This is a genomic window from Lacrimispora sanguinis, assembly GCF_044987295.1.
GTDB classification, from domain to species: Bacteria; Bacillota; Clostridia; order Lachnospirales; family Lachnospiraceae; genus Lacrimispora; species Lacrimispora celerecrescens_B.
Map to the genome: position 1 here is coordinate 230686 of NZ_CP173277.1, position 461373 is coordinate 692058.

Here is a 461373-nt window from a genome sequence, read left to right on the forward strand (position 1 = left end):
CTGTACGAACAACTGGGTCAACTACAAAAATCATTGGTTCTTCTTTGGTAATGACCAGCTTATGCGTACCGGGTGGATTCAAAGGGATAACACATGGTATTACACAGCTGACACCGGTGAGCTTCAGGGCGGGATTATGAAAATTAATAACAATGTCTACTACTTTGATACCAATACCTTGAAGATGGTAACCGGTCCCTACACCTACAATGGTGTCACCTACAACTTTACTGAAAATGGGGCCACTGACGGTGGACCATACGTCTACACAGAATGGAACAGTGATGGCACCATCAGGCGCGGCGCAAAAGTAGGAGTCCGTTAAATTTTTAAATTTTGAAAGGGTCAATTTATATTATTAAATAAGAAAAAAGTAGGTGAGTTTTTATGAAGTACTTTAAGCGGTTGGTGGCCTGGGCTTCTGTAATAACAGCTCTCTGGATTAGCATCCCATTTGAATCCCTGGCAGCTTCATCGAAAACGATATCATCAGTGACTATTTATGTAGGGCTGGAGGATTTGGAAGAAGGAAAGACCTTACCGTCAGAAGTTTCCTTTAAAACAACGGAAAAATCAGGAAATTATGTTTGCAGCAATGATAGCAGGTATGAAGTTACGGATTTAGATTGGATAACCTCTGACAATAAGGAAATGATGATTGGTTCAAAGCCGAAGATGAAAGTAACCCTACGGGCCATAGATTCCGATGTATATGCTTTTAAAGGTGGTTATAGTTCCGGCAATGTGTCCATTAAGGGAGGGGATTATGTGACCTCCAGCCGTTCCAAGTCAGATACCTTATATGTGACATTTACGTTCAATCCTTTAAAAGGAACCTATAATCCACCGGAAAATGCTTACTGGGGGGACTCAATCGGATTGGCAGAGTGGAGCGAAGGAGAATACAGTTCCGGAGCATATGATGTCTATTTATATCGCGGAAATACAATCATAAAAAAGGTTGAGTGTTTGAAAAAAACTTCTTATGATTTTTATCCATACATGACAAAAGCAGGCAATTATTCTTTTAAGGTCAGAACTACTCCAGGTACGGAAACGGAAAAGAAATATGGAAAGAAAAGTGGATGGACTGAATCTGATGAAGCAGATCTTACGGAAGAAAACGTGTCTGATGGAAGTGGACAGGAGGGTTCCTGGAATCCAGATTCGGAAGTTGGTTGGATTAAGAATGGGAATACCTGGTATTATAAGTACCCCGATGGTACCTATCAAAAATCCTGGGCAAATATAAATAACAAATGGTATATGTTTAACAGCAGTGGAATGATGGTTACCGGATGGAATCAGAGCAATGGCCACTGGTATTATTTTAATAGCAATGGAGCCATGGAGATTGGCTGGATTGTTTCCGGTAATAAATGGTATTATTTAAACCCTTCGTCTAATATTGGAGTCGAGGGAGCTATGCATACCGGATGGAGTCAGATAAATGGCAACTGGTATTATTTCAATACCAACGGTTCCATGGCAACCGGTTGGGTTATGTCCAATAATAAGTGGTACTACCTAAATCCTTCAGCGACCACTGGTGTAGAAGGAGCCATGGCAACTGGCTGGAGGCAGATAAATGGAAACTGGTATTTCTTCAATGCCAATGGTTCCATGGCAACTGGTTGGGTTACAACCAATAATAAGTGGTACTACCTAAATTCTTCGTCGACCGCTGGAGTAGAAGGAGCCATGGTGACTGGCTGGATTGTCTCCGGTAATACCTGGTATTATTTGAACCCTTCGATAGAAGTAGGAGTGGTGGGCGCCATGCATACTGGGTGGAGGCAGATAAATGGAAATTGGTATTATTTCAATACCAATGGTTCTATGGCAACTGGCTGGATTTTTTATAATAATAAGTGGTATTATACAGATTCTGCCGGAGCTATGCAATTAGGCTGGAAGCAGATAAATGGAAACTGGTATTATTTTAATAGCGATGGAACCATGGCAGTCAACACAGTTATCAACGGATTTTTAATCAATGAAAATGGTGTATGGTACAAGTGATAAAAACAGAAATAATAGGTTTTGCGCAATATGCAAAGATAGCGGAATATAAGAATTTAAATAGTATAAATGTTCACTTTACAAATAAAAGAGGTAGAGATATTGATGTCTTTACCTCTAATATTTTATCCATGGACGAGCATACCGCATTCTTCACAATATAGCCAAGTGGACTTATTACGTACTTGATTCGGCGTTTTAATCCTTTTAGCGTTGGCATTATTATATCCACATACAGGACATATAAATTGGGTTTCGCCATACCAGCCTATTTTTTCTAAAGCATTCAATCCGGATTCAATAAAAACGAAACATTCATCACTTTTCAATTGTTTTTCCATAGCAATTACTCCTTTGTGTCTTTTTATAATCAGTATAACATATTCTGAAATAAAAATCAAACATATGTTCGATAATCCCTTTAAACAATGCCACCAGCCTGGCGATTGCGGATAAAAGATCTGCTAAATTTGACTATTTCACATATCCATGATAAGGTTAATGAAACAACTCCGAATATCTTTCAGGTAGTGGGGGAACCAATCTAAGGGGTGAATCTTATTTTAAGAGGGGCAGCTTGGATGCCCTAATCCGTCAGCTAATCCCATAGGAGTATCCCAAGCGAATGACGAAGCTCAGTATGAGTTAGTTTATCCGCTTTTTTGATGTGCAAAAATATACCAAAAGGAGGCCTCGTAGTAATAGGGTATCGATATATGCAAAAAGCGTTAAACGTATGTCATAAGGTTTAATATTATGATGTGGAGGAACAAAATTGAATTTTCTATTGAAAATCAGTATTGTAATATTGGTTGGAATTATAGGCGGGAAGGCAGCCAGAGTCTTTAAGCTTCCCAATGTATCTGGTTATTTGGTAGCAGGGTTATTTTTAGGACCCTCTTTTCTCCAATTTATTAGTTCAAGTGATATGGAATCATTTTCTGTAATTAATGAATTAGCCTTAGCAGTGATTGCTTTCAGCATAGGAAATGAATTTGTCATGAAAGATATGCTGAAATTAGGGAAATCCATCGTAATTATTACATTGGCAGAGGTTGTTGGAGCCATTATTATTGTTTTTACTGTTATGTATTATTTACTAAATCAGCCTTTTGCATTTAGCATTGTAATAGCATCAATGTCAGCCGCAACGGCACCGGCCGCAACTTTATTAGTAATAAGGCAGTATAACGCACATGGCCCATTAACAAAAACAATATTACCTGTAGTTGCATTAGATGATGTGTTTGGAATAATCGCTTTTGGAATTGCCATGTCTTTAGCAACCCTGTCGACAGGCCAACGGGATTTTTCCATAGTGCAAATGGTTAGCGGACTGGTTATTGAGATAGGAGGCTCCATTTTACTAGGTTTGGTTTTGGGGTTTATTCTTACTTTTTTTGCGAAGAAATCAAACGGCCGCGACGAGCTTCAGGCAGCATCACTCATGGCAATTGGAATCGCAACAGGAATATCTATTAGTTTAGGATTATCACCTTTATTAACGTGTATAATGATGGGGACCACCGTAGTAAATACATATAAAAAGTCAAAGAGAGTTTTTGACTCAATCAATGATTTTGCATCACCAGTCTATATCTTATTTTTTACATTAGCAGGTGCCAGCTTGGATTTAAGTATTTTAGTCAGCGTAGGAATTATGGGGGTCGCTTATGTAATTGCAAGAGCCAGTGGAAAAATGTTTGGTGCATGGATGGGTGCAAAAGCTGTGAAAGCCGATCCCAATATTACGAAATACCTCGGTTTAGGATTACTCCCTCAAGGTGGTATATCCATTGGTCTTCTTGTATTGGTGCGTCAGCAATTACCGGAATATGCCGTGGCTATTGGTACCATAATTATGTTTAGCGTATTAATTTATGAAGTAACAGGTCCTATATTTGCTAAGCTGGCGATACAAAAGGCCGGTGAAATCGGTCAATTGGAAAAGCAGGAAGAAAAACATAATCAGAAGAAAAATATTGTTGTTCATGCTTCGCAGTCATTTGATTAAATTAAGTAAGAATATTAAAATTGGGGGTGGAATTATGTACGTTTTATTTATTGTTTTAAACGCAGTTGACAGTCTCGATGACATTTTATCCGGGTTTGTAAGAGAAGGAATTAGTGGTGCAACCATCTTGGACAGCCAGGGAATGGGAAGTGCTATTGTAAATAATGAGAATAGGAGCGTCCCGTTATTCAGCTCCTTACATATGCTTCTAAGTGATTCGCATCCTTATAGTAAAACAATTTTTACTGTTCTTGAAAACGAAAGTCTGATAGAGAAAGCGGTAGCAGTCGTTCAGGATGCAGTTGATGGCATATCAGATACTGGGAGTGGATTTATGTTTACAGTTCCCATCGGTAAAGTTTATCAGATGAATCGATAGGACGAATCAGATGATACAGTTCTCTTACTCCCACAGCCTAACAGCTGAAGATGTTAAAAAGGCCATAGGTGTTGGAGGAGTAGGTCTTGCAGGACGGCACTTTTTGAATCCTTTCAGTGCTTTCCGGTATGTACAGGCCGTGAATAAAATGACATATATTACAGGGGTGTTGCGGAACGAATGCATTGTTCTGCAACACCCCTTTCCGTTACCCCTAACCGACAAGAAGCAATTATGATATTAGTATACGAATATTTAAGCTATAAAATTGGAAATGCATACATAATATAGAGTGAATATTATGCTAAAGTATAGTGCATGTGTATTTTGATGAGAGGTATAATATGGGGAATGAGAAGATTAAAGTACTCTCCAAAAGAGGATATATTGGAAATACTATAATTGTTATAGCTTCAATAATACTGATATATTTACTTGTTTCTTTATATTTCATAAATCATTTTTATATTTTCACTGTAATCAATGGAGTAAATGTCTCGTTAAAAGCGAATGATGATGTAGATCGGATCATGGAGTATTACGTAAATGACTATAAGCTGCGGCTAATAGAAAGAAGTGGGGAAATCGAAGACATAACCGGGCGGGAGGTTGGACTGGAATACAATGGAAAAGATAATATTACAGATCTCCTCCGTAAACAGAATTCACTAAAATGGTTAGCTTCATTATTTGAACATCAAAAACTATATTCAAATGATTTATTTATTTATAATAAAAAAGCCTTAGAAAATAAAATAAGCGAATTAAATTGCTTGAATAATAATCTGATTGAACCACAAAATGTGGGTTTTAAATATTCTAATGGTTCCTATGAACTGGTGGAAGAAGTGTATGGAAATAAAATTAGGAAAGAAGAGTTAAATAAAGCGATTCAATCAAGCATTTTAATGGGAGAGACTAGATTAGATCTAAATGAAAAACTTTGTTATGAAAATCCGAAATATACCTTAACCTCTGTTAAAACTCATAAAACCAAAGAACTTTTAAATAAGTACGTATCAACCAATATTACCTATGTATTTGGTACCAAAAAGGAAATGCTAGATGGGAATTTGATACATAAATGGCTTAGTGTAGATGACAGTTTGGATGTGGAAATAAATAAAGCCGCGATTATGAAGTATGTAAATGGATTGAGCAAAAAATATGATACGGTCGGAATTACAAGAAATTTTCAGTCATCGGTCGGGAAAACAGTCGAAGTGAAAGGTGGACTTTATGGCTGGAAAATTAATCAGGACGCTGAGACTAAGGAACTACTGGAAAATATAAACCATGGCCTGATACTTACCAAGGAACCTGTTTATACGCAAAAAGCTTTTTCCCGAGATGGGAATGAAATAGGTAATACCTATGTAGAAATCAACATAACCAGGCAGCATATATGGTTTTATAAAGATGGGAAGTTGATAATTCATGGCCCAGTGGTAACCGGGAATCCCAACAGAGGAAATTCAACTGTGGTGGGGGCTTATATGCTTAACTATAAGCAAAGAGATACCGTCTTGACAGGACCTGGTTATGCGGCGGATGTGAAGTACTGGATGCCTTTTTATGGAAATATAGGAGTTCATGATGCGAGTTGGCGGCGTTCCTTCGGAGGTGAAATATACAAAAGAAAAGGTACGCATGGTTGTGTAAATGCTCCAGTATATTTAGCGAAAATAATTTTTGAACATATAGAAGAAGGGGTTCCGATTATTTCCTATGAGGAATAGAAAAATAGAGCAATATGATATTATGGAATAATTAAGTAATGGATTAAGAAGAACGCCCATAAAAGAGCGTTCTTTTTGTATGCCGAAAGGATATATTGGAAGAGCTAAGATTTTTCGTCTGCCTTGTTAGATTGATCGGAGGAGGAAGTCGTTGATGAAGATTTGTCGTTTGCAGATGAATTACAGATTGATCGGCGAACAGCGATTGCATTTAATGAATCACTTAACAATAGTGTGTCTGCAGCCATTAGTGCTAATTCATCATCATTTAAACAATCTGCTATTTGACAGGCCAATGCAGAAATAAATAGTACATCGCAGCAATAACTCATATTATCCCCCCAATTATATATATGAAAGAGTCATTGTTTTATACCTTTAATTAAGACGGCAGAGGGAGGGATAATTTATGAGGCTTATTCTAGGCCGTAGGCTTTAATTAATTGTTTTAAGGTGAGATTGAAATGATATTATCTACGAGGTTTCATAAAATCCATTTCGCAGGTGATGTCTATGATTGCAGTGATTCGTACTATACGGTTAGATAAATACAAAGGTGAGAATTAAACAAGCTACTCAATTGATGGAATTTTTACAGTTACAATACTAATTTACATTGCAATTTTTGTTCTGCTATTGCCAAGCTATTGGGTTCTTTTACAGAAAGAATTCCATTACAAAAACAACCATGCAGGCGGCTATGGAAACCTGGAACAGGCTTTTTTCCTTATAAGCCAGAATGGCTGCCACCATAAGGGCGGCGGCACCGGACCATATGCTTTTGGTGGCCGAAAGAATGGCAGGAAAGGTCATTACCGACAATGTTACATAGGGGACATAGTAAAGGAAAGACCGGATAAAGGGTGTCTTTATTTCCTGCCGGATCAGGGTCAGGGGAAGGACTCGGATAAAATAGGTAACAGCGGCCATGACTAGTATGTAAAAATAGATTCGGTTATTCATGGGAAACCTCCATAGTGTCCGGTACCGGGAACAAAACAGCAGCAGCTCCTGCGATCAGTACCGTTAGAATGATCAATCTGAGTCCGGAAGAAACTCCGTTCAGTGCCGGAATCAGGAAAAACAAAAGACTAAAGACCATGGAAACGACGGTTACTCCCGCCAGAATCCGATCTTTCTTTGCAGGGGGGATGATAATTGCCAGAAACATTCCATATAGGGCAACTCCCAAAGCACTTAAAGCCCTTTCGGGAAGAAGCTGGCCTAGGAACGCTCCCGCTGCGGTTCCAAGGGTCCAGCCAGGAACGGCAAGCAGAAACAAGCCGTAGCAGTACCAGGGGTTTAACGGACCCGGCTTACAAACGGAAACGCCGAAGATTTCATCCGTTATTCCATAACCGATCAACAGACGATGATAAAATGGGGTTGTTTTATCAAGCTTTTGGGATAGGGAGCAGGACATGAGACTATAGCGCAGATTAATGACCAGTTGGGCTATGGCCATTTCAGCAAAGGGTGCACCTGCCGTAATGATGCCCAGGCCGGCAAACTGTCCTGCTGACGTCAGACTGGTAAGGGAGATTGCAATGGACTGCCAAGGTGACAGTCCATAATTTATTGCCATAATTCCGAAGGTAAAGGATACGGCAAAGTAACCGAGGCAAATAGGGATTCCATCCTTTATTCCGGATTTCAGCTGTTCTCTTCTGGTATTCATTATATTCCTCCTCATCGTGTGCGACTGTCCTAATTATGCTATAAAAATATATCATGATCCTTTACATCAGTAAAACAAATGTTTATAATGAAAACATTAGAAAAACTTATGATAAGGAGCGGGGATATGAAGCGGTACCGGGCAGTTATGAAGATTGTTGAAACAGGTGGATTTACCAGGGCTTCCGAAGAACTTGGATATACTCAGTCTGCCGTCAGCCAGATGGTGCAGTCCTTAGAGGAGGAACTGGGAACGGTACTGTTTATCCGTTCTAAAAAAGGTGTGGTATTGACCCCCGATGGAGCAGAGCTTTTACCTTACATAAAAAATATATACCATGCTTACAGGGAGCTGACGGAGAAGCGAAAAGAGATGGAAGGGATCCAGAATGCCACCATCCGGATCGGTACCTTTGCCAGTGTATCCTGCCATTGGCTGCCAGGATTAATTAAGACGTTTAAGGAGAAATACCCATTGGTCAGCTTTGAACTCTACCAGGGAGATTATACGGCCGTTGAGCAGCTGGTTAAGGAGGGAAGCGTGGATTTTGGTCTCATCAATCCCCAGGCAGTAGGAGATCCGGAGCTTAAGACCATCCCATTAAAGAAGGACCCCATGCTGGCCGTCCTTCCACTTTCTCATCCTCTGGCCAGGCATAAAAAGATCTTATTGGAGGAGCTGGCCTCAGAACCATTTATACTTCTGGAAGAAGGCAGCTTGAGTGAACCCATGGAAAGTTTTCGTGAGCATGGGATCAAACCCAATATCCAGTATATCGTCCATGATGATTATACAATCATGGCCATGATTGAAAAAGGACTGGGAGTCGGGATCTTATCTGAGCTCATATTAAACCGTGCGGATTATCATAATCTAGTAAGAGAGACAAAACCGCCATTAGCCAGAACCATTGGCGTTGTCTTTAAGGATAAGAAGATTCTCCCTGTTGCCAGCAGGCAATTCCTGGAGTATCTCACAGAGGAATATGGAGAATTAGGACCCAGGGCCTAAAGGGGCCTGGAGAAAAAGGACAGCTTTCGGAAAAAGCTTAGCTATGGAGGGAATAATAATGGGCCATAAAAATTTAACAACACTTTGTTATATCCAGCAGGAAGAAAGTTATTTAATGCTGCACCGGATTAAAAAGAAGGACGATATGAACCAGGACAAATGGCTGGGAGTAGGAGGCCATTTGGAGGAAGGGGAGAGTCCGGAGGAATGTCTTTTGCGAGAGGTAAAGGAAGAGACCGGATTGTCCCTGACTTCCTACCGGCTTAGAGCCATTATCACCTTTGTATCAGACAAGTATCCGGATGAATACATGTTTTTATACACCGCAGATGGATACGAAGGGTTCTTGACTGAATGTGCGGAAGGAGAGCTTAAATGGATCCCCAAAAAAGAAATAGGAGGGCTGTCTCTTTGGGAAGGAGACCGTATTTTCTTTGAACTGTTGCTCACGGATATTCCTTTCTTTTCCTTAAAGCTTGTGTATACCGGTGATCATCTCTCGGACGCTTTTTTAAATGGCAACCCATTGGTGCTGCCGCCGGATGCTACAAAAGTTCCTTGCCCTCAAAAAGTGCATAACTGATCTTATACATGAAGAAGTTCCAGACCAGTGCAAGAATCGGAGAGCAGCACAGAAGGATAAATATCGTCTGATCCGTAAATGATACGCCCATCAAGATGAATAGTTTATAGATGCCAAAGAAGATGGCAGCAGGAATCAAACAGGAAACAAGCATTAATATACGGGCCTTTTCTGCGCCGAATTTAAACAGAAGAGGGATTGACATGCTTCCTGCAATTTCTGAAATCATCAGGCTCGCAGCACCGGTAAACAGCAGAGTGAGCATGTCATTTATGCTGCTAAATATACCCTGATGCGCTATGGTGCCGCCTATCGCGCCAATGACCAGTCCGATGACAGCGCCAATGGCTGAGAAGATCAGAAGAACAATAAATTTGCTGATTACGATATCCTTTCTGGTAACCGGCATAACCATTGCGTATTTCAGCCATTTGGATTGATCATCAAAGCTGAATGTCGTGATGATCATCATGCTGCATAGAATGCCGCTCATAATAATATAACCTTCCACTCCGGATGAAGGAATAAGAGCGAAAGCTAATATCAGCAGTATAAAAATCATGGACTTGGCATTGTGACCGATGTTATATAAATCTTTTAAAATCAAGCTTTTCATTTTACCTGGTCTCCCTTTACATAGAGAAGAAGGATATCGTCAATAGTGGCATCATCCACCACTGACGTTTTGTACTTACGGCGGGCCTTTTCTTTGTCTGCCACCAGCACATCCCATTGATAGTCACGTTTCCGGTAAGCGAGGATCTCTGATTGATCGATAGCCTCGAACTGATCTGTTTTACACCGGATAATTCCATATTGGTAGCGCAATTCATCCTTTTCTTTGCAGAATAAGGTTTTCCCTTTATGAATAAAGGTGATATAATCCGCCACCTTTTCCAGATCCGTAGAAATATGGGACGACATAAGGATCGAATGGTTCTCATCCTGTACGAAGTCCAGAAACAAATCCAGCATATCGTCACGCATGACCGGGTCAAGCCCGCCGGTTGCTTCATCAAGGATCAGAAGCTTCGGTTTATGGGAAAGCGCAACTGCAATGCTAAGTTTCATTTTCATTCCTCTGGAAAATGTTTTAATCTCTTTGCGGGGAGGAAGCTGTAGCTTTTTCAAATAATTATCATAGGCGGTTTCATCCCACTGTTTATAGGCAGCCGCCGATATTCTGCCTATTTTGGCCGGTGTAAGGGTTTCATAGAAATTGATGCCGTCAAACACGACTCCTATGTTTTCTTTGATGTTTCTGGGATAGGAAGAAAGCTCCTGCCCCCAGAACTTAACCACACCTTCGTCCTTTTTAATAAGATCCAGGATTGCATTGATCGTGGTACTTTTACCGGCGCCGTTCTCACCGATCAATCCCATAATAGCACCTTTGGGAATGGAAAATGATACATGATCCAATTTAAAATCAGGATACTGTTTCGTTAAGTTTTCAACTTGCAAAATTGGTTCCATTTTTACTCCTCCTCCTGGTAAAACATGGTTAACAGTTCTATCAGTTTGCCCAGTGATATACCGCTGGTACGGGCAATATCGGCGGCTTCCTGCAGATGTTCCTCCGCTTTTCGCTGCTGTTCTTCCTGAAAAAAATCTTTGTTTTGTGCCGATACAAAACTGCCTCGCCCAACAGTTGTTTCAATGAAGCCGTCCCGTTGTAAATCCTCATAGGCTTTTTGTACGGTGATGACGCTGACATGAATGGATTTAGCCAATGCCCGCATGGATGGAATAGGATCTCCGGTCTGCAGTTCTCCGCTCATAATCAGCGCCTTTATCTGCGAAGTGATCTGTTCATATATGGGCTTATTTGTATTACTGCTGATTATAATCTCCACAGTAGGTCTCCTTAGTGTTGTGTAGTGTACTTAGTGAACAAGTACATTATAAGCAGTGCATTTCGCCATGTCAATAGGGAAAAGAAAAAAAGATTGACCGGATTTTCTTTCCGTGGTATAGTGATGGAAGTATAAAAGATAGGATGTGTGTGTTTGTTAATTGTATTTAATCATGGAGCATAAGGCAGTTTAATATGAAAAACAGGAGTCGGATCAGGAAGGCCATAGGTCTTACCTTTGTTTCGTGTACCTGTTTTGCCCATGAGATACAAAGCAGACAGAATAAGGTTAAAAGCCTGTAAGACGTCAATTTGTGGTCTTACCGGCTTTTTTTGCGCGATGAACGAGCAGAACTAACATACTGTCTGCCCTATGCTCCATGAACCTCAGGGAACCAGTTGAAATGACGAATAATGAGGAGAATTACATGGATCACACATTTCAGATTTTAGAATTTAATCTTATATTAGAAAAACTTGAAGAATTTGCACACACGGAAGCAGCGAAGGAGCATATAAAAAATTTGACCCCATGTCTGAAGGAGGGCGAGGTGAAAAAGAGCCTTCGTGATACGACCGAGGCCAGGACCATCATTGACCGGATGGGGCTTCCTCCCGCAGTCAGCATGAATGGTCTGAAGGAAATTATGATTACGGCAAGACAGGGCGGCTGCCTGTCTGCAGAAGAACTGGAACAGACAGGAGGAATGCTCACCGCAGTAAAACGGTTTAAGGACTTTTTAAACCGGTGCAAATACTTGGAGCTTGGCCTGCCTTATTATGAGCAGGACTTAAACCCATTGGAGGATCTGGCAAGGGAGATTTATGAAAGCGTCAGAAATGGCAAAGTAGAGGACAGCGCCAGCAAGCAACTAAAAAATATCCGCCAGGAAGTGGCCAGATTGGAAGAAAAGCTGCGGGCAAAAGCAGAGTCCATTTTAAGGGGTAACAAAAAATATTTTTCCGATTCTTATGTGACCATAAGAAACGGCAGACTTTGCCTCCCTGTTAAAAAAGATTACAGGTCAGGGGTTCCCGGCAGTGTCATTGACCAGTCAGCAACCGGCTCCACCCTTTTTATTGAACCGACAGCCATAACAGAGCTTAACGGGCAGCTGGAGCTTTTAAGAATTGAGGAGGAAAATGAGGCAAGAAGGATCCTGTATATGCTTACTGCCTCAGTGGAAGAAAATTTAGAGGTTCTGGAAGGGAATAAACGCCTTCTTGAAAAACTGGATTTCCTGTTTGCAAAGGGAAGCCTAAGTGCCTCTATGGCAGGTACCAGCCCAGGCATTAATACGGATCGGATCATAAAAATCGTAAACGGACGCCATCCATTCATGAGCCCGGAAACCGTGGTGCCTTTAAATTTTGAACTGGGAAAGAAGGAACGGGGAATTGTAATTACCGGACCCAATACAGGAGGAAAAACCGTATCCATCAAGACGGTGGGACTGTTCTCCCTTATGGCCCAATGCGGCCTTCACCTGCCCTGCGAAGAAGCCGATCTTTGTATGAACAGTCAGGTGCTCTGTGATATCGGAGACGGTCAAAACATTACGGAAAATTTATCCACCTTTTCCGCCCATATCACCAATGTAATGAAGATCTTAAAGGAAGCCGGTCCGGAGAGCCTGGTCATCCTTGATGAGCTTGGATCAGGAACAGACCCGGCGGAAGGAATGGGAATCGCCATTGCCATACTGGAAGAGTTAAGAAGCAACGGCTGCCTTTTTCTGGCAACCACCCATTATCCCGAGGTAAAGACTTACGCTAAAGAGGCAGAGGGTATTACCAACGCACGAATGGCTTTTGATAAGGAAACCCTTAGGCCTCTTTACCGTATGGAGATTGGGGAGGCGGGGGAAAGCTGTGCTCTTTATATAGCCAAACGGCTGGGAATGCCGGATTCTATGATAAGAAGAGCCAGAAGATACGCTTACGGAGAGCAGAAAAGCTTATGGGAAGAAGAGTCAAAAACCTTAAAAGAGAGTGCTGAACACTTGAACTTAAAAGGCCCCAAAATAGAAAAAATGAAAAAGACGACGGTGAATAAAAATGTAATGGAAAAAAAGTTCACCATCGGAGACAGCGTGTTAGTTTATCCGGATAAGAAAAAGGGAATTGTATGCAAGCCTGTGAATGATAAAGGGGTGCTGCAGGTCCAGATGCCGGATAAGAAAATCTGGGTCAACCAGAAACGGGTAAAGCTTCTTGTTGCCGCAGAGGAACTTTATCCGGAGGATTATGATTTTTCCATAATTTTTGATACCGTAGAAAACAGAAAGGCAAGGCATAAGATGGAAAAGGGATATCAGGAAGGTCTGGAAATCAGAATAGAGTGATCCCAAGGCCCTAAAAGGCCGCCGTCAAGCCATGCCAAAAAGAGCCGGACGCCAATACCGTCCGGCTCTTTTTGATCTTTTTGATCTGACCAATGTTGAAATTCTATGGCAGAATTAACAGGATATTGTGTTAATTTGACGGCATTGCATACCTTATGGTAAAATATGTAAGATAGCTGAAGTTCATATTAGGGGGGATGGGCTTTGACGTTTGTGAATTTTATGTCGATCTGGTAAACAAATTAAAAGTAAAGGGTCTTTAGAAATGTAAAAATACGATTCTTATGAAGCGGGTGAAAATAACCTCCGGCATGAGAAGACACATAAATGCCGGAGGTTATCTGACAGGTAAGCCTTGGGCTATGCTGCCTTAATTCTAATTGAAAAAGGAGTGTATCGTGAGATTCAGATTAAACATGAAGTACCTATGCGCCTTTATTATAGTATTCATTATTGAAGTACTTATCGCTCTTTTCATTCATGATAAATTCATCAGGCCATATGTTGGCGACATTTTGGTTGTGGTTCTGATTTATTGCTTTATTAGGTCATTTGTGGGAATAGAAGGAAAGCTGCTCCCACTGTACATATTTGTATTTGCTGCATTGACGGAGGTGGGGCAGTATTTTCATTTAGTGAAGCTGCTTGGCCTTAGCGATTATAAAATAGCGAGGATCATCATTGGTTCGACCTTTGATTTAAAGGACATTGCTTGCTATCTGGCAGGCTGTATCGGATTATTCTTGTTTGAAATGGTAAAGCAGCATAAAAAATCAGGTGAAATGCCGCCTATGTTTGAAAAGGGAAGGGAACAGCAAGGTCGTTATTAAGTTCAGCCAGGATGAGCCGGAAGATCTGTACGTGGCAGAGTTCATCTGCAATGATCCTGTTTAAGATTGCTTTGATCCGGCAATCGTCGATCCATTGGAGCTGAGCCTGGTATTTCCTGATGGCTTCCAACTCGCTTTCCAGGGAGTTGGCGACCAGGGGGCCGATCCGGGTGGGATAGCGGTTGCACGCAGGAGTCCAATACCTTAAATTTCCACCTTGAAAGCTCCACAGCCTGGGGTCTGCGCCCAGCATGATGGACAATTCGCCAAAGGTATTAAGATGATGCATCTCAACAATGCTGATTTTATGGAAGCATTCTGCTATGTCAAAAAAGAAGTTTCTGGTAATCATGCTGTTGTAAATATAAAGGCTGATTGCAGACATTTCGGAATTGCAATCACCGATGTTGGAAAGCATAGCGGCGGCATACGCTTTATTTTGAGACATGATCTCTATGGGAGGCCAGGGATCTTTGTCGGCAAAAACAAGAGCTGATAAATCCATATAATACCCTCATTTCAATTTATTCTATTTAAAATATATCCGCCAAATAATAGAGTATGACTTAAAAGCACAAGAAGATGGAGGAACGAAGGACATGGACTGCATAGAAAAATTCAGGAAAACAGTAGAAGATTTTTTGCCGTATAATGAGCAGGAAGAACGGGATAAGGAGATGCTGCTCCAGTACCTCTCGTCAGGGGAATCCATATTTTTCCGTGAAAGTTTAGGCGCCCATATGTCGGCGTCGGCCTGGGTAGTAAATCGGGCCCACGATAAAGTACTTATGGCCTATCATAATATCTATAATTCATGGGCATGGACCGGAGGTCATGCAGACGGGGAAACGGATTTACTTAAGGTGGCGGTCCGGGAAGCCATGGAAGAAACCGGAATCAGAACGGTTAGACCGGTTACCGATGACATCTTTTCTCTGGAGGTGCTGACGGTGGATGGTCATGAGAAGAAGGGAACTTATGTTTCCTCTCACCTTCACTTAAATGTGACCTATCTTCTGGAAGCGGATGACAGGGAGATTCTTCATAAGAAAGAAGATGAAAACAGCGCAGTGGGCTGGTTTCCGGTGGAAGAATGCTTAATGGCAGTAAACGAGCCATGGATGAGGGAGAGAATATACGGGAAACTGCTTGATAAAATGAGAGATATCAAATATTAACAAAGAATTGATAATTATTTTCTATTTTACTGTTTTATTTTTCCTGATTATGATTTATAATAGAGGAATCTAATCAACAAAGTTTTGCCAAATAAGATAGCGAGGTGGTAGATATGAAGATTATTTACGCGATCGTCAGCTCAGATGATGGAAACAGGGTGACTGATGTGCTGAATGAACACCAGTTCAGCGTGACAAAACTTGCCACAACAGGTGGTTTCTTAAAGAAAGGAAACTCTACATTAATGATCGGTACGGATGACGGACAGGTAGAAGAAGTCATCACTCTGATTAAAGATACCTGCGGAAAACGCCAAAAAATTACCTGCAATGTTCCGGCGCCAAATATTGCGTCTGTTTCAGCCGGATATATGATGATGCCGATGACAGTGGAACTTGGTGGAGCTACCATATTTGTAACTGACGTAGAACGATTTGAAAAGATTTGATGAACCGGCAAAGGGATTGCAGAGCAATCCCTTTTCGTAACTGCTGGAATGAATGAGCCGGTAGTAATGCAGTAAAAGTCAAATTCCTGCGGTAAGCTGCAGGTATATGACTGCCTTTATGAAAATAACAGGAGGTGTGTTCTTGAAACTGGATGAGATGACAAAAAGCATGCTGGTGGAAGAGGCTTATGAGGCTCAGAAAATGGCTTATGTGCCTTATTCGGATTTTTGCGTTGGAGCGGCCCTGCTTGCAAAGAACGGAAAGGTTTACCGTGGCTGCAACATTGAAAATGCATCCTTTACGCCCACAAACTGTGCGGAGCGTACGGCATTTTTTAAAGCGGTATCAGAAGGAGTCACGGAATTTGATGCCATAGCCATCGTTGGGAATAAAAGGGGCGAGAGGAGAGAACTATGTGCTCCCTGCGGAGTTTGCCGGCAGGTAATGGCTGAATTTTGTGATCCTGAGGAATTTAAGATCATTCTGGGAGCAGGAGAGGAGTCTTCCGTATATACCTTAAACGAACTGCTTCCTTTAGGGTTTACGAAAAAGAATCTGGATTAAGGGAGGTTTTTGAGTGTCATGAGAATGTACGATGTAATTGCAAAAAAGCGGAACGGAGAACCTCTGACAGAGGAAGAGATCCGCTTTATGATCAAAGGCTACGTAAAAGGAGATATTCCGGATTACCAGATGTCCGCCATGTTGATGGCCATTTATTTTAAGGGAATGAGCGATGAAGAAACAGCCATACTCACGGATGCAGTGGCTCATTCCGGTGATATGGTAGACTTATCGCCCATACAGGGAGTGAAAGTGGATAAGCACTCCACCGGAGGTGTGGGAGATAAGACGACTCTGGTGGTGGCTCCAATCGTGGCCGCCTGCGGGGTCAAGGTTGCGAAGATGTCAGGCCGCGGCCTGGGCCATACCGGAGGAACCGTCGATAAAATGGAATCCATACCGGGAATGCGGACTGTCCTGACAGAGGAAGAGTTTTTCCAAGTGGTCAACACCGCCGGACTTTCCGTTATCGGACAGTCCGGTAATCTGGCTCCAGCGGATAAAAAACTCTACGCTCTTCGGGATGTGACAGCAACCGTGGACAGCATTCCCTTAATTGCCGCTTCTATTATGAGTAAAAAACTGGCAGCAGGAAATGACTGTATTCTTTTGGATGTGAAGACCGGCAGCGGAGCATTTATGAAGACCCTTGAAGACTCCATCACTTTGGCGGAAAAGATGGTGGCGATTGGGGAGCATGCAGGTAAGAGGACCATGGCTCTCATAACTAATATGGACATTCCTTTAGGAAGCCTGATCGGCAACAGCTTAGAAGTCATTGAAGCAGTGGAAACCCTTCGTGGAAGAGGACCTGAAGATCTTAAGTCGGTTTGCCTAAACCTGGCTGCCGGTATGCTCTATCTGGCAGGAAAGGGAAGTATGGAAGAATGCCTGGCGCTGGCAGAAGGCGCCATTGCCGACGGAAGTGCCTTGGCGCGGCTTATCGCCATGGTGGAAGCTCAGGGAGGCGACTCTTCGGTGATCAAAGACACCTCGCTTTTTGCCAGAGCGGCCTTTGAAAGAGAAGTGAAGGCCTTAAAGAGCGGTTATATCACCCATATGAATACCGAGCAATGCGGAATCGCCTCCTCCCTTTTAGGAGCTGGTAGAGTTACTAAGGAGAGTGTGATTGATTATACGGCTGGAATCGCCCTTAAGAAAAAGGTAGGCCAGAAGGTGGAAGAGGGAGAGACCATAGCTTTGCTTTATGCTTCAAAGGAAGAGCTGTTTGCGGCTTCTGAGGAGGAATTTTTAAAGGCAGTCACCATAAGCGGGCAGAAGCCGGAGGCAGAACCTCTGATTTATGCCAGCGTTACCAAAGAAGGCGTAAGACGCCTGACAAAATAGAAAGGTAGGAAACTATAATGACAGATTTAGAAATGTTAAGCTATGTAGACCACACACAGTTAAAGGCGTTTGCCACTTGGGAGGATATAGAGGAGCTTTGTAAGGAAGCCGTGGAATATAAAACTGCTTCCGTATGTATACCTCCCTGCTATATCAGCCGGGTACATGATCAATTTCCAGGACTTAATATCTGTACTGTAGTCGGATTTCCTCTGGGCTACAGTGTAACAGAATCAAAGATCCTTGAGACGAAGAAAGCCATTGAAGACGGAGCCTCTGAGGTGGATATGGTAGTAAATATCAGTGATGTGAAAAATGGGGATTATGACAAGGTTGAAAAAGAAATCGCAGAACTGAAAAAAGAAACAGGCAAAAACATCTTAAAGGTTATCATTGAGGCCTGTTATCTGACCGAGGAAGAAAAGATTGCCATGTGTAAGGCAGTTACCGCAGCCGGAGCTGACTATATTAAGACTTCCACCGGTTTCGGAACTGGAGGGGCAACTCTTGAAGATATTGATTTATTTAAAAAGCACATCGGACCCGATGTCAAGATAAAAGCAGCCGGAGGAGTCAGAACCCTGGAGGATTTAAGAGCTTACATTGAAGCTGGATGCAGTCGTGTAGGTGCCAGTGCAGCTGTTAAACTGGCGGCACAGAATGAGAAAGTCACAGCAGGAAAATAGAATATATTTTCAACGCTCCAAAAGCGGCACTCTTATAAATGTCTGAATTTTGGAGCGTTTTTTAATTATTTTTATACAATTTTCACAAGTGAGGACAGGGCATCGTCTAGCTAAATTTCACGAAAATATGAAAAAAAACAAAAAACACTTACAAAAAATTTTTAAAGTGTTAGACTTAATATATAGAAATTGTAACTTTGTATCAAGTGTTGGCATTCAGGCAGGAGGAATAATTATGTTTCAGGTAAATGATCTAGTAGTATTCGGAACCCATGGAATATGCAGGGTAGAGGCGGTAGGAAGCCTTAACATGTCCTCAGTGGATGATGACCGCCTTTACTATACGCTGAAACCTCTTTATGAGGCACAGCAATGTGTTGTATATACGCCCGTAGACAATTTAAAGGCACCCATGAGAGAAGTATCTACCAGGGAAGAAGCCATAGAGCTGATTAATCTGATTCCAGATACTCCGACCACGTGGGTGCTTGACGATAGACAGCGAGAAGGAAACTATAAGGATATCATGATGAAAAATGAGTGTTCCGGATGGCTTCAGATTATTAAGACACTATATGTAAGGAAACAAAAGGGGTTGGCAGAAGGTAAAAAAAATTCGGCAAAGGATGATTTTTATTTTAAAATGGCGGAAGACCTGCTTTATGGAGAACTTGCCGTAGCCTTAGAACTGGAACCGGCCGCTGTGAAAGACATGGTCGTGACGAGGGTGATTGCTGAGTAAAAAAGGAAATGGAATCCTTGCGATAATACTCTCGTAGAAATGCAGTGCCTCCACTAGATAACTATTATAATATAACTTTGATCGCCTCAATTGTCACGTAAGGGTACTTGGTATATATCTGTGCATACCGAGTTCATGTCCAAGTGTATCCATCTCCTAAAGACCCCAAGGTACTTTGCAAGCAGTCCACAATCTCATATATCGATATTCACCTGTAGAAACGCAATGCTGAGCTGTCTATAAGGACGCAAAAGCTGAGCAAAGAGATAATATGATTGAAAGACTAAAAGGAATGAGAGGTATTAATCAAATATGATAAGTAAGATAGATAATCATCCTGTTTACTATGAAGAATATGGTTCAGGAAAACCTATACTCTGTATTCATGGGTTTCCAGAGGATCATAGAACCATGGTAGGGTGTGTTGAACCTATCATGGCGTCTTTTGATCATTACCGAAGGATTTATATTGATCTGCCGGGATTTGGTAGTTCCGAGATGAATCCGAATATAAAAAATGCAGATGATATGTTATCTTTTTTGATCAATTTTATAAAAGATGTCATTAAAGATGAAAGCTTTTTATTAGTTGGTCAATCTTATGGTGGGTATTTATCATTGGGACTGATGTTAAAAGGGAATCTAAATATTAGCGGAGTATTCTTATTATGTCCTTGCGTAATCAGTAAACATGAAAGTCGAAATCTTGCACAAAAAGAAATTCTTGTTATAGAACAGGATTTAAAACCTGAAGTTCGTGAAAAAGATGATTTTCAGGATTTTATGGATTATGCGGTTATTGCTACAACTAAAACATGGGGAAGATATAGAAATGAAATCATGCCAGGTTTAAAAAATGCTGATATAGATTTCATAAATACATACCAAAAAGATGGATATGGTTTTTCTTTTGAAGCATCGCTGAAAGATATAAACTTCAACAAACCTATTGCAGTATTAACAGGAAAGCAAGATAATTGTGTTGGTTATGAAGATACATGGGAATTAGTAAAACATTTACCACGTTTAAGTTTTCTGTGTCTTGATAAAGCAGGGCATAATCTGCAAATAGAAAATAAACCACTGTTTGATCTGCATTTTCATGATTGGCTAAAAAACTGTAGTTAAGTAGTTTTGGTGTCCATCCTGCTTACCAAGATCCCAAAAGATAATCAAAAAGGCTTGATATGACCGCCAGTAATATGTTTTCTAAACTACTCATAATGAGCACATTGCTGAGTCAATAAATTGAATAGGTATAAAAGACTACTAGCTATCAGTAATTAAGTTAGTAGTTTTTTTGCAAAAATTTAATCATAGATAGAGCAAATCAGATCATAAATGAAGGAGCAAGATGGTAATGCTTGACCAAACAGAGTTCACTGAAGACTATGCAAAAGAAATAAGCACTTGGAAATATGATAACGCATATAGTGTCTACAATTTTCCGAATTGGGATAAAATCGCAGAACAAAAGTGGGCAATTACCATAGCCGATAAGCGCAAAGAAGAGTTTAAGGCAGTTACAATAGAATTGGATGGAAAACTCCAACTATGTGGATATTTTCGATTTTCAATAAATAGTCAAATTGTTATGTTAGGATTGGGATTAAATCCCCGATTTTGTGGGAGCGGTTACGGTAAACAATTGATGAGTTTGATTATTCATGAATTTGAACAACGGTTTACTGATAAATTTCTTGAATTAGAAGTGAGGGCTTTTAACAAAAGGGCAATAAAGTGTTATACAAAAGCAGGTTTTTTCAAAGTTCAAGAATATAAGAAAGAAACGCCCGTTGGCATAGATAATTTTATATTAATGCGATATGATAAGAGTGATTTATTAAAAGTATAATGCAAAGCTATTAGTAACTTTTCCGGCAACATAAATATCGATATGTGCTAAAAGGAGGGAGCGTATGATTTTAGAAACAAAAAGATTAAAGACTAGAGAAATGTCACAAAATGATTTTTTTGATTTAGCTTCTATGTTGCAGGACGATGAGGTTATGTATGCATATGAGCACCAATTTACCGATGAGGACGTTTTGGTATGGCTCAATCGAAATATCGATCGCTATCGGGAATATGGTTTTGGACTGTGGGGAATATATTTAAAGGAGTCTGAGGAATTCTAAGAGATCCATTCCGTCATCAAGTCGGATAATTCAGCTTCCATAAAAGTTGCTGAGCGAAATGGCATGAAAAAAGTAAAAGAATTTTATACAACATACTACAACGGTGAGATGTTGCATTATCTGTATAAATTAAGTGTTTAAATATGATTTGATCTAGCAGCGAAACAGATTGTGAAAATCCGATTGACTATATGATTGGGGGGGCAACAGATGAATTATCAGGATTTAATTGTCAGTATGGAGAGATTTGGATCAACTAAACGTGATATTTGTATTCATAGCATTGGGATAGATCCAGATCAAATACATAAGAATGTAATTATCGCTCCTTGGTGGGAACCACCGATTTTTCCGGGTTTTGGAACTTTTGAATATTTAAGTGAATCCGATTATTCTTCGATAAAAGTTTGGAATCTCACGATTGATTGCTTGAAAATCAGTTATATAAAAACTGGAATCGGTGCACCTGTATTGATGGATGTTCTTTTAGCCTTGGGTGTTACCCCATGCAGGCAAATTGCTTTCATAGGGTCTGTTGGTTCTTTGGATGATAAAATAGGTATTGGAGATATTGTAATTCCGGCATATTCCATTTGTGGCGACGGTGCAAGTCGTTACATATCTTCTGATAAGCTTGCAGATGGCGATGCATTTGGTGAAAAACAATATCCAGATAAAATGATGTACGAGCGTTTAATAAAGGCCACCAGTTTTAGATGCGATGAAAGTGGTGTAAAGTGGCATATTGGGAATAATTACAGTACTGATACGGTATTTGCACAGTTTGTTCATATTGATGAAATCATAGGTATGGGCTGCAACGTCATTGAAATGGAAACAGCCGCGGCTTTTAAAGCTGCAGCTTTTGCTGGCATTCCAATGGCTGCACTCTTTAGCGTTTCGGATAATACGGTTGCCAATAAATCTTTAGTCAGTGGCCGTACGTCAGAGGAGATGCAGTATCGGAAAAAAGTACGGCGTGAGCTTTTTCCAAGAATTATTATAGACCTTTTTCAATCAGCGAACTTCTAATTTTTTTACAGTAAAGGAGAAATAAATGGCTAGATTGTTTTTCAGATATGGTGCAATGGGGAGTTCAAAGACGGCTAACGCACTAATGACAAGATATAATTTTATAGAAAAGGGAAAAAAGGTATTATTAATAAAACCTGATGCTGAAACCAGGGATGAAAAAACGAAAATCAGATCGAGAATCGGGTTGGAAGCAGATTGCATTTTATGGTCTGAATTCAAACAATACGATTATAATTCAATCAAAGAATTGGATGCAATCATTGTGGATGAAGTACAATTTCTTTCAGAAAATGATATTGAACAACTTTCAAATATTGTTGATGAATACGATATTTCAGTTTTCTGTTATGGCCTCAGAACGGATTTCACATCCCACCTTTTTCCAGGATCCAAACGCTTGATGGAACTGGCAGATGAAATTGAAGAACTTAAGACAGTCTGCTGGTGCGGCAATAGTGCGAATATGAACGCAAGGATTGATAAAGATGGAAATGTAATCAGAGAAGGACAGCAAATATTAATGGGGGCAAATGATAAATACATTTCATTATGCCGCAAGCACTATAGAGAAGGTAAAATCAGGCAATAGTTTATACTACATCATATACTTATTATCAGCCGGGGCGATGGCCCCGGTAAAAAACACATTTTCCCACTGCTTTGTATTCACGGAGCAGTATCGTAAATGGCTATTTCAAGCCGGTTTCCCCATGTACCGTCATTTTTTTGTCACATTACATAGCTCCCTAAACTGCTGTAATACCTGTTGAAGCGCTTAGATACCTATTTTGTTAGATTAAAATAATTATTATTAAAAAGATATTGACTAAAATAATTTTATAAAATATAATGAAATCAACCAAAAAGAAATGCATATTGAAACATTACTTGTACAATATGCGCACAAGGAGGAGGTATATATTTATGTTTAAGCAGCTACAAAAATTAGGTAAGGCATTTATGTTACCGATTGCCATTCTTCCGGCAGCAGGTCTCCTGTTAGGAATTGGCGGGGCAATGTCCAATCCAAACACAATCGCAGCTTATCCATTTTTGAACATTTTTGCTCTGCAGGCAATCTTTACTGTTATGAGCAAAGCGGGAGAAGTGGTGTTTGGAAATCTGTCGCTAATCATGTGTATTGGTCTGGCAGTGGGGCTTGCAAAAAAAGACAAAGGAACGGCGGGTCTGGCAGCTGCGGTTGCTTTTCTTGTCATGAATGCGTCAATCGGCGCATTGCTCTCAGTTTTTAAACCGGATGGAAACACAATTGATACCGGAGTTGTAGGTTCGATTGTAATTGGCTGCATGGTTACATATTTTCATAACCGGTACCGCGATATACAGCTGCCTCCATTCCTGGGATTTTTCGGAGGATCACGTTTTATTCCGATTGTATCCTCTTTTGCAGCAATTTTTATCGGCGCAATATTTTTCATGATCTGGCCTCCTTTTCAGTCATTGCTCATTTCCAGCGGCCAGACCATCGCAAGTATGGGAGTTTTCGGGACTTTCCTGTATGGATTTTTGATGAGGCTTTGTGGGGCTGTGGGCCTGCATCACATGATTTACCCCATGTTCTGGTATACGGAATTAGGCGGAGTTGCTACTGTGGCGGGCCAGGAAATTGTAGGTGCTCAGAAGATATTCTTTGCCCAGCTGGCTGATCCTAATTTTACAGGAATGTATACCGAGGGTACGCGGTTTTTTGCAGGCCGTTTTGATACCATGATTTTTGGTTTACCGGCCGCATGTCTAGCCATGTATCATTGTGTTCCACAGAAACGCCGTAAATTAGTATTCGGTTTGTTTTTCTCGGCTGCTCTGACATCATTTTTAACCGGCATCACGGAACCTATTGAATTCATGTTTCTGTTTGTAGCTCCTTGGCTGTATGTGATTCATGCATTTTTAGATGGTCTCTCTTTTGCAATTGCTGATCTTTTAAGTGTTCGTATCGGAAACACGTTTTCCGGCGGAATCATTGATTTTACCTTATTTGGAGTCCTGCAGGGCAATGCAAGGACGCACTGGATCTATGTAGTAGTGGTGGGAGTATTCTGGGCACTTCTGTATTATGTACTGTTCCGTTTCCTGATCACAAAATTTAATATCCCGACTCCGGGCCGCGAGGAAGGAGAAGAAGATGAGGTAAATGTAGAGACAAAGGGTACGATCGCAGAAACGGCAGTTCGCGTACTTGCGGCTCTGGGCGGTAAGGAGAATATCGAAGATTGTGATGCTTGTATTACCCGTCTGCGTGTAGCGGTAAAGGATATTACCAAGGTTGACAAAGAGGCCATAAAGCGGGAAGGCGCAGCGGCCGTACTAGAGGTCAAAGGGGGTATTCAGGCAATATTCGGAGCGAAAGCAGATTTGATTAAATCAAAAATAAACGACATAATTGGCGAAGATTAGGGAGATGTAATACTTATGAATAGAGGATTAATTGTATCCTGTCAGGCGCTTCCGGAGGAACCCCTGCACAGTTCATTTATCATGGGGCGTATGGCTCTGGCGGCAAAAGAAGGAGGCGCAGTCGGTATTCGTGCAAACAGCGTGGAAGATATTGAAGAAATCAAGAGACATGTGGATCTTCCGATTATCGGAATTATCAAGAAGGTATATGAAGAAGGCAAACCTTATATCACGCCCACATTTGCAGAGGTAGATGCGCTGGTTCAGACCGGTGTTGATGTAGTCGCCGTAGATGCTACGATTAGTCAGGATGTGGATTTTCTGTATAAGCTTCATGAAAAATATCCTCATCAAAAATTTATGGCAGACATTTCAACGGAAGAAGAGGGGTTGCGCGCAGACGAGATTGGTTTTGATTTTGTGGGTCTGACCCTGCTGGGATATACACCTCAGTCTCAAGGATTGGATAAATTTCAGGTACTTCAGTCATTGATTGCGAAATGTACTCATCCAGTTATAGCAGAGGGGAATTTCAGCACACCGGAGCAGGCTGCGAGGGCTATTGAAACGGGAGCTTACGCAGTCGTTGTGGGAACTGCAATCACACGCCCTCAATGCATCACACGTGGATTTTCTGATGCAGTATCAAAGGTTTTTAAATAAAATTACGTATTCCTTTTTGTTATCTCTGAATCTTTTCGTTTTAATTAAAAAGTGATATAATAAGAACACTTTATTAAATAAGGGTTAGTTTTTCACAAATTAAAGACGAAAGTATAAGAGGTACCAATATGGATATTCTTTCATCGATTCAAAAGAAATATAATACGTTTACAGATAAAGAACGAAGTATTGCTGATTACATTCTAAAGGAAGGGAATCATATAAGGAATATGAATATCTCTGTCCTTGCGTCTACCGTTGGAGTTTCTGACGGTACGATTACCCGCTTCTGCAAGAAGGTAGGACAAAAATCTTTTGCGGAACTGAAAATTCAGCTTGGAAGCGCAGGTGCAGGAAACAAGATCGCTCACTCAGACGATCTTGTAACTCAGGTTTATGATTTTTATAAGACTGTAATTGAACATTCCAATCAGATGATAGATAGAAAGGCATTGGAGTACTTAGCTGACCAGATTGCAGGGGCAGGAAATATCTATATATTCGGGGTTGGATCATCAGGGCTGACTGCCTGTGAAACCATGCTTCGTCTGTCCCGTATGGGATTTCATGTACAAAGTGTAACAGATTCTCATTTGATGGTGATCTACAGTTCAATATTAGGCCCCGGGGATCTGGTAATTGCAATATCCATATCTGGTGAAACTGCGGAAGTTATCAATGCTGTCAGGGCGGCAAAACAAAATGGGGCAAAACTCATCTGTCTGACCAGTTTTACCGACAGCACAATCGCACAGTGCGCTGATTTTTGTTTTCCTGTAGTAAATCCCTTGTTTGTTGACCAGGAAAGGTTTGTAAACAGTCAATTATCGACCCTTTATACGATTGATCTTCTTTGTCTGATTCTACTAAAGGATGAGGCTCGAAAGAAAAAGATGAATATTACAGTGGAAACCATTGTCAAACAATCTCATTTAAAATAATTGTGTAATAAAAAGTACCGGCGGCGGCTTTGAATTCTTTCAAAGCCGCCGCCGGTACTTTTTAAAGGAGCAATCTATGAGTGGTTCTATTTATGCATATTGTAAAACAAAAAGGAGATAATAGACCAAAATAAGGATTGGAGAAATATGGTTTCACAAGTGATACCATGATAAAAGAATGGAAAAAACACTAGCATTTCACGATCTTTTCATCATTTTGTGCGGGATAGTAATGGGAACAATTGCGCGAATCGTCACACTTCGCATTGATACGCGTCAAAATCCCAGTTATCCTACCGGTGGCTTTATTAACATAGTGATAGGTATTCTGGCTTCTTTTCTGGGGGCCGTTGCAATTCCGTCTCTGTTAAATAAAGAATTTACGGCCGTTACGTTTATTGCCTTAGCCATCCAACATTTCCGGGATGTGAGAAAAACAGAAAAAGAAAGCCTTGAAGATCTGGAAAAAACGGAATATTCAAAAAGAGGGGCCGCTTATATTGACGGTATTGCCAAAACCTATGAATCCAGAAATTATTTATCCCTGCTTACTTCCCTGTTTGTTGTATTGGTTTTATGTATTATATCTGCTGACAGTCTGGTCATAAATATGATAGCTGCCGCTATCAGCGGTTTTGGCATAATTTATTTACTGACAAGATTAACAAAAGGCAAATGCATCGGTGACATCTGCAACATAAGAGAAGGGAAAATAACCATAGACCATTCGGATCTGCTTGTAAATGGCATGTTTGTTACGAGTGTGTTGGGAACTGAGAGAAGCCGGGAGTTGTTTTTAAAAGAAGGCATCGGCATTGTTATAGAGCCCAAGAGTGATAAATTCAGAATCACAGTTGAGAATTATGGGCAGAGGCAGGCCATGCTTTTTGAGGCTACCCGGACCTTTGGTGTAAAACGGTACAGTTTTACCCGAAAGAATTTCACAAGTGGAGCGATGTTATTGGCTTTTGTACCAATTATCCGTGATCCTGATGCAATAATAGACGTAATAAAAAAGACACCTGTATTGGAAAGCAGCAGAAAGATCACTACAATTATGGATACTAATATAGGAGGAGGGGATATCAATGGGGAAGAGTAGTCCGGAAATATTAGTCTATATAACAGATAATAAAGAAAGAATCATATCAGGTGATCCTTTGACCTTATTTATCCCGGATTTAACAGAACGGGAAACATGTATGATTGATTTGGGGAAGGCACTACGAGCAGATGTGGTGCAGCTAAAAAACGGTGATCATGTATTAATAAGCAGATAGAATGTTTTTAGGAGGCGGTCAATGGAAACCCAACTGGGAAAAGACACGATAAGAAAAGAGGCAAAAGATAAAGTAACAGGCGCAGCCCAATATACCAATGATTTATCAGATTCTCCTATGCTCTACGCCAGGTTATTTACAAGTGTTCATGCGCATGCCCAGATTATATCCGTAGATACCAGAGAAGCCTCTGCTATGCCAGGGGTCAGAGCGGTCATTACTGCAAAAGACCATCAGGTTATCTGTGGATCCATGCTTCAGGACAGACCTCCCTTAGCCAGAGATAAAGTACGTTACTATGGTGAGCCGATTGCCATCGTGATTGCGGATGATGAGATGCAGGCAAAGGCGGCAGCGGGTAAGATACTTGTGGAGTATAAACCCTTACCGGTTGTGAATTCCGTAAAAGAGGCTTTCAAAAAGAATCCTGTCATCATACATGACTCTCTCATGTTATATACAAAATCTACGAAGGAAGTCTATCCTGTAAAAGGAACGAATATCTGTCATCATCAAAAGATCAGAAAAGGCGATATGCAGAAAGGCTGGCTGGAAAGTGAAATTGTTGTAGAGGGCAGTTTTTCCCTGCCACAATCTGATCACGCCGCCATGGAAACAAGGGCAGTCCACTGCATGATCATGCCGGATGACAGTGTCAGAATCAAGACATCATCTCAATCTCCTTATGAGGTCAAGGAATCGATCAGTAAATATCTTAATATTCCGGAGGGAAAGATCGTAGTCCAGGTTCCCTTTGTTGGCGGTGCATTTGGTGGAAAAGCATGTATACAGCCAGAGGTGCTTGCGGTAATAGCGGCAATGAGTGTGAAAGGAAAATGGATCAACCTGGCAAATACAAGAGAAGAAGATATGGTCACTTCTCCATGTCATCTGGGGCTAGAAGGAACCATTAGGATCGGAGCGAAAAAAAGCGGACAGATTATGGCTGCTGAAATGACATTCCAGATCGATACCGGCGCTTACTCTGATATTTCTCCTAAAATAACAAAAGCAATTGCTGCGGAGTGTGCCGGACCTTACCGGATACCAAATATAGAGTGCGATTGCTACAGCGTTTATACAAACCATCCATATATCACCTCTTTCCGCGGATTCGGACATGAGGCACATACCTTTTGCCTGGAAAGAATGATGGATAAACTGGCAGTCGAAACAGGGGTGGATCCTTTTCAGCTAAGGCTTTTAAACCTGGTAAAAGCCGGAGATTTAACTCCCACCCAGGTCAAAGTTACCGCCAGCAATACAGGGAATGCAGCAGAATGCCTTGAGAGACTAAAAACAATCATGAACTGGGAGGAAGGAGCCCGGATCATTGAAGAGAACGGTTTGGTCAGAGCAAAAGGGATCAGCTGCTTAATCAAGACCTCAGATACCCCCACAGATGCAGGCGCAAGCGCCGTTTTAACCTTTAATACGGATGGAAGCGTAAATCTGGATTGTGGTGCCACTGAAATAGGGCCTGGAATGAAGACAACTGCGGCCCAGATATTGGCAGAGAAAATGAGAATCAGCATCAATGACATTTATGTAAAGCTGGATGTAAATACCCAGTCAACTCCGTATTTATGGAAAACCGTTGCCAGTATGACCACCTATCTGGTTGGACGGGCTGTATTGAATGCGGCGGATGATGCCATATCCCAGCTGATGAATCTTGCATCAATTGCCCTGCGGTGCCCGACGGAAGAACTGGAATTTGAGAATAAGATGATTTTTGTAAAACATGATCCTGAGCTTTATATCATGTTCAAGGACCTGGTGAAAGGCTACAAATTTTCCAACGGCAATTCTTTTAAGGGGCCTGTAATTGGACGTGGCAGCTATGTCATGGGCAATCTTACGCCTCTGGCTGAGGCATCGGGACGGGGAACGCCAGGCCGGAGCTGGACGGTAGGTGCCCAGGCCGTTGAAATTGAATATGATACCAGGCTGCATACTTACCGGCTGTTAAAAGCGGCCACTGTAATAGATGCAGGCAAGGTCATAAATCCTAAGACTGCAAGAGGTGTGGTTATGGGCGGAATGTGCATGGGGCTGGGACTTGGTACCAGTGAGGATTTTGTTTATAATGAAGATGGAATTGTAGAAGATACAAGCTTTCGTACCTATAAAATGATCCGGTATGGAGAAAATCCGGAATATGTAGTTGATTTTGTAGAGACACCTCAAATAGATGCGCCATATGGAGCCAGAGGCATTGCAGAGCACGGCATTATTGGAATACCTGCCGCATTGGCAAATGCCATATCATTGGCAGCTCATATTGATGTAAACCGGCTTCCCATTACGCCTGAATTCATATGGAGGGAAAGGTTGAAACGATGATTCCTTTTGATTTCGATTATTATAAACCAGAAAGCATGGATGAAGCATTTAAGTGCTATCAAGATTTGCTTATAAATAATAAAAAACCTCTTTATTATGGGGGAGGAACGGAAATTATCAGTATGGCCAGGGTAAAGGGGATAGTATTTGATTCGGTCATTGATTTAAAAGGAATACCTGAATGCAGCCAGCTTGAGGTGAGCGGTGGGAAATTCAGGATTGGTGCCGCACAAACCCTTACAAACATTGCGGAATGCAATGCATATCCCCTGTTGTCCAAAACGATAAAAAGAATTGCAGATCACACGATCCAGGGGAAAATCACCATAGGAGGCAATCTGGCAGGCACAATTAAATATCGTGAGGCAGCCTTGCCGCTGATGATCAGTGATTGTTCCTTGCAGGTAATGACACAGGGTGGTTTAGCCGAATTGCCGTTTTCAAAGGCATTCAATGGAAAACTGCAGTTAAAAAAAGGAGAATTTCTGGTATCTGTATTGATAGAAGAAAATGATCTGAGTTTGCCTTACAATCATGTAAAAAGGACGAAACAGGAGAAAATAGATTATCCATTAATCACCATGGTGGCTTTGAAAAATAAGAAGGCCATTAAAACGGCGATTACGGGATATGGCGATAACCCCATTATTTTATCCGAAAGGATCATAAACCATAAATTATATAACGTGGAGCAAAAAATCAATAAAATAATCAATTTGGCCCACAGTGATTGCAAAGGTGATTTATCTGGAAGCAGGGAATATAAAGAATTTGTATTAGAAAATATGCTTCAGGAAATGTTTCGTAATTTTGAAAAGATCGGCTGATCCTTTCAGGAATTGAGGGGCTGTATGCATTTATCAGGTAATAGTATTATTGTTCTTAATGTGAATGGTGAAGATAAAACCGTTATGGTCAAACCAGCCTATACTCTGCTTCATGTTCTACGGGAGGAATTGTCTTTAACCGGAGCCAAAAGCGGCTGTGAGAACGGAGACTGCGGCGCCTGCACGGTATTAGTCGATGACATGCCGGTCAAATCCTGTCTGATGCTGGCGGTGGAAGCAGTCGGTCATAGAATAACCACAGTTGAAGGGCTGAAGAATGCTCCAATACAAGATGCATTTATAAAAAATTGGGGATTTCAATGCGGTTATTGTACTTCCGGGTTTCTGATGGTTTGCCATGCGCTGGCCATGCACAAGCCAGACGCTGATGATCCGATCATAGAGGAATGGCTGCAATCCAATTTATGCAGATGTACCGGTTATGAAGAAATTGAGAATGCCGTAAAATCAATATTATCAGGGAATTATAAGTGAGAGAATCCGTATATTTTTGAATGATTCACATCTTGTCTGGTCATCCCATATTATATAGTATCATTAAGAGATGAGGTATATGATATGGGATGTTCAAATTCTTGGTCTGGTGGCTGCAATTGCAACAATAATTGTAACAACTGGAATAATTGCCGTGACAATAGATGCTGTAACAAAAGCAATGTAGATCCTTGTGCTGAAGCAAAAAGAGAAGCATATTGTGAAGGATTCAGAGATGGCTGCAATGATCCATGTTGCAGGTTTGGCAAAAGATAGGCGAGGCTGATAGCAGGATGAGCGGGTATCCGGTATTCCGGACCCGCTTTTTTCGATTCATCCAACCAGTTGCTTTTGTTTCACGAATTGCAGAATCTGCTATTTTATGATATGATGATTCCAAAATCAACCAACAGGTTTCTTAAATCTGTTAGAGAGGAGGCATGTTTATGGGAAATAAAAAAGGTATTATAGCTGAGTTTAAAGAATTTGTTTTACGCGGGAATGTGGTGGATCTGGCAGTTGGTGTTATCATCGGTGCTGCTTTTCAGGCGATCGTCAATTCCCTGGTAAAGGATATTATATCTCCTCTGATCGGAGTGATTACCGGGGGAGTGGACTTCACCAATAAATTCGTTCTTCTGTATGCGGCTCCGCAAGGTGCGGATGTTTCCACACTTCAGACTGCACAGGCACTTGGTCCGGTATTTGCTTATGGTTCCTTTATTACGGCAGTTATCAATTTTTTAATTATGGCTTCTGTTATTTTCATGATGATAAAGGTGATAAACTCCCTGCGAGGAAAGAAGCAGCAGGCGGAACCTGCTGCTCCTACGGACAAGGAGTGCCCATATTGCTTTAGTCGTATCAATGTAAGCGCAACCCGCTGCCCAAATTGTACAAGCCAGCTGAATGGACAACCGGAAACAGCACAGGAAGATTAAATGATAGGAATCTGGATTTTGAAAGAAACCAATACATTCGTTGGTTTCTTTTATTTTTCATATACGAGCGAGGAAAAGAGTTCGAATACACGGTTTACATCCAGTTGCCCAAAGCCCCATATATTGTTGGGATAGCTGTAGGCAGGGTTCCGTTGCGCTCCTCTTATAATTATGCGGTTGACTTGTTCGCCGGTAATATAAGTGAAGTTGCCTTTGTTCTGGGACCATTCAAAAATGATGGCTATTGCACCCGCCGCAATGGCGGCAGAAGCGCCGGTGCCTGTTAAGGTTCCGTATTGATTTTCGGGAACAGCACAAGGGATCTGATAGCCTGGAGCACCAACATCAGGTTTGACATAGCCGCTTCTTGTAAAACCTCTTCCTGATTCATCCAGGATATTGGAGGTCATCTGATTATAGGCGGTTGCGGTTAAGGTACGTCTGGAATTCCCGGGAGAAGTTATGGTAATATCCGGACTGGAATTTAAAAAGAAGGTCCCGTCTGATATCAAGTCACCGCTGGGCAGCCATGCATTAATAGTAAAAGGTTCATCCTCCATGTTTCGGACACGGAAATACCAGATCCCAGGAAGGGGATTCTCAAACCGCAATAAAATTAACTGATCACCGCTTTCCCTTTCAAAGATCATATTATTTACCCATAAGATGCTCTGGCTGTTCTGGAAAACATATTTATGGCAATCATTGAAGGAAGGATTGATCGATGAGACCATTTCCCGGTCAGGTGCGGAAATTTCAATAGAGAGCCGTCCGGGAATGTGTGCCCAGAGTTCCATGAAAAACTGCTTGTCACTTCCTGCTATATTCATCTGGAAATCATTAAGGTGGGGTGCAGAAATGGTTCTGTTAAAATAATGTCTGCCGTTGTTTCCCTCGTCTCCAGCTGATATGGAGACACCCAGATCAGGCTGCTGAACCAGACTCTCCAGGTAGGTGCTCAAAACCCCCCTTCCATCGTGGCTGCCCTGGCTGCTGCTTAAAGCAATGCATATGACAAGTGGACGTTTCAAGCGCTGACTTACAGTAATTAAATAGCGCACTCCTAAAACAATATCTGATTCCTGAAAACAAAATTTGTCTTCCGGTACAGAAAAAATCATTTTAAGATTTGACTTGGCTTCTTTTAATTTCACAACAACCAATTCTGAATTTGGAACAACGCCGCTAAACGACTTTACCGTATCTGGGGATCCGGCAGCGATACTTGCCACGGCCGTACCGTGGCCAATTGTATCAGTGGTAGGAACGGTGGAAAGAGGATTCTCATAATGCAGTGCGTCATTGATAGAAGCTTTGGTATATTCCGTACCATAAGTAAATCCATTGGGAGGTGGTCCCTCTTGTATGGTCTGGTCCCATATGGAAAGAATCCGTGTTGTTTTATCCTTATTGAGGAATGCGGGATGCCTGTAATCAATACCGGTGTCCACGATGCCGATAATTACTCCCTGCCCGAATAGGGTATGATCATTTTCTGGAGCAACACTTACCATGCCGGGCACCGGAGGGGTGACGTCAGAAGTAATGGTATAGAGGGTTGGAAAAACATGGTAAGGATTTTGGCCGAGATCACATGGCTGCATATTTTTTTTGGCTACATGCAGCAGGGAAAACCTGTCATTCAGCAATGTAACATCATCACTGACTCCAAAGGAAGGAACTAATAAATTACTTATAATCAAGTCGTAATAATTATTGTCCAATATTTTCTCCATAATTAAATCTCCCTGATAAGATCTGCTTAAGACATATGATATATTTTATGCAGCAATACCTCCGATATGAGCGTTGCCTGTATCCCTTCTTTTCTTATGCTCATAATAGAGGTCTGATTGCATAAAATATATCATATGTGCCAGTAGTATAGACAGGGAGGCCTGATCATGCAAAAAATATTGGATGAAAATTATTATGACTTGATCATCAGTAATGTAATGATTCCCACATATGATACCGGAGATAATATAACACCTATGGATTTAAGGCATTCTTTGGCTCATATCCCTGTTGATTCAGCGAATCCCTGCGACTTGGGAACTTATCCTTATAATGCGTTTCCTTCCTTGCTGACCCTAAGCTCCACCGTCAGCCTTGAAAAATCCGGTATCGGAACGGTTCAGAGAAACCCTTATCTGGCTTTATTCGGACGTGGAGTGATCGTTGCTGTCATAGATACCGGAATTGATTACCGGCATCAGGCATTTTTATATAATGACGGAACGACCCGTATTCTTTCCATATGGGACCAGACCATACAGGATGGGACACCGCCAGAGGGCTTTACGTACGGCACTGAATACACCAGGGAGTATATCAATGTCGCGCTTAAGTCGGAAAATCCATTATCCATAGTCCCTTCTGTGGATACCAATGGTCACGGAACCGCAATCGCAAGTATTATTGCGGGAAAACCGAGCCTGGAGCAGGCATTCAGCGGTGTTGTACCGGAATCCGACATTCTGGTCGTAAAATTAAAGCAGGCAAAGAATAATCTAAAAAAAATCTTTTTTGCTCCCCCGGATGCTGAATGCTATCAGGAGTCGGATTTAATTATTGGGATCACTTATGTGACTACCGTTGCTCAAAAACTGAACCGCCCTGTTGTCATATGCGTTGCAATGGGAACAAACCAGTCAAGCCATGACGGACGAGGAGCCACCAGCTTCATTACCAATTATCTGGCACAGCAGCCGCATACAGCAATAACCATGAGTACCGGTAATGAAGCAAACAAACGCAGACATTATTTTAACAGCACCACTGCGGAACCCTACCAGAATAGTTTTGAATTAAGAATTGGGGAAAATGACAAACTGTTTTCTATTGAACTATGGCCGTTTGCTCCGGCAAGGCTGTCCATAGAAATAACCGCTCCAAACAGAGAGACAACGGGGCAGGTTTATCCGGCCCTGGGAGAGTGCAGAAGATTTGCTTTCGTATTTAATCCAAGCGTCATATGGGTCAATAATTATATTTTTGAAGAAGAAACCGGGGACCAGCTGATCTTGATGCGTTTTCAGGATCCGCTTCCGGGGATCTGGAGCATCCGGGTGCAGAACCTTGATAATGGGCCATTTTCTTTTCACGCCTGGCTGCCGTCAGGAGACTTAATTTCAGAAGATACCTTTTTTATGAATTCCAATCCGGACACTACCATAACTTCTCCGGCAAACGCCACCAACCCTCTGACAGTTACCGCATATAATCAGTTTAATGATACCATACTGCCGGAATCCGGAAGAGGTTATACAAGGACCGGATTCGTCAAGCCAGATATCGCAGCACCGGGATATGAGCTCACCTGTGCTGTTCCGGGAAACCTATATGGCAGCATAACAGGAAGCGGATCAGCGGCAGCTCAGGCGGCGGGAGTTGTTGCCATGGTCTTTGAATGGGCGATTCCAAGGGGAAACTATACTAACATCACCGGAAACGATGTGAACCGCCTGCTTATACGTGGAGCACAGCGAAGCAGCGGGATTACTTATCCCAACAATATCTGGGGGTATGGTCAAATCGACGTCAACACGTTGTTTGAAAGGCTTACAAATATTTAAACTGACAGCATATCAAAGGATATTATTGCAGTTGATTTTATTTTATGATTGAGGTTATGGCAAACTTTCGATATAATGAAAAGGCCGGCTTTCAGGAAAAGTATTAAAAAATATAGGTTGCAGAAAAGAGGAGAAGGAATGGAAGATACGAAAAGATGCGGGTTAGAAGCGCTTGAAAAAACGGCTGAAATCAGCGAATTCAAATGGTATATTTTTGATATTATTAATGAAGGGGTGGAACAGGACGGAATTGAAAAGAATAAATTCAGCCTGGATAAGGAGAACGCAGACGCAGTCTGTTTCATGATAGGGGATGGAAATTTTTCTGTTTGCGGCAGAGCGAAAGAAGCATCCAAGGATCACCATAATATTTATCATGCTGTCTGTGATTTTTTTAACAGAATCTATGAGAATGAGGAAAAGGCAGAGGAAGCTGTGACACGTTTCCTCATAAGAACTCTTGATTTACCAGCCCTGATGATGAAGCCAAGCCGTTCCATGCTGAGAGACCAGATCTGCAAATGTCAGGAAGAGGTCAATGCTCTGGAAGAAAAGATAAAAAAGGAGCCGGAAAAAAAGGAGGAAGCCATGCTTTCCCTTAAAAGGATCTATTTAAAAGGATTAAATGAGAAAATGGAAAGATATTTTGGGGAGACGGTATAAAAAAAAATAATCTTTGCTTTATATGAATAAAACATCCGGAACAGGTCATAATAGGATTATACCAAAGATGAGTGAATACTTATCCTCCCCTTTTTAGTGAGAGAAGTCACGTAAACCAATGTTTATATGGCTTCTCTCATTTTTTGATCGGAGTTTTATGGCAAAACTGTTGCCAAGCTGTTGCCCAAATGATTAACTTCAAACATTTTCCAAATTATGATATAATCTATATATACAGATTATTAATAGAGGCTTTGGGCAATATTTCTCAAAACCACTGTTCCCTTATAAAATTTTTATTCTTTTTCCTCTTTTGCAGCGGTAATTTTAGTATGCGCTTTATTTTGACCTTAGATGCCTTCTACTTTCATTTCATTATTGTTGACCGATATTGCTTGACTATTACTAATTGGGGTTAAGTTTAATGTAGAAGAATAAGTATCAATAATTTTTTGTGCAGCTTTCTTGAAAGGGGGATTGTTATAGTGTGGTAAAGTATAAAACTCTACAAAACCTAAAGCATCGAAACTCTCTAAGTCCGGTGCTTTTTTAATACTATCCATTCCCTTTGCATATTCAACATTCGCTGATGCAACCATTGCTCCGGCAGATTCACCGATATAAAGTTTGCCAGAGTTGACTTCATCAATAATTAATTTATCTGCACCTGTTCTTTTCAATTCCTGTAATAAATAGAATGTGTTTCCACCCGTTACATAAATAAAATCATTGTTTTTTATTTTAGAGCTTATTTCATCAGTTGTAGCAGTTGATATTTCTAGTTCGTCAACGGTTAAACCGATTTTTTCGAGTGCTTTCCTACCCGCATTTACATAAAATATAACCTTTTCCACTTTGCTTGCGGTAGGGATAAAGGTTACAGTTTTGCCGCTCAAGTCTTTTTCAAAATCTGTAAATATGTTAACTACATCCTTAAAAGATGAAACCAAAAACAGTTTTTTCATAGCTTCTTTAATCTCCTTTAGTTGCTGTGCTGATTATAGTATAATGTATAATGGTGTCAGTTTGTGAAACTATTTAATTATCATGACCATAATGGAACGATAGAGAGTTTAGCACTACTTGGGGCTACTCTATGCATGAGTGTAAACGGAGGATTACTAGAAGTCGAATTTGCAGGCAAAAATGAATATGTAATTCCAGATTGTATCCCAAGGTGGGTAAGGGATGAAATACGAAGAATTATGTGTGATTATCCAGAAAAATATGATGAAGGTGAATATGATGCAGATCATCTTCCTGATACTAAAACTATTTTGAGAAGAAGAACGTTATCGTACAATAAAACTGAATATCGCATGTAATGGTAATAGAAAATTAGTTGTACATTGATAACTTAATATTGATAGTTAGTAGAGATTGCAGTAAAACCAAAATTCAACTCTAAAGAATGTTAAGAAAAAGTGCATAAGTGCAGACCTTTAGTGGTAGATTTCTTTCTATATACTGATATACTTATCTTATATTAAATTTGGAGGTGGAATTGATGAACTTAGGAAGTAATTTGTTCAATGCACGAATGAAAAGAGGGCTATCACAGGAAGAAGTTGCAGAAGAATTGGGAGTAAGTAGACAAACTATTTCAAAATGGGAACTCGACGAAACGCTTCCTGACATACGCCAATCAAAAAAGTTGGCAACTATATATGGCTTATCTTTAGATGAGCTGATAGAGTTCGATATTGATTTAAAGGAAATACAGCAGGTTATTGAAAAGACCAGTGAAGAAAAGCAACAGGAAATTGATTGGACAAAGGTGTGGGGTGAAAAGTATCCGATTTTAACAACTTATCAGCAAGAGGTTAATGTTAATGATTATATTCCTAAAATAAGAGAAATGCTATATAATTTGAAAAAGGAATATGGATATAATGATACAGACGCTTTTTTGGTATTAAAAGATATTTTAGCTAGTATCTGGAATAACAAAGGAATTTGATATCAATTTAATACAAAAAAGAGGTCAATTAACTACTAACTATGAAATATTAAGTTAGTAGTTTTTTAATGCAGTAAAACTGATATTTTATTGATGAAAGAACTAATCCAAGTATATACTTTTGGAAAGGTATGGTATAATGAAAATGAGGATAAAACTGAAACGGGGGAAAGGTGGGGGTAGTTATGAATACAGCCTTGACGATACAGGAAAAATTGAAAATTTGCGAGTGGAGCGTGGCTTGACGCCGGAACATTTAGTGAGTTTGTTCCCTGCATTGAGGGGAGCGTGCAAAAGGGACAGGGCAAGCAGGGCAGGAAAAAATGGAAATAATGTTTTATATTTACTTGTTATCTCGTATAATAAAATATAATAATTGAATCATTATAATGGAGACCATTACTTATGTATCAAAAATACGAACTTGAAATACGACAAAGAGAATCAGAGCACGAAGAATGCGATAAATTAGCTAATATAGTAGGAAGATTCAAATTGATTTGGATAGTTATGTTAGGGTATACCATTTATAATGCATGGACAAATTATTTCCCTTTAAAATTTATTGTATTGTTGTTAGTAGAAGCGGTTATTTTTATTATTGCTTGCATCTATCATAGAAAACTATTTCAACGTATCGCATATGAGGCGGGCCTTATTGCTATTGCAAAAAGGAACTTGTGCCGCGTGTCAGGAGAATGGAGAACATTCGATGACATTGGGGAAGAGTTTATTGATTACAACCACAACTATGCAATGGATTTAGATATTGTGGGCAAGTATTCCTTGTTTCAGTTTTTGAACAGTACAAATACTTATAATGGAAGATTAAGGTTTGCTCAAGACTTGTTGAATCCTAATTATTCACAAAAAGATATGCAAATGAGGCAAGAGTCTATTTCAGAATTGAGCAATGATTATCCTTGGAGTAGTCACTTAGAATATTACTTTTCAAAAATCGGTATAGATAGGTCATTTCCCACGCTTATTTCAGAATTGCAGTGTAAAAACACTTTTATCAAAAGTAAGCTTTTACAATGCTTGTTGGATATTTACCGTGTACTCACTTGTGGGTCAATCATTTTTTCTATATTAACAAAGAACAGATACGGTATACTTGTTACAAGCTCTTTGATTTTGTTTCAACTTATACTTTGGGGAATTGGCTTTCTTAAAGCAAATAGATATGTAGGAATAATGAGGAAAATCCCTTATAAAATATTAAAATATGATGATGTTATTCGGGAAATTGTGGAAAAGGAATTTTGTTCTTCTCAGTTAAAGAAAATCAAATCAATTTTGCACTCGGCTAAAGAGGCAATACAAGATTTATCAAAGATATCAAGTAACATCAGTCAACGACAAAATGGAATTGCTTGTCTCTTTTTGAATGCTGTATGGCTATGGGATTATAAAAATGCCGTGGATTTAGATATATGGAAACGAAAGCATGGTGATTCAGTGGCTATGTGGTTTTCAGCTATAGGAGAATTGGAAAGCTTGTTGAGTTTGGCAAATCTGCCCCGTAATTGTTCAGTTACCAGCCTTCCTATAATTTCCACACAGCCGAATACCATTAGGGCTAAAAATTTAGGACATCCCCTTTTAAACAATAAAAATAGGGTTAGTAATGATTTGGAACTAAACAATAATATTCTAATTATTTCCGGCTCCAATATGTCTGGAAAAACAACATTTATGAGAACTGTGGGAATTAATATGATTTTAGCGAGTACCGGAAGTTATGTATGTGCAGATCAAATGACATTTTCCATGATGAAAGTAATGACTTCTATGCGTATAGCGGATGCGTTAACAGAAGAAATTTCCACATTCTATGCGGAACTAAAGCGAATTAAAGAAATTATAGATGTAGCGCAGGTGAATGAGAATCTACTATTCCTGATTGATGAAATTTTTCGAGGCACAAACTCTGTTGACAGGTTGAAAGGAGCCGAAGGAGTTCTTCAAAGACTTCATATACTTGGAATATGCGGTATCATTACGACACATGATTTAGAGGTTTGTAAATTAGAAAGCACATACCGGCGTATTAAAAATTATTGTTTTAATGAACGATATTCTAATAACGATATTCTTTTTGATTATAAAATGAAAAAAGGAGTGTCGAAAACAACCAACGCACAATATCTTCTTAAAAAAGTTGGTATTATTTAAGCAAACAATATTAATTAGATTGGAATCTGTAATAGCTCAAAATAGACGCGCTATCATTTTCTGAGGTGTTTTTATTTGCAATTTAAGGCTTTTCATATTAAGAGAACTATCAATAATCATATTGGTAGTTTTTTTATTACATTGAATCAATCATTTTAATAAGTAAATTAGAATTTATTGATCTTTGATAATTGAATATTGATAGTTGATAGCAAATGCGGTATGATAAATCATATAATTCATACTAAGGGGGAAAGAGGAATGCTACAGATTGGAGCTTTGCTGATGTTGATTTCAGGACTGTGGGATATATTTGGTGCTTCAAAGAGGATTGACAAGAGCAAGCTTGGGGTGGGAGAGACCGTGGAAATTGCCACTGAGAAAATTAAGAGTAGGGGAAGGCGTTTTATATTGCTGGCAATAGTAGCATCTATAGTTAGCTTATTCATGCCGCAGATTGTATTGTTAATTCTTTATTTCGTCAATTTGTTCTAGAATTTGTTTTATAGATAAAATAGATTACCAACTATCAACCAGGTAGTTGGTTTTTTGTTGCCATAAATCAGTTAACTGATATTTTACTGATGAAAGAACTAATGTTTGTATCCCCCGTTAATGCCTCAAAGACAAAAAAGCTAAAAAATAAAATGAAAAAACAATAGGGGTATACTTACATTTTTACCCAAAGTATCCTACGCGAAAATGGGGTATACTTTTGAAATTGAAATTATAAAGAAGGAAATTAGGTGTAGGATTGTATATCCAGCTAGCGCAGTACAAAATATACTGAATACTCATGAGCGAGTAAATGATGTAATAAAATCAAATAAAAACAAATATAAAAAGTATTGCGCGATAAAGCTCTTATAAAGTCAGATGTAAATAGAAACAATCCTGAGTGGTATTTCTAGCAGATAGAAGAACTATTAAAGCAATATAAATAGAAATAACAAAACACGTATGATTCAGAAGGAGTTATTTGATATACGAACAGATCATTGACGAGTTGGAATCAATATTGCATGAATGAAACTAGGTTTTCAAATGTATTTATAGGTAGTAAATAGGGCATTGGAGAATAATAATCCAGTGCCTTTTATAGTGCTTATAAGGCAATGAATTATAAGGAGGTAATTAATATTTCAGCTAAGCAGGAAAGTCGTAGTATAATGGAAAATAAGAGTGCAGACGTGATCCAGTATCCTCATATTAAAGCGGATGGAACACCAGACTTGCGTTATGGTTCTAAGCAAAAGGTAGGCACAAGAGAATCTACAAAAAGGGAGTGTTTATACGAACGTGATGAAAACATTGCAATATATAATATATTCCAAGACAGAATTGAAAACGCTACCTCTTTAGCCAAGGAGATGATTGCAAGGCGTAACCTTACAATGCTTGTTTGCGCTATCAATGTCGGTTTGCGAGGGGGGGGGGGATTTTTGCTCACTAAAGTGGTCAGATATCTTTGATAGGAACTGGGATTATAAATCATCGGCTGATTACGTGCCAGAAAAAACAAATAAGAGAGATGAAGATGGAAATATAACCAAAGCACATTGAATTATCATGGAACGACGATTTTGAAATTGCCCTATCTAAGTGGCTTATTTGGCTCAATAGCTACGATGCCAAACAAGAGTTTGATGATTATATATTCAAAAGCCAAAAGAGCAGTTATTTCGGCTCAAAGAGATGGTGGAAGATAGTGGAGGATACGAGAAAGGAAGCTGGCATTAAGCAAAAAATCGGAACTAACGGACTAAGAAAAACCATGGCTCACCAGTATATTAAGAACGCTCCAGATAAAAGCCAGGCATTATTAGAAGTATCCAGTCAATTTGGTCATAGTGATTTAAGAATTACAGAAAGATATGCCTGTTCAGAGAAAAAAATATTGAGGCTGGAAAGCAGAGAATGTCGTTTATCTACGGTAAGTAATGTGGTAGAATGGAGGTATTAATATTGACGTAATATTGTTTTATAGGAGGGGTGATACATGAGTGGAAATATAAATGTTCAGGGGTATTTTGATACAGTAAATACACCATGGGGGAAATTATTTTATAAATTAGTATGGCATAATATAGACTGCAAAGGTAAAAAAGTACTTGATTTCGGAAGCGGGTTCGGGGTCACCGCTGATTATGTTGCAAAGAACAATGATGTGACTGCTATCGAGCCGAATGAGGAAATACTTAAACATAGATTTTGTAATAACAAATATAGTCAAATTGTTGGTGGGATAGAGCAGCTTAGAAAAATACCGGATCAAACCTATGATATGATTATATGTCATAATGTTTTTGAATATTTAGATAACAGAACAGAGCTGCTTTGTGAGTTTAGCCGTGTGTTAAGGCCAGACGGGTTTGTATCCGTTGTTAAGCATAATAAAGCAGGGAAAATAATGCATAAGGCAGTGTTTGAATATAAAATCGACGAAGCAAAAGAATTGCTTAATAATGGAAATGCTACATCAGTAAACTTTGGAAAAATAAATGAATATGATAATTGCGATCTAGAGCAGTATAGTGAAGGGTCTTTTAAAATTGATAAAATTTATGGTGTGCGAATGTTCTTTGCTTTGCAAAGAAACGAATTGAAGACGGAAGCCGATTGGATATCTAATATGTATGAACTTGAATGTACAGCTGAGGAAATATCAGAATTCAGAAATATTGCGTTTTTTCATCATATTATTCTTAAACATTCAATGTAACATTAAATGTTGAAAAATTACAATCAAATTCAATATTTAGGAGGTTCAAATGAAGTCAGACAAAAACTGGGACTGTAAAAATAGCTTTCCTTTTATATTTTCTACAATAGTTGTAGTAGTCGGATTTATTATTGCTATATTAATTTTTGCAAACGTTATTGCCGACCGCCCTATGTACGGCAATTTTAGCGGTAGTATATCGAATGGCTATACTTATCCTGACCTTATGGAAATTGATGAATTGAAGCAATATTTGCGTATATATCCGATTCGTAATGAAAACGATAGCGAAGATTATGATGATAACTATGATAAAATAGATAATAAACTTCGTTCTGAATTACAAAATAATATTATAAACGGAAATTGGCCAGGATTCCCTTATGTTCAACTTAACGATCGACTATATTTTAGTAAGCAAGCAGTTGATGATTGGTTTGCTGAACAGAGTAAACAACAACTTCACGTAAAATAAGCTTCTAAGTAGTAGTTGAAATTTTGAATAAAATCCGGTTTTCATTTTCGTAAAAAGTCAAATGAATAATATTGATTGTTGGTAGGTCTTTAAGGGATGTGGAGAGGAGGATCAAAGATGATTACAATATTCAACCGTAAAGAATTGATAATTACTTTTGATATGCAAAGACAGGCCAAGATTCGAGAGCTAATGGCACAATATAGTATACAATATTCAATCAAGGTGATTAATAGAAAAAGTCCATCACCTTTTGATGCAGGTTCCCGAGCAAGAACAGGGACGTTTGGGGAAAACTTGCAGCTGGAATATGAATATATCATATATGTTAAAAAGATAGATTATGAAAAGGCAAATGCAATTATAGATGGTAAAATCAAGTAAGTGTGACGGTCTTTAGAACAGATATAGGATGAAAGTTCAGATTTATATGAGGCATGATGAGATTATATAAAAGCCAGAGGCTGCGAAATTGTTGGTTGATAATAGCAAATTAAATATGGAGATAATTATGTTAATAAAACATGTATTTACATTGGTAACCACATTTATTGCTGTGGCTCTAGTGGGGTGCTCCAATGGAGAGAGAAATGTTGAATTTTCCCAAAGAGAAACGGAAGAGAGCCCGATTATAATCGAGGAGACGATAGAAAGCGTCGTTGGTGAAACATCAGAAGAAGGTCACTATGATGAGACAAGTGAAAAAAGCCTAAATTCCGATGATGCGGACTATTATAGCGTGTCTACTTCTAAATCAAAACAAGAGGTGGAAGCGTTTGCTAAAGCGGTAAAGACAAGTATTTTGAACGATGACTGGTTAGCGATTTCTAAGATGACTGCTTATCCGATTACAATACAAGGTGTAGAATACGTTGATGTAGAAAGTCTTGCAAACACGGATCTCGTGCTTAATGAGGAGTATAAAAAGGCGTTGGAGGCAGCATCTTGCGAGAGCCTTTTTGCTAATTCGCAGGGGATTATGATTGGAGACGGAGAAGTGTGGATCGGGGAGGTATTGGACAAAGATATGCAGTCCGAAGGATTAAAAATTATAGCCATTAATGGACTGTTCAACAATGATTGCCTTAGCCCCGTATTTGATTGAGATTCTTAAAATTTTTATACTATATTGTTATGAACAGGAAGGATTAGCATATAATAGAATTAATAAGATCATTTGAGGAAATCCATGGTCATACATATTGTCCAACCCGGTGAAACAATCAATTCCATTTCAGAGTATTACAAAATCCCCGTTGACAGACTAATATTGGAAAACGGAATTACAAACCCTGGCAATTTAGCAGTAGGACAAACAATTGTGATTGTTCAACCTGAAACACTCTATACCGTCCAGGCTGGTGATACTTTGGAGAGTATTGCAAAGCAGCATGGCACGACATCAATGGAATTATTAAGAAATAATCCCTATCTTTCAGATAGAGAATCTTTGTACATCGGTGAATCCATAGTCATAAGTTATCAAACGAATAAATCAAGAACGATTGCCACTAGTGGTTATGCCTTTCCTTATATAGATAAATCTGTCTTAATAAAAACACTTCCTTTTTTATCTTATCTTACCATATTTGATTATAAGACTACAAGTGAGGGCGAAATTATCTCCAGTGCTGACGAAACTGAACTTATCAAGCTGGCTAAAACCTATGGTGTTGCGCCTATGATGTTTATTTCCACTATATCGGAAGAGGGCATAGTTAGCGGTGAAGTGACCAATAATATTTTAAATAGTCCTACTGTACAGGATCACCTTATTGAAAAAGTTCTTCAAACACTGAAGGCTAAAGGCTATTATGGTATAAATATATATGTCGAAAACATCACCTATGGCAACATAAATGGCTATGTAGAATATTTAAAAAAAGCCTCTGCTAGATTTCATTCGGAAGGCTACAGAATAGTGATTACTATAACACCGGCTACAAATATTAATACCCCTAACGTTAGTTTTGAAAAAATAGATTATTCAAAACTGACTGAATTTGTAGATGGAATTATATTTGCCTCATATGATTGGGCAAGGTCTTACGGTTACCCAATCTCGATTTATCCGGTTGATTTTTTAACGGAATTGTTAGATTATGCGGTTAGTATTATCCCTTCTGAAAAAATTTTTCTAGGAGTTACCACTCTAGGTTATGATTGGACACTTCCCTATGTTCCTGGCGCCACAGAAGCTACTATAATAACCAATAATAGTGCTGTACAAATTGCAGCGGAAAAGGGTATACCTATACAATTTAATGTTGCAGCACAATCACCCTACTTTAATTATACAGACAGTGATGGGATTCAGCATGTAATATGGTTTAAAGATGCAAGAAGTTTTGATTCAAGAGCTGGATTGGTGGAAAAGTATAATCTCCAAGGCTTATCTATTTGGACTATTATGAGATTTGATAACCAAATGTGGTTTATTATTAATACTCAATATTTTATAGAGAAGATTATGGGGGTACACTAAGCAATTATGCGCTTGTTTAGATGTTTAGCGGAAGATTTTTTGATATAAAAATTGCAACTGGCTAAGGATCTTAGATTGATGCGATTGAAAGAACTGTTTCATCAATAGAAGAGAAAGACGATAGATTTATTCACTATCGTCTTTCTTTGCGTCTTGTTTCATTTTATCAACATATAAGAGAAGCCTGCTAACTGTTGGATCGTCTGAAACGATTATATCGTTTGGGGTACATTCTAACTCACGGCAAATCGCCTCAAGTGATGAGTGGCTAACTTATATGAGGCATTATTTTCGTATAGAGTTTTAATTGAAAATAACTTAAATTACGTAGCGTAAATTTGTTCTTTTTAAAAACGTGGTAGCAGATGCAAAGTGGGAAGAAGTTATTGAACCGGAGGAGCTGCGAGAAAATATTGAAAGAAATTGTGGTAGAAGACATAAATAAAAAAGACCACTTATAAGCAGTCTTTTTTATCAATTGGTTTATGCAAGATGAACATTAACAGCCTGTGGGCCACGATTACCTTCTGCTACGTCAAATGTTACAGACTGACCATCTTCTAATGATTTATAACCGTCCATAGCAAGGCCTGAAAAATGAACGAAATATTCTGTGCCTCTCCCGTCGCTGATAAAACCAAATCCTTTTTGTGCATTAAACCATTTTACTGTACCCTTATACATGAAAGATACCTCCTTAAATTAATACTATATTAGCTAAAACTAAAAATCGCATATATAAGTAAATCATCAATAGAATAATGACTTACATATATATGCGAAATCAAGACTTTATTAAAATACTATTTTAACATAACACAATAATTAGTATAAGTCAATAGAGAATTACAAGAAAAAAGAGGAATGTGTGTGAAAGTAAATGTGTGGTTTACCGTACCTGATATGTCGATTTACATTGTGTTTGGAATTGGAGTGGCCCTTTCAATGGTTTCTACCATTAGCTTGATTGCTGCCAAGAGAAAAATTAACAGTATGCCAAAGAGAGTTAACGGTTTTATAAGAAGATAAAATAAATTTTTCATGGAGGAGAAAAGGTGAAAGCTAAGAAGCGTACTTTGATTTATCCAGTGAAATGGAGAGATTTTTATATATTGCGGGTTTGGAAGATTACCTTTATATGGATAACGAAAGCTGAACACTCAAATCCGAATAATTATTTTGAAACATGGAATGCGGAATTTGCGAAAGCGTTGATATTTCAATTATGGAATCGGTATAGGACACGCATTTAAGCTTAAACAGTAGAACTAATATTGATCGAAGCTCGATCTTCGGTCAAGAAAAAGGATTTAACCTGAATTGTAACTTTTTTAACCCAAACTCCAACTACGGACACCAAGGTCGGTGATAAGTTCGTACTTATTGCTACACTCGTTACAACAAATATTAACAACATGTTCGAAACCAGGAATATTTTTGTGTTCTTCTAAGATTTTGCCTTTTCCGCAAGGGCACTCATATTCATGGAGTTCGATAATGCCAGAGCCGGTACCGTAGCCTACATGTCCCTTAAGTATTGAATTAGTTAATTTGGTTTTCAAATATTTGCCTCCATTATTACAAGATAATAAAAATTATTATAGATTATTTGTTCCAGAAAGAGAGAAGCCGACAAAACCTAGGCGAGGTTTCATCGGCTGAAATATGATAATGTATTTCATTTTCATATATAGAATATCATGCATTCCTTAAATTAAACTGAAAAAGCAATTATTTAATAAAATAGAGTAAATAAATTGAAGTTTAAAATCGAATACGAAGTAAGAGTTTCCAGAGTTAATAGTGTCAATATTGATTCGAAAATTGAGCGGATTTGGAGCATACGGAAGGGATTATTATCTAAGGTGCAGAAAAATAAGTGTAATGAAAACTGAAATTGGCCGGGATCAGAGGCCTGGCCAGCGAATTAGAATTTTACGAATTACTGTACATTGAAAACTTAATATTGATAGTTAGTATAATATGGAGTATTCTATAAAGCAAATAATAATATTTATCGAGGTATGTCAATGGAAAATTCCAATAGGTTTATATGTGCATTAAAGTGTAACGATTTAGAGACTATTCGTGAAATCCCCAAAGCTGATTTACATAATCATTTTGTTTTAGGCGGTAGCCGTGAATATATTCAAAGTAAAACAGGCTATAATATCCAACCCATTAAATCAGTTTTACATTCTATGTCTGAAATGCATAAGTGGAGTGATGAAAATATAGGATGCCGATTTAATAGTAAAGAAATGCGTAAGCTACTTATTGAGGCAACCTTTGTGCAAGCTAAAAATGATGGAATATCAATTCTGGAAATAGGAGAGGATGTATGGGGGTTAAGTGAGTTTTTTTCCAATGATATAGATGAGTTAATAACAGCTTTTTGTACTGCTAATCAGAATATTGCGCCTAATATAGAATTACGTCTTCAAATTGGATTATCAAGACATTGCGGGACTAATTATTTAATTAAGCAACTAGACCATTTTTGGGGTAGGAAGGAGTTCTATTCTATTGATTTATATGGTGATGAATTAGCACAGCCTATTGAGAACTTTGTGCCAATATATAAAAAGGCAAAAGAAAATGGACTGAGGTTAAAAGCTCATATTGGTGAATGGGGAACGGCGGAAGATGTAAGGAAGGGAATAGAACTACTTTCGTTAGATGAAGTTCAACATGGAATTGCTGCTGCGGATTCAGATGAGGTTATAAATTATTTGATAAATCATAATATCAATTTGAACATAACTCCAACAAGTAACTTTTTGTTAGGAAGGGTAGCGGATATGAAACAACACCCCATTGGTAAGTTGTTTAGAGCAGGTGTTAATGTTACTATTAATTCTGATGATATTTTAATGTTTGGAAGCGAAGTTTCTAAAGAATACTTGGCGTTGTATAATAATGATGTATTAACGCCCTGTGAGTTAAATCAGATTAGAGTAAATAGCTTATGTAAATTATGAGCACGTTTTAGATAGGAATATTCCTAGAAAAATCACTAACTATCAGTATTAACTGGTAGTTTTTTATTGCCATAAATTAGGTAAACTGAAATTTTCCTTATATAAATTAAAAAGTTAAAACCATCGTTTCAATGGAGGATAGAAGATGGAAGAATTACGAGTAAAAGATATTAAAAACAGAGAAGTAGTTTATGGTTGCGCTTTTAATATTGACTTTAATAGAAATAGTTGGTATGAAGGGCAGGTAGTACATAATATTTGTAAGCCAGTAAAAGGTATCGTTAATAAGTGGAATGAGCAAGATGATTATCCTAATGGGCAGTTCTATATTTTAAAAACAGATGGTTCTCAGGAAGTCCGGTGCAGTTACAACTAATTCCAGGCACTTTGCTTGTACATATGAGGATTGTATAGAGATTTATAATCAGCTCATCAGAGATAAGATTGAAAAACTAAGGAAAATTGCAGACGATTTGGAGAATGAACTGTTGTAGGATTAAATAAATCTTTCAAATGAAATAGAATAAAAAAAGAAAAAGACAGATTTCCATCTGCCCTTTCTCTTTCAGATACGTCTATATAGTCATACATACAAGCCGTGACATGTGAGCGTAATAGCCCGCCATAGAGTGTATGTGTGCTGATAGTCGTTATCGGAATTAGTTTTAAACCGGAGATTTCTGAATGATAATAATGTTCCCTTTGGGCATAATGGGAATAATATATAATAGGGGTTAATATGGAGGTGAATTTATGCGAGGTTATGTGTCTATTGGAATATTTTTCATCGGAATAATCTTGGCTGCTTATATTGGTTATTGGACTCTTTTCATTAAGCCCATCATGGTTTGTGTTTCGGCATCAAAGGCCGGAGCGTTGACGTCTGCAATGACGACGATGACAATAATCAAATGTGCCTTATCGTGGCTGGTTGCCGGTGTGATTTTTGGATTGGGGTATATCGCTGCGATGATTGTGAGTCACAAATAATTTAGGACGTTGTATTGGAGGAAGAAACGATGTTGAACGAAGAGGTACAAGCATGGGTAGATTTGGGGTTTTCAGAGGAAGAGGCAATTGCAATGTCTAATGCAATGAAGGACAGATATGACGATGTTGAAATAACAGACGATGATTCTAATTCACATAAAAACGATTATTGAGAGCCAATACGATGAAACTGTTCATTGAATAAAGGGGTGATTTTATTAAAGTGTTTTTTATGCGGATGCCATTGTCCTGTCTTCAACCTGGCATACGGGCTGGATTGATAGAGATTATGGCTTACATAGTCAAATTCCGATGTAGACAAGTGGATATCGTAACAAATCCTATTTAAAACTATGATTTAACAAACGAAATTTAACATTGATATTTAGCGAGTTTTGCTGTATTCTTCATATATAAAATAGAAAGTGAAAGGATTTTTAAATATGAAAACAGAAATCACAGTTGCTTATGATAATATCAGAGAAATTAAAGAATTGTTTTTAGAGTATACTCATATGTTGGTTGAAAACGACCCTGATTTTGCTGAATATTTAAAAATTCAAAATTACGATTCTGAACTTGAACATTTGGCGGATAAATACGGACAACCAAATGGTAGATTATACATAGTGAAAGTTGAAAATGAAGCAGTTGGCTGCATTGGTTTGAGAAAAATAGATGATGATAATTGTGAAATGAAAAGATTGTATGTTAAACCTGCATTCCGAGGAAATAAAATTGCAAATAAACTAGTAGAACAAATTATTGATGATGCAAAAGAAATAGGTTATAAAAGCATTCTACTGGACACACTGCCATTTTTGGAAGGAGCAATACGTTTATATAAGAAACTTGGATTTTATGAAGTTGAATCATATAATAATAGTCCGATGGATAATTTGGTATATTTGAAATTAGATGTAAATTAAAACCAGAGAGGAAAATTGTAATGGAATTTTATTTTAAGTCCAAAGGTGCAAAGACCCATCTTTACCGGGAAAGTGGGTTTATTGATGAGGATTTGGGTGAGCTGACGGAAACATTTACAGGTAAACTAAAGACCCAAAATTTATTAGGTGAAAATTTTGAGTTAGAAGATATTTCTGGCTTTTTTTCAAAGGGAAACAAGTATTCCATCAAAAGTACTAAGGGACTAAATGGCATTATAGAGAAAAAAAGCTTTGGTGGCAGGTATGTTTTGAAATAACAAGGTTTTATATGTATGTAGAAGATGGGGCATTGGAGATATAATCCAATGCCTTTCTTTATACGATTACTCAAAATTATTGAATCTGATAGTTGGAGGTATCCAGTACCTGCATTAAAAAATAGTTGGCATGCATAGAAATTTTACAAATAAAAAAGAACATATGTTTGCATTTGCGGCATATCTGTGTTATAATATGCATAGGGTCAAATAACTCAACGTATTAAGTAAGGATATCTGCTGTTTCTGAAATTATTAATTGCTCATTCTTCAAATGAAAAAAATCCACTGTATAAAAGTTTGTTATAATGCATTTGGCTATTCACCTTTACAATCCACGTTCTATCTGTTTTAAAACCAACAGAAACAGGTGGCAGACGAAATTCCTGTTGCCTGATCTTCAGGAAATTGATGCCGTATTATTCAGATACCAGAGATTTTTAGAAAATCACTTGATGTGGTTTTAATTTTTAATCATGAAACGAACATTTGTTCTAATGCGAAAGGAGACTCGCGTATGATGATCACAAGAAACAACTTAAATGAAATTTTATTTGAAAACCAGGATGCAAGGCTGTTAATTGAACGGGTAGTTTCCCATACGCAAGCTACTCTATATTATTATCATGACAATGAGATCACCGTAGAGAAGGCATTGGAGATATACAACCGTGCAATGAGGGCGGAAGAGGATGATGCATCCTCTGGCGTATCTTTCTTGGATTTTTCCAGAGAAAAAAACAAATTGGTGTATACGGGAAGTACTTGCTGAAATGACTCTTGGACATGAATTTATATCAATGCAAAATTAAAACAATTCAAAACAGGATGAAATAATAATAAAATATTGACATAAATTATAAAATTATGTATAATTCAAATAATTTCATAGGCGAAATGCCGATGAATTAAGATGAAACAAGAAAAGTAATATTAAAAGGAGAGGGAAAAATGAAAAAAAGAGTATTAGCTTTAGGCACTGTAGCCTGTTTAGCTATTGGTGCGCTGACGGGTTGTGGATTTACCGGATCTAACAGCAGTCCCACCACCGGAGGATCTTCCGAAAGTGCGGCGTCAACGGAAGCCGCTTCTAACAAAACGGAGGCTCCGTCAACCGGCGATCAGATACTTAGCGTATATGCAAATGCTGAGATCAAAACCCTGGTACAATGGGCTGCTTCTGACAATCAGTCTTCCAAGGTGAACAATAACGCATTTGAAGGTCTGCTTCGTCTGGACCAAAACCATGATGCGCAGCCAGCACTTGCGGAAAGCTATGATGTTTCCGATGATAAACTTACATACACCTTTCATTTGAGAGACGGCTTGCAATGGAGCGACGGAACTCCTTTGACAGCAAATGATTTTGTATTTGCCTGGTTAAAGCAGATGAGTGCGGAAGCTACCAATGGCTACAGCTTCATCATGACAGACTATATTGTAAACGGTGCGGAGTATAACGAAGGCAAAGCAAGTGCAGAAGAAGTGGGAGTAAAGGCCCTTGATGACAAGACCTTCCAGGTGACTTTAAAAGCTCCTACCCCTTATTTTTCCCGTTTAACTGTTCTTTGTCAGTTCTTCCCGTTAAATGAAGCATATGTTACTTCAAAAGGTGATCAGTATGGTTTAAGTGCAGAGAACATGATTTACTGCGGACCATATGTTATCACCAGCTATGATCCGGCGGTAGGGGCTACTTTGAAAAAGAATGATAAGTACTGGGATGCGGCTAATGTGAAGGTTGAAAATGCTCAGGTAAGAGTTATGAAGGATGCATCTGCAGCTCTTAATGCATATTTAGCCAATGAACTGAGCCAGGTGGCTCTTGATTCTGCCAACGTAGCTGCTTATCAGAACAATCCGGAATTCAGTTCTAAGAGCGAGTTCAGAACCGAATATCTGCAGTTCTCCTTAAGCAATCCGGTTATGGCAAACAAGAATATCCGCAGGGCTGTTTCTATGGCTATTGACCGTGAAACTTTAGTTAAAGCAATTCTTGCTGATGGCTCTGCTCCAAGTGCTGGTCTGATTGCAGAAGGCATGTATGGAAATGAAAGCAGAAGCTTCCGCGATTTAAACGGAAATATCTGCCAATTTGATCCGGAACAGGCTAAAAAGTACTGGGAAGAGGGCTGTAAGGAATTGGGTCAAACACCAACTCTGACTTTGCTGGTAAGAGATGATTCTGTGACAAAAGCGGTTGCAACTTACATACAAAGTGAATTAAATAAGAATTTAGGCATTGATATTGTAATCGATACCAAGACGGTTCAGGCAAGAAATGAATTAATGGATAATGATAATTACATGTTTGCATCTACCGCATGGGGCGCTGATTATGATGATGCCATGACATACCTTGATTTATGGACCAACGGCACTCCGTACCGTGGCTCCTATCAAAATGAAGAATACAATAAGCTGATTAACGACGCAAGAGTTGAAACCGATGACGCAAAGCGCCTGGATATGCTGCTGCAGGCGGAGAATCTTCTAATTGATGAGGATGTGATCGTTGCACCTTTGTATCATAGAGGTTCCGCAACCCTTACAAAATCCAATGTGAAAGGATTGATCAATCATCCTTTCGGTCCGGATGTGGAATTTAAATACGCTTATTTTGAGTAAGCCGCAGCGGACAGAGGTTTGAACTGACCAAAGGAATGCGGGAAATGAGAAGAGCCGTCCTTCCCTTTTTAAAATTGGAAAAGGGCGGCTCTTTTTTAAGCTCATGAGAATATGAATGCAAAGGAGGACACAGCATGATAAAATATATCTGCAAGCGACTGGTATATCTGGCGCTGACATTATGGGTTATAGTAACAGCTACTTTTTTTCTGATGAAGAAGCTACCAGGCTCTCCATTTGATTCGGAGCGCTTTAATATGATGTCCGCTCAGCAGCAGCAAGCTATTTTAGAGCAGTACGGGCTGAATGAGTCCGTACCCCGGCAATACGTAAAGTATATGGGAAATATCCTGCATGGAGATTTCGGAACATCCTTTACCTATACTGGACAGAAGGTATCTACCGTAATCGGAGGAAGGATTGGTCCCTCCGCTTTGATTGGCCTTCAGGCGGTACTGATCGGTCTGGCTGTCGGCCTGACACTGGGAATTATTGCGGCGTGGAGGCATAACAGCGGAATTGATTATTTCACGATGATTGTAGCTGTCCTTGGGGTTTCTGTACCTAATTTTGTAGCTGCGGCTCTTTTGCAGTATTATGTGGCCTTAAAATGGGGAATCCTGCCTGTTGGTTTCTGGACTGACTGGAAATGTTCGATTCTTCCGTCCATTGCCTTATCCTTTTCTGCGACTGCCATGATCGCCCGGTTTATCCGGACTGAGATGTTAGAAGTGTTGGAGCAGGATTACATTGTCACTGCCAAAGCCAAGGGACTTAGCCCAATGAAGGTGCTCATGCGCCATGCGGTAAGGAATTCAATTATTCCGGTGGTGACGATTCTGGGACCTATTGTTGTAAATCTGCTGACAGGCTCTCTGGCTGTTGAGAATATTTATACCATCCCTGGAATCGGCAGCTTATTTGTAGACAGCATAAAGGCTAATGACTATTCCACGATCATGGGAATCACGATTTTTTACAGCGCTTTTTATATTTTTGTAGTGCTGATCGTTGATATCGCTTATTCCCTCATTGATCCCAGGATTCGTCTGGCAGCCGGTAAGGAGGGTTAAGCATGGATGAATTATTTGTAAAGGCATATGTGGATGAATCGGAGAAAGAACATATTGCCCGACCTAATTTAACAGCCCTTCAGGATGGCTGGCTTCGTTTAAAGAAAAATAAGGCAGCAGTCGTTTGTCTGTTTACATTAATTGCAATCGGGCTACTTGCAATATTGGCGCCGGAGTTTTCAAGGTATTCTTATAAAGAAACGAATTATGATATCATTTATCAGATTCCCTCCATGGAACATTTCTTCGGAACAGATCAGTTCGGTCGTGACCTTTGGGTCAGGACGTGGATGGGAACCCGCATTTCCCTGCTCATTGCCTTTGTGGCAGCGCTTTTGGATTTGACGTTGGGAGTGACCTATGGAGCAGTTTCTGCTTTGGCCGGCGGGAAAGTGGATGCCGTTATGCAGCGAATCATTGAAGTACTGGTAGGAATCCCTCATCTGATCATCGTCATCCTTTTAATGATGGTTATGCCAGCGGGTATCTGGACGATTGTGGTGGCTCTTTCCATTACCGGCTGGGTGAATATGGCACGATTGGTCCGCGGATCCATATTAAAGCTTAAGAATCAGGAATTTGTGCTGGCGGCCAGAGTGCTGGGTACCAGTACGGCCGGAATCATATGGAAACATTTAATTCCCAATACGGTAGGAGTTATTGTCATCAATGCCATGTTTACCATCCCATCCGCTATATTTACGGAGGCATTTTTAAGCTTTATCGGCATTGGAATGCAGGAACCGAAAGCATCCTTGGGAGTTTTGATCAATAACGGTTACCAGGTACTTCGCAATTTTCCCCACGTATTGATCTTCCCGGCAATCGTGATCGTCCTGATTATGGTATGTTTCAGCATTCTTGGTGACGGTTTGCGGGATGCTCTGGATCCAAGAATGAGAAAGTAGGTGAGACATCATGAGCAGATTATTGGAAGTTAATCAGTTGCAGGTACATATAAAGACGCAGCATGGCATAGTCCAGGCAGTGCGGGGGATAAGCTTCTATTTGGATGAACAGGAGACTTTGGCAATCGTAGGAGAATCCGGCTCAGGCAAATCCATTTCCGTGAAAAGCATTATGGGTCTGCTTCCTAAGAATGGAAAGATCGTGGGAGGCAGCATTCTATTAGAAGGTAAGGATCTTTCAAAGTACAGCGAGCGGCAGATGCAGACGATACGGGGATCGGATATTTCCATGATCTTTCAGGACCCCATGACCTCATTAAACCCTACTATGACCATAGGAAAGCAGATTGTGGAGGTATTGAAAGAACACCGGAAGGACATGACTAAAACACAGATGAAGGATCGGGCTCTTGAGTTGATTTCTCTGGTTGGAATCTCCAATCCGGAAACAAGGTTTGACCAGTATCCACACCAGCTTTCCGGCGGTATGAGGCAAAGAGTCGTGATCGCGGTGGCATTGGCCTGTGATCCAAAGATTTTGATTGCAGATGAACCGACCACGGCTTTGGATGTAACCATACAGGCCCAAATCCTGGACTTAATGAAGGATTTACAGAAGAAAATTAAAACCTCTATCATTATTATCACCCATAATCTGGGAGTTGTAGCGAATATTGCGGACCGGGTTGCCGTCATGTACGGAGGCCAGTTGGTGGAAAGCGCTGATGTTCGTGAGTTGTTTTATCAGACGGAACATCCTTACACGAAGGGACTTCTGGCTTCCATACCAAAGGCTTCCCATAAAGGCGGCGAGCTGACGGCAATTCATGGGACTCCGCCGGATCTGATGGATCCGCCAAAAGGCTGCCCATTTGCAGCCAGATGTACAAAAACCATGGAGGTCTGCAGACAATATCCTCCCGAGGATATGCTTTGCGGCGAGAGCCACCATGCGCGTTGCTGGCTTCTTGATGAGCGGGCAAAGGCTTTCAGGGAATAGGAGGATATCATGAAGTCGGCAGAAAATAAACCATTATTAGAAGTAAAGAATTTGAAGAAATATTTCCAGGTGGGAAAAAATCAGATATTGAAAGCAGTGGATGATGTCAGCCTGAATATATATAAGGGAGAAACTCTTGGTCTGGTGGGAGAAAGCGGCTGCGGGAAATCTACCTTTGGCCGGACTGTGATCCAGCTGTATGAGCCAACGGATGGCCGGATCGTGTACGACGGAAGAGAAATTAACGGCAGTTTGCCGTCGGCGGAGCGTCATGGATTTACAAGAAAGATGCAGATGATTTTCCAGGATCCTTATGCATGCCTTAATCCGCGAATGAAGGTCATAGATATTGTTGCGGAAGGAATTGATGCTCATGGTATTTTAAGGGGAGAAGAGCGGACAAAGAAGGTGCTTGAACTCCTGGAAACAGTAGGGCTTTCCGAAGAGCATGCAAACCGCTTCCCTCACGAATTTTCCGGCGGACAGCGTCAGAGGGTGGGAATTGCCCGTGCATTGGCTGTAAATCCGGAATTTGTGATCTGTGATGAACCTATTTCTGCGCTGGATGTTTCCATTCAGGCACAGGTGATCAACTTGCTGAAAGAGCTGCAGGAGAAGAGAGGGCTCACCTATCTGTTCATCGCACATGATCTTTCCATGGTTAAGCATATCAGTGACCGGATCGGCGTTATGTATCTGGGGGCCATGGTGGAACTGGCAGACAGTGAGAGCCTGTTTGAGGCTCCGCTCCATCCCTATACCCAGGCATTGCTTTCCGCAATTCCAATCCCTGATCCTGATGTGGAAAAAAGCCGCAGCCGGATCATGCTGGAGGGAAGCCTGCCAAATCCTGTTAATTTGAAGGAAGGCTGCCGGTTTGCTTCCCGCTGCCCTTATGCAGAACAGCTGTGTAAGGAAAAAACACCGGAAATGAAAGAAGTCAGGCCAGGGCATTTTGCAGCCTGTCACAAGGCAATGTAGGATGCCGGCAACAAAAAAATATGGTTAGGAGAATAGAATGAAAGACTATATCTTGGAGGTCTGTGTGGATTCTGTGGAATCCGCTAAAGCAGCGGTACAGGGAGGCGCCGACAGGCTGGAGCTCTGTGCAAATCTGGTTATTGGGGGAACGACCCCTGGCGTAAGTCAGTTTAAGCAGATCCGCAAAGCCTGTGATGTTCCAATCAACGTTCTGATACGGCCCCGGTATGGAGATTTTCTGTATACAGATCATGAATTTCAGATGATCTCAGAGGATGCGCAGATGTTTCGGGATCTTGGCGCAGATGGGATTGTTGTAGGATTTTTAAAACCAGACGGAGATCTTGACATGGAACGGCTGAAGGTGCTTAGAGAAAAGGCCGGAACGGGCAACATGACCCTGCACAGAGCCTTTGATGTATGTCGGGATCCTTACAGAAGCTTAAAAGAGGCCATTGAGGCAGGGGCGGATACCATACTGACCTCCGGCCAGCAGAATACCTGCATGGAAGGAAAAAAGCTATTAGGTGAACTGATGGAGCAGGCAGCCGGCCAGATCGATATTCTGGTAGGCAGCGGAGTCAATGTAGAAGCAATTGCCTGCCTGATGGCTGAGATAGATGCCCGGTGTTTTCACATGTCTGGGAAGGTGATCGTGGACAGCGGCATGATCTATCGGAAGGAAAATGTAAATATGGGAATTCCGGGAATTGGTGAGTACGATATTTTCCGTACAGAAGAAGAGCAGATTCGCCGGGCAAAAAGGCTGATGGAGGAGAAGGCATGTTTACGGAAGAACGTTTAGACAGGATTTTACAACTCCTTCATGATCAGGGCATGGTGAAGGTCAAGGATTTAAGCGCCCTTTTTCAGGTGACGGAGGACTGCATACGAAAAGACTTAAAAAACCTGGAAAATGCCGGAAAGCTGAAACGTACCTATGGCGGAGCCTTATTATCCCAGGATTATCCTCTGAAACGAGATGTAATAGACCGGAGAGATACAAATATAGAGAAAAAGAAATTAATTGCCCAGAAGGCTTTCGAACTGATCAGGAGCAATGAAACCATATTTCTGGATATCTCTACCACGAATATCATGGTGGCAGAACAGCTTGCCAAATCCCACAAGCGTTTGACCGTGGTGACGAACATGATTGATATTATGCAGACACTGGCTGTGAATCCGGACATCACTTCCATTGGAACCGGAGGAATTATGTACCGCACGGTAAACGGCTTTATGGGGGCAGCTGCCATTGAGATCATCAAACAGTATAGCTTTGACAGGGCCTTCATCGGAACCTGCGGACTGGACCTTACGGACAATTCCATCACAACCTTAGGAGTGGAGGATGGCCTGACAAAAAAGGCGGCCATTGCCAGCAGCAGACATAAATATCTGGTGATGGAAAAGGATAAGTTCTATTTTAATGATTCTTATAAATTTGCCCATTTTGATGACATAGACGGAATCATTACGGACTCCATGCCGGATGAGGCCACAGCCAGAAAACTCTACTCAGCAGGAGTTACCATTCAATAGCTTCTGCCGGACCGTCTGGGTCGGTAAGAATAATTAATTTTTCGCAAAGGAGAATTTAGTCATGTTTTCAGAACATTTGCAGAGATATGCCCAGGAAAAATATGAGCTTAGACTTCCCTTACTGGGAGGTCTTAAGGCAGAAATCGAGAGGGCGATGGAAGGTTGCATTCCCAGGGAACAGGTACTAATGAAATTTTTATATGGGACAATGCCCTTACGGGATTCCGGCGAGTATGATTTTACCGTATTTCTTGGAATTGTAAGGCATTCCATCATGGTTTACGATCAAATGGAATGGTGTCAGGAGATTCCGGAAGATATGTTCCTCCATCACATTTTATATTACAGGGTCAATACGGAGAATATCGAAGACTGCCGAAGATTTTTCTATGACAAATTGATTGACCGGACCAAAGGACTTTCCGTAAGGGAGGCGGTGCTGGAAATCAATTACTGGTGCGCAGAGAATGGAACCTATGAAGCTTCAGATAACAGAACCATATCTCCTGTGACTGTTTATAAATCCGGAAAGGGCAGATGCGGGGAGGAATCCACGTTTGCCGTAACGGCTTTCCGGAGTGTGGGAATCCCTGCAAGACAGGTGTACACCCCAAGATGGGCTCATTGCGACGACAATCATGCATGGGTTGAAGTGTTTGTGGAGGGAAAGTGGCATTTCCTGGGAGCCTGTGAGCCGGAAGAAGTGCTGGATAAAGGGTGGTTTACCAATGCCTCCTCCAGGGCATTGCTGGTACATACCAGAACCTTTTCTGATTATTCCGGTGATTCGGAGACAGAATGTCTGGGGAAGGAAGACTTATTGGTTTATTATAATGGGACTGCAACGTATGCAATGACCAAATCATATGAGATCCAGGTGCTTGATGAGGATAATAATCCAGCAGAAAATGTCCAGGTTTCTTTTGAAATTCTCAATATGGCGGAATATTGCAGCGTGGTAAAATTATACACAGACAGGAATGGAAAGGTTGCCCTTACGGTTGGTCTTGGAGATGTACATGTCCGTGCAATGAAGGAGGGATTATGCTGCGAGGCGTGGATTTCTCCAGAGGATGGAGACGGGACGGTTCTGGTGTTAAAGAAGGAAGATGAGAAAACCGAAAAAAATGTCTGGGTGGATGTGGACGTCAGAGCCCCAAAGGATTACCCTGTAAATCCGGTGACGCTTACAAAGGAACAAAAGGAAAGAAACAGAAAACGGATCCATGAGGCAAATCAGATGCGGGAAAGCAGGATCGCAGGGTACTTTAATGCGGAAGAGGCTTCCTCATACCCTGATGAAACAGAGATCCTACGGTTGTCCGCCGGTAATTTTGAAGAGATTTATAAGTTCCTTTCCAAGGATCGAAATCCGGACCGCAAGTCCATGCTTAACAGTCTGACTGTCAAGGATTATAAGGATGCCAGGGCAGAGATTTTGGAAAGCCATCTTTCAGGGGCCTCCCCGTATCGTAAGAAATGGGAGGAGAACGGGAATCTGGATATTTATGAAAAGTACATTCTTTGTCCAAGGATTTTGCTGGAGGAAATGACGGATTACCGGGGATTTATTGAGGAATTTTTCAATGAGGAAGAAAAGGAAGGATTCCGTAAGAACCCTGAAACCATTTGGAAATATGTGAAGCAGAACATTGGTTTTGAATCAAAGCTTGACTACAAGACAATCTGCTCCACTCCAGCAGGAAGCCTTAAGCTTTTGCAGAGCAATCCACTTAGCCAGAAGATATTATTTGCATCGATCTGCAGGACGTTTGGCATTCCGGCCCGGATAAACCCGGTGAATCTGGAAGCTGAGGTTTATGAAGCAGGAAGATTCGTATCAATATCAGGTGCAGATGAGCTCGTAAAAGACAGGTCGGAAGAGTCAGGAAAGCTGGTACTCTGTGGGGAAACAGACAATCTGTGGACCTATTACCAGACTTGGACCATTGGAAGGCTAAAAGATGGCCAGTTTGTGACTCTGGATTATACCGGTGTTAAATTTTCCGGCGGCGTTTTGAAACTGGATTTAGAACCGGGTATTTACCGTCTGGTCACCTCTGTCCGTCTTCCCAGCGGAAACCAGAACGCCAGCGAGTATGTCTTTGAATTAAAAAAGGATGAAGAAAAGACTGTAACCATGCGTCTACGGGCCGGAAGCCTGGAAGATATGCTGGTTGATAACATGCTGGATGATTTTGAAGTGACCGTAAAAGAGGAAAATGAGAAAGAGAAGACAGTACCGGCATCAGTGCTTATGGAAGGAAAGAGTAATATACTTGCCATCTTGTCCGAAGGTCAGGAACCAACCGAGCACGTTCTTAACGAAATGCTGGAACAAAAAGATGACTTAAAATCCCTTGATGCACAAATCATTTTCTTGTTGCAAAATGATATGTCACTGCAGAACCGTACCTTAAGTAAAGTTTTGGAAGCAATTCCTCAAATAAAGGTGGGTTACATAAGCTTTGATGATACGGTAGAACCACTGGCCAGAAGAATGTATGTGGATCCGGAGAAGCTCCCTTTTTTAATTGTTACGGATCCTGGCTTGAAGGCAGTCTACGGATGCAGCGGCTACAATGTCGGAAGTGTGAACCTTATGATGAAGCTTTTGGGTTTAAGCAGAAATAAGCTGCAAGATAACAAAAGTATATGAGAAGAAACGCATAGAATTGTAAAATAAGAAAAAACATTTTGCAAAATATATAAAGATGTTATATACTGTTTGTTGGAGTACTACTGGAAGTCAAATACCTTACAGCAAGCTAGGGGTTATTTGGCTCCGTTGGCAGTTGTCAAAATCAAGCCCGCTTGATCTTGGCTCGTTGCCTTCATGAATAACAAACAAAAGGATGGTTTGAACATGGCTATTTTAGAAAATTGGAGAAACCTGGCATACGGCGATGGGCTGGATGATAAAGGAAAAGAAGAATTATGGACCGAGTATTTCAAAGTAGAAAAGGGAATCTATGAGCATATTCTTTCCAAGCCAGAAGAAGTGGTTGAGGGAACGGTAGAGGATCTGGCAAAGAGATATGGAACAGATGTCCAGACGATGACCGGATTTTTAGATGGAATCAATGAAAGCTTAAAGGGATATGAGAATCCTATTGAAACCATGGACGAGCAGACCGTGGTAAAGATAGAGATCGATCCAGAAAAGCTGTATTATAATATGGTAGAGGCTAAAGCAGAATGGCTCTATAGTCTTCCGGAGTGGGATACAATACTGTCAGAAGAGAAGAAAAAAGAGCTTTATAAAAAGCAGAAAGCTTCTGGAACCATTGTTAAGGGAGCAAAGGTTGGAAGAAACGATCCATGTCCATGCGGCAGCGGCAAGAAGTATAAAAAGTGCTGCGGATCCAACCAGTAATCGAATGCTGCCCTGGCAGCAGGATAAAGAGACAGGAAGGCAGGCAGGTACCTCTTTATGAGTTACCTGCTTTGCTTTTGAATACCTTCATGAATGCTCGCATGCATGAGCAAGAAAGAGGAAATGAATGGAAGCCTACACTAGCTTTGCAGAGGTCTATGACCGGTTTATGGACAACATTCCATATAAGGACTGGTGTGAATACGTAACTGGTCTGCTGAATGAATATGGGATCAGGGATGGTTTGATTCTTGATCTTGGCTGCGGAACGGGAAGCCTAACGGAGCTTCTTGCGGAACGGGGATATGATATGATAGGAGTGGACAACTCCGAAGACATGCTGCAGATAGCCATGGATAAGAGGGAAAAGTCAGGAAAAGACATTCTTTATCTTATGCAGGATATGAGGGAATTTGAGCTTTACGGCACGGTACGGGCTGTTTTAAGCATCTGCGACTGCATGAATTATATTCTGGAATATGAGGATATGGTGGAAGTTTTCCGGCTGGTCAATAATTATCTGGATCCAGGAGGAATCTTTATATTTGATCTGAACACCATATATAAATATGAAACCCTTATGGGGGAATCTACCATTGCGGAAGACCGGGAGGAGTGCAGCTTTATCTGGGATAATTATTATGATAAGGAATCCAAGATTAACGAATATGATCTTTCCCTGTTTATCAGGCAGGAGGAAGACTTATACCGGAAATACACGGAGAATCATTACCAGAGGGCATATTCTCTGGAAGAGGTAAAGCTGGCGATCAATGAGGCCGGCATGGATTTTGTGTCAGCTTTTGATGCTTTTACCCAAAATCCCGTAAAGGATACCAGTGAAAGAATTTATATCATAGCAAGAGAACGCGGAAAGGAATTATAATATGGCTGATTATATTGTCAGAGCTACGGCAGGGGATCATCAGATCCGTGCTTTTGCTGCTACTACCAGGGAACTGGTGGAACATGCAAGACAAGCTCATAATACAAGCCCTGTAGCTACGGCTGCCTTAGGCAGACTTTTAACTGCGGGAAGCATGATGGGCATTATGATGAAGGGGGAAGATGATTTACTGACCTTAAAGATTCAGGGAAGCGGTCCGATAGAAGGCCTTACAGTGACTGCAGATTCAAAAGGAAATGTAAAGGGATACGCTTACAATCCTGGAGTCATGCTTCCTCCCAATCAGGCAGGTAAGCTGGATGTAGGCGGTGCAGTAGGAGAGGGAGTATTAAGTGTAATAAAAGATATCGGCCTCAAGGAGCCTTACATTGGACAGACGATCCTGGTGGGCGGTGAGATTGCGGAAGATCTGACTTATTACTATGCTTCTTCAGAGCAAACGCCTTCGTCAGTGGCACTGGGCGTTTTAATGAATAAGGATAACACCGTAAAACAGGCCGGAGGCTTTATCCTGCAGCTTCTGCCGGGAGCCTCTGAGGAAATCATTGGAGGTCTGGAGAAAAAGCTTGGAGAAATTACCTCGATCACAGATCTTTTGGATCAGGGAGATACACCAGAGATGATCCTCGAACATATTCTTGGAGAGTTCGGTCTGGATCTGATGGAGCAGGTGCCTACCCAATTTTATTGCAACTGTGATAAAGCCAGAGTGGAAAAGGCCTTAATCAGCATCGGAAGGAAAGAACTTCAGGAAATGATTGACGAAGGGAAGAGCATTGAGGTGAACTGCCATTTCTGCAATAAGAATTATGAGTTTACAATAGAAGATTTAGAAAGTCTGCGTGATAAGTCATAAGACAAGGTCATCAAAAAGAGCCATCCACTGGATGGCTCTAATCGTAATCATGTGAAACAATATAACTTCTTCCTATATTGAAAAAAGGTACACTGATGAGTCAATGATTATAATTTGGTAACGTTTGTAGCCTGTGGTCCCTTAGCTCCGTCTACAACATCGAACTCTACTGCAGCGCCTTCATCTAAAGACTTGAAGCCGTCCATGCTAAGACCTGAGTAGTGAACAAATACATCGTTACCCTGTTCGTCGGAAATAAATCCGTAACCCTTTTGGTTGTTAAACCACTTAACTGTACCTTTCATTATGATACCTCCAAAATGAATAAAAAGTTGTACTGTTACAGGATATCTGTAACCTCCCTAAGAATAGCATAAAAAGGGAAAGGTGTCAAACGTTTTCCGTCTTAAAAATCAAGAAATCTTCATTAAAAAATAAAGGGGAAATAAGTAGTGAAAACGGAGAAATTTGTGGTAAAATGGGAAAAGATTCTTTTGCAAGGATAAAAAGGTGAAAGCAATGAAATTTAAGAATTTGTGGAGGCATTTCTGCACAATCAATATACATAAGATCAGAGTCATGATAAATTGTTTTCGTGTGGGTCTTATAAAACAGGGGCTGCTTCATGATTTGTCAAAATACAGTCTGGAAGAGTTTATTCCAGGTGTTCTTTATTATCAGGGGACAAGAAGTCCGAATGCTGCGGAAAGAGAGGACAAGGGTTTTTCTAGAGCCTGGCTCCACCATAAAGGCCGTAACAAGCATCACTACGAATACTGGATCGATTTTACCACAGATATGTCGGAAGGTCTGGTAGGCCATAAGATGCCCCTAAATTATGTCATCGAGATGATGATGGATCGGATTGCGGCATCAAAAACCTATAAGGGCAAGGATTACACCGATGCATCGCCTTGGGAATATTACATGCACGCAAAAAACTACATGGTCATTGCTCCTGAGACAAGAAAATTGTTGGAGGAGCTTCTTTTGATGTTGAAAAATCAAGGGGAGAAAAGGACATTTTCTTATATCAGATACTTGTTGAAAAAAGGAAATTATTAACTTCCCATTATATAAGGATTCATACAGAACGCTCACTATATATTTATATTTATCATATATTATATATAATAATATAAGCGGAGATTTAGTGTGAATTTCGCTGTAAACAATTACCTACAGAATTCATGCATGCAGCAGGCCCCATATAAACAGAGGGAGCTTGATCCAGATAGAATAAGTGTACCGATAGGTTATCAAATAGAAGTCTTTGCTCAAGGATTAAATGCACCTATTGGTATGGTTTTCACAGAAAAAGGTGATATGCTTATTGCTGACTCCGGAATTGCTACATTGAACCCTAGAGTGATACGTATTAGTAATGGAAGTATCGATGTTGTAGCCGAAGGTTTTAATGTCCCCATAACTGGTATCAATTATAAAAATGGGTATATTTATGTGTCCCATAAAGGAGTTGTAACAGTTCTTAGTCCGGATGGCACAAGGCGAGATATTATAAGTGGTTTGCCAAGCAATGGAGACTTTGGCAACAACCGCATTGAATTTGGAATTGATGAGAAAATATATTTTGGACAGGGGACAACAACGAATTCTGGTGTAGTAGGACTTGATAATAGCTGGGTTGTTGAGCATCCTCATCTACATGATTATCCCGGTACCTATATATTTCTTAACTACAATAATTTTGAAACTAAAAATATATTGATCCCAGCCATGGGCACAGCTGTTACCGGGGCTTTTTCTCCTTTTGGAGTTCCTAATATACAGCAATATCAAGTAAAAGAAGGCAGAACGTTAGCTTCTGGCAGTGTAATAAGGGCAAATATGGATGGCTCTGGTATAGAACAAATTGCGTGGGGGCTTCGTAATCCGTTTTGTATGAAATTTGATGCATTGAAACGGCTGATCATATCAAACCAGGGAATGGATGCAAGAGGAAGCAGGCCGATTGCCAATGCATTAGATGAATTACATTTGTTAAATATGGGTGCTTGGTATGGCTGGCCGGATTACACAGGAGGAGTTCCTGTGACCTTGCCCAGGTTTACTCCGATCAGAGGCAGAAGACCGGAACCATTACTTCATACCATTCCATCGATACCGCCAACGCCAATTGCAGTTTTTCCGTCCGGATCCAATATCATGGGATTTGATATTAACGAGTCATCAGATTTTGGCCTGATTGGCGATGTTTACATTGCGTGTTTTGGCGGAATCCAATACGAAGAGTCTGGCGATTATATACGTTCAGGCGTAGGACATAGGGTATTAAAAGTCAATGTTGTTAATGGAGAAATAGCAACATTTGCTATAAATAAATCAGGATTTCCGGAAGAGAGGGGGCTTAGCAGGCCCACTGATGTTGTTTTCGGACCTGATCATGCCATGTATATATCGGATATGGCGATTGCTGATTTAGATTTGCATAATATTTATTTGCCAAACACAGGAGTAATTTGGAGAATAAGAAAGATAGTACTGTAGATATCATATAAGGGAAGCCATCTGACTTCCCTTAAACCATCCAAAAGTCCCTCCTTGATCTAAGGAAAACGATTCTAAATTAACGGCACAGGGTATCTAACAGGTGACGGACGTAAATACAAAGCTTTTTGTCATCCGCAAAGAAGTCCGGTTCATAGGAAACATAGGTGATCTTATCTTTGAATTCCATTTGCAGGCAAGGTGTCCACAAGGAGGAAAACTGAGGAAGATAGCAGCCGGCCCTGCGTGTGTAGCATGTCTTGGCCGTAGCTTTTATCCGGGCTTCCTTATCCACGTATTCCGCCACGCTTTTGTGAATCGCCTTGTCTTCGTAAATTAAATAATAGTAATTTTTATAATCCGGATAAAAATATTTCAATTCACCCTCATAGAGGTCTACGGTTATGGTTAAGTGTTCTCCTTCCGCTTCCATGGAGACAAGGGAATTGGATTTGGAAAATCCAACGGGAACGGCAAAGCCGTTTTTGCAGGTAAGCCGTAAAGAGTGGAACTCCCGGCCGAAGATGTCCTCCTGGCTTACTAACTCCTGATGTTCAAGGAGAAAGCTGTGCTCTAAAAAGTCCGGGTAATTTAAGATAGGGAGGATTAGCGGCATTCCTTTTAAATCATCTTCATTATGTAATATCAAAAGATCAAATAAAAACTTATCATGGGAGATCAGGTAATCTTTATAAACTTCAATCAGCTGTCCGCCGGAATAAAGATCCTTCCGCTCTACGTTTAAAAACGCCTCAATGGCTTTTTGCTTCATGGAAGGAAGTCCAAGAAGTCCCCGGTAAGGGCGTATTTTTTTGTAGATATCCAGGCTTTTTACACCGGAAAAGTTATAAGGCATGCCATGGGCAAGGCAGCGCTTTAAAAGATAGGGTATATCAAACCCATCCCCGTTAAAATGTATGACTGTAGTAAAATTTTCTAAGAATTTAAAAAAAGTTTCCAGCAGTTCTTTTTCCGACTCAAGGGTATCAGCGAACCACTGGACAAGGTTCCAACAGTCGTTTCTGTAATAAACACATCCGATCAGATAAAGGGTAGAATACTCCCCGGAGAAGCCTGTAGTTTCTATATCAAAGAACAAAAGATCCTCTTTCCGGCCGATCCGGTCAAAGGGATATGTCTCTTGAAATGCAATCGTTTTCTGTAAGGTGATCATGAATGATTCATCCCTTTCCTTAGTACTGTCCATGTTTTTTGGTATTTTCTCTCCCAATATTATAGCGGAAAGGTGCCGGTCCGTCAACGGAAACAGAATATTTGTTCGACTATCCGCTTGCATAAGAACAGGCTGTATGCTATGATAATTAATAAAGAAAAGATTTCCAGCATAACAAAAGGAGACAGAGGTCGTGATTTCTTTCGTAAAAGGACCATTGGTTGAAATATTTGAAGATACCGTTGTTATAGAGAGCGGGAACGTGGGATTTGAAATACATGTTCCCATATCCGTGATTCAAAATATGCCGGGAATCGGTGTAGAGACAAGGTTGTATACATATTTTCAGGTAAGAGAGGATGCCATGTGCCTCTACGGGTTTTTAAACCGTCAGGATCTGCAGATGTTTAAGCAGCTCATCAGTGTGAACGGGATTGGCCCCAAAGGAGCCTTGGGAATTCTTTCTGCCCTTGACCCGGATGATTTAAGAAGGGCCATCGTTTCAGGAGACGCCAAAGCCATATCCAAAGCGCCGGGGGTTGGAGCAAAGACCGCTCAGAGGATTATATTGGACTTAAAAGATAAAATTGACATAGCTGAAATTCTTCCTTCCGGGTTTGCAATGCAGGGGAATGAGCCTGCTTTATCCGGCAGCGGGGTAGCAGGAGAAGCCATAGAAGCGTTGGCGGCACTTGGGTATTCTACAGTTGAGGCTGGTAAGGCGGTTCGTAAAGTGGAAGTGACGGAATCCATGACGGTGGAAGATGTGCTTAAGGCATCCTTAAAGCATCTGGCATTTATATAAAATAGCAGGTAAAGACAGAGATGGAACGTAGAATTATAACCACAGAGGTAACAGAAGAAGATAAAAGAATAGAACCGAATTTAAGGCCCATGTGTCTTGATGAGTACATTGGACAGGAAAAGATACGTACCAATTTAAAAGTATACATTGATGCCGCCAAAGCCAGGGGAGAATCCCTGGATCATGTTTTGTTTTACGGGCCTCCCGGCCTGGGAAAGACGACTCTATCAGGAATCATTGCCAATGAAATGGGAGTCAATATGAAGGTCACATCAGGACCTGCAATCGAAAAACCGGGAGAAATGGCCGCTATACTGAACAATCTCCAGGAAGGGGACGTGCTGTTTGTGGATGAGATCCACCGCTTAAACCGTCAGGTAGAAGAAGTATTGTATCCGGCCATGGAAGATTTTGCCATAGATATTATGCTGGGAAAGGATTCCTCTGCCAGATCCATAAGACTGGATCTTCCCAAATTCACATTGGTTGGAGCGACTACCAGAGCGGGGCTTTTAACCGCTCCATTGCGAGACAGGTTCGGTGTGGTGCAGAAGCTGGAATTTTATACGCCACAGGAGCTTAAGATTATCGTTTGCCGTTCCGCCAGGGTCTTACAGGTGGAAATCGAGGAAGAAGGGGCAGCAGAGATTGCCAAGCGATCCAGAGGAACCCCCAGGCTGGCTAATCGCCTGTTAAAGAGAGTCCGGGATTTCGCCCAGGTAAAGTACAACGGTATTATTACAAAAGAAGTGGCGGATTTTGCCCTGGACATTCTGGATGTGGATAAGTTTGGCCTGGATTATAATGACCGGGCGATCCTGACCACAATGATTGAGAAGTTTGCCGGCGGTCCGGTAGGTTTGGATACCCTGGCAGCTTCTTTGGGAGAGGATGCCGGTACGCTGGAAGATGTTTATGAGCCGTATCTTCTCATGAACGGTTTTATAAACCGTACCTCCAGAGGGCGTGTGGCAACGGAACGGGCATATGAACATCTTGGAATCTCCCTGGGGTCATAATCTTTGGATATAAAGGTATGCAGGCAGGGCTTTTCTATCTGCTCAAAGTATGTTATAGTAAAAAGGAGCAAATGAAACAGGGAGAGAACAGCATGGATTCCAGACGCAGTACAGAAGTTTTAATAGATGGCAAGATTTATGCTTTGGGCGGAAACGAGGAGGAGAGTTATATCCACCGCCTGGCAAGCTACATCAACGAGATGATTATAACGCTGAAGCATCAGGAAGGGTTCACGAAGCAAAGCGCAGAATATCAAAATATTATGATTCAGTTAAATATGGCGGATGATTACTTCAAGGCCAGAGAACAGACCGCCAGGCTGGAGCAGCAGAAGGCGGAGATGGAAAAGGAGATCTATAGCTTAAAGCATGAACTTGTGGCCACTCAGATGAAGCTTGAGTCGGCAAAGCTGGAACTGGTGGAAACCAGGAAATCTGCGGATTCCGGTAAGAAAGAATAAGTCAGGAGGGGATGTTGGGCGGCAGGGCCGTGACATCCTCTCTTTCATCAATAAAGGGCAAACAGGAGGAACTTGTGAAGAAAGCAGTTGAAATTCTTGCTCCGGCAGGATCATTTGAAAGTATGAAGGCAGCGGTGGCAGCAGGCGCCGATGCGGTCTATATGGGTGGCAGCCGGTTTGGGGCAAGGGCTTATGCGGAAAATCCCGAGGAGGACAAGCTGCTGGAAGCCATTGATTACGTCCATCTTCATGGGCGAAAGCTGTACATGACCGTTAATACGCTGATGAAGGAACAGGAGATAAAGGAGCTTTACGATTATCTTGTTCCATATTATAGGCAGGGCCTGGATGCAGTCATTGTGCAGGATATGGGAACCTTCCGGTTTATCCGGGAGAATTTTCCGGACCTTCCCATTCATGCAAGCACACAGATGACCATTACCGGCGCTTACGGAGCCAAGATTTTAAAAGACTTAGGGGCTGACCGTGTTGTTACTGCCAGGGAATTATCCTTAAAGGAAATTGCAAAGATCCGTGATCAGGTGGATGTGGAGATCGAAAGTTTTGTACACGGCGCATTGTGCTACTGCTATTCCGGCCAATGCTTATTCAGCAGCCTCATAGGAGGGCGAAGCGGGAACCGGGGAAGATGTGCACAAACCTGCCGCCTGCCCTACGAAGTGAAACGGGAAGGACAGGCTCTTGGAGGAGGAAGTGACCGTTATTGCCTCAGCCTCAAGGATTTAAGCACTCTGGATATCATACCGGATATGATAGAAGCCGGAGTCTATTCCATGAAAATTGAAGGAAGGATGAAGAGTCCAAGGTATACGGCTGGAGTAGTAAGCATTTACCGAAAGTACGCGGACCTTTATCTGGCTCACGGAAGAGAGGGCTACCGGGTTGAAGAACAGGATAAGAAGATGCTTCTGGACCTGTTTGACCGGGGCGGCCAGACTGACGGATACTATAAGCGTCAAAATGGACGGGATATGGTGGTCTGGAAAGAAAAACCAGCTTTTCGGGAAGGCAATCAGGCGTTGTTCGATTACTTAGATAAAAATTTTGTAGAAAAACAGGTAAGAGAGCCGGTAGTTGGAACCGCATTTTTGGAAGAAGGACAAGTGGCCTCATTGCTGTTAAGTGCCTGCGGCCATAATGCCACTGTTACCGGTGAGATCGTGCAGACTGCCCAAAATCAGCCTGTAACAGAGGAAAAGGTAAGGAAACAGCTGGATAAAACCGGAAATACACCTTTTTATTTTGAAACTCTTGATATTAAGATAAAGGGGAACATATTCCTGCCGGTTCAGGCTCTTAATGATCTGCGCAGACGTGGTTTGGAAGCCTTGGAATATGAGATCCTAAAAGATTACAAAGAAAACAGGCAGGCTGAACCGGTGAAAGCTGCAAAAGAGGCAGTTTATAACCGAAAAGCTGCTTCAGAAAGTCCTAAGCTTTCGGTTTCTCTGGAACGGCCGGATTGCTTGGAAGAAGCGGTGGCAAATCCTGATGTGAAAAGAATTTACATTGATGCCGCAGAATTTAAACCGGGACAATGGAACGCGTCAGTGGAGGCATGCCACAGGGCCGGTAAGGAATGTATGCTTACCATGCCCCATATTTTCAGGATCAGGGCGGAGCAGTTCTTTGATAAACATTTAACGGAGTTGAAGGCTGCAGAATTTGATGGATTTCTGATCCGTTCTCTGGAAGAAACAGGCTATTTAAAAGAAAAGAATGTTAAGGGGAGCCTTGTATTTGATTTTGGCATGTATGGAATGAACAATACTGCCCAGGAGATGTTGATGGAACTGGGAGCGGATGAGCTTACATGGCCGGTAGAATTAAACAGCCGGGATTTGGGAAAACTAAGAGTTCCGGGGGAACTTTTGATATACGGCCGTTTGCCCATGATGGTGACAGCCCAGTGCCTTCATGAAGGAATGGAACAATGTGACAAGACACCGGTCGTATTGACATTAAAAGACCGGATGGGGAAATCATTTCCTGTCAAAAACCATTGTGCTTTCTGCTACAATTCCATTTATAATTCGGCAGCCGTTTCCCTTCTTGGCTTAGAAGAGGCGGTTAAGGGATTATCTCCCTCATGGTTACGGCTTCAGTTTACCACAGAGAACAAAGCACAGACAAAAGCGGTGATACAAAGCTTTTCGGATGGATTCCTTTATGGGAGAGAAGCAAAGTTGCCGTTTGAAGAATTCACAAGAGGTCATTTCAAACGCGGCGTAGAGTAGGTGACATATGATTAATCTGATTATTGACATCTCCAGATATCTGATGATACTGTTGATTGCACTATACACATATTTGAATTTTCGCTTTTTTTCCTTTCCGGATGAAATCAGGAAAAGGAAGATTTGCAGACGGCAGAACTTTGCGATGTTTCTCATTCATCTGCTAGCCTATTTGATTATCTGGCTGGAGACTGAGGATGAAAAGATGCTGGTATTTTACGTTGCCCAGGTAATCTTCTTTTTCAGTTACCTTTTCCTGTACCGGCTGATTTACCGCAATGTATCCAGGTTGCTGGTCAATAATATGTGCATGCTCCTTACCATAGGTTTTATTATGCTGACCAGGCTTTCTTTTGACCGGGCCATGAAGCAGTTTGTCATCGTTGCCGCCGCGGCTTTGGTGACCTTTGCCATTCCCTTTGTTATTGACAGGGTATGGCAGTTAAGCAAGATTCCTTGGATCTATGGAATAGGAGGAATTCTTCTCCTGGGAATTGTATGCCTTGCCGGAACCAGCAGTTACGGCGCCCAGCTTTCCCTGGAGTTCGGAGGGTATTCCTTCCAGCCTACGGAATTTGTAAAAATCATTTATGTCTTTTTTATAGCTACGATGTTTTACCGGTCCACCAGCATGAAGACGGTTCTTATTGTTACTTCGGTGGCGGCCCTACATGTGCTTATTCTGGTGGCCTCCAAAGATCTTGGAAGCGCCCTCATCTTCTTTGTGGCTTATATTTTCATGCTCTTTGTGGCAACGGGAAAATGGCTTTATCTTCTGGCCGGGGCCGGAGGAGGGACACTGGCTTCCATGCTTGCCTATCAGCTGTTCGGACATGTAAGAACCAGAGTGTCGGCATGGTTAAACCCCTGGGCGGATATTGCAGGAAAGGGGTACCAGATTACCCAGTCTTTGTTTGCCATTGGCACCGGGGGCTGGTTTGGCATGGGACTGTACCGTGGGATGCCAAGAAGGATCCCGGTGGTAGAAAAGGATTTTATATTTTCAGCGATTTCGGAGGAACTGGGAGGCATCTTTGCCCTTTGTGTCCTTCTTATCTGTCTGGGATGCTTTTTACAGTTCATGATGATTGCCAGCCGGATGCAGGCGGTATTTTATAAGCTGATTGCATTTGGCCTTGGAACGATTTATATCATTCAGGTATTTTTAACTGTTGGAGGAGTAACGAAATTCATTCCTTCCACAGGAGTAACACTTCCACTGGTCAGTTATGGAGGAAGTTCCATCCTAAGCACCTTTATCATCTTTGGAATCATCCAGGGACTTTATATACTCAAACGCAATGAAGAGGAAGAAGAAAAATATGAAGGGTAACCCGAATCCAAAAGCAAATCACCATATTCTGATACTTACCTATGGAGTCGTACTACTTTTTGTAGGGCTTGCGGCTTATTTTAGCTACTTTCTGCTTGTAAAAAGCGATAGTGTGATCAATAATTCCTATAATGCCAGACTTGACAGTTTTGCCGACCGGGTGGTACGTGGAGAAATCTACAGTAATGACGGCAGGGTCATTGCCAGGACAGAGGTGGACGGAGAGGGAAAGGAAACAAGGGTTTATCCCTATGACTCCCTGTTTGCCCATGCGGTGGGATATTCCACCAATGGAAAGACCGGTCTGGAAGCCCTGGCTAATTTCTATCTCCTGACAAGCCACGTAAATCTTGTGGAGCAGGTGGTAAATGAGCTGTCTGGCCAGAAGAATCAGGGAGACAGTGTTGTCTCCACTTTAGATGTGGATCTTCAGAAGACGGCTTATGATGCCTTAGGTAAGCGAAAAGGGGCGGTGGTAGTGATGGAGCCGGATACCGGAAAGATTCTTGCCATGGTATCCAAGCCGGATTACAACCCCAATACTTTGGCTGAAGACTGGAGTCATCTGGTGGCGGAGGAGAACACTTCGGGACAGCTATTAAACCGTGCAACTCAGGGACTTTACCCTCCGGGGTCCACGTTTAAGATTGTTACGGCATTAGAATATATAAGGGAAAATCCGTCCAATTATAAGGATTATACCTTTGACTGCAAAGGGATTTATCATATTGGGGACTATACCATCCGGTGTTACCATGAGACAGTCCATGGGCATCAAAACCTGGAACAAGCATTTGCAAATTCCTGCAACGGAGCTTTCTCCAACCTTGGTTTATTGCTGGACTTAAATGGATTAAAGAATACTGCGGACCAGCTTCTGTTTAATACGGATCTGGCTTTGCCCATTGCCAGCAGCAAAAGCTCCTATACCATGGGAGCAGGCGCCGATACATGGCAGATCCTTCAGACTTCCATTGGCCAGGGGCAGACTCAGATCACACCCATTCACAATGCCATGATCGCTGCAGCCATTGCCAACGGCGGAACGCTTATGAAGCCTTATTTGATTGACCGGGTGGAAAACGCAGGGGGAGATGTCATTAAGAAATTTATGCCTCAGTCCTATATGAGTCTTATGACTGCCGTGGAAGCTTCTGAATTAACCGAGTTCATGCGGGATGTTGTAACAGAGGGGACAGGGTCTGCTCTTAGGACCGATGCCTATACGGTAGCCGGAAAGACCGGTTCCGCGGAGTTTGAAAAGGGCAAGGAAACTCATGCATGGTTTGTAGGATTTGCTCCGGCAGAGCATCCGAGAGTCGTTATTAGTGTAATTGCAGAGGAGGCCGGCTCAGGCGGGCAGGCAGCAGCTCCAATAGCCAGAGCACTTTTTGATTTATATTTTTCCAAATAATAAAAAGATTGATAGTTGTTTACAATAATTACGCACTTGCATATGAGTCTAAAAAGAGGTATACTAGAGCCAGTCTGTGTGACACACCAAAACCGGGCTTCCCAAGGAAGTCACGGTTTCACTCTGGAGGAATTGCAATGATAGAAGCAACGAGTTGTGGCGGTGTGGTTATTTTTCGAGGTAAAATTCTGGTTTTATATAAGAATTACAAAAATAAGTATGAAGGTTGGGTTTTGCCAAAGGGAACAGTAGAAGCGGGTGAAGAGTATAAAGAGACGGCTCTCCGGGAAGTGAAGGAAGAGACAGGCGTAAGTGCGTCCATAATCAAATACATTGGTAAGAGCCAGTACTCTTTTAACACGCCTCAGGATATGGTGGAGAAGGACGTGCACTGGTATCTAATGATGGCCGACAGCTATTACAGTAAACCACAGCGGGAAGAATATTTTATTGATTCAGGATATTACAAGTTCCATGAAGCGTATCATCTTCTGAAGTTTTCCAATGAAAAACAAATATTGGAAAAGGCCTACAATGAATATCTGGATTTAAAGAAGAGTAATTTGTGGGGTAATAAGAAGTATTTCTGAAAGGTGAGTCCAGGGAACCACCTGGGCTTTCAATGGGAGAGCCGGAAAAGTTTAGCAGCAACTTTTCCGGCTCTTTTCATATGGAAGACATGCTTTAATAAGCAGCTTCCAGTTCTTTTAATTTGGTTGTTAAGGACGTTGTGTTCAGCTCGAAGATAAGACCTTCGTTTCTGGGACTTTCCATTACCTGATTAATATAGGAGCAATGACTTACCATGGGATCCTGGTCCCTGCCTGCAATCGCTTCCAGTTCTTCAACGGAAACGATCTCGTCAACCACAATTCCCCATCTGATGCCATCCAGTATAAGAACCATCTCTTTATAAATCGTTGAACGGAATAAATCTTTTGTCTGGTCTAAAAGGTGGAGTATGGTTGGCATGGATTCCTCTTTTACCCGTTTTAAAATCTTAAGGAGACATTCCTCTTTCTGGCAGTTTTCACAGTCTTTTTTACAACGGTCTGCTTCATCGGCAGCCAGATGAAGTCTTCTATGAGGTTCCTCTATTTTGCGGAGATGACTGGTAATGGTATGGTTGTCAGTTTTAAAATTATCATACCACTTTCCCAAAGCGCACTGATGAGGATCTTTTGCCAGGCTGAAGGATCCGCCTTCATCAATAAAACGCTCCAATTCCTTTACCCAATTAATATGGTCCTGTTTTCTGGCATCAATCATATCTTCAAAATCCTTGCACTCATCGGAGATGGATTTTAGTCCAAAGGTAACCCGTAAGTCAAGCATTTGTATGACTTCATTCCGGTATTTGAACATACCGGTTACATTGGCCGGGGCGGCCGGTATTGCGCTGTATTCGGGCAGCTGTACAATGGTTGATATGTATTTACTGTTGATGCAATAGAGGGAACCGGCAATTTTAAATAAAATATACGGACATCTGATCTCTTTTTCCATTTTCTGATAGTACCTTCCCTTTTTTTATTCTTGATATCTGTATTATATAGCCTATTGCTACATAGTTCAACGTCTTTTGAGGAAAATTATATTTTAAAAAATAATGATTGTACTATGAATAACTGGAAATTCAGAGTATAATGGAATGGAATATCTGATCGGGATAGCACATATTTATCAGGGAGGAAGGATCATGGTAAAAGTAAGCTCTTTAAGCCGCAGCATTAATTCGTTTTATGTGGAATGGAGTGCTCTCAATCACTACTTGTCATCCTATGAATGCGAGCGGAATGGAGTACCATACGTCGGTTTTGGGGACCCTCGCGTCCAAAAACTGTGGAAGGGATTATCTGGCCAGGAGCGGAAAGAAGTTATGAAACGCCTGGGAGCAAAAAATGAAACAGAATTGCAGAATTATTTTACCTGATTTTGCTAAGATTTGAAGAAATGGAGAAATACATGTCTGAAAGAAAATTTGTAGTTGTTGACGGTTCCTCTATGCTGTCGACCTGTTATTACGCAGTTTTACCAAGGGAAATCATGTTTGCAAAGTCAGAGGAGGAAAAGCAGAAGCATTATGATAAGATCCTCCATGCAAAGGACGGCACTTATACCAATGCAATCTTTGGTATGCTTAAGATGGTGGTCTCTCTGATGAAAAAGCAGCAGCCGGATCATATCGCCTTTGTATTTGACAAAACCAGGGATACATTTCGAAGAGAACTGTACCCGGATTATAAAGGAACCCGGGGAGTGACTCCGGAGCCGTTAAAAAGTCAGTTTGTCCTGATGGAAAAGATCTTAAAAGACGTGGGATTTCAAGTCCTTTTAAGTGAACAGTATGAAGCGGATGATTATGCCGGAAGCCTGGTCATGAAATTCAGGGAAGAGATTTCTATGATTCTTCTGACTAAGGACCACGATTATCTCCAGCTGGTAAACGATGAATACAATGTCCGGGCGTGGATGGTTCAGTCACGGCAGGAGAAAGCGGACGAGCTGTATAAAAAATATTATTCTTTTTATGGAGTGAAGAAAGATGAGATCAACCTTCCTGAAAAGGTTTTTGAATATACCTCTGATACGGTGTTGAATGAAGAGGGTGTCCGGCCGGAGCAGATTGCAGATTTAAAGGGAATCCAGGGAGATCCTTCTGATAATATCCCTGGAGTTAAGGGAGTCAGCAGTGCGGCTTCGCCGCTTCTTCGGGAATATGGAACTGTGGAAGAGATATATCGTTCCATTCACGAAGCCGAGTCTGATAAAAAGAGTTTAAAAGCACTCCAGGATTTCTGGAAAAATGAATTGGGAATTACCCGTTCTCCTTATAAAGCAATGACAAAGTCCAGTGAGGAGGAATTGTGCGGGGAAAAGGCAGCCCTGCTTTCTAAAACTCTGGCGACTATGAAAACGGATATACCTATTGATATGGAACTTGATGATTTTTCAGCAAAAGCATATCAGGAGGAAAAAGTCAGAATATGGCTTAAATCCCTTGATATAAAAGAAGCTTCCATTTTTGGCACTGGAAAATGATCGTTTAAAAAGTATTTTTTCATCCCGCCTGGGGACACTCATACAGAGCGTCCCTGATTTTGAGTCATATACAGCAGTTCTGTGCCTGGCTCATTACTTATTGAAATAAAGGAGAAACAGATTATGAGCAAATCTTATGAAATTTTGTCCTCTTTACTGGAAAAGACGATGGCACTTCAAACTTCCCTTGTCCTTTTTGAATGGGATAATGAAACTCTTGCACCGGAAGGTGCCGGTTCCTACACTTCAAGGGTAATCGGTGCGCTCTCTGAGGAATATTACAGGGTTATGACAGGGGAAGAGATGGGAAAGGCCATTGCCGACTGTGAGGAAGATGACAGCCTGTCCGATGTGGAGCGAGCCATTGTTAAGGGAGCGAAGGAGGCCAGAGAAGAACTGGTTTGCATTCCGTCAAATGAGTACCGGGAGAATGCCCAGCTCATAGCCGAAGCGGCCAGAATCTGGTCAAAGGCAAAAAAAGAAGAAGATTTTGATTCCTTTGCACCAACTCTTGAAAAAGTAATTGGATTTAAAAAGAAATTTGCTTCTTACCGGAAAAAGGAAGGTCAGAAGCTTTATGATGTTATATTGGATGAGTTTGAAAAAGGATTTAATATGGAGCTTTTGGATGAGTTCTTCAGCCGGCTCAAAGAAGAAATTGTTCCCCTTTTAAAAGACATTAAGGAGAATGGAAAAACCATTGATGATTCCTTTTTATCAGGCGGCTATCCTGAGGAAAAACAAAGAGAAATGGCACACTATCTTGCCGAATATGTTGGTTTTGACTTTACAAAGGGTGTGCTTGCAGAAAGCGCCCATCCGTTTACGACCAATCTCCATAATCACGATGTGAGAATTACTACCAGTTATCGGGATAAGATGGATAATGCCATGTTCTCCGTAATCCATGAAGCCGGTCACGGAATTTATGAACTGGGAATCAGTGATGAGATCACCCAGACACCGGTGGGGCAGGGGACATCTATGGGAATGCATGAATCCCAGTCCAGATTTTTTGAGAATATTATCGGCCGCAGCCAGGCTTTCTGGACCCCTCTTTATGGAAAGCTTCAGGAACTTTATCCTGATAAATTAAATGAAATCTCCATAGAACAGTTTATGGATGCAGTTAATAAGGTAGAGCCAAGCTTTATCCGGACAGAGGCTGATGAACTTACCTATAATCTTCATATTATGATCCGTTATGAAATTGAGAAAATGATTATGGAAGAAGATGTGGACTTAAAGAAGCTGCCGGAAATCTGGGCGGATAAATATGAGGAATACCTTGGAGTACGTCCGGAAAATCCATCGGAGGGAATTCTGCAGGATATCCACTGGTCTCAGGGGCTGATCGGTTATTTCCCGTCCTATGCTCTGGGAAATGCTTTTGGTGCACAGCTATACTACCATATGAGAAAAGAAATGGATTTTGACGAGCTGCTTGTAAATGGGAAGCTTGATGTGATAAGAGATTATTTACGGGAACATATCCATAAGTTTGGAAAGCTGAAAACCAGCCGTGAAATATTAAAAGATACCACGGGAGAAGATTTTACCCCGGATTATTTCATTCGGTATGTGAAGGAAAAGTATTGCAGTCTGTATGAGCTGTCATAAATTTCGCAGTTGAAAAGAGGATGAATATGGAAAATATCAAGAAAAGCGCATCAGAACTAATCGGCCATACACCACTGGTGGAATTGGCTAATTATGGAAAAAAGCACCATGCGGCGGCTGCCATTATAGCAAAGCTGGAATATTTTAATCCGGCAGGAAGTGTTAAGGACCGGGCGGCTCTCTATATGATTCAGGATGCAGAAAAGTCCGGCATTTTAAAGTCTGGCGCCACAATCATCGAACCGACTTCCGGCAATACGGGAATCGGTATTGCGAGTATCGCAGCGATGAGAGGGTACCGAGCTATTCTCACCATGCCGGAGACTATGAGTGTGGAACGGCGTAATCTTTTAAAGGCCTATGGAGCAGAAATTGTATTAACAGAAGGATCAAAGGGGATGTCTGGCGCTATTGCAAAAGCCAAAGAGATGCAAACAGAGATAGCCGGCTCCATAATTCTGGGCCAGTTTGATAATCCGTCCAATTCCAAGGCTCACTATGAAACAACGGGCCCGGAAATCTGGGAAGATACGGATGGGAAGATCGATGTTCTTATTGCTGGTGTGGGAACCGGAGGTACCATTACCGGAGCAGGAGAATATTTAAAGAGTAAAAATCCTGAGATAAAGGTGATAGCAGTAGAACCTGCCGCTTCACCGGTTCTTTCCGGCGGAAAGCCTGGCCCTCATGGAATTCAGGGAATCGGAGCTGGATTTGTCCCATCGATCTTAAATACAGATGTTTACGATGAAATCATACCGGTGGAAAATGGAGATGCATATGAGACGGGTAAGGAAATCGCTCAAACAGAAGGAATTTTAGTGGGAATTTCCTCCTCTGCAGCCGTATGGGCAGCCAGGGAAGTGGCAAAACGTCCGGAATATGCCGGAAAAAGGATTGTAGTCATTCTTCCCGATACTGGGGACAGATACTTATCCACTCCTTTGTTTACCTAATAATAAAACTGTAAATATGAAAAACCAGGGCTGCCTTTTTTGCAAGCCCTGGTTTTTGATTAAGAGCGCGTACGCTCCCTCCAGTTTATGGAATAATAGTAATTGATTTCAGCACCATAAAACAGGATGCAGACACAGGCATAAATCCAAAGCATTAGCAGCACAATGGCTGTAAGGCTTCCGTACATGACCGAGTAATTGCCGAAATTATTAAAATAAATGGAAAACGCAAAAGAAGAAGCGATCCATCCCAAGGTACAAAAGGCGGCTCCGGGCAGCTGGCTGAAAAAATGCTGCTTTTTTTCCGGAACATAAGTATAAAGAACGGCAAAGCAGATCGTCAACATGAAAACAAGCATGGTACGAAACGTAAGAACATACTGGGTGATCTCGGCCAACAGCGGAAAGTGGTGGTTCATAAAGCTTTGAATAGTGCCTCCAAGGACCAGCAGAACAAGAGTCAGGAGACAGATAATCATAAAGATGATGGTATAACCGGCGCAGATAATCCGGGTTACAATATAGTTTCTCTTTTTCTCCTGGCCAAAGACTCGGTTTAAGCCCCGCTCAATGCTTAGCATCCCTTTGGATGCGGACCATATGGCAGCTACTGCGGTCGCAGAAAGGACAGCGATCGGAGAATTCGTATAAAGGTCATCGATAACAGATACGATTAAGCTGTTCATTTCCAGTGTACTTGGGATGATCGTAATCATTAGCTGAAGCAAATTGGCTTTCGTAATGGATGGGATGAGCTGTATCAATGCCAGTAAAAGCATCATAAAGGGAAATGCAGCTAAAATGGTGAAGAAGGAGGCTTGGGCTGCATATACAGTCATTTCATCCCTGCTGTATTTGTCATAGATTTGTTTACAGCGCAATAAAAATCGAATCATAATATCTCCTTTTCCTGCCATAATTTCTTCGCTGGTATTAGCATATTATCATGGAACAAAAAAAATATCAAGGCATTCTGCCGATAGGCAAAAATCCGTACATGATTGACAGATCCAGCCATAAATCATAAAATAAAACCAACGAATAGTAGGCTGGCAATGTAGAAAGGAACGTAAACGAATGGAGTATATTCCTGCAAAGACCATAGTGACCAAAACAAAAGGCTCCCAGTGGTTTGGTATTGACTATAATATGAATATCTATAAAGGGTGCTGTCATGGCTGTATTTATTGTGACAGCCGTTCAGACTGTTACCGGATTGATCATTTTGATTCGGTGAGGGTCAAGGAAGATGCCCTTCGTATCATCCGGGATGATTTAAGGCGTAAGGTGAAAACTGGTATTGTTGGGACAGGAGCTATGAGTGATCCCTACAATCCTTTTGAGCAGAAGCTTGAATTAACACGGCATGCCCTTGAGCTTATTGACGCATATGGCTTTGGGGCGGCAGTGGCTACGAAAAGCGCCCTTCTTAAGCGGGATATCGATATTCTTAAAGGGATCATGGAGCATTCCCCTGTTCTGTGTAAAGTGACGGTTACCACAACCGATGACGATCTGGCGAAAAAAATCGAGCCACATGCCTCCAGCCCCTCGGAGCGCCTGGCTCTGATCGAAGCATTAAGAAAGAACGGAATATTTACTGGAATATTATTGATGCCGGTTCTACCGTTTTTGGAGGATAACGAGGAAAATATCCTTTCAATCGTAAAAGCCGCCAAAGAAGCCGGAGCCAACTTCATTTATCCGGCTTTTGGCGTGACTTTGCGCAATAATCAAAGAGAATGGTATTTTGACCGTCTAAAGGAGCTGTTCCCCCAACAGGATTTGGTGTCGGAATATATCAGGCGGTATGGTAATAATTATGAATGTACAAGCCCGGAAGCAAGAAAGCTATGGCAGGTGTTTTCCCGGGAATGTGAGCGGTATGGAATACGATACCGGATGAAAGACATCATTCATGGGTATAAGAAGAATTATGAAGTAACCCAGTTAAGCCTTTTTGATTAGGAAAGGGACATTAGCTCTCCGAAATAGGAAACAAATTCTTTGGCTATGTTTGAAACATAGCCATTTTTTTTATATACGGCAGCCATTCTGGTAACAGTATCCTCAGAGTCGATCTCCCTGAATACGAGGTCCGTGTGTTCCCCTATTTTGCTGATGGATTCAGGCACCAGAGCAATTCCCAGGCCTGTGCTAGCCCATTGGAGACAGGTTCTGGCATCATCATTGCGGCAAAAAACATTGGGCATGATGCCGCTGTTTTGGAAGGCAAGGGAGATGATGGAATCAAACCGGCGGTAATAGATCAAAGGTTTGCCTGAAAGGTCTGTCAGCCTGATTTTATTCTCAGGGACGCCTGAAAAAAAGGAAGGGTTTCCAACCGCTATCAATGGTTCTTCTTTTCCGTACACACATTCAAAACCCTCTGCGTTAAATGGTGTCCGGATAATCGCGCATTCCACAATCCCGTTTTTCATCTTTTCCAGAAGTTCGTAGGTATTTCCTTCTGTGACCTCAAACCGTACCTTTGGATGGGTGCAGCAGTATATCTTTAAAAAATCGTGAAGCAGATTGCCGGAAGAAGAGATCGTTCCCAGCTTTAAAATTCCCTTGGAAGCGGTTGGAAAATGATCCAGTTCTTCCACAATGGAGTCCATCATGGTTAGGATGTCTTTGGCCCGGGAATAGAGAAAGGCACCTGCTTCCGTCAGTTCTGTTTTCCTGGAGCCGCGTTCAAAAAGTTTTACTCCAAGCTCTTCTTCCAGCAGAAGGATCTGCTTACTTAATGGTGGCTGGGATAATCCCAGCTTTTTTGCCGCGGCTGTAAAGCCGCCGGTTTCTGCAATTGTGGTAAAATAATAAAGCTGCTTTGAATTAATTGGATTCATTGGGATATCCTCTATTTCATATTTATGTATTGTATTATTATACCAAAATGGTATAATGTTACAAGGTATTATTCCAAAAATATATTTAATTTTTAAAAGCGGAGGAATATTAGGATGAAAAAGCTCCTGAAATATTTAAAGGATTATAAGGTAGAAAGCATTATGGGGCCGTTATTTAAGCTTCTGGAAGCCTGCTTTGAATTATTGGTGCCTCTTGTGGTGGCAAAGGTGATTGACGTAGGAATCAAGTCTCAGAATATGCCTTATATCCTTAAGATGGGCGGATTATTGGTGCTCCTTGGTGTCATAGGCCTTGTATGCTCTATTACGGCCCAGTATTTTGCGGCAAAAGCAGCGGCAGGCTTCGGAACTTCTCTTCGAAATGATTTGTTTGCCCATATCAACAGACTCTCGTACCAGGAAATAGATTCCATTGGGACTGCGACCCTGATTACACGAATAACCAGTGATGCCAATCAGGTGCAGTCTGGAGTGAACTTATTCCTCCGTCTGTTCCTTCGTTCTCCGTTTGTGGTTTGCGGCGCTATGATTATGGCGTTTACCATCAATGCCAGGGCAGCTCTTATTTTCGTGGTACTTATCCCTGTTCTTTCCATTGTTGTGTTCGGCATAATGCTGATCAGCATCCCACTGTATAAAAAGGTGCAGAAGCAATTGGACCAGGTACTTTTGGCTGTCAGGGAGAATTTAGAAGGAGTCCGCGTCATCCGTGCGTTTGATCGCCAAAATGATGAGATACGCCGGTTTGATGAGGAAAATGGCCTTTTAGTACGCTTCCAGGTTTTCGTAGGAAAGATTTCAGCCTTAATGAATCCCCTTACCTATGTACTGATCAACTTAGGTATCATCGTTATTATAAATACCGGCGCCAGGCAGGTGCAGAACGGCATCATCACTCAGGGAGAAGTGATTGCATTAGTAAATTACATGTCCCAGATTTTAGTAGAGCTTGTAAAGCTGGCCAATTTAATCATCACGATTTCAAAGTCCCTGGCCTGTGCAGGCCGGATTAGTGCTGTGTTTGAACAGGAACCAGCCATTACAGAGGTTTCTCATAAGGCTGTGGAAGAGAAACCGGATGTCCCCAAAGTAGAATTTGACCATATGACATTTGCCTATGAAGGGGCCAAAGATGCGGCATTAAGCGGTTTATCCTTTCAGGTCATGAAGGGGGATACCATTGGAATCATCGGAGGAACAGGTTCCGGTAAGACCACGCTGGTAAATTTAATACCCAGGTTTTATGAAGTCACAGAAGGATCCGTAAAGGTGGGAGGAGTTGACGTAAAGCAATATCCTTTGGGCCAGCTGAGAGAACTGGTTGGGATTGTTCCTCAAAAGGCGGTACTATTTAAAGGAACCCTTCGGGAAAATATGAAGTGGGGCAAAAAGGAGGCAACGGACAAGGAAATTTATGAGGCTCTTTCCATTGCCCAGGCAAAGGATTTTGTAGAGGAAAAAGGACAAGGGCTGGAGCTCATGATCCAGGCAGGGGGAAAGAACCTTTCCGGTGGGCAGCGGCAGAGACTTGCCATTGCCAGGGCATTGGTAAAAAATCCTCAGATACTTATCATGGATGACAGCGCTTCTGCCCTGGATTTTGCGACCGATGCCAGGCTTAGAAAGGCAATTAAAGAAAGTACCGGGAATATGACTGTATTCCTGGTATCCCAAAGAGCGTCCAGCATTAAAAATGCGGATAGGATCCTGGTCCTTGATGACGGTCAGATGTCAGGTTGGGGAACCCATGAAGAACTGTTTGATTCTTGTCAGGTTTACCGGGAAATCTGCTTATCCCAGCTGTCAAAAGAGGAGGTGCAATAACATGGACATGAAAAAATATAAATCTACTGTCAAACGGATCCTTAGCTGCATTGGCCGTTATAAATGGGGAGTCGGGGCCTCCTTGGCCTGTGCCTTTGTCACGGTCCTGCTGACCTTGTATGTTCCCATCCTCACAGGCCGGGCCATAGACTGCATTGTGGGAGCAGGCGCTGTTGATTTTGCCGGCATGTGGACGATTTTAAAGCAAATCGGTATCATCATTGCAATAACCGCGGCAGCTCAGTGGCTTATGAGCCATATCAACAATCTGATTACCTATCGGGTGGTAAAGGATATCAGGACCCAGGCATTTAATAAACTGGAGATCCTTCCTTTAAAATATATTGACTCCCATTCTCACGGAGATATTATAAATAGGATTATTACGGATATCGACCAGTTTTCCGACGGGCTGTTAATGGGCTTTACCCAGCTGTTTACCGGAGTTCTCACCATACTCGGAACGTTGGTTTTCATGTTTTCCATGAATCCGTCCATAACGGTTGTGGTGGTGTTGGTAACACCGGTTTCCCTTTTTGTTGCCAGTTTTATTGCAAGGAGAACATTTCGTATGTTCAAGATGCAGTCACAGACCAGAGGGGAGCTGACTTCTCTTGTGGAAGAGATGCTGGGAAATCAGAAGGTGGTGCAGGCGTTTGCTCATGAAGCCGATGCACAGGAGAAATTTGAAGATATCAATGAAGATTTACGTGTCTGGAGCCTGAAAGCCACATTCTTTTCCTCCATTACCAATCCGGCTACCCGCTTTGTGAACAGCTTGGTTTATGCCAGCGTTGGAATCGCCGGAGCATTTGCGGCTGTAAAAGGGCTTTTATCCGTAGGACAGCTCGCCAGCTTTTTAAGTTATGCCAATCAATATACAAAGCCTTTTAATGAAATATCGGGAGTGGTTACTGAGCTTCAAAATGCCCTGGCCTCCGCAGCACGGGTATTTGAACTGATTGATGAGGAGCCACAGGTCCCGGAGGAGCCGGACGCTGCAGTGCTTTCCAATGCAAAGGGAGAGATATCTCTGGAACATGTGTACTTTTCCTATAATCCGGAGGTCGCCCTAATTGAGGATATGAATCTAAACGTACGTCCGGGACAGAGAGTGGCCATCGTAGGCCCTACGGGCTGCGGAAAAAGTACGGTGATTAATCTTCTCATGCGCTTTTATGATGTGAATTCCGGTTCCATCCGGGTAGATGGGACAGATGTACGCCATGTGACCAGACAAAGCTTAAGAACCAGTTATGGTATGGTGCTTCAGGAGACATGGCTTAAGTCTGGGACCATTCGGGAAAATATTGCATATGGTAAGCCGGATGCGAATGAGGAAGAGATCATTCTGGCGGCAAAGGAGTCCCATGCCCACAGCTTTATCAGGCGTATGCCGGAAGGATACGATACCGTTATATCGGAAGACGGCGGAAATTTATCCCAAGGCCAGAAACAGCTTTTATGCATTGCCAGAGTCATGCTGTGTCTTCCTCCCATGCTGATCCTTGACGAAGCCACCTCCTCCATTGATACCAGAACCGAGATAAAAATACAGAAGGCTTTTGGAAAAATGATGGAAGGGCGCACCAGCTTTATCGTCGCCCACCGGCTTTCTACGATTAAAGAAGCGGATGTGATACTGGTAATGCGGGATGGCCATATCATTGAACAAGGAACTCATGAAAGCCTGCTTTCACAAAACGGATTTTACGCACAGCTTTATAACAGTCAGTTTGCTGTGTAGCTTTGATGATAAATTAACAAACAGCGTCAGAAAGATATCTTAGATATGCCTTTCTGACGCTGTTCTTTTTTTTTCAGTTATGTTATACTTTAAAAAGTTCGATATTAGTTATAAGTAACTATATAAAAGGCGGTAGGATTATGTTTCAGATCATTATGGATTTCAGGTTGGGGGCCTGTTTAAGGTCCGTTAGAATTCCTTTGCAGTATACGGATAAGGGGAGGGGGGATGGATGATTTTTATGGTCACATTACAGGGCGGTTTAAGATATTGATCCTGTAAAGGACAGTATAAAAATCTTGGCCGTATTTTATGGTTCAAAAGAACAGGGGGAAAAAATGAGTTTTTTAGATATTATGTTGATGGGTGCACTGTTAACAGAGAGTGTGCTTTTAATTTTGCTGGCCCATTTTTACAAAAAAGAAAAAGAAAAAGTTCAGATTGAAAAAACAAAAAGAGCCGAAGATAAGGAGTATATTGATGTTTTTATAGAGCATTTGGAAAAACGAGCAGAAACCTATGAAATACTCCTTGAATTTAAAAGAATTTTAGAAGAAGCTTATAAAGATGCGATTTAACAAAGGAAAGCGAGCAGAGGCCCTGCTTATTTTATTCTGATGTAGTCCATATGAAAATAATCCTTGACATTTTGAACATCCGTCATTACAATGGTACGTAACGTTACAATTAAAAACAATAAATGCAATGAAGGTGTAAGTAAATCCTTATTTTCTTCCAGAGAGAAGGGGCCATCGGCTGTAAGCCCTTTTAAGTTCAGCTAAGAGATTGAATTTCCCACCGAAGCAGCATGATTGAAACCAGTGACAGCTATGGCTGCCGGTCTGGCGGGTAAGTCATGACGTCAATACACGTTACGTATACCGAGTGCCTGTGCATGCATAGGAATCAGGGTGGTACCGCGAATATAGCTTCGTCCCTTTTTGGGGCGGAGCTTTTTTAGTTCCCTTTGCTGTTAAACAGGCAAACAAAAATTTGATTATGAAAAGAAGGAGAGCATGATGAAGGATCAATTGGAAAATATCAAACAGGAAGCATTAAAGCAGATTGAAGCTTCCGATGCGCTGGAAAAATTGAACGACATTAAGGTCGCTTATCTTGGGAAAAAGGGAGAGCTGACCAGTGTATTAAAGAGTATGAAGGATGTTGCCCCGGAAGATAGGCCAAAGGTGGGCCAGATGGTAAATGACGCCCGGGCCGTGATTGAGGGGAAATTAGAGGCTGCCATGTCTGCCCTGCAAAAAAAGGCCAGAGAAGAACAGCTGAAAAAAGAAGTGATTGATGTAACCCTTCCCGGCAAACGCAATAAGGTAGGCCACACCCATCCCAATACCATTGCTCTGGAAGAGGTTGAGAGAATCTTCGTTGGCATGGGATACGAGGTCATTGAAGGGCCGGAAGTAGAATACGATTCCTATAATTTTGAAAAATTGAATATCCCTAAGAATCATCCGGCAAGAGACGAACAGGATACCTTCTATATCAGTGACAACATCGTATTAAGAAGCCAGACATCACCGGTTCAGGTCAGGACTATGGAAAAGGGCAAACTGCCTATCCGCATGCTGGCTCCCGGCCGTGTATTCCGTTCTGATGAGGTAGATGCAACCCATTCTCCTTCCTTCCACCAGATTGAAGGGCTTGTAATTGATAAAAATATCACATTTGCGGATTTAAAGGGAACCTTAGCAGAGTTTGCAAGAGAGCTTTTTGGTGAAGAGACAAAAGTAAAATTCCGTCCGCACCATTTCCCATTTACAGAACCAAGCGCAGAGATGGATGTTACCTGTTTCAAATGCGGCGGAAAGGGCTGCCGCTTCTGCAAAGGCTCCGGCTGGATTGAGATTCTTGGCTGCGGCATGGTTCATCCAAACGTGCTTACAATGAGCGGAATCGATCCCAATGAATATTCCGGTTTTGCATTCGGAGTTGGACTAGAGCGGATTGCCCTGTTAAAATATGAAATTGATGACATGAGATTATTATATGAGAACGACATCAGATTCTTAAAGCAGTTTTAAGGAAAGGGAGATAGATCAATGAATACACCATTATCATGGATTAAAGCATACGTTCCGGATTTAGACGTAACGGCTCAGGAATATACAGATGCTATGACGCTTACCGGATCAAAGGTTGAGGGCTATGTTAGCCTGGATAAAAACTTAGAGAAAATCGTAGTTGGACAGATATTATCCATTGAGCGTCATCCGGATGCGGATAAGCTGATCATCTGCCAGGTTCATGTTGGAGCAGAAACCGTTCAAATCGTTACGGGAGCCTCCAATGTAAAGACCGGAGATAAAGTTCCTGTAGTATTAGACGGAGGTAAAGTGGCAGGCGGCCATGACGGCGGTGCCCTTCCGGAAGAAGGAATCCGGATCAAGAAGGGAAAACTGAGAGGAATCGAGTCCTGCGGCATGATGTGCTCCATTGAAGAGCTGGGCTCTACCAATGAAATGTATCCAGAGGCACCGGAAAGCGGAATTTACATTCTGCCGGAGGATACGGAAGTTGGTGCTGATGCCATAGAAGTACTGGGTCTTCATGACTCCGTATTTGAATATGAAATTACCTCGAACCGTGTGGACTGCTACAGTGTAATTGGAATTGCAAGAGAAGCGGCGGCGACTTTTTGCAAACCCTTTTTACCTCCGGTGGTAACAGCCACAGGTAACAGCGAGGATATTCATGACTATTTAAAGATTACCGTAGAGGATAGTCACCTTTGCCCGCGCTATTGTGCTAGAATGGTGAAAAATATTAAACTTGCTCCATCCCCGGCCTGGATGCAGAGACGCCTTGCCGCATGCGGAATCCGCCCTATTAATAATATCGTGGATATTACGAATTATGTGATGGAAGAGTATGGTCAGCCAATGCATGCCTTTGACTATGACCTGCTTGCTAATCATGAAATCATTGTAAAATGTGCGAAAGAAGGCGATACGTTCCAGACTCTTGACGAACAGGAAAGAAAACTGGACAGCACCATCCTCATGATCAATGACGGAGAAAAAGCAGTAGGGATTGCCGGCATCATGGGCGGAGAGAACTCCAAGATCACCGATGAGGTAAAGACCATGGTGTTTGAAAGCGCCTGTTTTGATGGAACCAATATCCGTCTTTCTTCCAAAAAGGTGGGATTAAGGACCGATGCTTCCGGTAAATTTGAAAAAGGACTTGACCCTAACAATGCGGAGGAAGCGATTAACCGCGCATGTCAGCTGATTGAGGAACTGGGCGCAGGAGAAGTCGTAGGCAGCATGATTGATGTATATCCTGTGAAACGGGAAGGGAAAAGACTTCCTTTTGAACCAGAAAAGATGAACCGGCTTCTGGGTACTGAGATCGAAGCGGAAACAATGCTTGAATACTTTAAAAAGCTGGATTTGGAATACGATAAGGCAGCAAATGAAATACTCATTCCCACCTTCCGACAGGATTTAGTCTGCATGGCAGATCTTGCGGAAGAAGTTGCCAGATTCTTTGGGTATGATAAGATTCCCGTATCCCTGCCTACAGGTGAGGCAACTACCGGCAAGCTGTCATACAAATTAAGAATAGAAGAGGTGGCAAGAGAGGTGGCGGAATTCTCTGGATTTTCCCAGGGAATGACCTATTCCTTTGAAAGTCCCAAGGTATTTGACCGACTTCTGATCCCGGAGGACAGTCCCCTCCGTGTAACAGTGAATATATTAAATCCTTTGGGAGAGGATTTCAGCGTTATGAGAACCTCCCCTCTTCATGGAATGTTAAACTCCTTATCCACCAACTACAACCGTCGGAATAAGAACGTTCGCCTCTATGAACTGGCGAATATTTACCTTCCAAAGGCGCTTCCGCTTACTGAGCTTCCCGATGAAAGAATGCAGTTTACCCTGGGCTTTTACGGCGACGGCGACTTCTTTGATATGAAGGGAGTGATTGAAGAATTTTTCGATAAAACAGGAATGCACAAACGGCCTCATTATGATCCAAAGAGCGGGAAATCATTCCTTCATCCAGGAAGACAGGCAAATATCATTTATGATGGGGTAACCATCGGATATCTTGGAGAAGTTCATCCGGAAGTGGCTGACAACTATAAGATTGGAGACAGAGCTTATGTGGCTGTGATCGATATGCCATCCATGATCCCATTTACAAGCTTTGACCGGAAATACACCGGAATTGCAAAATATCCGGCTGTTACCAGAGACATCAGCATGGTGGTTCCAAAGGAAATTCTGGTTGGACAGATCGAAGAGATCATCGAACAGCGGGGAGGAAAGATATTGGAAGGCTATGAGCTTTTCGATATTTATGAAGGAACCCAGATTTTAGCAGGATATAAGTCCGTAGCTTATTCCATCACCTTCCGTGCAGGTGATCACACCTTGGAGGAGCAGGAGGTTCTTGCTGTGATGAAAAAGATCCTCAACGGATTACAGGGACTGGGAATTGAACTTCGGGCATAAAGTAATGCCGTTTCATAAGTAAATTAAGAAAGAAAGATGTCAGGATATAAGTAAAATCTCCTGGCATCTTTTTTCTTTGTATCTGCATGGAGGTGGTAAATTCCGTCAATCCTTACGGTAAGAGTGCAAGAAAGGACAGGGAGTCAAAAGGATGTTAAACGGCCTTGATATAATAGAAGTAACAGGAAGAATTGTACGGGATTCCTGGGGATATCCCGGAGTAGAAGCTGAAGTGATTCTGGAGAACGGTGCTCATGGAAGAGCCACGGTTTCTCTGGGAAACACCGGCAGGGCAGAAAAGCAGGCAGAGCTTGTGGGTGGCTGGCTTTCAGAAACAATATTGTTTGAGGATGCATCAGACCAGGGAAGAATCGATCGGATGCTTACCCAGGCAGCAGAGGAAAATAGGGCAGCAGGAGATGGAAATCAGGGTGTTTTGGTTTTGTCCATGGCGGTTGCAAGGGCGGCTGGTGCAGGACTTCATCTTCCGCTTTACCGTTATCTGGGCGGCAGCTCGGCTCCTGTGATGCCCGTTCCCATGATGAGTATGATATGCGGTGGAAGCAGGGATAAGGGCCTTGATTTTCATGAGATCATGGTTGTGCCTCAGGGAGCGGATTCCTATTCAGAGGGACTGCGTATGGGAGTGGAGATTTACCAGGCACTTAAAAGGCTTTTGTCCATAAGCGGTTTTAGTACCTCCACAGGAGATGGCGGCGGCTTTAAAGCGGATATGAAAAACTCAGAGGAAGCACTGCATTATTTAATGGATTCCTTTAAGCTTGCCGGATATAAGCCGGGGACAGATGTGCTGGTGGCCATCAATGCTGATGCAGACCGGTTGTACGTAAAAGAAGATGGCACCTATTGGTTCTCAAATGAAAGCAGGATGGGCGGAATCTCTATAAACAGGGTGCAAAAGGATATGCTCGCCTATTATCTGAGACTGGCGGATGGCTTTCCCATCTGTGCGGTCATGAACGGGCTTTGGAAAGAAGATCTGGAGGGAAGAGAGCAGATGATGAAGCTCTTGGAGCACCGAACGCTTTTGGTATCTGATGATTTTACTGCGGCCAATGCAACGATCATCCGTATGGAACAGGCGGGGACCGTTACCAGGGCGCTGGAAATGGTGGAGAAGGCAAGAAAAGCCGGGCATAAGGTGATCATTGCCAGCGACGGGAAGGATACGGAAGAGTCTTTCCTTGCGGATATGGCAGCGGCAGTCGGTGCCGATTATGTAAAGAGCGGTGCACCGTGCAGAGGCGAATGCGCCACCAAATACAATGAACTTCTGCGCATTGAAGAATTTTACAGGAAATTTGGACGGGCTGTCATGGAATATTCTTTCTGACCAAAACATAAAGGTACTGTCAATCTGTTGTTTAGAATGGCAGTACCTTTGCTTTGTTATTTGTTATGTTTATTCTTCCACATCATGTGAATCGGACGGCGGAGGCGTAGGTCTGTCGTCTGTCCGCCTGTCACAGAAATCGGAACCGCGTCTGTTTGGTCTTGGACCATTGTGACCCTGTTCCAAATGTCTGTGGCAGGGTCTGTCTACGGATCTTCCGTTATGGTGATCATAAAGCTGCTCCATATGGTCAAAAGCATGCCTGCCACCGCGATGAAACATCATTTCAAATCTTTCGTCTCCCATTCTTTCACGAGCTGAGCGCATCCAGGCGAACCTTTCATCGTTTTCATCATCCCCAAGCTGGGCTTCAAGCGCTGTAATGATGCGGTCGAGATACTCACCAAAAATGGTTTGCTCCTCCTCGCTGAGACAATTGAAAATATCTCCAAAATCCGTGCGCGGCTGTTGCTCACTCTTTCCTTTTTCGGTGAGCTGCACCAGCATGACCCGTCTGTCAGCTTCCGAAGGGGTGCGGGTGATATAGCCGCCTTTCTCCAGTTTATTAAGAAGTTCATTAAGGGATTGTATCCGAATGCCCAGCAGATAAGACAAGTCTTTTGTGCTGATTTCGGATTGCATTTTGAGCATTGCCAAAACCCTGCCTTGACCGCGGGTCGGGTCGGCCATAGGACCATGCTCAGCATGATTCTGTAAATGGTGGCGCTGTAGGATCCATTGCAGCGTTGAGAGTTTTTCGAAAAGTTCTGTAAATTTGTCTTCTATCATATTAAAACCTCCTAAAGTTGAAAGATTAACAGGTACCTTAATATTAATATACAGGTACCTGTAGAAAAAGTCAAGAACTTTTCTGAAGGTACCTGTATATTTTTTTGAAAACCCACTTTTCAAAAAGAGTAAGAAAGCTGAAAATGGATATCCTTATCTGGTACAACAATCATCGATTAGAAAAATATAAAAATATATTGTATTTTCAGATAAATTATGGTATGATATCCTTTGTTTGACTATAGGAGGTGGGAAACGTGATCAGGATTATTTTATCAATCATATTTGTTATCATATGTGTTGCTTTATCCGCAATAGTCCTTTTACAGGAAGGAAAGAGTCAGGGCCTGGGTTCTATCGGCGGTATGGCTGATACTTACTGGGGCAGAAATAAAGGCCGTTCCATGGAAGGAAAACTGGAAAAATTCACAAAATACGGAGCAGTCCTGTTTTTCATTCTGGCACTGGTACTGAATCTGAATATACTGTAAAGATTAAACACTCTTGTGATAAGCAACAAGGGTGTTTTTTTCGCATTATGGGTAAGTTTCGTAATACCTTCTGGTAAAGTGCAGATAATAAGGAAACGATTGAAAAGAAAAATAGATAAAAATGATAGTTAAGAGAGGAAGACAATGACAGAAGAACAGTTAACGCAAAGGAAAGCCATGCTTCTCCAGTTGATAAATGATCCTGCCTATACACCTATGAAATTAAAGGAGTTAGCCATTCTATTTGATATTCCAAAGGATCAGAGGGAAGATTTAAAAGAGGTAATGGATGCTCTTTTGGCAGAAGGAAAGATTGGCATATCACAAAAAGGAAAATACGGAAAGCCTGATATCGGCTCCATTGCCGGAGTGTTTTCCGGACACTCCAAAGGCTTTGGGTTTGTAGCAGTAGAAGGGCTGGATCAGGATATTTTTATTCCGGAAGACAAGACAGGCGGCGCGCTTCACGGTGATACCGTGCTGATATCTGCCGAATCAAAGCCGGGAAATGGAAAAAGAGCGGAAGGCCATGTGATTAAAGTACTGGTCCACGCAAATGAAGAGATCATAGGTTTTTATCAGAAAAATAAGAATTTTGGTTTCGTTATTCCGGACAACCAGAAAATTTCAAAGGATGTGTTCGTTCCCCAGGGTAAGGACATGGGAGCCGTGACCGGTCACAAGGTAGTAGTTAGAGTGACGGATTTCGGCGGACCGGAACGGAAACCGGAAGGGATCATAACGGAAATCATTGGCCATGTCAATGACCCGGGCACGGATATTCTTTCCATTGTAAGAGCATACGGGCTTCCGGAGGAATTTCCGGACAGTGTAATGAAACAGGTGGAAGCAGTGTCAGATGAAGTAACCGGTAAAGATATGCAGGGACGCCTGGATTTGAGAAATTTACAGACAGTCACCATTGACGGGGAAGATGCAAAGGATCTTGACGATGCCATTACTTTATCAAAAAAAGATGGAATCTATACCTTAGGAGTTCACATCGCCGATGTTACGAATTATGTTACGGAAAACAGTCCATTGGATGAGGAAGCATTACGACGAGGAACCAGTGTTTATCTTGTGGACCGGGTAATTCCCATGCTGCCCCATAAGCTGTCAAATGGAATTTGTTCCCTAAACCAGGGAGAAGACCGGCTGGCCTTAAGCTGCATCATGGACATTGATGAAAACGGCAATGTAATGGGACACAGAATAGCAGAAACCATCATAAACGTAGACCGGAGAATGACCTATACGGCAGTCAACGCCATTATCACTGACCGGGATGAGGCGGTTATGAAGGAGTACGAAGCTTTTGTTTCCATGTTTGATCAGATGAAGGAACTGGCTGATATTCTACGGGAAAAGAGAAAGAAAAGAGGCTCTATTGATTTTGATTTCCCTGAAACAAAGGTGATTCTTGATGAACGGGGAAAGCCTTTGGAAATCAAGCCTTATGAGAGAAATGCAGCAACGAAAATCATCGAGGATTTCATGTTGATGGCAAATGAGACGGTTGCAGAAGATTATTTCTGGCAGGAGATTCCCTTCCTTTACCGGACCCATGACAACCCGGATCCGGAAAAGATGAAGAGCCTTGCTACCTTAATTAATAATTTCGGATATTCCATCCGTTTTCACAATGGTGAGGTTTACCCGAAGGAAGTACAGAAACTCCTTGCCAATGCGGAGGATACGCCGGAAGAAGCATTGATCAGCCGTTTGGCCCTGCGATCTATGAAGCAAGCGAAATATACGGTATCAAATACCGGGCATTTTGGCCTTGCGGCTAAATATTACACCCACTTTACTTCTCCAATCAGAAGGTACCCGGACTTACAGATTCACCGTATTATTAAGGAGAATTTAAGGTCAGGCTTAGCCGGGAAGAGGATCAGCCATTACGATAAGATCCTTCAGCAGGTGGCCGTCCAGTCTTCTGCCATGGAGCGGAGAGCCGATGAAGCGGAACGGGAGACCATTAAGCTTAAAAAGTGTGAATATATGTCAAGACACATTGGGGAAGAGTTTGACGGTGTGATTTCCGGTGTGACAAACTGGGGGCTTTATGTGGAGCTTTCCAATACTGTGGAGGGCTTGATTCATGTAAATCAGCTCCAGGATGATTATTATCATTTTGATGAAGAACATTATGAACTGGTAGGCGAAATGACAAGGAAAACCTTTAAACTAGGTCAGCCTATCAGGGTCATGGTATTGGGTACGGATAAACTTTTGCGTACCATCGACTTTATTCCAGCGAAGAGTTTTGAAGAGGAATAAGAGGAGGATTGAAAATGGGGAAAGAGAGTTTCAAATTAATTGCCAATAACAAAAAGGCATATCACGATTATTTTATTGATGAGAAATATGAGGCTGGTATTGAACTGGCCGGAACAGAAGTAAAATCCATCCGCATGGGCAAATGCAGCGTCAAGGAATCCTTTGTCAGAATCGATAAAGGAGAGGTTTATGTTTGCGGCATGAACATCAGCCCTTATGAAAAAGGGAATATCTTTAATAAGGATCCCCTAAGGGTCAGAAAGTTGCTGCTTCACAGATCCGAGATCGGAAAGCTGGATGCAAAGATCGCCCAAAAGGGCTATACCCTGGTCCCTCTGCAGGTATATTTTAAAGGCAGCCTGGTAAAGGTGGAGATCGGCCTGGCAAGAGGTAAGAAGCTATACGATAAGAGAGATGACATTGCGAAAAAGGATCAGAAGAGAGAACTGGAAAGAGACTTTAAGGTGAGAAATCTTTCATAGAGTGCCGCTTCAGGCCTCCTTAATAATCTGTACAGAAAGCTGTTTTAATGATAAAATACCCTTAGAAAATGTTGGAGGGAAAGCGGATGGCATTATATGATTACGTAGGGGCGTTAAAGCGGGGCCGCAGACAATATCAGGCTTCCGTGTCAAAGGGAGAATATCCGTATCTGCCGGTCTTGGATCAGATCCTGTCCTATACGGATATTGTTTCAGAAGTGAACTTGGGAATCATGGATATTCCTTTGGAAAAGGTGGTTGGCACGAAAACGGAGGGTCGCACCACCGCCTTTGCCAGTAATTTCATGCCCCTTTTGTCGGAAAAATCGGAATTTGGGGCAAAATGGGCATATTTGTATGACCACCAGATTGATGAGGGAATCCATGATCCGATTGTAGCCTATGAGTTTATGAACCAGTATTATGTTCAGGAGGGGAATAAAAGAGTCAGTGTTTTAAAATATGTAGGTGCTTTCAGCATCTCTGCCTCCGTCACCCGCCTGATTCCAAAGAGGACTGATGACTTAGATAACAGGCTTTACTATGAATTCCTGGATTTCTACCAGGTTTCCTTTAACTGCGATGTCTGGTTCAGCAAGGAAGGAAGCTACGACAAGCTAATAAAGGCCATGAATAAGAATCCGGGAGAGCCTTGGAGTGAGGACGACAGGATCATCTTCAAATCCGCTTATGACCGATTTTCCAAAGCATTCCATGCCTTTGGCGGCGATGATTACGATATGACGTGTTCGGATGCGTTTCTTGTTTACGTGGAACTGTTCGGATATCGAATCGTAAAGGATCGGATTGAGAAACAGATAAAAAGGGATTTGGTCAAGATAAAGGATGAACTGCTTTTGTCCTCCAGAGGCAATAAGATCACCTTGATTGAGCAGCCGGAAGAAATAGAGGAAACGCCGGATAACAATCCTCTTAAGCTCATTAATTGGCTGCGTCCGTTCCAGACCATTGAACCCCAGATGTTAAAAATCGCATTTATCCATGCAAAGACAGCAGAAACTTCCAGCTGGGCTTATGGACATGAGCTGGGCAGAATGTACTTAGAGCAGGCTTTTAACGGAGCCATACAAACGGTTGCATTTTTTAACGCAGATACTGAACCGGAGATTGCGAATGCCATTGAACTGGCCATTGTGGCTAAGTGCAACGTAATATTTACTACGGCCTCCCAGATGATCAATTTAAGTGTGAAAGCCGCCATTGATCATCCGGAAGTAAAGGTGTTCAACTGTTCTGTTAATATGTCTTATTCTTCCATTTGCACCTATTATGGAAGAATGTATGAATCGAAATTCCTTATGGGCGCTTTGGCAGCTTCCATGTCCCAGGCTGAGAAGATCGGATATATTGCCGATTATCCCATCTACGGGACTATAGCCAATATCAATGCCTTTGCCCTGGGAGCCAAGATGATCAATCCATATGCCAAGGTGTACTTAGAATGGTCTAGGGTAAAGGACCGGGATGCTCATGCGGAGTTGGAAAAAGAGAAAGTCACCTTTATTTCAGGTGATGATATGATAACTCCTCAGACGCCTACCAGAGAATACGGACTTTACCAGAAGAATTCAGATGGAAGCCTTAAAAATCTGGCGACTCCTATCTGGCATTGGGGAAAGTTTTACGAACGAATTGTTAATATCATATGCCATGGGGATTTTGGCAGGAAGGAAATGAAGGGGAAACAGGCCATCAACTACTGGTGGGGGATGTCGGCAGATGTAATTGATGTTATTTGCTCTCATAATCTGCCTCACGGGACCAGCAGGCTGATTTCATTTTTGAAGAATTCCATTCGGGCTGGAAGTTTTCAGCCTTTTGAAGGAACCATTTATTCTCAGGATGGGCAAATCCAGTGTGGGGAAAACGAAAGTCTTACTCCGGAGGAAATAACCACCATGAACTGGCTGACAGAAAATGTGGTGGGACAGATTCCGGAATTTGATGAGCTTACGGAAGAGGCTCGGTCTCTGGTACGTCTCCAGGGACAGACAATATACGAAAACACTATGGAGGAACAGCGTGAAGATCCTGGTACTGTCTGACCATGAGTCAAAATCACTTTATGAATACTATTCACCGGAAAAATTGCAGGACATTGATTTAATTATTTCCTGCGGAGATTTAAGAGCGAATTACCTTACATTTTTTGCAACATTTTCCCACGCCCCAGTCTATTATGTCCGGGGAAACCACGATTGTAGGTATGAGGACTGTCCTCCTGAGGGCTGTACCTGCATTGAAGATGATATTATAACCTACAAGGGAATCCGGATTATGGGGCTGGGCGGCTCCATGCAGTACATTCCAGGATCACCGAATCAGTACACGGAACGGGGAATGGAGCGCAGAATCAAAAAGATGTGGTGGAAGCTTAAGAAGAACAAAGGCTTTGATATTCTTGTCACCCATGCTCCGGCATTTGAACTCAACGACTTACCGGACCTGCCTCATCAGGGATTTTCCTGTTTTAAGGCACTGATGGACAAGTATTCTCCCAAATATTTTCTTCATGGACATGTCCATGCCAATTATGGAAAGAGTTTTAAGAGAGAAGACCAGTATGGCTGCACAAAGGTTGTAAATGCCTATGAGTATTATATTATAGAGTATCCGGAAAATTATATATAGTATAGAAGAAACAGGAAAAAAGGGCTGCGTTTGAAAAGATGCAGCCCTTTTTGATTCGTTTTTAGATATAACCTTAAGTTATAATACACATTCCTATTAATTAGTTGACAAAAAGATGATGGATTGCTATCATTTAAGTTACTATACAAAAAGGCGGGGATATGGATGGAGAGAATCGTATTATCATTGTTGGTTGATAACACCTCCGGCGTTTTGAGCCGTGTGGCCGGACTTTTCAGCCGCCGTGGCTATAATATTGAAAGCCTTACGGTGGGTGTAACTGCGGATGAGAGATATTCCAGAATGACGGTGGTGTCCACAGGCGATCAGGAGATTTTAGACCAAATTGAAAAGCAGCTGAGAAAGCTGGAAGATGTTAGGGATATCAAAGAATTAAAGCCAGGCCATTCTGTTTACAGAGAGCTTATTCTGGTCAAGGTACATGCCAGTGCCAGCCAACGCCAGGCGATTTGTGCCATAGCTGATATTTTCAGAGCAACCATTGTTGATGTCGGCAAAGATTCCGTAACGGTCATGCTTACAGGAGATCAGTCCAAGCTTGATGCAGTTCTTAACCTGCTTGAAGATTACGAAATATTAGAGCTTGCAAGGACTGGTCTTACAGGACTTTCCAGAGGCTCTGACGATATTCGTTATCTGCCTTAGGCAGTCAGGATTTGTAAGCTAGAGGTTATTGCCAAAGGCGGACAGTGAGCCGTCGGCATGGTTCCTTTAACAAAATATATCAAGAGTCAGTATATGAGGAGGAAATAAAAGATGGCAAAGATTTACTATCAGGAAGATTGCAATTTATCCTTATTAGAGGGTAAGACCATTGCAGTTATTGGATACGGCAGCCAGGGCCATGCCCATGCACTTAATTTAAAGGAGTCTGGATGTGATGTCATTGTAGGACTTTATGAGGGAAGCAGTTCCTGGGCAAAGGCAGAGGCACAGGGTTTAACCGTTTATACAGCAGCAGAAGCTGCAAAGAAGGCCGACATCATTATGATCTTAATCAATGATGAGAAGCAGGCTGCTATGTACAAGGAATCTGTAGAGCCTAATTTAAAGGATGGGGACATGCTGATGTTTGCCCATGGCTTTGCCATTCATTTTGGACAGATCGTTCCTCCGAAGAATGTTGATGTTACCATGATCGCACCAAAGGCTCCCGGCCATACTGTAAGAAATGAATATCTGGTAGGCAGAGGAACCCCCTGTCTGGTTGCTGTTCATCAGGATTATACAGGCAAAGCAAAGGACAAAGCTCTGGCTTATGCATTGGCCTTAGGCGGTGCAAGAGCCGGCGTACTGGAGACAACCTTTAAGGTTGAAACGGAAACAGACCTTTTTGGTGAGCAGGCCGTATTATGTGGAGGCGTGTGCGCTCTGATGAAGGCAGGCTTTGAAACATTAGTAGAAGCAGGATATGCTCCTGAGAATGCTTATTTTGAATGCATCCACGAGATGAAGCTGATCGTAGACCTGATTTTTGAAAGCGGCTTTGCAGGCATGAGATATTCTGTTTCCAATACTGCTGAATACGGTGATTACATCACAGGACCAAAGATCATTACCGATGAGACTAAGAAGGCAATGAAGCAGGTTCTTGCAGATATTCAAAATGGAAACTTTGCAAAAGACTGGCTGCTTGAGAACCAGGTAGGATGCGCTCACTTTAACGCTATCAGAAAGAAAGAAGCTTCCCACCAGTTAGAAAAGGTAGGCAGCGAGCTTCGTAAGCTTTACAGCTGGAACGACGGCGGAAAGCTGATTGATAACTAAGATTTTAACTGCAGGCAGAGGCCTGTTAAACAAAAAGCCTGGAAAAAGCAAATCTTTTTCCAGGCTTTTTATTATCCGAGCAGTGAGCCGGCTCCACTCATGGCATCAAAAAAGTTCTCCATAGCCGTAGATAATCCATTAGGATTATAAGCAAATCCAACAGTTCTCTTCTTAATCGCTGTTACCATGGGTATCTGAACCAGATCACCCCGGTCCAGTTCCTCCTGGACAAATTCCTTGATCACACACCCAATCCCCAGTCCGATTTTAGCAAATTCAATCAGCAGATCCATGGTAGTGACCTCCAAAAGTTGATTTGGCACAATCTGATTTTCATTCAGATATTCATCAATATACTTTCTGGTCATGTTATTCTTATCCAAAAGAAGGATATTTCCTGTCTGAAATAAATCCGCATCCGGTCCTTCCCTTAAATACAGGTTATCCAGATAAGGTTTCGTGGCCACGAAGATATCCTGGACATCCATAACCGGCTGAAACAAAAGAGGACGCCGGTTGCTGGGCTCTGCAATCAACCCCAGATCAATCCGCTGCTGTTCCAACATGGTGATCGTATGGGATGTGGACTGGCTTTCAATGGAAATCTTAATATGAGGATACTTCTCAATGAATTCCTTTAAATAAGGAAGAAGGATATATTTGCAAAGAGTATTGCTGACACCGATTTTCAAGTGTCCGATATTAAAATCCTTCACCCGCTTCAGTTCCAGTTCTCCCCGGCTCAACTCCTCAAAGGCCGCTTTTGTATGATTATATAGAAGCTTTCCTTCTTCTGTCAGCTGGACGCCTCTGGAATTCCTCGTAAATAAAGGCACCTCCAGACTGTCTTCCAGCTTGCTGATGGATTTGCTGATGGCAGGCTGGCTGATATAAAGCTCTTTGGCAGCCCTTGAGATATTACCGGCTTTGGCAACCTCATAAAATATCTTATATTGGGAAAGGTTATGATCCATGTTAAGTTTTCCTCTCATTTTGTATACTATTTTATAACTAATTATTATATTAAATATTCATATTATGTATTTCTATTATACCAATAAGTATGTTAGAATGTAAAGCGAGAATAAGATGTTAGAATTTAAACTGTATTGGTGATAAATTAACAGGAGGACGCAGACGATGGGAATGACGATGACCCAGAAAATATTGGCAGCCCATGCAGGGCTTTCCCAGGTGAAAGCAGGCCAGCTGATTGAAGCAGAACTGGATCTGGTATTGGGGAATGATATCACATCTCCGGTTGCCATTAAGGAAATGGAGAAATTTGATAAAGATACGATCTTCCATAAAGATAAGATAGCCTTGGTCATGGACCACTTTATTCCAAATAAGGATATTAAATCCGCAGAAAACTGTAAATGCTGCCGTGATTTTGCCAGCAAACACGAAATTTCCAATTATTTCGACGTAGGGCAGATGGGAATCGAACATGCCCTTCTTCCGGAAAAAGGGCTTGTGGTTGCAGGAGATGCAGTTATTGGAGCAGACTCCCATACATGTACCTATGGAGCACTGGGAGCTTTTTCCACCGGTGTGGGCAGTACAGATATGGCGGCAGGCATGGTAACTGGAAAAGCTTGGTTCAAGGTACCGACTGCAATAAAGTTTGAGCTGGTGGGAAAACCCTCCAAATGGGTCAGCGGTAAGGATGTTATTTTGCACATTATAGGCATGATCGGTGTAGACGGCGCCTTATATAAATCTATGGAATTTTCCGGAGAGGGTATCAGGAATCTTTCTATGGATGACCGTTTTACTATTTGCAACATGGCCATTGAAGCCGGCGGAAAGAACGGTATTTTCCCGGTGGATGACTTATGCATCCAATACATAAAGGATCACTCGAAGCGTGATTTCAAAATCTTTGAGGCTGATGCGGATGCAGAGTATGAGGCAGTTTATACCATTGACTTATCTAAATTAGAACCAACGGTTTCTTTCCCCCACCTTCCTGAAAATACCAGAACCATCGGTTCATTCGATGAGATTAAGGTAGATCAGTCGGTGATCGGCTCCTGTACCAACGGCCGGCTTGATGATATGCGCATAGCTGCCGCTGTTATGAAAGGACAGAAAGTGGCAAAAAATGTGCGCTGTATTGTGATTCCAGCTACTCAGGAAATCTATTTGCAGTCAATGAGAGAAGGCCTTTTAGAAATTTTCATCGAAGCCGGAGCTGTAGTCAGCACACCAACCTGCGGTCCTTGCCTTGGTGGCTATATGGGAATTCTGGCGGCAGGAGAGCGCTGCATCTCTACTACCAACCGTAATTTTGTCGGACGGATGGGTCATGTGGACTCAGAGGTATATCTGGCCAGCCCTGCAGTGGCTGCTGCAAGTGCGATTACCGGCTATATATCTGCGCCGGAAGAACTGGGATTATAGGAGGTAGTAAATATGAATGCATGTGGATCTGTTTTTAAATATGGAGATAATGTTGATACGGATGTTATCATTCCGGCAAGATATTTGAACATTACAGATGGAAATGAACTGGCAAAGCACTGCATGGAGGATATTGACAAGGATTTTGTAAGCAATGTCAAAAATGGAGACATTATAGTTGCAAATAAAAACTTTGGATGCGGTTCTTCCAGAGAGCACGCACCCCTTGTTATCAAGTGTGCCGGTATAAGCTGTGTGATTGCCGAGACCTTTGCCAGGATCTTCTACCGGAATGCCATTAATATCGGTCTTCCTATTATAGAATGTCCGGAAGCTGCCAGAGCCATTCAGGCAGGAGATGAGGTTATGGTTGATTTTGACAGCGGTATGATCACCAACAAAACCACCGGAGAATCCTTTGAGGGGCAGGCGTTTCCTCCCTTTATGCAGGAGATCATTTCAGCAGGCGGATTATTCCCCTATATTAATAAGAAGAAATAGATCATTTTTCCATGGAAAATAAGTCCGTCATTGTCAGGAATTGCATCTGGCAGTTACGGATTTTTTTTATGCAATGGGTCAAATGCCTTGATAACCGGCAGCTTGCTGTGGGGTATTTGACTCTATGGCATTGCCAATAGAAGGAATGCGTATTATAATTAGAAAAAATTCAAGGAGTTGATCTAAATGGTGAAAACAAATGCAATGAGAATGCTTGACAAGGCAAAGGTTGAATATGCTACCAGAGAATATGAAGTGGACGAACAGGATCTATCCGGCAGCCATGCAGCGGATATGATGGGGGCGGATCATGGAAGTGTTTTTAAAACTCTTGTATTAAAAGGAGAAAAAATGGGATATCTGGTCTGCTGCATTCCGGTTGATGGGGAACTGGATTTGAAAAAAGTGGCGAAAGCTGCCAAAGATAAGAAGGTAGAAATGATTCCGATGAAGGATTTGCAGGGAATCACCGGATACATTCGCGGAGGCTGTTCTCCTATCGGCATGAAAAAACAATTTCCCACCTTTATCGATGAAACGGCACGCTCTTATGAGGAAATTGTCGTAAGCGGAGGCTTAAGAGGACAGCAAATCGTCATATCACCCCAGGCCCTTGTTGACTTTATAAAGGGCGAATTTGCCTCTCTTATCCATTTTTAGTTAACATAAAATAAGAAAAGCTGAGGACAAGTCATAGGGGGGAAGTTGAATAATTAACATAAATGTAACACTATTGTAAAATGTAGATATAACAATATCATAAATAATTGGAGGTGGAATGCGTTAAAATAGTGCAAAATATATAAAAGGAAAAAGGAAATAAAAATTTAGAAATTAAAATATCACAAAAATGTTAAATAGCCATTGACTTTTTTAGCAGGCTTCTTCTATAATTACGGACGTCACCAAGAAACGGCTGTGGAGTGTAACCCGGCCCAGGCAAGTGATATAAGAGAAAGAGGTGTATATATGCTTACACTACGCTCTATCCTTCAGCAGATTTGTCAGTTTTTCAGAGGGATGTCCTTTAAGGTCACAAAGCGAATGTATCGTTCTTCCGCAGTTTTTATGGCGGGTGCGGCAATTATTACTGTTGTGGCGTTTACCTCAGCAGGATTTGGAAGCGGCGGCAGAAATGCTTTAACAGCATTTGCGGAAACGCCGGAGACAGAAGACTCTCCGGATCAAGAAGCCGTGAAAGAGGAAGCCGTAAATGAAGAAGCAGGAATTGAAAAAACCGTTGTCCAGGAAAAAGTTCAAATAAAACTACCAGTAGCCAAAATGCAGGCTCAGCAGCTGGCCGGTGATTTTCTGGAGAAAGATGTGATTCAGAAACAGGAACAGGCGGAGGAGTCCAAGGCGGAGATTGATCGAATCAATACTAAGATCGCCATGGAGGAAGAAGCAAAACGGCAGGCAGAAGAAGCGGCTATAAAAGCGGCAGAAGCAAAGAAAGCGGCAGAAGCGGCAGCCGAGAAGGCAGAGAAAGAAAAGGCAGCTCATGCCACATCGGTGTCTCAGGACGATTACCAGGTCTTGCTGAGGATCGTGCAGGCGGAAGCCGGTATTTGCGATGACAAGGGAAAAATCCTTGTGGCTAATGTGATTATTAACCGCGTAAAGAGCGGAAAGTTTCCCGACACGGTGAAAGGAGTCGTCTATGAACCCTCTCAGTTTTCACCGGTATCAAACGGCAGTATTAATTCTGTAAAAGTGACAGATGATACGAAACAGTGTGTTGACCGTGCGCTGTCAGGAGAGGATTATTCAAGCGGAGCCCTGTATTTTATGAATCGGGGAGGCTCCAGGAGAGGTGCGATCAGCTGGTTTGATTCCCATCTGACTTATTTGTTCCAGCATGGCAACCATGAATTTTTTAAATAAAAACATTGTAGAATATTCTGCTTTAGGTGTATACTAGATGTGCATGGCAGGTCCCATTGGAATCTGCGGCCAAACTATACGATACATAAAAGGAGAGTAGGATTATGATTTTTGATTCGGCAAAAAACCTTGATTTTTACAAAAGCCTTGGAGTGGACGGAAGATACGAAAAGGCAGTTGATTTTCTTAAGAACACTGATTTAGAGAGCCTGGCGCCAGGCAAATATGAAATTGACGGCAAGAATGTTTTTGCTAATGTAACAGAGTACACAACGGTTCCTTGGGAGGAAGCCAAGTACGAAGCTCACCATAATTACACAGATATTCAATATATGATATCCGGTTCTGAAACCATGACTTATGCACGGATCGATGAACTGGCGGAAAAGGTACCTTATAACGAAGAAAAAGATGTTGTATTTTACGACAATGAAAATCCAGGCTTAAAAGTAGTGGTAAAGGCTGGAGAATATATGATCTTCAATCCATGGGATGGTCATAAGCCAAAGGCAGCTGCAGGTGAACCGGCTATGATTAAAAAAGTGATTGTTAAGATCAAAGAGAACTAATTTAAAACGGGATCCGATCCTTTTAGTAAGGGATCAGTTCCCGTTTTTGTTTACGGATTCCAGCCGTCCGGACCGGATAAGACTGCTTCTTTCGTGAAATGTTTAAGATCAGCTTCTGTAAGCCGGTGAATCCAGTCCGGCCGTTTTTCCATTACAGCACCAGGACCATAACTGCCGTATTCGCCATAGAAGGTATGTTTATGGGCTGCTTCCTTGTTCCAGTCATGCCAGCCTTCTTTGCAGATATGATCATCCATGTAGCAGTTAATCAGCACGGTTTTCCCATACTCCCTCCAAGGTCGCCCTAGGTAAGCGTTGTCAGGCGGGCAGTTGCTTTCAAATCGGCAGTTTGCCATGACATAGCCGAACTCCTGCCCTTTTGGAGTGGAAGCGGCAGTTACATAGCTGCTGATCTCCATTCCCGTATATTTGGAAAAAAAGGTGCAGCCTTCAAAATAAGCGGTAGCGCTGCCGAAAATAAAGTCAATATCTCCCTCCAGGTAACAGTTTTTGTAATAGTGCCGGCCATTGATCCTGGGGGAATGCTGCTTTGGTCCGATAAAGCCATTGGGTTCGATTTCCTTTGGAGGAAGAGGGCCTGTAAAAAGTGTGTCCTGGTTTCCTAAAAAACGGCAGTTTTCAAAAAACAAACGGTCTCCATCAGCATAAAGGGCCAAAGCCTGTCCAACATCAGTACCGATTCCTGCGCTGTTCTCAAATGTAAGATTCCTGGCGGTAAAATCATGGGTATCGATCAAACAGGAATAGGTGCGGAAGGTGCCCCGCTTCATCCCATCCTCCATGGGCATGCGGGCGTAAAGGCCGTAGGAGAGAATGGTGCTCTCTGCATCTTCCCCAATAAAGGTAACGTGAGGAACCGTAACTGCAATCTGCTCTTCGTAAAATCCTTTGTGTATGTAGAGGACCTGTTCCCCTGTATAATCGGTTGGAAGAGAACGAAGTGCCTCTCCAATGCTTTTAAAATCTCCTGTACCATCGTTTGCAATATGAATCATAATTATCCCCTCTTTTGTTTATTGTACACATAATGCATAAGTATATATTAAATATATCCATTTTTTAGGAAAATTGCAATGAATATCATTGACTTTTTCTTAACAAAGTGAGATAATAGTAACAAATTTGGATTTTATAAAAGGAGGATATTTCTATGTCAACAAAAGCATATTATCCAATTAATGAAATTGGAAAAGGCCAACCAGGTTTTTCAACTACGCGTTCGATCATTGAAGCTCCGTTTTATGGAAATAACGTAATTAAAGTTAATACGCTTAGAGAGGCATATGAACTGGCGAAGAATTCACCAGGAACCGTGGTAACGGACATGCCCGTATACAGAGGAGAGGAATTTGGCCTTGATAAAGATGCCAAGGTTCTTTTATTTAATGATGGTGCAATTACCGGGCGCTATGCGACTGCAAGAAGAATCGCAGGAGAACCAGGAGTAAATTGCGGCGCTCTTGACAAAGTAGTTATGGACGCAGTTTACGAAACCCGTTGGAAAACAATGTATCATGCAGAAGTTTATGCCGGACTTGATCCTGAGTTCATGGTAAAAGTTCATCTCCTTATTCCCGAAGGTGAAGAAAATATTCTGTATAACTGGATGCTGAACTTCCAGTATATGTCTGATGAGTATGCGAAAATGTACAAAGCTTCCAAACCAGTCGGCGATGGAAAAGAAGCAGATATCTATATCTTCTCTGATCCTCAGTGGAATGGTTCCGACCGTCCTGGTGTAGATCTGTCTTGTTTAAGTGATCCAAAATGCTTATGCTACTTTAATACGGACCAGAACTGTGCGGCAATCCTGGGTATGAGATACTTTGGAGAGCACAAAAAAGGCACCCTTACCATGGTATGGGCTCTTGCAAACCGCAATGGATATGCTTCCTGCCACGGCGGACAGAAAGAATACAACTTGACGGATGGTTCCAAATATGTTGCATCTGTATTTGGTTTATCCGGCTCAGGAAAATCCACCATCACCCATGCAAAGCATGGCGGAAAATATGATGTTACGGTTCTCCATGACGATGCATTCATTATCAATACCGACACCTGCTCATCTGTAGCAATAGAGCCTACATACTTTGATAAAACACAGGATTATCCGACCGGCTGTGAAGATAATAAATATCTCTTAACTGCCCAGAACTGCTCCTGTACTTTAGACGAAGACGGAAAGATCCAGCTGGTAACAGAGGATATCAGAAACGGCAATGGACGTGCCATTAAATCAAAACTGTGGTCTCCTAACCGTGTGGATAAGATCGAAGCACCGGTTAATGCGATTTTCTGGATCATGAAGGATCCTACCATTCCGCCGGTAGTAAAATTAAAAGGCGCTTCCCTGGCATCTGTTATGGGCGCGACTCTTGCAACAAAGAGATCATCAGCAGAAAGACTTGCACCGGGGGCTGATCCCAATGCTCTGGTAGTTGTGCCTTATGCAAACCCATTCAGAACTTATCCTCTGGCCAATGACTATGAGAAATTTAAAAAACTGGTAGAAGAGAAGAATGTAGATTGCTATATTATTAATACCGGTGATTTCATGGGTAAGAAGGTTCAGCCAAAGGATACCTTAGGCATCCTGGAAGCCATTGTGGATAAGACTGCCGAGTTCAAGCAGTGGGGACCATTCTCTGATATCGAAATCTTTGAGTGGGAAGGATTTGTTCCGGACCTTCATGATGCCTCATACGCAGATCAGTTAAAGGCACGTATGGAAGACCGTGTGAAATTCGTTGCAAATACGGCAACTGTAAAGGAAGGCTATGACAAGCTTCCGGATGATGCTCTGGCAGCACTTCAGAAAATTGTTGAGGAATTAAAATAAAATTTCATAGAGACGAAAAAGGAGCTCCCTTTTTCGTCTCTGTTTTTGCGTGAATACCACGGCAGCTAAGAAAACCCGCAAAGCGTGTTTTTTCATAATTTCACCATACAGGAGGCATCATGAATAAAGAATATTTATTGTTTGATTTAGATGGAACCCTTACGGATCCAAAAGAGGGCATAACCAAATCTGTCCAGTACAGCCTCCGGCATTTTGGGATTGAGGTAGAGAATTTGGATGAGCTTTGCTGCTTTATCGGGCCGCCTTTAAAGGACAGCTTTATGGAGTATTATGGCTTTAGCGAGGAACAGGCAAGAAAGGCCATTGACATTTACCGGGAATATTTCGCAGATAAAGGATTGTATGAAAATAAGGCCTATGAAGGGGTATTAGATGTTCTGCAGTCTCTTCTTAAGGCAGGGAAAAAGCTTTATGTGGCTTCTTCGAAGCCTGAAGTGTTTGTCAGGAAAATTCTAAAACATTTTGAGTTAGATTCCTGCTTTTTGTTTATGGGCGGAGCCGATATGGATGAAACCAGAGTAAAAAAAGCAGATGTGATCCGTTATGTTTTAAAGGAATGCGGAATTACCGATTTGGACAAAACGGTGATGATCGGAGACAGGAAGCATGATGTTTTGGGGGCTAAAGAAACCGGAATTGCATCGGTAGGAGTGCTGTACGGTTACGGAAGCAGGCAGGAACTTACGGAAGCAGGAGCGGATGTTTTGGCAGAAAAAATTTTTGATTTGCAGAATCTGTTATAGTATGTTATACTGGGTCTCTAACATTTTAAGCAGGAGGAATACAAGAGATGAAAAAGGTGGAGATCGGATTCTGGGGAGTTGAGTCCATCCTGGAATTTGTCTCAATTGCGGGAGCTTGCAAAGAAAAAATAAATTTGGCCTGCGGAGATAGAACTGTAAATGCAAAATCATTGCTTTCTGTACTGTCTTTGGCTACTACTGATGGGTTGGAACTGATCGTTCATGAAGACTCCAGCGATTCTCTTTTAAGACTTCTGGAACTGTATGTTGAGCATGGAAGACTGCTTGGCAGCAAACATATTGCTGTCTGAAGTTATAGATGAAAATCAAAACTGACAGGAAAAGGAACTTGAAAAATAAAACAAAGTAGTGTATACTTAGACCATAGAAAACATGGGAATGTAATTCCTGAAATGTGCGACACTCTTACCTTTTTTGAACCTACATTTTGACTCATGGGATTCCAATATTTTCGAGTGGATGTCAAGCCTCCGTTTGCAGTGGAAGGCAGAAACTTGAGTGAGGTCGCCCACCTAGCAAGGCTAGGCGTCAATAAGTAAGAAACGGCATTTTGGGGTTACCAAAGAAAAAAGCAGCGAGAAATCGCTGCTTTAATTTTATATAAAAGTATGATAGAGTATAGGATAGACAATCGTCAATCTTAAAAACTTAGGAGAACTTTATGAAAGAGACAAAATTCCGGAATTATATATGCTGGGGAGTTACAGCACTTTCCGTCATTGCTTTGAGCATAACCTTTGCCTTTTTTCTTTCCAGATTCCAGGCTGTGAAGGGTACGGCAAAAATAATTGTGGGAATCCTTATGCCTGTCATTTACGGGGCGGTACTCGCATATCTTTTACTGCCGGTATATAACAAGTCCAGAGACATTTCGGTACGTCTGCTTTCTTCCAGATGGAAAAACAGGAATGGGGTGAAGTCCATATCTGGAGCCGTAGCAACTTTAATCAGCTTAATTTTTCTGTTTGTGATAGTGGTCGGACTTTTCTTGATGATCATCCCACAGATTTATACCAGCGTCATGGGACTTCAGGAATCATTGGGCGAAAATATGAACGATCTGGCCCTATGGCTTCAGAAGATGCTTCAGGATAATCCTTCTGTAGAACGGGCGGTCATTCCTATTTATGACCGGCTGACAGGCCAGCTGCAAAATTGGATGACCTCTGACCTAGTCCCCAACATGTCCATGTTGATCGGCAGCCTTTCCAGCGGACTGTTAAGCGTGGTACTGGTTCTTAAGAATATACTGATCGGCGTTATCGTAATGGTCTATCTCCTGAACATAAAGGGAATACTTTCTGCTCAGGGCAAAAAGATCATATACAGTATATTTCCTGTTAAAACGGCTAACCAGGCAATTGATGAAATCCGTTTTGTTCACCGGGTGTTTGGCGGGTTCATAACGGGTAAGATTTTAGATTCCCTGATTATCGGGATTCTGTGTTTTGTACTTTTAAACGCTATGAAGATGCCTTATACACTGTTAGTAAGTGTGATTGTGGGCGTAACCAATGTGATTCCGTTTTTCGGTCCGTTTATCGGAGCCATTCCCAGTGCATTTTTAATCCTGCTGGTCAGCCCTATAAAATGCCTGTATTTCCTGATATTCATTCTTTTACTCCAGCAGTTTGACGGAAATATTCTGGGTCCGAAAATATTGGGACAATCTACGGGACTTCCCAGTTTTTGGGTTCTGTTTTCCATCCTGCTCTTTGGAGGACTGTTTGGTTTTGTGGGAATGATCATCGCGGTGCCGACTTTTGCTGTGATTTACAGCGTCGTTTCAAGGCTGGTGAACCGTTCCTTGGCGAAAAAGGATCTCTCCCTTAAAACGGCGGATTATTTTGATCTGGAGCGGATTGATGAAGATAAAAAAACTTATATGAAATAAGAGGAGCGCATGAATAAAAAGACATTTATCGGATTTATTGTCGGTATTCCTCTTTTGGTTTTGATTCTCATTATTATTATTCTGGTAAATGAACCGGAACCGGAGGGAATATCCAGGGGGGTAGCATATAAGTCGGCTGCTCTTCTTCTTACCGATAGAGAAAACTGCGAAAAGATGCTGACGGACCATAACCAGGATTACTTTCCGGAAAAGGAACAGAATAAATGGTATGTGAAATACATGAATTACCTATATGCAGGCGGTTATCTTGATCCCCATGAAATTCCGGCAAAAAGTGATACCGCGGAAGGTTTTCTGACCTATAAAGAGGCGGAAAGCTTGGCGGAAGCTCTGGTTCCCGGATCAGGTAAGAAGATTCATGAAAGCAGCAAGAAACAGAATAAAAAGCTTCCTGCTGATGAATGGTGGTATTTGTATGAAGAATTGAGGCAGACGCTGGATAAGGAAGGAACGGTTAAAGTACTTGACGTATTACTTTACGGCACTCCTACCAATGTAAAAACTGCGTCAGCCTGGACTGCCTATACCAGTGGGGGAAATTTTCAGTTTGAAGGCATCAGCCTGGATTCTTACATAGACTGGGAGCTAAAGCTTCTGGTAAAGGGTAACGAGATCATTGCATTAAAAGAAGCGGTGACAGATTCCATAACCTATAAAAATGTCTGGCTGACCACAGGAACGGGAGGAACGTTCGGCGTATACTTAGGGGCAGTGGAACGTACTTTCCCACTTGAGGCCTCTTTGGGGCAGCCGGAGGATTTTGCCAATAATATTGCAGACATCAGTTTGAAAAGGGGGAGCCTTCAAAAGGTAACCTTGAAGAAAAAGAAGATATCAGGGAAGGTTCTTGCGGTAAAAGAGGATTCCGTTGAGGTTGAGGGATATGGAAGCTTAAAACTGGATAAAGATTTTAAAGTATACCGGTTATATGGTAAGTTTGAAGAACGCAGTGTCTCCGATATTCTGGTGGGATATGACATACAGGATTTTGTTGTTGCCCATGGCAGGATATGTGCTGCCTTACTGGTAAGGGAATTTGATGCAAAGAGCATTCGTGTCCTTTTGATGAACACCAATTTCCAGTCAATTTTTCATCCATCTGTAACCCTGTCTGCCGAAAGCGGCCTGTCATTGTCCTATGGTGAGAAGGTGGTAAAGGTTCCTCCAAAGGCGGAAGTGATTATTGATACCTCAGATGAGCGGCTTAAGGATGGACGGATTGTAATCGCGCCTCTGGAAAAAGGAGATTCTATTTTTGTTAATTCTATACAGAGATCCTATGGAACCCCAACCTATGACGGCACGATTGAGGTGCGAAAGGAAGCTGATGGGCTGGTTTTAATCAATGAGCTGTACTTGGAGGATTATCTGACCAGGGTCGTGCCCAGTGAAATGCCTGATAGCTATGAAAAGGAAGCCTTAAAGGCACAGGCTGTTTGTGCTAGAACCTATGCTTTCCGCCAGATCCAGAGCAACACTTACAGCAAATACGGAGCCCATGTGGATGACAGCACCAGATTCCAGGTATATAACAACCTGCAGGCCGCATCAAAAACAGAAGAAGCGGTACGTGAGACTTATGGAAAGCTGTTGTTTTACAATGAAAAACCAATTGAAGCTTTTTATTTCTCAACCTCCTGCGGACATACGACCGATGGTAGCATATGGGGAGGAGATCCGGCCCAGTTTCCTTATCTGGATGGCAGTCTTCTTCAGGATAGCAGGGGCGTATTAAATCTATCAACAAATTCTGATTTTGAGGAATTTATTAAGAAAAAGGATTATGCGGCCTATGATTCAGGATTCCCCATGTACCGGTGGGAAACCACCGTCACGAATCGGCAGCTGGAGGAAGAGATCACCGAAGTTGGGTCGATCTTAAACATTACTGTAACAGAACGTGGCGTAGGCGGAATTGTTAAAAAACTGAGGGTCGAGGGATCTGACGGCGTCATGACCATCAATGGGGAAGGCCAGGTAAGGGCAAAGCTTGGTAATAAATATATGACCATTACAAAGCTTGACGGTACGCTCATGAAGAATTTTGACTCCCTTCCCAGTGCCTATATTGCAATAGAAAATCAGGGTGTTGATGACAATAACATTACTACTTTTCATATCTATGGCGGAGGCTATGGTCATGGTGTTGGCATGAGTCAAAATGGGGCCCAGGCAATGGCAAAGAGCGGAAAGAATTTTGAGGATATCTTAAAATTCTTCTATCATGATACGGAAGTGCGGGAAGCAGAGCAGAGTAAGGAATGAGAATGACATTTCTGGCGTAGGATGATAGAAAAAACACAGGAATGTCGTATGCAAGATCAAAAGCTGGAAGTCCTGTTAAACCTTGCTCTCAGCGCAACTCCAGAAGAGCGTGCAAAATCAGGTAATTTAAACGTAGGATATAATCCCGAGGAAAAATCATGGGATGTGATTGTTAAGCATTCCGGAGATATAAGCGGTCTTTCCCTATTGGGAATCCGGGTGGAAAATATGGTGAACGAATACTCTATACTTACCGTTCCGGAATCCCTTATTGACCAGTTAAGTGCATTGCCCCAAATCGAATATGTAGAGAAACCAAAGAGGCTGTTTTTTGCTATCAACCAGGCAAAGTCGGCCTCTTGTGTCAATCTGGTCCAGCAGGGAAGTAGTCCTCTTACCGGAAGGGGAGTTTTGGTGGCTATCATTGATTCGGGGATTGATTATTATCACGATGATTTCCGGAATAATGATGGAACAACCAGGATCACAGCACTATGGGATCAGACACTGGACCGTGTGTTTACAGCAGATGAAATCAATGCCGCCCTGGCTACCGGAAGCAGGGCAGAGGCCAGAAAGCTGGTCCCATCCGTAGATATCACCGGTCACGGGACAGCCGTGGCATCCATAGCGGCCGGAAATGGAAGGGAAAACAGGGGACAATACCGAGGAATTGCTTTTGAAAGCCCGCTTTTAGTTGTAAAGCTTGGAGTTCCTCAGGAAGGCGGGTTTCCAAGAACCACGGAACTTATGCGTGCGGTCAATTTCGCAGTACAACAAGCGGTCAGCATGCAGATGCCCCTGGCTATTAACTTAAGCTTTGGGAATACTTATGGTTCCCATGACGGCACCAGCCTTTTAGAGACATTTCTTGATGACTTATCTAATTACGGGAAGACGGTGATCGTGGTAGGAACAGGTAACGAAGGGGTGGCAGGCGGCCATATTTCCGGAGCCCTGACAATGTCAAATCCCGAGGAGATAGAGCTGAGTGTGGGAGGTTACCAGCCAAGCTTCAGTGTACAGCTTTGGAAATCCTATGCGGATTTATTTGATATTAGCATTATAACACCTTCCGGAGCGGTGATCGGCCCCATCAGCAGCAGCCTGGGACCTCAAACTATAAATTATGGAAATACGAGGATTTTACTGTACTATGGAAAGCCCGGACCTTACAGTGTGGCACAGGAAATTTATATGGATTTTCTTCCCATTGATACCTATATAGACAGCGGGATATGGAAATTCCGCCTGACACCCAGACAGATCGTTGAAGGTAAATACGATCTTTGGCTCCCATCTGCCGGAGTGCTGAGCGAGTCAACCAGATTTTTAAGGGCAACGCCTGAAACGACTCTGACCATTCCCTCCACGGCCAACAAGGTGATATCCGTGGGAGCTTATGATGATACCTATCAGTCTTATGCTGATTTTTCCGGCAGAGGATTCACAAGGAGAACCAATTTGGTGAAGCCAGATCTGGCTGCTCCCGGAGTGGGGATCATTGCGGCTAGAGCCGGAGGCGGATATGAATCGGTGACAGGTACATCCTTTGCAACTCCTTTTGTCACCGGCAGCGCCGCCCTTTTGATGCAATGGGGAATTGTGGATGGAAGGGATCCGTTTCTGTTCGGGGAAAAAGTAAAAGCTTATTTCATTCGCGGTGCCAGGCCGCTTCCAGGAATTACGAAATATCCCAATCCAGAGCTTGGATACGGCGCTTTATGTGTGAGCGACAGCCTTCCTGTTTAACATGGGAGGAAAAGCCATTGGAAAAATAAGCAAAATGATTTATAATATAGTTTATCTGAACTTGCAGCGCAAGTGAAGATAAAAGGGCTGCCTTTTGCCCGTCCATCCGATTATGAAAACATCTTTTGTTTTCATAATAGAATCAGTACATTTGGGGAGGTGTGAAATGGAAGTCAGGCATGAGCTGGTTATTCCCAATGATGATCTGCCTTTCCGGTTGTTTATTTTTGAGGGAAGAGATGGAAATTACAAGGTCACGAAACACTGGCACCATTCCGTTGAGATTTTTCTGGTTCAGGAGGGCAGGATTGATTTTTATATCAACAATAGCCACCTATCCCTGGAAAAACAGGATTTTGTGCTGGTTAATTCCAATGAAGTCCATTCCATTGAATGTCCAAATCCTAATATCACCATAGTTCTTCAAATACCGGCGGAAACCTTTGAGGAGTACATGGGAGAAGAGAACTATGTGAATTTTGAGAAAAAGGATGAGGTCCAAAATAAGAGGCTGACGCAGCTGGTGATCTCCATGTTTTCTATCTATGAGGAACAGGAATACGGCTACAGCTTAAAGGTAAAAAGTCTGTTCTATGAACTTTTGTATCTATTGGTTACGGAGTTTAAGGCGGAAACCATGGATAAGGAGGTTATCCGCCAGAAAAAGCAGCTCGACAAGCTATCAAAGGTCACTCAGTATATGAGAGAGAATTATGACCAGGATTTAAAGCTCGACGAGGTGGCAGGACGTTTTGGCTTTAGCCCTACTTATTTGTCCAGAATCTTTCAAAAATATGCGCAGGTCAATTATCGTACCTATCTCATTGACCTGCGTGTCAAATATGCCGTCAGGGAACTGGTCGGGACCGGCAGCGAAATCGGAGAGATTGCCATGAAGCATGGTTTTCCGGACAGCAGGGCCTTTTCCAAGGCGTTTAAGAAGAGATATGGCTGTCTTCCCAGTGAATACAGGAAATATCTGGATGCAGGCAGATAACGGATATTGCAATTATTTTAATATAGGGTGTTATAATTACTGAAAATATGATATAATGTACCATAACTTTGGGCGAAGGATGTGATTGTATGAATATCAGGGAATCCACTGAACAATGGGAGGAAGCATATTTAAGTCCTTATGCCGCTTTCAGTAAGAACAGCAAAGGAAGAGAGCGGGAAGAGGAGGCTTGTGATATCCGGACTGCCTATCAACGAGACCGGGACCGGATCATTCACTGCAAGGCATTTCGTAGGCTGAAACATAAAACCCAGGTTTTTCTGGCCCCTGAGGGGGATCATTACAGAACCAGGCTGACTCATACCCTGGAAGTATCCCAGATAGCCAGAACCATAGCAAAATCTCTGCGCATGAACGAAGACTTAACAGAGGCCATCGCTTTGGCTCATGATCTGGGCCATACTCCCTTCGGCCATTCCGGGGAAGCGATTTTAAATAAGATCTGCTCCCAGGGCTTTGCCCACTACAAGCAAAGCGTACGGGTAGTAGAGGTTTTGGAAAAGGACGGCATGGGCTTAAATCTTACCTGGGAGGTCCGGGATGGAATCTTAAATCACCGCACCAGCGGCCACCCTTCCACATTAGAAGGGGCCATCGTCCGACTGTCGGATAAGATTGCCTACATCAACCATGACATTGACGATGCTATCAGGGCAAAAATGTTTGTGGAAGAGGATCTGCCGGAATGCTATACGGAAATTTTGGGTCACAGTGTTCGTGAAAGACTTAACAATCTGATCCATGATATTATCCGCAACAGCTATGGAAAACCGGAGATCATTATGTCTCCTGATATGGAGAAGGCCATGCAGGGGCTGCGCACCTGGATGTTTGATAACGTTTATAAAAGTGATATACCAAAAGCAGAAGAAGGGAAAGCTCAGCATCTCATTGTTATGCTTTTTAACTATTATATGGAACACCCGGACAAGCTTGCGGAGGAATACCGCAACTTGATGGAGGAAGGTGAAGAAAGCCGGGAACAGGCGGTCTGCGATTACATTGCAGGCATGAGTGACAGGTTTGCCATTGATAAATTTGAAGAACTGTTTGTCCCGAAAGCGTGGAAAATGGTTTAAAACAAATGAACTTTGAGAAAGGGGAGAAGAAGCTTCATGCGATATTCGGAAGAAGTAATAGAAGAGGTCCGGATGAAGAATGACATCGTGGATGTGATCTCGGGATACGTCAAGCTGCAGAAGAAGGGAAGCAATTATTTTGGTCTCTGTCCTTTTCACAATGAAAAGTCCCCTTCCTTTTCCGTATCTCCGGCCAAACAGATGTACTACTGCTTTGGCTGCGGAGCAGGCGGAAATGTACTTACGTTTATCATGGAATATGAAAACTATTCCTTTTCTGAGGCCCTAAAGGTTCTGGCAGACCGGTCAGGTGTGAAGCTTCCTGTGGCAGAGTACAGCAAGGAGGCGAGAGAGCAGGAAGATTTACGATCCACTCTTTTGGAAGTCAATAAGCTGGCCGCCAGTTACTTTTATTATCAGCTTAAAAATCCTCAGGGCGAGGCTGGCTACCGCTATTTACGGGACAGGCAGTTGAGCGACGAAACCATAACAAGGTTCGGGCTGGGCTACTCTAATAAGACAAGCGATGACCTTTACCGGTATTTAAAGGGCAAAGGATACGACGACGGCCTGTTAAAACAGTCCGGACTGGTAACCATTGAAGAACGGGGGACTTATGATAAGTTCTGGAACCGGGTCATGTTTCCCATTATGGATGTGAACAACCGGGTCATTGGCTTCGGGGGCCGGGTCATGGGAGCCGGGGAACCAAAATATTTAAACTCGCCGGAGACAAAGCTTTTTGATAAAAGCCGGAATTTATATGGTCTTAACTATGCCAGGCTTTCAAGGGAAAAGTACATATTGATCTGTGAGGGCTACATGGATGTGATCGCGATGCACCAGGCCGGCTTTACCAATGCGGTGGCTTCGCTGGGAACGGCGTTTACCACCCAGCATGCACAGCTTTTAAAACGGTATACGGATAAAGTGGTTCTCACTTATGACAGCGACGGCGCAGGCGTTAAGGCTGCCCTCCGTGCCATTCCCATTCTAAAGGAAGCAGGAATATCCATCCGCGTACTTAACATGCAGCCATATAAAGATCCGGATGAGTTCATAAAGAACCTGGGAGCAGAAGAATTCCGTAAACGGATTGAAGAGGCCCGCAACAGCTTCCTGTTTGAAATTGATGTGCTGAAAAAGAATTATAAAATGGATGATCCGGAGCAGAAGACAGAATTTTACAATCAGGTGGCCAGGAAACTTCTGGAGTTCCCGGAAGCCTTGGAACGGGAGAATTATTTGGAGGCGGTTTCCAGAGAGTATTATATCAATTATGAGGACTTAAAACGTCTGGTCAACCGCTTGGGCGCATCGTTGGGACCATCTGTAGCTCAGAGGGAAGAAGAGGGGAGCTTAAAAAGCCAGAGAAAAAAAGAAAAGGAAGACGGTGTAAAGCAGTCCCAAAGGTTGCTTCTCACCTGGCTCATTGAAAATCCATTATTATTTGATAAGATTGAAGGAGTGATTACTCCTGATGATTTTATAGAAGAACTGTATCACAAGGTGGCACGGATGGTTTTTGACGGACACGCTGCCGGAACATTGAATCCGGCCGAGATCTTAAATCATTTCATACATGATGAAGGTCAATACCGGGCAGTCGCAGGTCTTTTTCATGCGAGCTTAAAAGAGTCCCTAGATAATGAAGAGCAAAAAAAAGCGTTTTCGGAAACGATTATGAAGGTGAAAAAAAACAGTCTGGATAATGCCAGCCGTCATGCAGCAGGGATTTTAGAACTGCAGAATATTATAAAGGAACAGGCTGCGCTAAAGGATTTGCATATTTCGCTGGATTAGGGTGTACACTATAGGCAGGCTGTGGAAGGATGGAAGAACATGGACGAGAATGTGAAGAAGGCAGCAGATAAGATGGTGGGGTCTAAAAAAACGGAAGAGGAACAGGCTGCAGAGCTTAAGGCTCTGGAGTCAGCCGCTGCATTTGAGGAAAAATTAAATCAGCTTCTTCTCCTGGCAAAAAAGAAACGGAATGTACTGGAAAACCAAGAGATTCTGGATTTTTTTGTGGGAGAGAGCTTAGACTCAGATAAGCTGGATCAGATTTTTGATTTTCTGGAAAGCAATAAGGTAGATGTACTTCAAATCGGCGGTGAGGATCTGGATCTTGATGAGGATCTGTTCACAGAAGAAGATATCGAGGATGAAGAAGAAATCGATATGGAAACAATCGATTTATCTGTTCCGGAAGGTATCAGTGTGGAAGATCCGGTCCGCATGTATTTGAAGGAGATCGGCAAGGTTCCTCTTCTTTCCAGTGAAGATGAAATTGAGCTTGCTAAGAAAATCGAGCTGGGTGACGATGATGCAAAGCAGAGACTGACGGAGGCCAATCTGCGTCTGGTGGTCAGCATTGCCAAGCGATATGTGGGGCGGGGAATGCAGTTTTTAGATCTGATCCAGGAAGGAAATTTAGGACTTATTAAGGCTGTGGAAAAGTTTGATTACCGGAAAGGTTATAAGTTCAGCACCTATGCGACCTGGTGGATCAGACAGGCCATCACCCGCGCCATTGCAGATCAGGCTCGTACCATCCGGATCCCGGTTCATATGGTGGAGACCATTAACCGCCTGGTCCGTGTATCCAGACAACTTTTGCAGGAACTGGGCAGAGAGCCAGTGCCTGAGGAAATAGCAGCAAGAGCGGATATGCAGGTGGACCGGGTCAGGGAAATTATGAAGGTATCTCAGGAGCCGGTATCTTTAGAAACTCCTATCGGAGAGGAAGAGGATAGCCATCTGGGAGATTTCATTCAGGATGATCAGGTAGCTGTACCAGCTGACGCTGCTACTTTTACCATGCTCCATGAGCAGCTGATGGAGGTGCTTGACACCTTAACCGAGCGGGAACAAAAGGTTTTAAAGCTGCGCTTCGGACTAGATGACGGGCGGCCAAGGACCCTGGAAGAAGTAGGAAAAGAATTTAATGTTACGAGAGAACGGATTCGTCAGATAGAAGCAAAAGCGTTGCGTAAACTGCGCCATCCCAGCAGAAGCAAGAAGCTTAAAGACTATCTGGATGATTAAAGATACAAGACGGAGTTTAAGATGAAGTTATCAAGGCGTTTGGAAACGATCGCTTCCTTTGTTCCGGAAGGAAGCACAGTTGCAGATATCGGAACGGATCATGGTTATATTCCTATCCATCTGGTACAGGAAGGAAAAGCAAAACATGCCATTGCCATGGATGTGCGGAAGGGCCCCTTGTTACGGGCCCAGGCCCATATCCATGAGGCAGGCTTAGAAGCTCATGTGGAAGTCCGTTTAAGCGACGGACTTTTAAAATTAGAGCAGAACGAAGCGGACTGTGTGGTCATTGCAGGTATGGGCGGTGAGCTGATCATACATATACTTGAGGAAGGCCGCGGTTTATGGGAAGGCATTCCCCACTGGGTTCTATCCCCCCACTCAGAACTGGACAAGGTACGCAGATTCCTGGAAGAACAGGAATTTTTTATTGAGCGGGAGACTATGATAAAAGAAGAAGGAAAGTTCTATACCGTAATGGGGATCAACAGAACGAATAAAGCAGGCGAAAAAGATAATCGCGAGATTTCCTATCGCTATGGCAGGAGCCTGCTGGAATCCAAAGATCCTGTTTTAAAGGAATATTTAAAAAAAGAAGAGGAACAGCTGGAGCAGATCATGAGAGGGCTTTCTGAGAGCCAAACGGAGGCAGCTGTCAGAAGAATAGAAGAGCTTAAGCTGGAACTAGCCTATAACAAGGAGGCTCAGAATGCAGTGCGATGAACTGATAGAAAAACTGGAACAACTGGCACCCACAGGCTGTGCCTGTGATTGGGATAATGTAGGCCTTTTAGCGGGCCGCGGTGACAAAGAAGTAAAAAAGGTTTTTATCGCATTAGATGCGACTGACGAGGTGGTTGAATATGCAGTCCAGTGGGGAGCTGATTTATTGATTACCCATCACCCCCTGATTTTCAAGCCTTTGAATAAAATTAATGATAAGGATTTTATATCCAGACGAATTATAAAACTGATCCGTAATGACATCTCTTATTATGCCATGCATACGAACTTCGATGCGGCGCCTGGATGTATGGCTGATGCGGCCGCAGAAAAGCTTGGGCTTACAGATGTAAACGTGCTGGAAAAAGAAGGCGTAATGATTAAGGAAACCGCAGAAGGTCCAAGGGAAATGATTTATGGAATTGGAAAAACGGGGTATCTTAAGAAAGAGTTGACAGTAAAGGAGATCGCAGCTCTTGTAAAGGAACGGTTTCATCTTCCCTTTGTCACGGTTTACGGAGCGACTGCTCCAGGGGAGGCCGTTCGATTTGTAGGCATAAGCCCCGGATCCGGGGGAAGCATGATGAAACCGGCTCTGGCTGCTGGCGTGAAAGTCCTAATCACCGGCGATATCGGACACCATAATGGAATCGATGCCGCTGCAAACCATATGGCTGTAATCGATGCCGGCCATTACGGCTTGGAATATCTGTTTCTTGACTTTATGGAAGAATATCTAAAGAAAGAAGTAGGGGAGGACTTAGAAATCTGCAAGGCAGAGGTGGAATTTCCTGAAACATTCATATAAGGAGGAAGCGAATGGCAGTTGTTACGATAAATGGTGTAGAAAAGCAATACCCAATTGGCACGTCTTATCAAGAAATTGCAAAAGAGTACCAGCCCCAGTATGAAAATGACATTTTACTGGTCAGCATAAACGGAAAATTAAGTGAACTTCATAAAACAGTCCAGTTCGACTGCAACCTTCATTTCTTTACCGGGAAAGATCAGCCTGGAATCCAGACTTATCACAGAAGCGCTATATTTGTTATGATGAAAGCCTTTTACGATGTGGCCGGTGCAGAGAATATCGAAAAGGTGACTGTGGACTTTTCTCTTGGAAAAGGCTATTACATGGAGGCTCACGGAAAGATCAAACTGACTGAGGAACTGCTTTCCCGGGTAAAAGCCCGTATGCAGGAGTATGTGAGCCAAAAAATTCCGATTATGAAGCGAAGCGTTAACACGGACGATGCCATTGATCTGTTTCATAAACACCGGATGTATGACAAAGAAAGGCTGTTCCGCTATCGCCGGGTTTCCCGTGTCAATATCTACAGCATAGGGGGCTTTGAAGATTACTATTATGGATACATGGTACAGAATACCGAATATATTAAGTACTTTGACTTAATATTACATGATGACGGCTTTATGCTCATGCTGCCTCAAAAGGATAATCCCAAAGAAGTGCCTGTTTTCGAACCGGAAAAGAAGCAGAAGCTGTTCCGTGTGTTGAAGGAGAGCGTGAAATGGGGAGAACGGCTCAATGTGTCCCATGTAGGCGCACTGAATGAAGAAATTGCATCAGGCAATATCAATGAACTGATTTTAATTCAAGAGGCCCTGCAGGAAAAGAAAATTGCCGGGATCGCGGAACGGATAGGCGCCGACAGAAGTAAAAAATTTGTTATGATCGCCGGACCGTCCTCATCCGGGAAAACCACTTTTTCCCACCGCCTTTCCGTTCAGTTAAAGGCTCAGGGAATGATCCCTCATCCCATTGCTGTGGACGATTATTTTGTTAATCGGGTAGACAGTCCGAAAAATCCGGATGGAAGCTACAATTATGAGGTCTTAGAAAGTCTGGATATTGAACAGTTTAATAAAGACATGACAGCTCTTCTAGCCGGAGAAACAGTGGAAATGCCACGGTACCAATTTAAAACAGGGGTCCGGGAGTACAGAGGCGATTATTTAAAGCTGGGAAAAGATGATATCCTGGTCATTGAAGGAATCCATTGCTTAAATGACAGACTGTCCTATACCCTGCCACAGGATAGTAAATTTCGTGTATACGTAAGTGCATTGACCCAGTTAAATGTTGATGAGCACAACCGGATTCCAACAACCGATTGCCGTCTGATCCGGCGAATGGTTCGGGACGCCAGAACAAGAGGCGCCTCCGCACAGGATACCATACGCATGTGGCCGATGGTGAGAGCAGGGGAGGAAGAGTATATTTTCCCCTTCCAGGAGTCTGCGGATATGATGTTCAACTCAGCTACGGTCTATGAACTGGCTGTGCTGAAGCAGTATGCAGAACCCCTGTTATTTGGCATTCCAAGAGAATCCCCGGAATATATGGAAGCAAAGCGATTATTAAAATTCCTGGATTATTTTCTTGGGGTCAACAATGAGGATATTCCCCGCAATTCCATTGTCCGGGAATTTATTGGAGGAAGCTGTTTTAAGGTTTAAACCAGAAAGTAGCTTTACAAATAAGAAAATTTATGATATGTTATTATAGCTTACGAGAAGCTGTCTTGCTTCTCGTAATAGGTGCTGTTTTTAGCACCGTCCATCCGATTATGAAAACGGTTTTTCATAATATAGTTTTGAGTAAGACAAATGGCCGCAGCTGCAAAGCCGAAAGGCTGCAGGTGAGGAAAGTCCGGGCTTCACAGGGCAGGATGCCAGATAACGTCTGGCGGAGGCGACTCCAGGGAAAGTGCAACAGAAATATACCGCCGCGTAATGCGGTAAGGGTGGAAAGGTGGTGTAAGAGACCACCGCTCTTCTGGTAACAGGAGGGGTCCATGTAAACCCCATCCGAAGCAAGACCGAACAGGGAGCATAAGGCGGCCCGTCTGCTCCCGGGTAGGTCGCTTGAGCCTGCTGGTGACGGCAGGCCTAGATAGATGGCCATTCAACGACATAACCCGGCTTATCGTCTTGCTCAAAACTTAGAGAAATGGATACGTATGAGCAGATCATATGGAAAAAATAAAAAACAGCCTTCCTCACATTCGGGGAAGGCTGTTTTTGAATTATTTCGAATATTTTTCTTCGCAATACATGCAGCGGTAGATTTCTTTCTCCTCGTCTGCAAGATAGAATACATGGGGAAGCCCCTGCTCGATGGAGGTAATGCAGCGGGGGTTTTTGCATTGAATCACATTGGTGATTTTTTTAGGAAGGCTTAAGGCCTTCTTTTCCACAATCAAGTTATCTCTAATAATGTTGACCGTAATGTTATGGTCAATATATCCCAGAATGTCAAGATCAATGTGGTCCAAACCGCTTTCAATTTTTATGATGTCCTTTTTTCCCATCTTATTGCTTCTTGCATTCTTAATGATGGCGACCTGGCAATCCAGCTTGTCCAGACCAAGGTTATAATAAATTTCCAGGCTTTTACCGGCTTCAATGTGGTCTAATACGATTCCTTCTTTTAATCCGCTGATATTTAACATGGTTTTTCTACCTCCAGTAATGTCATGATAAGAGCCATACGCACATACACGCCGTACTGTGCCTGCTTAAAGTAGGCAGCTCTGGGATCCTCGTCAACCTCTACTGAGATTTCGTTGACTCTTGGAAGAGGGTGAAGTATATACATATCTTCTTTTGCCAGTTTCATTTTCTTTTTGTCCAGAATGTAGCAGTCTTTTAAACGGATGTAATCTTCCTCATTGAAGAAACGTTCCTTCTGAACGCGGGTCATATAGAGGATATCAAGAGAAGGCATGGCATCGTCAAGGCTGTCCATTTCTACAAATTCGATGTTGTTGGCTTTCAGTACATCTTCTCGGATGTATTCAGGTACTCGTAGCTCTGGGGGGGAAATTAAGATGAATTTGATATTTTCATATCGTACGAGAGCGTTAATAAGAGAGTGAACCGTGCGGCCAAATTTTAAGTCGCCACAGAGGCCAATGGTCAGATCATTTAAACGGCCTTTTAAAGAATGGATGGAAAGCAGATCAGTCAGGGTCTGAGTCGGATGCTGATGGCCTCCGTCACCGGCATTGATCACAGGTACGCTGGAATGGTTGGCAGCTACCAGGGGAGCCCCTTCCTTTGGATGTCTCATGGCACATATGTCTGCGTAGCAGGAGAGGACCCGAATGGTATCAGCAACACTTTCTCCTTTTGCGGCAGAACTGGAGTCGGCAGAAGAAAAGCCTAGTACACTGCCGCCTAAATTTAACATGGCAGCCTCGAAACTCAAACGAGTTCTTGTACTTGGCTCATAGAATAATGTCGCTAATTTTTTTCCATCGCATACATGAGAATATTTTGGAAGATTTTCTTCAATATCTTTGGCCAGATCTAATAGCTGTCCGGTCTCTTCCACACTAAAGTCTAACGGGTTAAGTAAATGTCTCATAAGAATCTCCTTTATCCACTAAATTAAGGTTTAAAATTCTATCCCATCTATTATACAGTATCCGTTAGAATATTTCCACACTTTTTTTTATTTTATGATATAATCTTTTCATGTGCCATTTTTCCAGATTTTATACTTTCTTCCTGTAAGGAATATTTAAGGAAGTGTAAGAAAATAAAGAATGACCGATGGAAATATCTTGTTGTATAATGTGTATGCAAAGTCAAGTGGCCTAAGTAAAGGATTGCTGACTCTTGCAGCATTCGCCAGATGCAAGAATGCCTGCATTCCTGTACCTGGCTCATTGCTTGCAAAAATAAAGAAAGGGGGTGTCTGTTTTGACGGAAAAGAAGTCACCTATGATTCAGGTCAAGAATCTTTATAAAGTGTACAAAGTAGGAAACTCAAAGGTCTATGCGTTAAACGGTGTGGACTTTACTATATATAAGGGAGAGTTCTGCGCGATCGTAGGCCCCTCCGGTTCCGGTAAATCCACTCTCTTAAATATGTTAGCCGGCCTTGAAAAGCCATCAAAGGGAGAGATTGTTATTGGCGGGAGTCATATAGAAAAGCTTTCGGAGAATCAACTGGTATCATTCCGCAGAAAGCATGTGGGTTTTATTTTTCAGTCCTATAATCTGTTGCAGACCATGAATGCGGTGGAGAATGTGGCCTTACCTCTTTCATTTCGGGGAGTGACAAAGAAAGCAAGGAATGAAAAAGCAAAAGAATACATAAAGCTGGTGGGGCTTGAGAAACAGATGAAGCATATGGCCAATGAGATGTCAGGAGGTCAGCAGCAGAGAGTCGGCATTGCAAGAGCTTTGGCAGTGGATCCGAAGATCATCTTTGCGGATGAACCCACAGGAAACTTAGACTCAAAGACTACCAGGGAAATATTAAACTTAATGCAAAAAATCGTGAGGGAGCAGAATCAGACCCTGGTCATGGTAACTCATGATAATTATATTGCAAAGTTTGCAGACAGACAATTCCATATAGTAGATGGAAAGATATTTAAAATCGAGGAACAGCATCATGAAGAACAGCATCATGAAGAACAGCATCACGAGGAACAGCAACATGAGGATACGAAGGAGGACATGGGATATGAAGAAGGTTAGGAAAGGTGTTTTATGGATGCTTGTTATCCTTATGGTCACTTCAGCTGTGCCGGGAATTGCTTTTGCGCAGCCAGGATCAGGAGAACGTTGGATTGATGTAAAAAAGGTTCCTTCCGGAAAAACAGGGCAAAATATGACCATCAATATGGTTTTGACAAATCAGGATGACATTGATTTAACCAATGTGGCAATTCGATTTGAGGAAGGACTGGCGAATCAGGAAAGCGATGCGAAAGAAAATGGAGAAGAGTATTCAGGAAGTATTTTCCCTTTTGAGATCACATCCAGCACCTTTGATAATAAAAAGGTAGGAAATATAAAAAGCGGAAGCTCTAAAAGTGTAACCCTCACCGGAATGGTTCGAAGAGATATCGCAGATGGATATTACTCTGTGCCGATCGAGATCGTTCAAAATGCAACTGTAAAAAATGACGGATCACCGGTTGCTCATGAAAAAGTCAACATCTGGATCACAAAATCCTCCGCAACAACGGAATCCGGGAAAGATGAAGGGACCATCCAGTTTGAGTTGGGAGAAAACCAAAATACACCTTTTGGCATCTATCCGCAAGTCATGAATTTTAATATGAACGTCCGTAATTCCTCCCAAATTACGGCTTTTGATGTGAATGTCCGGATGAAGTTAGACCAGGACAGCACCAAATTCCCCTTTGATATTAACGACGGCAACTACACCAGGCATTATGACCGGATCGGCGGCGGCGAGACGGTGGAGATTCCCTACAGTATGAATATCCGCAAGGATGTTTACAGCGGATATTATCCTATCACATATACGATCGAATACCGTGACAGCACAGATGGAGATATTCAGAAAGTAGAAGAGACCTTCTATGTTAAGGTCCAGAATAAAGACAAGGAAGAAGAGACCGGTGATTTCAATGCCAATGATCGAACAAAGGCCAGAATCATTGTAGATGGCTTCGAGACGAATCCGGAAACCGTTTATGCCGGAGAGGAATTTGAGATGATCCTTCATATGAAGAACGCCTCCGAAAATGTTGCTGCAAGCAATATCCTCTTTAACCTGGAATCAGAAAAGGTTACGGAGAGTGCGGTATTTACCATGGATTCCGGTTCCTCCTCCATTGTTGTGAATTCTCTTCCCGCAGGCCAGACCACAGACATAAAGCTGAAGCTTCGGGCAGGGGCCTGGGTGGATCAAAGAACCTATTCCATCACCATCAATGAAAAGTATGATAGCCCTGAATTTAAAAATGCGGAAGAAAAGGTGACAGTGAACATTCCTGTCAAGCAGGTTTCCCGTTTAAACACGGGTACGATTGAGATAATGCCCGATACGATTTCCGTGGGTTCCGAGACAAATGTGATGTTTCCCATTAATAATACAGGAAAGGTTCTCCTCTATAACGTCATGGTAGCCTTTGTAGGAGATTCCATTCAGCAGACCAACAGTTATGTAGGAAATATAAAGCCAGGAGAATCTGGAAATGTGGATGCCATGATCAGCGGAACAGCGCCTACCATGGATGATGGGAAAATTAAGGTTATGATCACTTATGAGGATGAAAACGGAGTGGTCAGCGAACCCATTGAAAAAGAGTTAAGTTTAACGGTAACAGAGCAGGAGGATTTAGATCCCGGAATGGATGGTTCGGGAGATTTTCCTGTAGTTACAGAGCCGGAAGGCACTTCCAAATATGGAAAGATCATTATTCCGGCGGTGATTGTCGTCCTGGTGATAGGAACCATTGGGACTGTATATGTGCTAAAAAAACGTAAAAAGAAAAAAGAAACACTTGAAGAACTGGAAGAGGAAAATAACAATGAAATTTAGCGATTTGCTTTCTATGAGTGTAAATAACTTAAGACGCAGGAAGCTAAGGACATTTCTAACGGTTCTGGGAGTTTTGATCGGTACAGCTTCCATTGTTGTCATGGTGTCTTTGGGGATCGGCTTTAATGAACTTACCATGGAACAGATCGCTTCCTATGGAAGCCTTACGGAAGTTTCCGTATATTCCAATGCGATGTGGGGCGGAAATGAAAGCAGCAAGGATCCTAATTACATGACGGATGATGTGATCGCGCAATTTGAACGGATTGATCATGTTGATGCTGCTTCTCCGCTTTTGGAAACCAGTGTTTTGATGACTCAGGGTGCTTACCAGGCGTATATCAACCTGGTTGGCGTTTCCCAGAGTTATATGAAAAATATTCCCTTAAAGGAAGGGCGCATCCCGGAACCGGGTAATAGAGACCTTCAGATGATTGTAGGGAATATGGTTGCCAGGAATTTCAGTAACCCCAAAAGCAATCGTTATGGCTTTTATGATGATTCCTCCAGTATTCCTGATATTGATTTTATAAATAGACCCATGTTCGTGATCTTTGATATGGATGCCTATTATCAGTCCCAAAACGGAGGGACCGGGGAAGGCGGTACAACCGTCAAACCTCCCAAAAAGTATCTCATACCAACAGCCGGACTGGTGGAAGGAGGGGCGGAGGACTGGAATAATTACAGTTATAGCGTTTATGTGGATTTAGATGCGCTAAAGGCCCAGCTGAAACAGATTTTTAAAAAGAAGCCCATTCCCAACCAGCCAACCAATAAAAAGGGAAAACCCTACAACTATTTTATTTATCAGCAGGCGATTGTGGAAGTGGATGATATGAACAATGTAACAGCGGTACAAAAAGCCATTACAGATATGGGCTTTCAGGCCAACAGCAATATGGAGTGGCTGGAGCAGTCCCAGAAGCAGGCCAAGATGGTTCAGGCACTTTTGGGAGGAATCGGAGCCGTATCTCTGTTTGTGGCGGCAATTGGTATCGCCAATACCATGATGATGTCCATTTACGAAAGAACAAAGGAGATCGGGATCTTAAAGGTTCTTGGCTGCGATATGAATAATATCAGGAACATGTTCCTTCTGGAGTCAGGTTTTATCGGCTTTTTAGGAGGTATAACGGGGATTTTATTCAGCTACGGGGTCTCATTCCTTATTAACAGATTCCTTTCAGGGCGTTTTATGTCAAATATGCCTGGCGATCTTTCCAGGATTCCTCCATGGCTTTCCTTAACAGCCGTTGGTTTTGCTATTTTTGTAGGAATGGCCGCAGGATTTTTCCCTGCATTAAGAGCCATGAAGCTAAGTCCTCTTGCAGCAATAAGGAATGAATAGTCGAAAGGACTGCCTTGATTCGGTTAAAAAGAGACTTGCATTTTTGGGAAGAATATTATATGATGATGTACAAGGTACGTGCGACTGGCGGATAAGTGGATTTTTACCACGGGGAGCACGATACGTAAAAAGCCGACCGCCTGGGCACCCTATGGGATGTCCAGGCGGTTTTTTATGTGCGCAACTGTCTAAATGATATGTTTTCATTCAGAAAGGAGACCAGATCGAATGAGTTTGATTTCTTTACAAGACGATTTAAAGAGTAATTCCTATCCGGGCAGAGGTATTATTATGGGAAAAACACCGGATGGAACCAAGGCGGTTGCCGCTTATTTTATTATGGGAAGAAGCGATAACAGCCGTAACCGCGTATTCGTAGAGGAAGGGGAAGGAATCCGTACCCAGGCCTTTGATCCTTCAAGGGTCACGGACCCCAGCCTTATTATTTACGCTCCGGTGCGTGTTATGGGGAATAAGACCATCGTGACAAACGGAGATCAGACCGATACCATTTACGAGGGAATGGATATACAGCTGACGTTTGAGCAGTCTTTGCGATGCAGAGAATTTGAACCGGATAGTCCTAATTATACGCCCCGTATTTCCGGGATCATGCATATAGAAGGCGGGCGCTTCAATTACGCCATGTCCATCATTAAGAGCAATCACGGGAATCCGGATTCCTGCAACCGCTATACCTTTGCTTATGACAATCCGGAGGCAGGTGAAGCCCATTTTATTCATACCTATATGCACGATGGAAATCCTTTGCCAAGCTTTGAAGGGGAACCAAAGCTGGCGGCAACCCTTGATGACCTGGATGAATTTACTGCCATGATATGGGAAAGCCTCCATGAGGAAAATAAGATTTCTCTCTTTGTAAGATATATTGACATAGAATCCGGAGCTTATGAAACCCGGATTGTAAATAAAAATCAATGACAGGAGTACAAAAGATGAATGAGCTGGAATTAAAATATGGCTGTAACCCGAATCAGAAACCCTCAAGGATTTTTATGCCAGGTGAGAAGGAGCTTCCAATCCAGGTCTTAAGCGGCAGACCGGGATATATCAATTTCCTGGATGCCTTTCATGGCTGGCAGCTGGTAAAAGAGTTAAAGGAAGCGACCGGCCTTCCTGCAGCGACTTCTTTTAAACATGTATCTCCGGCCGGTGCCGCGGTGGGACTGCCTCTTGACCCGATACTTGCAAAAATCTACAGGGTAGAGGATATGGAAGGGCTTTCTCCCCTGGCCAGTGCCTATGCAAGGGCAAGAGGAGCTGACCGCATGTCTTCCTTCGGGGACTTCATTGCCCTGTCTGACATCTGTGATGTGGATACTGCAAGGATTATCAAGCGGGAAGTATCGGACGGCGTCATCGCCCCAGGGTATGAGGCGGAAGCCCTTGAAATCTTAAGGTCTAAGAAAAATGGGAATTACAACATCATCCAAATTGACCCGGACTACCAGCCAGAGCCACTTGAGAGAAAACAGGTTTTTGGGATCATGTTTGAACAAGGAAGAAATGAAGAGAAGATTCATGAGGGGCTTTTAAAGAATGTGGTAACAAAGAACAAGGAAATCCCTCAATCTGCAAAAATTGACTTAATTATTTCCCTTATTACTTTAAAATACACCCAGTCCAATTCTGTCTGTTTTGCGAAAGGCGGGCAAGCGATTGGGATTGGGGCTGGTCAGCAGTCCCGCATCCACTGCACAAGGCTGGCAGGAAACAAGGCGGATAACTGGTTTCTTCGCCAGGCACCTAAAGTTCTGGAACTTCCGTTCGTGGATGGAATCAGCCGTGCGGATCTGGACAATGCCATTGATGTCTACATTGGAGAAGATTATATGGATGTCATTGCTGACGGCAGATGGGAACATATTTTCAGGGTAAAACCAGCCGTATTTACAGGAGAAGAAAAGAAAGCCTGGCTTAGCCGGCTGACAGAGGTATCCCTGGGATCTGATGCATTCTTCCCATTTGGCGATAACATGGACCGGGCATACAGAAGCGGTGTGAAGTATGTGGCCCAGCCAGGGGGATCGGTCCGTGACGACCAGGTAATTGAAACGTGTGACCAATATGGGATGGCCATGGCCTTTACAGGACTTCGATTGTTCCACCATTAAATGGTGAGGAAAATAAGTACCAGCCAATATTTTTTGTAAAAGCACTTTAAAGAGAAGGCCGGCATAAAATGAGAGTAAGTAAGTTTAAGGTGGCTTTCTTTGAAAACTTTTCCCAAACCTTTAACTGCGCGAGAAGAACGAGAGTGTCTGGAACGATACCAGGAAGGGGATCGGGAGGCAAGAGCCACACTCATCGAGAGAAATATGCGTCTGGTAGCACATGTGGCAAAAAAATATCAGAATACAGATTATGATATGGAAGATCTTCTTTCCGTGGGAACCATAGGACTTATTAAAGCCGTTAATACTTTTCATCCGGACAGAGGCTCCAGACTAGCCACTTATGCGGCCAAATGTGTGGAGAATGGTATCCTATCGTAACGGCTCCAAACCGGGCGAAAGCATGGAACCGGTGTATGCCTGTAACAGCATGGCATACACCGGTTCCTTTCTGTTATATTTTGAATTCTAAGATTACGAAAGTTTATGTAGGTAGTACATAAAAGTTCTGGGAACATCCTTGTTTTTACTCCGCCAATATTCCCCCGGCAAAGAATATTTCATTATGTCCAACATATATATTGATAAATAACTAATTTGAGAAGGGGGCAAGGATATGGTGAAGTTAGTTGCTATCGGTAATCGTTTTATGAAGGATGACGCCATAGCAATTAAAGCTGCCGAAGTCTTGGAAGACCGGCTGATCCGCCAGGATATTCATGTGATCATTGGAGAAACCGATTTTCAAAACTGCTTTTATTTATTAAATAAGGATGACTTTGTTATCATACTTGATGCACGTTACTCTGGAGCAGAACCGGGGAGCGTTCATCTGAACCGCCTTGAAGATGTGTTGTCACAGCCTTCCTTATTCTCCATGCAGCATGATTTAAGCATGGTGGAACTCATGAAGCTATATGGCAGTCAATTTAAGGGGTATTTGATTGGCATTGAAATCTGTGAAATCGGTTTTGGCCAGGAACTCAGCGCTGTTTTAAAGGATAAACTGCCACAGATCTGCAGGGGAATTGAATGCGCAATTAAAAAAATTATATCGGAGGAAATCACTTATGCATGATACGTTCCTAAATCAAAATTTATATGAGGCGATTGTTGAACTATGCGGGGAGAATTCCATCGCAAAGATTTTTGATTTGACAATTACGGTACATACAGACAGCCATATAAGTGAAGACAGCATCCGCGAATATTTTTCAGAAAGAGAAAATATGCTTGTTGGAGACTGGACAAACATGCAGGTTCTTAGACGGGAAATAGAGCCGCTTACTGCGGTGATAGACGAAATCGAAGGTGAGATATTCCAATGAGAAAGGCATGATCTCTGTCCGAAAATTAACAATCATTCTGAATTTTATTATGGGAGGTATATTCATGGAATTAAATATGTTTTTGGATTACATCGGGAACTGCGTCAAGCATATAAACGAGGATATAGAAAGGCTTCATACCAACCAGTACAACAATGACGTTGTGTTAGATCATTTGAGCAGTGAAGTGATCATGCTGCAAAGTCATATCAAATATTTTAGCCAGTCCAATCAAGTGGCTATGGAAGAAATGGAATATCCATATCAGTCTATTCATGCAAATCAAGCCGATGAGGAAGTTCCAAGATACTTTACTCTGGAAGAGTTATCCCTATATAATGGAAAGAACGGAGCTCCGGCTTATGTTGCAGTTAATGGAGTGGTGTATGATGTGACAAATAATTCCGTCTGGAAAGGAGACACCCATTTTGGTCTTAATCCTGGAAATGATTTATCAGTTAATTTCGCAACCTGTCATCCGGGAGCAATGGTCCTGACCCGATTACCCATAATCGGCTATTTGGCTACAGAAACAGAGTAAAGTTGGTGAAAAGTTTGGATTGTGTGAGCTTTCAATGTCCTTATCAGGAAAGCCGGCTAAAAACAACAGAAAGTCTTGTAAACAGGGTGAAGGATGAAATCGCCAAGGCTGTGCGGCAAAAGCGGAATCTTGTCTGGCTTGAATTAAATGGCTGCTCTGGTAATACCATCTCCCTTCTTGATGGACAAAATCCGGATTTCATGTATTTGTTAACACAAATGACCAATATGATATACAGCAACAGCCTGATGAATTCTGGTGGAAACACGGCCATGAATCAGCTGTTTGACGTGTTAGGCAGTGATTATATCCTTGCTGTGGAAGGAGCTGTATCTTTAAAGGACAACGGTTCTTATAATGTCATTGGCCGGCACAACGGCAGGGAGATTACCGGATATGAGGCAGTTAAAAGACTGGGAGAACAAGCGGCTCATGTGATTGCTGTCGGTGCCTGCGCTTCACACGGAGGTGTGTCGGCGGCAAGACCCAATCCAACTCAGTGTGTGGGAATACAGGATGTTTTACAGAGAAAAGTGATAAAATTAACAGGCTGTCCATGTCATCCGGACTGGTTTATGGGTACTCTGGCCTATCTGCTATTATATGGGGAACCCCCGCTTGACAACAGGGATCGTCCCCTGATGTTCTACAGCATTACCATACACGACAGATGTCCGAGGAGATCTTACTTTGACAGCGGAATTTTTGCAACGAAGCTGGGGCAGGAAACCTGTATGTATATGATGGGATGTAAAGGTCCGGTTACCCAGATTGACTGTCCCATTCGCCAATGGAACGGTCATGTCAACTGGCCCGTAGGTAATGATTCGCCTTGCATCGGATGTGCCCAGTTCGGATTCCCTGATGCAATGGAGCCTTTTATCACCTATGACACCATGAGAGGGGAGTAGATATGGCGGAGAAAATAACCATTAATCCTGTTACCCGTATCAGCGGCTTCATGGAAATTGATGCCGATATCGAAGATCAGTCAGTGGTGGCGGCAAAAACGAAAGGCTTAATGTTCCGTGGATTTGAAAAAATGCTTCAGGGCAGAAGCCCTTTTGATGCCGTTTATTTTACCCAGCGCATCTGCGGTATCTGTTCAACTGCACATTCCATGGCTTCTGCTCTTGCCCTGGAAGAAGCACTTAACATTGTTCCCTCTGAACAGGGAAGGTATTTAAGGGACCTGCTTCATGCATGTGAGTTCCTGCAAAATCATTTAAGGCATTTTTATCAGTTTACTCTACCGGATTTTGTGAAGCTTCCTGAGGATTATCCGCTGTTTAAGACGGATCACAACGATTACAGACTTCCAAAGGACATCAACGATAAGATGGTTAACGATTATTTTGAATCCCTTCGGTTCAGCAGGGAGGCGCATCAGATGCTGGCTACACTTGGAGGAAAAGTACCGCATAATCACGGGATATTCATTGGAGGGATTACATCGCCGGTCTCAGCAGATAAGATCATCAGCATAAAATCCAACCTATATAATATAGGACAATTTATCGTTGAAAAAATGCTTCCTGACGTATACACAATCGGAACCTTTTATCCGGAGTATTATCAGTTCGGCGGAGGCTACGGCAACTTATTGTCCTATGGGAGCTTTAACAATTATAAAAACTTGGGAACGCTCTATGTAGATCCTCTTGTTTATTCCAATGGCCAAACCTCTCCCTTTGATCCTGCTCTTATAACCCAGGAAGACGAATACGCCTGGTTCAACGAAAACGATGAACCGGACAGAAATAAGGCCAAGGCATATTCCTGGATAAAAGCGCCGAGATACAACAATATCCCTTATGAAGTAGGACCATTGGCAAGGCAATGGCTCTCCGGCGAGTACAGAAACGGGATTTCTGCCATGGACCGGACCATTGCAAGAGTTCTGGAAGCTAAGAAAATTGTGGAAATCATGCAGACCTTAATAGATAATCTGGTTCCGGGAGTATCCATGCAGAAGGAATATGAGATTCCGGTGCAATCATCGGGAAAAGGGCTGGTGGATACGACACGGGGAGCCCTGGGTCATTGGCTGTATATTGATAACAGCGAAATAGCCTTTTACCAGATCATAACACCGTCGGCATGGAATCTGTCAACACAAACAAATGGAATGAAGGGAACCGGAGAACAGGCACTGATCGGGTCGCCTGTCAGGGATGTAACAGCGCCTGTGGAAATCGGAAGGATCATACGGTCCTTTGATCCCTGCGTGTCCTGCGCCACCCATGTTTTCTTAAGCGGGAAGCATGTGAATACAATTCAGGTGGTGTAAAGCTCTTCCACAAGAGCCTGTTTTTGGTCATTCGGGCAGGAAAGCTGCTGGATATATTGTAGGACTGCCTGGCTCTGGAGGAGCGCAGCTTTTTTTCTCAATTCGTTTCTGTCTTCTTCTGTTTTCGGTTGATATACGATCATATTCATAACAAAGACCTGATATAGACTGTTATTATAATGTATGATGCCTCCCATGTCCGGTATGTTTGGATTAAGGGGTGGAACGAAGCGTTATGTTCTGTAAGGAGGAAGTGTGGGGTGGAAGCCGGGAAAGAGCGGTTTGCAATTTATTCAAGGAAATCAAAATTTACCGGAAAAGGAGAGAGCATCGGAAATCAGATTGAGCTGTGCAGACAATACATTTCCGCACATTATGGAGCGTGTTTCGCTGACAGCGCCTGTGTATATGAGGATGAGGGGTTTTCCGGAGGAAACTTAGAGCGGCCTCAGTTTAAAGTCATGATGCAGGAGGCTAAAAAGAAGAAATTTACGGCGGTCGTTTGCTACCGTCTTGACCGGATTAGCCGTAATATCGGTGATTTTGCAAATCTGATTGAAGAGCTTAATGAACTTCATATTTCCTTTATCTCCATAAAAGAGCAATTTGACACATCCTCTCCCATGGGGCGGGCCATGATGTACATTGCTTCTGTTTTCTCCCAGCTGGAAAGAGAGACAATTGCGGAACGTATCCGGGATAACATGCTGGAACTCTCCAAAAGCGGAAGATGGCTTGGGGGAAATACCCCTACGGGTTATTCGTCGGAGAGCGTGTCCTCTGTGACTATAGACGGGAAGGTGAAAAAAGCATTTAAGCTTAAGAAGATTCCGGAAGAGGCAAATCTGGTTAAGGTGATTTATGAGAAATTTTTAGAGACAGGATCTCTGACTCAGACGGAAACCTATTTGCTTCAAAACGGCCATAGGACAAAATACGGCCGCTTATTCAGCCGTTTTGCCATAAAAGGAATATTGACCAATCCGGTCTATATGATTGCAGATCAGGATGCTTATGAATATTTACGGGAAAAGAAAGTGGATCTCTTTGCAGAGAGAGAGGCCTTTGACGGGAACCATGGAGTGATATCATATAACCGTACCCTTCAAAAAGCCGGAAAAACACACGAGATGAAAGATATGGAAGAATGGATCGTGGCGGTTGGAAAGCATGAGGGTGTGGTTCCCGGTTCCATGTGGGTCAATGTTCAGGTTCTGTTAGATCAAAATAAGTCAAAAAGTTACCGGAAACCCCGCAGTAATGTAGCGTTGCTGTCCGGAATCCTCTTTTGCGGCGGCTGCGGCGGCTATATGCGGCCAAAGCTGTCCGGTCGGTACAATGCTGATGGGGAACAGATCTATTCTTATTTATGTACCATGAAGGAAAAAAGCCGTATGAAATGCTGTGGGATGAAAAATGTAAATGGAAATATACTGGATCAAATGGTCTTAGAGGAAATTAAAAAGATATCTGTGGATTGCAGTGAATTTCAAAGGCAGCTGTACAGGAGTAAAAAGGCAGTGGAAGAAAGCAGACAGGAAGTGGAATGGGATATATCCCGTTTAAAGGAGGAACTGAAAAACGTTGAAGGGGAGATAACCGGACTGGTGGCCTCTCTTGGAAAAGCCGGAGGAACCGGTGCGGAAGAATATATCATACAGCAGGTTGACGGACTTCATAAAAGAAAAGGGGAAATGGAGCAGCGGTTATGGGGACTTTCCCTGGACGCAGGAAATAGGGAGCTTTCCGATCCGGAATTTCAGTTAATTAAGCATACCTTATCTTCCTTCCAAAATGTGATCGGCCTTATGGATGTCCGGCAAAGGCGGGCAGCTGTCCGCACGTTTGTGGATAAGGTCATATGGGATGGAGAGAATGTCCACCTGTATCTGTTTGGCTCAAAGGAGTTTAAATTACCAGAGCCGCAAGGTGACTATAGCAAATGAAATCCTAATGCTGCTTCGTGCGAACAAGAAATATTCCAAAGAGGTCTCTTTGTTTGAACCCATCGGCGTAGACAAGGATGGAGAGACTGTAAGCTTAGTAGATGTCATCGAAATGGAAAATAAGGAAACACTGGAATCTATTATTCTAAAGCAGGATATTAAGGAACTGTATGAGGCCTTTGACAGCTGCCTGAAAGAAAACGAGAAAACCATAATTGGAATGAGGTACGGGCTGCACGGAGGGAAGGAATATACACAGCGTGAGATTGCGGATGTAATGGGAATATCCCGGTCCTACGTATCCCGGTTGGAAAAGAAGGCTTTGGAACGGTTGAGAGACGAACTTAAAAAGAATTGTATTTAGAATTGGTATGATCCCATCTTTGATGGTTGAGAAGAGTAAAAAGTCTGGGAGGTCCGGGATACAGGGCGTTCCGGACTTCTTTGCTGTCACGGGCATCAAATATAGTTGACAAAAAAACAAAATCATACTAAGATGTAAAAAAGGATATTTCATACTAAACATATATGTATTCTCTTATATGAGGAATGCGTACCGTGCGCAGGATAAATATCTGAGAAAATAGTTAAGGAGGACGATAATTATGAAAAAAGCAGTCTTTCAAAAACTGCATAAAGCAATCGGGGTTATGCTGGTTTTTGCCATGGTGGTATCTCTTGCGGCGTGTGCAAAGTCAAATCCCAGTCCCGGAACTGAGAATCCGGCTAAGGGAAACACGACAGAGGATCAGTCCGCACAGGGTGGGAGTACGGAGGATAAAATCGTAAATATCGGAATGACCGATTCTATCAGCAGCGTTAACCCTTTGTTAATGGATGCAACTGAAATCATGAAAACCTCCACGGCATTGGAATTCCTGCCCCTTGTTGAATTAAACAGAAATCTGGAGTTTGAGGGAATGCTGGCTTCTTCAATTACCACGGAGGATAATATTCATTTTACCGTAAATATTGATCCGAACGCAAGCTGGTCCGACGGTCAGCCTGTAACTGCGGACGACGTCGTATATACCGTTCTTAAGCTGTCAAGCCCTGTTCGTGCCAATGCAAGCATGGCGCTTTATGCCATTGAAGGCGTGGGAGACGATGGTTTTTCAGAGGAGGGAGCGACGGAACTATCCGGCGTTAAGGCAATTGACAGTAAAACCGTTGAATTTACGACCAAATATCAGATGGCTCTTACCACTTTCCAGAATACATATGGACGCTATATACTGACACTGCCTAAGCATATTCTTGAGAGCGTAGCAGATGAGGATCTGGCAGGCTATGACTGGTTCAACGCTCCGACAGTAGTTAACGGGCCCTACCGCATCACTTCTGTTGATTTGCAGCATTATGTGTCCTATGAGGCAAATGATACGTACTGGAAGGGAACTCCGAAAATAAATCGGTTAAATATTAAGATCGTACCTGCGGCACAATTGCTGACCGGGCTGCAATCAGGAGAAATTGATTTTGTGCAGCAGACCACCGGCAACATCCTGCAGGAGGATTATGCCAGCGTGGAAGCTCTTGGGAATGTGACGGTCAACTATGGTGCTCCTGTCATCAATCAGTCGATCTTCTTTAATACTGCCACAGTAACGGATCCCCGTATACGCCAGGCGATTCTTTATGGAATTGACCGCCCGTCCATAATAACCGGACTTTTAAATGGAAAAGGAGAAGTGGTTGACGGTTTTCTATCCAGTGCAGGACCGTTCTATGACGAAAGCCTGACTCCAACTGCTTACGATCCGGAAAAAGCGAAAGAATTAGTCGCTCAGGCAGTCGCAGATGGTTGGGATGCCTCAAAGACATTGAACTTCTATGTAAACAGTGGAGATACCACCTTTTGCCAGGCTGCGGATTATATTGCCGCAAAGCTGCTGGAAATCGGAATCAAGGTTCAGGTGACAACTGTAGACTTATCCAGCTTAATGACCAAAGCGGGAAGCAAGGATTTTGATTTGCTGGCAGTGCAGTATACCTATGCTCCGGTAGATCCATATCCGGACATTAACTGGTTATTATCTGCGGACGGTTGGACCGGCTATGTAAATGATACCATAACCCAGGCACTGGAGGCAACCCAGGCTACCAGTGATATTAATGAAATCAAGAAACAATATTTAAAGATCGATACTGTCATGCAGCAGGAGGTTCCGATGATTTCTTCCTATATTATAAGTGCAATCGGAGCGGTGAATAAAAGGGTGATGAATGCGACGCCGGATGTATATGGCTCTTTTAATAATATTCACGAATGGGATGTGACACAATGACTCCATTACTGGAAGTAGACTCCCTGGAAATGGCATTCTCCACCGATGCAGGAGATATCAAATGCTTAGACAGGGTCAGCCTTCATGTAAATCAGGGCGAGATCCTGTGCATCGTTGGAGAATCGGGTTCAGGCAAGAGTGTTACGCTTCTGTCAGTCATGGGCTTGCTGGGAGAAAATGGTAAAATCACCGGAGGAAAGGTCGTTTTTGACGGGCAGGAACTCTTGGGGCTGCCGGAAAAGGAGTTCGACCGGATTCGCGGGAGTAAGATGACCATGATCTTTCAGGATGCCATGGCCAGTTTGAATCCGCTATTTACCATTGGGAACCAGATCATGGAAGCCATGCGCATCCATTTGGATCTGGACAGGAAAACAGCGAGGGAACGGGCACTGCTCCTCCTGGATAAGGTGGGGCTTCCGGATCCTTCTTCTATTATGAACAAGTATCCCCATACTCTGTCAGGCGGAATGCGGCAAAGGGCAATGATCGCCATGGCGCTTGCCTGCAATCCGAAGCTCTTAATTGCGGATGAACCGACCACTGCGCTGGATGTTACGATTCAGGCGCAGATTATGGAACTCTTACGGAACTTACGAGATGAGCTTCATATGTCAATCATTTTAATAACACATGACATGGGACTGGTAGCAGAAATGGCGGACCGGGTTATGGTCATGTACGCCGGACAGATTGTGGAAGAGGCAGGTGTCCTTGATTTGTTTAAAAAGCCAGGACACCCTTATACACAGGCGCTGCTGAAATCCATTCCCAGTATCAGAGATAAAGAAGAGAGAGAATTATTGACGATTGATGGTACTGTTCCGGAGCATTACGGCGAGATCACAGGCTGCCGCTTTGCAAACCGCTGTCCGCATGCAATCGATGGCTGTGAGCAGGAGCAAAGGTTGGTTGAAATAGAAGGAAATCACGGGACAAGATGCTGGCGGAGGTCGGATATTCGGGAGAGGATGACGCAAGTGTCAGGAGGGAATTAGCACATGCAAAAGGAACGACAGCCTCTGGCAGAGATTAAGGGGTTGAAAAAATATTATCCGGTTCGCGACGGAATTATTCCCCATACAGTTGGGTTTATCCATGCTGTGAACGGTGTGGATTTTGAACTGTATCCGGGAGAAACTCTTGGACTGGTAGGTGAATCCGGCTGCGGCAAATCCACCATAGGACGGCAGCTTGCAGCTTTAGAAACTCCCACAGAGGGGAGCATTGTCTATGAAGGGCAGCCGTTCATGGAACGTTCGGCTGCTGGAATGAGACAAATCCGTACTCAGATACAGATGGTGTTTCAGGATCCGTATACTTCCCTTAATCCGAAAAAACGCATTTTTGATACCTTATCCTATCCAATGCTGTATCACGGCGTCAGTACAAGACAAAATATTAACAAGGAGGTTGACCGCCTCCTTGATATGGTGGGACTTCCGAAGAATTCGAAAGGGCGTTATCCACATGAGTTTTCCGGCGGACAAAGGCAAAGGATTGGGATCGCAAGAGCACTGTCTCTTAACCCCAGACTGATCGTCTGCGATGAGCCGGTGAGCGCCCTGGATGTATCAATACAGGCTCAGATCCTTAATCTGCTTCGTGATCTGCAAAGGGAACTAAAGCTTACCTATTTGTTTATCGGCCACGGTCTTGATGCGGTCAAATACATCAGTGACCGAATTGCCGTCATGTATCTTGGGAAAATTGTGGAGCTTGCGGATGCAAGGGAACTGTTTGAGAATCCGGTGCATCCTTATACGCAGGCATTATGCAGTGCCGCACCGATTCCTGATCCCGAAGCCAGAGACAGAAAAAGAGTGATATTGCAGGGAGAACTGCCTTCTAATAAGGATATGCCTTCCGGCTGTCATTTTCATAGCCGGTGTCCATACGCCGTAGAAGAGTGCAAACGATCGGAGCCTGCCCTGATTCCGGTCCGGCCAGGAAGCGGTCATCTGGCGGCCTGTCCGGTGCTGGCTCAGGGCAGATGGCCAAAGGAGGATGCGAATGCTTAAATATATTATCAAACGTATTCTTGTCGCAATCCCGGTCCTGATTGGCATAACCATCATTGATTTCCTGATCATGACTATGGTAGGAAGTCCATTGGAACTGCTCCAGGGGCCCAGAGTGTCCCAGGCGGCCATCGAAACCAAAAGAATTGCCTTGGGTCTTAATAAGCCCGTCTATGTACAATACTGGATCTGGCTTACGAATCTTTTGCAGGGTAACATGGGATATTCCATGAAAAGCTTTCAGCCGGTTAGCCAAATGATTAAAACCTATATCGGGCCAACTTTGCTGTTAATGTCCGTCTCGTTATTTGTCAGTATGTTGATTGCGGTACCTGCAGGAATCTACAGCGCAGTTCACAAATATACACCCCAGGACTATACCGTCGTTACGCTTTCCTTCCTTGGAAGCAGTGTTCCTGGTTTTTTCCTTGCATTGGTACTGATCTATATTTTTACCGTCAGGCTTGGCTGGCTGCCTTCCAGCGGAATGTATACTCTGGGAGCGCAGAAAAGTGCTTTAGACGTCGTCAGGCATATGATCATGCCTGTAATCGTATTGGCGACATCCATGGCAGGAACCAATATTCGTTATATCCGAAGCGCCATGCTTGAGATACTAAGAAAGGATTATCTCCGGACGGCAAGGGCAAAGGGAATTGGACGCTTCCTGGTGATTAATAAGCATGCCCTTCGGAATGCGTTAATCCCGGTCATTACTGTACTCGGAATGCATATCCCGATCTTGTTTGGCGGTGCCATCATCATTGAACAGGTATTTTCCTGGCCTGGGCTTGGCATGATGACCATGAGTGCGATTATCAGCAGAGATTATCCGGTCATTATGGGCGTCTGTCTGATGTCCGCCATTGTTGTCTTAGTGGCAAACCTGCTGACGGATGTCATCTATGCGCTGGTAGATCCGACGATTACGTATTAAAGCAGGAGAAAATGAATGAATAGAGATAAAACAATAATCAGTGAAGATAACGTATACCGCAATACAGTAATGAGGCGGTTTTTAAAGCACAAACTGGCTGTGGCCAGCACCATATTCCTTGCTATCATACTCCTGTGCGCGCTGCTTGCGCCGGTCCTTTCGCCTTATAGCCCGGATAAAGTGGTGGGCGGATTTAGCGATCCGCCTTCCGTAAAGCACCTGCTTGGAACTGACCAGGTGGGAAGGGATGTATTAAGCAGAATGCTGTACGCCGTCAGGATCTCCCTGTTAGTAGGGTTTGCCTCTACTGCAGTGTCTACGGTCGTCGGTGTGGTTTTAGGACTGGTATCCGGGTTCTTCGGAGGAATCCTGGATATGGTCATCATGCGGTTTACGGACATGGTTATGTCCTTTCCTTATATCTTGCTTGTACTGGTTTCCGCGGCTATATTTCGCCCGGGCCTTTTAAATATCATATTGATTCTCGGTTTTGTTGATTGGCCTGGAATTGCCCGGCTGGTCAGAGGAAATGTTTTGTCCATCCGGGAGATGACATTTATCCAGGGGGACCGGGTCGCGGGAATGCCAAAACGCTATATCTTGTTTTCCGAGATACTTCCCAATACGGTCGCACCCATTTTGGTATATGCAACCTCCGTTATCGCCATATCCATGTTGGATGAAGCAGCCCTAAGCTTTCTTGGCATGGGGATTCAACCGCCTCAGTCCAGCCTTGGCAATATGTTAAACGGAGCCCAATCCATCTCGATCCTTACTTCTAAGCCATGGTTGTGGGTACCGCCGGGTCTGATGATCATATTGCTGGTCGTAAGTATTAATTTCATCGGAGATGCTTTACGGGATGCTTTTGATCCTTCGGGGAATTAATTGAAAATCGAGGAATTATAAAAAATGTATAAAATTTTGTTGACATTTTAAAAATAACTGGTATAGTTAAAGCAAGGATATATTGAGTGGATTGTTACTGGAAAGCAGGCAAAACCAATTTTGATTATGGGAAAATGTACTTTAATTTTCGTGGTCAAAGTTGGTTTTTTATTTTATAGGATGGGACATTGTATGAAAATTGACAAAATAATCAATAACAATATTGTCAGTGCGCTGGAGCCGGACGGAAAAGAAATCATCGTCATGGGCAGAGGAATCGGATTCGGCATGAAACCGGGGAAAGAGATTCCGGAGAGCGCAGTTGAAAAGGTATTTCGTCTGGACAGCCAGAACAATGTTGACAAATTTAAAGAATTGCTGGTAAACCTTCCCCTTGAGCATATCCAGGTTTCTACGGAAATCATAAATTATGCAAAAAGCGTATTAAACCGGAGTCTTAATCAAAACATATACATAACGCTGACGGATCACATCAATTTTGCCATTCATCGATTTAAGCAGAAGATGAAATTTTCAAACCCTCTGCTGAATGAGATAAAAACCTTCTACAAAGAGGAATACTTAATCGGTGAATACGCTATCGCATTAATTGAGCGGAGGATCGGGGTATCCCTTCCTGTTGATGAGGCGGGATTCATTGCGTTTCACATCGTCAACGCAGAATTTAATACCGCTATGCGCGATACCATTGATATCACGAACCTGATCCAAAATACCGTAGGGATTGTGAAAGAATATTTTTCAATGGAGCCTGATGAAATGTCTTTGAATTATCAGCGGTTTGTTACCCATTTAAGGTTTCTGGCACAAAGAATCGTTACAAAGGAGTTGTTAAACAGCGGGAATGTTGAATTTAACCATTTGATATCCGAGATGTACCCGGAAGAATACCGGTGCAGTTTAAAGATCAAGGATTATATAATGGAAACATACCATCACGATGTAACGGAAGAAGAGACCGCATATCTGGCGGTTCATATCAAAAGAATGAGGCTGTAAAAGAAAGGAGAATCACTTTATGTTTGATTCATTAAAGAAAATTTTCGGAGGAGGCGGTGAAAAAGAAAGAGAAAAAGTCCTGGCTCCTGTTGAAGGAACGGTAGTACCATTAAGTGAGGTAAATGATCCCACATTCAGCCAGGAGATCCTGGGTAAGGGAGTTGCTATTATTCCGGCAAAAGGAAGAATTGTGGCACCGGCCGACGGAATCCTGACGGTGGTGTTTGAGACAAAGCATGCGGTCAGCATTACGACCCCGGAAGGCGCTGAGATCATCGTCCATGTAGGGCTTGATACGGTTAATTTAAAAGGGGAGCATTATACTGCCTATAAAAAACAGGGAGATAAAGTAAAAGCTGGGGAGCTTCTTCTGGAATTTGATATGGCAGCCATAAAGGAAGCAGGATATGAGGTGATCACACCGGTCATCGTCTGCAATACACCGAATTATCCGGATATGGTATGCCATACAGGAATGCAGGTAAAGGAACTGGAACCAATCATCGAATTATAGGTATTAAAAATGAGGGAGTATTTGTATGAAATAAAAGATCCCCTGGGACTTCATGCCAGGCCGGCTTCCATTATCTTTATGGAAGCGAGGAAATATTCGTGCAGCATTGAAGTCCAGTGGGAATCAGACAAAGCGGATTGTAAAAGTCTTTTGGCATTAATGGGGCTTGAAGCCAAAAGAGGCAGCATCATCCGGTTCCGGTTCGACGGAGAGGATGAGGAGGCAGCTATGACTGCATTTTGCACCGTTTTGGAAGAAATGTGATCTAAACCTGCTTGCAGCAGGAGTGGATAAAAAATGTCCGATAGGACAAAAAGAAAGGGGTTTCTTTATTATGATGAAGTATTTGCAGAAATTAGGTAAGTCATTGATGCTTCCGGTGGCATGTTTGCCAGCGGCAGGTATCCTGATGGGGATTGGTTACTGGATTGACCCCACTGGCTGGGGAGCAAACAGTGCCATTGCTGCCTTTTTAATTAAGGCAGGAGGCGCCATCATTGATAACATGGCAATTCTGTTTGCAATTGGTGTCGGCATTGGTATGGCAGATGACCATGAGGGAACAGCAGCATTGGCCGCGATTGTTTCCTGGCTGATGATTCAGACGATTCTTTCACCTGGAGTGGTTGCTATGCTGAAAGGAATCGATGTCAGTGAAGTAAATCCAGCTTTTGGTAAGATTGGAAACCAGTTTATTGGTATCGTATCCGGTATCATCGGTTCCAGCTGCTATAACAGGTTTAAAAACACAAAGCTACCGGATGCCTTGGCATTCTTCAGTGGTAAACGGTCTGTTGCCATTGTTACCGCTCTTGTTTCTCTAGTAGCCTGCCTTGTTTTATTCTTCATATGGCCGGTTGTATATTCTGGATTAGTTGCATTTGGTAAAGGCATCCTTGGTATGGGCGCAATAGGAGCTGGTATTTATGGTTTCTTCAACCGTCTCTTAATCCCGGTAGGTCTCCATCACGCACTGAATTCCGTATTCTGGTTTGACGTTGCAGGAGTAAACGACCTTGGTAATTTCTGGTCAGGAAATGGTGTTCTGGGCCAGACAGGTCAGTACATGACAGGATTTTTCCCGGTTATGATGTTCGGTCTTCCGGCCGCAGCTTTGGCTATGTATCATACCGCAAAACCTGGTAAAAAGAAAAATGCATATGGTTTATTGCTTGCAGCAGCAGTATGTTCCTTCTTTACAGGCGTAACGGAACCTCTGGAATTCGCTTTCATGTTCCTTGCACCAGGCCTTTACTTAATCCATGCGATTTTAACCGGTATTTCCTTAACAATCTGCGCTCTGCTTCCAGTACGTGCAGGCTTTAACTTCAGTGCAGGTTTCGTTGACTGGTTCTTAAGCTTTAAGGCTCCTATGGCTGTAAATCCGCTGCTTATCATTCCGTTGGGACTTGTTTATGCAGCTGTTTACTACTTCGTATTCCGCCTTGCAATCTTAGCATTTAACTTTAAGACTCCGGGACGGGAAGATGATGATGTAGATGAAAGCACAGTTACCCTGGCAAATAACGACTATACTGCAGTTGCTTCCATTATTCTGGAAGGACTTGGCGGTAAGGGTAATATCACCAGCATCGACAACTGTATTACAAGATTAAGACTGGAGATCAAGGATTATACTCTGGTAGATGAAAAGAAGATTAAATCCGCAGGTGTTGCCGGTGTCATCAGACCAGGAAAAACCAGCGTACAGGTAATCGTAGGAACACAGGTACAGTTTGTTGCAGATGAATTTAAGAAATTGTGCCAGTAATGAATAGACATAAAGCAGGGGCATATTGCCGCCCCTGCTTTTTTCTTTTTGGGGTCCCAATCATGACTGGAATGAATATATTAAAATAAAAAGGTAAGTTTGCCAGAATATGCGTGATATATTAATTCTAGTGCTGGCACTTTGCACCGACACGTTTGTTGCCAGTATTGCCTATGGAGCTAACCGTCTAAAGATTTCCTTCGGAAAAGTTATTGCAGTAAATTTGATCTGCAGCGGATGTCTGGGAGCTGCTCTTATATTTGGAAGCGTAATCAGCGGATTAGTGCCGGAAAATTTTGCAAAAGGGGCGGCATTTTCCTGCCTGTTTCTCTTAGGCATCATAAAGCTTATGGATTATACCATAAAAAAATATATTAACAGCCATGTAAATGTCCAAAAGAATCTTACATTCTCTATTTCCGGCCTGAGTATCATCATAAATATATACGGGAATCCTTTGGCGGCAGACTGGGACCACTCCAAGTCTCTGTCATGGAAGGAAACCATCATGTTTTCTCTGGCTATGTCCTTGGACAGTCTGGTAGCCGGGGCTCTATCCGGATTTTTGATGATTCCTCCAGGGCTTACGGCCCTTTCTGCCCTGATTGTGGGAACTACCGTCATGTATATCGGCCTGTTTCTGGGACATAAGCTTGCGGCATTAAAAGGCTGGGATTTGACCTGGGTCAGCGGCATACTGTTTTTGTTCCTGGCGTTTGGAAAATTATAATCATGGGATTTAAAATGGGGTACGCTCATTGAAATGGGTTGCGCCCCATTTTTAAATGCGGTATAATCGTTACAAAAAAACAGGAGCAATCATTTATGCAGTTTACAATCCCTCATTATTATAATAAATTCCACTGTGTGGCCGGAGAGTGTCCGGACACCTGCTGTGCAGGCTGGGCTATCATGATTGATGATCATACAAAAAAACGATACCAAATGCGAAAGGATGCGTTTGGCAGACGGCTTAATCAATGGATTGACTGGAAAGATGGCTCCTTTAAGCAGTGCGGCGGCCGATGTGCGTTTCTAAATGAGGACAATCTATGCGATATCTATAAGGAAGCCGGCCCGGGAATGCTTTGTAAAACCTGCCGGGATTATCCAAGACATATAGAAGAATACGAAGGAGTCAGGGAAATTTCTTTGTCCTTATCCTGTGAGGAGGCCGCCGGACTGATTCTAGGCTGTGAAGAACCTGTCCGTTTTCTTACGAAAGAGGATGAAAGGGAAGAGTCCTATCCTGATTTTGATTTTCTATTATATACAAAGCTTACGGATGCAAGGGATCTGATTTTGTCCTTCCTGCAAAACCGTGACCTAGATTGCCGTCTGCGCGTTGCCATGGCACTGGGTTTTTCCCATGATATGCAAAGAAGAATCAATGAGGAAAAGCTGTATGAGTTAGATGAATTGATGAAACGGTATCAAGGAATGGCCGGAACTGAGATCGTTAAGAAAATGGCTGATCGCAGGATAGAAGATAAGGTCCGCTACGAAAAGATGAAGAAGTGGTTTTCTTTGTTTGGAAAGCTTGAAGTGCTTAATGAGAGCTGGCCCCAATATCTGGGAACTCTTAAAAGAATATTGTTTGACGCCGGTGCAGAAAGCTATGAGGAAAACAGGAAAGCCTTTCACCGTTATTTAATGGAAGAGGAAGGCCGTAAGCGCCAATGGGAACAATGGGGCGAACAGCTTATGGTATACTTTGTTTTCACCTATTTTTGCGGGGCTGTTTATGACGGACATCCATATGTGAAAACAAAGCTTGCTACAGTCAGCACAATTCTTATTCAGGAAATGGCCCAGGCTGTTTTTAAAAGAAATGAAGGCAATCTGGATTTTAAAGAATTTGTTCATCTGTCCCACCGGTTTTCCCGGGAAGTAGAGCATTCGGATGAGAACCTCAATGCCATGGAGAGAATATTCCGGACGGATAAAAACTTTGGTCTGGAGGAGATTCTTCAGATGCTCTAAGAACTTGTAATAGAAGCGGTATTCATTCAGGCTATGAACGAATACCGCTTCTTAAGGCAATATAATAGTCCGGAATACTAGGTTTATCTTCTATAAGAAGTTAGAGAATACAGATGCAAATATCACGGTGCAAAGTCCGGAGGTGGCTATGGCAAGGCTGCTCATAGCCCCTTCGATTTCGCCCATTTCCATGGCTTTTGTAGTTCCTACGGCATGGGAAGCAGAACCGATGGCAATCCCCTTTGCAATGGGGTCCGTTATTTTAAATATCTTGCACACAGCTTCCGCAATTATGCTTCCCTGGATTCCGGTGATGATGATGCTGGCTACCGTTATGGTCACATATCCCTTCATTTCCTCTGTAATTCCCATCGCAATGGCTGTGGTAATGGATTTAGGCAGAAATGTCACATACTCCTGATGATTAAGGCCAAAAACCAAGGCCAGAAGCAGTACGGTAGTCATTGTGGTGAAAACCCCGGTCAGGGTCCCGGCTACAATGGCCTTAGAATGCTTCTTAAGCAGTTCCATTTGGCGGTATAAAGGAATTGCAAGGCAAATGGTGGCAGGTGTCAGAAGATAACTGATGTATTTGGCGCTTTTATCATACACCTTATAATCGATGTGAAATACAGACAGGAATACCATGACAACACAAATGGATATTAAAAGAGGGTTGAAGATAGCCCATTTGAATTTTTTCTTTAAACGGAGTCCCAGCTCATAGCTTATGAGACTAAGCACCGCACCAAAAAACAAAAAATCACTTACTGTATTACTCATTTTTTTCTGCCTTTCCATTTCTGTCGTTTTTAATAAATAGCTGGGTCACTTTTCCGGTAATTACCATCACGATGATTGTGGAAAACAGGGTGATGACCAGAAAAGGAATCAAAATAGGCCGAAGAACTCCCCAGGAATCCAGAAGTCCGACGGCTGCCGGAATAAACATGAGTGGCATGATGTCGATGAGAAATATACTAACTTCTTCAACTGCCTCCAACGGAATCCATTTCTTCCTTAACCCGATCAGCATGAGCAACAGGCCATAGATGCTTGCGGGAACTGGAAGGGGAACGAGCAGATGTATGATCTCTCCGACCAGAGATATAAAGAGAATAATGGTGAATTGTCTGATGTATTTCATTACTTAGCCTCCTTGGTTACCTTCCTGACTTACAACTATGGTTTATCCTAAACTTAAATTTTAAACTTGTCAAATGGTTTTATTGATATGATGAATTTTTTTGTTGGTAAATTTGGGGGGTGCAAGGTATAATAGACGCAAGAATGGAAAAGGAGTAAAGAATTATGATGGCTGGTACGGAATTTGGTATTCTGTATTTTTTACAATCGTTACATACGCCCTGGCTGGATGTTGTTATGAAGGAGATAACCGGTCTGGGAGATCACGGGATTTTCTGGATCCTTACCGGGGTTATTTTGCTGTGCTTTAAAAAGACAAGACTTATGGGACTTTGCGTTATTTTATCCCTGGCAGCCGGCCTATTGGTCGGAAATGTGTTCCTTAAGAACATGGTTGCCAGAGAAAGGCCTTGCTGGATTGACAGCAGCGTTCCCCTTTTAATTCATAATCCCAAAGACTATTCCTTCCCCTCCGGGCACACCCTGGCTTCCTTTGAAGGAGCAGTAAGCATCTGGCTTTACAACCGGAAATGGGGAATGGCGGCCCTGATTCTGGCAGGGCTTATCGGTTTTTCCAGAATGTATCTGTTTGTTCATTTTCCCACCGATGTACTGGGAGGGCTTATTCTGGGAGTTTTGATCGCTTTTTTTGTCCACTTCATCGTGGAAAAAGGAAGAAGTTTTAAAAAAAATACTTGCTTTCTAAGGAATCTGTGATATACTGATGGCGTTACAAAATACAATATAATAGTCGCAGAGTAGACCCGTGTGCGTTAAGTGCCAGCTGAACAGGGAGTTGTCAGCAGGACGAAAAGATTTTCTTGCGGTACACCGGTCGCATCCCGCTGCATCAGAAGATAGGAATATTATCTCCGGTTGTAGTTAGAGGTCTGCAAAGGAGGTATTTTTTATGAAAAAATTCGTCACTTTGTTCACCGAATCTTACAGAGAGCTGAAGTCTGTAAGGACCATTACCACAGCCGCCATGTTTGGCGCAGTAGCAATTGTTTTGAGCATGTTTTCCATTAACATGGGAAGTTACATTCGGATCAGTTTTGCTTCCCTTCCCAATGAATTGGTTGCATACCTGTTTGGCCCGGTAGTAGGAGGCCTGTTTTCCGGAAGTATGGATGTGCTTAAATACCTCTTAAAGCCTATGGGCGCATTTTTTCCAGGACTGACCATGGTAACGATTCTGGCAGGTATCATGTATGGCTGTATGTTTTACAAGAAGCCTATTACCCTAAGCAGGGTTCTGGTAACCAAGTTTTTGGTTATGCTGGTATGTAACGTAATTCTTAATACCATATGTCTTTCTATTCTGTACGGAAAGGGCTTTATGGTACTTTTACCGGCAAGGGCACTTAAAAACCTGGTCATGTGGCCGATTGATTCCATGATTTTTTATTCCATGGTAAGAGCGCTGGATACCATGGGGGTCTTTAAAACGATCCGTAAGGCTCAGACTGCGGGAACAAAATAAAACACAAAGGCCTGTAGCGTCATTGATGACGGCACAGGCCTTTACCAATTAATTGATAGACAGAACCCTTTTTCTTCTCTTACGTTGCAAGTTCAGATAAGATATATTATAATCTAAAGTGTTTGTATGCTGCAGCGGGCACAGATAAGAATAATCAGATTGAGAAGGAATGATGGATAAGTGGAGAAGAAGATAAAGGCCATTTTTTTTGATATTGATGGTACACTTCGGGATTTTCAAACAAAACGGATTCCGAACAGCGCAAAAGAGGCACTTTTGGAAGCCAGAAGAGCAGGAGTCCTGCTGTTTATTGCAACGGGGCGCCATAAGCTTGAAATGGAAGAAGAAAACCTTTTGGAGGGAATTCCATTTGACGGATATGTGACGCTAAACGGCCAGTATTGCTATTGCGGAGACAGGATCATTTATGATCTGCCCATAGATCCTGGGGAAGTAGAGCGGACTTTAATGTTTCTGGAGGAGGAGCCATTTCCATGCATGTTCATGGAAGGGGACCGCATGTATATCAATATGGTGAATCATATTGTGGAAAAGGTCCAGGCGGATATCGGAACCAGTATTCCTCCGGTTTTAAATGTAAAACGAGCCAGAAATCAGCGTATATACCAGATAATACCTTACATTTCATACGACATGGAGCAGAAGTTAAAGAAGTATCTCTGCGGCTGCGAATTCATACGCTGGCATGACGAGATGGGCTGTGATGTAATTCCCGCAGGCGGAAGCAAGTGGAACGGGATTATGAAGATGGCAGAGCATTACGGCTTTACTGCCGGTGAGATGGCCGCCATAGGCGACGGCAATAATGATATTTCCATGATAACCGGCGCAGGCCTTGGAATTGCCATGGGAAATGCCTCTGACGAGGTAAAGAGCGCTGCCGGCTATATTACGGATTCGATAGAAACAGATGGCTTAAAAAAAGCCGTCTTTCATATATTAGACTACTATTCATAGGAGGAATAACCAATGAGTGAAGTAAACTGTACTCATAATTGCAATACCTGCAAGGAAAACTGCGGCAGCCGGGAGGAACAGGTAAGCTTTTTAGAACCCCTTAACCCTGCCAGCACAGTAAAAAAGGTAATCGGCGTTGTAAGCGGAAAGGGCGGTGTGGGTAAATCCCTGGTAACGTCCCTGATGGCTGTAGGCATGAACGGGAAAGGTTATAAAACGGCAATCCTGGATGCGGATATCACCGGCCCATCCATTCCAAAAGCCTTTGGCCTTTCCGATTACGGCGTGGGCATGACGCCTAATGGCCTTATGATCCCGGCTACCACGGCTACAGGAATTGAAGTGATGTCAGCGAATTTAATCCTGGATCATGAGACGGATCCCGTCATCTGGAGAGGTCCGGTCATTGCAGGAGCAGTGAAACAGTTTTGGCAGGATGCCCTATGGGATAATGTTGACTACATGTTCGTAGATATGCCTCCGGGAACCGGAGATGTGCCCTTAACCGTATTCCAGTCCCTCCCTGTGGACGGAATCATCATTGTTACTTCTCCTCAGGAGCTGGTTACCATGATTGTTGAAAAAGCGGTAAATATGGCGAAAAAGATGAATATACCGATTTTGGGTCTGGTGGAAAATATGAGTTACTTGATTTGCCCGGATTGTGGTAAACAGATTTCTGTATTTGGGGAGAGCCGCGTTGATGAAGCTGCTAAAGCGAACGGCCTTACCGTTCTGGCTAAAATTCCCATTGATCCAAAGATCGCAGCCGCAGTGGATGGCGGTACGGTTGAGTATTTAGAGGTGAACTGGCTTAATGAGGCAGTTTCGGCAGCAGAGAAAGCTTAATGTACGTTTCGAGGGATAAGAATGAATATTAGCATGAACCCCAATAGTGAATTGAACCAGTCCATTGTGAATGTTCCCAATCTGGTTCAGGTTCCGGACCCGCTTATGAAGCAGGCATATCAGTTTCAGGAAGCTATGATGATGTATACCTGTGCCATTCGGGAGATCAAGACAAAGCTGGAGGTTTTAAACGACGAACTGTCAGTAAGGAACTCCAGAAACCCAATTGAAATGGTCAAATCAAGAGTAAAAAAGCCTATCAGCATTGTGGAAAAGCTGCAGCGCAGAGGGCTGCCGGTTTCCTTAGAATCCATGATGGAAAATCTGGATGATGTTGCAGGAATCCGTGTGATCTGCTCGTTCCTTGATGATATTTATGCGGTGGCAGATATGCTGGCCCGCCAGGATGATGTGCATATCATTGCAATTAAGGATTACATCCGCCACCCTAAAAAGAATGGGTACCGCAGCTATCATATGATCGTAGAGATCCCTGTGTTCTTTTCCGATCAGAAGAAATGGATGAGGGCAGAAGTCCAGATCCGTACCATTGCCATGGATTTCTGGGCCAGCCTGGATCACCAATTAAAATATAAAAAAGAAGTGGAAGAGTACTCCCAGGAAATCAGTGAAGAACTGCGGGAGTGTGCAGACGTGATCGCTCAGACCGACGAGAGAATGCTTGATATCAGAAAGCGGATTGAGGATCATGGGATAGCAGTTTCAAAATAAATAAGAGAAGGGAGCAATTGGGGTAAAAACCTGCAATTGCTCCCTTTTTAAATTTTGTTTAAATACTGACGGGGAGGAAGGGGAAGGCTGACAGTGAAAATGGTTCCTGTTTCAAGACTGCTTGTCAGGCTGATCTTTCCTTTATGGTGGTCAACAATGGTCTTTGCGATGGAAAGACCAAGTCCATAGCCACCTTCCTTGCGGGCCCTCGATTCATCCGTCCGGTAAAATCGTTCGAATACATGGTTTTGCTCCTTTTCAGGAATAGGATCTCCCGTATTTTGAACAGTCAAGACGGCATAATGGGAAGATTTCTTTAAGCTGACAGAGACGGAACCATGCTTTCCTGCGTATTTGCAGGCATTGTCCAGCAGGATGGTGATTACCTGCTTTAGCTGGACTTCAAAGCCTTCCAGGATAATGCCGGGATCAATTTTATTTTCCAGGTTCACCTTATTTTCAAAGGCAACGGATTCAAAAAGCAGGACTCCGTTTAATACGATGTCACTGAAATCAAGAGGAGCCATTGCCATCTGGGAGGCCTGGACGGCCCCAGTATCGGAGCGGGCCAAAAAGAGCAGTTCTTCCACAAGCTTTTTCATGCGTTCAGCTTCTTCTTTTGTGTTGTTCAGCCATTTCTGCTGATCCATGATGGTGCATTCCTTGTGGAGGGAAAGGATCTGTAAATTGGCCAGGATTACGGTAAGAGGTGTCTTTAGTTCATGGGAAGCATCGGCAATGAACTGGTTTTGCATCCGCCATGCGGTTTCCACAGGCCTTAATGCCAGACGGGAAAGGAAAATACTCAGGATCAAAAAAAGAAAAACCGCCGCAAGAAAGACCAGCAGACAATTGATCAGAAGGGTTTTTAAATTATTCCGTTCATATCTTTGGTCTGCAAATGCTATTTTCGTACCCTCTATAGAGGTGATTTTAAGATAACGAAGGGAATAATCCTTAAGTTCCCCCTGGGAAGAGTCATTGGCTTTTGCAAGCTCCACCAGGGTAGAAGCCAGCTCCCTGGTAACCGTGAGATTGTTTTCCCTAATGTTTTCTATGGAGTTAAGGTTGTTTAATTTAACCACGAAAACGGGGACAAGAGGCGGCAGATTCCTTTGAGGCCTGCGGGTGATTTCCACCTTATCCGGCAAACGGTCCGGCAGGTTCCGGTCGGCAGCCTGGTAAAGAGCCATGACGGTCTGCCGTTCGATGCGTTTATAATTGGCGTAATAAAAGATGCCAAGGACTGCGGAAAGAATGGTTATTACAAAAATCATGTTAACCAAAACAAACCGTCTTCTTAATTTCTTTATCATGTTGTTTCCTCCAAGCGGTATCCGACCTTACGGAGAGTGCTGATTTCCACACTTGAACCCACAAAATTCAGCTTTTTACGTAAAAAGGAAATATAAGCCTCAACATTGTTGTCCTCTGCGTCAGAATCACTTCCCCATACCCTTGAGATGAGAGTTTCCTTTGAAACGATCCTGCCGGAATTGCTCATAAGGATCTTTAACACTTCAAATTCCTTATACCCAAGATGAATGGATTTGGTGCCGCAGCATAAATCATTGGCAGAGAGAGTAAGTGTCAAGTCCCCGAATTTCATTTCTTCTATGATCACTTCTCCCTGGCGGCGGGAAAGAGCCCGGATGCGGGCTAACAGCTCTTCCGGAATAAAGGGCTTTGTCATATAGTCATCAGCTCCCCGGTCAAGTCCGGTTACCTTATCCTGAATGTCATCCCGTGCGGTCAGCAAGAGAACAGGAGTCTGGATGCGAGCCTCTCTAAGCTTTTTAACCACTTGAAATCCATTTTCCCCCGGCAGCATGACATCTAAAACAATGACGTCATATTCCCCAGAAAGACCGCAGGACAAACCGTCAGTTCCATTATACACAATATCAGCCTGGTAATGTTGTTCCTTCATAATCTGTCCCAAAGCATCGGCCAGTCTTACTTCGTCTTCTACAATCAATACCTTCATGATTCGATTCTCCTATATTTATTATTATGAACCTGTTGACATCTATTATAAGCTGAGACTGCCGGTTAGGCAATCTTACATTTTACGCGGGCAAAGAGACTTACGAATATGTTCGCATTTTCATTTGGCAAATACCGCGGCAATTTAGAAAATTTTTCCTTAGTTATGCTAATCATAATAAATTAAGCTTAAAATAAGCTGAAATAACATAGCCTGATTCTGCCAGGATATAAAGAATACAAGGAACTTTTCATCAAAAAAACCAAGTTTCAGTTTAATTTCAGCTTACTGTCACAAAACAGACATATGCGCCTGTTAAAATAAGCTTCAGATTTAAATGATGAGAGGAGAAACCGGATGAACGGACGTAAAATAGCGGCTTCCCTGGCTTTTGTAATGGCCGCGACGGCAGTCAGCCCTATGATAACAGAGGCATCAAGCAGTTTTGATTTAAGAAAAAAGGTAGTCGGAATTTCAGGAATTATGAACACCGGGAACTTAAATCTGTCGGTGACGCGTGGAGAATTTGCCAGCATGCTGGTAAATGCATCCTCCTATCGAAGCACGGCCGGCAAGACCAGTAACACTTCCGTATTTGCCGATGTTCCAAGAAATCATGAATATGCAGCCCAAATCAGGATTGCAGCGGAACAGGGGTGGATGAACGGATATTTAGGAGGAAATTTTAAACCGGACGATTCTATAACACTTCAGGAAGGGGTAAAAGGAGTTTTAGGACTTTTGGGTTATGCAAATTCTGATTTTACTGGTGACCAGACCGGTTCCAGACTTTCCAAATATCATTTTCTGGAATTGGATGAAAATCTGAATAAAGAGGCTTTGGAAGTCTTAAATAAAGAAGATTGCATCAACCTGTTTTATAATCTGTTAAAAACAGATACGAAGTCCGGAACCATGTTTGGAAAAAGCTTAAACTGCGAATTGACCAGTGACGGGGAGATCGATCCGTTTTCCATGGTCGATAACAGCATCAAGGGACCGAAGATTGCAAAAAGCAGCAGCAGGCTCAAATCCATTCTGCCCTTTAAGCTTAGCGATGCCAATATTTATCTTGATGGAGAACCTGTTAATAATTCCAGTAATGCAATTGATGTTTCCCTGGAAAGCGAAGACGGAGTTCTGGTATATTACCATACCATTTCTAAAACCGTGTGGCTTTATACCATTGGAAACGAAAATGAAAACGGACGTTCCGCTGTATTTGGAGAAATCACTAACGTTGTCTATGATTCTGCGGATTTAATGACACCTGGAGCAATCATACTGGATGACGGCAACACCTACGAGCTTACCAGCACTGAGATGAAGTTTGCATTTTCTTCCTATGGGGACCTTCGAGTAGGTGATACCGTGAATCTGGTCTATACTCTGTCTGTAGATCAGGAAGGAAATGAAACCCGGACTGTCATTGATTATATAGAATAGAAGATTAACAGGAGAAGCCGGAATGAAAAAAATCATTCAGAAATTATTTTCAAAAGAAAAAAGAAAAGGTGGGATAAAAGGAAAAAAGGTTTTGATCCTTCTTATCATAATCCTTGCGGTGCTGGCAGGAGTGGTGGCGGCGTCAAGCTTTAAAAAGTCAAAGGAAGCATCCGCCGAAGCAAAAAGCGTAAGAACTGCTAAAGTTACAAAGCAGGACATTGTTTCTGAACTATCCTCCTCTGGAACCATTTCTCCTCAGAATACCTATGATATAACCTCTTTGGTGGAAGGGGAAGTCATTGCAGCAGATTTTGAAGAGGGAGACGAGGTAGAAAAGGGGCAGATCCTTTACCAGATCGATACGTCATCCATGGAATCGGAGATGACATCGGTGAATAATTCCCTGTCGAGAGCCCAGGAAAATTATCAGACTGCGCTGGATGATTATAATTCTGCTTTAGGTGATTACAGCGGAAATACCTATAAATCCACAGAGAGCGGGTACATAAAATCGCTTTCCATTAAAGAAGGAGACAAAGTAGGAAACAATACGGAAATTGCCTCTATTTATGATGATAAAACCATGAAGATCAAGCTTCCGTTCCTTTCCGGGGAGGCAGCCCAGATCGCGGCCGGACAGGCGGCGGTTCTGACCCTTACCGATACGGGAGAGCAGATCCAGGGCTCAGTCACTTCTGTCAGCAATATGGATGTAACCTTAACAGGTGGGCGTATCGTTCGTTATGTTACCATTGAAGTTACAAATCCAGGCGGTCTTACTACGGATACCCCGGCTACGGCAGCGATAGGCGATTACGTGTGCAGTGCGGAAGCAACATTTGAGCCTAAGCTTGAATCAACCATGAAAGCGGATTTATCCTCCAACGTGGAGGTAGGAACCCTGCTGGTGCATGAAGGTGATTATGTAGCGAAGGGAACTCCTCTATTTACCATGGAAAGTAAGTCTGCGGATAAACTGCTTCGCACTTATAAAGATACGATGGAAAAGGCCCAGGAAACTCTGGAAGGAGCAAAAAGCAAACTGGAGAGTACCGAGAATACTTATGATAACTATACCATTACCGCACCTATATCCGGAAAGGTCATTACAAAAACCGTAAAGGCAGGAGATAAGATCACCAAAAGCTCCAGCGGAAGCACAACCCTGGCAGTCATATACGATATGTCCGGTTATACGTTTAAAATGTCTGTGGATGAATTAGATGTCAAGTCTGTGAAAGTAGGCCAGGAGGTGAATATTACTGCCGATGCCGTACCTGGTAAAACCTTTTCCGGTACAGTTACCAATGTAAGCCTGGAAAGCTCTACTTCCAACGGGGTTACCAATTATCCGGTTACTATCACATTAAACGATGGCATGGATGAGCTTCTCCCCGGCATGAACGTAGATGGAGTGATCATTCTGGATAAAGCGGCCGATGTCCTTGCCGTACCGGCCGATGCACTGATGCGGGGAAATCAGGTCTATGTTAAGGATGATTCGGTGAAGGAGCCCCAGGGGAACATTCCGGCAGGCTTTCGGGCGGTAGAAGTTACCACAGGCCTGATCAATGATGATTATGTGGAAATTACCAGCGGATTGGAAGAGAATCAGGAGGTTTACGTTGCACAAACTACTGTAGGCACTTCAATGAATGTTGTGTTGCCGGGAGGCATGGGTGGCATAAATGTAGGCCCAGGCGGCTCAGGCTCCGGTTCTGGAGTCAGGTACCGCAGTGAAGGCGGTGGCTCCGGCAGTGGAAACCGCAGTGCAGGCAGCGGCGGAGGTTCCGGCAGCGGCGTCCGTCAGCCATAAGGGCCGCAAGGAGGTTAAATAGCTTGAAAAATACCTTGATTGAATTAAAGGATATCTATAAAGTATACCAGATGGGAGAGGAGGAGGTCCGTGCAAACAACGGCGTGTCTTTGACCATTTACCACGGGGAATTCGTGGCTATTGTAGGAAAGTCGGGAAGCGGAAAATCCACGCTTATGAATATTATCGGCGCACTGGATGTCCCCACGTCAGGAGAATATCTTCTGGGCGGTGAGGACGTGGGCAGGATGTCGGATAACCAGCTGGCCGGGATCCGGAATAAGATGATTGGCTTTATCTTCCAGCAGTACAATCTGCTTCCCAGACTGAATCTTCTTGAGAATGTGGAACTGCCCCTGTTATATGCAGGGGTAGGAACCAATGAACGGAACAAACGGGCCATGGCTTCTCTGGAACGGGTTGGCCTGGCGGAAAAGTGGAAAAATTTTCCCAACCAGCTTTCCGGAGGCCAGCAGCAGAGGGTTTCCATTGCAAGGGCGCTGGCAGGAGATCCCTCCCTGATTCTGGCCGATGAGCCTACGGGGGCTCTGGATTCAAAAACCAGCCGGGAAGTTCTAAATTTCTTGAAAAAGCTGAACGATGAAGGGAATACCATCGTGATGATCACCCATGACAGCGCCATTGCAAAGGAAGCCAGGCGGGTGATCCGGGTACACGATGGTAAGATTAATTTCGATGGAGACGTAAATGAATATTCTGCAATCCTTTAAAATGGCTTTAAAAAGCATCTGGGGCAATAAGATGCGATCCTTTCTCACCATGCTTGGAATCATTATCGGCGTGGCATCGGTCATCATTCTGGTGAGTCTTGTAAACGGACAAATGTCTTATATGACGGAACAATTTACCAGCATGGGAACCAACCAGATCAATGTGAACGTAACCAATCTTTCATCCAGGTCCGTAACCGTGGATCAGATGTATCAGTTTTATGAAGACAACAAAAATCTTTTTTCTCAGATGACGCCAAAGGTTTCCTTGTCCGCTACCTTAAAAAACGGTACGGAATCCCTGACCAATACTACGGTATCCGGTGTCAGTGAGGAATATCTGGATATGAAGGATCAGACCCTGGATTCAGGGCGGTTCCTCCAATACTCCGATGTCCTGTCCAGACAAAAGGTTTGTGTTGCAGGTTATTATGTGGCCTGGGAATTATATGGAGGAGCAGAAAAAGCCATTGGCCAGACCATAAAAATAAACGGTTATGCCTACCAGATTATTGGTGTGGTATCCAGACAAGATGAAGATGAGCTTAAGGCCGGCGGTTCAGACGACGTTTTGTACCTCCCCTACAGCAGTGCCGCCAAGTTAAACAACACTGCAGACATAAACAGCTATGTCTTTGCCACCGCCGACATGGACCATTCCGTAGAGGCCAAAGAGGCCATCAACAGCTTTCTTTATGGGATTTTCAAAGATGAGGACTTATACCGGATTAATGCAATGAGTGAGCTTTTAAACTCCCTAAATTCCATGATGTCCATGATGTCCATGATGCTTGGCGGAATCGCCGGGATCTCCCTTTTAGTTGCCGGAGTTGGAGTCATGAATATCATGCTGGTGTCCGTAACGGAACGTACCAGAGAAATCGGAATCAGGAAGGCGCTGGGGGCAAAAAAACGCAACATCATGCAGCAGTTTGTCATAGAGGCCGCAGTTACCAGCTCTCTTGGCGGGGTTGTGGGTATTCTGGTGGGCTCCGTGGCAACTACCATCATCGGATCTGCCATGGGAATGAATGCCACTCCAACGCCTGGCGCCGTTATGGTATCCTTCAGTGTATCCGTAGGGATCGGCCTTTTATTTGGCTATATGCCTGCCAGAAGGGCTGCTGATTTAAACCCAATCGACGCTTTGCGCAGCGAGTAAAAATCGAACATTTTCTTGCAAATATGTCATATAGGTGATACTATTTGCATAGTTACCAAAGGAGTAGCTCATATTTGGGCTGCTCCTTTTGCGTAGTGTAAATTCAGTGGATCATGAGAAAGGAAAGAAATTATGAAGGTTGTTGATATGCATTGTGATACCATTTCAGAACTTTATTACCGGAAGGAAGAGGGAAAGGTCTTTTCCATCCTAAAAAACGACTGTCATATTGACTTGGAGCGCATGAAAAAAGGAGATTATTGCTTACAGAACTTTGCCTTATATATAAATCTCGCTGTGCATGAGCGTCCGTTTGAATATTGCATGAAGCTTGTTGACCTCTTTTATACGGAACTGGAAAAATATGAGGATATTATTGGCATTGTAAAAGGCTATAAGGATATTGAAGAAAACCGGAAGAATGGGAAAATGTCTGCCATGCTTACCATAGAGGAAGGTGGCGTCTGTCAGGGAGAACTGGCATTCTTAAGAAATTTTTACCGGCTGGGAGTCCGCATGGCGACGCTTACGTGGAACTATAAAAATGAGCTGGCGCATCCCAACCGGATCTGGGAGGAAAACGGAGAAGCCTTTTTTGAACCGGAGATGGAGTATGGGCTTACGGAAAAGGGAATCGAGTTCGTTCAGGAGATGGAACGGCTGGGAATGGTAATCGATGTGTCCCATTTGTCAGATGCCGGGATAGAAGATGTGTTCCGGTATACAGAAAAACCATTTGTGGCAAGCCATTCCAATGCCAGGACCATTGCTTCTAATCCAAGAAACTTAACGGATGAAATGATAAAAAAGCTTTCGGAACGGGGCGGTGTCACCGGAATCAATTATTGTGCCGATTTTCTTCATGACTGGAAGAAGGGGGAAGGAGCCTTAAGCCGGGTGGAAGATATGGTTTTACATATGAAGCATATGAAAAAGGTGGGAGGCATCCAATGCATTGGGCTTGGATCCGATTTTGACGGCATTGGGGGGAATTTAGAGATGAAATCTCCGGAAGACCTGCCCCTTTTAGAAGCGTATATGAAAAAAGAGGGGTTTTCAGAAAGTGAAATTGAGGCAGTCTTTTATGGAAATGTCCTTCGGGTTTATAAGGAAATTTTACATTAAGACAAAATTTTACATAAATTTTACATTTATGTGCATTTTACTTTACATAGATTTGATATGGTATTTACAAAAATGTATTATCATGAAAAAACGGAGGATGCTATGTCAATCACAGAAATACAAATGCTATTTAAATTCATCGGGGGACTGGGTATGTTCCTTTATGGAATGGACGCTATGGCTGATGGGCTGCAAAAATCAGCAGGGCATAAAATGCAGCAGCTTTTAGGGGTCCTTACCAGCAACAGGCTCATGGGTGTGCTTTTGGGAACTGGTATTACCGCCATCATCCAGAGCAGCTCGGCGACCACAGTCATGGTGGTAGGATTTGTAAATGCTGGGATCATCAATCTGCAACAAGCCGTTGGTATTATTATGGGTGCTAATATCGGAACAACCGTCACCAGCTGGATCGTATCCATGAGTGAATGGGGAGAGATGATGAAACCCGAGTTTTTTGCTCCTGCACTGGTAGGCGTAGGCGCTGTTTTAAGCCTTTTTACCGGAAGCGGGAAGAAAAAACAGGTTGGGGAAATTCTGGTTGGTTTTGGTGTGCTGTTTATAGGGCTTTCCTTTATGTCAGACTCCATTACGCCTTACCGGAACGCGCCTATTTTCAGCCAGGCCTTTGCCGTTTTAGGTAAAAATCCTCTTCTTGGAATTTTAGCAGGCCTTGTTGTTACCGGCATCATTCAGAGTTCCTCAGCCTCTGTAGGAATTTTGCAGACACTGGCTCTTAACGGCATCGTAAACTGGCAGTCTGCCATATTTATCACGTTAGGACAGAATATCGGTACCTGTGTGACTGCTCTGCTTTCCAGTTTGAGCGCGAATAAAACCGCAAAGCGGGCGGCTGTCATTCATCTCCTTTTTAATGTGGTCGGTGCTGTTATTTTCGGATGCATCATGTTTGTAGTGTTTAAGCTGAATCCGGTTTTTGCAGCTTCTCGAATCAGCAGTGTGGGAATATCCATCTTCCATACCATATTTAATGTGAGCAACACTATTATTTTATTCCCCTTTGCCGGGCTTTTAGTTAAGGCTTCCGGGCTGCTTGTACGGGAAGATCAGAAAGAGTCAACTGCAGATTCTGATTCCCCGATGAAACGTCATCTGGATGAAAGAATTTTAGAGACCCCTTCCTTTGCCATTGAAAATGTGAACCATGAAGTTGTGAGCATGGGAAATGCTGCCATGGAAAACTTGGATCTTGCAGCTGCGGCTCTTCTTGGCAACAACAGAGCAGAAGCAAAGCTTGTGGAAAAAATGGAACAGAAAATCAATGATTATGAAAAGATTCTCACTGATTATTTGATAAAACTTAATAACCAGTCTTTAAATGAGGAACAGCACCTTCTAGTTAAAAACTTATTTTATACAATCAGTGACTTTGAGCGGGTCAGCGATCACTGTGAGAACTTATCCGAGCTGGCAATAGAAAAATCCAACCGGAACATTATTTTTTCAAAAGAAGCAGAAAATGAAATCAAGGAAATGATAAAAGAGGTTCGTTCCTCTCTGGAGCATGCCATAAAAGCCAGGGAAACTGGAGACATGACAGAGGTCCGTGCAGTGATTCAAAGCGAAGAACGTGTGGACAGCCTTGAAGAAGAATTAAGAGAACGTCATATCGAACGTTTATCCGCTCAGACATGTAAGCCGGAAAACGGAGTCATCTTTTTGGATGCACTGAGCAATCTGGAACGTATTTCAGACCACGCTCACAATATTGCAGGTTATGTGAGGGATGAAATGTAACAGAAAACGTGGGCAGGAAATAAGAACGCCCTGCGGGCATACCTCTATGCCCAAAAAGCTTGGGCAGGATAAAGGAAAGGAGAATATATGGAACGTATCTATGTAATTGAAGACGATGACAACATCAGGGATTTAATTAAAATTGCCCTGGAAGGTTTTGGCTATGAAGTATCTGCTTTTGAGATGGCGGAGGAAGCTTTGAGGCATATTGAATCAGATAAACCGGCACTGGCTGTGTTTGATCTGATGCTTCCAGGTATGGACGGACTGACAGCCATTCGCAGGATTCGGAAAAATGAGTCTTTAAAAGATATTCCCGTTCTTATTCTGACCGCAAAAGACAGGGAGTTTGATAAGGTGGCAGGACTTGATGGCGGAGCCGACGACTATATGACCAAGCCATTTGGAGTCATGGAGCTGGCTGCCAGAATCCGAAGTCTTTTACGGCGCAGCTCCAGGGGAGAGGCAAACACTAACGAACTGAATCAATATTGTTTAAGTTTAAATAAAAAAACAAGAGAAGTCTATTGTGACGGCGTTAAGGTTGAACTGACCCTAAAAGAGTTTGAGCTTTTACAGTATTTAATGGAGAACCATAATAAGGTCGTCACCAGAGATGAGCTTTTAAACCACATCTGGGGGTATGATTACGATGGGGAGACCAGAACCCTGGACATGCATATCCGTACGCTCCGGCAAAAGCTGGGAGAAAACGGCGGTTCCTGTATCAAGACAATCCGCGGCGTAGGCTATCGTTTTATTAAGACGGAAGAGTAGGAAAATCAATAGTCTGGCTATACGCCAATGAATGAGGGAATCTATGAGAAGCGTAATTTTTAAAAAATTTATCCAGGTTATTCTGGTAGTGCTGATACTCAGCAGTTCTGTTTTTTATATTGCTTCCAGCAGCGCACTGCTTAAAAATTCCAGAAAAGACATGACTTATACTTTGAGAGCTATGGATGAGATCCTGGATTATTCCGGTAATCTTGTCGGTGAAATCGGGGACATAAAGCAGACATTCAGTGAAAATCAGAGCCGTTTTACAATTATACGCATGGATGGAAACATTGTGGCCGATACTGGAAATGTACCGGCTGCTTCCCTTGATAATCATTTAGACAGGGAAGAAGTGAAGGAGGCCCTTGCAGAGGGGGCCGGCACGGCCATACGTTATTCCGATACTCTCAAGGAAAATATGCTTTATGTTGCAATCCGCTCCTCACGGGCGGATTATATTCTTCGTATGGCAATTCCCTATTCCGGCATGAAAGAATATTTAATGCTGTTGCTGCCTTCCATCTGGCTCAGCTTTCTGATGGCCATTATGTATTCCGCATTTTCGGCGGACAGCTTTTCAAAATCCATTACAAGGCCGTTAAAGGAAATTTCCCAGGAGATGTTAAAGGTAAACGGGGATTATACGGACCTCTCCTTTGAAACCTACCAGTATCCGGAAATTAATATTATAGCGGAAACGACAACGGAAATGTCTAAGAACGTAAAAGAATATTTAAACCAGATTGAACTTGAAAAGCAAATTCGTCAGGAATTTTTCAGTAATGCTTCCCATGAGTTAAAGACCCCGATCACATCGGTTCAGGGATATGCTGAGCTTCTGGAAAGCGGAATCATTCAGGATGAAGAACAAAAGATGGATTTCGTAAGGCGTATTAAAAAAGAAGCGATCAATATGAATCATCTCATCAATGACATTCTTATGATTTCCCGGCTTGAGGCAAAGGAAGCAGAGGTATTAAAAAGTGATGTGCGCCTGTCCATTCTTGTAGGCGATATCGTCGAATCCTTAAAGCCACTTGCTGCATCCCATGAAGTCACGATGCATGTGGATTGCAAACCACTTTGTATTTACGCCAATGGACAGCAAATGAAGGAACTTTTCGGAAATCTCATAAGCAATGCGGTAAAATATAATAAGCCCGGGGGCGAAGTATGGGTCACAGTGACAGAAGAGGATCGCAATGTAATAATTCGTGTGAAAGATAACGGAATGGGTATCCCAAAAGAATCCTTAAGCCGTATATTTGAACGTTTTTACCGGGTGGACAAAGGACGGAGCAAGAAACAGGGCGGGACGGGCCTTGGATTATCCATTGTAAAGCATATTGTAAATTTCTATCATGGGACCATTACCGTTCGATCAGAACTTGATTTGGGAACGGAATTTATTGTAAAGATTCCAATTCAAGGAAAAATGTGCTAATATTGATTCAGTAAATGATAGGAGGTGTGCAGATATGGGAAGTTTTGTTTTAACATGCTGTTCTACGGTAGATATGAAGAAGGAATTTTTTGAGCAGCGCCAGATTCCCTATGTGTGTTTTCACTATACAATGGATGGCGCAACCTATCCGGATGACTTAGGACAGAGCATTCCTTTTCCTGAGTTTTATAGCCGGATCGCCAAAGGCGCGACACCTGTGACTTCCCAGGTAAATGTGGAAGAATATTGTGATTTTTTTGAACCATTTTTAAAGGAAGGCAAGGATATTTTGCACCTCACTCTTTCCTCCGGTATTTCAGGAACCTATAATTCTGCATGCGTAGCCAGGGAAGAGATGAGTTCCAGATATCCGGAAAGAACGATCGTCATTGTGGATTCCCTGGGGGCTTCTGCCGGCTATGGACTTCTGATCGATGCAGTGGCAGACTTAAGGGATAAAGGAGTTTCCCTGGAAGAAGCGAGGGAGTGGACAGAGGATAACAAATTATTCGTGCATCACTGGTTTTTCTCCACGGATTTGACTAGTTTTAAGCGGGGAGGCAGGATTTCAGCCACATCCGCAATGCTTGGTACCGTGCTTAACATCTGTCCGCTCATGAACATAGACGAAACTGGGCATTTGATTCCCAGGCAGAAGATCCGTACCAAGAAAAAAGCCATTCAGGAGATTATAAACACCATGGAAGCTCATGCAAAGGGTGGAAGGGATTATAGCGGCAAATGCTTTCTTTCCTATTCCGCCTGTGAAGATGATGCCAGGGAAGTGGCGGCCCTGGTGGAGGAACGCTTCCCCAATCTTTCCGGAAAGGTGATGTTAAACAGCATTGGTGCAGTCATTGGTTCCCATACCGGACCTGGTACTGTGGCATTATTTTTCTGGGGTAATAAAAGAACCGATTAATTTTCAACCCGGAGAGCACTTTCATAATATGAAGATGCTCTCCGGGATTTTCTTTTACATAAATGCCAAAGTGTGATAAGATAAATGCTGAATGCAGGAAAAAGGAGAGCTTTTATGAAAGTAAAAAATTCAGCTCATGTGGCAGCGTTGTACGGTATGCTGATTGCACTGGCATTTGTTCTCAGCTTTGTAGAGACACTGATCCCCATTTCTCTTGGAATTCCGGGAGTAAAGCTGGGACTTGCCAATCTGGTCACGGTTGTGGGACTTTATACAGTTGGGACAGGCGGAACGGTTGTCATATCACTTTTGCGGATCGTTCTTACCGGATTTACCTTTGGAAATTTGTTTGCCATGCTCTACAGCCTGGGAGGCTGGAGCTTAAGCCTGCTTCTAATGGTTCTTTGCAGGAGAAAAAACTGGATGGGCACAACGGGAATCAGTATTCTTGGAGGTGTGGGACATAACATCGGACAGGTTTGTGTGGCTGCCCTTGTGGTCAAACAGGCCGGAGTATTCTTTTATCTTCCCTTACTTCTGATCGCCGGTACAGCTGCCGGACTTATCATAGGGATCTTGGGTGGCATGATTATAAGCCGAATCAGTAATTTTATTAAAAAAATACAATAAAAACAAAAGATAGGATATTGTTTTGACGCTATTGGAAATGTATAATGGGATAGGTATATTAGGATAAAAAGAAACCAGGAGGGACACCACAATGATTTACGAGGCAATTAAGAAACTGGTACAATATGGACGAAACACAGGCTTAATCGAGGAAGCGGACCGGTTTTATGCCCTTAACCAAATCCTTGATGTAATGATGATGGACGAGTATGAGGAATCAGAAGAAGTACCGGAAGATATTGATCTGGAAGCTGTTTTACACGAATTACTTGATTACGCCTGCCAGGCCGGTATCATAGAAGAAGACAGTGTTACATATCGGGACTTGTTTGATACAAAGTTGATGAATTGTCTGATGCCAAGACCAAGTGAAATAGAAAAAACATTCTGGGAGCTGTATCAGGGCCAGTCTCCTGAGGCTGCAACCGGATATTATTATAAACTGAGCCAGAATTCCGACTATATCAGGCGGTACCGGATTAAAAAGGATATGCGGTGGGTGACTTCTACCAAGTACGGAGATTTAGATATTACGGTGAACCTATCAAAGCCTGAGAAAGATCCAAAGGCGATTGCAGCTGCAAAGCTTGCAAAACAAGGCGGTTATCCCAAATGCCAGCTTTGTATGGAAAATGAGGGCTATGCCGGAAGGACCAATCATCCGGCCAGAAATAACCACAGGATCATCCGTCTTAAGATCAATAACAGTGAGTGGGGCTTTCAGTATTCCCCTTATGTTTATTACAACGAGCACTGCATTGTGTTTAACGGAAAGCATATTCCCATGAAGATAGAGAGAGAGACCTTTGTAAAGTTGTTTGATTTTGTTAAGCTGTTTCCTCACTATTTCCTTGGTTCCAATGCGGATCTGCCTATTGTAGGAGGGTCCATCCTATCCCATGACCATTTCCAGGGAGGAAATTATGATTTTGCCATGGCAAAGGCTCCTATGGAGAGTTGTTTCCAGTTGGAAGGCTTTGAAGGAGTGGAAGCCGGAATTGTGAAATGGCCGATGTCCGTGCTGCGTACCAGAAGCAAAAACCCGAAAGACCTAATCAACCTGGGAACAAAGATTCTTGATGCCTGGAGGACTTATACAGACGAGGAAGCCTTTATTTTTGCGGAAACTGACGGAGAGCCTCATAACACCATCACCCCAATTGCCAGAATGCGGGATGGCTTATACGAACTGGATCTGGTATTAAGAAACAATATCACCACAGAAGAATTCCCTCTTGGTGTTTATCACCCTCATCAGGAGCTTCATCATATCAAAAAAGAGAACATCGGCTTAATTGAGGTCATGGGATTGGCGGTCCTGCCTTCCAGGTTAAAGGAAGAGCTGAATCTGCTGGCCCAGTGCATTGTGGAAGGGAAAAACATAAGAGATGATGAAACCATTGAAAAGCACGCAGATTGGGCAGAGGCTTTCCTTGGAAAATATGAAGAAGTGACAAAAGAAAATGTAGAGGAAATTTTAAAGAAGGAAGTTGGCCTGGTATTTGAACGGGTTTTAGAGGACTCAGGCGTATACAAATGCGATGAGCAGGGACGGAACGGGTTTGGGCGGTTCCTTGCCAGAGTCGGATTTACTCCTTGTTCACAATAGAAAGACTGTGAGGATATCAGATGGATTGGTGTTTGTAATTACCGCCCCTTTGAGGTATAGTCGAGTGGGAGTGAAAGGAAATATTAAATTCGCTCAAAAACGTACAGAACCGGCTTAAAGGAGCCGGAGGGAGATAGACAAACAGTCATGAAGCAGATAGAAAACAAAACACTGAGAACGCTTACGGAGTATGGACTGATCACGTTCAGTATCTGGATTATGGTGGTGGGGATTTATTTCTTCAAATTCCCCAATAATTTTGCATTCGGAGGTGTCACAGGGTTTGCGACGGTTATCAGTGCATTAACCCATTGGTCGGCCAGTGAGTTCACAACCATTGTGAATACTGTATTACTGGTGGCCGGCTTTCTCTTCCTTGGACGGAGTTTTGGGATTAAAACGGTTTATGCCACCCTTATGATGTCCATATTTCTTTATTTTTTGGAACGGCTCTACCCTATTACAAGACCCCTTACCAAGGAACCACTTTTGGAATTGATCTTTGCGATTCTTTTGCCAAGTGTGGGTTCTGCCCTCCTTTTTAACACAGGAGCTTCCAGCGGGGGAACGGATATTATCGCCATGATACTGAAACGGTACACCAGCCTTAATATAGGAACCGTACTTTTGCTGGTGGATGTAACAGGGGTGATTATGGCCTATTTTGTATTTGGACCGGAGACAGGGTTATTCTCTTCCCTTGGTTTATTAGCCAAATCCCTTGTGATTGGCGATGTCATAGAAAATATTAACTTATGCAAGTGCTTCAGCATCATCTGTGATGATCCGGGGCCCATCTGTGATTATATTATTCATGGACTTAACCGAAGTGCCACGGTTTATGAGGCACAGGGCGCTTTCAGTCATCATAAAAAGACCGTGATCTTAACGACCATGAAGCGTTCCCAGGCACTTAAACTAAAAAACTACATTCGCAGTGTGGAACCAACGGCGTTTATACTGATATCCAATTCCAGCGAGATTATAGGAAAAGGATTTCTTGCAAATTAATTAAAAAAACCGGAGAATCTAAATTCTCCGGTTTTTTTAATAAACGGAATGGAGTATATTACTTATTTTATCGTCATTTTTTACAAAAATGCACTTTAGCGCTTTAAAAACACATAAATTTAAAGCAATAAAATTGACGGCTTATCTTTTTTGTAGTATGATACGAATTAAGTTCCAAAAAGGACGAAATTTTGGAAGGAAGAGGAGAGAAGATTATGAAGAAAACAGCAAACGTTTTATCACTGGTTCTTGCCGGCGCCATGATGATTTCTTTAACGGCATGCGGCAGCAAAGCACCGGACACGGCAACCTCAGCTCCGGAAACCACGACTGCAGCGGAGAAGACAAAAGAAGCAGCAGAATCCACTGGAGAAAAGACAGCAGATGGAAAGCAGTATAAAATCGGAGTTCTCCAGCTTGTACAGCATGCAGCCTTAGATGCATCCAACAAAGGTTTTATCCAGGCGCTTGATGATGCAGGTCTTAACTATACCGTTGATCAGCAAAACGCCTCTGGTGACCAGCCTACATGTCAGACCATCGCCAGCAAGCTGGTGAATGACAACGACGATTTGATCCTTGCCATTGCAACACCGGCGGCTCAGGCTGTGGCAGGAGCCACAAGCGATATTCCGATTCTTTTGACAGCAGTTACTGATCCGGCATCTTCCGATCTGGTTGAAAGCAATGATAACCCAGGAGGAAATGTGAGCGGAACCTCTGATTTAACTCCTGTGAAGGAGCAGATCGCTCTGTTAAAAAAGATACTACCTGATGCAAAAACCGTGGGAATTCTTTTCTGCTCCGCAGAATCCAACTCTGAGATCCAGGCTAAGATGGCAAAAGATGCAATTGAAGCGGAAGGCATGACAGCGGTAGAGTATACCGTATCCAACTCCAACGAGATCCAGACGGTCGTTACATCCATGGTAGGCAAGGTAGATGCTCTCTATACTCCTACGGATAATACAATTGCAGCAGGTATGGCAACCGTGAGCATGGTAGCGAACGAAAATGGCATTCCGGTAATCTGCGGAGAAGAAGGTATGGTAAATGCCGGCGGTCTAGCTACATATGGCATTGATTATTATGAACTGGGCTACTTAACCGGACAGCAGGCAGTAAAGATCTTAAAAGATGGTGCGGATATCTCTAAAATGCCGATTGAATACCTTCCTTTGGATAAGTGTAAGCTGACTGTCAATGAGGAAACAGCTAAGACATTGGGAATTGATGTATCAAGCCTTAAATAGGCAGTTTTGAGAAGAAATGAGCGGCAGGCAGGGCCCGTTTGACTGGTCCGCCTGCCGGCCATAGATGCTTTACATAAAGGATGGACTTTCATTCTTTATGTAAGGCATTTATGTCTATGAACTTGAGAAAATACGCGGAGGAATGATTGATGAGTGGTTTGTTGGTATCCCTACAGGATGCAGTTGTTCAGGGGGTTTTATGGGGGATTATGGTTTTAGGGGTTTATATTACCTACAAACTATTGGACATTGCCGATTTGACGGTAGATGGAAGCTTTGCCATGGGCGGATGCGTGTGTGCCGTTATGATTCTTAATTTTCACGTAGATCCCTGGGTTTCCTTAGGGGTTGCGGCAGCGGCCGGGATGGCAGCCGGGGCAGTGACCGGATTGTTACATACAATATTTGAAATACCGGCGATTCTGGCAGGAATCTTAACGCAGATCGGTCTTTGGTCCATAAATCTCCGGATTATGGGTGGAAAGAGTAATGTGCCGCTTTTAAAGACTGATACAATTATGTCTAAATTCATAGCAGCAACCGGATTGAGCAAGCAGGCCGCCGCCATGATTATTGGGATCGGCATTGCAATCGTAATGATTTCCTTTCTTTACTGGTTCTTTGGAACGGAAGTCGGCAGTGCCATGCGAGCTACGGGTAATAATCAGGCAATGATACGTGCGCAGGGCGTCAATACAAACTGGACCAAGCTTCTTGCCCTTACCATCAGTAACGGACTTGTAGGACTTTCCGGGGGCCTGGTCTGCCAAAGCCAGAAATATGCGGATATCGGCATGGGTACCGGAGCCATTGTCATTGGTCTTGCTGCTATTGTCATTGGTGATGTGCTGATGGGTAAACTGCGTTCCTTTGCAAGCAAGCTTATCTCTGCGGTAGTGGGGTCCGTCATATATTTTGTGATCCGTGCCATGGTATTAAGAATGGGTATGGATGCCAACGATATGAAGCTTTTATCGGCTGCGATCGTTGCAGTGGCGCTTTGCGTGCCGGTAATGATGAATAAGTGGCGCATCAAAAAATCTTATACAGAAGGAGGAGAATAACCGTGCTGGATATTAAGAATGTCAGAAAAACATTTAACAAGAACACCATCAATGAAAAAAAAGCATTGAATGGCATCGACCTCCATCTGAACGAGGGTGACTTTGTAACTGTTATCGGCGGTAACGGAGCAGGAAAATCTACGATGTTAAATATGATAGCAGGAGTGTACCCCATTGATTCCGGTAAGATCCAGATTGATGAGATCAATATATCCAGGGATCCGGAGTATAAAAGGGCTAAATATATCGGAAGGGTATTCCAGGATCCTATGTTAGGAACTGCCGCCGGAATGGAAATACAGGAAAATATGGCTTTGGCTTACCGTAGGGGACAGGGAAGAGGCCTTGCCTGGGGAATCAGGACCAGCGAAAAATCCTATTACTATGAGGCACTAAAAAAGCTGGGACTTGGGCTTCAGGACCGTATGACCAATAAGGTTGGATTACTTTCCGGTGGTCAGAGACAGGCGCTTACCCTTTTGATGGCGACCTTGAAAAAGCCAAAACTGCTTCTTCTTGATGAACATACCGCTGCACTTGACCCCAAAACGGCCAAAAAGGTTCTGGAGATCACACAAGAGATTGTGGAAGAGCAAAATCTCACGACTCTTATGATTACCCATAACATGAAGGATGCAATCCAGATTGGCAACCGGCTTGTCATGATGCATGAAGGCCGCATCATTTATGATGTGTCAGGGGAAGAAAAAAAGAAGCTGGAAGTAGAAGATCTTCTTAAGAAATTCGAAGAGGCAAGCGGTGAGGAATTTTCAAACGATAGAATGATATTGGCGAAATAGCCGGTGAAATGATGGGACAGGAAATCTTTTAAAAAAGTTTCCTGTCCTGTATTTTTTTGCTTCAAGGCAGATAGCTTATTACATAAATTTCCTTTCTTGGATGTATCTTCTTAATATTATGTAACATAATCTTAATAATTTTTTGTTAGACCGATATCGCAAATAATGACATTTTATGCTATACTAGGCAAATAGGCTTATAGTCTGAATCGGCTTTCCGCTAGAATACAGGATATGGAGAGAAAGTACAGGATGGAAAATAACAACGAGAAAAAAGATTATATAATTCGTTTGGATAAGGCCAGAAAAAAACGCAGTAAGAATGATTATAAGAAACTTTTGGCAATGGGAGGTACAGCGGTTCTTTGCGTGGCAGTTATTTCTGCAGTGGGAATGGCAGCGAAGAATCACATTGCCGCAAAACCGGCAGTGCTTGCTACCGGGTCGGAGGCCTCTGCAATAAAGATGGAGGAATCAGCAGGCTTAAATGCAGACGCGAAAGCAGAGTCTGAGGCTCAGGCAGCAAAGGAAAAGGAAGAAAAAGAAAAGGTAGTAAATTCCTATAAGAATTTAGGAATCATTCAGGTATCAGGTTATTTAAACGTGAGAAAAGCACCGAGTACCGATGAGGATGTAATCGGAAAACTCCAGGGAGACAGTGCCTGTGATATCCTGGAGAATACGGAGTCCGGCTGGAGTAAAATATCTTCCGGCGGCATTGAAGGATATATAAATTCCGAATATGTTTTATCAGGGGAAGACGCAAAAAAGAAAGCAATGGATCTGGTAAAATTGAGAGCCATCGTTCAGACCGACAGTATGAACATCAGAAAGGAACCATCCACCAGTTCGGATGTGGTGGGCCAGGCGCTTTCCAATGAAAGGTATGAGGTTTTAGGACAGACTGATGGCTGGATACAAGTTCCGTCCGGATATTTATCTGCGGATTATGTTAAAATGGAATATGGACTGAATGAGGCCAGAAAACTGGATCTAAAGGCCATGATATTCAATCTCTATAAGAACATTGGTATTTCCGACGTGGATAATTATTTGAACGTAAGAGAAGAGCCTAATGAAAACGGCAAGATTATTGGAAAGATGCCAAGCAAAGCCGCAGGAAATATATTAGAGACAACGGATGGCTGGTATAAGATTCAGTCCGGTAACATTACCGGCTATGTGAAATCTGATTATATTCAGACAGGACAGGCAGCAAAGGATGAGGCTTTGCAGGTTGCAGAGCTGATGGCCATTGTCAACACGGATATGTTAAATGCCAGGACCGAGCCTTCCACTGATTCGAAAATATGGACACAGATATCCAACAATGAGCGGTATCCTGTCTTAAAGCAGATTGACGGCTGGATACAGATCGAGCTGGAGGAAAACAGCAGTGCTTATGTATCCACAGATTACGTTGATGTCCGATACGCTCTTCCTGAAGCAATCAAATTCTCGCCTTTAGAGGAAAAAGCCAATGCCCAGGCATCGTTTCGGGCCCAGATCGTCAACTATGCCCTGCAGTTTTTAGGGAATCCTTATGTGTGGGGCGGAACAAGCCTTACAAAAGGGGCTGACTGCTCTGGATTTACCATGTCTGTTTACGCTCATTTTGGCATTGGACTGCCACATTATTCCGGTTCTCAGGCTGGTATGGGTAAGGCGGTAAAATCCAGTGAAATGAGACCTGGGGATTTAATCTACTATGCAGACAGCAAAGGAACCATCAACCATGTATCCATGTATATCGGTAACGGACAGATCGTACATGCGGCCAGCAGACGCAGCGGTATTAAAATTTCCACATGGAATTACAGGACGCCGGTAAAGATCCGAAATATGATCGGTGATTAATTTTAAGGTCGCCGGATTGAAATTTAATTGTTATCTTAATTAAATTTCAATCTGGGGGCCTATTTTTTTTACTTTTTTTCTCCGGTTTACAAATTCTGGAAAAAGGGCTATAATAGATAAGCCGATATATTTTCGAAAATATAACGGAAAATAGGATCCGATGGATAATTGTTTATAAAATATTTTAAGGGGGCATTGAAATGCGGAAGCTGTTTAGAACAGTTTTAGAAACTCTGGAAAAAGGTGAAGATGGGGTTTTGGTAACTATTATTGCAAGTTCTGGTTCCACTCCCAGAGGTGCAGGTTCTCACATGCTGGTAAGACAGGATGGGACTACAGAAGGAACGATCGGAGGCGGAGCGGTGGAATACCGGTCCATCCAGAGGTCACAGAAAGCGATAGAGGAAAAGTCATCCTATACGCACAGCTTTGTACTGGGAAAAGAGCAGGTAGCTGATCTTGGCATGATTTGCGGCGGTGATGTGGTGGTTTACTTCCAGTATCTGGATCATGAGAATCAGGAATTCAAGGAATTATGCAGGAAGATAGAAGAAGCCTATGATAAGGATGAAGACAGCTGGCTTATTATGGATATTACCGACGAAGCCGCATGGGGGCTGGGAATATACAGCAAATCAGCGGGATTTACAGGAATAAAGGGGATTGGTGAAGAAGATAGAAAAGTTCTCCTTCAGTATAAAGCGGTTCAAAAAAACTTTGGTGAGCGAAAGTATTACAGCGAGCCTCTGGTCCGGGCCGGCTGCGTCTATATTTTCGGAGGCGGACATGTGGCACAGGAATTGGTACCGGTTTTGGCACATGTAGGATTCCGGTGTACCGTTTTTGATGACCGGCCGGAATTTGCCAATGATAAACTGTTTCCCCAGGCAGAGAAAACTATTGTGGGGAATTATGAACGGATTTTTGATTACCTTGAATTAAGGGAATGTGATTATGTCTGTGTTATGACCAGAGGACATCAGTCTGATTATGTTGTTCAAAGACAGGTTCTTACGAAAAACACCTGCTATATCGGTGTGATTGGCAGCCGCAAAAAACTGGAAACCTTGGCCGAAAAGCTTACGGCAGACGGCGTTACCAGAGAACAAATCGATAACTGTCACAGCCCCATCGGTTTGGAAATCTACGCAGAAACACCCGCTGAAATCGCCATCAGTGTAGCGGGAGAATTAATTGCTGTCAGGGCCCTGCGGGAAGGGCGAAAAAAATAATGGGGAAGTTTTTATTTTTAAAAGGTGATTCAGGAGAAGGAAAGACAACCTTACTTTTTGAATGCTTAAAACCCTGGCACAAGATAATGGGAGGGTTTTATTCCCAACGTTTGCTGAATGAAGATGGAATGACCATGGGATTTCGTATGGTTCCGGCAGATGAAGAATGGATACCCGCGGCTGCCTATAAAAAAGGACTGTCGAATATATTTATCCAACGGACTGAACATGGATTTCAAAAAAATCTTCAGTTTTTTAAAACCGATGGAATAGAAATTCTGCGTTCCTCCGCTCAAAGAAGGCTTTGCCTTCTGGATGAAATAGGCGGGGTAGAACTTTTTGCACCGGAATTTATGGAGGAGGTACTTTGCCGCATTGATAGCCAGATACCCTGCATAGGTGTTTTGAAAAGCCAGAAAAATCTGCAATCCATGAGAACCAGAGTTCCCACAGAACCTGATCCGGACAAGCTTCTTCGGGAGTTGGAAGAAAAGCTTGAAAAACGGTCAAATGGACGGATTCTTACATTTGACCGAGAAAAAAAGGAGCACATTCGGGCAGAAATTATGGAGTTTTTGAGAGAATGTACGGAAAAGGAAGGAAAGGAAACACAAGATGGAAAGGGACTGGATTTATAAAAAACGTTTTGGAATCATAGTGCTCTTATTTATTGTTTGCTTTTTTGGTTCCTTTTTGATTGGGCGGTACCCGGTATACCCGGACACACTCTTAAAGATCCTTCTCTCGTCGATCTTTCCCATAAAAACCACTTGGCCTGCCCAGGCAGAGACGGTTGTTTTCCAGGTCCGTCTTCCGAGAGTGTTTATGGCAGCAATGATCGGCGGAGGATTATCCTGTGCAGGCGCCGCTTATCAGGGAATCTTTAAGAATCCCATGGTTTCACCGGATGTTCTGGGGGCATCCTCTGGCGCGGGATTAGGCGCAGCCCTGGGACTGTTTTTTGCATTGGGATATAACGGCGTAACAATCAGTGCCTTTCTTTTTGGTCTTGGTGCAGTAGGAATTGTCTGCCTCATCAGCAGCCGGGTAAAGTATAATCCTGTGTTAGGACTTGTGTTGTCCGGCATGATGATAAGCTCCCTTGCTTCCGCAGCGGTTTCTTTCTTAAAACTGGTAGCGGATCCCACCAATACCCTTCCGGTCATTACCTATTGGCTTATGGGAAGCCTTGCATCCATCCGGCAGAAAGACGTGATGTTTGCTGCACCATGGATCCTTGTGGGAATCCTTCCGATTTACCTTCTTCGGTGGCGGATCAATGTTTTAAGCCTTGGGGAAGATGAAGCGAGAAGCATGGGAATCAATGCCAGGAAGCTCCGCTTTATTATTGTGGTCAGCGCAACTTTAATCACCTCAGCCGCAGTTTCTGTAAGCGGGCATATAGGCTGGGTAGGACTTGTAATCCCTCATTTTGCCAGAATGCTGGTAGGCAGCGATTACCGAAGGCTGTTGCCGGCCTCTCTGCTTATGGGTGGCAGCTTTCTGTTGATCGTGGATAATTTTGCAAGGCTTTTGGCTACCAGTGAGATCCCCATTGGCATCTTGACTGCATTTGTTGGCGCTCCGTTCTTTTTATATCTTATTTTGCGGGAAGGTAACCGGTTATAGAGGAGGAGAGAGATGGAGCTGACAGTAAAGAATCTGGAATTTGGTTATCACTGTTTTCCAGTATTAAAAGGGATCAATTTTTCATTTAACAAGGGAGAACTGGTCTGTGTCCTTGGAAAAAACGGTGCAGGAAAGAGCACGCTTTTTCGATGCATGTTAGGTCTGTTAAAGGGGTACCATGGGGAGATTCTGATCGATGGAATGGAACGCCGGCATTTTTCTGAACGGGAATTGGCTGGTAGGATCGCCTATATACCTCAGAACCACGATACAGCATTCTCTTTTTCGGTTCTGGATATGGTGCTAATGGGAACAACAGCCTCCCTGCCCCGCTTTGTAGGTCCGGGACAGAAAGAAAAGGACAGGGCATTGAATGCATTGAAGCTATTAAAGATTGACAGTCTAAAGGACCGTATATTTGGGCAGATCAGCGGTGGAGAACAGCAGCTTGTGCTGATTGCAAGGGCCATTGCCCAGGAGGCAAAAATCCTGATTATGGATGAACCCTGTTCCAGCTTGGATTACGGCAACCAGATCCGGGTTATGGAGGAACTGCGGGCCTTGTCACAAAAGGGGTATTTAATTGTGCAGTCCACCCATAATCCGGAGCATGTCTTTTATTTTGCCCATAAAGCACTGGTAATGTCAGATGGAAAGATAACGGCTTTTGGTGAGCCGGATAAGATCTTGACGAAAGAGCTTTTGGAAAGCGTATACCAGGTGCCCATTGAGATCTATGAAGACCGGAAAAGCGGAAAAAAAGTGTGTATGCCTGGAGGAAGATAATGAGTATGTGGGAAATGTATGACCGTCTGATAGAACCAATACCAGATGACGTAAAGATAGAAGATTATTTTGTAGGAATCCAGTGGACTTCAGTGACAGTCTGCGGATATACCGGTGCGGCAGCAACAAACCCGCTTCAGACCATTAGGAGGACTGAAAAAAAAATATTGGACATGTCATGGAAAGAAGCCGCAGGGCTGATAAAATCATGGAATTTTACAGAAGCCAGCATAGGTGCCGCAGCGGTTAATGCCTATTATAATCAGCCGGACCGGATCAGTAAGTTAGAAAAGGAAGGTACAATCAGGCAGCGATCGAAGGAAGATGCTTTTATGGCCTACCGTGAGGATATCAAAGGAAAAAAAGTTGCGACCATCGGACATTTCTGTTTTGCAGAGGAATATTTGAAAGAAGCAAAATCCTGCGTAGTTCTGGAACGCAATCCAATGGATGGGGATTATCCGGACAGTGCCTGTGAATATATACTTTCAGACAGAGATTATGTTTTTATCACTGGATTTACCCTGGTTAATAAAACCCTTCCAAGACTGTTAGAGCTGTCACGGAATGCAAAAGTAATATTAGTGGGACCAAGTGTCGCTCTTGCCCCAGTACTTTTTGACTTTGGCGTGTGGGAACTGGCAGGGACTCTTATTACGGATAAAAAACTTACAGAGGAATTAGTGAAAAAAGGAGAGCACAAGGCGGTAATCCGTACTGGTTTGCCGGTAAGGCTTTCTAAATAAATAAATTTAAGCCGCAAAAGCGGCGGAATAGGGGGATTTTATGAAAAAAACAAGAAGAGGTCTGGTACTTGCTGCGTTCCTTGCTGTGGCAGTACTGGCAAATGGCTGTCAAAAAGGAAGCGGTCAGGAAATTCCAGACAGTCTGGCAGAGTCAACTGCAGCTGGAATAGCGGAAACTCAGGCAGAAACAGAAAAAGCGGGCGAATCAGGGGCGCAGTCGGATAGCAGAGTGTTCACGGATTCAGCAGGGAGAGAAGTTACACTGCCAAAGGAAATTAATAAGATTGCTCCTTCCGGTCCTTTGGCACAGATCGTGCTTTATACCTTTTGTCCGGATAAGCTGTCCGGACTTGCTTCTGATTTTTCAGAAGGTGCAAAGCAGTATATTGACGAAAAATATTGGTCACTTCCGAAATTCGGCCAGTTTTATGGGAAGAATGCAAATCTTAACATGGAGGCTCTCATTGCGGAAAGTCCGGATGTGATCATTGATATCGGAGAAGCGAAAAAAACCGTAAAAGAGGATATGGATGCCCTTCAGGAACAACTAAATATGCCGGTCATCTTTATAGAGGCAGATTTAGATACCATGAGTTCTGCTTATGAAAAGCTGGGAGAACTTACCGGAGACACTGATCAGGCAAAGAAACTGGCGGATTATTGCAATAACACACTGAAAAGGTCTAAAACAGCCAGGGAGCAGCTTGCTGAAAAGAAATCGGTTTATTTCGCTATTGGAGATGACGGACTTCACACCAATGCAGAAGGTTCCATCCATGCCAGGGTCATCGAACAGATCGGTGCGGAAAATGCAGCTAAAGTTGAAATGGTATCAAGCGGCGGCGGAAGCGAAGTATCCTTTGAACAGCTTCTTCTGTGGCAGCCAGATATTATCATTGCGGATTCCGAGGCCCTGTACCAAACCATAACAACGGATAAAGTCTGGGGGGAATTACATGCAGTGAAAGAGGGGAAGGTTTATCAGATACCTTCTGTTCCATATAGCTTTATGAGCAGTCCGCCTTCTGTTAACCGGATGATCGGGATTTTGTGGCTGGGCAATCTTGTATATCCCGAACAGTATAATATTGATATCAAACAAGAGGTAAAGGATTTCTACGAACTATTTTATCATGTGACTCTTGATGATACACAGGTAGAAAAAATCATAAAATAAAACATACCCCCGGATTGGAATCTGGCTTATATACCAGCTCCATGTCCGGGGGCAATTCTTTTATAATTACTGCTGTTGGTTTTTGTTTCTATTATAATTAATCAGGCAGCCTGCTTTTACGATTTCCCGTTCTTCCGGGGTCATATCAGCAATGTGCAGTTCTATCTCATGAATCGGATTTCCTTCTTCGTTTTTCACTACGTAAGCTGGAATGTGGTTCATATCTCCGTCAAGAGCTATGCGGATTCCAGGTACATAGATGAAATCCCCCACCTCAAAATCCGGCTCTGCATCAAGAAGGAAGGGAAGCATTCCCCAGTTCATAACATTGGAGCGGTATCGTTTGGTCGCATATTCTTTTGCAATATTGGCAAGGCCGCCCAGCACTCGCTGGCAGCTGGCTGCCTGTTCACGGGCAGAGCCATCACCTGGCTTTACTGCGTAAATCATACTTCCAATCTCTGTTTCCCCTACATTCAATTCCGGCTGGTTTAAATAAGCAGCCAGGGCCTTAAATGCAGATTCAAGTGACCGGTCAGCCTCTAAGGGAGAAGTGCCGGCTTTTCTTGTCTGCTCCAGCGCATTTACTTTCTTTGAGCGTTCCACATATTCCGGATCCCGGCGGGACAAGGTGAATTCCGCAAGTCCGAGAGGGTTGGAGCGGTAGGAAGAGGTTTCTCCGGAAGGAATCAGTTCATCAGTGGTAGTGACCGGATCCATGATCTTTGAGCATACCCGTAACATGATATTTTCCGTCAGAGCACTCATAGCCGGCCAGTCCTTGATATTTGGACCGTAAATCAGGGGAACTTCAGGCTGAGTCTTTCCGAATCCCTGATACACCCGTCTCTCATAGGAAGATGGATCAAATTCATAGGCAGGAACTTTGTAATCCTCTCCATAGCCTTCCGCAGATGTAAGATAGCCGCCGTTTGCCGCTGTAGCAGCAATGGATCTGGCATCCATGAGGGCGACACAGGAAATCTGTCCGCTGCCTGGTTTGGAACCTTCCCGGTTGGGGAAGTTTCTTGTGGTGTGGCGGATGCTTAAGGAATTGTTGGAAGGGGTGTCCCCTGCGCCAAAGCATGGGCCGCAGAAGGCCGTCCGGACGGTTGCTCCGGCAGACATCAGTTCTGAGATGGCTCCCTTTTTCACCAGATCCATATAAACCGGCTGGGAAGAAGGATATACCGATAAATTAAAGATGTCATTTCCGCAGTTTTTACCGGTCAGAATATGGGCCGCAGCCATAACATTGGAGTAGTTTCCACCGGCACAGCCTGCGATCACTCCCTGCTGAACCATCAGTTTTCCATTAACGATCTTATCTGTTAAGGAAAGGTTTGCTTTGGAACTGCCCACAATGCGTTCTGCTTCCTTTTCAACAGTGCGGAGAATGTCTCCAAGGTTATTATTTAATTCCTCGATCTCATAGGTATTGCTTGGGTGGAAGGGCAGTGCGATCATAGGCTTAATGGTGCTTAAGTCCACATAAACCACTCCATCGTAGTAAGCCACTTCTTCGGGATTTAATTCTTTGTAAGCATCTCCCCGGCCATGTAGGTCCAGATAGGCTTTTGTGTCCTCATCGGTTCTCCAGATAGAGGAAAGGCAGGTGGTTTCCGTTGTCATAACGTCCACGCCATTTCGATAGTCCGTATCCATAGAGGACACACCGGGTCCTACGAATTCCATGATCTTGTTCTTAACATAGCCGCTTTTAAAGACCGCTCCGATAATGGCCAGTGCCACATCGTGAGGGCCAACGGATGGAGCAGGACTTCCCGTAAGATAAATGGCCACAACGCCGGGATAAGCCACATCATAGGTGTCACAAAGAAGCTGCTTTACCAGTTCCCCGCCGCCTTCTCCTATGGCCATGGTTCCCAGGGCTCCATATCGGGTATGGCTGTCAGAGCCGAGGATCATGCGTCCGCAGCCGGCCATCATTTCCCGCATGTACTGATGGATGACAGCAATATGAGGCGGAACAAAGATCCCGCCGTATTTTTTAGCAGCGGAAAGTCCGAATACGTGATCATCCTCGTTAATGGTACCGCCAACTGCACATAAAGAGTTATGACAGTTGGTCATAATGTATGGAATAGGAAATTCTTTAAGCCCTGATGCACGGGCAGTCTGGATAATTCCTACAAATGTAATGTCGTGGGAGGCCATGGAGTCAAAACGGAGCTTCAAATGATCCATATGATCCGAAGTGTTGTGATTCTTTAAAATGGAATAGGCGATGGTACCTTTTTTTGCCTCAGCCTTATCTGGAGCCTTTCCTGTAAGGGCAGCAACTTTTTCTGCTTCCTGATCCGGAACCAGTTCCGTTCCATGTACAAGATAAGCTCCGCTGTCATACAATTTCACCATATGCTATCGTTCCTCTCTTTTTTTGTAGGAAATAGTTTCTCCTACGTATTTTGTCGCCGGACGCATGATTCTTCCGTCGTACAGCTTGTTTTCGATATTGTGTGCCAGCCAGCCTGCCATACGAGAGCAGACAAACAAAGGCGTATACATATCTTCCGGTATCTGTAACATATTATAAGCGAAACCACTGTAGAAGTCTACATTGTTTGACAGGGTTTTTCCGTTGCCGGCCAGGTATGCTTTGGCAACCTTTTCAAATTTTGTAAGGAATTCATATTCATCTTCCCTGTTTTTCTGTTTGGCAAGTTTTTCACAACAAGCCTTTAATAAATCCGCTCTTGGATCGGATACTGTATAAACCGCATGGCCAAGTCCGTATACAAGGCCGGAATTATCATAGAAGTCCTTAGCAAGGATCTTCTGGATCACTCCCTTCATCTGGGCTTCGGTTGCCTTTAGACCGATTTCCTTTTCAATGGCCTTGATCATTTCACTGCAGCATATATTGGCGCCGCCGTGCTTTGGCCCTTTTAAGGAGCCGATGGAAGCAGAGATAGCTGAATAAATATCGGTTCCTGTGGAAGATATGACTACATTGGTAAAGGTGGAGTTGTTTCCGCCGCCATGGTCTGCGTGGATCATCAGCATCACATCTAATAGGTTTGCTTCCTGCTCGGTAAAGTTCCCATCCCGTCGCAGCATGTAGAGAATGTTCTCTGCTACAGAATATTCCGGCTTTGGATAATGAATAATCAGGCTGTCTCTTTCATAATAATGAACCTTGCTCTGGTACGCGTAGACGGAAAGAGAAGGAAGTTTTGCCAGGATGTTGATCCCCTTTAAAAGTGTCTCATATGGATCCACATTATCTGGTTCCTCATCATAATCGTAGAGAGCCAGAATGCTCTGCTGAAGGCTGTTCATCAGATTGCGGGAAGGGGTGCGAAGCATATTCTTTTCCAAAAATTCATCAGGGAGATGGTAGTTCCGGCTAAGGGTGGATGTGAATTCTCTCAATTCCTTTTTAGAGGGAAGATACCCGAAAAGGAGTAAAAATGAAGTCTCCTCAAAACCATAGCGTTCCTGATTTTTTCCATTTACCAGATCGCCGATTTCAATTCCCCGGTAATAGAGCTTGCCAGGAACGTTGACCTTTTTTCCGTCTTCGATTTCATAGCCTACTACGTCAGATACGCGGGTTAAGCCTACCCGGACTCCGGTGCCGTCTTCGTTGCGGAGGCCTTTTTTTACATTGTGTTCCTTAAATAAATTGTTTGGAATATCCGTGTAATTAGAGGATTTACCAAAGGTCTGAGCGATAAAAAAGTTGTTCATGAGGCGATCTCTCCTTTTTTTAAAGTTTAGCCACAGCCAGAAAGTCAGGCACCTGTTTATAGAAAAGCAGCGCAAAGGATCACTCCGGCGCTGCCTTCATTGGCAAAAATGTGACTTCATTTATGTTGTTTGGTAGTTTACCATGTGGAAGTATCAAAGTCAACAACTTGTTATAATCACAATCAAAATATTGTGATTAAGTAAGGTTGAAGACTGGCTTTGATAGGAAGGCAGAAAATCCTGTTTTAAGTTTTACAAGCATATTTTTATGGTTTTCTCCACATCATATGGAAATACCCCATGAATATTCCATTACGTCACGGAAAGCGGGGCAACTACAAAATTTACAGTAAAACAGGAGGTTTATAAGGTGAGAGAGTATCAGGATAAGAACGGGAAGAATGAAGAATCAGAGGAAAAAAAGAATAGGCCTGCCGGCAATGAGCGCAAGGAAAACCTTGATGAAAAGAAAACAGAAAAGGATATAGAACAAAAAGAGGATGAAAAGCTGGAAGAATATGGCCAAATGACCCTTGATGACAATGCCAACAAGCGGAAAATCCATCTGATCTCCATTATCGGAGAGGTGGAGGGCCATGAAAATTTATCCGGCAACAGCAAGGCCACTAAATACGATCACATTCTCCCGAAACTGGCCGAGATTGAAGATGATGATTCCGTGGAAGGACTTTTGGTTCTTTTAAATACCTCCGGCGGCGACGTGGATGCAGGTCTTGCAATAGCGGAAATGATCGCTTCCTTAAGCATCCCAACCGTATCTTTGGTTCTTGGAGGAAGCCATTCCATTGGAGTTCCCTTAGCAGTTTGCACAGATTATTCCTTTATCGTACCTACTGGAACCATGATGGTACATCCCGTAAGAATGACAGGAATGGTGATTGGTGCCTCCCAGACTTATGAGTATTTTGAAATGATACAGGACCGGATCCTAAGCTTTGTTTCCAGCCACGCAAAGATTGCCTACGATCAGTTAAAACGTCTTATGCTGAATACGGAAATGCTCACCAGAGACTTAGGAACCGTGCTGGTTGGCGAGGAAACGGTAAAAGAAGGCCTGATTAATGAAGTGGGCGGAATCAAGGATGCTTTAAAAAAATTATATGAACTGATGGAAACTGCTTCCCGTTAATCGTTGCAATTCTTCCGATTTTTTTGTATACTGTTACCAACGGTATAGAAGGGGGAAGTATTGTGCCTGAGACAACGAAGAAACGTACAACAGCAAAAAAAGGAAAAAACGGGAGAACAAGAAATACCGCCGCCAAAAAAAATGTGATTTTACCGGAACCGGAATTTATCCATTCAGAAGTCGTGATCATTATGTCATTTTTGGCTGCGGCCATTCTGTTTTTTAGCAACTTTCATTTATGCGGCGTGGTCGGGGATTTTCTGCGAAGCGTACAGTTAGGTATCTTCGGAAGTGTGGGATATGTTGCGCCTGTGCTGCTGTTTGCAGGAACAGCGTTTTACATCTCCAACCAGGGAAATCCCAGGGCTGCTTTTAAACTAGCGTCTTTTATTCTGGCGCTGGTTTCTTTGTGTGGATTTTTACAGCTCCTTTTTGGAGCAAAGGCCGGCGAGGGAATAGGACTTGCCGACATTTATTTTGAAGCTTCCGTAAGCGGAAGAGGAGGCGGTATTATAGGCGGCCTTCTTGCGGGAGGACTTGCCTCCATCATCGGCGTTGTGGGAGCCTATCTGGTGATCGGTGTCCTTCTTGTCATATCTGCAGTTTGCATTACGGAAAAATCATTTGTAGATATTGTGAAAAAGGGAAGCGGAAAAGCATACCGCCATGCCAGGGAAAATATGGACATGCACATGGAAGTCCATGCAATGCGGCAGGAAGCCCGTAAACAGCTTTTGGAAGAGAAAAAGCTTCGGGGAGTCAATTTAGAGGCCACGAAACTGGAGGAAGCCCGGGAAGAAAGTTATGTGGAAGAACCGATTGAAGAAGTTCCTGACAGCCTTGCAGATGATATTATGGTCCAGGCAGACCGGCTGTCTGCCGTTACTGCTGTGGATGAAAACGAAACCAATCCTGCCGATATTTTCCGGGGCAGTTTTTCACCTGTACCGGAAGATGACGAGGATACGGTTCCCTTTGATCCGGATATGGAAGGAACATCGTTTGCTGAGACGCTGGAAGAACCTTCCATATATATGAAGAAAGAGGTCAAGACCTTAAAGGAATTGGAGTTTGTGGAAGAGGAGTTCTATCCCGAGGAAGGAAATGATACCTTTACCATTCCGGAGGAGCCAAAACAGGTGGTTACTGCTTCCGGCAAGGTAATAGAAACGGATACAGAAGCTCTACAGAAAAAGCTGGAAAAGAAACGGGAAGAGGCAGCAAAGGAAGATGGGTTAAGTGTCAGTCTTGAAATCAAGCAAAAACAGGAGATTGTGAAAAAGGAATATAAGTACCCGCCTCTCTCCCTGCTTAAAAAAGGAAAATCGGCGGTCTTTTCCGACCGGGAATACAAGGATACTGCCATCAAGCTTCAGCGGACTTTACAAAACTTCGGTGTTGGGGTTACTGTTACCAATATCAGCTGCGGACCCTCCGTAACCAGGTATGAACTTCATCCTGAGCAAGGAGTAAAGGTCAGTAAGATCGTGAGTCTGGCAGATGATATCAAATTGAGCCTGGCGGCTGCTGATATCCGAATAGAAGCACCCATACCAGGAAAATCTGCGGTGGGCATTGAGGTACCCAATAAAGAAAATCAAATGGTATACTTACGGGATATTCTGGAAGCAGACAGTTTTCAGAAACATTCCTCCAAGATTGCGTTTGCGGTGGGCAAAGACATCGGCGGCCAGGTGGTTGTCACTGACATTGCAAAGATGCCCCACCTATTAATTGCCGGAGCTACTGGTTCCGGTAAGTCCGTCTGCATTAACACCTTGATTATGAGTATTATTTTTAAGGCAGACCCTGAGGATGTGAAACTGATCATGGTGGATCCCAAGGTGGTGGAATTAAGTGTTTATAATGGAATTCCCCATTTGCTGCTTCCTGTAGTCACTGACCCCAAAAAGGCTTCCGGAGCCCTAAACTGGGCGGTGGCGGAGATGACGGACCGTTATAATAAGTTCGCCCAGTATAATGTCAGGGAAATTAAGGGATATAATGAAAAGGTTGAGAGTATAAAAGATATTGAGGATGAGGATAAGCCTAAAAAGATGCCTCAGATTGTCATCATTATCGACGAGCTTGCGGATCTGATGATGGTAGCTCCCGGAGAAGTGGAAGATTCCATCTGCCGTCTGGCCCAGCTTGCCAGAGCTGCGGGCATTCATCTTGTCATTGCTACTCAGCGTCCGTCGGTAAATGTCATAACAGGTCTGATTAAAGCCAATGTTCCATCCAGGGTAGCCTTTGCGGTTTCTTCCGGCGTGGATTCCAGGACCATTATTGATATGAACGGTGCGGAAAAGCTTCTTGGAAAAGGTGATATGCTCTTTTATCCAGCAGGATACCCAAAACCGCTGCGTGTTCAGGGCGCCTTTGTATCGGATTCTGAAGTCTCTAAGGTGGTGGAATTCTTAACAGAACAGGGGATGACCGCAGATTACAACCCGGAAGTAGAAAGCATGATTGCTTCCACTCCAACAGGCGGAGAGATAAAGGGCGGCGGAAATGACAGGGATGAATATTTTGTCCAGGCCGGAAAATTTATCATAGAAAAGGATAAGGCTTCCATTGGAATGCTGCAGAGAATGTTTAAGATTGGCTTTAACCGGGCTGCCCGGATCATGGATCAGCTTGCAGAAGCCGGTGTGGTAGGAGAAGAGGAAGGAACCAAACCCCGTAAGGTACTAATGAGCCTGGAGGAATTCGATGAAATACTTTCCCAGGGTTATTAATGATAGAACTGTGTTACTTACATAGAAGGAGGATTGGAGAATGAAAACAGATATCGAAATCGCACAAGAGGCAAGAATGTATCCGATTAAAGACGTAGCTGTATCCTACGGGATCGGTGAGGATGAGCTGGAACTTTACGGAAAGTATAAGGCAAAGCTTACGGATGAATTATGGGAGCGGGTAAAAGACCGCCCCGATGGAAAACTGGTTCTGGTAACCGCCATCAATCCTACTCCGGCAGGAGAAGGGAAGACCACGACTACGGTAGGTCTTGGGCAGGCCTTGGGGAAATTGGATAAAAAGGCGATTATCGCCCTCAGAGAACCCTCCCTCGGACCATGCTTTGGCATAAAAGGCGGTGCGGCAGGCGGCGGATATGCCCAGGTTGTGCCTATGGAAGACTTAAATCTTCATTTTACCGGTGATTTCCATGCCATAACCTCTGCCAATAACCTGCTTGCAGCTCTGTTGGATAATCACATTCATCAGGGGAATGCGCTTGGAATCGATACCCGCCAGATTCTCTGGAAACGCTGCCTGGATATGAATGACCGTGCTCTCAGAAACATTGTGGTAGGTCTTGGTTCCAAAGCAGAAGGATTTGTGAGAGAGGATCACTTTGTAATCACGGTTGCATCGGAAATCATGGCGATTCTTTGCCTTGCAAATGATATGGAAGATTTAAAAGAACGGCTGGGAAGAATCATTGTGGCATATAATTATGCTGGGGAGCCTGTGACTGCCGCCCAGTTAAATGCAGTGGGGGCTATGGCTGCTTTGTTAAAGGATGCGTTAAAGCCCAACCTGATACAAACTCTGGAGCATACCGGCGCCATTGTTCACGGCGGACCTTTTGCAAACATCGCTCATGGCTGTAACAGTGTGCGTGCAACTAAAACAGCCTTAAAGCTGGCTGATGTTGTTGTGACAGAGGCAGGGTTTGGCGCGGATTTAGGCGCGGAAAAGTTCCTGGACATCAAATGCAGGAAAGCCGGATTAAAGCCCGATGCCATTGTGCTGGTTGCAACCGTAAGAGCCTTAAAATACAACGGCGGAGTGCCTAAGGACCAGTTAAAGGAAGAAAACCTGGCAGCCCTTGAAAAAGGGATTGTCAATCTGGAAAAGCACATTGAAAATATGATGAAATACGGCGTTCCGGTCATTGTCACCTTAAATTCCTTTATCACAGACACAGAGGCAGAACACCAGTTTGTCAAAGCATTTTGTGAGGAGAGAGGCTGTGAGTTTGCCTTATCCCAGGTATGGGAAAAAGGCGGAGAGGGCGGCATAGAGCTGGCAGAAAAAGTTCTTTATACCCTGGAACATAAAGAAAGTAATTTTGCGCCCATTTATCCAGATGAAATGGGGTTGGAAAATAAGATTGCCACAATTGCAAGAGAAATCTATGGCGCAGCTGGAGTGACCTATGCTCCGGCAGCGTTAAAAGCCATAAGAAAGTTTGAAGAAATGGGCTTTGGCAGCCTTCCTGTGTGTATGGCAAAGACACAATATTCCTTATCCGATGACCAGGCAAAGCTTGGGAGACCGGAAGGCTTTGACATTAACGTAAGAGATGCTTATGTATCTGCCGGAGCTGGATTTGTGGTCATTTTAACCGGAGCCATTATGACCATGCCAGGTCTTCCAAAGAAGCCGGCCGCAGATAATATTGACGTAAATGAAGATGGAGTAATCACCGGATTATTCTGATTTGGAGGTTTTAATGAAGTTTAGAGAATGGCTAAAAGACTTAAAATATGAAGTATTGCAGGGTAGCCTGGACGTGGAGGCAGAGGATGTCATTTATGACTCCCGAAAGGCCCGAAAGGGAGTTGTATTTGTCTGCATGAAGGGAACGAGAACGGACTCCCATGAATTCATCCCTGAGGTGGTGAATGCCGGGGTGGAGATCCTTGTAGTGGAGCAAAGGATAAAAGTTCCGGATGGCGTAACTGCCATTCTCGTAGATCATGCAAGAGAGGCGCTGGCTTTGCTTTCAGCTGCCAGGTTTGACTATCCGGCGGAAAAGATGGTTACCATCGGAGTGACCGGAACCAAGGGAAAAACCACAACCACGCACATGATCAAGACAATTCTGGAAGCCTGCGGGAAAAAAGTGGGAATGATCGGAACCACAGGGATTGTCATCGGCCAGGATGTAACGCCTACGATGAATACAACTCCAGAGTCCTATGAACTTCATCTTGCCTTTAGCCGTATGGTGGAGGCCGGCTGCGAATATATGGTGATGGAGGTTTCCTCCCAGGCCTTTAAGATGCACCGGGTCGATGGGATCTGTTTTGATTACGGGCTGTTTACCAATATTTCTCCTGATCATATCGGACCGGATGAGCACCAGGATTTTGAGGAATATCTTTTTTACAAATCCAGGATTTTTTGCTGCTCTAAAGTGGGCATCATGAACGGCGATGACGAGCACTGGGAAGAAGTGGTAAAGGACGCCTCCTGCAAACTCTATTCTTTCTCTATGGATAAAGATGGAACGGACTTTAAAGCAGAAGACATACGATACATCGCCCAACCGGATTTTGTTGGACTGGAATTTGACATCAAAGGGACTTGTGAGCTTTCTGTCCGGGTGAATATTCCGGGACGCTTTAACGTTGCCAATGCATTGGCTGCGGTCAGTGTTTTAAGCTTTTTAGACCTTCCGAAAGAGAGTATCTGCCATGGGCTGGAGCATTTAAATGTTAACGGACGTATGGAAATCGTATATGCCTCTGAGAAATGTACGGTAATCGTAGATTATGCCCATAATGCGGTCAGTATGGAAAGCCTGCTTTCAACTTTAAGGGATTACCATCCAAAGCGCCTTGTCTGCGTCTTCGGCTGCGGCGGGAACCGTTCTAAGGACCGGCGTATCACCATGGGTGACAGTGCGGGACGCCTGGCAGATTTTACGATTATCACTGCGGACAATTCCAGATACGAAAAAACGGAAGATATCATTGCAGATATTCGTGGAAGCCTTGAAAAAACCGGAGGAAAATACATAGAAATCCCGGACCGCAGGGAAGCGATCCGGTTCAGCATCATTCATGCTGAACCGGGCGACATGATTGCCATTATAGGAAAAGGACATGAGGATTACCAGGAGATAAACGGAGTCCGTCATCATTTTTCAGACCGGGAAGAGGTCTTAAAAGCGGTGGATGCCCAGCTTTCAAAGGATGTTTAAAAGGAAGGCACAACGATAAATAAAATGCCGGAAGCCGTAGGAAGATGCGGCTTTCGGCATTTCCACGGTAGATGGAATGGAGGAAGCTATGGTTAATATGACAGTAAAAGAAATACTTTCAGCCACAGGAGGAAGGCTTCTTTGCGGAAACGAGGATACAGTTTTAGAGCACATCAGTATTGACTCCAGATCTATGAAGGGGAATGATCTGTTTGTCCCTATTATAGGAGAAAAGCAAGATGCTCACCGTTTTATCGGGCAGGCATTTGACAATGGGGCAACGGCGACGCTTACCAGCGAACATGACGCCATGGACTTGGACCAACCCTGGATCCGGGTAGAGGATACAAAAAAGGCTCTTCAGGCCATTGGGAGCTATTACAGGGACTGTTTAAAACTTCCCCTTGTGGGAATTACGGGAAGCGTAGGAAAGACCACTACTAGAGAAATGGTCGCTTGCGCCCTGTCTGCCCGTTATTCTGTTTATAAAACCCCTGGAAACCATAACAGCCAGGTGGGAGTGCCCATTACCTTATCGGAGATCTCGGCCGAGGATGAAATCGGAGTCATTGAACTGGGGATGAGTGAGCCGGGAGAATTGACCGTCATTGCCAAGATCGCAAAAATCCAGATGGCTGTGATTACCAACATCGGAGTAACCCATATCGAGCAGTTAGGATCCCAGGAAAATATTTACAGAGAAAAGATGTCCATCCAGGATGGCCTGATGGAAGGCGGAATCCTGTTTTTAAATGGGGATGACCCGCTTTTAAAAACAACAAAGGCCAAGGAAGGCTGTAAGACCATCTATTACGGAACAGGAGAAAACTGTGATTACAGGGCCTTGGATGTCCATATAGAGGAGGGCTTTCCGGCCTTTACTGCAGCTTTCGGCCAGAAGAGGGTTCCGATACGCCTGGCAGTAATGGGAAGCCATAACGTGTTAAATGCAATGGTGTCTCTTGCAGTGGCTTCTGAGTGCGGCATTCCTATGGAAGAAGCCGCTAAATGTCTTCAGGATTTCACAGGTTTTAAAAACCGGCAGCAGATCTATCATGTGGCGGGAATTACCATTATCGATGATACCTATAACGCCAGCCCGGTGTCTATGAAAGCAGGACTGGAGGTTTTGGGTTCTATAACAAAGGCGGAACGAAGGATCGCTGTATTGGCCGATATGAAAGAACTGGGAGAAAAGTCCCCGGAATATCACTATGAAATCGGAGAATACATTGCAGAACATCCGGTATATGAGTTGGTGACTTTAGGAGAAATGGCAGGGGAGATCGCCAGAGCGGTGAAGGAACACGCTCCTCATATCTTGGTTAAAGAATTTATGGAGCCGGAGCTTCTGGTAACTTACTTAAATAAGGAATTAAAGGAAGGGGACTGTGTGCTGTTTAAGGGCTCAAACAGCATGAACCTTGGTCCTGTAGCGGAGAAATTTTACCGGCCTTGACAGCCTTCTGGAGCTCATGCAGCATAAGGCGAGGCATACCTTTATGCCCAAAAGGCGTGGGCAGAAAAGAGGATTACAATGACGGAACGATATGCCCGGATTATTATTGATATTTCCCATGAAAAAGTTGACAGAACCTTTGATTACCGGATTCCGGCCGGGCTTTTTGATGAAGTGGCTGTGGGGTCTCTGGTTTTGATTCCTTTTGGAAAAGGAAATTCCATGCGGAAAGGGTATGTGGTCGGCATTGCCGCCCATGCGGATTATGATCCGGATAAAATTAAGGATATTGCAGGGATCGTAACGGATGGTGTTTCAGCGGAATCCCTGCTTATTTCCCTGGCATGGTGGCTGAAAGAACGGTATGGTTCCACCATGAACCAGGCATTAAAAACAGTGCTTCCGGTAAAGCAAAAGGTTAAGCCGAAGGAAAAAAAGGTACTTAAAAGTCTTTTAGATCCTTCCCAGCTTATCAATGCTTTAGAGGAAGCGGAAAAAAAGAAATATAAGGCCAGGGTACGCCTCTTCCAGGCATTAATGGAAAATCCTGTCATTCCATACGAAATTGCGGTCAACCAGATGAACCTTTCTGCGGCCACTTTAAAGCCGGTTATAGAAAAAGGATACGTAAGTCTTGATCGTGAAGAGGTCTACAGAAATCCTGTTAAAACAGAGGCAAAAGAAAGAAACAAAGTGGTTTTAAATAGGGAGCAGCAGGCCATCGTAGACAGCTTTTGCCTGGATTATTCCCATGCGATAAGAAATACCTATTTGATCCACGGCATTACGGGAAGCGGAAAAACGGAAGTTTATATGGAATTGATCCAAAGAGTCATAGAAGATGGAAAACAGGTGATCGTGCTCATTCCTGAGATTGCTCTGACCTATCAAACAGTCCTGCGGTTCTATGGAAGATTTGGGAACCGGGTGTCCATCATCAATTCAAGATTGTCGGCAGGAGAACGGTATGACCAGTTTGAACGGGCAAGAAACGGAGATATTGATATTATGATCGGTCCCCGTTCAGCCCTGTTTACCCCCTTTTCCCGTCTTGGACTGATTCTCATAGACGAAGAGCATGAGGGAGCTTACAAAAGTGAGGTATCCCCAAGATACCATGCCAGAGAGGTGGCTGAGAAAAGGGCCTCCATGCAGGGAGCATCTTTGGTTTTAGGCTCAGCGACCCCATCCCTGGAAGCTTATACAAAAGCCCTTCTGGGGGAATACAGGCTTTTTCGCCTGACGGAACGGGCCAAAAAAAACAGCCGTCTGGCGGCGGTTTCTGTGGTGGATTTAAGGCAGGAGTTAAAAGAAGGCAATAAATCCATTTTCAGCAGGAACTTACAGGCCCTGATCCAGGACCGGCTGGAGAAGCGGGAACAGGTCATGCTGTTTATCAATAGGCGCGGCTATGCAAATTTTGTTTCCTGCCGATCCTGCGGCGAAGCCATTCGCTGCCCTCACTGTGACGTGACTTTAACACTTCATAATAACAGCCGCCTTGTTTGTCATTATTGCGGTTATTCTATCCCCATGCCGGACCGCTGTCCTGCATGCAGTTCTCCTTACATTGCCAATTTCGGAGTGGGAACCCAGAAGATTGAGCAAATGACAAAAAAGATGTTTCCAGCTTCTAGAGTCTTACGAATGGATCTGGATACAACCTCAAAAAAGGGAGGACATGAGGAGATACTCACTGCCTTTTCGGAGGGAGAGGCTGACATCCTAATTGGCACCCAGATGATCGTAAAGGGGCACGATTTCCCCAATGTGACCTTGGTAGGAGTACTGGCGGCAGACTTGTCTTTGAATACCCCGGACTACCGCTCTGCAGAGAGGACCTTCCAGCTCTTGACCCAGGCGGCAGGAAGAGCCGGGCGTGATTCTCGAAACGGTGATGTGGTCATTCAGACCTATAGTCCGGAGCATTACAGCATTGTGACCGCTGCAAATCAGGATTATGAGGCGTTTTACCAACAGGAAATGGCTTATCGGCGCCTGATGAAATACCCTCCGGCAAGCGGCCTTTTAACCGTTCAGTTCTCCTCCAGACAGGAAGACTGCTTAATAGAAGCAGCGGCTTTGGCAGCCGGGTTTATCGCCCCCCTTTCGGAACAGGAAGCAGTACAGGTCATCGGCCCGGTAGAGGCAAGCGTTTACAAAATTAATGATATCTATAGAAAAATTTTATACTTGAAACAGGAAAACTATGATATACTAATAAAAATCAGGGATCAGATCGATGTTTTTTCAGAAAATCATCGGCAATTGTTTGATCAGGTGATGATTCAATACGATTTTTCATAAATGAGAGGATAAAAGAAAATGGCAATTAGAAAGATTAGAACCATTGGAGATGAAATTTTAAGAAAGCACTGCAAACCTGTAAAAGAGATCACACCAAGGATTACCGAACTGATCGTAGATATGTTTGAGACCATGTATGAAACAAACGGAGTTGGCCTTGCAGCTTCCCAGGTGGGGATTTTAAAACAGATCGTAGTTATAGATGTAGATGACGGGAACCAGTATGTACTGATTAATCCGGAAATTGTGGAGACAAGGGGAAGCCAGACCGGACCGGAAGGCTGCTTAAGCGTGCCGGGAAAATCCGGAACGGTTACAAGGCCTGAATACGTAAAGGTAAAAGCTTTTGATGCTTCCATGGAACCGTTCGAACTGGAAGGGGAAGGATTTTTAGCTCGTGCAATCTGCCATGAATGCGACCATTTAAATGGTGATTTATACGTAGATAAGGTGGAAGGCGAGTTGGAGGATGTCTCCCTGGATGAGGAAGAAGAAGGCGAGGTAGAAGAATAATTATGCGTATCATTTTTATGGGAACACCTGATTTTTCCGTTCCTGCTCTTGAGGCTATACATGAGGCCGGACATGAGATCCTTGCGGTAGTTACCCAGCCGGATAAACCCAAGGGAAGAGGGAAGGAAGTCCAGATGACTCCGGTAAAGGAGAAAGCAATGGAATACAACCTCCCTGTTTACCAGCCGGTTAAAGCAAGGGATCCGGAGTTTGTAAAAATTCTTTCAGATATGGAACCGGATCTGATCATAGTGATCGCTTTTGGACAGCTCCTGCCAAAGTCCATTCTGGATATTCCTAAATATGGTTGTGTGAATATCCATGCTTCTCTGCTTCCCAAGTACCGCGGCGCATCTCCATTACAGTATGCGGTTATTAACGGGGAAAAAGAAAGCGGAGTCACGACCATGATGATGGCGGAGCTTCTGGATACCGGAGATATGCTGGATCAGGAATCCACTTCTTTGGATGAAAAGGAAACCTTCGGCAGCCTTCATGATAAACTGAGCAGGTTGGGCGGCGGCCTTATATTAAAAACCATAAACAAACTGGAAGATGGAACGGCAATCCGTATCCCCCAGGATGATTCCAAGTCCTGCTACGTAGGCATGATAAAAAAGTCTATGGGAGATATTGACTGGTCCTTGGATGCTGTATCCATAGAACGCTTGATTCGTGGATTAAACCCATGGCCCAGCGCTTATACAGTCTGGAATGGAAAAGTGATGAAACTATGGGAAGCAGACGTGGTAGATAAGGAGTATGAAGGGGCTTATGGCCAGGTGGCAGAGGTTAGCCGGAATTCTTTGGTCATAAAAACCGGAAAAGGCGGCCTTTCCATTCGAAAACTTCAGCTGCAAGGGAAAAAATGCATGGATATCGACGCATTTCTTCGTGGATATCCCATTGCAGAAGGCACCATTTTGGAGCGCCTTGCAGACGCACCTTCAAGCCCTAACGCTGGCAAGAAAGAAGAAAGGGGAGTCTGATTATGTATTATGGCGGAATGATGGGATATTACCTAGATCCGACCTGGATCTTAGTCATCATCGGAGCAGTTTTGTCCATGGTGGCATCTGCAAAAGTAAACAGCACTTTCAATAAATATTCAAAAGTAAGAAGTATGTCCGGAATGACTGGGGCAGAAGCGGCAAAACGCCTTTTAAATTCCCAGGGCATTTATGATGTTCAGGTAAGGTCTGTAAGCGGACAGCTTACGGATCATTATGACCCCAGAACCAAAACTGTTAATTTGTCCGACTCTGTTTATGGTTCCACATCAGTGGCGGCAATCGGTGTCGCAGCACACGAATGCGGTCATGTAATGCAGGACAGCACAGGTTATATTCCTCTGAAACTTCGGGCGGCTATTGTTCCTGCGGCCAATATTGGCTCTAAGGCGGCACTGCCTCTCATTATTCTCGGTGTTATAATCGGGGGAATGGGTTCTCCCTTAGTGAATATCGGCCTGATTCTGTTTTCTCTGGCGGTATTATTTCAGTTGGTCACCCTGCCTGTGGAATTCAATGCCTCCAGCCGGGCGGTTACTCTTTTAGGCCAGGTAGGGATTTTAGGTGACCAGGAATTGGGTTATACCAGAAAAGTGCTGGGTGCGGCAGCCCTTACCTATGTGGCGGCGCTTGCTGCTACCGTACTTCAGCTTCTAAGGCTGGTTATCTTGTTCGGAGGAAGAAGGAATGATGACTAAAGAGACAGACAGCAGGGAAATCGCACTGGATATCCTGTTAGAGATTCTGGAGCGGGGAGGCTACAGCCATATCATCCTGCGCCAGGCCTTAAATAAGTATCAGTATCTGGATAAATCGGAACGGGCCTTCATTTCCAGAATCGCAGAAGGAACGGTAGAATACCTGCTTCAGATCGATTATATCATTGATTCCTTTTCCAATACGAAAGTTTCAAAGATGAAACCGGTAATACGAACTATTTTACGCATGTCGGTCTATCAGCTTATTTATATGGACCGTGTTCCTGATTCAGCCGTATGTAACGAAGCGGTGAAACTTGCCGTGAAACGGAAATTTACAGGATTAAAGGGTTTTGTCAATGGAGTGCTGAGAAATATTTCCAGAAATAAAGAGGGATTAAGCTGGCCCGATGATTCTGTCCGTTATTCCATGCCGGCATGGATCGTATCCATGTGGGAGGAATCCTATGGCAGAGAAACAGCAGTTACCATGATGGAATCTTTTTTAAAAAATAAAAAAACGACTGTCCGCTGTAATCTTGCAAAGGCTTCAAAAGAAGAAATTATTCAAAGCCTTAGAAACCAGGGGGCAGAAGTAAGTGAGTCCGGAATTTCAGAAGCAGTGCTTTGCATTGAAAAATATGATTATATGGAAGGACTGGAGGCGTTCCAAAAGGGATATATCCAGGTTCAGGATCTAAGCTCCAGCTTTGTAGGTGAGATAGCTGACCCTAAAAAGGGAGATTACGTCATCGATGTCTGTGGAGCACCGGGAGGAAAGAGCATTCATATTGCAGATAAACTTGACGGGACGGGTATGGTGGAAGTCCGGGATTTAAGTCTCCTTAAGATAAATATGGTCGAAGAAAATATTAGACGATGCGGATATTTAAATATCCGTACAAAAGTCCAGGATGCGCTTGTCACTGACCCGGATTCAGTGGAAAAGGCGGATATTGTTATTGCCGACCTGCCATGTTCCGGACTTGGTATCATCGGACGAAAGCCGGACATCAAATACCGTATGACGCCGGATGCCCTGGAATCTTTGGCCACGCTTCAGCGGAATATCCTTACGGTTGCCCAGGCATATGTAAAACCGGGCGGACGTCTGATTTTCAGTACATGTACCATAAACCGAAAAGAAAATGAAGAAAATGCCCGGTGGTTTCTTGAGCAATTTCCTTTTGACTGTATTAGTCTTAAAGGAAAACTCGGAGAGAAGCTGGATTCGGCCGCCGCAAACCGGGATTTTATACAGCTTTTGCCGGGAATCCATCCCTGTGACGGATTTTTTATTGCGGCATTTCAGAAACGGTAGAGCCTTTACACCCGATAAAGCGGGGTGGGCACTGCCCAAAGAGTATGGGCAGAATAGAGGAAATGGATAATGGATAAGATAGATATTAAATCTCTTGATATGGAACGCTTAACATCCTATATGGTGTCCATCGGAGAAAAGCCCTTCCGTGCAAAGCAGCTTTATGAATGGATGCACCAGAAGCTGGCTTCTGATTTTAATGAAATGACCAATCTTCCTAACGCACTGAAGGAAAAGCTTTTGCAGCTGGCAGAATTTACGTGCCTTACAGTTGTAGAGGAAAAGATTTCAAAAATAGATGAAACAAGAAAATACTTATTTGCCCTTTCCGATGGAAATGTGATTGAAAGCGTTTTAATGAAGTACAAGCATGGAAATTCAGTCTGCATTTCATCTCAGGTGGGCTGCCGCATGGGCTGCCGGTTCTGCGCTTCCACACTTGACGGGCTGGAAAGAAACCTAACTCCTTCTGAAATGCTTGATCAGATATACCGGATTCAGAGAATTACCGGAGAACGGGTTTCCAATGTGGTTGTCATGGGCTCCGGAGAACCTCTAGACAATTATGATAATCTGGTACAATTCATTCGTCTTCTTACTGATGAAAATGGGCTGAATATCAGCCAGCGAGGCATAACGGTATCCACCTGCGGCATTGTTCCGGGAATTCTTCGTTTGGCTGAAGAGGATTTACAGATTACCCTGGCATTGTCTCTTCATGCACCAAACGATGAAGTGAGGAAAACCCTGATGCCCGTTGCCAATCGCTTCCCTCTAAAAGATGTACTGGATGCCTGCCAGACGTATTTTGAAAAAACCGGGAGAAGGCTTACCTTTGAATACAGCCTGGTGAGCGGAGTTAACGACAATTTAAAGGAAGCCTCCGCACTTACTGCTCTTTTAAAAGGACAACATGGACATGTGAATCTGATTCCGGTAAATCCTATTAAAGAGCGTAATTACGTACAGTCAGACCGAAAAGCTATAGAAGCATTTAAAAATCTTCTTGAAAAAAACGGAATAAATGTTACTATAAGAAGAGAAATGGGACGGGATATTAACGGCGCCTGTGGACAGCTGAGGAAAAGCTTTTTAAATCAAGAGTCAGTTACTGCGCCTGGCTCGTTGCTATAGAAATAAAGAGGAAGTGAGAATAAAACGATGAAGGCTTGCGCTATGACGGACACCGGAAGGGTTCGTACGGCCAATCAGGATTATGTCTATGCCCAGACGGAGCCCTTGGGTACTCTGCCCAATCTTTTTTTGGTTGCAGACGGTATGGGCGGTCATCAGGCCGGTGATTATGCCTCCAGATATATTGCCGAAAGTCTGGTGGCTCATTTAAAACAAGCGGATTCGCTGGGTATTGTTCCGCTTCTTCGGGAGGAAATCTTGAAGGTCAACGGAATGCTTTACCAGGAATCTATGAAAAGCACAGAATTAAACGGCATGGGAACAACCCTTGTGGCGGCAGTGATCGAAGACACTACGATGTATGTGGCTAACGTAGGAGACAGCCGTCTGTATCTGGTAAGGAATCGCCTGCAGCAGATTACAAAGGACCATTCCTACGTGGAAGAACTGGTATCTTTAGGCCAACTGGAACGGGGAAGCCGGGATTACCGGGAAAAGAAGAATATTATCACAAGAGCGGTTGGTACAGAGGATAAGCTGGAGATTGATTTTTTTGAAGTCAGCCTGGAACCAGGGGATTATGTGCTCATGTGTTCCGATGGACTCAGTAATATGCTTGAGGACGCTGAGATAGAAGAAATTATATGCTCGGAACTGGAACTGCCAGAAAAGGCAGAGAAGTTGATTACAATAGCCAATGATAATGGCGGAAAAGACAATATAGCTGTTGTTTTAATTGATCCGCAAATTGGCAGGGAGGTAAGCTTATGATCTTAAGACCGGGGACATTTTTACAGGACAGATATGAAATACTGGAGCAGATTGGTTCCGGCGGGATGTCAGATGTGTATAAGGCCCTGTGCCATAAATTAAACCGCCCTGTTGCCATAAAGGTCTTGAAGGAAGAATTCAGTTCTGACAGCGGTTTTGTCAGCAAGTTTAAAATGGAAGCCCAGGCGGCTGCCCGCCTTTCTCATCCCAACATCGTAAATATCTATGATGTAGTGGATGAAGGGAATCTTCATTACATTGTTATGGAACTGATTGAAGGAATTACATTAAAAAATTATATTAATAAAAAAGGCTGTCTTGATGTTAAGGAGGCCATTGGTGTTGCTATTTCCGTTGCACAGGGAATCGAAGCGGCTCATGAACAAGGGATCATACATCGGGATATCAAGCCGCAGAATATCATCATTGCCAGGGATGGAAAAGTAAAAGTGGCTGATTTTGGAATCGCACGGGCAGCCTCTTCCCAGACCTTAAGTGCTACCGCGGTAGGTTCAGTCCATTACATATCTCCTGAACAGGCAAGAGGCGGTTACAGTGATGTGAGAAGTGATGTTTATTCTCTGGGTATCACCATGTACGAAATGGTGGCTGGCAGAGTCCCGTTTCAGGGCGATAATACCGTGACGGTTGCCCTGGCCCATTTGGAAGACCCTATCACACCGCCCAGTTATTATAATGAGAACATTCCGGTAGGTCTTGAAAATATTATTTTAAAATGTACCGAAAAGAAACCGGAGTACCGTTATGGAAGCATGCATGAGGTCATATCCGACTTACGGAAGGCTCTTGTGAATCCTGACGGAGATTTTGTACAATATAATTCCCAGGTGGATGATTCCCAGACGGTTATTATCGGAAAACCGGAGTTAGAACAGATTCGTTCCGGCCGGAAGATCCAGGCAGATCCCATTGCCGGCCGGAATGGAAACAGGAATCAGGAGCAGCGGCCGGAACGCCGCCCAGATAAAAACGCGGGAGGGCAGCAAGGAAGCAGCAAAGCCAGGAAACAGGATACAGAGGATGACATCAATCCTAAAATCGAAAGACTGCTCACTGCGGCAGGCGTTGTTGTAGCCATTCTCATTGTGATCGTACTGGTTATTGTGTTCTCTAAAGTGGGCGGATTATTCCGTTCCGGTTCTCCCAAGGAAACCGAACCAACTGCGGAGATTTCTACAGAAGAAACGTTAAGTGATAAAAAAGTAAAAATGACAAGCGTTGTGGGATTGGCTACGGATATTGCTGAGCAGAAGTTAAAAGATAACGGCGGTCTGTACATGAAGGTAAGTGATTATGTATTTGATGACACCGTAGACAAAGGTGATATTGTGTCTCAGGACCCGGCAGAGGGTACGGTAATTGATAAATATTCTGCTGTTTATGTAGTGGTCAGCAAGGGACCGGAGCATGCGACCATTGATTTAACAAAGCTAGACTTAGAGAAGATGGATGGCGTTGCTGCCAAAACAGCGCTGGAGGGCAATGGCCTGACAGTCAATGTGGAACAGAAGAACAGCGAAACCGTAGCGTCAGGATATGTAATCAGCTACAGTCCTGATAAGGCAAAAGAAGGAGAAACCGTAACTCTGGTATTAAGCAGCGGTCCGGCTCTTGCCAATCCGACCACTGTTCCGAACATTGTCGGCCAGACCCAGGAGATCGCTGTGGAGATGCTGGCTGATGCAGGGCTGGTTCAGGGAACGGTTACAGAAGCCGCCTCTGAGACGGTTCCCCGTGGCAGCGTTATCAGTCAGTCCTTAACTGAAAACAGCCAGGTAGAAGCGGGTACAGCCGTGGATTTTGTCCTCAGCAGCGGAACCGCCCAACAGTCTAAATACAAATATCTGGCTTCCATTGAAAAGTCTTATCCACTGCAAAATATTATCGGACCAGGCTCCGGCAGCACCCAGCTTACCTTAAAGATACAGCTGAGACAGTCGGTGAATGGAAGGGACGAAATCAGAGAACTTATGGGACCCGTTACCATGGCAGGCGACCAGTCGCTTCCCGTATCGTTTAAAAATATAGAAGGCGTTTACGGCATCTCCGGCGGGACAGTAGAAATCGTGAATGTGGAAACAGGTGATATAATTAATTCTTATTACGTCACGTTTATTCCGGTACCGCAATCGTAAGGAACACACCCTTCGGGTATCAGGAAAAAAGGAAAATATATGACAGGAAAAATTTTGAAAGGAATTGCAGGTTTTTACTATGTGCACGGCACGGACGAAAACATCTATGAATGTAAAGCAAAGGGTATTTTTCGCAATAAAAATGTGAAGCCTCTGGTTGGAGATGATGTGGAATTTTCTATTCTGGACAGTTTGGAAATGAAAGGAAACATCGATCAAATCCTCCCAAGGAAAAATACCCTGGTTCGACCTGCCGTAGCCAATGTGGATCAGGCGCTGGTGCTATTTGCCATCACCCATCCGGAACCCAACTTAAATCTGCTGGATCGTTTTCTGGTTATGATGGAAGTTCAGGAGGTTCCAGTAAAAATCTGTTTTAATAAAACTGATTTAACAAATAGAGAAGAAAAGCTGGCTCTTGGAGCAATCTATGAGGCAGCTGGCTATCCCGTATATTTTACCAGTACCTATGACGATCAGGGAATTGAGGAGATCAGAGATCTGGTGCGTGGGAAAACCACGGTTCTGGCAGGGCCTTCCGGAGTGGGAAAGTCCTCCTTAACCAACCTCCTCTATCCTAAGGCTGAGATGGAGACTGCCAATATCAGCGAGAAAATTCAGAGAGGAAAGCATACGACCAGGCATTCTGAGCTTTTTGGCATCGGAAGTGATACGTACCTTATGGATACACCGGGATTTAGTTCCATGTACTTGGAAGACTTGGAGTGCGGTCAACTGAAGGATTATTTTCCGGAGTTTGAATCCTATGAAGACGGGTGCCGGTTCCTGGGCTGTGTGCACATAGGAGAAAAAACCTGCGGCATAAAAGCTGCGGTAGAAGAAGGAAAAATAAACCGGGGCCGATATGAAAATTACCGGCTTTTATATCAGGATCTAAAAGAGAAAAGGAGATATTAATATGCTTAAACTTGCCCCTTCCATATTAGCGGCAGACTTTAAAAAACTTGGACAGCAGGTAGCTGAAGTGTCGGAGGCAGGAGCCCAGTACATTCATCTGGATGTGATGGATGGTGCATTTGTGCCCAGTATTTCATTTGGAATGCCGGTTATCGGAAGCCTGCGAAGCTGCTCTGACCGGGTATTCGATGTCCACATGATGGTTGAAGAACCTGGAAGATATATCAATGATATCAAAGAAGCGGGAGCTGATCTCATCTGTGTTCATGCGGAAGCCTGCACCCACTTAGACCGTACCATAAACCAGATCAAGGAAGCAGGGCTAAAAGCCGGAGTGGCCTTAAATCCGGCAACCTCCTTATCTGTCCTGGATTTCATTTTGCCGGAAGTAGACATGGTTTTAATCATGACGGTAAACCCAGGCTTTGGCGGACAAAAATTTATTCCGTATACACTGGATAAGGTCAGGGCCTTAAGGCGCATCTGTAAGGAGCGGAATTTAGAGACAGATATCCAGGTTGACGGTGGCGTTACCTGTGATAACGTGAGAGAACTGATTGAAGCAGGCGCCAATGTATTTGTGGCTGGTTCCGCTGTATTTAAAGGAAATGCGGCTGAGAATACAAAGGCATTCTTAAAAATATTTGAGGAATATGAAGGGTGAAAGAAGAAACTACAGGTTTGATCGTTACCGGGGGAATCATAGATTATGGATTTGCCGGCAGCTTCTTAGAAAACAGAACGTTTGATAAAATCATCGCAGTAGATGGGGGACTGGCAGCTCTTTCCAGACTTCAGTTAAAGCCGGATGCCATTGTTGGAGATTTTGATTCGGTAGCAGAAGATATCCTGGCAGAGTATAAAAACAGTTCAGACAATATTACCTGGGAAATACACAAACCGGAAAAGGATGAAACAGATACAGAGCTTGCCTTAAATACCGCCATAGGACTTGGCTGCTCGAAGCTGGTCCTGCTGGGGGCAACAGGAGGAAGGATGGATCATTTTATCGGCAATCTCCATCTTCTTTATGCCTGCCTAAAAAAGGGTGTGGAAGCTGCCATTGTTGATGAAAAGAACTGGATCACAGTGATTGATAAAGGGAGAACGTTTCTGGCTGAAACATTATGGGGAAAATATATCTCCTTTCTTCCCCTGTGCGGGGAAGTGAAGAAAATCACACTGACCGGTTTCAAGTATCCTCTTTATGAAAAGGACATTGACTTAGGAACCAGCTTATGCATCAGCAATGAGCTGACTGGTGAAGTGGGCACAATCGAATTTGCTTCCGGTACCTTAATCTGTATCCAATCCCATGACTAGACTGGCATGGCTTAATATATCGAAACTGGATATTTATATCACTCCACTTGCGTGCTAAGATAAAGAACAACAAGAGCAGCAAGGGAGGAATTACCAATGAGTAAAACAGACAACAGGATTTATAAAACCGCACTGACAGGACTGTTTGCCGCTATGTCCTACGTAGTATTTACATTCCTGCAATTTAAGATCACACTCCCGGGAGGGGATGCCACTTCCATTCACTTAGGAAATGCGGTCTGTGTTTTGGGCGCACTTTTATTAGGCGGGCTGTACGGCGGATTAGGCGGCGCGATCGGTATGACCATAGGAGACCTTTTTGATCCGGTTTATGTGGTATATGCGCCAAAGACATTTGTATTAAAATTGTGCATCGGTCTTATTACAGGATTTCTGGCCCATAGAATCGGTAAGATCAATGAATCCTCTGACAAAAAGCATATTCTGACCTGGACCATCACGGCAGTTGCAGGGGGACTATTGTTCAATGTAATTTTTGATCCGCTGGTCGGTTATTATTACAAGCTTCTGATTCTGGGGAAACCGGCGGCAGAGCTTACACTGGCGTGGAACGTTGCAGCCACTTCGATTAATGCAATCACCTCCGCCATTGTTTCCGTCATCATTTACATGCCTCTTAGAAATTCATTGATTAAGTCGGGTTTATTTACAAAAATTTGTTAGGAGCTCTTATGACATCAGAAAAACATCAGAAAAAAATTGCTGTTATTCATGATCTGTCGGGATATGGCCGCTGTTCCTTAACAGTGGCTCTTCCTATTCTTTCAGCCTTAAAGGTACAGTGTTGTCCGGTTCCCACATCCATTTTATCCAGCCATACCGGATTTTCCACCTACTTTTTTGACGATTATACAGAGAAAATGCCCTTATATATTGAACAGTGGAAGAAACTGGATTTATCCTTTGACGGGATTTACAGCGGGTTTTTAGGTTCCGAGGAACAGATTGGAATTGTCATTGACATGATTAAGGAGTTTAGAACACCGGAAACAACGGTTTTGGTAGATCCTATTATGGGAGATCACGGCAAGGCTTATCAGACCTATACGGAACGGATGTGCAGCCGTATGAAGGAACTGGTGGGCTTTGGTGACATTGTGACCCCAAATCTGACAGAGGCCTGTATCTTAACCGGCAGAAAATACCGGTCATCAGGCTGGAAGCGTTCAGAGCTTCTTTCCATGGCCGCAGAGATATGGGATATGGGACCGGATTCCGTGGTGATCACGGGAGTAAGGGAAGGCAACTATGTGACCAATGTAGTGGCGGAGAAGAACCGGGAGCCCCATTTTTTGCGCTCTCTTCATGTAGGAAGTGAACGGCCGGGGACCGGAGATGTGTTTTCCAGCATCCTCGCAGCCCAGACAGTGAAAGGGATTCCATTAACAGAATCAGTGAAAAAAGCGGCCGGTTTTGTAAAGGCCAGTATTATAAAATCCGATGAGCTGCATGTCCCGATTAAAAACGGAGTGTGCTTTGAAGAAATCCTTTCTATGCTGATTCGGGGATAAGAATGAGGCGAAGGATGGGGAATTTTAGGAAAGGGGCTTTTCTTTGCCCTTTTTTTGTAGTATAATCAACGGCAGACTATCATGCGGGACAACTTTCGCAGAAAATATTGAGGAAAAACCAGGAGGAACACCATGTTAGATTTAAAGTTTGTAAGAGAAAATCCTGAAATTGTAAAGGAAAACATTAAAAATAAATTCCAGGATAGCAAGCTGCCATTAGTTGACGAAGTCATTGAACTTGATGAGCAGAACCGTACAGCGAAGCAGGAAGGGGATGCTTTAAGAGCTGAACGTAACAAACTTTCCAAACAGATCGGCGCCTTGATGGGACAGGGAAAAAAGGAAGAAGCAGAGGAAATGAAGAAGAACGTGACCAATGCTTCTGATCATCTGGCTCAGTTGGAAGAAAAGGAACGTGATCTGGAAGAAAGAATCAAAAAGATCATGATGACCATTCCGAATATCATTGATCCCAGCGTACCCATCGGTAAGGATGACAGCGAGAACGTAGAGGTAGAGCGTTACGGCGAGCCGGTTGTTCCTGAATTCGAGATTCCCTATCACACGGACATCATGGAAAGCTTTGACGGCATTGACCTTGACAGCGCAAGAAAAGTGGCCGGCAATGGCTTTTATTACCTGATGGGCGATATTGCAAGGCTTCATTCTTCCGTACTTTCCTATGCAAGGGATTTCATGATCAACCGTGGTTTTACCTATTGCATTCCGCCTTTCATGATCCGCAGTGAAGTGGTTACCGGTGTTATGAGCTTTGCTGAAATGGATGCCATGATGTATAAGATTGAAGGAGAGGATTTATATCTGATCGGTACCAGCGAGCATTCCATGATTGGAAAATTCATTGATACCATTCTTCCGGAAGAAAAGCTTCCTCAGACTTTAACCAGTTATTCTCCTTGTTTCCGTAAGGAGAAAGGCGCTCATGGTTTGGAAGAACGTGGAGTGTACCGGATCCATCAGTTTGAAAAGCAGGAGATGATCGTTGTCTGCAAGCCGGAAGAAAGTATGGATTGGTATGATAAATTATGGCAGAATACGGTTGACTTATTCCGTTCCCTGGATATCCCGGTAAGAACTCTGGAATGCTGTTCCGGAGATTTGGCGGATTTAAAGGTGAAATCAGTGGATGTGGAGGCCTGGTCCCCAAGACAGAAAAAGTATTTTGAGGTAGGAAGCTGCTCTAATTTAGGGGATGCTCAGGCAAGAAGACTTAAAATTCGTGTTTCTGGAGACGATGGTAGAAAGTATTTTGCCCATACGTTAAATAACACCGTAGCTGCTCCTCCAAGAATGCTGATCGCTTTCCTGGAAAACAATTTACAGGCGGATGGAACCGTGAGGATTCCTGAGGCTTTACAGCCCTATATGGGAGGCACGAAAGCACTTATGCCTAAAAAATAAGAATCATAATAAGGTCCGGCTTTTTCTGAAAGGCCGGACCTTTTAACTTTTCCCACACAAGATATACGGTTGCAGTTGACAAGTGGGATCATAGGTATGGTATGATGGATATTACTAAGACAGGTGCGTAACCGGTAATAGGGAAAACGCAGCTGGCACGAAAAATGAAAAGGAGTGACGGCGGTATGATTACATTTAACCATTTTAATTTTAATGTACTTGATCTGGAAAAGAGCTTGACATTCTATAAGGATGCACTGGGCCTTAACCCTGTGCGTGAAAAAACAGCGTCAGACGGTTCCTTTAAACTGATATATTTAGGTGATGGAAAAAGTGATTTTACTCTGGAACTGACTTACTTAACCGAACGAAAAGAGCCTTATAACCTGGGAGAATGTGAATTTCATCTGGCATTTAAAACGGATGAATATGAAAGCTTCTATAAGAAACATAAAGAAATGGGCGTTATCTGCTATGAAAACCCTGCCATGGGCATTTATTTCATCAGTGATCCTGACGGCTATTGGATCGAAATTGTTCCCGCCAGATAAGGAGAAGCCGTGTATATTGAAGTAAATGGAGTCACGTTATACTATGAGGTATCAGGAAGCGGCCCGGCTATTCTTCTTGTCCATGGGAATGGAGAGGATCACAGTATTTTTAATGAGACAGCGGAGCTTTTAAGTGAAGATTATACTGTATACGCCCTGGATTCCAGAGGTCATGGAAAAAGTTCCAGAGTGAAAATGCTGGGATATGAGGTGATGGCGGAAGACGTGGCAGAATTTGTCAGGAAGCTGAAACTTGAAAAACCCTGTTACTGCGGATTCAGTGACGGCGGAATCATTGGGATTCTGGCCGCCGTCCGTTATCCAGAGGTTTTTTCAAAGATGGTGTTTTGCGGTGCCAATGCTTATCCTCAGGGTTTAAAATGGCATTGGCTTAAATTCTTCGCTTTGCAGGAAGCCATAAACCACGATCCAAAACTTTTGATGATACTCCGAGAACCTCATATAACGGTCAAAGAGCTGGAGAGCATTCCGGTTCCGGTCCTTATTTTGGCTGGAGAACGAGATATGGTCCGTGAATCCCACACCCGTTATCTTGCCTCAAAAATCAAAGGCAGCTGTCTAAAAATCCTTCCCGGAGAAGGGCATGGCAGTTATATCGTACACAGCAGGAAACTTTATTATTTTATGAAGAAGTTTCTTGAAAGACCGATTCCCATAGAAAAATATATTTAAAATAAAACAGGGGTGTAAAGAAAAAACACTTGACACCATATAAAAAATATTGTATGATATCCCAGGTGATGATATGGAGAGGATTGCAAGACAGGGCTTGTTATATGATTTCTACGGCGCTCTTTTAACAGAGCATCAAAGGCATATCTACGAAGATGTGGTTTTTTACGACCTTTCTTTAAGTGAGATTGCAGAAGAACAGGGAATCAGCCGTCAAGGTGTCCATGACCTCATTAAACGGTGTAATAAGATTCTGGAAGATTATGAAGAAAAACTTCATTTGGTAAAAAAGTTTGAGCAGACAAAAAAACTGGCCAGAGAAATCCAGAGTCTGACAAAGGAGTTTGCCGGCAGTTCAGATATGAATCTGATCCATCGCATTGAGGAGATATCGGGCGAAATCATCGAGCTGGAAGCTCATTAGGAGGGCGTTAGATGGCTTTTGAGAGCTTATCCGATAAATTACAGAATGTATTTAAGAATTTAAGAGGCAAAGGACGCTTGTCCGAAGCCGATGTGAAAACAGCCCTTAAAGAAGTGAAGATGGCTTTACTGGAAGCCGATGTAAGTTTTAAGGTTGTTAAACAGTTTATAAGTGCTGTACAGGAGCGGGCAATCGGACAGGATGTCCAGAACAGTCTGACTCCCGGACAGATGGTAATAAAGATTGTAAATGAAGAGCTGGTAAAGCTGATGGGATCGGAAACAACTGAGATTTCGTTAAAGCCTGCCAGCGATATGACCATCATCATGATGGCCGGTCTTCAAGGTGCCGGTAAAACGACAACCACTGCCAAGATTGCCGGTAAGCTTAAGGCAAAAGGCAGGAAGCCGCTTCTCGTTGCCTGTGACGTTTATCGTCCGGCTGCTATCAAGCAGCTGCAGATCAATGGGGAAAAGCAGGGCGTTCCCGTTTTCTCCATGGGAGAAAATCATAAACCGGCAGATATTGCAAAAGCCGCTGTTGCTTATGCGGCAAAGAATGATCAGAATGTGATCATTTTGGATACGGCGGGCCGTCTTCACATTGATGAAGACATGATGAGCGAGCTGATCGAAATTAAAGATGCGGTAGATGTTCATCAGACAATACTGGTAGTCGATGCCATGACAGGACAAGATGCGGTAAATGTAGCAGGAATGTTCAACGACAAAATCGGCATTGACGGCGTTATCATTACCAAGCTGGACGGTGATACCAGGGGCGGAGCCGCCCTCTCAATCCGTGCAGTAACTGGAAAACCGGTTCTTTATGTAGGTATGGGAGAAAAGCTTTCCGATTTGGAACAGTTTTATCCGGACCGTATGGCTTCCAGAATCCTTGGTATGGGCGATATCCTTTCCCTTATTGAAAAGGCCGAAAGCCAGGTTGACGAAGAGAAAGCAAAAGAGTTGTCCCAAAAGCTCCGCAAGGCGGAATTTGATTACAATGACTTTTTAGACCAAATGAACCAGGTAAAGAAAATGGGCGGCATGGCAAGCATATTAAGCATGATGCCAGGCATGGGCCAGATGAAGGACATGGACTTTGATGAAAAAGCCATGGACCGGGTAGAAGCGATCATCCTTTCCATGAGCAATAAAGAACGATTGAATCCGGAGCTTATGAAAAATGCTTCCAGAAAGCAGCGTGTAGCAAAGGGTGCGGGAGTGGATATCACCGAAGTAAACCGCATAGTCAAGCAGTTTGATCAGATGAAGAAGATGATGAAGCAGCTTCCCGGCATGATGGGCGGCGGTAAGCGTCATGGCGGTTTGTTCGGCAAGATGAAGTTACCGTTTTAATTACTCTTTTACGTTAGCAAAGCAGATTTTCTGCGTTCGCTATAAATTAGTTTTAGAATCCAAGATTTAAGGAGGTGAATTTCAAAATGGCAGTAAAAATGAGATTAAAAAGAATGGGTCAGAAAAAGGCTCCTTTCTATAGAATTGTAGTTGCAGATTCCAGATCTCCAAGAGATGGCAGATTCATCGAAGAGGTTGGTTACTATGATCCTACCACAGAACCAAGCGTAATCAAGTTTAACGAAGAGAACGCAAAGAAGTGGTTAACTGCAGGTGCTCAGCCAACCGAAGTTGTAAGCAAGCTTTTAAAGATCGCCGGTATCCAGTAGTGAGAGGTGAAGCATATGAAGGAATTAGTAGAAGTAATTGCAAGAGCACTGGTTGATAACCCGGATCAGGTTGTTGTTACTGAAACCGTAAAGGACGATGAGATAATCCTTGAACTTACGGTTGCACCTTCTGACATGGGTAAGGTAATTGGCAAGCAGGGCAGGATTGCAAAAGCTATCCGTTCTGTTGTAAAAGCAGCAGCTTCCAAAGAAGACAAAAAGGTTACTGTAGAAATCCAGTAATCGTAAAAGACCGCCGGCCTGTCGGGACGACGGTCCTTTTGGTATCATTTTCTTTGTGCAAATGCTTAAGAACAAGCCGGATAGTGATATCCGGTTTCTTTGACATGGTTCAATGAGCAAAGCGAATCGGATTCCCTTTGCATAATATGGAGAGACAGATGGATAATTTGTTAAGAGTTGGCGTAATTTCATCCACCCACGGGGTGAGAGGAGAAGTAAAGGTTTATCCAACCACAGATGACGTAAATCGTTTTAAAAGTTTAAAGAATGTAATTCTGGATAACGGTCGGGAGCATATGGATCTGGAAATCCAGGGAGTAAAGTTTTTTAAGAATATGGTAATCCTTAAGTTCAAAGGATTTGATTCTATTGATGATATTGAAAAATATAAAGGAAAAGATCTGCTCATAACCAGGGACCAGGCTGTAGAACTTGGACCGGATGAAAATTTCATCGTTGATTTAATTGGACTTCGTGTAATCACTGATAATGGAGAAGAGTTTGGAACCCTGACCGATGTGATTAAGACCGGAGCCAATGATGTCTATGAAGTAAAGACGGCAGAAGGGAAGGAAGTCCTGTTTCCGGCAATCAAGGAATGCGTATTAAATGTGGATTTAACAGAAGGAATTGTTACGGTTCACATCATGGACGGGCTTCTGGATTAAAATAGAGGAGTGGAAATAGACAATGAATTATCACATATTAACCCTTTTTCCTGAGATGGTCCTAAACGGCCTCCACACCAGTATTATCGGGAGAGCGGCGGAAAAGGGCCTGCTCTCTATAGAAGCCATTGATATCCGGGAATATTCAACGGACAAGCATCGCCATGTGGATGATTATCCTTATGGGGGCGGAGCCGGAATGGTCATGCAGCCTATGCCTATCTGTGAAGCCTATGATGATTTGTGTGGGAAAATCGGGAAAAAACCAAGGGTAATCTATATGACTCCCCAAGGGAGGGTTTTTAACCAGAAAATTGCGGAGGAACTGGCACAGGAAGAAGATCTCGTTTTCCTATGCGGTCATTATGAAGGAATTGATGAGAGAGCTTTGGAACTGATTGCCACGGATTATCTTTCTATCGGTGACTATGTGCTGACAGGAGGCGAGCTTCCTGCCATGGTCATGATTGACTGCATCTCCCGGCTGATCCCAGGGGTCTTAAATAACGATACCTCTGCAGAATTTGAATCCTTCCACGACAATCTGCTGGAATACCCTCAGTATACCAGGCCGGAAGAGTACAGGGGACTTAGGGTTCCTGATATCCTTTTATCCGGTCATCATAAAAATATCGAAACTTGGCGAAGGGAACAATCCATTAAACGGACCCTGGAACGCAGGCCGGATCTTTTGGCGGATGCCAGCCTGTCTAAAAAAGAAGCAGAATATTTAAAAAAGCTTGAAAATGAGTAAGTAAAGGACTTGCAATCCAAGTTTCTTTATGATAAAATGTAAAACGTTGTGATGAAAAGGCGATGGTCCTCTGTTACGGATTTTAAAATGAAGTATTAAGAACATCAAATAATATCAAGGAGGTTCACACAATGAACGAAATTATTAAGAATATTGAAGCAGCACAGTTAAAGCAGGAAGTTCCTCAGTTCAACGTTGGCGATACCGTTAAGGTATACAACAAGATCAAAGAGGGTGCCCGCGAAAGAATCCAGATTTTTGAAGGAACCGTTATTAAAAGACAGAACGGCGGCGCTAGAGAAACATTTACCGTAAGAAAGAATTCTAACGGCATTGGCGTTGAGAAGACTTGGCCATTACATTCCCCTTCTGTAGACAACATTGAAGTTGTTAGAAGAGGTAAAGTAAGAAGAGCAAAACTTTACTACTTAAGAGACAGAGTAGGTAAAGCTGCTAAGGTTAAAGAATCAGTTAAATAATTCCGGATCAGGTGAGGGGGACAATGCAAATTGTCCCTTTCTTGACATAAGTCACTTAATGAAGGTAAGCGAAGCGAACTTCCTTATAATAGATGGGGGGTTTCACACATGGATTTTTATCGCAGTGAAGATAATAATAAGCTCCGGCAAATAGTCAATTGGATTGTCGATATTGTAGTAGTGATTGCCTTAGCATGGTTTCTGGTCTATGCTTATGGAACACAGATTGTGATTGCAGGGCATTCCATGCTTCCTCTTCTCGCTTCGGATGATGTGGTTTTGATGGACCGGCTGGCTTATGATTTTGGAAACCCGGATCGGTTTGATGTGGTGGTATTTCAAAGAGAAGATCAGAAAATGAATGTAAAAAGAGTCATCGGCCTGCCAGGGGAAACTGTGCAGATAAAAAACGATGAAATCTTGATTGACGGCGAAAAGCTAAAAGAACCGTCCGGTCCTGGCCGGATCTCCCTTGCCGGACTTGCGGAAAAGCCGGTCAAGCTTGGGAGTGATGAATATTTTCTGCTGGGTGATAACAGAGACAGCAGCGAGGACAGTCGTTTTGCCAATATCGGAAATGTAAGCAGAGGCCAGATTCAGGGAAAGGTTTGGTTCCGGATGATGCCTTTTATAAAAATGGAACTAATTCGTTCAAAGTAGAGGAATGTTATGAATATACAATGGTATCCAGGTCATATGACCAAAGCCAAAAGGGCTATGAAGGAAGATATCAAATTAATTGATTTGATAATAGAACTGGTGGACGCGAGAGTGCCCTTAAGCAGCCGGAATCCTGATATTGATGAATTAGGAGCCGGAAAGGCACGTATCGTTCTGCTTAATAAATCCGATCTTGCGGATGAACGCTGCAACAGTGCTTGGGAGACTTATTTTGTGGCTCAGGGCTGCCACGTTGTTAAGGTGAATTCCAAGAGCGGTGCAGGGTTAAAGCAGATTAACGGTGTTGTTCAGGAAGCTTGCAAGGAGAAAATAGAACGTGACCGCAGAAGAGGAATTTTAAACCGCCCGGTGAGAGCCATGGTGGTAGGTATTCCTAATGTAGGAAAATCCACCTTTATCAACTCCTTTGCAGGAAAAGCATGTACAAAAACAGGAAATAGACCAGGAGTGACAAAAGGGAATCAATGGATCAGGCTTAATAAGAGCTTAGAGCTTCTTGATACCCCCGGTATTTTATGGCCGAAATTTGAGGATCAGCAGGTGGGAATCCGTCTTGCCCTCATTGGTTCCGTCAATGATGAGATACTGAATAAGGATGAACTGGCAATGGAGCTCATCCGTTTCCTGAATGAAAAATATCCCAGAGTTCTTTCTGAAAAATATGGAATAGAAACCGAAGATGCCCTTGAGGCATTAATGCAGGTGGCAAAGGCTAAGGCCTGTCTTGCAAAAGGCGGAGAACTGGACCTGGTAAAGGCTTCGAATCTATTAATTGATGATTTCAGAAGCGGAAAGCTTGGTCGTATGACTCTGGAACTTCCTGCGCAATAACAAGAAATAAATGATAGGGTTTTGCTTTTTGGAAAAAGAGCAAGGCCCTGTTTTTCAATCATAAAATGGGAGCTTAATGAAATGAGAAAATTAACGGAAGAAAAGCTTCAGGCGGAACAGGAGCGCCTGGAGAAGATGAAAGAGTTTGAACGTCAGTATGAGGATCATATCCTGGTCTGCGGAATCGATGAGGCCGGACGCGGACCTCTGGCCGGGCCGGTGGTAGCCGGTGCGGTAATCCTGCCCAGGGCTTGCGAAATCCTTTTTTTAAATGATTCAAAAAAGCTGTCAGAGAAACGGCGGGAAGCCCTTTTTGAAGAAATCCAGGAAAAAGCCTCCGCATTTGCAGTGGGAGTGGTTGGAGCAGACAGGATCGATGAAATAAATATCCTGCAGGCTACCTATGAAGCGATGAGGCTTGCCATAAGCGAATTGGGAGCAGAACCGGAAGTCCTTTTAAATGATGCGGTTACAATCCCGGGAATTACCCTTTCCCAGGTTCCTATCGTCAAGGGAGATGCAAAGAGTGTTTCAATTGCCGCTGCAAGCATTATGGCAAAAGTGACCAGGGATCATATGATGGAGGAATATGACAAATTGTTTCCGGAATATGGTTTTGCAAAGCATAAGGGGTATGGAACGGCAGCTCATATTAACGCCCTAAAGGAGTTTGGCCCCTGTCCCATTCACAGACGCAGCTTTATTAAGAACTTTGTGGGAGGTTGTCTTTGAGGAACAATCGGGAGATTGGAAGCGAATTTGAAGATACGGCCGCAGCATATCTGGAAAGTAAAGGATATGTTATATTAGAACGGAATTTTGGAGACCGTAAGGGAGAAATTGATATCATCGCAAAGGATGGAAGGGAACTCGTCTTTATAGAGGTAAAGTACCGGCGGAACTTAGAAAAAGGAGATCCGGCGGAAGCTGTCCATTTTTCGAAGCAGAAGAAAATCAGGGATGCTGCCAGGAGATATTTGTACCGGTGCCATTTGGGAGAAGACATTCCCTGCCGGTTTGATGTGGTGGCAATTCTGGGACAGGAAATCCGGCTGATTAAAGACGCATTTTAAACAAAGGTGTGATTAAAAATATGTGGAAGCGTAAAGCAAGTGATATAGGAATGGATTATAAGACAGTGGAACAGGTACCTTATTTGTCCTTTCCTATCTTAGAAAAAACAGGGTTGGTGAAGCAGGGATTTTCAACAAAACTGGGAGGCGTCAGCCAGGGAAAGTATGCTACTATGAATTTTACATTTACCCGGGGTGATAATCGGCTGCATGTAATGGAAAACTACCGCAGGATGGGAAAGGCCCTGGGGGTTGATGCAGAGCGGATGGTTTTGTCCTATCAGACCCATACCACGAATGTTAAGCTGGTAACGAAAGAGGATGCGGGGAAAGGCATTGTAAAGGAACGGGATTATGAAGATGTGGATGGATTGATCACCAATATTCCTGGAATTACCCTGGTCACCTTTTATGCAGATTGCGTGCCCCTTTATTTTCTGGATCCAATCCATCAGGCCATTGGGCTCAGCCATTCCGGCTGGAGGGGAACCGTAAAGCGCATGGGAGAAGTTACGGTTAAAAAAATGGAAGAAGCCTTTGGAACAAAGGCAGAGGATGTAATCGCCTGCATCGGCCCCAGCATTTGCAAGGAATGTTACGAGGTAGGAAGCGAAGTAGCCCAGGAGTTTATGAAAGGGTTTGATAAGAAGCATTGGGGCGATATATTAACTGAAAAAAAAGATGGTAAATATATGCTTGATCTTTGGCGGGCGAATGAAATTGTGCTGCTGGAAGCAGGGATAAAGCAGGAGAACATCCAGATTACGGATATCTGTACCCACTGTAATTCAGATCTCTTATTTTCTCATCGGACGACCGGCAATGAGAGAGGGAATCTGGCGGCATTTTTAGGGCTTGCTGAGAAAAACAACGGTTAATCATACGCTTGATTCTTTATCATTTATAAGTTCAAAAAAAGTGAGATGCTGCAAAAGAGCAGCATCTCACTTTTTTGTTAAAACGAAGAGGAACCCTACACCCTCCTGCGTTTGCAGGAGTAAGGTATATCTTATGCCCGATATTTTTTTAACAAATTCTGAATCTTTTCTGTAGAAGAAAGGGCAGTACTAATGGGCACATCATGATTTAAGGAATTCACAATTGCCGCAATGTATTTACTGATGTCTGCCTCCACATACCATTCCCTTTCCAGCAATTCCTTGGGACGGTAATTTAAATTTGTTGTAACGACACAGTCAATGTAGCCCCGGCTGTAATATTCGTCAAATTTAGCAAGTCCGTTGGTGAACAGACCAAACGTACAGCAAACGATTACTTTATCTGCTTTCCGCTCTTTTAATTCCTTTGCCGTATCCAGCATGCTTTCCCCGGAGGAGATCATATCGTCTACGATCAGCACTGTCTTGCCTTCTACGGAGGCACCTAAGAATTCATGGGCAACAATGGGGTTTCGTCCATCAACCACTTTGGAGTAATCCCGTCTTTTATAAAACATACCCATGTCCACGCTTAAGTTGTTTGCCAGGTATACGGCGCGGTCCATGGCACCCTCATCCGGGCTGATTACCATCAAATGTTCTTTGTCAATCTTTAAATCCGGACACTTCCTCAATACTGCCTTGACAAACTGGTAAGTAGGCATGAAATTATCAAATCCGTTTAACGGGATGGCATTCTGGACCCTGGGATCGTGGGCGTCAAAGGTAATGATGTTGCTCACTCCCATATGAACCAGCTCTTCCAAAGCCATGGCACAGTCTAAAGATTCCCTTTTGGTTCTCTTATGCTGGCGGCTTTCATATAAAAACGGCATTATAACACTAACTCTGTGCGCCGTTGCGCTGCATGCACCGATGATCCTTTTTAAATCCTGAAAATGATCATCAGGAGACATATGGTTGGTATAACCATTGACCGTATAGGTTAAGCTGTTATTGGTGACGTCTGCCATCACAAATACGTCCGTGCCCCGGACAGATTCCCTGATAATGCCTTTTGCTTCTCCGCTTCCAAAACGCGGGCATTCGCATTTTAGAAGATAAGAGTCCACATCATATCCGCGATAGTGAAGATCGGCTTTTCGGCGTATAAGCTCCTGGATATCATTTCTGCGGAAACCTACGATGTGGTCGTTTACTTTCCCGGCCAGTTCCCGGCAGCTTTCCAGTGCTGCAATCTTTAAGGAAGCAACAGGTAGCTGGTCGTTAAATACATAATCATTTGCCATGACAAAGATTCCTCCATAATAAATCAACAGCCAGTCGTAAGACTGCCTGCTTTTAATCTTACACCCTTTTATACCATTGATTGACAGAATGCGTCAATAGCCTTGGCAGTATTTCCAGGAAAAAAACAAAAAAGGCTTCCTTTACAAAGAGTAACAATCTTGTTATGATATATTGGAAGCTACAGAAAGGTAAAATTATAATGAGCAAAAGAGGACATATCATAAAAGAAGTTGATCCCGGCTCCATTGCGGATCAGCTGGAACTTGAGCCAGGGGATACAGTCCTGTCCATAGATGGCCATGAACTGGAAGACATTTTTGATTATGAGTATTATATTAACAGCGAGTCCATTCTAATGGCTGTGAAAAAGATGAATGGGGAAGAATGGGAACTGGAAATAGAAAATCAATACGAGGATCTGGGGATCACCTTTGAAAATGGGCTGATGAGCGAGTACAGATCCTGCCGGAATAAATGCATTTTCTGCTTTATTGACCAGATGCCTCCTGGAATGAGAGAAACCCTGTACTTTAAGGATGACGATTCCAGGCTTTCCTTTTTACAGGGAAACTACGTGACGCTGACCAACATGAGCGATCATGATATTGACCGTATCATTAAGTTTAAGCTGGCACCGATCAACATTTCCGTCCATACCACCAATCCCGCCTTAAGGTGTGAGATGCTTCACAACCGGTTTGCAGGCGAAGCCCTGGATAAGATTCAGAGGCTGTATGAGGCTGAGATCCCCATGAATGGACAGATCGTGCTGTGCAAGGGCGTCAATGACGGAAAGGAACTGGATAGGACCATAGAGGATTTATCAAAATACCTTCCATATATGGAGAGCGTTTCAGCAGTTCCTGTTGGAATGTCAAAATACCGGGAAGGTTTATATCCCTTACAGCCGTTTACGGCCGAGGATGCAAAAGAGATCGTGGAAATCATCGGGCGATGGCAGAAAAAGCTTTATAAAACCCACGGAAACCATTTCATTCATGCCAGCGACGAGCTTTATATCCTGGCGGGGCTGCCCTTTCCGGAAGAGAACAATTACGACGGATATATTCAGCTGGAAAACGGCGTAGGCATGCTGCGGCTTTTGGAAGAAGAGATTGTGGCCGCTTTAGAAACCATGAAGGATGACCACAAGTCTGAAGAGATCTCAATCGCAACAGGCACACTCGCTGCTCCTTATATTGTAAGACATTCAAAAATGGTACAGGAAAAATTCCCCGGGCGTGTCATTCACGTTTATCCGATTACCAATGTCTTTTTCGGCGAGCAAATCACAGTGGCAGGCTTAATTACCGGCCAGGATTTAATCGGCCAGCTTAAAGGACAGGCACTGGGCAGGCGGTTATTGCTTCCGGAATGCATGTTCCGAAGCGGAGAAGAGGTATTTCTTGATGACCTGACCCGTCAAGATGTACAAAATGCTTTACAAGTACAGGTAGATATTGTAAAATCAAGCGGTCAGGATTTTGTACAGGCAGTACTTGAGCCGGTAGAAGAGAGTGAAGCTTCTTATGAAGCATATGAACTAAATAGCCTTGCGGGCATACCCTTAAGCTCAAAAGGCATGGACGAATAGAGAAGTACCCTGCGGGTATACCTTTTTGTCCGGAAAGCATGGACGACAAGAAGAAAGGAAATAACATATGAGTAAACCAATAGTTGCCATCGTAGGCCGCCCCAATGTGGGAAAGTCTACGTTGTTTAATGTTTTAGCCGGTGATACCATTTCAATTGTAAAGGACACACCAGGCGTTACCAGGGACCGGATCTATGCAGACTGTACCTGGCTGGATATGAATTTTACCCTGATTGATACAGGAGGGATTGAACCGGACAGCAGCGACGTTATCCTGTCCCAGATGAGGGAGCAGGCGGAGATTGCCATTGCCACCGCAGATGTTATCATCTTTATCGTGGATGTTCGTCAGGGACTTGTGGACTCGGATTCCAAGGTCGCTGACATGCTTCGGAAATCCAAAAAGCCCATCGTCCTTGCTGTCAACAAGGTAGACAGCTTCCAGAAGTTTGGGAATGATGTATATGAGTTCTATAACCTGGGAATCGGGGATCCGGTCCCTGTTTCTGCTGCTTCCAGACTGGGTCTTGGAGAACTTCTTGATGAGGTTGCAAAGCATTTCGGTTCCTTTGATACGGATGAAGAAGAGGATGACAGGCCAAGAATAGCAATTGTAGGAAAGCCAAACGTAGGAAAATCTTCTATTATAAATCAGCTCTTAGGAGAAAACCGGGTCATTGTTTCCAATATTGCAGGCACTACCAGGGATGCGGTGGACACGGAGATCGTTCATAATGGCACGGAGTATGTGTTCATTGATACGGCAGGTTTAAGACGGAAGAGTAAGATTAAAGAGGAGCTGGAGCGCTACAGCATCATCCGTACCGTTACGGCAGTTGAACGGGCCGATGTGGTGGTAGTGGTCATTGACGCAGAAGAAGGCGTAACCGAACAGGACGCTAAAATTGCGGGTATTGCCCATGAACGTGGAAAGGGCATTGTTGTTGCAGTCAACAAATGGGATGCCATTGAAAAGAATGATAAGACCATCTATGAATATACAAATAAGATTAAGAATACTCTGTCCTTTATGCCTTATGCAGAGTACGTATTTATTTCTGCAAAAACCGGACAAAGGATGAATAAGCTGTTCGAGGTGATTGACATGGTACGGGAGAACCAGACCCTTCGGGTAGCTACCGGAGTTTTAAATGAAATTATGACAGAAGCCGTAGCGCTTCAGCAGCCTCCGTCTGATAAGGGCAAACGATTAAGACTCTATTATATCACTCAGGTTGCCGTAAAGCCTCCGACGTTTGTAATCTTTGTAAATGACAAGGAATTGACTCACTTTTCTTATACTAGATACCTGGAAAATAGGATCCGGGATGCATTCGGTTTCAAAGGAACCTCTCTAAAGTTTATATATAGAGAAAGGAGCGGAAAGGAGCAATAGTATGGAACGAATCATCTGTCTTTTTGCTGGTTATTTATTTGGACTCTTACAGTCCGGTTATTTTTACGGTAAGGCTCATAAAATTGACATCCGCAATTACGGAAGCGGTAATTCAGGCACGACCAACGCCTTAAGGGTTATGGGGGCAAAGGCTGGAGCAGTGGTCTTTTTAGGCGATTTCTTAAAGTCATTGCTTCCTTGCCTGATGATCCGGGTTCTGTTCCGATCCCAGCCGGAGATGGTTTATCTTCTGATATTGTATACGGGCTTTGGCGTTATCCTGGGCCATAATTACCCATTCTATCTTAATTTCAAAGGCGGCAAGGGCATTGCTGCCACGGCCGGGCTGATCGTAGCTACTGATTTAAGAATGATGCTTTTATGTCTGGTGGCATTTGTTTTGATCGTTGCTGTTACAAGATATGTATCTTTGGGTTCTCTGGTGGTTGCCACAATCTTTTTCGTATGGCTGTTCCTATTTGGAAGGATTGGTGCATATGGTCTTGATCAAAGATTATTGCCGGAGTTCTACATAGTGACAGCACTGATCAGCGGTCAGGCATTCTGGCGCCACCGGGCAAATATCGGACGTCTTGTCCGTGGCAGAGAGAATAAAATTTCCTTTAAATCAGGAAAAAAATAAAATGAGGTGAAGAAAATGGCTAAAATCGGAGTAATCGGATCTGGGAGCTGGGGAATTGCGCTTGCGGCTCTTCTATATAATAATGGGCATGAGGTAACTGTCTGGTCGGCTCTTCCCGAAGAAATTTCGGAGATGAGATCGACTCACAGGCATCATACCCTTCCGGATCTGGTGCTTGCCGGAGACATGGCTTTTACAGAAGACTTAGAAGAAGCCATGACAGGGAGGGATCTTCTTGTAACTGCAGTTCCTTCTGTTTATGTCCGTTCAACGGCAAGAAAGATGAATCCATTTTGCAGATATGGTCAGGTAGTGGTCAACGTTGCAAAAGGAATTGAAGAAGCTTCTCTTATGACTCTCTCCGAAATATTGGAAGAAGAGCTTCCCATGGCAGATGTGGCAGTCCTTTCCGGTCCCAGCCATGCGGAAGAGGTGAGCAAAAATCTCCCCACCACCTGCGTGGCAGGTGCCCGTACCAGAAAGACAGCGGAATTCATTCAGGGAATTTTTATGAGTGAGGTTTTCCGGGTCTACACAAGCCCTGACATCCTGGGAATCGAGCTTGGATCCTCCATCAAAAATGTCATTGCTCTTGCTGCCGGTATCGCAGACGGACTCGGCTATGGTGATAACACAAAAGCCGCTCTGATCACAAGGGGCATTGCCGAGATATCCAGGCTGGGTACGGAAATGGGCGGTAAATTTCAGACATTTTGCGGATTATCCGGAATCGGAGATCTGATCGTGACCTGTGCAAGTATGCACAGCAGGAACCGGAGAGCCGGAATTCTGATCGGTCAGGGTAAGACTATGGATGAAGCAACAAAAGAAGTGAAGATGGTGGTAGAAGGCATTTATTCTGCCAAAGCCGCTCTGGCACTGTCGGAAAAATACGGCGTTTCCATGCCGATTGTGGAGCAGGTAAATGCAGTTTTATTTAACAACAAACCAGCCTCTGAAGCTGTCAAGGATTTAATGCTTAGGGATAAGACCATTGAAAGTTCTGATCTGCCCTGGGATTAAGAAAGAAACATTTCTCATGTGCAGACCGGAAAAAGGAAATATGTGGATTTTTTTATAATTAAATTAAAACCAGTTGACTTTTTTAAAAAGCCAATTTATTATAAAGACTATGTATACGTCAACGAAGTTCGATCCGCCCCTGGCTTATTGAACAGGTGATTTGCTGGATTCCGGTGTGTATTATCTGCCTCTATCAAGTAAATATTACTAATGGAACCGTATATATAAAACGTTTTATGAGGAGGAATGGATTATGAAAAAATCTATGAAAAAGTTACTGAGCCTTGCCATGGCAATTGCTTTGGCTGCATCTTTAACTGCCTGCGGAAGCGGCAAAACTTCAGAAACCACCGCCGCAGGGGAAAAAGCGGCATCAGGAGAATCCTCGGGAGCAGCTGCTTCTGGAGAAGGTTCTTTTAAAATCGGCGGTATCGGACCGATCACTGGAAGCACAGCGATTTACGGACAGGCTGTTATGCGCGGTGCGGAATTAGCCATTGAAGAAATTAACGCAGATGGCGGAATCAATGGCGCTCAGATTGTTTACAACTTCCAGGATGATGAAAACGATACGGAAAAAGCAGTAAATGCGTACAATACCTTAAAGGATTGGGGTATGCAGATGTTAGTTGGTACTGTTACCTCCGCTCCCTGTATCGCAGTAGGTGCGGAATCCAGTAACGATAACATATTCCAGCTCACTCCTTCCGGTTCAGCCGTAGACTGCGCAAAATTTGAAAACCAGTTCCGTGTATGCTTCTCCGATCCAAACCAGGGAGCAGCTTCCGCACAGTACATTGGTGAGAACAAGCTGGCTACCAAGGTCGCTATTATTTATGACAGTTCCGATGTTTATTCATCTGGTATCCATGATAAATTCCTCTCTGAAGCAGCAAATCAGGGAATTGAAATTGTGTCTGATGAGGCATTTACCGCAGACAACAATACCAACTTCTCCGTACAGCTTCAGAAGGCACAGGATTCAGGCGCTGAGCTTGTATTCCTTCCGATCTACTATTCCCAGGCTGCCTTAATCCTTGCACAGGCAAAGCAGATGGGATATGAGCCACAGTTCTTTGGCTGTGACGGACTTGACGGACTTTTAACCGTAGAAAACTTTGATACTTCCTTAGCTGAAAACGTCATGCTTCTGACACCATTTGCTGCTGATGCAAAGGATGAACTGACCCAGAAGTTTGTTACTACATTCAAAGAGAAATACGGCGAAACACCAAACCAGTTTGCTGCCGATGGTTATGATGCAGTATACGCCATTAAGGCTGCTGCTGAAAAGGCTGCGATTACAGCAGACATGGATGCTTCTGCAATCTGCGATGCTTTAAAGACATCTATGACAGAAATTTCCGTAAACGGCTTAACAGGCGAGAACATGAAATGGTCCAAAGACGGAGAACCGGATAAGGCACCAAAAGCTGTTAAGATCGTAAATGGTGTTTACACAGCGATGTAATTACTGAATTTCATTCATTTGGTAAATGACCCAATAGAGGGTCGTCCAGAGGACGACTCTCTTCTTTTAAAATAAACAACGAATGAGGTGCGATGGTATGATGAGTTTCATATCCTATTTTATTAATGGCCTAAGTCTGGGCAGTGTTTATGCGATCATTGCCTTGGGGTATACCATGGTATATGGCATTGCCAAGATGCTTAATTTTGCTCATGGCGATGTAATTATGATCGGAGGATACGTGGTGTTCACAGTTGTCAGCACAATGGGCCTTGGCCCTGTTGCCGGCATACTTCTTGCAGTGATCCTATGCACGGTACTTGGCGTTGTCATTGAGGGGGTCGCTTACCGTCCTCTCCGTATGGCAAGCCCTCTTGCGGTTCTGATCACGGCAATCGGTGTGAGCTACCTGCTCCAAAACATCGCACTGCTCGTTTTTGGTTCTAATCCGAAGTCCTTTACTTCTGTCGTAACAGTTCCGGCTCTTAAGCTTTTACAGGGAAAACTGATTATTTCCGGTGAGACCATTGTTACGATCATCAGCTGTATCATCATTATGATCGGTCTGACGATGTTTATCAAAAAAACAAGAGCAGGACAGGCCATGCTTGCCGTATCGGAAGATAAAGGAGCCGCCCAGCTCATGGGAATTAACGTGGACGGAACCATTGCCCTTACTTTTGCTATCGGCTCTGCCCTGGCTGCTGTGGCAGGTGCCCTTCTTTGTTCCGCCTATCCGACCCTTACCCCCTATACCGGCTCCATGCCAGGCATTAAGGCATTCGTGGCTGCCGTATTTGGCGGGATCGGCTCCATTCCTGGAGCGTTTATCGGCGGACTTTTATTGGGCGTGATTGAAAACTTAAGCAAGGCTTATATTTCTTCCCAGCTTTCCGATGCCATCGTATTTGGAGTCCTGATTGTCGTTCTTCTTGTAAAACCAACCGGAATCCTTGGCAAGAAGATCAACGAGAAAGTATAGGTGGACGATATGGAAAAAAGTATGAAGATAAATTTCCGTCTGAATAAGACATTAAGAAGCAATATAATAACCTATGGGATTGTGATTGCTGCCTATATAATTGTACAGCTTCTGGTAAATGCAGGCCAGGTAAGCAACTTAATGAAGGGCCTCTTGGTACCCATTTGCATTTATACCATTATGGCAATATCCTTAAACTTAACCGTAGGCATCCTTGGGGAACTAAGTCTGGGTCACGCAGGTTTCATGTGTGTGGGAGCCTTTTCCAGCGCCTTGTTTTCCATTTCCATGCTGGAAGCCATCCCCAATGCGGGAATCCGTTTCTTTTTCGCTATTTTAATTGGAGCGTTCTTTGCGGCACTGGCTGGCATTGTGGTTGGAATTCCTGTTTTAAGGCTTCGGGGCGATTATTTAGCCATTGTTACCCTGGCATTTGGAGAAATCATTAAGAATGTGATAAACGTGGTTTATATTGGAAAAGATGCTAGCGGGCTTCATTTTTCCACAAAAAACGCGATGGCTCTCAATATGGCAAAAGAGGGGACAGTGATCATAAACGGTGCCCAGGGAATTACGGGAACGCCTAAAAACTCCACATTTACCATTGGTGTTATCCTTATATTGATCACACTGGTAATTGTTCTGAATTTAATTCACTCCAGATCCGGACGGGCCATTATGTCTGTACGAGACAACCGCATTGCGGCGGAGTCCATTGGTATCAATATAACAAAATACAAATTAATGGCCTTCACCATTTCCGCTGCCTTAGCAGGCGTGGCCGGTGTTCTGTATTCCCATAACCTTTCCGCACTTACTGCAACACAGAAGAATTTTGGCTATAACCAGTCCATTATGATTCTTGTATTTGTAGTTCTCGGCGGAATCGGAAATATCCGTGGTTCCATGATCGCTGCAGTTCTTCTGACTCTGCTTCCGGAGCTTTTGAGAGGCTTAAATACCTACCGGATGCTGATTTACGCCATCATCCTGATTGTCATGATGATTTTTAACTGGAGTCCTAAATTAATTGATTTAAGGAAACGGTATTTCCATAAGAACAGGGCAGAGAAGGAGAGGGCATAACCATGGCTTTACTGGAAATCGATAATCTTGGAATATCCTTTGGCGGATTGCGCGCCGTAGATAATTTCAGCATCACCATTGAAAAAGGACAGCTTTATGGTCTGATCGGCCCAAACGGTGCCGGTAAAACCACAATTTTTAACCTTTTAACCGGTGTATATAAACCCAATACAGGTACCATTTTATTGGATGGAGAGAACATAACAGGGAAAAAAACAGTGGATATTAACAGGGCCGGAATCGCTAGGACCTTTCAGAATATCCGTCTGTTTAAGGAATTAACTGTTCTTGATAATGTTAAAACCGGTCTTCACAACGCTTATTCCTATGGGACGGTTACAGGAATTCTCCGCCTACCTAAGTATTTTAAAGTGGAAAAAGAGATGGATGAGCGGGCCATAGAGCTTTTAAAAGTATTTGGCCTTGATGAGGAAAAGGATATCCTCGCTTCCAACCTTCCATATGGAAAGCAGAGGAAGCTGGAGATCGCCCGTGCCCTTGCCACAGGTCCTAAGCTTTTGCTTCTGGATGAACCGGCAGCCGGTATGAATCCCAACGAAACCACAGAGCTTATGGATACCATACGCTTTGTACGGGATAATTTTGATATGACCATTCTGCTCATTGAACACGATATGAAGCTTGTTTCCGGCATCTGTGAAAGACTGACCGTACTGAATTTCGGCCAGGTGCTTACCCAGGGAAAAACGGCGGATGTGCTTAATGATCCGGAAGTCATCAAGGCATATCTGGGAGAATAAGGAGGCTTATGGAATGGCATTACTTGAAGTAAAAGATTTAGAAGTCTATTATGGCGTCATCAAGGCGCTTAAAAATATTTCCTTTGAGGTAAATGAAGGTGAAATCGTAGCCTTAATCGGCGCCAACGGCGCCGGAAAGACCACGACCCTTCATACCATAACCGGCCTTTTAAAATCGGCCTCCGGTACCATCCAGTTTGACGGCCACGATATCACAAAAATTCGTGGTGATAAAATTGTGGGCATGGGTATGGCTCATGTACCGGAAGGACGGCGGGTTTTTGCAGCTTTAAGCGTTTATGAAAATTTAAAGCTGGGCGCTTATACAAGACGGGATAAAAATGAGATTGAAGAAACCCTGCAGATGATCTACAAACGTTTCCCAAGGCTTCTGGAGAGAAAGAACCAGCCTGCGGGAACTCTAAGCGGCGGAGAGCAGCAGATGTTGGCCATGGGACGTGCACTTATGAGCCATCCGAAGGTTATCGTGCTTGACGAGCCCTCCATGGGACTTTCTCCGATTTATGTGAATGAGATTTTTGATATCATTCAGGAGGTCAATAAGTCAGGAACCACGGTTCTGCTGGTAGAACAAAACGCGAAAAAAGCTTTGTCTATTGCAAACCGCGCTTATGTTTTGGAAACAGGAGCCATTGTTTTAAGCGGCGATGCTCATGAGCTGATGAATAATGACTCGGTAAAGAAGGCATATCTAAGCGAATAATCATATGGCTTACTAAGAATCGTAAATTTTTAAGGATGGCAAAAGAAGTGTAAAAGCTTTTTTGCCATCCTTTAATTTTTTTCTTTTTCAGAATAATCCTTTCTCCCATGCATATAGTATAACAGCACAGAAGGGGGAATCTTTATGGACAATTATAACGTATACAATGATATCAAAGCCCGAACCAACGGAGAAATCTACATCGGAGTTGTGGGGCCGGTAAGAACAGGAAAATCGACATTTATCAAGCGTTTTATGGAATTAATGGTTCTGCCGGGCATGGAGGATGAACACCAGAAAACTCAAACAAGGGACGAACTGCCCCAGAGTGCGGCAGGAAAAACCATCATGACCACGGAACCCAAATTCATCCCCAAAGAAGCGGCCATCATCCGTCTGGGAGATGAAATCGAAACAAAAGTCCGCTTAATCGACTGTGTAGGCTTTATGGTAGACGGTGCTGCCGGCCACATTGAAAATGATGAGGAACGGCTGGTGAAGACACCCTGGTTTGATTACGAGATACCTTTTACAAAAGCAGCAGAAATCGGTACCAGAAAGGTTATTAATGACCATTCTACCATTGGCGTAGTCATAACCACAGACGGTTCCATCGGCGAATTGAAGCGTCCCAACTACATAGCTGCAGAAGAGCGCACCGTACAGGAATTAAGAAACTTAGGGAAACCATTTATCATTCTGCTCAATTCTGCAAAGCCGTATTCCGATGAAACGGCGGCACTCTCAAGGGATATGAGCCAGAAATATGGGGTAACGGTTTTGCCCATTAACTGTGAACAGTTAAAAAAGGATGATGTAAACAACATTCTTGAACGGGTATTAAAGGAATTCCCCGTAACGGAAATGGATTTCTTTATTCCCAAATGGCTTGAGATCCTCCCTGCTACCCACTGGCTGAAGGCCCAGGTCATCCAGGCTGCAAAAGATATGGTTAAAAAAGTATCCCACATGAAGGACGTATCACCAGACTTATTTGACGGGTCAACTGAAAGCGTCCGGTCTATTAAGATCCAAAACTTAAATATGGCCGACGGCAGCGTATCCGTTGCCATGGATGTAGATGACAGTTATTATTATCAGATTTTAAGTGATTACGTAGGACTTCCGATTGAGGGAGAATACCAGTTGATGCAAACCTTAAGCGAGCTTTCAAAAATGAAGGCAGAATACGAAAAGGTCAATCAGGCCATGAGTCAGGTTCGTTTCAAAGGTTATGGAATCGTGACCCCGGAACGGTCCGAGATTATACTGGATGAACCGGAAGTCATTAAGCACGGGAATAAATACGGAGTAAAAATGCGGGCAGAAGCACCTTCCATCAATTTAATTAAAGCCCATATCCAGACGGAGATCGCCCCCATTGTTGGAAGCGAACAGCAGGCAGAAGATTTGATCGCTTACATTAAAGAAAATGCAAGAGAAAGCGAAGACGGAATATGGAATACCAATATCTTTGGAAAATCCATTGAACAGATCGTTGAAGACGGCATTCAGCAAAAGGTCTCCCAGCTTACAGAAGACTGTCAAATAAAACTTCAGGACACCCTCCAAAAAATAATTAACGATAGTAATGGCGGTATGATTTGCATTATTATCTAAATTAATGGTATAATACAAAAAACAGGTACAAAAGGAGGGCTATATGAAATTAATGTTCATCGGCGCAGCCCGCGAGGTAACCGGGAGCTGTCATTATCTGGAAGCTGCCGGTTTTAAAATCCTTGTGGACTGCGGTATGGAGCAGGGGATTGATAAATTTGTAAATGTGGATCTGCCGGTCAGCTATGCGGAAATCGATTATGTTCTTTTGACCCATGCTCATATCGATCATGCAGGAATGCTTCCTTTTATCTATGCAAGAGGGTTCCGGGGACAGGTGATCTCCACAGTGGCAACCGCCGACCTTTGCGGCATTATGCTGAAGGACAGCGCCCATATTCAGGAGTCAGAAACAGAGTGGAAGAACAGAAAAGCCAGGCGGGCAGGACTCCCGGAAGAAGAACCCCTGTACGGAATAAATGATGCCATGGGCGTATTGGAGCTGTTTCATTCCTACAATTACAACGAAAAGGTGGAACTGGAGGATGGCTTTACAATCCGCTTTATAGACGTAGGCCATCTTCTTGGTTCCGCCTCTGTTGAAATCTGGATCACAGAAAGCGGGACCTCTAGAAAAATCGTATTTTCCGGTGATATTGGCAACAAGAACAAACCCTTAATCCGTGACCCTCACTACATAAAAGAGGCGGATTATGTGGTTATGGAATGCACCTACGGAGACCGGCTTCACGGTGTGATACCGGATCATGTTTCCATCCTTGCAGGAATTGTCCAGAAGACCCTTGACAGAGGCGGAAACGTGGTAATACCCGCATTTGCAGTAGGAAGGACCCAGGAGCTCCTCTATATGTTCCGCCGTATCAAAGCAGAGAAATTGGTCACCGGTCACGACGGGTTTGAGGTTTATGTCGACAGCCCTCTGGCAGTGGAAGCAACCCAGATTTTTAAAGATAATCTGGTAGACTGCTACGATGAAGAAACAAAGGAACTGGTTATGAAAGGCATCAACCCCATTTCCTTTCCAGGCCTAAAGCTGTCGGTTACCAGTGAAGAATCCAAGAACATTAATTTTAATTCAAAACCAAAAGTGATCATATCAGCGGCAGGCATGTGTGATGCAGGCCGTATCCGCCATCACTTAAAGCATAATTTATGGAGACGGTCATGTACCATTGTTTTTACCGGATACCAGTCCATAGGAACACTGGGAAGAAGCCTGATTGAAGGCTGCAGTGAAGTAAGACTATTTGGCGAAACCATTCAGGTGGAAGCCCATATAGAACAGATGGAGGGAATGAGTTCCCACGCAGATATGGAAGGATTGATTGCCTGGTTGAATGCTTTTGAAGAAAAACCGCGACAAGTATTTCTGGTACACGGTGATGATCAGGTTTGCAGCTCCTTTGAACAGCTCCTTGAGAAGGATTACGGATATAGGGTAAAGGCCCCTCACTCCGGTTCTGTTTATGATCTATCTCTAGGAAGATGGCTGGATGAAACAGAGGGTGTTGCAGTTGTCAAAGCACCGGAAATCTCAAAAAAACCAGTGGGTGTTTATGGAAGGCTTTTTGCTGCCGGCGAAAGGCTTTTGCAGGTTATCCGTCACAACGAAGGCGGAGCCAACAAGGATCTTGCCAAATTTGCGGATCAAATTAATTCATTATGTGATAAATGGGATAGATAAGGAGAACAAAAGAAGTGACGAATGTACAATTATTTACCGACGGAGCTGCAAGAGGAAACCCCGATGGGCCGGGAGGCTATGGTGCGGTTTTGCAATTTACGGATTCCAAAGGGCAGCTCCACGAAAAAACCATGTCGGCGGGATATGTAAAGACCACCAACAACCGTATGGAACTTATGGCGGCCATTGCAGGTCTGGAAGCACTTACCAGGCCCTGCAAGGTAGAATTATACTCTGATTCTAAATATGTGACGGACGCATTTAATCAGCATTGGATTGATAACTGGGTAAAAAACAACTGGAAAAGAGGCAAAAGCGGCCCTGTAAAGAACATTGATCTATGGGAACGGCTGTTAAGGGCCATGGAACCTCATCAGGTAAGTTTTCACTGGGTAAAGGGACATGCTGGTCACCCGCAGAATGAACGGTGTGATGTCCTGGCTACAAGCGCTGCGGATGGAGATGATCTGCTGATCGACGAAGGGATATGATATGGCAAGCAAGGAAAATGTCAAAAACTTACATATCTCTTACAATGTCTTACTAATTGCGAATTCCTATTTTCTTTCTTTTTTATTTGTGCTATGTTATTTTCATCAACTAGGTTAGGATGATATTTCATGAATAAAAATAGAGGAATTTGGATTGTAATCGGAAGCATTCTGGTCATTGGAATCCTCATAACCCTTGCCACATCCAGTTTTGTTAAAAGCAAGGAAAATGATTCGGATCCTTTGGGAATTACCGGGCTTTCTAACTCCGAAATTCCGGATGCTCATGCAGAAGCAAAAGCTTATGGCGGAACGCCGGAATTGTTTTCAGCGGATGCGGCGGCTCCTCAGGAAGCACCTGCTTCCGCAGAGGACTCAAAGATGAGGAAGGTCGGTCCGGCTGCTGCTCCAATCGCCGAAACTGCTGTGGAGAACAGATCCCAGCCGGCAGAAGCCGAATTTCGGATGAAAAGTGCTGCAGTTTCCGATCAGGCAGAAGCGGCCCCCCAGGCAGTAGAAAGCTCTAATGAGGCTTCCACTGGGGAAATCGTAATCTCGCCAATAAGTCCGGATTTAAAAAGCAGGCAGGCGAATGCTGCCGCTCCTATGGAAGGGGCAGCCTATTATCAGAAGCACTTACTGGAACTGGATGCCCAGATCAAAAAGATGCGGGGGGAATCAGGAGATTCCAATACCTATTCCATGAAGGCTCTGGTGGAAAAAGAACTAAAGCTGTGGACCAGGGAACAGAATGCGATTTATGCCGCTATTATAGAGGGGCTGACTGACGAAGATAAGGAAGCCCTTGAAACCACACAGCAGGCATGGATCAAAAGCAGGGATGCAAAGGCAGAGGAGGCCGCAAAAAAATATAGCGGCGGAAGTCTGGAAGAGGTTGAGTACACGGCTTCCATGGCAGAATCCACGAGGGCGCGGGCCTATGATCTGGTAACGGAATACATGGATGTTCTCTCTTCGGAAGATGGACAGTAAAAAGTACGGTATTTGCCGTACTTTTTATTTTGTTCGAAAAAAATTCCATAGCTACATCTTGATAAATAAAATCCCATATGATAGGATAGTAAAATGAGTGATACTATATGAATTTTTCGGGAGGAAAAAAATATGACAGCTATATTTGCAAGTTTATTGGAGGCCGCGATAAAATTTCTGTTCTTCCTGTTTCTTGCTTGGGGCGGTATCGTATGCGGCAAGAAATACAGAGATCATAAGGATGCCGTAAACAGCGGCAGTGCGACAAAAGAGACAAAATAGCAAACGGAGGACAGTAACGTGAAGAACTACGGTGTGAATGAACTGAGGAGAATGTTCCTTGAATTTTTTGAAAGTAAGGGACATCTGGCGATGAAAAGCTTCTCCCTGGTTCCGCATAATGATAACAGCTTGTTGTTAATCAACTCGGGCATGGCTCCCCTTAAGCCATATTTTACAGGCCAGGAAATCCCGCCAAGAAAAAGGGTGACTACCTGTCAGAAGTGTATCCGGACAGGAGATATTGAGAACGTTGGCAAGACCGCTCGCCACGGCACATTCTTTGAGATGCTGGGAAACTTTTCCTTTGGGGATTATTTTAAGGATGAGGCGATTCACTGGTCATGGGAATTTTTGACCCAGGTAGTCGGTCTTGACCCGGACAGGCTGTATCCCTCCGTATATCTGGAAGATGATGAGGCCTTTGAAATCTGGAATAAGAAAATCGGCATTGCGCCTGAGCGAATTTTCCGTTTGGGTAAGGCAGACAATTTCTGGGAGCACGGCGCAGGTCCCTGCGGCCCCTGTTCTGAGATTTACTACGACAGAGGAGAGAAGTACGGCTGCGGCAAGCCAGACTGTACCGTTGGCTGTGAATGCGACCGTTATATGGAAGTGTGGAATAATGTATTCACACAGTTTGAAAATGACGGCAATGGAAATTATGAGGAATTGCAGCAGAAAAACATTGATACCGGCATGGGCCTTGAGCGTCTGGCCGTAGTTGTTCAGGATGTTGATTCCATTTTTGATGTTGATACAATAAAAGCTCTTTTAACCCGTGTGGCTGAACTGGCCAGAACAGAATACAAGAAGGATCTTGATGTGGATGTATCTCTTCGATTGATTACAGATCACGTCCGTTCCTGTACCTTTATGATATCCGATGGCATCATGCCCTCCAATGAAGGAAGGGGCTATGTTCTCCGCCGCCTTTTAAGAAGAGCAGCCCGTCACGGAAGACTTTTGGGAATCGAAGGAAAATTCCTTGCAGACTTATCCACCACCGTAATTGACCTATCTAAGGATGGGTATCCGGAGCTGGAAGAAAAGAAAGAGATGATTCTAAAAGTTCTGACCCAGGAGGAAGACAAGTTCAATAAGACCATAGACCAGGGCCTTGCCATTCTTGGTGAGCTGGAAGAGGAGATGATCAAAGAGAAAGTCACCATCCTTTCCGGCGAGAATGCCTTCAAATTATATGATACTTATGGATTCCCCCTTGATCTGACTTTGGAGATTCTGGAAGAAAAGAATTTCGGAGTCGATGAAGACGGCTTTAAAGCTGCCATGCAAAAGCAAAGGGAAACAGCCAGAAATGCCAGAAAGACTACCAATTACATGGGTGCAGACGTCACTGTCTACCAATCCATTGATCCAACCATTACAACGGAGTTTATCGGCTATGATAAGCTGGTTTGTGACTCCAAAATCCTTGTCCTCACCTCGGAAACAGACTTGGTGGAGGCGCTTACCGACGGAGAGACCGGAACGATCGTGACGGAACAGACCGTATTTTACGGAACCATGGGAGGCCAGCAGGGCGATGTTGGCAGGATTGTAAGTGATATGGGCGAATTTAAGGTGGAAGATACCATCCATTTACAGGGTGGAAAAGTGGGCCATGTGGGCAGAATGATAAAGGGAATGCTGCAGACTGGTGATGTGGTTACCTTAAAGGTTTGTGAGAACAACCGCCTGAATACAGGGAAAAACCACAGTGCAACCCATCTTCTCCAGAAAGCCTTAAGAGCTGTTCTGGGCAATCATGTGGAACAGGCCGGTTCCTTCGTTGACGGAGACAGACTGCGTTTCGACTTTACTCATTTCTCAGCCATGACACTTCAAGAGATTGACCAGGTGGAAACACTTGTAAATGAGAAAATCAAGGAATCTCTTCCTGTAAAAACGGAAATCATGACGTTAGAGGAAGCTAAAAAATCTGGTGCTATGGCACTGTTTGGGGAAAAATACGGTGATACGGTCCGCGTAGTAAAGATGGGAGACTTTTCCACGGAACTTTGCGGCGGCACCCATATTAACAATACGGGAGTCATCGGCTCCTTTAAGATCCTGTCCGAAACCGGTATTGCAGCCGGAGTCCGGAGAATCGAAGCTCTGACCGGAGACGGCCTGATGCATTATTATCAGGAAACAGAAAAGGAACTTCATGAAGCGGCAAAGACTGCCAAGACAACGCCTTCATCCCTGACGGCAAAAATCGAATCTCTTTTAGAAGAAATAAAAGCCCTGCATTCTGAGAATGAAAAGTTAAAAAGCAAACTTGCAAAAGATTCTCTTGGAAATGTAATGGAACAGGTAAAAGAAATTAAGGGAGTAAAGGTCCTTGCCACAAAAGTTCTTGATGTGGATATGAATGGACTCCGCAATTTAGGCGACCAGCTGAAAGATAAATTAGGCGACGGAGTCATTGTAATCGCCTCTATTCAGGATGATAAAGTGAATCTGATGGCTACTGTCACGGAGGAAGCGCAGAAGAAGGGAGCCCATGCAGGCAACTTGATCAAAGCCATTGCTTCCTTAGTCGGCGGAGGCGGCGGCGGACGTCCGAATATGGCTCAGGCAGGCGGAAAAAATCCGGCAGGAGTCGATGCGTGCCTTGAAAAAGTTACAGAAGTTGTTGCAGAACAACTGAATTAACAAGGGAAACATTAAGAAAAATATAAAAGTTTTTCTTGACGTATGGCAAAATTATGCTATAATCATATCAGTGCTATAAAATACCCAAACAGTTGTATTATGCACAAGTACACAACTGGAGGGAGGTTAGGTGTGAGCTATGTCAAATGTTATCGTTAAAGACAACGAGACCTTAGATAGTGCTTTACGCAGATTCAAAAGAAACTGTGCAAAAGCAGGTATCCAGCAGGAAATTCGTAAGAGAGAGCATTACGAGAAACCAAGCGTAAGACGTAAGAAAAAGTCCGAAGCTGCAAGAAAACGTAAATATAACTAATAGTTAAAAGATGAGCCCCTGGTCCCATTTCTATGTGACCAGGGGTTTTTTCGACTTTTAAGGCCGTAGAATGTTCCGCATCTTTTTTGCATATAGTATAAAGGGATTAAAACCCCATTGTATGCAAAAATAAAAAGAGAGGGGCAGAAAAGGGATTATGTTTGAGGAATCAAAGGAAAAAGCAGCTTCCGCCTTAAAACTCCCGAAGGACGTGGTTCTGGGAGAAGTGCTTGTATCTTTTCTTGGACGTCACAGCGTTGTCATAGAAAATTACCGAAGCATTATCCTGTATACAGACTGTTCCATCAAACTTCAGGCAAAGAACTGTCGTGTGATCATTGGCGGAAGCAGGCTGATGATAGAATACTACACCAATGAGGAGATGAAAATCAACGGTTATATAAAATCCCTGGAATTTGAATAAAAGGGGAAATGGAGGTGAAGTAAAATGCTTGCATGGCTGAATCATTATTTATTCGGTTATCTTTCTATAGAAATGACCGGTTTTTCCCCGGAACGTTTTCTTAACATGTGCAGTGTCCATGAAATTGAATTGTGGAAGGTCATCAATTGCGGACATTCCTATCAGCTTTTCATGACGGTACAAGGGTTCCGTAAGGTGAAGCCACTTGTGCGCAAATCGAAGGTCAGACTTAGGATTTTAAAAAAGTTTGGACTTCCTTTTTTTTTACATCGGAACAAAAAACGGAAATTATATGCAGCTGGGTTCATCAGCTTTTTTTTGATCCTCTATTCCCTTTCCCTGTTTATCTGGGATATTGAATTCGATGGGAACCGGATGTATACATACGACACTCTTATAAAGTTCTGTGAATCGGAAGAAATCCGGTATGGTATGAGAAAGTCAAACATTGACTGTGATGTCCTTGAAGAAGCTTTTCGCACCAAATTTCCTGAAATAACCTGGGTATCGGCAAGGGTATCAGGAACACGCCTTCTGGTTAAAATAAAAGAAAATGAAGTGTTGTCAGAGATTCCTGCAAAGGATGAAACCCCATGTGACATCATAGCAGAAAAGGACGGTGTAATAACCTCCATGATCGTTCGAAGCGGTGTTCCGATGGTAGCCATAGGCGATACCATAACACAAGGGCAGGTACTGATCAGCGGCACTCTACCCATTACCGACGACAGCGAAACAGTGATAAACACGCACTTCGTACGATCGGATGCGGATATAACAGCCAGAACAGAATATCATTTTACGAGACAGATGCCACTTTTTAAGAAAGTTGACGTAGAAACAGGAAAAGTAAGGAATGGGTACTATATGAAAGCTTTTCGCTTTTCCTTCCTGTTAATCCGTCCCAAGCCAGAGGGAACTTCATGGAAACGAACCATGGAAGAAGAGCAGCTTCATTTATTCCAGAATTTTTATCTTCCTATTTATTTTGGTAAAATAACAGGGAAAGAGTATATATCCTACGAGCGTCCCTATACAGAGGAAGAAAAAAAACTGCTGTCTGAGGATATGAACGAGAGGCACAAAAAAAATTTAATAGAAAAAGGGGTACAAATTCTGGAAAATCATGTTAAAATACTAGATAATGAATCTTTATGCCAGGTTGCCATAGATTTCGTGGCAGAGGAGCCCGTAGGAAGACGGGAGGCGGTTAAGATGCAAAGATCAGAGGAACCGGAGGAGACAAATCATTCAAATGAGCGTAATTGAGACAATCATAGACATCCCAGCTGAACACGAAAAAAATGTATGTGGACAGTTTGACAGCTATTTAAAGAAAATCGAACGGACTCTGCATGTTACCATGATTGGACGTGATGGCGCCCTTAAGATCATTGGGTCAGAGCAAATGGTACAGAAAGCAAAAAGTGTATTTAATAACCTGATTGAGCTTTCCAAGCGGGGGAATGCCATTACAGAACAAAATGTAGATTATGCTCTCTCTCTGTCATTTTCTGAAAGCGATAGTCAAATTTTAGAAATCGACAAGGACATTATCTGCAGAACAATTAACGGAAAACCGGTAAAACCCAAAACCCTTGGACAAAAGCAGTATGTGGACCAGATCAGAAAGAAGATGGTCGTTTTCGGAATTGGTCCTGCAGGAACCGGAAAAACCTATCTTGCCATGGCAATGGCCATCCAGGCTTTTAAAAACGGAGAGGTAGGCCGGATCATCCTGACCAGGCCTGCCATAGAGGCCGGAGAAAAGCTGGGGTTTCTCCCGGGAGATCTGCAAAGCAAAATAGATCCTTATTTAAGGCCGTTGTATGATGCTCTCTATCAGATCATGGGAGCGGAGAGTTATCTCCATAATTCAGAGAAAGGCCTGATTGAGGTAGCACCTCTGGCTTATATGAGAGGCCGTACCTTAGACAATGCCTATATTATTCTTGATGAAGCCCAGAATACCACTCCTGCCCAGATGAAGATGTTCCTCACCAGAATCGGCTTTGGGTCAAAGGTGATTGTAACGGGTGACTTAACACAAAAAGATCTTCCTACCGGTAGCTTATCAGGACTTGATATGGCTATGAAAATATTAAAGAGAATTGACGACATCGGTTTCTGCCAGCTAACCAGCAGCGACGTGGTTCGTCATCCTCTGGTACAGAAGATTGTACAGGCTTACGATGATTATGAGTCGAAGAAAAAGCCGGTTGAACGAAAGACAAAAGCCATTGGCGGCAGAAAGGCACGTTATGACGATTAATATTGAATATGAGGCCGAAAAAAAGCTGGACCTCCCATATGAAGATATTATTACAAGGGTAGTGGAAGATTCGCTGGATTATGAAGACTGCCCTTATGAGGCTGAGGTCAATGTCCTCATTACCGACAATGAGGATATCCGCCAGATCAATAACGAATATCGGAATATAGACAACCCTACGGATGTTCTTTCCTTTCCCATGATTGAATATGAAAGACCTTCGGATTTTGAATTCCTGGAAGAAGCGGGAGATGACTGTTTTCATCCGGATACAGGAGAACTTTTACTGGGAGATATTGTTATATCTATCGATAAGGTAGAAGAACAAGCTGAAAAATACGGCCACTCCCAAACAAGGGAGCTTGCCTTTTTAGTTGCTCACAGCATGCTTCATCTTTGCGGCTATGATCACATGGAAGAAGATGAACGAAAGATCATGGAACGGAAGCAGGAGGAAATCTTAAGCCGGGGAGGATATGTAAGATGATGAAAAAGGTATGGTTTGGATTCGCTGGCGTCATGCTTTCTGCTGCTTTTTTATCCGGCTGCAGCAAAAAATACGAAAAGGTGTGGGTTCCGGATCAATCGATGGAAACATCCCAGGCTCCGGAGACAAAAGAAATCAAAATCAGCAGCAGTGAGACAGCAGACGATGAGACAGATGCGAATACCGGTGAATACTATACCTTTGAAGAACGTACCGAAAAAGATGGAATGATACGCAGCTACCTTACCGGGGAGATGGTGGATTCTGCCTACGGAAACCGGAGGCCGGTTGCAGTAATGATGAGCAATGACAAAGAAGCTCTTCCCCAATACGGGATCAACCGTGCCGGAGTGGTCTATGAAGCACCGGCAGAAGGGGGGATGAACCGTTACATGGCTATTTTGGAAAATTATGATGATCTGGACCGGATCGGCTCCGTTAGGAGCTGCCGCACCTATTATACATATTTTGCCCGTGAGTTTGATGCCATCTATGCACATTACGGGCAGAGCACCTTTGCAAAGCCTTATTTAGCCAATGTGGATAACATTAACGGGCTCGATGGCATCGGTACGGTGGCATATTTCCGCACCAAAGACCGGAAAGCTCCCCACAACGCATACACCAGCGGGGACCGGTTAAACAAGTCCATCCTTCAGCTGGGATACTCACAAAGCTACGCCCCGTCTTACCGCGGCCATTACCGTTTTGCAAAGGATGGCACGATGGTGACCCTGGAAGACGCAAATAGCGTCGTCGATGCCTATAAGGTATATCCAGGCTATGTGCTCAATAAGCCGTGGTTTGAATATCATGAAGAGGACGGGCTTTATTACCGGTTTCAGTATGGGGCTCCCCATAAGGGCAATGAAGGTCAGATTAAAGTTAAGAATATCATACTTCAGTACTGTCCGTCCGCCCATTATGCAACGACAGATTATTTAAACATCAACGTACAGGATGACTCTTATGGCTGTTACGTGACAGAAGGCCGTTCCATCCCCATAAAATGGAGTAAGGACGGAGAATTCGGCCCAACACATTATTACGACATGGAGAATAACGAGATTATCCTGAACCAGGGAAAAACCTGGGTATGCATTATTTCTGCACAGGATTCTCCCAATGTAAAGTTATATGGAAAAGAATAGGACAAGCAAAAAAACAACAAAAAAGGGATCTTCCAATTTCCTGATACAGGGAGCCATCCTTGCGGTGGCAGGTATTATCGTTCGGGTCATTGGCATGTTTTACCGTATCCCTTTGGCGGCTATTTTAGGGAATGAAGGAAACGGCTATTATAGCTCTGCCTATTCCATTTATTCCCTCCTTTTGATTGTATCATCTTACAGTCTGCCTACTGCAGTATCCAAGATGATTGCCACCAGACTGGCGAGAAAAGAGTACCGTAACTCCATAAGGGTGTTACAGGTGGCTCTGTTCTACGGCACCGTGGTAGGCGGGCTGGGAGCTGCCGTGCTCTGGTTTGGAGCAGATATATTCGCTAGCCGATTTTTAAAAATGCCTTATACCTTCTATGCCTTAAAGACGCTGGCCCCTACTATCTGGGTAATTGCTTATCTTGGCGTGTTTCGGGGATATTTCCAGGGCATCGGGACCATGCTTCCCACGGCCATATCTCAGATCCTTGAGCAGATCGTTAATGCGATCATCAGCGTATATGCTGCTTCCAAGCTGTTTCAGGCAGGGCTTCGGTCCAATCTGGTTCATGGGTCTACGGAATACTCCTATGCCTTTGGAGCAGCAGGAGGAACCATAGGAACAGGGGCAGGAGCCGTAGCTGCTCTGCTGTTTCTGCTGTTTATTTTATTCAGTTACATGCCGATCATGAAAAAACAGGCAAGAAGGGATAGGACAAGACGTCGGGAATCCTATGGAGAACTTTCCGGCGTTCTTTTCATGACTGTCTTCCCCATTGTTTTAAGCAGCGTAGCTTATAACATAAGTACCGTGATTGATAACAGCATCTATGGAAACGGCATGACTGCTATGGGTATGGGTGCTTCGGAGATTGCTTCCAACTGGGGCTTGATCGGGAAGTACCAGCTTCTTTTTAACATCCCGGTGGCAATAGCCAATTCCTTATCCTCCGCCCTCATCCCCTCTCTTTCAAGGGCAATGGCAGAAGGGCAGAAGGGACAGCTAAAAAGCAAGGTTTCCATGGTGATTCGTTTTTCTATGCTTATCGCCATACCGGCTACGGTCGGCCTTACCGTACTGGCAGGGCCTATCTGCAATTTGTTATTCAGCAGGAATGACAATTCGGCTCTTATTAAGATGATGATGTACGGATCTGTGGCAGTGGTGTTTTTCTCCCTTTCCACAGTGACCAACGGAGTATTGCAGGGGATCAACCGGATGCAGACACCTTTAAAGAATGCGATTATTTCCTTGATCCTTCATGTAATCATCCTGTGCATCATGCTTTTCGGATTCCGGATGGGAATCTACAGCGTGGTTTATTCCAACATCCTATTTGCTCTTACCATGTGTATCTTAAATGGAGCCGCTATCGGTAGATTTTTAAATTACAAGCAGGAAATGAAAAAAACATTTATTATTCCCACTCTGGCATCGGGAGTTATGGGAGCGGCTGCTTACGGCACCTATTTCCTTGTACATCTGACCTTAAAACGTAATGTTCTTGGTGTTATTGCCGCGATAGCCATAGCTGTGGTGGTTTATGGAATTCTCCTTTTATTACTGCGTTGCGTAGATGAAACAGAGCTTTTAAGTGTTCCCGGAGGCAAGAAGCTGGTGCGCATTGCAAGAAAATTCCATCTTTTGTGATTAAAACCAAGGAAGAAGGCAGATACTATACTTACATGAAGGAGGTATCATCTCATGAAGAAGTATATGTTCTGCTTTCTTTTGTTCGTAGCGGCATCTGCCATTTGCCTAGGGATTGGATTTGCCATTACAAAGGACAGCGTAAGGCCTGAGGAGGCTCTGCCGGGGGCAACCATAGAAACAGAAACTGTAACGGAAGCACAGATTGTGATAAACCAGGAAGAGGTTGAACCCGTAAATGCAAAGGGCAAAGAAAAATTTTATCTTGTCTCAGAGGACGGATATCTTCTCGTCCTCTACCAGGATAAAACAACCATCTGCCTTTATACCCATATGCCCATCACAGACTTTCCCGAAGAAGAACGAGGAAAATTAATGGATGGCATATGGTTTTCTTCCATGATTGAGGTATTTAATTACCTGGAATCCTATACAAGCTAAAGAAATACTTGAAATGAAGTGGCAAACTGGATACAATAGGTCTGTCTGAGGATACAGGAGGATTTTATGAAACAACAGGTAATCATTGTAGGAGCAGGAGCTTCCGGTCTGGCAGCGGCTATCCAGGCAGCCAGACAGGGTGCTTCTGTTACCATTTTAGAACATACAGCCAAACCGGGGAAAAAACTTCTTTCCACCGGAAATGGGAAATGCAACTTAACTAATTTAATGACCCCTGATGGTGCTTACCGGGGAGGTCAGCAAGAGTTTATTAAAAAAGTCCTGGATCACGTTACCGTGGAACAGACCCTGGATTTTTTCCGGGATTTAGGACTTGTACTTACAGACCGGAACGGATATGTCTATCCAAACTCCGGACAAGCCGCCTCCGTTCTGGAAGCTCTTCTCTTTGAACTGGACCATCTGGGCGTTTCCATCGTTACTGACTGTAATGTTGAGGAGATCAGGAAGGATTTATCCTTAATAACTTCCAAAGGAAAGAAAAAGGCGGATGCCGTCATTTTAGCGGCAGGTTCCATGGCAAATCCCAAAACAGGTTCCGATGGAAGCGGTTATCAACTGGCAAGGGCTTTGGGACACCGCATCGTTAAGCCGCTGCCTGCCCTGGTGCAGCTTAAGTGTAGGGAAAAGTGGTACAAACAGGCCGCCGGAGTCAGGACAGAGGCCTCTGTGACGCTTAAAATAGACGGAAAAACTGCTGCAGCCGACCGCGGAGAACTTCAATTCACGGATTACGGAATCTCCGGCATTCCGGTTTTCCAGATTAGCCGTTTTGCTGCCAGAGGAATCGATACAGGCCGACAGGTGACGGCTGAGCTTGATTTATTACCTTCCATGGATTTTAACAGTACCAGACAGCTTCTTTCGGATCGAGCGAAGCGCTTTAGCTACCGTCCGGCGGAAGAATTCTTAAATGGCGTATTAAATCATAAGCTGGCCCGGATTCTATTAAAGGAAGCCGGTATCTCAGAAAAAGGTTTTGTTAAAGATATCACAAAAATGCAGATAAAAAAGTTGACCTCTGTCTTAAAGGGGCTTGAAACAGAAATCCTTGCCGCCAATTCTTTTGATCAGGCGCAGGTGTGCAGCGGAGGAATTGATACCAGGGATGTCGATCCAAATACCATGGAATCAAAACTTGTAAACGGACTTTACCTTGCTGGGGAAATTCTTGACGTGGACGGCATCTGCGGAGGTTATAACCTGCAATGGGCGTGGTCTTGCGGCATACTGGCTGGTACAAATGCAGGAGGAAACAATGATCAGAATTAATCAATTAAAGCTGCCGGTGGAACACACAGAAGAAGCCTTATGGGCAAAAGCAGCAAAAGCACTAAAGATTCCGGTAAAAGAAATACGCTCCATTCAAATAATCAAACAGTCTGTTGATGCAAGAAAAAAAGAGGAAATCCATTTTACTTACTGCATTGACGTGGAAACTGCAAAAGAAGAGTCTGTGATACATAAAGTCAAAAGCGGAGACATTGGAATATCAGAGAAAAAAGAATACGTCTTTCCAAAGCCGGGGACCGAAACAATGGCCAGCCGGCCGGTAATCATCGGCGCCGGACCGGCCGGACTTTTTTGCGGGCTCATGCTGGCAAGGCACGGATACCGACCCCTTCTTCTGGAACGGGGAGAGTCCGTGGAAAAGCGCAGTGAAGCTGTGGACTTATTCTGGAAAGGCGGGACATTAAGACCGGATTGTAATGTACAGTTTGGAGAGGGAGGTGCAGGCACCTTTTCCGATGGAAAGCTTAATACCCTTGTGAAAGATCCCCTTATGAGGAACCGGAAGGTGTTGGAGCTTTTTGTGGAATTCGGAGCTGATCCCTCTATTCTCTATGTAAATAAGCCTCATATCGGCACAGATGTTTTAAGCGGCATCGTGAGTGGGATGAGGAAGGAGATCATAAATCTTGGAGGAGAGGTCCGCTTTAACAGCCGCGTAACCGATTTCATAGTGAAGGACGGAAGGCTTAAGGGAGTGATGGTCGAGGAAAAGGAAGAGATTCCGGCTGAAATCCTTGTGCTGGCGATCGGGCACAGTGCCAGGGACACGTTCGAAGTCCTGAATGAAAGAGGAATTCCAATGGAAGCAAAAGCTTTTGCAGTGGGCTTAAGAATTCAGCATCCACAGGAAAGCATAAACCGTTCTCAATATGGCACGGGAAACCATCCCATACTGGGCCCGGCGGATTACAAGCTGACCCATCAGTGCACAAATGGAAGAGGTGTTTATACCTTCTGTATGTGTCCCGGAGGATATGTAGTCAATGCCTCTTCCGAGGAAAACAGGCTTGCGGTAAACGGAATGAGCTACCACAAGAGAGATGGTGTAAATGCCAACAGCGCCCTGATTGTTACCGTAACACCGGAGGATTTTGGCGGAACGACTCCTCTTGCCGGAATCGCTTATCAAAGACGGCTGGAAGAAGCGGCCTTTCTAAGTAACAACGGGAAAATTCCGGTCCAGCTTTACGGTGATTTTAAAAAGAATCAGCCTTCAAAGGCATTTGGTGATGTGGAACCGGCCTTTAAAGGCTTATATGATTTTACTAATATCAGAGAGTTTCTTCCTGCATACTTGTCAGAATCCCTAATCCAGGGAGTGGAAGCCTTTGAACGCAGAATTCGCGGCTTTTCCAGACCGGATGCTATCTTGGCAGGCGTGGAAAGCAGAACCTCTTCCCCGGTACGCATTCCAAGGGATGAATCCTTTGAATGCAGTATGAAAGGGATCTATCCATGCGGAGAAGGTGCCGGATATGCTGGAGGAATCACCTCTGCTGCAATCGATGGTTTAAAGGTGGCGGAAGCCATTGCTTCCAGATTTGATAGGTTTTCTATATAAATTGACGAAATCATAAAAATGATGTAAGATATGAAACAAAAAGAATTCCAGAAAGCAGATGATAATGAAGATGAGCGTCACAGAGCGAGAAAAACTAAAGGATAAAAATAGGATTGTAATAAAGATCGGATCATCATCCTTAACCCATGCGTATACCGGGGATTTGAATCTGATGAAAATAGAAAAACTGGTTCGGGTGATCAGCGATTTAAAAGGGCAGGGAAAACAGGTGGTTTTAGTTTCCTCCGGTGCAATTGCAGCTGGGCGTCAGGCACTTGGGCACCATACCAGACCTGTAACCATATCGGAAAAACAGGCATTTGCCGCCGTGGGCCAGGCCAGACTTATGATGGTGTACCAAAAGCTGTTTGCAGAATATAATCAAATAGCAGCACAAGTTCTTTTAACCAAAAATACTATGGTTAATGACAGCAGCCGCTATAATGCCCAAAACACGTTTGATGAACTTTTAAAACTTGGGACCATCCCGATTGTCAATGAAAACGATACCGTATCCACCTCTGAAATTCCTCTTGTGGATAATTTCGGCGATAATGACCGGCTTTCCGCCATTGTTGCCGCATTGATCGGGGCAGATCTTCTGATATTATTATCGGATATTGACGGCCTTTATTCCGACGATCCAAGACAAAACCCGAAGGCAGAGTTTATCGGATTGGTAAAGCAGATCACACCTAAGCTGATGGAGATGGGAAAATCCACATCCGGAAGTGACGTGGGTACCGGAGGCATGGCTGCAAAGCTTGCTGCCGCCCGTATTGCTACAGACGGTGGTTCCGATATGGTCATTGCAAATGGCGACCAGGTGGAAGTCATCGAGCAGATCGTAACAGGGGAAGAAAAAGGAACCCTGTTCCTGGCCCATCCAAACCATGACTTTGACTTAATGGACTACATCAATCACGAATATTAAGGAGAACCCTATGAATCAGGATAAGATTGACAGAATCAATACACTTTATCATAAATCAAAAGCAACCGGATTATCAGAAGAAGAAAAAGCGGAGCAGGCCGCTTTACGAAAAGAGTACATCGAATCCATCCGCAACAGTTTACGTGGAAATCTAAATAACATTTCCATTCAGGAGGATGACGGTACCGTAACAGATTTAGGTAAGAAATATGGAAAAGTTGGAGAAGAATGATATCAGGTTATTAATAAAGGAAAAGCGTAAGACCTTGGAAACGACTGCTGAGAGTATGTGGAACGATGCCATCTGCGAGCAGCTATTGAGTCTTGATGATATCCTTCGGGCATTTTGTGTTTACTGCTATGTATCCTTTCGCCGGGAGGCAGGTACCTGGAGGTTCATGGAGGCATTATTAAAGCAAGGGAAATGCGTAGCCGTACCAAAGGTCGTTGGAAAGGAACTGGAATTTTATATCATTTCCGGAAAAGCAGACTTAGAAGAAGGCATCATGGGTATTATGGAGCCAAAGCCAACCTGTTTAAAAATCCATGACCCGGAAGCTCCCGTCATTGTTCCGGGAGTTGCTTTTGACAAATCCGGAAACCGGCTTGGTTACGGTGGCGGATATTATGACCGGCTTTTTGAAAGAGAACCAAACCATGCCCGCATTGCCATAGCCTACGGCTTCCAGATCTTTGACCATATTCCTACGGAACCACATGACAAACGTATGGATCGGATTATCACTCCTTAGATAAGGAGACGATTGGAGGACTCTTTTATGACGATTACTGAGATTGGAAAGACAGCAAAGGAAACAGCTGGAGCCATAGGGATACTAGGTTCAGCCCAAAAAAATGACGGTTTAAAAGCAGCAGCAGCAGCTCTGTTGGAAGGGGAAGCGGAAATTCTTGCAGCAAACCAGGAAGACGTAATCAAGGCTGCCGCCTCCGGAATGAACGCTGGGTTAATTGACCGTCTGGAACTGACTCCTGCGAGAATTGAAGCTATGGCTGACGGACTTTTATCCGTTGCCACACTGGATGACCCGGTAGGGGAAGTGCTTTCCATGAAGGTTCGCCCCAATGGCCTTACCATTGGCCAGAAGCGCGTGCCTATGGGTGTTGTGGGTATTATCTACGAAGCCAGACCAAATGTAACTGCCGACGCTTTCGGACTCTGTTTCAAATCAGGAAATGCCGTGATCTTAAAAGGCGGAAGCGATGCTCTGGAATCCAATAAAGCCATTGTAAAATGGCTTCGTACCGGTTTAAAGAATGCAGGCCTTCCAGAGGATGCCATTCAGCTCATTACCGATACAAACCGGGAAGTAACTAAGGAATTCATGCGCCTCAGGGAATATGTAGATGTATTGATTCCAAGGGGAGGCGCCGGGTTAATAAAGACGGTAGTGGACAACAGTACCATTCCTGTCATTGAAACAGGAACAGGAAACTGCCATATTTTTGTCGATGAAACTGCAGATTTTGATATGGCTTTGGATATCATATTTAATGCAAAGACCCAGAGGATTGGTGTGTGCAACGCTTGCGAGTCCCTGGTCATTCACAGAGAGATCGCGCCCCGTTTCCTGCCTCTATTAAAAGAAAGGCTTTCATTAAAATCTGTTGAAATCCGGGCGGATGAGGAAGCTTGCACGATGGCAGAAGGCTTTGTTCCTGCCACAGAAAAGGATTGGGGTTGTGAATATTTAGATTATATCCTGTCCTTAAAGATCGTAGGTTCTGTAGAGGAAGCCATATCTCATATTAACCGCTATAACACCAAGCATTCGGAAGCTATCATCACATCAGATTATAACAATGCTCAAAAGTTTTTAAATGAAATTGATGCGGCAGCCGTTTATGTTAATGCATCCACCCGTTTTACGGACGGGTTTGAGTTCGGTTTTGGAGCTGAAATAGGGATCAGTACCCAGAAACTTCATGCAAGAGGACCTATGGGACTCAAGGAATTGACAACAACTAAATATATTATTTATGGCAATGGACAGATCCGTCCATAGCTGTAAGTTTTTTAAAATGCGAAAATCCATAAAAAATCCGATTGTAATATTAGCAATATTTTAGCATCAGAGATTCCACGTTATATGATAGAATTATGATGTTACAAATATTGGTTACAAAGGAGAAAATTATGGATTTTTCATTACTTATTGGTATTATTATTGGAATAGGTGCTCTTTTAACAGGCTTTGTTCTGGAAAAGGGTGCCATATACTCTCTTTTCCTGTTAAGCCCTTTCATCATAGTGGTAGGAGGAACCGTTGGCGCTGTCATCGCATCCTATTCTCTGACTGACATAGCTATGGCTATGCGGGCGATGTTCCGAAGTTTTAAGCATCCCCATTCCGCCAGTCTGGAAAAGATGATTGCCAAGATATCAATGATTGCGACCCGCTACCGGGCGGAGGGAGTCACTTGCCTGGAAAATATAAGCAGGGATCCGGAACTGAATCAGGAGGAATATCTGCTTCTTAAAGAAGGCCTGGTGCTTATCCAGGAAATGAAGTCGCCGGAGTCTATCCAGTACACCCTGGAATCTGATATCAGAGCCTATGTTCAGCAAAAGAGTATTGAGGCAAGTGTATTTGAGGCTGCTGCTGGATTTTCTCCTACCATGGGAGTTATTGGTACCGTTATGGGACTGATCATGGTACTTGCTTCCGGTTTTGAGGACCCGTCAGAGCTTGCAGGTTCCATCGGTACTGCATTTGTGGCAACCCTTTATGGCGTGTGCTTTGCCAATCTTATTTACATGCCAATTGCAAACAAATTGAAAACACAATTAAAGAGAAAACATATTCAAAAAGAAATGATCGTAGATGGCGTATGTATGATTGCCAATGGAAATACCTCCCGAAATATTGAAAATGAACTCGCCCTTTATTTCCAGGCTTTTTCAGATGGAGCCACACGTTACAAACGGGGAATTGAAAACTAAAATTGGGAGGAATAAAGGATGCGCAGAAGATACACAGAAGCAGAAGGAGAAAAGGACAATTCAGAGCGGTGGCTGCTTACATATTCTGATATGATCACATTGCTTTTGGCTTTGTTTATCATCTTGTACGGCATGAGCTCGGTTGATACGATGAAGCTAAAGGAGATGTCCCATGGGCTGGAACAGGTTTTAAACCATACGGGTCAGGTAAGCGGTTCCACAATAGGAGACAGTGTTTCTATTTCTGCGGAAAATCTGGACAATGTCTATCTGGCTTTAAAAGCTTATATCGCCGATCACAGTCTGGGAAATATGATCGATGTATCTTCCAATGGATCAGCTGTAAGCATACATTTAAAAGATGCCATGCTGTTCCAACCGGATACAGCCATCCTGCTTCCGGAAAGCAAGCCGGTCATACAGGAAATCAGCACCAGCCTTGAGGCCATTTACAGTGACATCAACCACATTACGATCACAGGCAATACGGCGGATTTAGGCCACCATGATGCGGCCAATGAGGCGGATTCCTGGCAGCTGTCCGTAAACAGGGCTGTGGCGGTTCTAAACCAGATGACCACTATGGGGTTAGAACCAGGTAAGATGTCCATTGAGGGAAATTCTCATTACAATCCCATTGCTTCCAATGACACGGAAGAAGGAAGAGCAAAAAATCGTCGGGTAGAAATTACCATTACGGGACGGGCTAATTAGGAAAGATCCGCACATACTATGGAATAGTTCCCGTATTCAGCTCATTATTATTTGACAATAATATATATTTATGATAGACTACGGGCATATAAATCGAAATGAGGTGAAAGGATGAAATAACAATTCTTGCTCAAGTAACTGCATGATGAGAAGAAAAAGAGACATTGTCTTTTTTTTGTCATGCCTGTTTTTGCAAGAATAGTATTTCATTCTCCTGCCCTTTTTGTCATAAAATGACATGGATCATGCAAAATATTAGCCCTATGGGCTTATTTTATGCGAACGGCTGTGAGATAAAGGATTCTTGCAGTCGTTTTTTTGTGCAGAAATCTTATTTTCTGCCTGAATGGAGGAAGCTCTATGTCATTAATACAAGTCACTGATTTATCTTTTACCTATGAAGGAAGCCCAGATCCCGTCTTCGAACACGTATCCTTTCAGATTGATACGGATTGGAAACTGGGCTTTACAGGAAGAAACGGGAGAGGAAAAACCACTTTTTTAAATTTATTGATGAACCGTTATAACTACACAGGAACTATTATTTCAAATGTCATATTTGACTATTTCCCTTTTCCTGTGCCGGATGAGGAATTGGATACTCTGGAAATTCTGGATTCCATCCTTGGTGAATATCCGTTTTGGGAGCTTCAAAGAGAGTTGTCCAGATTAAAGGTCTCTGAGGATGTGCTATACCGGCCTTTTTACACACTTTCAAACGGAGAGAGGACTAAGGTTCTTTTAGCAGCCCTGTTCTTAAGAGAAGGTCACTTCCTGCTGATCGATGAACCCACCAACCACCTTGACCGGGAGGCCAGAGAACTGGTAAGTCAGTATCTAAATAGCAAAAAGGGATTTATCCTGGTTTCTCATGACCGGAAATTCCTGGATGCATCCGTGGACCATATCCTGTCCATAAACAAAACAAGTATTGAAGTTCAGAGAGGCAATTTTACCTCCTGGTATGAGAACAAGCAAATGCAGGATCAGTATGAACGGTCCGAAAATGAGCGGTTAAAAAAGGACATCCGTCATCTGGAGGCAGCCGCAAGACAGTCAGGGGAATGGGCGGACCAGGTGGAGTCCACAAAGATCGGGAAAAAATCCATGAACCGGGAAAAATCCATTGACACACGGGCTTATGTAGGGGAAAAGTCCAGGCGGATGCAGATGCGCAGAAAGAATCTGGAAAACAGGCAGAACTATGCCATTGAGAATAAAAAAGGTCTTTTGAAAAATATAGAGGAGGCAGAAGATCTTAAGCTCTATCCTTTAAAATACCGCTCTTCCAGAATTCTTTCATTAAAAGATGTTGTTCCTTACTATGAAGGACCTGTCTGCAAACCTGTCAGCTTCACACTGGAACAGGGACAGAGGATATCCCTGCAGGGGAAAAATGGCTGCGGAAAATCCAGTATATTGAAGCTGGTGGTTGGCAGGGATCTTGCAGGAGAAAATATTTCCTTTGAAGGGTATATGGAAATATCAAGCGGTCTTAAGATATCCTATGTATCTCAGGATACTTCATTTTTAAAAGGCAGCCTGACGGAATACTCCAGGGAAAACGGTATCGAAGACTCACTGTTCAAGACGCTCCTTCGCAAGCTGGACTTCTCCAGGGAGCAGTTGGAAAAACCGATGGAATCTTATAGTGAAGGACAGAAGAAAAAGGTTCTTATTGCCCGCAGTCTCTGTGAACAGGCTCATCTGTATATCTGGGATGAACCGCTTAATTTCATTGATGTATATTCCAGGATCCAAATCGAGGATCTGATCCTTAAGTTCCAGCCGACCATGCTGCTTGTGGAGCATGATGATGCATTTACCAGGAAGGTGGCAACTGAAGCAGTAGAGTTATAAATTGCTCTATTTATACAAAAAATAGGCGTTGACACAGGAATAAATTAGTGATATTATACCTGTAGTGTAAGAAAGAAAAAATCAGGAATAACAAAGTAGTTATTTCTTGAGTTATGTTACTGATAAGCAGGCAGAACTCAGATTCCATATTAATCAGCCCATTTTTACTGGGTTAATTGGTATGTAATCTGAGTTTTTTTTCTTGAAAGGAGTACACGGTGCGGGTAAAAAAGATCCTGAATAATAACATTGCAATAGTTGAAAAAGGTGGCCATGAATCAATCGTCTATTCAACAGGAATTTCGTTCAAAAAAAAAGTTGGCCAACAAATTACAGATTCCGAAATTGAAAAGACGTATGTATTAGATTCAAAAGACCGCCTTGAGCATTTAAGCTATTTACTCACCAATACCGATGAGAAAACCATTGGACTGATCAATAATCTGGTTCATTATGGTGAAACAGTATTGGAACAAAAAGCGAATGATTATTTATATCTGGCCTTGCTCGACCATATTACTTTTGCCTGGAAACGGGGAAAGAAAAATCAGTTTATCCGAAGTCCTTTATCCTGGGAGGTTCAAAAGTTTTATCCGGTTTATTATAAAATCGGCCTCCATGCTCTGCAGATGATGAGGGAGTGCTATCAAATTGATTTTCCTGATGATGAAGCCGTTTCTATCGCCTTACACTTTGTGAATATCCAGGAAGAAAAATCTCTTCTGGATGAAAAAATTAAAGATATGGAAACGCTGCAGGATATTCTGAACATTATTAAATATCATTTTAACATCTCTTTTGATGAATCTTCCATGAACTATATGCGGTTAGTAACCCATCTTCAGTATTTTATTGAACGCTTAAGAAAAGAAAAAAATCATGGACAAAGTGATTCAATTTTATATCAGCAGGTAAAGGAGATTTACCCCTATGCCTATACCGCAGTAGAAAAAATTGATATTTATGTAAAGAAAAAGTTTAATCAGTATTTATCGCAAGATGAATATGCGTATTTAATGATACACATTAATCGCATTTTGGAAAGAAAGGAAAATGAATCATGAAATACCAAGAGTTTAACCAGCAGATTATTGACTTAATCGGCGGTAAAAACAACATACAGGCAGTTGTACACTGTATGACACGTTTACGTTTTACTTTAAAAGATAAAAGGAAAGCTAAGACAGAGGAAATTAAAAATTTAAAGGGTGTTATCGATGTAGTTGATAACAATGTTGCTTATCAGATTATAGTGGGAACTCACGTAAATGACGTATACAAAGAACTGATCGATATGCTAGGCATTAGTACTGGCGAAGAGGGTTCCCAGAAACGAAAAAATAAAAATTTTGTAAAGGCTGCTTTGGATGTTGTTTCTGAATCGATGAACCCGATATTGGAACCAATTATTTGTGCGGGATTATTGGCTGCGTTTTTATCCATTGTTTCCCTTACAGGATTGATTTCACCTGAGAGTCCCACATATCAAATTTTTGATGCATTACGAAATGCCGTTTTCTATTTCCTGCCTATTTTTATGGCAATGAGCTGTGCCAAAAGATTAGGGGTAAGCCCTTACCTGGCAGTGGCTTTAGCGGCAACTATTTTATCCGGATCAATTAATGGAGTAGAAGGACTGAGCTTATTCACCATTCCATTGCCTCAAATTACGTACTCCAATAGTTTTATACCTATTTTATTAGCAGTTTGGTTCATGGGATATGTAACGAAAATTGTAAAAAGGATAGTTCCGACTGCCTTACAGTACTTTTTAACTCCTTTACTGATTATGGTTGTTATGCTTCCGGCAACCTTGTTGGTCTTTGGACCTTTAGGATTTTATCTGGGAGAAGGAATCATTGCGTTCTTTAATCTTCTGATGAAATACGTGGGCAGCTGGTTTGTTATGATGCTTTACTCTGCATTGCAGCCATTTATTATCATGCTGGGGGCAGGCAATTTTATTATGCCTGTAGTCGCTTCCCTTATTGCTTCTAATGGTTATGATCCTGCGTTTATTTCTTCTTGTACGATTTCTGATATAGCTGTTGGCGGTGCGATGCTAGGGTACTTTTTGCGGACAAAAAACAGCAAACAAAAACAGCTGTTCGGAACTGTGACACTGTCTGCCATCTTAGGCGTGACGGAACCTGCTATTTATGGTGTTTTTGTAAAATTTCGCCGGCCGTTTGTAGCGGTTATGATCGGCGGCGGTTTAGGCGGACTGTTTGCAGGAATTACAGGCGTTAAGGCTTATTCCATCGCATGGGGCCTGTTTGGCTTACCGGCTTACATTGGTGCTGGAGATTTCAAAAATTTATGGCTGATGGTCTCAGCAGTTATTATTAGTTTCGTGGGAGCAGCGATTGTTTCTTATATATTAGGCGTGCCATCTGAAGATGATAGTGCTGAAAAAGAAAGTCCAGGTGAAATAACAGGCGAGAACCCTAATTTTCGAACAATTTCTTTATCAACTGCCGCCGAAGGCCAATTAGTACAATTAACAGAAGTAAAGGATCAGGCATTCTCCACTGGGGCTTTAGGGAAAGGGGTGGGAATCATCCCGAAGAAGGACACCATCTATGCACCAGTTGACGGGGAAGTTGCCGCCGTTTTTCCTACAAAACATGCGATAGGAATTAAGGGTGACCAAGGCGAAGAAGTTTTGATTCATATCGGCATTGATACTGTGAAACTTGAAGGAGAACATTTCCAGGTTATGGTTAATCAAGGAGACGTTGTTAAAAGAGGACAAAAGCTGGCGATCGTAGACTTTGAAAGCATCGTAGATGATGGTTATGATCCCACTGTAATTGTTATCATAACAAATACCAATGATTATTTAGATGTAATTCCTGAAGGAAGTAAACAAGTTCACATAGATGATCCGATTATGAATATTGTCTTGGAACAGGAGCAAAGTAAATAACTATGAGATTAAAGGATGATTTTTTATGGGGCGGCAGCATTGCCGCCCACCAATGCGAAGGTGCATATGATGAGGGACATAAAGGTTTAGGGATCATGGATCTTGTGACAGTGGGAGCCTATGGAAAACCAAGGGAAATCCATAAACAGTTATCCGTAACTGCCCATTATCCTTCTCATCAGGGAATTGATTTTTATCACCGATATAAAGAGGATATTGCTCTTTTTGCAGAAATGGGATTTAAAGCCTTGCGGATATCCATCGACTGGTCAAGGATTTATCCCAATGGAGATGAGGAAATCCCAAATCAGGAAGGAATCCGCTTCTATCAAAATGTTGTGGATGAATTAATAAAATATGGAATAGAGCCTATTGTAACGTTGTATCATTTTGAAATGCCTGTTCATTTGGTAAAGACCTACGGTTCCTGGGTGAATAGAACAGTTATTGATAATTATTTAACATTCTGTAAGACAATGTTTGAAGCATTGAAAGGAAAAGTAAGATATTGGGTCACTTTTAATGAAATGAACCATCTTGATCCTCAAACAGAAGCAAGTGATATCTTTACCTATATTATTGCCGGATTAAAATACTCTGAATTGGAGAATAAAAAGCAGACCCTTGCGACAATCGGTTACAACATGACTCTTGCTAGCTGTTTAGCTGTTAAGCTGGGCCACACCGTAGACCCGCTCAACCAGATCGGATGCGTGTTTGGAATCGAACCGGTTTATCCTGTCGATTGCAATCCAATCAATGTGATGAATGCATTTAAGCAAATGGACCGGGATTTTTATCAGATTGACGCCATGTGCAACGGCCTGTTTCCGGCTTATAAAATCCGGGAATACCAATCTCAAGGAATCGAAATTGCTGTCAGCGAGGAAGATAGCCAGGCTTTTCGCGATGGAACCATTGATTTCATAGGGATGAATTATTACGCATCGTCAGTTGCCGAATATGAAGGGGCAGAAGAAGGAAAAAGTGCCCTGTTTGGCGGCTTGCAAAATCCTTATCTGGAAGCAAGCAAATGGGGCTGGACCATTGACCCTGTGGGCCTTCGGTATTTACTAAATTATACTTACCGTAAATATGGCATCCCTATTATTATTACAGAGAATGGACTCGGTGCGGTAGACCAATTGACGGAAGATAGAAAAATCCATGATGAATATCGCATTGACTATTTAAAAAAACACATTACCCAGCTAAAAAAAGCAGTTGAAATTGATCAGGTAGATTGTTTTGGCTATTTGACATGGGCACCAATTGACCTTGTCAGTGCCACAACAGGACAAATGAGTAAGCGTTATGGATTTGTTTACGTCGACCTGGATGATCATGGGGAAGGAACCATGGAACGAATAAAAAAAGATTCCTTTGATTGGTTTAAAGGTGTAATTGAAACAAACGGAGAAGACTTTACTTGATTTTCATAAAAGGGTCGTTGTAAATAGGAATGTAATCACCTATGGTACAGCGGCTCTTTTCCATTGAAAAAAAGAACCTGAAAGCTGTTTTGGTCCAGAGTATATCACACAAGCCGATATAAAATAATATTTTACTTAAATACAGCCATATGATAAGCTTAATATGTTTTAAAAATACTTAAGAGAAAGGATATAAGTAAATGGGTAAAGTATGGTATGTAAAAGTTAAAAAAAAGGAGTATCAGATTAAGCTGAATTTAAGCAAGATCCTTGTTAATGATGAAACGGAAAAGAAAATGAGATGGGGGGTAAACTTATGAATGTATTCAGGGAACTTATATTATCGGTTTATGACTTTAAAAGTTATAGGGAATTTTTGAATAATAAACGACGAAAGGTTTTTTTAGCAGGATTTATTCTTATGGTTATATACTTTGCTCTGACCATGATCATTCCTTTCGTTAAATTTCAGGTTAAAACAGGCGGATTTGTAAAGATTATAGAGGATTATATTCCTGACTTTGAGCTGAGTAATGGAGTGTTTTGGATTGAGAAACCGATTGAATATGAAGCAGATGGTACCTATATTTATATCACTTCAGAACCGGATAACATTTTTTATGATACAGATGAAATTGGAGAATATATTTCGGATTATTACCAAGTATTCCTGATAGATTCAGAAAAAGTCATTGTGAAGAACAAAGGTCAAATTCAGGGACAATATTTTTCGGATCTCGGCATAGAATTCAGCAGAAATAAACTTATGGAGTACGTGCCGCAGGCTTACTTAATCGTAGCAGGGGTTCTGGTTGCTGCCTTTATATTCATGACAGCATTCTTTTTCTTTGGGGTACTGATTGTAGCTCTTCTTGGAATGATAGCCGCTTCCTGTATGAAGTATAAACTAACTTTTGGCCAATTGTATCTAATGGGAGTCTATGCACGGACACTGCCTTTATTGATTAAAGCAGTTATGTCATTTCTTCCGTTTTCCTTACCGATGTTTGGAATCATTAATTTCGGTCTTTCCGTGCTGTACATTGTACTTGCTATTCAGAAGATGAAGGAGTTTGATTCTCAGCAGCCGATAGAAATTGTTTCGGAACAGGAAGATTATTTTAGATAGGAGCAAGCTCCCCTGGGAAATTTTTTTGGTATTTGCAATAAAAAGGATTTATGATATACTGTTCACTGCGGATATATGCAACAATCAAAAAATTAAGAGGTTATGTAAATGAATGATATAAATATGACTTATGAAGAAGCACTCAGCCATGCCCCCCAGGAAGAACCTGCAAGACAATACTTTTTTATAGAACGCTGCCAGGATATTCTGGAAAAATTAAAGGAAGCCTCAGGAAAGGAGCAATTTACCTTTCATATCGCCACCTTCGGTTGCCAGATGAATTCCAGAGATTCCGAAAAGCTTCAAGGGATCTTAGAAGCCATCGGATTTGTAGAACATGCTACGGAAGAGGCTGACTTTGTTCTTTATAATACTTGTACTGTCAGGGAAAATGCCAATGACAGAGTCTACGGACGTCTTGGATATTTAAACAGCCTAAAAAAGAAAAATCCCCATATGATGATCGCTCTTTGCGGCTGCATGATGCAGGAAGAAGAAGTAGTTGCAAAGATTAAAAAGAGCTATCGCTTTGTGGATATTATTTTTGGTACTCATAATATCTTTAAACTGGCAGAGCTTATGTATGAACGCCTGGAAGAAAAAAAGATGGTTGTAGACATTTGGGAAGGAACTGACCGAATTGTGGAGGATCTCCCCACGGATCGGAAATATCCCTTTAAATCCGGCGTTAATATTATGTTTGGCTGCAACAATTTCTGCAGCTACTGCATCGTACCCTATGTACGGGGCAGAGAACGGAGCCGCAGCCCAAAAGATATTCTGGAAGAAGTAAAACAGCTTGCAGATGACGGAGTTGTGGAGATTATGCTTTTAGGGCAGAATGTCAATTCCTATGGAAAAACTCTGGAAACACCCGTAAGCTTTGCAGAACTTCTGACCCAGATCGATCAGGTGGAAGGCCTGGAGCGGATTCGTTTTATGACTTCTCATCCTAAGGATTTGTCAGACGATCTGATCGAAGCCATGAAAAATTCCAAAAAGGTTTGCCGGCATCTTCACCTGCCTCTTCAGTCAGGCAGCAGCCGGATTTTAAAGGTCATGAACCGGAGATACACCAAGGAACAGTATCTGGAACTTGTAGAAAAAATCCGGACAGCCATGCCGGATATTTCCCTGACCACAGATATTATTGTAGGCTTTCCCGGGGAGACAGAAGAAGATTTTAACGAAACTCTTGATGTGGTAAAAAAGGTACGCTTTGACAGCGCCTTTACCTTTATTTACTCCAAACGTACCGGAACACCGGCAGCAAAGATGGAGGAGCAGGTTTCGGAAGATGCGATAAAGAACCGCTTTGACCGTCTGCTGGCTGAAGTCCAGAAAATCTCCTCCGAAGTCTGCGGAAGAGAGGAACACACCGTTCAAAAGGTACTTGTAGAAGAAGTGAATGATCATGAGGAAGGCCTTTTAACCGGCCGCTTAAGTAATAACACTACCGTTCACTTTAAGGGAGATTCTTCTCTCATAGGAAAAATTGTGGACGTATATCTGGATGAATCCAAAGGATTTTACTACATGGGAACTTTAAGACCATAATATGGGCCGCTTTTGGGCCCGTCCATCCAATTATCGGAAGTATTCTTTACTTCCGATAATTACAAAAGAAACGCCCTGCAGGCATACCATTACACTTGGTAATGCGATGGGCTCTGCCAAAAAACATGGGCGGTATACAGAAAAGAGGAAGTAAAAGAGCATGGCTGGATTATCACCAATGATGGCTCATTACATGGAAACAAAGAAGGAATACCCGGACTGTATCTTGTTTTACAGGCTGGGAGACTTTTACGAAATGTTTTTTGAAGATGCGGTTACCGTATCAAGAGAGCTGGAAATCACCTTAACCGGAAAAGAATGCGGACTGGAGGAACGGGCACCTATGTGCGGTGTTCCCTATCATGCCGTTGATACATATTTAAACCGTCTTGTTCAGAAAGGCTTTAAAGTTGCCATTGCCGAACAGATGGAAGACCCCAGGCTTGCCAAGGGACTGGTAAAGCGTGAGGTTATTCGTGTGGTAACACCTGGAACCATCACAAGCGCACAGGCTCTTGATGAAACAAAGAATAATTACCTGATGGGAATCGTCTATATCGGTGAAACCTTTGGAATCGCAGTAGCGGATATCAGCACCGGTGATTTTCTTGTAACGGAGGTAGAATCGGAGCGGGAACTAATGGATGAGATCAATAAGTTTACCCCCTCTGAAATCATCTGCAACGAAGCATTTTATGTTTCTGGAGTGGATGTGGAAGAAATAAAGAACCGTCACCATGCGGTTATTTCATCTCTGGATCATCATTTCTTTTCCGATGAAGTCTGCCGGAAAATTCTAAAAGAACACTTCAAGGTAGGCGCACTCACAGGACTCGGGCTGGAAGATTATGACACCGGAGTCATAGCTGCCGGGGCAGTTATGGAGTACATGTACGAGACCCAGAAAAACAGCCTTTCCCATATAACCACCATCACTCCTTATTCCACCGGACAGTTCATGATTATTGACACTTCTACCAGACGGAATCTGGAGCTTTTGGAGACCTTAAGGGAAAAGCAGAAGCGGGGAAGCCTTCTCTGGGTTCTGGACCGGACGAAAACAGCCATGGGCGCCAGAATGCTTCGTACCTACATAGAGCAGCCTTTGATTCATAAATCAGAGATCATAAAACGTCAGAACGCCATTGAAGAGCTGAATATGAATTTCATATCAAGGGAAGAGATCTGTGAATATTTAAACCCGATTTATGATCTGGAGCGTCTGATCGGAAGGATCAGTTATAAGACAGCCAATCCAAGAGATATGATCGCATTTAAAAGCTCCCTGGAAATGCTTCCGCACATCAAGAATCTCTTAGCAGAATTCACCAGTGACATGCTAAAGGACTTGTGGGGGGAACTGGATCCCTTAGAGGATGTCAGGGAATTGATTGACCGTGCCATTATTGACGATCCGCCTATTACCTTAAGGGACGGCGGGATCATTAAGGATGGTTTTCATGAAGAAGCCGACAAGCTGAGAAGTGCCAAAACAGAGGGGAAAAACTGGCTTGCTGACTTGGAATTACGGGAAAAAGAAAAAACAGGGATCAAAAACCTGAAAGTAAAATTTAATAAGGTATTCGGCTATTATTTTGAAGTAACCAATTCCTTTAAGGATCTTGTGCCCGATTACTTTATCCGTAAACAGACTCTTGCCAATGCAGAGCGCTATACCACCGACGAGTTAAAGGAACTTGAAAATGTAATACTGGGAGCTGAGGACAAGCTGTTTTCCCTGGAATACAGTTTATTTTGTCAGGTCCGGGATTCGGTGGCAGACCAGGTTCTCCGGATACAGAAGACTGCCAGGGCTATAGCAGGGATCGATGTCCTGGCCTCCTTATCCTCTGTTGCCACAAGGAACAACTATGTTAAGCCCCAGGTTAATGAAAAGGGACTGATCGATATTAAGAACGGACGCCATCCGGTAGTGGAAAAAATGATGCGGGATGATCTGTTTGTTTCCAATGATACTTATCTGGACAACGGGAAAAACCGGGTTTCCATTATCACCGGCCCAAACATGGCAGGAAAGTCTACCTACATGCGCCAGACTGCGTTAATTGTTCTGATGGCCCAAATCGGAAGCTTTGTTCCTGCAGAGGAAGCAAGCATTGGAATCTGCGACCGGATTTTCACCCGGGTAGGTGCATCCGATGATCTGGCTTCCGGCCAGAGTACTTTTATGGTGGAGATGACGGAGGTTGCCAACATCCTTCGGAACGCCACAAAAAACAGTTTGATTGTCTTAGATGAAATCGGCCGCGGCACCAGCACCTTTGACGGACTCAGCATTGCCTGGGCTGTGGTAGAGCACATCAGTAATCCGAAGATCCTGGGAGCAAAAACCTTGTTTGCGACACACTATCATGAGTTGACCGAACTGGAAGGAACCATGAGCGGTGTAAATAATTACTGCATCGCAGTAAAAGAACAGGGCGATGACATTGTTTTCTTAAGAAAGATCATAAAGGGCGGAGCCGATAAAAGCTACGGCATACAGGTGGCAAAGCTGGCCGGCGTCCCGGACTCCGTCATTATCAGGGCCAAGGAGCTGTTGGAAGAATTAAGGGATGCAGACATCACAGCCAAAGCCCGAGAAATTGCCGAAATCAACGCCAATATCACCCAAAGAAAGGCTGTTCCAAAGCCCGACGAAGTGGATTTACAGCAGATGTCCATCTTTGATACTGTAAAGGATGATGATATCATCAAGGAATTGGGTGATTTAGAGCTGGGGAATATGACTCCCATTGACGCGCTCAATACCCTGTACCGTTTGCAGACAAAGCTAAAGAACCGTTGGCAGTAGAAATAAGCATGGGCGTGAAAGTGGAAACACCCTGCGGGCATACCTTTATGCCCAGAAAGCGTGGGCGTGAAAGTGGAAACACCCTGCGGGCATACCTTTATGCCCAAAAAGCGTGGGCGTGAAAGTGGAAAGGAGCAGGTGCTATGCCGAATATAACCGTACTGGATCAAAATACCATCAATAAAATAGCGGCAGGTGAGGTCATAGAACGTCCGGCCTCTGTTGTAAAGGAGCTCTTAGAAAACGCCATTGATGCCAAATCCACCGCAGTTACTGTGGAGATCAAAGAAGGGGGAACCTCCTTTATCCGGGTGACCGACAATGGTTGCGGGATTCCCAAAGAGGAAGTCCCTCTGGCTTTTCTACGCCATTCTACAAGCAAGATCAAATCCGTAGAGGATCTATTTACCATTTCCTCTCTTGGATTCCGTGGAGAAGCTCTTGCAAGCATCGCCGCTGTCTCTCAGGTGGAGCTGATTACAAAGACCAGCATTGGGCTTACCGGAACCAGATTTCAGATTGAGGGAGGCGAGGAACGGTCCCTGGAAGAGATCGGAGCGCCTGAAGGAACTACTTTCATCGCCAGGAACTTATTTTACAATACTCCGGCCAGGAAGAAGTTCTTAAAAACTCCTTCCACGGAAGGTGCCCATGTGGCTGAGCTGGTGGAAAAGCTGGCTCTGTCTCATCCGGAAGTATCCATTCGCTTTATCCAGAACAACCAGAACAAGCTTCACACCTCCGGAAACCACAATTTAAAGGATATTGTATACACAGTATTTGGTCGGGAAATTGCATCAAACCTTTTGGAGGTTACGGTCAATAAGCCCCAGGTTTCCATTCATGGCTACATCGGAAAACCGGTGATCGCCAGAGGCAACCGGAATTACGAAAACTATTTCATCAATGGCAGGTACATTAAAAGCAGCATTATTTCCAGGGCTATAGAAGAAGCCTACCGGCCATTTATGATGCAGCATAAATATCCCTTTACCATGCTTCATTTCACCATTGAATCGGAAATGCTTGATGTAAATGTCCACCCAACCAAGATGGAGCTTCGGTTCCGGGATGGGGAAATGGTCTATCACATGGTGTATCAGGCAGTATCAAGCGCTTTGGCCCACAAAGAGCTGATTCCTGAGGTAGAGTTAGAGAAAAAGGAAGAGGGAAAGCAAAACTTTTCCGTGAAAAAACACGAGCCCAGCCCGGAGCCTTTTGAAAGACGCAGGCTTATGGCTATGGAGCAGCAGTCTGCCATAGAAGAAAAGAAAGATGCGGCCATTACTTTTCCAAAAAGATTAACTCCGTCCCAGCCTTCCTTTGTTAAGGAAATGGATGATCTGGCGGAAAACTGGATAAAACCGCAGGCCCCAGTTGTAGAAAGACTGCCGGAAGCTCCATCAAAAGATGAGGTTCCAAAGAAGGAAAAGGGACCGGAACAGCTGGATCTGTTTGACGGAAAACTCTTAGAACCAAAGGCCCGGTCCATGCATAAACTCATTGGACAGCTGTTTGATACTTACTGGCTGGTTGAATTTAATGAACAGCTTTTTATTATTGACCAACATGCTGCCCATGAAAAGGTTTTATATGAAAAAACCATGGGAACACTTAAGACGATGGAATGCATTTCCCAGATGGTGAGCCCTCCCATTATCCTGACTTTAAACCAAAATGAAGAGGTTTTATTAAAACACCATTTAAAGTATTTTACTGATATGGGCTTTGAAATCGAACCATTTGGCGGCAGAGAATATGCGGTCAGAGGAGTTCCTGCAAACCTTTTTTCCATTGCAAAAAAGGATCTTCTGATCGAGATGATTGATGGACTGTCAGAAGATGGATCTTCCCATAACCCGGATATTATTTATGAGCGGGTCGCCTCCTTATCCTGTAAGGCAGCGGTTAAAGGAGGAAATCGTTTATCTGCTGCGGAAGCAAACGAGCTTATTGACCAGCTTTTAAGTCTGGAAAATCCCTATGCCTGCCCTCACGGAAGGCCAACGATCATTTCCATGAGCAAATATGAGTTAGAGAAGAAATTTAAGAGGATCGTATGATGAGACCGCTGATTATTATTACCGGGCCGACGGCAGTGGGAAAGACCGCTTTGTCGGTCCGTCTTGCGAAAGCAATCGGAGGAGAAATTATAAGCGCTGATTCCATGCAGGTATACCGCCATATGGATATCGGTTCCGCGAAGATCAAAAAGGAAGAAATGGACGGAGTTCCTCATTACCTGATCGATGTTCTTGATCCGGAAGAGGAATTTAATGTGACAGTTTTTCAAAAAATGGCCAAGGAGGCCGTGGAAGAGATTTATTCCCACGGTCATATTCCCATTGTGGCCGGAGGAACCGGTTTTTACATCCAGGCCCTCCTTTATGACATTGATTTTACGGAAAATGGAGAAGACACCTCCATACGCATGGAACTGGAAAAACTGGGTCAGGAGAGGGGAGCAGAGTATCTTCATAACCTTCTTCGGGACATTGACCCGGATTCCGCCGAAGAGATCCATGAAAATAATTTGAAACGGGTGATCCGGGCAATTGAATATTACCGGCAGACCGGAGAACGGATCTCGGAGCACAACAAACGGGAAAGAGAAAAGAAGTCTCCTTATAATTTCCTCTATTATGTAGTAAATACAGACCGGGCCCGTCTCTATGAACGGATTGACCGGCGTGTGGACTTAATGCTTGAGCAGGGGCTTGTGGAAGAGGTTATGCACTTAAAAGATATGGGCTTAACCAGGGACATGGTTTCTATGCAGGGCCTTGGATATAAGGAAATCCTGGATTATTTACAGGGGATATGTACACTGGAAGAGGCCATTTATGTTTTAAAGCGCGACACCAGACATTTTGCAAAGCGCCAGATTACCTGGTTTAAACGGGAACGGGATGTCAGATGGCTGAATCTTCCGGATTTTAACAATGACCTGGATCAGGTGCAATTAAAAATGTTGCAGGACATAAATGAGATATACGGATTGGAGAATAATAAATAATGGAAATAAATGAAATGTACGAAAGCCTGGGAATCAGCAGTCAGGTAATGGATTTCGGAAAAGAGATCGAAGCAGCTTTAAAGGAGCGTTTTAAAGAAATCGATGAAACGGCCGAATATAATCAGATGAAAGTCATTAAGGCCATGCAGGAAAACCGGGTCAGCGACATCCATTTTGCGGCAACCACGGGCTATGGATATAACGACTTAGGCCGTGATACTTTGGAAGCAGTTTATGCCAGCGTATTCCATACGGAAACCGCTCTCGTAAGACCGAATCTGATCAGCGGAACCCATGCACTGACCGTTGCCCTTTCCGGAAATCTCCGCCCAGGGGATGAACTTCTTTCACCTGTAGGAAAACCCTATGATACCCTGGAAGAAGTGATCGGCATCAGGGACAGTGTTGGTTCTTTAAAAGAATACGGAGTCGTATACCGGCAGGTGGACCTTCTTGCCGATGGAACCTTTGACTATGAATCTATTGAAAAAGCGGTGAATGAAAAAACGAAGCTGGTTACCATTCAACGTTCTAAAGGATACGATACCCGTCCTACTTTTTCTGTTTCCCAGATCGGCGAGCTGATCTCCTTTGTGAAAAAGATAAAACCGGATGTGATCTGTATGGTTGATAACTGTTACGGAGAATTCGTTGAAAGGATTGAACCGTCTGACGTGGGAGCCGATATGGTGGTAGGATCTCTCATAAAAAATCCAGGAGGAGGCATTGCCCCAATCGGCGGTTACATTGCGGGAAGGGCAGACTGCATTGACCGAGCTTCCTACCGGCTGACAGCACCTGGTCTTGGAAAGGAAGTCGGAGCCACTCTGGGTCTTAACCAGTCCTTTTTTCAGGGGCTATTTTTATCTCCTACCGTAGTGTCAGGAGCATTAAAAGGCGCAGTATTCGCTGCCAATGTCTATGAAAAGCTAGGCTATTCGGTGGTGCCTAACGGGTCCGAGTCCCGCCATGACATCATTCAGGCCGTTACCTTTGGAATGCCGGAAGGAGTCATTGCCTTCTGTCAGGGAATTCAGGCGGCAGCCCCTGTTGACAGCTTTGTCACACCAGAACCTTGGGATATGCCGGGTTATGACGCTCCCGTTATTATGGCTGCCGGTGCTTTTGTACAAGGTTCATCCATTGAGCTGAGCGCCGATGGTCCGATCAAACCGCCTTATGCGGTTTATTTCCAGGGAGGGCTTACCTGGTACCACGCAAAGCTTGGAATTTTAATGTCAGTACAAAAGCTTTTGGATGCCGGTCTGATCCGTTTATAAAAAATATTTTTTTCATAATCGCACTTGCGGGCCAATGGAAGAGCAAGCTATCGCACTTTTTTGCACTTGTACCTTGGAGGCAAATTGTAAAAAACGGTATACACAACTGCAAAACTATGTTAGAATGATTTGATAGGTATGGACAATCCTGTCATAAAATCAAAAGGGGTAGCAAAGCAGATGAAATACAAAAACTGCTGGGTACTGCTTCTTCTTATGCTGGCCGGCGTAGTTCTAGGAGGCTTTGTCGGAGATCTGACCCGGGGAATTTCCTGGCTGTCCTGGTTAAATGCAGGACAATCCTTTGGATTTGATACCCCATTAATCGTCAATCTCGGCATTCTGGTAATTACCTTTGGCATAAACATTAAAATCACCATGGCTGGCATTATAGGAGTGGCAGCAGCCCTCATTACATATCGGTTAATTTGAACGCCTGCGTTCTATGAGCACGTAGCGGAGCAAAGTGATTGCAAATATCCGCTCTGCCCTACATATGTCTTTTTTACGTACCTGGAGAGTAACGGTCAGGAGGCATATGAAACGAATAACAATGAAAGACATTCCTGCGGATGAACGACCCTATGAAAAGTGTTTAAAGGAAGGTCCGGAAGGCTTAAGCGATGCGGAGCTTTTATCTATTATCATCCGCACAGGCTCCAGGGAGAATAATTCTCTGGCGCTGGCACAGAAGATACTGGCCTTAAATTATCCCAAAGAGGGTATTTTAGGGCTTTTGCATCTTTCAATGCCGGAACTTATGCAGGTTAAGGGAATCGGAGCCGTGAAGGGCGCCCAGCTTTTATGCGTGGGAGAGCTTTCCAGACGTATCTGGAAAAGAACCGCCCGCTCCGATGGGGAATCATTCCGTAATCCCCTTGATATTGTTAATTACTTTGTGGAGGACATGCGCCATAAAGAACAGGAGCTGGTTTATATCGTGCTTCTGAATACAAAAGGAGCCCTGATAAGGGACATTATGATCTCTCAGGGAACAGTGAATACTTCCGCTGTTTCTCCCAGGGAGATTTTCATTGAGGCTATGAAATATCATGCAGTAAGTCTGGTACTGGTTCATAACCATCCAAGCGGAGATCCGTCTCCCAGCAGGGAAGACTTAAGCTTCACCCGCAGGGTAAAAGAAGCAGGGGATCTGGTTGGCATCCGGTTGCTGGACCACATTATCATAGGAGATAATTCCTATATCAGTTTGAAGGAACGGGGAATCTTATAGATGGAATCAAAGCGCAGCAAATATGTTCTTATTGCCTTAACGGTATTTTGTGTCCTGTTAATCGGGTTGACATCCATTCATGACGAATGGCTGACCCCCCTGAGGACTGGGGTAGGATATTTTCTGATTCCGGTGCAATCGGGTGTCAATGCGGTTGGCTCGGCCATTTATGATGAAATTATTGATTATTCAAAGCTTCACGACGCACTGAAAGAAAATAAAGAGATGAAGGATATTATCACACAGCTGACCGAGGAAAACACCAGGCTTCAGTCAGAAGAATTTGAGTTGAAACGGCTTCGCCAGCTTTACAGCCTGGATCAGGATTATGGCCAATATCCAAAAGTGGGGGCCAGGGTCATTGCCAATGACTCAAGCAACTGGTTTCAGATATTCCGTATCGACAAAGGCTCAAAGGATGGGATTGCCCCGGATATGAATGTTGTGGCCGGAGGCGGTCTGGTTGGCATAGTCACGGATGTGGGAGCAAATTATGCAACCGTCCGTTCCATTATTGATGATTCCAGCCGTGTAAGCGGCATGGCCATGCAGTCCGGAAACAGCTGTATCGTTGCCGGTGACTTAACCCTGTTTAAAGAAGGAAGGCTCCGGATCACCAATGTATTAAAGGAAAGCGATGTGAAAGACGGAGATAAGATCGTGACCTCCAATATCAGTTCCGTATTTCTTCCCGGCATCCTGGTTGGTTATGCTTCCGGTATTACCAATGATACCAACAACGTTACCAAATCAGGGTATTTAATTCCTGCGGCAAAGTTTGACAGCCTGCAGGAGGTTCTGGTCATCACGAAACTGAAAGCTGATATGATGAAGGAAGAAGCTTCTGCTCAGGATGAATCCGCTCCCCAGGAGACGGATTCCACTGGAGCAGAAACAGCAGAAAGCGCTTCTCAATAAATAAAGTCATGTCCAAAATGCATGGACAGGAAAGAGGAAACACCCTTCGGGTATACCTTTATGTCCAAAATGCATGGACAGGAAAGAGGAAAGGAGTAACATGAGACGGATACTTTTTAATGTGCTGATGATGATTCTGGCATTTACTATTCAAAATTGCCTTTTTCCGTTGCTGCCGTTTTTATCGGCTTCTCCCAACCTGCTCTTAATCCTCACCTTTTCCTTTGGCTTCATGCATGGAAAAGAGGCCGGGATGTATTATGGGCTTTTGGCCGGGCTCCTCATGGATTTATTTTACAGCGGGCCATTTGGTTTTTACACCCTGATTTTTATCTATGTAGGCTATATCAACGGAATCTGTACGAAATACTATTATGAAGATTACATTACGCTGCCCTTGATCTTAAGTGTACTGAACGAGTTGGCTTACAATCTGTATATATATGTTTTCCGGTTCCTGATCCGCCAGAAAATCAACATTGGGTATTATTTTATCAATCTGATGCTTCCGGAAATCATCTTTACTGTTGTAACGACCCTGCTTCTTTATCGGGTATTCCTGATTTTGAATCGGCACTTGGAAGAGATAGGAAAAAGAGGTGATTCAGCAATTGTTTAGTGACTTGTTTGACATTATAAAAGAATTCTTTAAAAAAACAATATCATCACGGCTTTTTATACTTGGAATCATCTGCTTTTTCATGTATGCCGGATTAATTAATAAACTTTTCATCATGCAGATCGTTAATGGAGAAGAGGCTCTTAACGAATACTTACAGCTTACGGAACAAACGATTACAACCGCCGGAACAAGAGGCAATATCTATGACCGGAACGGCAAGGTCCTGGCTTATAACAAGCTGGCTTATTCCGTTACCGTACAGGATACCGGAGCATACAAGAATTCAAACGCCAGAAATAACATGTATTTAAGGTTGGTGCAGATCCTTGAAAAGCACGGGGAAACCATACAGGGGAAATTTGAAGTCGCCATTGATCCCAACGGAGACATTGTTTACACCTCCTCCACCGAGCCCTCCAGAAAGCGCTTTCTGCGGGACTATTATGGTCTGAAGAAGGTAGAAGAATTAGATGATGAAAAAGGCGCCTATCCCTCTAATTTAAACGCAAGGGAGCTGTTTGAGAAGGCCTGCAAGGACAATGGTCTCACAGATATGAAAGATCAGGACGGAAAGCCCGTTACCCTGACAGACCAGGAAGCCCTGGATATCATCAATATCAAATATGCCCTTCGCCTCATGTCCTACCGCAAATACGAAGCCACCACGGTTGCCAGCCAGGTAGCCGATGAAACCGTAGCGGATATTTTAGAGCATATTGGGGACATGCAGGGAGTGAATGTAGAGGAAACCACAATCCGTGCTTATAATGACAGCATTTCCTTAGCTCCTGTCGTCGGTTATACCGGAAAGGTCCCGGAGGACCAGCTGGAGGGCCTTCAAAAGAGGAAAGACGATTACGACATCAATGATATCGTAGGACGGGCTGGAATTGAATATACGATGGAGCATGAGCTTCAGGGAACAAAAGGGAAAAAAACGATTTATAAAGACAGTGTAGGACGAATACGCGAAACGAAAGATGAAACCGATGCTACTGCTGGAAATGATGTGTATCTGACTCTGGATGCAGATCTTCAAAAAGGCATTTATCACCTGATCGAACAGTCTTTAGCCGGAGTTCTCATTAAGACCATTGTAAACAGTGATTACCGTACCAGTGGCTCTACCGATGGTTCCAATATGAAGATACCTGTTAAGGATGCCTATTACCAGCTGATTAACAACAATGTCCTTTCCCTGAAGGAAATGGAAGGGGAGGACGCTTCTGAAACCGAAAAAAACATATACCGGAAATATATGTCTTCCCAACAGCAGATTTTTACCAGTCTGAACAATGAACTGATGAGCACCCATGCCACATCTATGAAGGATCTTTCGGAAGACATGAAAGCCTATATGTTTTATATCTATACTTATCTTTCCGGTCCTACCGTGGGAATTATCAAGGAAGATGCCATTGATACCTCCAGCGCGGAATATCAGGCTTGGAAAGCGGATGAAATCAGCTTAAGAGACTATCTGTATTATGGAATAGCCAATGGCTGGGTGGATACAACCAAGCTGGGAACCAGTTCCAAATATTCAAATGCGGATGACACCTTTGAAGCCCTTGTGGCTTATTCTCTGGACAAGCTAAAGGATGACCGGAACTTTACAAAAAAGATATACCGGTATCTGATTAATGACGATGTCATTACTGGGCAGGAACTTTGCCTTGCGTTATATGATCAGGGAGTTTTAACAGACAACGGACAGGATGCCGCAGAACTGAGAGCAACAGGAGATGCTTACACCTTCCTGATTAAAAAGCTGTCATCTCTGGAGATTACCCCTGCCCAGCTGGCATTATCCCCCTGTAACGCAGGAGTAGTTGTTACAAACGACAAAACAGGAGAAGTGCTTGCGCTGGTATCCTATCCTGGATATGACAACAACAGGATTGGTGACGGAACCTATTTCAGCCAGCTGCAGGCGGACTTGTCCCTTCCGCTATACAACAATGCAACCCAGACAAGAAAAGCGCCTGGTTCCACCTTCAAACCCATTACTGCAGTGGCCGCTCTGGAAGAGCATGTCGTCACAATGGATGAATCGATTACCTGTACCGGCATTTATACAGATGTAGAACCGCCCATTAAGTGCTGGATCTATCCAGGCCAGCATGGCCCTCTGAACATTGTAGGAGGAATTGGGAACTCCTGTAACTATTTCTTTGCTGATCTGGGACACCGCTTGTCAATGGATGCCAATGGAGTATATTCTCCTGATCTGGGACTTGATGTACTGCGAAAATACGCAACGATGTTCGGCTTGGATCACAAGTCTGGAGTGGAGATCGCAGAGCTTGATCCCCAGATTTCAAAAGAAGCGCCGGAGCGTTCTGCCATGGGACAGGGAAGCCACGCTTACACAAATGTACAGCTGTCCAGATATGTAGCTGCCATTGCAAACCGGGGAACCGTATTTGAACTCAGCTTATTGGACAAGACAACAGATTCTGAAGGCAATCTGATACAAGATTATACCCCTAAGATTTCTTCTCATATTGACGCGGCGGCTTCAACGTGGGATACTGTACAACAGGGAATGAGAGAGGTGATTGCAAACGGTTCAAGTAAAAGGCTGTTTACCGACCTTGAAGTGGAAATTGCTGCTAAGACCGGTACTGCACAAGAGGCCCGTAACAAGCCTAATCACGCATTCTTTATTTCTTATGCGCCATATGACAATCCGGAAATTTGTGTTACCGTGAATATTCCGTATGGCTATTCATCATCCAACGCCGCCAATATTGCGAAGAACGTCTATAAGTATTATTACGGCTATACGGACTTAGAATCCATTATAAATGCCGGTGCCCTGGATGCAGCGAAGGTCAACATTCGCGATTAACTAGGATAAGAGGTGATATGATGCATAATACCGTAGTAATTAAAAGCAACAGAGCAGGTATGACTGTCATCCTGGACCCAGACACCCCCTTCCCTCAGCTCCTTTCTGATATTGGGAAAAAATTCGGGGATCATGCGAAATTCTGGGGATCCGCACAAATGACCCTGACCCTGGAGGGTAGGGAACTGAATTCCGAGGAAGAGTTCGCAATCATCAACCAGATCACAGAAAACTCCAATGTGGAGATCATCTGCCTGGTTGATACGGATATAAACCGTATGGAGCGCTGCGAAAAAGCACTGAACGAGAAACTCATGGAGCTGTCCTGCCAGACAGGGCAGTTCTTCAAAGGCAATCTACAAAGCGGAGAGACTTTGGAATCCGAAGCCAGCATTGTTATCATCGGAGATGTATGCAAAGGTGCAAAGGTTTTGGCAAAGGGCAATGTGATCGTTCTTGGTAAGCTTTCCGGAACGGTATGTGCAGGTGTGGCAGGCAACCGGGGAGCGCTCATTACCGCCCTTGATATGGCACCGATCCAGCTGCGCATCGCAGATTGTACCTCAGGCCTCGACGGAAGAGGAAAGCGGCTGGGAAGAGGTCCTATGAAGGCTTATATGGAAAATAACAAGGTTATAATTAAACCAATGAAAAAAAGTGTGGAAATATTCCAAAAACTAAGGTAGAATATAAAAAGGAAGTCATCCCTAAAAATCAGGAGGATATGGTATGAGCGAGATTATCGTAATCACTTCTGGAAAAGGCGGGGTAGGCAAGACAACAACCTCTGCCAATGTTGGTACCGGACTGGCGATTCTGGGTAAAAAAGTAGTTCTGATCGATACAGATATAGGACTTCGGAACCTGGACGTTGTTATGGGTCTGGAAAACCGCATTGTCTACAATTTAGTAGACGTGGTAGAGGGCAACTGCCGTATGAAGCAGGCCCTGATAAAAGACAAAAGATACCCAAACTTATTTTTACTTCCCTCAGCACAAACCAGGGACAAGACGGCAGTCACTCCCGAACAAATGGTAAAGCTTGTTGATGATTTACGGGAAGAGTTTGATTACATCCTGCTGGATTGCCCCGCAGGCATTGAACAAGGCTTTCAAAACGCCATTGCAGGCGCTGACAGAGCCATTGTTGTTACCACTCCGGAGGTTTCTGCTATCCGGGATGCAGACCGGATCATCGGGCTTTTAGATGCCGCTGATATGGGAGCCATTGAACTCATCGTAAACCGGATCCGTGCGGATATGGTGAAAAGAGGAGACATGATGTCTCTGGACGATGTCATGGACATCCTTGCCGTTGATATTATCGGCGCTGTGCCGGATGACGAGGATATCGTCATTTCCACAAACCAGGGAGAACCTCTGGTAGGTATGGGAACTCCGGCCGGACAAGCCTATATGGATATCTGCAGGCGGATTACCGGGGAAAACGTACCGCTGCAAAATCCGGCAGTGCGTGAAGGCCTTTTCTTTAAACTCTCCCATCTACTAAAGAGAGCATAGGAGGGTGTGAAATGAGGCTGTTTCCTGTATTCCGCAAGAAGAATTCAGGAGAAATTGCAAGAAATCGTCTGAAACTTTTGCTGGTTGCGGACAAGGCTGATTGTTCTCCTGAGATCATGCAGATGATAAAAGACGATATGGTCCGTGTTGTTTCAAGATACATGGATATAGATTCCGACAGAATAGAGATACAGATGAAGAAGCTTAAACAGCCGGATTGCGAACGCTTTATACCGGTTCTTTATGCAAACATCCCTATTCGAGACGTACCTGACAAGGGGATATACTAATTATGTTTTCTGATTACAATTTTAAATACTATAATTACCGGTTAGTTTTGTACATGCTGTCGCTGTCCGTTATCGGAATTCTTGTGGTGGCCAGCGCCTCCAACCAGGATTCCAGTACAGTGACAAAACAGATTATCGGCGTAATGACGGGATTTGCCATGGCTATCGGGCTTTCCATCATAGACTATCGTAAAATTATTAAGCTTTATGCTCTGATTTATGCGGGCTGCATCATCATGCTGGGTGCCGTTCTTGTTATGGGCCATACGGCTGGAGGAGCCACCAGATGGATCAACATCCCTGGTATCGGACGGATACAGCCGTCTGAATTTGTAAAGATCGGTTTAATCGTGTTCTTTTCCTGGTATTGGAACAAATACCAGGAAAGGCTGAACACGCCGATTATGATAGGGTTGGCCGCTTTGCTTGCGGCCATACCAATCGGCCTCATTTTTGCGGAGCCGAATTTATCCACCAGCCTTGTGGTTTCCATTATTATCCTGTGTATGGTATTTTCTGCAGGAATCAGTTACCGCTGGATCGGGGGCGTCCTTGCCGTAGCAATACCGGCAGGAGCGCTTTTCATATTTTTGCTGACCAAAGGACTGATCCCTTTTATACACGATTATCAGGCGCGACGGATCCTTGCATGGATTTATCCCCATGCAGAGCAGTATGCAGAGAATCTGTACCAGCAAAAAAATTCAATTATGGCAATCAGTTCCGGACAGCTTCAAGGGAAAGGACTTTTTAATACAACCATTGCATCGGTGAAAGATGGAAACTTCTTATCAGCCGGGGAAACCGACTTTATTTTCGCCATTATCGGTGAAGAAATGGGATTTCGAGGCAGCGTTATCGTCATTACTCTTATTGGTTTGGTTGTATTTGAATGCCTTTATTTGGCATCCAAAGCCAAAGATATGTCAGGAAAACTGATTTGTACCGGCATGGCCGCCTTAATCGGCTTCCAGGCCTTTGCCAATATCGCCGTGGCAACGCAGATATTTCCCAATACAGGCCTTCCTCTCCCTTTTATCAGCTCGGGAGTCAGTTCGCTCATCAGTATCTTTATGGGTATGGGACTAGTGCTGAATGTTGGACTGCAGCGTAAAATCGGTAATTAATAAGGAGGTATATCGTCATGAATATAGGACTAGTTGCACACGATTCAAAGAAAAAACTTATGCAGAACTTCTGCATTGCCTACAGGGGAATTTTAAGTAAACACATGTTATATGCTACAGGAACCACCGGACGTTTAATCGAAGAGGTAACCAATTTAAATGTTCATAAATATCTGGCCGGGCATTTGGGCGGAGAACAGCAGTTAGGATCCCAGATTGAACACAATGAGATCGACCTGGTTATCTTTTTAAGAGATCCTCTTACTCCCAAGTCTCATGAACCGGATATCGTAAACATCATGAGCACCTGTGATATGCACAACATTCCTCTTGCAACCAATCTGGCTACCGCAGAGCTTATGATTAAGTCTCTGGAACGCGGTGACATGGAATGGCGTGAGATGTACAAATAACAGAGGTAGATTCCGTGAAGAAAAGAGTTTTTGTAAAATTAGGCTGCATTGCCTTATGTACCGTATTTCTGACAGGCTGCGCCGGTCTGAAGGCCCTGGACAATCCTTATGTGTATTCGGAAAGAACCGCCCTTTACCAGTCCAGTGCAGTATCTGGCAGAGCAGAACCCTTTGCTCATGATCTCTGTATCGTTTCGGAGGATCCTTCCAGCCAGGACAATGCGGTCACTGCCGAAGCTGCCGCTGTCTTTGACTTAACGGATAAGAAAGTCCTGTTTGCAAAGAATCCTTTTGAGCGTTTGTATCCTGCAAGCATCACAAAAACCATGACAGCTCTTATTGCTCTAAAATACGGAAATTTATCTGATGAAGTCACGGTTACCAAAGATGCCGTTATTACGGAAGCCGGGGCTACTTTATGTGGGATAAAGCCAGGAGACAAGCTGACTATGGAACAGCTTTTATATGGTCTTATGCTCCCATCCGGTAATGATGCCGGGGCTGCCATTGCAACCCATATGGCCGGAGGGATAGACCAGTTTGCACAGATGATGAACGAAGAAGCGTTGAAGGTCGGAGCTACAGGGACTCATTTCCTTAATCCCCACGGATTAAGTGATGATGATCACTACACCACAGCTTATGACCTGTATTTAATCTTCAATGAAGCGTTAAAATATCCCGAATTTCGCAAGATCGTTGGTACAACCGAGTACACCACCACCTATCAGGATGGAGCGGGGAAGCCGGTTAATGCAACCTGGAAAGGTACCAACTGGTATATGACAGGAGAACGTCAGATGCCGGAAGGACTTACCGTACTGGGTGGAAAAACAGGTACGACAAAGGCGGCTGGAAGCTGCCTGATCATGGGAAGCTCGGATTCCTCTAAGCGGGAATATATTACCGTAGTTTTAAAGGCACCGAATCATGCAGGCCTTTACGATAATATGACAAATATATTGAATAAAATTGTAGAATAGTCATTGCCTTTCTTATGGATTTGTACTATAATTATATTAATCCGAATAGACTTTTTATACAAATTATATAACGCAAGGAGGAGATTGCTATGGTGCAGATAATAGCAGGAAAAAAGGGTAAGGGGAAAACAAAACATCTGTTAGACAGAGCTAATTCCATTGTTAAAGAATCATCAGGTTCTATAGCCTACCTGGACAAAAGTTCCAAGCACATGTACGAATTAAGCAACAAGATCCGCCTCATTAATGTCAATGAGTATCCGATTACATCAAGCGAAGGATTTATTGGTTTTATCTGTGGTATTATATCTCAAGATCATGATTTAGAGATGATGTTCTTTGACAGCTTTTTGAAGCTGGCCTGCCTTGAAGGGGAAGATATATCTGAGACCATTGCAACTTTGGAAAAAATCGGTGAAAAGTATCACGTAACCTTTGTTCTCAGCGTTTCTATAGATGCGGAGAATATGCCTGAGAATGCCAGGGCTAATGTGGTTGTTTCATTATAATCATACATGAAGATAAGGGGGCTGCACGGCAGTCCCCTTTGTTTTGCTTGAATTTTTTGGATTTTCCTCTTATAATACTAAAAGATATACCCAAAGTACGTGGGCGATAATAAGGAACGCCCTACGGGCATACCTCTATGCCCAAAGTACGTGGGCGATAATAAGGAAAGGAGGCGTCAGGTTGGCTAAACAAAAGGCAGCGCAGCCATTAAAACGGGCTGCTCATCCAAAGAAGAATAAAAAAATTATCCGATACCGGCGGCCTCTGAATATTAATGTTGGCATGATCATCTTTGCGTTGATCTTTGTTTATATGGTGTTCAGTGTAACCGCCTACATCCGTAGAGATAAGGTACAGTTTTACGAAGTACAAGAAGGCAGCATTGTCAATAAGAAAAATTACACAGGAATTATCCTCCGGCAGGAAGAAGTAAAAAATGCAGACCGATCCGGCTATGTCAATTACTATGTAAGGGAAGGAAAGCGGGCTTCTAACGGCACCCGGGTCTATTCCATTGATGAGACAGGAAATCTCACTTCATTTCTGGCGGAAAATACAGAGGATAAGGTAACACTGACACCGGAAAATCTAGCTGAACTGAAAAAGCAGCTGACCACATTCAGCCTTACCTATGACAACGACCAGTTCCGTTCTGTTTATGATACCAAATACGCTTTAGAGGCTGAAGTCATGGAATATATGAATTTCAATGCTTTGGACAACCTCGGTGGCATGATGGATCAGGCAGGCATTAACTTTGAACAGGTAAAAGCTGACCGGGCAGGCATCGTTTCTTACGGAGTGGATTCTTATGAAGGACTTCAGCCATCGGGAGTTTCAGATGCCGTATTTAACCGCAGCAACTATACGAAAACCATTACAAAATCAGGAAAGCTTATAGAAAAGGGCTCGCCAGTTTATAAGGTTATTACATCCGATTTATGGTCAATCGTGTTTCCAATGGAAGAGGAAGATACCAAATCTTATGGAGACAAGACGAATCTTACCGTAGAATTTTCCGGAAAGGATTTAAAGGCTACAGGAAGCTTTTCCGTGTTTTCCGGGACAGATGGAAAAACTTTTGGAAAATTGGATTTTGATAAATATATGATTCAATTTGCTTCCGACCGGTACGTTGATTTTGAAATCGTTTCAGACCGGGTAGATGGTTTAAAGATTCCCGTAACATCTGTTACGAAAAAAGATTTTTACCTGGTCCCCATGGACTACGTCACCCAGGGCGGAGACAGCCAGTCCACCGGTTTCAACAAAGAAGTGTATTCCGGTTCAGGAACCTCAGTGGTATTTGTCCCTACCGAGATTTACTATTCCGAAGGGGATAATTATTATATCGAAATGGGTACGGAAGATGGTTTTAAAGCAGGAGACTATATTGTAAAGCCTAATTCCACGGAACGTTATCAGATTGGGACAAGCGCATCTCTTCAAGGCGTATATAATATTAACAAAGGGTACGCGGTCTTTAAGCAGATTGATGTGCAGGCTTCCAATGATGAATATTACACAGTAAAAAAGAACATGACCTATGGATTGGCAGTATACGATCATATCGTTCTCAAAGCAGAGACTGTCAGTGAAGGGGAATTAATTTATCAATAAGAGGTGATTGGTTTGGTTAAAGAAAATCTGGAAGAAGTGAATAACCGGATTTTAGCCGCTTGTAAGAGGGCTGGAAGAAATCCGGAAGAAGTAACCCTGATAGCAGTCAGCAAAACAAAACCCGCTGACATGATATCAGAAGCATATTCTGCCGGTGTCCGGGATTTTGGAGAAAATAAAGTGCAGGAACTTTGCGAAAAGCACCTTGCCCTTCCAAATGATATCCGCTGGCATATGATTGGACATTTACAGAGAAACAAAGTCAAACAGGTCATTGATAAAGCCGTGCTGATCCATAGTGTAGACTCTGTCCGCCTGGCGGAGCAGATTGAAGAGGAAGCAGCCAGAAAAGACTTGATTGTGGACATCCTTTTGGAAGTGAATGTAGCAGAAGAGGAAAGCAAGTACGGGTTTAAATTGGAGGAGACGGAAAGCGCGATTCGCAGAATCGCCAGCCTTCCCCATGTAAAGATAAAAGGTCTTATGACTATTGCACCTTTTGTAGAAAAATCTGAAGAAAATCGTCCAGTTTTTAAAAAATTAAGACAATTTTATGTTGACATGCAAAGCAAAAACGTTGATAATGTTAGTATGAATATGCTCTCAATGGGTATGACCGGAGACTATGAGATTGCCATAGAAGAAGGTGCTACTCTGGTAAGAGTCGGTACCGGAATTTTCGGTACAAGATATTATATGAACACTTAATGATTGCAGGAGATGTGAGGCAAAGTCTGCCCCGCATGATTAGGCATGACTTTAGTGAGAATATATGCCTGGCCCCTGAAAGTTTTATTTTCACTCAGGAACCATGGTATAAGATTGGAGAGAATGAAGTATGAGCATTTTAGGCAAACTGATGGATAGCATGCGCTTAAATGATACAGATGATGATGATTACTATTTAGATGACGACTACGAGGATGAAAGCGATAAACCTGCTAAAAGAAACCTTTTCTCGAAAAAGAGTGAAGAGGATTACTACGAGGAAGAGGATGATTTTGAACAAAAGCCTCGTTTCCTATCCCGGTCTCCTAAAGTGGTGCCCATGAAGCAGTCCCGTATTATGGAGGTATCCATGATAAAACCAACCTCCATTGAAGATGCAAAGGAAATTTGTGATCATATGCTGGCTGGAAAGGCAGTTGTCCTCAATATGGAAGGCATCCATACAGAAGTCGCCCAGAGAATCATTGACTTTACCTCAGGTGCCACTTACTCCATGAATGGTAATTTGCAGAAAATATCAAATTACATATTCATAGCGACCCCGGAATCCGTAGAGCTCTCCGGTGATTTTCAGGACCTGTTAAATAATGGAAGCCTGGATATGGGCGGAATGAATTTACGCCTTTAATAGAATTTTCGTACAAGACATCATACATTTCTTAGAATGGTACAAGCAGACGATTTTCCACATTTCACGCTTCCTCAAATCGTTGCAGCATTGCAATGCAGGAAGCGGGACGGAAGATTGTTTGCTTTCTTCCATGATATAGGAATATAACATGTTCAAAAGCACGGACAGGAAAGAGGAGAATACCATGGGATATAGAATTCCGGTACACATGAACGGTGCCTTCATTTATGAGATTGTCATGGAAACTGGGTTTGACGGACTAAAAGAAGAACTGAAAAAGCTGAACCTGGGAGAACGCAAGGTCTGTATTGTCACGGATTCCAATGTGGCGCCCCTTTACCTTGAGGAAGTGGAAACCATTGTTTCATCTTGCTGTAAAAAAGCAGAACATTTTATCTTTCCTGCCGGAGAAGAATATAAGAATCTGGATACTGTCAGAAATTTATATGAAACCCTTATTTTAAAACAATTTGACCGCCACGATTATTTGCTTGCATTAGGCGGAGGCGTTGTGGGAGATTTATGCGGTTTTGGAGCAGCCACCTATTTGCGTGGAATCTCCTTTATCCAGGTACCTACAACCCTGCTGTCTCAGGTTGACTCCAGCATCGGAGGAAAAACCGGCGTTGATTTTGATTCCTATAAAAATATGATAGGCGCCTTCCACATGCCGAAGCTGGTATATTCCAATACCGCCGCTTTAAAAACTCTTTCAGAAGAACAATTTTCCTCAGGAATGGGAGAGATTATTAAGCACGGATTGATCAAAGACGCTTCCTATTACCAATGGCTTATGGAGCATTCCTCCGAAATCTGGAGCAGGGATTTAGCGGTATTAAGCGAAATGGTTCTTGTAAGCAACCAGATCAAACGGGATGTGGTAGAAAAGGATCCAACGGAACAGGGAGAACGTGCTCTTTTAAACCTGGGCCACACCCTGGGACATGCCATTGAAAAGCTATCGGATTTTCGGCTTGTACACGGTCACTGTGTAGGGCTTGGCTGCATTGCTGCCATGGCAATTTCTATAAATAGAGGATTGATCCGTTCCGAAGAGCTTCCGAGACTTGTATCGGTAATGAAACAATTTGACATGCCTGTTACGGTTAATGGGCTTTCCACTGAACAAATTATTCTCACAACAAAAAGTGATAAAAAAATGGATTCCGGTACCATCCGGTTTATCCTGTTAGAACAGATTGGTAAAGCCTTTACCTGCAAGACTGTCACTGAAACAGAAATGGCAGAAGCGCTTCACCACATCTTAACTTAAGGAGATTTTCATGAATCAAAAAATAAAACTGATCATCGGGATGATCATCGGCTTCTTTCTTTCCATTGGCTTAGATCAATGGACAAAGCTTCTTGTTGTTAAGCATCTCATGGACCGGCCTCCGTTTGTGATCTGGAATGGAGTGTTTGAACTTTATTATTCCGAAAACCGGGGGGCAGCATTTGGAATGCTTCAGGGTAAACAGGCATTTTTCCTGCTGGTCGCTTTGGTAGTACTGTCAGTAGCAGCGTTTTCTGTCAGTCGTATGCCTGCAGACAGAAAATACCTACCCCTGCACCTTATTGCCATGTTTCTTTCGGCGGGAGCGGTAGGAAACATGATCGACCGCTTTACCAGAGGCTATGTGGTAGACTTTTTATATTTTAAACTGATCGATTTTCCGATTTTTAATGTTGCAGACTGTTACGTCACGATTTCCATGTTCGTTTTTATGCTCCTGTTTCTGTTTTATTACAAAGAGGAGGACTTATCCTGTCTTTCCCTTCATAAAAAGGAGGAGCTGGGTTGAGTCAAGAGTTTGTAGTCGCTCCTGAGGATGCCGGTGTCCGCATCGACCGGTATTTATCCGACCAATGCCAGGATATTTCCCGTTCTTACCTTCAGAAGCTTTTAAAGGAAGAATCCGTGCTGGTTGAAGAAAAACCAGTAAAAAGCAATTATAAAGTAAATACAGGGGAACGGATTTCCCTGACCCTTCCTGAAATAAGGGAACCGGAAATCGTACCGGAGGATATCCCCCTTGATATTATCTATGAAGATAAGGATATCATTCTCATTAATAAACCAAAGGGGATGGTGGTCCATCCTGCCGCAGGTCATTACAGCGGAACCCTGGTCAATGGGCTGATGTCTCATTGCCGCAGCGAGTTATCTGGAATAAATGGAGTTATGCGCCCTGGGATCGTCCATCGAATTGACATGGATACCACCGGGGTTCTTATTGTATGTAAAAATGATATGGCTCACAATTCTATTTCCCAGCAGCTGAAGGAACATTCCATTACCAGAAGATATGCTGCAATCGTACACGGAGTCTTAAAGGATGACGAGGGAACGATCAACGCTCCCATAGGCCGTCATCCCATAGACCGGAAGAAAATGAGCATAAATGAAAAAAATGGAAGAGATGCAATAACCCATTACCGTGTCCTTGAGCGGTTTAGACAGTATACCTATATAGAATGTCAGCTTGAAACAGGGCGGACCCATCAGATCAGAGTTCATATGGCAAGCACTGGACATCCTCTTTTAGGAGACTCTGTCTATGGTCCTGCAAAGTGCCCATTCCGTCTTAACGGGCAGACCCTTCATGCCGGTGTATTGGGAATTATCCATCCCAGAACCGGTGAATATATGGAATTTTCAGCGCCTCTTCCTGACTATTTTGAAGAATTATTGAGAAAACTGCGGACAACTTAACAGGCTAGATAAAAGCTCCTTTTCAAAAAACAGTTAAATCGAAATAAAAATATAGATTTTTCAGATATTTTAAGGTATAATATAATTACAAGATACCGGAAGGAGCTGTCTATATGAGTGGAAATTTAGTGATTGCAATTGGAAGACAATGCGGAAGTTCTGGAAAAATCATCGGACAGAAATTGGCAGAAGAACTGGGTATTAAATGCTATGACAAGGAGCTTTTGGCACTTGCAGCAAAAAACAGTGGGTTATGTGAAGAATTATTCAAGACTCACGATGAGAAGCCAACCAACAGTTTTCTGTATTCCCTTGTGATGGATACATATTCCATGGGATTCACAACTTCTGGTTACATGGATATGCCAATAAATCATAAGATCTTTTTAGCACAGTTTGATACCATCAAACAGCTGGCGGATGAAGAATCCTGTGTGATCGTTGGAAGATGTGCCGATTATGCTCTGGCGGAATATCCCAACCTTGTTTCCGTGTTCATTACTGCCGATGAAGAAGACAAGGTGAAATCCATAAAAGAACTTTATCATGTCGATGATACCAAAGCAAAAGATATTATGGTCAAAACGGACAAAAAGCGTTCCAGCTACTATAATTACTATTCCAATAAAAAATGGGGAGATGTAAGAAGCTACGATTTATGTATTAATCGGAGCTCCGTAGGTGTAGATGGTACCGTTAAGCTGATTCACAATTTTGTTGATACAAAAATGGAGTGGAATAAGACAAAGTAATTGATAGGAAGACGGACATTTCAGTGATACAACGGAAATGTCCGTTTTTCGTTCATAAAATTGTATTTTCTGTACATAAAATAAAGATATGAAAAATAATATTGTTGACATTGCACATATCCTATGATATTGTGTGAATATACAAAATAATGTAAATTGCTAAAAGTGAGAGAACTCATGAAAAACAAACATTTAGAAGCAGGAAACCTATATCAAAAAATAGGCCTGGTTAAAAATCTGCTGGCACTGGATTTAATGTCCCGGAATGCGGGAGACCGGATTCTGCCCATCTCAGAGTATCAGGATAAATTCGGGGTATCAAGGGGAACCATTCAGAACGCATTTGCCTGTTTAAAGGAATGTAAAGCAGTGACACTGGAGAATCATGGACATCAGGGAACCTGCATCAAAGAGATTGATTATAAGAAGCTGCAGGAAAACTGCATGCGCAAAGAAATTCTGGGAATCATGCCCCTTCCATATTCCGTGACTTATGAGGGGTTCGCCACGGCTATGTATACTCAGTTTGCACCGCTTAACTTTAATATGGCTTACGCCAGAGGCGCAGTGGGACGTATTGATCTGGTAGAATCAGGAACCTATCAATTTGCTATCTGCTCCCAGTACGCGGCAGAACAATCCATAAGAGAAGGAAAGCAGATTGAAGTTGCAATTAATTTCGGACCGGGCAGCTTCCTTTCCAGGCACGTGCTACTTTTAGGGAATTCCAAATTTGAAGGCATTCAGGATGGCATGCGGGTAGCATACGACAGCAGCTCCATTGACCAGAGCTGTATTACCAAAAATATTATCCACGGCAAAAAGGTTACCCTGGTCCCGATCCGGACTCAGCAGACCGTAAGCGCCTTGATGGATGGTATGATAGATGCAGGAGTATGGAACTATGACGATATCCTGGAGCATAAGTACGAACCACTGAATGTAGCCTTTTTAGATGAATCTGATTACAACAATCTGTTTTCGACGGCTGTTATGGTTATTAGAAAGGAGGATGAATATCTAAAGGCACTATTGGATAAGTATGTCAGCATACCGAAGGTTGTGGAGATTATCCGGGAGGTAAGGGAGAAAAAAAGAGAACCCTATTTCTAGAAATTGTCTTTTTAGAGCAAAGTACAAAATAATGTATATTGAAACTGGGAGGGAATCCAATGGATTTAAGAGATATTTTAAACCAGCGTCTGGATATTCTGGAGGAAAATCACGTGATTTGCAAAAAGGTTGCGGATTACTCCAGAAACATAGTGGACCGGATACTGGAAGAAAAGCCTGACGCAGAAGAGAATAAGGCAGCAATGTTCATCACTCATCTGGCCATGGCCGGACAAAGAGTTTTAGACGGGGTTGTAGAACACCCTCTGGATAACACGCTTCTCGATGGGATAAAAAAGGAGCCGGTTTATCAAAGGGCGGAAATGTTAAAAGAGGAACTGTTAAAGGAAACAGATATCCAGTTCCCGGAAGCAGAGCGGAACTTTCTGACCGTTCATCTTTGCAATCTGCTTTCATAATAGGTATCATGGCCAATTGGCCTTTATTAAGCAATGATACAAGGATAAAAGGAGGATAGAAGCAATGAAGATTGTGGTTGGTGGTCAGATTGACAAGGAAGAAATTGCCAGACTGGTAGCACTGCAGATGAACGGCAGGGCGGAGATCGAGATCAAGGGGGATCTAGATGCTGCACTTGGCGTGAAAAACGGGACGTATGATTATTATGTAGGTGCCTGCAATACTGGCGGCGGCGGAGCGCTGGCCATGGCTATGGCCATGCTGGGTTCCGGACTCTGTTCTACGATTTCCATGCCCGGAATGATAAAGAGCGGAGATTTTATCAGAGAAGAGGTACAAAAGGGGAAAAAAGCATACGGATTTACAGCACAGCACAAAGAAGAGGTACTTCCGGTTCTGTTGCAGGCAATCATTGAGAAAGAGGAGGTTTCATAGGTATGAAATACATAGTTATTGCATTAATCGGGGCATTGGCTTCTGTTTTATCCAATCAGGGGATTGCAGTTTTTAATGACGGTTTCCGGCCAATTGTGGGGCAGTATTTTAACGGAGAGATCAACCGAAAAGAATTAGCGGCCATGAGCTTTGCCATCAGCTTCGGCCTGGTCATCGGTTTTGGTATACCGACCTCCATTGCAGCAAGCATTATTTTGATCCACTGCCTGCTGCTGACTACTGATATCATCGGATCATTTTGTAATAACAGCAGAAACGGTATGATCCTATCCGCTGTCATCGGAGCCGCTTATGGCCTGGCGATTCTGGCTGGTTTAGAGTTTGTTGTAAAACTGTTCAGCTATATGCCATATAACTTCACCAGTGACTTAGGAAGCGTTTCCGGCTATATAACGGTTGCATTTGCCGTATTCCCGGCAGTGGGCATTGCTTACCAGCACGGCTTTAAAAAAGGCATGACCGCAGGAATCGTTACCCTGCTAGTCTATTTTCTTGTTAAAAAATTCGGTACCTTTACCATCGGTGCAGGCAAGGTTTCTTTAAATGCAGAAGGTATGGCAATGCTTGCAGGCATGATTATGATGATCGTCTATGCTGCACAGAAGAAAGGAACGGAACATACCAATGAAGGGCTGACCAAGGGCTTTGAGGGCAATATTTTACGTATTAGAAAAAATTGGCTGCTGTTAGCTATTATGGGCGGTCTGATCGCAGCCGGAACCAGCCTTGCCATTATTGCCGGCGATCCTGCTTCCCTGGCTCTTTTGGCCAACCAGGAATACAGCAATGCCGGATTAACCGCACTGGCAAGAGCCATTGGCTTCATACCTCTGGTATTTACAACAGCCATTGTAACAGGCGTGTACGGCGCGGCCGGTTGTACCTTTGTATTTGTAGTCGGACTATTCCTTCATGGAAACCCGTTCTTTGCATTTATACTCGGATTTGCAGTTATGGTGGCAGAGATTTTCCTTATTAACATTTTTGCAAAATACATGGATAAATTCCCGGGAGTCAAAGATATGGGAGAGTATGTGAGAACATCCATGAACAAGGTTCTGGAGATTTCCTTGCTCGCAGGCGGTATTGTTGCAGCAGAAAAAATGGCAGTTGCCTCTTCCGGATACACTGGAATCGGAGCACTGTTTGTAATCGGGGGCTTCCTGTTAAATAAGAAAGCGAAAAAACCGATTGTTGACCTGGCTGTTGGTCCTGTAGCATGTATCATTTTCGGAGTGCTGTTAAATCTGCTTCTCATCATAGGCCTTATTGCAGTCCCGGCAGCAAAGTAACTGGAATTGATATGGAAAGACTTGAAACCTATGCAAAGAAAACATTTTTGGCACTTAAAAATCCCTATTGCACGGTAAACCAGGTAAATCCCCGCGTCATCGATCTGGTTGCTCCATCTCTCGAAAAGCATGGGTTTGCCTGGTATACTGGAGTCAAGGATACTTCGGTCATACCAGGAGAGCTAAAAGAGCGCCTCAATAAAAATGGCTTTTTATTTCATACCGCCGATAAAATGGCTCTTGGCGGAAGAGCGGTGGATTTACAGCTTATCAATCCCATTACCGGAAAATGGATGACCGGCTCCAGCAGCGGTACGGCACTCAACGTATTCTATGGAATCAACGATGCCGGAATCGGAACAGACGGCGGCGGCAGTGTACTGGCACCTGCTGCTGCCCTCAACCTATATGGATTTATCTCTCCATTAATCGAGCAGGAACATATGAAGCAATATGCAAAAACTTCTACGGATGGTATTGTATTTTCTCCCAGCCTTGGTGCCATTACCAGAGATTTAAAGACCCTGGAACAGGTTCTAAATCCTTTGCTTGGAATTAATCTGAAAGAGGAATCCATGAATTGGGAGGACGGCCTGGAATGGAAAGAAGTTTCCAATGAAAACCCGCCGGATATTTATGGGCACCGGGAACCATTGATCCAGTTCTTAAATCAGATCACGGGTCCGGGAACCATCCTCATCTCAAAGGAAGGACCGGTGGATGTGAATGCCATGGGTGACAGCATTTACGGCCATTTTGATAAGGAGACAGAAACGTGCCAGGCTCGTTCGGGAAAAGGACTGATGCGGGTAGTCAATATGTGCGGAAAATCCGCACTGACCATTCCGGCCAGTAAATTGGGGTGCTGTACCCTTCTGATCTGCGAAAGTAAAAAAGAAGACATTGAAGCAATGTTCCGAAAGGCCAGATTAATGGTCTGTCAAAGATCCCAGTTGATCGAGCGGTACTTTATGAATTTTGATATGTATTTCTAGTGCATAATGACGAGGCAAATGTGAAAATCACTTTTCCCTTTGTCCCTTGGAGGCAAAACATGGAAAAAGGTTATACTTTGATGCATGAACACATTACCATAGACTTATCCGGGGTAAAAAAAGACCAGGATTGCCGGCTTGACTGCTTTGAGGAAACAAAAGCAGAGCTTTGCTCTCTATATCAGCTTGGCGTCAGGCGCATTCTGGATGTGACGAATATGGGTATGGGAAGGAATCCGGAATATGTAAGCCGGATGGAAAAAGCCACCGGCATCCGGATCTTGCAGTCGACCGGTTTTTATAAAGAGCCGTTTCTTCCGGACTTTGTTTATTCCATGTCTGATATGGAACTTGCTGAACTGGCAGAAAAAGAATTGACGAAAGGAATTGGGGATTCCGGCATCAAAGCAAGGGTCATCGGAGAGTTTGGAACCAGCAAAAACATCATGACGGATATGGAAAAAAAAGTGTTTCATTCCATGGCTTTGGCAGCGGTGCGTACCGGTGCCGTAGTAACTACCCATACAACCCTTGGAACCATGGCTCTGGAACAGGCTGAATATTTAAAACAGGCCGGGGTTAAGCCGGAAAAGATCATTATCGGTCATTTAGACCTTTCCCAAGACCCGGATTATATTCTTTCGGTTCTGAAGGAAGGCGTCAATATCGGATTTGATACTGTGGGCAAAAATAATTACTGTCCGGACCAGTTCCGTGCAGAAACATTAAAACGAATCGCAAAAGAAGGTTTTCTGGGACAGGTGGTATTATCAATGGATATAACCAGAAAAACTCATTTAAAAGAGTGGGGAGGCTTGGGTTATGCCTATTTGTTTGAGACCTTTCTTCCCATGCTTCGGAATTATGGTTTATCTGAGGAACAAATCGATATGCTGCTGATTAATAATCCGGACCGGATTCTGAAATAAGGAGGAAGAACGTATGCAGACTTATCCATTATCCAGCATCTCAGTAGAGGAGGCCGCCAGGCTGCAATTTAAAGTGATTGATTGTATCACAAAAACATTCAGCGGCCGCGAGATTTTAAACCGTGGAGATTTAGGGGTTGTTCCAGGTCTTAATAAGCCGTTAACCACAAAAAAGGCGGAACGGGTTATTGCGGATCTGTTTGATGGGGAAGCCTGTATCCTGGTGAGAGGCGCCGGAAGCGGAGCCATAAGATTGGGGCTCCATACCATATTAAAACCGACAGAAAAAATTCTGGTACACAAGGCACCTGTTTACAGTACCACTGCCACATCTTTAGAAATGTTATACATTTCGACGGTAGAGGCTGATTATAATGATCCGGACGATATACGCCGGGTAATAAAAGAAAACAATGATATTAAGGGCGCTCTCATCCAATACACCAGGCAAAAGCCAGATGACCGCTATGACATGACCCAGGTGATAAAAACAATTAAGGAATGCATTGATATTCCCATATTAACCGATGATAATTATGCCGCCATGAAAGTGAACCAGATTGGCATCCAGTGCGGAGCGGACCTTTCCTGTTTTTCTTCCTTTAAGCTGTTGGGCCCGGAAGGCGTAGGCATTATCGTTGGAAAGGCATGTTATATTGAAAAGCTAGTGAAAGAAAGTTATTCCGGAGGCACCCAGGTCCAGGGGCATGAAGCCTTGGATGTACTTCACGGCCTTGCCTATGCGCCTGTGGCCTTAGCCATCCAGGCCCAGGTAAATGAAGTATGTGTAAAACGGCTGAACGCAGGTGAGATCCCTAAAGTAAAGCAGGCATTTCTGGCAAATGCCCAGTCAAAAGTACTTTTGGTTGAGTTTTATGAGAACATTGCAGAAAAAGTCCTTAGGGAAGCCGAAAAACTGGGAGCAGCACCGAATCCAGTGGGAGCAGAATCAAAATACGAACTGGTTCCCATGTTTTATCGGGTATCCGGTACCTTCCGGAGTACGGATCCTACACTGGAAAGCCGTATGATCCGGATCAACCCCATGCGGTCCGGGGCGGATACCATTATGCATATTATAAAAGAAGCTGTAGAAAGAGTGATATAAATGTTTTTAGAGCAGACCTTAAAACGAAACCCGGAATTAATCAAAGCCTCCTTTGAGCTTCACCAGAGCGGGCAGATCCAGCCGGATTCTTATGTAATAGACGTGGATACCTTTCTGGATAATGCATCGCTTATGTTAAAAGAAGCAAAAGAAAAGGAGATCAGGCTGTTTTTTATGCTGAAACAGGCCGGAAGAAATCCTTATCTGGCAAGGAAACTGGTGGAACTGGGCTACGAAGGGGCCGTTGTAGTGGATTATAAAGAAGCCAAAGTGATGATGGAGCACCAGATCCCCATCGCAAACGTAGGACATCTGGTACAGATTCCTACTGCACAGGTGGAGGAGATCGTAGCATACCGTCCTCAGATGATCACGGTATATTCCGAAGAAAAAATCTGTCAGATCCATCAGGCAGCTAAGAAACTGGGGCTTTTTCAGGAGATCATTCTCCGTGTTACCAGCGATTCGGACATGATCTACTCAGGACAGACGGCAGGGTTCCATCTCGATGCGTTAAAAGATCTGGCAGAACGGATCAAAACACAGTATCCCTGTGTAAAAATCACAGGTGTCACATCTTTCCCCTGTTTTTTATATGAAGAAACAGCCCATGACCTGATCCCTACCAGGAATATGGATACCGTAAAACAGGCGGCTGAGATTTTAAAGGAGTGCGGATTCCAGGTAACCATCATCGATACACCTTCCGGTTCCTGTACCTACGCTCTGAATAAGATCAGAGAAATGGGAGGAAACTGCGCCGAGCCGGGCCATGGCCTGTCCGGTACCACGCCCATGCATGCGGACCATGTGCTGGAGGAAATCCCTTGTGTTACTTATGTAAGTGAAATTTCTCACAATTTTAAAAAGCATGCCTATTGCTACGGCGGCGGCCATTACCGGCGTTCCCACGTAAAATCAGCCCTGGTTGGAACTGCTTTTGATCATTTCACTGAAATGGAGGTTATTCCGCCTACCAATGAAAGCATTGATTATCATTTCGGCCTGACCCAAGAAGGGACGGTAGGAGATACTGTAATAATGGCATTCCGTTATCAAATCTTCGTTACCCGTTCGGATGTGGTGCTGTTGGAAGGGTTGAAAAAGAAGAAACCGCAAATTGTTGGAATCTATGACAGCATGGGGAAAAAGTTATGAAAAAAAGATTGATTGTCATTGTTTTGGATGGATTCGGCATCGGAGCCATGGAAGATGCACGTCTTGCCAGGCCTGGAGATGAAAAGGCTAATACCTTAAGAAGCATTCTGAAGGACTACCCCGATCTAAAGCTCCCGACACTGGAAAAGCTGGGGCTTATGAATGCCTATGGAGAGGAAAGCACCTCCATGAAATTCTCACTTAAAGCAAATTTCGGAAGCTGCGGGCTCATGCATTATGGAGCAGACACGTTTATGGGCCATCAGGAAATTATGGGAACACTCCCGAAAAAACCGGAAGTCCATCCCTTCCAGGAAAAAGCAGAAGCAGTAAAAGCACATTTGGAGGCAAATGGACATCAGGTAAAAGTCATCGAACGGCAGGGGCTGCGCTATTTACTGGTAGACCAATACGTAACTGTAGCAGATAATCTGGAAGCAGACTTGGGGATGTGCTATAACGTAACAGCTCCTTTGGATCTGATCTCCTTTGAAGAGGAATATGCCATAGCAAGAAAGGTTCGGGAAGTAGTAACCGTAGGCCGGGTAATTGTGTTTGGCGGAACCGGAAATACCATGGAAGACCTCTGGAATGCTGAAGAGGTGAAACAAGGCCGTTTCATCGGCATAGCGTCTGCAAAATCCAAATCCTACGATCATGGCTACCAATGCAGGCACTTAGGCTATGGGGTGGATCAAAAGGTACAGGCCCCCACGATTCTGACAAATGCAGGGTTTGACTGTACCCTGATTGGAAAAGTAGCGGATATTGTATCCAATGATAAGGGACTGAGTATTTCCTGCGTGCCCACACAGGAAGTAATGGACCTTACCTTCCGGGAAACAGAAGCCATAACTCAGGGCTTTTTATGTACCAATGTACAGGAAACGGACTTAGCCGGACATTCCCAGTCCACTATGACCTATAAAAAAATCCTGGAAATAGCAGATCAGGGAATCAGCAGACTTTTACCAGAGCTGACTGCCCAGGACATTCTGGTGATCATGGCCGACCATGGAAATGATCCCAATATCGGTCACAGTAAGCATACCAGGGAGCGTGTCCCGCTTCTTGTTTATAAAAAAGGAATAACAGGAAGAAACCTGGGAAAAAGAAAAACCCTCTCTGACATAGGTGCAACCGTTTGTGATTATTTTGGCACAGGCGCTCCGCAAAACGGAGAATCCTTCCTGCCGCTTTTAAAAGATTAATACTAGATATTTAAAAAAGAACCATGAGGGGAGACGGCTAATGCCGCTCCCCTCATGGTTCTTTTCAAGTTTTCTTACCCGATAAGATTACTCAACTGTCACGGACTTCGCTAAATTCCTTGGCTGATCCACATCCAAATCTTTTCCCACAGAAGCATAATATGCAATAAGCTGCAGCACGACTGCTATGGGAAATACAGTAAACCGGTCGCCGATATCCGGAATGTTGATCTGAACATCAGCGATCCCAGGTTCGATCTTTGATTTCTCCTTTGTCAATAAAATAACAAATGCACCTCTTGCTTTTACTTCCCTGATATTGGAGACGGTTTTTGAAAAGATCTTCTCCTGGGTTGCAATGGCGATTACAGGAACCTGATCCGTTATAAGAGCAATGGTTCCGTGTTTCAATTCTCCTGCTGCATAGGCATCTGCATGGATATAGGAAATTTCTTTTAATTTCAAAGCACCTTCCAAGGAAAAGGCGTAATCCAGACCACGTCCGATAAAAAAGGCATCCGGCTTATTGATCAAGTGTGTCACCAAAGCCTTTACCTCATCCCTTTTTTCAATCATGGCTTCCATGGCGGGTATGGCGTCAAGCAGCTGCTTTATAAAGTCCCCGGCTTCCTCCCGGTCATAATTGCCCCGGACAAAGGCCATGCGGCAGCATACCATATAAAGAGCAGCCAGCTGGACAGAATATGCTTTGGTGCTGGCAACCGCAATTTCAGGGCCTGCATGGGTATAAAGAACGTAATCGCTTTCCCTGGCTATGGTAGACCCCTTAACATTGACCACAGAAAGAGTCGCAGCCCCACAGGCCTTCGCCAGCCGTAGAGCTGCCAGGGTATCAATGGTTTCCCCGGACTGGGATATGATGATGACCAGGGTTTTACTGTCGATGAGCGGAGTGTCATAACGGAATTCAGAAGCGATGGAAACCGTAACAGGGATCCGAAGGAGCGGTTCCATAAGAGCTCTGGCCACCATCCCTGCATGCATGGCAGTACCGCAGGCCACAATATGAACCTGATTGCACTGTTTTAATACGGTATCAGGTATTCCGTCATCGCCAAAATCCGGAAGCCCTTTTACCAGACGTGGCAATATGGTGTTCTTAAGAGCCTCAGGCTGCTCGTGGATCTCCTTCAGCATAAAATGGGGAAATCCATTCTTCATAGCCGCATCCATATTCCAGTTTACCTCCATCAGTTCCGGTACCTCTTCCTGATGCTTAAGGTTATAAAGATGTACCTTATAGGAGGTGAGTTTTACAATATGATTTTCCGGAACCACAAAATACTGCCTGGTATAAGGAATGAGGGCAGTTAAGTCTGAGGCTACAAAAGAACCGGATCTTGTATAGGCCACCACCAGTGGGCTGACATTACGGATCGCATAAATAGCCCCTGGATGATCCTCAAACATTACACAAAAGCTGAAAGAGCCTTTTAAATAGGCAGCTAGTTTTGAAATAGCTTCTACAGGATCTCCCTGATAAATGCTTTCTAAAACCCAGGCAGCTACCTCACTGTCGGTTTCAGAGCGGAGTTTTCCTTCCAGATGAAAATCCACGGTCAGCTGATGATAATTTTCTATGATGCCGTTATGAACCAGCGTGATCCGTCCGGCCCGATGAGGATGAGTGTTCTCGGTCGTTACACCGCCATGAGTTGCCCACCTGGTATGTCCAAGACCGCAATGGGACACCCCTGTGATTCCTTTGCATTCTTCTTTTAAATTCGATACTTTTCCTGTATGTCTGATCAGACGGGTATGGGAATTCTCCATAAAGAGAGCAATGCCGGCACTGTCATAGCCCCGGTATTCCAGCTGAGATAATCCATCAAGTAATATTTTTTTAGAGTCTAAAGGTCCGGTATATCCAATTATTCCACACATAATTTCGCAATCTCCTTAATCAATTCTTTTATGTCTGCATCTGTTCTTAAAAATGGCAAACAAAAAACAAGCTGTCTGGCTCCAGATTTTAAAAACGGCAGCTTTTTTATCACATTCAGTTCTATGTCTCCGGTTCCAACGCGTTTGTTTTGCAGTTACCCGCATATTTCACGTAGGATACACGCCCGGAGGGGCATGGAAGGGCATCCGCCGAATATTCGATAACCCTTCACCTCGTCAACCTTTGATGCCATTTTTCTATAGAAAAATGTTCACGATCGCATCAACTGGTGCATGGCGCTTAGCTTTGCTATTGTCATTTATGCCTCCTTCATAAATCTAGTTTATTATAGCCTTTGATCGTTTGTGCGTCAATACCATGATTTACAATCATTTTACGAAAAGCTTCTTTTTCATTTTACATCAATTCTATAAAATGAGTTTTAGATATGCAGAAAGGAACAGTGACCTATGGCAAGTTTGTCTTTTGTAAATGTGTGTAAAACCTATAAAAACGGCCTCACCGTTGTTAAGGATTTTAATCTTGATATCAAAGACAGGGAATTTTTAATCCTGGTTGGCCCATCCGGCTGCGGGAAATCTACGACACTTCGCATGATCGCAGGGCTAGAAGACATTACTTCCGGCGAATTGTGGATAGACGGGCAGCTTATGAATATGACAAGCCCCCAAAGCAGGGACTTATCCATGGTATTCCAGTCTTACGCCCTTTATCCTCATTTAACGGTCTACCAGAATATGGCCTTCGGCTTAAAGGTACATAAAGTCCCGAAGGACGAAATAGAAAAACGAGTAGGGCGTGCGGCGGAAATCCTTCATATCAGCCATTTGCTTGACCGGAAGCCTTCTGCCTTATCAGGAGGGCAGAAGCAGCGGGTTGCCATTGGAAGCGTGATTGTCCGCCAGCCAAAAGCTTATTTAATGGACGAACCTCTGTCCAATCTGGATGCCAAGCTGCGGTCACAGATGCGCGTAGAGCTTGCTAAAATCCACAGAGAACTGGGAGCAACCATCATTTACGTCACCCATGACCAGGTAGAGGCAATGACCCTTGGAACCAGGATTGTAGTCATGAACAGCGGGGTAATCCAGCAGGCTGCGTCTCCGAATGACATCTATGAGAATCCTGTTAATAAATTTGTGGCTGGCTTTATCGGTTCCCCTTCCATGAATTTCTTCCCTGTCTGGGTAACGCGAAGAGAAGAGAAGATCTGCCTGGAATTTGGTAAAAACAAGCTGATTGCCAACGAAATCTGCTCAAAACGGCTGGTGGAAGACGGTTATGTGGGAAGGCGTGTCTACTTAGGGATCCGGCCAGAAGACTTCCAGGAAGAAGGATCAGAAGAACAGAAGATCTTATTCGATGTGGAGATGAAAGAGGTCCTTGGGGCGGAGATATTATTCCATGGCCGAATCAACAGAGATGAGATCTGTGTACGGTTAAGTCCCAATGTTAAGGCAGAACCCGGAGAACGTTTACCGATTTATGTAGATATGGATCGTATCAAACTGTTCGATATGGATACAGAGCAAAATATTATATACGTTTAAGGAGCCTTCTTATGAACATAAAAACCTTTGTGAAGAAAGCAGGGCCTTATGTCTATATGGTCCCGGCTATGGCAGTATTTGCAGTATTCTTGTTTTTCCCGTTTTTTAAAACTATATATTTAAGTCTATATAAAACCAATAAAATGGGCCAGGCCAAGCTTTACGTCGGTCTTTTAAACTATGCTGACCTATTAAAATCCCCGTCTTTTTTCAACAGCCTCTTAGTAACCGCAATATTTGTTGTAATCGTCGTATCAGTAAGCATGCTTTTAGGGCTCATTGCTGCTGTCCTTTGCAGCAAAACCTTTCCCGGGATCCGGATCTTCAGCACTGCATACGCCCTTCCAATGGCCATTGCTTCCAGTTCCGCGGCCATGATATTTAAAATCATGCTTCATCCTTCCATAGGAATTGTTAATAAGATCCTGGGATTCCATATTAACTGGATCAGCGACCCCAAGTATGCACTGGCCTGTGTCGCCCTGCTGACAGCCTGGTTAAACAGCGGAATTAACTTTCTTTATTTCAGTGCCGGGCTTAGCAATATTGATGAGACTATTTATGAAAGAGCCTCTGTGGATGGGGCAAATTCCATTCAGAGATTTTTCTTCCTGACGCTTCCCGGCTTAAGCCCTATTATGTTTTACACCCTGGTGGTCAATATTATCCAGGCATTCCAGTCCTTTGGCCAGGTTAAGGTACTCACTCAGGGCGGACCCGGAGAATCTACTAATTTAATCGTTTACTCCATATACCGGGACGCCTTTTTTAACTACCGCTTCGGGAGCGCAGCCGCCCAGTCCGTGCTGTTGTTCCTCATCATCATGATCCTCACCTTATGTATGTTCCGTCTGGAAAAGAAGGGGGTAAGCTATTGATGGATTCCGTAATTACTACCGCAGCCAAAGAAATAAACCGGGACGAACTGGAGAAACTGAAACGGTCCGCCACTCAGAAGGCACTTTTTCGCAGAAGGGCAGGAAAGTTTGCTCTGGTCATCGTAAATCTGGCCATGTCCATTTTTGTACTGCTTCCGCTTTTATATGCGGTCAGCATTGCATTCATGCCTTCCAGTGAGCTGTTCACAACAGAGATGAACTTAATCCCCGGAAATCCGACCCTTGAGAATTTTCGTCAAGCCATGGTTAAAATTCCTTTAAACCGGTTTATTGTCAATTCCTTTTTCGTGGCAGGCTGTATCACATTTGGACAGATCCTGTCCTGCTCCCTGGCGGCATTTTCCTTCTCGTTTCTGGATTTTAAGGGTAAAAACCTTTTGTTCATGGTTGTCATGGCTACCATGATGATACCGGGAGAGGCCACTATCATCTCAAACTATTTAACTGTAAGCGGGCTGCATTGGCTTGACAGCTATAAGGTTTTAATCATTCCTTATCTTACCTCAGCAATGGGTATTTTCCTATTTCGTCAGTTTTATAAATCTTTTCCAATATCCTTATATGAGTCAGCAAGGATGGACGGTTGTTCCAACTTAAGATTTATTTACAGCATCCTGATCCCACTTACCAAGTCTGCAATCGGTGCTATGGCAGTCTATACCTTTATCAATGCTTGGAACATGTATATGTGGCCTCTTCTCGTTACCGGTTCCGACCGTATGAGAACGGTTCAGATTGGAATTGGAATGTTAGACAGCGTGGACTCTCAGTCCATCTCTATGATGATCGCAGGTGTTGTCATGATCATCATTCCATCTATCTCTGTTTTTATCGCAGGGCAGAGACAGTTGATCCGTGGAATGTTCTCAGGAGCAGTCAAAGGCTGACCTGATTCAGAGGTTCGATAAGCCAAGGCTATCGAATATACAAAAAAAAATTTGGAGGAAAGAAGATGAAGAAAAGAACACTTGCCATGTGTATGGCAGTCATGATGGCAGCAGGAGCATTGTCCGGCTGTGCCAAGCAGACAGGAACAGAGACGAATAGTGCCAGCTCACCGGCTGCGGAAACTCAGACAACTGCTGCCCAGATTGCTGAAAGCTCTGACAGCCCGAAAGACACCACCATAACATTCTGGCATTCCATGGGAGGCGTAAACGGAGAAGCCATCGATACTCTTGTAAAGAAGTTCAATAAAGAAAACACTTCCGGAATAACCGTAGAAGCCCAGTATCAGGGCAGCTATGACGATGCCATCAACAAGCTGAAAAGTGCTCAGATCGGCAATATGGGCGCTGATCTGGTTCAGATTTATGACATCGGTACCCGTTTCATGATCGATTCCGGCTGGGTCATTCCCATGCAGGAGCTGATCGACGAGGACCATTGGGATTTAACTCAGGTGGAACCAAACATTGCAGCCTATTACACAGTAAGCGGAAATTTGTATTCCATGCCTTTTAATTCCTCCACCCCAATTCTTTATTATAATAAAGATATCTTTACGAAAGCCGGTATTGCGGATATTCCTGACAGCCTTCCGGGGATTGAAAGAATCGGTGACGATCTTATAAACAAGGGCGGAGCCGGAGAGGTGATTTCCTTAGGTATTTATGGCTGGTTCTTCGAGCAATTCACCTGCAAACAGCAGGCTTATTATGCCGACAATGGAAATGGAAGAGAAGATGCGGCAACGGCAGTCGATTTCGATAAAAACGGAGCCGGTGTAAAGACCTTAGCAGCATGGAAAGACTTATCGGATAAGGGTTATGCACCGAATGTGGGTCGAGGCGGTGATGCAGGGCTTGCTGACTTCAGTGCAGGAAAAGCAGCCATGACTCTGGGCTCCACCGCATCTTTAAAACAGATATTAAACGATGTGAACGGCAAATTTGAAGTGGGAACTGCATATTTTCCTAAAGTAAGCGACGATGATAAAGGCGGCGTTTCCATTGGCGGAGGTTCCTTATGGGCATTAAACAATGAGGATCCTGCAAAGCAGCAGGCTGTATGGAAATTTGTAAAATTTCTGGTTTCCCCGGAAAGCCAGGCCTACTGGAACTCCCAGACCGGTTATTTCCCTGTCACGGTTGCCGCTCATAATGAAGCCGTGTTCAAAGACAACATTGCAAAATACCCTCAGTTTAAAACAGCCATTGACCAGCTTCATGATTCCACACCTCAGTCTGCCGGAGCACTCCTTAGTGTATTCCCTGAAGCAAGGCAGATCGTGGAAACAGAGATCGAGAACATGATCAACAACAAAGGGACCCCGGAAGATACCGTTGCTAAGATGGCAGAAAGCATCAATAAGTCCATTGAAGACTATAATCTTATTAACAACTAGATAACACTTAGGAAGGATATTGACAGATGAGAACAAAAAACTGGATATACAGATGACAAAAGATGGAAGACTGGCTGCGATACACGATCTTCCGCTACAAAGGAATTGAGAAGGAATAAAAAAAGCTGGATTGGAGGGTAGAGTCATCTATTCCTCCTTCCATCACCCCAGCATTGTGAAAGTAAAGAAATTAAATCCAAAACGTTTGGACCGTAAATGATAAAAGCATGATGGAAAACCTTGCAGAACAGGGAATTGAAGCGATCATTACTAATTACCCAGATATTGCAAAAGAAATTGTAGAAAAGAAAGGATGATCATATGATACGATTAGTCGCATCTGATATGGATGGAACTCTTTTAAACCGGTATGGAAAGGTTTCCCCCTTAAATATTGCCGCCATTGAAGCACTTAGGCGGAAGAACATCGGTTTTGTCGTCTGCACAGGCAGAAACTTTGCCGATGCTTCCGCCCCCCTAAAGGAAGCTGGAATTTCCTGTGACATCATTTGCATGAACGGAGCCGCCGTTTTTGATAGCTGTGGAAGACAATTGAGAAAACAACCGCTGTTTAAAGCCCAGGTAAACCGCATTCTTAACATTTGCCGGCCGTTTTCAGTTCTATATGATTTTATGACAGAAGAGGGGAGTTACACCACCTCTACTATGGAAGAATTTCGGAAAAGCTTTGAGGATAAGATTTTTCTCCCCATGGTTTCCGATGAGCATACCTATGAGACCATTGCGAAGCGGTTTCGTTTTACAACGGAGGATGTACTGCTTGGATCATCATGGGAGATTTATAAAATGTCTGTTGTCCATGAAAACCCAGAGGTCTTAAGGCAGATTCGCTATGCTTTAGATAGAGAAGAAGGAATCTCAGTTGCTTCATCGGCCCCTTCCAATCTGGAGCTGACGCACATCGGTGCGCAAAAGGGATCTGTTCTGATGGAATATGCAGCAAGCACCAACATCCATCCAAGAGAAATCCTTGCCATTGGAGACAGTGAAAACGACCTTTCCATGCTCACCCTTCCCCTGGGATATACCATTGCCATGGGCAATGCCTCGGAAATAATAAAACGCAGTGCACGCCTTATAACCCGAACGAATGATGAGGATGGGGTTGCTATTGCCATAGACGCCTTGGTCATTTCTGAAGCAGCCGCAATCTATTGATTCTTTACCAATCTTAATCACTATCAAATTTTAATTTCTTTTTACTTCCCAATTATAGGTTCAAATAAACCTGGCTGATAATCGCCATTACCTTGCCAAGCTTTTCGTTGAGCATTTCCATCTGTACAGCTGTTATAACAAAAATGGTAGTGATGATATTTTTATTGCGCTCTAATTTTGTAAAAGGTATTTGAATAAAGATTTCCACGAGTAATTTTTAACACTGGTCAAGGGAAATATTTTGTGTTACAATAAAAAGCTGATTGACTGATAAAATTAAGAGAAAAGCAAGATATCATAGGCCTATTTTTGATAGAATGGATAGGATCTGCCAAAGAAAATATTGGAAAGGATTGATGATTCGATCATGGATTATGAGGATGAATTAGACCGTATGCGGGATCGCAAAAGTCGGGAGGGCAGTAAAAGGACGGGAAGTGCAGACAGAACGCCACCGACAGAAAAAAAGCGCCAGTCGCAGACGGTAAGAGGAGATAGAACTTATTATAGTGCAGGTGATGGAAGAAACCCACGTGTACGCTATAATGGACCGCAAAATGGCAACAAACATAAAGCAAATAAGAAACGAAAACGAAAACACAAGCAGCGTGTCATATTAATGGAGCTTGCAATTTTGGCGTTGGTACTGATAGCCGGAGTGTTCCTGTTCAAACAGCGTACTCATCAGAAAGGTTATTGGACCATTGCAGTTTTTGGCGTAGATTCCCGGGATGGGAAAGTGGAAAAGGGAGCCTTATCCGATGTGGAAATGATCTGCAACATCGATAAAGCTACCGGTGAGATAAAACTGGTATCGGTTTTCAGGGATACATATTTAAAGATTGACAGCAAAGGAACCTATCACAAGATCAATGAGGCCTATTTTAAAGGCGGCCATAAACAGGCAGTGGATGCACTAAATGAGAATCTGGATCTTGCCATTGACGATTATGCAACCTTTAACTGGAAAGCCGTTGCTGATGCCATTAACATTCTGGGTGGGGTTGATTTGGAAATTACAGATGCAGAATTCGCCTATATCAATGGTTTTATTACAGAAACTGTTAATTCCACGGGAATCGGCTCCTATCAGCTGAAAAAACCGGGGATGAACCATTTGGATGGAGTACAAGCTGTGGCTTATTCCAGGCTCCGTCTCATGGATACGGATTTTAACCGGACAGAGCGCCAGCGCAAGGTAATAGGTCTTGCAATGGAGAAAGCGAAAAAAGCTGATTTTGGTACATTAAGCACTCTGGTTTCTACCGTATTTCCACAGATATCTACCAGCATTGGCATGAATGATGTTCTATCCATTGCCAAAGGAATCAACAAGTACCACATAGGAGAAACAAACGGTTTCCCATTTTCACGTACTACCATGAAGATCGGCAAAATGGATTGCGTTATCCCTACCACATTAGAGAGCAACGTCATCCAGCTCCACCAGTTTCTCTATAATCAGGCCGATTATTCTCCTTCATCAGCAGTAAAAAAGATCAGTGACAAGATCGCCCAGGAAAGCGGCATCAAAGATCCTGGAAAGAATGCTCCAACCGGTGGAAGTTCAGGCGGTAAGAAAAAAGAGAATTCGTCATCTAAAGATACCGCTCCTGCACAAACGGAAGCTGCCACAGAGGAAAGTGTAGCAGAGACCACCGCAGAAAATACGAAAGAAGTGATTCCGGAAACAACCGAGCAGGAGACGGAAGTTCCTACCAACGATGACGGAAGCCTGATCGGGCCTGGGGCCAATATAAAGGAAACAAAGGAAGAGAAGAAACCGGAGAAAGAAACAGAAAAGGAAACAGAAAAGGAAACAAAACCGGAAAAAGAAACCGAAGAAAATCCGGGAATACAGGAAGGTCCGGGATCTGGCGGAGCGATCGGTCCGGGCGTATAGGAGAAAGGAAATTATGTTATGATTTTATCTGATAAAACAATTCTTGGGATGCTAGAGGATAAAACGCTGATCATATCACCTATGGAAAAACACCAGATTCAGCCTGCCAGCGTAGATATCAGGCTTGGGAATACGTTTTGTGTTGTAGAAGACACAAGCAATGGAATTATTTCCTTAAATGATGAGATACGTTATAAAACCATTGAAACGGATCGGTATTTGCTTCTGCCTGGACAGTTTGTACTTGCCACCACCATGGAATATTTCTCTTTGCCAGATAATCTGACTGCCTTTGTGGAGGGCCGCAGTTCCTTGGGACGGCTGGGGTTGTTCATACAAAATGCAGGCTGGGTGGATCCAGGATTTAAAGGTGAAATCACATTAGAGCTTTTTAACGCAAATAGATGCGCGATCGAGCTAAGTGCAGGCCGCCGCGTAGGACAGCTTGTTTTTGCACAATTAGATGATCATGCTTTAAATCCATACAATGGAAAGTACCAGGGACAAAAGGGTGCAACTGCTTCAAAGGTTTTTATGGATATGGATTTATAACGATAAAAGAGATCAAGGTCAGCCGAACTTATCGGCGGCCTTGATCTCTTTTTAGGGTGAATCACTTATGTCTATTACGCTTTCTACTGATTATTAGTCTCTACCTTAATATCTAAAATATCCAGGAAAAACATGAATAACGGAATACCAAAAAGCAGTCCCCAGACTCCAATATAATGTTCGCTCACCATCAGAATAAGAAATACCAAAAATACGGGAATCTTTGTTTTTGCAGACATTAATTTAGGGTTTAACACATAGGTTTCCAAGGAATGGAGAACCGCTATCATTACAATTACTTCTACGATTTTTATGGCGCCTCCAATGTTAAATGCAATGATTGTTAGGGGAATCATAGATATAATCACCCCGGCAACTGGAATCAGTCCCAGAATAAAAATCATGGCCCCAAGTCCCAATGTTTGCGGAAATCCCATAACTGTCAGGGCTAATACAGACAGAAAAGAGTTAATGAACGCAATTACTATCTGTAATTCAATTACTTTTCCAAAAGAATTTAAAAACTTTTTCCCATAGAACGTAAAATATTCATACAGGAAGGAAACTTTGCTCTGTTCCATGTGCTTTAAAAACGCAACGATTTCATCCTTCTCCAGTAAGAAAAGAAAGCTTATCAAAAAGGACATTAATAAATTGATACTAAACGTACCTGCTGTTGCAACAAATCCCAAAAGATGGCTTTCCGCTAACCGGATGTAAGCATCGATCTGATCCTCCGGTATGATATTCATCAGATTCATGTCGAATTTTGACTGAACCTGGCTCAAGTCAAAGGTAGAGATCAAATTTATGATATCAAATAACTGCTGGGTGACCTTTGGAATATAGACAATTCCGGATATGGTGAAAAACAGTAGAATTATTATGTACATGAAAATAGTAATCAGTTTTCGGCTGATTCTCATACGGGTATTTACCTTCTCATATAGAAACCTTTGCAGCTGACCAAATATAAATGTAACTATAAATATGAGTAAAAGCTGATTCAGCATTCCTCGAAAGAAATACATAAACAAAACCAGCAAAACAATACTTAAGATCTTTTTTACAAGTGTATTATTGATAATTCCATCAAACTTATCCATTCCTTTTACCTTTCAATCTTCAAGACATGTATTTATAAATCATGTACCATTTATTTCAATTTAGACCTGTATTCCAATTATAATATAAGAATAACGCTTTGGAAATACCCGGACATAAATTTGTAAAATCCATAATGACTTCTTAACAACGCCATGCTTAAAATTTTATTTATAGCATAACATATTGACATTTATCGATATGAAACTTATAATGTTTTCTTAGCTACTAAATTAGGGGAGAATATTATGAAAACATCCGTAACAAATTGGAAACGAAATTTTTATACGATATGGGCAGGTCAGGCATTTTCGCAATTCTCAAGTTCTGTTCTGCAGTTTGCGATCGTATGGCATTTAACTGACAAAACCGGTTCCGCTTTGGTTTTATCTGCCGCCATGATGATGGGGTTCCTGCCGCAAGGAATCTTAGGTCCTTTCATCGGTGTTTTCATTGACCGTTACAATAGAAAAATGATTATGGCAGTCTCCGATTTAATTATTGCAGCGGCCAGTTTTATCATGGTTATCGCAGGGCAGATGGGCGTTTTATCCACAGAACTGATTTTATTGGTTCTACTGATCCGTTCCATAGGATCTGCCTTTCATACGCCTTGTCTTCAGGCAGTGACACCTCAGATTGTACCGAAGGATCAACTAACAAGATGTTCCGGATATTCACAGGCTCTGGAATCTATTTCTCAATTATTTAGTCCTGCGTTAGCTGCAGTTCTCTATCAGTCATGGAGCTTAAGCGGTATCATCTTCCTTGATGTTATAGGAGCATTAATTGCAGTTTTTATGTTGGTAATATCAGTAATCCCGGAATTAAATCATAATGAGAACATAGGAAAAATACACGTTTTAAGAGAGGCAAAAGAAGGTTTTCAAATACTTCGAACAAAAAAAGGAATGCTGGGTTTAGTTTTAATAGGTACTCTTTATACCTTAGCAATGATGCCGACCAGTGCATTGTTTCCATTAATGAGTATGTCATATTTTCATGGAACCAGCACAAATGCAAGTGTTGTTGAAATTGTATTTTCCATTGGTCTGCTGATTGGCTCTTTGATATTGGGCAGATGGGGAGGAACTAAAAATAGAATTTATACAATAATCGGTTCTTTTCTGTTAATGAGCTTTAGTTTGTTTGTCTCAGGATTCTTGCCGCCTGGCGGCTTTTTAGTATTTGCTGTATGCTCCTGGTTAATGGGAATTTCCGGCCCATTTTATTGGGGAATGTATACACCTTTGCTGCAAAGTAAATTTGAAGCGAAGTATTTAGGGCGGGTAATATCGCTATCCAGCAGTATCCGGTTAATCAGCGGCCCATTAGGACTTTCTGTTTCCGGAGTTTTTGCAGAGAGATATGGGGTGGAAAAGTGGTTTCTGATTGCAGGAGCACTGGTTTTATTTGCCTCATTTTTATGTCTGGTCATACCTTCAATAAGGAATTGTGATGCAAAGGAGGAGTGATTATGGATAAATACAAGAAAAATGCTAAAATATTGAAAGCTTTCTGTGATGAGCAAAGGCTTGCCATATTAGAGTTATTACAAGAGGGAGAGAAGTGTGCCTGTGAATTGCTTGATAAACTGGACATCACCCAGCCAACCTTGTCCCACCATATGAAAATTCTTTGTGATTCAGGGATAGTAGCAGGCCGTAAGGATGGGAAATGGATGCATTATTCAATCAGTGCTTCCGGGGCAGAACATGTTAAAAAGCTCATAAATGAAATAACCATGGTAAATCCGAATAAGCCAAATCGTTGTAGTTAAAGATACCTTTTAATTTTAAATTACTAAAAAGCATAGATGGAATGCTAGCAAGAAACTAACAAAGTAGTCATCTTGTCCGGCATTCCATCTATGCTTTTTGTGAATCTCGATATCCGCTTACTTAGGACTCCAGATAATTCCGGATATCCTTTGTTTCATGATCTTCATATTTAACAATATTTCCTTCCCAGGTTCTTAACTGAACATAGCCTGGCCCTCGGGATACAATGTAATTAGGAAAAATAGGAGTTTTTCCCAATCCCTTGGGTGCATTTACTATAAACGTTGGGATCGCCATACCTGAAGTATAGCCTCGTAAATATTCCATGATCTCTATGCCGTCTTCAATGGAAGTATTAAAATGAGCGGTTCCCTGAACATGTTTTGCATGAAAGATATAATAAGGTCTTACCCTGCATTTAAGCAACTCATGATTGAGCACCCGCATGATATACTTATCATTGTTAATTCCATTTAACAATACGGCCTGATTTCCCAAGACGATCCCAGAATCAGCCAATTTTTCACATGCTGCTTTTGACGCTTCCGTAATTTCTATGGGATGATTGAAATGTGTATTTATATAGATCGGATGATATTTCTTCAGCATGGAGCATAATTGATCCGTGATCCTTTGAGGCATGGTCACCAGACATCTGGTGCCCAGGCGGATATAATCAACATGAGGGATCTCTTTTAACTGCTTTATGATCCACTCAAGGTAATCATCAGGAAGGCATAAGGCGTCCCCGCCGGTGATTAACACATCCCTGATTTCTTCATTTTCTCTTATATAATCAATGGATTCCTGAATCATTTTACGGGATCTATGGACATCTTCCTCCCCGATATTCCTTCTTCTCTGACAGTGCCTGCAGTACATGGCACACTCATTTGTCACATTAATAATCAGCCTGTCCGGATATCGTCTTGTAATACAGCCTGCAGGATTTGTAAATTCTTCCCCCATAGGATCAAGATCCATACAGGTATCCTCCAATTCTTTATAGGTTGGAATGGATAATAAGCGTATAGGATCATATTTGTCATCCGGATCTGCCAGACTTAAGTAATATGGAGAAACCGCCCATCTGAATTCTTTCTCCACCTTTTTGATACGCATTTTTTCTGTTTCACTTAATAAAATGATTTTACTTAAGGTCTCAACATCCGTTATCCTATGAGTTAACTGCCACTGATAATCATTCCAGTTTTCTTCTGTGGCATCCAGTACCTCTAATATTTTGTTTTTCCTCTTAATGAATTCTGCCTCTAAATCCATTCCTTTGGGAATCCTCTTGCGAGCCTCTAAAAAATCTTCGATCCGCCCCTTTAATTCCTCTGCCCGTTCAATTGATACCTGTTGATTTTTGCTTTTTCCCATATGATTTCTCCTTACTTATTTTATTCACTCCGTAAAAAACAAACTTCCTATGGAGATTTTTGCAACGAAAAACGAAAGCTTCTCTACTTTTATGAAACAATCAGTTTATGTCTAAGTTTTATTTTAAGTACTACTGCGGGATGATTGGATAATACATGTGTTTTTTCCGCCACCAGCCGGAATAAGGCTTTGCATGTTGGAAAATGAAACGTTATTGGTATTAATAAGTTTAAGATATGATAATGAATTATAATGTCAGATTAGCTAAAGCAACAACTTCATTATACCAGTAAAGTTGTTGCCTAGTCAACCGTATGAATAAGCCAATTTTATAAAATTTATGTTAATTCTTTATTTGTGTGATGTATTTAAATGAATAAATTTGATTATTCAAACTGTTACTTTTTCCACAAATAATACATCTTTTACAAAAATAATATAAAATTAAATTTAAAATTATTAAAAATATGAATATAATACAATTATTTTTAAAATAATTCATTTATTATTGTTAAAAAATTCCATATAATAAAATAAATTTTTATATTATATCTCTGACTATTTTTATGGTATAGGTAGGACAACTTACCAGCAGGTTCGGGACATTAATATAACAATTTAATAAAAAAGGAGGAATTTTGTGTGAAGCAAAAGATTAGGAACAAGTGGAAGCGGGTGACAAGCATGTGTCTGGCAATCCAGATGATCATGACAGTTCCAGCTGCCGGACAGACGTTACCGGTAATAACCGGATCAGAATTATTAAACACACGGCAATATGCTGCGTCCATTAATCCTACAGTGGGAGGGGGAAGTCTGTCACTATCAAAAAATAGTGATACGACATTGGCATGGAACACCATGAATGAAGAACTGATACCTGGAACAACCATGTTCTGGGAAGGGGGAAACCAATTTCGAGGGGCTGAAATCACACCAGAAATGTCAATGAAGTCACTTTCGGAAACTTACGGTGTACAAGGAGTACAGCTGGGGAATAAGGTTCATGGCGTTAAATCCTGGTTTTTATTCGGCAGCGAAATCCTTTGTGCCGGAGCAGGCATCAAGGCAGAAACAGGTGGCAGCGGGCAACTCATAACCGTTGTAGATAATATTCCGGTTACAGGAAGTACAAATCTGGCATTGACAAATCCCGAAAACGGATACCGAAAAGTACTGGACGCATATAAAAACAAGTGGCTTCCCCTCGTCAATACACCAACGAAAGGGAACCATACCCGAAACTGGCTCAGCGCGTCTGACTTGGGCAGTAATGTGCTGCAATGGTCCTATGTATTTGGAGATGGGGAGGTCGGATCCACTCTGAGTAAATCTAACGTATACTATCGGCTGAACACGAAAGGTTCTGATGTACCTCAGTTAGCCGAGTTTTTTATAACGCCCGGGGAGACCTACCAGTATACCATGGTAGCAGGGAAAACAATTGCTGATTATCCAACTAATAGTCTGTACAGAACCGATTCACGGCTTCTAATAAATACACCGCAGATACAGGCTGCTTCCAGCATCGGAGAGGGAATTGTATCTGTAAACAAGTGGTCATCCGACAGCATCAGACTGGATAATCAGGTTGTGCCCTTAACCATGAATGAGAGTATGGCACTTACCGTAAAGAAAGATCCTTCGACTGGTAATATGACGCTTAGTATCGCCAGGCCAGACATCCAAACAAGTGGTTATCTGGAGGTAACACTGGAAACCCGTGGAGCAGGCATACTGACAAATTCAAATCAGCAGGCATTGGCAGAGTCCTCTTTCGGCTCTAATATTTTCCTTAAATTTGATGCTTCCCAAATGGGATCCGAGCCGGTGGTTCTGACCATTGAAGGAAAGGCAGCTGAAGCAATTACAGGAGATGAGATTGTTTTGGTGAGAGGAGAAGACGGACGGATTGAAAAACCGGCTGAATTATCCGGAAGCATCCGTTGGGAAGTTAAAATACCAAAGCCCGACGGGAATTATGTACGCAATGCAGGAAGTAGTAAAATTAAGAGAGAGTTGTTGGAAGGAGAAACAGACGGAACCAGAAAAGCCGGAGATGCGGATGGAAGCCACATTGCTTCTGTTAAAAAGCTTTCCGGTGAAGACGCACTGCTGATGGCAAATGAAAAAGGAAATGTCACAGTACTGGCCACTGATGAAAACGGAAAACAAAAAAAGTGGAACGTAACAGTCCTTTATGAAGATCCGGCAAATCTGCCACAGACAGAACCGGCAGATTACGAGACAATCCGCAAACGGTGGAAGGATTCCCTCATCGGAAATGATTTAACGGAACTTGATGGAGGCAGTGCGATCCTTCTCGACATCCAGGCTCAGGCAGAATCTGCATGGGAAGCGTATGCTTATAAAGGACAGGATACCTGTGCCGGAATCCCCTGGATTAAGGATGAAGGGGCGGCAGGTAACCCGGAGATTCCCTATGAGAATGATGCGGTGGAGTTTCGTCCGGCTTTTAAAAAGGTGCTGGCAATGGCAAAGGCATATGCAGCAAAGGGGAATCCCTATTACCAAAATGATGAGCTGCTAAAGGACATAAAGCAGATCATGAACTACTTATGCTCCCAATGTTACTCACCAAAGACCCAAACGGATAACTGGTGGACGTGGGAAATCGGTGTTCCTAAAGATCTTATTCCAATATTGGTGCTAATACATGATCAGCTGACAAAGGAAGAGATCAGCCTTTATACCGAGGGACTTTATTTCTTCCAGCCGGATCCTTATCATGAAGGCGTCATTGGAACCGGAAGCACCCACGCTCAGGGATACCGGACTGCTCAGGGAGCCAATATCATTGACTGTTCCAGGACCGCCTTAGGACTGGGAATTATCAGAGAAGATAATGAGCTTGTTTACATGGCTCAAAAAGCTTCTTCAGAGACTTTTATAATCCAGAGCTTAAAAGACAGCACCAAAATTGCGGATCAGGGTTATAACAGCGGTTTCTATGCCGATGGCTCTTATCTTGACCATTCTCATGTTCCATATATAGGGTCCTACGGAATTGAGTTTTTAAAAGGCGGGGCAGGAATGCCGCCTCTATTTGCCGGAACACCATGGGAGTATCCCAGAGAAGTGCAGGAAAACCTGGAATTCTATTTGAAAGAAGGGTTTTTGAATGGAATGTATGACGGTCTGATGCTGGATTCTTTAAAAGGTCGTTCTGTATCCAGGCCTGCCGGCAGTAACCGGGATTCAGGAAGAGAAGCAATGGTTCTTATGATCCAGCTTATGGATTCCGTTTCCCTTGAAGTACAGGATGAATTAAAAAGCTCATTAAAAGCATGGATGGAGATTGATCCTGGATTTATTAAAACCTTAAGCGGAGCAGAGTATATTTCGATAAAGGAAAAGGCCCTGGAAATTCAGGGAGATGATTCCATTACCACCTCCGTTGCTCCGATCCATAAAAATCTGCCTCTCATGGACCGGGCCATTCACCGGACAGATAAGTTCCTGATGGCATTATCTATGTATTCTGAACGAATTCAGAATACGGAAATCATGAATCATGAAAACCGGTATGGCTGGCATCAGGGAAGCGGTATGACCTACTTATACAATCAGGATACCTTACAGTATACGGAAAATTTCTGGAATACTGTGAATCCACTCCGATTGGCGGGAACGACCCTCGTTTCCAAGAATATCGGTAACGGTCAGCCGGACAGCTCAGGCTTTGCCCAAGGCGGCGATTTCCGTTCAAGGGAATCCTGGGTCGGAGGCAGCAGCATAGGAAATGACGGAATTAACGGAATGTCATTAACAGGAGAAGTCCGGGTCAAAGAGGGAGAAGGTTCTCCTGCCGTGGCATATTCCCCTAATCTGTCCGCTAAGAAATCTTGGTTTATGCTTGGGGAACAGATCGTATGTCTTGGAGCCGGCATATCCAATTCCGGTGAAGAGTATCCGGTGGAAAGCATTATTGAAAACAGGCGTCTGAAACAGGATGGAGACAATGCTCTGATCATTAACGGAGAGACAAAAGATCTTATGACAGAGTCTGCTTCTTTAAAAGATATTGTAGACGGAAAAGTGGATGTGTCAGGAACTACGCTTTCTGATGTATCATGGGCCCATTTAGAAGGCAACACAGATGGAAGCGATATCGGTTATTACTTCCCTGCCGGTTCTCAGACCATATCAGTGAGAAAAGCAAGAAATGCCGGTGACTGGTCACTGGTCGGAACATCAAATGGAAAAGCAGAAGAGAACTATTTAGAAATGTGGTTTGACCATGGAAAAAATCCTGAAAATGCCGCATATGAGTATGTTCTCCTTCCAGGAATGACCACGGAAGAAACCGAACAGTATTCCAGGGAACCGCAAATTACAGTCCTGTCAAATACTTCACAGATGCAGGCTGTTTACGACAGATCCGAACATGTACTAGGAGCCAACATCTGGACAGATGCTGCTACGAAAATTGGAGACTTCTCCGTCAAAGGTGCTGCATCCATGATGGCAAAAGAAGATGAAAATGGAATTCTGACTGTCTCTGCTTCTGATCCAACAATGAAAAATACAGGTACAATTGTAATCGAAATACATAAACCTGTGACAGATATTCTTTCATCAGACGAGAATGTAAAGGCAGAACTGACAGAATACGGAGCAAAACTTACCATTCAGGCCAAAGGAACCAATGGTTCCAATTCTTATGCAGCCATGCAGCTGGCGGCTTCCCTGTACCCACAAGCCGTTACCCTTGCTCCCGGACAAAGTATGTCCTTTGCAGTCAATGATTACACCAATGACGCAGGGAATATTACCTGGAAAGTCACAGGAGATAAGTCTCTGGAATCAGGTACAGGAATCGATGAAGAAGGCTGTCTTGATATTGATGATTTTGAAGAAAGCAGCCGGTTAAACGTGACTGCTGAACTGGAAAATGGGATAAAGCTTCAGGCCTTTGTATCCTTAGGCGGAAAAGTGGGACCAGAATTACCGAAAAACATTCAAAAAGTCCAGTCTCTGATTAAAGATGCGGTAAAAGAGGCAATGAACAACGATGATTACAGCGATTACAAGGTACAAAAAACCATCCGGTCAGCAGTCAATGCCTTAACTGCCGTTTCGAATGAAGAATTGGCAAAGTATTTAATGGATGAATTAATTACATTAGAAGAACTGTATAAGGCCGTGATGGAAGCAAAAGACTGCATGATAGACAGCAGAGTGGATTCCACAGAAACAGACCTTACTGGTATACAGATTGCAGGAGCTGCGTTAAGCATACCCATTAAAATTACAGGAAGCACTGCAACTCCTTCCAATGCAGTAAGAGCAACAGCCTCCAATGCGAGGAAAGCGTCTCCATCAACCGCTTTCAGATTCTTTGAGGATGAGGAAGATGATCAGGATATCCGTATTGCTGTTATGTCGGTCACAGACGGCAATGTATCAGAGACAGAAAAAGAAATCCGCAAGTCCTTCGGACTTCAGCTTCAGCTGGAGGATAAGTACGGAAACAAAAAGCCCATATCATTAAATGCTCCGGTGAAAGTGTGGATGGACATTCCGGATCAGGGAAAGGACAGTCATTCCATTTCTGCGACATTTAAGGGGGCAGATGGAGAAACCAGACAATTACCCGTATCTTGGAATCATAAAACGGATAAAATTTCATTTGTGCTGACAGATAACGGAACCGTTACCTTAATCACAGACATCACGACAGGAGAAGAAGAACGCTTTCAAGTATCCGTTGATGACAGCCTGGAAGGCGGCAGGATTACTGCAAATCTCTCTGAAGGAAAAAAGGGAACAAAGGTGATTGTAAAGGCAGTTCCTGATATTGGCTATCGTTTAAAACGTCTGTCTGTTAATGGAAAGACTGTGTCACCGGATAAAAACGGAACATATGAGTTCGTGCTCCAACAGGATACTTATATTACCGGAGAATTCCGGAAAACAAATCTGGACGGAGAGGGAAGCCAGGATAGAGATAGAAGCTCTGAATCAAGCACCGTTAGCTCTGCCTGGAAAAAAGTGAACGGAAAGTGGTACTATTTCAATGAGAAGGGCAATCTGGCAACAGGCTGGCTTCTAATCGATGAAAAATGGTATTGGCTGAGCTCAAATGGAGCCATGCAGACCGGGTGGGTCCTTGATCAGATGGACGGTTCCTGGTATTATCTGAATTCCTCCGGAGCTATGGCAGAAGGCTGGAATTGCATCGATGGAAAATGGTATTATTTAACCACACATACCGAAGGTTCATCCAGCTGGATACTGAACCAGGAGAAATGGGAATATAAAAAGCCGGAAGGTCACTCACGCCCCCATGGATCATTATACATGGATGGTGTGACTCCAGATGGCTGGCTGGTTGACAGCAATGGAGTATGGAATCAATAATTAATTAAATCAATGGATGCTGCTTCACTAACGAATGTTAGTTTCGCAGCATCCATTTTTGTATCCAGTTCTTACTGGAAAGGATTACGTAGAAAAACGCATCATCTTTATAAAGTCATTGGACTAAGACTATGCAATTATGGTATACTTAACCAATGATATTAATAAAAAACGACAGCATGTGTGATACATAAAAGGAGGTATGTAACATGATTCAGTGCAATTATGAAAGAATGGAAGATAAGATTAAGACCTTCAGCAGGTTTGGAGATACAGGAAAGGGTGGGATTACCAGATTTTCCTTATCGGATGAAGCCTTAGCCGCAAGAAAAGAATTCGTGAAACGCATGGAGGCAATCGGTGCTTCCATTGTAACCGACGATATGGCAAATATATATGCAACCATTGCCGGAACAGAAGATTTACCTGCCATTGTATCAGGTTCCCATATGGATTCTGTACGCCAGGGCGGCAATTATGATGGGATTCTTGGTGTCTTAACAGCAATGGAGGTGGCAGAAACCATTGTAAAGGAAAAAATACCACACCGGCATCCAATTACGGTTATTGTATGGACCAACGAAGAAGGCGCCAGATTTGAACCGGCAATGATGTCTTCCGGTGTTATTTGTGGAAAATTTAACAAGGAAACTATGTTGGCTTCGAAGGCAAAAGACATTCCAGGGTATACGTTCAGAGAGGCTTTGGAAAAAAGCGGATTTAAAGGAAAGGAAGAAAACCGGCTTGATCCGTCCAAAACAAAGGCTTTGGTGGAACTTCACATTGAACAGGGCCCGGTATTGGAAGCAGAAGGGATCGATATAGGAGTGGTAGAAGGCGTCTGCGGTATGATCAATTACGAATTTACCTTTACCGGACAGGCTGGCCATGCAGGAACGACTCCTATGAAATATCGTAAGGATGCCCTTTATGCCGCAGTCAAAACCATTCAATATCTCCATGATGAGCTGGACAAGTTGGATAGCAAACTGGTTTATACCACGGGAAAGATTTCTGCCCATCCAAACATTCACACCATAATACCGGATGAAGTGAAATTTACCCTGGATGCGAGACATCAGGATTCCGAAGTGATCAAGCAGGTACTTGAAGTTATTAAAAAAATTCCAAGCGTTGTGGAGCAATGCGAAGTGAATTATGAGGAAGCATGGGCACGTAAGACCGTGAGCTTTACTACCGAACTGGTTGACTATGTAGAATTTAGTGCACAGGAATGCGGCTATTCCAATCGTAGAATATACAGCGGCCCTGGTCATGATGCGCAGTTTGCTATAGATTTAGTTCCCACCACCATGATATTCGTGCCAAGTGTAGGAGGGCACAGCCATTGTGAGATCGAATATACTCCGGTAGAAAACTGTTTAAAAGGAGCGAATGTACTTTTAAATACGATTTTGCATATTGATGAAAATTAAATCGTAAAGTGAGGGCGCATATGAATACTGATTTTGTAAACTTAACAACAGAAAACCTTGCCAATGAGCATTTATGCTGCATTATCCGCAGTAAAAAGCCCCATCAAGGCATTGACGCAAAGCGAAAATGGCTTTCAGAGCGATTGAATGAAGGTCATGTCTTTAGAAAGTTAAATGCAAAGGCCACAGTTTTTATAGAATATGCTCCTCTTGAAACTGCTTGGGTTCCCATAACTGGTGACAACTATTATTATGTGTATTGCTTATGGGTATCTGGCAGTGCCAAAGGACAAGGGTACGGAAAATCTCTGATGGAATATTGTTTGGCTGATGCGAAAGAGAAGGGGAAATCCGGCGTTTGTATGCTTGGAGCAAATAAGCAAAAAGCCTGGCTTTCTGACCAATCATTTGCAAAGAAATTTGGTTTTAAGGTTGTTGATACTACCGATCACGGATATGAATTGCTTGCACTCTCTTTTGACGGTACAATGCCAAAGTTTGCACAACAGGTTAAAAACCAAGAAATCGAAAGCAAAGAACTAACAATTTATTATGATATGCAATGTCCCTATGTCTGTCAAAACATTGAGATGATAAAAAAATATTGTGATACAAATGACATTCCTGTATCCTTAATTCAAGTGGACACGCTGCAAAAGGCAAAGGAATTGCCTTGTGTTTTCAATAACTGGGGTGTGTTTTATAAAGGGATCTTTGAGACAGTGAATTTGTTAGATGTCGCTTACTTAGAGAGAATACTCAAAAAATAAACAACCAACTTTGAATTGCAAAGGTAAAGTAACTATGGTAAAATATAGAAAAATTCTAAGAAAGAAGGCATACAATATGGACAAGGATCTATTAAATTATGTTGTTGAAAAAACAAACGAATTAATAAGTGCTCCATCATGTAGCAGTGAGGCAAAAGAAGCAGCTCAGAACTGGTTGGCCGCTATCGGAACTGATAGGGAAGCCGCGGAAACCAAGAAATATATTGATGAGCTTGAGGCAGATATAATGCCTATTGACAGTTTAATCGGCTTTGCAGAATCTGATGCTGGAATTCAGGTTTTTGGTGCGGACACTGCAAAGCATATCGCGGCACATGCAATTGAAATCAAGTCTGCCGGAGAGAAATATTGTGATTGTCCGGCTTGCGCTGCTGTAGCAGCGATTCTTAACAAGAAAGACATCCTTCTTAAATAAGAAAATAAAATTAAAAGTCAGTACACATTACAGAGCATCAATCAGAAATGATTGGTGCCCTTTTTTATTGAAAATAAAAGGAATAAAGGCAGGATGATATGGTCACTTTGTATATGAGTTTCAATAAATATACCATGAAGTTAGATAGTTTGACCAAAATGGGTATATACGCATACTTTATGGCGATATAAGCAGATACAAATATGCGTATATTAGCTATAATGAATCCATAAGGCAATAACAAATCTGATAAAACAAACAAAATAAAGAATAAAAAGAAAGGAGAAATATACATATTGATGAAAAACACATCAAAAAAAGGGAACAAAAGGCCATTAATCAAGGATATTCGACGGGATAAATGGCTGTATATTTTTTTGACCCCAATTATGGCTTATTTTGTCATTTTTAAGTATCTTCCCATGCTCGGAACAATTATGGCGTTCCAAAACTTTAAATTTTCCACCGGATTTTTTGAAAGTGAATGGGTCGGTCTTGAACATTTCAAGCGATTATTTACAGGCAAGAATTTCTATATGATTTTGAGAAATACTTTGCTGCTGAATGCAGGAAGCGTTTTGTTCGGGTTTCCGGTGCCTATTATCCTGGCAATATTCTTAAATGAGGTGAAGAGCAGGACCTTTAAGAAGGTGACCCAGAGCATCATGTATCTGCCTCACTTCATGTCCTGGGTGGTACTGGGAGGAATCTTAATTGGACTTCTCTCACCCAGTTCTGGCATTATCAATCATATACTGAAAAATGTATTTGGGATTCAGCCTATCTACTTCATGGGCAGCAGGTTCTGGTGGCCCATTACCTTCATCATCTCAGGTATCTGGCAGGGAGCCGGATGGGGAACAATCATTTATCTGGCGGCCATCACCGGAATCGACCCACAGCTTTATGAGGCGGCCCGCATTGACGGCGCAGGCAAGTTAAAACAGATCCGTTATGTGACCCTCCCCTGCTTAAAGAGCACCATCGTAGTCATGCTGATCTTACGGATGGGCTCCATGATGGATGTAGGATTTGAACAGGTATATGTCATGATGAACCCTGCCGTCCGCGATGTATCGGAAGTAATCAGCACTTATGTGTACCGGGTCGGTATCGAAGGCGCCCAGTACAGCTATACAACAGCAATCGGTCTGTTCCAGTCGGCGGTAAGCTGCATCTTAGTATACACCACCAACCGGATATCAAAGAAAGTCAACGGCGAAGGCCTTTGGTAAAGGATAGGAGGTATTGTAATGACGAAACATGTTAAAAAAGCAGTTAAAGTTAAAAAGTCCCTGGAAGAAAAGATATTCCTTGTTGTGGTCTATGTGGTCCTGACCTTATTTACTATCTGTGCGTTGTATCCCTTCCTCTATGTATTGGCCGTATCCTTCAGTTCCAGCCGGGCTGTGGGAGCCGGAGAAGTAGTGCTGTGGCCGGTGGAATTCAATGTGGAGGCTTATAACCAGCTGCTGCTGGACGGGCAGATTTTTGCATCCATGAAGAATACCATCCTGCTGACGGTAGTAGGGACATTCCTGAACCTTGTGACTACTACATTAGCAGCGTATTCCCTTTCCAAAAGAAACTTAAGGGGGCGGAAGATATTTGTAGGCATGATCGTATTCACCATGCTGTTTTCCGGCGGCATGATTCCCAATTTCGTACTGATTAAATCGTTGAAACTGATGAATACCTATACAGGGTTGTGGTTGATGGGATTAATCAGCACTTATAACCTGATCGTAATGAAGACATTTTTTGAGGGCGTACCTGAAAGTTTATCGGAAGCGGCAGCCATTGACGGCGCCAATGAGCCTACGATCTTATGCCGGGTGATCCTTCCGGTATCCAAACCGGTGATTGCAACAATGGTGCTTTTCTATGCCGTTGGCTGGTGGAATAATTATTTCAATCCCATGCTGTACCTAAGCTCTACCACCAAATTCCCGATGATGGTGAAATTAAAGCAGATGCTGGATACGGCTAAGATGATAGAAGTCAGCAGCAGTGAAGGATTGGTTCAAACCACGGTAGCTGCGGAAACCTTTAAAGCGGCATCTATCATGGTGGTAACCCTGCCGATCATTTGTGTGTATCCATTTCTTCAAAAGTATTTTGTAAAGGGAGCCATGATAGGTTCGGTCAAAGGTTAGGTTTTAAAGGAGAATCATGCGTCCAAATAAAACAAAAATAAATGCCGCAGATGCGGCGGATGGGAGAAGCTATGAATAAAAAATTAACAGCTTTGGCACTGGCGGTTACAATGGCAGCAGGAGCGGCAATGGCAGGCTGCTCTGGCGGTAGCAGCGCCACAACAGGAGGGACCGGGGCCTCAGGATGCGGAACCACGAAGCAGGACGAAGGCTCAGGGAAAAAGGAAATTTCCATCTCGATTTTGGAACGAGGCCAATGTCCCGCAGAAGAAGGTACCATGGAAGACAACCGATGGGTGAACTGGATCAATGAGAACAGCCCGGTAAAGGTAAACTGGGTACCAGTGCCCCGTACCGAGTCCGTAGCAAAGATCAACGCTTTGTTTGCCAGTGATTCTGCTCCGGATTTGGTGTGGGAATTCGGTAAGACATTTATGGACAGCCTGATCCAGCAAGGCGTCATCCAGCCTGTGGATGAGTACATAGAGCAATACAGCACAGAATATAAGGCATATCTGGAAAAACATCCAGAGCTGGTCCCTTATCTGACTGGAGATGACGGCAAGATGTATGCAATGACATCAGCCAGGACGCCTTTAGGCGTGGCTAACCACGGCATCTGGATCCGCCAGGACTGGCTGGACAATTTAGGGCTTCAAACACCAACCACCACGAATGAACTGTATGATGTGGCTTATAAATTCACAAAGAATGACCCGGATAAAAATGGGGTGGATGATACCTTTGGACTTTCCTTTAATTACAACTTCCTTTCCATTATGAAGACCCTGTTCGGTCAGCCGGACGGGAATATGGAAGTCATTGACGGCCAACTCAGGGATTGGGTAGGTACGGACGAATATGCACAGTGTTTTGACATGTTGAAAAAGATGTACAACGAAGGCATCATTGATCCGGAATACATTACCGATACCAACTTTGAGCGCCAGCGTGAACTGGTGGTTACAGGTAAGGCCGGTATCTGGTTATCCGGTTACAATATGGAGTCTGAGTGGAGGGAGCTGAAAAAGAATGTTCCGGAAGCCGTGTTCATCCCCCTGGAACCTGTTGCAGGACCGGAAGGAAAGGGAGGACTCTACCAGGAACCGCCTGCTAATAAAATAATCTGCATGAATCGCAATGCAAAAGATCCTGAAGCATGTTTGGAATTCATCGACTGGATGCTTAAGGAAGGCTGGAAAGGCCCTACTTACGGCACGGAAGGCGTACATTATAAAATGGTAGACGGCATTCCTCAGAAAATCGACGTGGAAAAGAATAAGAGAGAACTGAACTATGCGACGGAATACGCCATTGTATCAGGTGAAGTTATTGACGATATCGGCAAATATATCGCAATCACCAGTGCACAGGATGAACTGTCCCAGGAATATGCCAAACTGCGCACCCTTGGGCTTAATACGGCTATGAAGAATAAGTTCAGAAGGGATATCCCATATCTGCCGGCATCCGAACTGTCCAGCAAATATAACAGCGATTTCTTCTCTATCCAGAATTCCATTGAAGCCAAGATGATAAGCGATCCCAGCTATTCCGTTGCAGAAGGTATTACCGAAATCGAGAGTGAGAAAAAAGGCCTGGGATTTGACGATGTGATGAAAGAACGCCAGGAATGGTACGAGAAAAATAAAGATTTGTTCAACTAATTACGATCAGCTAACAGGAAATGCCAGTGGCTGTTGCAGTCGCCGGCATTTCCTGTGTATAAGAGGAGGAAAAACCTATGGCAGATTTTAGAACGAAACGATGTGGTACCTTTGGGACGGAATACAGAACCCTAAATGAAGAAGGGAAGAATGTTGCCCACTGTTATGTGACATCCAATTGCTGGGATGGGAACCAGGCGGTAGTGACAGCCAGGCTGCCCAGCCTAAAAGACAGCAGTTGTTCCTATGTGTGGACGAATCTGGAGTCAGGAGAAGAGAGGCTGCTTTGTGAAGGTGGGATCGGGACGGATTTTACGGTTAGGAACGGAAAATTATATCATGTAGAGGGGGGCCGGTATCTGGCGACGGAAATCAGCACGGGAACCACATCAGTATTATGGGAGGCGCCGTACCCTCTGGTCGGGCCCATTTCCATAACCAATGACGGACAGTTCGGGGCAGCTTGCTGGAGATACGAGGATGGCAGCTATTCCATTGGCAGGATAAACTTACTGACAGGTAGTCATGAGGAGTTTCACCGCCAATCGTTCCCGCCGCCCTTTAACGAAATATCCCACTGTATGCCAAGCCCTGTGGATCCGAACCACATATTCTTCTGTCATGAAGGCCATTGCTGTTATATCACCAACCGCCTTTGGATGACGGACGTAATAAACGGCAAGACAGAGAATATCTTCCGGCAGCGCCTGGATCAGGACGGGAACAATGGGGAATGCTGCGGCCATGAGATGTGGAGTCCTGATGGAAATGGATTGTATTTTGTTAAATACATATCTGCGACCATAGAACCGAGAGGAGTATGGTATATCGACAGGAAGACACATAAGACCCGCTCAGTGGCTTCCGGAGGCAAGTACTGGCATGTAGGCGTATCGCCTGACGGGAATCGACTGGCTGCCGATACTCAGGTCCCCGGAAAATTCAGCGATGTGGTCTTAATCGACCAGGCCATGGAACTGGAAATTCCCCTTGTAAGGGCGGAAACCAATTGGACCCATCCCTGCCACCCTCACCCGGTATTCAGCCCCAATGGGGAGAAGCTTTGCTTCACCATGTTAAACGAAGCCGGAAATACCTGTGTTGCCATTGTGGATTTACCTGAAAAGTAAAAGAGAAATGAGAGATGAATCATATGATATTTTCATTGGAAAAGTTTGAAAAGAGGATGGCCGAATTGGAGTGGAGGCGCTATTGTGGGCTGGAGCCCATTACGCCTATGGAATCCATGGAAGCCACAGGGTGTGAAGATGCGCCTTATACGGAACTTCCGAATGAATTCATTAGTACGGATATGCAGCTGGGTGATTTCTTTGTGGGACGGGACCGTTATCTTTGGCTGAGAAAGAAGCTGGTGCTTCCGAAGGCGATTGCTGGATATAAAGTGACAGGCCTGTTTGACTTTGGAGTTACAGGAGGCGGTGGCAACAGCGGCTTTGAGTCCCTGCTTTACGTCAATGGGAAACCTTATCAGGGAGTGGATTCCAATCATCAGGATGTGGTTCTGCAAGAATTTGCCGGCCAGGAAGCTGAACTGACTTTCATGTTATGGACAGGATTAGAAGGCGGCGGGAAGAAAAAGACATTTTACCATCAGATGCTAAAGGCCCATGTGGGATACTTACATGAAGCGGCAGATAAGTTCTATTATTACTTAAAAGCGGTCTGCCAGGAGCTGCAGTACCTGACGGAAACAGATGGGAATAAATATATTCTGACGGACGCCATGGAAGAAGCCTTAAAGCTGGTCAATTGGGATGAGGATAAACTCCACGCAACCATCGTTGATGCTTTGGAACTGTTTGAAAAGCGGATTGACGCATCCGGTTGGAAATCGCCAGTAACCGTCAATTGCATCGGCCATACCCATATTGATGTGGCGTGGCTATGGCGGTTAAAACATACCAGAGAGAAATCCATGCGATCCTTTGCGACGGCCCTGCGTTTGATGAAAGAATATGATGAGTTCGTTTTCTTACAGACCCAGCCCCAGCTTTATCAATATTTGAAACACGATTGTCCAGAGCTATATGAGGAAATTAAGCAGCGGGTAAAAGATGGGAAGTGGGAGGCAGAGGGCGGCATGTGGCTGGAAGCGGACTGCAACATCACATCAGGGGAATCTTTGGTACGCCAGATGCTTTACGGTACGGAATTCTTCCGGAAGGAATTCGGAGTGGAATGCAGCTATCTGTGGCTGCCGGATGTATTTGGTTACAGCTGGGCGCTGCCTCAGATCCTAAAACAGTGCAATATCAAAACATTCATGACCACAAAAATCAGCTGGAACCAGTTCAACAGCATCCCCAATGACTTATTTACCTGGAGGGGCATCGACGGAAGCGAGATCCTGACTTATTTTGTGGATACACCTGAGGAGAACCAGGATTTTTCCGACCGTTTTTCTACATACAACGGGATGTTAAATCCCAGGGCCATCATAGGAAGCTGGACGAAATTCAAGAATAAGGATATTTCGAATCAGACGCTGGTGTCTTATGGCTATGGAGACGGAGGCGGCGGTGTGAACCGGGAGATGCTGGAGCTTTTACGGGTCATGAACCGCCTGCCGGGACTTCCTGCTGTGAAGCCGGTAAAAGCCGGGCAATTCTTTGAGGAAATCCATAAGGATGCAGAAGCAGCAGGAGATAAGCTGGCGCTGTGGGACGGTGAATTATACTTAGAATACCATAGAGGCACTTATACCTCACAGGCAAATAGCAAGAAGCGAAACCGCAAGCTGGAAAATAAAGCCCAGGAGGCCGAATGGCTCAGCGCGCTGGCCGGTCTTTGGGGCAGAGACTCGGGAAAGGACAAATTAAAGGAGGCATGGGAGATCATCCTGAGGAATCAGTTCCACGATATCATTCCCGGCTCCTCCATCCGGGAAGTGTATCAGGATTCCATGAAAGAATACGATCTTGCGGACAGTTTGCTGAATCAGGTGAAGGAAGACGCTTGGGAAGCAATTGGAGAAAGAATAGAAAAATCCCAAGAGAATGAATGGTATACGGTATATCACGGTGGTGCCTTTGACCAAAGGGGATTGGTGTTCATCAAAACGGAGAAAGACATCAGCTTTAATGATGAGCGTGGAAACCGTTTGGAGGCGCAGAATACAGAAGGTGGTTATCTGGTGGATGTTCTGGTTCCCGCCCGCAGTGCCATAGCTGTCCGGGGCTGTGGATATGGAGAAACTAAGGAATCTGAGTCTATATCCTCCGTCTGTGGTGGAGAGGCTGGAGATCCAGAAACCGTTCCGTTCTGCTGGGATGAAAGAACTGGAAAGCTGGAAACGCCTTACTACAGGATCTGCTGGAATGAAGATGGGCAGTTGTGCCGCATTTATGATAAAGAAAATGACAGAGAGGTATTGGCAGAAGGCGAATCCGGCAATGTACTGGAAATCTATGAAGACAGGCCGCTTAATCATGATGCCTGGGATGTGGATATTTATTATACTCAAAAAAAGGAAATTATGGAATGTACCAAGCCTGCAGAAGTGGTGGAGGCAGGAGCGCTTAGAGCTGTGGTACGGTTCGCTTATCATTATAACCAATCGGATGTGGTCCAGGATATGATTGTGTACCGGGACAGCAGAAGAATTGACTTCAAGAGTGAAGTGGAGTGGCAGGAAGACCACAGGCTGTTAAAAACTTCCTTCCCGGTCAATGTGCGAAGTACCAAAGCGTCCTATGATATCCAGTTCGGCCATGTGGAACGCACAACCCATTTTAACACCAGCTGGGACATGGCCAGGTTCGAGGTGGCGGCCCATAAGTGGGCAGACTTCTCCGAAATCGGCTACGGTGTAGCGTTGATGAATGACTGCAAATATGGCTACAGCATCAAGGACCATGTGATGAAACTTTCCCTGCTGAAAAGCGCAAAACATCCGGATACCCTTGCGGATATGGGGCATCACAGCTTCACCTATTCCCTCCTTCCTCATAAGGGAAGTCTGCAGGAGGGCCATGTCATTGAAGAAAGCACTGCTTTGAACCAACCGCTGGAATACAGAAGAGGGAATTCCGTAATCTGCGGCAGGCAAATATTTACCTGTAACACCAATGCGGTACAAATGGATGTGGTTAAACCGGCAGAGGACGGCAGAGGGCTGATCCTGCGTATCCACGAATGCCATGGAAGTACGGCGGATGCAGTGATCACTTCGGATTTCCATATTGCAGATTATGAAGAATGCAATCTTCTGGAACAGCCTTTCGGTATCAAAAGCCAGGAAGCAGAGATCCGATGCCGCATGAAACCGTTTCAGATACGGACCTTCAGAATAAGTTTAGAAAAATAATAAATAAGAAATTGTATTGGAAGGAGCACATTTTGCAGTTAATAGAGAAAATCACAGACAGAGTTGTACATGGCAGTGACAAGGAATGGGCCATGAACATCCATTCTTTTGATTGGGTGCCCGGAGTAGGGTTGTACGGTATTTGGAAAGCGTGGGAGGTTACCGGAAAGGATGAGTATCTGGATTTCCTGACTGATTGGGCTGGCAAGCATCTGGAGGATGCTTACCGGCAGAAGACCGTGAATTCTACGGCTCCTATGATTGCAATACTGGAATTGTATAAGAAGAGCGGCAAGGAAGCATATCGGAAGGTGTGTCAGGATATGGCAGAATACGTTCTGAAAGAAGCGCCGTTAACTATTGACGGAGGGTTGGAACATACGGTAACAGAGAATGCCAGCTTTGATAATCAGATGTGGGCGGATACGCTATTTATGGTGTGCATCTTCATGGCCAGGTTTGGGAACCTGACCGGTAACAGAAGTTATACGGAATTTGCTTCGGATCAGCTGGTCCTCCATTACCGTTATCTGTGGGACGAGGAGACAGGGTTGTTCTATCATGGTTGGGATGGCACCAGCAGGACCCATTTAAGCAGCATTCATTGGGGACGGGCTAACGCCTGGATCATATACAGTACCGTAGAAATCCTCAACGAGGTGGGGGAATTCGAAGAAAGGGATGATGTAATTTGTAAGCTGCAGCGCCATGCCTCCTCCCTTACAAGTTTGCAGAGAGCCAATGGATTGTTCGGCTCCATATTAGATGACCCCACATCTTACGATGAGCTTTCTGCTTCTGCCGGAATCGCCTGTGGGATCAAGAGGGGCATCCGGTTCGGATATGTGGACGGCAGCCTGGAAAATGCAGCCCGGCGGGTATATAAGGTGCTGCCTCAGTATGTAGATGAAACAGGAACGGTTCAGGGAGTGTCCGGCGGGACGCCCATTATGGAAACGGCCAGGGAATACCGGGACATTCCCGTAATGCCTACGTTGTACGGGCAGGCCCTTACCTGCATGGCATTGGCTGAATTTGAACAGGAGTGATAAAATGGAGCGAAAGGAAGTATATGCTGTCCAGGAATTATATCAGGATAACCTGATGGTGACCCATACTGTCTGCGGTGCCCATGAGTATGATATGAAAAACCTGCATTTTCATGACGGATTTGAGATTTGGTTCACACTGACGGACAACAGTGGATTCTACTTTGAAAATTGTTCCTATACGCTGAACCGGGGCGGTCTGGTGCTGGTCAATAACAGCGAGCTGCACCGAACCACCGCTCCACCCGACGGAATCTTTGACCGCTATATCATATCCTTTGTGCCGGACTATATTGCAATGTTCAATACCGGTGAGGAGGACCTATTCCATGCATTCATAAACCGCCCTCAGGGAGTAGCCCATTATGTACAGCTGACAGAAACACAGACAGAGGAGTTCCTGGATACCATTTCCCGTCTGGACCGTTATATCAAGGACAGCCGGTATGGGACGGAACTTCTTAAGAAACTGACCCTGACGGAACTGGTGACCTTGTGCAGCGGGTATTTCAAAGGTTCCGTCCACTATCAGGAGGAGCAATCCTCGGAACGTTTGAATCCGATTTTGCAATATATTAAAAACAACATAAACAAGGATCTGACGCTGGATACGCTGACGGCTAAGTTTTTTATCAGCAAGACCCATCTGATCAGACTATTTAAAGCCGTAACCGGGATGGCGCCCAATGAGTACATCATCATGACTCGCGTGATGAAGGCCAGGACCTATCTTTCGGAAGGGATGCCCATATTGAAAATCTGTGAGCTGGTGGGGTATGCCGATGAATCCCATTTTATCAGGACCTTTAAGCGGATCATGGGAATTACTCCGAAGCAGTACAGCAAACTCAGAAGAAAGAATTTTGATACGAAACCAAATGGAAACCAATAAAAGCAAGAACACGGAACCATTCTTTTGGAGAAAGGGAATGTACGATGATTGAATTTTTAAATCCTCAGGAAAAACATTTAAATGACAGGATCATGGGCAGGATGGATAAAAAATATGACAGGGAAGAGGCCATGATCACCCAGTGGCGCGGCGAACATGGATATCACAGTACACTGGTAAACCAAATGGTACATCCGACCTACGATTCCCTGAGTTATGCATATGAACGGATGAACAGGGGAACAGAAGAGGATTTTGAAGAGGCTATAAGAATTCTTCACCAAGTGGTACCTCTTCAGGATACCAATTCCGATCATGATACCTATGGAATATGGCCGTATTTTATGGAGGAGACGTTGGAGCAGATGGCTCCTCCGGATTGGAACTGGGCTGATTTCTGTGGCAAGAAGCTGCTGCAGATGCTCATCGATTACAAAGAACATATCCCGGCCGATTTAGCGGAGATGATGCACCAGGCAATCATACATAGCTGTAACTCCATCATCCGCCGGAATATGGGTCCACACTATACCAATATTTCCATTATGGGAACCCTTGTTACGATGGTTGCCGGAGAGCAGTTTGGAGAAGATTCCCTGGTGGAATACGCGAAAAGAAGGCTGGATGGCCTGTATGCGTTTAACATCGGCCACGGGGCATTCCAGGAATACAACAGCCCGTCTTATACCTGGGTGGTCATCGATGATCTGGCTTCCATGATTCCTTACATCAAAGATAAAGAGGCTGTTAAAAAGCTGGAAGATATCAGCGGTCTGGCCTGGAAATGCATCGCAGACCATTTCCACTATAAAACCAAACAGTGGGCAGGTCCCCATGCACGGTTTTACGGAATGCTGGAAGATACCCAGCTGCTGATGAGGATCCAGAGGGCCCTTAGCTATCAGATATCCCTGGTGCCTCTTGATGAAGAAGGCCTTGATGAGAAGCTTCCCATAGGTTTTTTTAGTTCAAAGAGCGTGTGCCCAACCTGTTATGAGCAGTATTTTATCAATCCAACCAAAGAAAACCATGTGGATGCGGTATTCATCCACGGCAAGAAACCGTGGGAAAGCGAGATCGCAGTCTGCTACCAGAATGAAAACTTTAACCTGGGCACTTTTTATAAGTCCAATTTCTGGAACCAGAAGCGCAACCACATCAGCTACTTCGGCACCGAAGAAAAACCTGTTTATTGCAGCATCAAATGCCTCCACGACTTTTATGATTATTCCTCAGGCCTTATCGTCACCTCTCAGGCTAAAGCCAGGGCGGTGTCAGTCACCGGCTTCGGAACCAACGGAGGAGACACCCACTGCAATCTGGACATGGTAAAAGACGCCACCATCAAAGCCTCTGACTTAAGACTTCGCTTCGAAATCGGCGGGGCAACAGACCAGGTAAACGCAGTGAAAACGGGAGACAATACTTTCGATATTGAGATTGCAGACGCCTGCATACGCATCACATTTCCGTATGCTGAATTCGGAGAAAACCATGTGAAACTTCAGATCACCAAAGAAGCAGAGCACGTCAACGAAACCGGCGGCCATAAAGACATCGGATCTGCCGTCTGCATTGACGCAATTCTATACCACGGAGAGGAAACCGACATCTGCTTTACAGATCTGACTGGCTGCTGCTGCGCCATTACATTTGAAATCATACCGAAAGGCGGCCAATTTGCAGAGCCCGCCATGGTATCCATAATCAACGGCCAACTGGTAGTGGAACAAACCGGGCTAAAAGCCGAAGGCCCACAGAAAGCATGTACCATGGAAGCGTTCAAGGAACTGGCAAAAGCATACAGAGATGGGAACGAATATCAGGAAATCTATCTGAAATAACATGGAAAAAACGTAGGAAACATAATATAACGGATGGTACATATAGAATCCAATGATTGAACGGGTGATAGGAAGGCACAGAGAACAATTGGCCTTCCTACACCCGTTCAGCGATTTATAACCTTTGCTCACAGGCACGCATCTCCGAAGGTGTAATTCCTGTGACCTTTTTAAATACTTTACTGAAATAGTACACGTCATTAAATCCCAGGGATTCGGATACTTTTCGTAATGATAGATCTGGAAACTGAATCATAAGCTCTTTTGCTTTCTCTATTTTTAACCTTGTAAAGTATTCAATGGGGCTTGTGCCTTTATATTTTTTAAAGACTCTGCACAAATACACTTTTGAAAGGCCCATTTCTTCTTCCAGGGTTTGGAGAGAAACATTTGTAGATAAATTGTTTTTAAAATAGGCAAGAATTGTTTCGACAAGGTCTTCACCGGTTTTTGTTTCTGGTTCGTTGTTCATAAACATCTCAATTAGAAAATAGCAAAAATTATCGGCAAATTCTGAGTTGTTTGCGGAGAAGGAAATAATATTCTCAAGAAAATAGAGACTGTTATAATCAAATTCCTTTTTCAGCAAAAACTTTTGTTTGAGAGAGTTAAGAAGAAATATAAGATCATTTCTTTCGTCAATATAGGGCCGCTGTTTCTTGGACCAGGACTGGAACAATCGCCGGATGTTAGAACGCAAAAGGTCTGGTTGTTTTTGTTGGATGAGAAGCGCATATAAGTCCACGATATCGCTTAAAGTTTCTGCAGGAGCATTTTGCCTTGGAAGGCTCGCGAACACGCCGGTTTGACCAAGAACGATATTTGCAATGGCGCCGTTGTAACACTGGCGCACAGATGCGGCCATCGCTTGTTTCTTCGTTACGGTATGAAAGACAGTAATATATTCTTGAGACACTTCCTGGAGATTTTTTACAAATTGCTGCAAGGTGGCATCCAGCATCTGAGCCTCGATATCCGAATAATTTAATATCATAACTTTTTCGTTAGAAAAGAATCCGTCAAAGCAGTGTATGAATTGCTTTGAATGGCGTTTGGGAAAAAGCCGCTCCATTTCATTGTTTGGGATATACCGTACATTGGGATGGATCATGGTTTCAACAGTGCTTAACGGGTTGGATATGATAATATAAATCAAAAAGAACGTATCCTGTCCCATGGCTGCTTCAAACGAAAGGGAATCATCCCCTACGAAAAATGAAATAATATTTTTACGGCGCCGTTTCACACGTTTTTTACAGCTGGCCAGACAGCGCCTCAATTCCTCTAAATCAACCGGCTTCAATAAATAATCTGCAACTCCCAGACGGACCGCCTGTTGTGCGTAATCAAATTCCTGATAGCCGCTTATGATTACAGGAAGGGCAGTACAGCCTGCTTTCTTTAACTTCTCAATTAAGGAAAGACCATCCATATCCGGCATACGGATGTCTGTGATCACAATATCGGGCGAGACATCCGGAAGCTGTTCCAATGCGGAAACACCATTGTCCGCAGTCCCGACTATCTCATAATCCTCATTCAAATCAAGAATTTTCTGCTGCAGAACCTTAAGTGCATAAACTTCATCTTCCGCAAGAAAAATTGTGGTCATGTTACACCTCCGTAATGACTGTAAGTTCAATGTACCCTCCGGGAGAATCCGGATTGTTACCAATATCTATAGAGAAAGAATCTCCATAAAGGATGCGAAACCGTATATAAATATTCGTGAGACCAAGATTTCCGATCTTTGTATTAACCACATCGCCATGGTCTACCAAAGTGGCATCGCTTTCCTGTAACTGGCTGTAAATCATTGATATGGCATCGTTTGAAAAGCCACTGCCATTATCCCTTACGACTAAGTGCCAGCCATTAGAAACCGGTTCAATGATTACCTCTATGTTCAGTTCATGGACCTGAGAGCTGAATCCATGCTTTACCGCATTTTCCACCAAAGGCTGAATTGTAAATTTGGGTAGGATGACCGATAGGAGAGAAGGTTGGGCATGTATGCAGATATTCAGCTTTCCTTCATGCCTTTTTTCTATCAGAGAAATATAATTATTTAAGTGGCTCAGTTCATCCTGAATCGTATATTCTCTCTTGGAGTAATCGGAGATGTAACGCAGCATTTGTGAAAAACAAATGCAAAGGTTGGAAACCTCTTTATCACCATTCATATAACTCACCGATTCAATCATGGAAATCGTGTTATACAGGGTATGGGGGTTCATTTGTGCCTGCAAAGCCAGATAAGCGGCACGCTCCTCGTTGGCACAGGACTGAATGTTTCTGGCAATCGCTTCTTTTAACTGATCGAACATGGTACGGAATGCCTGATTGATCTTGTTTATTTCCACAATATTTGAAGTGGTATTTAGCGTAACATTCATATTGTCAAAGGATACCCGCCCGATTGCCTCACTTAAGTCGGTGAGAGGGGCGGCCAAACGCCTTGTAACGATGCGGATTGTCAGCAAAGATAACAATGCAAGAAGAAGGAAGATACTGCCGGTTAATACGATAATTTCCAATCCATAGGGTACAAATTCTGATACAGGACAATAAACGGCTGTAATCCAGCCGGAATATTTGGAAATATGATAGGAAACTTGTTTTTGCCCTAAACGGAGGGAACCAGACTGCGCTCCTGTACTGCATATGGTCTCATACATACCAGCCAGTTTGGAATCTGCTTCTCCGGAAACTGCCGGATATATAAATGTCCCTTCCTGAGATAGAATAAGCACAGAACCGGAGGCCTCCGTAAGCTTGCAGTAATTTTCTAATTGGGAATAGAGATTCTGCACCTCTATGAATCCATAATTTTGTTTTCCATCGGTTATGGTTCTTGACACAGAGTATACCAGCTGATGCTCCCCATCGAAGGTATCGCGATGCGGAGGAATGAATACCTTTTTTCCGTTTGCATTTAATACCTCTTCCTTCCATGGATAGGAAAGAGCAGCTGTCTTGATCAAATCAGGATTTTCACCGGTTTTTGCAAGCGTATAATAAGAAGAATCATTGAAAGCTATAATCCGGTAAGTAGAAAAAAGAGGAGCATCAAGAGCTACAAATTTTTCTACCACCTGATCACTGTCATTCATAAGGTCAGCAGAGGAATCAGAGCTTTTCATGATCTTCATAAATGATTTGTCAAAAAGAAGACCATTGATGATACGGTCCATCTCTTTTAAGGAGGCCTCTGTCTGTTCCTGTACTTTTAAAGAAAGCTGGGACTGTATCTGTATGTTTCGGCGATACTGTTCCCGATAGAGGATGAGCAAAGAAATTGCAAAAAAAACAGTCAGGATCAGCAATAAAGTTGCAGAATAGGTTAGAAACAATTTTTTTATATAGTTTTGATCTTTTTTTATTGAGAACACCACCTTTATCTGTGAAAAGTGTAACATATGGTTTGTTGGAAAGCAATATTTTGAAGGTGCTTTTCGGGGCGGTTTAAGATATTACATCATCAGGTTTATTATTTTCTTTTGCGACTTATCTTAAATTGCTTTATAATAAAAGTAAGGCGATAAGAAGGGAAAGAGGGGAAGGGCATAATGAAGATCAGATTCATGGGGGTTCTTACTGGTTTGCTGGTCTGTTTGATACTTGTGGGATGTGTGGGTGGAAAGCAAGCAAATGCAAATGATGAGATGGCGAACGAGCCTGTTGTACTCACGTTTATGATGCCTCAGACACATGATAAGGACTTTTTACAGGGGTTATTGAAGGAATACGAAAAAGAAAATCCCGGCTGCCAAATCGAGGTACAGAGAATTCCTGATAATCAATGGATTGACCTTGTGAAGTCAAAGGCAGCGGTGGGAGAAATGCCGGATATGATCCGAATCGACCGAGGCTTACTGGAAGAGGTTGGCACAGATCATTTTGTGGAATTTAGTGAGCATGAATCATGGTATGACCGGATTAAAGAAGAGCAGAAGATCAATAAGGAAATAGACGGCCATTTATTTGGTCTGCCGATTGGTTCTGTAAGCAGTATCGGAATCATCTATAATTCTGAGATTTTTGAACGTTTGAATCTTTCTGTTCCGCACAACATGGAAGAGTTTCGGGCAGTCTGCGAACGTTTAAAAAAGGAAGGGCTGATTCCGCTTTATGCTTCTGATAAAGACTCATGGACAACGCCGCTGTTTTTCAGTTGCATGGCAGTTCAATTGACAGAGAATCATTTGTGGGAACGCTTGCTGAGCAATCAGGTTAAATGGTCTGAGGTTCCTGAATTTGAAACCATGCTTAATGAAATAGTGGCTCTTTATAAAGCCGGGTATACGAATCCGGATTACCTGGAAGCTACTTATGACGGAGCGGTAGATGCATTTGCAGCCGGTAAAGCAGCCATGTATACATCCGGCCAATTCTTTATTCAGGATGTGATAAAGAAGAATCCGGAAAGGGAAGTAATGATGATGCCTGTACCATATGATAATAAGGACCTTCTGACCATAATCAGCGGGCCAGGGATGTTTGCCGTATCAAAAGACTCAGAGCATATTGAGGAGGCAAGACATTTTTTAGAATGGTTTTCTATGCCGGATCATATGGATGTATTTAATAAAGGCTGGAGTCATATGCCGGTATTTAAGGATCAGAAAATGGTTTTAAACAGTTGGCAGCAATTTCTATATGATAATTATATTTCAAAGAATAAAACAGTATCAGAGATTGGTGAGGTATTAAGCGGAATTAATAAAAATGAATTCTGGAATAACCAGCGTGAGATGTTAGCAGGGCGAATGACAGCCAGACAGGTATTAGAAGAATGGGATCGGGATTTTGCTGAGCAGATGAAATTTAAAGGAAAGACAGGTTGGTAGTATTTGTATGGAAAAAGGGTGGCTCAAAACAATTGAGCCGCCCTTTTTTTGCTTAAATGGGAAGTGTTTGTGATTTTACATTATTCCAGTGCAGGATATTACATTTTGAATTTTTAAATTTCCGTTATACTGAAGCTAAGAATAGGGAAAGGAGAGCCATTACTTGAAAAACAAGAAGAAGGAAGAATTCTATCGCAGGATTCGTCCCGTTTTCGGGATAGAAGAAAAGGGAAAAGCAGCGGCATATTGCATGGAAAACTGGCCGGAAGAAACGGCACATGTAATAAGAGCAGCCAAGGAAGCATGCTGCAATACATTTTTATTTGACTTTCCATGGGATATGGAACGAACGTATGAGCCGGTAACCTTTGAGAAAGAAATTGACTGGAGCCTGATTCCATTTGGGGACAGAGAGTTTTTGTGGCAGTTTAACAGGCACCGTTTTCTACTCTGCCTGGGCCAGGCATACCATCTAACCGGTGAAGAGCAATACGCCTTTCATTACGTCAGGCTTATGAGGAACTGGATGGAAAGAGCGGAACCGGGAGAAGCCATTGATTTAGGGCCATGGCGTACACTGGAGGCAGGAATACGTACAGAAAACTGGTTAAGGTCACTGGTACTGATGGAAGATAGTGAAACCGTCAGTGACGGGTTTATCGAAGAAGTAGAGAAATGTCTTGGAACGCACGGGGATCGTCTGCTGGAACATTTCAAAGAACACAAATACATCAGCAATTGGGGAGTTTTAGAAAGCAGCGGATTGCTTTTACTTTCCCTCATCATGCCGGAGGGAAATGAAAAGAAAAAGGAATATGAGACGGCAGCCCTAAAACGTTTGGAACAGGCAGCAGCGATCCAGGTTCTTCCTGATGGTACTCAATGGGAACAATCCCCTATGTACCATAATGAGGTTTATCATTGCTTTTTAAATGCGTATTACTATGGAACGCGCGGGGGACTTGTTTTGCCTGAAATCATAGGAGAAACCGTCAGGAAAATGGCATATGTCAATGGGATCTGGATAAAACCGGATCACACTCAGTTTGCACAGGGAGACAGCGATACTTCTGATTTAAGGGATCAAATAACGGCGGGTGCGATTGTCTTAAAGGACCCTGTCCTTAAATTCTGGGGCTATGAAAAAGCGGATTATGAGAGTGTCTGGCAATTTGGAATGGAAGAATGTGAAACCTATAAAGCTATGAAGAAGAAAGAGCCCTCCTTTGTGTCAGCAGAACTGCCATTTAGCGGAAATTATTATCTTCGCAGCGGCTGGGGGGAGGAGGATAATCTTCTCCATTTTCACTGCGGAGAGACCGGAGGCGGACATGGCCATGCCGATAAGCTTCATGTGGATTTGGTTATAAACGGTGAGGATGTTCTCGTGGATTCAGGAAGATATACATACGTAGACGGACCTGACCGGTTTGCATTCAAAGAACCGGGGGGACATAATGTGTCTCTGGTGGACGGAGATCCTTTCAGCCGGTGTGAAACATCCTGGATTTACAAGGAGTTGTGCACATGCTTAAAGCAGCAGTATTACGAAGGGCACTCAGGAGCTTATGTAGAAGGAAGCCATATTAGTTACCTTAACCGGGGCGTACTGGTGAATCGGAAGATCATCTGGATCAAACCGGAAGTATATGTTCTGGTGGATGATTTTTATGGAGCGGGAAGGCATACCCTGGAAAGCCTGTATCACTTTTCTAGGTACGGATCAGTAAGCTGTGGGGAGAATGGAATCATGTTTGAGGGAAATAAAACAAAAGCCTTTATCCAGTTTCCTCACAAAGACGAAACATTGGAACTGTATACAACGGAACAGTCCTGCCATTACAATGAAAAGTCAGAGAATAAAACCTGCAGGGCAGTCAGCACCGCTGAAGGCTTTTACAGCAGGATTGCTGTGATAAATGGAGGTCCAAAAGAAACAGCAGAGCCTGCCCAGGTGGAACGTCTTGGGTTATGGTCCGTGGTTCATGAAAAGACACTGGATCGGAAGGATGTGGAAGCTTTGAAGATTATAGTTTCGGGAAAAGAGTATATTTTATTTTTAGCTCACAGGGAAGTACTGACTCCTACCGATATTTTACGGTATGAGAATTGCCTTGGCTATGGGAAAGCGGTACTTTTTGATCGGTCCGAAGAAAAGGAACAAGTGGTTACCGGCGAAATTCTGGCCTGGTAGCGGTAAACAGTTAATATAAAATTTTAGCAGAGGAATTATATATGAACAGGGATAAAGCAGCAATGGCATTTCAGAATGCCATGGAAATTACAAAGAGACATCAAAACGAGTTTTTAAAGGGATTTCCGGCTCCGGCTAGCGAACATAACTGGTATCCGGTGATTGAAAATAATGACTGGACCGCAGGCTTTTACACGGGGATGTTATTGATGTTTTATGAAGAGGGGAAAAACGGAAACTTTCTGGAAGCAGCGAAAAGACAGATAAAAAGCTTCCGAAGCCGGATCGAAGAGCGGGTCGTGGTGGACCATCATGATATGGGATTTATTTATATGCCTTCTTGTGTGGCTTCCTGGAAACTGACACGGGATTCCTTTGCCAGGGAAACGGCTCTTATGGCAGCGGATAACTTAAAGGACAGGTTTCAGGAAAAAGGGTGTTTTATTCAGGCGTGGGGGCAGCTAAATGATCCGGGGGAATACCGGTTGATTATTGACTGTCTGCTGAACCTTCCGCTTCTCTATTGGGCATCTGAGGAAACAAAAGACATGTCTTATGAGGAGGTTGCGCTCAAACATTTAGAAACTGCTCGCAGGGTATTGGTTCGTGATGATCATTCCACGTATCATACCTATTATTTTAATCCGGAGACAGGATATCCGGCGTATGGGGCCACTAAGCAGGGCTATGCAGATGATTCGGCATGGTCCAGAGGACAGGCGTGGGGAGTTTACGGGTTAGCACTGAATTATTCAAACTGCAGAAAGCCTGAAATCGTGACTCAGTGGAAGGGTGTGACAGACTATTTCCTTTCTCATCTGCCGGAAGATCTGGCTGCCTACTGGGATTTTTATTTCATGTCCGGTGACGAACCAAGGGACAGCTCTGCGTCAGCGATTGCGGTTTGTGGGATCCTGGAGGCATACAAACAGGGAATGTGTGACGAGAGTTATAAAGAGAAGGCAGAGGAAATCCTGGAAAGCCTGATTGACCATTATGCGGCCTGCCCGGAAGATGATGGGAACGGTCTGCTGAAACATTCGACTTACGGCCGCCTTTTGGGAGAGGGAATTGACGAATACTGCCTCTGGGGAGATTATTTTTATGTGGAGGCATTGATGAGAGTGATGAATCCGGACTGGAATCCTTACTGGCTATAAAAAATGGTTTATTAATTTGCATTCATGCAGGTTACGATCTGACATTCTTTTTTGACATACATTTTTTTATAATAAGCTTACAAGACAGACAACGCTCTGTCTAAGTACATAATGGAGGTATTTAAATGAAAAGGGTAAACAAGGTATTGGCGGCAGCATTAGCAGCAAGTATGGTTTTATCAGGCTGTGGAGCCGGTACAGCCAAAACAGCAGAAAGCAGCCCTTCTGAAGAAAACAAAGGGGCAGAAAGTGTGGCAGCAGAGACCAAAGAGCAGGGGTCTAAGGAACTGGAAGGCACGTTGGTTTACTGGTCAATGTGGAATGATACGGAGCCGCAGGGAGAGGTATGGCAGGAAATCGTTGATGGTTTTATGAAAAAGCATCCAAAGGTTAAAGTAACCGTTCAGTGGTGCGGACGTGATAATAAGAAAATCTTAAAGCCTGCAATGGAAGGTAATGAAACAATTGATATATTTGAATATCCTTTTGAAATTGATTTAAATGAATATGTTCTTGATCTGACTCCCTATGTGGATAAGGTGTATGATACCACAGACGGAAAACCTTTTAAAGATACCTTGATTCCCAGCCTTTTGATTACACCGGGAACCATGACCGGGCGGACAGATATTCTTCCGGCAGTAGGCTATAAACCCTGGATGTCATTGTTCATGTACAACCGGGCTATCTTTGAAGAGGCCGGCGTAACCGCGGAGCCAAAGACCTGGGAAGACTTCGATGCATCCTGTGCAAAGATCAAGGAAGCAGGATATGTGCCGATCACCTTTGACGATGCTTATGCTTCCTGGCTTCCCGGCATGTATCTTGCAAGGGAAAAAGGCCAGGAATGGGTACAGAAACTTGTAAAGGATACCACAGGCGAGATGTGGAAGGATGAAGCAGTGGTCAATATGGCCAAGGCATTCGAGGATTTTGCAAAGAAGGGTTATTTTGACGCCAATGTAAGCGGCAATAAATGGCCGGCAGGTCAGGTGGATTTTGGAAATGGAAAGGTTGCCATGTATTATAACCTGACCGGTCTGCCTACCGAGGTTGAGGATATCACCGGACCTGATTTCCAGTGGGGCGGCTTTTCTTATCCTGATGTAACAGACGGCGCAGCACGCTGCGGCAAAGAAGACCCAACTGGCTGTACGCTGCTGGCTGTAAACAAAAACACAGCAGATCCGGAGCTTGCTATGGAATTCGTTGCATACGCCTTAAGCAAGGAAAATGATGCTAAAATGGTGAATCATGCGGGAACCACACCTGCAACCGTGGATACCCAGTGGCCGCCGGCTCTGGTAAACATGAAAGATGCTCTGGAACTCGTAGAGGTACCGCTTAAGTCGGGCGGGGATATTGCATCCAATCCGGATTTATCCCCTACAATTTCTGAAAACTTTATTAAACTGGCAGCAGGACAGATTACCGCAGATGAGTTTGTTGCCAATATGGCGGCAGCAGCAAAGCGGTAAATGCATGCGGCAGAATCTTAAGAAGTATGGAAGAGAGCGGCGCTCTCTTCCATATTATATGCCAAAAATTGGAAGGAGAAGGTGAATATGAAAAGCAAAAATTGGTTTGTCGTGCGTTTTCTGGCTCCGGCAATGCTGTGCCTGTTGGCTATTTTTCTCTATCCTGCACTGAGAACGATTCTGATGAGCTTCAACAAGGTGGGCTTTGTTACGGACAATATGAAGGATTGGGAATTTATCGGATTTGCCAATTACACCAAGCTGATGGGAAGTCCGCTGTTTAGAAGGTCCCTGTGGAATATCTTAAAGATCTGGATTGGAGGGGGAGTGGTCATACTGAGCCTTTCCATGCTGTTTTCCGTCATCATTACCTCCCGTATCAAGGGAAAAAAATTCTGGAAGGCCATGCTCTACCTTCCCCATATTATCAGTTCAGTGGCACTGGTTACCATGTGGATGCAGTATGCATACCACAATCAGTATGGGCTGTTCAAGCGGCTGTTTGAGCTGATTCATTGGAAATCCATGGCACAGTTTCAGTGGACTGCACCGGAGAATCTTTTTCTGGCAATGATGATTGCCTACAGTTATGCGGGAGTAGGATTTTATATGCTGATTATGGTGGCAGGAATCGATGGGGTTTCTGAGGATTACTATGAGGCCTCCCGGATAGAAGGAGCAGGAATCTGGCAGCAGTTTTGTTATATCACCCTTCCAATGTTAAAGGATATCATTAAGAGGTGTATCGTTCTGTATTCGGCTTCGGCTGCCGGCTTCTTCGTATACTCCACGTTGTTTTCCTTTAATACGGAAAATGCGACGGTCACCCCAATGGTATATATGTATGAGGTGGTGTTCGGTACAGGAGTAGGCTCCAGCAGTGCAGAACTAAACGTAGGCGCAGGTGCTGCGGCAGGCGTGCTGATCATGCTTGTGGTACTCATTGTAAATGCCGTACTGAACCGTATCATCCCTTCAGAAGATGGACAGTGAGGAGGAAATAGAAAATGAATCGCTATGGAAAGAGAAAAGTACGATGTAAGAAACAACTCCGTTTTATCCCCGGTTACCTTCTTCTGGGAATATGGCTCGCATTTACAGTGGCTATGATCGGTTGGATTATCCTGGCCTCCTTAAGCACAACAAAGGAGATCTTTGGAAATCAAATATTATCCAGCGGACTGCATTGGGAGAATTATGCCAATGTGCTTCGTAAGCACAAGATGTCAGTATACTTTGCAAACAGCATTATATACAGTCTGAGCGGCTGCATAGGGATCATTCTGATTGCGGCTCCGGCAGCTTATGTGCTTTCCCGTATTTCGTTCCGGGGAAAGAGTGTCATTAACAATGTGTTTGTCATTGCCATGTCTATCCCTTCTGTCATGCTGGTAATGCCTCTTTTTAAAATGGCAACCTCCATAGGTCTGATTGGCTCCCGCTGGACCCTGATTATTCTCTATATCTGCATTAATGTGCCATTTGGCGTGTTTTTCCTTATTGGTTTTTTCATGTCATTGCCAAAGGCACTGGAGGAAGCTGCAGAAATTGACGGTTGTACGCCAGACCAGGCATTCTGGAAAGTTATGTTCCCACTGGCCCAGCCCGGTATCATCACCTTAACGATATTTAACTTCATCAATATCTGGAACGAATATTTTATGGCTCTGATTTTTGCCAATAAAACAGGACTTCGTACGGTCTCCACAGGACTCCAGGCAATTGTCCAGTCTATGAAATACTCCGGAGACTGGGCCGGTCTGTTTGCCGGAGTTGTTATTGTATTCCTGCCGACATTTATCCTGTATCTGTTTCTATCAAATAAGATAATGGCAGGAATAACAGGCGGAGCTGTCAAAGAGTAAAGAGAAGGAGAGTGTTATGCATCAGGTTGTATTTCGGAATGTGCCAAATGACTGGCATAATGCGCTGCCGGTTGGAAACGGTAAAATGGGTGCCATGATATTTTTCCGGGACCACGAGCTGCATATTGCATTGAACCACTATGACTGTTATTATCATGTTTTGCCGAAGAAAACAAAGGATGACCGGAAAGATCAGGAGAAAAGTACCTTTGATGATCCCGCCAGAATGCTGCGGACATATGAGGAGTTGCGCCATGCGGTTTTGGAAGAAAGAAAAACGGAGGATTACAGCAGGGCTCACTATCTTAAAATCCTTCATCCGGAACAGACAGGAAAAAGACCTGCATACAAAGGCTCCAGCTATCCCATGGCAGGTGAAATCGTATTATATCTGGATGAAAACGTAGATACCAGCAGCTCCTGTTTGCGTTTGGCGATTGAAGAGGGAAAGATATACTTCTGCGCAGGAAAGAACGGAAAAATGGCAGAAGCAAAAATAATTGTTCCAAAGACAGAGGATGGCGTGATCATTGATATGAAACAATCTGCAGATGGGTTGTGGAAGGAGGCATCTATGACCACTCCCTCGAAGCGGGGGCAGGGGGCTTATCACGTGGCCTCAGAGGTCATTGAACATATCATATGCTTGCGAACTTCTTTACAGCAGGATAGAGCAACTGCAAAAAAGGAGGAAGATACTCCGTTTATCCAGGAAACGGTTTTCTACCTGCCGGAGTCCGGAAGTCATGGGGAGGGAAGAGAAAGCCTGTGTTTTCCCGAAGAAGCGAAGCAATTTACGGCATATGCAGCGGTTATGCCAGGAAAAGGCATGGCTGTAAAGCAGGGAAGATATCTGGAATGCAGACGAAAGGAATTGGAACATATCCATGACAATGCCTGGAACCAGTTCTGGATCAGTTCTGTAAGGCTGCCGGATTATTTCCTTGAGACGCTTTGGCATCTGCATGTTTATCTGATGGAATGTTCCAGTGGGAAAGGAAGTGCTTACCCGGAGCAGGCGTGTGGATTAAGCGGTCTATGGGATATCCGCAGACCAAATATGTGGGGAAGTATGTGGTATTGGGATGCCAATATCCAAACTGCTTTTTATGGAACCTATTCTTCCGGTCACCCGGAGCTGTTAAAGATATTTTGCGACGGGTACCTGGCATATGAAGAGGAAATCCGGGAATATACGAAAAAGGTCTATGGAACAGAGGGCTGGGCCATGGATTATCCCCATACCTTATATCACTGTATCCAGCCTTGGTGCACTCAGTTTTTATGGCTGTATTATCAGTACAGCGGCGATCAGGAGTTTCTGGAGAAAAAAGCTTATCCTGTTATGCGGGAACAAATTCGTTTCTTTAAATGGCTGGCAAAAAGAGATGAGAATGGTATTTTTCACTTGGAACTGGATATTTGTCCGGAGCAGGGAACCATCGGCAGTGATACTGTAATTACGATCGCCTGTATCAAGAAGCTTCTTACTATGGCGATAGAAGCCGCAGGTATTTTAAACAGACCGGAATGTGAAGCGTCCGAAATGAGAGAGATCCTCATTAGCCTTCCTGAATACAGTCTCACCTCGGATGGAAAGAGATGGAAGGATTCCCCGGAGGTGAATGACAACCTGTTTATGAGGCATCCTTCTGTACTTATGCCTGTATTTCCTGCCGGTGAGGTTACCTGGGAAAGCGATAAGACGGTACGTGATATAGCGGAAGAAACGCTAAAATTTGCGGTGGATCATACGGAAATCGGAACCTTTGGCCCCGGTTGGCTGTCCATGGTGGCAGCGAACTTAAAAAAGGGGACGTCTGCACAGCGGATATTATATGAAAAGCTGCTGGACTACGAGCTGCATTCCAATGGCTTGGGATATGAGGAATCGGAGAGGTTCATCAATTACTGCCACATTACAAAGCCGGCACATGAGCTGCCGCCTATGATGGAGGTATCCGGCAGTATTGTGAATACGATTAATCTGATGCTTCTACAGGCGGAAGATGCAATCCATATATTTCCTGCCATTCCCGATGGCGATGATGGGCTCATGGGAAAAATCGTACAATACAGGGAAGATGAAGAGGAAGTTGCCGGGGAATATCCTGGCTGGAAGGAGGCAGAGTTTACCGGCCTTATGGCTCCCGGAGGTTTTGTTGTATCGGCGAAAAGACGGGAAGGAAAGACCATCTATGTCTGCGTGGAAAGCACCAGGGAAAATTTTCTGAAGCTTCAAGTACCGGGTGAGCTGAGTGACAATGGAAAGTCTTACTTGTTACAAAGACATATGAAACAAGGAGAGCGGGTAGTACTAGGGAAGAAATACGGGCCGCCGGTTTTAGCACTTCCGGAAGTATTCATTCATAAAGCGGCACGGACTCACCGGAGAATATTCATCGGTGAAAATGAGGATACCGGCTTTTATAAGGCTGTGGATTCATTTACCTGTACCTATGGATTTGCCAATGAAAACCGCTCCATGTCCACACCATACATTTTTGATTTTGGGAGAACGGATGTTATAAAAAATTATGATCCTGTCTATCACCGGCAATCTTATCTAAACGGGCAGGCCCTGGTTTTTGCAGCCGGACCTCAGTCTGTTGGAATACAAGCATATAGTGATGATTTGGGATATGGATTTCCAAATCCCCAGGTAATAGCTATAAAGGATAGAGAGCGACCGGATGATTTAAGACGAGATTTTCTGGAAGGTTCGGAACTAACAGAGTTTTTATTAGAACTGCCCAAAGGAAAATATGATTTTCTGGTCATTTCGGGAGATGAAGAGGAGGATTCTCTGACCACGGTAAGCCTTCCGGAGCAGGGAACCAGGATGGATGGCGCCATAATTAAAGCAGGACGATATCAATGCAGAATTCTTCCTTATATTCAGCAAAGGGATGGGCTTGTTTCTATCCGTCTGGAAACCGGCAAAGGCATGAAATGGAAATTGAATGCTATATTTGTGAACAAAGAATATGCTTTATTATAAAAAGGGAGCGGTGTGGCGGTCTTTTCTCAACTGTGATACAGAAAAGTACCTGTGATACTGAAAAGATGAAAAGATGAAACGATGATAACAGACCGAAATTTGACAGCACCAAAATCCTGTGATATAATGACTGCGTTTCAGTAAAGGAGATAATATTATGAACTTCTATTTGACTAATCAGCTTGTAAAGAAACTCAACTCTGTACAATTCATACCGATGAAACATTGTACAGAGTATAGCGTATAGATGACGCATTAAGATTTCATCGGAAAGCAGGGCAATATTCATACTAATACGATTGGTATGCTATTGCTTCTTTCCGTGTGTAAATTTAGCGTATAAAAGGCTATGGGCAATGTTTTGTCCGTAGCCTTTTGCTTTTTTTAATATCGGTTTTTTAGAACTGAGAGGCAGAAGGTAAATACACTTATGTGTATTGTCTTCTGCCTTTTTGCGTATTTACACATGGTTGCTGGTTTAACAACAGAAATGAAAGGAAATTGATTAACATGAGTTTATTAGAAATTAACGGATTATCACATTCTTTTGGAGATAATTTACTTTACAAAAATGCGGAATTAACCCTCAACAAAGGCGAACATATTGGTATTGTTGGTCAGAACGGAACTGGAAAAAGCACTTTAATTAAAATTTGCACCGAACAGGTGATGCCGGATGCCGGACGGATGATCTGGCAGTCCAATATCTCTGTTGGTTATCTCGGCCAGTATGCAGAAATAGACCACAGTTTAACGATGAAAGAGTTTTTAAAGTCAGCTTTTTCAAGACTTTACGAGATTGAAAAAGAAATGGGCGCATTATATGAGATGGCCGCGAACGGCGATATGAGATACTTGGTACGTGCAGCAAAACTTCAGGAAGAACTTGAAAGACATGATTTTTATTCGATTGATACACATATCGAACAAGTGGCAAACGGATTGGGATTGCTTGCTATTGGTCTTACTCGTCCGATTGAGCAAATGAGCGGCGGCCAGCGTGCAAAGGTAATTTTAGCAAAATTACTACTGGAAAAACCAGATGTTCTTTTGCTTGATGAACCAACAAACTTTTTGGATAAGGAACACATTTCATGGCTTGCCGATTATTTATCAAGATTGGAAAATGCTTTTATGATAGTGTCGCATGACTTTGCCTTTTTAGATAAAATCACAAATCGTATTTGTGATATAGATAATAATACCATTACAAAATATTATGGCACCTATTCAGAGTTTTTGAAAAAGAAAACTTTGCTGCGAGAAGATTATATTAGGCAATATTCAACACAACAAAAGGAAATCAAAAAAACAGAAGAGTTTATAAGAAAAAATATTGCCGGACGAAAATCAAAAATGGCAAGAGGCCGCCAGAAGCAGCTTGATCGCATGGAAAAAATGGAAGCTTTGGCGCAGAAGGAAATAAAGCCATATTTTTATTTTCCAGACTTACCCTTGACAAATACAGAGCATTTAACAGTTAAACACTTATCAATTGGCTACCATTACCCTGTGTTGTCTGATATTGATTTTAATATAAACGGTGGACAAAAGGTAGTAATTACTGGATTTAACGGAATTGGAAAATCAACGCTGTTAAAAACTCTGGTCGGGCAAATTCCGTCCATGCAAGGTATATATAAATACTCTGAGCAAGTAACTCTTGGATATTTTGAGCAGGATTTGTCATGGCCTGATGAAACAAGAACACCCATTCAGATTGTATCAGATGCTTATCCGAATCTGGTAATAAAAGACGTTAGAAAAAAATTAGCCAGATGCGGTATTTCGAGCAAGCACGCTATGCAATCAATCGGGACATTAAGCGGCGGTGAACAGGCGAAAGTGAAAATGTGTCTATTGACATTAACGCCATGTAATTTTCTGATTATGGACGAACCGACAAATCATTTAGACGTTCAGGCAAAAGACTCCTTAAAAACAGCCTTGTCGGATTTTTCGGGGACTGTTTTACTGGTTTCACATGAAGAAGCATTTTATCAGGATTGGGCGCAAAGGGTCATTGACATAGAGAGACGGTAAAAGTATTCTGTGACGGGTTTATCCAATTGTAGAGATAATGTAGAAGATACGAGAAAAGATGATTGACGATTCTGTATAGTAGAAAATGATTGAGACGCTAGTGCCTCTTTGGTATAATATCAGACGTACTAGTCTAAGTTTTTCTTATTATCATCTGTTTTAAATGTCCAAGAGGTAAAGTTAATTGGAACTTTTTTATTGTAATTTATATTATATTGAAAATGTCAAAAGTACACAAGATAGGACAGGAAACGAAATGCTTGATTTGATATTATGATGATGTAATGAAGGGAGGTTAAAAGATGGCATGGATAGAGATGCTTCAGCAGGCAATTAACTACATGGAAGATCATCTAATGGATGATATTAATTATGAAGATGTAGCAGATATGGTTTATATGTCAAGTTACGAATTTCATCGAACATTTAGTATTATGGCTGGAATGACAGCTAATGCTTATATTCGAAATCGTAGATTGTCACTTGCAGGTGTGGAATTAATGGAAACAGATGAAAAAGTGATAGATGTAGCTCTAAAATATGGCTATGATACTCCAGAGAGCTTTACGAAAGCATTTACACGTTTTCACGGTGTTTCACCCAAACATGCAAAAAAGCAAGGAACTAAATTATGCCTCTTTAATCCCTTGAAAATTAAAATATCAATGGAAGGCGGTAAAAGTATGGACTATCGTATGGAAGTTAAAGAAGAACAGAGGTTTATATGCTTAAAGAGAGCATTTTCTAACGAAAGTATAAATGAAGAGGGAAATCATGAAATACCAGATTTTTGGAATGAATGTCATAAGGCTAATCTTGTAGAGGTATTACGACGATTAAGACCAGACGGTAAAAAAGATTTATATGGACTTTGTTCTCCTACTCAGGAAGGGAAGACAACTTTTGATTATGGAATAGGAGTCATTGTTGATGACGAAACGAAAGAATTTAATCAAAATGAAATGGAACTGAAAGGATATCACGTTTGGACTACTTCAAAGCAACAGTATGTGGTATTTGAATGCTTTGGAGAAAATGGCGATTGTATTAATGAAGCATGGATTCGATTTTTTAAAGAGTTTTTACCACAGATGGGATATGAAGCATCTGATCATACCGATTACGAAATTTATTTTGAAAACGGAAGAATCGGTTTGTTCTGTGAATTGTGGATTCCAGTGAGAAAGTGCTAATTTTGTTTTTACAGCCGTTAGGGAGATGTATTCTCCTTGGCGGCTTATTACATTACTACAAATTGGGCCGGGAAACTGCTTCAAAAGGTAACGGCATATACAGATTCATAAATATATTTCAATGGAAGAGAAGAGGAAGTGGTAGTGGTAGTTCTTTCAAGGACAAGCTGGCCGTTTTTTAAAGAAAGGCGTCAGTCCCAGAATAAAATGGACCCTATAAGATAGACAGTTAAAAAAGCGAAAATTGCTTATATTTTAACTTACCCTACCTTGTAGGGTCTTTTTTTGTTATACTCATAGCATAAATAAGGAGCGTACTTTATGGGAAAAAATTATTTTACAGAGAAACAGCAGGAACAGCTTCGTAATAATCCATATATTGAACGCGTTTCTGAGAAAGCAATTACATATACAACTGAGTTTAGAAAAAAATTTGCCACAGAATATGAGGCTGGAAGATTGCCTTCTATTATTTTACGTGATATGGGGATTGACCCACAACTGCTTGGTAAACGTAGAATCGATACAATTACGAGACGCATAAAAAAATTCAGTCTTCGGGCGGAAGGGTTTGAAGACACACGTAAAAATAATTCTGGACGCCCTTCAACTAAACAATTATCCGAACAGGAACATATTGCATATCTAGAACATCAGGTAAAATATTTAAAACAGGAGAATGCGTTTTTAAAAAAAATCAATTTTCTAGACAAACAAGCCGAATGGGTAGAAAAGCGGAAGCAACTCCAGAAGAAAAATTCAGACTCATCCAAGAAATGATTTCACGGGATAATAATGAACTAAACCTCAGCTGGCTCTGTGAATTGGCACGGGTATCCAGAAGCGGTTATTATAACTGGTTAAATTCAAAGGATAAACGAAATGAAAAAGATGCTAGAGATAAAGCTGACTTTGACTTGATTCTTAAAGCATATCTGTATCGTGGTTATGATAAAGGAAGGCGCAGTATCTACATGCGCTTGCTTCATATGGGAGTACGTATGAATCAAAAGAAAATCAGTCGTTTAATGAAGAAATTCAACTTGTTTTGTCCTATACGTAAAGCGAATCCATATCGAAGAATGGCAAAAGCTTTAAAAACAGATGCTGTATCTGATAATCTTGTACAACGCGAGTTTTCAGAACATGGTGCAGGCAAAATCCTTCTCACCGATATTACGTATCTGTTTTACAACCATGGATGTAAAGCATATTTATCTGTAATAAAAGATGCCTGTACGAAACAGGTATTGGCCTATGTTCTTAGCGAATCCCTTGAAGTTGATTTTGTACTCGACACAATAAATATGTTAATCAAAAATCATAAAAAAAGCCTTCAGACCGATGCAATATTGCACTCAGATCAAGGCTGCCATTATACAAGTATTTCGTTCAGACAGCTACTGAAAGATAAAGAACTAAGACAGTCAATGTCCAGACGTGGTAACTGCTGGGATAATGCACCACAGGAATCTTTTTTCGGACATATGAAAGACGAAATCCATCTTTCCAGATGTACTACTTATGAAGAACTTTGTACAGAAATCAATGATTACATGGATTATTACAACAACGAGCGTTATCAATGGGAACTGGCAAAGCTTTCTCCTAACCAATATGCAGAATATTTGAGAACAGGTTATTATCCTATTGAGGTATAGCAAAAGCGTCACAACTACAATTACTAGCTGTGACGCTTTATCATAATCTTTTTTTTAAATGCCCTTGACATGGGGACCAGTTTAGAAAGAGGATATGGGACTGACGCCTTTTTGGCTCCGACCGGTCTATATGAGGATGTTCTTACTTTTCCAGAGTACTTCTAGAGGTAACTTCTGGAAGGGCACAAGGACTAGATGGGAAGCCAGTGTTCTACGGGCAGTGAGACTATTATGCCTTAATGCCTGTAAGGACGTAGAAAACTACATTTTTTATAAAATCAGAGTCAACTTCAGCACCCGTTACCAGCATTCGATAAAATAGCGGGGCAAAAATCAAATCAATGCTCAGTTCAATATTCATGTCTTTTTTAAGTTCTCCTCTGTCCAATCCGCGCTGTAAAATTTCCCGTGCTTCCAGACGACGTGGTGCGAAATACCGTGTCCGATAGGCGTTCGCCACATCTTGATCAAATTGTCCCTGTGCTATGAGCTCAGTGATTACACGCCCTCTATCTGTTTCCAAAAAATCACTCAGATTGCCAAGCTGTAGTAAAAGATCCTTTTCCACCGATCCCGTATCTGGTGTGTGTATACGCTGCTGTGCCGCCGCAAAAAAGCTATCTGCTACAACAGAAGCCTTGTTTGGCCACCATTTGTAAATTGTAGCCTTACTAACACCAGCTTCTTTTGCAATACTATCCACTGTTACCGACTGAAATCCATCCTCCATTAAAAGCTTATATGCCGCCGCAAGAATAGCTTTTTCAGTTTTTTCACTTCTGGGACGCCCTTTTTCTGCCATTCTATTAACCTCCTCGTATTATAGAGTCATAGCTTTTCTTTACCAATTCTCTGGTATAAGCAATGTTTATTATATAATAGATTTAATAAAAAAACAAGGATTGACAAAACTAAACGTTTAGTTTATTATATAGTAACATCTTAAAACTTGCACTGTAAAGGAGATTTAATTATGAGACAACTTTTTCAACCTCTTACTATTCATAATCTGACCTTAAAAAATCGTATTTCCGTCCCACCCATGGTGGTTTATCACTGGGCGGATGATAACGGCACTGTAACTGACCGACAAACTGAACACTATAGGGAGATGGCTAAGGGCGGGGCAGGCCTTATTATTCAGGAAGGCACCTGCGTGGAACGGACCGGTCGGCTCACAGACACCCAGCTCGGCATTTGGGAAGATGGGCACATTGAGGGGCTTAAAAGAATTACCGATGCCGTTCATCAGTATCACACTCCTATTTTTGTGCAGCTCCATCACGCGGGGGTCTTTGGTTTCATGGAGGATACTGTATGTCCAAGCGATATCACCTGCAATGTCAAAGGTAAGGAAAAACAGGCCCGTGCGTTGACCATTGAAGAATTGCACCGTATCCAGCACTCTTTTGTTACTGCAGCAGAGCGTGCAGTAAAGGCCGGATACGACGGGGTGGAAATTCATGCATGTCACAACTACTTAATTTCTCAGTTTTACAATACTCTTGTCAACAGGCGAACCGATGTCTACGGCAAGCAGCCATCCCTGTTTGCACTGGAGATCATTAGCGAAATTCGTCGTCGGGTTCCGGAATCATTTGTGATTGGGATACGTCTGGGGGCATTTGAGCCCACTCTTGCAGACAGTATTGCCCATGCGGTAGAACTTGAAGAAAACGGTGTTGATTTTTTGGATATTTCCTATGGATTTGAACAGAGATCCTATCCTGAAAAGCCCGAAAATTATCCTTTTAGTGACCGCATTTACGCAGCACAGGAAATCAGAAAAAGAGTTTCCATTCCAGTTTTCACTGTAGGAGGAATCGCATCCGCGGAACAGGCTGAGGAAATTCTGCAAAAAACCGGTGTAGACATGGTCGACATAGGGAGAGGAACTCTGGTAAATCCGAACTGGGCAAACGATGCCAAGTCAGGACGGGATGTGGGTACCTGCCTATACTGTAAAACCTGCATGTGGAGGGTTAATTCCGATAAATGCCCCGGAAGAAAACTCTTTTTTTCCAAAAATAACTATTAAAAGTCAAGATTAAGACTTGGTAAATCACTCTAACCATAATGTTGCCACATAGGAAACGGCAACATTATGGTTAGAGCCTTTCGTAAATCATCAAGTGGTAGGAGATTAGAACTAATCCACAGTATCTAAAACTAGCATAGCTTATACCATAGAATTGGTAAAGAGAAGCTTTCTATAATACAGGAGGTTAATTGACAATGAGTAAAAAATATCTGATTCATGATAAACCCTTCAAAGCGCTTTTTATTCTAGCTTTGCCTATTATCATTGGCAATATGTTTCAGCAGTTTTATACCATGGTCGACTCCATGGTGGTTGGCCGTATGGTCGGCGAGGACGCACTGGCCGCTGTCGGTGCGTCATATGCGTTAACAACAGTATTTATTTCAATAGCAATCGGTGGGGGGATCGGCGCTTCAGTTTTGACCAGTCGTTATTTTGGTGCGCGGCAGTATGCTGATATGAAGAGAACAATCCGACTTTCGCTCTTTATCTTTTTGGCACTCAGCATCCTGCTGGGAGTGGTTGGTATTTTAGGCAGTTACAACATTCTAATCTGGCTGCAGACGCCTAGAGATATTTTGGACATGGCGGTAGAATATTTAAATATCTATTTTTATGGATTGCCATTTTTGTTTTTATATAACGTGGTTGCTGCGATGTTTAATGCATTGGGTCGTTCGCGTATCCCGCTGTATTTACTGATTTTTTCGTCGGTTTTAAACATTGGTCTGGACATTTATATGGTCGGACCAATGAATATGGGAATTGCAGGAGCTGCATGGGCCACACTGATTGCACAAGGTATTGCGGCAGCTACATCTTTTCTTTTGTTTTTGAGGGAGATGCATAGCTATGACGATACCATAGCTAAGAGTAAATCAGCACGTAAGCTACAAAAAATAGCTGCTATTGCCTTACCTTCCATTCTACAGCAGTCCACCGTATCTATCGGTATGATGCTGGTGCAGTCAGTTGTTAACGGTTTTGGCACTCAAATGTTGGCAGGCTTTTCAGCAGCCATGCGGGTCGAAAGCCTCTGTCTGGTGCCAATGATAAGCATTGGAAATGCAATGTCACCGTTTACCGCGCAGAACCTAGGTGCGGGTAAACATCAGCGAGTGCGGCAGGGCTACCGAGCAGGACTGCTGATGGTAATTCTGTTTGCTTTATTCATTGGTCTACTATTAGAAGGTCTGTATAACCCTATCATTACGCTATTTCTGGGCAGTGAGGGGACTGGTCTTGCGCGGCAGGTGGGAACAAGTTATTTGCAGTTTATGGGCTTTTTCTATGCCCTGCTTGGTTTAAAAATGGCAACAGACGGCGTATTGCGTGGTGCAGGTGATATGAAAATGTTTACTATAGCAAACCTCGCCAATCTGGCCATCCGCGTTATCATAGCTATCACATTGGCTCCGCGCTATGGAATTCAAATGGTATGGTACGCCGTACCCATAGGCTGGGCGATTAATGATATTCTGTCATTTGCACAATACAAAACTGACCACTGGGAGCGTATAGGCAAGGCAAAAAGTAGTGTAGCACAAGTTAAAACTTATGAAAGCCAAAATATATAGTTTATTAAATAATGTGAAAATCTCTTCTTACATAAAGCTGTAACTTTTTTGTAACCCATTTATGGAAAATAACAGTTATACTACAGTAGTATTCGCAACAGCAAAAATCTCCACCTACCGGTGAATTTTAAATAAAAGAAGGTGGAACCCTATCAGGGATATCAGCCAGGAATACATAATTGAAAGAAAAGGAGCACAAAAATGAACAAAAAATATACCGCAATGATATCAATCCTAATGGCTGGCACGGTCCTGTTAGCCGGTTGTCAGAAAGCCCCCAGACAAGACAACACCTTGACAAAGACGATTGATGAAGTGGCAGCATTAGGAGAATTTCTTCCTGCCGGAGCAGAACTGCTGACGCCAAAAAAAGCGGAGAAAAAACAGAGCATTTACATGGAAGACCTAAATAAGGATGGGAATCAGGAAGCCTTTCTCTTATACAGGGACCCTAATGACAACCGTCAGGTCCATATGATGTTTCTGGTAAAAGAAAACGGAGCCTGGCAGAAAAAAGCGGATATGGAAACCGGATTTATTGATGTTGATACATTTGACCTTGCTGACTTAGACGGCAATGGAACGCAGGAAGTCACCCTAGGCGGCGGATTGTCCGATTCCGGCCATGACAACCAGCTTCATATTTACGAACTGCAAAACGGCACTCTGGAACAGAAAGCGGATCTTTCTTACGATACACTTCAGATCTCCGATTTTAATGATGACCAGATACCTGATCTTATGGTACTATCGAAAAAAGAGAACGAAATGCGGACCGCCGGACTCTATTCTTATGCGGAAGGAAGAATAAAACCCATCTCTGAGATCGAACTGGATCCGGAAGGAACGTTAGAGCATGTTGCCTTAGGAACATTGGCCGATGGAAAGAAAGCATTGTTTGCGGACAGCGGGATAGGCGCACATTCCATGCTGACAGAGATCATTGTTTATGAAAACGGCAATTTAAAAAAGGTAGGCGATCCTTCTGACAGCATTCTTATGAAACCCTATCCGCTCTACAGCAGGGATATCAATGGAGATGGAATCGTAGAGGTTGGAGGAATGTACATCCCAAAAGGTTATGAAGACGCTGCCATGGCAGATATCCCTTTCCTTTACACTTATAAGGATTATTGTTCCGATGGTTCCTTTCAGACAGTAGAGGAACGTTATTCTGACAGCGGCCGCCACTTTTATGTCACCATACCGACAGAGCTTCATGAGAGTGTAACCATCAAACGGCTGGACAATGGAATCCACCTGATTTCTACCGTAGGAGATAAGGTTTTATTCGAGGTAAAATGGGCGCCACAGGATGCCGTTCCTGCTAACAGTACTGTTCTTGGAACCGCAAAAGACATAGTCTTTTACTCGGAATGGAAGGAAGAGACAAAAATTCCAGCAAGTGCATTCCATCTGATGGAAGAAGAAATAAACTGAGGTAACACGCACATGAAAACAATTTTGGTAGTGGAAGACGAACTGTCAATCCGTAGTTTTGTATGCCTGAACTTAAAGAAAAAAGAATATCATGTCCTGGAAGCAGAAACCGGTGAGAAAGCACTTATGCTTTTTAAGAGCCAGAAGATCGATGTTGTGATCCTGGATCTTATGCTTCCCGGCATAGACGGATTTACCGTTTGTGAAGAAATAAGAGTCTTGGATCCTGCGGCAGGCATCATCATGCTGACCGCCCGGTCTCAGGATGAGGATAAGGTCAAAGGCCTTATCCTCGGTGCCGATGATTATCTGACAAAACCGTTTCATATGAAGGAATTGGAAGCCAGAATCTTGTCCCTGCTACGCCGCCTGGATTATAAGACGGTAAGTGCTGCACCTACAATCCTCCGATCAGGGCCCTTTTCTCTTGACAGTATACGTAACAAATTATCCTGTTCCGGTCTTGAGATCAGGATCACTCCTACGGAAAGCTGTCTGCTTCAATTTTTTATGAACAACAAAAATCAGGAATTTACAAGAGATCAGATCCTTGATGAAGTCTGGGGAACCCATTATTCCGGCGATCCAAAGGTGGTGGATGTAAACATCCGCCGGATCCGCCGAAAAATAGAACCGGATCCTTCTTCCCCTAAATATTTATGTACGGAATGGGGTTATGGTTATTTATGGAAGGAGTAAATCCATGAAGCGGAAGGTTGTTCTTTATTTTATGTTTTTGATCGTTCTAACCCTGACACTTGTCATGGTCTTTTTTGGCATAGGGATGAAACGGTACTTTTATCAAGAAATCTCCGATACTGTAAAAAATCATTCAGAAGCTGTTTTACCTGTTTGGACACAGCAGGGGGACCTTACCAGTTTGCAGCTGGCAGAAGAAAGCGATGCCATTATCAAAGCCTATAAAATGGATGATGCAGCCCTTTCTCTGCTGACACGAAACGGACAGATGATCCAGTCCTCCACTGGATATCTGGTAGAAAAAACCGAATCCATTGACCCTGATGTTCTTCGGTTCCATACGGTTTATCACATAGAAAAACCAGAAAATGGCGGCGAAAAAATCATGGCTGTCTATACGCCTCTTCTATATGAAGGACAGATTGCAGGTGTTTTAAAATACGAAGTATCCCTGACTGATACGGATGCCAGAATCTATAAGCTTTTGTCCTGGGGATTGGTAGTGTGCATGCTGGTTGCATTTCTCGTATTCCTGGTCAGTTTTCACTTGGGCAATTCCATTGTAAAACCCTTAAAGAGCATTATCATGCTGACAAAACGAATGGCGGAGGGAAATTATAAAGAAAAAATCGAACAATCCTACCCCTATGAAGCAGGGGAGTTGGTAGATATGCTTAATTATATGGCAGATGAGATCACAAAGGCAGACCACATGAAAAATGATTTCATCTCTTCCATATCCCATGAGCTACGGACCCCGCTTACCGGAATCAAGGGCTGGGCGGAAACCATGAGAGACCCTGAAGGCCTTACAGAGGACGAAATGAAGTTCGGCATGAAGATCATAGACGAAGAAACCGAGCGGTTGATCAACCTGGTGGAAAGCCTGCTCGATTTTTCAAGATACCAGTCTGACCGGATGAGTTTATCCCTCTCTTTTGTTCCATTTGATGAGCTGATAAAAAAAGTGACCTTTGAACTTTTAAAAAAGGCAGAAAAAAAGAATATCCATCTGATCACGGAAACTACTCCAGTTGTCATAGAAGCCGACTGGGATAAGTTAAAGCAGGTGGTATTAAACGTGCTGGACAATGCCATAAAATTTTCGCCAAAAAGCAGCGACATCGTTATCACTCAGACCATGGAAGATCACTGTGTCAGCCTGGTCATACGGGATTCGGGGGTCGGAGTAAAAGCAGAGCATTTAAAATATATAACCCAATCCTTTTACAAGGCGGATAAAAAATCCGTGGGAGAAGGTCTGGGACTTGCCATCTCCCGAAAGATCATGACCCTTCATGGGGGGACCCTCTCCATTGAAAGCGAATATGGAAAAGGCACTACCGTAACCCTTAATCTCCCCAGAAAGCAGGGTTAGAACCCATGACATTGCATACTCAGCAGAGATTATGCAATTGTATCCAAACGAGCAACCGACACTGTGCCCCGAAAGTGGAAGAGTACCAGCTGGTTTTTCAGGGGAAAGCAGAAAACCTGGATTAAGATTGAGAAGATTAACCCTGAGAAGAATATTAGTGTAGGCAGTCTGCTGGTGATTACAACTGGAAAAAGTGTTAAGGAAGTAATTGATAAATCACAGTGCTGCTTTGCGTATGTTAAAAAGTGACAGAAGAGTAATACCATATAATTGTTTTATAAAGAGGTCAAATATTAAAACAAGGTCCAAAAACACCAAAACAAAGTGATATAGTTTTGTCGTTTTTTTAAGTGCAATACATGCTTAAACCATCTATAGAAATACAAAAAGCGAAAAAATCCATCAAGGATATATATTGTAAAGTGTGATATGACATGGAAATGTTCTGTGAAAGTCTGAGTAGATGGGAACGCAATCTGTCCCTATTGTAATGGAAGAGAAGTTATACGTAGAAAATCTTCTTTCAAAGCATTACATTCTAGTATGATAAAGGAATGGAATTTAGGTAATGGCTTTTTATTGATCCTGATGATATTATATAAAATTATTCAGGGAACGTTTGGTAGACTTGTTCCGAGTGTCGAAATTCTTATGCTATGAGTCCAAAAAGAAGTTATATTATCAAAAGAGGAAAAAGGTGCCTTGTCCAGATTGTAAAGGAATGCGCAGATAGATGCATCATTTTATAATATCATTGGACTGGATAATTCCAATATGGTATACTTAATGAAAAGTATCGAATGGTAAACGACAAAACAGCAGTAAAAAATTTTTTCGGTTATTTCGGTTAATAGCAACAGTGAATTTTTTTCGGTTATTATTATTTGCAGAAATGGTAAGATTAATATAGTGATTTCTAACTATTCGCGAAAGTCTAGTTTAACGAATAGTTAGTAATATAAACAACGGGTTTGGTAATTACTCAACATTTTTATAACTTAAAGGATTTTATCTCACATAATCTTGATTACTGTTATCCTATTATGCTATCACTCCTTACACTCTTTATACCAATGTACATAAAGCTCTTTAAACACCCCTGCCTAAGAATCAGACGATATATACTAAGTCAATTTAAATAATTATTGAGGTAAATATAAATGACTGGTCTTTCGGAAAACATTTATCAATCTATATAATATAAGAAACGAGGTCCAACTATGAGTTCTTCTCTCTCCTACCATCAGCAAAAAGATATTGAAAACGTAAAACACCTGCGCCAGTTGGTAAAGGAACTTCCCAATTTCTGCGGAGATTTCTTCAGGGGAATTGAACCACGTACTTCTTCCAGAACCAGGATCGCTTATGCTTATGATCTAAGAGTATTTTTTGACTTTCTAATAAAGGAAAACCCTGTTATAGGTAAACTTCAGGTTCAAGATATTACTTTAGACCACCTGGATTCACTTCGGGTTGTGGACATCGAAGAATACATGGAATATTTAAAATACCGTTTTAATGATAAAAATCAGGAAGTAACCAACAAAGAACGAGGAATCATGCGAAAAGTCTCTTCTTTAAAGAGCTTCTATAATTATTATTACCGAAATGAGCGGCTTCAAACAAATCCCGCTGCTCTGGTGCAGCTTCCAAAGCTGCATGAAAAGGATATTATCCGGTTGGATATTGATGAAGTAGCTCTCTTGCTTGATGAAGTAGAAAGTGGGGAATCTTTAACAGAGAAGCAAAAGGCTTATCATGCGAAAACCAAGATCCGTGACCTGGCCCTATTGACTCTTATGCTCGGAACTGGGATCCGGGTATCTGAGTGTGTCGGACTTGACGTCGATGATATTGATTTAAAAAATGGCGGGATCCGGATTCATAGAAAGGGAGGAAAGGAAGTCACCGTATACTTTGGTACTGAAGTTGAGGATGCCCTTCTTGATTATCTGGACGAACGCAGTTTCGTCATTCCTGAGGAAGGTCATGAAAAAGCCCTCTTCCTATCCCTTCAAAAGAAACGGATCGCAGTCCGCAGCGTTGAAAATCTGGTAAAGAAATATTCTAGACTCGTAACACCTTTGAAAAAGATCACACCACATAAACTGCGAAGCACTTATGGAACAAGTCTGTATAAAGAAACCGGGGACATCTATCTGGTTGCAGATGTTTTAGGACACTCAGATGTCAACACCACCAAAAAACACTACGCTGCTTTGGAAGACGAACGCCGGCGCAGTGCCAGAAATAAGGTAAAACTACGTGAAACAAATTGACAAATTATAAGTAAAAAACTAAAAATAATTTTTTGTTCAAAAACTCACGCCGCTGAAAAGCGGCGTTTTCAATTAGCCTAGAGGAAATTTGGCGTTTACTTGAATATTGATTACTATCATCTTCTATCAACTTTTTAATTCGGGCAAGCATAAAATCTACTTTTTTACATGATTCCTCTTCCATATTCCCGTCTCCACCAAGTCCATCTCATATAATACTATCGTAGGCCCTCTCCTCTTCCAAATAGTCCGTGCTCCAGCTCCGACTTAAAATATAGAATAGATAAAAAATAAAACTATATTGACATTTCTATTCTTACAGCATACAATAATATATAGAAAAAATTCTATGTGAGGTTGTACTATGGAAGAAAAATATATTGAGAATGCCAAAGTCCTTAAGGCTTTGTCCGATCCAAAACGATTACGAATTGTTGATATGCTTTCTTGCGGTGAACTGTGCGCCTGTAATATTTTGGAGAGATTTCATATTACCCAGCCAACCCTATCCCATGATATGAAAGTATTGATGAGCGCTGGTTTAGTGAAAGCAAGGCCCGAGGGTAAATGGATTTATTACTCATTGAATGATGAACGCCTAAAAGCTTTTTATCAGCAATTAGGGGAGATATTCACTTCAAAACCCGATTGCATTTGCCATCGTAAAGGTGGTGATATATAGATGCATTGCTGTCACCGCAGCTGTCGGTGTCATGTTCCTTAGGGAAATTTGGCACCGATAAAAAATTTGTCGTTATATAGAAAAAATTCAATATGACAGGAGTATAATTATATGAAATCCGAAAAACAAACAGGTATAGGTTTTTTTCAAAAATATCTTACCGTATGGGTTATTCTTTGCATGGTAGTGGGGGTAATAATAGGAAAATATTTGCCAGCTATTCCTGCTTTTCTGAATCAGTTTGAGTATGCCAAAGTATCTATACCGATGGCAGTTTTAATCTGGCTGATGATTTACCCTATGATGATGAAAGTAGATTTTCAAAGTATTAAAAATGTCGGAAAAAATCCCAGAGGGTTGTATGTCACATGGATTGCTAACTGGGTTATTAAGCCATTTACAATGTATGCATTAGCTTCACTTTTTTTCTTTGTAATTTTTAAAGCATTTATTTCGCCAGATTTGGCAACGCAATATCTGGCAGGAGCGGTACTTTTGGGAGCTGCTCCATGTACTGCGATGGTTTTTGTGTGGAGCAGCCTAACGAATGGGAATCCTGCTTATACCGTTGTACAGGTAGCAACAAACGACCTTATTATTTTAGTAGCCTTTGTACCCATTGTAAAATTCCTGCTTGGTGTTTCCAATGTTGCGGTACCGTGGGATACTCTAATTTTATCGGTAGTGCTGTTTGTAGTAATTCCGCTGTCAGGTGGAATGCTGACCCGTACACTGGTCATTAAAAAGAAAGGTGAAGAATATTTTAGCAATTCTTTTGTTAAAAAATTTGATGGTATTACAACGATAGGACTATTATTAACGCTTGTACTGGTTTTTGCGTTCCAAGGCGAAACAATAATCCGCAATCCACTACACATTGTCTTAATCGCTGTACCTCTGATTATTCAGACGTTTCTGATTTTCTTTATCGTTTACTATGCTGCCCGACTGCTGAAGCTGCCCTACTCCATTTCCGCACCAGCTGGAATGATCGGCGCATCAAACTTTTTTGAACTATCTGTCGCGGTGGCAATCGCCCTGTTTGGTACCAGCTCCGCCGCTGCGCTTGCTACTACCGTTGGGGTTTTGACTGAAGTACCCGTAATGCTTTTTCTTGTGAAAATAGCAAATAAAACCACCCATTGGTTCCCAGAACCCAATGTCAAACAATAGCTTTAGCAGGGTCACATTGATAAGGAGGATTTATATGGTTGGAGAATTGAGCATTAATAACATGAATGATGTGTCAAACAACCAGCAGGCTGTTTATAGGCTAAATAATATGAACAGTACCACAAATGATATAAAAACTCCATATAGTTTAAACAATATGAATGGAGTATCAGAGGATAGCGCAAAGAAGTACAACGTAAACAATATGTGTGGTTTAAGCTGACCCAAAAGTAATGGTTATAGATGGTATCTTGCGTACAATTTATGGAGGGGTCCCGCATAATAGCCTCCCCTACACGCTTCCTGCTAATCTAGAACGCTTCCTCACGGGACGCGATTCTAAAATAAATTTAATGAAAGAAGGTAATTTTATGAAAACAATGCAAATTTTTGAACCTGCTATGTGCTGCTCGACTGGACTTTGCGGAGTAGGGGTTGACCCAGAATTGCTTCGTATCTCTACTGTACTTGATACGTTGAAAAAGCATGGCGTAACCGTTGATCGCTTTAATCTCAACAGCGCACCTATGGAGTTTGTGAATAATAAAGTCGTGAATGACTTCATTAACGACAAAGGTCCGGACGGTTTACCCGTTACCGTAATGGACGGAAAGATCGTTTTGACCGGCAAATACCCCACCAATGCGGAGTTTACGGAGTGGTTAGGCCTACCTGCCGACCTGCTGGGAAAACCAGTGGAAAAGGCACAAAGTAGCGATAGCTGCTGCTGTAAAGGGGGTTGCTGCTAAAGTGAATTTGTTCGACCCTCGTACTATCAGACTTACAAAATACCTTTTCTATACTGGCAAGGGCGGCGTTGGTAAAACCAGCGTTGCCTGCGCCACTGCTGTATCTCTGGCAGACAGCGGTAAGCGGGTGCTGCTAATCAGTACCGATCCAGCCTCTAATTTACAGGATGTGTTCTCACTAGAGCTAACAAACAAGGGGACTCCGATTCCTGATGTGCCTAATTTGTTTGTGGCAAATCTCGACCCAATACAAGCCGCTGCAGAATATCGGGAAAGCGTCATTGCTCCTTATCGTGGCAAACTTCCTGGCGCTGTTCTCGCTAACATGGAAGAACAGCTTTCCGGTTCCTGCACTGTGGAGATTGCAGCGTTCAATGAATTTTCCAATTTTATCACAGACAGCAAGGTACAAAAGGAATATGACCATATTATTTTTGACACCGCACCCACCGGTCACACTCTACGTATGCTTCAGCTTCCATCAGCATGGAGTGACTTTATCAGCGAGAGCACTCACGGTGCGTCCTGTTTGGGCCAACTTTCCGGCTTGGAGAGCAAAAAAGCAATTTATAAGGAGGCTGTGGAAACTCTGGCAAATGGGAACCTGACCACATTAATTCTTGTAACACGCCCAGAAACATCACCGTTCAAAGAAGCAGCACGGGCTTCCGGCGAGCTTTCTTCACTAGGGGTCCGCAATCAAATGCTGATTATCAATGGTGTGCTGACTGAATATAGCGATTCGCTTTCTTTGAACCTGTATGAAAAACAGCAGGCAGCACTTAGCGTTATGCCCGATAGTTTACAAACGCTGCCTCTCCATATGGTACCCTTACGTGCCTATAACGTCACAGGGCTTGAAAATGTGCGTGCTTTACTGAATACAGATCATGTAACTGTACACACCGAAACGCTAAACGCCGTTCATGTACCCACGTTGAATCATGTGATCGACGAACTGGCAGCAAGCGGTAAGCGCGTTATTTTTACGATGGGCAAAGGTGGCGTAGGAAAGACTACTATTGCTGCTGCTGTGGCTTTGGGCCTTGCAAAGTGCGGAGAAAAAGTTCATCTTACAACCACCGACCCCGCCGCACATCTGAAATTTGTACTGGACGAAAACTGCGGCATTTCTATGAGCCATATCGACGAGGCCGAAGAACTGAAAAAGTACCAGTCCGAAGTAATCGGTAAGGCCCGTGCGTCTGGTATGAGCGATGGAGATATTGCCTATGTTGAGGAAGATCTACGCTCTCCCTGTACTCAGGAAATTGCTGTGTTTCGTGCCTTTGCAGAAATAGTTGATAAAGCCGACGATCAGGTAGTGGTGATTGATACGGCACCTACTGGCCATACTCTTCTTTTGCTGGAGTCCACTCAAAGTTACAATCATGAAATCCAGCGAACAAAAGGTGAAATCCCGGAATCCGTTCAGAAGCTTCTACCAAGACTGAAATCTGACGAAACCGAAGTTCTTATTGTAACTTTGCCCGAAGCAACACCTGTTTACGAGGCATTGCGTTTGGAGGACGATTTGAAGCGAGCTGGTATATCTGCGCAATGGTGGATTATCAACCAATCCTTGTACGGCACAGGTACCACCAATCCTATGTTGGCAGCAAAGGCGGCAAATGAGGTAGAATGGCTTAATCGTGTTGATAAACATGCTGATGGTAAATTTGCATTAATTTCATGGAGTGCCGAAGAAATCAAAGGCGACCGTTTATTAACACTTTGAAAGGACAAATGATATGGTAAAGGTAGCATTTATTTGTGTTCATAATTCTTGCCGCAGCCAAATTGCAGAGGCATTAGGCCGCCATCTTGCAGGTGATGTTATGGAGTGCTATTCGGCAGGGACGGAAACCAAACCTAAAATTAATCAAGACGCTGTGCGCCTAATGAAACAGCTTTATAATATTGATATGGAAGCGACACAGTATAGTAAGCTCTTGTCAGAAATTCCGCCCGTGGACATCGTGGTGACTATGGGTTGTAACGTCCAATGCCCATTCCTACCCTGTAAGCGCCGTGAGGATTGGGGATTGAGCGACCCAACTGGAAAAAACGATCAAGAATTTATTGAAACAATCCGTGTTATTGAGACAAAAATTAGGGATTTGGCAAAAGAATTAAGCTGATAAAAGAAGCCGCCGTTAGAAACATACGCAACGGCGGCTTCTCACATATTCATCAGGCTCTTATAATATTTTCATATGAAAAGTGAATGCCGTCATTCCTCTTAACTTTCGGCCGCTTCACCTTCAACTGCTTCACGTATCTTAGAACCAACAACTGTTATCATTTTTTGTTCCGGATCAATAGTTGAGGTAAGTCCTTCCGGAAGTTTAACATCACTAAATTGAATACTTTCACCAGCCTCCATATTAGAAACATCAATTTCTATTTCATCGGGAATATCCTGAGGTAAGCCCTCCAGTAAAATTGAATCTATGGTACTGTTAATCAACAACCTTTTTGACTCAAGAAGTTCTGCTCCGGTAATTTTTATAGCCACTTCCTGTTTGATTTTTTCCGAAAAAGATACCATTTGAAAATCCAAATGAGCAATTTCGTTCTTAACAGGTTCAATGTGTATTTCTTTTGCCATTACGGTATAACTCTGTCCATCAGGAACAACCAGTTTAAAAATGCCATTCCGGCCAAACTCTTTCATTGATCTTCTAAATACATCTTTCTTAACAGCTATTGAGATTGAATCAACACCTTTACCAGCTATGTTTCCCAGTAAATATCCTTCTCTTTTTAACTGGTTATTGTCACCCTTTCTGGTACTTTTTCTTAACTCAACGTTCATAACTCCAGTATTTTCCATAGTTATAAGCCTCCTTGATTTATAATTATATTATGGCAATCATCTAAAATCTTATGATTCAATGATGAAAACCTGTTACCTAAATTTCAATGTGATTTAACATAACAAAATAAAATTGTCAAAAGAAAATATACATATCAAAGAAAATGTATTTCAAATAAGTTATCCTTGAATTAAATTTGAATTTATTTCTTTAATACAAACTTATTTTATTTATTATTTTAAAAAACACATAGAGTTTCAAATAACATATAATTAATAGTATAATATAAATCTGACAATTGTCAAGTTTTCGATTTGTATAACAGAAATTTTTCCTGATGAAGATATACAGCCACTGCTTGCCTTCGACAGAGTGGACCATGATCAGCGCTGCTTGCTTTAAAATATCATACTCCCTTAACAATATCGCACTTTCTCTTGCCGGTACGATAAAGATCTACAATCTGTTGCTTAAACTGGGTAGTGAAAGTACGTCTTGGTCTTCATGGTTTGTTTTCAGGCATAGGTTCTCAGATGTCATTCCCCGAATACATCACTGCCCAGAGAGTAGGAAAAGCAACAAAGCTGCTGGAGAATCCCGACCTGTCTATCATGGACGTAGCCATGCAGTCCGGCTTCTCCAGTCTCCCTTCCTTTAACCGGACATTTAAGCAGACAAACCACTGTACGCCTTCCCAGTCCAGGAAAATGTTCGACCACTTTCCGGGGTGAAGATTCCTGCACCGAAGTGCGACCGCTTGCGGACATCTTCCTCTGGAACTAAAAAACAGCAGCCAGGTTTTATCTTGACCGCTGTTTTTAGCGTGCTTTCACTTGCTCATATTAAGATCCTGACCACTTAATTCGCAATTTTATAGTACTGACGACTAAAAGAGATGATAATCACTAAACCCCTCCTCATAGCCTCTTGTAACCTGCAAAAATTCAAAAGAATTGATTGTTCGAAGAGTTTCTTGTATAATTATCTAAAGCTAATCAAATATTGATATATTATATATGGGTTTTCAAGCAACTACTTACTAAAATGAAAGTGCTTTTCTAGTAGGGAAATAGGAGGCATAGTATGTACATTTATCTAATTACAATAATCTATCTTGTGTTTTTTATATTTATCGTAAATAGAAACAGGGGATCATTACTTAATGGATTTTTGTTTTTTATATTATTAATATTAGGTGGCCTCTCTCTTGTAATGCTTGCAGATGTGTTTGACAGTACATTATTATTTTATCTTATTGCCTTTATTTCTGCTCTTTTGGTTCTTTTGTTATTGAGTGGAATATTTGTTATTTTACTTTTTTCATTTGGAAGTGCCTATTTCTTGATGAAAAGAGAAGGGCGAAGTTTATCTAATTTATTGAGTTTGCTTCTTGGTATCTGCATAATAGCCTTGATGATTTTAGGAATGATATCATTTCGAAACACAGACCTTAATAATGTATTTTCTTATGTAAAGCTAGTGGTCAATACGGTCTTATTCTACCTGATATTTATGTTTTCGAATTATTTGTTATCTTCTTTCGTGTATCAAGTTTATATTCCAATTCGAAAAAAAGACTATATTATTGTCTTAGGCTCTGGCCTTATCCATGGGAACAAAGTTTCTCCATTGCTGGCTGGGCGTATCGATAAAGCTATTAAAGTTTATCTGAATCAAAAAAGGAAAAGTGCTCCTCCTATCTTAATTATGTCAGGAGGGCAGGGTAAAGATGAGGCTATGCCGGAAAGTTGGGCGATGAAGCAATATGCGTTAGAACACGGTATACCTGAAAAATCAATATTAGTTGAAGACCAATCTAAAAACACCTATGAAAACATGTTATTTTCAAAGGTTCTAATCGAAAGTAAAGAAAAAGACCTTCGGCATACTCGAATTTTATTTTCTACTACAAACTATCATGTGTTTCGTGCAAGCCTTTATGCTAAAAAGGTTCACTTAAAGGCACAGGGAATTGGTGCTAAAACAAAATTTTATTATTGGTATAACGCTTTACTTAGAGAATATGTTGCTTTATTGGCAATGAAAAAGAAAACACATCTCATATGTATCGTCTTTTTATTATTTGTTGTTCTTAGTGCCACTATACTATTAAATAATGAAGATCTTCTATATAAAATCGCAAGAAAAACATTGAATTTACAGTGAAGAAAAATAAAAAAGTGATAATGTCACAGCCAGCTTCTGTAAAGCTGATTACAGACTTTAGACGAGCTAAATTCAATATCTTCTTTATTCATGAAAAAGTACACCGATACCAAAGTAACTACCTTTTAGCGATTGGTACTGCTCTATAAACTCCGTGTTATTCATGCCAGACTCCAACCGTTTTAGACTGTTCTACAACAAGGTTGATTTCGGGCATGTGTCGGAGCAAACATCATGGTGCACGATAATATTTGAAAACTGTCTAACTAACATATGATCTTTGAGTGCGCCTGATAATCGCTTTATAAAAGGAGTTACTTCTATTAAATCGGAGGCGATAGCGAGCATAAAATTTGGATTCACGCGCCATAGTACTTCACAGGTCACAATAAAAGTCCCACACCAACGGCTTCCTATCTCAAGATACGACGAGCAATTCCGAGCGTTTTTCAATACCCAAATCATATACTTTGAAAACTGCTTTGGGTTCTGCCAAATATATACCCGTTCCATAATACGGGGCCAGTTCCGGTGCTAATTCACCTAAGCTTTCATTGTTAAGACCGATCTTTTCAAGGACAAATCGCTCCATATACGTTTCGTCATAAAGCAAATCGTCTGGAATGGTGCGAAACTGCCTGACTAACTCGTCAACATTCTTTGTGATTTTAGACCCTGTTTTTCCTACCTTCTCCATTGCTATACTCCTCCTGAAATTTAAAACGATATAAAGGTGCAGTTCGAGAAACTCAAGTTCTTTGCACAATATTAAAAACCATTAACTTATTCTAATGGATTTTCAATATTTTCTATTATTTCCCCTCTATCACAGTGCTTTAAAAAGAAATAAAATGTTGAATCAATTATATTTATAGTACGTTGAGAGATATCATAATCAAATAATGGTGGCTGGATTTTCTTCGCTGTTTGCAACTTCGCTAAACTACTTAGCAGATACCCAATATCACTTGGTCTTATATCGGCACTTCTGTGATGGCGGCTTTTAATTAACTCTTCTATCTTTTTACGAGGCACCCCCATTAGAATAGTCGAAAAATCTACACTTAAGATTGCAACAACAAAGTAATAAGGCAAGAACAAAGGCTTTTTTTCCTTATCTTTAATATCTCTCTGCCCCTTTGCAATATCTTCCAGTGCACGAACATGTCTTGAAGAATAATCATCACATTTTGCTGTAATAGCGTGATCAAGAGTCATCTGGTCAACAATATATTTTCTTAATCCTTGTTTTTGTAATATCCCATTTTCCAAGCATAACAGTTTCAATAGCTCCTGAACAACTCCAATGCTTCCCATCGATTCCTCACAGAGTCTTAGTAATATTTCATCTGAAATTTCAATATTAAGCTCTTCCGCTCCCTTTTTAGCTACGCTAATAAATTCTGTGTTATCCCATGGTTCAACCGGTATTTCTGCTATCCTGTCCTGCAAATCACCGTTAAATTGAATAAGTCTGTTTTTCTCTTTCCATACACCTAAAATGATAAATCTTAATCCTAGCTCTTGAAAAGTGCGTAAATCAAACGCTAATTGCTTTTGGACATCACTAGAAAGATAATGAAAATTTTCAAGTATGACAAATTTATCAGAGTTAGCTTGTTTATACAAATCAAAAATGTCTTGTGGCAGCTCTAGGTTAAACTCTATTGATCGATAAGTAAGTTGCTGTTCAGCTGATGCATTAGCTTTTGCTGAACCTTCAACCTCCGCAGCCGCTAAAAATGGTAATTTCGATTTAATTTTTGCTACAGCTCCAATTTCAACACCGCCGCTCTTACTCTTCTGCTTATCAGTCAATATTTCGATACCAAGCTTTCTAAGTATCGATTTATAAATATCTGAGACTTGACTTTTGGGACTGCAACTAACAGCCAAGCAATCACTATATGGCAGATATTTACTAACCAAAGCAGTTTTACCTTGTTTTGATGCACCATAAACTATTATTTGTTTATCCGATCTTAATGCATTCTCAAATGCCCCATCAACTTCCTGGCGTTCAATATAGCTTAGCACAGGCATTCTGCTAACCCCAAAAACTTCTTCTAATTTGACCATATGTACCCTTCCCCCGTCACAATGTCATATGAATTTATTATACAATGCATTCTCTTTTTTAACAAACAATATATCCGTAACTTAGCAATAAACTGACTGAAAAGCGTATTAACATATGCAAAGGGCTGAAAATTATGAACCCTTTTATGTCTATCCAAAAATCCACTAGCCATAATGTATAAATAAAGGAATGATCTATTATAATAAATGAATTGAGATAATAGGAGGCAAATACAATGCATGAGGAGAAAATCGTTATCGGTGCTGAAACAAAGTATCCGCTAAACGGAATATTAAGCATTCCTATACAAACTGGCGGATTATTTCCAGCGGTTGTACTGGTGCATGGTTCCGGACCACTGAACATGGATGAAAAAATAGGGAATAATTATCCTTTCAAAGACCTTGCAGAAGGTTTATCTAAAAAGGGAATTGCTGTTTTGCGTTATGATAAGAGAACATTTATATATGGCAAAGAAATGAGAGATCGCCCAGAATTATCAGTTAAGGAAGAAGTTATAGAGGATGCTATCCTTGCCTCCGCTCTCTTACGTAAAGACTCACGCATTGATTCTGAAAGAATATTTATAATAGGCCATAGCATGGGAGGAATGCTGTCTCCGCGAATTGATGCGGAAGGCGGAAATTATACCGGACTAATTATCATGGGCGGAAGTACAAGGAAACTTGAAGATGTCATTATTGAACAAAATAACGAAGTTCTTAAATCACTGAATCGTTTTTTACAAGTGATCGCAGGAAAACAAATAGCAAAATTATCATTCAAACTTGAAAACATATATAACATGAGTGATGAAGAAGCAAAATCAGCATTGGTCTTAGGAAAATATGGGCGAGCCTACTACTTTAAGGAAATGGGCGAACATCCATTGGCTGACTATCTTAGTCCGTTAAATAAGCCGATGTTAATTCTGCAAGGAGATAAAGATTTCCATGTTTCCATAGAAAAAGACTTTAACCAATACAAAGAATTGTTAAAAGAAAAACAAAATGTAACTTTCAAACTGTACCATAATCTAAATCATTTGTTTATGCCTTTTATTTATGGAAAGATACAAAAGGCAAGAAAAGAATATAAGGTTGCTCAGCACATAGATGAGCAGGTTATAAATGATATTTCTGACTGGATTCTATCATTAGCCTGAAGCGGCAAGCAATTCATTGCCGCTTTTCTTTTTGCCGCTTATAATTAGCGATTAAGCCCCTTTACTCCCTATTATAAATAGGAGATCCGGACTTCAGAATCTTTATCAATAATTTATTAACTGTAGTTATGGTAAAAATAATAAATTACATTTATCTAAGAGTATGCATATATTCTTCCGCATGATCCCAATTAACTACAAATGAAGTCCCCTTCTGGCAGAATACAGAACAAGAAGGATTATTAATATCCTCATTTGGGTTATATTGATAATGATCAAGAACCTCGGCTTCATTATGACATCTATCATAATGAGAGAACATCATGGATATACTTCCCTTTCCTCCAGTCATTATCATCAATTCTTCACCGTAATTCATAAAAGAAGCAACAGGACCCAGCCCTCTTATTACAGTTCTCCCACTTCCATCCGGAACCGGAGCTTCGAACCGACCTGAATACTTTGTAATGTCCGTCAGTACCCTTCCGGTTAGAGGATCCGGGATTAATATCGTTAAGCTGTAATAAGGCTCCAGAAGCAGGCTTTTTGCCTTCATAAGGCCCTGACGAATCGCCCGGTATACTGCCTCCCGGAAATCTCCGCCTTCAGTATGCTTGATATGAGAAATTCCATCAACCAGGATAATCTTAATATCCGTCAGTTCCGATCCGGTTAAAACTCCTTTATGAATGGTCTCAAACACATGAGTACGTACCAGATTCTGATAATTGATCCCAAGTCTGTCCACATGACATTGACTCTCAAATGTAATCCCCGTTCCTCTCTCACTAGGTTCTAACCTTAATGCAACTTCTGAATAATGGCGAAGCGGTTCAAAATGTCCATATCCTGTAATCGGCTCCTCTATGGTTTCCATATATATAATCTCTGGTTGTCCAAAGGATATTTTCGTCTGGAATCTTTCTAAAACAACCTGTTCCAGAACCTCAAGCTGGATTTTACCCATGATATTCACTTTTAACTGCCGCAAAGACTCTTCCCATACCACACTTAACCCAGGTTCTTCTTCCTCCAGAATATGAAACATCTGTAAGATTGCCCGATCAGGTATCTCGGGTGAGTACAAGACTCTTGCCTGAAGGGTGGGTTGAAGTGCCGGGACGAGCATATCATAGCATTCCCCAAGCCCCTGGCCTGCTCTGGTAGTCCGAAGACCGGTGACAGCCACCACATCTCCTGCAGAAGCCTTCTGAAGAGCCGTAAAATGCTCACCCTGAAACACCCTTATCTGATGAACCTTCTCATCCGTTGATAAGGAATCTCTGACATTGAGAACGCCGCTTAATATCTTCATATACGTCATTCGCTCTCCATGTCCGTCATAACGGATCTTAAACACTCTTCCGCTAAATGGAGTTGATACTGGATAGGAAGCTTCTGTGGAATAGTAAAAGACATTAAGAAATGCTTCTATTCCCTCTCCATTTAAAGCGCTGCCGCCAAAACAGGGGAATAGTTTCCGGTTTTTAATCTGAGAAACCATGGCAGGTCTTAAGTCTTCAAAAGTAATACTTCCATTCAACCATTTATCCAGTAATGTTTCATCACATTCAGATACATTCTCAATCAAATCATCTGTCAGGGTACCCTCATTTCCCTTCTCAAGGCTAATGCTTTGAAAATCCAGGATATTGCAGGAAAAACGTTCTCGAATCTCAGTTAAAACCCTTTCATAAGATGCCGAAATCACATCAAGCTTATTGATAAATAAAAATACAGGGATATGATAACAATCCAGAAGGTTCCAGATGGCTTCCGTGTGCCCCTGAATTCCATCTGTGCCGTTAATCATCAGGACAGCATAGTCCATTACTTCCAAAGCCCGTTCCATCTCAGCTGAAAAGTCTGTATGACCAGGCGTATCAATCAGATAATAGGTATCATTGCCACGAGTAAAGCCGGCCATATCTGAAAATATGGTTATTCCCCTTGCCCGCTCAATGTCATCATGATCCATACATGCGTTTTTCGCGTCTACACGGCCCAGAGCTCTGATTACACCTTCTCTGTATAGTACCTGCTCTGAAAAGGTGGTTTTCCCAGCATCTACATGGGCTAAAATTCCAAAAGTTATCTTCATAATTATATTAAATCCTTTGACTATAAGAATAATTCTGAACTTCAGAACACCCCTTAAAGAGATGTCGCTTCTATTATTCTAAGATATAATTCCAATAAAATCAATGGATTTGAAAATAGCCCTTTCTGGTTTTTCCATTTATCTCGCGCTTTAATTCGATTCAGATGCAAAGTACACAATAGTCAAATACTGTCCGCTGTGAATGGTATCTTCTTTTAATCCGTTTATATTCTTTAATTCTTTTACATATTGGGCAGTAGTCATGCCGCTGTTTTCCAAATACGATCCGGCTATGCTCCATAAGCTGTCCCCCTTTTGGATCTCAATGCTTGTATAATACTTTTCGAATGCCAGTGTTTCCGTCTCTCCAGCAAGGGCATTCATAATAGAATTGCCAAAAAAATGTGAACCAAGCAAAACGACCAATGACAGTGCTATTAATTTCTTCATTATATGCTTACCTCCTTTAAAACAATCCCAAACAGAACATCCGTTCTTTTCCTGTCATTATCATATCACTACGAACATATGTTTGTCAATTGATTTTGCATTTTTTCGAACAAAGGTTTGCATTTTTATCGAACATATGTTACTATAGTTTTAATGAATAAGGATTGAGGAGGCCGCACCATGGCGCTAGAGAGAATTACCCCAAAACAGCAGGAAATTTTGGAATATATAAAAGAGACAATTTTAAAGAAGGGCTATCCACCGGCAGTCAGGGAGATCTGTGAAGCGGTCAGTTTAAAATCAACATCATCCGTCCACTCTCACCTAGAGACACTTGAGGAAAAGGGATACATAAGAAGAGACCCAACCAAGCCCAGGACCATCGAGATCATCGACGATTGCTTTCAGCTGACACGCAGGGAAGTTGTGAACGTACCGCTTCTTGGTACCGTAGCGGCCGGACAGCCTCTTTACGCTGAGGAAAACATTGAAAATTATTATCCCATACCAGCTGACATTCTCCCAAACGCCGAGACCTTTATGTTAAAAGTTAAGGGAAACAGCATGATCAATGCAGGCATACTTGAGGGTGATCAGATTATTGTTGAACACTGCCCTACAGCCCATAACGGGGAGATTGTGGTAGCATTGGTTGAGGATTCCGCAACTGTAAAGCGATTTTTTAAAGAAAAGGGACATTACCGCCTTCAGCCAGAGAACGATTCCATGGATCCGATTATTGTAGAAAATGTAGAAATTCTGGGTAAGGTAATCGGTTTATTCCGTTTGGGGATTCATTGAGATTTATAATTGAGAAACGTGAATTGCGGCCCATAGTTTACATAATATTTTTATGTAAACTATGGGCCATCTAAATTATTTATTAACTAATTATTGCAAGACTTGAAAATACTTGTAGCAAGATAATAAATAAAACAATCCGTAAAATAAAACAATCCATGAAATAAGACAATACAGATTCTTCAATAATAAAAACATTTCCATACTTCTACAGAATTCCATGAAAAAAACGGCCCACAGATTCTGTTAAGCCGTTTTACCCAATTAAATACCGTTTTTATGATAAAGCTTCCAATTCCTCAGCTCCAATTTTCTTTCCATCTCTCCAGATTCTTTCCAGATCATAGAACAAACGATTTTCACGGTCAAATACATGGACAATGATATCACCGTAATCCATGAGTATCCAGTTAGCGGACTGATAGCCTTCTACCTGTTTGCAGACAAATCCCTTTTTTCCAAGTTCTTCCTCTACATTGTCAACCATGGCCTGAACCTGATTTGCATTGTTACCGCTGGCAATAATAAAATAATCTGCCATCACAGATACTTTGCAGATATCAATAACTCTGATATCTTCCCCTTTCTTATCTGATAAAGCCGCATAAGCGGTTTTTACCATCTCAACTGACTGATTCATCCGTGTTCTCCCTTCTTTTCTTCGTGAACCTGCTTATAATAAACATATGCCTGCTTTGACATGGAGTCCACAAAATTGCCTTTTCCTTCCAGATAATCCAAGGTTCCCTTAAGGATCTGATAAACACACTCATCCAGATCTACAAACGCTATGGACCGCACAAGAGCTAAATTCGCCGCTCTGTCACGTCTGGGTTCAATATAATCCGCCGTAAAAACGATTTTTTCCAATAATGACATCTCTGCTTTCCCGGTGGTATGCCATCGGATCGCATTTATGATCTCCTCGTCGTTTATACGATATTTATGCTCTGCAAGCCATGCCCCATATTTCGCATGGAGCACAACTGGAGCTTTGAGTTCATCGTCAGTTAATGGTAGATCTTGTTTTCTGCATTTCCTGATAATATCTTCATCTCCATAAGGCTTGGCGCAATCATGAAGCAGTCCGGCCAGTTCCGCTTTATTTAAATCGCATCCATAGCGCATCGCCAATGCGGTGCAAATAAATGATACGCTGACCGTATGCTCAAACCTGGTAGGAGTTAATCTCCCCTTTAAATCACTTCTCAACTCTAAGATCAGATCTTTCATGCTTCTAACTCCTGATATAAACTGTGGGCTACGATATATTCACTAACCTCCCGCGGTACATAGTCTGCTATGGACTGCCCCCTGGCGATCATGCTGCGTAATTCCGCAGAAGAGATATCCATCTCCCCACAGTGAAGCGTACGGATATCCGCACCATATTTAGAAGCCAGATAAGCAATCTGCTTGTCCATGGAACGGTCCGCTTCCTCATATTCCCGCCGGGCAGCCAATATGACGGCCTGAGTCAACACCTGATCCGGCTCATACCAATTCTCAATTTCATATAAAGAATCAGCTCCAATGATGAAATAAAAGGAATGCTCCGGATATTCTTCATGCAGCAGTCTTAATGTCTGCGCCGTATACGTATATCCGGTTCGGCTTACTTCAAAATCCGAACAGACAAAGCCTTCATGATCTTTCACGGCAAGTTCCGTCATAGCAAGACGGGTAGCCGGTTCTGACACATTACGGCCCTTTTTATGAGGCGGATGTCCGGAAGGCATATACCAGATTTCTTTTAAACCATATTCCTTATATGCCTGCCCGCCAATCATTAAATGTCCATTGTGGATTGGATCAAACGTACCGCCCATAATGCCTATTTTACCCATAATCTTCGACTCCCTGACCCAAAAATGAAACAGGATTATTTTGGAAGGACGATCTTCCTCTTATTTTCCTCTTTCGCCTGCTTATAAAGGATAATCTTTCTTCCGATCACCTGAACGACCTCAGAGTGAGTTCTCTCTGATAATACTGCAGCAATGCTGCTTCCATCATCCAGGCAATTCTTTAGTACTGTAATCTTTATTAATTCTCTGGCTTCCAGTGCCTCTAAAACCCCATTGGTGATCTCTGGTGTCAGGCTAGACTTTCCGATCTGGAAGATAGGATCTATATTCATCGCCAATCCCTTTAAATAGGATCTCTGCTTACTTGTCATATTATTCTCCTCTGCTATTTGTAATAGTCAAATTCAAGACCATACATGCGGACCGTGTCTCCTTCTTCAATTCCCGCCTGTTCCAGCTCATCTAAAATTCCATTATCTTTTAAGAATTTCTGGAAGAAACTGAAGCCTTTTTCAGTATCCAGATTCGTATAGCCTAACATTTTATCAATGCGGGGGCCTTCAACCACGTAAACACCATCTTCTGTTACTTCCACAGAATAAGGAAGAAGTGCATCACCCAGGCTTCTAACATCGAATTCCTTTTCAAATACAATCGGACTTAAATTCACGGTCTGAAGCAGTTCATAAATAGCATATAACAGTTCTTTTACTCCCTTACCGCTTACAGCGGATATAGGATAAACCTTAACACCTTGAGGCTCAAATTCTGCCTTAAGCTTTTCAACCGGATCCTCATCGTCATCATATATCGCATCCGTCTTATTGGCTGCAATGATCTGAGGACGTTCCATCAGCTCCGGATTATAAGCCTGCAGTTCTTTGTTGATTGCATGGATATCCGCAATGGGATCTCTTCCTTCCGTAGATGCGGCATCTACCACATGAACCAGGACTCTTGTCCGTTCAATATGACGGAGAAAATCATGTCCTAATCCAACACCTTCAGAAGCGCCCTCAATAAGCCCTGGAATGTCAGCCATAACAAAGCCCTTTCCTCCATCTATATCCACAACACCCAAATGGGGGTTTAAGGTTGTAAAATGGTAATTGGCTATTTTCGGTTTTGCGTTGCTGACTCTGGATAGAAGTGTGGATTTTCCAACGTTTGGAAAACCAACTAGGCCTACATCCGCGATCACCTTTAATTCAAGCTGTACCCAGAGTTCCTGGCAGGCTTGTCCAGGCTGGGCATATTTGGGGGCCTGCATGGTAGGAGTCGCATAATGCATATTCCCCTGTCCGCCTCTACCACCTTTTAAAATAACTTCACGGCGGTTCTCGCCGGACATATCGGCAATAACTTTTCCGGACTCAAAATCCTTGATTACCGTGCCTTCCGGAACCTTGATCACAAGGTCTCCGCCGTCTTTTCCGTGGCATCGGCGTTTTCCGCCTGATTCCCCTTCTTGGGCAGTATATTTGTGAATATGCCTGAAATCACTTAATGTGTTAAGGCCTTCATCCACTTCAAATATAATATCACCGCCGCGGCCGCCGTCACCGCCGTCAGGACCGCCGCATGGAACATAAAGTTCCCTCCGGAAGCTGACATGACCGTCACCGCCTTTTCCGGATCTTATAAATATTTTTGCTCTATCGGCAAACATTCATTCACCTGTTACCTTTCTTTTCGACTAAAATTAGGGTTTAACCCTTCCTTTAAAGGGTTAAGCCCCTTTCTTAAAGGGTTCAACCCTAAATTGAGCATGAGCAGCGAATTTTTGAATACAGGCAACCAGGCAGGTCCTGTATTTTAAAAAACGGCTCCATACGTCTAAGGTATGAAGCCGGTCCAATTATTCGTTAATTGCCTTTGGATAAACAGAAACCTGCTTTTTGTCTCTGCCTTTTCTCTCAAATCTTACAACGCCATCCACTAAAGCGAATAATGTATCATCACCGCCACGGCCTACGTTGATGCCTGGATGAATGTGAGTTCCGCGCTGTCTATAAAGAATATTGCCTGCTAATACGAACTGACCGTCAGCTCTCTTGGCACCTAATCTCTTAGCCTCGGAATCTCTACCGTTCTTGGTAGAACCAACACCCTTTTTATGAGCGAAAAATTGAAGGTTCATTCTTAACATTACTTACACCTCCTTAAATCGGATTTTAATATATGGTTCTCCATATTCTTCTTCAATATCCTGTAATCCCAATACCAAAGAATTCATAAGGAGTTGTGATCCTGAACTGATATTTGAAGTAAAACGAAAATGAAAAGCACCTGACTTCTCTTCCTGATCCACTTCAAAGGAATCTTCAGTAAACTGTTCCACGCTGTTGGTCATATTAAATGTAAGTGCTGACACCGCAGCACAGACAAGTTCCTGTCCTTCCTGATGATCATCAGATAAACCGGCATGTCCCAACATCTGGATTCCCGCATAATGCTGTTCTGAATCAACCAATACGGTTACTCTTATCATAATTAAGCATTGATCTTTTCGATCTTAACCTGAGTATAAGACTGTCTGTGACCATTTTTCTTATGGTATCCGGATTTTCTCTTATACTTGTAAACAATAACCTTCTTAGCTTTGCCTTCCTTCACAACTGTACCTGTTACGGTAGCACCTGCTACGGTTGGGCAACCAACTGCTAATTCACCATTGTTTACAACAAGTACCTGGTCAAATGTGACAGCTTCACCAGCGTCAACACCAAGCTTTTCAACTTTAATGATATCGCCTTCCGCTACTTTGTACTGCTTTCCACCTGTTGCAATAATCGCGTACATATGGCACCTCCTATTATCATTACTCGCCAACTTCGGTGTTCCAAATAAATGGAAACTTTTTAACCTCATTGTGCGGCATACTTTATTAATATATCATTCCCAAACTGTTCTGTCAATATATTTCAAATAAAAAATAGTCGATTTTTTCGCCTGCTATATGGCTTCTCCTTATATTTGTTTCTGGTGTCCAGTATAAAAGAAACCATCATAGAAAACAAGGGGATATAAATAAAAACAGTTGGGCATAAATAATTACATAATTACCAGCTTCTGTCATAAACATGCTATCAGTATAAGGAGCGTTCGGTTTATGGCGCTTAACATTTTTCATAAGTAAATGAAAGGAGTTCAAACTATGAGAGGATTTTTTAACAGAGAATGGAGTTTACCCGAAAAACGACTATCGATCATGTCAGCATTTCTGTTGGGCTGTGTCCTTGGCTTTTTATTCGCACCAATAAAAAAAGGAATCAACTGCTGGAACAATAACGGAAACAGAAATGACTGTCTTCCGGAAAAAGGCACAAAGGTAACCCTGTAGCATTTCTTTTCTCTCTCCACGCAACAAGGCCGCAGAGCTAAAAATATCTGCGGCCGTTTCTTTTATTAACTATTTTTCCATGTAGAAGGTGCAAAAATCAATAACAATGGGAATACCTCCAAGCGTCCCGCTAACATGTCAAACATCATCACATATTTAGACAAAGCAGAAAATTTAGAGAAGTTCTCTAGAGGGCCGGCTCCTGCCAGACCTGGTCCGATGTTATTAAAGGTCGCTGCAACAGCAGTAAAATTGGTAGCAAAATCAAAATTATCCAGGCTGACAATCAGTACAGAAAACGTAAAGATCACAATATAAGCGCCTAAAAATGTATTGATGGACCGAAGCACGCTATGTTCAATGGGCTTTCCATCCAGCTTTAAAACTTTTACGCTTCTGGGATGAATCAAAGATCCCAGTTCTTTTTTAACAGCCTTTAATAGGATGACGACTCGTGATACCTTAAAACCTCCGCCTGTACTTCCTGCACATGCACCAATAAACATGAGCGCAACCAGAATCCCTTTTGAAAATTCCGGCCATAAATTAAAGTCAACGGTAGAATAGCCCGTTGTGGTAATAATCGAGGCCACCTGGAAGGCCGCATGATGAAAAGCGGAGAACAAGCTTCCAAAGCTGCCGCGGATATTAAAGGTAATAAATAGAACAGACGCCGCAATGATACCAAGGTACGCTCTGGCTTCCTCACAGCGGAAGGCTTCTTTTGGATGGCGGGTTAAAAGCAGGTGATACACATTAAAATTGATACCGAATAAAATCATAAATACGGTAACAACTCCTTGCAAATAGTAACTGTCATAAAAAGCCATACTGCTGTTTTTAATGCCAAATCCACCTGTACCGGCTGTACCGAAGCTGATTGCCAGGGAATCAAACAGGGGCATGCCTCCGATCAGCAGAAGAATGATCTGCAGCACCGTCATAAATAAATAGATGGTATAAAGGATTTTAGCGGTCGACCGCACCCTTGGCACCAATTTTCCTACGGAAGGGCCAGGGCTTTCTGCCTTCATAATGTACATATTATAGCCGCCTGCAAGTGGAAGGAGGGATAAAATAAATACCAGAACCCCCATACCGCCTATCCAGTGGGTAAAACTCCTCCACATGATCATGCACTGGGAAAGAGATTCCACATCCGTTAAAATACTGGATCCGGTAGTCGTAAAACCGGAAATAACCTCAAACATAGCATCTTCAAATCTTGGGATCTCCCCACTTAAATAAAAGGGCATTGCCCCAAAAAAGCTTAATACAATCCAGCTCAGCGCAACGGAAACAAAGCCTTCTTTTGCAAAGAAAACCATGTTTTCAGGCTTTTTGCGTGTAAAAATGATTCCGATGCCTCCGCAGACTGCCATAACTGCCAGAAACCAATAACCGCTGGGCTCCTTGTAAATCAATGCAGTGATACATGGCAGCAACATAAAAACTGCCTCAATATTTAAAATCCAGCCCATCAGATAGATGATAACTTTTTTATTCATAGCCTTTTCGCCTTTTCTACCTTAGTATGTCCTTTAAGTCATTAAGCCCGGTCACCGTGGTGACTACGATCACCCGGTCGCCTTCTTCCAGGGTGTCCTTTCCACGGGGACTGATAAACTGTCCCTTCCGGTTGATAAAGGCTACAAGAAGATTATTTTTAAGCTCAAGTTTTTCCAAAGGAATTCCTACAATACTTGGCTCATTAGCAACACGGAATTCCAAAGCCTCTGCCCGGTCCGCCACGATTTTATAGAGGGTTTCCACATTGCTTCCCATGGAATTCTGCATGGCGCGGACGTATTGGAGAATGGTTTCAGACGTGATGAGTTTGGGATAGATCACACTGCCTAAATTCATGGAATCAATGATATTTTCAAAAGCGATTCGGTTAACTTTTGTAATAAGTTTTGCCTTGGACTGACTTGCTGCATAAAGAGAAAGCATGATGTTCTCCTCGTCAAAGCCGGTAAGAGAAGCAAAGGCATCGATCTGTCCAATTCCTTCCTGAAGCAGCAGCTCCTGATTGGAAGCATCTCCATGAATGACCATAGCCCTTGGAAGAAGCTCGCTCAATTCATTGCAGCGTTCCATATTCTGCTCCAGAATCTTTACGTTAATCTTTGTACTTTCCAGCAATTTTGCAACGTAATATGTAATCTTTCCGCCGCCAACAAACATTGCTGTCCGAATTGTATTGTTATCAATCCCTGCCTGTTTGAAAAACTCATTGGCTTCTACAGGCGATGCGATAAACGATATCTTATCTCCCGCCACCATGACGGAGTCTCCGCTCGGGATGATGACTTCACTGCCATGCTCAATGGCACAGATCAGCACATTGCAATGAAGCCTGGAGAGGACCTCCCGCACCTTCATATTATGAAGGATGGAATGATCCGGCACCAGGAATTTTAAGATTTCAATCCTGCCTTTGGCAAATGTATCGATTTTGATTGCAGACGGAAACCGGAGGAGCCTTGCGATTTCCATGGCCGCAGCCATCTCTGGATTAATGGCCAGGGAAAGTCCAAGCTCTTCTCTGATATAGTTAATTTCAGAGTGATACTCCGGATTACGGATCCTGGCAATGGTATGACAGTCTCCTGCTTTCTTCGCGATCAGGCAGCAAAGCATATTCAGCTCGTCGGAATTAGTAGTGGCAATTAAAAGATCTGTCTCCTGAATCCCTGCCTCCATCTGTACTTTATAAACTGCACCATTTCCCACGACACCCATGACGTCGATTCTCTCTGTAATAGAGTTAATGACATCGGCGCTTTTATCAATGAGCATAATATCATGATGCTCATTGTTCAGCTGTTCTGCCAGGGTTGCTCCCACCTTACCGCAACCCACGATTATGATCTTCATAGTGAAACCTTCTCCTTCATCTGCAATGCCTGCTCATAAAGAGGCTTTCGTATTTTTTTTCTGGTCACTTCCACCAGATTTAATTTTGTCATTTCAACAACGGTCGTTTTGACCGGATCTTTGGACAAAATTCCTTCCAGGCGCTCCATAAGGATACGCCTGTCTTCTTCTGCTTCCATATCTATAAAATCTATAATAATGATACCAGATAAATTCCTTAACCGAAGCTGATGCCCGATTTCCTCGGCAGCTTCCAGGTTAACCTTTTTGATTGTTTCCCGAAGTTCTTTCTTCCCGGAATATTTTCCTGTATTTACATCAATGACTACCAGGGCTTCCGTAGGCTCGATGACCAGGTAACCTCCCGATTTCAGCCAGACCCTTTTTCCTAACGCTTCATCCATCGTCTTTTCTATCCGGTAAAGCTTTCCAAGAGGAAGCAGCTTGTCCTCATACCTTGTAAGAAGACCCAGGTCTTCCGGCTGGCACTGGATGAGATATTCTCTCACAGCCTCGTATATATCCGGTTCATCGGTGATGACTGCTTCCAGGGAAGACTTAAGGCTATCCCTTAAGCCGGTCAAGTAGGATGGCGCTGAGCTGTAAAGAAGGCTGTAGCAGGTTCTGTGCTTTGCATTGTCCAACAGTGTTCTAAAAGAATCCATTAACTGAATCAGTTCTGATTCCAGTTCCTCTTTTGGGACCTTATAGGCATTGGTGCGGACAATCATTCCAAAGTCTTCTTGCTTCCTGGGTTCCAGATAGGACTTCATCTCCTGTTTCCACGCCTGATCCGTGATCTTGGTTGAAAAGCCAATCTGTTTTTTTCCAGAGGTCAGCACAAAATAGCGGCCGGTAAAATTTAAGTTTCCGGTAAGAACCGGAGCCTTTGTCTTCACCGCGTCCCGTTCTACCTGGACAATGATTTCATCGCCCTGGCGCAGCTTTCCGTCATAAGGCCTTTGATCCAAGAAGTGGATACTGGCGTCAGACAGATTTAAATATCCCATCTGTCCCCCTCCAATATCTACAAAAGCCGCATTAATATTTTTAACGATATGATTTACTTTTCCTATATAGATATTGCCTAAAACGGACTGGTTTTCCTCCGGTTCAATGTTAACTGAAACCGTCTCTTTTCCCGACTGGAGTAGGGTAATGACCGAGCCGTTCCATCTTGTTATGATTAACTTATTCAAGGGATTCTCCTATAAGCCCCAAAGGCACAAGCACTCTATGTTCCTCGTCTCCCGTGTTGCCGTAGACCTCTTCTCTTTGAATCTGGAAGGCAAATTCCGGGCAGGTCTGTCCAAGCCACTGATAATAAGCATCCATCACCAGCTCTGGCTTTAAATTATCTGCACTTCCGGCAGATATCTTCATGAAGATCGTCTCTCCATGAATCGAGAGTTCATAGATAAAAGCTTTTAAGTCTATTTCTCTTTCGCCCTTTTTGGTTTTTTTAGTGATAAGGATATGCTCCTGACCCATAAAATCCGAAAGGCCGTTTAGAAATGCCTCTAAATCGTTTGGCTGCTTTCCTTCCCGGAATGTTAACGTATAGTCCGCAGCTGCAACAAGAGACATGGCGTTTTTCGCCCGTTCATCAAGCATATGGCATTCCAATATTTGAATTCCATCTGCCATTGTTTCATTTAACTGGCTTACCATGGTTTTGCAATCCTCCATGGTATTCACTTCAATATCCATGTATTCTCCATTGCTGGTAAGTCCTACTCCTAAAGGTGCTGCAAAAGACATGATCTGATGAGGACTGAAGCCTTCGCTGTATTTGATATCAATCCCAGCCCTTCTCATGGCCTTTTGAAAATAACGCATGATGTCCAGATGGCCTACGAATTTGACCGGGCCTTGCTTGGAAAATTTAATTCTCAGTTTCATAGCAGACTCCTCCCTCGAAATTCATAGCCCCGCAGCCGGAACATCTCTCCCTGCAGTTGGGGGTGACTTTCGCATCGATGGCATTCTGCCATTCTCTCTTTAAAAATTCTTTTGATACGCCTGCATTAATAAAGTCCCAAGGGAACACTTCCTCTAGATCCCTTTCCCTGACCGTATAGAAATCCGCGTCAAGGCCGCAGGTCTCAAAAGCTTTCATCCAAATATCATTTTTAAAATGCTCGGACCAGGAATCATATAATGCGCCGTTTTTATAAACCTCTTCAATCAGGGAGGAGACTTTTCTGTCACCGCGCGCCAAAACACCTTCCAGAACCGTCAAGTCAGCTTCATGATAATTATATTTTAAACTCTTTTGATTCAGCATCTTCTTAAATTTGTCTTTAACGATATAAGCTCTTTCTAAAAATTCCTCTTTTGTGCACATCCTCGCCCACTGGAATGGGGTAAATGGCTTTGGAACAAAGAAGGATGAACTTGCCACTACCTGGACCTTTCCGTTTCTCTGATCCTTTGGAATATCATAGTAGACTTCTGCCACCTTTTCCGACAGTTCCGCAATTCCTTCCATATCCTCTATAGTTTCTGTAGGAAGTCCCAGCATAAAGTAAAGCTTTACCCGGTTCCAGCCGCCCTGAAAGGCTTCTCCCGCTCCCTTTAAGATGATCTCTTCTGACAGTCCTTTGTTAATTACGTCACGAAGTCTTTGGGAACCAGCTTCAGGAGCAAAGGTTAAACTGCTCTTTCTGATATCCTGGACTTTACTCATAACATCAAGGGAAAAAGCGTCAATACGAAGAGAAGGCAGGGAAATATTGACACCCTTGTCCTTAAATTCATCAATCAGGAAATTCACAATTCCCTCTAAATGGGTGTAGTCACTGGAGCTTAAAGAGCTTAGTGAGATTTCCTCGTGTCCGGTGCTCTTTAACAGCTTGCTGGCATACTCCTTTAAATATTCCAGACTGTGTTCTCTTAATGGACGGTAAACATTACCGGCCTGACAGAAACGGCAGCCCCTGATGCAGCCTCTCATAACCTCTAAGACCACCCGGTCCTGAGTTACCTTTATAAAAGGAACCACCGGCTTTTCAATGTAGTAAGCCTCATCCATGGAAACAACCAGCTGCTTGGTTACCTTTTCCTTTGCATGGGGGTTGTTTGGCTTCATGCTCTCTATGGTGCCGTCCTCATGATAGGATACATCATAAAAAGCCGGTACATAGATACCGTCAATCTCCGAAGCCATCTCCAGAAATTCCCGGCGGCTGCCACCGTTCTTCTTATTTTCCTTATAACGGTCCATAAGCTCAAAATAAACGGTTTCTCCTTCACCGATGTAAAACATGTCAAAGAATTCCGCTAAGGGCTCAGGATTGTAGGCGCATGGGCCGCCGCCTATGATAATAGGATCTTCCTCTGTTCGGTCCTCCCAGTGAAGGGGGATTTGTCCCAAATCAAGAACCTGAAGGATATTTGTATAGCACATTTCATATTGAAGGGTGATTCCAATAAAATCAAATTTCTTAATCGGATCCTGTGATTCCAAAGCAAAAAGAGGAATCTGCTGCTCCCTCATAATCTGGTCTAAATCCGTCCAGGGGGAAAAAATACGCTCGCAGTAAATATCCTCTCTACGGTTAAACATATCATATAAAATCTGCATTCCCAAATGGGACATTCCAATTTCATAAACATCAGGGAAACACATGGCAAAGCGGATGTCCACAGCAGACAGGTCTTTTTTTACCATATTTACCTCGCCGCCGATATAGCGGGCCGGTTTTTCAATTCTCAATAAAATCTCATCGCTTAATGCTAGTTTTCTCATGGTCATTCCTTTTTATTATTTCAGTTTGTGCATCACGAACTATTCTTAATGATACTTTGCATAATTATAGGACACTTTCGTAGATTAATCAACTCCCAAATTACCTGTGGGAATTATGGTCAGCTTTTTGTCCTTTCTTTTCTATGTCAACGGTTATCCAGGATACCGTCAGAAGCACACAGGCCAGCCAAATAGCCTTTTCACCAAACCATAGTGACAGTCCGCCTCCCATAAGCGCTCCAACGAAAAATGCGGACAGGATTCCGGTGTAATGATAGGCTCTTATCCGGCACTCCTTATCCTTTCTAACAAAACCTTCGTAATACATTTCCGCACAGGAACGCATATTACCTGTACAAAAAACCGGTGCATAGGAAGCATTCCCTCCAAAGTTTCGAAATGTACAAAATTGTACCGCAGCGGCAAATGACACTGCCGTATTGGCAAACAGATGCGGTAGGGTGTTGGGTACAAAACCAACCAAAAACAATACGACAATTTCCAGAAATAAAATACCCGATATCCAATGGGTATGCTTTTCTTTATAAATTTTATAATAAATATGCCTTGCAAGAAAAACCCCAAGCCAGAACGCTCCGATAGGCACACATGCCTGACCCATACCCTTATAATCCTTTGTGAGGAAGCGGATTGCAGCCAGAACGAAATTCCCTGTCTGGCCGGTGGCAAATACATTGCCTCTGTCAACATACGAATACGCATCCATCAGTCCGCCTGTTGCTGCCAAAAGCATGTGAAACCCTATATGATCGGTAAACTTTATTTTCAATTCATTTCCCATTAGCCAATATCTCCTTACCGATGCCCATGGCTTCCTCGGTTGTATCTTCTTATATACTATTCTTATTACGTCTTAAATGGAATAAAATCAAACCGCCCAGTAACACTGCAATTCCTATTACCACAATGTTAAAAATAACTTTACTATCCACCTCTGACGGTTTTTCCTTTTCACTATCATAGCTTATTGCGCTAATTGCCGCTTCATCTATTTTGCCTTTTAATATCTCGTCCTTGTATCTTTCGATGTCATACACAGGAGCTGTTTTTGTGGCATCCGCACCAAAATCAATGGTATAGCTTTCCCCGGCTTTTCCTTCAAATACCATCTCGTCAGCATAATAGCACACCGTGACACCCTTGATATTAATTGGTTTATCATCGTTGTTGACTATTGTAATCACATAGGTTTCATCCTGGGAAATCTGCCGGTCAAGCGGTAATGTAGTATCGTTGTACGATATGCCGTTTAACGATAAGTTGTAAATTTCTTTCTCCGATCCTAACGGTGCGCTCACAATCCGCTTGAACATACTATCCGTATCAATTGTGACATCATATAAACGTAGGTTTTTTAATCCATCAATTTTTATAAGCGTCGTTTTATCCTTTTCTTCTATATGGAATGTAGGAATCAGACTTTCAATAAAATAGTTTTTCTCACTCACTTTGGCGCTGTAAATTAAATTCACAGCATTAAACGAGATTTTCTCCAGATTGTTTGAGAGTTTAAATCGGTAGTACGTGTACTTTTGAAGCTTTTTCAGTTCAATGATGAGCTTTGATTTGTCATCAATGACATACAATTTGTCATCAATGACATACAATTTGTCATTTTGAACAAAATCCCAATTTAAATTATCATAACTGCCATAAACATCTACTGCCTTTGCAAAGTTCATACTTTCGGTTGCAACCTCAATGGATGTTGCAACTGTATCACGTTCCATTGCGGCAGCGAGCTTATAATCGAAATAAAAGCTGTTGTCCTTTGTATAGGAATTTATCAGCTCCATTGGGTAGGTTTCTCTGCCCTCACGATCCGTATGAAAGCCGGAATTAATAAAATATGGTACGTTTTCGCCTTTGCTGTCCTTTATCAATAGATCAGATAAATCGCTGTTAGCCGCATTGTAAATCTCTGGCGTAAGCCGTACCGCCTTGTATTTGCTCTCGCCGCCGGTTTGAACTGTTGCCGTGTGGGCAAATGCGGTGGTACTAAATAAACACAATAAAAACGTAATGCTAATGATTCTCTTCCACATCCACCGGCACCTCCTCCAACCGTTCCAAACGCTTGCTGAAATACTGATATACAAAAGATATTGCCAAAAGGGTAATACCAAGTGCGAAGTAAGACACGATTCGGAAGCCTTGCGTCAGACTAAATAAATCTATTATAAATAGTTTAATTACCGCCAAAATCGCCAAACCAAGACCAAACCGCCTTATAAACGAATACCGTTTCACAAATCCGTAAACAATCCAGGCGAATGCCGTTAAGACGTAGATGATACTGATTACGGCACTTGAAAAGGATAAGTCATATTGCGTAATTAAATTTTGGGTTAATATTAAAATAAAGTATCCAGAAATAATCAGAGGATACCACTCAACCCCTAATTTTCGCCCGGTTACTATGAACCCCATCAGATCACGCACTGCAAGAACTGAAATCAGTCCCACAATTATGAGAACGAGCGTTCCAATAAGCATGATGCCAAACGGCGCGGACAGCGAGTTGTGGATTGGGCTACTCATGCTATTAATTACAAGTAACCATAAGATGCCTATGACATATAAAACAATAGACATTATTTTCGTACCCAAGTCAGACAAAATCTTTATTCTCGGTATCGTGTAAGCGATCAAAAATGTACTGACAATTGCTGTCGCAGCAATTAAGTAACCAATGTTGTACAGTCGTCCTGAGTAATTTTCAAATAACATCGTTCCCAGTTTTCCAATGATATATAGCGTATAAAACCACACATTTGCGAGAGCAAAGTACTTGTATATTTTCGCAAACCAGCCAGCCATCATTTTTTTGTACATATACATACCTAGAATAATCAAACTGCCAAGCGTGATAGCAAAGTATTTATATGCAAATAAGTAATGATACGTCCACGAACAGTCAAATAAGATAAATGCGGACAAACACAATCCACTTATGATAAGCCCGATCCGCTTAAAGATATTCTCATTGTTTAAGATGCCATAGGTCGTGAGCAGTACACCCTCTGCTAGCCACCCAAGGGACAGCCAGGTCCGCCCAAATTGAAGCGGTATAATGAGCACTACAAATGCAAGTCCTGTCAAATAGAACAAGGCTTTCGTATTACGTTCTTCAACCGTGAATTTCTTTTCAATAAACCTGCCAAGAAATAAATAAGTCACAGCAAAAACAATGGCAATCACACCATTGAAGTTATTTAACTGAAGCATATCAAACACACCGTACATGAACAAGCTGCTGAAAAACGTATTGATTGCAAGCAACACAACATCCGATTTTCGAAACTTCGTTTTCGTGCGGTATGTGCTTACAATTGGTATCAGTGTGTAAATCAGGAAAGCAAACAGAACATACAAGATCACGAGCAATTTGGATTTCAAGGCCGCAGCATAGGAGAAATGCAAGCAAATAACAAGAGTTCCTATAATATTTAAAAACAATCCAATAAATGCTGAAACAGACCATTTCTTATGGAATGAGATGGTAAGTGCCAGCAAATTCAATGCTATAAAATAAACCATTGCGCCAAATATAAAAATACTGTTTCCATCGATTGAGAACACCGGCAAATATCCACCGATGAGCGCAAACGCCAAAATCACCTGTGAATGATAGCGGTTTGAGAGGACAAATGCTGCAACGGTAATTAAGATACATACCGCAATGGCCGGATACATATCGAGGATGGAAAGTCCGAAATAGCTGGTGGCCAACGCAACATACAAAACACCAACGCCTCCAGCTGTGATTCCAAGAGAAAAAATATTTGCTTTTTTTCTGTTCATGAGCTCACCGGCAATCAGCATTGCGCCTCCGGCCATAAACATCATAATTCCTCTTAATGTATTAGGCAACTGGACGTAAGCATACCTTGCGGCGGTGATCACACCTATGATTATGAGAAATATTCCAATTGCATTAAGTAAGTTAAGTCCTACGAAACGTTCAAAATTGTTCTTCTTAGCGATAGCACGTATTTGTTCATCCGTGATTTGTTCACGCCTTAGCGCTTCAAACTCCGCTCTCTCATCTTCGGAAAATGCCGCTTGCGTATGTGCGGCCTTTGCCCTGGCAATTGTCACCCTTTCGTTAAGCAGTGCGGTTAATTCGTCAATCTTTGTATAAATTTCATCCTTTGTATCTATATTATATCGTCTCAAAGCCGCTGTAAAATTGTTTATTCTTGATCTGACACCGTTTTCAAATATTGCGAGTCTATTTTGCTCTCCGTCGACATTTGATTTAAAGTACACATCAAGCTTCTTCGCCGTGATATTCAAGATTTTAATCTTTTCATTGTAAATTTGTTCGTATAAGGCATTTTTAAGTCCTGCGTTCTCTTTTGAAAGCGCAGAAGCATTGGAGTTTGCTTTTTCATAGTCAATGTACAGTTTTTCAAGTTTTGCTTTCAATTCTACATTTTCACGTGCCATATCACTGTTTTCGATGGCACGGCATTCTGCTTCAAGCTGAATGATTCCTTCTTTTTGTCTGTCAATAAGGTCTTTCAATCTTTCAGTTGTTCCCATATTCCGGCACCTCAAATGATTCATCTTATTTAATCTGGCTGCTGATATTTCTATTAAACGCTTGTGGTGAGTATTACATAAATTCGCCAATATAAGTTTATTTTACCATATCAACGTAGAAAACTAAAGCTATCTTACAAAACCTTTATGTAAGAAGAGCTAAAAAAGACCAGTCTTACGATACTACAGACCAGTCTTTTTCTTTACATGATTACTCTGATCGTTATTCAGGCTTTTGCCATTTCCACCAGTTACAGCTGGAAAAATCGGATACACACCGGTGCCCCGGTACTCATCTGGTTTACCTGATTTATATGACCATTCTCTTCGATTTCAAATACTGTGATTGAATCACTGTCTTGATTGCCAACTAACATATACTTTCCAGTGGGGTCAATTGCAAAATTCCGAGGTGTTTTTCCACCACAAAGCTGCCTTTCGACGAATGTCAGACTTCCGTCCTCTTCGATATGATAGCATGCCAGACTGTCATGCCCACGATTCGATGCATAGAGAAACTTTCCGTCCGGAGTCATATGAAGGTCAGAACACGTATTGCTATCGGTAAAATCTTGTGGAATTGTATTCACAGCATTCTGAAATTCCATCTTGCCGGCATCATATGTAAAATGCATCACCTGCGAACTAATTTCATTAATCAAATAAAAATGCTTTCCATCTTTTCCGAACTCTCCGTATCTGGGGCCGCTTCCTGCAGGCACACTAACCGAAGCGCTATCCTCAGAATATACAATGCTTCCTTCATACCGATAAGCAACAAGTTTATCGATTCCTAAATCAGAAACATAAAACAATCCCTGATCCGGTACAAAAATACAACTATGTGCATGTGGCCCTTCCTGACGTAATTGATGAATGCTACATCCCTTATGCTGAAATAGCTGGCAATCATTTTTTACATTTCCTTTTTCATCAATTGGATACACAGTAACTGAGCCACTGGAATAATTCGCTATAGCAACAAATTGTCCATTAGGTCCAACTGAAATATGACACGGGTCTATCCCATAAGTATTCCAGCTTCCTTCTATCCTCATATTGCCTTCTTCATCATAAGCGAGCTGTGTAATACCACCGCCAGTCTTTCCCAAATACTCTTTCATCTCATTAACTGCATAAATCTTTTTATTTAACTCATTTACATATAAGAAAGAGGGATTTTTGACTGCTATTTCTTTTTTGACTTCTATTTTGCCGTCTTCAAATGTACAGAATGAAATTCCCTTACCTTTTCCTTGAAACACCTCACCTGTTCCAAACAAAATTGATTCCGTGTAACTGCCTATAACAAAATATTGCTTCAAAGTTTTTTCCATCCTTTCTATCAGCTATTTGCATTTTAAACATATTTTTAATATGTTTCCGCTTGCTGGTAATCTAATAACTTCTACTAGAGGAACCGGTTCATAGCTGCATGGTATCATCTTGAATAAATGTTGTCAATATAATCCATATCTTTTATTCATTTTGTATAATACGAGGTTTTTTTCTTATTTCAATCAGCTTTATCGCATCATCTAAATCGTCTTCCGAGAGTATCCTGACATGCACCCAGCCGCCATTCTCTCCACATAGATAGCGGTGTTCCCAAAGAGACTGCGTTTTTGATGAAAACGTAGGCAGCATTTGATTGAGCAAAGGAACTTCTCTATCGCCTATTTGCAAGGTGATTGTGATTGCATCCTTCTCAAAAAAAAGATAGCATAGGTGTTTTGTTTTATGGGAGTATTTGTACCCCCAGCCGTAAGTATTTCCAAATGGAAAACGTATTTCACGTTGTATATTATACCGTTTCATTAATGCGTCTTCTAAGAACTGTAAGTATCTGCAGCCGTTCAAACCGATATATCGTTCAATGTCGTTTATTTCCGGCTGAACACTTTTATCTATCATTCTTTCATACATCTTTCTTCACCACTCCCTCCAACCATATTCAATCTGTATTATCAACTATTATTACGTTCTTTTGCACTTAAAATGATATTTGCAATTTGCTGTTTATCCTTTTCCCATTGACTGGGAGGAATGATTGCTTGAGTAAATGCATAAAATTTCCCGACTTTTCTGCATGTGATATAATCATAAAAGACAGAACCTCCTTCATTTAAAGAATATAACATTTGAGGCGTTTGGCTGTCTAAGGGGAACGATTGCCCTCCAAGATCAAATATCCCTTTCTCAAACGTAACGCGGGTACGTATGCTTGAAGATTTAAAAAATAAAATGATCGTTTTCCCTTCTAAGCATTTTACATATTCTCCTTTGTTTATTTTGTCAGCTATATTGAATATCTTTTGGATCTCGTTCGCTGTTAAATCAGTCAATTCTATCAAATTTCTCATCTTCAAAAACTCCTTAATGATTTTTATTATGTGAATTATTCTATTCAATAATTTCCTTATCCGTATTTTTCACGAATCAGCCAGATTATAAAAAATCAATACTTTAATATTTTAATGTTTTTTTATTAAAAAAGTATATTATGTTCCCAAACGCAAGTTTATTGCCTTGAATTTTAAAAATGCTCAATTGCAGAGCTGAAATGTAAAGTGAGTTGCAATTTTTATAAATGAACCGCAACAACTAGGGTAGAGCATTAAAATCTGTAAATCAAAAGCACGATTAGTAAGGCTGATTCTAGCGCACAAAAACCGGACGTCATTTTTCGCTTACAAATTTCGTACTCCGAAATTCACGTCTGCTGGTATCTGTCTTTTCGTTCCTGACGATGGTTTTCTGTTCCGATTATCTTGCTACTTTTTCAAAAGACCTGGTGTTCCACCCTTGTTTTCTATCACAGAATCCATCTGTGTCACTGCTGTATCAGGATGCTGCTCTAAATATACCTCATAATCATGATAGTTTCTCCCCACGCGGCAGCCTCTGTCTACCTTCAGTTTTGAGTTGATAGGGGGATTTGGACTTAATCCTGGACCAGGGACAGCGCCAAGAGTAAAATGCACAGCTGCCGCCCTTGACACCATACCTGCTCCATTCTTTTCAATAAATACGGCCGGTAAGTCATTTTATGTCTTACCGGCCGTACTCTAATTCCCAAAACCATTGGTATTGCCATATGCTCGATTGCATCCGGCAAAGGTGCTTTTTTAAGATAATACATTGCGTCATTCTTTTCTTTTTGGCTATACTCCTTACTTAAAATTAATTATTTATGTAGAATTCTACATAAATAATTAAAAAATATGCCGTATTCTGCATAATTATCAAAGATAATAGCAAGCAACATCTTTGTTTCCTACTACGCAATGTGCTTGCTTATACCTTCTTAGAATCCACCGACTTTGTATTTTCTGAATACTTATTCCGTGAAAGGTTATCATGGGCCTTGTGAAGTAACACTAGAAATTGTTCCTGTTCTTCAGGCGTCATACCGCTATGCAGCTGCTGTTCTGTGCTTTTAAAAACGTCACGCAGTGCTTCTAAAACCTTATCACCTTTTTCAGTAACCTTGATATTCATCGCGCGGCCATCATCTTCACGGCTATAACGAATAATAAAACCGTTCTTTTCTAAGCCATTTAATAAACTGGTTACCGAGGGGCCTTTTAGTTGCATCATATCTTCTAAATACTTGCGGCTGATATTCGCTCCATCGTAAAGACTTCTGCTGATTCCACCTAACAATCGGGCTTGCTGGTTGGTTATGCCAAATTCCTCTAACTTCTGATCATTCATATAACGCAAAGACAGTGCAATGCTCTGAATATAAAAATCAGCACTTGGATTACTTAGGGCAGAAAGCATAAAATCACCTCCAAAAAAAGTAGAATTCTACCAATATTATATTCGTAGAATTCTACTTTGTCAATAGGGTACTATTCTTTCCACATATTATCTTTCTGCAAATTTTTCAACGATCTTAAGAAGCAGTTCTACCACTTTCTCCATGGACTGAACAGGAATAAACTCAAACTTTCCATGGTAGTTATAGCCACCGGTGCACAGGTTTGGACATGGAAGCCCTTCATAAGACAAACGGGCTCCATCCGTGCCTCCCCGGATAGGGGTTACCATAGGCTCTATTCCGATTTCCTCCATGGAAGCTTTTGCTATCTCGATTAAGTACATGTGAGGCTGGATCTTTTCCTTCATGTTATAATAACTGTCCTTTAAAATAAGGTCCACGGTCCCTGCATGATAGCGGCTGTTTAAATATTCCGCTACCCTCTCAATAAATGCCTTTTTCTCTTCAAATCTTTCTTTGCTGTGATCCCGGATAATATAATCCATACGGGCTTCTTCCACTGTTCCGCTCATAGAATCCAAATGGAAAAATCCTTCATAACCTTCCGTGTACATAGGATTTTCAGCGGCTGGAAGCATGTTGTGGAACTCCATGGCCATAAGAAGGGCATTCCTCATTCTTCCCTTGGAAGACCCTGGGTGGATGCTGGAGCCATGTATCAGGACTCTTGCGGAAGCCGCATTAAAATTCTCATACTCCAATTCTCCTAACCCACCGCCGTCTACGGTATAAGCTACATCAGCGCCAAAGCCTTTTACGTCGAAGAAATCCGCACCTCTTCCAACCTCTTCATCCGGTGTAAAGCCAATGCGGATGGTTCCGTGCGGAATCTCCGGATGGGATAAAAGATACTCCGCCATAGCCATGATCTCGGCAACTCCGGCTTTGTCATCCGCACCCAACAGGGTGGTTCCGTCCGTTGTAATGATATCCTGTCCCTTGTATTTTAAAAGATCCGGAAAATCGATAGCTTTCATGACCAATCCGGTCTCTTTATTCATCAGAATATCGCCGCCGTCATAATTTTTTACGATCTGCGGCTTTACTCCTGTCCCGGAATATGCAGGTGCTGTGTCCATATGGGCAATAAAGCCAAGTACCGGAACAGGCTTATCCATGGTTGCTGGTATCGTGGCATAAACATAGCTATGCTCATCCACCATCACATGCTCCGCCTTCATGGCCTGAAGCTGGGCTGCCAGTTCTCTGGCTAATACCCGCTGCTTTTCCGTACTGGGTACTGTCTCCATATCCTCTTTCGACTGTGTGTCAAAGGATATATACTTTAAAAAATTATCTAATACTTGTGACATAATATATCGCCTCTTTTTCTAAAATTTATTTTTCCATATTGAAAATGCCTTTTATAGCTCCTGCCGCCGACCATATGGACAGGCCGTAACCAATGGCAAGGTCAATGAAAAATCCACTCCACATATCCATATCGGACATCAGATTTCCAAAGTTGGAGAAAACATAAGCCAAGGTTTCAAAGCTGGCTTCATACTGAAAGTATGCTCTTGTCATGGATACTGCATAATCCAAAAGATTGGCGCCGGCAATCATTCCAGCTGTTATGATAAGACAAATGATAGCTCCCTTTTTATCCAGTGAGCCTCCAAGCTTCTGATAGCCACCTAAGGCAAGCTTTAATATAACAAGTCCGGCTATTCCGGCTACAAAGCCCACCTGACCTATGAGTATCCACAGCCCCACTCCTAATAGCGAGGCAAACAGCGCTCCGATCACACCAAAGAGTGGATTGGACGGCTTCTCTTCAAGGGAGGCGGATATCTGAAGGATTGCTTCTGGATCCACCGTTTCAGGATACCTGTTGTGTTCCTCAGCCAGAATAGTTTCGGTCAATTCCTCTTTTCTGTCCAAAACCTGCCTTTTCACCTGAATGGCAAGTTCCTGGAACGCATCCTTGTTCTTTAGGCCTCTTGCTTTTACCATAGCAAGGGTATGGTATTTTTGATCCTTTGTTTCAGCCATAAGCCTTTTCCCTGATCCATAGGAGGTATCATAGATCCGCATAACAGCCTCGTAAGGGATGATATCAAATCCCTCTCCATTGGCAATGATATAATCATTGGTCAAATAAAGCTGTTCTTTTTCATAAGATGAGGTACTGGCCGCTTTCAGCTGTCTGTCTAATGCAAGCAGCTTTTCTTCCGGCCATGCCTTTAAGGTATCCCTGCTTATCTTAAACCTCCGGCTGTTAAGTTTCCATGCTATAAGCAAGGTTCCTGCCAAGGCGGCCATAAATCCGCATGAGAAAATGAAAGAAATCGCTCCTGAAGCATTGGAGGCCGGCTTTCTAGTAGTGTCAAGATAGTATTCTCCGAAATAATCCGAAAAATTATTCTCCGTTACGATTTTCTCTCCCCACATGTCATTGTAGCTTTCAATGGCATACTCCCGGATATCATCCTCAATAGGCGATGACATGCCGTAAAATACTGCAGGCTCCGGTGCTTCTTCCGATTCATCATACAGATAAGTTTGGATCTGTAAATATTCCTCAGACAGGTTCCCATGGACTTGTACAATATAAGGCAGCAGTTTTTCATCATAAGCAAAGTAGTAGTGATTGGTTTCCTTAAAATCCGACGCAAACTCCTGGGTCATCATATGGGCCTTTAAACTGCTGTAAATATCTGCTCCATCATACACATGAAACTCCATCGGTTCCACATCAGGCTTCGTACTTCCCAAAAGCTTCATTCCCATTCCAGCCCCAAAAAAGGAAACGGCGGTGATATACAGGAAAATGGCCGGCAACACCCAGTAATAAATCCGTGTCATCCGTTTCATCCTGCCAGACATCTGTTCTTTCATACCCATATCCTCCCATTATTTCCATTTTTTAATTATACCATGGAACAATCAGGCTGTCCATGGCTCTATGTACACAAAAAGCGCCGGAAAAGCGAGCAGCCTTCCCAGCGTTTTTATCAGTCTCAGCGGTTGGACAGTTCCCTGGTAATATCTTCCCAGGACACTCCTTTATAAGCCATGAGCACCATCATATGATAAAGGAAATCAGAAATTTCGTATTTTACTTCCTCCGGATTTGGATTTTTGGCTGCTATGACAATTTCCGTTGACTCTTCTCCCAGCTTTTTTAATATCTTGTCAAGACCTTTGTCAAACAGATAATTGGTATAGGAACCTTCCTTTGGATTCGTCTTTCTGTCAAGAATTACTTTAAATACCTCTTCAAATACCTTTAAGGGATTACTCTCCTGATATTCTTTTTTTACCAGATTCTGATAAAAACAGCTTCTTGCCCCTGTATGACAGGCAGCTCCGATCTGGTTCACTTTTGCTAACAGCGTATCATTGTCACAATCCAGGGCCAGAGACTTCACATACTGATAATGACCGGAGGTTTCTCCCTTCCGCCAGAGACTTTTGCGGCTCCTGCTGTAATAGGTCATGCAGCCGGTCTTAAGCGTTTCGTGAAAAGCCTCTTCATTCATGTAGGCCAGCATGAGAACTTCCCCTGTTCTGTAATCCTGGGTAATTACAGGAATCAGACCATCAGCACCCAACTGAAACTGGTCAAAGCTTATGGGGCTTTCAAAGGTATCTACTCCGATTCCCAGGGCTTTTAAATCCTGCTTCAAATCCATGCAGTTTACTCCCCCATCAAAGCTTCCAACAAGGCCTGCCACATTGTCCACTCCAAGGGCATAGGCAAAGAGATCTGCATCTCCCCCGCATCCGGTGATCAAAAAGGCCTCCTCGCAGGCTGAAACAGCCCGGAGTTCTTCCTCTGTGACTTCATCGCCCAGAATCATGACGGAAGCACCCAACTGGGCATATTCCTTGGTCCGCTCCAAGTACGTACAATCCGGAAGATAAGCATAAATCTTATCATCTCCGAACCGATCCGCCGCCTCCTTCATCAAATCCACATTCTCATCCAGGCTCACGTCAAGAAATGCTGCCTTTGCCCCTGCGTAAAGGTATTTCTTCACATCCTCCAGCCGCCTGACTCTTCCCCCTAAAATCACAGGAATATCAGACAGCCTTGCAATCTCCTTCATAAGGCCGATCGTCCGTTCATGATCTTCCTCTGACTCAGATAAATCATGCAGAAATAACTCATCTGCCCCGCTGTCTCCGTAAAAACAGGCCAGCGTCAAAAGATTTTCCCCATAACACACCTTTTGATCATCAAGCCTTACTGCCTTCCCCTCCCGGATTCCAAAACCTGCAATTAGTTTTTTATACTCCATCATCATATCCTCCCCTGATGATCCTGCTTTTCAAAGGCTTTAATGGCTTCCTTCAAATCGATCCGCTTTTCATACAACGCCTTCCCGATGATGGCGCCACAGACACCTGCATGAGAAAGCTGCCTTAAATCTTCCATGGAAGACATTCCCCCGGAGGCAATGATATCCATTCCGGTTTCTTCCGTCAGCCGTCTCGTATACTCCACATTGGGGCCCGAAAGCATCCCATCCCTGGATATATCAGTATAAACAATATGGCGGACACCGTATTCCTTCATCCGGTTGCAAAGCTCTGATGCGGAGATTCCGCTGATCTTTTCCCAGCCTTCCACCGCCACCATACCATCCTTTGCATCAACACCTGCAACGATCCTGTCCGGTCCGAACTTTTTCACCATGTCTCGGATAAATTCCGGATTCTCTACGGCCTTAGTTCCGATGATCACCCTGGTCACCCCCAGGGAAAGCATGGACTCGATCGCCTCTTCGCTTCGGATGCCGCCGCCAATCTCGATTGGTATGGAAACAGTATCCGCTATATTTTTGATCACCTTATCATTCACAGAACGGCCGGCTAAAGCACCGTCTAAATCTACCAGATGAAGAAACGTGGCACCTTGAGACTGCCAGAGAGCAGCCACCTCCTCCGGCTTCTGGGAATAAACAGTGATCTCCTTAAATTCTCCCTGTTTCAAACGGACGCACTGCCCGTCCTTTAAGTCAATTGCTGGATAAAGCTGCATATGGTTCTCCTTTATAGTGTTCCCTTGGTAGACAGTACCCCTGTAATTCTGGGATCAGGCGATGTTGCTTCATCTAAGGCCTTTGCAAATGCTTTGAAGGTTCCCTCGATCACATGGTGGTTATTCTCTCCTGCCAGTTTTCTGATATGCAGGTTCATTTCAGAAGCATAAGAAACAGCATAGAAAAATTCCTTCAGCATTTCTGTCTCAAAATCCCCCACCCGTTCGCCGGTGAGCAGAACATCGTAGCCCAAATACGGCCTGCCAGATAAATCAATGGCACAGAGGACTAAGGTTTCATCCATAGGAAGGATCATGCTGCCGTAACGTCTGATGGATTTTTTATCACCAAGGGCCTGTTTGATGGCCGTTCCCAGGACAATGCCTGTATCCTCAACGGTATGATGGGTATCTACCTCCAGATCTCCTTTTACCGACAATGTTAAATCAAAAAAGCCATGACGGGCAAAGCTGTTTAACATGTGATCAAAAAATCCAATCCCCGTTTGGATGTCAGCTTTTCCGCTGCCATCTATATTAAGGTTCAGTCGGATATCTGTCTCTCGGGTTACCCGGGAAATCTCTGCACTTCGTCCCATCTTTTAACCTTCTTTCATGCTTTGTTGTTGGGTAGGTTCACAGCGTCCACTGTTTAAGTGAAACGTACCTTCACAGAATTGGCATGGGCGGTCAAGTGCTCTGCCTCTGCAAACATTTCAATATCCTTATGGATCTCTTCCAAAGCTTCTTTTGAGTAATATATAATGCTTGACTTCTTTATAAAATCATCCACACTTAAGGCTGAGAAAAATTTAGCCGTGCCATTGGTCGGAAGCACATGGTTTGGACCGGCAAAATAATCTCCAAGAGGCTCTGAGCTGTATTCCCCAATAAAGATTGCGCCTGCATTATGAATCCTGGTCATATCTTCAAACGGATTCCTGGTAATGATCTCCAAATGCTCCGGAGCAATCTCATTGACTGTCTGAATGGCCTCCTTCATGGTCTCTGCCACAAGAATGTAGCCGTAATTATCCAGGGACTTTTCAATGATCTCTCTGCGGGAAAGTTCCTGGGTAAATGCTTCTACTTCCTCAGACACCCGTTTAGCAAGCTCCATACTGGTAGTTACTAAAATAGCGGACGCCAGCTCATCATGCTCTGCCTGGGACAACAAATCTGCTGCCACAAAGCGGGGATTAGCGCTCTCATCTGCAAGCACCAGAATCTCACTTGGGCCTGCAATGCTGTCAATGCTTACATGTCCGTAAACCGCCTTCTTCGCCAAAGCCACAAAAATATTCCCGGGACCAACGATCTTATTAACCTTAGGGATGGATTCCGTACCAAACGCAAGGGCTGCTACAGCCTGTGCACCGCCCACTTTATAAACCTCGGTAACACCTGCTAAATGAGCTGCCGTTAAGGTGACCGGATTGACCTTTCCATCCTTTCCCGGCGGAGTCACCATGGCAATGCGGCTGACGCCTGCCACTTCTGCCGGAATGATATTCATCAGAACTGATGACGGATACGCTGCCTTACCGCCTGGAACATAAACACCCACGCTTTCTAAAGGCGTGACCTTCTGACCCAGGATGGTACCGTCAGGCTTACTGTCAAACCAACTGTACTGCCTTTGCTTTTCATGAAACTGCCGGATGTTTTTCATGGATCTTTGAAGAATCTCCATAAGTTCCGGATCCACTTCCTTCATGGCTTCCTCAATTTCCTGATCGGTCACCTTTAAGCTTTCACTGCTTATTTCCGCTTTATCAAATTCCCTCGTATAGGCCAATACTGCCATATCTCCATCCCGTTTCACCGTTTCCACGATTTCCTGGACCGTGTCGGCATATGCACCGTAATTATTAGGATCTCTTTTTAACAGATCAGCAAGAATATTTTGTCTGGAAGTCTCGTCTAGTTTTACAATTCTCATCGGTTCTCCTCCTGCAGCAGGGTACGCAGATCGCGGATCAGCTTCGTGATCCTGTCATTCTCTCGTTTCATACTTACCTGATTGACCACCATACGGGCAGATAAAGGGCAGATTTCCTCCAACACCGTAAGTCCGTTTTCTTTTAGGGTGGCCCCTGTTTCCACGATATCCACAATGACCTCGGAAAGCCCTACTATAGGCGCCAGCTCGATGGATCCGTTAAGCTTTATGATTTCAACGGTCTGATGTTTTTTATTATAAAAATAGTCCTTGGCAATGGCAGGATATTTGGTGGCCACACGAATTCTTTCATGATGCTTTAAAAGCTCCCCTGCTGATGGAGGGCCGCAGACGCACATTCTGCAGTTCCCAATCCCCAGGTTCATGACCTCATAAAGCTTTCTTCCTTCTTCCAGAATGGTGTCTTTTCCCACGATACCAATGTCAGCCGCCCCATACTCTACATAAGTGGGCACATCACTTGCCTTTGCAAGAAAGAACCGCATGCCCAGCTCCTCGTTGGTGAAAATCAGCTTCCGGGAATCCTTATCCTTCATCTCTTCACAGGTGATCCCGATTTTTTCGAACATTTCAAGTGATTGTTTTGCAAGCCGCCCCTTTGCCAGGGCAAAAGTCAAATATCTCATACGTACCCCCGATTATCTTAAATATTCCGACAGCGGTATCTCATCTACGCGGTCCAGAATAAGGTTCATGACCTTAACGGAAAACCCGCTGTGGTCCAGATACAGCAGATTATTTAAATCCCTGCGCCTTGCATAAGCCTGATAATCTTCAAGGGAACGAGCCGGGTCTTTTAACTGGAGCTGGACCGCCATGCCGGAACCTTGGAAGTGACTGGAAAGGCGGATAGCGTTTTCCCTGGCTTCTTTCTCATAAAGGATCATGGTGTTCACCAGATCAACTTTCATCTCGATCTTCTGCCTGGAAAGAGTCAGCAAAAGCTCATCCACCGATATTCCAAATCCCACGGCAGGAGCATCCTTTCCAAATTGTTCTAAGAGCTTATCGTATCTGCCGCCATTGACCACGTAATCTCCGGTCCCATAGGTGTAAGCCTTAAAGATAATACCGGTATAATACTGGTACTGGCTCAACATGCCAAGATCATAAGAAACGTAATCAGAAAGCCCGTAATATTCAAGGATCCGGTGTACCTCCTCCAAACGCTCAATCGCCTTTAACGCTCTTGGATTAGAAGTCAGTTCCCGGGCCGCCTGGATCTGATCCAGGGAACCGAACAGTTCCGGAAGCTTTAAAAACACCTGCTGTAACTCCTTTGTAATGGACTGTGCCATCACCAGTTCTTCTACACCAAAATAATTTTTATTTTCAATAAGCTCCCTTAGGGCCTCCTCCGTTTCCTCGTCCATGCCGGCCTCTTCGATCAGCCCTTTGAAAAAATCCACCTCACCTAATTCCACCTGGAACTCCGTAAGTCCTGCTGCCATTAAGGCCTTGATCACCATAGCGAGGATCTCTGCATCCGCATCCGCAGAATCATCACCAATAAGCTCCACACCGGTCTGGCTGGCTTCCTTAAGTCTGCCCTGATAGCTGGAATTATTGATAAAGGTTCTCTCGATATAGCAAAGACGGATTGGCATATCCTCGTCCAGAAAATATTTGGCCGCACATCTAGCTATAGCAGGCGTCTCATCCGGACGCAGCACCAAGGTGTGGTTATCCCTGTCAAAAAACTTAAACATCTCCTTTGCCTTAACACTTCCACGGGACTCGTTGAAAATATCAAAAAATTCAAAGGTGGGAGTTTCAATGTCCTGATAGCCGCACAGATGGAAAACCTTTAACATCTTCTCCTGTACAGCAGCCTTTCTCGTACACTCTACTCCATAGATATCCCGGACTCCATCCGGCGTATGTAACAGTTTATTTGCCATAATAACCTCCGTCTTCTGCTTCCATCTTCCATGATAAGCCGCCATAAACGCAGTGAAGAAAATTATTTTCACGGTTTATCATTTTGCATCACTTTCTTGTAGTAAAGTGATAATTTGATAACGTGTAGTCAATTATAGGGGAAAAAGTGGTGCTTGTCAATCTCTTCTGTCTAAATCTTTCTGGATCATCTCTAGGTAATGAACGAAAATATCCCGACATCTCCGGATCCGCCAGGTTTTATCTAACTCCTCATAGGTAAAGCTTTTCCGCCCGCCCTCTTCCATCCGTTTCCAGTACTGTTTCAACTGATCAAATGGAAGATAATACATCTCATCCTTCTGGGTATAGGATAATATGATAAAAGCAATGCCTCCCTGGCTTTCAAACTCCTCCATAAAAGCGACCTGATGAGGATGGATATTCTGAAGGGGAAATGTGCCCGCCGAACATTCCTTGGCATCAAAGCAGACCGGAATCCCCTGTACAGCCCCGATATAATCCACCGTACTTTTCTGGTCAAAATAAGCCAGGGTGATGTGGCGGCTTTCCTTATCAATGGAAATGGGGGTAATCGGTGTCGGTATCTTCTGGATCAAAGCCAATCCTTTTTCCCGGTAGCTTTCATTGCTTCGGTTAATCAGATCTTCAAGAGCTGAGCCTCTTAATCCTCTTGTATTCCAGGTTCCCATCTCTACCTCCTACCTCCAGTCCTTGCATATCTTAGAAAAGGTCTTTGGTAAAGGCGCATAAAAGGTACGGCCGGATAAATAAGCAAGTGGCTCCGAAAGCTTCGGAAATGTGACCTGATAGGAATGGAGGAGCTGGGACTGAATATGATAAAGCCTTTTTGCTTCCTCATTCACCTTGCTGTCCCCATATTTATAGTCTCCTACGATCGGGTGTCCGATGGAGGATAAATGCGCGCGGATCTGATGGGTACGTCCTGTGATCAAGGTAACCTTTAGGAGCGTGTATCCTTCCTGCCACTTTACCGGCTCATATTCCGTCGCAATGGGAGCACTCCCGGGAACCTCCTGCTTATGAACCGTTACCTGATTGGATGTTTCTGACTTGATCAGATAGCCTGTGATCATCTGTTTTTCTGTAATCTGCCCCTTTACCACGCACTGATAATACTTGTGGATGCTCCGGTCCTTAAAGGAGGCTGACATAAGCTGAAGGCCTGCTAATGACTTTCCTCCCACCACCAGGCCGCTGGTGTTCCGGTCCAGACGGTTGCACACAGAAGGCCGGAAGCTTCTTAACTGTTCTGTGGATAACTGACCGCTTGAAACCAGATAATCGATCATGTATTCCACCAGAGATTCATCCGCCTCTCTGGCTTTCTGAGAGAGCATGCCTGCCGGCTTATTTACCAAAAGGATGTGCTCATCCTCATAGATAATGTTTAAAGATACTTTTTTTACCTTCTGAAGCTTTACCTGGGAAAACTTTTCAATGGTTTCATCGGAAAGGAAAAGTTTGATCTCGTCTCCTTCTACAAGCTTTTCCGAGCCTTCGCACTTCCTGCCGTTTAAGGTGATGTTCTTCTTTCTCATCATCTTATAAAAAAAGCTCTTTTCTGCAAGATTCAAATATTTAGAAAGCAGCTTATCAAGGCGCTGCCCTGCTTCATTTTTCGATACAATCAAAGACTGCATGTTTTATCCTTTCCATTGGGTATTTCTGTCCTGACGGTTACATGGACAAACTTTTTAACAGCGTAACCCCACGCTCCACACTGCCGTCATCTTTGTACTCTGCTTCCGGTCCCAAGCTGGAAAGGCAGTTGAAAAATTCCCCTTCTTCCAGAATGATCCTTATATCAAACTCCAGGTGATGGCTAAGGAACATATCTTTTAAAAAACGTTCTGCCTTTCCTGTGTCCAGCCTTTTGGCGGTACAGTAAGCATAGATGCCGGTGGAATGAACCGCAGCCACATCCACCGGCATGACCGCATCCCTTGAGGTAATGATCAGATCATAGAGCATTCTGCTTTTTCCTTCATGGGTACACGCTTTTTTATAAAGTTCCGCGTTCAGCGTTTTGTACTTCCATGAGGCCAGAAGGGGCGATGCCCAATTGGCCACCGGAAGTACGGAAAGAATGGCTGAAACCGTCAGAATGTTTTTAAGGGATGAGCTGTCTGTCATCGACCGGACCAATAGCTGTATGAGTATCAGAGCCGCCCCGGCCAGGACCTTCCCTAATTCGATTCTTCTGTGATAGTTACGGTAACCGTACTGTCCCTTCCTGTATCGTTTCACTTTTGTATTCCTCTTCCTTTTCCTGCTCTCTTATATAGCCTTCATTAACCCCTTCATAAGACGAAAGATGGCGGTATGAGGCACTGTTTTGCATAAAAGCCGAAAGAACTTCATGGTGATTCCATATACGGAAACCGGACGCCCCATCATGCTGTCACGCAAAGCCAGACGTACCACCTTCTTCGGATCTGCCATGACCACCCGCTTGTACAGAGGAATCTTTCCTGTGGTTTCCGCAATATCAAAAAATTCGGTTTTCACAGGGCCCGGGCATACTGCCGTCACATAGATTCCTCTTTTCTTCAGTTCTTCATTCAGTGCCCTGCTATAGCTTAACACAAAGGATTTTGTAGCCGCATAAATGGCAAAGCCAGGCTGAGGCAAAAAGGACGCAGCAGAGGAAAACTGTATGATGCGGCTGTTTTCAGACATATAGGGAAGAACCATATGAGTCACAGCACAAAGGGCTTTGCAGTTTAAATCCACCATGCCCATTTCATCCCCTATGTTTATGGTACCTACATCGCCGATTTTCCCATAACCTGCCGAGTTGATCAACCACTTTACCTCCGGCTTTTCTTTCGCCAGGATATCCTGTAAGCTCATCAGTTTGCTGTCATCCGTTAAATCAATGGCAAAGGACCGGACCTTAACAGGAACAAGAGGAGACAACTCCTCCAGCCGTTCCTCTCTTCTGGCAATCGCCCATATCTCACCAATTCCACTAAAACGGTCAGCAATCTGCATGATAAATTCTCTTCCCATACCGGAAGACGCACCTGTTACAATGGCAATCTTCATAATTGATTCCTTCTTTTCTTTTATTTTTACCCACGCATTTTGGGATTTATTTTTTACCTGCTTTTTTATGGACGTTTCTTATGGTTTTTTTCTTTTGTTCCCGACGGTCTTTTGTCTCTGAAGCCGCCCCTCTTTTCCCGCTTCCAGGATTCTTCCCTGCTTTATGATCTGAGTAGCCTCCCGGAGTACCTGCCTTCGGACGGATCAGACACTTTTTATCAAACCCGATCAAATCGGTACGGCCTGCCAGCCTTAATGCTTCGGAAACCAATTCATAGTTTTTCGGATTCCGATACTGAATGAGCGCTCTTTGCATCGCCTTTTCATGTGGATTGACGGGCACATACACCTTTTCCATGGTACGGGGATCATATCCCGTATAATACATACAGGTGGATATGGTGGAAGGGGTAGGATAAAAGTCCTGGACCTGCTCCGGCATATATCCTAAATCACGTAAATATTCTGCAAGCTCCACGGCTTCTGAAAGTCCGGAGCCTGGATGGGAAGACATCAAATAGGGAACCAGATACTGTTTCATACCTAGACGCCCGTTCATGTCCTTATATTCCTTTACAAACTGGCGATATACCTGATTCTGTGGTTTTCCCATCTTTGAAAGCACCTTGTCCGACACATGTTCCGGGGCCACCTTTAGCTGTCCGCTGACATGGTACTGACAAAGCTCTTTTAAAAACTTTTTACCAGGATCCGCCAGCACATAATCAAACCGGATTCCGGAACGAATGAATACCTTTTTCACTTTTGGCAGACTTCTCAGCTTTCTCAGTAACTCAATATAATCCGTATGGTCTGCTTTCAGATTTTTGCATGGTTCCGGGAACAGGCACTGCCGGTTGGGGCAGGCTCCTTTTGTCATCTGTTTATCACAAGCCGGGGACCTGAAATCTGCCGTAGGTCCGCCTACGTCATGGATGTATCCCTTAAAGTCCGGTTCCTCTGTCAAAAGCTTTGCTTCATCCAGAAGGGAGTTATGGCTTCTGGCTTGTATAATTCTGCCCTGATGAAAGGTAAGAGCGCAGAAACTGCAGGCGCCAAAGCAGCCCCGGTTGCTGATCAGGCTGAATTTAATTTCACGGATAGCAGGGACTCCCCCTAACTCCTCATAGGAAGGATGGTAATTCCTCATATAGGGAAGGGCATATACCTCATCCATCTCCTCCATGGAAAGAGGCTTAGCCGGTGGATTCTGAACCACAAATAAATTGTCTTTATATGGCTCTACCAGACGCTTTCCAATAAATGGGTCCGTATTATTATACTGAATGTAATAGCTTTTTGCATATTCTTGTTTATCGGCCTTCATCTTATCAAAAGAAGGAAGGATCTGGGCATCATATACGGATTCCAGACTGTCCGTCTTATAGACCGTACCATCGATAAACGTGATGTCCTTGATTTCGATCCCGCTGTTCAATGCATCCGCAATTTCCACAATGGACTTTTCCCCCATGCCATAGGAGATTAGATCCGCCTGGGAATCAATCAGAATGGAATGCTTTAACCGGTCCGACCAGTAATCGTAATGGGCCAGACGCCTTAAGCTGGCTTCAATTCCGCCGATGATGACTGGCGCTTTCTTATATGCAGACCGGATCAGGTTACAATAGACCGTAACCGCATAGTCAGGACGTTTTCCCATAACACCCCCTGGTGTATAAGCATCCTGCTGCCTGCGCTTCTTTGAAACGGAATAATGATTTACCATGGAATCCATGTTGCCGCCGGAAACCAGGAACCCAAGACGTGGTTCTCCTAAAACTTGAATGCTAGCCCGATCTTTCCAGTCCGGCTGGGAGATAATCCCTACTTTATAGCCATGTGCCTCCAAAAGGCGGCTGATGATGGCATGACCAAAGGACGGATGGTCCACATAGGCATCTCCGGTGACATAGATAAAGTCACATTGCTTCCACCCTCTGATATTCATATCAGTCCGGCTCATGGGAAGATAATCGTGCATCATGATCGTTCGACCTTTCTTTTCAGTATCTGGTGATAATCGTATATAAAATAGTCAGCTAGCTGCCGTTTTTCTTCTTCCATCTCTCTGGAAAATTCATCATCAATGGCGCAGACTGTCATTCCTGCCCGCTTTCCTGCTAAAATCCCGGCAGGAACATCCTCAAAGACCAGGCACTGAGCGGGAGATACGGAGAGATCCCCGGCAACCTTTAAATAAATATCCGGTGCAGGCTTTCCATAAGTCACCTCGCAGGAAGTAGCTACTACTTGAAAATATTGCCCGATATTTAAAGAATCAATCACCGCATCCACCATCTGCCTGCCATTGCTGGTGGCGATTCCGGCCTTTAATCCATTTTCCGTAATGTATTTAAGAAAATCTCCTGCTCCCGGCTTTAACAATACCTCATTCCTGTATTTTTCAATGGACATATCCGTCCACACAGCCTTGATTTCCTCAAGGGATTCTTCCAGCTTGAACCGCTCTTTAAAATAAAAAGCAGTTTCCGAAAAACTCATCCCTTCAATCTCTTTTTGTAAATCTTCCGGGTATGCAAGCCCTCTGCTTCCAAGAAATTCTATATCAATGGATTTCCACATCCACATGGAATCAACCAGTGTTCCATCCAGATCAAAAATCACAGCTTTCTTTTCCTTTAACATCCTCTGCTTTTGTCTTCCTTTCCATGACTTTTTAGTTTTAGGATTTCATCCTGTGAAAGCGGGCGGTATTCACCCGGTTTTAACGCCTCATCTAAGATCAGGCTTCCCATAGACATCCTCTTTAAGTATATCACACGACACCCAAGAGTTTCAAACATCCGTTTGACCTGATGAAATTTTCCTTCCCGAATAGTTAAGTAGATTTCAGAAGGCACTTCACCTCCCCCCTGCTTTCGTACTTCCAGCTGTGCCGGCATTGTGGGAGTTCCATCGGAAAGCACAAGTCCTTCCTCCATACGTTCCTTTGCATCAAGCGGCAGATCTCCTTCAACCCGGGCAAAATAAACTTTATCCACATGCTTTTTAGGAGACAGTAGCTGATGAGCCAGGTCTCCGTCATTGGTAATGAGAAGAAGCCCTTCCGTATCAATATCCAGCCGCCCTACCGGAAATAGATCATCTCGTTTCCGTTCCTCAATGAGACCGATCACAGTTTCATAACGAGAATCTTCAGTCGCGGACACCACGCCCTGAGGCTTGTTTAACATGTAATATTCATACCGGACATAGGATACCAGACGTCCATCCACGGATACCTGTTGTTGTTCCGGATCGATTTTGCGCTCCGCCTTTTTCTCCGGTATGCCGTCCACCATAATCCTGCCTTTTCTGGCCATTTCCTTGATCTGGCTTCTCGTTCCTTCTCCCATTTCTGTTAAATATTTATCAAGTCTCAGTTCTTTCATTATTGCCACCGCCATCCTGGATAGTATTTATTTTTAAGCGTCGCTCCGCTTCCCTTGGCAAAGCCCAGGGGAAAGCCTTCCACGCAAATCAGGCACCAGCCTTTGATTGGATCCTCTCCGTCCTTTAAGGATATGGTTTCACCCTTTAAATAGCGGATTACCCTCTCATCCTGTTTTTCCCAGGAGACAACTTGTTTGAACTCTTCCGGCTTTAAGGCCATGGCAAATGCCTGTCCCGGTTCAAAACGGTCCTTCTTCATCTCTCCAAGCAAAAGTCCGGTCCTTAAGTAGCGCAGGCCTTTCGTATTCTCCTGGAAATGTTCCGGCAAATAGTAAACTGCATCATTTTTTATCCGGATTCTGGAACAATCTAAGGGCTTTGAGACCATAGAAAGGAAATTAGAAAGTTCCGCGGGAAGGGGTGGCTGTTTGCTTCCGGCCTTCCCATAATCTTTATATCCTGCCGGAGAGCCTTTCTTCCTTAACATTGCTATAAAATGCCCTTCTCCCTTAATCTTATGGGGAAAAAGGCGGAGACATCCGGAGAGACCGATTCCACCGCTGGCCCCTTCAAAAAGAGGAAGCCTGATTAACTCCATTTCCTCATGGCAGTCCAGAGTCCGTCTGATGATGTCTTCATTTTCACAGGCAGAAAACGTACAGGTGGAATATAAAAGATGTCCGCCAGGAGCAAGCATGTCTACTGCCTGATCCATAATTTCCCTTTGAATCGCAGCATAATACTCCGGCCCGTGTTCCTCATAGCTTTTCACCATATCCGCATCCTTACGGAACATCCCCTCTCCGGAACAAGGAGCATCAACCAGTATTTTATCAAAAAATTCACCGAAGGTTTCCTTTAGTTTCTTTGGTTCCTCGCTGGTGACACAAATATTCTCGATTCCCCACAATTCCAGATTCTTAAGCAAAGCCTTTGCCCTGGAATTGCTGATGTCATTGGATACCAAAAGGCCTTTGCCTTTCAGCTTTGCACCAAGCTCTGTGCTTTTCCCTCCCGGTGCTGCGCAAAGATCAAGGACCTTGTCTCCCGGAATTACGGGAAGCAGGCTTGCCGGCGTCATAGCGCTGGGTTCCTGGAGATAATAAAGCCCGGCGTAATAATAAGGATCTTTTGCCGGACGTTCATCTCCCTCATAATAAAAACCGTTATGGATCCAGGGAACGGGCTTTAGTTTAAGGGTTGTCATGTTTGTAAATTTTTCCGGGGTTATCTTAAGAGTATTGACTCGCAGCCCATAGAGCCGTTCCTCTTCAAAGCTTTTTAAATACGCCTCATACTCTTCTTCCCCTAATAAATTCTTCATTCTGTTTAAAAATTCTTCCGAAATCTTCCGTTCTTTCACGTTGCAGCTCCCATCTTGCGTTAAGGAAGTTTGATTCGCCTTTTGCTTATCGAATAAACTATGCCTATGTAAGCAATATTAATATAGCTTATCGAAATTTGCAAGGCAAGTTTCGATAAATGGCCATATACTAATACGAATATTTCAACCGGTATTTCTCCATATATCTTAAGACCCAATAAGGATTTACGCTCATCTCTTCATTGTGATCGGCCCTTATATAAATCCCCAGATGTAAATGGACCGGAAAGTTGCCGGTAGTCCCCTCTACCTGGCTGTAGCCGGTATCCCCCATAAATCCCAAGAGCTCTCCAGCTGTTACCTCGTCCCCTTCCTTCCACTGCCTGCTGTAGCCGTAAAGATGGGCATAATAAAGATACGCTCCCTTGGGAGTCCGTATCCCGATCCGCCATCCTCCTTTTTCCAGCCACCCCACTTTTTCCACTACTCCGTCGCTCATACTGACCACCGGATAATGCCCTCTGGGCTGGTCCTTGCCCATGATGTCGCAGCCTTCATGCCCTCGTTCTCCTCCGTAGGTCCTGGAGTCCATCCATCCGTTTTGATAGCTGATATCCGGAGAACCGGGTTGAACGGATAAGGGGATTGGAAAAAACTTCAAATCATTTAAAATGGTTTCATAGGCCTGGCGAAGTTTTCTATACTCCGCAGGCTTTACCTTTAAAAGTCGGTCCGTATGGGTTTCACGGTCTGTGACACCGGTCAGATCATATTGATGCTCTACCATTAAGGAAGTCAAAGTATCATAGTCAAGAGTATCCCATTCCGCCACCATTTTTCCAAGCTTTAAGCTTCTGAAATCATCGCTTTCCCAGGTATACGCGTCAAGCTGGTAATAGGTAGGATTATTATACAGGTAATCGATCATGGTTACCTGGAAAACAGAAAGGATCAGGATCAAAAGAAGAATCACCATCATATCAGTCATGCCATTTCATATAATTGTATAAAACAATCTATTCAGGTGTACATGAAAAAATCCTTATTCCGTCTGCTTTCGGTTGCTGCCTTGATTTTGTTGCTCCGTTTTCCGTCTTTAGCCTTTGAAGGGGCAAGAAACGGACTTGTTTTATGGGGTTCCGTGGTGATACCCACCCTTCTGCCCTTTATGATCTGTTCCAACGTGATTGTTGCCTTAAATGCAATCCGCATCCTTATTTTCCCCGTCAGAAGGATCCTGCATCGATTCTTCTGTCTTTCGGATGCAGGAAGCTATACCCTTGTTTCCGGTCTGCTCTGCGGCTATCCCATGGGAGCAAGAACCTGCAGTGATTTCATGGACAATAATCGGATCTCGGAAAAAGAAGGGAGATACCTTTTAGCTATCTGCAATCATCCAAGCCCCATGTTTTTGTTAGGCTATGCTGCCAGCGGGCTTCCCTCATCCGTACCGGTCTGGCTCCTTCTTGTTTGTGTTTACCTGCCCATAATCCCTATTTCCATTGCTGCCCGGAGCTGTTATGGCATAAACGGGCCTGCCCTGTCCCTTCCCGTAACCAAAGATTCCTCCAAATCCTTTGACGATAGTTTGATGGATTCCTGCGAGGTCATGGTGAAAATTGGGGGGTATATCATGCTCTTTTCCATCCTGGCCCTCTACATAACAAAACTTCCTATAGATCTCCCCCAGCATAAGGCCGTCATCCTGGGACTTGTCGAAATGACCACAGGAATCAAGGCCGTTTCCCAGGCCTTTACAGGAATCTCCGGAGGCTTATGGATCGGAGCCGTAACCGCATTCGGAGGATTATCCGGTATCTTCCAGACAAAGAGTGTTATAAAAAATGCCGGATTATCCATCCGGCACTATGTAGCTTGGAAAGTACTTCACAGCTTCCTAACCATCATACTTTTTATTCTATTGGACCGTTTTCTTCTGTTCCTTCCGTGGGCATGACAGCTCCTGTCAGTTCCTGGCGGTTAGAGGAGACGATATCATAGCTTGACTGCATGGAAGTCATAAAAGCGTCAAAACGCCCCTGTGCCCCTTCCATGGAATGACTGATAATGGTCTGAAGGCTCTTTAACATGTCATCCGTATACTGAACAGAACTTTGCCTGATTCCGTTGGCATCAGCAACCGCCTGTTCTACGATCTGCTGGGCCTGTACATTGGCCTGTTCAATAATATCATTGGCCTGGGCATATGCTTTCTGCATAATCTCATGCTCATTAACCAGCTCATTGGTCTGAGCATTGGCCTGGGCCAAAATAGAATCAGCCTGCTGGCGGGCTTCATTCATAATGGCATCACGGTTGCTTATGATCTTCTGGTACTGCTTGATTTCATCCGGAATGCGCAGACGAAGTTCTACCAGAAGCTCTTCCAATTCATCCCTGTTGACCACGATCTTACTGTTGGAGAGTGGCTGGTACTTGCAGCTGTCAATATATTCTTCTATTTCACCGATTAACTGTTCAATTCTGCTCATCATAATACGAACACTCCTTACCCTTATTTCATTCTATCTTCCATCTTCTTCATTACACGCTCAGCCACACATGCTGGTACAAACGTGTTTATCTCTCCGCCATAGGCGGCAATCTCCTTCACAATGCTGGAACTCAAGTAAGAATATTTTAAATTCGTCGTCAAAAACACAGTATCAATCTCTGGGGCCATAACCCTGTTTGTCTGTGCGATTTGCAATTCATATTCAAAATCCGTTACAGCCCGAAGCCCGCGAATGACTGCATCCGCCTGATTGGCTCGTACAAAATCTACCAAAAGCCCTCCAAACGATTTCACTTCCACGTTGGGAAGGTCTTTAGTAAGGCTCTTTAACATATTAACACGTTCTTCTACAGAAAACAACGGAGTTTTTGAATTATTATTTAAAACTCCTATGATCAGATGGTCTGACATCTTGGCTGAGCGTTCAATAATATCCAGATGACCAAACGTCACCGGATCAAAGCTTCCAGGATACACTGCTTTTCTCATTTGACTCTTCCTTTTCTTTTATATTGCCTTTATATTATGGACAATTTCCTATCGTTCTTTCTTTGCTGCGAACACATGTTTGTTAGTCTTATAATCCTTTTCCCTTATAATCCGGTATCCCAGATTCTCCAGAAAATCAAAAGAGGTTTCTAAAGAAGCTTCCACAATAATCGTCGTGTCCTCATCAATCAGCTGGGAATCAGCCAGATGCTGCAAAACCTTTCTTTCCCAATCCTGATTATAGGGAGGGTCCATAAATATATAATCAAACACATACCCTTTCCCTTTAAGCCTCTCAAGCCCTGTCATAACGTCACAGTTCATTACAATGGCGCCATCCTCCAGTTTGGTAGTCCTTAAATTCTCACGAATGCATTCAGCTGCCTTCGGATTCTGTTCCACCATAACCGCCAGCCTGGCTCCGCGGCTTAACGCCTCGATTCCAATGGCCCCGCTCCCCGAGAATAAATCCAGGAAACAACAATCAGGCATGTCCCCATGGAGCATATTAAAAAGTGTCTCTTTAATTCTATCAGTCGTAGGCCGCGTATCCTGCCCCTCTATGGTCTTCAAAACAAGCCTTCTGGCTTTTCCGGCAATCACTCTCATAACAATTCCTCACTTTATTTTTCCAAACCATTATAGTATGAAATCAGAAGATATACAACCACTTTTCGCACCAGCAATGAGCCATGGGAGACTCGACTTACCAAATCAATCAAAAAAACAAGAGCCGCAGCCCCAATAACTGATTATCAGTTACGAAACTGCAGCTCCTGTTCCCCTTCAATCGTCCATGCTATTGGACTAAAAGTTATTTCTTGTTATATTCGAAGGGCGTTTCATTGTTTTTTACAGATTATTTACCTGCCATCTGTCTTTCCTGGGCTTCGATCATCTTCTTAACCATATAACCGCCTACGGAACCGTTCTGAGCAGAAGTTAAGTTACCGTTATAACCGTTGGTTAACGGAACACCAATCTCGCTGGCTACTTCCATTTTAAAACGATCCATTGCTTCTTTTGCCTCTGGTACATTTGTAGTATTAGATCTACCTGACATAATGATATGCCTCCTTTTCATCTATTCACCATGTTTTTGTTTTTTTAATAATTCATGGTGTGTTTTGTGCTACACTCCTATTATGGCTGGAATAGAATGAAATACACTAGAAGGTTTTTCGTAAAATGTTAATTTCAGGAAAAAAATTCGAGCCTTCAAAAACATTCTCATGCAGGTGCCTTTTAACCCTAATTACCACTCTCTAATATCTTTTCAATATTCGTTTTAACCAACTGGAACGCAACCTCATTCATGCCGCTGTTGATGATAACATCCGCCATAGGCTTCGTAGGCTCCACATACAAATAGTGCATAGGCTTAACCGTGGTTAAATACTGTTCTACAACACCCTCGATATCCCGGCCTCTATCCTTTACATCCCGGATCACCCGGCGTAGAATCCGTTCATCGGCGTCAGCCTCAACAAAGATTTTTATATCAAACATGCTTCTTAGCCGCTCATCCGCAAAAACCAGGATCCCCTCGACTAATATCACCTTTTTAGGCTCCACCTTCACAACATCTTGAGAACGGTTGTGCATGGAATAATCATAAACAGGGCAGTCAACCGCTTCTCCTGCCCGCAGACTCCGAAGCTGCTCCAGCAAAAGTTCTGTTTCAAAAGCTTCGGGATGGTCATAATTCATTTTCTTTCTCTCTTCAAAAGAAATCCCATCCTGCTTTTTATAATAATTATCATGATAAATAACCGCAATATCGTCACAAAATGCATCCTTTAACCGGTTCGTAAAGGTCGACTTCCCTGAGCCGGTTCCTCCGGCAATTCCAATTAACACACACTTCATCTTCCGTGCTCCTCCACTCGTATGCCGTATAAGCAACTCCCTTTTATCATTTACTCAATAACAGTCGCTTCCTCATATACAACCGTATTAGGCTTTATTGCATTATAATAGTTAGCAAAAGTAACCTTCATATAAGGATATACATAAATAAATGCAAGACCACAGGTAACCAGACCCAAAAGCTGCCATAATATAAAGGACAGCTCCAGAACAAAGAATTCCCACTTATGTCCTACCATCATTTCCTTACTTTCACGGATGCACTGCATGATTCCCTTATTCGGATCTTCAACCATAATAATAATGGCCTGTGAATAGCGGTAAGCTGCTATAATTCCCGGAACGATAAGAAGTAAAGCCCACAAAAAAGTTAACAGAGATACCATGAGAATCAATCCCAAAGCTTTTAACAAATACCTTACAGAACTGAATAAATCCCCATAAGACATAGTATTATCTCTGTTAGCAACCTTTAAACAGTAAGACTGATACCCGAACTGAATAATGGTACTGATAACAATATTAATAATTAAAAAAATAACGCTGCTGATTGCAAATGCCCCGTACTGGCCTACAGCCCCATATGCGCCTGCATTTTCTATCATGCCCTCCCATATATCCAGAAATCCCTGCACGACAGATAATATAACCATGATAACACCTACAATTATTGTAACCATGTATGGACTTACCAGCGCATCCCTCATGGCATCTTTTGCATTAAACTTTAAGTCTTTTCTACTCACAGCATTCCTCCTGTTTTCTTGCTTTGATAAATTTACGTAAATTAGTTTATCATTTGCAGTCGATTAATGCAATATTTTCTGCAAAAATCAAGAAATCAGATCATTGAAACTACAAATTAAGCTTATCATAGCTTTTCTCAAGATACTCCTGCAGCTTACCCTTAAGCTCCAGGTGTTCTTCTTTTTCCAGCTCCGGATCCTCTTTAAAAAGCCGTTTCACTTCTTCCGATACGGTCTTTAACAGGTTTGCATCCGTAAAAATATCTCCCAGCTTAAATTCCAGATCACCACTCTGCCTGATTCCAAAAATATCGCCTGGTCCCCGAAGCTTTAAATCTTCTGAAGCAATAAAAAAACCGTCATTGGACTGGTTTAAGATATCCAGGCGTTCTTTCGTTCCTTCCTGGTCCGAAGCTCCTACCATAATACAGTAAGACTGGTATTTCCCACGCCCCACGCGCCCTCTCAGCTGATGAAGCTGAGCCAGCCCGAAGCGCTCAGCATTCTCAATTAGCATTACCGTTGCATTGGGAACATTCACTCCTACCTCAATTACAGTCGTGGAAACCAGTACCTTGATTTCCCCGCCGGCAAATCTTTCCATGATTCCGTTTTTTTCCTTAGGCTTCATTTTCCCGTGAAGATATTCCACTGGAATTCCCGGAAGTGCCTCTCTTAAGGTTTTTGTATAATCCACTACGTTTTCTGCATCGATCATCTCACTGGCTTCTACCATAGGACAGATCACATAAGCCTGACGGCCGCTTGCTATCTCTTTCCGGATAAATTCATAGGCTTTCTTCCGGTAGCCGGTATCTACAACACAGTTTTTAATGGGTAAACGGTTTGCCGGCAGCTCATCAATAACAGAAATGTCTAAATCTCCGTAAATGATAATGGCAAGTGTCCGCGGGATCGGTGTGGCGCTCATTACCAGAACATGAGGCTCTTCTCCCTTTTTCCCAAGCATTTCCCGTTGGCTTACTCCGAACCGATGCTGTTCGTCGGTGATCACCAGTGCCAGATTATCATATACCACCTTCTCCTGAATGAGGGCATGGGTTCCAATAATAATATCCGCCTCGTGGGAAGCAATTTTTTCGTAAGCGATCCGTTTTTCCTTCGCCGTCATGGAGCCTGTAACAAGGATAGGCTTTTTGTCGATCTGATGCATAGCAAACAGCTCTGTCATGGATTCCAGATGCTGCTTAGCAAGTACCTCCGTAGGCGCCATAAGGGCTCCCTGATATCCGTTATACGCTGCCTGAAGGAGGGCAAGTATGGCAATGATCGTCTTACCAGAGCCTACATCGCCCTGAATAAGCCGGTTCATAACCCTGCCTCCCGAGAGATCGCCGTATACTTCATTTAAAACATTTTCCTGAGCATTGGTAAGAGAATAGGGAAGGCTTTTCCTTAAGTCCTCTACCTGAGTAGAGAGATTTAAGATATAGGCGCTTTTTTTATCCTCTCGACCTTCCTTTAAACGTCGTACCGCCATGAGAAAAAGAAAGAATTCATCAAACACCAGTCTTTTTCTGGCAAATAACAGTTCGGTCCGGTCCGTCGGAAAATGAATATGTTCAATAGCAAAATTATATTCCGCCAGCTCATGTTTTTTTCGCAAATCCGCAGGCATATAGTCCCGCACCATGGTCCGAAGGCTTAATGCCTGCCTTTGAGCCCTGACAATGGTTTTATTACTCAGTCCCTTGGTCTGACCGTAAACAGGCTGCATGGAATGCACCACCTGCTCATAGGCCTCCGCCGTAAATACCTCAGGCTGCTCCATGGTAAGACGTCCGCTTTTCTTTACCACCCTGCCACGGAAAATAGCCCTGGTTCCCGCTTTTAAAGTGGTGTGAAGATAGGGCATATTATACCAGGTGAGCAAAAGAGTTCCCGTCACATCCTTTAAAGTCGTTGTGATAACCTGGATATGGCTGTACCGTTTTACATCTGGTGTCTTATAAAGCATTCCGGCTACGGTCATCACCTGATCCGGTTTAAGCTCTCCAATAGGACAAGGCTCCTCATAGGTGTCATAGGCCCTTGGATAATATTCCAGAAGATCCCCAACGGTTATCACTCCCACCTTTTGAAACAATTTCCCTGTTTTTTCACCGATTCCCTTTAAGGTATCAATTGACTCGCGATTCAAAGACGGGTTCCCCTCCTTTCTTTTTACCTGCACAGCAAAACCGGGCAGACAGGCCTCGTCTGCCCGGTATATAAAATGCCGCTGGCTCTTTTTTATTCTACTGATATGAGATAATAATAGATCGGCTGTCCGCCTGTATGAAGCTCTACCTCGCAATGGGAAAACAGCTCTTCTGCTTTTTCCTTAAGCTCATTTGCAGCCTCTTCTTCCACATCTTTACCGTAATAAACGGTTACTAATTCAGATTCTTCTTCCACCATGGCTTTCATGGCTTCCAGTACCGTGGATTCAATTTCCTTTCCAACCGCCAGGATTCCACTATCACCTAGTGCCATGATATCCCCTTCCCGGATCTCAATATCATCGATCATGGTATTGCGGACCGCATAGGTAACCTGACCGGTTTTTACTCGGGACATCTCTTCTGTCATGATCTTCTCATTATCCTCCGGTGATAAATCCGGAGCAAAATTGATGATGGCAGTAATGCCCTGAGGAATGGTTTTTGAAGGGATTACAATAACCTTCTTGTCTTCCACCAGGCTTTTGGCCTGTTCAGCAGCAAGAATAATGTTCTTATTGTTTGGCAGGATGTAGATGGTATCGGCATTCACCCGTTCAATGGCATTTAACATGTCCTCTGTACTGGGGTTCATGGTCTGGCCGCCCTGGATCAGATAGTCTGCACCGATTCCACGGAATATTTCGTCAAGGCCTTCTCCTGCAGATACGGAAATAAAGCCATATGGTTTTCTCTGCTCCGCCTTCTTTTCGGCCTCAGCCTTTTGCTGTGCTGCCAGTTTTTCAGATTCTTTAATTAACTTTTCCTGGTGCTCTTCCCTCATATTATCAATTTTCATGCGGGATAAGGAGCCATAAGTAAGGGCCTTCTGGATTGCAAGTCCCGGATCATTGGTATGGACATGGACTTTTACCACGTCATCGTCCGAAACAACTACAATGGAATCACCGATGGATTCCAAGTATCCCTTGAATTCATGTTCCTTCTTATCATCATAGTGATTTTCCAGATTAATGATAAATTCGGTACAGTAGCCAAAACGAATATCAATATCAGCTGTTTTTGCCCCGGAGGTTCCGGAAACATCAACAGGCCGCTTTTCAACCTCTACAGATAAGTCTACCTCCTTGCCCATCAGGCAGTCAAAGGCACCCTTCATTACCTGCATAAGGCCCTGGCCGCCGGAATCTACAACACCGGCCTGCTTTAAGACCGGAAGCATCTCCGGAGTCTGGCTCAGTACGTAATCACCGTGTTCGATTACCTTCTGGCAAAATTCAAGGATATCCTCTGTCTCGGTAACCAACTCCGCAGCCTTTTCTGCCATACCTCTGGCTACAGTAAGAATGGTTCCTTCTTTGGGCTTCATAACTGCTTTGTAAGCGGTTTCTGTTGCCCGTACAAAGGAATTAGCTAAAACAGTGGTAGTTACCTGATTGGCGGCAGCGATCTCTTTTGTGAAACCACGGAACAGCTGGGACAGGATTACACCGGAGTTTCCTCTCGCTCCTCTTAACGAACCGGAGGAAATTGCTTTTGCTAACGTTTCCATGGTAGGATTCTCAATGGCAGCTACTTCCTTTGCCGCCGCCATGATCGTCATGGTCATGTTGGTTCCGGTATCTCCATCCGGCACTGGAAACACATTCAGTTCATTAATCCATTCTTTCTTTGCTTCCAGTCCTTTTGCTCCTGCCAAAAATGCCTTCTGCAGCATCTTGGCGTCTATATACTTCATACCCACGGGTAGTTTCCTCCTTAATCAATCACTCTTACGCCTTCGACAAAGATGTTAATCTTATCTACTGTCATACCTGTGAATTCTTCTACTTTGTATTTTACATTTTCAATCAAGTTATCCGCCACCGCAGAAATGCTGACCCCATAGGCTACAATTACATGGAAATCGATGGTGATATGGTTGTCCTGGATGTTCACATTAATTCCGTGAGTCAGGCCTTCCCGTTTTAAAAGCTTAACAAGTCCGTCTTTCATACTGACAGCCGCCATACCGACGATACCGAAGCATTCCACTGCGGTCGTTCCGGCATACATAGCGATAACATCAGGGCTTACCTGGATCTCTCCCAGTTTATTATTAATATAACCCTTCATAGTCTCTACCTCCGTTCTTTCTGTCTCATTTGATTATACATGATTTTTCCAAAAAAAGAAACAAATTTTTAATTTTCACTTGCAAATCCATGTGTTTTCTGTTATCATACATTTGTTGTGGATTTTTCAACCATAAAAAGTCCAAGTCGCTATTAAGGAGGTGCAATCATGGCTAAATGTGCAATTTGTGAAAAAGCTGCTCACTTTGGCAACGCAGTGAGCCATTCCCATAGAAGATCCAATAAGATGTGGAAAGCAAATGTGAAGTCCGTTAAAGTTAAAGTTAACGGCGGCGCTAATAAGAAGATGTACGTATGTACTTCCTGCTTAAGATCCGGATTAGTTGAAAGAGCTTAATCGAAGGAAACTCCTGGCTGATATCAGTCAGGAGTATTTTTTTGTCTTTTTTCATGAGGCCGTCCTTTTTTTAAAGGCTGGCCTCATTTATTTTTAACAGCATTGCTTATTCAGCAGCAGAACAGGTTATATCCCAGTACCAGACATCCGATGATAAACAGGATCGTTACGATAGTCGCCGGGATAAAAAGCAGAATTGCCATGCCCGCTCCAAAGCAGAACAGCATAAGTCCGCATACTCTTCTCATATCATCCCTCAATCCATTCAGGCTATATAACATACTATGCGGCTTATCCCCTTCTTATTCTTACGCTTTTTCCTTCTCTTCCGCCGCAGCCATCTCCTCCGCAACCTTTAATGCTTCCGGGGAAACTTCTTTTGTTCCACCGGCAAATTTATTGACAAAATCCGGAACCATATCCAAAATTTTTGTCACAGCATCCTGCTGTTTGATGTTTACCAGCTTTGTGACTCCATTCTGAATGATTAGCACAGCACTGGGGCTCATCTTTGCATGCATGCCTCCTGCACCATTCTGCTTTTTGTCTCCTGTAAAGGATCCGGCGGCCATGCCGCAGGTCACATCAACCAAAGGAAGAATGATCGTATCATCCACCTTTACCGCATCTCCTACCACAGTTTTTGTCGCCACAAAAGAATCCATACCCTTAAACAGCGACTCTACCGTAGATGTAAAATTATTCTCTGCCACGTTAAGCAATTCCTCCTTTATGAAGCCATCCCTTTAACAAACGCCTGAAATTCCTATTAAGCAGCATCCGCGAACCAATGAGGAGAACTGACCCCATACGGATTCTGCCGCGAAACGTTCCTTCCATTGTAAACACAGTCTGGTCAAAAACCGGATACAGGTTCAAATGCTTATGGCAAAGCGGATAAATAACACTTGCATAAGTGAGCACCTGACCGGTCAGATAAGGATCGTCAAAGCCAAAGGTTATATTTCCCTTTCCCCGGCGGGGAAGGATATGGCGGACCAATCGTTTCACCTGCCTAAAAAGCAGCTTTCCTGTCTTTTGGTTCTCCTTATCGGAAATCCAGGCATAAATCTCATCTTTTTTGTCTTTTATTGTTTTCAGTGTATCACAGATCCGAAGGAAAAAAAACTTAAGTTTTGTAAAAGCCATAAGAACCTTCTTCTTTAGCTTTTCAAACATTCCCTTGTTCTGGAATCCTTTTTTCTTTTTAGGTTCTTTCTTTTTAGGTTCTTCCCTTTTAGGTTCTTCCCATTTAGGCTCTTCCTTTTTAGGTTCTTCCTTTGGAGGCGTCAGATTTCTCGATTCCTCCTGGGGAGGTGGAATGGGCTCTTCCCTGACCCTGTCAGGATCATCCTCTTTCCCTTTCAGTACTTCTCGTATGGGTTCCGGTTCCATGATTTCCATGGCCTGAACCACAATATCTTCCGCTTCCTTAAGCTCTGAGTCCATCTTTTTCGGCTTACCTATGCGGAAGCCGAAGATACGGACCCTTACGATTAAGTCCTCCTCGTACTGAGCCGTCACAGAAAGGATATGTAGCAGCCAGGTAATCCTGGCCTTTCCCTTCACCTTTCCGTCATAGGATCCCTCAGCCTGGTACCGTACCGGAACCAGAAGGATCAGCAGAGCCACAGCGAGGACAAGCCCTAATACGATAAGCACCAGCAGCCCTAAAATTTTAAGTATAAATAAAATAATATGAAGCATGAACACCTCACACCTTACCGGCTTCCAACCCTATAAAATCAGACAGATCGAAGCCTCCAGTTTTCCGGTACATATCACTTATGATAGTTCCGGCCACCTCTAACGCTTCCCAATAATCAGACGCAATGCCTAAAATGAGAAACTCCTCCTCCCGGTAAATGGGCCACGAAAGCGTCATTGCCGGATAGATATCAAGTATATTATTCCCATTTACAGCAGGCGTAATCACATAAATACCCGGTCCGGATTTTGACCTGCGGATTCCCTGAATGATCCGGTAACGCTTCTTCTTCGCTTTCTCGCCAACGTACAAACGGTCAAACCAGCTTATTTTCATCATCCATCAGCTCTTCCAATAATTCCTTGCAAGTTTCCTTTTCCACTTCATCCAGGCAGCTTTTTAAGCTTCCCTCAATATATGCCTGTATTTCATCGATTGAATTAAAATAGACAGGAAGATCCGATAAAACCTTCGCCATGATGGCCCGGACCACAGGTCTGGAGACACTTAAGAATACCTCCTCAAGCTCCTTAAAATACTCCTCTGCGGTTTTCTCCAGGTAGGATCGGTCAACAACTGCCATTTCATCCGCCTTACCTGTTTCTTTCCACTCATCCCGGCTTTTTAATTCCACAAAAGAGCTTCCGGATAAAAGCCTGTCTACATTTACAGCTTTCACGTAATCCGGATCTTTATTCCATTCATCGCTCTCTTCCGGCAGCTCGGTTCTTAAATAACGCTCATAATAAGCTTCCTGCCTTCCCTCTAGCTGAGTAAGTCTGTCAAAAAACACTTCTCCTGCGGGGGAATAATCTTCATTTCTAAATTTTTCTAAAATCTCCGCAACCATGGAGAAGTAAAGATCTTCCTCTTTCACATCAACAACCGCTTCCGGTCTTGCAAACACCAGAACACAAAAATCATTGATAATGTCTTGGAGCATGATATATAGGCCGGATTCATCCACAAGCCCCTCGCAGGCAAGGCCAAGCTTTTCAGAAGCTTCTTCAAAGCCTTCGGCGGTCATATTCCCGTAATCCATAAGGCGGAACTGTTCCAAAAGCTCAAAAAGGTCTTTATGTCCTTCTTCCATACCGGAAGGAAGCTTTGCCATGGATTCTGTACGGAGAGTATACATCATATCCTTAAGATTCTCCATGGGGGAACCGATATAAACGGACAGTCCTTCCATAACAAGACTGAAAAACTTCTGTTTTGTCAGGCGGACCGGAAGCTGTCCGATGATCTGCCTGATTCTTCCGTTCATAACGGCTGTTTCCTTCGTATCCGTTACGAATTCAATAAGACGTTTCGCAAAGCTTTCATCATCATCTCCGGTTTCCGGTAAAATCATAAACTTCCGCTCCAGGCGGTTTATAACATACTCATAAATCTGTAAGCAGTCCGTGTAGGAAGTCAGAACCTCCACTTCATGAGTGATATCCTCACGAAGTTTAAGCAGTTCCTCTTCCACATCTTTTCCGGAAAAATGCTCTTTAAGCAGCCCGTTAAGCTGCCGGCAGTAAGCAATAATCTGCTCCGGAATCACAGGCTCCTCTCCAACGGTTTCAAATAAAGTATAATAATTCAGTACCAGTCTTACATAGGAGTACTGGTACGCTGCAGTCATCTGTTTTTTCAGCAAACGGGTCTCCAAATTTATCTCCTCCCGGAAGGTTTTATCAGTGATAATTCTTAAGAATAGAACGGCGCAGCAAATCCAGAGCCTTAACTACAGACTGCTCCCTGATCTTCTCCCGGTTTCCCTTAAAATGATATTCTTCCACGGAAACCTTATCCTTCATATAGCAGGCCATGTAAACAAGTCCTACCGGCTTTTCCCCATCAGAATCAGGTCCTGCAATCCCGGTCACTGCAATGCAGACATCCGAATCAGCCGCAAAAACACCGCCGATCGCCATTTCTTTGGCCGTCTGTTCGCTGACTGCACCGTATTTCTTCAAGGTGCCTTTGCTCACATCAAGATGTTTTCTCTTTGCCTTGTTGGAATAGGTGACAAATCCTTCCCGAAACACTTCAGAAGCCCCCGGTACATTTACCAGACGCCCTGCAATCAGTCCTCCGGTGCAGGATTCTGCTGTGGTAACCGTCAATTCATATTTTTTCAGGAGGCGGACTACTGCCATTTCAAGGGTCTCTTCCTCTTTTGTGGTGTACACATCATTGCCAAAACGGTTTTTGATCTCTTTTACTACCGGTTTTAAAAGTCTTTTGGCTTCTTCTTCGCTTGATGCCTTTGCCGTAACTCTCAAATGCACCTCAGCCGTCTTCGCATAGGTAGCAATGGTTGGGTTTGACTGTCCGTCAATAAGATCAAGAAGCTTATTCTCTACCTGGCTCTCACCATGTCCACAGATCTTGATCATTTGAGAACGGATCACTTCAGGCTGGCGTTTCTGAAGGTAAGGGAATACCTGGTCCTTGAATAAAGGCTTTAACTCATTTGGAGGTCCGGGCAGTAAAATAGCTGCCTTTCCGTCTTTTTCTATAATCAGTCCGGGAGCAGTCCCGTTATCGTTGTCAAGTACAGCAGCTCCCTGGGGAACCAGAGCCTGCTTCCAGTTATTATCTGGAATTTCTTTATAGATGCTGTTTTTAAAATACTCTTTGATTCTATTCTTTGTATGGGCATCTTCCATTAAAGAGAGACCCATGACCTCTGCGCAGACTTCTTTTGTCAGATCATCCTCCGTAGGTCCAAGACCTCCGGTAAGGATGACTACATCCGAGCGCTTTAAGGCAGTCTCAAATGCTTCAGAAAGACGTTCCCTGTTATCGCCCACCGTGACTTGATGAAACATGGAGAGCCCCAAAAGAGCACATTTTTCTGCCAGATACTGAGTGTTGGTATTTACGATATTTCCAAGAAGAAGTTCTGTTCCAACTGAAATCAGTTCAACAACCATGATCACATACTCCCTTCCGTAAGAACGTGGTAATTTTTCGCTACATAATCAAAGAGTGAAACTAAAGTAAGAATCGTAGCGAGCCAGATAAACACCGTTGTAAGGATGGACAATGCCGGAATGTTCAGGATAAGAAGAACCGACAGAATCATCTGGGACACTGTTTTAAACTTTCCCCAATAGCTGGCCGCGATCACCACACCATTATCAGAAGCTACCAGTCGGAACCCGCTGATAATAAATTCACGGCTAATAATCACGATAACGATCCAGGCAGAAAGCTGTCCTAAGGCCGTAAAACAGATAAGTCCTGCACAAACCAGCAGCTTATCTGCCAGAGGGTCCATAAACTTGCCAAAATTGGTCACAAGGCCATACTTTCTTGCTATCTTTCCATCAAGCAGATCTGTAAAGCTGGCCACAATGAAAATGGCAGCCGCAATGTAACGGTATGATGCATTGGCACCACCGTCAAGCAGCAGAAACAGAACAAAAAACGGAATCATAATAACCCTTAAAATTGTAAGCTTATTCGGTAAATTCATCCTCCAACTCTCCTATCAAATCATATTCCATAGCCCCTGTCACACGGACTCTTGCAAAATCACCTGACATCAGTTCTTCGGCCGTCTGAACAAAAATCATTCCATCCACACCTGGCCCATCCATATAGGTACGGCCCACATAAGCATTTTCATCTGCCACCTTGCCTTCAATCATAACCTCCAGGGTTTTCCCAACCATGGACTTAGAAAAATCATAGGAGATCTCCTGCTGAAGCTCCATGATGGCATCACGGCGTTCCTCCTTTACTTCCTGCAAAACCTGATCCGGATATTCCGCAGCAGGTGTATCTTCTTCTGCAGAATATGCAAACACTCCCAAACGCTGGAATTCCATCTCATCCACGAACTCCATCAACTCTTCGTGATCTTCCGGGGTTTCCCCTGGAAATCCTGAGATCAATGTGGTTCTAAGAGCGATATCCGGGATTTCTCTCCGAAGCTTTTCCACGATTTCCTGAAGCTGAGCCTTTGTGGTCCTACGGCCCATGCGTTTCAAAATCCGGTCGCTGGCATGCTGAATGGGCAGATCAAGATATTTGCATATCTTCTCTTCTTCCTTTATGGTCTGGATCAGCTCATCCGTGATTTCTTCCGGATAACAGTACTGGATCCGGATCCACTGAATCCCGGATATACGGCACAGGCTTTTAAGAAGCTTTGGAAGTGATTTCTCGCCATATAAATCCACACCATACAGAGTTGTCTCCTGAGCTACTAAAATAAGCTCTTTCACGCCTCTTTCTGCCAGTCTTTCTGCTTCCTTTACCAGGCGCTCTATAGGAACGCTTCGGTAATTTCCCCGCAAAGATGGGATGATACAGTACGTACAATGCTTGTCACAGCCTTCCGCAATCTTTAAAAAAGCATAATGGCCGCCAGTTGTAAGAATCCGCTCTGTTTCCACTTCCGGAAGCTCATCCAGCTCATGAAAACGCTGAACGTGTTCTTTGCCGCCTAAAGCTTCCGCCAGGACGTGAGAGATCTCGTCATAGGTGGAGGTTCCTAAAATTCCATCCACTTCAGGAATCTCGTCTATGATCTCCTGTTTATACCGCTGGGCCAGACAACCGGTTACGATCAATGCTTTGCATTTGGCATCAATCTTCCTCTGGGCCATTTCCAGTATGGTATTAACGCTTTCCTCTTTCGCGTCACCGATGAAGCAGCAGGTATTGATTACAATCACATCCGCATCATACTCATCATCCGTAAATGTATATCCGTCTTTATTCAGAAGGCCAAGCATCATCTCCGTATCCACGAGATTCTTGTCGCAGCCCAGTGAAACACATAATAACTTCATGTTTTAACTCCTGTCTTTCATTATAATGGGAAAGGCCATCTCATCCAAAAGGGAGACGGCCTCTTTCCTAATTATCGTCTTCTTCTGTTGCATCCGCTTCGCTTAAAATCTTCACTTTGCCCTCATACAGTTCCTCTACGGCAACAGAAAGCGGTTTCTTACCAGCTCCCAAAACCTCCGGCTCTGAGCCGCCGATGATCTGCCTTGCTCTCTTCGCTGCGGCAATCACGATAGAATAACGGCTCTGCACAACAGGAGCCTCTCCTGGCTCTACCTCGCTGTTTACTACATTAATTAAATCTGAATAAGATGGATGTAACATCTTTCATTCCCCTTTCTCAATCGGCTCTATATATTCTTTAATTCTTCCCGGATATGGGATAAAAATGCCATATTATTGGAAGCACGGTTATGTTGTACTTGAATCATGCGGTGCATCTCTTCCACACAAGTGTCTATCTTATCGTTAATGAGGATATAATCATAGCCCTCCATGCCTTCCGCTTCTTCAGCTGCCCGCCGGAGTCTGGCATTGATCACATCCATGTTTTCCGTACCGCGTCCAATGAGCCGGCGTTTTAATTCCTCTGCGTTGGGCGGCATTACAAAAATCAAAATCGCAGCAGGGAAACGTTTCTTTACCTTTAGTGCCCCCTGAATCTCTATTTCCAGGATAACATCTTTCCCCATTTTCATCTGGTTTAAAACGTATTCATTGGGTGTTCCATAATAATGGTTGACGTACTGGGCATATTCGATCAATTCTTCTTTTTCTATCATATCCTTAAAACGTTCTTCTGTTACAAAGAAATATTCTCTGCCGTCAACTTCTCCCTCTCTGGGATTTCTGGTGGTAGCGGATATGGACAGCGCGTAATTATCATACCGTTTCAGAAGCTCTTTCATCAAGGTGCCCTTGCCTGCTCCTGAGAATCCGGATACGACTACCAATATGCCATTTTCATTCATGCTCTTCGTTACACTCCTACTCAATATTCTGGATCTGCTCCCTTACCTTTTCAATCTCGGTCTTCAGAGCGATAGCCTTATCGGAAATTTCCAGGTCATTGGCTTTGGAAAGAATAGTATTCGCCTCCCGGTTCATCTCCTGGGCAATGAAATCCAGTTTTCTTCCCACACTTCCGCCTGCATTAAGCTCTGTACAGGTATTTTCAATGTGGCTTCTAAGCCGTACGGTCTCTTCATCCACACAGATTTTATCGGCAAATATCGTAACTTCCGTGGCAATTCTTCCTTCATCTATAGAAGCACTTCCCAGAAGTTCCTTCACCTTGTCCTCCAGTTTTGTCCTGTATTCTAAAAGAATCCTGGGGGACCGTTCTTCAATAAATCCAACAAGCTCAGTCATATACTTAAGCTTTCCAAGGAGATCGTTCTTTAGGTTTTCTCCTTCTGTCACTCTTGTTTCTACAAAACGTTTTGCAGCTTCCTCAATGGTTTCTGAAAGAAGCTTCCACATCTGTTCCTCATCCTCCGGAACCTCTTCCATGATAAGGACCTCCGGGCATTTTGCCAGGGCCGATACCTTGATGTCATTCTGAATTCCGAATTGTGCCTCCATCTTTGCGAAATAATCCATATATTCAGCAGCCAGCGCACTGTTATACTTCAAGCACAGCTTATTCTCTGTATAATCCTCATAGGTGATGAATACATCAACCTTACCACGTTGGATATAATTCTTTAACAGATTCCTGATCCCTGCTTCAAAGAAATTAAACTTTTTCGGCATCTTTATGCTTAAATCCAGATATCTGTGATTTACAGCTTTCATTTCTACGGAAATCTTATATTCATCCGTGACAGTTTCGCATCTGCCAAAACCTGTCATGCTCTTGATCATTCCATATGCCTCTCTTTCGCCATAGATATCATCCATTATAATTCATAATAAAATACAAGTCAATTGGTTTTAAATTTTACAGACAGTTGATTCTGTGCTATACTATCCTTATTATATAGACCATTTACCGGAGGAAACAGACAATGGCATTAGACGGAATTGTTATGGCAAATCTAGCAGCAGAGATGAAAGACCGGCTGGAAGGCGGAAAAATCGCAAAAATTGCTCAGCCGGAAAAGGATGAACTGCTGTTTACTATTAAAAACCAGAAAAACACATGGAGACTCCTGATTTCAGCCAGTGCCAGTCTCCCTCTCATCTATTTTACAGAGGCAAACAAGCAAAGCCCCATGACCGCCCCGAATTTTTGTATGCTTTTAAGAAAGCACATCGGAAACGGGCGTATCATCCGGGTGAGCCAGCCGGGACTGGAACGGATCATATGTATGGAAGTGGAACACTTTGATGAATTAGGTGACAAAAGAACCAAAAAACTGATCATCGAAATCATGGGAAAACACAGCAATATCATCTTTTGCAATGAAGAGGATATGATTTTAGACAGCATAAAGCATATTTCCGCTCAGGTTAGCTCCATACGTGAAGTATTGCCGGGAAGAACCTATTTCATCCCACAGACCATGGAGAAAAAAGATCCGCTGACCATCACTGAGGAAGAATTCATTAATGTGATCGGCCAGACAGCCGCACCAATACAAAAAGCGCTGTATATGAAACTGACCGGTATAAGCCCTATTATGGGCCATGAGCTATGCAATCTGGCCTCCATTGACGGGGACCGCTCTGCCAATGGAATGACGGAACTTGAACTGATCCATCTGTATCATATGTTTTCCTTTATTATGGATGATGTAAAACATGGACATTTCACTCCAAACATTATATATAAAAAGGAAGAACCTGTGGAATTCTCCGCCCTTCCCTTAACCTGTTATCAGGGTGAAGGATATGTTTCCCAGTGCTTTGATTCCATCAGCACACTTTTGGAAAACTATTATGCTTCAAAAAATACCATCACCAGAATCCGGCAAAAATCCGTAGATTTACGTAAAATCGTACAGACCGCTCTGGAACGAAATTATAAAAAATACGACCTTCAGGCCAAGCAGCTGAAGGATACGGACAAACGGGATAAGTATAAGGTTTACGGAGAGCTTATCAATACCTATGGATATGAATTAACCGGAGGGGAAAAGCAGCTGGTCTGCCTTAATTATTACACCAACGAGGAAATTACCATTCCTATGGATGATCAGCTATCTGCAAAAGAGAATGCACAGAAATATTTCGATAAATACAACAAGTTAAAACGTACCTTTGAAGCGGTAACCGGGCAAATTGCGGAAACCAAACAGGAAATCGACCATTTGGAATCTGTTAGTACTGCTTTGGACATCGCCCTAATGGAGGAAGATCTTGTACAGATCAAAGAAGAATTGATGGAGTACGGATACATTAAGCACCGTCGCTCCGGCGATAAAAGGCCCAAGATAACAAGCAGACCCTTCCACTATGTTTCATCAGATGGGTTCCATATTTATGTAGGGAAGAATAATTACCAGAATGAAGAACTGACCTTTAAAGTGGCAAGCGGCAACGACTGGTGGTTCCATGCAAAAGGAATCCCAGGTTCTCATGTGATCGTAAAAACCGAAGGGAAGGAGCTTCCCGACCGGGCATTTGAAGAAGCCGGAGCTTTAGCCGCCTATTACTCCAAGGGACGTGAAAATGATAAGGTGGAAGTGGATTATATACAGAAAAAACAGATTAAAAAGGTGGCCGGATCGGCGCCTGGTTTTGTTATCTACCATACCAATTATTCTATGGTTGCTGAGCCGAAGGTGCTTTTGGAAGAATGTAAATGAGTGCTCTATGCTGGAACAGGCTTTAAGGATTTGACAAAAGTTAAATATTCTATCTCTATATCTAGAAGCGGCCCTATCCGATCTGGATAATATAACGAATTATTATTATATCACCTTTGGGATTGACAGTGCGCAAAAGATGTTCTGGAATACCATCTAAAGATCGGCTCCTTAAATTACTTGGATATAAAGAAATCTATTCTGGAAGGTTTGTAATCGTGTATAGAGTCGATGAAGGGGAGGGGAAGGTTTTTATTAACCATATTGCGGATACACAGGCCGATTACCCCAATCTATTTAAATAGTTCGTATTAACTGTATCCGTCCCCAGTCTTAGCTCTTTAACGTGAATACCATCAACTCGCTATTCAGGCTTGTCAGGCTGATTTGAGGACTGATAAATCTCCTAATTTAGTCCAGGCACTCGCTTCTATGAAAATAGGCCTCCTACAACAACTTAATGTAGGAGGCCTATTTTAATTTCTATTCTTAGTAATTACACACTTTTCGTAAAGACTTTGCAATTCGTCAAAACATTGATTATAATATATTTTCCTGCCTATATCATACTTTAATCATATTTTTGAATATTCCCATAGCTACCTGTTTTGATTAAATATCAATGCTTTCTAGTATTACAATTTTTCTTTCCGGTATGGTTGTTATCACATCTACGTAATATTCATCTGGAATAATTTTTCTCTTTCTGGACTTTGGCATGATATTCCTTTGCATAGAAGCATCTATTAAATTCTTTTCTAGTCTTAAAATTTTCCGAAATAATCTCACTCTCATCTGCTTTTTCTCCCATCTTCGTCATCCTTTTGTACAGGAAAGGTCTGGCAGACCTCATGCAAATAAATCCGTCTAAAACAGTTCCCAGCAAAATTTTCATGATTGACAAACTGCCCTTTGAAATTAATTCAAAGGGCAGCAATTATTTTAGTATTATTCTACTGAGTAACCATAAAACTTCTGAGCAATAATTAATTCCACATATTTTACTTTACATGTTTATAGGGAACTTAATCAATTCAAGCAGAAGTTTCCCCCTTGTTACTACAGTAAACATACAATACACGTTCCAACTAGTTGGATTTGAAAATCTCACAATAATTTATATGTATTATTTTCTTTGGTATAACAGCGCTTTTTCTATTTATAATGAAAAATCATCATTATAAAACTCATACCGGACTATTTGCACTTAAAACAAAATGCCAAATTTTTTTTCTCATAAATTTCCTATTTAGTATTCTCATTGCGCATCTTTAACACTGCTTCCGGAATTTTTCTTTCATAAACTCCAATTGGAATACTCCTACCTACTGAATTAAGCGAAATCTTTGTTAATGTTTTCTGAACTTTCATAATGGTTTCTTTTTTCATTTTCATCTTTCTCCTTTTCGTTAATCTTATTTCTAGGAAGTAATGTTAATACTTCAATAAAAACCGGATATACAATTAATCCACGCAAATCTAAACTTAACGTCGCAACTACTAATAACAGCGTTAAAAAAACAATAGAAAATGCTTTCTTTTTCCATATATCTTTTGAAGAAAAGTATTGTATATTAATAGTTCTTGGTGCGCAAAAAATTATTAATAAAACGCAAAATATATAGATATAAGGCATCATAATTAATTTAATTTCAAAAAACAAGTTACAAATAATGGACATCGCCCAAATAGCAATCATGCTCAGGGTACAACCCACTCCTGTTTTGGCATGTTTACCACCTGCCTGTAATCGTAAACCACAAAAAGAAAATAAAACAATAGCTGTCTCCTTACCCATTCCAATAATAACTCCAATCAACAGAATAAGGATAAACTTCAAAATATTATCTAATAATAACTCTAATCCATATTGTATAATTTCGTTTTCTTCTGGATCCTTATGGTTTATCTTATCCAGCCAATCACAAATTTGAACAGATATTTTTGAAACACTCATATTTTTCACCACCATTTGTCTCTAATTGTAACATGACTTTAGACAAATATATATTTTTGCTATTTTCGTTACTTTTTTCTTCCTAAGCGTAAGTTACTTCTATTTTTAATACAATAATCTTTACTTTCCTGACATAACAAGGTAAAATATTTATATTCACTAAAGAGGGGGGAATCATGAACAACTTAATTTGCACCCTGGCTGGAAGTTTATGTATTTATTTTTCTTATATCAACTTACTGCCTCAAAAATATTCAATTTTAAAAAGAATAATAATTTTTTTATATGTTTTCAATACCTTTCTAATTTTTGAAGGATCACTTGGACAAACAAGTACATTTTTGACTAGTATAGGAATTATAATTTTTACACTTTTATTTACAAAGAGTCGAGTTTTTAATATATGTTGCTACCTGTTTGGTTATCTCTATATTGTAGCTTTTAATTATTTGTTTATGTGGATAGCTGGAGCCCTGTTAAAAATGGACATGAAGGCCCTATTAACCCATGAAAAACTAACAGTAATCTTTTCCATTATCTATTGTATATATACCGGTATAACAACAAAGTTAATAGGTCGGTATCTTCATGAAAAATTAAAAATTTCGAACCTTTTAATTAATAATCATCTACTGACTGCTGTTTTTATAGATTTAATACTCCTTGTTTTTCTCTATATTTTTAATTTTTCCTATGGTGAACATCTAGGTTATAATTATGGTGTTATTGCTCTGAACGGAATTATATTCCTAATATTATTTGCAATCACAGCTTTTCTTATGTATTATATTTATAAGACAACGCTGGCAGAACAAGCTTACAAACACCGAATGGCACAATTTGAGAACCTAAGAACCTACACAGACAGACTGGAAGAATCTTATGGAGTTATGCGTAAGTTCAAACATGATTACATGAATATCTTAAGCACGTTATCAGGATTTTTGAATGAAAATGATATGGAAAGTTTGAGGGAATATTACGGAGAAAGAATCCTTCCAATTAGCCGTGCATTCACAGAGTCAGATACCAAATTAGGAACTCTTTCCAATATTAAAAATACCGCCTTAAAAAGTCTGCTCTCCTCTAAATTCGTCTATATGATGGAGACAGGTATCAAAGCAGAAATAGAACTTATGGAACCTATCAATGACCTAAACATGGACTGTCTGGACCTTTCCCGAATCCTGGGTATATTATTAGACAACGCCTTGGAAGCTGCTATAGAAACAGAAGAAAAGGAAGTACATTTCTGCATGTTTTATAAAGATAAGGATTTCTACCTTATCATTCAAAACACCGCGCTTCCACCGACTTATGCCATATCAGAACTTCGCAGCCATGAAATTTCAACAAAAGGCGAGAATAGAGGAATCGGCCTTTTTAACGTAGAAATGATTTTAAAAAGTTATAAAAATGCCATTTGGAATACTACATATGAGGAACCTTATTTCACACAAGAACTAATCCTAATGCATAACGATTAATAAGGAGTACATAAAATGATTCACATATATCTTTGTGAAGATGATAAAAGACAATTAAGCCGCTGGGAAGAGATCATCGGAAAATATCTATTGATGAACTCAACAGAATCCAAACTTTATTGTTCAGTCTCAAAACCTGAAGAGTTGCTATCGATACGAAGGCGCTCCAACAATATCGGACTTTATTTTCTGGACATTGATTTGCAGTCAAATAAAAATGGGATTGAGCTGGCACAGGAAATACGCAAATATGATCCACGTGGCTATGTTGTTTTTGTAACTACTCACAGTGAGATGGCCGTTCTCACCTTCCGCTACAAAGTAGAAGCAATGGACTTTATTGCAAAAGATGAAACGGAAACCTTACCAGAGCAAATCTGCTCCTGCATTCAAAATGCAGAAAGGAATTATAAGACTCAGTTGGACTCCTCAAACCGTCTCTTATCCATAAAGGTAGATAAAGATTCAATGGTTCTGGATCAAAATGACATCGTAGCTATTACGACCAGTGACGATTCTCACAAGATCACTATTCATACCAGAACCGGTATCCGGCAGATCACAGGCTCATTAAAAGAATTCCTTGCGACCTTGAATTCCGACTTTTGCCAATGTAACCGTTCTACCATCATAAATATGAAGCATGTATTAAAATATTCCAGAGAAAATGCTTCACTTATTATGAATAATAAAGAAACCTATTCCGTATCCATTCGCATGATGGGAAAAGTACAGAAAGCTTTAAATAGCATTCATTCATAATTGAATAGGCGTCTTCCTCTGAATCGTTTAAGTCTACATATTGTCCATTTTGCACCCATGCTGGGTACATATGTAATAGGAGGCAGCCGAGATATTCGGCTGCCTCCTATATTAATCTTACTCTAACGATTCCATAAAAACGGATCTTCTGTCTGATCCAGGTAATTTTTAAGCTTTTCCCTATATGCCAAAATGTCAGTCCTTTGGCAGTCCTTATCTATCAGTTCCGGATTTATCTGGAAAGGATCTTCCTTATTATCATATAGATATTCCTTTTGCTCCTCTCCCGGAGCGTAACCATTAAAAATGACATAGGTATAACGTTCGTCCTTGATGCCTCTCCAGCCATAAGCCTTATGGGTAAGCCCCTTGTCGGAAAACGCCTTTACCGCATCCGCACCGCCCGGATAGGAACAGATTAACATATCCTGCGGCTCGTTCTCATCTTTTCCGAACATTCCTTTCACATGACTATAGCCCTCACATGTTTCGGGTATAGAAAGATCCAGAAGTTCCAGAATGGTCGGCATATGGTCCGGGCTTGCAAAGATTCCGTCATTGTCTACTGCCTGAATTCTACCCTTCTGACGCATCATAAGTGGAATATGGATAGACTCCTCATACCAGACATTTTTACTCATCAGCCCATGGGAACCAAGCATTTCTCCATGGTCCGCAGATAAAACGACAATGGTATTCTCTTCCATATTATGATCCTTTAAATATTGAAGGATTCTTCCAAACTGTTCATCGATTCCATGAACTGCGGCGTAATATTGCCTGGTCTGGGTTTCCAGAAGTCCTCCTTTTTCCCGCATCTCCTCCGGAACATTTTCCCGGTAGTGCACCTCTAAATCCTTAAATTTATCGTAATACCGGTCCGGTACCAACTCATAGGGAAGATGGGGCGGATTATAGGATAAGTACAGCGCAAAAGGCTGTTCCTCTCCTTTCCTTGCTTCCATGTACTCGATGGCCTTATCTGTTTCAAATTCCGCAGACCACTTTCCTGGTTTTATTTGCTTTTCATCATCCTGCCAGTAATGAGGATCCAAATGGTCATCCCAGGCTCCATAAGAGAGCCAGTAGTCAAACCCATGCCTTCTCTCTCCAGGCGGCGTATAGGCATCCCAGTCTTTTGCGCCTGATTTTGGATTGGAGGAAAAGTTAAGTTCAGAGGCATCCAGGTGCCATTTGCCAATGTAACCCGTTTGATATCCTTCGGCCTTTAGCACATCTCCGATACAGAGCTCCTGGGGCCTTAGCATGACCTTTTCTTCCAGTCCTATCTTGCAATTGGTCCACATCCCCACACGGAATGGGTATTTCCCTGTCATCAGGGAAGCTCTGTGAGGAGAACATAAGGGAAACGTACTGTAAGCATTGGTAAACCTCATGCTCTCCTGAGCAAAGGAGTCAATATTTGGAGTCACCACCTGATCCATGTTCATATATCCTATGGCGTGAGCCCGCCACTGATCGGCAAAAACATACAGCAGATTTGTTTTCATTTTTTTCTCCTTATTCTTCCACAGTTCCTACCAGTACAGCTCCCAATCCTTTGAAAGCCTGGTAAGAGCCTCCATGTAAAAATAATCGCCCCAGGTATTGCACTCATCCACGCCACGGTTCGTACAGGTATTCTCCTTGGAATCCCTGGCGTAGGTGCCATGAAGCAGCAGTCCGTTGGATTTTTTGTAATCCTTGTTGGCACAATGATCCACCAGTGCCCTTAGCATACGGTCAGCAGCATCTAAATATACCTTAGCTTTATCTTTTTCCAAATATTTTGCCATTTCTAAGATTCCGCAGACAGCAATGGCAGAAGCAGAGGAATCTCTCGGCTCCGTGCTTCCCGTGTCAAAGTCAAAATCCCAGTAAGGCACAAGATCTTCCGGCAGGTGTTCGATAAAATAATCCGTTACCCAGCAGAATAAATCCATGTATTCTGTATTTTTTAAATACCGGTAGCTTAAGGCGATTCCATATATGCCCCAAGCCTGGCCTCTGGCCCATGCGGAGCCATTGCGGTTTCCCTGATGGGTTACGCCATAGGTCGGTTCCCCGGTCTCTACGTCAAAGAAATGAGTATGGTAAGTGGAATGATCAGGACGAAGAATGCATTTCATAGCAGTTCTGATATGATTTTCCGCCTTTTCTTCATAAGAAGGATCTCCCGTCACTTCTGTTGCCCAGTAAAGCAGGGGAAGATTTAACAGACAGTCAATGATCAGTCTGTATTCCTTCGGTTCCCCAGGATTTCCCCAGGCCTGAAGGAATTTCCCTTTCTCCCGGTAACGTTCCGCCAAATGGTCCGCTGCCAATAAAGCCGCTTTTTTTGCGTGCTCATTGCCGGTCAGCTTATAGGCTGCCACACAGGATAAGCTGAATAAAAATCCCATATCATGATGATTTACATCAATTTTATTCTCTATTCTGTCAAGAAAGCTTTCTACCTGCACTTCTGCCGCTTTCCGGAACGCTTCATCGCCGGTATGCTCATAAGCCAGCCAGATCACTCCTGTCCAGAATCCTGTTGTCCATTCTACATTTTCTGTCGCTTCATAAAATTCGTCAAAACTGTTGGAAGACTGGAATTTATCCGTAAATACCGATAGGTTCTCTTTGACGATCTTTACCGCATCATCAAGAGCTTTTTGAACCATACCCTCTTCCATTCCAGGATAGGTTTTTATTTGTTCCAATGTTTGTGCCATATGCCTCTCCTTTCCACCTATTGTCCATCTTTTTGGACATAAAGGTATACCCGTAGGGTGTTTCCACCTAAGTCCATCTTTTTGGACATAAAAAGGTATACCCGTAGGGTGTTTCCTTTCCGCTTAGCCCTTGATTCCGCTGGCTGCAACGCCCTCAACAAAGAACTTCTGGCAGCTTAAGAATACAATGATAACCGGGATCAATGAGCACACAGAGGCTGCCATGATCCATGCATAATCAGCTCCAAACTGAGATATAAACATACGGATACCAAGCTGAATAGTCTTTAATTCTTTTGTCTTTAAATAGATCAATGGTCCCATAAAATCATTCCATACATTCGTAAAGGTAAAGATAGTCAGGGTTGCCATTGCCGGCTTGCCAAGTGGGAATACGATTTTAGCAAATATACCGTACTCGTTTAATCCATCAATCCTGGCTGCTTCACACAATTCGTCAGGAATGCTGATATAAAACTGTCGGATTAAAAATACACCGAATGCGGAAAAGGCCTGCATCAGGATCAATCCTAAATGAGTATCGTTAAGTCCAAGCTTGGAAACCAGAATAAACTGGGGAACCATGTAAACCTGCCATGGAACGGCTATGGTCGTAACATACATAAGGAAGATTAAATCTCTGCCTTTAAAACGTGTCTTTGTAAAACCGTAAGCAGCAAAGCAGCTGGTGAACAGCTGGATTACGGTCGTAATGACCGTCAGCTTGGCGGTATTGAAAAAGAAGGTCACAAGAGGCAGCTTCTTCCAGATGATTTTGTAGTTCTCCAAATGCACCGTTTCTGGCCACCATGTCATAGGTATGGAAAATACGTCTTTATTAAGCTTTAAAGAAGAAATTACCATCCAATAAAAGGGCACCAGCATAAAAAGGGATAAAGCAATCAATCCCAAATATAGAAATATGTTCAAACTCTTTGATTTTGTTCTCATCGCTTTCCCTCCTTACATCAAATCTTTAGACCACTTCTTTTCACCAGCAAACTGAATCAGGGTGACAATAAGCACTACTGAAAACAGAACAAGCGCGCCAGCACTTGCCGGTCCAAACTCCCAGCTTGTAAATGCCTTTTCGTATATATAATTAACCAGAGTCTTAGTTGCATTACCAGGACCTCCACCTGTCATTACGTATACAAGGTCAAATACCTTGAAGCATTGGATCGTCAGCATGATCAGAACGAAGAATGTGGTTGGAGTCAGCATGGGAATGGTAATATAACGAAGCTTCTGGAAGCCGTTGGCTCCGTCAATTCCTGCCGCTTCATAAAGAGAGCCTGAGATTCCCTGAAGAGCTGCCAGATACACGATCATATAGTATCCCATGTATTTCCATACGCTTACGATAGAAATAGCTACCATGGCCCATTTCACATCCACAACCCACCTGGGGGGTTTGGAAATGCCAATAAATCTAAGAAATTCATTGATTGGTCCAAAGTCCGGCTGGAACAGCATATTCCACACCGCACCAACTGCTACGATGGAAGCAATATAAGGGAAATACAATGCTGTACGGAAAACTGCGATCCCCTTTAACTTATGGTTCAACAGAACTGCCAGTAAAAGTGCCAGCACTAAGGTTGGTAATACAGTGAGCAGTGCGTATTGAATCGTGTGAATAAAGGATTGAACAAAAATCCTATCATTAAAAATCTGAACAAAATTACTTAATCCTACGAATTCCATGGGAGCCCGGGAACCATCCCATTTCATAACACTTAAAACAAAAGAAAAGATAACGGGAATGAATACAAAAATTGCATATCCGATTAAATTGGGTAGAATAAAGGAATAACCAATCAGGTTACTTCGGATTGCCTTCATTTGATGAGACTTTATCGTCTTTTTTACTTCTTTCATACAGGGTTAACCTCCTTTTCACCTGCTTTTTGCCACAAAAAGAGCGCCTTGCCATAATATTTGAAAAGGCGCTCTCCGGGCAATCAAATTTTTACCAGCCCTTGATCTCCGCAACACGCTTGTTCAGTTCTTCGATTCCCTGATCAACGGTATACTGCTTAATCATGATCATTTCATGAACTTCTTCAAGCACAGTTTTGATTTCAGTAATCTTTGGATCTAAAGGACGGTCAAATATATAGTGAGTATAAGTCAGTGCTTCAACATTTGAATCTCCCTCTGGGAAGAACTGTGCAGAAGCAATGGTCTTTAATGACTCTTCTGTCTGGATACCGGTAAATACGCCCTGTTCAGCTAAAATGTTAGCTGCTTCTTCGCTGGTTGCAAACTTTACAAAATCCCAGGATAAGTCAGGCTCATCAGTGTAAGCACTGATTCCGACAGGAGTGAGAGCTCCTACTGTGTAACCGGCTTCTGTATCAGCAGGATGAGGAATCCTTGCAATGCCCCAGTTAAAGGAAGTTTCATCTGATGCCTGAGACTGGATCATAGTTGCGATAAACCAGGAACCCATTGGCATCATAGCACACTGCTGATTTTTGAATACTGATGAATAATGGATATTTGCTGTCTTTAAAGTAGAGAAATCCTGAATATAACCATTATCCTGTAATGCAAGAGCTTGCTCATACCATGGCTTTAAGAAGGAATAATCCTTTTCAACAACGGTGTGCTTGCCATCCTGAACAGCCCAGTTTGATACAAGTGCCTGCCAGGTGTGGTTATGTCCGCCATAAACCTTTGAACTGCCTTCACCAGAGGTCAGCTTAGCTGCAAGATCATTATACTCATCCCAGGTCATATCATTTGATGGATAAGGAACGCCTGCTGCATCAAAAAGGTCCTTATTGTAGTATAAGATATACCAGTCGGAACGGTATGGAAGTCCGTAGGTAGCTCCGTTATACTGAAGCTGCTCTGCTGCACCATTATAAATGGATAAATCAAAATTATCTTTCTTCATGAAATCATCCAAAGGAAGAAGCTGTTTTTTATCTGCCATCTGGAGCATGGAACCCATGTCCTTTACCCAGATTACGTCTGGATCCGGCTGAGCTGCAGATAAGCTTATTCCCAGGGAATTGTTGTATTCATCAGCTGATGTATCTATAACATTAATTTCAACATCTGGATGTTTTGCCATGTAGGCATCAACTACAGTCTGGAATGTAGGTGATGTATCATAGTCCCATGTAGTAACGGAAAGAACTTTCTTTTCTCCTGTGCTCGTTGCTTTTTCATCTGATTTTGTTGTTTCTGTCTTTTCAGTTGAACCTGCAGCACTGGTCTCTGCTGTTTTGCTACCACCACAAGCAGTTAAAGATGTGCAAACCATACCGGCTGCTAACATCATAGCTAAAACTCGTTTTAATTTCATTAGATTGAAACCTCCCTTTTTTTAGAACTACGCGCGTATGTGTTCTTTGTGGTATAAGAATAACAGATTTAAAGCCTTATCGGAATAAACGATTTGCATAATTCTATTATTTTTTTTACTCATCAACGTATTTCATGATCTCAAACATATATTTTATTTAGATTTTTATACTATTTTAAGATTAATTTTTATATTCGTTGAATTTCTGCGTAATAAAGGATATGATATGATTAAATTTATAAAGAAACAATGATTCAGAAAGGAACTCTGTCATGCCCCGCACATTTCAGTATAAGCTTCTTCTATATAATCTTCTTGTAGTTATAAGTATCGCCTGTGCAGTAAGCTTTTATAACTATCACTCCTATTATAAGGATGCTATTCAAAATGAAACGGAAAATTCTGTTAACCGCATACAGATTCTGTCCGACCGGATGGAAGTTGCTTACGAGGAAATGGTCAACATCATTGTAACCTGTTCAGAAAGAAAGTCTTTATTTTACACACCTTCCTTAAAACAGTCGGAATACGGAGATGCTGCTTATATTAAGCTATACGCTTCCAATGTACTAAGGGACTTCTGCGCAATTTCAGGTTACAGCAAATATATCTATAAGATCACTCTTTATAGCAACGGAGAAATCCTGCAAGCAGGGAGCGCCTACGGCTCCTCTTTCGATTTTAGAGACATCCAAAATGCGCCCTGGTTCCTTGATATGCTTTCCAGAGAGAATACCCAGTATCTTCTCTCCCTGGAGGACAACCCTTTTTCTCCAATGAATTACACCCCTAAGCTGCTCCCTCTTCTTAGACCATTAAAATATTCCTCAAGCAGCAATCCGGAGGATGCCTGGATATTTCTGGCTATTTCTCCCCGCCTGTTTTCCGATACCCTGGAAAGCATGGGAGATGGACAGATCATCTTTGCGTCCACTTTAGATGGAAGTATCATTTCTTCTGTGAATGGAAAGGATTATGATGTCTCTGATCTGCTGGTCACTCTTAGAAACTTAAAAGACCCCCAGGGCAATTTCCGCACTTTGCTGAATGGAAAGGATTGTATCATCTCCTATCAGAGGCAATTAATCAGCGGTCTGATCTTCTTTCAGATCCTGCCAATTTCAGACCTTAACCTTGACCATGGCATGATTGGGGGTACCATTGCTCTCATATTCTTTTTCTGCTGTACCATCGGCTTAACCTTGTCCTGGTTTATATCCCGCCAGCTAAGTGCTCCTATCAGCCGTTTGAAAAAACGTCTGGAATTCATCTCCATGGGAAATTTCGAACCGGACCGTTCCATTGAAACAGATGATGAAATCGGAAGCATAGGAAAGCAGATTAACCAAATGTCTGACCGAATTTCCGATCTTTTGGAAACCAGGGTTCAAAGCGAAAAAGAAAAAAAGGATTTGGAAATCAAAATGCTTCAAGCCCAGATTAATCCTCATTTTCTTTACAACACTCTGGATTCTATCAAATGGATCGCAACCATGCAGAAAAACAGCGGGATCGTACAGGTAGTCACTGCTCTGTCCTCTCTGTTAAAGAACATGGCAAAGGGATTCAACGAAAAAGTAACTCTTCGTCAAGAATTGGATTTTTTACAAAATTATGTTATTATAGAGAAAATCCGATATATTGAACTTTTTGATGTGACCACAGAGGTTGATCAGGAAGTTTTATACGATGCCAAAATCGTGAAGCTGACCCTTCAGCCTATTGTGGAAAACGCCATCTTTAACGGAATCGAGCCAAGCGGACGAAACGGGCTGATACAGATACACGTTTTTGCTGAAAACAGTGTCCTTTATATTACAATAAGGGACAATGGCATCGGCATTTCTCCAGAAGGCATTGAAACGCTGTTAACAGATACTTCCCGCATCACAAGAAGCAATATGAGCGGAATCGGGCTTCCAAACGTAGACCGGAGATTAAAGCTGGTTTACGGAGAAGAATACGGATTAAAGCTTGAAAGCGAATTAGACCAATACACATTAATTACCATTGCCCTTCCTTTGGAATTTTAAGAAGGGCTGACAAAGGGGTATAAAGACAGCATGTATCGAATTATTATTATAGACGATGAGCCGCTTATTCTAGCCGGCATCGCTTCCCTGATTATATGGGAAAACTATGAGTGCACTATTATAGGAAAGGCAACCAACGGCCCTTCCGCATTTGAGATGATCATGGATCTTCATCCGGATATCGTTATTACAGATATCCGGATGCCCGTGCTCAGCGGGCTGGATCTGGTGGAAAAATGCAAGGAAAACGGCTGTGACTTTTCTTTTATCGTATTAACAAACTTAGAAGAATTCCATCTGGTGAAAAAGGCCCTTTCTCTGGGTGCCTCCGACTATCTGGTGAAAATCGATCTGAATGAAGAAGCTCTTGTAAACGCTTTGGAACGGGCCAAGGAGGCCTGTGACCTGCTAGTCAATAAGCAGCACCGCCTTATGGACAGCCAGCTAAAGAATAATCAAGAGGACCTGGCAAAGGCAGCGTTCCGCCGTCTTTTTCTTTCCCAGGAGACAGATTCTGATATCCCTGAAGAATTGGAGGAGCAGTATCCGGCTCCTTTTGTCATCCTGTTTTCCTTAAGCCCTACCCACATAGACTTTGATGCAAGCGGGGAAAACTTTGACCTGCATTCCGTCAGCAGGCAGTTAATTGATATACTTGGCGGAATTGCAGCAAGGTTTTTCTTTCATTACACAATCCTTGAATACCGGCAGGATACTTATCTCCTTACAGCCTCCTTTAAAGAAGGAGCCTTTTCCCAAAATGTGATAAGGGAATTCTGTCAGAAATTCAGCGTTGCTTTAAAAACTTACTTTGAGCTCTCTGCCGTCTACGGTGTCAGCAAGACAAAAGAAAAGATTTTGGAACTCCCCCAGGCATTCTCAGAAGCCTTGACAGCACTGGAATATTACTACTTCGATTCTTCATCCCAAGTGGTTTTTTATGAGGGACAGAACACCCATTTCAGCCAGGCAAAAAAATTCAATATTAACGTATTTAAAAAAGATCTGGCTGCTTATATAAGCCAGAACGACAGTGAGAAGCTTGCTTCCATCTTTGAAGAAATCATCACCCTGTTCCGGGAAAACAGGCCACGTAAGGAACAGGCAACCAGCGCATGCATCAACATCTACACCTATCTCTATTCATTTTTTGAAACAGGGGATGACAGCTATCAGGAGATCTTTCCTTATACCATTAACATTGCCGAGCAGCTGAATCATTTTAACAGCCTGGAGGATATTCTGGAATGGCTGAGAAGCTTCTGCCAGAAGCTGTGCCGCCTTTTAGAGGACCGGAAATCCACCCGTTCCGACAAGCTTGTGGATCTGGCCAGAAGCTACATCAAGGAACACTACATGGAAAAGCTGACCCTGGCCGATGTTGCCGAAGCTTTAAACATAAGCTCCGGGCATTTAAGTAATACTTTTAAAAAACTGACTGGGACTACCCTATCAGATTATATTGCCCAGGTTAAGATCCAGCATGCCATGGAGCTTATCGATACCCACCAGTACTTGATGTATGAAATCTCTGATAAACTGGGCTTTGATAATCCTTACTATTTCAGCAAGGTATTTAAAAAGGTTACGGGCATATCGCCGAGAGAACACGAAAATCGAGTCACCTATCCGTTTACAGATGATGGGAAATAACGATGCCCCAGTATTGTCTTCCAAGGCTATGCAACTGTACGCAATTATAATCATTCATGAAAATGTTTTAAATAAGATACGCAATTATGGGGAAAGATCATTTTCTGGTCTTTCCTCTTTTCTGTATTCAAATGCCTGTCCCGGGCATGTCTGAAGGGACTACCTTCTGACTGCTTTAATTTTTATTCCGGTTTCATTCATTTTTAACGGCTTGACATACTTAGATTGTCTAGGTATAATAATTACTATACTTAGATTATCTAGGTATTGTGTTATGAAAATCACAAATACTGAGAAAGGGGAAATCCTATGGACAAACGCTATATGGCTCTCAGCACTTCTATGCTGGTGCTGAAGCTTTTGAAAGAACAAAGCATGTATGGATACCAGATAATACGTATACTGGAACAGCAAAGCCAGAATGTATTTCAGCTTCAGGAAGGCACACTCTACCCAATTCTGCACACCCTGGAACAACAGGGAGCAGTCACCAGTTATCATCAGACTGCAGAAAACGGCCGCAGCCGCAAATATTATGCAATTACTTCTCATGGGCAGAAGATGCTGGATGAAAAATCAAAAGAGTGGAAGGTCTACCAGACTGCCGTCAACCAGGTGATGGGAGGTGTTCTATTTGAATAAAAAAATCTCTGATTCTGCAGTCTCCCACTTTCTGGAAGAGGTAACAGAACAGATTTCTTATAAACCGTTACGTCCCTCCATCCATCAAGAGCTGGAATCACATATTAATGACCGGATTGAGGATTATGAATCACAGGGACTTTCTCATGATGATGCGGAACATAAGGCTCTTCGTGGCATGGGGGATCCAATTGCCATCGGTACCGAGCTGAATGAGGCCCACAAGATTCAAAAATCTCCTAGACTTGCCTTCATTACCGCTTTGCTGCTACTAGTAGGCTTTGTTCTCTCCTGCTTTTTTCAATGGACACCGGAGCAGATGTCAAATGGCTTTCTTTACTATATTCCAGGAGGGATTTTGCTTGTGTTTACAGCATTAAAGGGGTATCCCTTTTTAATCCGGCACAGAAAGATATTGGCATCATTAATATGCCTGTTGTATCTGGCTCAAATCGTGATATTTTTCCTGACAGAAGTCAGCGGAAGACGGATTGGGATTGTCAGTACTTCCTATTTTGCAACATTACTATTAGTTCCAGTGATTACAGTGCTGCTGTATTGTTCCCGCCATAACAGAAAGAAATTCCTGGCAGCCGCTCTTGGGTGTGCAGGTGTATGGATGCTTCTCATGTATACATTTGGCCCGTATCATTTCAGCGATACTTCAGGAGCCATTTTTCTACTGAGTATACTTGGAACTGTGTGTTTTATGATTCACCGTGGGATTTTTTCCGGTAAGAAAAAACTTCTTTATTCCGGTACACTGGCATTTCTCGTTCTTCTCGGAAGTCCGCTTTTTTTAACACCATCCGGCCGAGAAAAAACAGTAGCATTTCTATCTCCGCAGTCCGCGATTCGCACCACCTGGGATGATACATACAATGGTATATTGATTCAGGAATTGCTTTCAAGAACGCCTCTTACCCGCAGTCTTGAGCTGTCCGCGGAGGAAATGATGGATTACGGTACTGGTGCATGGTATTTTGCTTCCCGTGATCCATGGCAAATTGGTATAGACGCCACAGGGATTCATACCGACAAACAACAGCAGGAATTTCAGGATAACGTGGAAACAATTGAAAATCAGGGTGGCGATCCCCGATATATCCATTACCAGGCAGATGACGTGACACTCTGGGATATTCTTCCTCAGCACTATCATAATAATTACTTGATTGCAGTATGTATCTTCCTGTTTGGATGGCTTCCTGGGTTGGTTCTGATAGGGGCTATCGGTCTGTTTTACTGGATCCTTTTTTCATACATTAGACGGATCCATGGGAATCTGGCTTCATCTCTTGCTTTTAGCTGTGGCCAATGCCTGCTTTGGCAGGGAGTATTTTACCTCTTGGGAAACTTTGGTTATCAATATGCACTTTTCCCCAATCTACCCCTGATTTCGGAGGGGCAGTTAAGTATACTCCTCAATATGTTACTTCTTGGGCTTGTTTTTTCAGCATACCGTTATGACCACGTAATAGAAGAACCCGTTAATTACAGGCCAATCACATCGGGCTGAGCAACCGGGTCATTATTGTAACACATGATATAAATTCAACAGTACCGGAAAGTGGTTTTCCGGTACTGATTTTGGATCTGGCTAAAAATATTATCTTTTTTCCTGATTACTGCACCATCTTAATTGGTGGGCCTGGACCTTATTAATCTATGTATTTCAATATATCATCAAAACTCTCAATATGATAATCTGTATAATTAATAATCATTTCTTTTTGAATATTTGATTTACAATCTAAATATTCGCTAAAAATTGTTTTCATACCCGCTCTTCGAGCCCCAAACAATTCATTTGATCCACCATCACCAATAAAAATACTTTCCTCTGGCTTGACATTTAAACTTTTCATAACCAATTGATAAATTTCTGTTTCAGGCTTCAATATTCCGACATCACATGAAAATATAACCGAATCGAAAAATGTAGACATTGGAGAATCATTCCAATATTTTATATCAATTATATCAGCATTACTTATAAGGCCTATCTTGATACCTTTTTCACGAATTCTGCCAAGAACTTCAAGTACTTTATTATCAATTGATAATAGTGCACGTTTCATTCGTTCTTCACGTTTCAGTAATATCTTTCGTTTTTGTTCCTCAGTTACCTTATATGGCATAATATTAACAATTCTATCGATTATCTCACGTTCGTTCCTTATCTTTCCCTTTGCCCTTTCATCATATAGTATATTATTTTCAGCATAACTTTCCCATTCAGATGATAATATACCTATGACATCATATTCATTTTCAATTAAATAACAGGGATATATTAATGTAAAAAACAAATCAAAAAAAACTGCCTTAGCCATCTCTAAACTCCCCCGTAAAATTCATCTTTTTATTTTATAATTCAAGATGCTGTGTCAACGATCAATATTAAGTTATTCTCATTCTGGCAATTAAAAAACTACCAACTTTCTATTGATAGTTTTAATATTAATAATTACATTATAAAATCTTACTCTTTTGGATTCGGCTCTGGGAGCCATGAAGTATTTAAATCTGATCCTTTAAAAATCCGTCTCATTTCATAAGATTTTTGCATATACATATCATCATCAGGATAATAGCAGGTATCTTCATTTTGATTTGTTCCAATGTCCAAGATTGTCAATACCTCGTCACTGGAATTATAGAATGTGTGGGCAATATTTTTCCCTGCCGGCTTTGCTATAAAATCTCCTTGTTTAACGGTTTTCTCCTCTCCGTTTAAGCGCAAAATTCCCGTTCCGGAAAGGATCATAAAGAACTCTTCCTGCTGTGAATGACTATGATATCTTGTACTGTATGCTTTAGGTGGAACATAATCAATATTTACATAGATCTTCTGACTTCCTGCAGCATCCCCCAACAACTTTGTAACCAAACCGATCTCGTCATCCCAAACATACTGTTCAGGCAATTTATCCACATTAAAGATATCCAATAAAAATTCTCCCTTCTCTACTATAATCATTCTTTATGAGTAGAATATCACACGTCCTGCCGGCTATCAATATTAAATTTCCAATATCTAGTAAATTGTAAATAGTCTTAATGGTTATCCTACTATTATTTTCAATTCATCTGTTATATAATATAAATACAGAAATAATTAGGAGGTGCCACATGTTTACTTATTTCGCAATGTTCCTGCAGTTATTTGAAATTTTTAAGTATGTTGTTTATGTTATGGTTTTCCTATGTTGCATCAAGTATTTAAAGAATTAATAACATTGCTTCACCGGTCTCATCTGCTCTCAAAGTTATATCCGGAAAGCATTGCTTTGACTTTTTATATACAAAAAAAGCGCGGTACAATCCCGTGCTTTTTTTGTATATATGGAATCTTAATCCGCATAAGTTCCTTTTGATTTAACCAGCTTAGGCCTGTAACCCTGAGCCGTAAGTGCTGCCATAATAGTATTCTTATGTTCCGTTCCAAATGCTTCCATGGTTATGCGAAGTTCCACTGCCGCATTCCGGTTAATGCTGATAAACTGGTTGTGGTCCAGACGGATAACATTACCCTGTTCTTTTGCAAGAAGTGCAGATATCTTTGCAAGTTCTCCTGGCTTATCCGGAAGCAGAACAGATACCGTAAAGATACGGTCTCTCTGCATCAGTCCCAGTTGGACGATGGAAGCCATGGTGATCACATCCATGTTTCCCCCGCTTAAGATAGAAACAATTTTTTTATTGTCCACGTTCATGTGCTTTAAAGCCGCAACAGTCAGAAGCCCTGAATTCTCCACGATCATCTTATGGTTCTCAACCATGTCAAGGAATGCCACGATCAGTTCGGAATCTTCTATGGTAATGACTTCATCCACATTTTTCTCGATGTAGGGGAAGAGCTTTTCTCCCGGGCATTTTACAGCAGTTCCGTCTGCAATCGTGTTGACTCCTGGAAGGGAAACTACCTTCCCCTGTCGTAAGGATTCCTGCATACAGTTGGCACCTGACGGTTCCACGCCGATAATCTTGATCTTGGGGTTTAACATCTTGGCAAGAGTAGAAACTCCTGTACATAGGCCGCCTCCTCCGATGGGAACCAGGATATAATCAACCGTAGGAAGTTCCTTGATGATCTCCATGGCAATGGTTCCCTGTCCGGCCGCTACGTCCAAGTCATCAAAAGCATGAATAAAGGTAAGTCCCCGTTCTTCCGCAAGCTTGTAGGCATAATTACAAGCCTCATCAAAAACGTCGCCTTCTAATATGACCTCCGCTCCATAGCCTTTGGTACGGTTTACTTTCATTAATGGCGCCGTGGTAGGCATTACGATGGTCGCCGGAATGCCGGCCAGCTTCGCCGCATAGGCAACGCCTTGGGCATGATTACCTGCAGAGGCAGCTATAAGACCTTTGGATTTTTCTTCTTCAGACAGGGTGCTGATTTTATAATAAGCCCCTCTTACCTTATAAGCACCGGTATACTGCATATTTTCCGGCTTGAAATATACCTTATTACCGGTCTGGGTGGAGAAATATTCACTGTAGATCAGTTTTGTTTCCAGGATAACTTTGCTAACGGCTTCCGATGCTTCTTCAAACTTTTCCAATGTCAACATACTTTACGCCTCTTCTTTCTCTTCAACGTGAAACAATGCACTTACAAATTCTTTTGCATTGAATTTCTGCAGGTCATCAAGTTTCTCTCCTACCCCAATATATTTTACAGGAATTCCAAGTTCTGACTGTATAGCGACCGCAATGCCCCCTTTTGCGGTTCCGTCAAGCTTTGTAAGGATAATTCCGGTAATATCCGCAACTTCCATGAATTGCTTCGCCTGGACAAGTGCATTCTGTCCAGTGGTCCCATCCAGCACTACCAGGGTTTCCCGGTAAGCCTCTGGGTATTCCTTATCAATGATTCGATTGATCTTTTTAAGTTCTTCCATCAGGTTTTTCTTGTTATGCAGACGGCCTGCGGTATCACAGATCAAAAGATCCGCATGCCTGGATTTTGCCGCTGCTACCGCATCATAAACAACTGCCGCAGGATCGGAACCTTCCTGCTGTGCGATGATGTCCACACCGGCCCTTTTGGCCCATTCGCTTAGCTGCTCGATAGCAGCCGCACGGAACGTATCTGCCGCAGCAACGATCACCTTCTTTCCGTCATCCTTCATCTGCCCGGCCAGCTTTCCAACTGATGTGGTTTTTCCCACTCCATTTACGCCGATGATCAAAAGAACGGACCGCTGTTTTTCAAATTCATAGGCATTTTCTCCCAGATCCATCTGTTCCATGATGCTGTCCATGAGTAGCTGTTTGCATTCCATGGGATCCTTGATGTTTTGTTCCTTTACTTTCTTTCTCAAATCCTCCATAATCGACATGGTGGTCTGGATACCCAGATCCCCCATAATCAGGATCTCTTCAATTTCCTCATAAAACTCATCATCAATGGCTGAAAAACCGCTGAATATGGAATCTACGCCCGAGATGATGTTGTCCCTTGTCTTCTGCAGCCCAGCGACCAGCTTTCCAAAGAATCCCTTTTTCTCACCCATAGTCGGCCTCCTTAACTTTCTAAATCTTCTTCAATCAGGTTTACAGATACTAGCGTTGAAACGCCCTTCTCCTGCATGGTAATACCATATAGACGGTCTGCGGATAACATGGTACCACGTCTGTGTGTAATAACAATAAACTGAGTATATTTTGTCAGTTTATGCAGGTATTTTGCAAAACGGTCCACGTTGGAATCATCAAGGGCTGCTTCGATCTCGTCAAGAAGGCAGAATGGAGAGGGCTTTAAGTTCTGGATGGCAAACAGCAGTGCAATCGCTGTCAATGCCTTTTCTCCACCGGAAAGCTGCATCATATTCTGAAGCTTCTTGCCAGGCGGCTGGGATATGATTTGAATTCCTGCTTCCAGGATATCCTCATCCTCTACCAGCTCTAATGTACCCCTTCCTCCTCCGAAAAGCTCCTTAAACACCTTATCAAACTCCTGTCGTATTTCACGGAACTTTTCCTCGAATTGTTTTCTCATTCCAGTATCCAGTTCATCGATAATCTTTAGCAGGGTGCCCTCTGCGGCCACCAGATCATCGTGCTGGGTCTTCATGAATTCATAGCGCTCTGATACCTCTTTGTAATCCTCAATGGCATTGACATTGACATTGCCAAGCTTCCGGATCTCCTCTTTTAAGGACTGGATCATACGTTTAATCTCAGGGAGTGACGTCCATTCCTGGTTCTTCAAATCCTTTGCAGTGGAAAAAGTTAATTCATATTCATTCCACATGTAATTGACATGGTTCTCCATCCACTCATCCAGCTTTTCCTTCTGGCTTTGCAGACGGAACAGTTCTTTATCCAAAAGGCTGATCCTTCCCGTAAGCTCTTCTCGTTTTCGGAACAATTCTTTCTGCTCCTTTGAACTGGTTTCTTTTTGTACGGACTTCTCATTTATGATGCCTTCCAGTTCTTCTGAGTATACCTTTTTTTCCTCGATCCTGCCTTTTAATACCTCAATTTCTTTTTGTTTCTCTTCAATAATGGAATTAGACCCATTGGTACCGTTTGAAAGTCCGGAAAGCTCTTCCTCCAGACGATGAATCTCTTCTTTCACACGCCTGATATTTTCCAGTTCAAAATCATCCTTCTGCTTTAAACCTGAGGTTTTCAGCTGGACTGACGATAAGTCTTTGGAGTGCTGTTCCCGGTCTGTCCTGGCAGTTTCAAGCCGGCCATTTAAACGTTCCAGCTCTCCGACCGTATCCTGATTCTGTATTTCCAACTTATCAACGGATGTAAGAAGCTCCTGCTGGCTGGCACTGATTTCTCGTATCTGCACCTCAAGCTGGCCGTTTTCCCTCTCCAGGTCACCGTAGGATTCCTTGATTTCTTCTTTTTTATCTTCAATCCGGCGTATATTTATTTTAACCGTATTTTGTTTTAAATAAAGCTGCTGTTTTTCTGCCCGGATCTTTTCCAGTTCTTCCCTGCTTTCCCCAAGGAGTCCCTCGTTCATCACCAGTTCTTTTTCTAACCGCTCGACATCGGAAAGGGCCTTGGAGCAGATTTCTTCCAGTTCTTCCATTTCACGCTTACGGCCTAACAGATTGCTGGTATTCTTAAAAGCACCACCTGTCATGGAACCGCCGACGCTTAAAAGTTCTCCTTCCAGTGTTACGATCCTGAAAGAATACTGGTATTTCTTCGCAAGGGCGATGGCATGGTCAATGGTATCAACCACAACGACACGGCCCAGAAGATGATTTAAAAGACCTTTATACCGGTCATCCGTATCCACCAGAGTATTTGCAAGCCCCAATACCCCCGGCTCTGTAAGAGCCTTATCCTGGCGGAAGGAATCCCTGTTTCCCATACTGGTTAAGGGAAGAAAGGTTGCCCTTCCATACCGGTTTTTCTTCAAGTATTCAATGAGCTGCTTGGCTGTTGCTTCGGAATCGGTAACAATATTCTGGATGCTTCCGCCAAGAGCAGTCTCAATGGCAATTTCATATTTTTTCGGAACTGTGATTAAATCCGCAACAACCCCGTGAATGCCGTGAATCCGGTCTCTTACCTCCATCACGCGACGGATGCTGCCGCCATAGCCCTCGTACCGTTCTGCAATGTTTCTGAGAGATTCCAGCTTTGTATAACTGGTGTGATATTCCTGCTGTTTGTCATTTAGGTTCTTGTTAAGCCTTTTGACCTCGCCCGTCAGTTCCTCCACCCGGTTCTCACAAAACGCCTGGGCTTCCTGCCCTTCCGCGATTCTTGTTTCTATCTCATCCGCTTCGGTTTGAAGAGTTTCCAGCTGTTCATCCTGCTCAGATTCATCGCTTTTAAATTTTAAAAGCTTCTGGCAAACCTCAGAACGGCGCACATTCACCTGTTCCAGCATGGTTTCATATCGCTGCTGCTTTGCAGTCAGGGAAGCTTTTTCATTGAGGATATCAATGATCCCGCTCTTTCCTTCCTCAATCTGCTGTTCCAAAAGGCGGATGGCTTCATCTTCTGAATGCAGAACTTCTTCCGCTTCTTTCAGTTCTTTTACTGCGGCTTTCACTTGGTCTGCAATCAGGGAACGTTCTTCCTCATAAGTGGCTGCCTGATCCATTTTCATCTGCATTTCAGCATGGATTGCTCTCATGCGACCGGCAATGTGCTCCGCATTCATCTGTTCCGTATTAATCTGTTCTTTTAATACATTGATCCGGCCTTCCAGGCTTCCAGTCTCCATGTTGGATTTATTATTCTCATTCCTGGCGCTGCTGATGGCCTCCTCCAGCTCCGCCAAATATGTATCCAGAACATCATATTCTTCCCGGATGCCCTCTGATGTCTGCTTTGCATCATCCAGATCATGAGATACAATGGTTTCCTTTTCCTGGATTTCCTTCATCTGTTTCTGGATTCCTTCAGTCTCCATCAGGAACTGGTTCACATCATACTTTTTTAAATCTTCCTTTAAACGAAGATATTCCTTAGCAGCCTCTGATTGCCTTGCAAGGGGGCCTACCTGCTTTTCAAGCTCTGTGAGAATGTCATTGACACGGATGAGGTTTTGTTTTTCATCGTCTAGTTTCTTCTGGGCGATGAGTTTACGCCGTTTAAATTTAACAATACCGGCGGCTTCATCAAACAGTTCCCTGCGCTCCTCAGGCTTTCCGCTTAGAATCTTATCAATCTGTCCCTGTCCGATAATGGAATAGCCTTCCTTACCAATTCCGGTATCATAGAACAATTCATAAATATCCTTTAGACGACAGGCGCTGCCATTGATCATGTACTCGCTTTCGCCGGAACGGTAAACCCTACGCGATACGGTTACCTGATCGTAATCAATGGCCAGATGGTGATCGGAATTATCAAGGGTAATGGCAACGTAAGCAAAGCCCTGAGGCTTTCTCAGTTCTGTTCCGGAGAAAATCACGTCCTGCATGTTGGAGCTTCGAAGCTGTTTAACCTTCTGCTCTCCAAGCACCCAACGCACGGCATCGGCAACATTGCTCTTGCCGCTGCCGTTAGGGCCTACGATGCCGGTGATTCCGTTATGAAATTCAAAGACGATCTTATTGGCAAAAGATTTAAAACCCTGGATTTCAATACTTTTTAAATACATATTTCACGCCGACAGGCTTTACAGGGCCTGCCCTTTCTTTTCCTTATTATTGTCCATGCTCTTTGGACATAGAGGTATACCCGCAGGGTGTTTCCTTATTATTGTCCATGCTTTTTGGACATAGAGGGATACCCGAAGGGTGTTTCCTTATTATTGTCCATGCTCTTTGGACATAGAGGTATACCCGCAGGGTGTTTCCGTATTCTTTAGGCTGAGGATCCCATGATAGGCAGCTACCTGCTCTGCCGCCTTTTTCGTCCGTCCTGTCCCCTGGCCAATTACTTCCTTGCCTATAAGGACCTGAGACTCAAATACCTTGTTATGATCCGGTCCCTCTTCCCGTAATAGCTCATAGCTTAAAGGCTCGTCCGTCTTACTCTGTACAATCTCCTGCAAGATAGTCTTGCTATCATAAAAGAGCTGTTTATGTTCCAGATCATTCATGATGAAACGAAGGATAAACTCTTTTGCATTAGCAAAACCACCGTCCAGATAAATGGCCCCAATCAGCGCTTCCATAGCATCAGATACGATCGACGCACGCCCTCTGCCCCCGGTGGCTTCTTCCCCCCTGCCCAAAAGCAGGTATTCTCCAAGCCTGATATCCTCTGCACAATAGGCAAGAGTCGGTTCACAGACAATGCTGGCACGTATCTTTGTCAAATCCCCCTCCGGATTTTCCGGATACTTGTGATACAGGCAGTCACTGGAAATCACTTCCAGTACAGAGTCTCCCAAAAATTCCAGTCGCTCGTTGCATTCCAGCTTATTTAACCGGTGCTCATTGGCATAGGAGCTGTGTGTCATGGCCTGTGTCATGAGATTCTTGTCCGAAAAACGGTAGCCGATACGCTCCTCCAGTTCTTTTAAATTCCTGCTCATCTTACACCTCTTCTCATTATGAAAGAAGGTGCTGCGGACAGACTAAAAAGTCCCCGGCAGCACCCACATCTATTAATTTAAAGCATTCTTGATCTGTTCTACTGCGTCACTGACACTTACGATGTTTTCTGCCACTTCCGTTGGAATCTCAATATCAAATTCCTCCTCAATGCCCATAATGATCTGGAACACATCAAGGGAGTCAGCACCAAGGTCATCCACAAATGTGGAGTTCATGGTCACCTCATCCGGCTCAATATTTAACACCTCTGCAATTATGTTTTGTAACTTCTCAAATTCCATTTCTTTTCCTTCCTCTCTCCTATTCTTGACTTTCATCATTCTTTTTAAGACTTTCTCTTATCTTATCATTAATTCCCTGTTCTTTGAAGGTTACGCATTGAAGTATGGAGTTCTTCACTTCTGTTGCCTTTGAATTCCCATGGGTTTTTACAACCAAGCCATTCAGTCCCAGAAGCGGTGCCCCGCCGTGCTGAGATGCATCAAATGATTTCAGGCTTTCCTTCAAAGCAGGTTTTACAAGCAGAGCTCCGATTTTGCTCCTTAAACTTCCCATCATACCGCGTTTTACCTTATCGATTAAGGTCGCTCCTACTCCTTCGTAAAGCTTCAGGATTACATTGCCTACAAATGCCTCGCAAACAATGACATCTGCACCGCCATGCGGAATCTCCCTGGCTTCAATGCTTCCGGTAAAATGGATATCCTTGCACTCCTTTAACAGTGGAAAGGTTTCTTTTACAAGCGCATTTCCCTTTTCCTCTTCTGCGCCGATATTAACGATAGCCACTCTTGGATTCTTTATTCCCACTACATGCTCCATGTAAAGGGATCCCATCCTGGCAAACTGTACCAAATGGGACGGTCTTGCATCCACATTGGCTCCGCAGTCAATCAGCAGGGAAACGCCTTTTTCCGTCGGGATAAGCGGAGCAAGCGGTGGTCGTTCCACCCCTCTTATCCGTCCGACAATCACCTGTCCGCCAACCAGTATAGCGCCTGAACTGCCAGCCGATACAAAAGCATCCGCCTCCTTTTGTTTTACCAGATTCATTCCCACAACGATGGAAGAATCTTTCTTCTTTCGTATGGCGTTAACCGGAGGTTCATCCGTCTCGATTACCTCTGATGCATTCACAATCTGTATCTGATCCTTTTGAAACGTATGCTTCTTCAGTTCTTCTGATACAATATGCTCCTGCCCTACTAAGAGAACCTGGACTTCTTTATTCGCGTTTACCGCCTCTACGGCTCCGGCCACCATCTCCACCGGTGCATAGTCGCCGCCCATGGCGTCAACAGCTACTTTTATCATCATGATTCTCCTTTCACATATCGCCTAAGATAATCTATTACATAATATACTAAATATTATACTATAAATCAATAATAAATTAAGAAATTTAAAAGATCAGACAAGTCCTTTGTTTTCCCTGCTTTTTTCCACCTTCTTCATTATATAGACATATGAAAGTGTCGTGAACACCCCGGCGCTTAACCAGGCCGCCGGATCGCAGGCACAAGCTAAAGGAAAGCTTAAAAGACGGATCGCAAATCCCGCAGTTATCAGCCTGGCCGCAAGCTCTACGACTCCTCCCAGCATGGGAAGAAGACCATAGCCGCACCCCTGCATCGTATTTCTGAATATAAAAATGAATCCAAGCGGAATATAGAAAACAGCACATAAATAGATATAGGTTTTCGCCCATGGAAGCATTTCTGTTATATCCACATCACCCGAGAAAAACAACCTTAATGCATATGGGAGTACTAAGCAAACGATAACAGAAGAAAGAATGGAATAAACGACCTCTGTCCACAGTACAAGCCTGACACCATGGCGGATCCTTCCGATGTCTCCCTTCCCGTAATTCTGACCCGAATACGTAGCCATTGTCTGACCCATGGCGACCATTCCCTGTAAAACCAAACCCTGAAACTTATTCGCGGCCGTATAAGCTGCTACTGCGGCTGAACCAAATAAGTTAACCGCGGACTGCATGATGATAGTTCCTGATGCAGTGATTCCAAACTGAAGAGCCATGGGAATTCCTACGGAAAGCTGGCGCGTTGTATCCGATGCATTCAGCTTCCAGTGATTCCTCTTTGGAGTTAAAACCGGTACCTTTTTATAGATATAGCAAATGCAAAGGATTGCAGATATCCCCTGAGAAAGATTCGTTGCCCAGGCAGCTCCAGCCACTCCCATTTTGAAATTAATAATAAAAATAAGATCCAGCACCACGTTTAAGGAGGCAGAAAACATCAGGAACAAAAGGGGGATCCGGCTGTTCCCTACGGAACGGAGATAGGAGGAAAACAGATTGTAAAATACATTTGCAACAATTCCCATGCAGATGATGGAAATGTAGGTGTAAGCATCCTCGAAAATATTTCCGGGCGTGTTCATAACCCTTAAAAGTGTTCTCATAAAAGAGAGACTTATGACTGTCATAAGCACAATAACGAAAGATGACAGGATAATCCCGTTGGCCACAGATCGCTTTGCACCGTTTTCATCCCCTGCGCCAAACCGCTGGCTGGTAAGGACCGTAAACCCGGTGCTCATACCCTGGGAAAATCCTATAACCAGGAACATAATCGTACCGGTGGAGCCAACTGCTGCCAGTGCATCCGGACCTACAAAACGGCCTACGATAATGGTATCTGCCATGTTATAGAGCTGCTGAAAGATATTACCCATCAGAAGCGGAAGTGTGAATTTTAAAATGATCGGAAGCGGATTGCCTCTTGTCATATCAGTTTCCATTTTTTTCCATCCTCTGTTCAAAAATATTGTCGCTCTTTTAAGATGCGCAAGGGTTATTTTATCACGTTCCTCTTCTGTTGTCACTCCTTTTCAAAAAAACAGTTACTCTATTCATAAACAGCAGCCATGACAGCTCCATAATCCCCTATTCGCTCCCCTAACTGGGCTGGTACGATCCTGCACGCGGCTGCGGAAGAGGCAAGAGCCTCCCTGTGGATTTCCTCCCACATGGCTGTTTCCATAAATTCATGGGTTCTTGCGTATATACTGCCGGCCACGATCACCTCCGGATTCAGGATATCAATAAGCATGGACAGTCCTCTTCCGAAATATGCTCCCGACTCTTTTAATAATTCTGCGGCATCCTCATGGCCTGCCCTGGCTGCCTCTGCCACATCCTTTGCCTTGATTTCTGCCATTTCTCCCGTCTGATAGGATGCCCTTTTCCCCTCTTTTTCCATCTGCTTCGCTTTACTTATCGCCATTTGACGGATTCCGCCCCCGCTGCAAAATCCTTCCAGACTCCCGGCCTTTCCATATCCCACCGGTCCGTCCTCCTTAAGACGGATGTGCCCCACTTCTCCCGCCATGCCGCAGGCCCCTGTGTATAAACGCCCGTTCAATATTAGTCCTGCGCCAAGGCCGGTGCCAAAGGTGAGAAATATCATGTGAAGAGATCCTTTACCCGCCCCATATTTCCATTCGGCAAGGACGCAGGCATCGGCGTCGTTTAACATCCTGGCAGGCATCTGGAGTTTATCTGACAGATAAGAAACAATGGGAACCAAAACCCATCCCGGCAGGTTAGGCGGAGAACAGATGACCATACGGTCAGGACTCAAAGGGCCTCCGCAGGATATTCCAATACGACAGTCTAAACGGCAGACTTCATGGGTTTCAAGCATCCGTTCTCCGTAATCGCATAAGGTGTCCAACACTTCTCTCCAGTCTGAAGTTGTCTTTATTTCCTTCCGTTCCTTCCATATAATCGTATCGTCCTCCAGGCGGCAAAGAAACACCGCACACTTTGTTCCTCCAATATCAAATCCCATTATATGCATTGTAACACCTCAGTCCTTATATTATTATAAAGAAGTTCAATTCGCCTGGCGGCTTTCGAACAACTAGGTTAAAATATGCCAACAGAGCAGGAACCGGCGTACCGGCCCTGCTCTTTCCCTTTTATGAAATGTGTCAGCGTTTATAACCTATTTTACTTTAATGTGTCTTTTGTAAGAACGGAAACACCTGTATCTACGTTCTTGTCTCCTGTATCCTTACCTTCCAGAGCATTAACAGCTGTCTTCATTCCTTCATATCCCATAACATCTGGATTCTGAGCCATGGTTGCAAGGAGATAGCCATCTTTGATCAGCTGAAGGATCATGTCAGATTTATCAAAGCCTACGCCGATTACAGATTCGCCTGCTTCCTGAATGGCATTGCCTGCTCCAACGGTAGAGCCTTCATTGGCTCCGAAAATACCTACGCAGCCCTGAGTGATATAGTTTGCAGCAATATCCTTAGATCTTGCAGCATCGCCTTCTCCATACTGAGTTTCCAGAATCTCAAACTTTGTTCCCTCGAATGCGGAGCGGAAGCCTTCCTCTCTGGCTACTGTGGATGCGGTTGCAGCGTTTACGTTTACGATACCGATCTTGCCTGATTCGATTCCTTTTTCCTTTAAGGCTTTGATCATTTCATCACCTGCAGTTTTTCCAGCAGCTTTGTTATCAGTTGCAAGGGTCTGAATTGCAGGCAGAGATGCTGCGGAGTCTACGTATACCACTTTTACTCCTGCATCCATTGCTTCCTGTAACGATGCAGTCACTGCATCAGGACCGTTAGCCGCAAGTAAAATTGCCTGTGCGCCTCCTGCTACGGCATTGTTGATGCACTCGATCTGCTTTGCATCATCCTTTACATCCGGAGCCAGCCATTTATAATCTACATTTCCAAGCTCCTTTACGGCCTTCTGGGCACCTGCATCCACGTTTACCCAGTGCTGATCCATTTGATCCATGGTAATCAGGTAAACCTTGTGTGAGCCTCCGCTGGTAGCCGCCTCTTTTGCTGTTTCTGCAGCTGTGGTCGCAGCTTCGGTTGCAGCCACTGTTGTTGCCCCAGTCGTTGCTGCTGCCTCCTTTTGCCCGCTGCTGCAGCCTGCCATAGACGCAATCACTCCCATAGAAAGAATAGCCGCCAATACTTTCCGCTTCATAAACCTTTTCCTCCTTAAAATTGGATATTTTAAAATCTGCCTATATCAAAGCCTCAGGCTCCAATACCATCATTATGGTTCTATCTTACTTTTCTTTCCTAGCTTTCCGCTTCTTACTATCACATCAATCAATACGGAGATTACCACAATGGCGCCGATAACAATGTTACGTATCGCAACCGGAGCGCCTGCAAACTGAAGTCCATTCTGGAGCACGCCCCAGATGGAAGCACCGATTACCGTACCGATAAGGATTCCCTGGCCTCCCAAGGTAGAAACTCCTCCGATTACAGAAGCAGCCACAGCATACATTTCATAGGCATTGCCGGCATCCATGGTTCCCATACCGCTTGTTGCACAGATCACTAATCCGACAACACAGGAGCAGAAGGAGCTGACCAGATAAGCCTTTGTGGTTGTGGCGACAATATTTACCCCGGATAGCTTGGAGGCCTCTATATTGCTTCCGATTGCATAAATGTGCCGCCCGGTCCTTGTTTTACTTAACAGGAAGTTAAATACCAGCCATAAAACAATGGATATGATTACTGTGTTATATACTCCAGCGGTCTTTCCATAATAGAAGAAATCCCGGAATACCTTTGCTCTGTCTCCGATTGCATCGGTATTATAGTTGTTATTGACGATCTGAGCAACGCCCCTGGCAATTGTCATGGTGCCTAAGGTTGCGATAAAGGGCGGAAGCTTGCACTTGGCTACCAGTAAGCCGTTGACAACTCCTACGATCAGACAGCACATCAGGGTAAGAAGTACCGCAACCCATGGATTCATGCCTTTTGTCATCATGGTTGCAGATATCATACAGCTCATGCCGACAACGGAACCAATGGACAAATCAATATTGCCGGTGATCAATACATAGGACTGTCCGATACCGATTAACAGGATCGGCGCAATCTGGCGCAAAAGATTTGCAACATTTTTCCCGGAAAAGAATGTAGGGTTTATGATGCCAAATACAATGCACATGACGATGAGTCCAAAACCTACGGTGACTACCTGCCCCATCCCGCGAACGGCGAACAGCCTTTTATACCAACTCTGACTTTTACTATTCATGCTACCTCTCCTTGCCCTTTTCTTAACTGATCTTGCTTTCAAACTGAGTCGCGTATTTGAGGATCAGATCCTGTGTCGCCTCAGCTGTCATCATTTCCCCTGTAATTTTTCCGTCACACATGACTATGATCCGGTCGCTGATGCCAAGGACTTCCGGCATTTCCGATGAAACGAATAAAACGCCGATCCCCTTTTGTTTTAATTCGTTCATCAGGTTATAGATCTCTACTTTAGCCGCC

The 461373-nt window shown here is 43.0% G+C and carries 437 protein-coding genes, 2 other RNA genes, 2 pseudogenes, 3 riboswitches and 1 other annotated feature (2 of these 445 cut by a window edge); of the genes and pseudogenes, 321 read left to right on the plus strand and 120 right to left on the minus strand.

Annotated features, from left to right (window positions below; translation table 11 throughout):
* Both ACHZES_RS01065 and ACHZES_RS01070 read left to right on the plus strand, forming a co-directional pair.
* On the plus strand, window positions 1-325 hold the 3' portion of the coding sequence (locus tag ACHZES_RS01065; protein WP_395548663.1) for a hypothetical protein. 131 nt of this gene lie to the left of the window's left edge; only the last 325 of its 456 coding nucleotides appear in the window; its start codon lies off the left edge, out of view; its stop codon occupies window positions 323-325.
* Between the two features lie 62 nt (window positions 326-387).
* A complete protein-coding gene (locus tag ACHZES_RS01070) occupies window positions 388-2022 on the plus strand; it encodes an N-acetylmuramoyl-L-alanine amidase family protein (RefSeq protein ID WP_395548662.1) in 1635 nt (544 codons plus the stop codon).
* A gap of 125 nt (window positions 2023-2147) precedes the next feature.
* On the opposite strand, the gene ACHZES_RS01075 is transcribed toward ACHZES_RS01070, so the two are convergent.
* A complete protein-coding gene (locus ACHZES_RS01075; RefSeq protein WP_038284696.1) occupies window positions 2148-2363 on the minus strand; it encodes a hypothetical protein in 216 nt (71 codons plus the stop codon).
* A gap of 159 nt (window positions 2364-2522) precedes the next feature.
* Window positions 2523-2651, plus strand: a riboswitch (cyclic di-AMP (ydaO/yuaA leader).
* A gap of 146 nt (window positions 2652-2797) precedes the next feature.
* On the opposite strand from ACHZES_RS01075, the gene ACHZES_RS01080 reads away from it, so the two are divergent.
* The 3 genes from ACHZES_RS01080 to ACHZES_RS01090 all read left to right on the plus strand — a co-directional run bounded on the left by ACHZES_RS01080 (window position 2798) and on the right by ACHZES_RS01090 (window position 6154).
* Window positions 2798-4036 carry a cation:proton antiporter gene (locus ACHZES_RS01080; RefSeq protein ID WP_395548661.1) on the plus strand — a complete coding sequence of 413 codons (1239 nt, stop codon included), beginning with the start codon at window positions 2798-2800 and terminating at the stop codon, window positions 4034-4036.
* A gap of 34 nt (window positions 4037-4070) precedes the next feature.
* A complete protein-coding gene (locus ACHZES_RS01085) occupies window positions 4071-4415 on the plus strand; it encodes a hypothetical protein (RefSeq protein WP_038284763.1) in 345 nt (114 codons plus the stop codon).
* A 344-nt stretch (window positions 4416-4759) separates the two neighbouring features.
* On the plus strand, window positions 4760-6154 hold the full coding sequence (locus tag ACHZES_RS01090) for a peptidoglycan binding domain-containing protein (protein ID WP_395548660.1): 1395 nt from the start codon (window positions 4760-4762) through the stop codon (window positions 6152-6154).
* A 104-nt stretch (window positions 6155-6258) separates the two neighbouring features.
* On the opposite strand, the gene ACHZES_RS01095 is transcribed toward ACHZES_RS01090, so the two are convergent.
* The 3 genes from ACHZES_RS01095 to ACHZES_RS01105 all read right to left on the minus strand — a co-directional run bounded on the left by ACHZES_RS01095 (window position 6259) and on the right by ACHZES_RS01105 (window position 7832).
* On the minus strand, window positions 6259-6486 hold the full coding sequence (locus tag ACHZES_RS01095; RefSeq protein WP_353655091.1) for a DUF6774 domain-containing protein: 228 nt from the start codon (window positions 6484-6486) through the stop codon (window positions 6259-6261).
* A gap of 325 nt (window positions 6487-6811) precedes the next feature.
* The gene (locus tag ACHZES_RS01100; RefSeq protein ID WP_395548659.1) at window positions 6812-7117 is read right to left on the minus strand and encodes an AzlD domain-containing protein; all 306 of its coding nucleotides are present in this window, start codon (window positions 7115-7117) and stop codon (window positions 6812-6814) included.
* On the minus strand, window positions 7110-7832 hold the full coding sequence (locus ACHZES_RS01105) for an AzlC family ABC transporter permease (RefSeq protein ID WP_089991048.1): 723 nt from the start codon (window positions 7830-7832) through the stop codon (window positions 7110-7112). Before ACHZES_RS01105 ends, ACHZES_RS01100 begins: the two co-directional genes overlap by 8 nt.
* Before the next feature lie 126 nt (window positions 7833-7958).
* Here ACHZES_RS01105 and ACHZES_RS01110 point away from each other — a divergent pair, with 126 nt between their 5' ends.
* Window positions 7959-8843, plus strand: coding sequence for a LysR family transcriptional regulator (locus ACHZES_RS01110; protein ID WP_404820312.1), 885 nt, complete (start codon window positions 7959-7961; stop codon window positions 8841-8843).
* Between the two features lie 58 nt (window positions 8844-8901).
* Window positions 8902-9426, plus strand: a complete 525-nt coding sequence (locus ACHZES_RS01115) for an NUDIX hydrolase (protein WP_395548657.1) — start codon at window positions 8902-8904, stop codon at window positions 9424-9426.
* Here the strand turns inward: ACHZES_RS01115 and ACHZES_RS01120 are convergent.
* From ACHZES_RS01120 to ACHZES_RS01130, 3 genes are read right to left on the minus strand one after another with little or no spacing between them, the layout of a single operon-like run.
* On the minus strand, window positions 9389-10042 hold the full coding sequence (locus tag ACHZES_RS01120; RefSeq protein WP_395548656.1) for an ABC-2 transporter permease: 654 nt from the start codon (window positions 10040-10042) through the stop codon (window positions 9389-9391). The two genes, ACHZES_RS01115 and ACHZES_RS01120, sit on opposite strands and share 38 nt — an antisense overlap.
* Window positions 10039-10902: an ABC transporter ATP-binding protein gene (locus ACHZES_RS01125; protein ID WP_395548654.1), complete on the minus strand. Its 864-nt coding sequence runs from the start codon at window positions 10900-10902 to the stop codon at window positions 10039-10041. Before ACHZES_RS01125 ends, ACHZES_RS01120 begins: the two co-directional genes overlap by 4 nt.
* Before the next feature lie 2 nt (window positions 10903-10904).
* Entirely contained in the window at window positions 10905-11282 is a 378-nt protein-coding gene (locus ACHZES_RS01130) for a GntR family transcriptional regulator (protein ID WP_038284718.1), read from the minus strand.
* Between the two features lie 427 nt (window positions 11283-11709).
* Here ACHZES_RS01130 and ACHZES_RS01135 point away from each other — a divergent pair, with 427 nt between their 5' ends.
* A complete protein-coding gene (locus ACHZES_RS01135) occupies window positions 11710-13626 on the plus strand; it encodes an endonuclease MutS2 (protein ID WP_395548653.1) in 1917 nt (638 codons plus the stop codon).
* Between the two features lie 416 nt (window positions 13627-14042).
* Window positions 14043-14456 carry a DUF2809 domain-containing protein gene (locus tag ACHZES_RS01140; RefSeq protein ID WP_395548694.1) on the plus strand — a complete coding sequence of 138 codons (414 nt, stop codon included), beginning with the start codon at window positions 14043-14045 and terminating at the stop codon, window positions 14454-14456.
* On the opposite strand, the gene ACHZES_RS01145 is transcribed toward ACHZES_RS01140, so the two are convergent.
* Window positions 14416-14961 carry a hypothetical protein gene (locus tag ACHZES_RS01145; RefSeq protein WP_051835370.1) on the minus strand — a complete coding sequence of 182 codons (546 nt, stop codon included), beginning with the start codon at window positions 14959-14961 and terminating at the stop codon, window positions 14416-14418. The genes ACHZES_RS01140 and ACHZES_RS01145 overlap by 41 nt on opposite strands.
* Before the next feature lie 94 nt (window positions 14962-15055).
* On the opposite strand from ACHZES_RS01145, the gene ACHZES_RS01150 reads away from it, so the two are divergent.
* From ACHZES_RS01150 to mscL, 20 genes are all read left to right on the plus strand, one after another.
* Complete coding sequence (locus ACHZES_RS01150) at window positions 15056-15634, plus strand: NUDIX hydrolase (protein ID WP_395548651.1); 579 nt, start codon at window positions 15056-15058, stop codon at window positions 15632-15634.
* A gap of 113 nt (window positions 15635-15747) precedes the next feature.
* Complete coding sequence (locus ACHZES_RS01155; protein ID WP_013271785.1) at window positions 15748-16083, plus strand: cyclic-di-AMP receptor; 336 nt, start codon at window positions 15748-15750, stop codon at window positions 16081-16083.
* A gap of 157 nt (window positions 16084-16240) precedes the next feature.
* The gene (locus ACHZES_RS01160) at window positions 16241-16648 is read left to right on the plus strand and encodes a cytidine deaminase (protein WP_395548693.1); all 408 of its coding nucleotides are present in this window, start codon (window positions 16241-16243) and stop codon (window positions 16646-16648) included.
* 18 nt (window positions 16649-16666) lie between these two features.
* Window positions 16667-17995 (plus strand): pyrimidine-nucleoside phosphorylase, encoded by a 1329-nt coding sequence (locus ACHZES_RS01165; protein WP_038284732.1) that lies wholly within the window; start codon window positions 16667-16669, stop codon window positions 17993-17995.
* Window positions 17996-18012: 17 nt separating this feature from the next.
* The gene (gene deoC / locus ACHZES_RS01170) at window positions 18013-18681 is read left to right on the plus strand and encodes a deoxyribose-phosphate aldolase (RefSeq protein ID WP_154520792.1); all 669 of its coding nucleotides are present in this window, start codon (window positions 18013-18015) and stop codon (window positions 18679-18681) included.
* A gap of 235 nt (window positions 18682-18916) precedes the next feature.
* A complete protein-coding gene (locus ACHZES_RS01175; protein ID WP_038284741.1) occupies window positions 18917-19423 on the plus strand; it encodes a CarD family transcriptional regulator in 507 nt (168 codons plus the stop codon).
* Window positions 19424-19735: 312 nt separating this feature from the next.
* Window positions 19736-20551, plus strand: a complete 816-nt coding sequence (locus ACHZES_RS01180; RefSeq protein WP_395548649.1) for an alpha/beta fold hydrolase — start codon at window positions 19736-19738, stop codon at window positions 20549-20551.
* Window positions 20552-20783: 232 nt separating this feature from the next.
* Entirely contained in the window at window positions 20784-21278 is a 495-nt protein-coding gene (locus ACHZES_RS01185) for a GNAT family N-acetyltransferase (protein ID WP_395548648.1), read from the plus strand.
* A 64-nt stretch (window positions 21279-21342) separates the two neighbouring features.
* The gene (locus ACHZES_RS01190) at window positions 21343-21561 is read left to right on the plus strand and encodes a GNAT family N-acetyltransferase (protein WP_395548646.1); all 219 of its coding nucleotides are present in this window, start codon (window positions 21343-21345) and stop codon (window positions 21559-21561) included.
* A gap of 210 nt (window positions 21562-21771) precedes the next feature.
* Entirely contained in the window at window positions 21772-22593 is an 822-nt protein-coding gene (locus ACHZES_RS01195; protein ID WP_395548645.1) for a hypothetical protein, read from the plus strand.
* Window positions 22594-22618: 25 nt separating this feature from the next.
* A complete protein-coding gene (locus tag ACHZES_RS01200) occupies window positions 22619-23185 on the plus strand; it encodes a thymidine kinase (RefSeq protein WP_395548644.1) in 567 nt (188 codons plus the stop codon).
* 335 nt (window positions 23186-23520) lie between these two features.
* Complete coding sequence (locus ACHZES_RS01205) at window positions 23521-25014, plus strand: PTS transporter subunit EIIC (protein ID WP_395548642.1); 1494 nt, start codon at window positions 23521-23523, stop codon at window positions 25012-25014.
* Window positions 25015-25029: 15 nt separating this feature from the next.
* On the plus strand, window positions 25030-25677 hold the full coding sequence (locus ACHZES_RS01210; RefSeq protein ID WP_038284754.1) for an N-acetylmannosamine-6-phosphate 2-epimerase: 648 nt from the start codon (window positions 25030-25032) through the stop codon (window positions 25675-25677).
* 128 nt (window positions 25678-25805) lie between these two features.
* On the plus strand, window positions 25806-26618 hold the full coding sequence (locus ACHZES_RS01215) for a MurR/RpiR family transcriptional regulator (protein ID WP_154520788.1): 813 nt from the start codon (window positions 25806-25808) through the stop codon (window positions 26616-26618).
* A 178-nt stretch (window positions 26619-26796) separates the two neighbouring features.
* A complete protein-coding gene (locus ACHZES_RS01220) occupies window positions 26797-27720 on the plus strand; it encodes a YIEGIA family protein (protein WP_038284993.1) in 924 nt (307 codons plus the stop codon).
* Window positions 27707-27898 (plus strand): capping complex subunit for YIEGIA, encoded by a 192-nt coding sequence (locus tag ACHZES_RS01225; RefSeq protein ID WP_038284995.1) that lies wholly within the window; start codon window positions 27707-27709, stop codon window positions 27896-27898. The genes ACHZES_RS01220 and ACHZES_RS01225 overlap by 14 nt, the downstream gene beginning before the upstream one ends.
* Window positions 27899-27919: 21 nt before the next feature.
* Window positions 27920-30244, plus strand: coding sequence for a xanthine dehydrogenase family protein molybdopterin-binding subunit (locus tag ACHZES_RS01230; protein ID WP_395548639.1), 2325 nt, complete (start codon window positions 27920-27922; stop codon window positions 30242-30244).
* Window positions 30220-31071: an FAD binding domain-containing protein gene (locus ACHZES_RS01235; protein WP_395548638.1), complete on the plus strand. Its 852-nt coding sequence runs from the start codon at window positions 30220-30222 to the stop codon at window positions 31069-31071. The genes ACHZES_RS01230 and ACHZES_RS01235 overlap by 25 nt, the downstream gene beginning before the upstream one ends.
* A 24-nt stretch (window positions 31072-31095) precedes the next feature.
* Window positions 31096-31566, plus strand: coding sequence for a (2Fe-2S)-binding protein (locus ACHZES_RS01240; RefSeq protein WP_038285002.1), 471 nt, complete (start codon window positions 31096-31098; stop codon window positions 31564-31566).
* Window positions 31567-32012: 446 nt separating this feature from the next.
* A complete protein-coding gene (gene mscL / locus ACHZES_RS01245) occupies window positions 32013-32507 on the plus strand; it encodes a large conductance mechanosensitive channel protein MscL (protein ID WP_395548636.1) in 495 nt (164 codons plus the stop codon).
* Between the two features lie 50 nt (window positions 32508-32557).
* On the opposite strand, the gene ACHZES_RS01250 is transcribed toward mscL, so the two are convergent.
* Complete coding sequence (locus ACHZES_RS01250; protein ID WP_395548635.1) at window positions 32558-34243, minus strand: S8 family peptidase; 1686 nt, start codon at window positions 34241-34243, stop codon at window positions 32558-32560.
* A 168-nt stretch (window positions 34244-34411) separates the two neighbouring features.
* Between ACHZES_RS01250 and ACHZES_RS01255 the strand changes: the two genes are divergently transcribed.
* Together ACHZES_RS01255 and ACHZES_RS01260 are read left to right on the plus strand one after the other, a co-directional pair.
* Entirely contained in the window at window positions 34412-36085 is a 1674-nt protein-coding gene (locus ACHZES_RS01255) for a S8 family peptidase (protein ID WP_154520784.1), read from the plus strand.
* A gap of 138 nt (window positions 36086-36223) precedes the next feature.
* On the plus strand, window positions 36224-36748 hold the full coding sequence (locus tag ACHZES_RS01260) for a hypothetical protein (RefSeq protein WP_395548634.1): 525 nt from the start codon (window positions 36224-36226) through the stop codon (window positions 36746-36748).
* 350 nt (window positions 36749-37098) lie between these two features.
* Here the strand turns inward: ACHZES_RS01260 and ACHZES_RS01265 are convergent, their stop codons facing one another.
* A complete protein-coding gene (locus tag ACHZES_RS01265; protein WP_395548633.1) occupies window positions 37099-37713 on the minus strand; it encodes a peptidase E in 615 nt (204 codons plus the stop codon).
* 135 nt (window positions 37714-37848) lie between these two features.
* Here ACHZES_RS01265 and ACHZES_RS01270 point away from each other — a divergent pair, with 135 nt between their 5' ends.
* The 12 genes from ACHZES_RS01270 (at window position 37849) to ACHZES_RS01325 (ending at window position 46568) form a co-directional block, all read left to right on the plus strand.
* Entirely contained in the window at window positions 37849-38073 is a 225-nt protein-coding gene (locus tag ACHZES_RS01270) for a hypothetical protein (RefSeq protein ID WP_404820314.1), read from the plus strand.
* Window positions 38074-38255: 182 nt separating this feature from the next.
* Window positions 38256-38708, plus strand: a complete 453-nt coding sequence (locus ACHZES_RS01275; protein WP_395548631.1) for a helix-turn-helix transcriptional regulator — start codon at window positions 38256-38258, stop codon at window positions 38706-38708.
* Window positions 38709-38847: 139 nt separating this feature from the next.
* Entirely contained in the window at window positions 38848-39081 is a 234-nt protein-coding gene (locus tag ACHZES_RS01280) for a hypothetical protein (RefSeq protein ID WP_395548630.1), read from the plus strand.
* A gap of 32 nt (window positions 39082-39113) precedes the next feature.
* Window positions 39114-40886, plus strand: coding sequence for a MutS family DNA mismatch repair protein (locus ACHZES_RS01285; protein ID WP_395548629.1), 1773 nt, complete (start codon window positions 39114-39116; stop codon window positions 40884-40886).
* A 261-nt stretch (window positions 40887-41147) separates the two neighbouring features.
* A complete protein-coding gene (locus ACHZES_RS01290; protein ID WP_395548627.1) occupies window positions 41148-41381 on the plus strand; it encodes a hypothetical protein in 234 nt (77 codons plus the stop codon).
* 674 nt (window positions 41382-42055) lie between these two features.
* A complete protein-coding gene (locus ACHZES_RS01295) occupies window positions 42056-42358 on the plus strand; it encodes a hypothetical protein (protein ID WP_404820315.1) in 303 nt (100 codons plus the stop codon).
* Between the two features lie 137 nt (window positions 42359-42495).
* A complete protein-coding gene (locus ACHZES_RS01300; RefSeq protein ID WP_404820378.1) occupies window positions 42496-42849 on the plus strand; it encodes a tyrosine-type recombinase/integrase in 354 nt (117 codons plus the stop codon).
* 36 nt (window positions 42850-42885) lie between these two features.
* Window positions 42886-43608 carry a bifunctional 2-polyprenyl-6-hydroxyphenol methylase/3-demethylubiquinol 3-O-methyltransferase UbiG gene (locus tag ACHZES_RS01305; RefSeq protein ID WP_154520775.1) on the plus strand — a complete coding sequence of 241 codons (723 nt, stop codon included), beginning with the start codon at window positions 42886-42888 and terminating at the stop codon, window positions 43606-43608.
* Between the two features lie 49 nt (window positions 43609-43657).
* Window positions 43658-44083, plus strand: a complete 426-nt coding sequence (locus ACHZES_RS01310; protein WP_395548624.1) for a hypothetical protein — start codon at window positions 43658-43660, stop codon at window positions 44081-44083.
* Between the two features lie 117 nt (window positions 44084-44200).
* The gene (locus ACHZES_RS01315) at window positions 44201-44467 is read left to right on the plus strand and encodes a hypothetical protein (protein WP_154520773.1); all 267 of its coding nucleotides are present in this window, start codon (window positions 44201-44203) and stop codon (window positions 44465-44467) included.
* Window positions 44468-44594: 127 nt separating this feature from the next.
* A complete protein-coding gene (locus ACHZES_RS01320; RefSeq protein WP_395548622.1) occupies window positions 44595-45188 on the plus strand; it encodes a hypothetical protein in 594 nt (197 codons plus the stop codon).
* An 84-nt stretch (window positions 45189-45272) separates the two neighbouring features.
* Window positions 45273-46568: a LysM peptidoglycan-binding domain-containing protein gene (locus tag ACHZES_RS01325; RefSeq protein WP_395548620.1), complete on the plus strand. Its 1296-nt coding sequence runs from the start codon at window positions 45273-45275 to the stop codon at window positions 46566-46568.
* Window positions 46569-47051: 483 nt separating this feature from the next.
* Here the strand turns inward: ACHZES_RS01325 and ACHZES_RS01330 are convergent, their stop codons facing one another.
* Complete coding sequence (locus ACHZES_RS01330; RefSeq protein WP_395548618.1) at window positions 47052-47252, minus strand: cold-shock protein; 201 nt, start codon at window positions 47250-47252, stop codon at window positions 47052-47054.
* Window positions 47253-47438: 186 nt separating this feature from the next.
* On the opposite strand from ACHZES_RS01330, the gene ACHZES_RS01335 reads away from it, so the two are divergent.
* Window positions 47439-47597 carry a hypothetical protein gene (locus tag ACHZES_RS01335; protein WP_154520770.1) on the plus strand — a complete coding sequence of 53 codons (159 nt, stop codon included), beginning with the start codon at window positions 47439-47441 and terminating at the stop codon, window positions 47595-47597.
* Between the two features lie 302 nt (window positions 47598-47899).
* On the opposite strand, the gene ACHZES_RS01340 is transcribed toward ACHZES_RS01335, so the two are convergent.
* Window positions 47900-48130: a hypothetical protein gene (locus ACHZES_RS01340; protein ID WP_395548616.1), complete on the minus strand. Its 231-nt coding sequence runs from the start codon at window positions 48128-48130 to the stop codon at window positions 47900-47902.
* A gap of 462 nt (window positions 48131-48592) precedes the next feature.
* Here ACHZES_RS01340 and ACHZES_RS01345 point away from each other — a divergent pair, with 462 nt between their 5' ends.
* The 18 genes from ACHZES_RS01345 to hslO all read left to right on the plus strand — a co-directional run bounded on the left by ACHZES_RS01345 (window position 48593) and on the right by hslO (window position 65020).
* A complete protein-coding gene (locus ACHZES_RS01345; RefSeq protein WP_404820316.1) occupies window positions 48593-49549 on the plus strand; it encodes an adenosine deaminase in 957 nt (318 codons plus the stop codon).
* Between the two features lie 145 nt (window positions 49550-49694).
* Window positions 49695-49925, plus strand: coding sequence for a hypothetical protein (locus ACHZES_RS01350; protein ID WP_395548612.1), 231 nt, complete (start codon window positions 49695-49697; stop codon window positions 49923-49925).
* A gap of 377 nt (window positions 49926-50302) precedes the next feature.
* A complete protein-coding gene (locus ACHZES_RS01355) occupies window positions 50303-50539 on the plus strand; it encodes a hypothetical protein (protein ID WP_038285030.1) in 237 nt (78 codons plus the stop codon).
* 29 nt (window positions 50540-50568) lie between these two features.
* On the plus strand, window positions 50569-50712 hold the full coding sequence (locus tag ACHZES_RS01360) for a hypothetical protein (RefSeq protein WP_154520765.1): 144 nt from the start codon (window positions 50569-50571) through the stop codon (window positions 50710-50712).
* A gap of 270 nt (window positions 50713-50982) precedes the next feature.
* Window positions 50983-51468, plus strand: coding sequence for a GNAT family N-acetyltransferase (locus ACHZES_RS01365; RefSeq protein ID WP_154520764.1), 486 nt, complete (start codon window positions 50983-50985; stop codon window positions 51466-51468).
* A gap of 20 nt (window positions 51469-51488) precedes the next feature.
* Window positions 51489-51746, plus strand: coding sequence for a hypothetical protein (locus ACHZES_RS01370; protein WP_395548609.1), 258 nt, complete (start codon window positions 51489-51491; stop codon window positions 51744-51746).
* A 517-nt stretch (window positions 51747-52263) separates the two neighbouring features.
* Window positions 52264-52518 carry a hypothetical protein gene (locus ACHZES_RS01375; RefSeq protein WP_038285038.1) on the plus strand — a complete coding sequence of 85 codons (255 nt, stop codon included), beginning with the start codon at window positions 52264-52266 and terminating at the stop codon, window positions 52516-52518.
* Window positions 52519-52697: 179 nt separating this feature from the next.
* Complete coding sequence (locus ACHZES_RS01380) at window positions 52698-54374, plus strand: peptide ABC transporter substrate-binding protein (RefSeq protein ID WP_395548607.1); 1677 nt, start codon at window positions 52698-52700, stop codon at window positions 54372-54374.
* Window positions 54375-54508: 134 nt separating this feature from the next.
* Window positions 54509-55447, plus strand: a complete 939-nt coding sequence (locus ACHZES_RS01385) for an ABC transporter permease (RefSeq protein ID WP_395548605.1) — start codon at window positions 54509-54511, stop codon at window positions 55445-55447.
* A 2-nt stretch (window positions 55448-55449) separates the two neighbouring features.
* Complete coding sequence (locus ACHZES_RS01390; protein ID WP_038285046.1) at window positions 55450-56355, plus strand: ABC transporter permease; 906 nt, start codon at window positions 55450-55452, stop codon at window positions 56353-56355.
* Between the two features lie 10 nt (window positions 56356-56365).
* Complete coding sequence (locus ACHZES_RS01395) at window positions 56366-57355, plus strand: ABC transporter ATP-binding protein (protein ID WP_038285048.1); 990 nt, start codon at window positions 56366-56368, stop codon at window positions 57353-57355.
* Window positions 57356-57364: 9 nt separating this feature from the next.
* Window positions 57365-58336, plus strand: coding sequence for an ABC transporter ATP-binding protein (locus ACHZES_RS01400; RefSeq protein WP_395548602.1), 972 nt, complete (start codon window positions 57365-57367; stop codon window positions 58334-58336).
* A 37-nt stretch (window positions 58337-58373) separates the two neighbouring features.
* Window positions 58374-59141 (plus strand): copper homeostasis protein CutC, encoded by a 768-nt coding sequence (locus ACHZES_RS01405; RefSeq protein ID WP_038285053.1) that lies wholly within the window; start codon window positions 58374-58376, stop codon window positions 59139-59141.
* A complete protein-coding gene (locus tag ACHZES_RS01410) occupies window positions 59120-59881 on the plus strand; it encodes a DeoR/GlpR family DNA-binding transcription regulator (protein WP_038285054.1) in 762 nt (253 codons plus the stop codon). Before ACHZES_RS01405 ends, ACHZES_RS01410 begins: the two co-directional genes overlap by 22 nt.
* A gap of 61 nt (window positions 59882-59942) precedes the next feature.
* On the plus strand, window positions 59943-62540 hold the full coding sequence (locus ACHZES_RS01415; protein ID WP_395548599.1) for a transglutaminase-like domain-containing protein: 2598 nt from the start codon (window positions 59943-59945) through the stop codon (window positions 62538-62540).
* A gap of 207 nt (window positions 62541-62747) precedes the next feature.
* Entirely contained in the window at window positions 62748-63257 is a 510-nt protein-coding gene (locus tag ACHZES_RS01420; RefSeq protein ID WP_038285058.1) for an SEC-C metal-binding domain-containing protein, read from the plus strand.
* Between the two features lie 127 nt (window positions 63258-63384).
* On the plus strand, window positions 63385-64143 hold the full coding sequence (locus ACHZES_RS01425) for a class I SAM-dependent methyltransferase (RefSeq protein ID WP_154520759.1): 759 nt from the start codon (window positions 63385-63387) through the stop codon (window positions 64141-64143).
* 1 nt (window position 64144) lies between these two features.
* Window positions 64145-65020 carry an Hsp33 family molecular chaperone HslO gene (gene hslO, locus ACHZES_RS01430; RefSeq protein WP_038285063.1) on the plus strand — a complete coding sequence of 292 codons (876 nt, stop codon included), beginning with the start codon at window positions 64145-64147 and terminating at the stop codon, window positions 65018-65020.
* Between the two features lie 107 nt (window positions 65021-65127).
* Here the strand turns inward: hslO and ACHZES_RS01435 are convergent, their stop codons facing one another.
* Window positions 65128-65325: a cold shock domain-containing protein gene (locus tag ACHZES_RS01435; protein WP_025233342.1), complete on the minus strand. Its 198-nt coding sequence runs from the start codon at window positions 65323-65325 to the stop codon at window positions 65128-65130.
* A 214-nt stretch (window positions 65326-65539) separates the two neighbouring features.
* On the opposite strand from ACHZES_RS01435, the gene ACHZES_RS01440 reads away from it, so the two are divergent.
* Window positions 65540-66085, plus strand: coding sequence for a DUF5662 family protein (locus ACHZES_RS01440; RefSeq protein ID WP_395548597.1), 546 nt, complete (start codon window positions 65540-65542; stop codon window positions 66083-66085).
* Between the two features lie 90 nt (window positions 66086-66175).
* Window positions 66176-67528 (plus strand): PQQ-dependent sugar dehydrogenase, encoded by a 1353-nt coding sequence (locus tag ACHZES_RS01445; RefSeq protein WP_395548596.1) that lies wholly within the window; start codon window positions 66176-66178, stop codon window positions 67526-67528.
* A gap of 79 nt (window positions 67529-67607) precedes the next feature.
* Here the strand turns inward: ACHZES_RS01445 and ACHZES_RS01450 are convergent, their stop codons facing one another.
* On the minus strand, window positions 67608-68702 hold the full coding sequence (locus ACHZES_RS01450; RefSeq protein WP_395548691.1) for a ribonuclease H-like domain-containing protein: 1095 nt from the start codon (window positions 68700-68702) through the stop codon (window positions 67608-67610).
* 193 nt (window positions 68703-68895) lie between these two features.
* On the opposite strand from ACHZES_RS01450, the gene ruvA reads away from it, so the two are divergent.
* The 7 genes from ruvA to ACHZES_RS01485 all read left to right on the plus strand — a co-directional run bounded on the left by ruvA (window position 68896) and on the right by ACHZES_RS01485 (window position 76582).
* Entirely contained in the window at window positions 68896-69507 is a 612-nt protein-coding gene (gene ruvA, locus ACHZES_RS01455; protein WP_038283155.1) for a Holliday junction branch migration protein RuvA, read from the plus strand.
* Between the two features lie 20 nt (window positions 69508-69527).
* Window positions 69528-70526, plus strand: a complete 999-nt coding sequence (ruvB, locus tag ACHZES_RS01460) for a Holliday junction branch migration DNA helicase RuvB (protein ID WP_038283153.1) — start codon at window positions 69528-69530, stop codon at window positions 70524-70526.
* Between the two features lie 71 nt (window positions 70527-70597).
* Complete coding sequence (locus tag ACHZES_RS01465) at window positions 70598-70987, plus strand: cell division protein ZapA (RefSeq protein ID WP_242843164.1); 390 nt, start codon at window positions 70598-70600, stop codon at window positions 70985-70987.
* Between the two features lie 122 nt (window positions 70988-71109).
* On the plus strand, window positions 71110-73245 hold the full coding sequence (locus ACHZES_RS01470; RefSeq protein ID WP_395548690.1) for a DUF3656 domain-containing protein: 2136 nt from the start codon (window positions 71110-71112) through the stop codon (window positions 73243-73245).
* A gap of 7 nt (window positions 73246-73252) precedes the next feature.
* Window positions 73253-74578 (plus strand): FtsW/RodA/SpoVE family cell cycle protein, encoded by a 1326-nt coding sequence (locus ACHZES_RS01475; RefSeq protein WP_154520755.1) that lies wholly within the window; start codon window positions 73253-73255, stop codon window positions 74576-74578.
* Window positions 74568-75992 carry a peptidoglycan D,D-transpeptidase FtsI family protein gene (locus ACHZES_RS01480; protein ID WP_395548595.1) on the plus strand — a complete coding sequence of 475 codons (1425 nt, stop codon included), beginning with the start codon at window positions 74568-74570 and terminating at the stop codon, window positions 75990-75992. Before ACHZES_RS01475 ends, ACHZES_RS01480 begins: the two co-directional genes overlap by 11 nt.
* 137 nt (window positions 75993-76129) lie before the next feature.
* Entirely contained in the window at window positions 76130-76582 is a 453-nt protein-coding gene (locus ACHZES_RS01485; RefSeq protein WP_002603763.1) for an NUDIX hydrolase, read from the plus strand.
* Between the two features lie 94 nt (window positions 76583-76676).
* Here ACHZES_RS01485 and ACHZES_RS01490 read toward each other — a convergent pair whose 3' ends face one another.
* Window positions 76677-77498 (minus strand): CZB domain-containing protein, encoded by an 822-nt coding sequence (locus ACHZES_RS01490; RefSeq protein WP_154520753.1) that lies wholly within the window; start codon window positions 77496-77498, stop codon window positions 76677-76679.
* A 193-nt stretch (window positions 77499-77691) separates the two neighbouring features.
* On the opposite strand from ACHZES_RS01490, the gene ACHZES_RS01495 reads away from it, so the two are divergent.
* The 4 genes from ACHZES_RS01495 to cysK all read left to right on the plus strand — a co-directional run bounded on the left by ACHZES_RS01495 (window position 77692) and on the right by cysK (window position 81610).
* Window positions 77692-77925, plus strand: coding sequence for a hypothetical protein (locus ACHZES_RS01495; protein WP_038283198.1), 234 nt, complete (start codon window positions 77692-77694; stop codon window positions 77923-77925).
* A gap of 32 nt (window positions 77926-77957) precedes the next feature.
* Complete coding sequence (locus tag ACHZES_RS01500) at window positions 77958-79034, plus strand: 5'-3' exonuclease H3TH domain-containing protein (protein WP_395548594.1); 1077 nt, start codon at window positions 77958-77960, stop codon at window positions 79032-79034.
* 123 nt (window positions 79035-79157) lie between these two features.
* Entirely contained in the window at window positions 79158-80654 is a 1497-nt protein-coding gene (locus ACHZES_RS01505) for a carboxypeptidase M32 (RefSeq protein ID WP_395548592.1), read from the plus strand.
* 26 nt (window positions 80655-80680) lie between these two features.
* Window positions 80681-81610 carry a cysteine synthase A gene (cysK, locus tag ACHZES_RS01510; RefSeq protein ID WP_038283142.1) on the plus strand — a complete coding sequence of 310 codons (930 nt, stop codon included), beginning with the start codon at window positions 80681-80683 and terminating at the stop codon, window positions 81608-81610.
* A 59-nt stretch (window positions 81611-81669) separates the two neighbouring features.
* On the opposite strand, the gene ACHZES_RS01515 is transcribed toward cysK, so the two are convergent.
* Window positions 81670-82506, minus strand: a complete 837-nt coding sequence (locus ACHZES_RS01515; protein WP_395548591.1) for a YihY/virulence factor BrkB family protein — start codon at window positions 82504-82506, stop codon at window positions 81670-81672.
* A 181-nt stretch (window positions 82507-82687) separates the two neighbouring features.
* On the opposite strand from ACHZES_RS01515, the gene ACHZES_RS01520 reads away from it, so the two are divergent.
* Window positions 82688-83578, plus strand: coding sequence for a radical SAM protein (locus ACHZES_RS01520; RefSeq protein ID WP_154520750.1), 891 nt, complete (start codon window positions 82688-82690; stop codon window positions 83576-83578).
* Here the strand turns inward: ACHZES_RS01520 and ACHZES_RS01525 are convergent.
* Complete coding sequence (locus ACHZES_RS01525) at window positions 83575-84462, minus strand: LysR family transcriptional regulator (protein ID WP_051835255.1); 888 nt, start codon at window positions 84460-84462, stop codon at window positions 83575-83577. The two genes, ACHZES_RS01520 and ACHZES_RS01525, sit on opposite strands and share 4 nt — an antisense overlap.
* Before the next feature lie 114 nt (window positions 84463-84576).
* On the opposite strand from ACHZES_RS01525, the gene ACHZES_RS01530 reads away from it, so the two are divergent.
* The 6 genes from ACHZES_RS01530 to eno all read left to right on the plus strand — a co-directional run bounded on the left by ACHZES_RS01530 (window position 84577) and on the right by eno (window position 93886).
* Window positions 84577-86307, plus strand: a complete 1731-nt coding sequence (locus tag ACHZES_RS01530) for an ABC transporter ATP-binding protein (RefSeq protein ID WP_395548590.1) — start codon at window positions 84577-84579, stop codon at window positions 86305-86307.
* Between the two features lies 1 nt (window position 86308).
* Complete coding sequence (locus ACHZES_RS01535; RefSeq protein ID WP_395548589.1) at window positions 86309-88054, plus strand: ABC transporter ATP-binding protein; 1746 nt, start codon at window positions 86309-86311, stop codon at window positions 88052-88054.
* Window positions 88055-88392: 338 nt separating this feature from the next.
* The gene (locus ACHZES_RS01540) at window positions 88393-88632 is read left to right on the plus strand and encodes a hypothetical protein (protein ID WP_038283131.1); all 240 of its coding nucleotides are present in this window, start codon (window positions 88393-88395) and stop codon (window positions 88630-88632) included.
* Window positions 88633-88750: 118 nt separating this feature from the next.
* Window positions 88751-88996, plus strand: a binding site (T-box leader).
* Between the two features lie 77 nt (window positions 88997-89073).
* On the plus strand, window positions 89074-90093 hold the full coding sequence (gene pheS / locus ACHZES_RS01545; RefSeq protein ID WP_089996091.1) for a phenylalanine--tRNA ligase subunit alpha: 1020 nt from the start codon (window positions 89074-89076) through the stop codon (window positions 90091-90093).
* Window positions 90094-90111: 18 nt separating this feature from the next.
* Window positions 90112-92532, plus strand: coding sequence for a phenylalanine--tRNA ligase subunit beta (gene pheT, locus ACHZES_RS01550; protein WP_395548588.1), 2421 nt, complete (start codon window positions 90112-90114; stop codon window positions 92530-92532).
* Window positions 92533-92683: 151 nt separating this feature from the next.
* Window positions 92684-93886 carry a phosphopyruvate hydratase gene (gene eno / locus ACHZES_RS01555; RefSeq protein WP_395548587.1) on the plus strand — a complete coding sequence of 401 codons (1203 nt, stop codon included), beginning with the start codon at window positions 92684-92686 and terminating at the stop codon, window positions 93884-93886.
* Window positions 93887-93955: 69 nt separating this feature from the next.
* On the opposite strand, the gene ACHZES_RS01560 is transcribed toward eno, so the two are convergent.
* The gene (locus tag ACHZES_RS01560) at window positions 93956-94675 is read right to left on the minus strand and encodes a MarR family winged helix-turn-helix transcriptional regulator (RefSeq protein ID WP_404820317.1); all 720 of its coding nucleotides are present in this window, start codon (window positions 94673-94675) and stop codon (window positions 93956-93958) included.
* Window positions 94676-94932: 257 nt separating this feature from the next.
* Here ACHZES_RS01560 and secG point away from each other — a divergent pair, with 257 nt between their 5' ends.
* From secG to ilvC, 7 genes are all read left to right on the plus strand, one after another.
* Window positions 94933-95166, plus strand: a complete 234-nt coding sequence (gene secG, locus ACHZES_RS01565) for a preprotein translocase subunit SecG (RefSeq protein WP_038283119.1) — start codon at window positions 94933-94935, stop codon at window positions 95164-95166.
* A gap of 144 nt (window positions 95167-95310) precedes the next feature.
* On the plus strand, window positions 95311-97452 hold the full coding sequence (gene rnr / locus ACHZES_RS01570; protein ID WP_051835253.1) for a ribonuclease R: 2142 nt from the start codon (window positions 95311-95313) through the stop codon (window positions 97450-97452).
* Between the two features lie 14 nt (window positions 97453-97466).
* Window positions 97467-97934 carry an SsrA-binding protein SmpB gene (gene smpB / locus ACHZES_RS01575; RefSeq protein ID WP_154520745.1) on the plus strand — a complete coding sequence of 156 codons (468 nt, stop codon included), beginning with the start codon at window positions 97467-97469 and terminating at the stop codon, window positions 97932-97934.
* An 86-nt stretch (window positions 97935-98020) separates the two neighbouring features.
* Complete coding sequence (locus ACHZES_RS01580) at window positions 98021-100000, plus strand: BMP family ABC transporter substrate-binding protein (protein ID WP_038283117.1); 1980 nt, start codon at window positions 98021-98023, stop codon at window positions 99998-100000.
* Complete coding sequence (locus ACHZES_RS01585) at window positions 99978-100586, plus strand: metallophosphoesterase (RefSeq protein ID WP_089996077.1); 609 nt, start codon at window positions 99978-99980, stop codon at window positions 100584-100586. Before ACHZES_RS01580 ends, ACHZES_RS01585 begins: the two co-directional genes overlap by 23 nt.
* Window positions 100587-100751: 165 nt before the next feature.
* Window positions 100752-101252: an acetolactate synthase small subunit gene (gene ilvN, locus ACHZES_RS01590; RefSeq protein WP_038283115.1), complete on the plus strand. Its 501-nt coding sequence runs from the start codon at window positions 100752-100754 to the stop codon at window positions 101250-101252.
* A 111-nt stretch (window positions 101253-101363) separates the two neighbouring features.
* Window positions 101364-102374 carry a ketol-acid reductoisomerase gene (gene ilvC, locus ACHZES_RS01595; RefSeq protein WP_038283114.1) on the plus strand — a complete coding sequence of 337 codons (1011 nt, stop codon included), beginning with the start codon at window positions 101364-101366 and terminating at the stop codon, window positions 102372-102374.
* A 71-nt stretch (window positions 102375-102445) separates the two neighbouring features.
* On the opposite strand, the gene ACHZES_RS01600 is transcribed toward ilvC, so the two are convergent.
* Window positions 102446-103348 (minus strand): LysR family transcriptional regulator, encoded by a 903-nt coding sequence (locus tag ACHZES_RS01600; protein ID WP_395548586.1) that lies wholly within the window; start codon window positions 103346-103348, stop codon window positions 102446-102448.
* A gap of 166 nt (window positions 103349-103514) precedes the next feature.
* On the opposite strand from ACHZES_RS01600, the gene leuC reads away from it, so the two are divergent.
* The 5 genes from leuC (at window position 103515) to ACHZES_RS01625 (ending at window position 107734) form a co-directional block, all read left to right on the plus strand.
* Window positions 103515-104780, plus strand: a complete 1266-nt coding sequence (leuC, locus tag ACHZES_RS01605; protein WP_395548585.1) for a 3-isopropylmalate dehydratase large subunit — start codon at window positions 103515-103517, stop codon at window positions 104778-104780.
* Window positions 104781-104792: 12 nt separating this feature from the next.
* On the plus strand, window positions 104793-105281 hold the full coding sequence (gene leuD, locus ACHZES_RS01610) for a 3-isopropylmalate dehydratase small subunit (RefSeq protein WP_038283109.1): 489 nt from the start codon (window positions 104793-104795) through the stop codon (window positions 105279-105281).
* A gap of 186 nt (window positions 105282-105467) precedes the next feature.
* Window positions 105468-105941, plus strand: a complete 474-nt coding sequence (ybaK, locus tag ACHZES_RS01615) for a Cys-tRNA(Pro) deacylase (protein WP_038283107.1) — start codon at window positions 105468-105470, stop codon at window positions 105939-105941.
* Between the two features lie 309 nt (window positions 105942-106250).
* A complete protein-coding gene (locus ACHZES_RS01620) occupies window positions 106251-107165 on the plus strand; it encodes a cell wall hydrolase (RefSeq protein ID WP_395548583.1) in 915 nt (304 codons plus the stop codon).
* 104 nt (window positions 107166-107269) lie between these two features.
* On the plus strand, window positions 107270-107734 hold the full coding sequence (locus ACHZES_RS01625; protein ID WP_038283105.1) for a YhcH/YjgK/YiaL family protein: 465 nt from the start codon (window positions 107270-107272) through the stop codon (window positions 107732-107734).
* Window positions 107735-107784: 50 nt separating this feature from the next.
* Here the strand turns inward: ACHZES_RS01625 and ACHZES_RS01630 are convergent, their stop codons facing one another.
* Complete coding sequence (locus tag ACHZES_RS01630) at window positions 107785-108750, minus strand: pectinesterase family protein (RefSeq protein WP_395548582.1); 966 nt, start codon at window positions 108748-108750, stop codon at window positions 107785-107787.
* 155 nt (window positions 108751-108905) lie between these two features.
* Between ACHZES_RS01630 and ACHZES_RS01635 the strand changes: the two genes are divergently transcribed.
* From ACHZES_RS01635 to rnpB, 15 genes are all read left to right on the plus strand, one after another.
* Complete coding sequence (locus ACHZES_RS01635; RefSeq protein WP_038283103.1) at window positions 108906-110597, plus strand: phosphoenolpyruvate carboxykinase (ATP); 1692 nt, start codon at window positions 108906-108908, stop codon at window positions 110595-110597.
* 119 nt (window positions 110598-110716) lie between these two features.
* Window positions 110717-111361, plus strand: a complete 645-nt coding sequence (locus ACHZES_RS01640) for an HAD family hydrolase (protein ID WP_395548581.1) — start codon at window positions 110717-110719, stop codon at window positions 111359-111361.
* Window positions 111362-111408: 47 nt separating this feature from the next.
* Entirely contained in the window at window positions 111409-111672 is a 264-nt protein-coding gene (locus ACHZES_RS01645) for an HPr family phosphocarrier protein (protein WP_038283100.1), read from the plus strand.
* A 91-nt stretch (window positions 111673-111763) separates the two neighbouring features.
* Window positions 111764-111943: non-coding RNA, 6S RNA (gene ssrS / locus ACHZES_RS01650), on the plus strand.
* A gap of 100 nt (window positions 111944-112043) precedes the next feature.
* Entirely contained in the window at window positions 112044-113276 is a 1233-nt protein-coding gene (locus tag ACHZES_RS01655) for an AI-2E family transporter (RefSeq protein WP_038283099.1), read from the plus strand.
* Window positions 113277-113285: 9 nt separating this feature from the next.
* Window positions 113286-115562: a SpoIID/LytB domain-containing protein gene (locus tag ACHZES_RS01660; protein WP_395548580.1), complete on the plus strand. Its 2277-nt coding sequence runs from the start codon at window positions 113286-113288 to the stop codon at window positions 115560-115562.
* A 48-nt stretch (window positions 115563-115610) separates the two neighbouring features.
* Window positions 115611-117314, plus strand: a complete 1704-nt coding sequence (locus tag ACHZES_RS01665; RefSeq protein ID WP_154520738.1) for a S8 family peptidase — start codon at window positions 115611-115613, stop codon at window positions 117312-117314.
* Window positions 117315-117480: 166 nt separating this feature from the next.
* Window positions 117481-118311, plus strand: coding sequence for an AraC family transcriptional regulator (locus tag ACHZES_RS01670; RefSeq protein ID WP_038283093.1), 831 nt, complete (start codon window positions 117481-117483; stop codon window positions 118309-118311).
* Between the two features lie 89 nt (window positions 118312-118400).
* Entirely contained in the window at window positions 118401-119411 is a 1011-nt protein-coding gene (locus ACHZES_RS01675) for a deoxyguanosinetriphosphate triphosphohydrolase (protein WP_395548579.1), read from the plus strand.
* Window positions 119412-119447: 36 nt separating this feature from the next.
* Window positions 119448-121214: a DNA primase gene (dnaG, locus tag ACHZES_RS01680; protein WP_395548578.1), complete on the plus strand. Its 1767-nt coding sequence runs from the start codon at window positions 119448-119450 to the stop codon at window positions 121212-121214.
* A 39-nt stretch (window positions 121215-121253) separates the two neighbouring features.
* The gene (rpoD, locus tag ACHZES_RS01685) at window positions 121254-122459 is read left to right on the plus strand and encodes an RNA polymerase sigma factor RpoD (RefSeq protein WP_242843161.1); all 1206 of its coding nucleotides are present in this window, start codon (window positions 121254-121256) and stop codon (window positions 122457-122459) included.
* 21 nt (window positions 122460-122480) lie between these two features.
* On the plus strand, window positions 122481-123182 hold the full coding sequence (locus tag ACHZES_RS01690) for a tRNA (adenine(22)-N(1))-methyltransferase (RefSeq protein ID WP_395548577.1): 702 nt from the start codon (window positions 122481-122483) through the stop codon (window positions 123180-123182).
* Window positions 123169-123990: a Nif3-like dinuclear metal center hexameric protein gene (locus tag ACHZES_RS01695; RefSeq protein WP_395548576.1), complete on the plus strand. Its 822-nt coding sequence runs from the start codon at window positions 123169-123171 to the stop codon at window positions 123988-123990. The genes ACHZES_RS01690 and ACHZES_RS01695 overlap by 14 nt, the downstream gene beginning before the upstream one ends.
* Before the next feature lie 11 nt (window positions 123991-124001).
* A complete protein-coding gene (locus tag ACHZES_RS01700; RefSeq protein ID WP_038283087.1) occupies window positions 124002-125663 on the plus strand; it encodes a nucleoside kinase in 1662 nt (553 codons plus the stop codon).
* A 138-nt stretch (window positions 125664-125801) separates the two neighbouring features.
* Window positions 125802-126148, plus strand: an RNA gene (rnpB, locus tag ACHZES_RS01705) — RNase P RNA component class A.
* Window positions 126149-126232: 84 nt separating this feature from the next.
* On the opposite strand, the gene ACHZES_RS01710 is transcribed toward rnpB, so the two are convergent.
* Both ACHZES_RS01710 and pyrB read right to left on the minus strand, forming a co-directional pair.
* On the minus strand, window positions 126233-126658 hold the full coding sequence (locus tag ACHZES_RS01710) for an aspartate carbamoyltransferase regulatory subunit (protein WP_395548575.1): 426 nt from the start codon (window positions 126656-126658) through the stop codon (window positions 126233-126235).
* On the minus strand, window positions 126652-127575 hold the full coding sequence (gene pyrB / locus ACHZES_RS01715) for an aspartate carbamoyltransferase (RefSeq protein WP_038283082.1): 924 nt from the start codon (window positions 127573-127575) through the stop codon (window positions 126652-126654). Before pyrB ends, ACHZES_RS01710 begins: the two co-directional genes overlap by 7 nt.
* A gap of 359 nt (window positions 127576-127934) precedes the next feature.
* Here pyrB and ACHZES_RS01720 point away from each other — a divergent pair, with 359 nt between their 5' ends.
* The 11 genes and pseudogenes from ACHZES_RS01720 to ACHZES_RS01770 all read left to right on the plus strand — a co-directional run bounded on the left by ACHZES_RS01720 (window position 127935) and on the right by ACHZES_RS01770 (window position 138163).
* Window positions 127935-128699, plus strand: a complete 765-nt coding sequence (locus ACHZES_RS01720; RefSeq protein WP_395548688.1) for an ABC transporter ATP-binding protein — start codon at window positions 127935-127937, stop codon at window positions 128697-128699.
* On the plus strand, window positions 128686-130518 hold the full coding sequence (locus ACHZES_RS01725) for a COG1361 S-layer family protein (RefSeq protein WP_395548574.1): 1833 nt from the start codon (window positions 128686-128688) through the stop codon (window positions 130516-130518). Before ACHZES_RS01720 ends, ACHZES_RS01725 begins: the two co-directional genes overlap by 14 nt.
* The gene (locus tag ACHZES_RS01730) at window positions 130508-131869 is read left to right on the plus strand and encodes an ABC transporter permease (protein ID WP_038283071.1); all 1362 of its coding nucleotides are present in this window, start codon (window positions 130508-130510) and stop codon (window positions 131867-131869) included. The genes ACHZES_RS01725 and ACHZES_RS01730 overlap by 11 nt, the downstream gene beginning before the upstream one ends.
* 70 nt (window positions 131870-131939) lie before the next feature.
* A riboswitch (ZMP/ZTP riboswitch) is annotated at window positions 131940-132022 on the plus strand.
* A 75-nt stretch (window positions 132023-132097) separates the two neighbouring features.
* The gene (locus tag ACHZES_RS01735) at window positions 132098-132811 is read left to right on the plus strand and encodes an IMP cyclohydrolase (protein WP_154520731.1); all 714 of its coding nucleotides are present in this window, start codon (window positions 132098-132100) and stop codon (window positions 132809-132811) included.
* A 14-nt stretch (window positions 132812-132825) separates the two neighbouring features.
* Window positions 132826-134004 (plus strand): phosphoribosylaminoimidazolecarboxamide formyltransferase, encoded by a 1179-nt coding sequence (locus ACHZES_RS01740; RefSeq protein ID WP_038283068.1) that lies wholly within the window; start codon window positions 132826-132828, stop codon window positions 134002-134004.
* 99 nt (window positions 134005-134103) lie between these two features.
* Window positions 134104-134379, plus strand: a pseudogene (locus tag ACHZES_RS01745) (sigma-70 family RNA polymerase sigma factor); the annotation flags it as partial.
* Between the two features lie 241 nt (window positions 134380-134620).
* Window positions 134621-135082: a hydrogenase maturation protease gene (locus tag ACHZES_RS01750; protein ID WP_395548573.1), complete on the plus strand. Its 462-nt coding sequence runs from the start codon at window positions 134621-134623 to the stop codon at window positions 135080-135082.
* Window positions 135075-135332: a hypothetical protein gene (locus ACHZES_RS01755; protein WP_154520729.1), complete on the plus strand. Its 258-nt coding sequence runs from the start codon at window positions 135075-135077 to the stop codon at window positions 135330-135332. The genes ACHZES_RS01750 and ACHZES_RS01755 overlap by 8 nt, the downstream gene beginning before the upstream one ends.
* A 64-nt stretch (window positions 135333-135396) precedes the next feature.
* Window positions 135397-135873, plus strand: a complete 477-nt coding sequence (locus ACHZES_RS01760; RefSeq protein WP_242843159.1) for a cytochrome b5 domain-containing protein — start codon at window positions 135397-135399, stop codon at window positions 135871-135873.
* Window positions 135874-135878: 5 nt separating this feature from the next.
* Window positions 135879-136784 carry a hydrogenase small subunit gene (locus tag ACHZES_RS01765; RefSeq protein WP_395548572.1) on the plus strand — a complete coding sequence of 302 codons (906 nt, stop codon included), beginning with the start codon at window positions 135879-135881 and terminating at the stop codon, window positions 136782-136784.
* A 2-nt stretch (window positions 136785-136786) separates the two neighbouring features.
* Window positions 136787-138163, plus strand: a complete 1377-nt coding sequence (locus tag ACHZES_RS01770; RefSeq protein WP_395548571.1) for a nickel-dependent hydrogenase large subunit — start codon at window positions 136787-136789, stop codon at window positions 138161-138163.
* Here the strand turns inward: ACHZES_RS01770 and ACHZES_RS01775 are convergent.
* Window positions 138151-138312: a hypothetical protein gene (locus ACHZES_RS01775; RefSeq protein ID WP_154520727.1), complete on the minus strand. Its 162-nt coding sequence runs from the start codon at window positions 138310-138312 to the stop codon at window positions 138151-138153. The genes ACHZES_RS01770 and ACHZES_RS01775 overlap by 13 nt on opposite strands.
* 111 nt (window positions 138313-138423) lie before the next feature.
* Between ACHZES_RS01775 and ACHZES_RS01780 the strand changes: the two genes are divergently transcribed.
* From ACHZES_RS01780 to fliB, 13 genes and pseudogenes are all read left to right on the plus strand, one after another.
* The gene (locus tag ACHZES_RS01780; RefSeq protein ID WP_395548570.1) at window positions 138424-140109 is read left to right on the plus strand and encodes a recombinase family protein; all 1686 of its coding nucleotides are present in this window, start codon (window positions 138424-138426) and stop codon (window positions 140107-140109) included.
* Window positions 140099-140473, plus strand: a pseudogene (locus tag ACHZES_RS01785) (sigma-70 family RNA polymerase sigma factor); the annotation flags it as partial. The gene ACHZES_RS01780 and the pseudogene ACHZES_RS01785, both read left to right, overlap by 11 nt.
* Window positions 140474-140714: 241 nt before the next feature.
* Window positions 140715-142397: an ABC transporter substrate-binding protein gene (locus ACHZES_RS01790; RefSeq protein ID WP_038283058.1), complete on the plus strand. Its 1683-nt coding sequence runs from the start codon at window positions 140715-140717 to the stop codon at window positions 142395-142397.
* On the plus strand, window positions 142394-143395 hold the full coding sequence (locus ACHZES_RS01795; protein ID WP_395548569.1) for an ABC transporter ATP-binding protein: 1002 nt from the start codon (window positions 142394-142396) through the stop codon (window positions 143393-143395). Before ACHZES_RS01790 ends, ACHZES_RS01795 begins: the two co-directional genes overlap by 4 nt.
* Before the next feature lie 3 nt (window positions 143396-143398).
* A complete protein-coding gene (locus tag ACHZES_RS01800; protein WP_395548568.1) occupies window positions 143399-144418 on the plus strand; it encodes an ABC transporter ATP-binding protein in 1020 nt (339 codons plus the stop codon).
* Window positions 144411-145355 (plus strand): ABC transporter permease, encoded by a 945-nt coding sequence (locus tag ACHZES_RS01805; RefSeq protein WP_089995981.1) that lies wholly within the window; start codon window positions 144411-144413, stop codon window positions 145353-145355. The genes ACHZES_RS01800 and ACHZES_RS01805 overlap by 8 nt, the downstream gene beginning before the upstream one ends.
* 15 nt (window positions 145356-145370) lie before the next feature.
* Window positions 145371-146243 (plus strand): ABC transporter permease, encoded by an 873-nt coding sequence (locus ACHZES_RS01810; protein ID WP_038283051.1) that lies wholly within the window; start codon window positions 145371-145373, stop codon window positions 146241-146243.
* A gap of 192 nt (window positions 146244-146435) precedes the next feature.
* Window positions 146436-147263 carry a BglG family transcription antiterminator LicT gene (gene licT / locus ACHZES_RS01815; RefSeq protein ID WP_038283049.1) on the plus strand — a complete coding sequence of 276 codons (828 nt, stop codon included), beginning with the start codon at window positions 146436-146438 and terminating at the stop codon, window positions 147261-147263.
* 19 nt (window positions 147264-147282) lie between these two features.
* Window positions 147283-147777, plus strand: coding sequence for a PTS glucose transporter subunit IIA (locus ACHZES_RS01820; protein ID WP_154520723.1), 495 nt, complete (start codon window positions 147283-147285; stop codon window positions 147775-147777).
* 21 nt (window positions 147778-147798) lie between these two features.
* A complete protein-coding gene (locus ACHZES_RS01825) occupies window positions 147799-148041 on the plus strand; it encodes an HPr family phosphocarrier protein (protein WP_286173237.1) in 243 nt (80 codons plus the stop codon).
* Between the two features lie 70 nt (window positions 148042-148111).
* Window positions 148112-149548: an N-acetylglucosamine-specific PTS transporter subunit IIBC gene (gene nagE, locus ACHZES_RS01830; RefSeq protein WP_038283183.1), complete on the plus strand. Its 1437-nt coding sequence runs from the start codon at window positions 148112-148114 to the stop codon at window positions 149546-149548.
* 109 nt (window positions 149549-149657) lie between these two features.
* Window positions 149658-150278, plus strand: a complete 621-nt coding sequence (locus tag ACHZES_RS01835) for a manganese efflux pump (protein WP_038283045.1) — start codon at window positions 149658-149660, stop codon at window positions 150276-150278.
* Between the two features lie 95 nt (window positions 150279-150373).
* A complete protein-coding gene (fliB, locus tag ACHZES_RS01840) occupies window positions 150374-151531 on the plus strand; it encodes a flagellin lysine-N-methylase (protein WP_395548567.1) in 1158 nt (385 codons plus the stop codon).
* 90 nt (window positions 151532-151621) lie between these two features.
* Here fliB and ACHZES_RS01845 read toward each other — a convergent pair whose 3' ends face one another.
* Both ACHZES_RS01845 and ACHZES_RS01850 read right to left on the minus strand, forming a co-directional pair.
* A complete protein-coding gene (locus ACHZES_RS01845; protein ID WP_038283040.1) occupies window positions 151622-152314 on the minus strand; it encodes an LrgB family protein in 693 nt (230 codons plus the stop codon).
* Window positions 152307-152678, minus strand: coding sequence for a CidA/LrgA family protein (locus ACHZES_RS01850; protein ID WP_038283038.1), 372 nt, complete (start codon window positions 152676-152678; stop codon window positions 152307-152309). The genes ACHZES_RS01845 and ACHZES_RS01850 overlap by 8 nt, the downstream gene beginning before the upstream one ends.
* 167 nt (window positions 152679-152845) lie before the next feature.
* On the opposite strand from ACHZES_RS01850, the gene ACHZES_RS01855 reads away from it, so the two are divergent.
* The 5 genes from ACHZES_RS01855 (at window position 152846) to ACHZES_RS01875 (ending at window position 156719) form a co-directional block, all read left to right on the plus strand.
* Window positions 152846-153394, plus strand: coding sequence for a phosphatase PAP2 family protein (locus ACHZES_RS01855; RefSeq protein WP_038283181.1), 549 nt, complete (start codon window positions 152846-152848; stop codon window positions 153392-153394).
* A 35-nt stretch (window positions 153395-153429) separates the two neighbouring features.
* Window positions 153430-153527: riboswitch (THF riboswitch) on the plus strand.
* 60 nt (window positions 153528-153587) lie between these two features.
* On the plus strand, window positions 153588-154160 hold the full coding sequence (locus ACHZES_RS01860; RefSeq protein WP_038283037.1) for a folate family ECF transporter S component: 573 nt from the start codon (window positions 153588-153590) through the stop codon (window positions 154158-154160).
* A gap of 180 nt (window positions 154161-154340) precedes the next feature.
* Window positions 154341-155138 carry a Cof-type HAD-IIB family hydrolase gene (locus ACHZES_RS01865; protein ID WP_353655082.1) on the plus strand — a complete coding sequence of 266 codons (798 nt, stop codon included), beginning with the start codon at window positions 154341-154343 and terminating at the stop codon, window positions 155136-155138.
* Window positions 155139-155150: 12 nt separating this feature from the next.
* Entirely contained in the window at window positions 155151-155987 is an 837-nt protein-coding gene (locus tag ACHZES_RS01870; RefSeq protein WP_038283035.1) for an Mrp/NBP35 family ATP-binding protein, read from the plus strand.
* Window positions 155988-156008: 21 nt separating this feature from the next.
* On the plus strand, window positions 156009-156719 hold the full coding sequence (locus tag ACHZES_RS01875; protein WP_038283034.1) for a GTP pyrophosphokinase family protein: 711 nt from the start codon (window positions 156009-156011) through the stop codon (window positions 156717-156719).
* A gap of 47 nt (window positions 156720-156766) precedes the next feature.
* Here ACHZES_RS01875 and ACHZES_RS01880 read toward each other — a convergent pair whose 3' ends face one another.
* Both ACHZES_RS01880 and ACHZES_RS01885 read right to left on the minus strand, forming a co-directional pair.
* Window positions 156767-158035 (minus strand): cell wall metabolism sensor histidine kinase WalK, encoded by a 1269-nt coding sequence (locus ACHZES_RS01880; protein ID WP_038283032.1) that lies wholly within the window; start codon window positions 158033-158035, stop codon window positions 156767-156769.
* The gene (locus tag ACHZES_RS01885) at window positions 158032-158706 is read right to left on the minus strand and encodes a response regulator transcription factor (protein WP_395548565.1); all 675 of its coding nucleotides are present in this window, start codon (window positions 158704-158706) and stop codon (window positions 158032-158034) included. Before ACHZES_RS01885 ends, ACHZES_RS01880 begins: the two co-directional genes overlap by 4 nt.
* 357 nt (window positions 158707-159063) lie before the next feature.
* Here ACHZES_RS01885 and ACHZES_RS01890 point away from each other — a divergent pair, with 357 nt between their 5' ends.
* The 22 genes from ACHZES_RS01890 to ACHZES_RS01995 all read left to right on the plus strand — a co-directional run bounded on the left by ACHZES_RS01890 (window position 159064) and on the right by ACHZES_RS01995 (window position 183684).
* Window positions 159064-160152, plus strand: coding sequence for an S-layer homology domain-containing protein (locus ACHZES_RS01890; protein WP_038283030.1), 1089 nt, complete (start codon window positions 159064-159066; stop codon window positions 160150-160152).
* 22 nt (window positions 160153-160174) lie between these two features.
* A complete protein-coding gene (locus tag ACHZES_RS01895; RefSeq protein WP_395548564.1) occupies window positions 160175-161968 on the plus strand; it encodes an HlyD family efflux transporter periplasmic adaptor subunit in 1794 nt (597 codons plus the stop codon).
* Window positions 161969-162039: 71 nt separating this feature from the next.
* The gene (locus ACHZES_RS01900; RefSeq protein WP_084719731.1) at window positions 162040-162699 is read left to right on the plus strand and encodes an ABC transporter ATP-binding protein; all 660 of its coding nucleotides are present in this window, start codon (window positions 162040-162042) and stop codon (window positions 162697-162699) included.
* Window positions 162683-163861 (plus strand): ABC transporter permease, encoded by a 1179-nt coding sequence (locus tag ACHZES_RS01905; RefSeq protein ID WP_038283175.1) that lies wholly within the window; start codon window positions 162683-162685, stop codon window positions 163859-163861. Before ACHZES_RS01900 ends, ACHZES_RS01905 begins: the two co-directional genes overlap by 17 nt.
* 132 nt (window positions 163862-163993) lie before the next feature.
* Window positions 163994-164986, plus strand: a complete 993-nt coding sequence (locus tag ACHZES_RS01910; protein ID WP_154520717.1) for a dipeptidase — start codon at window positions 163994-163996, stop codon at window positions 164984-164986.
* A 102-nt stretch (window positions 164987-165088) separates the two neighbouring features.
* Window positions 165089-166744, plus strand: coding sequence for a Na/Pi cotransporter family protein (locus ACHZES_RS01915; RefSeq protein WP_395548563.1), 1656 nt, complete (start codon window positions 165089-165091; stop codon window positions 166742-166744).
* A gap of 87 nt (window positions 166745-166831) precedes the next feature.
* Window positions 166832-167521 (plus strand): response regulator transcription factor, encoded by a 690-nt coding sequence (locus ACHZES_RS01920; RefSeq protein WP_089995935.1) that lies wholly within the window; start codon window positions 166832-166834, stop codon window positions 167519-167521.
* A gap of 43 nt (window positions 167522-167564) precedes the next feature.
* Window positions 167565-168968 (plus strand): ATP-binding protein, encoded by a 1404-nt coding sequence (locus tag ACHZES_RS01925; protein WP_154520716.1) that lies wholly within the window; start codon window positions 167565-167567, stop codon window positions 168966-168968.
* Between the two features lie 34 nt (window positions 168969-169002).
* The gene (locus ACHZES_RS01930) at window positions 169003-169890 is read left to right on the plus strand and encodes a DegV family protein (RefSeq protein ID WP_395548562.1); all 888 of its coding nucleotides are present in this window, start codon (window positions 169003-169005) and stop codon (window positions 169888-169890) included.
* Window positions 169891-170004: 114 nt separating this feature from the next.
* The gene (locus ACHZES_RS01935) at window positions 170005-170520 is read left to right on the plus strand and encodes a Gx transporter family protein (protein WP_395548561.1); all 516 of its coding nucleotides are present in this window, start codon (window positions 170005-170007) and stop codon (window positions 170518-170520) included.
* Between the two features lie 91 nt (window positions 170521-170611).
* Window positions 170612-172129, plus strand: a complete 1518-nt coding sequence (galT, locus tag ACHZES_RS01940) for a UDP-glucose--hexose-1-phosphate uridylyltransferase (protein WP_395548560.1) — start codon at window positions 170612-170614, stop codon at window positions 172127-172129.
* A 147-nt stretch (window positions 172130-172276) separates the two neighbouring features.
* Window positions 172277-173140, plus strand: a complete 864-nt coding sequence (locus ACHZES_RS01945) for a YitT family protein (protein WP_154520713.1) — start codon at window positions 172277-172279, stop codon at window positions 173138-173140.
* Between the two features lie 215 nt (window positions 173141-173355).
* Entirely contained in the window at window positions 173356-174393 is a 1038-nt protein-coding gene (locus ACHZES_RS01950) for an ABC transporter substrate-binding protein (protein WP_154520712.1), read from the plus strand.
* 149 nt (window positions 174394-174542) lie between these two features.
* Window positions 174543-175457 (plus strand): ABC transporter permease, encoded by a 915-nt coding sequence (locus tag ACHZES_RS01955; protein ID WP_395548559.1) that lies wholly within the window; start codon window positions 174543-174545, stop codon window positions 175455-175457.
* Between the two features lie 2 nt (window positions 175458-175459).
* Window positions 175460-176257 carry an ABC transporter ATP-binding protein gene (locus ACHZES_RS01960; RefSeq protein ID WP_038283016.1) on the plus strand — a complete coding sequence of 266 codons (798 nt, stop codon included), beginning with the start codon at window positions 175460-175462 and terminating at the stop codon, window positions 176255-176257.
* 252 nt (window positions 176258-176509) lie between these two features.
* Window positions 176510-178114: a C40 family peptidase gene (locus tag ACHZES_RS01965; protein WP_286173234.1), complete on the plus strand. Its 1605-nt coding sequence runs from the start codon at window positions 176510-176512 to the stop codon at window positions 178112-178114.
* Window positions 178115-178314: 200 nt separating this feature from the next.
* Window positions 178315-179346 carry an XdhC family protein gene (locus ACHZES_RS01970; protein WP_395548558.1) on the plus strand — a complete coding sequence of 344 codons (1032 nt, stop codon included), beginning with the start codon at window positions 178315-178317 and terminating at the stop codon, window positions 179344-179346.
* Window positions 179346-179984: a nucleoside-triphosphatase gene (locus ACHZES_RS01975; protein WP_395548557.1), complete on the plus strand. Its 639-nt coding sequence runs from the start codon at window positions 179346-179348 to the stop codon at window positions 179982-179984. Before ACHZES_RS01970 ends, ACHZES_RS01975 begins: the two co-directional genes overlap by 1 nt.
* Complete coding sequence (locus tag ACHZES_RS01980) at window positions 179962-180975, plus strand: FecCD family ABC transporter permease (protein WP_395548556.1); 1014 nt, start codon at window positions 179962-179964, stop codon at window positions 180973-180975. Before ACHZES_RS01975 ends, ACHZES_RS01980 begins: the two co-directional genes overlap by 23 nt.
* Before the next feature lie 12 nt (window positions 180976-180987).
* The gene (locus ACHZES_RS01985) at window positions 180988-181761 is read left to right on the plus strand and encodes an ABC transporter ATP-binding protein (protein ID WP_038283011.1); all 774 of its coding nucleotides are present in this window, start codon (window positions 180988-180990) and stop codon (window positions 181759-181761) included.
* Window positions 181761-182507: a Rossmann-like domain-containing protein gene (locus tag ACHZES_RS01990; RefSeq protein WP_395548555.1), complete on the plus strand. Its 747-nt coding sequence runs from the start codon at window positions 181761-181763 to the stop codon at window positions 182505-182507. Before ACHZES_RS01985 ends, ACHZES_RS01990 begins: the two co-directional genes overlap by 1 nt.
* Window positions 182508-182547: 40 nt before the next feature.
* A complete protein-coding gene (locus tag ACHZES_RS01995) occupies window positions 182548-183684 on the plus strand; it encodes an ABC transporter substrate-binding protein (protein ID WP_395548554.1) in 1137 nt (378 codons plus the stop codon).
* A 66-nt stretch (window positions 183685-183750) separates the two neighbouring features.
* Here ACHZES_RS01995 and ACHZES_RS02000 read toward each other — a convergent pair whose 3' ends face one another.
* Window positions 183751-186063 carry a hydratase gene (locus ACHZES_RS02000; protein ID WP_395548553.1) on the minus strand — a complete coding sequence of 771 codons (2313 nt, stop codon included), beginning with the start codon at window positions 186061-186063 and terminating at the stop codon, window positions 183751-183753.
* A gap of 3 nt (window positions 186064-186066) precedes the next feature.
* Entirely contained in the window at window positions 186067-187398 is a 1332-nt protein-coding gene (locus tag ACHZES_RS02005; protein ID WP_395548552.1) for a citrate synthase, read from the minus strand.
* A 370-nt stretch (window positions 187399-187768) separates the two neighbouring features.
* Here ACHZES_RS02005 and ACHZES_RS02010 point away from each other — a divergent pair, with 370 nt between their 5' ends.
* The 33 genes from ACHZES_RS02010 to pgeF all read left to right on the plus strand — a co-directional run bounded on the left by ACHZES_RS02010 (window position 187769) and on the right by pgeF (window position 220018).
* The gene (locus tag ACHZES_RS02010; RefSeq protein WP_038283004.1) at window positions 187769-188548 is read left to right on the plus strand and encodes a ClpP family protease; all 780 of its coding nucleotides are present in this window, start codon (window positions 187769-187771) and stop codon (window positions 188546-188548) included.
* A 62-nt stretch (window positions 188549-188610) separates the two neighbouring features.
* Window positions 188611-191289 carry a DNA translocase FtsK 4TM domain-containing protein gene (locus tag ACHZES_RS02015; protein WP_395548551.1) on the plus strand — a complete coding sequence of 893 codons (2679 nt, stop codon included), beginning with the start codon at window positions 188611-188613 and terminating at the stop codon, window positions 191287-191289.
* 40 nt (window positions 191290-191329) lie between these two features.
* The gene (locus tag ACHZES_RS02020) at window positions 191330-193000 is read left to right on the plus strand and encodes a formate--tetrahydrofolate ligase (RefSeq protein ID WP_395548550.1); all 1671 of its coding nucleotides are present in this window, start codon (window positions 191330-191332) and stop codon (window positions 192998-193000) included.
* A 13-nt stretch (window positions 193001-193013) separates the two neighbouring features.
* A complete protein-coding gene (locus ACHZES_RS02025) occupies window positions 193014-194489 on the plus strand; it encodes a UDP-N-acetylmuramoyl-L-alanyl-D-glutamate--2,6-diaminopimelate ligase (RefSeq protein ID WP_038283001.1) in 1476 nt (491 codons plus the stop codon).
* A gap of 88 nt (window positions 194490-194577) precedes the next feature.
* The gene (gene murF / locus ACHZES_RS02030) at window positions 194578-195948 is read left to right on the plus strand and encodes a UDP-N-acetylmuramoyl-tripeptide--D-alanyl-D-alanine ligase (protein WP_395548549.1); all 1371 of its coding nucleotides are present in this window, start codon (window positions 194578-194580) and stop codon (window positions 195946-195948) included.
* Window positions 195949-196026: 78 nt separating this feature from the next.
* Window positions 196027-198255, plus strand: coding sequence for a primosomal protein N' (gene priA / locus ACHZES_RS02035; RefSeq protein WP_395548547.1), 2229 nt, complete (start codon window positions 196027-196029; stop codon window positions 198253-198255).
* 18 nt (window positions 198256-198273) lie between these two features.
* Window positions 198274-198768, plus strand: a complete 495-nt coding sequence (gene def / locus ACHZES_RS02040; RefSeq protein ID WP_038282998.1) for a peptide deformylase — start codon at window positions 198274-198276, stop codon at window positions 198766-198768.
* Window positions 198769-198770: 2 nt separating this feature from the next.
* Window positions 198771-199757, plus strand: coding sequence for a methionyl-tRNA formyltransferase (gene fmt / locus ACHZES_RS02045; protein WP_395548546.1), 987 nt, complete (start codon window positions 198771-198773; stop codon window positions 199755-199757).
* A gap of 2 nt (window positions 199758-199759) precedes the next feature.
* Window positions 199760-200476 carry a zinc metallopeptidase gene (locus tag ACHZES_RS02050; RefSeq protein WP_038282997.1) on the plus strand — a complete coding sequence of 239 codons (717 nt, stop codon included), beginning with the start codon at window positions 199760-199762 and terminating at the stop codon, window positions 200474-200476.
* Entirely contained in the window at window positions 200466-201797 is a 1332-nt protein-coding gene (gene rsmB, locus ACHZES_RS02055) for a 16S rRNA (cytosine(967)-C(5))-methyltransferase RsmB (RefSeq protein WP_395548545.1), read from the plus strand. The genes ACHZES_RS02050 and rsmB overlap by 11 nt, the downstream gene beginning before the upstream one ends.
* A 69-nt stretch (window positions 201798-201866) precedes the next feature.
* The gene (gene rlmN / locus ACHZES_RS02060) at window positions 201867-202931 is read left to right on the plus strand and encodes a 23S rRNA (adenine(2503)-C(2))-methyltransferase RlmN (protein WP_038282995.1); all 1065 of its coding nucleotides are present in this window, start codon (window positions 201867-201869) and stop codon (window positions 202929-202931) included.
* Between the two features lie 27 nt (window positions 202932-202958).
* Window positions 202959-203702 carry a Stp1/IreP family PP2C-type Ser/Thr phosphatase gene (locus ACHZES_RS02065; protein ID WP_038282994.1) on the plus strand — a complete coding sequence of 248 codons (744 nt, stop codon included), beginning with the start codon at window positions 202959-202961 and terminating at the stop codon, window positions 203700-203702.
* Window positions 203699-205858 (plus strand): Stk1 family PASTA domain-containing Ser/Thr kinase, encoded by a 2160-nt coding sequence (gene pknB, locus ACHZES_RS02070; RefSeq protein ID WP_038282993.1) that lies wholly within the window; start codon window positions 203699-203701, stop codon window positions 205856-205858. Before ACHZES_RS02065 ends, pknB begins: the two co-directional genes overlap by 4 nt.
* A gap of 39 nt (window positions 205859-205897) precedes the next feature.
* Window positions 205898-206776: a ribosome small subunit-dependent GTPase A gene (gene rsgA, locus ACHZES_RS02075; protein ID WP_395548544.1), complete on the plus strand. Its 879-nt coding sequence runs from the start codon at window positions 205898-205900 to the stop codon at window positions 206774-206776.
* Between the two features lies 1 nt (window position 206777).
* Complete coding sequence (gene rpe / locus ACHZES_RS02080) at window positions 206778-207440, plus strand: ribulose-phosphate 3-epimerase (RefSeq protein ID WP_154520693.1); 663 nt, start codon at window positions 206778-206780, stop codon at window positions 207438-207440.
* Entirely contained in the window at window positions 207437-208099 is a 663-nt protein-coding gene (locus ACHZES_RS02085; protein WP_395548543.1) for a thiamine diphosphokinase, read from the plus strand. Before rpe ends, ACHZES_RS02085 begins: the two co-directional genes overlap by 4 nt.
* A 96-nt stretch (window positions 208100-208195) precedes the next feature.
* Window positions 208196-208783, plus strand: coding sequence for an ECF transporter S component (locus ACHZES_RS02090; RefSeq protein ID WP_154520692.1), 588 nt, complete (start codon window positions 208196-208198; stop codon window positions 208781-208783).
* A gap of 8 nt (window positions 208784-208791) precedes the next feature.
* On the plus strand, window positions 208792-209631 hold the full coding sequence (locus ACHZES_RS02095) for a pyridoxamine kinase (protein ID WP_395548542.1): 840 nt from the start codon (window positions 208792-208794) through the stop codon (window positions 209629-209631).
* A 132-nt stretch (window positions 209632-209763) separates the two neighbouring features.
* Entirely contained in the window at window positions 209764-211053 is a 1290-nt protein-coding gene (gene serS, locus ACHZES_RS02100) for a serine--tRNA ligase (protein ID WP_154520690.1), read from the plus strand.
* 185 nt (window positions 211054-211238) lie between these two features.
* The gene (locus tag ACHZES_RS02105) at window positions 211239-211604 is read left to right on the plus strand and encodes a VOC family protein (RefSeq protein ID WP_038282982.1); all 366 of its coding nucleotides are present in this window, start codon (window positions 211239-211241) and stop codon (window positions 211602-211604) included.
* A gap of 9 nt (window positions 211605-211613) precedes the next feature.
* Complete coding sequence (locus ACHZES_RS02110) at window positions 211614-212297, plus strand: alpha/beta fold hydrolase (RefSeq protein ID WP_395548541.1); 684 nt, start codon at window positions 211614-211616, stop codon at window positions 212295-212297.
* Window positions 212298-212370: 73 nt separating this feature from the next.
* Window positions 212371-212721: a YlxM family DNA-binding protein gene (ylxM, locus tag ACHZES_RS02115; protein ID WP_038282978.1), complete on the plus strand. Its 351-nt coding sequence runs from the start codon at window positions 212371-212373 to the stop codon at window positions 212719-212721.
* 11 nt (window positions 212722-212732) lie between these two features.
* Window positions 212733-214082: a signal recognition particle protein gene (ffh, locus tag ACHZES_RS02120; protein WP_038282976.1), complete on the plus strand. Its 1350-nt coding sequence runs from the start codon at window positions 212733-212735 to the stop codon at window positions 214080-214082.
* An 86-nt stretch (window positions 214083-214168) separates the two neighbouring features.
* Window positions 214169-214411, plus strand: a complete 243-nt coding sequence (gene rpsP, locus ACHZES_RS02125; protein WP_013272775.1) for a 30S ribosomal protein S16 — start codon at window positions 214169-214171, stop codon at window positions 214409-214411.
* A gap of 15 nt (window positions 214412-214426) precedes the next feature.
* Complete coding sequence (locus tag ACHZES_RS02130; protein WP_025233209.1) at window positions 214427-214654, plus strand: KH domain-containing protein; 228 nt, start codon at window positions 214427-214429, stop codon at window positions 214652-214654.
* Between the two features lie 158 nt (window positions 214655-214812).
* A complete protein-coding gene (gene rimM, locus ACHZES_RS02135) occupies window positions 214813-215322 on the plus strand; it encodes a ribosome maturation factor RimM (RefSeq protein ID WP_038282974.1) in 510 nt (169 codons plus the stop codon).
* 22 nt (window positions 215323-215344) lie between these two features.
* Window positions 215345-216076, plus strand: a complete 732-nt coding sequence (trmD, locus tag ACHZES_RS02140) for a tRNA (guanosine(37)-N1)-methyltransferase TrmD (protein WP_038282972.1) — start codon at window positions 215345-215347, stop codon at window positions 216074-216076.
* A gap of 131 nt (window positions 216077-216207) precedes the next feature.
* The gene (gene rplS / locus ACHZES_RS02145) at window positions 216208-216555 is read left to right on the plus strand and encodes a 50S ribosomal protein L19 (protein ID WP_025233207.1); all 348 of its coding nucleotides are present in this window, start codon (window positions 216208-216210) and stop codon (window positions 216553-216555) included.
* A gap of 108 nt (window positions 216556-216663) precedes the next feature.
* Window positions 216664-217215 (plus strand): signal peptidase I, encoded by a 552-nt coding sequence (gene lepB / locus ACHZES_RS02150; RefSeq protein WP_038282969.1) that lies wholly within the window; start codon window positions 216664-216666, stop codon window positions 217213-217215.
* Between the two features lie 9 nt (window positions 217216-217224).
* Window positions 217225-218067 carry a ribosome biogenesis GTPase YlqF gene (gene ylqF, locus ACHZES_RS02155; RefSeq protein WP_038282967.1) on the plus strand — a complete coding sequence of 281 codons (843 nt, stop codon included), beginning with the start codon at window positions 217225-217227 and terminating at the stop codon, window positions 218065-218067.
* Between the two features lie 81 nt (window positions 218068-218148).
* On the plus strand, window positions 218149-218799 hold the full coding sequence (locus ACHZES_RS02160) for a ribonuclease HII (protein ID WP_038282965.1): 651 nt from the start codon (window positions 218149-218151) through the stop codon (window positions 218797-218799).
* Window positions 218796-219140: a YraN family protein gene (locus ACHZES_RS02165; protein ID WP_051835247.1), complete on the plus strand. Its 345-nt coding sequence runs from the start codon at window positions 218796-218798 to the stop codon at window positions 219138-219140. Before ACHZES_RS02160 ends, ACHZES_RS02165 begins: the two co-directional genes overlap by 4 nt.
* Before the next feature lie 20 nt (window positions 219141-219160).
* Window positions 219161-220018, plus strand: a complete 858-nt coding sequence (pgeF, locus tag ACHZES_RS02170) for a peptidoglycan editing factor PgeF (RefSeq protein WP_395548540.1) — start codon at window positions 219161-219163, stop codon at window positions 220016-220018.
* Window positions 220019-220149: 131 nt separating this feature from the next.
* Here pgeF and ACHZES_RS02175 read toward each other — a convergent pair whose 3' ends face one another.
* Window positions 220150-221328: a ribose-phosphate pyrophosphokinase gene (locus tag ACHZES_RS02175; RefSeq protein ID WP_038282961.1), complete on the minus strand. Its 1179-nt coding sequence runs from the start codon at window positions 221326-221328 to the stop codon at window positions 220150-220152.
* A gap of 200 nt (window positions 221329-221528) precedes the next feature.
* On the opposite strand from ACHZES_RS02175, the gene ACHZES_RS02180 reads away from it, so the two are divergent.
* The 69 genes from ACHZES_RS02180 to ACHZES_RS02520 all read left to right on the plus strand — a co-directional run bounded on the left by ACHZES_RS02180 (window position 221529) and on the right by ACHZES_RS02520 (window position 294552).
* The gene (locus ACHZES_RS02180) at window positions 221529-222923 is read left to right on the plus strand and encodes a DUF512 domain-containing protein (RefSeq protein ID WP_395548539.1); all 1395 of its coding nucleotides are present in this window, start codon (window positions 221529-221531) and stop codon (window positions 222921-222923) included.
* Between the two features lie 67 nt (window positions 222924-222990).
* Entirely contained in the window at window positions 222991-224319 is a 1329-nt protein-coding gene (gene der, locus ACHZES_RS02185; protein WP_154520685.1) for a ribosome biogenesis GTPase Der, read from the plus strand.
* A gap of 1 nt (window position 224320) precedes the next feature.
* Window positions 224321-224962: a glycerol-3-phosphate 1-O-acyltransferase PlsY gene (gene plsY / locus ACHZES_RS02190; protein ID WP_089993257.1), complete on the plus strand. Its 642-nt coding sequence runs from the start codon at window positions 224321-224323 to the stop codon at window positions 224960-224962.
* A 15-nt stretch (window positions 224963-224977) separates the two neighbouring features.
* Window positions 224978-225985 (plus strand): NAD(P)H-dependent glycerol-3-phosphate dehydrogenase, encoded by a 1008-nt coding sequence (locus tag ACHZES_RS02195; protein WP_038282953.1) that lies wholly within the window; start codon window positions 224978-224980, stop codon window positions 225983-225985.
* A gap of 253 nt (window positions 225986-226238) precedes the next feature.
* A complete protein-coding gene (locus ACHZES_RS02200) occupies window positions 226239-227456 on the plus strand; it encodes an ABC transporter substrate-binding protein (protein WP_051835245.1) in 1218 nt (405 codons plus the stop codon).
* A 100-nt stretch (window positions 227457-227556) separates the two neighbouring features.
* A complete protein-coding gene (locus ACHZES_RS02205; protein ID WP_038283162.1) occupies window positions 227557-228438 on the plus strand; it encodes a branched-chain amino acid ABC transporter permease in 882 nt (293 codons plus the stop codon).
* A 9-nt stretch (window positions 228439-228447) separates the two neighbouring features.
* Window positions 228448-229524, plus strand: a complete 1077-nt coding sequence (locus ACHZES_RS02210) for a branched-chain amino acid ABC transporter permease (RefSeq protein WP_089993265.1) — start codon at window positions 228448-228450, stop codon at window positions 229522-229524.
* A gap of 2 nt (window positions 229525-229526) precedes the next feature.
* Window positions 229527-230285, plus strand: a complete 759-nt coding sequence (locus ACHZES_RS02215) for an ABC transporter ATP-binding protein (protein ID WP_038282949.1) — start codon at window positions 229527-229529, stop codon at window positions 230283-230285.
* Window positions 230286-230298: 13 nt separating this feature from the next.
* Window positions 230299-231009 carry an ABC transporter ATP-binding protein gene (locus ACHZES_RS02220; protein WP_089993268.1) on the plus strand — a complete coding sequence of 237 codons (711 nt, stop codon included), beginning with the start codon at window positions 230299-230301 and terminating at the stop codon, window positions 231007-231009.
* A gap of 144 nt (window positions 231010-231153) precedes the next feature.
* Complete coding sequence (gene spoIVA, locus ACHZES_RS02225) at window positions 231154-232629, plus strand: stage IV sporulation protein A (RefSeq protein WP_395548537.1); 1476 nt, start codon at window positions 231154-231156, stop codon at window positions 232627-232629.
* A 43-nt stretch (window positions 232630-232672) separates the two neighbouring features.
* Window positions 232673-234274, plus strand: a complete 1602-nt coding sequence (locus ACHZES_RS02230) for an MBL fold metallo-hydrolase RNA specificity domain-containing protein (RefSeq protein ID WP_038282943.1) — start codon at window positions 232673-232675, stop codon at window positions 234272-234274.
* A 14-nt stretch (window positions 234275-234288) separates the two neighbouring features.
* The gene (gene rnhA / locus ACHZES_RS02235) at window positions 234289-234765 is read left to right on the plus strand and encodes a ribonuclease HI (RefSeq protein ID WP_038282941.1); all 477 of its coding nucleotides are present in this window, start codon (window positions 234289-234291) and stop codon (window positions 234763-234765) included.
* A 129-nt stretch (window positions 234766-234894) separates the two neighbouring features.
* The gene (locus tag ACHZES_RS02240; RefSeq protein ID WP_395548536.1) at window positions 234895-235758 is read left to right on the plus strand and encodes a lysozyme inhibitor LprI family protein; all 864 of its coding nucleotides are present in this window, start codon (window positions 234895-234897) and stop codon (window positions 235756-235758) included.
* 132 nt (window positions 235759-235890) lie between these two features.
* Window positions 235891-236040 (plus strand): hypothetical protein, encoded by a 150-nt coding sequence (locus tag ACHZES_RS02245; protein ID WP_166429748.1) that lies wholly within the window; start codon window positions 235891-235893, stop codon window positions 236038-236040.
* 51 nt (window positions 236041-236091) lie between these two features.
* The gene (alaS, locus tag ACHZES_RS02250) at window positions 236092-238698 is read left to right on the plus strand and encodes an alanine--tRNA ligase (RefSeq protein ID WP_395548687.1); all 2607 of its coding nucleotides are present in this window, start codon (window positions 236092-236094) and stop codon (window positions 238696-238698) included.
* A gap of 139 nt (window positions 238699-238837) precedes the next feature.
* A complete protein-coding gene (gene rpsU, locus ACHZES_RS02255; RefSeq protein WP_008975787.1) occupies window positions 238838-239014 on the plus strand; it encodes a 30S ribosomal protein S21 in 177 nt (58 codons plus the stop codon).
* Window positions 239015-239171: 157 nt separating this feature from the next.
* Window positions 239172-239438, plus strand: coding sequence for a YabP/YqfC family sporulation protein (locus ACHZES_RS02260; protein ID WP_025233186.1), 267 nt, complete (start codon window positions 239172-239174; stop codon window positions 239436-239438).
* A 24-nt stretch (window positions 239439-239462) separates the two neighbouring features.
* Window positions 239463-240707, plus strand: a complete 1245-nt coding sequence (yqfD, locus tag ACHZES_RS02265; protein ID WP_038282934.1) for a sporulation protein YqfD — start codon at window positions 239463-239465, stop codon at window positions 240705-240707.
* Window positions 240694-241710, plus strand: coding sequence for a PhoH family protein (locus tag ACHZES_RS02270; protein WP_154520682.1), 1017 nt, complete (start codon window positions 240694-240696; stop codon window positions 241708-241710). Before yqfD ends, ACHZES_RS02270 begins: the two co-directional genes overlap by 14 nt.
* A complete protein-coding gene (gene ybeY / locus ACHZES_RS02275) occupies window positions 241700-242197 on the plus strand; it encodes an rRNA maturation RNase YbeY (RefSeq protein ID WP_395548535.1) in 498 nt (165 codons plus the stop codon). Before ACHZES_RS02270 ends, ybeY begins: the two co-directional genes overlap by 11 nt.
* Window positions 242194-243348, plus strand: a complete 1155-nt coding sequence (locus ACHZES_RS02280; RefSeq protein ID WP_395548534.1) for a DUF3048 domain-containing protein — start codon at window positions 242194-242196, stop codon at window positions 243346-243348. Before ybeY ends, ACHZES_RS02280 begins: the two co-directional genes overlap by 4 nt.
* Complete coding sequence (locus tag ACHZES_RS02285; protein ID WP_395548533.1) at window positions 243335-245008, plus strand: polysaccharide biosynthesis C-terminal domain-containing protein; 1674 nt, start codon at window positions 243335-243337, stop codon at window positions 245006-245008. Before ACHZES_RS02280 ends, ACHZES_RS02285 begins: the two co-directional genes overlap by 14 nt.
* Window positions 245009-245062: 54 nt before the next feature.
* On the plus strand, window positions 245063-245449 hold the full coding sequence (locus tag ACHZES_RS02290; RefSeq protein WP_038282926.1) for a hypothetical protein: 387 nt from the start codon (window positions 245063-245065) through the stop codon (window positions 245447-245449).
* 66 nt (window positions 245450-245515) lie between these two features.
* Complete coding sequence (locus ACHZES_RS02295; protein WP_395548532.1) at window positions 245516-246742, plus strand: NAD(P)/FAD-dependent oxidoreductase; 1227 nt, start codon at window positions 245516-245518, stop codon at window positions 246740-246742.
* Window positions 246729-248324 carry an NAD(P)/FAD-dependent oxidoreductase gene (locus ACHZES_RS02300; RefSeq protein WP_395548530.1) on the plus strand — a complete coding sequence of 532 codons (1596 nt, stop codon included), beginning with the start codon at window positions 246729-246731 and terminating at the stop codon, window positions 248322-248324. Before ACHZES_RS02295 ends, ACHZES_RS02300 begins: the two co-directional genes overlap by 14 nt.
* A gap of 70 nt (window positions 248325-248394) precedes the next feature.
* Window positions 248395-249258 (plus strand): glutamate 5-kinase, encoded by an 864-nt coding sequence (gene proB / locus ACHZES_RS02305; RefSeq protein WP_038283158.1) that lies wholly within the window; start codon window positions 248395-248397, stop codon window positions 249256-249258.
* Window positions 249259-249268: 10 nt separating this feature from the next.
* The gene (locus tag ACHZES_RS02310) at window positions 249269-249490 is read left to right on the plus strand and encodes a DUF896 domain-containing protein (protein ID WP_038282920.1); all 222 of its coding nucleotides are present in this window, start codon (window positions 249269-249271) and stop codon (window positions 249488-249490) included.
* Window positions 249468-250010 carry a 5-formyltetrahydrofolate cyclo-ligase gene (locus tag ACHZES_RS02315; RefSeq protein ID WP_038282918.1) on the plus strand — a complete coding sequence of 181 codons (543 nt, stop codon included), beginning with the start codon at window positions 249468-249470 and terminating at the stop codon, window positions 250008-250010. The genes ACHZES_RS02310 and ACHZES_RS02315 overlap by 23 nt, the downstream gene beginning before the upstream one ends.
* Before the next feature lie 27 nt (window positions 250011-250037).
* Window positions 250038-251282, plus strand: a complete 1245-nt coding sequence (locus ACHZES_RS02320; RefSeq protein WP_038282916.1) for a glutamate-5-semialdehyde dehydrogenase — start codon at window positions 250038-250040, stop codon at window positions 251280-251282.
* Between the two features lie 131 nt (window positions 251283-251413).
* Entirely contained in the window at window positions 251414-252220 is an 807-nt protein-coding gene (locus ACHZES_RS02325) for a motility protein A (RefSeq protein ID WP_195841057.1), read from the plus strand.
* 18 nt (window positions 252221-252238) lie between these two features.
* Window positions 252239-252934: a flagellar motor protein MotB gene (locus ACHZES_RS02330; protein WP_051835243.1), complete on the plus strand. Its 696-nt coding sequence runs from the start codon at window positions 252239-252241 to the stop codon at window positions 252932-252934.
* 360 nt (window positions 252935-253294) lie between these two features.
* Window positions 253295-254794: a ribosomal protection-like ABC-F family protein gene (gene abc-f, locus ACHZES_RS02335; RefSeq protein WP_395548525.1), complete on the plus strand. Its 1500-nt coding sequence runs from the start codon at window positions 253295-253297 to the stop codon at window positions 254792-254794.
* Window positions 254795-255012: 218 nt separating this feature from the next.
* On the plus strand, window positions 255013-255858 hold the full coding sequence (locus tag ACHZES_RS02340; protein ID WP_353655079.1) for a PRD domain-containing protein: 846 nt from the start codon (window positions 255013-255015) through the stop codon (window positions 255856-255858).
* Complete coding sequence (locus ACHZES_RS02345) at window positions 255855-257723, plus strand: PTS beta-glucoside transporter subunit IIBCA (protein WP_038284305.1); 1869 nt, start codon at window positions 255855-255857, stop codon at window positions 257721-257723. The genes ACHZES_RS02340 and ACHZES_RS02345 overlap by 4 nt, the downstream gene beginning before the upstream one ends.
* Window positions 257724-257725: 2 nt before the next feature.
* The gene (locus ACHZES_RS02350) at window positions 257726-259156 is read left to right on the plus strand and encodes a family 1 glycosylhydrolase (RefSeq protein WP_395548522.1); all 1431 of its coding nucleotides are present in this window, start codon (window positions 257726-257728) and stop codon (window positions 259154-259156) included.
* A gap of 316 nt (window positions 259157-259472) precedes the next feature.
* Entirely contained in the window at window positions 259473-260285 is an 813-nt protein-coding gene (locus ACHZES_RS02355) for a DUF1189 domain-containing protein (RefSeq protein WP_154520674.1), read from the plus strand.
* 108 nt (window positions 260286-260393) lie between these two features.
* Complete coding sequence (gene miaB, locus ACHZES_RS02360) at window positions 260394-261842, plus strand: tRNA (N6-isopentenyl adenosine(37)-C2)-methylthiotransferase MiaB (RefSeq protein WP_038284308.1); 1449 nt, start codon at window positions 260394-260396, stop codon at window positions 261840-261842.
* Between the two features lie 160 nt (window positions 261843-262002).
* Window positions 262003-264657 carry a DNA mismatch repair protein MutS gene (gene mutS / locus ACHZES_RS02365; protein ID WP_038284309.1) on the plus strand — a complete coding sequence of 885 codons (2655 nt, stop codon included), beginning with the start codon at window positions 262003-262005 and terminating at the stop codon, window positions 264655-264657.
* A gap of 143 nt (window positions 264658-264800) precedes the next feature.
* Window positions 264801-266720, plus strand: a complete 1920-nt coding sequence (gene mutL / locus ACHZES_RS02370; protein WP_395548520.1) for a DNA mismatch repair endonuclease MutL — start codon at window positions 264801-264803, stop codon at window positions 266718-266720.
* The gene (miaA, locus tag ACHZES_RS02375) at window positions 266717-267673 is read left to right on the plus strand and encodes a tRNA (adenosine(37)-N6)-dimethylallyltransferase MiaA (protein ID WP_395548519.1); all 957 of its coding nucleotides are present in this window, start codon (window positions 266717-266719) and stop codon (window positions 267671-267673) included. Before mutL ends, miaA begins: the two co-directional genes overlap by 4 nt.
* Window positions 267673-268953, plus strand: coding sequence for an aminotransferase class I/II-fold pyridoxal phosphate-dependent enzyme (locus tag ACHZES_RS02380; protein ID WP_395548518.1), 1281 nt, complete (start codon window positions 267673-267675; stop codon window positions 268951-268953). The genes miaA and ACHZES_RS02380 overlap by 1 nt, the downstream gene beginning before the upstream one ends.
* Before the next feature lie 180 nt (window positions 268954-269133).
* Window positions 269134-269385: a DUF4321 domain-containing protein gene (locus ACHZES_RS02385; protein WP_025233156.1), complete on the plus strand. Its 252-nt coding sequence runs from the start codon at window positions 269134-269136 to the stop codon at window positions 269383-269385.
* A 106-nt stretch (window positions 269386-269491) separates the two neighbouring features.
* Window positions 269492-270187 carry a DNA repair protein RadC gene (gene radC, locus ACHZES_RS02390; RefSeq protein ID WP_038284313.1) on the plus strand — a complete coding sequence of 232 codons (696 nt, stop codon included), beginning with the start codon at window positions 269492-269494 and terminating at the stop codon, window positions 270185-270187.
* The gene (gene mreC, locus ACHZES_RS02395) at window positions 270188-271105 is read left to right on the plus strand and encodes a rod shape-determining protein MreC (RefSeq protein WP_038284314.1); all 918 of its coding nucleotides are present in this window, start codon (window positions 270188-270190) and stop codon (window positions 271103-271105) included.
* A 100-nt stretch (window positions 271106-271205) separates the two neighbouring features.
* Window positions 271206-271724: a rod shape-determining protein MreD gene (gene mreD / locus ACHZES_RS02400; RefSeq protein WP_038284315.1), complete on the plus strand. Its 519-nt coding sequence runs from the start codon at window positions 271206-271208 to the stop codon at window positions 271722-271724.
* The gene (locus ACHZES_RS02405; protein ID WP_395548686.1) at window positions 271717-274581 is read left to right on the plus strand and encodes a penicillin-binding transpeptidase domain-containing protein; all 2865 of its coding nucleotides are present in this window, start codon (window positions 271717-271719) and stop codon (window positions 274579-274581) included. Before mreD ends, ACHZES_RS02405 begins: the two co-directional genes overlap by 8 nt.
* Window positions 274582-274601: 20 nt before the next feature.
* Window positions 274602-275267, plus strand: a complete 666-nt coding sequence (gene minC, locus ACHZES_RS02410; protein ID WP_038284317.1) for a septum site-determining protein MinC — start codon at window positions 274602-274604, stop codon at window positions 275265-275267.
* Between the two features lie 43 nt (window positions 275268-275310).
* Window positions 275311-276102 carry a septum site-determining protein MinD gene (gene minD / locus ACHZES_RS02415; protein WP_038284319.1) on the plus strand — a complete coding sequence of 264 codons (792 nt, stop codon included), beginning with the start codon at window positions 275311-275313 and terminating at the stop codon, window positions 276100-276102.
* Between the two features lie 11 nt (window positions 276103-276113).
* Window positions 276114-276392 carry a cell division topological specificity factor MinE gene (gene minE / locus ACHZES_RS02420; protein ID WP_038284322.1) on the plus strand — a complete coding sequence of 93 codons (279 nt, stop codon included), beginning with the start codon at window positions 276114-276116 and terminating at the stop codon, window positions 276390-276392.
* Between the two features lie 2 nt (window positions 276393-276394).
* Complete coding sequence (locus ACHZES_RS02425) at window positions 276395-277519, plus strand: FtsW/RodA/SpoVE family cell cycle protein (protein WP_038284324.1); 1125 nt, start codon at window positions 276395-276397, stop codon at window positions 277517-277519.
* A gap of 17 nt (window positions 277520-277536) precedes the next feature.
* Complete coding sequence (locus ACHZES_RS02430; RefSeq protein WP_038284326.1) at window positions 277537-277932, plus strand: methylglyoxal synthase; 396 nt, start codon at window positions 277537-277539, stop codon at window positions 277930-277932.
* Between the two features lie 14 nt (window positions 277933-277946).
* Window positions 277947-278915 carry a D-alanyl-D-alanine carboxypeptidase family protein gene (locus ACHZES_RS02435; protein WP_084719830.1) on the plus strand — a complete coding sequence of 323 codons (969 nt, stop codon included), beginning with the start codon at window positions 277947-277949 and terminating at the stop codon, window positions 278913-278915.
* Between the two features lie 89 nt (window positions 278916-279004).
* The gene (locus ACHZES_RS02440; protein WP_038284331.1) at window positions 279005-279424 is read left to right on the plus strand and encodes a hypothetical protein; all 420 of its coding nucleotides are present in this window, start codon (window positions 279005-279007) and stop codon (window positions 279422-279424) included.
* Window positions 279425-279707: 283 nt separating this feature from the next.
* Window positions 279708-281045 (plus strand): HlyD family efflux transporter periplasmic adaptor subunit, encoded by a 1338-nt coding sequence (locus ACHZES_RS02445; RefSeq protein WP_404820379.1) that lies wholly within the window; start codon window positions 279708-279710, stop codon window positions 281043-281045.
* 12 nt (window positions 281046-281057) lie between these two features.
* Complete coding sequence (locus tag ACHZES_RS02450; protein WP_038284333.1) at window positions 281058-281753, plus strand: YggS family pyridoxal phosphate-dependent enzyme; 696 nt, start codon at window positions 281058-281060, stop codon at window positions 281751-281753.
* Between the two features lie 130 nt (window positions 281754-281883).
* The gene (locus tag ACHZES_RS02455; RefSeq protein WP_038284334.1) at window positions 281884-282402 is read left to right on the plus strand and encodes a cell division protein SepF; all 519 of its coding nucleotides are present in this window, start codon (window positions 281884-281886) and stop codon (window positions 282400-282402) included.
* A gap of 187 nt (window positions 282403-282589) precedes the next feature.
* Window positions 282590-283678 carry a 3-dehydroquinate synthase gene (gene aroB, locus ACHZES_RS02460; protein WP_395548513.1) on the plus strand — a complete coding sequence of 363 codons (1089 nt, stop codon included), beginning with the start codon at window positions 282590-282592 and terminating at the stop codon, window positions 283676-283678.
* Window positions 283679-283688: 10 nt separating this feature from the next.
* Window positions 283689-284207, plus strand: coding sequence for a signal peptidase II (gene lspA, locus ACHZES_RS02465; RefSeq protein WP_038284335.1), 519 nt, complete (start codon window positions 283689-283691; stop codon window positions 284205-284207).
* On the plus strand, window positions 284204-285118 hold the full coding sequence (locus tag ACHZES_RS02470; protein ID WP_154520665.1) for an RluA family pseudouridine synthase: 915 nt from the start codon (window positions 284204-284206) through the stop codon (window positions 285116-285118). The genes lspA and ACHZES_RS02470 overlap by 4 nt, the downstream gene beginning before the upstream one ends.
* 113 nt (window positions 285119-285231) lie before the next feature.
* Window positions 285232-285870 (plus strand): AAA family ATPase, encoded by a 639-nt coding sequence (locus ACHZES_RS02475; protein ID WP_089993353.1) that lies wholly within the window; start codon window positions 285232-285234, stop codon window positions 285868-285870.
* A 177-nt stretch (window positions 285871-286047) separates the two neighbouring features.
* Window positions 286048-286983 carry a GntR family transcriptional regulator YhfZ gene (gene yhfZ, locus ACHZES_RS02480; protein WP_089993355.1) on the plus strand — a complete coding sequence of 312 codons (936 nt, stop codon included), beginning with the start codon at window positions 286048-286050 and terminating at the stop codon, window positions 286981-286983.
* 59 nt (window positions 286984-287042) lie between these two features.
* The gene (locus ACHZES_RS02485; protein ID WP_038284341.1) at window positions 287043-287402 is read left to right on the plus strand and encodes a PRD domain-containing protein; all 360 of its coding nucleotides are present in this window, start codon (window positions 287043-287045) and stop codon (window positions 287400-287402) included.
* Window positions 287403-287466: 64 nt separating this feature from the next.
* Complete coding sequence (locus tag ACHZES_RS02490; RefSeq protein ID WP_038284342.1) at window positions 287467-287838, plus strand: DUF2620 domain-containing protein; 372 nt, start codon at window positions 287467-287469, stop codon at window positions 287836-287838.
* A 2-nt stretch (window positions 287839-287840) separates the two neighbouring features.
* Window positions 287841-289151, plus strand: coding sequence for a YhfT family protein (locus ACHZES_RS02495; RefSeq protein ID WP_038284344.1), 1311 nt, complete (start codon window positions 287841-287843; stop codon window positions 289149-289151).
* Window positions 289152-289162: 11 nt separating this feature from the next.
* Window positions 289163-290146: an amidase family protein gene (locus ACHZES_RS02500; RefSeq protein WP_395548511.1), complete on the plus strand. Its 984-nt coding sequence runs from the start codon at window positions 289163-289165 to the stop codon at window positions 290144-290146.
* Between the two features lie 59 nt (window positions 290147-290205).
* Window positions 290206-291075 (plus strand): phosphotriesterase, encoded by an 870-nt coding sequence (locus ACHZES_RS02505; protein ID WP_395548510.1) that lies wholly within the window; start codon window positions 290206-290208, stop codon window positions 291073-291075.
* A 13-nt stretch (window positions 291076-291088) separates the two neighbouring features.
* The gene (locus tag ACHZES_RS02510; RefSeq protein ID WP_038284348.1) at window positions 291089-292183 is read left to right on the plus strand and encodes an aminotransferase class V-fold PLP-dependent enzyme; all 1095 of its coding nucleotides are present in this window, start codon (window positions 291089-291091) and stop codon (window positions 292181-292183) included.
* Entirely contained in the window at window positions 292184-293341 is a 1158-nt protein-coding gene (locus ACHZES_RS02515; protein WP_395548509.1) for an alanine racemase, read from the plus strand.
* Entirely contained in the window at window positions 293338-294552 is a 1215-nt protein-coding gene (locus ACHZES_RS02520) for a phosphopentomutase (protein WP_395548508.1), read from the plus strand. Before ACHZES_RS02515 ends, ACHZES_RS02520 begins: the two co-directional genes overlap by 4 nt.
* 87 nt (window positions 294553-294639) lie before the next feature.
* Here the strand turns inward: ACHZES_RS02520 and glmS are convergent, their stop codons facing one another.
* A complete protein-coding gene (glmS, locus tag ACHZES_RS02525) occupies window positions 294640-296457 on the minus strand; it encodes a glutamine--fructose-6-phosphate transaminase (isomerizing) (RefSeq protein ID WP_395548507.1) in 1818 nt (605 codons plus the stop codon).
* A 471-nt stretch (window positions 296458-296928) separates the two neighbouring features.
* Here glmS and ACHZES_RS02530 point away from each other — a divergent pair, with 471 nt between their 5' ends.
* The 7 genes from ACHZES_RS02530 to dcd all read left to right on the plus strand — a co-directional run bounded on the left by ACHZES_RS02530 (window position 296929) and on the right by dcd (window position 304909).
* A complete protein-coding gene (locus ACHZES_RS02530; protein ID WP_395548505.1) occupies window positions 296929-298029 on the plus strand; it encodes an ABC transporter ATP-binding protein in 1101 nt (366 codons plus the stop codon).
* Window positions 298030-298040: 11 nt separating this feature from the next.
* The gene (locus ACHZES_RS02535) at window positions 298041-298907 is read left to right on the plus strand and encodes a carbohydrate ABC transporter permease (RefSeq protein WP_395548503.1); all 867 of its coding nucleotides are present in this window, start codon (window positions 298041-298043) and stop codon (window positions 298905-298907) included.
* The gene (locus ACHZES_RS02540; protein ID WP_395548501.1) at window positions 298907-299815 is read left to right on the plus strand and encodes a carbohydrate ABC transporter permease; all 909 of its coding nucleotides are present in this window, start codon (window positions 298907-298909) and stop codon (window positions 299813-299815) included. Before ACHZES_RS02535 ends, ACHZES_RS02540 begins: the two co-directional genes overlap by 1 nt.
* A 65-nt stretch (window positions 299816-299880) precedes the next feature.
* Window positions 299881-301275, plus strand: coding sequence for an ABC transporter substrate-binding protein (locus ACHZES_RS02545; RefSeq protein WP_038284360.1), 1395 nt, complete (start codon window positions 299881-299883; stop codon window positions 301273-301275).
* 321 nt (window positions 301276-301596) lie between these two features.
* Window positions 301597-302454, plus strand: coding sequence for a Cof-type HAD-IIB family hydrolase (locus ACHZES_RS02550; protein ID WP_038284362.1), 858 nt, complete (start codon window positions 301597-301599; stop codon window positions 302452-302454).
* 367 nt (window positions 302455-302821) lie between these two features.
* A complete protein-coding gene (locus ACHZES_RS02555) occupies window positions 302822-304357 on the plus strand; it encodes an LCP family protein (RefSeq protein ID WP_038284377.1) in 1536 nt (511 codons plus the stop codon).
* 18 nt (window positions 304358-304375) lie between these two features.
* Entirely contained in the window at window positions 304376-304909 is a 534-nt protein-coding gene (gene dcd, locus ACHZES_RS02560) for a dCTP deaminase (RefSeq protein WP_038284365.1), read from the plus strand.
* An 83-nt stretch (window positions 304910-304992) separates the two neighbouring features.
* Here the strand turns inward: dcd and ACHZES_RS02565 are convergent, their stop codons facing one another.
* The gene (locus tag ACHZES_RS02565) at window positions 304993-306015 is read right to left on the minus strand and encodes an AI-2E family transporter (protein ID WP_038284368.1); all 1023 of its coding nucleotides are present in this window, start codon (window positions 306013-306015) and stop codon (window positions 304993-304995) included.
* A 246-nt stretch (window positions 306016-306261) separates the two neighbouring features.
* On the opposite strand from ACHZES_RS02565, the gene ACHZES_RS02570 reads away from it, so the two are divergent.
* Together ACHZES_RS02570 and ACHZES_RS02575 are read left to right on the plus strand one after the other, a co-directional pair.
* Window positions 306262-307488 carry an MFS transporter gene (locus ACHZES_RS02570; protein WP_395548498.1) on the plus strand — a complete coding sequence of 409 codons (1227 nt, stop codon included), beginning with the start codon at window positions 306262-306264 and terminating at the stop codon, window positions 307486-307488.
* Window positions 307489-307490: 2 nt separating this feature from the next.
* Window positions 307491-307793: an ArsR/SmtB family transcription factor gene (locus ACHZES_RS02575; RefSeq protein WP_395548496.1), complete on the plus strand. Its 303-nt coding sequence runs from the start codon at window positions 307491-307493 to the stop codon at window positions 307791-307793.
* Window positions 307794-307914: 121 nt separating this feature from the next.
* Here the strand turns inward: ACHZES_RS02575 and eam are convergent, their stop codons facing one another.
* Window positions 307915-309177, minus strand: coding sequence for a glutamate 2,3-aminomutase (eam, locus tag ACHZES_RS02580; RefSeq protein ID WP_038284371.1), 1263 nt, complete (start codon window positions 309175-309177; stop codon window positions 307915-307917).
* 642 nt (window positions 309178-309819) lie between these two features.
* On the opposite strand from eam, the gene ACHZES_RS02585 reads away from it, so the two are divergent.
* From ACHZES_RS02585 to ACHZES_RS02640, 12 genes are all read left to right on the plus strand, one after another.
* Entirely contained in the window at window positions 309820-315561 is a 5742-nt protein-coding gene (locus ACHZES_RS02585) for a polysaccharide lyase family 8 super-sandwich domain-containing protein (protein ID WP_395548495.1), read from the plus strand.
* A gap of 209 nt (window positions 315562-315770) precedes the next feature.
* Window positions 315771-316997, plus strand: a complete 1227-nt coding sequence (locus ACHZES_RS02590) for a Zn-dependent hydrolase (protein ID WP_395548494.1) — start codon at window positions 315771-315773, stop codon at window positions 316995-316997.
* A gap of 20 nt (window positions 316998-317017) precedes the next feature.
* The gene (locus ACHZES_RS02595; RefSeq protein WP_395548493.1) at window positions 317018-317767 is read left to right on the plus strand and encodes a GNAT family N-acetyltransferase; all 750 of its coding nucleotides are present in this window, start codon (window positions 317018-317020) and stop codon (window positions 317765-317767) included.
* A 76-nt stretch (window positions 317768-317843) separates the two neighbouring features.
* Window positions 317844-318203 carry a hypothetical protein gene (locus ACHZES_RS02600; RefSeq protein WP_038284541.1) on the plus strand — a complete coding sequence of 120 codons (360 nt, stop codon included), beginning with the start codon at window positions 317844-317846 and terminating at the stop codon, window positions 318201-318203.
* A 389-nt stretch (window positions 318204-318592) separates the two neighbouring features.
* Window positions 318593-319438 (plus strand): ABC transporter permease, encoded by an 846-nt coding sequence (locus ACHZES_RS02605; protein ID WP_395548491.1) that lies wholly within the window; start codon window positions 318593-318595, stop codon window positions 319436-319438.
* Window positions 319439-319456: 18 nt separating this feature from the next.
* The gene (locus ACHZES_RS02610; RefSeq protein ID WP_395548489.1) at window positions 319457-320359 is read left to right on the plus strand and encodes a carbohydrate ABC transporter permease; all 903 of its coding nucleotides are present in this window, start codon (window positions 319457-319459) and stop codon (window positions 320357-320359) included.
* 71 nt (window positions 320360-320430) lie between these two features.
* On the plus strand, window positions 320431-322026 hold the full coding sequence (locus ACHZES_RS02615) for an extracellular solute-binding protein (RefSeq protein WP_395548488.1): 1596 nt from the start codon (window positions 320431-320433) through the stop codon (window positions 322024-322026).
* A gap of 77 nt (window positions 322027-322103) precedes the next feature.
* Window positions 322104-323156: an oligogalacturonate lyase family protein gene (locus ACHZES_RS02620; protein WP_395548487.1), complete on the plus strand. Its 1053-nt coding sequence runs from the start codon at window positions 322104-322106 to the stop codon at window positions 323154-323156.
* A gap of 14 nt (window positions 323157-323170) precedes the next feature.
* Window positions 323171-326353: an alpha-mannosidase gene (locus ACHZES_RS02625; protein ID WP_395548486.1), complete on the plus strand. Its 3183-nt coding sequence runs from the start codon at window positions 323171-323173 to the stop codon at window positions 326351-326353.
* 32 nt (window positions 326354-326385) lie between these two features.
* Window positions 326386-327402, plus strand: a complete 1017-nt coding sequence (locus tag ACHZES_RS02630) for a glycoside hydrolase family 105 protein (RefSeq protein WP_395548485.1) — start codon at window positions 326386-326388, stop codon at window positions 327400-327402.
* A gap of 4 nt (window positions 327403-327406) precedes the next feature.
* The gene (locus ACHZES_RS02635) at window positions 327407-328294 is read left to right on the plus strand and encodes an AraC family transcriptional regulator (RefSeq protein WP_395548484.1); all 888 of its coding nucleotides are present in this window, start codon (window positions 327407-327409) and stop codon (window positions 328292-328294) included.
* A 44-nt stretch (window positions 328295-328338) separates the two neighbouring features.
* Window positions 328339-330138: a hypothetical protein gene (locus ACHZES_RS02640; protein ID WP_395548483.1), complete on the plus strand. Its 1800-nt coding sequence runs from the start codon at window positions 328339-328341 to the stop codon at window positions 330136-330138.
* A gap of 115 nt (window positions 330139-330253) precedes the next feature.
* Here the strand turns inward: ACHZES_RS02640 and ACHZES_RS02645 are convergent, their stop codons facing one another.
* Both ACHZES_RS02645 and ACHZES_RS02650 read right to left on the minus strand, forming a co-directional pair.
* Complete coding sequence (locus tag ACHZES_RS02645) at window positions 330254-331750, minus strand: response regulator (protein WP_395548482.1); 1497 nt, start codon at window positions 331748-331750, stop codon at window positions 330254-330256.
* 1 nt (window position 331751) lies between these two features.
* Window positions 331752-333557, minus strand: coding sequence for a sensor histidine kinase (locus ACHZES_RS02650; protein WP_395548480.1), 1806 nt, complete (start codon window positions 333555-333557; stop codon window positions 331752-331754).
* Between the two features lie 150 nt (window positions 333558-333707).
* Between ACHZES_RS02650 and ACHZES_RS02655 the strand changes: the two genes are divergently transcribed.
* The 11 genes from ACHZES_RS02655 to ACHZES_RS02705 all read left to right on the plus strand — a co-directional run bounded on the left by ACHZES_RS02655 (window position 333708) and on the right by ACHZES_RS02705 (window position 349583).
* Window positions 333708-334988 (plus strand): ABC transporter substrate-binding protein, encoded by a 1281-nt coding sequence (locus ACHZES_RS02655; RefSeq protein WP_395548479.1) that lies wholly within the window; start codon window positions 333708-333710, stop codon window positions 334986-334988.
* A gap of 163 nt (window positions 334989-335151) precedes the next feature.
* A complete protein-coding gene (locus ACHZES_RS02660) occupies window positions 335152-337182 on the plus strand; it encodes a heparinase II/III family protein (protein WP_395548478.1) in 2031 nt (676 codons plus the stop codon).
* 41 nt (window positions 337183-337223) lie between these two features.
* On the plus strand, window positions 337224-338342 hold the full coding sequence (locus tag ACHZES_RS02665; protein WP_395548477.1) for a glycoside hydrolase family 88 protein: 1119 nt from the start codon (window positions 337224-337226) through the stop codon (window positions 338340-338342).
* A gap of 125 nt (window positions 338343-338467) precedes the next feature.
* On the plus strand, window positions 338468-339820 hold the full coding sequence (locus tag ACHZES_RS02670; protein ID WP_395548476.1) for an ABC transporter substrate-binding protein: 1353 nt from the start codon (window positions 338468-338470) through the stop codon (window positions 339818-339820).
* Between the two features lie 87 nt (window positions 339821-339907).
* Window positions 339908-340813 (plus strand): carbohydrate ABC transporter permease, encoded by a 906-nt coding sequence (locus ACHZES_RS02675; protein ID WP_395548475.1) that lies wholly within the window; start codon window positions 339908-339910, stop codon window positions 340811-340813.
* A gap of 14 nt (window positions 340814-340827) precedes the next feature.
* Complete coding sequence (locus ACHZES_RS02680; protein WP_089987654.1) at window positions 340828-341685, plus strand: carbohydrate ABC transporter permease; 858 nt, start codon at window positions 340828-340830, stop codon at window positions 341683-341685.
* Between the two features lie 16 nt (window positions 341686-341701).
* Entirely contained in the window at window positions 341702-344686 is a 2985-nt protein-coding gene (locus ACHZES_RS02685; RefSeq protein ID WP_395548474.1) for a glycosyl hydrolase family 95 catalytic domain-containing protein, read from the plus strand.
* 510 nt (window positions 344687-345196) lie between these two features.
* Complete coding sequence (locus tag ACHZES_RS02690; protein WP_395548473.1) at window positions 345197-346729, plus strand: ABC-F family ATP-binding cassette domain-containing protein; 1533 nt, start codon at window positions 345197-345199, stop codon at window positions 346727-346729.
* A 302-nt stretch (window positions 346730-347031) separates the two neighbouring features.
* Window positions 347032-347922, plus strand: coding sequence for a helix-turn-helix domain-containing protein (locus ACHZES_RS02695; RefSeq protein ID WP_395548472.1), 891 nt, complete (start codon window positions 347032-347034; stop codon window positions 347920-347922).
* A gap of 321 nt (window positions 347923-348243) precedes the next feature.
* Complete coding sequence (locus tag ACHZES_RS02700; RefSeq protein ID WP_404820318.1) at window positions 348244-348702, plus strand: HTH domain-containing protein; 459 nt, start codon at window positions 348244-348246, stop codon at window positions 348700-348702.
* Entirely contained in the window at window positions 348645-349583 is a 939-nt protein-coding gene (locus tag ACHZES_RS02705; RefSeq protein ID WP_404820319.1) for an IS3 family transposase, read from the plus strand. Before ACHZES_RS02700 ends, ACHZES_RS02705 begins: the two co-directional genes overlap by 58 nt.
* A 229-nt stretch (window positions 349584-349812) precedes the next feature.
* Here the strand turns inward: ACHZES_RS02705 and ACHZES_RS02710 are convergent, their stop codons facing one another.
* Window positions 349813-350385 (minus strand): TetR/AcrR family transcriptional regulator, encoded by a 573-nt coding sequence (locus ACHZES_RS02710; protein WP_038284507.1) that lies wholly within the window; start codon window positions 350383-350385, stop codon window positions 349813-349815.
* A gap of 171 nt (window positions 350386-350556) precedes the next feature.
* Between ACHZES_RS02710 and ACHZES_RS02715 the strand changes: the two genes are divergently transcribed.
* From ACHZES_RS02715 to ACHZES_RS02745, 7 genes are all read left to right on the plus strand, one after another.
* Window positions 350557-351621, plus strand: a complete 1065-nt coding sequence (locus tag ACHZES_RS02715) for a tRNA-dihydrouridine synthase (RefSeq protein WP_395547980.1) — start codon at window positions 350557-350559, stop codon at window positions 351619-351621.
* Window positions 351622-351818: 197 nt separating this feature from the next.
* Complete coding sequence (locus ACHZES_RS02720) at window positions 351819-353201, plus strand: MATE family efflux transporter (RefSeq protein ID WP_395547979.1); 1383 nt, start codon at window positions 351819-351821, stop codon at window positions 353199-353201.
* Between the two features lie 201 nt (window positions 353202-353402).
* Window positions 353403-354641, plus strand: coding sequence for a hypothetical protein (locus ACHZES_RS02725; protein WP_395547978.1), 1239 nt, complete (start codon window positions 353403-353405; stop codon window positions 354639-354641).
* A 12-nt stretch (window positions 354642-354653) separates the two neighbouring features.
* Window positions 354654-355340, plus strand: a complete 687-nt coding sequence (locus ACHZES_RS02730; protein ID WP_395547977.1) for a response regulator transcription factor — start codon at window positions 354654-354656, stop codon at window positions 355338-355340.
* 4 nt (window positions 355341-355344) lie between these two features.
* The gene (locus ACHZES_RS02735) at window positions 355345-356718 is read left to right on the plus strand and encodes an ATP-binding protein (protein WP_395547976.1); all 1374 of its coding nucleotides are present in this window, start codon (window positions 355345-355347) and stop codon (window positions 356716-356718) included.
* A gap of 63 nt (window positions 356719-356781) precedes the next feature.
* The gene (locus ACHZES_RS02740) at window positions 356782-356967 is read left to right on the plus strand and encodes a hypothetical protein (RefSeq protein WP_395547975.1); all 186 of its coding nucleotides are present in this window, start codon (window positions 356782-356784) and stop codon (window positions 356965-356967) included.
* Between the two features lie 971 nt (window positions 356968-357938).
* Window positions 357939-358997: a tyrosine-type recombinase/integrase gene (locus tag ACHZES_RS02745; protein WP_038284500.1), complete on the plus strand. Its 1059-nt coding sequence runs from the start codon at window positions 357939-357941 to the stop codon at window positions 358995-358997.
* Window positions 358998-359001: 4 nt separating this feature from the next.
* Here ACHZES_RS02745 and ACHZES_RS02750 read toward each other — a convergent pair whose 3' ends face one another.
* Window positions 359002-359181: a hypothetical protein gene (locus ACHZES_RS02750; RefSeq protein WP_395547974.1), complete on the minus strand. Its 180-nt coding sequence runs from the start codon at window positions 359179-359181 to the stop codon at window positions 359002-359004.
* Between the two features lie 180 nt (window positions 359182-359361).
* On the opposite strand from ACHZES_RS02750, the gene ACHZES_RS02755 reads away from it, so the two are divergent.
* The 6 genes from ACHZES_RS02755 (at window position 359362) to ACHZES_RS02780 (ending at window position 363742) form a co-directional block, all read left to right on the plus strand.
* On the plus strand, window positions 359362-359679 hold the full coding sequence (locus ACHZES_RS02755; RefSeq protein WP_038284496.1) for a helix-turn-helix transcriptional regulator: 318 nt from the start codon (window positions 359362-359364) through the stop codon (window positions 359677-359679).
* Between the two features lie 111 nt (window positions 359680-359790).
* Window positions 359791-360852, plus strand: a complete 1062-nt coding sequence (gene arsB / locus ACHZES_RS02760; RefSeq protein WP_395547973.1) for an ACR3 family arsenite efflux transporter — start codon at window positions 359791-359793, stop codon at window positions 360850-360852.
* A gap of 34 nt (window positions 360853-360886) precedes the next feature.
* Window positions 360887-361075 carry a hypothetical protein gene (locus ACHZES_RS02765; protein ID WP_154520627.1) on the plus strand — a complete coding sequence of 63 codons (189 nt, stop codon included), beginning with the start codon at window positions 360887-360889 and terminating at the stop codon, window positions 361073-361075.
* Window positions 361076-361223: 148 nt separating this feature from the next.
* Window positions 361224-361601, plus strand: coding sequence for an arsenite efflux transporter metallochaperone ArsD (gene arsD, locus ACHZES_RS02770; protein WP_038284490.1), 378 nt, complete (start codon window positions 361224-361226; stop codon window positions 361599-361601).
* Window position 361602: 1 nt separating this feature from the next.
* On the plus strand, window positions 361603-363339 hold the full coding sequence (arsA, locus tag ACHZES_RS02775) for an arsenical pump-driving ATPase (RefSeq protein ID WP_395547970.1): 1737 nt from the start codon (window positions 361603-361605) through the stop codon (window positions 363337-363339).
* 13 nt (window positions 363340-363352) lie between these two features.
* A complete protein-coding gene (locus ACHZES_RS02780) occupies window positions 363353-363742 on the plus strand; it encodes an arsenate reductase ArsC (RefSeq protein WP_038284486.1) in 390 nt (129 codons plus the stop codon).
* Between the two features lie 101 nt (window positions 363743-363843).
* On the opposite strand, the gene ACHZES_RS02785 is transcribed toward ACHZES_RS02780, so the two are convergent.
* Window positions 363844-364437: a 50S ribosomal protein L25 gene (locus ACHZES_RS02785; RefSeq protein WP_038284485.1), complete on the minus strand. Its 594-nt coding sequence runs from the start codon at window positions 364435-364437 to the stop codon at window positions 363844-363846.
* Window positions 364438-364902: 465 nt separating this feature from the next.
* On the opposite strand from ACHZES_RS02785, the gene ACHZES_RS02790 reads away from it, so the two are divergent.
* Together ACHZES_RS02790 and ACHZES_RS02795 are read left to right on the plus strand one after the other, a co-directional pair.
* Entirely contained in the window at window positions 364903-365151 is a 249-nt protein-coding gene (locus ACHZES_RS02790; protein WP_395547969.1) for a helix-turn-helix transcriptional regulator, read from the plus strand.
* Between the two features lie 352 nt (window positions 365152-365503).
* Window positions 365504-366586, plus strand: coding sequence for a YdcF family protein (locus ACHZES_RS02795; protein ID WP_395547968.1), 1083 nt, complete (start codon window positions 365504-365506; stop codon window positions 366584-366586).
* A gap of 418 nt (window positions 366587-367004) precedes the next feature.
* Here the strand turns inward: ACHZES_RS02795 and ACHZES_RS02800 are convergent, their stop codons facing one another.
* Window positions 367005-367283 (minus strand): hypothetical protein, encoded by a 279-nt coding sequence (locus ACHZES_RS02800; protein WP_038282060.1) that lies wholly within the window; start codon window positions 367281-367283, stop codon window positions 367005-367007.
* Window positions 367284-367369: 86 nt separating this feature from the next.
* Window positions 367370-368665, minus strand: a complete 1296-nt coding sequence (locus tag ACHZES_RS02805; RefSeq protein WP_395547967.1) for a hypothetical protein — start codon at window positions 368663-368665, stop codon at window positions 367370-367372.
* A 236-nt stretch (window positions 368666-368901) separates the two neighbouring features.
* Here ACHZES_RS02805 and ACHZES_RS02810 point away from each other — a divergent pair, with 236 nt between their 5' ends.
* Entirely contained in the window at window positions 368902-369831 is a 930-nt protein-coding gene (locus tag ACHZES_RS02810) for a S9 family peptidase (RefSeq protein ID WP_154520622.1), read from the plus strand.
* A 151-nt stretch (window positions 369832-369982) separates the two neighbouring features.
* On the opposite strand, the gene ACHZES_RS02815 is transcribed toward ACHZES_RS02810, so the two are convergent.
* Entirely contained in the window at window positions 369983-371932 is a 1950-nt protein-coding gene (locus tag ACHZES_RS02815) for a GTP-binding protein (protein ID WP_395547966.1), read from the minus strand.
* Between the two features lie 150 nt (window positions 371933-372082).
* The gene (locus ACHZES_RS02820) at window positions 372083-372382 is read right to left on the minus strand and encodes a LysM peptidoglycan-binding domain-containing protein (RefSeq protein ID WP_395547965.1); all 300 of its coding nucleotides are present in this window, start codon (window positions 372380-372382) and stop codon (window positions 372083-372085) included.
* Window positions 372383-372562: 180 nt separating this feature from the next.
* On the opposite strand from ACHZES_RS02820, the gene lexA reads away from it, so the two are divergent.
* Window positions 372563-373183 carry a transcriptional repressor LexA gene (gene lexA / locus ACHZES_RS02825; protein WP_154520619.1) on the plus strand — a complete coding sequence of 207 codons (621 nt, stop codon included), beginning with the start codon at window positions 372563-372565 and terminating at the stop codon, window positions 373181-373183.
* Between the two features lie 277 nt (window positions 373184-373460).
* Here the strand turns inward: lexA and rsfS are convergent, their stop codons facing one another.
* The 8 genes from rsfS to rplU all read right to left on the minus strand — a co-directional run bounded on the left by rsfS (window position 373461) and on the right by rplU (window position 377793).
* Window positions 373461-373823 carry a ribosome silencing factor gene (gene rsfS / locus ACHZES_RS02830; RefSeq protein WP_089988582.1) on the minus strand — a complete coding sequence of 121 codons (363 nt, stop codon included), beginning with the start codon at window positions 373821-373823 and terminating at the stop codon, window positions 373461-373463.
* A complete protein-coding gene (yqeK, locus tag ACHZES_RS02835; protein ID WP_154520618.1) occupies window positions 373820-374416 on the minus strand; it encodes a bis(5'-nucleosyl)-tetraphosphatase (symmetrical) YqeK in 597 nt (198 codons plus the stop codon). Before yqeK ends, rsfS begins: the two co-directional genes overlap by 4 nt.
* Complete coding sequence (gene nadD, locus ACHZES_RS02840; RefSeq protein WP_038282045.1) at window positions 374413-375030, minus strand: nicotinate-nucleotide adenylyltransferase; 618 nt, start codon at window positions 375028-375030, stop codon at window positions 374413-374415. The genes yqeK and nadD overlap by 4 nt, the downstream gene beginning before the upstream one ends.
* Before the next feature lie 35 nt (window positions 375031-375065).
* Window positions 375066-375362: a ribosome assembly RNA-binding protein YhbY gene (yhbY, locus tag ACHZES_RS02845; RefSeq protein ID WP_038282044.1), complete on the minus strand. Its 297-nt coding sequence runs from the start codon at window positions 375360-375362 to the stop codon at window positions 375066-375068.
* A gap of 14 nt (window positions 375363-375376) precedes the next feature.
* Window positions 375377-376660: a GTPase ObgE gene (gene obgE / locus ACHZES_RS02850; RefSeq protein WP_395547964.1), complete on the minus strand. Its 1284-nt coding sequence runs from the start codon at window positions 376658-376660 to the stop codon at window positions 375377-375379.
* Between the two features lie 189 nt (window positions 376661-376849).
* The gene (rpmA, locus tag ACHZES_RS02855) at window positions 376850-377140 is read right to left on the minus strand and encodes a 50S ribosomal protein L27 (RefSeq protein WP_025233055.1); all 291 of its coding nucleotides are present in this window, start codon (window positions 377138-377140) and stop codon (window positions 376850-376852) included.
* Window positions 377141-377143: 3 nt separating this feature from the next.
* Window positions 377144-377482 (minus strand): ribosomal-processing cysteine protease Prp, encoded by a 339-nt coding sequence (locus ACHZES_RS02860; protein ID WP_038282041.1) that lies wholly within the window; start codon window positions 377480-377482, stop codon window positions 377144-377146.
* A 2-nt stretch (window positions 377483-377484) separates the two neighbouring features.
* Entirely contained in the window at window positions 377485-377793 is a 309-nt protein-coding gene (gene rplU / locus ACHZES_RS02865) for a 50S ribosomal protein L21 (protein WP_025233053.1), read from the minus strand.
* A gap of 355 nt (window positions 377794-378148) precedes the next feature.
* Between rplU and ACHZES_RS02870 the strand changes: the two genes are divergently transcribed.
* On the plus strand, window positions 378149-378334 hold the full coding sequence (locus tag ACHZES_RS02870; protein ID WP_038282039.1) for a hypothetical protein: 186 nt from the start codon (window positions 378149-378151) through the stop codon (window positions 378332-378334).
* Window positions 378335-378399: 65 nt separating this feature from the next.
* Here ACHZES_RS02870 and ACHZES_RS02875 read toward each other — a convergent pair whose 3' ends face one another.
* From ACHZES_RS02875 to ACHZES_RS03020, 30 genes are all read right to left on the minus strand, one after another.
* Window positions 378400-379842, minus strand: a complete 1443-nt coding sequence (locus ACHZES_RS02875; RefSeq protein ID WP_038282037.1) for a TrkH family potassium uptake protein — start codon at window positions 379840-379842, stop codon at window positions 378400-378402.
* A gap of 16 nt (window positions 379843-379858) precedes the next feature.
* Entirely contained in the window at window positions 379859-381214 is a 1356-nt protein-coding gene (gene trkA, locus ACHZES_RS02880) for a Trk system potassium transporter TrkA (protein WP_395547962.1), read from the minus strand.
* A complete protein-coding gene (locus tag ACHZES_RS02885) occupies window positions 381211-382413 on the minus strand; it encodes a ribonuclease E/G (protein ID WP_038282032.1) in 1203 nt (400 codons plus the stop codon). Before ACHZES_RS02885 ends, trkA begins: the two co-directional genes overlap by 4 nt.
* Window positions 382406-383116 carry a TIGR03936 family radical SAM-associated protein gene (locus ACHZES_RS02890; protein ID WP_395547961.1) on the minus strand — a complete coding sequence of 237 codons (711 nt, stop codon included), beginning with the start codon at window positions 383114-383116 and terminating at the stop codon, window positions 382406-382408. The genes ACHZES_RS02885 and ACHZES_RS02890 overlap by 8 nt, the downstream gene beginning before the upstream one ends.
* Entirely contained in the window at window positions 383100-384965 is a 1866-nt protein-coding gene (locus ACHZES_RS02895) for a TIGR03960 family B12-binding radical SAM protein (RefSeq protein ID WP_089988567.1), read from the minus strand. Before ACHZES_RS02895 ends, ACHZES_RS02890 begins: the two co-directional genes overlap by 17 nt.
* 100 nt (window positions 384966-385065) lie before the next feature.
* Window positions 385066-385767 carry a YoaK family protein gene (locus ACHZES_RS02900; protein ID WP_038282025.1) on the minus strand — a complete coding sequence of 234 codons (702 nt, stop codon included), beginning with the start codon at window positions 385765-385767 and terminating at the stop codon, window positions 385066-385068.
* A 49-nt stretch (window positions 385768-385816) separates the two neighbouring features.
* Window positions 385817-387031 carry a hypothetical protein gene (locus tag ACHZES_RS02905; protein ID WP_395547960.1) on the minus strand — a complete coding sequence of 405 codons (1215 nt, stop codon included), beginning with the start codon at window positions 387029-387031 and terminating at the stop codon, window positions 385817-385819.
* On the minus strand, window positions 387012-389534 hold the full coding sequence (locus ACHZES_RS02910; protein WP_395547959.1) for a DUF2339 domain-containing protein: 2523 nt from the start codon (window positions 389532-389534) through the stop codon (window positions 387012-387014). Before ACHZES_RS02910 ends, ACHZES_RS02905 begins: the two co-directional genes overlap by 20 nt.
* A gap of 251 nt (window positions 389535-389785) precedes the next feature.
* Window positions 389786-390871: a lactonase family protein gene (locus ACHZES_RS02915; RefSeq protein WP_395547958.1), complete on the minus strand. Its 1086-nt coding sequence runs from the start codon at window positions 390869-390871 to the stop codon at window positions 389786-389788.
* Window positions 390872-391013: 142 nt separating this feature from the next.
* Complete coding sequence (locus ACHZES_RS02920) at window positions 391014-391448, minus strand: DUF3788 domain-containing protein (protein WP_404820320.1); 435 nt, start codon at window positions 391446-391448, stop codon at window positions 391014-391016.
* 53 nt (window positions 391449-391501) lie between these two features.
* A complete protein-coding gene (locus ACHZES_RS02925) occupies window positions 391502-391897 on the minus strand; it encodes a hypothetical protein (protein WP_395547955.1) in 396 nt (131 codons plus the stop codon).
* A gap of 411 nt (window positions 391898-392308) precedes the next feature.
* Window positions 392309-392539 carry a hypothetical protein gene (locus tag ACHZES_RS02930; RefSeq protein ID WP_395547954.1) on the minus strand — a complete coding sequence of 77 codons (231 nt, stop codon included), beginning with the start codon at window positions 392537-392539 and terminating at the stop codon, window positions 392309-392311.
* Window positions 392540-392831: 292 nt separating this feature from the next.
* Window positions 392832-393251: a MarR family winged helix-turn-helix transcriptional regulator gene (locus ACHZES_RS02935; RefSeq protein WP_404820321.1), complete on the minus strand. Its 420-nt coding sequence runs from the start codon at window positions 393249-393251 to the stop codon at window positions 392832-392834.
* Window positions 393252-393407: 156 nt separating this feature from the next.
* Window positions 393408-394634: a peptidase T gene (pepT, locus tag ACHZES_RS02940; protein ID WP_154520610.1), complete on the minus strand. Its 1227-nt coding sequence runs from the start codon at window positions 394632-394634 to the stop codon at window positions 393408-393410.
* A gap of 25 nt (window positions 394635-394659) precedes the next feature.
* Window positions 394660-396162 (minus strand): hypothetical protein, encoded by a 1503-nt coding sequence (locus ACHZES_RS02945; RefSeq protein WP_395547952.1) that lies wholly within the window; start codon window positions 396160-396162, stop codon window positions 394660-394662.
* 122 nt (window positions 396163-396284) lie between these two features.
* The gene (gene hisIE / locus ACHZES_RS02950) at window positions 396285-397571 is read right to left on the minus strand and encodes a bifunctional phosphoribosyl-AMP cyclohydrolase/phosphoribosyl-ATP diphosphatase HisIE (protein WP_038282000.1); all 1287 of its coding nucleotides are present in this window, start codon (window positions 397569-397571) and stop codon (window positions 396285-396287) included.
* A complete protein-coding gene (hisA, locus tag ACHZES_RS02955; RefSeq protein WP_395547951.1) occupies window positions 397571-398311 on the minus strand; it encodes a 1-(5-phosphoribosyl)-5-[(5-phosphoribosylamino)methylideneamino]imidazole-4-carboxamide isomerase in 741 nt (246 codons plus the stop codon). The genes hisIE and hisA overlap by 1 nt, the downstream gene beginning before the upstream one ends.
* An 11-nt stretch (window positions 398312-398322) precedes the next feature.
* Window positions 398323-398910 (minus strand): imidazoleglycerol-phosphate dehydratase HisB, encoded by a 588-nt coding sequence (gene hisB / locus ACHZES_RS02960; RefSeq protein ID WP_038281994.1) that lies wholly within the window; start codon window positions 398908-398910, stop codon window positions 398323-398325.
* 53 nt (window positions 398911-398963) lie between these two features.
* Window positions 398964-400253 carry a histidinol dehydrogenase gene (hisD, locus tag ACHZES_RS02965; RefSeq protein WP_395547950.1) on the minus strand — a complete coding sequence of 430 codons (1290 nt, stop codon included), beginning with the start codon at window positions 400251-400253 and terminating at the stop codon, window positions 398964-398966.
* Window positions 400250-400900 carry an ATP phosphoribosyltransferase gene (gene hisG, locus ACHZES_RS02970; protein WP_038281991.1) on the minus strand — a complete coding sequence of 217 codons (651 nt, stop codon included), beginning with the start codon at window positions 400898-400900 and terminating at the stop codon, window positions 400250-400252. Before hisG ends, hisD begins: the two co-directional genes overlap by 4 nt.
* 12 nt (window positions 400901-400912) lie before the next feature.
* Window positions 400913-402175, minus strand: a complete 1263-nt coding sequence (gene hisZ, locus ACHZES_RS02975; RefSeq protein ID WP_395547949.1) for an ATP phosphoribosyltransferase regulatory subunit — start codon at window positions 402173-402175, stop codon at window positions 400913-400915.
* Window positions 402176-402331: 156 nt separating this feature from the next.
* Window positions 402332-402865, minus strand: coding sequence for a Holliday junction resolvase RecU (locus ACHZES_RS02980; RefSeq protein WP_038281986.1), 534 nt, complete (start codon window positions 402863-402865; stop codon window positions 402332-402334).
* Window positions 402866-402874: 9 nt separating this feature from the next.
* Window positions 402875-403837 carry an RluA family pseudouridine synthase gene (locus tag ACHZES_RS02985; RefSeq protein ID WP_154520604.1) on the minus strand — a complete coding sequence of 321 codons (963 nt, stop codon included), beginning with the start codon at window positions 403835-403837 and terminating at the stop codon, window positions 402875-402877.
* Between the two features lie 37 nt (window positions 403838-403874).
* Entirely contained in the window at window positions 403875-404444 is a 570-nt protein-coding gene (locus ACHZES_RS02990; RefSeq protein WP_038281981.1) for a hypothetical protein, read from the minus strand.
* Window positions 404445-404474: 30 nt separating this feature from the next.
* On the minus strand, window positions 404475-405245 hold the full coding sequence (locus tag ACHZES_RS02995) for an SDR family oxidoreductase (protein WP_154520603.1): 771 nt from the start codon (window positions 405243-405245) through the stop codon (window positions 404475-404477).
* A 46-nt stretch (window positions 405246-405291) separates the two neighbouring features.
* Window positions 405292-407232, minus strand: coding sequence for a YgiQ family radical SAM protein (locus ACHZES_RS03000; RefSeq protein ID WP_395547948.1), 1941 nt, complete (start codon window positions 407230-407232; stop codon window positions 405292-405294).
* Entirely contained in the window at window positions 407229-407894 is a 666-nt protein-coding gene (locus tag ACHZES_RS03005; protein ID WP_395547947.1) for an HAD family hydrolase, read from the minus strand. Before ACHZES_RS03005 ends, ACHZES_RS03000 begins: the two co-directional genes overlap by 4 nt.
* The gene (locus ACHZES_RS03010; protein WP_154520601.1) at window positions 407888-408640 is read right to left on the minus strand and encodes a pseudouridine synthase; all 753 of its coding nucleotides are present in this window, start codon (window positions 408638-408640) and stop codon (window positions 407888-407890) included. Before ACHZES_RS03010 ends, ACHZES_RS03005 begins: the two co-directional genes overlap by 7 nt.
* A complete protein-coding gene (locus ACHZES_RS03015) occupies window positions 408640-409965 on the minus strand; it encodes an RsmF rRNA methyltransferase first C-terminal domain-containing protein (RefSeq protein ID WP_404820380.1) in 1326 nt (441 codons plus the stop codon). The genes ACHZES_RS03010 and ACHZES_RS03015 overlap by 1 nt, the downstream gene beginning before the upstream one ends.
* A 169-nt stretch (window positions 409966-410134) precedes the next feature.
* Window positions 410135-410944: a M23 family metallopeptidase gene (locus ACHZES_RS03020; RefSeq protein WP_395547994.1), complete on the minus strand. Its 810-nt coding sequence runs from the start codon at window positions 410942-410944 to the stop codon at window positions 410135-410137.
* Window positions 410945-410995: 51 nt separating this feature from the next.
* On the opposite strand from ACHZES_RS03020, the gene ACHZES_RS03025 reads away from it, so the two are divergent.
* Complete coding sequence (locus ACHZES_RS03025; RefSeq protein ID WP_395547943.1) at window positions 410996-411922, plus strand: nucleoside recognition protein; 927 nt, start codon at window positions 410996-410998, stop codon at window positions 411920-411922.
* Here the strand turns inward: ACHZES_RS03025 and ACHZES_RS03030 are convergent.
* The 9 genes from ACHZES_RS03030 to ACHZES_RS03070 form a co-directional block, all read right to left on the minus strand.
* Complete coding sequence (locus ACHZES_RS03030; protein ID WP_038281963.1) at window positions 411879-412460, minus strand: vacuolar family H+-ATPase subunit H; 582 nt, start codon at window positions 412458-412460, stop codon at window positions 411879-411881. The two genes, ACHZES_RS03025 and ACHZES_RS03030, sit on opposite strands and share 44 nt — an antisense overlap.
* A gap of 20 nt (window positions 412461-412480) precedes the next feature.
* Window positions 412481-412969, minus strand: a complete 489-nt coding sequence (gene coaD / locus ACHZES_RS03035; RefSeq protein ID WP_038281960.1) for a pantetheine-phosphate adenylyltransferase — start codon at window positions 412967-412969, stop codon at window positions 412481-412483.
* 48 nt (window positions 412970-413017) lie between these two features.
* The gene (gene rsmD, locus ACHZES_RS03040; RefSeq protein ID WP_395547941.1) at window positions 413018-413578 is read right to left on the minus strand and encodes a 16S rRNA (guanine(966)-N(2))-methyltransferase RsmD; all 561 of its coding nucleotides are present in this window, start codon (window positions 413576-413578) and stop codon (window positions 413018-413020) included.
* A 250-nt stretch (window positions 413579-413828) separates the two neighbouring features.
* The gene (locus ACHZES_RS03045; RefSeq protein WP_038281954.1) at window positions 413829-414032 is read right to left on the minus strand and encodes an alpha/beta-type small acid-soluble spore protein; all 204 of its coding nucleotides are present in this window, start codon (window positions 414030-414032) and stop codon (window positions 413829-413831) included.
* 188 nt (window positions 414033-414220) lie between these two features.
* Window positions 414221-414838, minus strand: a complete 618-nt coding sequence (udk, locus tag ACHZES_RS03050; RefSeq protein WP_038281951.1) for a uridine kinase — start codon at window positions 414836-414838, stop codon at window positions 414221-414223.
* A 50-nt stretch (window positions 414839-414888) separates the two neighbouring features.
* Window positions 414889-415584 (minus strand): DUF975 family protein, encoded by a 696-nt coding sequence (locus ACHZES_RS03055; protein ID WP_353655073.1) that lies wholly within the window; start codon window positions 415582-415584, stop codon window positions 414889-414891.
* 109 nt (window positions 415585-415693) lie between these two features.
* Complete coding sequence (gene recG / locus ACHZES_RS03060) at window positions 415694-417745, minus strand: ATP-dependent DNA helicase RecG (protein WP_395547938.1); 2052 nt, start codon at window positions 417743-417745, stop codon at window positions 415694-415696.
* A gap of 92 nt (window positions 417746-417837) precedes the next feature.
* The gene (locus ACHZES_RS03065; RefSeq protein WP_038281947.1) at window positions 417838-419511 is read right to left on the minus strand and encodes a DAK2 domain-containing protein; all 1674 of its coding nucleotides are present in this window, start codon (window positions 419509-419511) and stop codon (window positions 417838-417840) included.
* A gap of 14 nt (window positions 419512-419525) precedes the next feature.
* Window positions 419526-419882 (minus strand): Asp23/Gls24 family envelope stress response protein, encoded by a 357-nt coding sequence (locus tag ACHZES_RS03070; protein ID WP_024295513.1) that lies wholly within the window; start codon window positions 419880-419882, stop codon window positions 419526-419528.
* Between the two features lie 168 nt (window positions 419883-420050).
* On the opposite strand from ACHZES_RS03070, the gene rpmB reads away from it, so the two are divergent.
* On the plus strand, window positions 420051-420239 hold the full coding sequence (gene rpmB / locus ACHZES_RS03075) for a 50S ribosomal protein L28 (RefSeq protein ID WP_025233002.1): 189 nt from the start codon (window positions 420051-420053) through the stop codon (window positions 420237-420239).
* 110 nt (window positions 420240-420349) lie between these two features.
* Here the strand turns inward: rpmB and ACHZES_RS03080 are convergent, their stop codons facing one another.
* The 11 genes from ACHZES_RS03080 to ACHZES_RS03130 form a co-directional block, all read right to left on the minus strand.
* Entirely contained in the window at window positions 420350-420520 is a 171-nt protein-coding gene (locus tag ACHZES_RS03080) for a hypothetical protein (RefSeq protein WP_166429724.1), read from the minus strand.
* A gap of 27 nt (window positions 420521-420547) precedes the next feature.
* Complete coding sequence (locus ACHZES_RS03085) at window positions 420548-420952, minus strand: GerW family sporulation protein (RefSeq protein WP_038281942.1); 405 nt, start codon at window positions 420950-420952, stop codon at window positions 420548-420550.
* Window position 420953: 1 nt separating this feature from the next.
* Entirely contained in the window at window positions 420954-421946 is a 993-nt protein-coding gene (locus ACHZES_RS03090; protein ID WP_395547936.1) for a DUF2953 domain-containing protein, read from the minus strand.
* A gap of 7 nt (window positions 421947-421953) precedes the next feature.
* A complete protein-coding gene (locus ACHZES_RS03095; protein ID WP_395547934.1) occupies window positions 421954-422286 on the minus strand; it encodes a hypothetical protein in 333 nt (110 codons plus the stop codon).
* Entirely contained in the window at window positions 422264-423604 is a 1341-nt protein-coding gene (locus ACHZES_RS03100) for a hypothetical protein (RefSeq protein WP_395547933.1), read from the minus strand. The genes ACHZES_RS03095 and ACHZES_RS03100 overlap by 23 nt, the downstream gene beginning before the upstream one ends.
* Window positions 423605-423629: 25 nt before the next feature.
* On the minus strand, window positions 423630-424874 hold the full coding sequence (locus ACHZES_RS03105) for a competence/damage-inducible protein A (RefSeq protein ID WP_395547932.1): 1245 nt from the start codon (window positions 424872-424874) through the stop codon (window positions 423630-423632).
* A gap of 2 nt (window positions 424875-424876) precedes the next feature.
* Window positions 424877-425419: a CDP-diacylglycerol--glycerol-3-phosphate 3-phosphatidyltransferase gene (gene pgsA / locus ACHZES_RS03110; RefSeq protein ID WP_038281933.1), complete on the minus strand. Its 543-nt coding sequence runs from the start codon at window positions 425417-425419 to the stop codon at window positions 424877-424879.
* On the minus strand, window positions 425403-426743 hold the full coding sequence (gene rimO, locus ACHZES_RS03115; RefSeq protein ID WP_038281930.1) for a 30S ribosomal protein S12 methylthiotransferase RimO: 1341 nt from the start codon (window positions 426741-426743) through the stop codon (window positions 425403-425405). The genes pgsA and rimO overlap by 17 nt, the downstream gene beginning before the upstream one ends.
* 67 nt (window positions 426744-426810) lie before the next feature.
* Complete coding sequence (gene rpoZ / locus ACHZES_RS03120) at window positions 426811-427065, minus strand: DNA-directed RNA polymerase subunit omega (protein ID WP_025232993.1); 255 nt, start codon at window positions 427063-427065, stop codon at window positions 426811-426813.
* Between the two features lie 26 nt (window positions 427066-427091).
* On the minus strand, window positions 427092-427712 hold the full coding sequence (gene gmk / locus ACHZES_RS03125) for a guanylate kinase (RefSeq protein ID WP_154520593.1): 621 nt from the start codon (window positions 427710-427712) through the stop codon (window positions 427092-427094).
* A 16-nt stretch (window positions 427713-427728) separates the two neighbouring features.
* Window positions 427729-428607: a YicC/YloC family endoribonuclease gene (locus tag ACHZES_RS03130; protein WP_038282114.1), complete on the minus strand. Its 879-nt coding sequence runs from the start codon at window positions 428605-428607 to the stop codon at window positions 427729-427731.
* A gap of 143 nt (window positions 428608-428750) precedes the next feature.
* On the opposite strand from ACHZES_RS03130, the gene ACHZES_RS03135 reads away from it, so the two are divergent.
* Window positions 428751-430493, plus strand: coding sequence for an NFACT family protein (locus ACHZES_RS03135; protein ID WP_395547931.1), 1743 nt, complete (start codon window positions 428751-428753; stop codon window positions 430491-430493).
* Window positions 430494-431105: 612 nt separating this feature from the next.
* Here ACHZES_RS03135 and ACHZES_RS03140 read toward each other — a convergent pair.
* Window positions 431106-431288 carry a hypothetical protein gene (locus tag ACHZES_RS03140; protein WP_395547930.1) on the minus strand — a complete coding sequence of 61 codons (183 nt, stop codon included), beginning with the start codon at window positions 431286-431288 and terminating at the stop codon, window positions 431106-431108.
* 538 nt (window positions 431289-431826) lie between these two features.
* Window positions 431827-432450, minus strand: coding sequence for an accessory gene regulator B family protein (locus ACHZES_RS03145; RefSeq protein ID WP_395547929.1), 624 nt, complete (start codon window positions 432448-432450; stop codon window positions 431827-431829).
* A gap of 176 nt (window positions 432451-432626) precedes the next feature.
* Between ACHZES_RS03145 and ACHZES_RS03150 the strand changes: the two genes are divergently transcribed.
* Both ACHZES_RS03150 and ACHZES_RS03155 read left to right on the plus strand, forming a co-directional pair.
* A complete protein-coding gene (locus ACHZES_RS03150) occupies window positions 432627-433937 on the plus strand; it encodes a sensor histidine kinase (RefSeq protein ID WP_395547928.1) in 1311 nt (436 codons plus the stop codon).
* Between the two features lie 15 nt (window positions 433938-433952).
* Entirely contained in the window at window positions 433953-434699 is a 747-nt protein-coding gene (locus tag ACHZES_RS03155; protein WP_395547926.1) for a LytR/AlgR family response regulator transcription factor, read from the plus strand.
* A gap of 122 nt (window positions 434700-434821) precedes the next feature.
* Here ACHZES_RS03155 and ACHZES_RS03160 read toward each other — a convergent pair whose 3' ends face one another.
* From ACHZES_RS03160 to ACHZES_RS03180, 5 genes are all read right to left on the minus strand, one after another.
* Complete coding sequence (locus ACHZES_RS03160; protein ID WP_395547925.1) at window positions 434822-436210, minus strand: sulfatase; 1389 nt, start codon at window positions 436208-436210, stop codon at window positions 434822-434824.
* Window positions 436211-436237: 27 nt separating this feature from the next.
* Entirely contained in the window at window positions 436238-437416 is a 1179-nt protein-coding gene (locus ACHZES_RS03165) for a glycoside hydrolase family 88 protein (RefSeq protein ID WP_038281900.1), read from the minus strand.
* Window positions 437417-437539: 123 nt separating this feature from the next.
* Window positions 437540-438367 (minus strand): carbohydrate ABC transporter permease, encoded by an 828-nt coding sequence (locus tag ACHZES_RS03170; protein ID WP_038281897.1) that lies wholly within the window; start codon window positions 438365-438367, stop codon window positions 437540-437542.
* A gap of 12 nt (window positions 438368-438379) precedes the next feature.
* On the minus strand, window positions 438380-439297 hold the full coding sequence (locus tag ACHZES_RS03175) for a carbohydrate ABC transporter permease (RefSeq protein ID WP_038281895.1): 918 nt from the start codon (window positions 439295-439297) through the stop codon (window positions 438380-438382).
* 91 nt (window positions 439298-439388) lie between these two features.
* Entirely contained in the window at window positions 439389-440735 is a 1347-nt protein-coding gene (locus ACHZES_RS03180; RefSeq protein ID WP_038281892.1) for a sugar ABC transporter substrate-binding protein, read from the minus strand.
* A 272-nt stretch (window positions 440736-441007) separates the two neighbouring features.
* On the opposite strand from ACHZES_RS03180, the gene ACHZES_RS03185 reads away from it, so the two are divergent.
* From ACHZES_RS03185 to ACHZES_RS03200, 4 genes are all read left to right on the plus strand, one after another.
* Window positions 441008-442768 (plus strand): sensor histidine kinase, encoded by a 1761-nt coding sequence (locus tag ACHZES_RS03185; protein WP_154520584.1) that lies wholly within the window; start codon window positions 441008-441010, stop codon window positions 442766-442768.
* Between the two features lie 30 nt (window positions 442769-442798).
* Window positions 442799-444421: an AraC family transcriptional regulator gene (locus ACHZES_RS03190; protein WP_038281888.1), complete on the plus strand. Its 1623-nt coding sequence runs from the start codon at window positions 442799-442801 to the stop codon at window positions 444419-444421.
* A 309-nt stretch (window positions 444422-444730) separates the two neighbouring features.
* Window positions 444731-445063 carry a PadR family transcriptional regulator gene (locus ACHZES_RS03195; protein ID WP_395547923.1) on the plus strand — a complete coding sequence of 111 codons (333 nt, stop codon included), beginning with the start codon at window positions 444731-444733 and terminating at the stop codon, window positions 445061-445063.
* Window positions 445047-446582, plus strand: a complete 1536-nt coding sequence (locus tag ACHZES_RS03200) for a permease prefix domain 1-containing protein (RefSeq protein ID WP_404820322.1) — start codon at window positions 445047-445049, stop codon at window positions 446580-446582. Before ACHZES_RS03195 ends, ACHZES_RS03200 begins: the two co-directional genes overlap by 17 nt.
* A gap of 142 nt (window positions 446583-446724) precedes the next feature.
* Here ACHZES_RS03200 and ACHZES_RS03205 read toward each other — a convergent pair whose 3' ends face one another.
* The 13 genes from ACHZES_RS03205 to ACHZES_RS03265 all read right to left on the minus strand — a co-directional run.
* Window positions 446725-447399, minus strand: coding sequence for an HAD family hydrolase (locus ACHZES_RS03205; RefSeq protein ID WP_395547921.1), 675 nt, complete (start codon window positions 447397-447399; stop codon window positions 446725-446727).
* A 149-nt stretch (window positions 447400-447548) separates the two neighbouring features.
* On the minus strand, window positions 447549-448046 hold the full coding sequence (locus tag ACHZES_RS03210) for a cupin domain-containing protein (protein WP_395547920.1): 498 nt from the start codon (window positions 448044-448046) through the stop codon (window positions 447549-447551).
* A gap of 373 nt (window positions 448047-448419) precedes the next feature.
* Window positions 448420-449643 (minus strand): threonine ammonia-lyase, encoded by a 1224-nt coding sequence (gene ilvA / locus ACHZES_RS03215; protein ID WP_089992307.1) that lies wholly within the window; start codon window positions 449641-449643, stop codon window positions 448420-448422.
* Window positions 449644-449646: 3 nt separating this feature from the next.
* On the minus strand, window positions 449647-450588 hold the full coding sequence (gene ftsY, locus ACHZES_RS03220; RefSeq protein ID WP_154520579.1) for a signal recognition particle-docking protein FtsY: 942 nt from the start codon (window positions 450586-450588) through the stop codon (window positions 449647-449649).
* A gap of 11 nt (window positions 450589-450599) precedes the next feature.
* Window positions 450600-454160 carry a chromosome segregation protein SMC gene (smc, locus tag ACHZES_RS03225; RefSeq protein ID WP_038281872.1) on the minus strand — a complete coding sequence of 1187 codons (3561 nt, stop codon included), beginning with the start codon at window positions 454158-454160 and terminating at the stop codon, window positions 450600-450602.
* A 150-nt stretch (window positions 454161-454310) separates the two neighbouring features.
* A complete protein-coding gene (rnc, locus tag ACHZES_RS03230) occupies window positions 454311-455042 on the minus strand; it encodes a ribonuclease III (RefSeq protein WP_051835207.1) in 732 nt (243 codons plus the stop codon).
* A gap of 72 nt (window positions 455043-455114) precedes the next feature.
* Window positions 455115-455345 (minus strand): acyl carrier protein, encoded by a 231-nt coding sequence (acpP, locus tag ACHZES_RS03235; RefSeq protein WP_013272586.1) that lies wholly within the window; start codon window positions 455343-455345, stop codon window positions 455115-455117.
* A gap of 19 nt (window positions 455346-455364) precedes the next feature.
* The gene (gene plsX / locus ACHZES_RS03240) at window positions 455365-456378 is read right to left on the minus strand and encodes a phosphate acyltransferase PlsX (protein WP_154521235.1); all 1014 of its coding nucleotides are present in this window, start codon (window positions 456376-456378) and stop codon (window positions 455365-455367) included.
* Window positions 456379-456474: 96 nt separating this feature from the next.
* Complete coding sequence (locus ACHZES_RS03245) at window positions 456475-457833, minus strand: MATE family efflux transporter (protein WP_038281866.1); 1359 nt, start codon at window positions 457831-457833, stop codon at window positions 456475-456477.
* 107 nt (window positions 457834-457940) lie between these two features.
* Entirely contained in the window at window positions 457941-458894 is a 954-nt protein-coding gene (locus ACHZES_RS03250) for an ROK family protein (RefSeq protein ID WP_395547919.1), read from the minus strand.
* Between the two features lie 152 nt (window positions 458895-459046).
* Window positions 459047-460054 carry an ABC transporter substrate-binding protein gene (locus ACHZES_RS03255; RefSeq protein ID WP_038281863.1) on the minus strand — a complete coding sequence of 336 codons (1008 nt, stop codon included), beginning with the start codon at window positions 460052-460054 and terminating at the stop codon, window positions 459047-459049.
* A 72-nt stretch (window positions 460055-460126) separates the two neighbouring features.
* The gene (locus ACHZES_RS03260; RefSeq protein ID WP_038281860.1) at window positions 460127-461134 is read right to left on the minus strand and encodes an ABC transporter permease; all 1008 of its coding nucleotides are present in this window, start codon (window positions 461132-461134) and stop codon (window positions 460127-460129) included.
* A gap of 22 nt (window positions 461135-461156) precedes the next feature.
* On the minus strand, window positions 461157-461373 hold the 3' end of the coding sequence (locus tag ACHZES_RS03265) for a sugar ABC transporter ATP-binding protein (protein ID WP_038281857.1). It continues 1286 nt past the right edge of the window; 217 of the gene's 1503 nt are visible here — the last part of the coding sequence; the start codon falls outside the window, past its right edge — the gene reads right to left on this strand; the stop codon is at window positions 461157-461159.

What these genes read in the sequence shown, in the direction of transcription:
- ACHZES_RS01070 (WP_395548662.1), top strand. Translation starts at nt 388, where the DNA reads ATGAAGTACTTTAAGCGGTTGGTGGCCTGGGCTTCTGTAATAACAGCT.
- ACHZES_RS01075 (WP_038284696.1), bottom strand. Translation starts at nt 2,363, where the DNA reads ATGGAAAAACAATTGAAAAGTGATGAATGTTTCGTTTTTATTGAATCC.
- ACHZES_RS01085 (WP_038284763.1), top strand. Translation starts at nt 4,071, where the DNA reads ATGTACGTTTTATTTATTGTTTTAAACGCAGTTGACAGTCTCGATGAC.
- ACHZES_RS01090 (WP_395548660.1), top strand. Translation starts at nt 4,760, where the DNA reads ATGGGGAATGAGAAGATTAAAGTACTCTCCAAAAGAGGATATATTGGA.
- ACHZES_RS01095 (WP_353655091.1), bottom strand. Translation starts at nt 6,486, where the DNA reads ATGAGTTATTGCTGCGATGTACTATTTATTTCTGCATTGGCCTGTCAA.
- ACHZES_RS01100 (WP_395548659.1), bottom strand. Translation starts at nt 7,117, where the DNA reads ATGAATAACCGAATCTATTTTTACATACTAGTCATGGCCGCTGTTACC.
- ACHZES_RS01105 (WP_089991048.1), bottom strand. Translation starts at nt 7,832, where the DNA reads ATGAATACCAGAAGAGAACAGCTGAAATCCGGAATAAAGGATGGAATC.
- ACHZES_RS01110 (WP_404820312.1), top strand. Translation starts at nt 7,959, where the DNA reads ATGAAGCGGTACCGGGCAGTTATGAAGATTGTTGAAACAGGTGGATTT.
- ACHZES_RS01115 (WP_395548657.1), top strand. Translation starts at nt 8,902, where the DNA reads ATGGGCCATAAAAATTTAACAACACTTTGTTATATCCAGCAGGAAGAA.
- ACHZES_RS01120 (WP_395548656.1), bottom strand. Translation starts at nt 10,042, where the DNA reads ATGAAAAGCTTGATTTTAAAAGATTTATATAACATCGGTCACAATGCC.
- ACHZES_RS01125 (WP_395548654.1), bottom strand. Translation starts at nt 10,902, where the DNA reads ATGGAACCAATTTTGCAAGTTGAAAACTTAACGAAACAGTATCCTGAT.
- ACHZES_RS01135 (WP_395548653.1), top strand. Translation starts at nt 11,710, where the DNA reads ATGGATCACACATTTCAGATTTTAGAATTTAATCTTATATTAGAAAAA.
- ACHZES_RS01140 (WP_395548694.1), top strand. Translation starts at nt 14,043, where the DNA reads ATGAAGTACCTATGCGCCTTTATTATAGTATTCATTATTGAAGTACTT.
- ACHZES_RS01145 (WP_051835370.1), bottom strand. Translation starts at nt 14,961, where the DNA reads ATGGATTTATCAGCTCTTGTTTTTGCCGACAAAGATCCCTGGCCTCCC.
- ACHZES_RS01150 (WP_395548651.1), top strand. Translation starts at nt 15,056, where the DNA reads ATGGACTGCATAGAAAAATTCAGGAAAACAGTAGAAGATTTTTTGCCG.
- ACHZES_RS01155 (WP_013271785.1), top strand. Translation starts at nt 15,748, where the DNA reads ATGAAGATTATTTACGCGATCGTCAGCTCAGATGATGGAAACAGGGTG.
- ACHZES_RS01160 (WP_395548693.1), top strand. Translation starts at nt 16,241, where the DNA reads ATGACAAAAAGCATGCTGGTGGAAGAGGCTTATGAGGCTCAGAAAATG.
- ACHZES_RS01165 (WP_038284732.1), top strand. Translation starts at nt 16,667, where the DNA reads ATGAGAATGTACGATGTAATTGCAAAAAAGCGGAACGGAGAACCTCTG.
- deoC (WP_154520792.1), top strand. Translation starts at nt 18,013, where the DNA reads ATGACAGATTTAGAAATGTTAAGCTATGTAGACCACACACAGTTAAAG.
- ACHZES_RS01175 (WP_038284741.1), top strand. Translation starts at nt 18,917, where the DNA reads ATGTTTCAGGTAAATGATCTAGTAGTATTCGGAACCCATGGAATATGC.
- ACHZES_RS01180 (WP_395548649.1), top strand. Translation starts at nt 19,736, where the DNA reads ATGATAAGTAAGATAGATAATCATCCTGTTTACTATGAAGAATATGGT.
- ACHZES_RS01185 (WP_395548648.1), top strand. Translation starts at nt 20,784, where the DNA reads ATGCTTGACCAAACAGAGTTCACTGAAGACTATGCAAAAGAAATAAGC.
- ACHZES_RS01190 (WP_395548646.1), top strand. Translation starts at nt 21,343, where the DNA reads ATGATTTTAGAAACAAAAAGATTAAAGACTAGAGAAATGTCACAAAAT.
- ACHZES_RS01195 (WP_395548645.1), top strand. Translation starts at nt 21,772, where the DNA reads ATGAATTATCAGGATTTAATTGTCAGTATGGAGAGATTTGGATCAACT.
- ACHZES_RS01200 (WP_395548644.1), top strand. Translation starts at nt 22,619, where the DNA reads ATGGCTAGATTGTTTTTCAGATATGGTGCAATGGGGAGTTCAAAGACG.
- ACHZES_RS01205 (WP_395548642.1), top strand. Translation starts at nt 23,521, where the DNA reads ATGTTTAAGCAGCTACAAAAATTAGGTAAGGCATTTATGTTACCGATT.
- ACHZES_RS01210 (WP_038284754.1), top strand. Translation starts at nt 25,030, where the DNA reads ATGAATAGAGGATTAATTGTATCCTGTCAGGCGCTTCCGGAGGAACCC.
- ACHZES_RS01215 (WP_154520788.1), top strand. Translation starts at nt 25,806, where the DNA reads ATGGATATTCTTTCATCGATTCAAAAGAAATATAATACGTTTACAGAT.
- ACHZES_RS01220 (WP_038284993.1), top strand. Translation starts at nt 26,797, where the DNA reads ATGGAAAAAACACTAGCATTTCACGATCTTTTCATCATTTTGTGCGGG.
- ACHZES_RS01225 (WP_038284995.1), top strand. Translation starts at nt 27,707, where the DNA reads ATGGGGAAGAGTAGTCCGGAAATATTAGTCTATATAACAGATAATAAA.
- ACHZES_RS01230 (WP_395548639.1), top strand. Translation starts at nt 27,920, where the DNA reads ATGGAAACCCAACTGGGAAAAGACACGATAAGAAAAGAGGCAAAAGAT.
- ACHZES_RS01235 (WP_395548638.1), top strand. Translation starts at nt 30,220, where the DNA reads ATGGAGGGAAAGGTTGAAACGATGATTCCTTTTGATTTCGATTATTAT.
- ACHZES_RS01240 (WP_038285002.1), top strand. Translation starts at nt 31,096, where the DNA reads ATGCATTTATCAGGTAATAGTATTATTGTTCTTAATGTGAATGGTGAA.
- mscL (WP_395548636.1), top strand. Translation starts at nt 32,013, where the DNA reads ATGGGAAATAAAAAAGGTATTATAGCTGAGTTTAAAGAATTTGTTTTA.
- ACHZES_RS01250 (WP_395548635.1), bottom strand. Translation starts at nt 34,243, where the DNA reads ATGGAGAAAATATTGGACAATAATTATTACGACTTGATTATAAGTAAT.
- ACHZES_RS01255 (WP_154520784.1), top strand. Translation starts at nt 34,412, where the DNA reads ATGCAAAAAATATTGGATGAAAATTATTATGACTTGATCATCAGTAAT.
- ACHZES_RS01260 (WP_395548634.1), top strand. Translation starts at nt 36,224, where the DNA reads ATGGAAGATACGAAAAGATGCGGGTTAGAAGCGCTTGAAAAAACGGCT.
- ACHZES_RS01265 (WP_395548633.1), bottom strand. Translation starts at nt 37,713, where the DNA reads ATGAAAAAACTGTTTTTGGTTTCATCTTTTAAGGATGTAGTTAACATA.
- ACHZES_RS01270 (WP_404820314.1), top strand. Translation starts at nt 37,849, where the DNA reads ATGAGTGTAAACGGAGGATTACTAGAAGTCGAATTTGCAGGCAAAAAT.
- ACHZES_RS01275 (WP_395548631.1), top strand. Translation starts at nt 38,256, where the DNA reads ATGAACTTAGGAAGTAATTTGTTCAATGCACGAATGAAAAGAGGGCTA.
- ACHZES_RS01280 (WP_395548630.1), top strand. Translation starts at nt 38,848, where the DNA reads ATGAAAATGAGGATAAAACTGAAACGGGGGAAAGGTGGGGGTAGTTAT.
- ACHZES_RS01285 (WP_395548629.1), top strand. Translation starts at nt 39,114, where the DNA reads ATGTATCAAAAATACGAACTTGAAATACGACAAAGAGAATCAGAGCAC.
- ACHZES_RS01290 (WP_395548627.1), top strand. Translation starts at nt 41,148, where the DNA reads ATGCTACAGATTGGAGCTTTGCTGATGTTGATTTCAGGACTGTGGGAT.
- ACHZES_RS01295 (WP_404820315.1), top strand. Translation starts at nt 42,056, where the DNA reads ATGGAAAATAAGAGTGCAGACGTGATCCAGTATCCTCATATTAAAGCG.
- ACHZES_RS01305 (WP_154520775.1), top strand. Translation starts at nt 42,886, where the DNA reads ATGAGTGGAAATATAAATGTTCAGGGGTATTTTGATACAGTAAATACA.
- ACHZES_RS01310 (WP_395548624.1), top strand. Translation starts at nt 43,658, where the DNA reads ATGAAGTCAGACAAAAACTGGGACTGTAAAAATAGCTTTCCTTTTATA.
- ACHZES_RS01315 (WP_154520773.1), top strand. Translation starts at nt 44,201, where the DNA reads ATGATTACAATATTCAACCGTAAAGAATTGATAATTACTTTTGATATG.
- ACHZES_RS01320 (WP_395548622.1), top strand. Translation starts at nt 44,595, where the DNA reads ATGTTAATAAAACATGTATTTACATTGGTAACCACATTTATTGCTGTG.
- ACHZES_RS01325 (WP_395548620.1), top strand. Translation starts at nt 45,273, where the DNA reads ATGGTCATACATATTGTCCAACCCGGTGAAACAATCAATTCCATTTCA.
- ACHZES_RS01330 (WP_395548618.1), bottom strand. Translation starts at nt 47,252, where the DNA reads ATGTATAAGGGTACAGTAAAATGGTTTAATGCACAAAAAGGATTTGGT.
- ACHZES_RS01345 (WP_404820316.1), top strand. Translation starts at nt 48,593, where the DNA reads ATGTCAATGGAAAATTCCAATAGGTTTATATGTGCATTAAAGTGTAAC.
- ACHZES_RS01350 (WP_395548612.1), top strand. Translation starts at nt 49,695, where the DNA reads ATGGAAGAATTACGAGTAAAAGATATTAAAAACAGAGAAGTAGTTTAT.
- ACHZES_RS01355 (WP_038285030.1), top strand. Translation starts at nt 50,303, where the DNA reads ATGCGAGGTTATGTGTCTATTGGAATATTTTTCATCGGAATAATCTTG.
- ACHZES_RS01360 (WP_154520765.1), top strand. Translation starts at nt 50,569, where the DNA reads ATGTTGAACGAAGAGGTACAAGCATGGGTAGATTTGGGGTTTTCAGAG.
- ACHZES_RS01365 (WP_154520764.1), top strand. Translation starts at nt 50,983, where the DNA reads ATGAAAACAGAAATCACAGTTGCTTATGATAATATCAGAGAAATTAAA.
- ACHZES_RS01370 (WP_395548609.1), top strand. Translation starts at nt 51,489, where the DNA reads ATGGAATTTTATTTTAAGTCCAAAGGTGCAAAGACCCATCTTTACCGG.
- ACHZES_RS01375 (WP_038285038.1), top strand. Translation starts at nt 52,264, where the DNA reads ATGATGATCACAAGAAACAACTTAAATGAAATTTTATTTGAAAACCAG.
- ACHZES_RS01380 (WP_395548607.1), top strand. Translation starts at nt 52,698, where the DNA reads ATGAAAAAAAGAGTATTAGCTTTAGGCACTGTAGCCTGTTTAGCTATT.
- ACHZES_RS01385 (WP_395548605.1), top strand. Translation starts at nt 54,509, where the DNA reads ATGATAAAATATATCTGCAAGCGACTGGTATATCTGGCGCTGACATTA.
- ACHZES_RS01390 (WP_038285046.1), top strand. Translation starts at nt 55,450, where the DNA reads ATGGATGAATTATTTGTAAAGGCATATGTGGATGAATCGGAGAAAGAA.
- ACHZES_RS01395 (WP_038285048.1), top strand. Translation starts at nt 56,366, where the DNA reads ATGAGCAGATTATTGGAAGTTAATCAGTTGCAGGTACATATAAAGACG.
- ACHZES_RS01400 (WP_395548602.1), top strand. Translation starts at nt 57,365, where the DNA reads ATGAAGTCGGCAGAAAATAAACCATTATTAGAAGTAAAGAATTTGAAG.
- ACHZES_RS01405 (WP_038285053.1), top strand. Translation starts at nt 58,374, where the DNA reads ATGAAAGACTATATCTTGGAGGTCTGTGTGGATTCTGTGGAATCCGCT.
- ACHZES_RS01410 (WP_038285054.1), top strand. Translation starts at nt 59,120, where the DNA reads ATGTTTACGGAAGAACGTTTAGACAGGATTTTACAACTCCTTCATGAT.
- ACHZES_RS01415 (WP_395548599.1), top strand. Translation starts at nt 59,943, where the DNA reads ATGTTTTCAGAACATTTGCAGAGATATGCCCAGGAAAAATATGAGCTT.
- ACHZES_RS01420 (WP_038285058.1), top strand. Translation starts at nt 62,748, where the DNA reads ATGGCTATTTTAGAAAATTGGAGAAACCTGGCATACGGCGATGGGCTG.
- ACHZES_RS01425 (WP_154520759.1), top strand. Translation starts at nt 63,385, where the DNA reads ATGGAAGCCTACACTAGCTTTGCAGAGGTCTATGACCGGTTTATGGAC.
- hslO (WP_038285063.1), top strand. Translation starts at nt 64,145, where the DNA reads ATGGCTGATTATATTGTCAGAGCTACGGCAGGGGATCATCAGATCCGT.
- ACHZES_RS01435 (WP_025233342.1), bottom strand. Translation starts at nt 65,325, where the DNA reads ATGAAAGGTACAGTTAAGTGGTTTAACAACCAAAAGGGTTACGGATTT.
- ACHZES_RS01440 (WP_395548597.1), top strand. Translation starts at nt 65,540, where the DNA reads ATGAAATTTAAGAATTTGTGGAGGCATTTCTGCACAATCAATATACAT.
- ACHZES_RS01450 (WP_395548691.1), bottom strand. Translation starts at nt 68,702, where the DNA reads ATGATCACCTTACAGAAAACGATTGCATTTCAAGAGACATATCCCTTT.
- ruvB (WP_038283153.1), top strand. Translation starts at nt 69,528, where the DNA reads ATGGAACGTAGAATTATAACCACAGAGGTAACAGAAGAAGATAAAAGA.
- ACHZES_RS01465 (WP_242843164.1), top strand. Translation starts at nt 70,598, where the DNA reads ATGAAACAGGGAGAGAACAGCATGGATTCCAGACGCAGTACAGAAGTT.
- ACHZES_RS01470 (WP_395548690.1), top strand. Translation starts at nt 71,110, where the DNA reads ATGAAGGCAGCGGTGGCAGCAGGCGCCGATGCGGTCTATATGGGTGGC.
- ACHZES_RS01475 (WP_154520755.1), top strand. Translation starts at nt 73,253, where the DNA reads ATGATTAATCTGATTATTGACATCTCCAGATATCTGATGATACTGTTG.
- ACHZES_RS01480 (WP_395548595.1), top strand. Translation starts at nt 74,568, where the DNA reads ATGAAGGGTAACCCGAATCCAAAAGCAAATCACCATATTCTGATACTT.
- ACHZES_RS01485 (WP_002603763.1), top strand. Translation starts at nt 76,130, where the DNA reads ATGATAGAAGCAACGAGTTGTGGCGGTGTGGTTATTTTTCGAGGTAAA.
- ACHZES_RS01490 (WP_154520753.1), bottom strand. Translation starts at nt 77,498, where the DNA reads ATGGAAAAAGAGATCAGATGTCCGTATATTTTATTTAAAATTGCCGGT.
- ACHZES_RS01495 (WP_038283198.1), top strand. Translation starts at nt 77,692, where the DNA reads ATGGTAAAAGTAAGCTCTTTAAGCCGCAGCATTAATTCGTTTTATGTG.
- ACHZES_RS01500 (WP_395548594.1), top strand. Translation starts at nt 77,958, where the DNA reads ATGTCTGAAAGAAAATTTGTAGTTGTTGACGGTTCCTCTATGCTGTCG.
- ACHZES_RS01505 (WP_395548592.1), top strand. Translation starts at nt 79,158, where the DNA reads ATGAGCAAATCTTATGAAATTTTGTCCTCTTTACTGGAAAAGACGATG.
- cysK (WP_038283142.1), top strand. Translation starts at nt 80,681, where the DNA reads ATGGAAAATATCAAGAAAAGCGCATCAGAACTAATCGGCCATACACCA.
- ACHZES_RS01515 (WP_395548591.1), bottom strand. Translation starts at nt 82,506, where the DNA reads ATGATTCGATTTTTATTGCGCTGTAAACAAATCTATGACAAATACAGC.
- ACHZES_RS01520 (WP_154520750.1), top strand. Translation starts at nt 82,688, where the DNA reads ATGGAGTATATTCCTGCAAAGACCATAGTGACCAAAACAAAAGGCTCC.
- ACHZES_RS01525 (WP_051835255.1), bottom strand. Translation starts at nt 84,462, where the DNA reads ATGAATCCAATTAATTCAAAGCAGCTTTATTATTTTACCACAATTGCA.
- ACHZES_RS01530 (WP_395548590.1), top strand. Translation starts at nt 84,577, where the DNA reads ATGAAAAAGCTCCTGAAATATTTAAAGGATTATAAGGTAGAAAGCATT.
- ACHZES_RS01535 (WP_395548589.1), top strand. Translation starts at nt 86,309, where the DNA reads ATGGACATGAAAAAATATAAATCTACTGTCAAACGGATCCTTAGCTGC.
- ACHZES_RS01540 (WP_038283131.1), top strand. Translation starts at nt 88,393, where the DNA reads ATGAGTTTTTTAGATATTATGTTGATGGGTGCACTGTTAACAGAGAGT.
- pheS (WP_089996091.1), top strand. Translation starts at nt 89,074, where the DNA reads ATGAAGGATCAATTGGAAAATATCAAACAGGAAGCATTAAAGCAGATT.
- pheT (WP_395548588.1), top strand. Translation starts at nt 90,112, where the DNA reads ATGAATACACCATTATCATGGATTAAAGCATACGTTCCGGATTTAGAC.
- eno (WP_395548587.1), top strand. Translation starts at nt 92,684, where the DNA reads ATGTTAAACGGCCTTGATATAATAGAAGTAACAGGAAGAATTGTACGG.
- ACHZES_RS01560 (WP_404820317.1), bottom strand. Translation starts at nt 94,675, where the DNA reads ATGATAGAAGACAAATTTACAGAACTTTTCGAAAAACTCTCAACGCTG.
- rnr (WP_051835253.1), top strand. Translation starts at nt 95,311, where the DNA reads ATGACAGAAGAACAGTTAACGCAAAGGAAAGCCATGCTTCTCCAGTTG.
- smpB (WP_154520745.1), top strand. Translation starts at nt 97,467, where the DNA reads ATGGGGAAAGAGAGTTTCAAATTAATTGCCAATAACAAAAAGGCATAT.
- ACHZES_RS01580 (WP_038283117.1), top strand. Translation starts at nt 98,021, where the DNA reads ATGGCATTATATGATTACGTAGGGGCGTTAAAGCGGGGCCGCAGACAA.
- ilvN (WP_038283115.1), top strand. Translation starts at nt 100,752, where the DNA reads ATGGAGAGAATCGTATTATCATTGTTGGTTGATAACACCTCCGGCGTT.
- ilvC (WP_038283114.1), top strand. Translation starts at nt 101,364, where the DNA reads ATGGCAAAGATTTACTATCAGGAAGATTGCAATTTATCCTTATTAGAG.
- ACHZES_RS01600 (WP_395548586.1), bottom strand. Translation starts at nt 103,348, where the DNA reads ATGGATCATAACCTTTCCCAATATAAGATATTTTATGAGGTTGCCAAA.
- leuC (WP_395548585.1), top strand. Translation starts at nt 103,515, where the DNA reads ATGGGAATGACGATGACCCAGAAAATATTGGCAGCCCATGCAGGGCTT.
- leuD (WP_038283109.1), top strand. Translation starts at nt 104,793, where the DNA reads ATGAATGCATGTGGATCTGTTTTTAAATATGGAGATAATGTTGATACG.
- ybaK (WP_038283107.1), top strand. Translation starts at nt 105,468, where the DNA reads ATGGTGAAAACAAATGCAATGAGAATGCTTGACAAGGCAAAGGTTGAA.
- ACHZES_RS01620 (WP_395548583.1), top strand. Translation starts at nt 106,251, where the DNA reads ATGCTTACACTACGCTCTATCCTTCAGCAGATTTGTCAGTTTTTCAGA.
- ACHZES_RS01625 (WP_038283105.1), top strand. Translation starts at nt 107,270, where the DNA reads ATGATTTTTGATTCGGCAAAAAACCTTGATTTTTACAAAAGCCTTGGA.
- ACHZES_RS01630 (WP_395548582.1), bottom strand. Translation starts at nt 108,750, where the DNA reads ATGATTCATATTGCAAACGATGGTACAGGAGATTTTAAAAGCATTGGA.
- ACHZES_RS01635 (WP_038283103.1), top strand. Translation starts at nt 108,906, where the DNA reads ATGTCAACAAAAGCATATTATCCAATTAATGAAATTGGAAAAGGCCAA.
- ACHZES_RS01640 (WP_395548581.1), top strand. Translation starts at nt 110,717, where the DNA reads ATGAATAAAGAATATTTATTGTTTGATTTAGATGGAACCCTTACGGAT.
- ACHZES_RS01645 (WP_038283100.1), top strand. Translation starts at nt 111,409, where the DNA reads ATGAAAAAGGTGGAGATCGGATTCTGGGGAGTTGAGTCCATCCTGGAA.
- ACHZES_RS01655 (WP_038283099.1), top strand. Translation starts at nt 112,044, where the DNA reads ATGAAAGAGACAAAATTCCGGAATTATATATGCTGGGGAGTTACAGCA.
- ACHZES_RS01660 (WP_395548580.1), top strand. Translation starts at nt 113,286, where the DNA reads ATGAATAAAAAGACATTTATCGGATTTATTGTCGGTATTCCTCTTTTG.
- ACHZES_RS01665 (WP_154520738.1), top strand. Translation starts at nt 115,611, where the DNA reads ATGCAAGATCAAAAGCTGGAAGTCCTGTTAAACCTTGCTCTCAGCGCA.
- ACHZES_RS01670 (WP_038283093.1), top strand. Translation starts at nt 117,481, where the DNA reads ATGGAAGTCAGGCATGAGCTGGTTATTCCCAATGATGATCTGCCTTTC.
- ACHZES_RS01675 (WP_395548579.1), top strand. Translation starts at nt 118,401, where the DNA reads ATGAATATCAGGGAATCCACTGAACAATGGGAGGAAGCATATTTAAGT.
- dnaG (WP_395548578.1), top strand. Translation starts at nt 119,448, where the DNA reads ATGCGATATTCGGAAGAAGTAATAGAAGAGGTCCGGATGAAGAATGAC.
- rpoD (WP_242843161.1), top strand. Translation starts at nt 121,254, where the DNA reads ATGGACGAGAATGTGAAGAAGGCAGCAGATAAGATGGTGGGGTCTAAA.
- ACHZES_RS01690 (WP_395548577.1), top strand. Translation starts at nt 122,481, where the DNA reads ATGAAGTTATCAAGGCGTTTGGAAACGATCGCTTCCTTTGTTCCGGAA.
- ACHZES_RS01695 (WP_395548576.1), top strand. Translation starts at nt 123,169, where the DNA reads ATGCAGTGCGATGAACTGATAGAAAAACTGGAACAACTGGCACCCACA.
- ACHZES_RS01700 (WP_038283087.1), top strand. Translation starts at nt 124,002, where the DNA reads ATGGCAGTTGTTACGATAAATGGTGTAGAAAAGCAATACCCAATTGGC.
- ACHZES_RS01710 (WP_395548575.1), bottom strand. Translation starts at nt 126,658, where the DNA reads ATGTTAAATATCAGCGGATTAAAAGAAGGAATCGTATTAGACCACATT.
- pyrB (WP_038283082.1), bottom strand. Translation starts at nt 127,575, where the DNA reads ATGAGACATTTACTTAACCCGTTAGACTTTAGTGTGGAAGAGACCGGA.
- ACHZES_RS01720 (WP_395548688.1), top strand. Translation starts at nt 127,935, where the DNA reads ATGATTCAGGTCAAGAATCTTTATAAAGTGTACAAAGTAGGAAACTCA.
- ACHZES_RS01725 (WP_395548574.1), top strand. Translation starts at nt 128,686, where the DNA reads ATGAAGAAGGTTAGGAAAGGTGTTTTATGGATGCTTGTTATCCTTATG.
- ACHZES_RS01730 (WP_038283071.1), top strand. Translation starts at nt 130,508, where the DNA reads ATGAAATTTAGCGATTTGCTTTCTATGAGTGTAAATAACTTAAGACGC.
- ACHZES_RS01735 (WP_154520731.1), top strand. Translation starts at nt 132,098, where the DNA reads ATGAGTTTGATTTCTTTACAAGACGATTTAAAGAGTAATTCCTATCCG.
- ACHZES_RS01740 (WP_038283068.1), top strand. Translation starts at nt 132,826, where the DNA reads ATGAATGAGCTGGAATTAAAATATGGCTGTAACCCGAATCAGAAACCC.
- ACHZES_RS01750 (WP_395548573.1), top strand. Translation starts at nt 134,621, where the DNA reads ATGGTGAAGTTAGTTGCTATCGGTAATCGTTTTATGAAGGATGACGCC.
- ACHZES_RS01755 (WP_154520729.1), top strand. Translation starts at nt 135,075, where the DNA reads ATGCATGATACGTTCCTAAATCAAAATTTATATGAGGCGATTGTTGAA.
- ACHZES_RS01760 (WP_242843159.1), top strand. Translation starts at nt 135,397, where the DNA reads ATGGAATTAAATATGTTTTTGGATTACATCGGGAACTGCGTCAAGCAT.
- ACHZES_RS01770 (WP_395548571.1), top strand. Translation starts at nt 136,787, where the DNA reads ATGGCGGAGAAAATAACCATTAATCCTGTTACCCGTATCAGCGGCTTC.
- ACHZES_RS01775 (WP_154520727.1), bottom strand. Translation starts at nt 138,312, where the DNA reads ATGAATATGATCGTATATCAACCGAAAACAGAAGAAGACAGAAACGAA.
- ACHZES_RS01790 (WP_038283058.1), top strand. Translation starts at nt 140,715, where the DNA reads ATGAAAAAAGCAGTCTTTCAAAAACTGCATAAAGCAATCGGGGTTATG.
- ACHZES_RS01795 (WP_395548569.1), top strand. Translation starts at nt 142,394, where the DNA reads ATGACTCCATTACTGGAAGTAGACTCCCTGGAAATGGCATTCTCCACC.
- ACHZES_RS01800 (WP_395548568.1), top strand. Translation starts at nt 143,399, where the DNA reads ATGCAAAAGGAACGACAGCCTCTGGCAGAGATTAAGGGGTTGAAAAAA.
- ACHZES_RS01805 (WP_089995981.1), top strand. Translation starts at nt 144,411, where the DNA reads ATGCTTAAATATATTATCAAACGTATTCTTGTCGCAATCCCGGTCCTG.
- ACHZES_RS01810 (WP_038283051.1), top strand. Translation starts at nt 145,371, where the DNA reads ATGAATAGAGATAAAACAATAATCAGTGAAGATAACGTATACCGCAAT.
- licT (WP_038283049.1), top strand. Translation starts at nt 146,436, where the DNA reads ATGAAAATTGACAAAATAATCAATAACAATATTGTCAGTGCGCTGGAG.
- ACHZES_RS01820 (WP_154520723.1), top strand. Translation starts at nt 147,283, where the DNA reads ATGTTTGATTCATTAAAGAAAATTTTCGGAGGAGGCGGTGAAAAAGAA.
- nagE (WP_038283183.1), top strand. Translation starts at nt 148,112, where the DNA reads ATGATGAAGTATTTGCAGAAATTAGGTAAGTCATTGATGCTTCCGGTG.
- ACHZES_RS01835 (WP_038283045.1), top strand. Translation starts at nt 149,658, where the DNA reads ATGCGTGATATATTAATTCTAGTGCTGGCACTTTGCACCGACACGTTT.
- fliB (WP_395548567.1), top strand. Translation starts at nt 150,374, where the DNA reads ATGCAGTTTACAATCCCTCATTATTATAATAAATTCCACTGTGTGGCC.
- ACHZES_RS01845 (WP_038283040.1), bottom strand. Translation starts at nt 152,314, where the DNA reads ATGAGTAATACAGTAAGTGATTTTTTGTTTTTTGGTGCGGTGCTTAGT.
- ACHZES_RS01850 (WP_038283038.1), bottom strand. Translation starts at nt 152,678, where the DNA reads ATGAAATACATCAGACAATTCACCATTATTCTCTTTATATCTCTGGTC.
- ACHZES_RS01855 (WP_038283181.1), top strand. Translation starts at nt 152,846, where the DNA reads ATGGCTGGTACGGAATTTGGTATTCTGTATTTTTTACAATCGTTACAT.
- ACHZES_RS01860 (WP_038283037.1), top strand. Translation starts at nt 153,588, where the DNA reads ATGAAAAAATTCGTCACTTTGTTCACCGAATCTTACAGAGAGCTGAAG.
- ACHZES_RS01870 (WP_038283035.1), top strand. Translation starts at nt 155,151, where the DNA reads ATGAGTGAAGTAAACTGTACTCATAATTGCAATACCTGCAAGGAAAAC.
- ACHZES_RS01875 (WP_038283034.1), top strand. Translation starts at nt 156,009, where the DNA reads ATGAATATTAGCATGAACCCCAATAGTGAATTGAACCAGTCCATTGTG.
- ACHZES_RS01880 (WP_038283032.1), bottom strand. Translation starts at nt 158,035, where the DNA reads ATGATAAAGAAATTAAGAAGACGGTTTGTTTTGGTTAACATGATTTTT.
- ACHZES_RS01885 (WP_395548565.1), bottom strand. Translation starts at nt 158,706, where the DNA reads ATGAAGGTATTGATTGTAGAAGACGAAGTAAGACTGGCCGATGCTTTG.
- ACHZES_RS01890 (WP_038283030.1), top strand. Translation starts at nt 159,064, where the DNA reads ATGAACGGACGTAAAATAGCGGCTTCCCTGGCTTTTGTAATGGCCGCG.
- ACHZES_RS01895 (WP_395548564.1), top strand. Translation starts at nt 160,175, where the DNA reads ATGAAAAAAATCATTCAGAAATTATTTTCAAAAGAAAAAAGAAAAGGT.
- ACHZES_RS01900 (WP_084719731.1), top strand. Translation starts at nt 162,040, where the DNA reads ATGGGAGAGGAGGAGGTCCGTGCAAACAACGGCGTGTCTTTGACCATT.
- ACHZES_RS01910 (WP_154520717.1), top strand. Translation starts at nt 163,994, where the DNA reads ATGAAGGTTGTTGATATGCATTGTGATACCATTTCAGAACTTTATTAC.
- ACHZES_RS01915 (WP_395548563.1), top strand. Translation starts at nt 165,089, where the DNA reads ATGTCAATCACAGAAATACAAATGCTATTTAAATTCATCGGGGGACTG.
- ACHZES_RS01920 (WP_089995935.1), top strand. Translation starts at nt 166,832, where the DNA reads ATGGAACGTATCTATGTAATTGAAGACGATGACAACATCAGGGATTTA.
- ACHZES_RS01925 (WP_154520716.1), top strand. Translation starts at nt 167,565, where the DNA reads ATGAGAAGCGTAATTTTTAAAAAATTTATCCAGGTTATTCTGGTAGTG.
- ACHZES_RS01930 (WP_395548562.1), top strand. Translation starts at nt 169,003, where the DNA reads ATGGGAAGTTTTGTTTTAACATGCTGTTCTACGGTAGATATGAAGAAG.
- ACHZES_RS01935 (WP_395548561.1), top strand. Translation starts at nt 170,005, where the DNA reads ATGAAAGTAAAAAATTCAGCTCATGTGGCAGCGTTGTACGGTATGCTG.
- galT (WP_395548560.1), top strand. Translation starts at nt 170,612, where the DNA reads ATGATTTACGAGGCAATTAAGAAACTGGTACAATATGGACGAAACACA.
- ACHZES_RS01945 (WP_154520713.1), top strand. Translation starts at nt 172,277, where the DNA reads ATGAAGCAGATAGAAAACAAAACACTGAGAACGCTTACGGAGTATGGA.
- ACHZES_RS01950 (WP_154520712.1), top strand. Translation starts at nt 173,356, where the DNA reads ATGAAGAAAACAGCAAACGTTTTATCACTGGTTCTTGCCGGCGCCATG.
- ACHZES_RS01955 (WP_395548559.1), top strand. Translation starts at nt 174,543, where the DNA reads ATGAGTGGTTTGTTGGTATCCCTACAGGATGCAGTTGTTCAGGGGGTT.
- ACHZES_RS01965 (WP_286173234.1), top strand. Translation starts at nt 176,510, where the DNA reads ATGGAAAATAACAACGAGAAAAAAGATTATATAATTCGTTTGGATAAG.
- ACHZES_RS01970 (WP_395548558.1), top strand. Translation starts at nt 178,315, where the DNA reads ATGCGGAAGCTGTTTAGAACAGTTTTAGAAACTCTGGAAAAAGGTGAA.
- ACHZES_RS01975 (WP_395548557.1), top strand. Translation starts at nt 179,346, where the DNA reads ATGGGGAAGTTTTTATTTTTAAAAGGTGATTCAGGAGAAGGAAAGACA.
- ACHZES_RS01980 (WP_395548556.1), top strand. Translation starts at nt 179,962, where the DNA reads ATGGAAAGGGACTGGATTTATAAAAAACGTTTTGGAATCATAGTGCTC.
- ACHZES_RS01985 (WP_038283011.1), top strand. Translation starts at nt 180,988, where the DNA reads ATGGAGCTGACAGTAAAGAATCTGGAATTTGGTTATCACTGTTTTCCA.
- ACHZES_RS01990 (WP_395548555.1), top strand. Translation starts at nt 181,761, where the DNA reads ATGAGTATGTGGGAAATGTATGACCGTCTGATAGAACCAATACCAGAT.
- ACHZES_RS01995 (WP_395548554.1), top strand. Translation starts at nt 182,548, where the DNA reads ATGAAAAAAACAAGAAGAGGTCTGGTACTTGCTGCGTTCCTTGCTGTG.
- ACHZES_RS02000 (WP_395548553.1), bottom strand. Translation starts at nt 186,063, where the DNA reads ATGGTGAAATTGTATGACAGCGGAGCTTATCTTGTACATGGAACGGAA.
- ACHZES_RS02005 (WP_395548552.1), bottom strand. Translation starts at nt 187,398, where the DNA reads ATGAACAACTTTTTTATCGCTCAGACCTTTGGTAAATCCTCTAATTAC.
- ACHZES_RS02020 (WP_395548550.1), top strand. Translation starts at nt 191,330, where the DNA reads ATGAAAACAGATATCGAAATCGCACAAGAGGCAAGAATGTATCCGATT.
- ACHZES_RS02025 (WP_038283001.1), top strand. Translation starts at nt 193,014, where the DNA reads ATGAAGTTTAGAGAATGGCTAAAAGACTTAAAATATGAAGTATTGCAG.
- murF (WP_395548549.1), top strand. Translation starts at nt 194,578, where the DNA reads ATGGTTAATATGACAGTAAAAGAAATACTTTCAGCCACAGGAGGAAGG.
- priA (WP_395548547.1), top strand. Translation starts at nt 196,027, where the DNA reads ATGACGGAACGATATGCCCGGATTATTATTGATATTTCCCATGAAAAA.
- def (WP_038282998.1), top strand. Translation starts at nt 198,274, where the DNA reads ATGGCAATTAGAAAGATTAGAACCATTGGAGATGAAATTTTAAGAAAG.
- fmt (WP_395548546.1), top strand. Translation starts at nt 198,771, where the DNA reads ATGCGTATCATTTTTATGGGAACACCTGATTTTTCCGTTCCTGCTCTT.
- ACHZES_RS02050 (WP_038282997.1), top strand. Translation starts at nt 199,760, where the DNA reads ATGTATTATGGCGGAATGATGGGATATTACCTAGATCCGACCTGGATC.
- rsmB (WP_395548545.1), top strand. Translation starts at nt 200,466, where the DNA reads ATGATGACTAAAGAGACAGACAGCAGGGAAATCGCACTGGATATCCTG.
- rlmN (WP_038282995.1), top strand. Translation starts at nt 201,867, where the DNA reads ATGGATAAGATAGATATTAAATCTCTTGATATGGAACGCTTAACATCC.
- ACHZES_RS02065 (WP_038282994.1), top strand. Translation starts at nt 202,959, where the DNA reads ATGAAGGCTTGCGCTATGACGGACACCGGAAGGGTTCGTACGGCCAAT.
- pknB (WP_038282993.1), top strand. Translation starts at nt 203,699, where the DNA reads ATGATCTTAAGACCGGGGACATTTTTACAGGACAGATATGAAATACTG.
- rsgA (WP_395548544.1), top strand. Translation starts at nt 205,898, where the DNA reads ATGACAGGAAAAATTTTGAAAGGAATTGCAGGTTTTTACTATGTGCAC.
- rpe (WP_154520693.1), top strand. Translation starts at nt 206,778, where the DNA reads ATGCTTAAACTTGCCCCTTCCATATTAGCGGCAGACTTTAAAAAACTT.
- ACHZES_RS02090 (WP_154520692.1), top strand. Translation starts at nt 208,196, where the DNA reads ATGAGTAAAACAGACAACAGGATTTATAAAACCGCACTGACAGGACTG.
- ACHZES_RS02095 (WP_395548542.1), top strand. Translation starts at nt 208,792, where the DNA reads ATGACATCAGAAAAACATCAGAAAAAAATTGCTGTTATTCATGATCTG.
- serS (WP_154520690.1), top strand. Translation starts at nt 209,764, where the DNA reads ATGTTAGATTTAAAGTTTGTAAGAGAAAATCCTGAAATTGTAAAGGAA.
- ACHZES_RS02105 (WP_038282982.1), top strand. Translation starts at nt 211,239, where the DNA reads ATGATTACATTTAACCATTTTAATTTTAATGTACTTGATCTGGAAAAG.
- ylxM (WP_038282978.1), top strand. Translation starts at nt 212,371, where the DNA reads ATGGAGAGGATTGCAAGACAGGGCTTGTTATATGATTTCTACGGCGCT.
- ffh (WP_038282976.1), top strand. Translation starts at nt 212,733, where the DNA reads ATGGCTTTTGAGAGCTTATCCGATAAATTACAGAATGTATTTAAGAAT.
- rpsP (WP_013272775.1), top strand. Translation starts at nt 214,169, where the DNA reads ATGGCAGTAAAAATGAGATTAAAAAGAATGGGTCAGAAAAAGGCTCCT.
- ACHZES_RS02130 (WP_025233209.1), top strand. Translation starts at nt 214,427, where the DNA reads ATGAAGGAATTAGTAGAAGTAATTGCAAGAGCACTGGTTGATAACCCG.
- rimM (WP_038282974.1), top strand. Translation starts at nt 214,813, where the DNA reads ATGGATAATTTGTTAAGAGTTGGCGTAATTTCATCCACCCACGGGGTG.
- trmD (WP_038282972.1), top strand. Translation starts at nt 215,345, where the DNA reads ATGAATTATCACATATTAACCCTTTTTCCTGAGATGGTCCTAAACGGC.
- rplS (WP_025233207.1), top strand. Translation starts at nt 216,208, where the DNA reads ATGAACGAAATTATTAAGAATATTGAAGCAGCACAGTTAAAGCAGGAA.
- lepB (WP_038282969.1), top strand. Translation starts at nt 216,664, where the DNA reads ATGGATTTTTATCGCAGTGAAGATAATAATAAGCTCCGGCAAATAGTC.
- ylqF (WP_038282967.1), top strand. Translation starts at nt 217,225, where the DNA reads ATGAATATACAATGGTATCCAGGTCATATGACCAAAGCCAAAAGGGCT.
- ACHZES_RS02160 (WP_038282965.1), top strand. Translation starts at nt 218,149, where the DNA reads ATGAGAAAATTAACGGAAGAAAAGCTTCAGGCGGAACAGGAGCGCCTG.
- pgeF (WP_395548540.1), top strand. Translation starts at nt 219,161, where the DNA reads ATGTGGAAGCGTAAAGCAAGTGATATAGGAATGGATTATAAGACAGTG.
- ACHZES_RS02175 (WP_038282961.1), bottom strand. Translation starts at nt 221,328, where the DNA reads ATGGCAAATGATTATGTATTTAACGACCAGCTACCTGTTGCTTCCTTA.
- ACHZES_RS02180 (WP_395548539.1), top strand. Translation starts at nt 221,529, where the DNA reads ATGAGCAAAAGAGGACATATCATAAAAGAAGTTGATCCCGGCTCCATT.
- der (WP_154520685.1), top strand. Translation starts at nt 222,991, where the DNA reads ATGAGTAAACCAATAGTTGCCATCGTAGGCCGCCCCAATGTGGGAAAG.
- plsY (WP_089993257.1), top strand. Translation starts at nt 224,321, where the DNA reads ATGGAACGAATCATCTGTCTTTTTGCTGGTTATTTATTTGGACTCTTA.
- ACHZES_RS02195 (WP_038282953.1), top strand. Translation starts at nt 224,978, where the DNA reads ATGGCTAAAATCGGAGTAATCGGATCTGGGAGCTGGGGAATTGCGCTT.
- ACHZES_RS02200 (WP_051835245.1), top strand. Translation starts at nt 226,239, where the DNA reads ATGAAAAAATCTATGAAAAAGTTACTGAGCCTTGCCATGGCAATTGCT.
- ACHZES_RS02205 (WP_038283162.1), top strand. Translation starts at nt 227,557, where the DNA reads ATGAGTTTCATATCCTATTTTATTAATGGCCTAAGTCTGGGCAGTGTT.
- ACHZES_RS02210 (WP_089993265.1), top strand. Translation starts at nt 228,448, where the DNA reads ATGGAAAAAAGTATGAAGATAAATTTCCGTCTGAATAAGACATTAAGA.
- ACHZES_RS02215 (WP_038282949.1), top strand. Translation starts at nt 229,527, where the DNA reads ATGGCTTTACTGGAAATCGATAATCTTGGAATATCCTTTGGCGGATTG.
- ACHZES_RS02220 (WP_089993268.1), top strand. Translation starts at nt 230,299, where the DNA reads ATGGCATTACTTGAAGTAAAAGATTTAGAAGTCTATTATGGCGTCATC.
- spoIVA (WP_395548537.1), top strand. Translation starts at nt 231,154, where the DNA reads ATGGACAATTATAACGTATACAATGATATCAAAGCCCGAACCAACGGA.
- ACHZES_RS02230 (WP_038282943.1), top strand. Translation starts at nt 232,673, where the DNA reads ATGAAATTAATGTTCATCGGCGCAGCCCGCGAGGTAACCGGGAGCTGT.
- ACHZES_RS02240 (WP_395548536.1), top strand. Translation starts at nt 234,895, where the DNA reads ATGAATAAAAATAGAGGAATTTGGATTGTAATCGGAAGCATTCTGGTC.
- ACHZES_RS02245 (WP_166429748.1), top strand. Translation starts at nt 235,891, where the DNA reads ATGACAGCTATATTTGCAAGTTTATTGGAGGCCGCGATAAAATTTCTG.
- alaS (WP_395548687.1), top strand. Translation starts at nt 236,092, where the DNA reads ATGTTCCTTGAATTTTTTGAAAGTAAGGGACATCTGGCGATGAAAAGC.
- rpsU (WP_008975787.1), top strand. Translation starts at nt 238,838, where the DNA reads ATGTCAAATGTTATCGTTAAAGACAACGAGACCTTAGATAGTGCTTTA.
- ACHZES_RS02260 (WP_025233186.1), top strand. Translation starts at nt 239,172, where the DNA reads ATGTTTGAGGAATCAAAGGAAAAAGCAGCTTCCGCCTTAAAACTCCCG.
- yqfD (WP_038282934.1), top strand. Translation starts at nt 239,463, where the DNA reads ATGCTTGCATGGCTGAATCATTATTTATTCGGTTATCTTTCTATAGAA.
- ACHZES_RS02270 (WP_154520682.1), top strand. Translation starts at nt 240,694, where the DNA reads ATGAGCGTAATTGAGACAATCATAGACATCCCAGCTGAACACGAAAAA.
- ybeY (WP_395548535.1), top strand. Translation starts at nt 241,700, where the DNA reads ATGACGATTAATATTGAATATGAGGCCGAAAAAAAGCTGGACCTCCCA.
- ACHZES_RS02280 (WP_395548534.1), top strand. Translation starts at nt 242,194, where the DNA reads ATGATGAAAAAGGTATGGTTTGGATTCGCTGGCGTCATGCTTTCTGCT.
- ACHZES_RS02285 (WP_395548533.1), top strand. Translation starts at nt 243,335, where the DNA reads ATGGAAAAGAATAGGACAAGCAAAAAAACAACAAAAAAGGGATCTTCC.
- ACHZES_RS02290 (WP_038282926.1), top strand. Translation starts at nt 245,063, where the DNA reads ATGAAGAAGTATATGTTCTGCTTTCTTTTGTTCGTAGCGGCATCTGCC.
- ACHZES_RS02295 (WP_395548532.1), top strand. Translation starts at nt 245,516, where the DNA reads ATGAAACAACAGGTAATCATTGTAGGAGCAGGAGCTTCCGGTCTGGCA.
- ACHZES_RS02300 (WP_395548530.1), top strand. Translation starts at nt 246,729, where the DNA reads ATGATCAGAATTAATCAATTAAAGCTGCCGGTGGAACACACAGAAGAA.
- proB (WP_038283158.1), top strand. Translation starts at nt 248,395, where the DNA reads ATGAGCGTCACAGAGCGAGAAAAACTAAAGGATAAAAATAGGATTGTA.
- ACHZES_RS02310 (WP_038282920.1), top strand. Translation starts at nt 249,269, where the DNA reads ATGAATCAGGATAAGATTGACAGAATCAATACACTTTATCATAAATCA.
- ACHZES_RS02315 (WP_038282918.1), top strand. Translation starts at nt 249,468, where the DNA reads ATGGAAAAGTTGGAGAAGAATGATATCAGGTTATTAATAAAGGAAAAG.
- ACHZES_RS02320 (WP_038282916.1), top strand. Translation starts at nt 250,038, where the DNA reads ATGACGATTACTGAGATTGGAAAGACAGCAAAGGAAACAGCTGGAGCC.
- ACHZES_RS02325 (WP_195841057.1), top strand. Translation starts at nt 251,414, where the DNA reads ATGGATTTTTCATTACTTATTGGTATTATTATTGGAATAGGTGCTCTT.
- ACHZES_RS02330 (WP_051835243.1), top strand. Translation starts at nt 252,239, where the DNA reads ATGCGCAGAAGATACACAGAAGCAGAAGGAGAAAAGGACAATTCAGAG.
- abc-f (WP_395548525.1), top strand. Translation starts at nt 253,295, where the DNA reads ATGTCATTAATACAAGTCACTGATTTATCTTTTACCTATGAAGGAAGC.
- ACHZES_RS02345 (WP_038284305.1), top strand. Translation starts at nt 255,855, where the DNA reads ATGAAATACCAAGAGTTTAACCAGCAGATTATTGACTTAATCGGCGGT.
- ACHZES_RS02350 (WP_395548522.1), top strand. Translation starts at nt 257,726, where the DNA reads ATGAGATTAAAGGATGATTTTTTATGGGGCGGCAGCATTGCCGCCCAC.
- ACHZES_RS02355 (WP_154520674.1), top strand. Translation starts at nt 259,473, where the DNA reads ATGAATGTATTCAGGGAACTTATATTATCGGTTTATGACTTTAAAAGT.
- miaB (WP_038284308.1), top strand. Translation starts at nt 260,394, where the DNA reads ATGAATGATATAAATATGACTTATGAAGAAGCACTCAGCCATGCCCCC.
- mutS (WP_038284309.1), top strand. Translation starts at nt 262,003, where the DNA reads ATGGCTGGATTATCACCAATGATGGCTCATTACATGGAAACAAAGAAG.
- mutL (WP_395548520.1), top strand. Translation starts at nt 264,801, where the DNA reads ATGCCGAATATAACCGTACTGGATCAAAATACCATCAATAAAATAGCG.
- miaA (WP_395548519.1), top strand. Translation starts at nt 266,717, where the DNA reads ATGATGAGACCGCTGATTATTATTACCGGGCCGACGGCAGTGGGAAAG.
- ACHZES_RS02380 (WP_395548518.1), top strand. Translation starts at nt 267,673, where the DNA reads ATGGAAATAAATGAAATGTACGAAAGCCTGGGAATCAGCAGTCAGGTA.
- ACHZES_RS02385 (WP_025233156.1), top strand. Translation starts at nt 269,134, where the DNA reads ATGAAATACAAAAACTGCTGGGTACTGCTTCTTCTTATGCTGGCCGGC.
- radC (WP_038284313.1), top strand. Translation starts at nt 269,492, where the DNA reads ATGAAACGAATAACAATGAAAGACATTCCTGCGGATGAACGACCCTAT.
- mreC (WP_038284314.1), top strand. Translation starts at nt 270,188, where the DNA reads ATGGAATCAAAGCGCAGCAAATATGTTCTTATTGCCTTAACGGTATTT.
- mreD (WP_038284315.1), top strand. Translation starts at nt 271,206, where the DNA reads ATGAGACGGATACTTTTTAATGTGCTGATGATGATTCTGGCATTTACT.
- minC (WP_038284317.1), top strand. Translation starts at nt 274,602, where the DNA reads ATGCATAATACCGTAGTAATTAAAAGCAACAGAGCAGGTATGACTGTC.
- minD (WP_038284319.1), top strand. Translation starts at nt 275,311, where the DNA reads ATGAGCGAGATTATCGTAATCACTTCTGGAAAAGGCGGGGTAGGCAAG.
- minE (WP_038284322.1), top strand. Translation starts at nt 276,114, where the DNA reads ATGAGGCTGTTTCCTGTATTCCGCAAGAAGAATTCAGGAGAAATTGCA.
- ACHZES_RS02425 (WP_038284324.1), top strand. Translation starts at nt 276,395, where the DNA reads ATGTTTTCTGATTACAATTTTAAATACTATAATTACCGGTTAGTTTTG.
- ACHZES_RS02430 (WP_038284326.1), top strand. Translation starts at nt 277,537, where the DNA reads ATGAATATAGGACTAGTTGCACACGATTCAAAGAAAAAACTTATGCAG.
- ACHZES_RS02440 (WP_038284331.1), top strand. Translation starts at nt 279,005, where the DNA reads ATGGTGCAGATAATAGCAGGAAAAAAGGGTAAGGGGAAAACAAAACAT.
- ACHZES_RS02445 (WP_404820379.1), top strand. Translation starts at nt 279,708, where the DNA reads ATGATCATCTTTGCGTTGATCTTTGTTTATATGGTGTTCAGTGTAACC.
- ACHZES_RS02455 (WP_038284334.1), top strand. Translation starts at nt 281,884, where the DNA reads ATGAGCATTTTAGGCAAACTGATGGATAGCATGCGCTTAAATGATACA.
- aroB (WP_395548513.1), top strand. Translation starts at nt 282,590, where the DNA reads ATGGGATATAGAATTCCGGTACACATGAACGGTGCCTTCATTTATGAG.
- lspA (WP_038284335.1), top strand. Translation starts at nt 283,689, where the DNA reads ATGAATCAAAAAATAAAACTGATCATCGGGATGATCATCGGCTTCTTT.
- ACHZES_RS02475 (WP_089993353.1), top strand. Translation starts at nt 285,232, where the DNA reads ATGAGTGGAAATTTAGTGATTGCAATTGGAAGACAATGCGGAAGTTCT.
- yhfZ (WP_089993355.1), top strand. Translation starts at nt 286,048, where the DNA reads ATGAAAAACAAACATTTAGAAGCAGGAAACCTATATCAAAAAATAGGC.
- ACHZES_RS02485 (WP_038284341.1), top strand. Translation starts at nt 287,043, where the DNA reads ATGGATTTAAGAGATATTTTAAACCAGCGTCTGGATATTCTGGAGGAA.
- ACHZES_RS02490 (WP_038284342.1), top strand. Translation starts at nt 287,467, where the DNA reads ATGAAGATTGTGGTTGGTGGTCAGATTGACAAGGAAGAAATTGCCAGA.
- ACHZES_RS02495 (WP_038284344.1), top strand. Translation starts at nt 287,841, where the DNA reads ATGAAATACATAGTTATTGCATTAATCGGGGCATTGGCTTCTGTTTTA.
- ACHZES_RS02500 (WP_395548511.1), top strand. Translation starts at nt 289,163, where the DNA reads ATGGAAAGACTTGAAACCTATGCAAAGAAAACATTTTTGGCACTTAAA.
- ACHZES_RS02505 (WP_395548510.1), top strand. Translation starts at nt 290,206, where the DNA reads ATGGAAAAAGGTTATACTTTGATGCATGAACACATTACCATAGACTTA.
- ACHZES_RS02510 (WP_038284348.1), top strand. Translation starts at nt 291,089, where the DNA reads ATGCAGACTTATCCATTATCCAGCATCTCAGTAGAGGAGGCCGCCAGG.
- ACHZES_RS02515 (WP_395548509.1), top strand. Translation starts at nt 292,184, where the DNA reads ATGTTTTTAGAGCAGACCTTAAAACGAAACCCGGAATTAATCAAAGCC.
- ACHZES_RS02520 (WP_395548508.1), top strand. Translation starts at nt 293,338, where the DNA reads ATGAAAAAAAGATTGATTGTCATTGTTTTGGATGGATTCGGCATCGGA.
- glmS (WP_395548507.1), bottom strand. Translation starts at nt 296,457, where the DNA reads ATGTGTGGAATAATTGGATATACCGGACCTTTAGACTCTAAAAAAATA.
- ACHZES_RS02530 (WP_395548505.1), top strand. Translation starts at nt 296,929, where the DNA reads ATGGCAAGTTTGTCTTTTGTAAATGTGTGTAAAACCTATAAAAACGGC.
- ACHZES_RS02535 (WP_395548503.1), top strand. Translation starts at nt 298,041, where the DNA reads ATGAACATAAAAACCTTTGTGAAGAAAGCAGGGCCTTATGTCTATATG.
- ACHZES_RS02540 (WP_395548501.1), top strand. Translation starts at nt 298,907, where the DNA reads ATGGATTCCGTAATTACTACCGCAGCCAAAGAAATAAACCGGGACGAA.
- ACHZES_RS02545 (WP_038284360.1), top strand. Translation starts at nt 299,881, where the DNA reads ATGAAGAAAAGAACACTTGCCATGTGTATGGCAGTCATGATGGCAGCA.
- ACHZES_RS02550 (WP_038284362.1), top strand. Translation starts at nt 301,597, where the DNA reads ATGATACGATTAGTCGCATCTGATATGGATGGAACTCTTTTAAACCGG.
- ACHZES_RS02555 (WP_038284377.1), top strand. Translation starts at nt 302,822, where the DNA reads ATGGATTATGAGGATGAATTAGACCGTATGCGGGATCGCAAAAGTCGG.
- dcd (WP_038284365.1), top strand. Translation starts at nt 304,376, where the DNA reads ATGATTTTATCTGATAAAACAATTCTTGGGATGCTAGAGGATAAAACG.
- ACHZES_RS02565 (WP_038284368.1), bottom strand. Translation starts at nt 306,015, where the DNA reads ATGGATAAGTTTGATGGAATTATCAATAATACACTTGTAAAAAAGATC.
- ACHZES_RS02570 (WP_395548498.1), top strand. Translation starts at nt 306,262, where the DNA reads ATGAAAACATCCGTAACAAATTGGAAACGAAATTTTTATACGATATGG.
- ACHZES_RS02575 (WP_395548496.1), top strand. Translation starts at nt 307,491, where the DNA reads ATGGATAAATACAAGAAAAATGCTAAAATATTGAAAGCTTTCTGTGAT.
- eam (WP_038284371.1), bottom strand. Translation starts at nt 309,177, where the DNA reads ATGGGAAAAAGCAAAAATCAACAGGTATCAATTGAACGGGCAGAGGAA.
- ACHZES_RS02590 (WP_395548494.1), top strand. Translation starts at nt 315,771, where the DNA reads ATGATTCAGTGCAATTATGAAAGAATGGAAGATAAGATTAAGACCTTC.
- ACHZES_RS02595 (WP_395548493.1), top strand. Translation starts at nt 317,018, where the DNA reads ATGAATACTGATTTTGTAAACTTAACAACAGAAAACCTTGCCAATGAG.
- ACHZES_RS02600 (WP_038284541.1), top strand. Translation starts at nt 317,844, where the DNA reads ATGGACAAGGATCTATTAAATTATGTTGTTGAAAAAACAAACGAATTA.
- ACHZES_RS02605 (WP_395548491.1), top strand. Translation starts at nt 318,593, where the DNA reads ATGGCTTATTTTGTCATTTTTAAGTATCTTCCCATGCTCGGAACAATT.
- ACHZES_RS02610 (WP_395548489.1), top strand. Translation starts at nt 319,457, where the DNA reads ATGACGAAACATGTTAAAAAAGCAGTTAAAGTTAAAAAGTCCCTGGAA.
- ACHZES_RS02615 (WP_395548488.1), top strand. Translation starts at nt 320,431, where the DNA reads ATGAATAAAAAATTAACAGCTTTGGCACTGGCGGTTACAATGGCAGCA.
- ACHZES_RS02620 (WP_395548487.1), top strand. Translation starts at nt 322,104, where the DNA reads ATGGCAGATTTTAGAACGAAACGATGTGGTACCTTTGGGACGGAATAC.
- ACHZES_RS02625 (WP_395548486.1), top strand. Translation starts at nt 323,171, where the DNA reads ATGAATCATATGATATTTTCATTGGAAAAGTTTGAAAAGAGGATGGCC.
- ACHZES_RS02635 (WP_395548484.1), top strand. Translation starts at nt 327,407, where the DNA reads ATGGAGCGAAAGGAAGTATATGCTGTCCAGGAATTATATCAGGATAAC.
- ACHZES_RS02640 (WP_395548483.1), top strand. Translation starts at nt 328,339, where the DNA reads ATGATTGAATTTTTAAATCCTCAGGAAAAACATTTAAATGACAGGATC.
- ACHZES_RS02645 (WP_395548482.1), bottom strand. Translation starts at nt 331,750, where the DNA reads ATGACCACAATTTTTCTTGCGGAAGATGAAGTTTATGCACTTAAGGTT.
- ACHZES_RS02650 (WP_395548480.1), bottom strand. Translation starts at nt 333,557, where the DNA reads ATGTTACACTTTTCACAGATAAAGGTGGTGTTCTCAATAAAAAAAGAT.
- ACHZES_RS02655 (WP_395548479.1), top strand. Translation starts at nt 333,708, where the DNA reads ATGAAGATCAGATTCATGGGGGTTCTTACTGGTTTGCTGGTCTGTTTG.
- ACHZES_RS02665 (WP_395548477.1), top strand. Translation starts at nt 337,224, where the DNA reads ATGAACAGGGATAAAGCAGCAATGGCATTTCAGAATGCCATGGAAATT.
- ACHZES_RS02670 (WP_395548476.1), top strand. Translation starts at nt 338,468, where the DNA reads ATGAAAAGGGTAAACAAGGTATTGGCGGCAGCATTAGCAGCAAGTATG.
- ACHZES_RS02675 (WP_395548475.1), top strand. Translation starts at nt 339,908, where the DNA reads ATGAAAAGCAAAAATTGGTTTGTCGTGCGTTTTCTGGCTCCGGCAATG.
- ACHZES_RS02680 (WP_089987654.1), top strand. Translation starts at nt 340,828, where the DNA reads ATGAATCGCTATGGAAAGAGAAAAGTACGATGTAAGAAACAACTCCGT.
- ACHZES_RS02685 (WP_395548474.1), top strand. Translation starts at nt 341,702, where the DNA reads ATGCATCAGGTTGTATTTCGGAATGTGCCAAATGACTGGCATAATGCG.
- ACHZES_RS02690 (WP_395548473.1), top strand. Translation starts at nt 345,197, where the DNA reads ATGAGTTTATTAGAAATTAACGGATTATCACATTCTTTTGGAGATAAT.
- ACHZES_RS02695 (WP_395548472.1), top strand. Translation starts at nt 347,032, where the DNA reads ATGGCATGGATAGAGATGCTTCAGCAGGCAATTAACTACATGGAAGAT.
- ACHZES_RS02700 (WP_404820318.1), top strand. Translation starts at nt 348,244, where the DNA reads ATGGGAAAAAATTATTTTACAGAGAAACAGCAGGAACAGCTTCGTAAT.
- ACHZES_RS02705 (WP_404820319.1), top strand. Translation starts at nt 348,645, where the DNA reads ATGGGTAGAAAAGCGGAAGCAACTCCAGAAGAAAAATTCAGACTCATC.
- ACHZES_RS02710 (WP_038284507.1), bottom strand. Translation starts at nt 350,385, where the DNA reads ATGGCAGAAAAAGGGCGTCCCAGAAGTGAAAAAACTGAAAAAGCTATT.
- ACHZES_RS02715 (WP_395547980.1), top strand. Translation starts at nt 350,557, where the DNA reads ATGAGACAACTTTTTCAACCTCTTACTATTCATAATCTGACCTTAAAA.
- ACHZES_RS02720 (WP_395547979.1), top strand. Translation starts at nt 351,819, where the DNA reads ATGAGTAAAAAATATCTGATTCATGATAAACCCTTCAAAGCGCTTTTT.
- ACHZES_RS02725 (WP_395547978.1), top strand. Translation starts at nt 353,403, where the DNA reads ATGAACAAAAAATATACCGCAATGATATCAATCCTAATGGCTGGCACG.
- ACHZES_RS02730 (WP_395547977.1), top strand. Translation starts at nt 354,654, where the DNA reads ATGAAAACAATTTTGGTAGTGGAAGACGAACTGTCAATCCGTAGTTTT.
- ACHZES_RS02735 (WP_395547976.1), top strand. Translation starts at nt 355,345, where the DNA reads ATGAAGCGGAAGGTTGTTCTTTATTTTATGTTTTTGATCGTTCTAACC.
- ACHZES_RS02745 (WP_038284500.1), top strand. Translation starts at nt 357,939, where the DNA reads ATGAGTTCTTCTCTCTCCTACCATCAGCAAAAAGATATTGAAAACGTA.
- ACHZES_RS02750 (WP_395547974.1), bottom strand. Translation starts at nt 359,181, where the DNA reads ATGGAAGAGGAATCATGTAAAAAAGTAGATTTTATGCTTGCCCGAATT.
- ACHZES_RS02755 (WP_038284496.1), top strand. Translation starts at nt 359,362, where the DNA reads ATGGAAGAAAAATATATTGAGAATGCCAAAGTCCTTAAGGCTTTGTCC.
- arsB (WP_395547973.1), top strand. Translation starts at nt 359,791, where the DNA reads ATGAAATCCGAAAAACAAACAGGTATAGGTTTTTTTCAAAAATATCTT.
- ACHZES_RS02765 (WP_154520627.1), top strand. Translation starts at nt 360,887, where the DNA reads ATGGTTGGAGAATTGAGCATTAATAACATGAATGATGTGTCAAACAAC.
- arsD (WP_038284490.1), top strand. Translation starts at nt 361,224, where the DNA reads ATGAAAACAATGCAAATTTTTGAACCTGCTATGTGCTGCTCGACTGGA.
- ACHZES_RS02780 (WP_038284486.1), top strand. Translation starts at nt 363,353, where the DNA reads ATGGTAAAGGTAGCATTTATTTGTGTTCATAATTCTTGCCGCAGCCAA.
- ACHZES_RS02785 (WP_038284485.1), bottom strand. Translation starts at nt 364,437, where the DNA reads ATGGAAAATACTGGAGTTATGAACGTTGAGTTAAGAAAAAGTACCAGA.
- ACHZES_RS02795 (WP_395547968.1), top strand. Translation starts at nt 365,504, where the DNA reads ATGTACATTTATCTAATTACAATAATCTATCTTGTGTTTTTTATATTT.
- ACHZES_RS02800 (WP_038282060.1), bottom strand. Translation starts at nt 367,283, where the DNA reads ATGGAGAAGGTAGGAAAAACAGGGTCTAAAATCACAAAGAATGTTGAC.
- ACHZES_RS02805 (WP_395547967.1), bottom strand. Translation starts at nt 368,665, where the DNA reads ATGGTCAAATTAGAAGAAGTTTTTGGGGTTAGCAGAATGCCTGTGCTA.
- ACHZES_RS02810 (WP_154520622.1), top strand. Translation starts at nt 368,902, where the DNA reads ATGCATGAGGAGAAAATCGTTATCGGTGCTGAAACAAAGTATCCGCTA.
- ACHZES_RS02815 (WP_395547966.1), bottom strand. Translation starts at nt 371,932, where the DNA reads ATGAAGATAACTTTTGGAATTTTAGCCCATGTAGATGCTGGGAAAACC.
- ACHZES_RS02820 (WP_395547965.1), bottom strand. Translation starts at nt 372,382, where the DNA reads ATGAAGAAATTAATAGCACTGTCATTGGTCGTTTTGCTTGGTTCACAT.
- lexA (WP_154520619.1), top strand. Translation starts at nt 372,563, where the DNA reads ATGGCGCTAGAGAGAATTACCCCAAAACAGCAGGAAATTTTGGAATAT.
- rsfS (WP_089988582.1), bottom strand. Translation starts at nt 373,823, where the DNA reads ATGAATCAGTCAGTTGAGATGGTAAAAACCGCTTATGCGGCTTTATCA.
- yqeK (WP_154520618.1), bottom strand. Translation starts at nt 374,416, where the DNA reads ATGAAAGATCTGATCTTAGAGTTGAGAAGTGATTTAAAGGGGAGATTA.
- nadD (WP_038282045.1), bottom strand. Translation starts at nt 375,030, where the DNA reads ATGGGTAAAATAGGCATTATGGGCGGTACGTTTGATCCAATCCACAAT.
- yhbY (WP_038282044.1), bottom strand. Translation starts at nt 375,362, where the DNA reads ATGACAAGTAAGCAGAGATCCTATTTAAAGGGATTGGCGATGAATATA.
- obgE (WP_395547964.1), bottom strand. Translation starts at nt 376,660, where the DNA reads ATGTTTGCCGATAGAGCAAAAATATTTATAAGATCCGGAAAAGGCGGT.
- rpmA (WP_025233055.1), bottom strand. Translation starts at nt 377,140, where the DNA reads ATGTTAAGAATGAACCTTCAATTTTTCGCTCATAAAAAGGGTGTTGGT.
- ACHZES_RS02860 (WP_038282041.1), bottom strand. Translation starts at nt 377,482, where the DNA reads ATGATAAGAGTAACCGTATTGGTTGATTCAGAACAGCATTATGCGGGA.
- rplU (WP_025233053.1), bottom strand. Translation starts at nt 377,793, where the DNA reads ATGTACGCGATTATTGCAACAGGTGGAAAGCAGTACAAAGTAGCGGAA.
- ACHZES_RS02870 (WP_038282039.1), top strand. Translation starts at nt 378,149, where the DNA reads ATGAGAGGATTTTTTAACAGAGAATGGAGTTTACCCGAAAAACGACTA.
- ACHZES_RS02875 (WP_038282037.1), bottom strand. Translation starts at nt 379,842, where the DNA reads ATGAATAAAAAAGTTATCATCTATCTGATGGGCTGGATTTTAAATATT.
- trkA (WP_395547962.1), bottom strand. Translation starts at nt 381,214, where the DNA reads ATGAAGATCATAATCGTGGGTTGCGGTAAGGTGGGAGCAACCCTGGCA.
- ACHZES_RS02890 (WP_395547961.1), bottom strand. Translation starts at nt 383,116, where the DNA reads ATGAAACTGAGAATTAAATTTTCCAAGCAAGGCCCGGTCAAATTCGTA.
- ACHZES_RS02895 (WP_089988567.1), bottom strand. Translation starts at nt 384,965, where the DNA reads ATGAGAAAACTAGCATTAAGCGATGAGATTTTATTGAGAATTGAAAAA.
- ACHZES_RS02900 (WP_038282025.1), bottom strand. Translation starts at nt 385,767, where the DNA reads ATGGGAAATGAATTGAAAATAAAGTTTACCGATCATATAGGGTTTCAC.
- ACHZES_RS02905 (WP_395547960.1), bottom strand. Translation starts at nt 387,031, where the DNA reads ATGTGGAAGAGAATCATTAGCATTACGTTTTTATTGTGTTTATTTAGT.
- ACHZES_RS02910 (WP_395547959.1), bottom strand. Translation starts at nt 389,534, where the DNA reads ATGGGAACAACTGAAAGATTGAAAGACCTTATTGACAGACAAAAAGAA.
- ACHZES_RS02915 (WP_395547958.1), bottom strand. Translation starts at nt 390,871, where the DNA reads ATGGAAAAAACTTTGAAGCAATATTTTGTTATAGGCAGTTACACGGAA.
- ACHZES_RS02920 (WP_404820320.1), bottom strand. Translation starts at nt 391,448, where the DNA reads ATGATAGATAAAAGTGTTCAGCCGGAAATAAACGACATTGAACGATAT.
- ACHZES_RS02925 (WP_395547955.1), bottom strand. Translation starts at nt 391,897, where the DNA reads ATGAGAAATTTGATAGAATTGACTGATTTAACAGCGAACGAGATCCAA.
- ACHZES_RS02930 (WP_395547954.1), bottom strand. Translation starts at nt 392,539, where the DNA reads ATGGTGTCAAGGGCGGCAGCTGTGCATTTTACTCTTGGCGCTGTCCCT.
- ACHZES_RS02935 (WP_404820321.1), bottom strand. Translation starts at nt 393,251, where the DNA reads ATGAATGATCAGAAGTTAGAGGAATTTGGCATAACCAACCAGCAAGCC.
- pepT (WP_154520610.1), bottom strand. Translation starts at nt 394,634, where the DNA reads ATGTCACAAGTATTAGATAATTTTTTAAAGTATATATCCTTTGACACA.
- ACHZES_RS02945 (WP_395547952.1), bottom strand. Translation starts at nt 396,162, where the DNA reads ATGAAAGAACAGATGTCTGGCAGGATGAAACGGATGACACGGATTTAT.
- hisIE (WP_038282000.1), bottom strand. Translation starts at nt 397,571, where the DNA reads ATGATGGAGTATAAAAAACTAATTGCAGGTTTTGGAATCCGGGAGGGG.
- hisA (WP_395547951.1), bottom strand. Translation starts at nt 398,311, where the DNA reads ATGCAGCTTTATCCAGCAATTGACTTAAAGGACGGGCAGTGCGTCCGT.
- hisB (WP_038281994.1), bottom strand. Translation starts at nt 398,910, where the DNA reads ATGGGACGAAGTGCAGAGATTTCCCGGGTAACCCGAGAGACAGATATC.
- hisD (WP_395547950.1), bottom strand. Translation starts at nt 400,253, where the DNA reads ATGAGAATTGTAAAACTAGACGAGACTTCCAGACAAAATATTCTTGCT.
- hisG (WP_038281991.1), bottom strand. Translation starts at nt 400,900, where the DNA reads ATGAGATATTTGACTTTTGCCCTGGCAAAGGGGCGGCTTGCAAAACAA.
- hisZ (WP_395547949.1), bottom strand. Translation starts at nt 402,175, where the DNA reads ATGGCAAATAAACTGTTACATACGCCGGATGGAGTCCGGGATATCTAT.
- ACHZES_RS02980 (WP_038281986.1), bottom strand. Translation starts at nt 402,865, where the DNA reads ATGGGAACCTGGAATACAAGAGGATTAAGAGGCTCAGCTCTTGAAGAT.
- ACHZES_RS02985 (WP_154520604.1), bottom strand. Translation starts at nt 403,837, where the DNA reads ATGCAGTCTTTGATTGTATCGAAAAATGAAGCAGGGCAGCGCCTTGAT.
- ACHZES_RS02995 (WP_154520603.1), bottom strand. Translation starts at nt 405,245, where the DNA reads ATGAAGATTGCCATTGTAACAGGTGCGTCTTCCGGTATGGGAAGAGAA.
- ACHZES_RS03000 (WP_395547948.1), bottom strand. Translation starts at nt 407,232, where the DNA reads ATGATGCACGATTATCTTCCCATGAGCCGGACTGATATGAATATCAGA.
- ACHZES_RS03005 (WP_395547947.1), bottom strand. Translation starts at nt 407,894, where the DNA reads ATGTTAAAGGAAAAGAAAGCTGTGATTTTTGATCTGGATGGAACACTG.
- ACHZES_RS03010 (WP_154520601.1), bottom strand. Translation starts at nt 408,640, where the DNA reads ATGAAAGAACTGAGACTTGATAAATATTTAACAGAAATGGGAGAAGGA.
- ACHZES_RS03015 (WP_404820380.1), bottom strand. Translation starts at nt 409,965, where the DNA reads ATGAAGAATTTATTAGGGGAAGAAGAGTATGAGGCGTATTTAAAAAGC.
- ACHZES_RS03020 (WP_395547994.1), bottom strand. Translation starts at nt 410,944, where the DNA reads ATGATGGTGATTCTTCTTTTGATCCTGATCCTTTCTGTTTTCCAGGTA.
- ACHZES_RS03025 (WP_395547943.1), top strand. Translation starts at nt 410,996, where the DNA reads ATGAAAAAATCCTTATTCCGTCTGCTTTCGGTTGCTGCCTTGATTTTG.
- ACHZES_RS03030 (WP_038281963.1), bottom strand. Translation starts at nt 412,460, where the DNA reads ATGATGAGCAGAATTGAACAGTTAATCGGTGAAATAGAAGAATATATT.
- coaD (WP_038281960.1), bottom strand. Translation starts at nt 412,969, where the DNA reads ATGAGAAAAGCAGTGTATCCTGGAAGCTTTGATCCGGTGACGTTTGGT.
- rsmD (WP_395547941.1), bottom strand. Translation starts at nt 413,578, where the DNA reads ATGAGAGTGATTGCCGGAAAAGCCAGAAGGCTTGTTTTGAAGACCATA.
- ACHZES_RS03045 (WP_038281954.1), bottom strand. Translation starts at nt 414,032, where the DNA reads ATGTCAGGTAGATCTAATACTACAAATGTACCAGAGGCAAAAGAAGCA.
- udk (WP_038281951.1), bottom strand. Translation starts at nt 414,838, where the DNA reads ATGAAGTGTGTGTTAATTGGAATTGCCGGAGGAACCGGCTCAGGGAAG.
- ACHZES_RS03070 (WP_024295513.1), bottom strand. Translation starts at nt 419,882, where the DNA reads ATGAAGGGTTATATTAATAATAAACTGGGAGAGATCCAGGTAAGCCCT.
- rpmB (WP_025233002.1), top strand. Translation starts at nt 420,051, where the DNA reads ATGGCTAAATGTGCAATTTGTGAAAAAGCTGCTCACTTTGGCAACGCA.
- ACHZES_RS03080 (WP_166429724.1), bottom strand. Translation starts at nt 420,520, where the DNA reads ATGTTATATAGCCTGAATGGATTGAGGGATGATATGAGAAGAGTATGC.
- ACHZES_RS03090 (WP_395547936.1), bottom strand. Translation starts at nt 421,946, where the DNA reads ATGCTTCATATTATTTTATTTATACTTAAAATTTTAGGGCTGCTGGTG.
- ACHZES_RS03095 (WP_395547934.1), bottom strand. Translation starts at nt 422,286, where the DNA reads ATGATGAAAATAAGCTGGTTTGACCGTTTGTACGTTGGCGAGAAAGCG.
- ACHZES_RS03105 (WP_395547932.1), bottom strand. Translation starts at nt 424,874, where the DNA reads ATGGTTGTTGAACTGATTTCAGTTGGAACAGAACTTCTTCTTGGAAAT.
- pgsA (WP_038281933.1), bottom strand. Translation starts at nt 425,419, where the DNA reads ATGAATTTACCGAATAAGCTTACAATTTTAAGGGTTATTATGATTCCG.
- rimO (WP_038281930.1), bottom strand. Translation starts at nt 426,743, where the DNA reads ATGAAGTTATTATGTGTTTCACTGGGCTGCGACAAGAATCTCGTGGAT.
- rpoZ (WP_025232993.1), bottom strand. Translation starts at nt 427,065, where the DNA reads ATGTTACATCCATCTTATTCAGATTTAATTAATGTAGTAAACAGCGAG.
- gmk (WP_154520593.1), bottom strand. Translation starts at nt 427,712, where the DNA reads ATGAATGAAAATGGCATATTGGTAGTCGTATCCGGATTCTCAGGAGCA.
- ACHZES_RS03130 (WP_038282114.1), bottom strand. Translation starts at nt 428,607, where the DNA reads ATGATCAAGAGCATGACAGGTTTTGGCAGATGCGAAACTGTCACGGAT.
- ACHZES_RS03135 (WP_395547931.1), top strand. Translation starts at nt 428,751, where the DNA reads ATGGCATTAGACGGAATTGTTATGGCAAATCTAGCAGCAGAGATGAAA.
- ACHZES_RS03140 (WP_395547930.1), bottom strand. Translation starts at nt 431,288, where the DNA reads ATGAGAGTGAGATTATTTCGGAAAATTTTAAGACTAGAAAAGAATTTA.
- ACHZES_RS03145 (WP_395547929.1), bottom strand. Translation starts at nt 432,450, where the DNA reads ATGAGTGTTTCAAAAATATCTGTTCAAATTTGTGATTGGCTGGATAAG.
- ACHZES_RS03150 (WP_395547928.1), top strand. Translation starts at nt 432,627, where the DNA reads ATGAACAACTTAATTTGCACCCTGGCTGGAAGTTTATGTATTTATTTT.
- ACHZES_RS03155 (WP_395547926.1), top strand. Translation starts at nt 433,953, where the DNA reads ATGATTCACATATATCTTTGTGAAGATGATAAAAGACAATTAAGCCGC.
- ACHZES_RS03160 (WP_395547925.1), bottom strand. Translation starts at nt 436,210, where the DNA reads ATGAAAACAAATCTGCTGTATGTTTTTGCCGATCAGTGGCGGGCTCAC.
- ACHZES_RS03165 (WP_038281900.1), bottom strand. Translation starts at nt 437,416, where the DNA reads ATGGCACAAACATTGGAACAAATAAAAACCTATCCTGGAATGGAAGAG.
- ACHZES_RS03170 (WP_038281897.1), bottom strand. Translation starts at nt 438,367, where the DNA reads ATGAGAACAAAATCAAAGAGTTTGAACATATTTCTATATTTGGGATTG.
- ACHZES_RS03175 (WP_038281895.1), bottom strand. Translation starts at nt 439,297, where the DNA reads ATGAAAGAAGTAAAAAAGACGATAAAGTCTCATCAAATGAAGGCAATC.
- ACHZES_RS03180 (WP_038281892.1), bottom strand. Translation starts at nt 440,735, where the DNA reads ATGAAATTAAAACGAGTTTTAGCTATGATGTTAGCAGCCGGTATGGTT.
- ACHZES_RS03185 (WP_154520584.1), top strand. Translation starts at nt 441,008, where the DNA reads ATGCCCCGCACATTTCAGTATAAGCTTCTTCTATATAATCTTCTTGTA.
- ACHZES_RS03190 (WP_038281888.1), top strand. Translation starts at nt 442,799, where the DNA reads ATGTATCGAATTATTATTATAGACGATGAGCCGCTTATTCTAGCCGGC.
- ACHZES_RS03195 (WP_395547923.1), top strand. Translation starts at nt 444,731, where the DNA reads ATGGACAAACGCTATATGGCTCTCAGCACTTCTATGCTGGTGCTGAAG.
- ACHZES_RS03205 (WP_395547921.1), bottom strand. Translation starts at nt 447,399, where the DNA reads ATGGCTAAGGCAGTTTTTTTTGATTTGTTTTTTACATTAATATATCCC.
- ACHZES_RS03210 (WP_395547920.1), bottom strand. Translation starts at nt 448,046, where the DNA reads ATGATTATAGTAGAGAAGGGAGAATTTTTATTGGATATCTTTAATGTG.
- ilvA (WP_089992307.1), bottom strand. Translation starts at nt 449,643, where the DNA reads ATGTTGACATTGGAAAAGTTTGAAGAAGCATCGGAAGCCGTTAGCAAA.
- ftsY (WP_154520579.1), bottom strand. Translation starts at nt 450,588, where the DNA reads ATGGGTGAGAAAAAGGGATTCTTTGGAAAGCTGGTCGCTGGGCTGCAG.
- smc (WP_038281872.1), bottom strand. Translation starts at nt 454,160, where the DNA reads ATGTATTTAAAAAGTATTGAAATCCAGGGTTTTAAATCTTTTGCCAAT.
- rnc (WP_051835207.1), bottom strand. Translation starts at nt 455,042, where the DNA reads ATGAGCAGGAATTTAAAAGAACTGGAGGAGCGTATCGGCTACCGTTTT.
- acpP (WP_013272586.1), bottom strand. Translation starts at nt 455,345, where the DNA reads ATGGAATTTGAGAAGTTACAAAACATAATTGCAGAGGTGTTAAATATT.
- plsX (WP_154521235.1), bottom strand. Translation starts at nt 456,378, where the DNA reads ATGATAAAAGTAGCTGTTGACGCCATGGGCGGCGACTATGCACCGGTG.
- ACHZES_RS03245 (WP_038281866.1), bottom strand. Translation starts at nt 457,833, where the DNA reads ATGGAAACTGATATGACAAGAGGCAATCCGCTTCCGATCATTTTAAAA.
- ACHZES_RS03250 (WP_395547919.1), bottom strand. Translation starts at nt 458,894, where the DNA reads ATGCATATAATGGGATTTGATATTGGAGGAACAAAGTGTGCGGTGTTT.
- ACHZES_RS03255 (WP_038281863.1), bottom strand. Translation starts at nt 460,054, where the DNA reads ATGAAGCGGAAAGTATTGGCGGCTATTCTTTCTATGGGAGTGATTGCG.
- ACHZES_RS03260 (WP_038281860.1), bottom strand. Translation starts at nt 461,134, where the DNA reads ATGAATAGTAAAAGTCAGAGTTGGTATAAAAGGCTGTTCGCCGTTCGC.